476 protein-coding genes, 17 pseudogenes, 3 riboswitches and 5 other annotated features (1 of these 501 running past the window's edge) are annotated in these 461,373 nt (G+C 33.6%); of the genes and pseudogenes, 299 read left to right on the top strand and 194 right to left on the bottom strand.

Going from position 1 to position 461,373, the window contains the following annotated elements; translation table 11 throughout:
* Positions 1 to 381 carry the 5' portion of a hypothetical protein gene (locus ACU8YW_RS15240; RefSeq protein ID WP_426934626.1) on the bottom strand. It extends 201 nt beyond the left edge of the window, so only the first 381 of its 582 coding nucleotides appear in the window; its start codon is at positions 379 to 381; its stop codon lies beyond the left edge, outside the window.
* Positions 382 to 660: 279 nt separating this feature from the next.
* Here ACU8YW_RS15240 and ACU8YW_RS15235 point away from each other — a divergent pair, with 279 nt between their 5' ends.
* Positions 661 to 2,814, top strand: coding sequence for a peptidoglycan D,D-transpeptidase FtsI family protein (locus tag ACU8YW_RS15235; protein WP_426934627.1), 2,154 nt, complete (start codon positions 661 to 663; stop codon positions 2,812 to 2,814).
* A gap of 82 nt (positions 2,815 to 2,896) precedes the next feature.
* Positions 2,897 to 3,418 carry a signal peptidase I gene (gene lepB / locus ACU8YW_RS15230; RefSeq protein WP_097907972.1) on the top strand — a complete coding sequence of 174 codons (522 nt, stop codon included), beginning with the start codon at positions 2,897 to 2,899 and terminating at the stop codon, positions 3,416 to 3,418.
* 33 nt (positions 3,419 to 3,451) lie between these two features.
* Here lepB and ACU8YW_RS15225 read toward each other — a convergent pair whose 3' ends face one another.
* Positions 3,452 to 4,075, bottom strand: coding sequence for a CmcI family methyltransferase (locus ACU8YW_RS15225; protein WP_033658741.1), 624 nt, complete (start codon positions 4,073 to 4,075; stop codon positions 3,452 to 3,454).
* A gap of 225 nt (positions 4,076 to 4,300) precedes the next feature.
* Between ACU8YW_RS15225 and ACU8YW_RS15220 the strand changes: the two genes are divergently transcribed.
* Together ACU8YW_RS15220 and ACU8YW_RS15215 are read left to right on the top strand one after the other, a co-directional pair.
* Entirely contained in the window at positions 4,301 to 4,486 is a 186-nt protein-coding gene (locus ACU8YW_RS15220; RefSeq protein WP_088063870.1) for an antitoxin VbhA family protein, read from the top strand.
* A gap of 209 nt (positions 4,487 to 4,695) precedes the next feature.
* A complete protein-coding gene (locus ACU8YW_RS15215) occupies positions 4,696 to 5,553 on the top strand; it encodes a PhzF family protein (RefSeq protein ID WP_097907971.1) in 858 nt (285 codons plus the stop codon).
* Between the two features lie 49 nt (positions 5,554 to 5,602).
* Here the strand turns inward: ACU8YW_RS15215 and ACU8YW_RS15210 are convergent, their stop codons facing one another.
* From ACU8YW_RS15210 to ACU8YW_RS15195, 4 genes are all read right to left on the bottom strand, one after another.
* Positions 5,603 to 6,364 carry a class I SAM-dependent methyltransferase gene (locus tag ACU8YW_RS15210; RefSeq protein ID WP_088609217.1) on the bottom strand — a complete coding sequence of 254 codons (762 nt, stop codon included), beginning with the start codon at positions 6,362 to 6,364 and terminating at the stop codon, positions 5,603 to 5,605.
* Positions 6,365 to 6,671: 307 nt separating this feature from the next.
* Positions 6,672 to 7,442 (bottom strand): DNA alkylation repair protein, encoded by a 771-nt coding sequence (locus ACU8YW_RS15205; protein WP_426934628.1) that lies wholly within the window; start codon positions 7,440 to 7,442, stop codon positions 6,672 to 6,674.
* 33 nt (positions 7,443 to 7,475) lie between these two features.
* On the bottom strand, positions 7,476 to 7,781 hold the full coding sequence (locus tag ACU8YW_RS15200) for an iron-sulfur cluster biosynthesis family protein (protein ID WP_149212707.1): 306 nt from the start codon (positions 7,779 to 7,781) through the stop codon (positions 7,476 to 7,478).
* A 113-nt stretch (positions 7,782 to 7,894) separates the two neighbouring features.
* Positions 7,895 to 9,361, bottom strand: coding sequence for an amino acid permease (locus ACU8YW_RS15195; RefSeq protein WP_001083377.1), 1,467 nt, complete (start codon positions 9,359 to 9,361; stop codon positions 7,895 to 7,897).
* 112 nt (positions 9,362 to 9,473) lie between these two features.
* Positions 9,474 to 9,666: riboswitch (Lysine riboswitch) on the bottom strand.
* A 384-nt stretch (positions 9,667 to 10,050) separates the two neighbouring features.
* On the opposite strand from ACU8YW_RS15195, the gene ACU8YW_RS15190 reads away from it, so the two are divergent.
* The gene (locus ACU8YW_RS15190) at positions 10,051 to 10,500 is read left to right on the top strand and encodes a GNAT family N-acetyltransferase (RefSeq protein WP_048547765.1); all 450 of its coding nucleotides are present in this window, start codon (positions 10,051 to 10,053) and stop codon (positions 10,498 to 10,500) included.
* A 39-nt stretch (positions 10,501 to 10,539) separates the two neighbouring features.
* Here the strand turns inward: ACU8YW_RS15190 and ACU8YW_RS15185 are convergent, their stop codons facing one another.
* The gene (locus ACU8YW_RS15185) at positions 10,540 to 11,550 is read right to left on the bottom strand and encodes a sulfite exporter TauE/SafE family protein (RefSeq protein ID WP_141555013.1); all 1,011 of its coding nucleotides are present in this window, start codon (positions 11,548 to 11,550) and stop codon (positions 10,540 to 10,542) included.
* A 98-nt stretch (positions 11,551 to 11,648) separates the two neighbouring features.
* Between ACU8YW_RS15185 and ACU8YW_RS15180 the strand changes: the two genes are divergently transcribed.
* The 6 genes from ACU8YW_RS15180 (at position 11,649) to ACU8YW_RS15155 (ending at position 16,104) form a co-directional block, all read left to right on the top strand.
* Positions 11,649 to 12,446, top strand: coding sequence for a VOC family protein (locus tag ACU8YW_RS15180; protein ID WP_097907967.1), 798 nt, complete (start codon positions 11,649 to 11,651; stop codon positions 12,444 to 12,446).
* 16 nt (positions 12,447 to 12,462) lie between these two features.
* Positions 12,463 to 13,401 (top strand): aminoglycoside phosphotransferase family protein, encoded by a 939-nt coding sequence (locus tag ACU8YW_RS15175; RefSeq protein ID WP_088609212.1) that lies wholly within the window; start codon positions 12,463 to 12,465, stop codon positions 13,399 to 13,401.
* Positions 13,402 to 13,414: 13 nt separating this feature from the next.
* Complete coding sequence (locus ACU8YW_RS15170) at positions 13,415 to 14,158, top strand: metallophosphoesterase family protein (protein ID WP_426934351.1); 744 nt, start codon at positions 13,415 to 13,417, stop codon at positions 14,156 to 14,158.
* Between the two features lie 111 nt (positions 14,159 to 14,269).
* Positions 14,270 to 14,401, top strand: a complete 132-nt coding sequence (locus ACU8YW_RS15165; protein WP_277751988.1) for a hypothetical protein — start codon at positions 14,270 to 14,272, stop codon at positions 14,399 to 14,401.
* 99 nt (positions 14,402 to 14,500) lie between these two features.
* Positions 14,501 to 15,043, top strand: coding sequence for a GrpB family protein (locus ACU8YW_RS15160; protein WP_131934359.1), 543 nt, complete (start codon positions 14,501 to 14,503; stop codon positions 15,041 to 15,043).
* Positions 15,044 to 15,279: 236 nt separating this feature from the next.
* Positions 15,280 to 16,104, top strand: coding sequence for a DUF2785 domain-containing protein (locus ACU8YW_RS15155; protein ID WP_426934350.1), 825 nt, complete (start codon positions 15,280 to 15,282; stop codon positions 16,102 to 16,104).
* 157 nt (positions 16,105 to 16,261) lie between these two features.
* Here the strand turns inward: ACU8YW_RS15155 and ACU8YW_RS15150 are convergent, their stop codons facing one another.
* Positions 16,262 to 17,134, bottom strand: a complete 873-nt coding sequence (locus tag ACU8YW_RS15150) for a hypothetical protein (protein ID WP_088063856.1) — start codon at positions 17,132 to 17,134, stop codon at positions 16,262 to 16,264.
* 243 nt (positions 17,135 to 17,377) lie between these two features.
* Here ACU8YW_RS15150 and ACU8YW_RS15145 point away from each other — a divergent pair, with 243 nt between their 5' ends.
* On the top strand, positions 17,378 to 17,692 hold the full coding sequence (locus ACU8YW_RS15145; protein ID WP_088609205.1) for a DUF3892 domain-containing protein: 315 nt from the start codon (positions 17,378 to 17,380) through the stop codon (positions 17,690 to 17,692).
* 86 nt (positions 17,693 to 17,778) lie between these two features.
* Here ACU8YW_RS15145 and ACU8YW_RS15140 read toward each other — a convergent pair whose 3' ends face one another.
* Both ACU8YW_RS15140 and pdxR (ACU8YW_RS15135) read right to left on the bottom strand, forming a co-directional pair.
* Complete coding sequence (locus ACU8YW_RS15140) at positions 17,779 to 18,219, bottom strand: YaiI/YqxD family protein (protein ID WP_088609204.1); 441 nt, start codon at positions 18,217 to 18,219, stop codon at positions 17,779 to 17,781.
* 230 nt (positions 18,220 to 18,449) lie between these two features.
* The gene (gene pdxR / locus ACU8YW_RS15135) at positions 18,450 to 19,892 is read right to left on the bottom strand and encodes a MocR-like pyridoxine biosynthesis transcription factor PdxR (RefSeq protein WP_147787770.1); all 1,443 of its coding nucleotides are present in this window, start codon (positions 19,890 to 19,892) and stop codon (positions 18,450 to 18,452) included.
* A gap of 124 nt (positions 19,893 to 20,016) precedes the next feature.
* Between pdxR (ACU8YW_RS15135) and ACU8YW_RS15130 the strand changes: the two genes are divergently transcribed.
* On the top strand, positions 20,017 to 20,928 hold the full coding sequence (locus ACU8YW_RS15130; RefSeq protein ID WP_088063852.1) for a DMT family transporter: 912 nt from the start codon (positions 20,017 to 20,019) through the stop codon (positions 20,926 to 20,928).
* 18 nt (positions 20,929 to 20,946) lie between these two features.
* Here ACU8YW_RS15130 and ACU8YW_RS15125 read toward each other — a convergent pair whose 3' ends face one another.
* Entirely contained in the window at positions 20,947 to 21,414 is a 468-nt protein-coding gene (locus tag ACU8YW_RS15125) for an NUDIX hydrolase (RefSeq protein WP_088609202.1), read from the bottom strand.
* A gap of 129 nt (positions 21,415 to 21,543) precedes the next feature.
* Here ACU8YW_RS15125 and ACU8YW_RS15120 point away from each other — a divergent pair, with 129 nt between their 5' ends.
* From ACU8YW_RS15120 to ACU8YW_RS15105, 4 genes are read left to right on the top strand one after another with little or no spacing between them, the layout of a single operon-like run.
* The gene (locus ACU8YW_RS15120; RefSeq protein WP_426934352.1) at positions 21,544 to 21,912 is read left to right on the top strand and encodes a DUF3980 domain-containing protein; all 369 of its coding nucleotides are present in this window, start codon (positions 21,544 to 21,546) and stop codon (positions 21,910 to 21,912) included.
* Positions 21,913 to 21,929: 17 nt separating this feature from the next.
* Positions 21,930 to 22,400, top strand: coding sequence for a GNAT family N-acetyltransferase (locus tag ACU8YW_RS15115; protein WP_097907958.1), 471 nt, complete (start codon positions 21,930 to 21,932; stop codon positions 22,398 to 22,400).
* Between the two features lie 48 nt (positions 22,401 to 22,448).
* Positions 22,449 to 23,339, top strand: a complete 891-nt coding sequence (locus tag ACU8YW_RS15110) for an AraC family transcriptional regulator (RefSeq protein ID WP_097907957.1) — start codon at positions 22,449 to 22,451, stop codon at positions 23,337 to 23,339.
* 24 nt (positions 23,340 to 23,363) lie between these two features.
* Positions 23,364 to 24,305 carry a serine hydrolase domain-containing protein gene (locus ACU8YW_RS15105; RefSeq protein ID WP_097890255.1) on the top strand — a complete coding sequence of 314 codons (942 nt, stop codon included), beginning with the start codon at positions 23,364 to 23,366 and terminating at the stop codon, positions 24,303 to 24,305.
* Positions 24,306 to 24,467: 162 nt separating this feature from the next.
* On the opposite strand, the gene ACU8YW_RS15100 is transcribed toward ACU8YW_RS15105, so the two are convergent.
* Complete coding sequence (locus ACU8YW_RS15100; protein ID WP_088063848.1) at positions 24,468 to 25,226, bottom strand: CPBP family intramembrane glutamic endopeptidase; 759 nt, start codon at positions 25,224 to 25,226, stop codon at positions 24,468 to 24,470.
* Positions 25,227 to 25,395: 169 nt separating this feature from the next.
* On the opposite strand from ACU8YW_RS15100, the gene ACU8YW_RS15095 reads away from it, so the two are divergent.
* Both ACU8YW_RS15095 and ACU8YW_RS15090 read left to right on the top strand, forming a co-directional pair.
* Positions 25,396 to 26,427, top strand: coding sequence for an SDR family oxidoreductase (locus ACU8YW_RS15095; RefSeq protein WP_088063847.1), 1,032 nt, complete (start codon positions 25,396 to 25,398; stop codon positions 26,425 to 26,427).
* A 55-nt stretch (positions 26,428 to 26,482) separates the two neighbouring features.
* Positions 26,483 to 26,914, top strand: coding sequence for an SMI1/KNR4 family protein (locus ACU8YW_RS15090; protein ID WP_088063846.1), 432 nt, complete (start codon positions 26,483 to 26,485; stop codon positions 26,912 to 26,914).
* A gap of 58 nt (positions 26,915 to 26,972) precedes the next feature.
* On the opposite strand, the gene ACU8YW_RS15085 is transcribed toward ACU8YW_RS15090, so the two are convergent.
* Positions 26,973 to 27,167, bottom strand: coding sequence for a hypothetical protein (locus ACU8YW_RS15085; protein ID WP_426934349.1), 195 nt, complete (start codon positions 27,165 to 27,167; stop codon positions 26,973 to 26,975).
* Positions 27,168 to 27,362: 195 nt separating this feature from the next.
* On the opposite strand from ACU8YW_RS15085, the gene ACU8YW_RS15080 reads away from it, so the two are divergent.
* The 6 genes from ACU8YW_RS15080 to ACU8YW_RS15055 all read left to right on the top strand — a co-directional run bounded on the left by ACU8YW_RS15080 (position 27,363) and on the right by ACU8YW_RS15055 (position 31,025).
* On the top strand, positions 27,363 to 27,752 hold the full coding sequence (locus ACU8YW_RS15080) for a GntR family transcriptional regulator (RefSeq protein WP_426934348.1): 390 nt from the start codon (positions 27,363 to 27,365) through the stop codon (positions 27,750 to 27,752).
* Positions 27,740 to 28,612 carry an ABC transporter ATP-binding protein gene (locus ACU8YW_RS15075; protein ID WP_000432454.1) on the top strand — a complete coding sequence of 291 codons (873 nt, stop codon included), beginning with the start codon at positions 27,740 to 27,742 and terminating at the stop codon, positions 28,610 to 28,612. The genes ACU8YW_RS15080 and ACU8YW_RS15075 overlap by 13 nt, the downstream gene beginning before the upstream one ends.
* A complete protein-coding gene (locus ACU8YW_RS15070; protein WP_262720412.1) occupies positions 28,600 to 29,217 on the top strand; it encodes an ABC-2 transporter permease in 618 nt (205 codons plus the stop codon). The genes ACU8YW_RS15075 and ACU8YW_RS15070 overlap by 13 nt, the downstream gene beginning before the upstream one ends.
* Before the next feature lie 29 nt (positions 29,218 to 29,246).
* Positions 29,247 to 29,540 carry a YfzA family protein gene (locus tag ACU8YW_RS15065; protein ID WP_372470930.1) on the top strand — a complete coding sequence of 98 codons (294 nt, stop codon included), beginning with the start codon at positions 29,247 to 29,249 and terminating at the stop codon, positions 29,538 to 29,540.
* Between the two features lie 351 nt (positions 29,541 to 29,891).
* Positions 29,892 to 30,359, top strand: coding sequence for an NUDIX hydrolase (locus ACU8YW_RS15060; RefSeq protein WP_088063843.1), 468 nt, complete (start codon positions 29,892 to 29,894; stop codon positions 30,357 to 30,359).
* A 21-nt stretch (positions 30,360 to 30,380) separates the two neighbouring features.
* Positions 30,381 to 31,025 (top strand): alpha/beta hydrolase, encoded by a 645-nt coding sequence (locus ACU8YW_RS15055; protein ID WP_088609195.1) that lies wholly within the window; start codon positions 30,381 to 30,383, stop codon positions 31,023 to 31,025.
* Positions 31,026 to 31,072: 47 nt separating this feature from the next.
* Here the strand turns inward: ACU8YW_RS15055 and ACU8YW_RS15050 are convergent, their stop codons facing one another.
* On the bottom strand, positions 31,073 to 33,016 hold the full coding sequence (locus tag ACU8YW_RS15050; RefSeq protein WP_426934347.1) for a GTP-binding protein: 1,944 nt from the start codon (positions 33,014 to 33,016) through the stop codon (positions 31,073 to 31,075).
* Positions 33,017 to 33,281: 265 nt separating this feature from the next.
* Here ACU8YW_RS15050 and ACU8YW_RS15045 point away from each other — a divergent pair, with 265 nt between their 5' ends.
* The 11 genes and pseudogenes from ACU8YW_RS15045 to ACU8YW_RS14995 all read left to right on the top strand — a co-directional run bounded on the left by ACU8YW_RS15045 (position 33,282) and on the right by ACU8YW_RS14995 (position 42,424).
* Positions 33,282 to 33,710, top strand: coding sequence for a MarR family winged helix-turn-helix transcriptional regulator (locus ACU8YW_RS15045; protein WP_000204169.1), 429 nt, complete (start codon positions 33,282 to 33,284; stop codon positions 33,708 to 33,710).
* Between the two features lie 18 nt (positions 33,711 to 33,728).
* On the top strand, positions 33,729 to 34,367 hold the full coding sequence (locus ACU8YW_RS15040) for a nitroreductase family protein (RefSeq protein WP_088063839.1): 639 nt from the start codon (positions 33,729 to 33,731) through the stop codon (positions 34,365 to 34,367).
* A gap of 44 nt (positions 34,368 to 34,411) precedes the next feature.
* Positions 34,412 to 34,705 (top strand): putative quinol monooxygenase, encoded by a 294-nt coding sequence (locus tag ACU8YW_RS15035; protein WP_087984605.1) that lies wholly within the window; start codon positions 34,412 to 34,414, stop codon positions 34,703 to 34,705.
* A gap of 146 nt (positions 34,706 to 34,851) precedes the next feature.
* Positions 34,852 to 35,784, top strand: a pseudogene (locus ACU8YW_RS15030) (AAA family ATPase).
* Positions 35,781 to 36,890 carry a DUF58 domain-containing protein gene (locus tag ACU8YW_RS15025; protein WP_106382946.1) on the top strand — a complete coding sequence of 370 codons (1,110 nt, stop codon included), beginning with the start codon at positions 35,781 to 35,783 and terminating at the stop codon, positions 36,888 to 36,890. The pseudogene ACU8YW_RS15030 and the gene ACU8YW_RS15025 overlap by 4 nt, the downstream one beginning before the upstream one ends.
* 15 nt (positions 36,891 to 36,905) lie before the next feature.
* Positions 36,906 to 37,634: a hypothetical protein gene (locus ACU8YW_RS15020; RefSeq protein ID WP_098133132.1), complete on the top strand. Its 729-nt coding sequence runs from the start codon at positions 36,906 to 36,908 to the stop codon at positions 37,632 to 37,634.
* Between the two features lie 257 nt (positions 37,635 to 37,891).
* On the top strand, positions 37,892 to 38,398 hold the full coding sequence (locus ACU8YW_RS15015; RefSeq protein WP_098133131.1) for a DUF3902 family protein: 507 nt from the start codon (positions 37,892 to 37,894) through the stop codon (positions 38,396 to 38,398).
* A 230-nt stretch (positions 38,399 to 38,628) separates the two neighbouring features.
* Positions 38,629 to 39,795 (top strand): serine hydrolase domain-containing protein, encoded by a 1,167-nt coding sequence (locus tag ACU8YW_RS15010; protein WP_426934346.1) that lies wholly within the window; start codon positions 38,629 to 38,631, stop codon positions 39,793 to 39,795.
* A gap of 736 nt (positions 39,796 to 40,531) precedes the next feature.
* Positions 40,532 to 41,008: a YbaK/EbsC family protein gene (locus ACU8YW_RS15005; RefSeq protein WP_087984608.1), complete on the top strand. Its 477-nt coding sequence runs from the start codon at positions 40,532 to 40,534 to the stop codon at positions 41,006 to 41,008.
* Positions 41,009 to 41,031: 23 nt separating this feature from the next.
* On the top strand, positions 41,032 to 41,793 hold the full coding sequence (locus ACU8YW_RS15000; RefSeq protein WP_088063835.1) for a YqcI/YcgG family protein: 762 nt from the start codon (positions 41,032 to 41,034) through the stop codon (positions 41,791 to 41,793).
* Positions 41,786 to 42,424, top strand: a complete 639-nt coding sequence (locus ACU8YW_RS14995; RefSeq protein WP_000624898.1) for a LysE family translocator — start codon at positions 41,786 to 41,788, stop codon at positions 42,422 to 42,424. The genes ACU8YW_RS15000 and ACU8YW_RS14995 overlap by 8 nt, the downstream gene beginning before the upstream one ends.
* A gap of 287 nt (positions 42,425 to 42,711) precedes the next feature.
* Here ACU8YW_RS14995 and ACU8YW_RS14990 read toward each other — a convergent pair whose 3' ends face one another.
* Positions 42,712 to 43,287, bottom strand: a complete 576-nt coding sequence (locus tag ACU8YW_RS14990) for a sugar O-acetyltransferase (protein ID WP_088609186.1) — start codon at positions 43,285 to 43,287, stop codon at positions 42,712 to 42,714.
* A 124-nt stretch (positions 43,288 to 43,411) separates the two neighbouring features.
* Here ACU8YW_RS14990 and ACU8YW_RS14985 point away from each other — a divergent pair, with 124 nt between their 5' ends.
* The 3 genes from ACU8YW_RS14985 (at position 43,412) to ACU8YW_RS14975 (ending at position 46,976) form a co-directional block, all read left to right on the top strand.
* Complete coding sequence (locus ACU8YW_RS14985) at positions 43,412 to 44,290, top strand: LysR family transcriptional regulator (protein ID WP_426934345.1); 879 nt, start codon at positions 43,412 to 43,414, stop codon at positions 44,288 to 44,290.
* Between the two features lie 291 nt (positions 44,291 to 44,581).
* A complete protein-coding gene (locus ACU8YW_RS14980; protein WP_426934344.1) occupies positions 44,582 to 46,336 on the top strand; it encodes an adenine deaminase C-terminal domain-containing protein in 1,755 nt (584 codons plus the stop codon).
* Positions 46,337 to 46,448: 112 nt separating this feature from the next.
* Positions 46,449 to 46,976: a hypothetical protein gene (locus ACU8YW_RS14975; RefSeq protein ID WP_088609183.1), complete on the top strand. Its 528-nt coding sequence runs from the start codon at positions 46,449 to 46,451 to the stop codon at positions 46,974 to 46,976.
* Positions 46,977 to 47,101: 125 nt separating this feature from the next.
* On the opposite strand, the gene ACU8YW_RS14970 is transcribed toward ACU8YW_RS14975, so the two are convergent.
* Positions 47,102 to 48,481: a catalase gene (locus ACU8YW_RS14970; RefSeq protein ID WP_106382949.1), complete on the bottom strand. Its 1,380-nt coding sequence runs from the start codon at positions 48,479 to 48,481 to the stop codon at positions 47,102 to 47,104.
* Positions 48,482 to 48,752: 271 nt separating this feature from the next.
* Here ACU8YW_RS14970 and ACU8YW_RS14965 point away from each other — a divergent pair, with 271 nt between their 5' ends.
* The 5 genes from ACU8YW_RS14965 (at position 48,753) to ACU8YW_RS14945 (ending at position 56,215) form a co-directional block, all read left to right on the top strand.
* A complete protein-coding gene (locus tag ACU8YW_RS14965) occupies positions 48,753 to 49,970 on the top strand; it encodes an aspartate aminotransferase family protein (protein ID WP_097908312.1) in 1,218 nt (405 codons plus the stop codon).
* A 296-nt stretch (positions 49,971 to 50,266) separates the two neighbouring features.
* Entirely contained in the window at positions 50,267 to 51,289 is a 1,023-nt protein-coding gene (locus ACU8YW_RS14960; RefSeq protein WP_330938664.1) for a hypothetical protein, read from the top strand.
* A 223-nt stretch (positions 51,290 to 51,512) separates the two neighbouring features.
* Positions 51,513 to 53,030, top strand: coding sequence for a glycosyltransferase family 2 protein (locus ACU8YW_RS14955; protein ID WP_262720548.1), 1,518 nt, complete (start codon positions 51,513 to 51,515; stop codon positions 53,028 to 53,030).
* A 52-nt stretch (positions 53,031 to 53,082) separates the two neighbouring features.
* Complete coding sequence (locus ACU8YW_RS14950) at positions 53,083 to 55,404, top strand: bifunctional glycosyltransferase/dipeptidyl aminopeptidase/acylaminoacyl peptidase (RefSeq protein WP_179196845.1); 2,322 nt, start codon at positions 53,083 to 53,085, stop codon at positions 55,402 to 55,404.
* A 568-nt stretch (positions 55,405 to 55,972) separates the two neighbouring features.
* A complete protein-coding gene (locus tag ACU8YW_RS14945; protein WP_000752473.1) occupies positions 55,973 to 56,215 on the top strand; it encodes a hypothetical protein in 243 nt (80 codons plus the stop codon).
* Between the two features lie 141 nt (positions 56,216 to 56,356).
* On the opposite strand, the gene ACU8YW_RS14940 is transcribed toward ACU8YW_RS14945, so the two are convergent.
* Positions 56,357 to 57,844: a glycosyltransferase gene (locus ACU8YW_RS14940; protein ID WP_088063823.1), complete on the bottom strand. Its 1,488-nt coding sequence runs from the start codon at positions 57,842 to 57,844 to the stop codon at positions 56,357 to 56,359.
* 87 nt (positions 57,845 to 57,931) lie between these two features.
* Entirely contained in the window at positions 57,932 to 58,192 is a 261-nt protein-coding gene (locus tag ACU8YW_RS14935; RefSeq protein WP_000889750.1) for a hypothetical protein, read from the bottom strand.
* 403 nt (positions 58,193 to 58,595) lie between these two features.
* Here ACU8YW_RS14935 and ACU8YW_RS14930 point away from each other — a divergent pair, with 403 nt between their 5' ends.
* On the top strand, positions 58,596 to 60,053 hold the full coding sequence (locus tag ACU8YW_RS14930; RefSeq protein ID WP_088063937.1) for an MFS transporter: 1,458 nt from the start codon (positions 58,596 to 58,598) through the stop codon (positions 60,051 to 60,053).
* Positions 60,054 to 60,111: 58 nt separating this feature from the next.
* On the opposite strand, the gene ACU8YW_RS14925 is transcribed toward ACU8YW_RS14930, so the two are convergent.
* Genes ACU8YW_RS14925 through ACU8YW_RS14915 form a run of 3 tightly spaced genes read right to left on the bottom strand, consistent with a single transcriptional unit; the run spans position 60,112 to position 63,285 of the window.
* Positions 60,112 to 61,221 (bottom strand): DUF4018 domain-containing protein, encoded by a 1,110-nt coding sequence (locus tag ACU8YW_RS14925; RefSeq protein ID WP_262720382.1) that lies wholly within the window; start codon positions 61,219 to 61,221, stop codon positions 60,112 to 60,114.
* Entirely contained in the window at positions 61,196 to 62,359 is a 1,164-nt protein-coding gene (locus ACU8YW_RS14920) for a DUF58 domain-containing protein (RefSeq protein ID WP_262720381.1), read from the bottom strand. The genes ACU8YW_RS14925 and ACU8YW_RS14920 overlap by 26 nt, the downstream gene beginning before the upstream one ends.
* Positions 62,356 to 63,285, bottom strand: a complete 930-nt coding sequence (locus ACU8YW_RS14915; RefSeq protein WP_446893967.1) for an AAA family ATPase — start codon at positions 63,283 to 63,285, stop codon at positions 62,356 to 62,358. Before ACU8YW_RS14915 ends, ACU8YW_RS14920 begins: the two co-directional genes overlap by 4 nt.
* Positions 63,286 to 63,489: 204 nt before the next feature.
* On the opposite strand from ACU8YW_RS14915, the gene ACU8YW_RS14910 reads away from it, so the two are divergent.
* The 3 genes from ACU8YW_RS14910 to ACU8YW_RS14900 are packed head-to-tail and all read left to right on the top strand — an operon-like array spanning position 63,490 to position 65,102.
* Entirely contained in the window at positions 63,490 to 63,807 is a 318-nt protein-coding gene (locus ACU8YW_RS14910) for a PadR family transcriptional regulator (protein ID WP_426934343.1), read from the top strand.
* A 7-nt stretch (positions 63,808 to 63,814) separates the two neighbouring features.
* Positions 63,815 to 64,351 carry a DUF2812 domain-containing protein gene (locus ACU8YW_RS14905; protein WP_262720379.1) on the top strand — a complete coding sequence of 179 codons (537 nt, stop codon included), beginning with the start codon at positions 63,815 to 63,817 and terminating at the stop codon, positions 64,349 to 64,351.
* A 22-nt stretch (positions 64,352 to 64,373) separates the two neighbouring features.
* Entirely contained in the window at positions 64,374 to 65,102 is a 729-nt protein-coding gene (locus ACU8YW_RS14900; protein WP_426934342.1) for a CPBP family intramembrane glutamic endopeptidase, read from the top strand.
* Between the two features lie 54 nt (positions 65,103 to 65,156).
* On the opposite strand, the gene ACU8YW_RS14895 is transcribed toward ACU8YW_RS14900, so the two are convergent.
* Positions 65,157 to 65,402: a hypothetical protein gene (locus ACU8YW_RS14895; protein ID WP_000433606.1), complete on the bottom strand. Its 246-nt coding sequence runs from the start codon at positions 65,400 to 65,402 to the stop codon at positions 65,157 to 65,159.
* Positions 65,403 to 65,685: 283 nt separating this feature from the next.
* Between ACU8YW_RS14895 and ACU8YW_RS14890 the strand changes: the two genes are divergently transcribed.
* The 9 genes from ACU8YW_RS14890 to ACU8YW_RS14850 all read left to right on the top strand — a co-directional run bounded on the left by ACU8YW_RS14890 (position 65,686) and on the right by ACU8YW_RS14850 (position 71,612).
* Positions 65,686 to 66,069 (top strand): VOC family protein, encoded by a 384-nt coding sequence (locus ACU8YW_RS14890; protein ID WP_001049855.1) that lies wholly within the window; start codon positions 65,686 to 65,688, stop codon positions 66,067 to 66,069.
* 14 nt (positions 66,070 to 66,083) lie between these two features.
* A complete protein-coding gene (locus ACU8YW_RS14885) occupies positions 66,084 to 66,626 on the top strand; it encodes a GNAT family N-acetyltransferase (RefSeq protein ID WP_088063816.1) in 543 nt (180 codons plus the stop codon).
* On the top strand, positions 66,626 to 67,204 hold the full coding sequence (locus ACU8YW_RS14880; RefSeq protein WP_060487198.1) for a kinase: 579 nt from the start codon (positions 66,626 to 66,628) through the stop codon (positions 67,202 to 67,204). The genes ACU8YW_RS14885 and ACU8YW_RS14880 overlap by 1 nt, the downstream gene beginning before the upstream one ends.
* Before the next feature lie 27 nt (positions 67,205 to 67,231).
* On the top strand, positions 67,232 to 67,810 hold the full coding sequence (locus ACU8YW_RS14875) for an HAD-IA family hydrolase (protein WP_088609177.1): 579 nt from the start codon (positions 67,232 to 67,234) through the stop codon (positions 67,808 to 67,810).
* A 168-nt stretch (positions 67,811 to 67,978) separates the two neighbouring features.
* Positions 67,979 to 68,713 carry a LytR/AlgR family response regulator transcription factor gene (locus tag ACU8YW_RS14870; RefSeq protein ID WP_262720377.1) on the top strand — a complete coding sequence of 245 codons (735 nt, stop codon included), beginning with the start codon at positions 67,979 to 67,981 and terminating at the stop codon, positions 68,711 to 68,713.
* Positions 68,713 to 70,029: a GHKL domain-containing protein gene (locus ACU8YW_RS14865; RefSeq protein WP_088063814.1), complete on the top strand. Its 1,317-nt coding sequence runs from the start codon at positions 68,713 to 68,715 to the stop codon at positions 70,027 to 70,029. Before ACU8YW_RS14870 ends, ACU8YW_RS14865 begins: the two co-directional genes overlap by 1 nt.
* Before the next feature lie 89 nt (positions 70,030 to 70,118).
* Complete coding sequence (locus ACU8YW_RS14860; RefSeq protein ID WP_088063813.1) at positions 70,119 to 70,796, top strand: YhfC family glutamic-type intramembrane protease; 678 nt, start codon at positions 70,119 to 70,121, stop codon at positions 70,794 to 70,796.
* A gap of 2 nt (positions 70,797 to 70,798) precedes the next feature.
* Positions 70,799 to 71,185, top strand: a complete 387-nt coding sequence (locus ACU8YW_RS14855) for a DUF3887 domain-containing protein (RefSeq protein ID WP_088063812.1) — start codon at positions 70,799 to 70,801, stop codon at positions 71,183 to 71,185.
* Positions 71,186 to 71,300: 115 nt separating this feature from the next.
* Positions 71,301 to 71,612: a hypothetical protein gene (locus ACU8YW_RS14850; RefSeq protein WP_262720375.1), complete on the top strand. Its 312-nt coding sequence runs from the start codon at positions 71,301 to 71,303 to the stop codon at positions 71,610 to 71,612.
* Positions 71,613 to 71,652: 40 nt separating this feature from the next.
* Here ACU8YW_RS14850 and ACU8YW_RS14845 read toward each other — a convergent pair whose 3' ends face one another.
* Positions 71,653 to 71,868, bottom strand: a complete 216-nt coding sequence (locus ACU8YW_RS14845) for a helix-turn-helix domain-containing protein (RefSeq protein ID WP_000974615.1) — start codon at positions 71,866 to 71,868, stop codon at positions 71,653 to 71,655.
* Positions 71,869 to 71,878: 10 nt separating this feature from the next.
* A complete protein-coding gene (locus ACU8YW_RS14840; protein WP_088063810.1) occupies positions 71,879 to 72,361 on the bottom strand; it encodes a DUF2975 domain-containing protein in 483 nt (160 codons plus the stop codon).
* A gap of 322 nt (positions 72,362 to 72,683) precedes the next feature.
* On the opposite strand from ACU8YW_RS14840, the gene ACU8YW_RS14835 reads away from it, so the two are divergent.
* From ACU8YW_RS14835 to ACU8YW_RS14820, 4 genes are all read left to right on the top strand, one after another.
* On the top strand, positions 72,684 to 74,345 hold the full coding sequence (locus ACU8YW_RS14835) for an alkaline phosphatase (protein ID WP_262720374.1): 1,662 nt from the start codon (positions 72,684 to 72,686) through the stop codon (positions 74,343 to 74,345).
* A gap of 258 nt (positions 74,346 to 74,603) precedes the next feature.
* Positions 74,604 to 76,988: an immune inhibitor A domain-containing protein gene (locus tag ACU8YW_RS14830; protein ID WP_426934341.1), complete on the top strand. Its 2,385-nt coding sequence runs from the start codon at positions 74,604 to 74,606 to the stop codon at positions 76,986 to 76,988.
* 380 nt (positions 76,989 to 77,368) lie between these two features.
* Positions 77,369 to 78,400 (top strand): Delta(5) desaturase DesA, encoded by a 1,032-nt coding sequence (desA, locus tag ACU8YW_RS14825; protein WP_142291766.1) that lies wholly within the window; start codon positions 77,369 to 77,371, stop codon positions 78,398 to 78,400.
* Between the two features lie 280 nt (positions 78,401 to 78,680).
* On the top strand, positions 78,681 to 79,136 hold the full coding sequence (locus tag ACU8YW_RS14820) for an RtcB family protein (RefSeq protein ID WP_262720269.1): 456 nt from the start codon (positions 78,681 to 78,683) through the stop codon (positions 79,134 to 79,136).
* Positions 79,137 to 79,332: 196 nt separating this feature from the next.
* Here ACU8YW_RS14820 and ACU8YW_RS14815 read toward each other — a convergent pair whose 3' ends face one another.
* Positions 79,333 to 79,680, bottom strand: a complete 348-nt coding sequence (locus ACU8YW_RS14815; protein ID WP_262720268.1) for a VOC family protein — start codon at positions 79,678 to 79,680, stop codon at positions 79,333 to 79,335.
* Positions 79,681 to 79,977: 297 nt separating this feature from the next.
* Positions 79,978 to 81,402, bottom strand: a complete 1,425-nt coding sequence (locus ACU8YW_RS14810; protein WP_088063805.1) for an amino acid permease — start codon at positions 81,400 to 81,402, stop codon at positions 79,978 to 79,980.
* 270 nt (positions 81,403 to 81,672) lie between these two features.
* Between ACU8YW_RS14810 and ACU8YW_RS14805 the strand changes: the two genes are divergently transcribed.
* Both ACU8YW_RS14805 and ACU8YW_RS14800 read left to right on the top strand, forming a co-directional pair.
* Complete coding sequence (locus ACU8YW_RS14805) at positions 81,673 to 82,422, top strand: IclR family transcriptional regulator (protein ID WP_000250770.1); 750 nt, start codon at positions 81,673 to 81,675, stop codon at positions 82,420 to 82,422.
* Positions 82,423 to 82,498: 76 nt separating this feature from the next.
* On the top strand, positions 82,499 to 84,139 hold the full coding sequence (locus tag ACU8YW_RS14800) for a M20/M25/M40 family metallo-hydrolase (RefSeq protein WP_088609170.1): 1,641 nt from the start codon (positions 82,499 to 82,501) through the stop codon (positions 84,137 to 84,139).
* A 191-nt stretch (positions 84,140 to 84,330) separates the two neighbouring features.
* Here the strand turns inward: ACU8YW_RS14800 and proC are convergent, their stop codons facing one another.
* Positions 84,331 to 85,149 (bottom strand): pyrroline-5-carboxylate reductase, encoded by an 819-nt coding sequence (gene proC, locus ACU8YW_RS14795; RefSeq protein WP_149212751.1) that lies wholly within the window; start codon positions 85,147 to 85,149, stop codon positions 84,331 to 84,333.
* Positions 85,150 to 85,488: 339 nt separating this feature from the next.
* Positions 85,489 to 85,699, top strand: a binding site (T-box leader).
* Between the two features lie 144 nt (positions 85,700 to 85,843).
* On the opposite strand from proC, the gene proB reads away from it, so the two are divergent.
* Both proB and ACU8YW_RS14785 read left to right on the top strand, forming a co-directional pair.
* Complete coding sequence (gene proB, locus ACU8YW_RS14790; RefSeq protein ID WP_088063803.1) at positions 85,844 to 86,947, top strand: glutamate 5-kinase; 1,104 nt, start codon at positions 85,844 to 85,846, stop codon at positions 86,945 to 86,947.
* 31 nt (positions 86,948 to 86,978) lie between these two features.
* Positions 86,979 to 88,226: a glutamate-5-semialdehyde dehydrogenase gene (locus tag ACU8YW_RS14785; RefSeq protein ID WP_088063802.1), complete on the top strand. Its 1,248-nt coding sequence runs from the start codon at positions 86,979 to 86,981 to the stop codon at positions 88,224 to 88,226.
* A gap of 49 nt (positions 88,227 to 88,275) precedes the next feature.
* Here the strand turns inward: ACU8YW_RS14785 and nupG are convergent, their stop codons facing one another.
* The gene (gene nupG / locus ACU8YW_RS14780; protein WP_426934340.1) at positions 88,276 to 89,469 is read right to left on the bottom strand and encodes a purine nucleoside transport protein NupG; all 1,194 of its coding nucleotides are present in this window, start codon (positions 89,467 to 89,469) and stop codon (positions 88,276 to 88,278) included.
* A 163-nt stretch (positions 89,470 to 89,632) separates the two neighbouring features.
* Between nupG and ACU8YW_RS14775 the strand changes: the two genes are divergently transcribed.
* From ACU8YW_RS14775 to ACU8YW_RS14755, 5 genes are all read left to right on the top strand, one after another.
* Positions 89,633 to 90,676 carry an ArsR/SmtB family transcription factor gene (locus ACU8YW_RS14775; protein WP_426934339.1) on the top strand — a complete coding sequence of 348 codons (1,044 nt, stop codon included), beginning with the start codon at positions 89,633 to 89,635 and terminating at the stop codon, positions 90,674 to 90,676.
* A gap of 57 nt (positions 90,677 to 90,733) precedes the next feature.
* Complete coding sequence (locus ACU8YW_RS14770; protein WP_426934338.1) at positions 90,734 to 91,948, top strand: MFS transporter; 1,215 nt, start codon at positions 90,734 to 90,736, stop codon at positions 91,946 to 91,948.
* Positions 91,949 to 92,045: 97 nt separating this feature from the next.
* Positions 92,046 to 92,372 carry a heme-degrading monooxygenase HmoA gene (gene hmoA / locus ACU8YW_RS14765; RefSeq protein WP_088609164.1) on the top strand — a complete coding sequence of 109 codons (327 nt, stop codon included), beginning with the start codon at positions 92,046 to 92,048 and terminating at the stop codon, positions 92,370 to 92,372.
* Between the two features lie 148 nt (positions 92,373 to 92,520).
* Positions 92,521 to 93,207, top strand: a complete 687-nt coding sequence (locus ACU8YW_RS14760) for a nucleotidyltransferase domain-containing protein (RefSeq protein WP_426934337.1) — start codon at positions 92,521 to 92,523, stop codon at positions 93,205 to 93,207.
* 204 nt (positions 93,208 to 93,411) lie between these two features.
* On the top strand, positions 93,412 to 93,804 hold the full coding sequence (locus tag ACU8YW_RS14755; protein WP_046959774.1) for a VOC family protein: 393 nt from the start codon (positions 93,412 to 93,414) through the stop codon (positions 93,802 to 93,804).
* A 143-nt stretch (positions 93,805 to 93,947) separates the two neighbouring features.
* Here ACU8YW_RS14755 and ACU8YW_RS14750 read toward each other — a convergent pair whose 3' ends face one another.
* Positions 93,948 to 94,550, bottom strand: a complete 603-nt coding sequence (locus tag ACU8YW_RS14750; protein ID WP_141542741.1) for a chorismate mutase — start codon at positions 94,548 to 94,550, stop codon at positions 93,948 to 93,950.
* 244 nt (positions 94,551 to 94,794) lie between these two features.
* On the opposite strand from ACU8YW_RS14750, the gene ACU8YW_RS14745 reads away from it, so the two are divergent.
* Complete coding sequence (locus tag ACU8YW_RS14745; RefSeq protein ID WP_088063795.1) at positions 94,795 to 95,298, top strand: GNAT family N-acetyltransferase; 504 nt, start codon at positions 94,795 to 94,797, stop codon at positions 95,296 to 95,298.
* Positions 95,299 to 95,436: 138 nt separating this feature from the next.
* Here ACU8YW_RS14745 and lsrF read toward each other — a convergent pair whose 3' ends face one another.
* Genes lsrF through ACU8YW_RS14725 form a run of 4 tightly spaced genes read right to left on the bottom strand, consistent with a single transcriptional unit; the run spans position 95,437 to position 99,109 of the window.
* Positions 95,437 to 96,219, bottom strand: coding sequence for a 3-hydroxy-5-phosphonooxypentane-2,4-dione thiolase (gene lsrF, locus ACU8YW_RS14740; protein ID WP_262720262.1), 783 nt, complete (start codon positions 96,217 to 96,219; stop codon positions 95,437 to 95,439).
* A gap of 6 nt (positions 96,220 to 96,225) precedes the next feature.
* The gene (locus ACU8YW_RS14735) at positions 96,226 to 96,588 is read right to left on the bottom strand and encodes a cupin domain-containing protein (protein WP_046959771.1); all 363 of its coding nucleotides are present in this window, start codon (positions 96,586 to 96,588) and stop codon (positions 96,226 to 96,228) included.
* 26 nt (positions 96,589 to 96,614) lie between these two features.
* Positions 96,615 to 98,177 carry an autoinducer-2 kinase gene (gene lsrK / locus ACU8YW_RS14730; RefSeq protein ID WP_446893966.1) on the bottom strand — a complete coding sequence of 521 codons (1,563 nt, stop codon included), beginning with the start codon at positions 98,175 to 98,177 and terminating at the stop codon, positions 96,615 to 96,617.
* Positions 98,177 to 99,109 carry a sugar-binding transcriptional regulator gene (locus tag ACU8YW_RS14725; protein WP_088063792.1) on the bottom strand — a complete coding sequence of 311 codons (933 nt, stop codon included), beginning with the start codon at positions 99,107 to 99,109 and terminating at the stop codon, positions 98,177 to 98,179. Before ACU8YW_RS14725 ends, lsrK begins: the two co-directional genes overlap by 1 nt.
* Positions 99,110 to 99,306: 197 nt before the next feature.
* Between ACU8YW_RS14725 and ACU8YW_RS14720 the strand changes: the two genes are divergently transcribed.
* Genes ACU8YW_RS14720 through lsrB form a run of 4 tightly spaced genes read left to right on the top strand, consistent with a single transcriptional unit; the run spans position 99,307 to position 103,764 of the window.
* Positions 99,307 to 100,788: a sugar ABC transporter ATP-binding protein gene (locus ACU8YW_RS14720; RefSeq protein WP_446893965.1), complete on the top strand. Its 1,482-nt coding sequence runs from the start codon at positions 99,307 to 99,309 to the stop codon at positions 100,786 to 100,788.
* Positions 100,785 to 101,738, top strand: a complete 954-nt coding sequence (locus ACU8YW_RS14715) for an ABC transporter permease subunit (RefSeq protein WP_060487174.1) — start codon at positions 100,785 to 100,787, stop codon at positions 101,736 to 101,738. Before ACU8YW_RS14720 ends, ACU8YW_RS14715 begins: the two co-directional genes overlap by 4 nt.
* A complete protein-coding gene (locus tag ACU8YW_RS14710) occupies positions 101,735 to 102,724 on the top strand; it encodes an ABC transporter permease subunit (protein ID WP_426934335.1) in 990 nt (329 codons plus the stop codon). Before ACU8YW_RS14715 ends, ACU8YW_RS14710 begins: the two co-directional genes overlap by 4 nt.
* Positions 102,721 to 103,764 (top strand): autoinducer 2 ABC transporter substrate-binding protein LsrB, encoded by a 1,044-nt coding sequence (gene lsrB, locus ACU8YW_RS14705; protein WP_087984658.1) that lies wholly within the window; start codon positions 102,721 to 102,723, stop codon positions 103,762 to 103,764. Before ACU8YW_RS14710 ends, lsrB begins: the two co-directional genes overlap by 4 nt.
* A gap of 46 nt (positions 103,765 to 103,810) precedes the next feature.
* On the opposite strand, the gene ACU8YW_RS14700 is transcribed toward lsrB, so the two are convergent.
* A complete protein-coding gene (locus tag ACU8YW_RS14700; protein ID WP_000069156.1) occupies positions 103,811 to 105,313 on the bottom strand; it encodes a malate:quinone oxidoreductase in 1,503 nt (500 codons plus the stop codon).
* Between the two features lie 380 nt (positions 105,314 to 105,693).
* Between ACU8YW_RS14700 and ACU8YW_RS14695 the strand changes: the two genes are divergently transcribed.
* The 5 genes from ACU8YW_RS14695 to ACU8YW_RS14675 all read left to right on the top strand — a co-directional run bounded on the left by ACU8YW_RS14695 (position 105,694) and on the right by ACU8YW_RS14675 (position 113,082).
* The gene (locus ACU8YW_RS14695; protein ID WP_088063790.1) at positions 105,694 to 106,740 is read left to right on the top strand and encodes a DUF2332 domain-containing protein; all 1,047 of its coding nucleotides are present in this window, start codon (positions 105,694 to 105,696) and stop codon (positions 106,738 to 106,740) included.
* A 364-nt stretch (positions 106,741 to 107,104) separates the two neighbouring features.
* Positions 107,105 to 108,844: a sigma 54-interacting transcriptional regulator gene (locus ACU8YW_RS14690; RefSeq protein ID WP_426934334.1), complete on the top strand. Its 1,740-nt coding sequence runs from the start codon at positions 107,105 to 107,107 to the stop codon at positions 108,842 to 108,844.
* Between the two features lie 239 nt (positions 108,845 to 109,083).
* Positions 109,084 to 110,688, top strand: coding sequence for an ATP-dependent acyl-CoA ligase (locus ACU8YW_RS14685; protein WP_446893964.1), 1,605 nt, complete (start codon positions 109,084 to 109,086; stop codon positions 110,686 to 110,688).
* A 44-nt stretch (positions 110,689 to 110,732) separates the two neighbouring features.
* Positions 110,733 to 111,524: an enoyl-CoA hydratase gene (locus ACU8YW_RS14680; protein WP_426934332.1), complete on the top strand. Its 792-nt coding sequence runs from the start codon at positions 110,733 to 110,735 to the stop codon at positions 111,522 to 111,524.
* 121 nt (positions 111,525 to 111,645) lie between these two features.
* The gene (locus tag ACU8YW_RS14675; protein WP_426934331.1) at positions 111,646 to 113,082 is read left to right on the top strand and encodes a GntP family permease; all 1,437 of its coding nucleotides are present in this window, start codon (positions 111,646 to 111,648) and stop codon (positions 113,080 to 113,082) included.
* Positions 113,083 to 113,229: 147 nt separating this feature from the next.
* Here ACU8YW_RS14675 and ACU8YW_RS14670 read toward each other — a convergent pair.
* A pseudogene (locus tag ACU8YW_RS14670) lies at positions 113,230 to 113,717 on the bottom strand (GNAT family N-acetyltransferase).
* A 23-nt stretch (positions 113,718 to 113,740) separates the two neighbouring features.
* Positions 113,741 to 114,121: a VOC family protein gene (locus ACU8YW_RS14665; RefSeq protein WP_426934330.1), complete on the bottom strand. Its 381-nt coding sequence runs from the start codon at positions 114,119 to 114,121 to the stop codon at positions 113,741 to 113,743.
* A gap of 179 nt (positions 114,122 to 114,300) precedes the next feature.
* On the opposite strand from ACU8YW_RS14665, the gene ACU8YW_RS14660 reads away from it, so the two are divergent.
* The 4 genes from ACU8YW_RS14660 (at position 114,301) to ACU8YW_RS14645 (ending at position 118,556) form a co-directional block, all read left to right on the top strand.
* The gene (locus tag ACU8YW_RS14660) at positions 114,301 to 114,792 is read left to right on the top strand and encodes a nitroreductase (protein ID WP_426934329.1); all 492 of its coding nucleotides are present in this window, start codon (positions 114,301 to 114,303) and stop codon (positions 114,790 to 114,792) included.
* 156 nt (positions 114,793 to 114,948) lie between these two features.
* Positions 114,949 to 115,710 carry a glycosyltransferase gene (locus ACU8YW_RS14655; protein WP_426934328.1) on the top strand — a complete coding sequence of 254 codons (762 nt, stop codon included), beginning with the start codon at positions 114,949 to 114,951 and terminating at the stop codon, positions 115,708 to 115,710.
* 297 nt (positions 115,711 to 116,007) lie between these two features.
* Positions 116,008 to 117,654, top strand: coding sequence for a cell wall-binding protein EntB (entB, locus tag ACU8YW_RS14650; RefSeq protein WP_446893963.1), 1,647 nt, complete (start codon positions 116,008 to 116,010; stop codon positions 117,652 to 117,654).
* Between the two features lie 227 nt (positions 117,655 to 117,881).
* Positions 117,882 to 118,556, top strand: coding sequence for a hypothetical protein (locus ACU8YW_RS14645; protein WP_426934326.1), 675 nt, complete (start codon positions 117,882 to 117,884; stop codon positions 118,554 to 118,556).
* 30 nt (positions 118,557 to 118,586) lie between these two features.
* On the opposite strand, the gene ACU8YW_RS14640 is transcribed toward ACU8YW_RS14645, so the two are convergent.
* Entirely contained in the window at positions 118,587 to 119,105 is a 519-nt protein-coding gene (locus tag ACU8YW_RS14640) for a kinase (protein WP_426934325.1), read from the bottom strand.
* A 100-nt stretch (positions 119,106 to 119,205) separates the two neighbouring features.
* Here ACU8YW_RS14640 and ACU8YW_RS14635 point away from each other — a divergent pair.
* From ACU8YW_RS14635 to ACU8YW_RS14625, 3 genes and pseudogenes are all read left to right on the top strand, one after another.
* Positions 119,206 to 119,511, top strand: a pseudogene (locus ACU8YW_RS14635) (YfzA family protein).
* Positions 119,512 to 119,524: 13 nt separating this feature from the next.
* Positions 119,525 to 120,058 (top strand): annotated as a pseudogene (locus ACU8YW_RS14630) (GNAT family N-acetyltransferase); the annotation flags it as partial.
* Between the two features lie 15 nt (positions 120,059 to 120,073).
* Complete coding sequence (locus ACU8YW_RS14625; protein WP_033662720.1) at positions 120,074 to 120,604, top strand: cysteine hydrolase family protein; 531 nt, start codon at positions 120,074 to 120,076, stop codon at positions 120,602 to 120,604.
* Positions 120,605 to 120,723: 119 nt separating this feature from the next.
* Here ACU8YW_RS14625 and ACU8YW_RS14620 read toward each other — a convergent pair whose 3' ends face one another.
* Positions 120,724 to 121,161, bottom strand: coding sequence for a YndM family protein (locus tag ACU8YW_RS14620; protein WP_060487163.1), 438 nt, complete (start codon positions 121,159 to 121,161; stop codon positions 120,724 to 120,726).
* A 180-nt stretch (positions 121,162 to 121,341) separates the two neighbouring features.
* Here ACU8YW_RS14620 and ACU8YW_RS14615 point away from each other — a divergent pair, with 180 nt between their 5' ends.
* From ACU8YW_RS14615 to ltaS, 11 genes are all read left to right on the top strand, one after another.
* Entirely contained in the window at positions 121,342 to 124,821 is a 3,480-nt protein-coding gene (locus ACU8YW_RS14615; RefSeq protein ID WP_446894113.1) for a DUF4020 domain-containing protein, read from the top strand.
* A 107-nt stretch (positions 124,822 to 124,928) separates the two neighbouring features.
* Positions 124,929 to 125,165 (top strand) — a binding site (T-box leader).
* A gap of 54 nt (positions 125,166 to 125,219) precedes the next feature.
* Positions 125,220 to 125,455 (top strand) — a binding site (T-box leader).
* A 194-nt stretch (positions 125,456 to 125,649) separates the two neighbouring features.
* A complete protein-coding gene (locus ACU8YW_RS14610; protein ID WP_001273578.1) occupies positions 125,650 to 126,726 on the top strand; it encodes a bifunctional 3-deoxy-7-phosphoheptulonate synthase/chorismate mutase in 1,077 nt (358 codons plus the stop codon).
* 9 nt (positions 126,727 to 126,735) lie between these two features.
* Positions 126,736 to 126,955: a binding site (T-box leader), on the top strand.
* Between the two features lie 53 nt (positions 126,956 to 127,008).
* The gene (gene aroC, locus ACU8YW_RS14605) at positions 127,009 to 128,181 is read left to right on the top strand and encodes a chorismate synthase (RefSeq protein WP_061673330.1); all 1,173 of its coding nucleotides are present in this window, start codon (positions 127,009 to 127,011) and stop codon (positions 128,179 to 128,181) included.
* 18 nt (positions 128,182 to 128,199) lie between these two features.
* Positions 128,200 to 129,300, top strand: a complete 1,101-nt coding sequence (gene hisC, locus ACU8YW_RS14600; protein WP_426934323.1) for a histidinol-phosphate transaminase — start codon at positions 128,200 to 128,202, stop codon at positions 129,298 to 129,300.
* Positions 129,293 to 130,393: a prephenate dehydrogenase gene (tyrA, locus tag ACU8YW_RS14595; protein ID WP_001228146.1), complete on the top strand. Its 1,101-nt coding sequence runs from the start codon at positions 129,293 to 129,295 to the stop codon at positions 130,391 to 130,393. Before hisC ends, tyrA begins: the two co-directional genes overlap by 8 nt.
* A gap of 16 nt (positions 130,394 to 130,409) precedes the next feature.
* The gene (gene aroA, locus ACU8YW_RS14590; RefSeq protein WP_000664597.1) at positions 130,410 to 131,699 is read left to right on the top strand and encodes a 3-phosphoshikimate 1-carboxyvinyltransferase; all 1,290 of its coding nucleotides are present in this window, start codon (positions 130,410 to 130,412) and stop codon (positions 131,697 to 131,699) included.
* A 135-nt stretch (positions 131,700 to 131,834) separates the two neighbouring features.
* Positions 131,835 to 132,995 (top strand): GNAT family N-acetyltransferase, encoded by a 1,161-nt coding sequence (locus ACU8YW_RS14585; protein WP_426934322.1) that lies wholly within the window; start codon positions 131,835 to 131,837, stop codon positions 132,993 to 132,995.
* A gap of 287 nt (positions 132,996 to 133,282) precedes the next feature.
* On the top strand, positions 133,283 to 133,849 hold the full coding sequence (locus tag ACU8YW_RS14580) for a TetR/AcrR family transcriptional regulator (protein WP_088063780.1): 567 nt from the start codon (positions 133,283 to 133,285) through the stop codon (positions 133,847 to 133,849).
* 243 nt (positions 133,850 to 134,092) lie between these two features.
* Positions 134,093 to 137,209, top strand: coding sequence for an MMPL family transporter (locus ACU8YW_RS14575; protein ID WP_426934321.1), 3,117 nt, complete (start codon positions 134,093 to 134,095; stop codon positions 137,207 to 137,209).
* Positions 137,210 to 137,592: 383 nt separating this feature from the next.
* Positions 137,593 to 139,218: an ABC-F family ATP-binding cassette domain-containing protein gene (locus tag ACU8YW_RS14570; RefSeq protein WP_000633870.1), complete on the top strand. Its 1,626-nt coding sequence runs from the start codon at positions 137,593 to 137,595 to the stop codon at positions 139,216 to 139,218.
* A 529-nt stretch (positions 139,219 to 139,747) separates the two neighbouring features.
* Positions 139,748 to 141,721, top strand: coding sequence for a lipoteichoic acid synthase (ltaS, locus tag ACU8YW_RS14565; RefSeq protein ID WP_088063778.1), 1,974 nt, complete (start codon positions 139,748 to 139,750; stop codon positions 141,719 to 141,721).
* 68 nt (positions 141,722 to 141,789) lie between these two features.
* Here the strand turns inward: ltaS and ACU8YW_RS14560 are convergent, their stop codons facing one another.
* The 3 genes from ACU8YW_RS14560 to ACU8YW_RS14550 form a co-directional block, all read right to left on the bottom strand.
* The gene (locus tag ACU8YW_RS14560; protein ID WP_060487154.1) at positions 141,790 to 142,458 is read right to left on the bottom strand and encodes a TerC family protein; all 669 of its coding nucleotides are present in this window, start codon (positions 142,456 to 142,458) and stop codon (positions 141,790 to 141,792) included.
* A 112-nt stretch (positions 142,459 to 142,570) separates the two neighbouring features.
* Positions 142,571 to 143,233, bottom strand: coding sequence for a DUF3841 domain-containing protein (locus ACU8YW_RS14555; protein WP_262720085.1), 663 nt, complete (start codon positions 143,231 to 143,233; stop codon positions 142,571 to 142,573).
* 184 nt (positions 143,234 to 143,417) lie between these two features.
* On the bottom strand, positions 143,418 to 144,245 hold the full coding sequence (locus tag ACU8YW_RS14550; RefSeq protein ID WP_060487153.1) for a peptidoglycan-N-acetylglucosamine deacetylase: 828 nt from the start codon (positions 144,243 to 144,245) through the stop codon (positions 143,418 to 143,420).
* Between the two features lie 565 nt (positions 144,246 to 144,810).
* Between ACU8YW_RS14550 and ACU8YW_RS14545 the strand changes: the two genes are divergently transcribed.
* The 23 genes and pseudogenes from ACU8YW_RS14545 (at position 144,811) to ACU8YW_RS14435 (ending at position 162,775) form a co-directional block, all read left to right on the top strand.
* Positions 144,811 to 145,200 (top strand): VOC family protein, encoded by a 390-nt coding sequence (locus tag ACU8YW_RS14545; RefSeq protein ID WP_426934320.1) that lies wholly within the window; start codon positions 144,811 to 144,813, stop codon positions 145,198 to 145,200.
* Between the two features lie 11 nt (positions 145,201 to 145,211).
* Positions 145,212 to 145,397 (top strand): annotated as a pseudogene (locus tag ACU8YW_RS14540) (cysteine synthase family protein); the annotation flags it as partial.
* 241 nt (positions 145,398 to 145,638) lie between these two features.
* Complete coding sequence (locus tag ACU8YW_RS14535; protein ID WP_088063776.1) at positions 145,639 to 146,322, top strand: DNA alkylation repair protein; 684 nt, start codon at positions 145,639 to 145,641, stop codon at positions 146,320 to 146,322.
* 16 nt (positions 146,323 to 146,338) lie between these two features.
* Complete coding sequence (locus ACU8YW_RS14530; protein ID WP_088063775.1) at positions 146,339 to 147,040, top strand: nucleotidyltransferase domain-containing protein; 702 nt, start codon at positions 146,339 to 146,341, stop codon at positions 147,038 to 147,040.
* A gap of 15 nt (positions 147,041 to 147,055) precedes the next feature.
* Positions 147,056 to 147,601 (top strand): GNAT family N-acetyltransferase, encoded by a 546-nt coding sequence (locus ACU8YW_RS14525; protein WP_088063774.1) that lies wholly within the window; start codon positions 147,056 to 147,058, stop codon positions 147,599 to 147,601.
* A 34-nt stretch (positions 147,602 to 147,635) separates the two neighbouring features.
* Positions 147,636 to 148,136, top strand: coding sequence for a GNAT family N-acetyltransferase (locus tag ACU8YW_RS14520; protein WP_426934319.1), 501 nt, complete (start codon positions 147,636 to 147,638; stop codon positions 148,134 to 148,136).
* A gap of 15 nt (positions 148,137 to 148,151) precedes the next feature.
* Positions 148,152 to 148,673: a DinB family protein gene (locus tag ACU8YW_RS14515; RefSeq protein WP_262720083.1), complete on the top strand. Its 522-nt coding sequence runs from the start codon at positions 148,152 to 148,154 to the stop codon at positions 148,671 to 148,673.
* 69 nt (positions 148,674 to 148,742) lie between these two features.
* The gene (locus ACU8YW_RS14510; protein WP_000643669.1) at positions 148,743 to 149,681 is read left to right on the top strand and encodes a DMT family transporter; all 939 of its coding nucleotides are present in this window, start codon (positions 148,743 to 148,745) and stop codon (positions 149,679 to 149,681) included.
* A 56-nt stretch (positions 149,682 to 149,737) separates the two neighbouring features.
* On the top strand, positions 149,738 to 150,148 hold the full coding sequence (locus ACU8YW_RS14505) for a GNAT family N-acetyltransferase (RefSeq protein WP_088063933.1): 411 nt from the start codon (positions 149,738 to 149,740) through the stop codon (positions 150,146 to 150,148).
* A gap of 309 nt (positions 150,149 to 150,457) precedes the next feature.
* Positions 150,458 to 151,648, top strand: coding sequence for a DUF418 domain-containing protein (locus ACU8YW_RS14500; protein WP_088063771.1), 1,191 nt, complete (start codon positions 150,458 to 150,460; stop codon positions 151,646 to 151,648).
* Positions 151,649 to 151,837: 189 nt separating this feature from the next.
* Positions 151,838 to 152,449 (top strand): hypothetical protein, encoded by a 612-nt coding sequence (locus ACU8YW_RS14495; protein ID WP_088063770.1) that lies wholly within the window; start codon positions 151,838 to 151,840, stop codon positions 152,447 to 152,449.
* 20 nt (positions 152,450 to 152,469) lie between these two features.
* Complete coding sequence (locus ACU8YW_RS14490; protein ID WP_088122404.1) at positions 152,470 to 153,717, top strand: glutathionylspermidine synthase family protein; 1,248 nt, start codon at positions 152,470 to 152,472, stop codon at positions 153,715 to 153,717.
* A gap of 324 nt (positions 153,718 to 154,041) precedes the next feature.
* Positions 154,042 to 154,842, top strand: coding sequence for a BA2930 family N-acetyltransferase (gene aacC / locus ACU8YW_RS14485; protein WP_131233603.1), 801 nt, complete (start codon positions 154,042 to 154,044; stop codon positions 154,840 to 154,842).
* Between the two features lie 12 nt (positions 154,843 to 154,854).
* Complete coding sequence (locus tag ACU8YW_RS14480; RefSeq protein ID WP_048566190.1) at positions 154,855 to 155,544, top strand: phosphopantothenoylcysteine decarboxylase domain-containing protein; 690 nt, start codon at positions 154,855 to 154,857, stop codon at positions 155,542 to 155,544.
* A gap of 137 nt (positions 155,545 to 155,681) precedes the next feature.
* Positions 155,682 to 156,155: a tetratricopeptide repeat protein gene (locus ACU8YW_RS14475; protein ID WP_137036125.1), complete on the top strand. Its 474-nt coding sequence runs from the start codon at positions 155,682 to 155,684 to the stop codon at positions 156,153 to 156,155.
* A 12-nt stretch (positions 156,156 to 156,167) separates the two neighbouring features.
* The gene (locus ACU8YW_RS14470) at positions 156,168 to 157,217 is read left to right on the top strand and encodes a hypothetical protein (protein ID WP_262720082.1); all 1,050 of its coding nucleotides are present in this window, start codon (positions 156,168 to 156,170) and stop codon (positions 157,215 to 157,217) included.
* Positions 157,210 to 157,695 (top strand): NUDIX hydrolase, encoded by a 486-nt coding sequence (locus ACU8YW_RS14465; RefSeq protein WP_088063767.1) that lies wholly within the window; start codon positions 157,210 to 157,212, stop codon positions 157,693 to 157,695. The genes ACU8YW_RS14470 and ACU8YW_RS14465 overlap by 8 nt, the downstream gene beginning before the upstream one ends.
* A 166-nt stretch (positions 157,696 to 157,861) precedes the next feature.
* On the top strand, positions 157,862 to 158,386 hold the full coding sequence (locus tag ACU8YW_RS14460) for a ribonuclease FAU-1 family protein (protein WP_426934318.1): 525 nt from the start codon (positions 157,862 to 157,864) through the stop codon (positions 158,384 to 158,386).
* A gap of 171 nt (positions 158,387 to 158,557) precedes the next feature.
* Positions 158,558 to 159,313, top strand: coding sequence for an ABC transporter ATP-binding protein (locus ACU8YW_RS14455; protein WP_262720080.1), 756 nt, complete (start codon positions 158,558 to 158,560; stop codon positions 159,311 to 159,313).
* A gap of 18 nt (positions 159,314 to 159,331) precedes the next feature.
* Positions 159,332 to 160,318 carry an aliphatic sulfonate ABC transporter substrate-binding protein gene (locus tag ACU8YW_RS14450; protein WP_088063764.1) on the top strand — a complete coding sequence of 329 codons (987 nt, stop codon included), beginning with the start codon at positions 159,332 to 159,334 and terminating at the stop codon, positions 160,316 to 160,318.
* Between the two features lie 16 nt (positions 160,319 to 160,334).
* Positions 160,335 to 161,183, top strand: a complete 849-nt coding sequence (locus tag ACU8YW_RS14445) for an ABC transporter permease (RefSeq protein ID WP_048566196.1) — start codon at positions 160,335 to 160,337, stop codon at positions 161,181 to 161,183.
* 163 nt (positions 161,184 to 161,346) lie between these two features.
* Positions 161,347 to 162,459, top strand: a complete 1,113-nt coding sequence (gene ssuD / locus ACU8YW_RS14440; RefSeq protein WP_262720079.1) for an FMNH2-dependent alkanesulfonate monooxygenase — start codon at positions 161,347 to 161,349, stop codon at positions 162,457 to 162,459.
* 223 nt (positions 162,460 to 162,682) lie between these two features.
* Positions 162,683 to 162,775 carry a putative holin-like toxin gene (locus tag ACU8YW_RS14435; protein WP_001289320.1) on the top strand — a complete coding sequence of 31 codons (93 nt, stop codon included), beginning with the start codon at positions 162,683 to 162,685 and terminating at the stop codon, positions 162,773 to 162,775.
* A 228-nt stretch (positions 162,776 to 163,003) separates the two neighbouring features.
* Here the strand turns inward: ACU8YW_RS14435 and ACU8YW_RS14430 are convergent, their stop codons facing one another.
* Positions 163,004 to 163,825: an HNH endonuclease gene (locus ACU8YW_RS14430; protein ID WP_426934317.1), complete on the bottom strand. Its 822-nt coding sequence runs from the start codon at positions 163,823 to 163,825 to the stop codon at positions 163,004 to 163,006.
* A 149-nt stretch (positions 163,826 to 163,974) separates the two neighbouring features.
* On the opposite strand from ACU8YW_RS14430, the gene ACU8YW_RS14425 reads away from it, so the two are divergent.
* Positions 163,975 to 165,060, top strand: a complete 1,086-nt coding sequence (locus ACU8YW_RS14425; RefSeq protein WP_000837880.1) for an AI-2E family transporter — start codon at positions 163,975 to 163,977, stop codon at positions 165,058 to 165,060.
* 241 nt (positions 165,061 to 165,301) lie between these two features.
* Here the strand turns inward: ACU8YW_RS14425 and ACU8YW_RS14420 are convergent, their stop codons facing one another.
* From ACU8YW_RS14420 to ACU8YW_RS14400, 5 genes are read right to left on the bottom strand one after another with little or no spacing between them, the layout of a single operon-like run.
* Entirely contained in the window at positions 165,302 to 165,442 is a 141-nt protein-coding gene (locus tag ACU8YW_RS14420; protein WP_064473550.1) for a YrzI family small protein, read from the bottom strand.
* 25 nt (positions 165,443 to 165,467) lie between these two features.
* On the bottom strand, positions 165,468 to 165,608 hold the full coding sequence (locus tag ACU8YW_RS14415; RefSeq protein WP_064469812.1) for a YrzI family small protein: 141 nt from the start codon (positions 165,606 to 165,608) through the stop codon (positions 165,468 to 165,470).
* 25 nt (positions 165,609 to 165,633) lie between these two features.
* Positions 165,634 to 165,777: a YrzI family small protein gene (locus ACU8YW_RS14410; protein ID WP_017560126.1), complete on the bottom strand. Its 144-nt coding sequence runs from the start codon at positions 165,775 to 165,777 to the stop codon at positions 165,634 to 165,636.
* Positions 165,778 to 165,805: 28 nt separating this feature from the next.
* A complete protein-coding gene (locus tag ACU8YW_RS14405) occupies positions 165,806 to 165,949 on the bottom strand; it encodes a YrzI family small protein (protein WP_000142721.1) in 144 nt (47 codons plus the stop codon).
* A 27-nt stretch (positions 165,950 to 165,976) separates the two neighbouring features.
* Positions 165,977 to 166,117: a YrzI family small protein gene (locus ACU8YW_RS14400; RefSeq protein ID WP_000156189.1), complete on the bottom strand. Its 141-nt coding sequence runs from the start codon at positions 166,115 to 166,117 to the stop codon at positions 165,977 to 165,979.
* Positions 166,118 to 166,555: 438 nt separating this feature from the next.
* Between ACU8YW_RS14400 and ACU8YW_RS14395 the strand changes: the two genes are divergently transcribed.
* The 7 genes and pseudogenes from ACU8YW_RS14395 to ACU8YW_RS14365 all read left to right on the top strand — a co-directional run bounded on the left by ACU8YW_RS14395 (position 166,556) and on the right by ACU8YW_RS14365 (position 170,753).
* Entirely contained in the window at positions 166,556 to 167,134 is a 579-nt protein-coding gene (locus tag ACU8YW_RS14395; RefSeq protein ID WP_088608858.1) for a DUF4825 domain-containing protein, read from the top strand.
* Between the two features lie 23 nt (positions 167,135 to 167,157).
* Entirely contained in the window at positions 167,158 to 167,646 is a 489-nt protein-coding gene (locus tag ACU8YW_RS14390) for a DinB family protein (RefSeq protein WP_088608857.1), read from the top strand.
* 125 nt (positions 167,647 to 167,771) lie between these two features.
* On the top strand, positions 167,772 to 168,146 hold the full coding sequence (locus ACU8YW_RS14385) for a GntR family transcriptional regulator (RefSeq protein WP_000805192.1): 375 nt from the start codon (positions 167,772 to 167,774) through the stop codon (positions 168,144 to 168,146).
* A gap of 2 nt (positions 168,147 to 168,148) precedes the next feature.
* Positions 168,149 to 169,021, top strand: a complete 873-nt coding sequence (locus ACU8YW_RS14380; RefSeq protein ID WP_340437135.1) for an ATP-binding cassette domain-containing protein — start codon at positions 168,149 to 168,151, stop codon at positions 169,019 to 169,021.
* Positions 169,022 to 169,037: 16 nt separating this feature from the next.
* A pseudogene (locus ACU8YW_RS14375) lies at positions 169,038 to 169,610 on the top strand (DUF4052 family protein); the annotation flags it as partial.
* A gap of 36 nt (positions 169,611 to 169,646) precedes the next feature.
* Positions 169,647 to 170,126 carry a CcdC family protein gene (locus ACU8YW_RS14370; protein WP_098133253.1) on the top strand — a complete coding sequence of 160 codons (480 nt, stop codon included), beginning with the start codon at positions 169,647 to 169,649 and terminating at the stop codon, positions 170,124 to 170,126.
* Positions 170,127 to 170,243: 117 nt separating this feature from the next.
* Positions 170,244 to 170,753, top strand: coding sequence for a 2'-5' RNA ligase family protein (locus tag ACU8YW_RS14365; protein WP_098133252.1), 510 nt, complete (start codon positions 170,244 to 170,246; stop codon positions 170,751 to 170,753).
* A gap of 6 nt (positions 170,754 to 170,759) precedes the next feature.
* Here the strand turns inward: ACU8YW_RS14365 and coaW are convergent, their stop codons facing one another.
* From coaW to ACU8YW_RS14325, 8 genes are all read right to left on the bottom strand, one after another.
* On the bottom strand, positions 170,760 to 171,590 hold the full coding sequence (gene coaW / locus ACU8YW_RS14360) for a type II pantothenate kinase (RefSeq protein WP_098133251.1): 831 nt from the start codon (positions 171,588 to 171,590) through the stop codon (positions 170,760 to 170,762).
* A 92-nt stretch (positions 171,591 to 171,682) separates the two neighbouring features.
* A complete protein-coding gene (locus ACU8YW_RS14355) occupies positions 171,683 to 172,081 on the bottom strand; it encodes a 3-hydroxyacyl-ACP dehydratase FabZ family protein (RefSeq protein ID WP_087983795.1) in 399 nt (132 codons plus the stop codon).
* A gap of 56 nt (positions 172,082 to 172,137) precedes the next feature.
* A complete protein-coding gene (locus ACU8YW_RS14350; protein ID WP_262720077.1) occupies positions 172,138 to 173,337 on the bottom strand; it encodes an LL-diaminopimelate aminotransferase in 1,200 nt (399 codons plus the stop codon).
* A gap of 178 nt (positions 173,338 to 173,515) precedes the next feature.
* Entirely contained in the window at positions 173,516 to 173,878 is a 363-nt protein-coding gene (locus tag ACU8YW_RS14345; protein WP_061673347.1) for a hypothetical protein, read from the bottom strand.
* 170 nt (positions 173,879 to 174,048) lie between these two features.
* The gene (locus tag ACU8YW_RS14340; RefSeq protein ID WP_088608851.1) at positions 174,049 to 174,348 is read right to left on the bottom strand and encodes a hypothetical protein; all 300 of its coding nucleotides are present in this window, start codon (positions 174,346 to 174,348) and stop codon (positions 174,049 to 174,051) included.
* 153 nt (positions 174,349 to 174,501) lie between these two features.
* Entirely contained in the window at positions 174,502 to 175,704 is a 1,203-nt protein-coding gene (locus ACU8YW_RS14335) for an MFS transporter (RefSeq protein ID WP_088608850.1), read from the bottom strand.
* 304 nt (positions 175,705 to 176,008) lie between these two features.
* Positions 176,009 to 176,443: an exosporium protein ExsC gene (gene exsC, locus ACU8YW_RS14330; RefSeq protein WP_446893962.1), complete on the bottom strand. Its 435-nt coding sequence runs from the start codon at positions 176,441 to 176,443 to the stop codon at positions 176,009 to 176,011.
* A 170-nt stretch (positions 176,444 to 176,613) separates the two neighbouring features.
* Positions 176,614 to 176,766 (bottom strand): YqbF domain-containing protein, encoded by a 153-nt coding sequence (locus tag ACU8YW_RS14325; protein WP_071723536.1) that lies wholly within the window; start codon positions 176,764 to 176,766, stop codon positions 176,614 to 176,616.
* A 451-nt stretch (positions 176,767 to 177,217) separates the two neighbouring features.
* On the opposite strand from ACU8YW_RS14325, the gene ACU8YW_RS14320 reads away from it, so the two are divergent.
* From ACU8YW_RS14320 to ACU8YW_RS14285, 8 genes are all read left to right on the top strand, one after another.
* Positions 177,218 to 177,586, top strand: a complete 369-nt coding sequence (locus ACU8YW_RS14320) for a hypothetical protein (protein ID WP_088063752.1) — start codon at positions 177,218 to 177,220, stop codon at positions 177,584 to 177,586.
* Positions 177,587 to 177,782: 196 nt separating this feature from the next.
* On the top strand, positions 177,783 to 178,568 hold the full coding sequence (locus tag ACU8YW_RS14315; protein ID WP_088063751.1) for a class I SAM-dependent methyltransferase: 786 nt from the start codon (positions 177,783 to 177,785) through the stop codon (positions 178,566 to 178,568).
* A 69-nt stretch (positions 178,569 to 178,637) separates the two neighbouring features.
* Positions 178,638 to 178,826: a DUF3970 family protein gene (locus ACU8YW_RS14310; RefSeq protein ID WP_088063750.1), complete on the top strand. Its 189-nt coding sequence runs from the start codon at positions 178,638 to 178,640 to the stop codon at positions 178,824 to 178,826.
* 77 nt (positions 178,827 to 178,903) lie between these two features.
* Complete coding sequence (locus tag ACU8YW_RS14305; RefSeq protein WP_088063749.1) at positions 178,904 to 179,869, top strand: nucleoside hydrolase; 966 nt, start codon at positions 178,904 to 178,906, stop codon at positions 179,867 to 179,869.
* 172 nt (positions 179,870 to 180,041) lie between these two features.
* Positions 180,042 to 180,284 (top strand): GlsB/YeaQ/YmgE family stress response membrane protein, encoded by a 243-nt coding sequence (locus ACU8YW_RS14300; protein ID WP_000638305.1) that lies wholly within the window; start codon positions 180,042 to 180,044, stop codon positions 180,282 to 180,284.
* Positions 180,285 to 180,361: 77 nt separating this feature from the next.
* On the top strand, positions 180,362 to 180,757 hold the full coding sequence (locus ACU8YW_RS14295) for a hypothetical protein (RefSeq protein WP_000847587.1): 396 nt from the start codon (positions 180,362 to 180,364) through the stop codon (positions 180,755 to 180,757).
* A gap of 220 nt (positions 180,758 to 180,977) precedes the next feature.
* Positions 180,978 to 181,835: a gluzincin family metallopeptidase gene (locus ACU8YW_RS14290; protein ID WP_088063748.1), complete on the top strand. Its 858-nt coding sequence runs from the start codon at positions 180,978 to 180,980 to the stop codon at positions 181,833 to 181,835.
* Positions 181,836 to 181,851: 16 nt separating this feature from the next.
* Positions 181,852 to 182,520: a YjgB family protein gene (locus ACU8YW_RS14285; RefSeq protein ID WP_097906653.1), complete on the top strand. Its 669-nt coding sequence runs from the start codon at positions 181,852 to 181,854 to the stop codon at positions 182,518 to 182,520.
* A gap of 75 nt (positions 182,521 to 182,595) precedes the next feature.
* On the opposite strand, the gene ACU8YW_RS14280 is transcribed toward ACU8YW_RS14285, so the two are convergent.
* The gene (locus tag ACU8YW_RS14280) at positions 182,596 to 183,822 is read right to left on the bottom strand and encodes an MDR family MFS transporter (RefSeq protein WP_088063746.1); all 1,227 of its coding nucleotides are present in this window, start codon (positions 183,820 to 183,822) and stop codon (positions 182,596 to 182,598) included.
* Between the two features lie 101 nt (positions 183,823 to 183,923).
* Between ACU8YW_RS14280 and ACU8YW_RS14275 the strand changes: the two genes are divergently transcribed.
* From ACU8YW_RS14275 to ACU8YW_RS14255, 5 genes are all read left to right on the top strand, one after another.
* Positions 183,924 to 185,660, top strand: coding sequence for an ABC transporter substrate-binding protein (locus tag ACU8YW_RS14275; RefSeq protein ID WP_426934315.1), 1,737 nt, complete (start codon positions 183,924 to 183,926; stop codon positions 185,658 to 185,660).
* A gap of 159 nt (positions 185,661 to 185,819) precedes the next feature.
* A complete protein-coding gene (locus tag ACU8YW_RS14270; protein WP_087980731.1) occupies positions 185,820 to 186,443 on the top strand; it encodes a YhbD family protein in 624 nt (207 codons plus the stop codon).
* Positions 186,444 to 186,456: 13 nt separating this feature from the next.
* Positions 186,457 to 187,167 carry a bactofilin family protein gene (locus ACU8YW_RS14265; protein ID WP_088063744.1) on the top strand — a complete coding sequence of 237 codons (711 nt, stop codon included), beginning with the start codon at positions 186,457 to 186,459 and terminating at the stop codon, positions 187,165 to 187,167.
* An 18-nt stretch (positions 187,168 to 187,185) separates the two neighbouring features.
* Positions 187,186 to 187,893 carry a cytoplasmic protein gene (locus ACU8YW_RS14260; protein WP_088063743.1) on the top strand — a complete coding sequence of 236 codons (708 nt, stop codon included), beginning with the start codon at positions 187,186 to 187,188 and terminating at the stop codon, positions 187,891 to 187,893.
* Between the two features lie 23 nt (positions 187,894 to 187,916).
* Positions 187,917 to 189,452, top strand: a complete 1,536-nt coding sequence (locus ACU8YW_RS14255; RefSeq protein WP_446893961.1) for an MDR family MFS transporter — start codon at positions 187,917 to 187,919, stop codon at positions 189,450 to 189,452.
* Positions 189,453 to 189,506: 54 nt separating this feature from the next.
* Here ACU8YW_RS14255 and ACU8YW_RS14250 read toward each other — a convergent pair whose 3' ends face one another.
* Positions 189,507 to 189,827 (bottom strand): hypothetical protein, encoded by a 321-nt coding sequence (locus ACU8YW_RS14250; protein ID WP_046954336.1) that lies wholly within the window; start codon positions 189,825 to 189,827, stop codon positions 189,507 to 189,509.
* 253 nt (positions 189,828 to 190,080) lie between these two features.
* Between ACU8YW_RS14250 and ACU8YW_RS14245 the strand changes: the two genes are divergently transcribed.
* Both ACU8YW_RS14245 and ACU8YW_RS14240 read left to right on the top strand, forming a co-directional pair.
* Entirely contained in the window at positions 190,081 to 190,860 is a 780-nt protein-coding gene (locus ACU8YW_RS14245; RefSeq protein WP_088608843.1) for a BC_2878 family exosporium-associated protein, read from the top strand.
* A 259-nt stretch (positions 190,861 to 191,119) separates the two neighbouring features.
* Positions 191,120 to 191,890 (top strand): GNAT family N-acetyltransferase, encoded by a 771-nt coding sequence (locus ACU8YW_RS14240; protein WP_087983809.1) that lies wholly within the window; start codon positions 191,120 to 191,122, stop codon positions 191,888 to 191,890.
* 119 nt (positions 191,891 to 192,009) lie between these two features.
* Here ACU8YW_RS14240 and ACU8YW_RS14235 read toward each other — a convergent pair whose 3' ends face one another.
* Complete coding sequence (locus ACU8YW_RS14235; RefSeq protein ID WP_088063741.1) at positions 192,010 to 192,183, bottom strand: hypothetical protein; 174 nt, start codon at positions 192,181 to 192,183, stop codon at positions 192,010 to 192,012.
* Positions 192,184 to 192,430: 247 nt separating this feature from the next.
* Complete coding sequence (locus tag ACU8YW_RS14230; RefSeq protein WP_426934313.1) at positions 192,431 to 192,862, bottom strand: GNAT family N-acetyltransferase; 432 nt, start codon at positions 192,860 to 192,862, stop codon at positions 192,431 to 192,433.
* Between the two features lie 828 nt (positions 192,863 to 193,690).
* Here ACU8YW_RS14230 and ACU8YW_RS14225 point away from each other — a divergent pair.
* The 4 genes from ACU8YW_RS14225 to ACU8YW_RS14210 all read left to right on the top strand — a co-directional run bounded on the left by ACU8YW_RS14225 (position 193,691) and on the right by ACU8YW_RS14210 (position 196,696).
* The gene (locus tag ACU8YW_RS14225) at positions 193,691 to 194,323 is read left to right on the top strand and encodes a spore coat protein (protein ID WP_426934312.1); all 633 of its coding nucleotides are present in this window, start codon (positions 193,691 to 193,693) and stop codon (positions 194,321 to 194,323) included.
* 364 nt (positions 194,324 to 194,687) lie between these two features.
* A complete protein-coding gene (locus ACU8YW_RS14220) occupies positions 194,688 to 194,888 on the top strand; it encodes a hypothetical protein (protein ID WP_060487103.1) in 201 nt (66 codons plus the stop codon).
* A 14-nt stretch (positions 194,889 to 194,902) separates the two neighbouring features.
* Positions 194,903 to 195,355, top strand: a complete 453-nt coding sequence (locus ACU8YW_RS14215) for a spore coat protein (RefSeq protein WP_088063739.1) — start codon at positions 194,903 to 194,905, stop codon at positions 195,353 to 195,355.
* A gap of 480 nt (positions 195,356 to 195,835) precedes the next feature.
* Positions 195,836 to 196,696 carry a DegV family protein gene (locus tag ACU8YW_RS14210; protein ID WP_088122376.1) on the top strand — a complete coding sequence of 287 codons (861 nt, stop codon included), beginning with the start codon at positions 195,836 to 195,838 and terminating at the stop codon, positions 196,694 to 196,696.
* A 47-nt stretch (positions 196,697 to 196,743) separates the two neighbouring features.
* Here the strand turns inward: ACU8YW_RS14210 and ACU8YW_RS14205 are convergent, their stop codons facing one another.
* On the bottom strand, positions 196,744 to 196,947 hold the full coding sequence (locus ACU8YW_RS14205; protein ID WP_075307469.1) for a hypothetical protein: 204 nt from the start codon (positions 196,945 to 196,947) through the stop codon (positions 196,744 to 196,746).
* A 454-nt stretch (positions 196,948 to 197,401) separates the two neighbouring features.
* On the opposite strand from ACU8YW_RS14205, the gene ACU8YW_RS14200 reads away from it, so the two are divergent.
* Positions 197,402 to 198,673 carry a helix-turn-helix domain-containing protein gene (locus tag ACU8YW_RS14200; RefSeq protein ID WP_088063737.1) on the top strand — a complete coding sequence of 424 codons (1,272 nt, stop codon included), beginning with the start codon at positions 197,402 to 197,404 and terminating at the stop codon, positions 198,671 to 198,673.
* Between the two features lie 89 nt (positions 198,674 to 198,762).
* Here ACU8YW_RS14200 and ACU8YW_RS14195 read toward each other — a convergent pair whose 3' ends face one another.
* Complete coding sequence (locus ACU8YW_RS14195) at positions 198,763 to 199,197, bottom strand: Lrp/AsnC family transcriptional regulator (protein ID WP_088063736.1); 435 nt, start codon at positions 199,195 to 199,197, stop codon at positions 198,763 to 198,765.
* Between the two features lie 142 nt (positions 199,198 to 199,339).
* Here ACU8YW_RS14195 and ACU8YW_RS14190 point away from each other — a divergent pair, with 142 nt between their 5' ends.
* From ACU8YW_RS14190 to ACU8YW_RS14155, 8 genes are all read left to right on the top strand, one after another.
* A complete protein-coding gene (locus ACU8YW_RS14190; protein WP_426934311.1) occupies positions 199,340 to 200,608 on the top strand; it encodes an APC family permease in 1,269 nt (422 codons plus the stop codon).
* 114 nt (positions 200,609 to 200,722) lie between these two features.
* Positions 200,723 to 202,312 (top strand): M3 family metallopeptidase, encoded by a 1,590-nt coding sequence (locus ACU8YW_RS14185; protein WP_088608841.1) that lies wholly within the window; start codon positions 200,723 to 200,725, stop codon positions 202,310 to 202,312.
* Between the two features lie 12 nt (positions 202,313 to 202,324).
* Entirely contained in the window at positions 202,325 to 203,077 is a 753-nt protein-coding gene (locus ACU8YW_RS14180; RefSeq protein WP_088063733.1) for a WecB/TagA/CpsF family glycosyltransferase, read from the top strand.
* A 15-nt stretch (positions 203,078 to 203,092) separates the two neighbouring features.
* Complete coding sequence (locus ACU8YW_RS14175) at positions 203,093 to 204,091, top strand: phosphotransferase (protein ID WP_426934310.1); 999 nt, start codon at positions 203,093 to 203,095, stop codon at positions 204,089 to 204,091.
* A gap of 20 nt (positions 204,092 to 204,111) precedes the next feature.
* Positions 204,112 to 205,491 (top strand): 5'-methylthioadenosine/adenosylhomocysteine nucleosidase, encoded by a 1,380-nt coding sequence (locus tag ACU8YW_RS14170; protein WP_088063731.1) that lies wholly within the window; start codon positions 204,112 to 204,114, stop codon positions 205,489 to 205,491.
* A gap of 170 nt (positions 205,492 to 205,661) precedes the next feature.
* Positions 205,662 to 206,366: an alpha/beta hydrolase gene (locus ACU8YW_RS14165; RefSeq protein ID WP_426934309.1), complete on the top strand. Its 705-nt coding sequence runs from the start codon at positions 205,662 to 205,664 to the stop codon at positions 206,364 to 206,366.
* 389 nt (positions 206,367 to 206,755) lie between these two features.
* Positions 206,756 to 207,214 carry a GNAT family N-acetyltransferase gene (locus ACU8YW_RS14160; RefSeq protein WP_088063729.1) on the top strand — a complete coding sequence of 153 codons (459 nt, stop codon included), beginning with the start codon at positions 206,756 to 206,758 and terminating at the stop codon, positions 207,212 to 207,214.
* Between the two features lie 99 nt (positions 207,215 to 207,313).
* Positions 207,314 to 207,811 (top strand): DinB family protein, encoded by a 498-nt coding sequence (locus ACU8YW_RS14155; protein ID WP_088063728.1) that lies wholly within the window; start codon positions 207,314 to 207,316, stop codon positions 207,809 to 207,811.
* A gap of 45 nt (positions 207,812 to 207,856) precedes the next feature.
* Here the strand turns inward: ACU8YW_RS14155 and ACU8YW_RS14150 are convergent, their stop codons facing one another.
* On the bottom strand, positions 207,857 to 208,273 hold the full coding sequence (locus ACU8YW_RS14150; protein WP_046954155.1) for a hypothetical protein: 417 nt from the start codon (positions 208,271 to 208,273) through the stop codon (positions 207,857 to 207,859).
* Positions 208,274 to 208,394: 121 nt separating this feature from the next.
* On the opposite strand from ACU8YW_RS14150, the gene ACU8YW_RS14145 reads away from it, so the two are divergent.
* The 3 genes from ACU8YW_RS14145 (at position 208,395) to ACU8YW_RS14135 (ending at position 212,408) form a co-directional block, all read left to right on the top strand.
* Complete coding sequence (locus ACU8YW_RS14145) at positions 208,395 to 209,042, top strand: response regulator transcription factor (protein ID WP_046959692.1); 648 nt, start codon at positions 208,395 to 208,397, stop codon at positions 209,040 to 209,042.
* A complete protein-coding gene (locus ACU8YW_RS14140; protein WP_088063727.1) occupies positions 209,035 to 210,411 on the top strand; it encodes a sensor histidine kinase in 1,377 nt (458 codons plus the stop codon). The genes ACU8YW_RS14145 and ACU8YW_RS14140 overlap by 8 nt, the downstream gene beginning before the upstream one ends.
* Before the next feature lie 200 nt (positions 210,412 to 210,611).
* Positions 210,612 to 212,408, top strand: coding sequence for a Xaa-Pro dipeptidyl-peptidase (locus ACU8YW_RS14135; protein WP_088063726.1), 1,797 nt, complete (start codon positions 210,612 to 210,614; stop codon positions 212,406 to 212,408).
* 59 nt (positions 212,409 to 212,467) lie between these two features.
* Here ACU8YW_RS14135 and ACU8YW_RS14130 read toward each other — a convergent pair.
* Positions 212,468 to 212,733: pseudogene (locus ACU8YW_RS14130) on the bottom strand (hypothetical protein).
* Between the two features lie 197 nt (positions 212,734 to 212,930).
* Between ACU8YW_RS14130 and ACU8YW_RS14125 the strand changes: the two are divergent.
* From ACU8YW_RS14125 to ACU8YW_RS14115, 3 genes are all read left to right on the top strand, one after another.
* Positions 212,931 to 213,695: a class I SAM-dependent methyltransferase gene (locus ACU8YW_RS14125; RefSeq protein ID WP_088063725.1), complete on the top strand. Its 765-nt coding sequence runs from the start codon at positions 212,931 to 212,933 to the stop codon at positions 213,693 to 213,695.
* A gap of 201 nt (positions 213,696 to 213,896) precedes the next feature.
* Entirely contained in the window at positions 213,897 to 214,160 is a 264-nt protein-coding gene (locus ACU8YW_RS14120) for a hypothetical protein (protein WP_000432423.1), read from the top strand.
* A gap of 372 nt (positions 214,161 to 214,532) precedes the next feature.
* The gene (locus tag ACU8YW_RS14115) at positions 214,533 to 214,763 is read left to right on the top strand and encodes a hypothetical protein (protein WP_000789031.1); all 231 of its coding nucleotides are present in this window, start codon (positions 214,533 to 214,535) and stop codon (positions 214,761 to 214,763) included.
* Between the two features lie 257 nt (positions 214,764 to 215,020).
* Here the strand turns inward: ACU8YW_RS14115 and ACU8YW_RS14110 are convergent, their stop codons facing one another.
* The gene (locus tag ACU8YW_RS14110; RefSeq protein ID WP_046959685.1) at positions 215,021 to 215,452 is read right to left on the bottom strand and encodes a cytidine deaminase; all 432 of its coding nucleotides are present in this window, start codon (positions 215,450 to 215,452) and stop codon (positions 215,021 to 215,023) included.
* 173 nt (positions 215,453 to 215,625) lie between these two features.
* Here ACU8YW_RS14110 and ACU8YW_RS14105 point away from each other — a divergent pair.
* Positions 215,626 to 215,709: pseudogene (locus tag ACU8YW_RS14105) on the top strand (ankyrin repeat domain-containing protein); the annotation flags it as partial.
* Positions 215,706 to 216,302, top strand: coding sequence for a DJ-1/PfpI family protein (locus ACU8YW_RS14100; RefSeq protein ID WP_097907898.1), 597 nt, complete (start codon positions 215,706 to 215,708; stop codon positions 216,300 to 216,302). The pseudogene ACU8YW_RS14105 and the gene ACU8YW_RS14100, both read left to right, overlap by 4 nt.
* Before the next feature lie 20 nt (positions 216,303 to 216,322).
* Here ACU8YW_RS14100 and ACU8YW_RS14095 read toward each other — a convergent pair whose 3' ends face one another.
* On the bottom strand, positions 216,323 to 217,249 hold the full coding sequence (locus ACU8YW_RS14095) for an aldo/keto reductase (RefSeq protein WP_048547451.1): 927 nt from the start codon (positions 217,247 to 217,249) through the stop codon (positions 216,323 to 216,325).
* A gap of 287 nt (positions 217,250 to 217,536) precedes the next feature.
* Between ACU8YW_RS14095 and ACU8YW_RS14090 the strand changes: the two genes are divergently transcribed.
* The 7 genes from ACU8YW_RS14090 to dltD all read left to right on the top strand — a co-directional run bounded on the left by ACU8YW_RS14090 (position 217,537) and on the right by dltD (position 224,476).
* Positions 217,537 to 217,893 (top strand): FtsB family cell division protein, encoded by a 357-nt coding sequence (locus ACU8YW_RS14090; RefSeq protein WP_001228712.1) that lies wholly within the window; start codon positions 217,537 to 217,539, stop codon positions 217,891 to 217,893.
* A gap of 259 nt (positions 217,894 to 218,152) precedes the next feature.
* Complete coding sequence (locus ACU8YW_RS14085) at positions 218,153 to 218,479, top strand: DUF3870 domain-containing protein (RefSeq protein WP_048547447.1); 327 nt, start codon at positions 218,153 to 218,155, stop codon at positions 218,477 to 218,479.
* 154 nt (positions 218,480 to 218,633) lie between these two features.
* Entirely contained in the window at positions 218,634 to 219,695 is a 1,062-nt protein-coding gene (locus ACU8YW_RS14080) for a dipeptide epimerase (RefSeq protein WP_199694364.1), read from the top strand.
* 39 nt (positions 219,696 to 219,734) lie between these two features.
* The gene (locus ACU8YW_RS14075; RefSeq protein ID WP_199694193.1) at positions 219,735 to 220,736 is read left to right on the top strand and encodes a C40 family peptidase; all 1,002 of its coding nucleotides are present in this window, start codon (positions 219,735 to 219,737) and stop codon (positions 220,734 to 220,736) included.
* 20 nt (positions 220,737 to 220,756) lie between these two features.
* Complete coding sequence (locus ACU8YW_RS14070; RefSeq protein ID WP_048547442.1) at positions 220,757 to 222,379, top strand: peptide ABC transporter substrate-binding protein; 1,623 nt, start codon at positions 220,757 to 220,759, stop codon at positions 222,377 to 222,379.
* Between the two features lie 119 nt (positions 222,380 to 222,498).
* Positions 222,499 to 223,026, top strand: coding sequence for a GNAT family N-acetyltransferase (locus ACU8YW_RS14065; RefSeq protein WP_426934243.1), 528 nt, complete (start codon positions 222,499 to 222,501; stop codon positions 223,024 to 223,026).
* Between the two features lie 268 nt (positions 223,027 to 223,294).
* Positions 223,295 to 224,476, top strand: a complete 1,182-nt coding sequence (gene dltD / locus ACU8YW_RS14060) for a D-alanyl-lipoteichoic acid biosynthesis protein DltD (protein WP_088063719.1) — start codon at positions 223,295 to 223,297, stop codon at positions 224,474 to 224,476.
* 38 nt (positions 224,477 to 224,514) lie between these two features.
* On the opposite strand, the gene ACU8YW_RS14055 is transcribed toward dltD, so the two are convergent.
* Entirely contained in the window at positions 224,515 to 224,739 is a 225-nt protein-coding gene (locus ACU8YW_RS14055) for a hypothetical protein (protein ID WP_000558704.1), read from the bottom strand.
* Positions 224,740 to 224,879: 140 nt separating this feature from the next.
* Between ACU8YW_RS14055 and ACU8YW_RS14050 the strand changes: the two genes are divergently transcribed.
* Positions 224,880 to 225,353 (top strand): DinB family protein, encoded by a 474-nt coding sequence (locus ACU8YW_RS14050; protein WP_199694197.1) that lies wholly within the window; start codon positions 224,880 to 224,882, stop codon positions 225,351 to 225,353.
* Positions 225,354 to 225,404: 51 nt separating this feature from the next.
* On the opposite strand, the gene uptA is transcribed toward ACU8YW_RS14050, so the two are convergent.
* Complete coding sequence (gene uptA, locus ACU8YW_RS14045; protein WP_061664652.1) at positions 225,405 to 226,010, bottom strand: undecaprenyl phosphate transporter UptA; 606 nt, start codon at positions 226,008 to 226,010, stop codon at positions 225,405 to 225,407.
* Positions 226,011 to 226,244: 234 nt separating this feature from the next.
* Entirely contained in the window at positions 226,245 to 227,009 is a 765-nt protein-coding gene (locus ACU8YW_RS14040) for a DUF1836 domain-containing protein (RefSeq protein WP_000447225.1), read from the bottom strand.
* 258 nt (positions 227,010 to 227,267) lie between these two features.
* Between ACU8YW_RS14040 and ACU8YW_RS14035 the strand changes: the two genes are divergently transcribed.
* Together ACU8YW_RS14035 and ACU8YW_RS14030 are read left to right on the top strand one after the other, a co-directional pair.
* On the top strand, positions 227,268 to 227,717 hold the full coding sequence (locus ACU8YW_RS14035) for a hypothetical protein (protein ID WP_426934244.1): 450 nt from the start codon (positions 227,268 to 227,270) through the stop codon (positions 227,715 to 227,717).
* Entirely contained in the window at positions 227,705 to 228,013 is a 309-nt protein-coding gene (locus ACU8YW_RS14030) for a YxcD family protein (RefSeq protein ID WP_377919676.1), read from the top strand. The genes ACU8YW_RS14035 and ACU8YW_RS14030 overlap by 13 nt, the downstream gene beginning before the upstream one ends.
* 24 nt (positions 228,014 to 228,037) lie before the next feature.
* Here the strand turns inward: ACU8YW_RS14030 and ACU8YW_RS14025 are convergent, their stop codons facing one another.
* The 4 genes from ACU8YW_RS14025 to ACU8YW_RS14010 all read right to left on the bottom strand — a co-directional run bounded on the left by ACU8YW_RS14025 (position 228,038) and on the right by ACU8YW_RS14010 (position 231,608).
* Entirely contained in the window at positions 228,038 to 229,273 is a 1,236-nt protein-coding gene (locus tag ACU8YW_RS14025) for an NAD(P)/FAD-dependent oxidoreductase (RefSeq protein ID WP_426934245.1), read from the bottom strand.
* A complete protein-coding gene (locus ACU8YW_RS14020; protein ID WP_426934246.1) occupies positions 229,270 to 229,602 on the bottom strand; it encodes a (2Fe-2S)-binding protein in 333 nt (110 codons plus the stop codon). Before ACU8YW_RS14020 ends, ACU8YW_RS14025 begins: the two co-directional genes overlap by 4 nt.
* Positions 229,599 to 229,871: a (2Fe-2S)-binding protein gene (locus ACU8YW_RS14015; RefSeq protein WP_088063714.1), complete on the bottom strand. Its 273-nt coding sequence runs from the start codon at positions 229,869 to 229,871 to the stop codon at positions 229,599 to 229,601. The genes ACU8YW_RS14020 and ACU8YW_RS14015 overlap by 4 nt, the downstream gene beginning before the upstream one ends.
* A 75-nt stretch (positions 229,872 to 229,946) precedes the next feature.
* Positions 229,947 to 231,608: a sigma-54 interaction domain-containing protein gene (locus tag ACU8YW_RS14010; RefSeq protein ID WP_088122355.1), complete on the bottom strand. Its 1,662-nt coding sequence runs from the start codon at positions 231,606 to 231,608 to the stop codon at positions 229,947 to 229,949.
* 181 nt (positions 231,609 to 231,789) lie between these two features.
* Here ACU8YW_RS14010 and ACU8YW_RS14005 point away from each other — a divergent pair, with 181 nt between their 5' ends.
* The 7 genes from ACU8YW_RS14005 (at position 231,790) to ACU8YW_RS13975 (ending at position 239,443) form a co-directional block, all read left to right on the top strand.
* Positions 231,790 to 232,965 (top strand): NAD(P)/FAD-dependent oxidoreductase, encoded by a 1,176-nt coding sequence (locus ACU8YW_RS14005; RefSeq protein ID WP_098189805.1) that lies wholly within the window; start codon positions 231,790 to 231,792, stop codon positions 232,963 to 232,965.
* Positions 232,962 to 233,999 (top strand): proline racemase family protein, encoded by a 1,038-nt coding sequence (locus tag ACU8YW_RS14000; protein ID WP_060487075.1) that lies wholly within the window; start codon positions 232,962 to 232,964, stop codon positions 233,997 to 233,999. Before ACU8YW_RS14005 ends, ACU8YW_RS14000 begins: the two co-directional genes overlap by 4 nt.
* Positions 233,996 to 234,937 (top strand): proline racemase family protein, encoded by a 942-nt coding sequence (locus ACU8YW_RS13995; protein ID WP_088063711.1) that lies wholly within the window; start codon positions 233,996 to 233,998, stop codon positions 234,935 to 234,937. The genes ACU8YW_RS14000 and ACU8YW_RS13995 overlap by 4 nt, the downstream gene beginning before the upstream one ends.
* 17 nt (positions 234,938 to 234,954) lie before the next feature.
* A complete protein-coding gene (gene dapA, locus ACU8YW_RS13990; RefSeq protein WP_426934247.1) occupies positions 234,955 to 235,851 on the top strand; it encodes a 4-hydroxy-tetrahydrodipicolinate synthase in 897 nt (298 codons plus the stop codon).
* Between the two features lie 18 nt (positions 235,852 to 235,869).
* On the top strand, positions 235,870 to 237,354 hold the full coding sequence (locus tag ACU8YW_RS13985; RefSeq protein WP_097907907.1) for an aldehyde dehydrogenase family protein: 1,485 nt from the start codon (positions 235,870 to 235,872) through the stop codon (positions 237,352 to 237,354).
* A gap of 130 nt (positions 237,355 to 237,484) precedes the next feature.
* A complete protein-coding gene (locus ACU8YW_RS13980; RefSeq protein ID WP_088063708.1) occupies positions 237,485 to 238,975 on the top strand; it encodes an alanine/glycine:cation symporter family protein in 1,491 nt (496 codons plus the stop codon).
* A gap of 102 nt (positions 238,976 to 239,077) precedes the next feature.
* Entirely contained in the window at positions 239,078 to 239,443 is a 366-nt protein-coding gene (locus ACU8YW_RS13975; protein ID WP_016087526.1) for a carboxymuconolactone decarboxylase family protein, read from the top strand.
* A 146-nt stretch (positions 239,444 to 239,589) separates the two neighbouring features.
* Here the strand turns inward: ACU8YW_RS13975 and ACU8YW_RS13970 are convergent, their stop codons facing one another.
* A complete protein-coding gene (locus tag ACU8YW_RS13970) occupies positions 239,590 to 239,886 on the bottom strand; it encodes a hypothetical protein (RefSeq protein ID WP_088063706.1) in 297 nt (98 codons plus the stop codon).
* A 107-nt stretch (positions 239,887 to 239,993) separates the two neighbouring features.
* Here ACU8YW_RS13970 and ACU8YW_RS13965 point away from each other — a divergent pair, with 107 nt between their 5' ends.
* The 5 genes from ACU8YW_RS13965 to ACU8YW_RS13945 all read left to right on the top strand — a co-directional run bounded on the left by ACU8YW_RS13965 (position 239,994) and on the right by ACU8YW_RS13945 (position 245,028).
* Positions 239,994 to 240,497 carry a GNAT family N-acetyltransferase gene (locus ACU8YW_RS13965; protein ID WP_088063705.1) on the top strand — a complete coding sequence of 168 codons (504 nt, stop codon included), beginning with the start codon at positions 239,994 to 239,996 and terminating at the stop codon, positions 240,495 to 240,497.
* A 255-nt stretch (positions 240,498 to 240,752) separates the two neighbouring features.
* On the top strand, positions 240,753 to 241,268 hold the full coding sequence (locus tag ACU8YW_RS13960; protein ID WP_088063704.1) for a DinB family protein: 516 nt from the start codon (positions 240,753 to 240,755) through the stop codon (positions 241,266 to 241,268).
* 247 nt (positions 241,269 to 241,515) lie between these two features.
* The gene (locus tag ACU8YW_RS13955) at positions 241,516 to 242,181 is read left to right on the top strand and encodes a lytic polysaccharide monooxygenase (RefSeq protein ID WP_048547409.1); all 666 of its coding nucleotides are present in this window, start codon (positions 241,516 to 241,518) and stop codon (positions 242,179 to 242,181) included.
* Between the two features lie 162 nt (positions 242,182 to 242,343).
* Positions 242,344 to 243,273, top strand: coding sequence for a manganese-dependent inorganic pyrophosphatase (ppaC, locus tag ACU8YW_RS13950; RefSeq protein ID WP_426934248.1), 930 nt, complete (start codon positions 242,344 to 242,346; stop codon positions 243,271 to 243,273).
* A 108-nt stretch (positions 243,274 to 243,381) separates the two neighbouring features.
* Complete coding sequence (locus ACU8YW_RS13945) at positions 243,382 to 245,028, top strand: M3 family oligoendopeptidase (RefSeq protein ID WP_426934249.1); 1,647 nt, start codon at positions 243,382 to 243,384, stop codon at positions 245,026 to 245,028.
* Between the two features lie 18 nt (positions 245,029 to 245,046).
* Here ACU8YW_RS13945 and ACU8YW_RS13940 read toward each other — a convergent pair whose 3' ends face one another.
* Positions 245,047 to 245,244, bottom strand: a complete 198-nt coding sequence (locus ACU8YW_RS13940; RefSeq protein ID WP_087983846.1) for a DUF4017 family protein — start codon at positions 245,242 to 245,244, stop codon at positions 245,047 to 245,049.
* A 161-nt stretch (positions 245,245 to 245,405) separates the two neighbouring features.
* On the opposite strand from ACU8YW_RS13940, the gene ACU8YW_RS13935 reads away from it, so the two are divergent.
* On the top strand, positions 245,406 to 246,611 hold the full coding sequence (locus ACU8YW_RS13935) for a peptide ABC transporter permease (protein ID WP_426934250.1): 1,206 nt from the start codon (positions 245,406 to 245,408) through the stop codon (positions 246,609 to 246,611).
* 20 nt (positions 246,612 to 246,631) lie between these two features.
* Positions 246,632 to 247,081 (top strand): DUF6884 domain-containing protein, encoded by a 450-nt coding sequence (locus ACU8YW_RS13930; RefSeq protein ID WP_446893960.1) that lies wholly within the window; start codon positions 246,632 to 246,634, stop codon positions 247,079 to 247,081.
* A gap of 67 nt (positions 247,082 to 247,148) precedes the next feature.
* Here the strand turns inward: ACU8YW_RS13930 and ACU8YW_RS13925 are convergent, their stop codons facing one another.
* The gene (locus tag ACU8YW_RS13925; protein ID WP_241673951.1) at positions 247,149 to 247,469 is read right to left on the bottom strand and encodes a hypothetical protein; all 321 of its coding nucleotides are present in this window, start codon (positions 247,467 to 247,469) and stop codon (positions 247,149 to 247,151) included.
* A gap of 152 nt (positions 247,470 to 247,621) precedes the next feature.
* On the opposite strand from ACU8YW_RS13925, the gene ACU8YW_RS13920 reads away from it, so the two are divergent.
* Entirely contained in the window at positions 247,622 to 248,734 is a 1,113-nt protein-coding gene (locus ACU8YW_RS13920) for an RNA-guided endonuclease TnpB family protein (RefSeq protein WP_426934252.1), read from the top strand.
* A gap of 79 nt (positions 248,735 to 248,813) precedes the next feature.
* The gene (locus ACU8YW_RS13915) at positions 248,814 to 249,086 is read left to right on the top strand and encodes a hypothetical protein (RefSeq protein WP_227557878.1); all 273 of its coding nucleotides are present in this window, start codon (positions 248,814 to 248,816) and stop codon (positions 249,084 to 249,086) included.
* Positions 249,087 to 249,088: 2 nt separating this feature from the next.
* Here the strand turns inward: ACU8YW_RS13915 and ACU8YW_RS13910 are convergent, their stop codons facing one another.
* The 4 genes from ACU8YW_RS13910 to ACU8YW_RS13895 all read right to left on the bottom strand — a co-directional run bounded on the left by ACU8YW_RS13910 (position 249,089) and on the right by ACU8YW_RS13895 (position 251,633).
* Positions 249,089 to 249,541: a hypothetical protein gene (locus ACU8YW_RS13910; protein WP_000877594.1), complete on the bottom strand. Its 453-nt coding sequence runs from the start codon at positions 249,539 to 249,541 to the stop codon at positions 249,089 to 249,091.
* Between the two features lie 138 nt (positions 249,542 to 249,679).
* Entirely contained in the window at positions 249,680 to 250,036 is a 357-nt protein-coding gene (locus ACU8YW_RS13905) for a hypothetical protein (RefSeq protein WP_000606238.1), read from the bottom strand.
* Between the two features lie 129 nt (positions 250,037 to 250,165).
* Positions 250,166 to 250,789, bottom strand: coding sequence for an acetylglutamate kinase (locus ACU8YW_RS13900; RefSeq protein WP_446893959.1), 624 nt, complete (start codon positions 250,787 to 250,789; stop codon positions 250,166 to 250,168).
* A 682-nt stretch (positions 250,790 to 251,471) separates the two neighbouring features.
* Positions 251,472 to 251,633 carry a hypothetical protein gene (locus ACU8YW_RS13895; RefSeq protein WP_426934253.1) on the bottom strand — a complete coding sequence of 54 codons (162 nt, stop codon included), beginning with the start codon at positions 251,631 to 251,633 and terminating at the stop codon, positions 251,472 to 251,474.
* A 284-nt stretch (positions 251,634 to 251,917) separates the two neighbouring features.
* Between ACU8YW_RS13895 and recQ the strand changes: the two genes are divergently transcribed.
* From recQ to ACU8YW_RS13840, 11 genes are all read left to right on the top strand, one after another.
* Positions 251,918 to 254,035, top strand: a complete 2,118-nt coding sequence (recQ, locus tag ACU8YW_RS13890; protein ID WP_087983852.1) for a DNA helicase RecQ — start codon at positions 251,918 to 251,920, stop codon at positions 254,033 to 254,035.
* A gap of 26 nt (positions 254,036 to 254,061) precedes the next feature.
* Positions 254,062 to 254,445: a gamma-glutamylcyclotransferase family protein gene (locus tag ACU8YW_RS13885; RefSeq protein WP_075307402.1), complete on the top strand. Its 384-nt coding sequence runs from the start codon at positions 254,062 to 254,064 to the stop codon at positions 254,443 to 254,445.
* 179 nt (positions 254,446 to 254,624) lie between these two features.
* Positions 254,625 to 255,368, top strand: coding sequence for a class I SAM-dependent methyltransferase (locus ACU8YW_RS13880; protein ID WP_426934254.1), 744 nt, complete (start codon positions 254,625 to 254,627; stop codon positions 255,366 to 255,368).
* A 116-nt stretch (positions 255,369 to 255,484) separates the two neighbouring features.
* Positions 255,485 to 257,560, top strand: a complete 2,076-nt coding sequence (locus tag ACU8YW_RS13875) for a HelD family protein (protein ID WP_087983855.1) — start codon at positions 255,485 to 255,487, stop codon at positions 257,558 to 257,560.
* An 82-nt stretch (positions 257,561 to 257,642) separates the two neighbouring features.
* Positions 257,643 to 257,975, top strand: a complete 333-nt coding sequence (locus ACU8YW_RS13870) for a DUF952 domain-containing protein (RefSeq protein WP_097890109.1) — start codon at positions 257,643 to 257,645, stop codon at positions 257,973 to 257,975.
* A 169-nt stretch (positions 257,976 to 258,144) separates the two neighbouring features.
* Entirely contained in the window at positions 258,145 to 258,492 is a 348-nt protein-coding gene (locus ACU8YW_RS13865) for a PadR family transcriptional regulator (protein ID WP_048547374.1), read from the top strand.
* Entirely contained in the window at positions 258,479 to 259,480 is a 1,002-nt protein-coding gene (locus ACU8YW_RS13860) for an HAAS signaling domain-containing protein (RefSeq protein ID WP_088608833.1), read from the top strand. The genes ACU8YW_RS13865 and ACU8YW_RS13860 overlap by 14 nt, the downstream gene beginning before the upstream one ends.
* Before the next feature lie 29 nt (positions 259,481 to 259,509).
* Positions 259,510 to 260,022 carry a GNAT family N-acetyltransferase gene (locus ACU8YW_RS13855; RefSeq protein WP_426934255.1) on the top strand — a complete coding sequence of 171 codons (513 nt, stop codon included), beginning with the start codon at positions 259,510 to 259,512 and terminating at the stop codon, positions 260,020 to 260,022.
* A gap of 163 nt (positions 260,023 to 260,185) precedes the next feature.
* Positions 260,186 to 260,557: a hypothetical protein gene (locus tag ACU8YW_RS13850; protein WP_088608831.1), complete on the top strand. Its 372-nt coding sequence runs from the start codon at positions 260,186 to 260,188 to the stop codon at positions 260,555 to 260,557.
* Positions 260,558 to 260,589: 32 nt separating this feature from the next.
* Positions 260,590 to 261,006: a GNAT family N-acetyltransferase gene (locus tag ACU8YW_RS13845; RefSeq protein WP_426934256.1), complete on the top strand. Its 417-nt coding sequence runs from the start codon at positions 260,590 to 260,592 to the stop codon at positions 261,004 to 261,006.
* 281 nt (positions 261,007 to 261,287) lie between these two features.
* The gene (locus tag ACU8YW_RS13840; protein ID WP_426934257.1) at positions 261,288 to 262,094 is read left to right on the top strand and encodes a GH25 family lysozyme; all 807 of its coding nucleotides are present in this window, start codon (positions 261,288 to 261,290) and stop codon (positions 262,092 to 262,094) included.
* Between the two features lie 66 nt (positions 262,095 to 262,160).
* On the opposite strand, the gene ACU8YW_RS13835 is transcribed toward ACU8YW_RS13840, so the two are convergent.
* On the bottom strand, positions 262,161 to 262,373 hold the full coding sequence (locus tag ACU8YW_RS13835; protein WP_087983863.1) for a DUF3006 domain-containing protein: 213 nt from the start codon (positions 262,371 to 262,373) through the stop codon (positions 262,161 to 262,163).
* A 2-nt stretch (positions 262,374 to 262,375) separates the two neighbouring features.
* Complete coding sequence (locus tag ACU8YW_RS13830) at positions 262,376 to 263,761, bottom strand: S-layer homology domain-containing protein (protein ID WP_088063688.1); 1,386 nt, start codon at positions 263,759 to 263,761, stop codon at positions 262,376 to 262,378.
* A gap of 307 nt (positions 263,762 to 264,068) precedes the next feature.
* On the opposite strand from ACU8YW_RS13830, the gene ACU8YW_RS13825 reads away from it, so the two are divergent.
* The 8 genes from ACU8YW_RS13825 to ACU8YW_RS13790 all read left to right on the top strand — a co-directional run bounded on the left by ACU8YW_RS13825 (position 264,069) and on the right by ACU8YW_RS13790 (position 270,261).
* On the top strand, positions 264,069 to 264,473 hold the full coding sequence (locus ACU8YW_RS13825) for a GNAT family N-acetyltransferase (protein WP_000288955.1): 405 nt from the start codon (positions 264,069 to 264,071) through the stop codon (positions 264,471 to 264,473).
* A gap of 15 nt (positions 264,474 to 264,488) precedes the next feature.
* Positions 264,489 to 264,842, top strand: a complete 354-nt coding sequence (locus ACU8YW_RS13820) for an MmcQ/YjbR family DNA-binding protein (RefSeq protein ID WP_088063687.1) — start codon at positions 264,489 to 264,491, stop codon at positions 264,840 to 264,842.
* A gap of 21 nt (positions 264,843 to 264,863) precedes the next feature.
* Positions 264,864 to 265,571: a class I SAM-dependent methyltransferase gene (locus ACU8YW_RS13815; protein ID WP_306007946.1), complete on the top strand. Its 708-nt coding sequence runs from the start codon at positions 264,864 to 264,866 to the stop codon at positions 265,569 to 265,571.
* Between the two features lie 65 nt (positions 265,572 to 265,636).
* Positions 265,637 to 266,023, top strand: a complete 387-nt coding sequence (locus ACU8YW_RS13810; protein ID WP_087983866.1) for a ribosomal maturation YjgA family protein — start codon at positions 265,637 to 265,639, stop codon at positions 266,021 to 266,023.
* Positions 266,024 to 266,044: 21 nt separating this feature from the next.
* Complete coding sequence (locus ACU8YW_RS13805) at positions 266,045 to 266,563, top strand: DNA topology modulation protein (protein ID WP_340439102.1); 519 nt, start codon at positions 266,045 to 266,047, stop codon at positions 266,561 to 266,563.
* A 65-nt stretch (positions 266,564 to 266,628) separates the two neighbouring features.
* Entirely contained in the window at positions 266,629 to 267,273 is a 645-nt protein-coding gene (locus ACU8YW_RS13800; protein WP_087983915.1) for a formylglycine-generating enzyme family protein, read from the top strand.
* Between the two features lie 69 nt (positions 267,274 to 267,342).
* Positions 267,343 to 268,536 (top strand): macrolide family glycosyltransferase, encoded by a 1,194-nt coding sequence (locus ACU8YW_RS13795; RefSeq protein WP_426934258.1) that lies wholly within the window; start codon positions 267,343 to 267,345, stop codon positions 268,534 to 268,536.
* A 357-nt stretch (positions 268,537 to 268,893) separates the two neighbouring features.
* Positions 268,894 to 270,261: a lytic polysaccharide monooxygenase gene (locus ACU8YW_RS13790; RefSeq protein ID WP_426934259.1), complete on the top strand. Its 1,368-nt coding sequence runs from the start codon at positions 268,894 to 268,896 to the stop codon at positions 270,259 to 270,261.
* A 117-nt stretch (positions 270,262 to 270,378) separates the two neighbouring features.
* Here the strand turns inward: ACU8YW_RS13790 and ACU8YW_RS13785 are convergent, their stop codons facing one another.
* Positions 270,379 to 270,813, bottom strand: coding sequence for a GNAT family N-acetyltransferase (locus ACU8YW_RS13785; protein WP_060486723.1), 435 nt, complete (start codon positions 270,811 to 270,813; stop codon positions 270,379 to 270,381).
* Positions 270,814 to 271,015: 202 nt separating this feature from the next.
* Between ACU8YW_RS13785 and ACU8YW_RS13780 the strand changes: the two genes are divergently transcribed.
* Entirely contained in the window at positions 271,016 to 271,285 is a 270-nt protein-coding gene (locus tag ACU8YW_RS13780; RefSeq protein ID WP_088608825.1) for a hypothetical protein, read from the top strand.
* A gap of 41 nt (positions 271,286 to 271,326) precedes the next feature.
* Here the strand turns inward: ACU8YW_RS13780 and rpiA are convergent, their stop codons facing one another.
* Both rpiA and ACU8YW_RS13770 read right to left on the bottom strand, forming a co-directional pair.
* On the bottom strand, positions 271,327 to 271,989 hold the full coding sequence (gene rpiA / locus ACU8YW_RS13775; RefSeq protein ID WP_088063930.1) for a ribose-5-phosphate isomerase RpiA: 663 nt from the start codon (positions 271,987 to 271,989) through the stop codon (positions 271,327 to 271,329).
* A 4-nt stretch (positions 271,990 to 271,993) separates the two neighbouring features.
* Entirely contained in the window at positions 271,994 to 272,314 is a 321-nt protein-coding gene (locus tag ACU8YW_RS13770; RefSeq protein ID WP_001125375.1) for a 2Fe-2S iron-sulfur cluster-binding protein, read from the bottom strand.
* A 143-nt stretch (positions 272,315 to 272,457) separates the two neighbouring features.
* Between ACU8YW_RS13770 and ACU8YW_RS13765 the strand changes: the two genes are divergently transcribed.
* Together ACU8YW_RS13765 and clpP are read left to right on the top strand one after the other, a co-directional pair.
* Positions 272,458 to 273,144 (top strand): RNA polymerase subunit sigma-70, encoded by a 687-nt coding sequence (locus ACU8YW_RS13765; RefSeq protein WP_060486724.1) that lies wholly within the window; start codon positions 272,458 to 272,460, stop codon positions 273,142 to 273,144.
* Between the two features lie 21 nt (positions 273,145 to 273,165).
* The gene (gene clpP / locus ACU8YW_RS13760; RefSeq protein WP_000991621.1) at positions 273,166 to 273,747 is read left to right on the top strand and encodes an ATP-dependent Clp endopeptidase proteolytic subunit ClpP; all 582 of its coding nucleotides are present in this window, start codon (positions 273,166 to 273,168) and stop codon (positions 273,745 to 273,747) included.
* 44 nt (positions 273,748 to 273,791) lie between these two features.
* On the opposite strand, the gene ACU8YW_RS13755 is transcribed toward clpP, so the two are convergent.
* On the bottom strand, positions 273,792 to 274,649 hold the full coding sequence (locus ACU8YW_RS13755; protein WP_048547352.1) for a glycine betaine ABC transporter substrate-binding protein: 858 nt from the start codon (positions 274,647 to 274,649) through the stop codon (positions 273,792 to 273,794).
* 171 nt (positions 274,650 to 274,820) lie between these two features.
* On the opposite strand from ACU8YW_RS13755, the gene ACU8YW_RS13750 reads away from it, so the two are divergent.
* Positions 274,821 to 276,026: a quaternary amine ABC transporter ATP-binding protein gene (locus tag ACU8YW_RS13750; RefSeq protein WP_000370614.1), complete on the top strand. Its 1,206-nt coding sequence runs from the start codon at positions 274,821 to 274,823 to the stop codon at positions 276,024 to 276,026.
* Positions 276,019 to 276,855: an ABC transporter permease gene (locus ACU8YW_RS13745; RefSeq protein ID WP_000095064.1), complete on the top strand. Its 837-nt coding sequence runs from the start codon at positions 276,019 to 276,021 to the stop codon at positions 276,853 to 276,855. Before ACU8YW_RS13750 ends, ACU8YW_RS13745 begins: the two co-directional genes overlap by 8 nt.
* Before the next feature lie 48 nt (positions 276,856 to 276,903).
* On the opposite strand, the pseudogene ACU8YW_RS13740 reads toward ACU8YW_RS13745, so the two are convergent.
* A pseudogene (locus ACU8YW_RS13740) lies at positions 276,904 to 277,141 on the bottom strand (hypothetical protein).
* 216 nt (positions 277,142 to 277,357) lie between these two features.
* Between ACU8YW_RS13740 and ACU8YW_RS13735 the strand changes: the two are divergent.
* The 6 genes from ACU8YW_RS13735 to ACU8YW_RS13710 all read left to right on the top strand — a co-directional run bounded on the left by ACU8YW_RS13735 (position 277,358) and on the right by ACU8YW_RS13710 (position 280,222).
* Positions 277,358 to 277,525 carry a glycine zipper domain-containing protein gene (locus ACU8YW_RS13735; RefSeq protein WP_048547350.1) on the top strand — a complete coding sequence of 56 codons (168 nt, stop codon included), beginning with the start codon at positions 277,358 to 277,360 and terminating at the stop codon, positions 277,523 to 277,525.
* Between the two features lie 40 nt (positions 277,526 to 277,565).
* Positions 277,566 to 278,117 carry an HIT family protein gene (locus tag ACU8YW_RS13730; RefSeq protein WP_426934308.1) on the top strand — a complete coding sequence of 184 codons (552 nt, stop codon included), beginning with the start codon at positions 277,566 to 277,568 and terminating at the stop codon, positions 278,115 to 278,117.
* A complete protein-coding gene (locus tag ACU8YW_RS13725; RefSeq protein WP_149237305.1) occupies positions 278,095 to 278,937 on the top strand; it encodes a PP2C family serine/threonine-protein phosphatase in 843 nt (280 codons plus the stop codon). Before ACU8YW_RS13730 ends, ACU8YW_RS13725 begins: the two co-directional genes overlap by 23 nt.
* A 17-nt stretch (positions 278,938 to 278,954) precedes the next feature.
* Complete coding sequence (locus tag ACU8YW_RS13720; RefSeq protein WP_000558206.1) at positions 278,955 to 279,317, top strand: DUF4181 domain-containing protein; 363 nt, start codon at positions 278,955 to 278,957, stop codon at positions 279,315 to 279,317.
* Between the two features lie 61 nt (positions 279,318 to 279,378).
* A complete protein-coding gene (locus ACU8YW_RS13715; protein WP_088063678.1) occupies positions 279,379 to 279,819 on the top strand; it encodes an NUDIX domain-containing protein in 441 nt (146 codons plus the stop codon).
* 22 nt (positions 279,820 to 279,841) lie between these two features.
* Positions 279,842 to 280,222 (top strand): DUF4181 domain-containing protein, encoded by a 381-nt coding sequence (locus tag ACU8YW_RS13710; RefSeq protein ID WP_060486726.1) that lies wholly within the window; start codon positions 279,842 to 279,844, stop codon positions 280,220 to 280,222.
* 72 nt (positions 280,223 to 280,294) lie between these two features.
* Here ACU8YW_RS13710 and ACU8YW_RS13705 read toward each other — a convergent pair whose 3' ends face one another.
* Positions 280,295 to 280,813 carry a GrpB family protein gene (locus ACU8YW_RS13705; RefSeq protein WP_149237306.1) on the bottom strand — a complete coding sequence of 173 codons (519 nt, stop codon included), beginning with the start codon at positions 280,811 to 280,813 and terminating at the stop codon, positions 280,295 to 280,297.
* A gap of 41 nt (positions 280,814 to 280,854) precedes the next feature.
* Positions 280,855 to 281,700 carry an oxidoreductase gene (locus ACU8YW_RS13700; RefSeq protein ID WP_218943858.1) on the bottom strand — a complete coding sequence of 282 codons (846 nt, stop codon included), beginning with the start codon at positions 281,698 to 281,700 and terminating at the stop codon, positions 280,855 to 280,857.
* A 187-nt stretch (positions 281,701 to 281,887) separates the two neighbouring features.
* Here ACU8YW_RS13700 and ACU8YW_RS13695 point away from each other — a divergent pair, with 187 nt between their 5' ends.
* The 5 genes from ACU8YW_RS13695 (at position 281,888) to lpdA (ending at position 287,200) form a co-directional block, all read left to right on the top strand.
* Positions 281,888 to 282,367, top strand: a complete 480-nt coding sequence (locus ACU8YW_RS13695) for a DinB family protein (protein ID WP_060486729.1) — start codon at positions 281,888 to 281,890, stop codon at positions 282,365 to 282,367.
* A 169-nt stretch (positions 282,368 to 282,536) separates the two neighbouring features.
* On the top strand, positions 282,537 to 283,535 hold the full coding sequence (gene acoA, locus ACU8YW_RS13690; protein ID WP_060486730.1) for an acetoin:2,6-dichlorophenolindophenol oxidoreductase subunit alpha: 999 nt from the start codon (positions 282,537 to 282,539) through the stop codon (positions 283,533 to 283,535).
* Positions 283,536 to 283,552: 17 nt separating this feature from the next.
* Positions 283,553 to 284,587: an acetoin:2,6-dichlorophenolindophenol oxidoreductase subunit beta gene (acoB, locus tag ACU8YW_RS13685; protein ID WP_147787639.1), complete on the top strand. Its 1,035-nt coding sequence runs from the start codon at positions 283,553 to 283,555 to the stop codon at positions 284,585 to 284,587.
* A 27-nt stretch (positions 284,588 to 284,614) separates the two neighbouring features.
* Positions 284,615 to 285,814 carry a dihydrolipoamide acetyltransferase family protein gene (locus tag ACU8YW_RS13680; RefSeq protein ID WP_426934260.1) on the top strand — a complete coding sequence of 400 codons (1,200 nt, stop codon included), beginning with the start codon at positions 284,615 to 284,617 and terminating at the stop codon, positions 285,812 to 285,814.
* A gap of 15 nt (positions 285,815 to 285,829) precedes the next feature.
* Complete coding sequence (gene lpdA / locus ACU8YW_RS13675) at positions 285,830 to 287,200, top strand: dihydrolipoyl dehydrogenase (RefSeq protein WP_426934261.1); 1,371 nt, start codon at positions 285,830 to 285,832, stop codon at positions 287,198 to 287,200.
* Between the two features lie 82 nt (positions 287,201 to 287,282).
* On the opposite strand, the gene ACU8YW_RS13670 is transcribed toward lpdA, so the two are convergent.
* Positions 287,283 to 287,879, bottom strand: coding sequence for a hypothetical protein (locus tag ACU8YW_RS13670; protein WP_087983884.1), 597 nt, complete (start codon positions 287,877 to 287,879; stop codon positions 287,283 to 287,285).
* Positions 287,880 to 288,099: 220 nt separating this feature from the next.
* On the opposite strand from ACU8YW_RS13670, the gene ACU8YW_RS13665 reads away from it, so the two are divergent.
* On the top strand, positions 288,100 to 288,756 hold the full coding sequence (locus ACU8YW_RS13665; protein ID WP_426934262.1) for a DUF4085 family protein: 657 nt from the start codon (positions 288,100 to 288,102) through the stop codon (positions 288,754 to 288,756).
* Between the two features lie 44 nt (positions 288,757 to 288,800).
* Here the strand turns inward: ACU8YW_RS13665 and ACU8YW_RS13660 are convergent, their stop codons facing one another.
* On the bottom strand, positions 288,801 to 289,289 hold the full coding sequence (locus ACU8YW_RS13660; RefSeq protein WP_193673683.1) for a hypothetical protein: 489 nt from the start codon (positions 289,287 to 289,289) through the stop codon (positions 288,801 to 288,803).
* Between the two features lie 250 nt (positions 289,290 to 289,539).
* Between ACU8YW_RS13660 and ACU8YW_RS13655 the strand changes: the two genes are divergently transcribed.
* The 6 genes from ACU8YW_RS13655 to ACU8YW_RS13630 all read left to right on the top strand — a co-directional run bounded on the left by ACU8YW_RS13655 (position 289,540) and on the right by ACU8YW_RS13630 (position 294,001).
* Complete coding sequence (locus ACU8YW_RS13655) at positions 289,540 to 290,310, top strand: DeoR/GlpR family DNA-binding transcription regulator (protein ID WP_426934263.1); 771 nt, start codon at positions 289,540 to 289,542, stop codon at positions 290,308 to 290,310.
* Between the two features lie 12 nt (positions 290,311 to 290,322).
* A complete protein-coding gene (locus ACU8YW_RS13650) occupies positions 290,323 to 290,874 on the top strand; it encodes a GNAT family N-acetyltransferase (RefSeq protein ID WP_088063670.1) in 552 nt (183 codons plus the stop codon).
* A 4-nt stretch (positions 290,875 to 290,878) separates the two neighbouring features.
* A complete protein-coding gene (locus ACU8YW_RS13645) occupies positions 290,879 to 291,217 on the top strand; it encodes an NIPSNAP family protein (RefSeq protein ID WP_098190802.1) in 339 nt (112 codons plus the stop codon).
* 314 nt (positions 291,218 to 291,531) lie between these two features.
* The gene (locus ACU8YW_RS13640; protein ID WP_426934264.1) at positions 291,532 to 293,382 is read left to right on the top strand and encodes a sigma-54-dependent Fis family transcriptional regulator; all 1,851 of its coding nucleotides are present in this window, start codon (positions 291,532 to 291,534) and stop codon (positions 293,380 to 293,382) included.
* A 112-nt stretch (positions 293,383 to 293,494) separates the two neighbouring features.
* The gene (locus tag ACU8YW_RS13635; protein ID WP_426934265.1) at positions 293,495 to 293,740 is read left to right on the top strand and encodes a DUF3977 family protein; all 246 of its coding nucleotides are present in this window, start codon (positions 293,495 to 293,497) and stop codon (positions 293,738 to 293,740) included.
* A 21-nt stretch (positions 293,741 to 293,761) separates the two neighbouring features.
* Complete coding sequence (locus ACU8YW_RS13630) at positions 293,762 to 294,001, top strand: DUF3953 domain-containing protein (RefSeq protein ID WP_060486740.1); 240 nt, start codon at positions 293,762 to 293,764, stop codon at positions 293,999 to 294,001.
* Here ACU8YW_RS13630 and ACU8YW_RS13625 read toward each other — a convergent pair.
* The gene (locus ACU8YW_RS13625) at positions 293,993 to 294,808 is read right to left on the bottom strand and encodes an arylamine N-acetyltransferase (protein ID WP_088122310.1); all 816 of its coding nucleotides are present in this window, start codon (positions 294,806 to 294,808) and stop codon (positions 293,993 to 293,995) included. The genes ACU8YW_RS13630 and ACU8YW_RS13625 overlap by 9 nt on opposite strands.
* A 92-nt stretch (positions 294,809 to 294,900) precedes the next feature.
* Here ACU8YW_RS13625 and ACU8YW_RS13620 point away from each other — a divergent pair, with 92 nt between their 5' ends.
* Positions 294,901 to 295,338 carry an NUDIX hydrolase gene (locus ACU8YW_RS13620; RefSeq protein WP_060486742.1) on the top strand — a complete coding sequence of 146 codons (438 nt, stop codon included), beginning with the start codon at positions 294,901 to 294,903 and terminating at the stop codon, positions 295,336 to 295,338.
* A gap of 35 nt (positions 295,339 to 295,373) precedes the next feature.
* Here the strand turns inward: ACU8YW_RS13620 and ACU8YW_RS13615 are convergent, their stop codons facing one another.
* On the bottom strand, positions 295,374 to 295,985 hold the full coding sequence (locus tag ACU8YW_RS13615; protein WP_426934266.1) for a TetR/AcrR family transcriptional regulator: 612 nt from the start codon (positions 295,983 to 295,985) through the stop codon (positions 295,374 to 295,376).
* A 159-nt stretch (positions 295,986 to 296,144) separates the two neighbouring features.
* Between ACU8YW_RS13615 and kynU the strand changes: the two genes are divergently transcribed.
* The 4 genes from kynU (at position 296,145) to ACU8YW_RS13595 (ending at position 299,970) form a co-directional block, all read left to right on the top strand.
* Complete coding sequence (gene kynU, locus ACU8YW_RS13610) at positions 296,145 to 297,431, top strand: kynureninase (RefSeq protein WP_149212824.1); 1,287 nt, start codon at positions 296,145 to 296,147, stop codon at positions 297,429 to 297,431.
* 2 nt (positions 297,432 to 297,433) lie between these two features.
* On the top strand, positions 297,434 to 298,063 hold the full coding sequence (gene kynB, locus ACU8YW_RS13605) for an arylformamidase (RefSeq protein WP_088608810.1): 630 nt from the start codon (positions 297,434 to 297,436) through the stop codon (positions 298,061 to 298,063).
* A 32-nt stretch (positions 298,064 to 298,095) separates the two neighbouring features.
* Positions 298,096 to 298,935, top strand: a complete 840-nt coding sequence (gene kynA, locus ACU8YW_RS13600; protein WP_087983895.1) for a tryptophan 2,3-dioxygenase — start codon at positions 298,096 to 298,098, stop codon at positions 298,933 to 298,935.
* A 117-nt stretch (positions 298,936 to 299,052) separates the two neighbouring features.
* Positions 299,053 to 299,970: a serine hydrolase domain-containing protein gene (locus tag ACU8YW_RS13595; protein WP_426934267.1), complete on the top strand. Its 918-nt coding sequence runs from the start codon at positions 299,053 to 299,055 to the stop codon at positions 299,968 to 299,970.
* Between the two features lie 97 nt (positions 299,971 to 300,067).
* Here the strand turns inward: ACU8YW_RS13595 and ACU8YW_RS13590 are convergent, their stop codons facing one another.
* On the bottom strand, positions 300,068 to 300,400 hold the full coding sequence (locus ACU8YW_RS13590) for a DUF3889 domain-containing protein (RefSeq protein WP_048547304.1): 333 nt from the start codon (positions 300,398 to 300,400) through the stop codon (positions 300,068 to 300,070).
* A gap of 144 nt (positions 300,401 to 300,544) precedes the next feature.
* Here ACU8YW_RS13590 and sleB point away from each other — a divergent pair, with 144 nt between their 5' ends.
* From sleB to ACU8YW_RS13555, 7 genes are all read left to right on the top strand, one after another.
* Positions 300,545 to 301,324 carry a spore cortex-lytic enzyme gene (gene sleB / locus ACU8YW_RS13585; protein WP_048547302.1) on the top strand — a complete coding sequence of 260 codons (780 nt, stop codon included), beginning with the start codon at positions 300,545 to 300,547 and terminating at the stop codon, positions 301,322 to 301,324.
* A gap of 15 nt (positions 301,325 to 301,339) precedes the next feature.
* Positions 301,340 to 302,680 carry a germination protein YpeB gene (ypeB, locus tag ACU8YW_RS13580; RefSeq protein WP_088063660.1) on the top strand — a complete coding sequence of 447 codons (1,341 nt, stop codon included), beginning with the start codon at positions 301,340 to 301,342 and terminating at the stop codon, positions 302,678 to 302,680.
* A gap of 26 nt (positions 302,681 to 302,706) precedes the next feature.
* The gene (locus tag ACU8YW_RS13575) at positions 302,707 to 303,303 is read left to right on the top strand and encodes a YhcN/YlaJ family sporulation lipoprotein (RefSeq protein WP_048547299.1); all 597 of its coding nucleotides are present in this window, start codon (positions 302,707 to 302,709) and stop codon (positions 303,301 to 303,303) included.
* A gap of 107 nt (positions 303,304 to 303,410) precedes the next feature.
* Positions 303,411 to 303,767 carry a hypothetical protein gene (locus tag ACU8YW_RS13570; RefSeq protein ID WP_048547297.1) on the top strand — a complete coding sequence of 119 codons (357 nt, stop codon included), beginning with the start codon at positions 303,411 to 303,413 and terminating at the stop codon, positions 303,765 to 303,767.
* A gap of 26 nt (positions 303,768 to 303,793) precedes the next feature.
* Positions 303,794 to 304,291 (top strand): GNAT family N-acetyltransferase, encoded by a 498-nt coding sequence (locus ACU8YW_RS13565; RefSeq protein ID WP_340439063.1) that lies wholly within the window; start codon positions 303,794 to 303,796, stop codon positions 304,289 to 304,291.
* 108 nt (positions 304,292 to 304,399) lie between these two features.
* On the top strand, positions 304,400 to 305,482 hold the full coding sequence (locus ACU8YW_RS13560; RefSeq protein ID WP_088063658.1) for an aromatic acid exporter family protein: 1,083 nt from the start codon (positions 304,400 to 304,402) through the stop codon (positions 305,480 to 305,482).
* A gap of 1 nt (position 305,483) precedes the next feature.
* Positions 305,484 to 306,020 (top strand): DUF1697 domain-containing protein, encoded by a 537-nt coding sequence (locus ACU8YW_RS13555; protein WP_087983901.1) that lies wholly within the window; start codon positions 305,484 to 305,486, stop codon positions 306,018 to 306,020.
* A 44-nt stretch (positions 306,021 to 306,064) separates the two neighbouring features.
* Here the strand turns inward: ACU8YW_RS13555 and ACU8YW_RS13550 are convergent, their stop codons facing one another.
* Positions 306,065 to 306,466, bottom strand: a complete 402-nt coding sequence (locus ACU8YW_RS13550) for a hypothetical protein (RefSeq protein WP_426934268.1) — start codon at positions 306,464 to 306,466, stop codon at positions 306,065 to 306,067.
* A 210-nt stretch (positions 306,467 to 306,676) separates the two neighbouring features.
* Between ACU8YW_RS13550 and ACU8YW_RS13545 the strand changes: the two genes are divergently transcribed.
* Together ACU8YW_RS13545 and ACU8YW_RS13540 are read left to right on the top strand one after the other, a co-directional pair.
* The gene (locus ACU8YW_RS13545; protein ID WP_000025617.1) at positions 306,677 to 307,846 is read left to right on the top strand and encodes a ParM/StbA family protein; all 1,170 of its coding nucleotides are present in this window, start codon (positions 306,677 to 306,679) and stop codon (positions 307,844 to 307,846) included.
* Between the two features lie 11 nt (positions 307,847 to 307,857).
* A complete protein-coding gene (locus tag ACU8YW_RS13540) occupies positions 307,858 to 308,193 on the top strand; it encodes a hypothetical protein (RefSeq protein ID WP_001257747.1) in 336 nt (111 codons plus the stop codon).
* Between the two features lie 118 nt (positions 308,194 to 308,311).
* Here the strand turns inward: ACU8YW_RS13540 and mleBCA are convergent, their stop codons facing one another.
* Positions 308,312 to 309,166: a BCA family alpha/beta fold macrolide esterase gene (gene mleBCA, locus ACU8YW_RS13535; RefSeq protein WP_088608800.1), complete on the bottom strand. Its 855-nt coding sequence runs from the start codon at positions 309,164 to 309,166 to the stop codon at positions 308,312 to 308,314.
* 195 nt (positions 309,167 to 309,361) lie between these two features.
* Between mleBCA and ACU8YW_RS13530 the strand changes: the two genes are divergently transcribed.
* On the top strand, positions 309,362 to 310,291 hold the full coding sequence (locus tag ACU8YW_RS13530; protein WP_426934269.1) for an NADP-dependent oxidoreductase: 930 nt from the start codon (positions 309,362 to 309,364) through the stop codon (positions 310,289 to 310,291).
* 121 nt (positions 310,292 to 310,412) lie between these two features.
* On the opposite strand, the gene pdxR (ACU8YW_RS13525) is transcribed toward ACU8YW_RS13530, so the two are convergent.
* Positions 310,413 to 311,846: a MocR-like pyridoxine biosynthesis transcription factor PdxR gene (pdxR, locus tag ACU8YW_RS13525; RefSeq protein ID WP_426934270.1), complete on the bottom strand. Its 1,434-nt coding sequence runs from the start codon at positions 311,844 to 311,846 to the stop codon at positions 310,413 to 310,415.
* A 146-nt stretch (positions 311,847 to 311,992) separates the two neighbouring features.
* Here pdxR (ACU8YW_RS13525) and ACU8YW_RS13520 point away from each other — a divergent pair, with 146 nt between their 5' ends.
* Both ACU8YW_RS13520 and ACU8YW_RS13515 read left to right on the top strand, forming a co-directional pair.
* Positions 311,993 to 312,910, top strand: coding sequence for a DMT family transporter (locus ACU8YW_RS13520; RefSeq protein ID WP_060486758.1), 918 nt, complete (start codon positions 311,993 to 311,995; stop codon positions 312,908 to 312,910).
* Positions 312,911 to 313,044: 134 nt separating this feature from the next.
* The gene (locus tag ACU8YW_RS13515) at positions 313,045 to 314,082 is read left to right on the top strand and encodes a DnaA N-terminal domain-containing protein (RefSeq protein WP_426934271.1); all 1,038 of its coding nucleotides are present in this window, start codon (positions 313,045 to 313,047) and stop codon (positions 314,080 to 314,082) included.
* A 17-nt stretch (positions 314,083 to 314,099) separates the two neighbouring features.
* Here the strand turns inward: ACU8YW_RS13515 and secY are convergent, their stop codons facing one another.
* Positions 314,100 to 315,404 carry a preprotein translocase subunit SecY gene (gene secY, locus ACU8YW_RS13510; protein WP_048547274.1) on the bottom strand — a complete coding sequence of 435 codons (1,305 nt, stop codon included), beginning with the start codon at positions 315,402 to 315,404 and terminating at the stop codon, positions 314,100 to 314,102.
* A gap of 505 nt (positions 315,405 to 315,909) precedes the next feature.
* Between secY and ACU8YW_RS13505 the strand changes: the two genes are divergently transcribed.
* From ACU8YW_RS13505 to ACU8YW_RS13475, 7 genes are all read left to right on the top strand, one after another.
* The gene (locus tag ACU8YW_RS13505; RefSeq protein ID WP_098089966.1) at positions 315,910 to 316,425 is read left to right on the top strand and encodes a DinB family protein; all 516 of its coding nucleotides are present in this window, start codon (positions 315,910 to 315,912) and stop codon (positions 316,423 to 316,425) included.
* 553 nt (positions 316,426 to 316,978) lie between these two features.
* A complete protein-coding gene (locus ACU8YW_RS13500) occupies positions 316,979 to 318,931 on the top strand; it encodes a bifunctional metallophosphatase/5'-nucleotidase (protein ID WP_426934272.1) in 1,953 nt (650 codons plus the stop codon).
* Positions 318,932 to 319,818: 887 nt separating this feature from the next.
* Positions 319,819 to 321,522: a M4 family metallopeptidase gene (locus ACU8YW_RS13495; RefSeq protein WP_426934273.1), complete on the top strand. Its 1,704-nt coding sequence runs from the start codon at positions 319,819 to 319,821 to the stop codon at positions 321,520 to 321,522.
* 485 nt (positions 321,523 to 322,007) lie between these two features.
* A complete protein-coding gene (pulA, locus tag ACU8YW_RS13490) occupies positions 322,008 to 324,572 on the top strand; it encodes a type I pullulanase (protein WP_426934274.1) in 2,565 nt (854 codons plus the stop codon).
* 872 nt (positions 324,573 to 325,444) lie between these two features.
* Positions 325,445 to 326,422 (top strand): SagB/ThcOx family dehydrogenase, encoded by a 978-nt coding sequence (locus tag ACU8YW_RS13485; RefSeq protein ID WP_061672242.1) that lies wholly within the window; start codon positions 325,445 to 325,447, stop codon positions 326,420 to 326,422.
* Positions 326,423 to 326,454: 32 nt separating this feature from the next.
* The gene (locus ACU8YW_RS13480) at positions 326,455 to 333,465 is read left to right on the top strand and encodes a non-ribosomal peptide synthetase (RefSeq protein ID WP_426934275.1); all 7,011 of its coding nucleotides are present in this window, start codon (positions 326,455 to 326,457) and stop codon (positions 333,463 to 333,465) included.
* Positions 333,466 to 333,520: 55 nt separating this feature from the next.
* Positions 333,521 to 334,975: an aromatic-L-amino-acid decarboxylase gene (locus ACU8YW_RS13475; RefSeq protein ID WP_088609384.1), complete on the top strand. Its 1,455-nt coding sequence runs from the start codon at positions 333,521 to 333,523 to the stop codon at positions 334,973 to 334,975.
* Positions 334,976 to 335,086: 111 nt separating this feature from the next.
* On the opposite strand, the gene ACU8YW_RS13470 is transcribed toward ACU8YW_RS13475, so the two are convergent.
* Both ACU8YW_RS13470 and ACU8YW_RS13465 read right to left on the bottom strand, forming a co-directional pair.
* On the bottom strand, positions 335,087 to 336,043 hold the full coding sequence (locus tag ACU8YW_RS13470; protein WP_426934276.1) for an alpha/beta hydrolase: 957 nt from the start codon (positions 336,041 to 336,043) through the stop codon (positions 335,087 to 335,089).
* A 295-nt stretch (positions 336,044 to 336,338) separates the two neighbouring features.
* Positions 336,339 to 336,506 carry a hypothetical protein gene (locus ACU8YW_RS13465; protein WP_162862808.1) on the bottom strand — a complete coding sequence of 56 codons (168 nt, stop codon included), beginning with the start codon at positions 336,504 to 336,506 and terminating at the stop codon, positions 336,339 to 336,341.
* Between the two features lie 155 nt (positions 336,507 to 336,661).
* Between ACU8YW_RS13465 and ACU8YW_RS13460 the strand changes: the two genes are divergently transcribed.
* Positions 336,662 to 338,092, top strand: coding sequence for an ABC transporter permease (locus tag ACU8YW_RS13460; protein ID WP_088609382.1), 1,431 nt, complete (start codon positions 336,662 to 336,664; stop codon positions 338,090 to 338,092).
* 11 nt (positions 338,093 to 338,103) lie between these two features.
* Positions 338,104 to 338,781 carry an ABC transporter ATP-binding protein gene (locus tag ACU8YW_RS13455; protein WP_060486770.1) on the top strand — a complete coding sequence of 226 codons (678 nt, stop codon included), beginning with the start codon at positions 338,104 to 338,106 and terminating at the stop codon, positions 338,779 to 338,781.
* Between the two features lie 295 nt (positions 338,782 to 339,076).
* On the opposite strand, the gene ACU8YW_RS13450 is transcribed toward ACU8YW_RS13455, so the two are convergent.
* The 4 genes from ACU8YW_RS13450 to ACU8YW_RS13435 form a co-directional block, all read right to left on the bottom strand.
* Positions 339,077 to 339,259 (bottom strand): hypothetical protein, encoded by a 183-nt coding sequence (locus tag ACU8YW_RS13450; RefSeq protein WP_426934277.1) that lies wholly within the window; start codon positions 339,257 to 339,259, stop codon positions 339,077 to 339,079.
* Between the two features lie 290 nt (positions 339,260 to 339,549).
* Positions 339,550 to 340,479: a class A beta-lactamase gene (gene bla, locus ACU8YW_RS13445; protein WP_426934278.1), complete on the bottom strand. Its 930-nt coding sequence runs from the start codon at positions 340,477 to 340,479 to the stop codon at positions 339,550 to 339,552.
* Between the two features lie 415 nt (positions 340,480 to 340,894).
* Entirely contained in the window at positions 340,895 to 342,367 is a 1,473-nt protein-coding gene (locus tag ACU8YW_RS13440; RefSeq protein WP_426934279.1) for a sensor histidine kinase, read from the bottom strand.
* On the bottom strand, positions 342,360 to 343,025 hold the full coding sequence (locus ACU8YW_RS13435; RefSeq protein ID WP_060486774.1) for a response regulator transcription factor: 666 nt from the start codon (positions 343,023 to 343,025) through the stop codon (positions 342,360 to 342,362). The genes ACU8YW_RS13440 and ACU8YW_RS13435 overlap by 8 nt, the downstream gene beginning before the upstream one ends.
* A 448-nt stretch (positions 343,026 to 343,473) precedes the next feature.
* On the opposite strand from ACU8YW_RS13435, the gene ACU8YW_RS13430 reads away from it, so the two are divergent.
* The 6 genes from ACU8YW_RS13430 to ACU8YW_RS13405 all read left to right on the top strand — a co-directional run bounded on the left by ACU8YW_RS13430 (position 343,474) and on the right by ACU8YW_RS13405 (position 348,277).
* Positions 343,474 to 344,166: an HAD family hydrolase gene (locus ACU8YW_RS13430; RefSeq protein ID WP_142291773.1), complete on the top strand. Its 693-nt coding sequence runs from the start codon at positions 343,474 to 343,476 to the stop codon at positions 344,164 to 344,166.
* Positions 344,167 to 344,347: 181 nt separating this feature from the next.
* Positions 344,348 to 344,719 carry a DUF4180 domain-containing protein gene (locus ACU8YW_RS13425; RefSeq protein ID WP_088063643.1) on the top strand — a complete coding sequence of 124 codons (372 nt, stop codon included), beginning with the start codon at positions 344,348 to 344,350 and terminating at the stop codon, positions 344,717 to 344,719.
* A 105-nt stretch (positions 344,720 to 344,824) separates the two neighbouring features.
* The gene (locus ACU8YW_RS13420; protein ID WP_426934280.1) at positions 344,825 to 345,328 is read left to right on the top strand and encodes a MepB family protein; all 504 of its coding nucleotides are present in this window, start codon (positions 344,825 to 344,827) and stop codon (positions 345,326 to 345,328) included.
* Between the two features lie 138 nt (positions 345,329 to 345,466).
* Entirely contained in the window at positions 345,467 to 346,237 is a 771-nt protein-coding gene (locus ACU8YW_RS13415; protein WP_426934281.1) for an arylamine N-acetyltransferase family protein, read from the top strand.
* A 144-nt stretch (positions 346,238 to 346,381) separates the two neighbouring features.
* On the top strand, positions 346,382 to 347,035 hold the full coding sequence (locus tag ACU8YW_RS13410; RefSeq protein ID WP_060486779.1) for a YdeI/OmpD-associated family protein: 654 nt from the start codon (positions 346,382 to 346,384) through the stop codon (positions 347,033 to 347,035).
* A 126-nt stretch (positions 347,036 to 347,161) separates the two neighbouring features.
* The gene (locus ACU8YW_RS13405; RefSeq protein ID WP_426934282.1) at positions 347,162 to 348,277 is read left to right on the top strand and encodes an NAD(P)/FAD-dependent oxidoreductase; all 1,116 of its coding nucleotides are present in this window, start codon (positions 347,162 to 347,164) and stop codon (positions 348,275 to 348,277) included.
* 43 nt (positions 348,278 to 348,320) lie between these two features.
* Here ACU8YW_RS13405 and ACU8YW_RS13400 read toward each other — a convergent pair whose 3' ends face one another.
* Together ACU8YW_RS13400 and ACU8YW_RS13395 are read right to left on the bottom strand one after the other, a co-directional pair.
* Entirely contained in the window at positions 348,321 to 348,770 is a 450-nt protein-coding gene (locus tag ACU8YW_RS13400; protein ID WP_426934283.1) for an NUDIX hydrolase, read from the bottom strand.
* A 44-nt stretch (positions 348,771 to 348,814) separates the two neighbouring features.
* Complete coding sequence (locus tag ACU8YW_RS13395) at positions 348,815 to 349,072, bottom strand: hypothetical protein (RefSeq protein WP_087984460.1); 258 nt, start codon at positions 349,070 to 349,072, stop codon at positions 348,815 to 348,817.
* Positions 349,073 to 349,273: 201 nt separating this feature from the next.
* Here ACU8YW_RS13395 and ACU8YW_RS13390 point away from each other — a divergent pair, with 201 nt between their 5' ends.
* From ACU8YW_RS13390 to ACU8YW_RS13375, 4 genes are all read left to right on the top strand, one after another.
* Positions 349,274 to 350,704, top strand: coding sequence for a PQQ-dependent sugar dehydrogenase (locus ACU8YW_RS13390; RefSeq protein WP_426934284.1), 1,431 nt, complete (start codon positions 349,274 to 349,276; stop codon positions 350,702 to 350,704).
* Between the two features lie 74 nt (positions 350,705 to 350,778).
* Positions 350,779 to 351,351 carry a YybS family protein gene (locus tag ACU8YW_RS13385; RefSeq protein WP_088063636.1) on the top strand — a complete coding sequence of 191 codons (573 nt, stop codon included), beginning with the start codon at positions 350,779 to 350,781 and terminating at the stop codon, positions 351,349 to 351,351.
* A gap of 39 nt (positions 351,352 to 351,390) precedes the next feature.
* Positions 351,391 to 351,954, top strand: a complete 564-nt coding sequence (locus ACU8YW_RS13380) for a GNAT family N-acetyltransferase (RefSeq protein WP_088609372.1) — start codon at positions 351,391 to 351,393, stop codon at positions 351,952 to 351,954.
* Positions 351,955 to 352,031: 77 nt separating this feature from the next.
* Positions 352,032 to 352,412, top strand: a complete 381-nt coding sequence (locus ACU8YW_RS13375) for a nucleotide excision repair endonuclease (RefSeq protein WP_001048941.1) — start codon at positions 352,032 to 352,034, stop codon at positions 352,410 to 352,412.
* 53 nt (positions 352,413 to 352,465) lie between these two features.
* Here ACU8YW_RS13375 and ACU8YW_RS13370 read toward each other — a convergent pair whose 3' ends face one another.
* The gene (locus tag ACU8YW_RS13370; RefSeq protein ID WP_000267713.1) at positions 352,466 to 352,672 is read right to left on the bottom strand and encodes a hypothetical protein; all 207 of its coding nucleotides are present in this window, start codon (positions 352,670 to 352,672) and stop codon (positions 352,466 to 352,468) included.
* Positions 352,673 to 352,804: 132 nt separating this feature from the next.
* Between ACU8YW_RS13370 and ACU8YW_RS13365 the strand changes: the two genes are divergently transcribed.
* The 5 genes from ACU8YW_RS13365 (at position 352,805) to ACU8YW_RS13345 (ending at position 356,581) form a co-directional block, all read left to right on the top strand.
* Positions 352,805 to 353,584: an undecaprenyl-diphosphate phosphatase gene (locus tag ACU8YW_RS13365; RefSeq protein ID WP_060486786.1), complete on the top strand. Its 780-nt coding sequence runs from the start codon at positions 352,805 to 352,807 to the stop codon at positions 353,582 to 353,584.
* Positions 353,585 to 353,655: 71 nt separating this feature from the next.
* A complete protein-coding gene (locus ACU8YW_RS13360) occupies positions 353,656 to 354,978 on the top strand; it encodes an NAD(P)-binding protein (RefSeq protein WP_088609371.1) in 1,323 nt (440 codons plus the stop codon).
* A 62-nt stretch (positions 354,979 to 355,040) separates the two neighbouring features.
* Positions 355,041 to 355,571, top strand: a complete 531-nt coding sequence (locus ACU8YW_RS13355; RefSeq protein ID WP_087984455.1) for a GNAT family N-acetyltransferase — start codon at positions 355,041 to 355,043, stop codon at positions 355,569 to 355,571.
* A gap of 13 nt (positions 355,572 to 355,584) precedes the next feature.
* A complete protein-coding gene (locus ACU8YW_RS13350; protein WP_088063632.1) occupies positions 355,585 to 356,106 on the top strand; it encodes a YfiT family bacillithiol transferase in 522 nt (173 codons plus the stop codon).
* Position 356,107: 1 nt separating this feature from the next.
* Positions 356,108 to 356,581: a GNAT family N-acetyltransferase gene (locus tag ACU8YW_RS13345; protein ID WP_088063631.1), complete on the top strand. Its 474-nt coding sequence runs from the start codon at positions 356,108 to 356,110 to the stop codon at positions 356,579 to 356,581.
* Between the two features lie 121 nt (positions 356,582 to 356,702).
* Here ACU8YW_RS13345 and ACU8YW_RS13340 read toward each other — a convergent pair whose 3' ends face one another.
* Positions 356,703 to 357,080 (bottom strand): PH domain-containing protein, encoded by a 378-nt coding sequence (locus tag ACU8YW_RS13340; RefSeq protein ID WP_000522465.1) that lies wholly within the window; start codon positions 357,078 to 357,080, stop codon positions 356,703 to 356,705.
* A 179-nt stretch (positions 357,081 to 357,259) separates the two neighbouring features.
* Here ACU8YW_RS13340 and ACU8YW_RS13335 point away from each other — a divergent pair, with 179 nt between their 5' ends.
* From ACU8YW_RS13335 to ACU8YW_RS13310, 6 genes are all read left to right on the top strand, one after another.
* The gene (locus ACU8YW_RS13335; RefSeq protein ID WP_088063630.1) at positions 357,260 to 358,111 is read left to right on the top strand and encodes a patatin-like phospholipase family protein; all 852 of its coding nucleotides are present in this window, start codon (positions 357,260 to 357,262) and stop codon (positions 358,109 to 358,111) included.
* A gap of 12 nt (positions 358,112 to 358,123) precedes the next feature.
* The gene (locus ACU8YW_RS13330; RefSeq protein WP_088063629.1) at positions 358,124 to 358,495 is read left to right on the top strand and encodes a YxiJ-like family protein; all 372 of its coding nucleotides are present in this window, start codon (positions 358,124 to 358,126) and stop codon (positions 358,493 to 358,495) included.
* Positions 358,496 to 358,763: 268 nt separating this feature from the next.
* Positions 358,764 to 359,129, top strand: a complete 366-nt coding sequence (locus tag ACU8YW_RS13325) for a hypothetical protein (protein WP_088063628.1) — start codon at positions 358,764 to 358,766, stop codon at positions 359,127 to 359,129.
* 80 nt (positions 359,130 to 359,209) lie between these two features.
* Entirely contained in the window at positions 359,210 to 360,391 is a 1,182-nt protein-coding gene (locus ACU8YW_RS13320) for an alpha/beta hydrolase (protein WP_426934285.1), read from the top strand.
* A gap of 16 nt (positions 360,392 to 360,407) precedes the next feature.
* The gene (locus ACU8YW_RS13315; protein ID WP_097890144.1) at positions 360,408 to 360,815 is read left to right on the top strand and encodes a DnaJ family domain-containing protein; all 408 of its coding nucleotides are present in this window, start codon (positions 360,408 to 360,410) and stop codon (positions 360,813 to 360,815) included.
* Between the two features lie 78 nt (positions 360,816 to 360,893).
* Entirely contained in the window at positions 360,894 to 361,709 is an 816-nt protein-coding gene (locus ACU8YW_RS13310) for a YwqG family protein (RefSeq protein ID WP_147788192.1), read from the top strand.
* A gap of 732 nt (positions 361,710 to 362,441) precedes the next feature.
* Here the strand turns inward: ACU8YW_RS13310 and ACU8YW_RS13305 are convergent.
* Entirely contained in the window at positions 362,442 to 362,837 is a 396-nt protein-coding gene (locus ACU8YW_RS13305) for a RidA family protein (protein WP_087984485.1), read from the bottom strand.
* A 152-nt stretch (positions 362,838 to 362,989) separates the two neighbouring features.
* Positions 362,990 to 363,985 (bottom strand): annotated as a pseudogene (locus ACU8YW_RS13300) (LAGLIDADG family homing endonuclease).
* Between the two features lie 293 nt (positions 363,986 to 364,278).
* Between ACU8YW_RS13300 and ACU8YW_RS13295 the strand changes: the two are divergent.
* Entirely contained in the window at positions 364,279 to 365,241 is a 963-nt protein-coding gene (locus ACU8YW_RS13295; RefSeq protein ID WP_426934286.1) for an MBL fold metallo-hydrolase, read from the top strand.
* A gap of 60 nt (positions 365,242 to 365,301) precedes the next feature.
* Here ACU8YW_RS13295 and ACU8YW_RS13290 read toward each other — a convergent pair whose 3' ends face one another.
* The 15 genes and pseudogenes from ACU8YW_RS13290 to ACU8YW_RS13220 all read right to left on the bottom strand — a co-directional run bounded on the left by ACU8YW_RS13290 (position 365,302) and on the right by ACU8YW_RS13220 (position 377,660).
* On the bottom strand, positions 365,302 to 366,240 hold the full coding sequence (locus ACU8YW_RS13290; protein WP_060486797.1) for a hypothetical protein: 939 nt from the start codon (positions 366,238 to 366,240) through the stop codon (positions 365,302 to 365,304).
* A 97-nt stretch (positions 366,241 to 366,337) separates the two neighbouring features.
* Positions 366,338 to 366,850, bottom strand: coding sequence for an NUDIX hydrolase (locus ACU8YW_RS13285; RefSeq protein WP_097908372.1), 513 nt, complete (start codon positions 366,848 to 366,850; stop codon positions 366,338 to 366,340).
* 22 nt (positions 366,851 to 366,872) lie between these two features.
* Entirely contained in the window at positions 366,873 to 368,003 is a 1,131-nt protein-coding gene (gene dnaN, locus ACU8YW_RS13280) for a DNA polymerase III subunit beta (protein ID WP_060486798.1), read from the bottom strand.
* A 47-nt stretch (positions 368,004 to 368,050) separates the two neighbouring features.
* A pseudogene (locus ACU8YW_RS13275) lies at positions 368,051 to 368,488 on the bottom strand (NUDIX hydrolase); the annotation flags it as partial.
* Positions 368,489 to 368,662: 174 nt separating this feature from the next.
* Positions 368,663 to 369,178, bottom strand: a pseudogene (locus ACU8YW_RS13270) (DinB family protein).
* Positions 369,179 to 369,395: 217 nt separating this feature from the next.
* Positions 369,396 to 369,812: a GNAT family N-acetyltransferase gene (locus ACU8YW_RS13265; protein WP_097857611.1), complete on the bottom strand. Its 417-nt coding sequence runs from the start codon at positions 369,810 to 369,812 to the stop codon at positions 369,396 to 369,398.
* Positions 369,813 to 369,991: 179 nt separating this feature from the next.
* Positions 369,992 to 370,618 carry a cadmium resistance transporter gene (locus tag ACU8YW_RS13260; RefSeq protein ID WP_097908367.1) on the bottom strand — a complete coding sequence of 209 codons (627 nt, stop codon included), beginning with the start codon at positions 370,616 to 370,618 and terminating at the stop codon, positions 369,992 to 369,994.
* A 235-nt stretch (positions 370,619 to 370,853) separates the two neighbouring features.
* Positions 370,854 to 372,062 (bottom strand): L-lactate MFS transporter, encoded by a 1,209-nt coding sequence (locus ACU8YW_RS13255; RefSeq protein WP_426934288.1) that lies wholly within the window; start codon positions 372,060 to 372,062, stop codon positions 370,854 to 370,856.
* Between the two features lie 284 nt (positions 372,063 to 372,346).
* Complete coding sequence (locus tag ACU8YW_RS13250) at positions 372,347 to 372,490, bottom strand: hypothetical protein (RefSeq protein WP_179952866.1); 144 nt, start codon at positions 372,488 to 372,490, stop codon at positions 372,347 to 372,349.
* Positions 372,491 to 372,521: 31 nt separating this feature from the next.
* Positions 372,522 to 373,538 (bottom strand): serine hydrolase domain-containing protein, encoded by a 1,017-nt coding sequence (locus ACU8YW_RS13245; protein WP_426934289.1) that lies wholly within the window; start codon positions 373,536 to 373,538, stop codon positions 372,522 to 372,524.
* A gap of 102 nt (positions 373,539 to 373,640) precedes the next feature.
* Positions 373,641 to 373,904, bottom strand: coding sequence for a heterocycloanthracin/sonorensin family bacteriocin (locus ACU8YW_RS13240; protein WP_060486806.1), 264 nt, complete (start codon positions 373,902 to 373,904; stop codon positions 373,641 to 373,643).
* A 198-nt stretch (positions 373,905 to 374,102) separates the two neighbouring features.
* Positions 374,103 to 374,549 carry an NUDIX domain-containing protein gene (locus ACU8YW_RS13235; RefSeq protein ID WP_097906963.1) on the bottom strand — a complete coding sequence of 149 codons (447 nt, stop codon included), beginning with the start codon at positions 374,547 to 374,549 and terminating at the stop codon, positions 374,103 to 374,105.
* A gap of 60 nt (positions 374,550 to 374,609) precedes the next feature.
* Positions 374,610 to 375,068 carry a GNAT family N-acetyltransferase gene (locus tag ACU8YW_RS13230; RefSeq protein ID WP_088063617.1) on the bottom strand — a complete coding sequence of 153 codons (459 nt, stop codon included), beginning with the start codon at positions 375,066 to 375,068 and terminating at the stop codon, positions 374,610 to 374,612.
* Between the two features lie 193 nt (positions 375,069 to 375,261).
* Positions 375,262 to 376,623: a family 8 glycosyl hydrolase gene (locus tag ACU8YW_RS13225; protein ID WP_426934290.1), complete on the bottom strand. Its 1,362-nt coding sequence runs from the start codon at positions 376,621 to 376,623 to the stop codon at positions 375,262 to 375,264.
* A gap of 122 nt (positions 376,624 to 376,745) precedes the next feature.
* Positions 376,746 to 377,660, bottom strand: a complete 915-nt coding sequence (locus ACU8YW_RS13220; protein ID WP_088063615.1) for a DMT family transporter — start codon at positions 377,658 to 377,660, stop codon at positions 376,746 to 376,748.
* A 148-nt stretch (positions 377,661 to 377,808) separates the two neighbouring features.
* Between ACU8YW_RS13220 and pdxR (ACU8YW_RS13215) the strand changes: the two genes are divergently transcribed.
* On the top strand, positions 377,809 to 379,242 hold the full coding sequence (pdxR, locus tag ACU8YW_RS13215) for a MocR-like pyridoxine biosynthesis transcription factor PdxR (protein WP_426934291.1): 1,434 nt from the start codon (positions 377,809 to 377,811) through the stop codon (positions 379,240 to 379,242).
* 45 nt (positions 379,243 to 379,287) lie between these two features.
* On the opposite strand, the gene ACU8YW_RS13210 is transcribed toward pdxR (ACU8YW_RS13215), so the two are convergent.
* A complete protein-coding gene (locus ACU8YW_RS13210; protein WP_060486812.1) occupies positions 379,288 to 379,818 on the bottom strand; it encodes a DUF4269 domain-containing protein in 531 nt (176 codons plus the stop codon).
* 175 nt (positions 379,819 to 379,993) lie between these two features.
* Between ACU8YW_RS13210 and ACU8YW_RS13205 the strand changes: the two genes are divergently transcribed.
* A complete protein-coding gene (locus tag ACU8YW_RS13205; RefSeq protein WP_000021531.1) occupies positions 379,994 to 380,455 on the top strand; it encodes a hypothetical protein in 462 nt (153 codons plus the stop codon).
* 256 nt (positions 380,456 to 380,711) lie between these two features.
* Here ACU8YW_RS13205 and ACU8YW_RS13200 read toward each other — a convergent pair whose 3' ends face one another.
* Positions 380,712 to 381,590, bottom strand: coding sequence for a glycerophosphodiester phosphodiesterase (locus ACU8YW_RS13200; RefSeq protein ID WP_149213970.1), 879 nt, complete (start codon positions 381,588 to 381,590; stop codon positions 380,712 to 380,714).
* 45 nt (positions 381,591 to 381,635) lie between these two features.
* Positions 381,636 to 382,436: a GNAT family N-acetyltransferase gene (locus tag ACU8YW_RS13195; protein WP_097906958.1), complete on the bottom strand. Its 801-nt coding sequence runs from the start codon at positions 382,434 to 382,436 to the stop codon at positions 381,636 to 381,638.
* A gap of 495 nt (positions 382,437 to 382,931) precedes the next feature.
* Between ACU8YW_RS13195 and ACU8YW_RS13190 the strand changes: the two genes are divergently transcribed.
* Complete coding sequence (locus ACU8YW_RS13190) at positions 382,932 to 383,645, top strand: hypothetical protein (protein WP_095205749.1); 714 nt, start codon at positions 382,932 to 382,934, stop codon at positions 383,643 to 383,645.
* 49 nt (positions 383,646 to 383,694) lie between these two features.
* Here the strand turns inward: ACU8YW_RS13190 and ACU8YW_RS13185 are convergent.
* Both ACU8YW_RS13185 and ACU8YW_RS13180 read right to left on the bottom strand, forming a co-directional pair.
* Positions 383,695 to 383,850 (bottom strand): annotated as a pseudogene (locus ACU8YW_RS13185) (methyltransferase family protein); the annotation flags it as partial.
* 69 nt (positions 383,851 to 383,919) lie between these two features.
* On the bottom strand, positions 383,920 to 385,215 hold the full coding sequence (locus tag ACU8YW_RS13180) for an MFS transporter (RefSeq protein ID WP_426934292.1): 1,296 nt from the start codon (positions 385,213 to 385,215) through the stop codon (positions 383,920 to 383,922).
* Between the two features lie 497 nt (positions 385,216 to 385,712).
* Positions 385,713 to 385,812, top strand: a riboswitch (purine riboswitch).
* A 58-nt stretch (positions 385,813 to 385,870) separates the two neighbouring features.
* On the opposite strand from ACU8YW_RS13180, the gene ACU8YW_RS13175 reads away from it, so the two are divergent.
* The gene (locus tag ACU8YW_RS13175; protein WP_426934293.1) at positions 385,871 to 387,055 is read left to right on the top strand and encodes an MFS transporter; all 1,185 of its coding nucleotides are present in this window, start codon (positions 385,871 to 385,873) and stop codon (positions 387,053 to 387,055) included.
* 93 nt (positions 387,056 to 387,148) lie between these two features.
* On the opposite strand, the gene ACU8YW_RS13170 is transcribed toward ACU8YW_RS13175, so the two are convergent.
* A complete protein-coding gene (locus ACU8YW_RS13170) occupies positions 387,149 to 388,366 on the bottom strand; it encodes a methyltransferase domain-containing protein (RefSeq protein ID WP_088063927.1) in 1,218 nt (405 codons plus the stop codon).
* 260 nt (positions 388,367 to 388,626) lie between these two features.
* Between ACU8YW_RS13170 and ACU8YW_RS13165 the strand changes: the two genes are divergently transcribed.
* The gene (locus ACU8YW_RS13165) at positions 388,627 to 389,199 is read left to right on the top strand and encodes a DJ-1/PfpI family protein (protein ID WP_088063608.1); all 573 of its coding nucleotides are present in this window, start codon (positions 388,627 to 388,629) and stop codon (positions 389,197 to 389,199) included.
* A gap of 134 nt (positions 389,200 to 389,333) precedes the next feature.
* On the opposite strand, the gene ACU8YW_RS13160 is transcribed toward ACU8YW_RS13165, so the two are convergent.
* The 12 genes from ACU8YW_RS13160 to ACU8YW_RS13105 form a co-directional block, all read right to left on the bottom strand.
* Positions 389,334 to 390,140: a DegV family protein gene (locus tag ACU8YW_RS13160; protein WP_000831941.1), complete on the bottom strand. Its 807-nt coding sequence runs from the start codon at positions 390,138 to 390,140 to the stop codon at positions 389,334 to 389,336.
* Between the two features lie 200 nt (positions 390,141 to 390,340).
* Complete coding sequence (locus tag ACU8YW_RS13155) at positions 390,341 to 390,847, bottom strand: DUF3189 family protein (protein WP_000576339.1); 507 nt, start codon at positions 390,845 to 390,847, stop codon at positions 390,341 to 390,343.
* 79 nt (positions 390,848 to 390,926) lie between these two features.
* Positions 390,927 to 391,394: a DUF1453 family protein gene (locus tag ACU8YW_RS13150; protein ID WP_000353194.1), complete on the bottom strand. Its 468-nt coding sequence runs from the start codon at positions 391,392 to 391,394 to the stop codon at positions 390,927 to 390,929.
* A 206-nt stretch (positions 391,395 to 391,600) separates the two neighbouring features.
* The gene (locus tag ACU8YW_RS13145; RefSeq protein ID WP_426934294.1) at positions 391,601 to 392,626 is read right to left on the bottom strand and encodes a serine hydrolase domain-containing protein; all 1,026 of its coding nucleotides are present in this window, start codon (positions 392,624 to 392,626) and stop codon (positions 391,601 to 391,603) included.
* A gap of 104 nt (positions 392,627 to 392,730) precedes the next feature.
* Positions 392,731 to 393,969: an MFS transporter gene (locus ACU8YW_RS13140; RefSeq protein WP_426934295.1), complete on the bottom strand. Its 1,239-nt coding sequence runs from the start codon at positions 393,967 to 393,969 to the stop codon at positions 392,731 to 392,733.
* A gap of 65 nt (positions 393,970 to 394,034) precedes the next feature.
* Positions 394,035 to 394,293 (bottom strand) — a binding site (T-box leader).
* Positions 394,294 to 394,470: 177 nt separating this feature from the next.
* A complete protein-coding gene (locus tag ACU8YW_RS13135; protein WP_426934296.1) occupies positions 394,471 to 396,609 on the bottom strand; it encodes a penicillin-binding protein in 2,139 nt (712 codons plus the stop codon).
* A gap of 364 nt (positions 396,610 to 396,973) precedes the next feature.
* Positions 396,974 to 397,573, bottom strand: coding sequence for an undecaprenyl-diphosphatase (locus ACU8YW_RS13130; protein WP_426934297.1), 600 nt, complete (start codon positions 397,571 to 397,573; stop codon positions 396,974 to 396,976).
* Positions 397,574 to 397,822: 249 nt separating this feature from the next.
* Positions 397,823 to 398,809: a zinc-binding dehydrogenase gene (locus ACU8YW_RS13125; RefSeq protein ID WP_426934298.1), complete on the bottom strand. Its 987-nt coding sequence runs from the start codon at positions 398,807 to 398,809 to the stop codon at positions 397,823 to 397,825.
* 107 nt (positions 398,810 to 398,916) lie between these two features.
* A complete protein-coding gene (locus ACU8YW_RS13120) occupies positions 398,917 to 400,332 on the bottom strand; it encodes a HAMP domain-containing sensor histidine kinase (RefSeq protein ID WP_426934299.1) in 1,416 nt (471 codons plus the stop codon).
* Complete coding sequence (locus ACU8YW_RS13115; protein ID WP_071723193.1) at positions 400,329 to 401,003, bottom strand: response regulator transcription factor; 675 nt, start codon at positions 401,001 to 401,003, stop codon at positions 400,329 to 400,331. Before ACU8YW_RS13115 ends, ACU8YW_RS13120 begins: the two co-directional genes overlap by 4 nt.
* A 12-nt stretch (positions 401,004 to 401,015) precedes the next feature.
* Entirely contained in the window at positions 401,016 to 401,546 is a 531-nt protein-coding gene (locus tag ACU8YW_RS13110) for a hypothetical protein (RefSeq protein ID WP_426934300.1), read from the bottom strand.
* Positions 401,547 to 401,660: 114 nt separating this feature from the next.
* Positions 401,661 to 402,173: a GrpB family protein gene (locus ACU8YW_RS13105; RefSeq protein ID WP_426934301.1), complete on the bottom strand. Its 513-nt coding sequence runs from the start codon at positions 402,171 to 402,173 to the stop codon at positions 401,661 to 401,663.
* Positions 402,174 to 402,300: 127 nt separating this feature from the next.
* On the opposite strand from ACU8YW_RS13105, the gene ACU8YW_RS13100 reads away from it, so the two are divergent.
* Together ACU8YW_RS13100 and ACU8YW_RS13095 are read left to right on the top strand one after the other, a co-directional pair.
* The gene (locus tag ACU8YW_RS13100) at positions 402,301 to 403,182 is read left to right on the top strand and encodes a protein kinase (RefSeq protein ID WP_088063600.1); all 882 of its coding nucleotides are present in this window, start codon (positions 402,301 to 402,303) and stop codon (positions 403,180 to 403,182) included.
* Between the two features lie 85 nt (positions 403,183 to 403,267).
* Positions 403,268 to 404,536, top strand: coding sequence for a sensor histidine kinase (locus ACU8YW_RS13095; RefSeq protein ID WP_088063599.1), 1,269 nt, complete (start codon positions 403,268 to 403,270; stop codon positions 404,534 to 404,536).
* Positions 404,537 to 404,628: 92 nt separating this feature from the next.
* On the opposite strand, the gene ACU8YW_RS13090 is transcribed toward ACU8YW_RS13095, so the two are convergent.
* The 4 genes from ACU8YW_RS13090 to ACU8YW_RS13075 all read right to left on the bottom strand — a co-directional run bounded on the left by ACU8YW_RS13090 (position 404,629) and on the right by ACU8YW_RS13075 (position 407,924).
* Positions 404,629 to 404,736, bottom strand: coding sequence for a YjcZ family sporulation protein (locus ACU8YW_RS13090; RefSeq protein WP_000120182.1), 108 nt, complete (start codon positions 404,734 to 404,736; stop codon positions 404,629 to 404,631).
* 135 nt (positions 404,737 to 404,871) lie between these two features.
* Positions 404,872 to 405,672 (bottom strand): energy-coupling factor transporter transmembrane component T family protein, encoded by an 801-nt coding sequence (locus ACU8YW_RS13085; RefSeq protein WP_426934302.1) that lies wholly within the window; start codon positions 405,670 to 405,672, stop codon positions 404,872 to 404,874.
* Complete coding sequence (locus ACU8YW_RS13080; RefSeq protein WP_426934303.1) at positions 405,665 to 407,365, bottom strand: ABC transporter ATP-binding protein; 1,701 nt, start codon at positions 407,363 to 407,365, stop codon at positions 405,665 to 405,667. Before ACU8YW_RS13080 ends, ACU8YW_RS13085 begins: the two co-directional genes overlap by 8 nt.
* Before the next feature lie 10 nt (positions 407,366 to 407,375).
* On the bottom strand, positions 407,376 to 407,924 hold the full coding sequence (locus ACU8YW_RS13075; RefSeq protein ID WP_001038206.1) for an ECF-type riboflavin transporter substrate-binding protein: 549 nt from the start codon (positions 407,922 to 407,924) through the stop codon (positions 407,376 to 407,378).
* 138 nt (positions 407,925 to 408,062) lie between these two features.
* Positions 408,063 to 408,178: riboswitch (SAM riboswitch) on the bottom strand.
* 153 nt (positions 408,179 to 408,331) lie between these two features.
* On the opposite strand from ACU8YW_RS13075, the gene ACU8YW_RS13070 reads away from it, so the two are divergent.
* Positions 408,332 to 409,012: an aspartate/glutamate racemase family protein gene (locus tag ACU8YW_RS13070; protein ID WP_426934304.1), complete on the top strand. Its 681-nt coding sequence runs from the start codon at positions 408,332 to 408,334 to the stop codon at positions 409,010 to 409,012.
* Positions 409,013 to 409,061: 49 nt separating this feature from the next.
* Here ACU8YW_RS13070 and ACU8YW_RS13065 read toward each other — a convergent pair.
* The 6 genes and pseudogenes from ACU8YW_RS13065 to ACU8YW_RS13040 all read right to left on the bottom strand — a co-directional run bounded on the left by ACU8YW_RS13065 (position 409,062) and on the right by ACU8YW_RS13040 (position 418,200).
* Positions 409,062 to 410,240, bottom strand: a pseudogene (locus ACU8YW_RS13065) (macrolide family glycosyltransferase).
* 336 nt (positions 410,241 to 410,576) lie between these two features.
* Positions 410,577 to 412,703: a peptidoglycan D,D-transpeptidase FtsI family protein gene (locus ACU8YW_RS13060; protein ID WP_088063594.1), complete on the bottom strand. Its 2,127-nt coding sequence runs from the start codon at positions 412,701 to 412,703 to the stop codon at positions 410,577 to 410,579.
* A gap of 222 nt (positions 412,704 to 412,925) precedes the next feature.
* Complete coding sequence (locus ACU8YW_RS13055) at positions 412,926 to 414,713, bottom strand: PAS domain-containing sensor histidine kinase (RefSeq protein WP_098133340.1); 1,788 nt, start codon at positions 414,711 to 414,713, stop codon at positions 412,926 to 412,928.
* A 460-nt stretch (positions 414,714 to 415,173) separates the two neighbouring features.
* Positions 415,174 to 416,025, bottom strand: a complete 852-nt coding sequence (locus ACU8YW_RS13050; protein WP_098856997.1) for a Cof-type HAD-IIB family hydrolase — start codon at positions 416,023 to 416,025, stop codon at positions 415,174 to 415,176.
* A gap of 177 nt (positions 416,026 to 416,202) precedes the next feature.
* Positions 416,203 to 416,781 carry a cysteine dioxygenase family protein gene (locus ACU8YW_RS13045; RefSeq protein WP_426934305.1) on the bottom strand — a complete coding sequence of 193 codons (579 nt, stop codon included), beginning with the start codon at positions 416,779 to 416,781 and terminating at the stop codon, positions 416,203 to 416,205.
* A 204-nt stretch (positions 416,782 to 416,985) separates the two neighbouring features.
* Positions 416,986 to 418,200, bottom strand: a complete 1,215-nt coding sequence (locus ACU8YW_RS13040) for a cytochrome P450 (RefSeq protein ID WP_088063591.1) — start codon at positions 418,198 to 418,200, stop codon at positions 416,986 to 416,988.
* A 140-nt stretch (positions 418,201 to 418,340) separates the two neighbouring features.
* Between ACU8YW_RS13040 and ACU8YW_RS13035 the strand changes: the two genes are divergently transcribed.
* A complete protein-coding gene (locus ACU8YW_RS13035; RefSeq protein ID WP_088063590.1) occupies positions 418,341 to 418,838 on the top strand; it encodes a PadR family transcriptional regulator in 498 nt (165 codons plus the stop codon).
* Between the two features lie 102 nt (positions 418,839 to 418,940).
* On the opposite strand, the gene ACU8YW_RS13030 is transcribed toward ACU8YW_RS13035, so the two are convergent.
* The 6 genes from ACU8YW_RS13030 to ACU8YW_RS13005 form a co-directional block, all read right to left on the bottom strand.
* Positions 418,941 to 419,096, bottom strand: coding sequence for a DUF1540 domain-containing protein (locus ACU8YW_RS13030; RefSeq protein WP_000046089.1), 156 nt, complete (start codon positions 419,094 to 419,096; stop codon positions 418,941 to 418,943).
* 73 nt (positions 419,097 to 419,169) lie between these two features.
* Positions 419,170 to 419,799 (bottom strand): Vat family streptogramin A O-acetyltransferase, encoded by a 630-nt coding sequence (locus ACU8YW_RS13025; RefSeq protein ID WP_088063589.1) that lies wholly within the window; start codon positions 419,797 to 419,799, stop codon positions 419,170 to 419,172.
* Positions 419,789 to 421,072 carry an MFS transporter gene (locus ACU8YW_RS13020; protein ID WP_098133338.1) on the bottom strand — a complete coding sequence of 428 codons (1,284 nt, stop codon included), beginning with the start codon at positions 421,070 to 421,072 and terminating at the stop codon, positions 419,789 to 419,791. The genes ACU8YW_RS13025 and ACU8YW_RS13020 overlap by 11 nt, the downstream gene beginning before the upstream one ends.
* 267 nt (positions 421,073 to 421,339) lie before the next feature.
* Positions 421,340 to 422,575 carry a cytochrome P450 family protein gene (locus tag ACU8YW_RS13015; protein WP_088063587.1) on the bottom strand — a complete coding sequence of 412 codons (1,236 nt, stop codon included), beginning with the start codon at positions 422,573 to 422,575 and terminating at the stop codon, positions 421,340 to 421,342.
* Positions 422,576 to 422,734: 159 nt separating this feature from the next.
* On the bottom strand, positions 422,735 to 423,139 hold the full coding sequence (locus ACU8YW_RS13010) for a hypothetical protein (protein WP_088063586.1): 405 nt from the start codon (positions 423,137 to 423,139) through the stop codon (positions 422,735 to 422,737).
* Positions 423,140 to 423,288: 149 nt separating this feature from the next.
* Positions 423,289 to 424,293 carry a DUF1835 domain-containing protein gene (locus tag ACU8YW_RS13005; RefSeq protein WP_426934306.1) on the bottom strand — a complete coding sequence of 335 codons (1,005 nt, stop codon included), beginning with the start codon at positions 424,291 to 424,293 and terminating at the stop codon, positions 423,289 to 423,291.
* Positions 424,294 to 424,523: 230 nt separating this feature from the next.
* On the opposite strand from ACU8YW_RS13005, the gene ACU8YW_RS13000 reads away from it, so the two are divergent.
* The gene (locus ACU8YW_RS13000; RefSeq protein WP_048547123.1) at positions 424,524 to 424,736 is read left to right on the top strand and encodes a hypothetical protein; all 213 of its coding nucleotides are present in this window, start codon (positions 424,524 to 424,526) and stop codon (positions 424,734 to 424,736) included.
* A gap of 247 nt (positions 424,737 to 424,983) precedes the next feature.
* Here the strand turns inward: ACU8YW_RS13000 and ACU8YW_RS12995 are convergent, their stop codons facing one another.
* From ACU8YW_RS12995 to ACU8YW_RS12970, 6 genes and pseudogenes are all read right to left on the bottom strand, one after another.
* A complete protein-coding gene (locus ACU8YW_RS12995; protein ID WP_000878362.1) occupies positions 424,984 to 425,187 on the bottom strand; it encodes a hypothetical protein in 204 nt (67 codons plus the stop codon).
* Between the two features lie 139 nt (positions 425,188 to 425,326).
* On the bottom strand, positions 425,327 to 425,743 hold the full coding sequence (locus ACU8YW_RS12990; RefSeq protein ID WP_088063584.1) for a DUF3995 domain-containing protein: 417 nt from the start codon (positions 425,741 to 425,743) through the stop codon (positions 425,327 to 425,329).
* Between the two features lie 127 nt (positions 425,744 to 425,870).
* The gene (locus tag ACU8YW_RS12985; protein ID WP_097908456.1) at positions 425,871 to 426,644 is read right to left on the bottom strand and encodes a DUF3959 family protein; all 774 of its coding nucleotides are present in this window, start codon (positions 426,642 to 426,644) and stop codon (positions 425,871 to 425,873) included.
* A 209-nt stretch (positions 426,645 to 426,853) separates the two neighbouring features.
* Positions 426,854 to 428,596: pseudogene (locus ACU8YW_RS12980) on the bottom strand (RNaseH domain-containing protein); the annotation flags it as partial.
* A gap of 140 nt (positions 428,597 to 428,736) precedes the next feature.
* A pseudogene (locus ACU8YW_RS12975) lies at positions 428,737 to 429,029 on the bottom strand (replication-relaxation family protein); the annotation flags it as partial.
* 54 nt (positions 429,030 to 429,083) lie between these two features.
* Positions 429,084 to 429,392, bottom strand: a complete 309-nt coding sequence (locus ACU8YW_RS12970; protein WP_306008562.1) for a gamma-type small acid-soluble spore protein — start codon at positions 429,390 to 429,392, stop codon at positions 429,084 to 429,086.
* Between the two features lie 412 nt (positions 429,393 to 429,804).
* Between ACU8YW_RS12970 and ACU8YW_RS12965 the strand changes: the two are divergent.
* Positions 429,805 to 430,005 (top strand): annotated as a pseudogene (locus ACU8YW_RS12965) (DUF1657 domain-containing protein).
* 182 nt (positions 430,006 to 430,187) lie between these two features.
* Here the strand turns inward: ACU8YW_RS12965 and ACU8YW_RS12960 are convergent.
* From ACU8YW_RS12960 to ACU8YW_RS12945, 4 genes are all read right to left on the bottom strand, one after another.
* The gene (locus ACU8YW_RS12960) at positions 430,188 to 430,808 is read right to left on the bottom strand and encodes a replication-relaxation family protein (RefSeq protein ID WP_446894107.1); all 621 of its coding nucleotides are present in this window, start codon (positions 430,806 to 430,808) and stop codon (positions 430,188 to 430,190) included.
* On the bottom strand, positions 430,750 to 431,940 hold the full coding sequence (locus ACU8YW_RS12955; protein WP_446894106.1) for an FtsK/SpoIIIE domain-containing protein: 1,191 nt from the start codon (positions 431,938 to 431,940) through the stop codon (positions 430,750 to 430,752). The genes ACU8YW_RS12960 and ACU8YW_RS12955 overlap by 59 nt, the downstream gene beginning before the upstream one ends.
* A 118-nt stretch (positions 431,941 to 432,058) precedes the next feature.
* The gene (locus tag ACU8YW_RS12950; protein ID WP_000156984.1) at positions 432,059 to 432,241 is read right to left on the bottom strand and encodes a hypothetical protein; all 183 of its coding nucleotides are present in this window, start codon (positions 432,239 to 432,241) and stop codon (positions 432,059 to 432,061) included.
* Positions 432,238 to 432,540 carry a hypothetical protein gene (locus ACU8YW_RS12945; RefSeq protein WP_327961239.1) on the bottom strand — a complete coding sequence of 101 codons (303 nt, stop codon included), beginning with the start codon at positions 432,538 to 432,540 and terminating at the stop codon, positions 432,238 to 432,240. The genes ACU8YW_RS12950 and ACU8YW_RS12945 overlap by 4 nt, the downstream gene beginning before the upstream one ends.
* Before the next feature lie 152 nt (positions 432,541 to 432,692).
* Here ACU8YW_RS12945 and ACU8YW_RS12940 point away from each other — a divergent pair, with 152 nt between their 5' ends.
* Positions 432,693 to 432,887, top strand: coding sequence for a helix-turn-helix transcriptional regulator (locus ACU8YW_RS12940; protein ID WP_097857572.1), 195 nt, complete (start codon positions 432,693 to 432,695; stop codon positions 432,885 to 432,887).
* Positions 432,888 to 432,923: 36 nt separating this feature from the next.
* Complete coding sequence (locus ACU8YW_RS12935) at positions 432,924 to 433,388, top strand: restriction endonuclease (RefSeq protein WP_446894105.1); 465 nt, start codon at positions 432,924 to 432,926, stop codon at positions 433,386 to 433,388.
* 301 nt (positions 433,389 to 433,689) lie between these two features.
* Here ACU8YW_RS12935 and ACU8YW_RS12930 read toward each other — a convergent pair whose 3' ends face one another.
* Together ACU8YW_RS12930 and ACU8YW_RS12925 are read right to left on the bottom strand one after the other, a co-directional pair.
* Entirely contained in the window at positions 433,690 to 434,559 is an 870-nt protein-coding gene (locus ACU8YW_RS12930) for a hypothetical protein (protein ID WP_446894104.1), read from the bottom strand.
* 258 nt (positions 434,560 to 434,817) lie between these two features.
* A complete protein-coding gene (locus ACU8YW_RS12925) occupies positions 434,818 to 435,081 on the bottom strand; it encodes a hypothetical protein (RefSeq protein WP_097856933.1) in 264 nt (87 codons plus the stop codon).
* Between the two features lie 980 nt (positions 435,082 to 436,061).
* Between ACU8YW_RS12925 and ACU8YW_RS12920 the strand changes: the two genes are divergently transcribed.
* From ACU8YW_RS12920 to ACU8YW_RS12905, 4 genes are all read left to right on the top strand, one after another.
* Positions 436,062 to 436,283, top strand: coding sequence for a hypothetical protein (locus tag ACU8YW_RS12920; protein WP_446894103.1), 222 nt, complete (start codon positions 436,062 to 436,064; stop codon positions 436,281 to 436,283).
* An 881-nt stretch (positions 436,284 to 437,164) separates the two neighbouring features.
* Positions 437,165 to 437,446, top strand: coding sequence for a hypothetical protein (locus ACU8YW_RS12915; protein WP_446894102.1), 282 nt, complete (start codon positions 437,165 to 437,167; stop codon positions 437,444 to 437,446).
* 95 nt (positions 437,447 to 437,541) lie between these two features.
* A complete protein-coding gene (locus ACU8YW_RS12910) occupies positions 437,542 to 438,516 on the top strand; it encodes a WXG100 family type VII secretion target (protein ID WP_446894101.1) in 975 nt (324 codons plus the stop codon).
* The gene (locus ACU8YW_RS12905; RefSeq protein WP_446894100.1) at positions 438,516 to 438,944 is read left to right on the top strand and encodes an SMI1/KNR4 family protein; all 429 of its coding nucleotides are present in this window, start codon (positions 438,516 to 438,518) and stop codon (positions 438,942 to 438,944) included. Before ACU8YW_RS12910 ends, ACU8YW_RS12905 begins: the two co-directional genes overlap by 1 nt.
* A gap of 69 nt (positions 438,945 to 439,013) precedes the next feature.
* Here ACU8YW_RS12905 and ACU8YW_RS12900 read toward each other — a convergent pair whose 3' ends face one another.
* From ACU8YW_RS12900 to ACU8YW_RS12785, 24 genes are all read right to left on the bottom strand, one after another.
* Positions 439,014 to 439,811, bottom strand: coding sequence for a GH25 family lysozyme (locus tag ACU8YW_RS12900; protein WP_446894099.1), 798 nt, complete (start codon positions 439,809 to 439,811; stop codon positions 439,014 to 439,016).
* Complete coding sequence (locus tag ACU8YW_RS12895; protein ID WP_446894098.1) at positions 439,811 to 440,236, bottom strand: phage holin family protein; 426 nt, start codon at positions 440,234 to 440,236, stop codon at positions 439,811 to 439,813. Before ACU8YW_RS12895 ends, ACU8YW_RS12900 begins: the two co-directional genes overlap by 1 nt.
* Positions 440,237 to 440,323: 87 nt before the next feature.
* Positions 440,324 to 441,712 carry an outer membrane protein assembly factor BamB family protein gene (locus tag ACU8YW_RS12890; protein ID WP_446894097.1) on the bottom strand — a complete coding sequence of 463 codons (1,389 nt, stop codon included), beginning with the start codon at positions 441,710 to 441,712 and terminating at the stop codon, positions 440,324 to 440,326.
* Between the two features lie 268 nt (positions 441,713 to 441,980).
* Positions 441,981 to 445,040 (bottom strand): phage tail spike protein, encoded by a 3,060-nt coding sequence (locus ACU8YW_RS12885; RefSeq protein ID WP_446894096.1) that lies wholly within the window; start codon positions 445,038 to 445,040, stop codon positions 441,981 to 441,983.
* Positions 445,037 to 446,518: a distal tail protein Dit gene (locus ACU8YW_RS12880; protein ID WP_446894112.1), complete on the bottom strand. Its 1,482-nt coding sequence runs from the start codon at positions 446,516 to 446,518 to the stop codon at positions 445,037 to 445,039. The genes ACU8YW_RS12885 and ACU8YW_RS12880 overlap by 4 nt, the downstream gene beginning before the upstream one ends.
* 21 nt (positions 446,519 to 446,539) lie before the next feature.
* Positions 446,540 to 446,704, bottom strand: a complete 165-nt coding sequence (locus ACU8YW_RS12875; protein ID WP_446894095.1) for a hypothetical protein — start codon at positions 446,702 to 446,704, stop codon at positions 446,540 to 446,542.
* A gap of 303 nt (positions 446,705 to 447,007) precedes the next feature.
* On the bottom strand, positions 447,008 to 449,143 hold the full coding sequence (locus ACU8YW_RS12870; RefSeq protein ID WP_446894094.1) for a phage tail tape measure protein: 2,136 nt from the start codon (positions 449,141 to 449,143) through the stop codon (positions 447,008 to 447,010).
* 550 nt (positions 449,144 to 449,693) lie between these two features.
* A complete protein-coding gene (locus ACU8YW_RS12865; protein ID WP_264461539.1) occupies positions 449,694 to 450,671 on the bottom strand; it encodes a putative endonuclease domain-containing protein in 978 nt (325 codons plus the stop codon).
* A 91-nt stretch (positions 450,672 to 450,762) separates the two neighbouring features.
* Positions 450,763 to 451,299 (bottom strand): phage tail tape measure protein, encoded by a 537-nt coding sequence (locus ACU8YW_RS12860; protein ID WP_446894093.1) that lies wholly within the window; start codon positions 451,297 to 451,299, stop codon positions 450,763 to 450,765.
* A complete protein-coding gene (locus tag ACU8YW_RS12855) occupies positions 451,300 to 451,557 on the bottom strand; it encodes a hypothetical protein (protein ID WP_327960680.1) in 258 nt (85 codons plus the stop codon).
* A 53-nt stretch (positions 451,558 to 451,610) separates the two neighbouring features.
* Positions 451,611 to 452,039, bottom strand: a complete 429-nt coding sequence (locus ACU8YW_RS12850) for a hypothetical protein (RefSeq protein ID WP_327960681.1) — start codon at positions 452,037 to 452,039, stop codon at positions 451,611 to 451,613.
* Positions 452,040 to 452,086: 47 nt separating this feature from the next.
* Complete coding sequence (locus ACU8YW_RS12845) at positions 452,087 to 452,680, bottom strand: hypothetical protein (RefSeq protein WP_098363852.1); 594 nt, start codon at positions 452,678 to 452,680, stop codon at positions 452,087 to 452,089.
* Positions 452,681 to 452,694: 14 nt separating this feature from the next.
* Entirely contained in the window at positions 452,695 to 453,057 is a 363-nt protein-coding gene (locus ACU8YW_RS12840; RefSeq protein ID WP_264461545.1) for a hypothetical protein, read from the bottom strand.
* A gap of 5 nt (positions 453,058 to 453,062) precedes the next feature.
* Entirely contained in the window at positions 453,063 to 453,470 is a 408-nt protein-coding gene (locus tag ACU8YW_RS12835) for an HK97-gp10 family putative phage morphogenesis protein (RefSeq protein ID WP_264461546.1), read from the bottom strand.
* Positions 453,445 to 453,789 (bottom strand): head-tail adaptor protein, encoded by a 345-nt coding sequence (locus ACU8YW_RS12830; protein WP_446894092.1) that lies wholly within the window; start codon positions 453,787 to 453,789, stop codon positions 453,445 to 453,447. Before ACU8YW_RS12830 ends, ACU8YW_RS12835 begins: the two co-directional genes overlap by 26 nt.
* The gene (locus ACU8YW_RS12825) at positions 453,786 to 454,094 is read right to left on the bottom strand and encodes a head-tail connector protein (RefSeq protein ID WP_446894091.1); all 309 of its coding nucleotides are present in this window, start codon (positions 454,092 to 454,094) and stop codon (positions 453,786 to 453,788) included. The genes ACU8YW_RS12830 and ACU8YW_RS12825 overlap by 4 nt, the downstream gene beginning before the upstream one ends.
* Positions 454,095 to 454,256, bottom strand: a complete 162-nt coding sequence (locus ACU8YW_RS12820; RefSeq protein ID WP_446894090.1) for a hypothetical protein — start codon at positions 454,254 to 454,256, stop codon at positions 454,095 to 454,097.
* 33 nt (positions 454,257 to 454,289) lie between these two features.
* Entirely contained in the window at positions 454,290 to 455,135 is an 846-nt protein-coding gene (locus ACU8YW_RS12815) for a phage major capsid protein (protein ID WP_446894089.1), read from the bottom strand.
* 14 nt (positions 455,136 to 455,149) lie between these two features.
* A complete protein-coding gene (locus ACU8YW_RS12810; RefSeq protein ID WP_446894088.1) occupies positions 455,150 to 455,902 on the bottom strand; it encodes a DUF4355 domain-containing protein in 753 nt (250 codons plus the stop codon).
* A gap of 75 nt (positions 455,903 to 455,977) precedes the next feature.
* Positions 455,978 to 456,745, bottom strand: coding sequence for a phage minor head protein (locus ACU8YW_RS12805; RefSeq protein WP_446894111.1), 768 nt, complete (start codon positions 456,743 to 456,745; stop codon positions 455,978 to 455,980).
* Positions 456,746 to 456,818: 73 nt separating this feature from the next.
* Positions 456,819 to 458,252: a phage portal protein gene (locus ACU8YW_RS12800; RefSeq protein WP_426966604.1), complete on the bottom strand. Its 1,434-nt coding sequence runs from the start codon at positions 458,250 to 458,252 to the stop codon at positions 456,819 to 456,821.
* A gap of 12 nt (positions 458,253 to 458,264) precedes the next feature.
* Positions 458,265 to 459,536 (bottom strand): PBSX family phage terminase large subunit, encoded by a 1,272-nt coding sequence (locus ACU8YW_RS12795; RefSeq protein WP_446894087.1) that lies wholly within the window; start codon positions 459,534 to 459,536, stop codon positions 458,265 to 458,267.
* Complete coding sequence (locus tag ACU8YW_RS12790) at positions 459,523 to 460,461, bottom strand: terminase small subunit (protein ID WP_446894086.1); 939 nt, start codon at positions 460,459 to 460,461, stop codon at positions 459,523 to 459,525. Before ACU8YW_RS12790 ends, ACU8YW_RS12795 begins: the two co-directional genes overlap by 14 nt.
* A 150-nt stretch (positions 460,462 to 460,611) precedes the next feature.
* Positions 460,612 to 460,824 carry a hypothetical protein gene (locus tag ACU8YW_RS12785; RefSeq protein ID WP_446894085.1) on the bottom strand — a complete coding sequence of 71 codons (213 nt, stop codon included), beginning with the start codon at positions 460,822 to 460,824 and terminating at the stop codon, positions 460,612 to 460,614.
* A 324-nt stretch (positions 460,825 to 461,148) separates the two neighbouring features.
* Between ACU8YW_RS12785 and ACU8YW_RS12780 the strand changes: the two genes are divergently transcribed.
* The gene (locus ACU8YW_RS12780; RefSeq protein ID WP_099686541.1) at positions 461,149 to 461,355 is read left to right on the top strand and encodes a hypothetical protein; all 207 of its coding nucleotides are present in this window, start codon (positions 461,149 to 461,151) and stop codon (positions 461,353 to 461,355) included.
* Positions 461,356 to 461,373: the final 18 nt, after the last annotated feature.

Below are 461,373 nucleotides of genomic sequence, written 5' to 3'. Positions count from 1 at the left end.
TTGCGTACTATACTCACTTACAGACCATTCTAATGAATGCTGACCTACTATGCTAGTCCACCATACTTTAAAACTATACAGCATTTCTTTAAAGGATTCCTCATTACAGAATTGAGTGTCAAAAAGCTTCTCGTAAAAGATATTATTTTCCTCATAAAAAAATTGTAAATCATATCGGTCGTTAGCAATTTGTTTACGAAGTATATGCCATAATTCTTTGAAATGATCTTCAAAGTCAGTAGAGAAATTTAATTGTCTTGCTATGTAAGGAAAACGCAAATTTTCTCTATTCTCTTGTTGGTTGAGATAAATGTTTTGAATATAAATCATAAAGTTTAAACAATATGCCGTATTAGTATGTATTGTGAATGGATCTGTCATTTCATGTTTTCCTTAGTAATGTCTTTTATCGTTAGTATACAGAGAAATGTAAATGAATGGTATAAAAAAACAATTGTATACACTCTTTCTGTTAGAAGAAAATTCATGTTATGCCGAATTAAGGGAATGGTAATAAATAGGATGTAAAATTAAAATACTGAAAATTAAATCTTTTATTTCTTTTGTAATTAATATAAAATTCTATATATATCATATAAATAAATTTGATACATAATGGTTCTATGTAGAAATGTTAATAGAATGAAGCGAGGGAGCGAAATGAGACAGAAAAAGGAGCAGAAGAAACAATCGAAAAAGAAAAAGACTCATATACCATTTCGATTAAATGTACTATTTTTTATCGTCTTTCTTTTATTTTCAGCTATTATAATTCAATTAGGTAAAGTACAAATCATTGATGGAGAAACGTATAGAAATGAAGTGAACAAAAAGGAAGATGTAACGGTAAGCACTCCTGTTCCTAGAGGGAAAATGTTTGATCGGCAAGGTCAAGTCATTGTAAATAATAAACCACTACGAACCGTTACATATACGAAAATGAAAGGGGTAGATTCGAAAGAAGTTTTACAAGTAGCAAGAAATTTAGCCCAACTTATTGAAATGTCGCCAGAAGATATCAATAAGTTGACAGAAACCGATAAAAAAGATTTTTGGATGCAGCTAAATGAAAAACGAGCAGCAGAAAAAGTAACGAAAGAAGATGAGAGTGCATTTAGGAAGCAAGAGATTGAGGGGAAAGAATTAGATAAAAAAGTTGAAGAGTTGCGCCGTGAAAGAATTACGCCAGAAGAATTAAGCGAACTTTCAAAAGAGGATCTAGAAGTACTAGCAATTAAAAGTAGGATGAATGCGGGATATAAAATGACGCCGCAAATTGTTAAAAAAGATGTAAGTCAAAATGAATATGCAATCGTAAGTGAAAGATTGGCAAGTTTACCAGGAGTGGATACGACAGTCGATTGGGAACGTGAATACCCAAATGATAAAATACTTCGTTCCATACTTGGTAGCGTTTCTACTGAAAATGAGGGCTTGCCAAGAGAACAGTTAGATTATTATTTAGTGCGTGATTATAACCGAAATGATCGCATTGGTAAGAGCTATATCGAGAAACAGTACGAAGATGCATTACATGGAACGAAAGAACAGTCTAAAAATATTACGGATAAAGCGGGGAATATTATTCGGACGGAAAAAGTGACTGAAGGAAAAAGCGGAAATAATTTAATGTTAACTGTTGATATGGAGTTACAGAAAAAAGTAGAGGAAAGTCTTGAAAAGAATTTACGAGCATTTCATTCTGCAGAGCCAATGATGGATCGTGCATTCGTCGTAATGATGAACCCGAAAAACGGGCAAATTTTATCAATGGGTGGAAAGAAAATTGTAAATAAAGATGGTGGCATGCAAATAGAAGACTTCGCTTTAGGAACGATGACAAGTTCTTATGAGTTAGGGTCAACTGTGAAAGGGGCTACGTTATTAGCCGGATATCAAACTGAAGCAATTAAGCCGTATACGCACTTCTTTGATGCACCAATGTATTTTAAAGGAAGTTCTAAACCAAAGAAATCGTGGAAAGACTTTGGTGATATTGATGATTTAAGAGCTTTACAAGTTTCATCGAATGTTTACATGTTTAATACAGCATTAAAAATGGCAGGTATAAATTATGTACCAAACAATCCGTTAGACATTAAACTAGAGACATTTAATAAAATGCGCTACTATTTTAGACAGTTCGGATTAGGTGTACCGACTGGAATTGACTTGCCGAATGAATCGATTGGTCAAATGGGTAGAACGGATAACATACCTGGTTTTTTACTTGATTATGCGATTGGACAGTACGATACATATACACCGCTGCAACTTGCTCAGTATATTTCAACAATTGCAAACGGCGGTTACCGAATGAAACCACAAATTGTACAAGAAGTGAGAGAGCAACCACATAGACCAGAGGATGTTGGAAAAGTTGTTCGGTCTATTGAACCAGTTATTTTAAATCGAGTGGATATGGACACTTCATACATTAATCATGTAAAAGAAGGATTTAGAAGAGTTTTTCAAGAAACTGACGGAACAGGTACTGCAACGTTTAAAGGATTACCGTATAAACCAGCTGGAAAAACAGGAACAGCTGAAACTGTATACGGTGGAGAAAGTGATATTGGAAGAGATGAAAACAATAACCGAAAAAAATGTTATAATTTAACTCTTGCCGGTTATGCACCATATGATGCTGATCCGGAAGTTGCTTTTTCAGTTGTTGTACCTTGGGTGAATGATGACAAATCAGGAATTAATTCCGCGATTGGTAAAGAGATTTTGGATTCATATTTTGAATTGAAAGCGAAAAGAGCGGGTGGAAATCCAGTCCCAGTAGAACAGCCGAACAAGGCACAGTAAAAATAGTATCACTGCATGGAGATATATTGTGCAGTGATATATTTTTTGAGTGACTAAGCGTTTAAATAAGGTGGGAATGGAAATGAAACAGGAGATTAAAAGAGGCTGGGGGAAATACATACTCTTCGTTTTTGTTTTGGTAGTAGCCTATCATTCTTTTACTTTATGTAAAGTGGAAGGGAAATCGATGCAACCGACTTTATATGAAGAAGACTACGTATTTGTAAATAAAGCAGCAGTACATTTTTCAAATTTAGAGCACGGAGAAATTGTCATTATAAAGGAAGAGGATGAGTCGAAATATTATGTAAAACGAGTAATAGGACTTCCTGGTGACGTAATTAACATAACGAATGGATCAGTATATGTGAATGATAAAAAGCAAGAAGAACCGTATACAAATAAAGATTTATTTAATAATACGCAAGTGTTTTCTAACTTTCAAAAGACAAAAATCCCGCCAAATAAATTATTTGTAATGGGAGATAACCGTGAACTTAGTAGAGATAGTCGAAATGGCTTAGGATATATTGAAGAAGATAATATAATAGGCAAAGTGGAATTTGTATATTATCCTTTTTCAAAAATGAAGGTCATAGAATAAGTGGGGTTATGTATAACCCCACTTATTAAAGTTTCACTTTATCTTCTTTAAAAAACCTTTTGGATTAAATGATATGAAAAACTTATGTTTAGATTCATCGATTATGAAGTTGTTATTTTTAGCTAAAAACTCTTCAACAGCTTCCATCGGTCCAGGGCCCCAATCGGGAGAAACAGGATTTCCATTAATAGATGTATCCTCTACAATAATATAACTACCAGTAGTAACGATAGATTTATAAAGTAAAAGTTCTTTTGATACATGCTCTTTACTATGGTCTGAATCTAAAATAACTAAAATCACATCATCAGGCTTGCGCATATTTAATATAGTTTGAACGGCATGTACAGAAACAGAAGAAGCTGTTACATACGTAATTCGGTCATGGGATGGACGATTTGGTTGAGGGAATATATCAATAGTAACAACGTGCCCCTTTCCAATTAAATCTAATATAGAAGCTAAATACAATGCGCTACCACCATAACAAGTGCCACATTCAATAATTAAATCGGGTTTTAATTCGTAAATAATTTCTTGATACAAAAAAAGATCAGAGGGAAGTTTGAAAATGGGGACCCCGAGCCAATGTGTATCATGTAACCAAACGTTGCTGTCGTAATAAAGTTTTAGAAATTCATTGCTTATAGTATCGATGTTAATTCTCCTTTCTAAAAAGGATTCTTTCGCTTTACGTAAAGTGCTTACGTATGAAAGTTGTACTATATATTATGTAGTAAGGAATTGTAAGGCGAGTGTTTTTACTTAAAAATAAGCTAAATAACTCATGTGTAAATGAAAGGAAATGGATGTATGTATAAGTACACAATTTTCTTCATTAGAAAAGGAAATGAAAATGATGTGAAGGAGATAACTTAAATTATGGCATTCAAAAGTGAGGAAGAACTAAATGAAGCTATCGAAGAAGCTAAAGCAAGTCTAGCAATAGAGGGTATGATTATTACAAAAGAAATGGAAAAAATTATTAAAGCGAAGGTAACAGGAAAGATAACGCATGAGCAATTCATCGCATTAGCTGATGCGATTGCAAGGCGTGAACTTACTTAACAATCTAGAAGGCACCACAAACTTTTGTTAAATAGACGGGAAAAAAGAGATGGTAGATCCAACTCTCAGACTGTAGACAAACTATGTTTGGAGAGTTCAGATGCTAAAAAATAGTTTTTCTCTAGCTTTATGATGAATTTATCCAACAATATATATACGTAGTACGTTATATGCTACAATTTACTATAAGTGAGGAAGGAAGGTGTCTTATGAAAATATCTGTTTATGTTGCAAGTGCATTTAGCAAGGATCATAAAGGCGGAAATAAAGCAGGAGTGGTATTTATGGAGAATACATTGACCACTACTCAAAAAATGGCAATAGCCAAACAACTGGGCTATGCGGAAACCGCATTTATATCAGAGTCCGAAATTGCTGATTATAAAATTGAGTATTTTACACCAAAAGAGGAAGTTGATTTATGTGGTCATGCCACAATTGGCTCTTTCGCGATACTGATGCATGTAAATAAACTTTTCAAGAATCGCTATACGATTGAAACGAACAGCGGTGTTCTTACTATTACCATAAAAGATGACATCATATTCATGGAACAAAACGAACCGATATTCTATGATGTTATATCTCCAAATGAGTTTATCGACTGCTTTGACATTAAAGATATAGACAATACATACCCAATTCAAATTGTCTCCACGGGCTTAAAAGATATTTTAATTCCTATAAAAAGCGAAACACAATTACATACAATGCAACCTAATTTTGAAAAAATTAAAGAAATCAGCAAGTATTATAATGTTGTCGGGATGCATCTATATACTTTTAATGACAATCGAATTATATGCAGAAACTTTGCTCCGCTATACGACATCAATGAAGAAGCAGCGACTGGAACTTCAAACGGTGCATTAGCTTGCTACCTTTATGAACAGCGCTACTTACAAAAAGAAGTCTATGTATTTGAACAAGGTTATTCTTTACACTCGCCTTCCGAAATATTAGTTAAATTAGCAACCGATAGCGAGAATAAAATAGAAAAAGTTTATGTTGGTGGCAAAGGCTATTACTGTGAAACGAAGTGTTTAAATATAGAAAATATTGAGTGAAAATAAAAAAAGAGATGGTAGATCCATCTCTTTTTCATATGCTCCAGGATTAACCGCGAATCGCTTTAATCATAAAACGATGTTGCTTCACATCAAAATAACCTTTTTGTAAGATGATTTCATGTATACGATATAATTCCTCATTGTAACCTTCGACAGTAAAATCAGGAATTTGCCACGGAATCGCTTTTAAATAATAGACGATAGCGCCAATGTCGTAAAAGCGTTGAAAAGGGAACTCTTCTTTTTCTTCTAAAATAGTAAATCCATTTTCCTTTAACTCACAACATGCCGCTTCAAGCGACCAACTTGCAAATTCGCTATTTAGCGGTGTGTTAAACTGCTCATTCAGTTCCGCGCAATCGAGACCACCAACTTGTTGGGTAAAAAATATTCCATTAGGAGAAAGTATTCTTTTTACTTCAGAAGCAGCATATGATTCATGTTGATTTATGATTAAATTAAACTGACCATCTTGAAATGGTAAAGCAGTATCATCTGTTACCTCTATAACTGTAACCCCTAAAGGTTCTAATTTCTTCCGAGCAATCGGCACGTTTGGAGCATAGCCCTCAGTCGCAAAAATAGTTGATGGGAACGGTTGTAACATAGATAAAAACTCTCCGCCGCCAGTGCCCATATCTACCATTGATTCTGCATGCTGCATAAGTTGGAAAGCTGTACTGCCATATGACCACGATAAAGGCTCGCTCTTCATTCGACCCGTTTCTGAAATAAAAGAAAAATCCCAACCGCTAAAATTTGTATTAGCACTTTCTAATAAAGTTAAAAATAATAAATCACGTTTCATAATTGTATCCTCCTATTTTGTAAGTAAATGATATGATGAGAAAAGAAAAAAGGAGGACCTCTTATTAAAGGGGAACGGTTTTACGTTTCGTGTTCAAATAGATTCATATAAATTAGCTCCTTGTTAGAGTGGTTATTTGTATATTCGGGATAATTGAGTGGAAATCCTTTGAAGTTAGTAGGGAAGGTAGTTGTTTAAACGAAATAAGCCAAAAATGTTTCAAAATATTTTAAGACAAGGGTAATGTTTGAAAGAGAAAACCGCTTATACTTCAAAAATGAAGTATAAGCGGTTTTGTATAAAGTACTTAAAAAGAAAAATCTTTTGGCAAATTACCACTTTTTATCACCGTTCTTAACCCATGTTTTATAATCCAAGGATTAACCGGATGCTGTTTATCACGTAACTGCTGCAACCATTGAAAAACGAGTTCTTTATCTTCTTTCGTAATATCGTTAATATGATTGGCTACTGATTTTTGGACATATTTAGACGGGTCATTCATTAATGGTTCAAGAAGTTGTAAATTGTTCTTAAAGTCACCTTTCAGAGCTCCCATTTTTTTAGCCCAAGGAAGTCTTGGTCTTGTACCTTCGGAAACTAATCTCCTAATGTGGCTGTTTTCGTCATGAATCCACTGTTGTAATATGTCTAGTGTGCCATCATGGTATGTTTCAAGAAAAGGACGAATAGCATATTCAGCAGTATTTCTTTTTGTTATTTCATACATGGCGTTAAATGAGGGTTCAAAATCGTTAAGCCCATATTTTTCAACGTATTTTGCAATAGGCATGTACATATATCCGTTTGTAAATGTACCTACTTCTGTTGTATTTTCTGGTCCCAATGTTTTCAGTAAAATATGTATTGCTTCATTAAAATCTTTTTGTAATACATTGTGTAATTCATCTGCTATTACTTCTATACGTTGCTTTAACTCTAAATTTTCAACTTTACATGTTACGGAAGATACGAAGTTTCTTTTAGAGAAATTAGGATCGTGTTTACAAATAGAATCAGCCATTATTTCTGCTAATTCTTCATTAAATAAAAATTTTAACGGAACATAATTACCCATTTTTTCACCTCATTGATCAGCTGAAAATAATTTTTATTTTTTAATCGACAACCCATAAACTAAAGTCTCACTCGGAGTCGTAATACTAAAACCTGTCGTTTTATAATCAAGTGTCACCGTATCACCAGTGTAGTCTTTCGTAAATGAATCCATTTGTACGATAAACTCAGCATCTTCATATACAACATAATCTGCATCATATGTATCCCAAATTAAATCAACATCAACGAAAATACTGCAAGAGTTTGTCATTGTTCCTCTAATGCGAATGATTTTTTTGTCTTCACGTTCTAATCTATGTATAGCTGCTTTTGCTTCATCAGTAATGCGAATGTTCATGGTATCCCAACCTTTATGTATATTTCCTTTATTATTGCAAAAACAGGAGGAATAGGGAAGGGAGAAGCATTGGAATAAAAAACGAGCAAACATATTTGTTTGCTCGTTTCACTTTATTTCAATTCACATTTATCAAGTGGAATCACTTTCGTTTTCTTCGTAAATTTATATCCTAACCATAGTACTAAGAAGAGTGGTAAACCGATGTAAGAAACGAGTACACCGTTCCAATCGATTGCTTCGCCCATGAATGCGCCGTAGTTTTGTCCTAAAATTACGATGACACAAAGTGCAAATGCGAAGATTGGACCGAACGGGAACCATTTTGCTCTATATGGTAAGTCTTTTAAATCTTTACCTTGAGCGATATATGCTTTACGGAAACGGTAATGACTAATTGCGATTCCGACCCATGCGATAAAGCCAGACATTCCAGATGCGTTTAATAACCAAATGTATACAACACCGTCACCGAATAAGGAAGCAATGAAAGCGATACTACCAACAATTGACGTTACGATTAATGCGTTAACAGGTACACCGCGGCTATCTAATTTACCAAGAAACTTCGGTGCTTTACCTTGGCGAGCTAAGTCCCAAAGCATACGAGTTGATGCGTACATTCCAGAGTTACCAGCAGATAGTACTGCCGTTAAAATAACAGCGTTCATAACAGAAGCAGCAAAGGCAACGCCTGCTTTTTCAAAAATAAGTGTAAATGGACTTACTGTAACATCACTTGCGGCAAGGCTTTCAGTTGTATAAGGAATTAATAAACCGATAACGAGAATCGCAAGGATATAGAATAAAAGAATACGCCAAAAGATCGAGCGAATTGCTTTCGGAATGTTACGCTCTGGATCAGCAGTTTCACCAGCAGCAACTCCTAATAATTCAGTTCCTTGGAAGGAGAACCCAGCAGCCATAAATACACCGATAATTGCCATAATGCCGCCATTAAATGGCGCATCTGCAACAGTGAAGTTTTTAAAGCCAACAGATTCGCCGCCCATAATCCCGAAAATCATCATGAAGCCGACAATTAAAAAGATAATAATAGTAACTACTTTAATAAGTGCGAACCAATATTCAGATTCACCAAACCCTTTAACAGATAAATAGTTTAAAAGGAAAATAATAGCTAAACATAATCCACTCCAAATAAGAGAAGGGGTATCTGGGAACCAAAATTTCATAATTAATGTTACAGCAGCGAGTTCAGCAGCAATTGTAATGGCCCAGTTATACCAATAGTTCCATCCAAGTGCAAAGCCAAGGGACGGATCAACAAATTTTGTTGCATAAGTACTAAAAGATCCAGTAACAGGCATGTAAGCTGCGAGTTCAGCTAAGCTTGTCATTAAAAAGTAAACCATAATCCCGATTGCGGCGTATGCAATTAATGCGCCACCAGGTCCAGCTGAATGGATGACACCACCGCTGGCAAGAAATAGTCCGGTACCGATTGTACCACCGAGAGAAATCATCGTAAGGTGACGAGATTTTAATCCGCGTTTTAATTCACCTTGTCCTTGTGTAGTTTGCGTTTTAGAGGTAGCTTGATTCGTTGCGCTATTCATGTTCAACACTCCTTTTCTTGTAAGATAGGAAGGAACGGGGGAGAAAAATACAAAAAACCGCCAAAGGAATTTGGCGGAACGTTTCACAAATAACCACCCCATCATACCCTTCCGTTAAGATAGCACCCCACGTTTACACGGTAATTTTGTAAACGTGACAGTTCTGTTCCTTTCGGAGACAGACCCAGCTCATAATTCCAGAGAAGAAATATAAACTTCGGCAACTTTTCCTTTCAAACGGAGTCGGTGACATTCTCTGTGTCTCGTCCGTTTTACTCATAAAAGTCGCAACCTCTACCTCATCGGATTGATGAGGATTTGATATATTGCTAAGATTTTTAATATATGGCAATTGTAATGACTTTCTGAATATATTGCAAGATATTTTGTTAGGAAAAGTCAAAAAATATCGGTTATTGTATAGGAAACGCTCGCAAAACTCCACCCGAACCAACTGTTATGTAAAAAAATAAAGAAAGAAATTGTTATACAAATGTTTCGCAAAAAATATTGAAAAACCCTCTAAAATTAAAAGAAAATTCAGAAAATATAATTCGACATAACTATCAAAAGAGGATTATTCCTTAAATTCGTTTCAAAGAATAAGTATAAATCTGATAAGTAGAATGAATATTCTTTTTATTTCTGGTAAAATTGAAGTATTGTTTAATTGAAAAGGGGAAATCAACATGAAATTAGAAACAGAAAGGCTCTATATAGTACCGTGTACAGAAGAGAGGATGCACGTTGCGAGCAAGCAAGGATATGATAGTGGTCCACATATTGTAGGACATGTAGAAACTGTAAAAAAAGATAAGGAAGTATTACCTTGGGGCGCGTGGTATGTCATTCGAAAAGAAGATGACATCGTTCTAGGTGATATAGGGTTTAAAGGGAAACCAAATGAGGAACATATAGTAGAAATTGGTTACGGATTTATTGAGAAATATTGGAATAAAGGGTATGCGACAGAAGCTGTAAGAGAGCTAATAAATTGGGCTTTTCAAACAGAAGAGGTAGAAACGATTATTGCAGAGACACTTCTTGAAAATATTAGCTCGATTCGTGTATTAGAGAAACTACATATGAAGAGAATTGGCACTACAGAAACGATGATTAATTGGAAAATAGAACAATAAAAAATACCGCTCGAAGTATATCGGGCGGTATTTTTATCGTTATGGTAGCATTTGTTTTTGATCATTCGGATATCCAGCTGTCGATGCGTTAGAACGCTTGGAATGATTGCGAACAGCAATGAAAATAGAAATAATAACGACAAGACCAACTGCCACGTAAGAAAGTGAAATAATAGTTGGATCAACTTTAAATGTAGTAAGCAGTGTACGAATGTTTGTAAAGATAATAAGGCCGCCAACTAATACGCCAAGTAAATGAGAAGGAACGATGCGCACTAACCATGCAGCGATCGGTGCCGCAACGATACCACCGAGCATAAGAGAAAATACCCAAACCCAGCTTACTTGTTCCCAGCCAAGAGAAATGAAAAAGCCGATTGTTGCAGCGAGTGAAACAGGAAATTCGCTCGTATCTACAGATCCGATAACTTTTCTAGCTTCATTTCCTCTTGCCAAAAGCACAGGTGTCGTAATCGGACCCCAGCCACCACCACCAGTTGAATCAACGAATCCAGCAAATAAGCCAAGCGGAACAAGCTGTTTAGCAGACATACGCTTATTTGAAGTAACAATTTGTTTTTGAATGAGGAATCGTAATAAAATATAAACCCCCAAAGTAAATAAAAATACGGAAATGTACGGTTTAATTACATCGCCAGGTAAATTACTTAAAAAACATGCTCCAATAAATGCGCCAATTGCTCCTGGCAATGTAAGCCTGGAAACGGTATATTTATCAACGTTTCCAAATTTGAGGTGAGATGCACCAGAAGCGGCGGTTGTAACCACCTCAGCTAAATGAACAGATGCGGAAGCTACAGCCGGTGCGATACCAAACATTAATAATAGTGAGGTAGATGTTACCCCGTACGCCATTCCAAGCGCCCCATCAATCAATTGAGCGAAAAATCCAATAATAGCAAAGACAATTAATTTCTGCATAAATAATCCCCCTGTAATAATAAATGAAAAAGGCACTTTTCCCGTATGAGAAAAGTGCCTTTGGTTTTTCCAATCAGCAATAATTAAATTTGTTTCATTATAATACATATTAATCGTATAAATCAACTAGGTTTTAAAGTTTTTTGAATTGAATGAAAGAAAAATAAAATATACAATAAAAGGATGGAGAGAAAGGGGAGAAAGACATGTTACGATTTGATCATCTCGTACACGCAGTACATGGTACACCGGAGGAATCGGCGAAACAAATGCAGGAGCGTGGATTTCATACTGCACTAGGCGGAGAGCATACGACCTGGGGTACTTGGAATAGTTTATGTTATTTTGATTTATCCTATATAGAATTTTTAGCAATTCAGCATGAAGAAAAAGCGAAGAAAGCAGACAATCCATTAGTACAAGAAACAGTAGTGAAATTACAAGACGGAGAAGGAATGCTACAAATCGCAATTCGAGCAGATGCCATTGAAGACCTAGCAGTTAAGTTTAGTAAGCAAGGTTTACATACGATAGGACCATTTGAAGGGAAACGTATGAGAAAAGATGGCCGCCTTTTAGAATGGAAAATGTTATTTGTAAAGCAAGAGGAAAACGGACCGAAATTACCATTCTTTATACAATGGAATGAAACGGATGAAGAAAGAAGAAACGATTTACGTAACATAGGGACGATCACTGAACATAAAAACAAAGTACAACAAATTGAAACGATTCATTACGCAGTGAAAAATGTTCGAGAAACAGTACGGAAATGGAAAGAAGTAATGGGGCTAACTGCAAGCCAGGTCGTTAAAAATGAAGAATGGAATGCAGAGTGTCAAAGCGTATCATTTGGTGATGTTCATGTGCAGTTTTGTGAACCAAAAGGAGAAGGGTTAGTACTAGAACGTTTGAATCATCATGGCGAATATCCATTTGCAGTGGAGTGTAATGGGGAAAATAAACGAGAGCATGAAGTGTTAGGTAGTTTGTACATATATTGATAGAGGTGTGAACATAGTGGAAGAAATACTTAGAGAGATAGAGAGAAAACTAGAATGGCCTCGTATTACAAAGTGTACAGCTATTTCAAAAGGTTTTTCACATGAAGAGAAATATAAAATAGAATTAGAAAATAGAGTGACATATTTTGTGAAAATATGTGATGCTGTTCATTTTGAACGTAAACAAGAAGAATATACGTATATGAAACAATTAGAGTTATTACATATTCCTACGCCTAAGTTCATTCATTTTATAAAGCTGGAGGATTTAAATAAATGTATTCAAGTATTTGAATGGATCCAAGGTGTAAATGGTGAAGAAGGTTTAGGGAAACTATCGGTGGAAGAACAGTATTATGCAGGAAGAAAAGCAGGAGAAGTATTAAAGAGAATCCACTCAATTGAAAGAGAAAGTGCAAGTAATAAATGGGAAACGGTTCGATGGAATAAATACGAAAGATACGTAGAAGCGTTAGCAAACTATGAAATAGACTTCCTTGATTTGAAGCCAGTATTAAGTTTTGTAGGGGAGCATAAACAATTATTGAAAAATCGCCCAATCACATTTTTACACGATGACTTCCATCCAGCAAATAGTATGATTCATAATAAAGAGTTTATCGTTATCGATTTTGGTGGATATGATTTTGGCGATCCAATACATGATTTTTATAACGTAGCGATCTTTACTACAAGAATAAGTAAACCATTTGCGGTTGGACAAGTTCACGGTTATTGTGGAGGCGAACCGTCACTTCACTTTTGGCAGCTGTACTCATTATATGCAGCAATGACATTCCCAGCTGATATCGTATGGACAAACCGAAGCACGCCACATTTAGTAGATGATATGAAGGAAAGATTGAACGGAATTTTAGAAGATCATAACAATTTTTCATCCTATATTCCAAAATGGTATCAATCACAACATGAGGATATAATAAACAATAAGTAATGGAGGGATTCATATGGATAAAATAGCGGTAATTTCAGATATTCACGGTAATATTCCAGCTTTAGAATCTGTGCTGCAAGATATTAAATTAAGAGGAATTGAGCGCATCATTTGTCTTGGAGATTTAGTCGGAAAAGGCCCTCATTCTAGCGAAGTGATTGAAATCATTCGTAAAGAATGTGATGGAGTTGTAATGGGAAATTGGGATGATTTCATTACAAAACCGACTGAATTTGAGGCATTAAAATGGCATCAAAAACAACTATCGGAAGAACAAAATGACTATTTAAGAAGCTTACCGTTTTCAATCGAATTTTTTATGAGCGGCAAACTGATTCGTATGTTCCACGCTTCACCGAGAAGTTTATATGAAAGAATTCAACCACATGCCTCAAGAGAAGACCGTATTAGTATGTTCGAAAATAGTGAGCTCACAGAGAATATAGAAGGGGAAAGAAAACCCGATGTCATTTGCTACGGTGACGTTCACCAAGCATTCGTTCAAAACTTCAGAGGGAAAACGTTATGTAATGCTGGTAGTGTAGGTAATCCTCTTGAAATTACACAAGCTTCCTATTTAATATTTGAAGGAACTTATAATGAAAAAGAAGCAGCGAGCTTTTCTATTCAACTCGTACGTGTACCATATGATATTGAACTAGCCATCAGGCTAGCAGAAGAATTCGATATGCCAGAAATTGAAGAATACAAACAAGAATTACGGACTGCTTTATATCGAGGGTTTAAGGGAAAGTAAGCCAATCATAATATATCAACGATTTTTTCGATATATCGACTTACCGACAAATAATGACATGAATTGTTACCTGTAATTACGTTATGTAAACTAATTGCGGGAGGAAATATCATGAACCGAATACAACGCATGAAAGAAATTGCAGATCATATTTTAAAATTAAATTTAACACATCCAATAAAAGTTGGAGTAAGTGGTATTACAGCTTCAGGAAAAACAACATTTGCAAACGAACTAGCCTAATCCGAAAGAGTGTGCGGATGTTGTATTTTGGAATAGTAATTTTGATGATCTGGTAATTGTATTTAAAGGAATCTAAAATCGTGAAAGGGGAGGCTTTGGATGGATAAGAAAGATAATCCGAACGATTGGCCTGTATGGGCGAATGAGTCAGTAGAGATAGTTAATGCAAATCCTGATTGGCAAGATAAAGGCCGATGTGAAGAGCAGCAATTATATGAACTGCTTGCTCCTCTAGGTATAAGCAAAGTAATACATATAGGAAGTACATCCATACCTGGTTTACCTGCAAAACCTATCATTGATCTAATGGCTGAAATAGACTCATTTGAAAGAGTACTAGATATTTCAGCTACATTGGCCATATATAATTGGCATTATGTAAGCCCAGAATTAGATGAAAGACCTTGGAGAAGGTTCTTTGTGAAAGTTAAGAATAATAGGCGTGTAGCACACCTGCATTTAATGGTTAAAGGAACTGAGCGATGGGACCATCAACTTTTATTTCGTAACCGCTTACGAGAAAATCCACAATTAGTTTATGATTATTCAAATCTGAAACAAGATTTAGCTAAAAGATATAACCAAGATAGAGAAGCATACACAAAAGCTAAAACAGAGTTTATTAAACAAGTTCTAAAATGATGCAACCTTTTATTGTAACTACGTTTGAATATAAAAGAAAAAACATACTGTATTTTATAACTTAAACTGACATGAAATGCATGTAAACAAAGTGAGAGACTGCGATGTTCTAATGTATTTCCTTTTATTTATCAGGATAAATTTTATATAATTGAATCAAGTTCATATAAGGATAGGCAATTACAGGGGATAAGGCGAAAATATGTTAATAAAGTAAAAAGGGGACAGGAAATATAATGAATGAAGTACTAGAACTAAAAGAAGAACTACTACAAATTAAAAATAATAATTATGCTGTACCAGAAGACGTAGATGCATATCCATATGCGCAGTGGATGTTAGATTATATCGGTTCACCTGATGCTGAATTACGTGATGATTTAATTTATAGTACGCTTCACACATGGATTACGAATGATGTATTTAGACAAAAAGAATTACGAGGGTTAATGTTACATGCGATTAGTCCTGATTATTTATTTTATAAAATTGGTGAAAAGGGAACAGACTCTGTATTTAAACGTGCATTCTCCGTATTAATTCCACCACTTATTTTATCTGTTCATGAAAGAGAACCATTGTTATCTGAAGAACAATTGTACAGTGTGGCAGAACAAGTGTTGGAATATGTATATTTAGAAGAAGATGTAAGAGGTTACGTAGAAGGAAAAGGTTGGGCACATTCTACAGCACACGCTGCTGATGCACTCGATGCGTTAGCACGTACTATACAAAATCGTGAGTTTTCATATGCAATATTAGCTGCTGTTCGTCAGAAGGTTCGATTAAGTGATTACGTGTATGTGCACTTTGAAGATGAGAGATTAGTAAAGCCAATTATGTCGTTACGTAACCAAAATCTTTTAACTGAAGAAGAGTGGAGCAACTGGTTACATAGTATAGCAACTGTTGAAGACATTCGACATCCGCAGCATGCTATTTTAGTACAAAATATTAGAACTTTCCTAAGAAGTTTTTATTTCAGAGTTTTAGAGGCAGAAGGTAGTACAGCCTTTACAGATGATATATTGGAGACTTTGAAGGGTTTGCGTAGGTATTAAAAAATCACTAGATGCCATTATAAATGAGTTTGTAAGAAAAGAATAAGATTAAAAAACCGATTATACATGTAGGCTCTCTACAAAAATAATCGGTTTTTTAGTTGAATTGAAATTTTAGACTTAACTATACATGTACTTGTATGTAATAAGAAATGTATTAAATATGTAATTGTGGATGTTCTTCATATAAACTATTCACATACTGTTTTAAATTTTTCATGAACAATAAAATATTTTGACTAGCCATTCTAGCATGTTGAAGATGAAATATATTTCTTTTTCCAATTTCAAATTCATCTGAAGTCAAAGTAATAGGAATCTTTTTAAAGACATGCCATGGGAAATATAAGTGTACAAAGGTTTCTCTAAAATATATACCTGATTCACAAATTAATACTCCATCAGATCCTTTCCCCATATTCCCAAGAACAGTTGTATCTAAAAAAGCAATGATTTGTTCTTCTTTTGGAACGATAAATCGTGCCTCAATTGCTTTTAACTTTTTGTCTGAAATATGAGTGTCTACAAATAATCCATTATCAGGCTCTAGTAATTCATTGTACGTTTCAAATAATGAGCAAATTGATTTTATCTCATTAATTTTTATAGCTGGATGTAAATCATATTGTTTTGAATTTTGGAATGAATTCGTAAGAGCTATAAGTAATTCTTTAAATAACAGTGGGGGATAATCACTCCCGTTAATATTGAAGCTTGTTTGTGCATCAAAAGATAAGAAACCATCTTTATCAATTTCAATTTGTTGCACTTCAATTAATTGATCCCATTTCAAATTTCCTTTACCTAATAACCAATTTTTCCAGTATAAACCCGAACTCGTAATGTAAACACCATACTTGCCTGATCCAAATAAATTACAACTTAAAAAAGCGATAATTTGATCATCCGTTGGTATAGAAAAACGTTTTTGGGCAATTGATAAGAAATCTTTAGGGATTCTAGTAACATAAAATCTAGATTGCTGATACTCTAAACAAATATCAGTTAAACGATTAATATCTATATTCATCTTAACCATTCTCCATTTCAAATTTCGTTTCGATATAATAAATTATAAAGTTATCAGGAAAATATTAACACTTAAATTTAGCTTAAATTAAGAAGGTAAGGAACTATAAATAGATTTGTATTAGGCTACAAAAAATGACCTGTATTTTTTATTTGGAGTAATATATTTTGTTAAGTTAATAAAAAAGTACATAAAACCAACATCTCCCAACCATACTAATAAAATGTGTTGGAGGTGTATGTTATGGACAAGAAAGACTTTGAAAAAGTTTATAATGATTACTTACATCAAGGAGAAGGGCAAGCTCAATTTGAAGTAGACCATGAAGTCAATTCAGGAGCAGAACAAATTGTTGCCGTCCGTAAAAATAATGATGGTGATTTAATAGCGTTTAAAACAAGTAGCGGAAGAGAGTTAGATTATATGGCTGCACTTAGTGAAGCGAAATCAGGGAAGTTAGCTCATGTGGACGTATTTCATAAGTATGGTAGAGATATTATACGTAGTGAACCTGATGGAATAAAGGAAAATAACTTAGATAATTTACCTTCATTTTAAAAGGGTAAACCTCAAGAAGAGAATGTTCATTTCGATATTCTCTTCTTTGTTTTGCGAAGTTTTCCTTGCAAATAGACGGTTCATTTTTAAAGTGCAATCATACTTTTAAAGAGCGCTCTAAATTTCTCTTTATCTTCTGCTGTAAATGGTTTTGGTCCCTTTGTACGCTTACCGCTTTTTCGAACCATTGCACTTAAATACCGTGTTTGTAACAATTGTTCAATGTTATCATTCGTATACTTATAGCCTTTATGGTGTAGCACGATACAGCCTTTTGCTAAAGCGAGCGAAGCAAGACCGTAATCTTGTGTTACGATTAAATCTTCTTTTTGAGCTAATTGCATAATTCGGTAATCTGCAGCATCTGCTCCGGAATCAACATAAATTGTTTCCACACCTTTAGGCTGCTGAGCATTAGAATAATGAGAAAAGCTAGTAACGAGGGTTACAGGGATTTCTGCATTCGTAGCTTCAAAAATAATTACATCTTTTACAGGACAAGCATCTGCATCAACGTAAATGTTCATTTTTATCACTCCTATAAAGTGAAACTTTAATCAGTGGGGGGATTCATCCTCCACTGATTATTAGTTGAACCAATCGGGCATTTACGGGCAGTTGATCTCCCACCTAACTTCTTTGTTACAGCTGAATTTTGAGCTGGGAGTTTTATTGCCCGTTAATGCGGGGTAACTAGGTTCGTGTTGATAATAATGGTAGATTTTTCTTTTGTCAAACGATAAAGCTTTATGTAAAGTCATTTTCCACAAATTAAAATAGCCTCTCGCAAACGAGAAATACCTTCCTCAATTTGATCAATATCCACTTTTCCATAAGATAAACGAATATAACCATCTTTCGCGCCGAAAATACTACCAGGCATAAATGCAATTTCTTGTTTTAAACTTTGCATAATAAGTTGTTTTTCGTTTATCGGTTCTTTTAATTTTCCCCATATGTATATACCGCCGGTCGGGTTTGAAAAAGAGATTTTATCGTGAAGTTGCTCATTTAAGGCGCGAACGATAACGTCTCTTTTTTCTGCTAATTGTTTTCGTAACGGTACGATATGAGATTGAAATGGTACTGTTTCGAAAAATTGTTGCATAAGCCACTGTGGGAAAATACTCATACCTAATTCCATTTGGTGTCTTGCGTCGGATAACCTTTCTACTACAGACTGCGGGGCGACAAGCCAGCCGACTCGTAAACCTGGTGCAATCATTTTAGATAAGGAATGTACATAAATGACAGTTCCGTTTTCATCAATAGATTTCAAAGTAGGGCAAGGTTGTTTTTTTTCTAGCGCAAGTAAACTGGACGGATCATCTTCAACAATTGCAATTCGTAAGTCTGCGCAAAGTGATAACAGTTTTTTTCTACGGTTTGGATGCAGCATTGTTCCTGTAGGATTTTGGAAATTTGGATTTAAAAAGATCATTTTAATACGGTGTTTTCTATATAACTCTTGCACATCATCTGGATTAATACCGTGTTCATCGACAGGTAACGGGAAAATACGAATACCTGCTGATTGGAATAACGGTAAGGAATAACAGTGTGAAGGACTTTCGAAAGCAACTGCATCACCGGGATTTAATAAACATTGAACGATAAGGTGAAGTGCTTGCTGTGCGCCAGATGTAATCATAATGGATTGTTCAGTCGCTTCAACTTTTAAATATTCCTTCATATATTTTACGACCGCTTGTCTTAGCGGAAGATAGCCTTGCGGATGATCGTAACTTAATGAATGCGTTAACGGTTGTTCTCGTAAAATCGTTTGTAGTTGATCGTGAGGATAGAGGTTACAACCGAGCTCTCCATTTGCAAAATCTATAATGTTTTCATTTTGTTGTACTTCCGCCCGAATATGGCGAAGTAACGGCAAGTTTGGTAAAAAAGTGCCACCTTCTACGAAATTTCTCCAATTCGGCGTTAATGTTGGAGAAACGCCCCACATATGTGTACTTACACGTGTCCCTTTACCAGTCGTACTTTCCACAATCCCCATAGCACGTAGTTCATTATAAGCAGTCGTTACCGTACTTCGGTTTACATTTAACTGCATAGCTAATTTCCGTTCAGAAGGGAGGAAGCTACCAGGTGGAAGTTCTCCGTATGTAATACGCTTTTCAATAAAGTCAACAACTTGCTGATAAATAGGGATTTTACTGTCGTTATCTAGCTTCCATTCCATACAAACGCCTCCGTATCTCTTAACTACATCAAGTATAACAAATTGGCTGGGTAAAAAAACAGCCAATTGGACGGTGTTATATCCAGCCAATTTTACTATGCTAAATATGGAAGGGGAGATTCGGATGAAACGATGGCAAATGGAATGGCTCCTAGTATCAGTAGCATTAGTATGGGGAGCAAATTATACAATTGGAAAATATGGCGTGGCATATATGTCATCCATTCAATTTAATAGTTTACGATTTTTAGTAGCATCTCCGGTATTATTACTTATTACATTTATGATGGAACGTTCATTACGTATTGAAAGAAAAGATTGGTTACGATTAGTAGCAGTCGGTATTGTTGGTACGGCGATGTATCAAACGATGTTTATGCTATCTGTGAAATATACTTCAGCAACGAACGCCTCATTATTAATTGCGATGTCACCTATATTTACAGGGATATTAGCAGTATTACACAAACAAGAACGTTTTTCGATGAAAGTACAAATTGGGTCAATAATAGCGTTTATTGGTGCAGCATTCGTTTTATTAACAGGACATACAGGAGGAGCTACTTATGAATATGCGTGGCTCGGAAATGTAATTGGATTAGTCGCAGCAATTGCGTGGGGATGGTATCCAATATTAGCGCAACCTCTTATTACAAAATACTCCGCAATGAGAGTCACATCATGGTCTACTTTAATTGGGATAGTACCACTTGTTATATACTGTTTATTCAACGTAAATTCTTTAACGTGGCCAGTAGATACGCCAAGCTGGGGATCACTAGCATATTCAATCATCTTTGCAACCATCTTCGGACTAGCAATGTGGTATGTCGGTATTAGTCAAATAGGTTCAACAAAAGTAATGGTTTATATGTATCTCGTACCATTATTCGCAGTTATCTTTGCAGCAGTAACAATTGGAGAGCAAATTAATATGATGCAACTCGTTGGCGGACTTATTATCTTTGTGGGTCTATATGTTGTAAAAAAAGGCGGAATGAAAAAGCCAGCTCTCAATTTGAAAAAAGTAAGTTAACAGTAAAAAGGATCTCTTTCATATAGAAGGAGATCCTTTTTGTTTTCGTAATAAAAGGGTTTGTTTAACGGCCCATTTTTGATGATCGTGAAGGAGAAGTTCGACAGCAAGTAAAGGAGACATCCACCTTAGAACATGATCATCCTCACAGTTTTCAGTTTGTTTCTGCACCATGTTCGCAATATAAAAGAACCCGTCATTTAAATAATATATATCTTCCTTTTCTGCATAAAAATATCGAGCCGCATTACCAATATATTGATCAATTTCAATTGCCCATCCTAATTCCTCTAGTAGTTCACGGTGCAAACACTCTTCTTTTGTTTCATTACCTTCCATACCACCACCAGGTAAAAAGTAACGGTCTCCTTTTTGGATAACAGCAATCATTGAAGAAGATGAATGGAAAATAATCGCATAACAACTAGGTCTTAATACATAATGAGCTGTAGATTTTTTCAAGCCGAACGTAAGTTTTGAAATCATAAAATACGACCTTTCTCTATAAAATACATAAAAGGAATATTAAGGTAAATGCAGAATGGTATAAGTATAATCTTAATAGATTGGAGTGGTAACAACATGATAAATTGAAAATGTTCAAGGTGTAAAGAGATAACAGGTACGCTGCACGGTGGTAAAAAAATTAAGGAAGAATTTTTATGTGAAGATTGTCTTCAAAAAGGAATTGAGAGCGGGGAAATCGAATTATCACAAGTGGAGCAAGAAAAAACTTCGTATCTTTCTATAAAAATATTAAAAATAATGAGTGTTATTTATTTAATAGGATCAATTTTAATGGCTTTTTCTGCTGGATCGCTTATACATGATCCGGGATTTGGGGAAGTATCAATTTCAGGATCAGGTGCAGTTGGTGTTATTATTATTGGATCCATATTCCAGTCTGTTCTTGTATTTTGCGGGATATGGGTATTCATCCTATTAGTAGAAACAGTCATTAAAATATATGAAAAAATGAAGTGAGTGAGAGGGAGAAACATATGCGAGTTAGAAACATCCAAGGGGAAGATTATGTAAAGATTCAATCTGTTTTAAATGATTGGTGGGGCGGGAGAGATATGTCTGCTATGTTGCCAAAACTGTTTTTTGTTCACTTTCAAGAAACGAGTTTTATCATTGAAGAAGATGGCGAGACGTTAGGTTTTTTATGTGGATTCTTTTCACAAACATATAAAGATGAAGCGTATGTTCATTTTATCGGTGTAAATCCGAAGTATAGAAGAAGAGGAATCGCATCGACATTGTATTCTTACTTCTTTGATGCCGCTCGTGCAAATAATCGTAAAGTTGTAAAAGCAATTACGTCACCAATTAATAAAAAGTCGATACAGTTTCATCAAGAAATCGGTTTTCGAATCGAGGCTGGGGATGATGAGGTAGAGGGTGTATCGGTACATACAAATTATGATGGAAACGGCGGTAGTAGAGTTTTGTTTTTAAAAAAGGTATAAAAATAGGCTAGCTTAACGTTAGCCTTTTTGTTATGAGGAGATAAAAATATGGAGAGTAAACAAAGTAGAAATGAGTACTTACGACGCATTCATAAAGTACAAGATTATATAGAATCACACATAGATGATCCACTTTCAATTGAAGAGTTAGCGGATGTAGCAGGATTTTCAAAGTTTCATTTTCATCGGATTTTTAAGGGGATAGTAGACGAGCCATTATCACGGTATGTAAACCGATTGAAGTTAGAAAGGGCAACAAATCTACTTACATATCGCACAGATATGACAATTACACATATTGCGTATCACTTCGGATTCACAGATTCCGCAGTTTTCTCCCGTACATTTAAAAATTATTACGGAGTAAGTCCGTCGCAATATCGAAACGATAATAGCAAGAATTGCAAAGACGTAAGGAGAGCTTCTCAATACAATGAGTGTAAGAAGGTTCGAGGAAATGTTGAAATTGTAACAGCGGATAATATAAACGTCGCATACATAAGACATATCGGTACATATGAAGAGTTAACGATAGCTTTTCCAAAAATGATAGCGAAATTATTTCATTACGCAGCGGAGGAAAACTATTATGTATTTGAGGATACGAAAGTATTAACCATTTACCACGATCATCATGAATTTACTGAGGACAATCATTTAAGAACTAGTTTATGCATAGCAATTCCGAATGAGTCCGCAGTAGAAACGAGCGACATTGGAATAATGGTAATACCTTCTGGAAAGTATGCGGTAGGTCATTTTGAAATATTCCTAGATGAATATAAAGGAGCATGGGATTTCTTATACGGTGAATGGCTCCCAAATAGTGGATATAAACCGAGAGATTCATATCCTTTTGAAATGTATAAAAATGACCCAAGACAGCATCCGGAAAATAAACATATAGTTGATATATATGTACCTATCGAACCTTTTTAATCATGGGTTAAAGGGGAATGAATAATGAAAACTGCTGAAAAGTTAGATCAGATTATAAAAGAAGAATATGAAAATACTAATGGTATGTTAGTAGTACAGAAAGGTAATGTTATTTTTGAAAACTATTATAACGGTCACGGTCCAAATGATGCATTTCATATAGCGTCAGTTACAAAAACGATAATCTCTGCGTTAATTGGGATATGTATAGATAAGGGCTATATAAAAAACGTTGATCAAAAAATAATAGAATTTTTCCCAGACTATAATTGTAATTCATCTGAAATAACAGTGCGGCATCTACTTACTATGACAGCTCCATACCCTTATGCAGATTGGCAGGAACCGCTAGAAGAATTATGTACGCAAGAGGATTGGGTACAGTATACACTTAATAGAATGGGGAATGGCGGAGAAATCGGATCTTTTAAATACTCATCTGCAGGAGCTCATGTACTATCAGCAATTATTACGAGCGCAACAGGAAAAGGTGCCCGTGAATTTGCGAATGAATACTTATTTCAGCCACTCGGCATGAGAGAAATTCCAAACTACAATATGAAAGCATTTGGATTTGATGACTTATTTGGAAAAGATGTAAAGGGATGGGTTCATGATCCAAATGGTATTTCGACAGGCGGCTGGGGACTAACGTTAACGGTTAAAGATATGGCTAAGTTTGGACAGCTGTATTTGAATGAAGGTATTCATAATGGAAAACAAATACTATCAAAATCATGGATAAAAGAATCGACAACAATGAACCAAAATCAATACGGTTACTTATGGTGGTTACGAGAAGAGGATGGAATCTTTTCATACTGTGCAATGGGCGATGGTGGGAATGTGATTTGCTGCGTACCAGAGAAGGAGCTCGTGGTGGCGATCGCTTCTGAAGTCATACCGAATGCAGGGGATAGATGGAAGTTAATTAAAGAGTCCATATTTCCTTATTTCAAAGATTAATATGGTTATTTTTATAAAAACAAGAATGAAAGGTTTAGTTAAACTTGTTTTGTTCTTCATAATAGAAAAAAGTGTTGTATTAACTAAGTTGAGCAACTAAGATTAGAAAACTTCAACACCTATACGATTATTGAATAGGTGTTGAAGTACTTTATAATTTGTTTAGGTACTTTTAATTTTTCGATGTATTAGGTATATCATGCCAAACACAATTACCAGCAAGATAAATTTAATTAATTCCATTAGGCTAATATCCCATTTTGTTTCTACTCCATCTGTTAAATAAAATACATTGAACATGCCATGTAAAATTGCAGGTGTTATCACAGAATGGCTATACTCTCTTGTATACGTCAAAATTATAGATAATATAAATAAAAACGAGAGATAGCTTAATATTCCTACAAACCATAATTCATAGTTTTTATAAAAGATTGATACTGGCAAATGCCATAAAGACCAAAGCGATGCAGTAATGATTGCTGTTTGTTTTAATGAATATTTTTTTCGTAAATGGTAATGGAAATTTCCACGCCATATGATTTCTTCTAAAAATGCAGACAAAGCAGCAATTGTAAGACCAATGAGTAGGAGAAATCCTAATTCATTACAATAATTAAATAAGAATTTTATATTATAAATATAAAAATAGAAATGCAGACATAGCCCTAGAAGTATTGGGAATAAAATGGAGAAAATCAAAGTTCTTATTTTTGGACGTGAAATTCCAAATGTATGAACTATTTTTTGTTTCTTATATAATTTCTGATATAAAATAGCAGCTAAAAGCGGAATAACCATCGTAAACCCTAAGTAATTACGACCATTTTCTATGTTCAGTAAGATTATATATACAAGCGATGTAAGGCAATACATACATAATGTTGAATGATAAACTATGTTTCTATTTATATTTTTCACCTACTTACATGTATAAGTGATTAATCAAATATCCGATATTTTAATTATATATGAAATGGAAATTACATATGTTGAACTTGTAGAAAAAGTTAGACTAACCCCGTAACTTTTATGAGCAAAAAATCGTTTAACAAAAGAAAGGATTTTCAATCACGAATGGGGGAGAACAATGAAGATTCTAATTCTAGGTGGTACACGATTTTTAGGAAGAGCTTTTGTAGAAGAGGCTTTAAAAAGAGGGCATGAAGTTACATTGTTTAATCGCGGAACGAATAAAGAAATTTTTCCTGAAGTAGAGCAGTTAATTGGTGACAGAAATGATGATGTTTCAAGTTTAGAAAATCGAAAATGGGACGTTGTCGTAGATACGTGTGGATTTTCTCCGCATCACATTAGAAATGTTGGAGAAGCCTTACGGGATAATATAAAGCATTATATATTTATTTCAAGTCTTTCCGTATATAAAGATTGGATTCCGCCTCATATAAAAGAAGATTATATATTACAACCCGAACCAACGGGTGATCAAATAAAGACTGTGGAGAATGGTGAAGTTTCTCCTTATGAGTATTACGGTGCGCTGAAAGTATTGTGTGAAAAAGAAGCAGAGAAGTATTGGCCAGGGCGTGTTTTACACGTAAGAGCAGGACTTCTTTCAGGGATGTTTGATTATACAGATCGGCTTCCATACTGGATTGGGCGTGTAGCAAAGGGAGGAGAAGTGTTAGTTCCAGGAAGAAAAGACCGTCCAGTGCAGATAGTTGATATAAAAGACGTGGCAAACTGGGGAATAAACATGGCAGAAAACAATAAAGCAGGTACATTCAATGTAACAGGTCCAAGTTATGAATTGACGATGGAAGAGCTATTAAATACTTGTAAAAAGGTTACGAATAGTGATGCTGCATTCGTTTGGGTAGATGAATCGTTTTTGAATGAATATAAGGTGCAGCCTTGGACAGAGATGCCACTATGGCTTCCTGAAACATTTTCATTAGAAGGTGAGACGAAGCCGTGGAAAGGTGGTTTTTCTATTAGTATTGAAAGTGCTGTTAAAGAAGGACTTACTTTTAGAAGGTTAGAACATACAGTTACAGATGTGTATGAGTGGATAAAGAGTGTGGATGAATGGGAATTAAAAGCAGGTATTTCAGGAGAGAGGGAGAAAGAGTTGCTAGAAAAGTGGTATCAATCAATTTAGGGAATCCTTTTTGTATGTAATTGATTGAACATAAGCGATGGAAGGATAAAAAGCTATGTGGAAAAACACAATTCACAGTATCTCACAAAACTTAAGTTTCAATAATCCAGCTAAAAAGGATGAACTCGCTGAAGTTCACAAAAATTTGCAGGTGGAATTACCGAATGATTTATATCAATTATTACAGGAAACAAACGGTGTAGAAGGTGAATACGGGGATTTTATATGGTCTACTTCAAAAATTAAAACTGAAAATATGAATATGAGAAATATAGTTGATTTCAAGGGTTTATATATGCCTTTTGACTGTTTATTATTTATTGCTGATGGCGGAAATGGTGATTTGTTTGGTTATTCCATTTTGAATGGAATCGTGCAAAGAGATGATATATATGTATGGAATCATGAAAATGATAGTAGAACTTGGGTTGCTCCTTCGTTAGAAACGTTTATGAAGTGGTGGGAAAGTGGGAAGATAAAAATTTAAATATAGTATCATGAAAAACGCCTTGTTACGAAAGAAACAAGGCGTTTTTGACAATCAACTAATCTACCAGTTCTTCCCCGTACATGTCCCATAACTTAGGAAACATCTTTTTTAATCCTTCTTTGTCATCTTCATCCCAGTCTAACTTGATATCAACTTCCTCAGATTGTTCTTCTGTTTCAAACTCTTTTGCTTTCACACTACCAGCTGTGCCAATTTCTCCGTAAAACACAACGTAGTCTTTATACCGCATTAGATAGCAGTAAGACCTCCACCTCAAAATCGAGCAAATACGAGGAAGCCCCGTATAAATAAGTTGTATGAATTACATGTATTATTAGATTGTGTTTGTGACTATATTTTGGAAATTTTCTGTTGATTTACAATGTACGATAGTATATATTGTATATAAAGTATATATACAATATTTTTAAAAAGAGGTATTTGCATGCAAATCGTTATTACGAACACTTCAAAGGAACCTATTTATGAACAAATTGGTGTCCAAATAAAAAAACTTATTTTACTAGGTGATTTAAAGCAAGGAGATGCTCTTCCTTCAATGCGTCAGTTAGCAAAAGATTTAAGAGTAAGTATTATTACAACGAAAAGAGCATATGAAGAACTGGAAAAAGACGGTTTTATTTATTCGATTGTCGGAAGGGGGTCCTTTGTAGCAGAACAAAACATTGAAACTATGAAAGAAAAAAAATTAAAGACAGTTGAAGAAAAGTTGTGTGAAGCGATTCAAAATGCTAAACAAATGGATGTTCCTTTAAATGATCTAAAAGAAATGCTTACAATTTTATACGAGGAGGAAAACTCTTGGAAAACGTAATAGAACTTCAAAATGTCAGTAAATCTTTTAAAGGATTTCAAATTAAAAATTTTTCGATGGAAGTAAAAAAAGGATTTGTTACGGGTTTTATTGGGGGAAATGGATCAGGTAAATCTACAACGATTAAAATGATTATGAATCTAATGAACCCGGATAGTGGAAATGTCTCCTTATTTGGCATGAACTATTCGACTGATGCGAAGCGAATTAAAGAAAGAATTGGTTTCGTTTATGACGATAATGTGTTTTATGATGAACTCACATTAAAGGAAATTACTAAAATTATTGCGCCTGCTTATAAAAAATGGGATTTTAACCAATTTACATATTATAAAGATCTGTTCGAATTACCATTAAATAAAAAAATGAAAACATTCTCCAAAGGAATGAAAATGAAAGCCTCTCTTGCAATTGCCCTTTCACATCATGCTGAACTAATTATTATGGATGAGCCTACTTCCGGACTCGACCCGGTATTTAGAAGAGAATTATTGGATGTTTTACAAAATATTATGCAGGATGGTGAGAAAACTATCTTTTTCTCATCTCATATTACAACGGATTTAGACCGCATTGCTGATTATATTACATTTATTCAAAATGGGAAGCATATTTTTACAAAAGATATTTATGCCATTGCAGAAGATTATATTTTGGTCAAAGGACCACTAGATATGTTAGATTTTGATACTGAGCGTGAATTTATATCTGTATGTAAAGCAAATACAGGTTTCGAGGGATTGATTGAAAATGTAAATTCAATCGAAACTTTATTTAATAAAGAAGTGGTGATTGAAAAACCAAGTTTAGAGGATATTATGTATTTCATGAAAAAGGGGGAGTCAAGATGCTTAATTTAATTAAAAAGGATTTGATTTTACAAAAAACTTTTTTACCTGCTTATCTCTTATTTCTAGTTACCTATTTGTGGGCCGGCATGGATGTAGCATATGTCATAATCATTTGTAGTGCCGTTTTTGTAATTAACACTTATCAATCTGATGATAAAGATAATGCTAATATTTTAGTAAACTCATTACCGTATACTAGGAAGGAAATTATAAGTTCAAAATACGTTGGAACCTTATTTTTTACAATAGTAATCATCCCCTTTTGTTTAGTTGGAAAATATTTCATTTTAGACAGCATGGAATTTCAACTTTCCTTAGAAAGTTACATCCTAGGCTTCTTGGCAGTCATGCTGATTACTGCATTTTACATCCCATTTTTTGTTGCATTTAAAGTGAAAACACTTGTACCAGTTTTTATATTTTTATCTATTGGAGTTATATATTTAATGCGAAATACTCCATATTTATTAAATAAATATGCTAATGGCGTACTGACCTTTTTAAAAGAGATTTCAGATTTGAAAATATTTCTTATATTTGCTGTCATAGCAGTGGGGTGCTATGGGGTTTCATGGATATTATCTATTCGTATCTATCAGAACAAGGCTCTTTAATAGCAAGTTCTAAAAGGAGGGTCATTTAAATGACATCAAAAAAAGGGCGTCCTATTCGAATACGAAATTGGCTGAAAACTCTTGGAGCATTTTTCGTTATGCAACTAATTTTTATCATCCTTGATATGAATTCGTGGATACCGAACTTCAAGGAAGGAGGAGTTGGGGAGCGTCTCGTTAATGCAGAGCTCTTTACGGAATGGTTCGCTCCTTATAAAACAAAGCAATTTAACGTATTAACGGTAGTTATGGCTATTTTATTATTCCTAAATGTATTAACAATTGCAATAAAAGACGCTTTTTCTAGAAAAAGAATTAATTAGCACATAAGTTGACCTTGCGTCTTTTTTAATAATGTCTTAACAATATTTAAAAACAACAGGGGAAAGATAAAAACTCCATTTATTGAAGTTTTACTTTATCTTTTATAATGATGCCTTAAAAATTATTTGATTTTTCAGTTTTGTATATTGACAATGTTTCCATTCGTCCCCCATAATGCTTCTTTAGTGTGTGCAGTGATTGTGACATATGTATTTATACTTGTGATGACAAATGATGCGTATTGTTTTTGAAAAGTTAAAAAATTATTGAATGGAATAGAAAAATTTAGTAATCTTATTTGTACTGCGCATAAATAATAGTTTTGTAATGATACATTGGAGGGGGTTATTGTGGATCTTACGTTTAAAGTAGAGGAAACATGTTTTAATTACCGAGTCGGAGCAATTTGCAAACAGGATAATAAAATACTCATTTTGCAAGGTGACGGTGAAGATTTTTGGTATGTACCGGGCGGACGAGTGAAAATGCTAGAAAATAGTGAAGATGCATTAAAACGAGAGCTTGCGGAAGAAGTGGGTGTTCCTATTAAAGTGAAGAGATTAATATGGTCAGTAGAAAATTTCTTCACCCTTTCTGAGCGAAAGTTTCATGAAATTAGTTTTTACTATGAAGTAGAGCTGAAACAATTACCTGCAAATGGGGCGGATCAATATATTCTGAATGAAGAGGGTAGAACATATATGTTTAAGTGGGTACCGATAGAAGAATTAGATACATATAACTTACAGCCAGCGTTTATAAAAGATAAAGTAAAGGATGTATCAGTTCATACAGAACATATCGTTTTACAAAAGTAAACGTGTTTGGAGGGGGAAACGGTGAAGGGAACTAAAAAGGAAATACATATAGACGACAAAGTCATTCGTTACACACATATCGAAAAAGGTTCTAATACAATCTGTTTTATGTTTTCAGGTTCCGGTTACAATTATGATAAACCATTATTCTATTATGCAACGATGCTTATGCTTGAAAATAAAATAGATGTAGTACATATTCATTATTCTTATGACGAACAAGTAATGAATAAACTGATGGAAGAAGTAACAAAAATAGTGATGGATGATATTAATCCTGTAATGAAGGAAGTATTAAAAGGTGAGCAATACAATCATACGATATTTTTAGGGAAGTCACTCGGAACCATTCCGATTGCAAATGATTTAATGAAGAGAGAAGATTTTTTACAGTCAAAAATGATACTACTTACACCTTTACTAACTTTTGATTCCATTTTTGAGTCGATTTTACATAGTCGTCACGAAGGGCTATTAGTAATTGGAGATAAAGATCACCAATATAATGCAGATCAAATCGATCAGTTACATAAGACGAATTTACAAATTGAAGTTGTCAAAAATGCAAATCATTCTGTAAATGTTGGAGAATATGAAACCGAGAATTCAATCGAAGCAATAGCAAAAATAATAGAAAAGCTTAAAGAAGTTGTTAGGACAAACTAACTTATCAATACATGCAAAAAGAGGTGCAATTTGCACCTCTTTTTTACTTAATAAGCCTTAAGCACATGAAGCAAATAATCCTTACGATTCAGCGGATTATAATCAACACGTTTTCGAGTAGGGAAGGGAGCCTTCAGTTCTTTGTAACCAGATGGCTTCGTTGTAAAAATGCCTTCTCCTTCAGTGAATGAATGAAGCATTCGCTTAAAATTCTCTGTTTTCGCAACAGGTAATGAACCTGTTAACTCGTAAGAATCATTATTGAATATAGGATCTGCAAAAGCTGCTGGAATGGCAGCTAATTTATACATTGCGGTACTAATTGCACGTTCTGGTACAGTTAATTCAAATGCGTTTACTGGTTCAAATACACATGTTTCAGCTTGCTTTAAAGCATCCATTAAAACGAGTGGTGTTAAATTTCTAAAGTCACTCGCTGTTGTAACAGGGCTTGCATAACCAGTATGTGTTAACGTGACGATAATGTCCGTAACTTCCCATCCGTAAAAACCTTGTTTTAACGTTTGAAATACTGTATCTTCAATTGCTTTATGAAATGCTAAAGGCAGCGATCCAAGTTCAACGCCTAACTTATATATTATGCCAGAATTCAGCTCACCACGTTCGATTTTAAAGCCAATTGTTGCGTAAAATGGATTCGTTTTTTCACCCATTACTTCAACGCTATTACCTACGCCAATTGGCTTCTCAATACATACAACCCGCGTATTTGAGAAAGTCACCTGCAAATTATATTTCTCAAAAAGTGTTGTTTCAATTACTTCTTTTTGTACTTCCCCGAAAAGGCGAATATATAGTTCATTATGAATATCATCTTTCCACACTTTAATGAGCGGATCTTCTTCACATAGATCCATAAGTGCAGCGTATAGATCATGAATTCGTTCTTTTGGTACTGCTTCAATAGCAGCTTCCATTTGTGGTTCGGCAAAGTGAATGTCTTTTATATAATTCGTCCGTTCACCGATAATATCACCAATTTTAATATCATTCAGTCCCCACACTTTGCAAAATTCTCCGCTAGGAACGATAGAAGATTGAACAACATTCCCCTTATGAAATAGGCATATTTTCTTAATCTTTTCTTTATGCCCCAGAACGTCCCCGCGCTGTATATCAACATATTTTCTTACGTGTAAACGACCAGAAAAAACTCTTACATAAGCAATCTTTTCTCCAGAAGGTTCACGTTCAATTTTAAACACAACACCGGATAATGTTTCGTTTTCTGCCGACTTATTAGCTGGAAATAAGGTTGAAATATTTTCGAGCAGTTCAGTTACACCTATACCTGTCATGGCTGAACCGAAAAAGATTGGGTACACATTTGCTTGCTGTATTTGTTTTTCGAGTTCTTCTCTTAATAATACGCCCGGTACGATTTCATCATTTACATATGACGCAAGTAACGATTCATTATATGGTGCTAACAGTTCCATACAATCGTCATATGATTTGTATGCAATAATCCGGGCTTCTTTCGTTCCTTCGTTTTGGGCAGAGTAGAAAGGGAATGCTTCATTTGAAAGAATCTCTTTTATTTGTTTCATAACTTTTTCAGTATTTGCGCCACTACGATCAATTTTATTAACGAATAAAATAGTCGGTATGTTTAGTTTCTGTAATGTTCGCATTAAAATTTTTGTTTGCGCTTGCACACCTTCAACGGCAGAAATAACTAAAATTGCACCGTCTAGAACACGGAATGATCGCTCCACTTCAGCTATAAAATCAGCGTGTCCAGGTGTATCAATGACATTTACTTTTAAGTCATTGATACAGAAAGAGACGACAGATGCTTTAATCGTAATTCCACGTTGTCTTTCTAATTCCATTGAGTCAGTTTGCGTATTACCACTATCTACTCGGCCAATTTCTTTAATCACATTCGTTTCATAAAGAATACGCTCAGTCAAACTCGTCTTGCCAGCGTCTACGTGCGCGACAATCCCTATATTTATTGTTGTCATATGTGAATATCCTCATTTCATTTTCCAGTTTTAATTCCTCATTTCTATTTGTGTATTGCCGCATTACAATCACTCTCCAGTCATTTAAATTAGTACTATTATAGTGCAATTAACATTATTTGTAACGCGACAAAGCGCCTTAATTTGGAAAAATATAAATGAAAACAAAATGCTTGCATTCTAAATCAATATAGATTATATTAATTGACATATCAACTATTGATGCATCAAACGTTTTTTGTTTTGCATGTAAAGGAGGGATAGTTTGACAAGTTCATGCTCAAAAGAAGCGATTATTTTATATAAATTACACTTTCTAAATAAAGAAGTAAGTTCGAAGTTTGAAGGGTGTACGGGTATGAGCCAGTCTCGATTAGAGCTTATACTTCAATTATATGAAGTAGGTGAAATTAGCCAAAAAGCACTTCAACAAGAAGTGAATATTGATAATGCTGCGATAACGAGGCATTTAAAGCAGCTTGAGGCAAATGAAATGATTACAAGACGTAAAAATCCAGATGATAATAGAATTACATTGGTTTCTCTAACTGAGGAGGGACGAAATAAAATTCAGGCGTTTCAAGAGGAAAAAGAACGTTTTGCAGCTTCAGCATTTAAAGGGTTAAGTGAAGAACAGCGCGATAATCTTTTAACTATGTTAAATCACATTCAAGAAAATATAAAAGAACTATAAAAAAGGGAGAATTCAACTATGACTAACTCAGTAAAAACAAATAATTTTAACGAAATTTTAACAGGACGCCGTTCAATTCGTAAGTACGATCCTTCAGTGAAAATTAGCAAAGAAGAAATGACAGAAATTCTTACAGAAGCAACACTTGCACCATCTTCTGTAAACATGCAACCATGGAGATTTTTAGTGATTGAAAGTGACGAAGCGAAAGCGACACTTGCACCACTTGCGAAATTCAATCAATCTCAAGTAGAAACATCTTCAGCAATGATCGCTTTATTTGGTGATTTAAACAACTTTGATAACGCAGAAGAAATTTACGGTACAGCAGTAGAGCGTGGTTTAATGCCAGCTGAAGTAAAAGAAGATCAAATGAAAAAACTTTCAGGTTACTTCTCAATGGTTACACCAGAAGTAATGAAAGATACTGTTTTAATTGACGGTGGACTTGTAGCAATGCAATTTATGCTAGCAGCTCGTGCGCACGGTTATGACACTTGTCCAATTGGCGGATTTGAAAAAGACCAAATCGCAGAAGTATTCGGATTAGATAAAGAACGTTACGTACCAGTTATGTTAATTTCAATCGGAAAAGCTGCTGACAGTGGTTACCAATCAGTACGTCTTCCAGTTGAAAAAGTTGCTGAGTGGAAGTAATTTTATAAATACAGAAATAAGTGAGATATGAGAGGGGAAACACCATGATTATTATTCACGCAATATTTCAAGTAGATCCAGCAAAACAACAATCATTTTTAGAAGAAATTCGTCCGCTGATTCATAGTTCAAGAGAAGAAAGTGGAAATGTATCTTATGACTTATATAAAGATACAGAAAATGAAAATGTATATACGATGGTAGAAGTATGGAAAGATGAAAAGGCAGTTGCGAGTCATAATACGAGTGAACACTTTACATCTTTCGTTAGTAAAGCAGCACAGTTTTTAACTGCTCCACTTAATATAAAAGCTTATAATGGAGAGTTAGTGAAATAATAAGGTAGAAAAAGATGACTTTAGCGTATAGCTAAGGTCATCTTTTTTATTTTGATAGGAACATATTTACTTCTATAGTAATGTGTTATAATTTGGAAATGGATAATTCTTAATTTTCAGAAAAAATAAGGTTAGGAGATAAATATATGAATACATTAAAGAAAATTATTAACAATATTTCGAAGGTTATTATAGGAAAAGATGAATCGATTGAACTTGCAGCTATAGCTCTCATAGCAAGAGGCCATATTTTATTAGAGGATGTACCTGGGACGGGAAAAACAACATTAGCGAAAAGTTTGGCTAAAAGTGTAGACGCTAAATTTCAAAGGATTCAATTCACAGCGGATACTTTGCCTGGAGATGTTATTGGTCTCGAATATTTTGATGTGAAGGAATCAGAATTTAATACGAGGTTAGGTCCTATTTTTGCAAATATAGTACTAGTGGATGAAATTAATCGTGCTGTACCGAGAACACAATCTTCGTTATTGGAAGTGATGGAAGAACGTACTGTTACGATTGCCAAACAGACACATTCATTACCAGAACCTTTTTTAGTTATTGCAACGCAAAATCCTCTTGAATCGGCCGGAACATTTCCTTTACCTGATGCTCAGCTAGACCGTTTTTTACTTACTATACGTCAAGGGTATCCTACGAGAGAAGCAGAAAAGGAGATGATGAATCGTTTTCAAACGAATGATCCGTTAGCAACGTTACATTCAATTATTTCAACTGAAGAAATTATTACAGTGCAAAAACGTGCAAAAGAAGTTTTAGTAGGAAATGATGTGCAAGATTATCTTCTTGAAATCATTGAGGCAACGTGAAAGCATGAGCTAATTGAAATTGGTGTAAGCCCGCGGGGGACGTTGGCATTTATGAGAGCGATTCAAGCACGGGCAATATTAAATGAAAGAGATTGTTGTACGCCAGATGATATTAAGACACTCGCAGCATCCATATGCGCTCATCGTTTAACGTTAACGATTGAAGGGGAGATGAAAACGACGAAAGCACAAATCATGAAAGAAATTCTTCATATGATTAGTGTGCCCGTGGAGAATGTACGATGAATCAACAACTTGTGTATACACCTTTAGCGGAGCCTTTCGTAATAGGAGTTATGTCAGTTGTAGCCGTTATTTTATGTGTATTTTCAAGTAATCTACTTATATTATCTCTCGTATTTTTGTATGTAATTTTAATAGGTGCGATGCATGTGTACATACGTAAAGTGTCTCGTGTTGAATGGGAATACAGTCAAGGGAATTCAAACATTTTTATAGGTGAAGCGAATATGTGCAAAATGAAAATTTCAAACAAGTCGTTATTCCCTATTTTCAATATCGTATTTCGATTTAAATGTGAAAATACGTTAACTTGGAATCATGATGAAATAAACAAAAATACGAATACAGGTTCAAATTATTATATGAATTTACATTTAAAAGGAAGAGAGTCAGTTTCATTTGATTTGCAAGCTGTAGCTATAAAAAGAGGAATTGCGAAATGGGAAGAAGTTGAAATTGTCATTACGGATCCCTTTGGATTCATAACGAACCATATAACATATAAACAAGTTGAAACGCCGTCTTATTTAGTTTTACCAGCTGTTCCGAAAATGCAAGTTCCTGAATTACAAGAATGGTCACAAGGATTTCGAAAAGCGATGTCATCACCCTTATATGATGAAACGAAAGTAATGGGAGTGAAGTCGTATGAAAATGAAGATTTTCGTTCCATCCACTGGAGTGCGACAGCGAAAACAGGGACGATAACTGCGAAAAAGTACGAGCGAACACAATCAGATAAATATGCGATTTATCTCAACTTGCAAAATAAAAGCGGTATTTCTTTGCGAAAGGATACAGAGGAACTAATTGAATTAACAGCAGGCATATGTAAACAACTGCTCATGCAAAACTGTTCATTTGAAGTATGGATCAATAGCGTAAAGGATAATGGGTTATTGCATATAAAGAACGGTCATAACCGGAAACATTTGCAAAATGTATTAAAAGTACTTGCCGCAATATCGGACCAAGATACGCCTGTATCTTCTACTTATTTTTACACAGCAGGCTTTCGTCGTAAAGAATTGGATGCAGTTCCTTTAATTCTTGGTACTTCCCCAAGGAAATACAGCAGAACGAATAAATGGGTTGTAATTAAAGAATAAGAAGGGGTTTATGTCATGGCTAATAAAGAGCGACATATGAAAGTGAAGATTTGGAGTGTTAGAGTTTTCATGATACTTTTCTTTACGGTTAGTGCGATAACGTTATCACAAGGTGTTGTGCATGTACAAGACATAGTAAAAGGGCTTTTTTCTAGCAAGACGAAGACAATATCGGAAAGAAATTATGATTTTACTAGTTTAGACGAACAGTTTGATGAACCTGAAAGAATTATAGATGAAGAAACAGGAGTTGTAGATACAAGAACAAAAATAGATAGGGAAATTCCACTTTTTGTACGAAAAAATTCATGGACTGATGTGTTTTCTGTTCTTTCAAATTCATGGATTAGTGTCGTTTTTTATGTAATTATTGCAGTGGTCATTCTATATGCTTTTTATAAATTAATGAGGAAAAAGGTAACGAAATCAGAAATAGAACAGGATAAACAATCGATAACAAAGGAAAATACGGATAGAACCGAAAAGAACAAGAAAGTGATGCGTCAGTTTGAACAGTCGTTACCTAAAGATACGATAAGGAAAACGTTAGTTGAATGGGAAAGAACTTTACCATTTCACGAACAGAGAAGATCCTATGAAACGATGCAACAATGGTTAAAGAGAATTTGTAGAACGAGAGATATTATTCCGATATATGAGTCTGTTCGTTATGGTGAAAAGACGTATACGGAGTTAGATATAGAGAAGACTGTACGATGGATAGAGCGAGACGGGAAAGGGTGACGTTAATATAAGTAAATAAAATTAACTGTAAATTAATTTTATTTACTTATATTTAATTATATGGTAATGCATACTTACTTTTTTATATCGCTAACAATGGAAAAAGGTTGCCTTAGTAGAGTATTGCTCGTTGAATTTTTTGTGAGGTTATCTTCATTACATCAATATAGGATGAAAAAGAGATAAATAAATTACGGGTAGTATGTAAATAAAAATTATAATTTATTTTTAAATTTTTGTAAGGGTGTGAAAATAGAATGAAACCGGTATTGAAAAACATACTCCTTTCCTTTATTTTTTCTGCAGCAGGGATGTGTTGGTTTCTGTTTATGTTAGTTAGAGGAGGCGGAGACTGGTTATTGTATTGGGTAGGTGTATTAATGGCCTTTTTATCTTTATACACATTAATAGATTTATATTGTAAGTATACATACGATAAAACATTAAGTAAATTGTTTATCAAAGCAACAGTTACTACCTTTAGTTTTGCCGTATTAGGAATCACCTTTGGTATTGTACACGAGCTATTACAGCCATGGAGTCTCAGTTTAATGGTTTGGTATTGGTTGTTAGTGTTACTTTTATATGTAACGACCATAATATTATTAGTTTTTGTAGTATTTGTTAATCGTAAAAATCATAATATCCTTGGAAGATATAGAATACTTATACTGCTTAATCTATTTCTTACGTTAGTACCAGTGCTGTGGCCATTACTATTTACTATTATCGGAAATGGCATGAACGCTAGTGCAGGATGGTAAAAGTGAATGAACTAAAAAGTTGATATAGGGTTTTAAGTATGTAAGAGAACGTGTTTTCATAAATTGAAAACACGTTCTTTTTTATTTTCATACATTGCTTTTTCCATTGGGTCATTAAATTTTGAACGTAAGTATTTCGTAAGGAATGGATAAGAAAAAAGAGAGGTTTATCATATAGGATGAAAGTATAGCTTGAATCAATACGATATGAATAGAGGAGAGAAAGCCTTATGAAAAAAAGTTATTCAATTAAGTTAGCGAGTTTGGCAGTTTTATTAGCGGGTACTACTTTATTCACACCAGGTTTTACTGTGAAAGCAGAATCTACTCAAAATATTTCTAATTCGTCAGAAGCACATGATCAAAAGAATCTGAATGGTTGGAAACGAGTCATGCAGGAAACAATCCAAATTGGAGCGCCAGGGGTATTAGCTAAGACGTATAATAACGGAAAAATTAGTAGTTATAATGCTGGCCTCGCGGATTTAAGTACAAAGAAATCGATGAAATCGGACTATCGCTTTCGGATTGGTAGTGTGACGAAAACTTTTACTGCTACGACTGTTCTTCAATTAGTAGGAGAAAATCGCGTGCAACTTGACGATTCTATTGAAAAGTGGCTACCTGGCCTCATTCAAGGAAATGGATATGATGGCAATCAAATTACGATACGTCAACTTTTGAACCATACGAGTGGTATAGCTGAATATTTAAAGTCAAAAGAAGCTGACATTATGAATTCGAAAAAAACGTATACAGCAGAAGAAATAGTGAAAATAGGACTTGCTCTACCTCCAGATTTTTCGCCAGGTAAAGGTTGGTCGTATTCAAACACAGGATACGTAATACTAGGAATGCTTATTGAAAAAATAACTGGTAATAGTTATGCGGAAGAAATTGAAAAACGAATTATTGAACCTTTGGACTTGGCAAATACGTTTTTACCAGGTAATTCACCAGTCATCCCAGGAAAGAATCATGCTCGAGGGTATATGAAAATTGACGAAACAAGTGAATTGAAAGACATGACGTATTATAATCCGAGTTTAGCTAATTCAGCGGGAGATATGATTTCAGATGCAGACGATTTAAATAAGTTCTTTTCATCTTTGCTCGGTGGTAAGTTATTGAAAGAACGCGAGCTAAAAGAAATGCTTACTACAGTTCCAATAGAAGGAAAAGTTCTTGGTGATGGATATGGCCTTGGGATATATGAGACGAAACTTCCAAACGGTGTTTCAGTTTGGGGTCACGGAGGAGCAATTCCTGGGTATATGACTTTTGCTGGTGGAGTAATTGGAGGCAAGCATACATTTGCTGTCAATGTTAACTCTTTAGGTCCGGTTGATATTCTTACACAGTTTAATAAAATGATGCAAATTGAATTTAAGAAATAATAGATGAAAAGAGTTCTACTATAGAGGTATATAAGGACTTGTATGCGATTTAATTATTATTAAAATATAGTCTTAAAAAACCCCGAATCATGAGCAATTTACTTCCCATGATTCGGGGTTTTTACGTGCTGTTACAAGAAAAGTAATGATGTATTTAAATTTTTTTATTTTACTATAAATCTATTATATTTATTTGATATTTCTTATTTATAGTGACTTTTACATTTTTAAAATATTGGAACATACAAAGGTAAGTAGTTCTAGATTTTGGAGTTAATAATAAGTAAATTCTGATTTTTGTTGAAAAATATTCGAATGTATTTCCTTAATTTACATAATAATGTACTTTTATCGTATGAATTAATATCTTAAAGCGTATTAATGTTGACGCATTTCCGAAGGATAAAACAAAACATTTTTGGAAGATGAAAAATAGAACACATATACAAGTCCTTTTTCAAAAGAAACAATATGTATGAATTAATAACAAATAGAATTAAGTATACAAAAATAGATAATTATGATTTGTGTCTAAATGATTGACTATTATGAAATTAATGATTAATATAGGTTTTATATTTTAATTCCATTTTTATTACAAATATGTATTTTATTTCAATTTAAATTGTGTTTTAAACTATAATTGAATATATTGTGAAAAAGAATAGGGAGCGGGAACAGCAATAGAAAAGGCTATATTTTCAAATTGTGTAATGAAATCAAAGGGAGGATAAATATGTATAAACAAGTAGTAGAACTGTTAGAAGAAGCGGCTATATCGTATAAACAATATACACATGAACCAATATTAGATTATGAAACAGATAGAAAAATTAGAGAAAGGTTTAAATTAGAAGGTGTACCCAGTAAAAGTTTATTTTTAAAAGATAAATCAAATAACTATTACATATTTGTAACTGTTGAAGGAGAAAAATTAGATTCAAAACTTATGAAAGAGTTGGTTGGAAAAAGGATTTCTATTTGTTCAGCCGAGGAGTTAATAGAAAAAACTTCTTGTGTTCCAGGATGCGTATCTCCATTTGGCTATTCAGATGAAATCACACTTATTATAGATCGAAAAATTTATAACTATAATAAATTTTTATTATCTCCCGGTATACCTGAGATAACAATTGAAATACCTACAAAAAGTATAAATGAAATTTTAAATATTGTTGAGAATAATATTTTACTATATGAGAAAAAATCATAAATATATTAGGGGGGCTTTTAGTAATGCCAACTACAAAAATGTATTTATACGATCAAAAGAGAATAATTGAAGAACAAAATAAAGGGATTTTAGATGAGTGGAAAACTGTATCTTTCAATAATTTTCACGATAGCATTTTAGATCAATCTAAACCATTTCCGTGTTATTTTGCAGTGGATTCTGAGAAACATGGTTGGTCTAGATATATATTTTCCGAATCGGCTTATGATGAAAATGAATTGTTCAAACTAAGAGATGGGATTTATGAATATATTAAAACATATCAACAAATTGCAAAGAGAACTACTTTAGTAATATTTTTTAAACCATCTAATAAACAATTACTGGCTGAAGAATACAAAAAACAATTTTGGAATGTATTACAATTTTTAATGAGAAATGATCCGGAGCCATGGAATGCAGAAATACCAATAGATCCTTATAACGCTAAATGGGAATTTTGTTTTGGTGGTGAACCTATATTTGTCGTTTGTAGGGCTCCAATATATTCTGAGAGAAAAAGTAGATATACAGGAACCGGCCTTGAAATTACGTTACAACCTCGAGGTACTTTGGATGATATTACAGGTGATACAAAACAAGGGAAACAAGTGCGGAAAGTGATTAGAAAACGTTTGTTAGCATATGATGATATTCCAATGCATCCAGATATAGGGGATTACGGAATAAAAGAAACCTTTGAATGGAAACAATATATGTTACCAGAAACAAATGAAGAAAGTGTAATGAGATGTCCTATTACGGGGTTGAAGAAAAATGATTAGCATGATATTCAGTTATATATTATTAGGGATTTCATTGTCTGCACCAGTCGGTCCGATTAATGTTGCTCAAATAAATAAAGGAATAAAAAATGGTTTTTTGAGTGCATGGTTAGTGGGAGTCGGGGCAATGTCAGCAGATGTTGTAATGATGTTTTTAATTTACTTTGGTATTTCGACTTATTTAACAACTCCAGTTGCTCAACTTTGCATTTGGATTTTTGGTTTTGTAACGATGATTTATTTGGGTTATGAAAGTATGAAAGAAGCTACTAAACAAGTTCAATATATTTCATCAGGTGAAAAAGAACATCCTTTAAAATCTTTTCTATCGGGGTTTGCTATCGCAATTTCTAATCCATTAAATATTATTTTTTGGATAGGGATATATGGATCAGTTCTAACTAGTGCCATGAATACTATTGGAAAAGAACAAGCTTTATGGTATAGTGCAGCCATTTTTGCTGGGATTATGCTTTGGGATATATTTATGGCTACATCTATTCATTTTGGTAGAAGATTTATTAATCATACAGTAATGAAATGGATTTCTATAGTAGCAGGCATTGTTTTAATTCTGTTTGGAATATATTTTGGCTACGAGGCAGTAAAAGGAACTGCTCAACTATTGTGAACTTTTTGATGATTAGAGAGAATAGTGATTTATTAGAAATTTATTCATCGCGAATCTTTTGGTTTTTGAATTTGTTAATCGATGGGTATAGGTTAATTCCTTATAGTAAAAGACTTATAGAATCATTCTATAAGTCTTTTTATTGCGGTATAGCAAAATATATAGGTACATTCTCTTCTCACAAGGAGAAATAAAATTCTTAACAAGAGCGATAAAATAAATATATAAGCAGTAAAGCAAATTTCAATCAAAGTAGCTTGTTTGCATTTCAAAAATCTAGAATATTTTTAATTGCTATGAATGACTTTCACACCTTTTGCCGGCACCCCTGCAACGACGGTGTTTGCAGGTACATCTTTTGTAATAACTGAACCTGCAGCAACAATTGAATTGTTCCCAATTGTAACACCAGGAAGTATTGTTGCGCTAGAACCAATCCATACATTTTCACCAATTGTAACAGGGGAAGCGTATGTCGTATTTCTTGTTTCTAAAGTTAGCCCGTGATTAAGTGTGGCAATTGTAACATTCATACCGATCATACAATTGTCTCCTATATGAATTCCGCCTCTATCTTGAAAAGAACATCCAGTGTTAAAAAATACGTTTTTTCCAATTGTAATATTTTTACCGAAGTCTGTATGAAACGGTGGAAAACACATAAAAGATGGATCAATGTTGTTACCTGTTAATTCACTAAATATCGCTACAATCTCTTCTTTAGAATGATAAGATGTATTTAATTTCATTGTTATCTTCTGGGCTTCATAGCTACATTGAACTAGTAGATCATGTAATTCTTTATCCTCGCCTGAAATAGGCTTGCCGGCCTTACAAAAATTTATAAAATCTTTCATATCCATTGTTATACTCCCCTCTAAAACGCTAATCTTTTCAATACAATCATAAAATGATACGATTCCAATATCAAATACCTATATTAAATACATTCATATGCTTATTAGCTATATGTAAAAGGAGACTATCGTGGAAATTCGAGTGTTACGCTATTTTATTGCTGTAGCAAATGAAGAAAGTATTTCAGCAGCTGCAAAACAATTACATTTGTCACAGCCAACATTATCAAGGCAACTGAAAGATTTAGAAATGGAATTAGGAATAAATTTATTTATAAGAGGAAATAGGAAAATATCATTAACAGAAGAGGGGAAATACTTATTTAAAAAGGCGAAGGAGATTGTTGATTTAGCAGATAAAACGGAAGCGAACTTAAAAGATTCAAAAGAAATGATAAGCGGGGAAGTTTACATTGGTGCCGGTGAAACTGAAGCGATGCATATTATTGCGAAAACATTAAAAGTATTAATAAAAGACTATCCAAATATTCGATTTCATTTGTACAGCGGAAATGCTGATGACATTAAGAGTAAATTAGATAGTGGATTATTAGATTTTGGTGTCGTTATAGAGCCAACTGATAAACAAAAATATGAATATGCACAATTGCCAGTTAAAGACACTTGGGGTGTATTAATGTGTAAAGATAGTCCTTTATCGGATAAACAAGTTATTAGCTCAGTGGATTTAATAGAGAAACCATTATTCATTTCACGACAATCTACTGTTAGTAATGAATTAACAGGATGGTTTGGACAAAGTATAGATAATTTAAACATCGTCGCAACCTATAATTTGCTTTATAATGCAGCACTTATGGTTGAAGAAGGTATTGGATATGCATTATGTATAGATAAGATAATTAACACTTCAGGAAATAGTAAACTTTGCTTTAAACCATTACAACCTAAATTAGAAGCGAACTTAAATATTATTTGGAAAAAGAATCAAGTTTTTTCAAATGCAGCCCATGCCTTTATAAATCAGCTCCGAAATAGTATGAACTAATCATAATTTGAAATGCAAAGTAAAAAACGTGCCATCGTATTAAGGTGACACGTTTTTTACTTTACGAAATAGTCGTTATTCTTTCGAAGATTTCAGTAAAACAACTGCACAGAAATGTTTATGTTCAAAAGGAGAAGTAGTGAACAATAAAAACGATATCGATTCTGAAAATTGTTATTTTTATGATTATTAAATATAATAGGGGTACGTATTTAGTGGGCTTGTATGAAAAATAGTTTATTTAATTAATTATTTTTCATCTTAACTAATATAGCATTGGAGTTGAATACAGTGGAACAAAAGGATTTCAGGTGGAGTAACAAGCAATTAAGAGAACATGTTGAAATAATAGATGGCAAAAGAAGTCCGCACATTTTATTTAAGAATGCAACTTATTTAAATTCCTATATGCACGAGTGGATGCAAGCAAATATTTGGATCTATGATGATCGCATTATTTATGTAGGAGAAAAACTGCCAGCGCAACTACATAAATGTGAAGTCATTGATTGTGATGGAAAGTATATAGTTCCAAGTTACATAGAACCGCATGCACATCCATATCAATTATATAATCCAGAAACGTTAGCAAATTATGCGATGCAGTTTGGGACGACGACTTTTATTAATGATAATTTAACTTTATTTTTCACATTACAACGTGAAGAAGCATTTCGTTTATTAGATGAATTTGAAAAGATTCCAGCAAGTATGTATTGGTGGTGTCGTTTTGATGGACAAACTGAATTGCAAAACGGAGAATCTTTATTTAATCGTGAAGAAATAATAGAGTGGCTTAAGCATAAAGCAGTTCTTCAAGGTGGCGAGCTAACAGCGTGGCCAAAGTTATTACATGGCGATGATGAAATGTTACATTGGTTGCAGGAAACGAAACGATTACATAAAAAAGTGGAAGGACATTTTCCAGGAGCATCTGAAACGACTTTAGCGAAGTTAAAACTGTTAGGTACAGATTGTGATCATGAAGCGATGACAGGACAGGAAGCTTTCACTCGTCTTATGCAAGGTTACACGGTTTCCCTAAGAAATTCTTCAATACGCCCAGATTTAGAAGTGTTACTCAAAGAATTGTTGGAACTAGGAGTAAAGCAGTTTGATAGATTTATTCTTACTACAGACGGCTCACATCCTTCGTTTTATGAAAATGGAATGACAAACGTAATGATAGCTACCGCGATAAAACAAGGAGTGCCAATAATAGATGCTTATCATATGGCAAGTTATAATATCGCTCGTTATTATAATATGGAACATCTACATGGTTCAATTGCGACAGGTAGAATTGCTAATATTAATATTTTGGAAAGTAAAGAAAATCCGGTTCCAATAAGCGTACTTGCAAAAGGGAAATGGGGGAAGCGTGACGGAATAAACAAAAATGAATCATTACAAATAGACTGGAGTAAATTCAAAGTAACTCCAGTATTATTAAACTGGTCCATAGAAAAAGAGGATATGATTTTTTCTCATAAAATGGGTATACATTTATTGAATAACGTTATAACTAAACCATACACGAGTGAAATTGATTTAAACTGTGATGAACTTTCTCTAGATCATGATGAGTGTTTTCTTATGATGATTGCTCGTGACGGTACGTGGCGAGTGAATACAGTTGTGAAAGGTTTTGCGAAAGAACTAGGTGGTCTTGCTAGCTCTTATTCTGGTACCGGCGACATCATTCTTATTGGGAAGAATAAAGAAGATATGCTTACAGCTTTTCATAGAGTAAAAGAGCTTGGCGGGGGAATGGTAATAGCTGAAAAGAATGAAGTATTACACGAAATCGCATTACCATTGCTCGGGATTATGTCTAATTTAAAAATGAGTGAATTAATACAGGAAGAGAAACAGTTGGTGAAATTATTGCAAGAGCGTGGCTACAGGTATGACGATCCGGCATTTACCATTTTATTCTTTTCTGCGACGCACTTGCCTTTTATACGGGTAACGCCTATAGGACTATATGATGTGAAAAATAGTAAGGTAATGGCTTCACCGGTAAATTTAATAAAGCAATGTTAATATGAAAGGCTCTATAAAAGTCCAATTTATAGGGCCTTTCACATTGTTAGCATAAGAATATTGTAAGACTCAAATGATATAGTATATAAATCATTTGAGGTGATATGTAAATATGAAAAAAATATTTTACATTTTAAGCGTATTTATTTTGTGTGTATCGATACAACACGTTGTACATTCCCAATCAGATGCACCAAGGTTATCTTCTGATTGTCTTGAAAAAAGGAAAATTCGAGATGAGAAGTATGTGAAAAACATTATGAGGGACATTAAATCTACGTTTGATTTAAATATTGATGCACACAGTTTTTGGGAAGTAAGTAAAAGAGATCTGGAGGCTGCCCATTTGATGTATGGTGGAAAGGAAAATGATTCTTATTATAATTCGCTAACTAAAATTTATGATAGTGGTGGATTTAGCGAGCAGCCCAGCTTATTTGTGAGGGCGCAAGAAGCATTTTTACTTTATAAAGAAAAAGATAATATTAATGTAATGAAACGCCTTAAACTAGACGTTGAAAAAGGGGAATGGCTCGTTATAAAAACGAAAAAGAAGAAAGGGAAAAAAGTGAAATTCAAACCGTTACAATGTGAAAAAGATTATCTGAAAAAGAGAAATGAGTACCATAATGTAAAATGAAATAACGGAAATTTTGAAGGGGAAAAATTCCGTTAAGAATTGTAAATGAAGCGGTAGAAATTACTAATAATTTCACCATAAAAAAACGTCATTTTTTATTTTTAAAATGACGTTTTTTTATATACTTAAAGCTTTTGCATTGCACTTTCAATCCTCTTTACCAAATCAGCAGACACTTTATGAAAATACCCCAAAACAACCTTTCGAATATCATCAGAAATAACTTTCATATCACTAGCTAAGTTTTTAGCAAGATGTTCTTTTTCTATCGGTTTTAACTTCGCATAAAATTCACTAGGCTGCGTAAAGTCATCCTGTTTCGTAATAGAAGTTCTTTCAAGTTTACCTTCAACGTATCTTCCGTCACCGCTCGTTATTTGATTAGCAGGCGTCCAATTTTGCTGTTTGTTAATCGCCAATTTGCGAAATTCGGAACCAATTCTTCTTCTTTGAGAATCACTGTAAATGTTAGCACGCCCTTGCAGCATTTTATCATCTGATAGTTCTGCACCGTCTAGTAAATTAGAAGGGGAGAAGGCGACTTTTTCTACTTGCTCCATATAATTTTCAGGATTTTTATTTAATACCATTTTGCCTACTGGTATAAGAGGATACTTCTTTTCATCCCATACTTTTGTATCATCTAAAGGGTCATAAGAAAGATGTGCTTCATCTTTCGGATCCATGAGCTGGACATATAAACCGTATTCTACTGGTTTACCATTTGCAATTGCATCACATAAATCTTTCCCGCTATAATCAGAGTTTTCAGCAGCCAGTTTATTCGCTTCCTCACTAGTAATGTATTGTACACCTTCAAAGGGGTACCAATGATACTTTACATACTTTCGATTACCTTCTGCATTTCTCCATACATATGTATTAACACTATGTCCTGGGATGTGGCGAAGACTTTTGGCCGTACCAGCATCAGAATATAAATGGACAACGAAATGAATGGATTCAGGCGCTCTAGCGACAAAGCTCCAAAATCTATTAGGGTCTATTAAGTTATTTATAGGTGAAGGTAACAACGCTTGAATCGTTTCAGGGAAACGCATCGGATCACGAACGGAAAAGACAGGGATGTGATTACATAAAAGATCGAAAATGCCTTCTTCTGTATAAAACTTTGTAGAAAAACCGCGTACATTTCTAGAAGTGTCAGGTGTTCCTTTCGTACTAACGGCTAATGAAAATCGCACCATAACAGGAACTCTCGCATTAGAATTTTGTAAAAAACGTAGTTTAGTATGTTCAGACATTGGATAGATCGTTTGAAAATAACCGAACGCACCAAAGCCTTTTACATGAACAGGTCTTTCTAAAATTTTTTCGTGAATAAATTCTTGTAGCGTCTCGTGAAGTACACTATCTTGCTTTAGAACAGGTCCACGTGAACCAACTGTTTGTGAGTGAAGTATAGCTTGTTCATTACGTTCTCTATTTTCATTAAAGTCATTCCCTAGTAAAGATTGCCCCTGTTTATCATAGTTTTCATCCATCTATATAGCCTCCAAATCTTTTTTGTCCATTGTTACTAAATATGATTTCATAGCCTTGATTATGTATGACACGCAAAGTCCAAAATGGTAACAGACCGCTAGATGAAAAAAATGCACATGTAGTGGACCTGTTGAAATAGAAGAAATTATGGAAAAATGAATATCGGGAAGAAAATTACTATGAAAATTTCAATCTAAAAAATGAATTTATACATGATTTTATAGAGAATGAACATAAATAAACAGGGAAAATAACTAGGAGGAATTTAAAATGTCGGATTGGTTTCAATTAGATAAAGAATATATGATGTCTACGTATTGTCGTACGAAGGTTGCGATAGAAAGAGGAGAAGGTTGCAAACTATATGATGTGGATGGTAAAGAATATGTAGATTTATTTTCTGGTGTCGGAGTGAATGTATTAGGATACAATCACCCGAAAATCGTGCAAATGACAATGGAACAAGTTACGAAATCGTTGCATCTTCCATTTCATTTTTTAAATCCAGTTGCGATTGAGTATGCAAAGAAATTAGTTGACTGCTCTTTAAAAAACGGAAAGGTCTTTTTTACAAACTCTGGTACGGAAGCGACAGAAACGACATTAAAATTAATTGATAAATATAGAGCTAATACGGGAGAGGAACGTGAAGGAATCGTAGTGCTGAAGAATAGTTTCCATGGGCGTACGTTAGGAGCACTTCATTTTACGAGACAAGAAAGTGTATATCAAAATTTCCCTAAAACATCGATTCCGGTATATGAAGTAGAGCGTGAGAATATAGAGCAATTAGAAGAAACAATCGTTAAAGAAAATCCAATTGCGATTATGCTAGAGCCTGTATTAGGCAGCGGGGGGATATACCCTTTATCAAGTGAATATTTACATGGTGTTCAAAACTTATGTGATAAATATAATGTTATTCTTATCGTTGATGAAGTTCAAAGTGGTATGGGGAGAACTGGTAAACTATTTGCTTATCAAAATTTCAATATTACTCCGGATATTATTCAAATTGGTAAGGGAGCAGGAGGCGGGATACCGCTAGGTGGAATCATTGTAGGTGAAAAGTTATGTGATGTATTTGCACCAGGAGATCACGGCACAACGTTTGCTCATTCTTCAATGGGAACCGCTTTAGGGTTAACGGTATTAAACACATTGATTGACGATGGTTTAATGCAAGAAGCGTATGAAACGTCACACTATCTAAATGATAAATTGCAAGAAATTCAGAAAGAAAATTCTTATTATATTCAGGAAGTACGCCATGCTGGTATGATGTTTGGAATTAGTTTGAATGATACGAATGGAAATGTAAAGAAATTACAGGTAGAGCTAATGGAGAAAGGGATGTTAGTTGATGTTACACAAGGGAACATCATCCGTTTACTTCCTCCATATATAATTAAAAAAGAAGAAATTGATGCATTTATTACTCAATTTATTTCTTGTATGGATAAAGTTGCTGCTGTAGTAAGTGCTTAAAAGTTAAAAGCTAAATTTTATATAAAGTGCACTCTAATTGTTAAAAATAGTTTTACAATTGGGGTGCATTTTTTATAGTTGAATTTTGTGAAATACAGTTGTTGGTAAATGATAACGAAAAAAATAGAAGGGATTTCATTATATTTGATACATGATTGAATGATATTTTACTGTTGAAGAAAAGAGAAAGTAAATATAAAGATAGTAGATAAAACGAGTGGTACTAACAACGAGTGATAGAACGTTTTGAAAATAATAGCATACGAATATATAAATAATAAGAATGAGGTGATATATTGGAAAATAATGATATTCAATTTACTTCTTTACAAATGAGAACGGATAAATATGGTTGGGCTGGTATTCAATATGCAAATAAAAAGCAAGCCATCTTATATACTCGAAACGGAGGAGTAGAATGGGATGTTGTTAATCCTCTAAATTCAATTGTATTATTTGCATATCCAATAAACGCTCGAAGCTCTTGGGCATATGGTTTAACAAAAACGAATGACGATCTATTGCCAGCTATATTTTATACAGTTAATAGAGGGGAAAGATGGAGTGAGTTTATTTTACCGGTTGAAGAAGATTGGGAGAAATCGACTGATGTTCAAGTGCAATTGCATGCTACGAATATGGATAGTATATGGATTGTATTATCTAGAAAGCTTGCATCAAATAAATTTGAACATAATTTATACTATTTGAAAACGAAAGGGAAAGCTTGGAAAGTAATAAAAAATATAAGTATTAGTGATAGTATTTCAGGGATAACATTTATAAACGATTTAGTCGGATTTATTTCATTACAAAAACATTATGAAACATCAACGGTATTTAAAACAATAAATGGTGGGGAAAGTTGGCAAGCTATAAAAGATATTCCAAGTCTTGAAGGAATTAATACTGGGACTGCTATGGCTTATAAAGCAATCTACAAAAATAACCTATTAGTAATACCAACTAAAATGAATGATGATAAATTTTTAATGAACTACTCATTTGATAAGGGGAATTCGTGGCATATTTCAAATAAAATAATAAATACTAGTAAAGTGGCTGTTTCTTTTTTTAGTTCCTATTATGGCTGGGTTATAAATAGTGAAAATGGAAGTGTATATCAAATAATAAAAAAAGGATCAAAATGGATAAAAGTATCAAGTAATCCATTGTTAAAAAATGTATTTTGTTTGCATTTTTTTAATCGGCGTAAAGGTTGGGCGTGTAATAAAAAAGAAATATTTACTACAACAGATCGCGGTATAACATGGAAAAAGGTGGTATATAAAATTAATAATATTGATAAATTTGTTTAATAGAGTCCTAAAGAAATTAGGACTTTTTTTGTTTTTAAATGGTGAGAGTTGTAACAAACAATGATAAGAGGAAGGAGGTAAGTGCAGAACTTATATTTTCAAAAATAGACGGTTGTTTTTACACAGTATAATTCACTTTTGAATATGTTAATAAAGTAGCAAATTCATAGGAAATGGTAATACTTAATATTTTATGTCACATGATGTGTAAAGGGGGCGTGTAATGAAATCGTTAACGGTTATTATTTTGTATAGTGAAAGAGCACAAATATTAGAAGAGTCAATTCAATCTATATGGAAGCTAAATCCTCTTGAAATTATAATTTTCGTTCCTAACGATAGAAGTAATTTGTATGAAATAGCAAAGAAACATAAATGCCATATTGTTTTGATGGATAAATATAGTACGTATTATGATGGGTATGAAGCTTCTGTAAAGGCAGCTAAAGGAGATGTATTGTTATTTGTAGATAGTAATTTTTTATTATCTTCAAATGAAATGAAGAATTTTATTGAGCCAGTTGTTACAAATCAGGCTGATGTAGTATTAAACAAAATAGATAAATTTATAGAAGTTGGTAAATGTCCAAATACGGATATTGTTTGGAGAAAAATGTTAAATGAAATTTTAAGTCGACCAGATTTAAAAAGCAATTCAATACTTTCATTACCATATGCACTTACGAAAGAAGTAGTGGTAAATATCGGCTTTGATTATATAAAAGATATCGTTCTAGCTCATATGAACATAGTTAATCAAGGCTGGCGGATTAACGATCAATATGCAATAAAAACGTTATCTAGAGATGAAACGTTAGAAGAGGAAGGTTATTTAGTTAAAAAAGAATTGTCAGAAAACGAAAGGGAAAAAGTGGGAAAATATTTAATCGGTATTTCTAAATGGATAGAGAAAAAGGGAAAAAGAGTAGGGTTTACTGATGCAGGAAAAAGAAGAGATATTATTCAAAGATTAGGTGAAAGCAAGCAGTATCCTTCGTATCATCGAGGTTGGGGAATGCATTCTTCAATTTATGACGGGAAACAACTATCTGTCATTATACCAGTGCAAAATGAAGAAGAGACTATAGAACAAGTAATACTTGAGGCAAGAAAAATAGAACCGCTAGAAATAATTGTCGTTGTAAATGGTTCGACAGATCAAACGGCCAATATTGCTAAAAGACTTGGTGCTACTATTATTGAATATAACGAACGACTTGGTCATAATGTTGGACGTGCTATTGGAGCGCTTGAAGCTACAGGAGATATCCTTTTATTTATTGATGGTGATTTTAGTGTTTCAGGAAGTAATTTGCATCACTTTACAAAAGCAGTTTCAGCTGGTGTAGACATAGCATTAAATGATTTGAATCCGATGTTACATCCTCCGTTTTATGTTGTAGACGTCGTAAAGTATATGCTTAATTTAGCATATAATCGTCCAGAATTAAGTAATGGCTCATTAGTAGCAATTCCACATGCTATGAGTAGATCATGTTTAGATGCAATAGGCTGGGAAAGTTTACTATGCCCTAGTCTTGCACAAGTAAAAGCTATATTACAAGGGTATAGAGTAGAATGTGTACATTACGTTGATGTTGTAAAACCGAATAGAATTCGTTTAATGGAGAATGTAAGTCATAATGGACATCCTCCAGCGGTATTAAGAATAATTGGTGATCACGTTGAAGCTCTCTCTTACTTAATAGAACACCTTGAAATAGATGGAAAGGGTGATTAAACTGTTAGACCAGTACAAAAAAATTAACATTTCATATGAAGAATTATGGCAAATGGATTTTCAAACTACAGAACCATTTATACTCAAGGTTGATTGGGGTAAAGTAACGTATGAATTTTTAATTCGTATTAAGCCGGGTGCTTCTAACACTATTGTTTTTGGATCCGGAGCAGGTGGATTTCAAGAACAGCCAATCGGTCCACCTATTTTTCATAGACATTCTTGGATGGAAGAGTTTGAAGATACTGTTATATATTATAATGATCCTACATTATATCTTGGAAAATTATCTTTAGGTTGGGGACAAGGGGAGTTAGATAGATTTTACTTACAAGATATAGCAAATATTTTAGAAATATTATTTACAAAGTTAAAAATTGATTCGAAAAATGTGTTGTTTTATGGCAGTTCCGGGGGAGGGTTTATGTCTTTAATTTTAGCTGGATTCGTTAAGGGCTCCACAGTTTTAATTAATAATCCTCAAACAAATTTATTAAAATGGATACCTGTACCAATAAATCTAGTTTTTGATTTGTCTTATCCAGGTTTATCAAGAGAAGAAGTTGAGGAGAAATTTGGCGAAAGAATTAATGTTGTGAAATTTTTTAATCACATTAAATATGTACCGAATATTTATTTTTTGCAAAATTTCGCGTGTGAATTTGATGTGCAAAATCATTTAATACCATTCATTTCTGAATTAGAACAACTGGATAAAGATACAGAAGTAAATCAAATTGTAATAGACTTATATTTCGATAAAAAAGCAGGGCATGCAGCGGTAGGTAAGAGTGAAACAATTGAATATATAAAAAAAGTAAAGCCTAATCAGACTGTAAAAAAAGAACAAAAAGAAGTGGCACTGTCAGTCGTTATAGTTTTAGGAGAAGAAAAATCAAAATTGAATCAAATTTTAAACAAAGTGCACCATATAAAACCATTAGAAATTATCATTGTAGCTGATGATAGAATGAGTGCGATACAATCCATACCTACATTTGTTGAGAGTAACGTTGTTGTTATTGAAGAGAAAAATAAATGGAAAGCACCAGTTTATGGGGCGAAAATCGCTAATGGAGATGTAATTTTATTTTTAAATGGAGAAGATGTTATTTTTTCGGTAGAATTAGAACGATTTATAGAACCACTACTAAAAAAGGAACAGGATGTAATCTTGAATAACATAGACTCTGTATGTTTTGAAAAGATGAGAGTAGAATGGCCAAGCATTGCTATGGTGTATAGAAAAATAGTAAACGATGTATTGGGGCGTATGGATTTAAAATATGATTCGATGTTATCTATGCCATATGTTATTACTAAAAAAGCAATTGAAGACATTGGATATGATATCTTGCAGAACCCTATTCTGTCCCAAGTAACTCTTATTGAGAAAGGGTGGCGACTACAATCCTCGTCAGCTATCACTAACACCTCCTTGAATAATATACCCGCAAACAAAACCTCTTTCTATAAAAATGAATTAACTAAATTAGAAGTATGTGAGATTAAAGAGAATGTAAAAGCTTTGGAAAGTTGGTTACAACGAAAAGATGATAGAGGTAACTATACAGATGGAGGAAGAAAAAGAGAAATTATAGAGCAACTAAAAAAACAAAAGAATTATTCAAGTTTTCATAAAGGATGGGGTATGAATTCATCGATTTATAATGGGAAACAGTTATCAATTATTATACCGGCACAAAATGAAGAAGCGACGATTAAAGAAGTTATTCTTGAGGCAAGAAAAGTTGAACCGAAAGAAATAATTGTTGTCATTAATGGGTCAACAGATCGGACAGAAGTAATTGCAAAACAATTAGGAGCAACCGTAATTGTTTATCAAGAAGCATTAGGGCATGATGTAGGACGGGCAATTGGTGCACAAGAAGCCACAGGGGATATACTTCTCTTTATTGATGCTGATTTTGCTATTCCAGCAAAAGATCTTCATCCGTTAACGCAGGCTGTTGCGGATGGTGTTGATATGGTTTTAAATGATTTAAATTTAAATCTTAGATTTCCTCTATATATTGTAAGTTTATATAAATATATGTTGAATATTGCTTGTAATCGTAAAGATTTAGGTGTGGGATCCACAATTGCTGTTCCCCACGCTATTAGTCGAAAATGTTTAGAGGGAATTGGCTGGGATACTCTTCATACAGCGTGTGTTGCGCAAGTAAAGGCAATATTAGCAGGATATAAAGTTGAATGTGTCCATTTTGTAGATGTAATGAAACCAAATCGTATTCGTCCAAATGAGCACTTTGCAACAGTAGGACATCCACCAGCTGTATTGAGAATTACCGGTGATCATGTAGAAGGGCTTTCATATTTACTAAAGAATAGGGATTTTAAAGATTTATTTTAATTTGGAAGATACTTTACTAATAAGCGTAGAATAGCAACGGATAGAGTATAAGTTGAGTATTGGAATGAAAACAAAATTTAAAAAAGTGACCATTTTGGTTCAGGTGTAAGTGAAAAGTAAAAACTTCTTAAAATACATGAAGAGGTTTTTACTTTTTTATTTTAACTTATTTTAAGTATATCAAGTAAAAAATAAATAAAGAAGTAACGATAAGTTCTATATAACTTAATATCAGATGCAAGTAAGGAGGGAATACCTTTTCTTACATCAATAAAAGGTGTTTTAATATGTATTTAGAAATTAAGGTCTATCCAAATGTTGGGGCAGAAATATCTCTAAGGTGCAATTATGAATTTTCATCTGATTTTAATGTAATACCATTTACCGCATGTATTTCTATTTCAGTAAAAGATGATCTGAATTTGTTAATTAATTTATCTAGTTTAATAATAAATTAAACATATATAAAACTGATAAGAAAATAGCAGCTAATTTATAAAATTTAGTAGGAGAGTCGTGTCTAAATTCGATAAACTGCATATATTGTTAAGAGAAAGGAGGGAGAGTTATGGCATGTACTACGAATAATGTTTGTTTAGATGTGTGTCTTAAAATTACAATTACCCCTGGTAGTGGAATTGATGCAGAAGTGGATTGTGGGGGCACATGTGGGACAAGTCCTACAATTGTAATTAGTCCTAGTGGATCAATTGTTATTACTTTACCATTAGTTGCATGTTTCTCAATTGCACTAAAAGATGATTTAAGTGTTGAATCTTCATTAACAAGCCTCTCTTTTCAAACTTCTTAAGAAAATAAGAAAAGAAAAGCCTGCCTTCTACTTTTCTTTTGAGCTGATGTAAAAATAAAAAAGATGGTTACAAACCATCTTTTTTATTCTGTCATATATTAAAAATGAGATAATATATTATTTAGTAGGCAGGATGTATAATTAAAAGTACTCTTTTTGTTCGATCAGGTAAGAAATTGCTTCTATATGATCACCAATGATTTGTTGTGTTGCTAATGAAAGGCAACCTTGCTCAGAGAAGTGTTTTTCAGGTCGAACACGATTCATTTTATCGACGTCGACAGAATGGACATTTTGCACATGAAAGCCTGCTAAAATTGTTTTAACTTGACTTAAGGTTGGTGAAAGAAGTGAATTAAACCCAATTGTATGAATGCATTTTCGACTAAAAGCATGAGGGACAGCAATTGTGGATCCCATACCTAAATCTTTTCGATTACATGCTAAGTTAATAGCATATTTACATGCGGTGACGATAGAATAGGGGAGACGATACATATAGTAGTAATCTAGTTTATTTAAAGCTAAGTCCGTGCCATTTTGAATAGATTGTACAAATGGTAATAAATCACAACTAGAAATTAAGAAATCTCCATCTATAAATAATAATATGTCACCTTTGGCAAAATAGGCACCAACAGCACGTCCCGTATCATTTCCAAGTGCTTCTTCGTAACTAATAACTGTTGCATCGCAATCCTTCGCCAATTCCTCTGTTTTATCTGTTGATCCATTAACAATAACGATAATTTCAAAAGGTTTTAATTTCTGCACCTCAAAAATGACAGATTCTATCGTTTTTTCTTCATTTTGAACAGGGATGATAACTGATAATTGTTTATCTCCATAAGTATTCGAATAAAACTCTTTACCTGTAATTATTTTTGGAGTGGATTTTTGTTCCCCGTTGTGAAGCCCTAAAATAATATCCCGCTTTCGATTATTATCGGTATAATTTCCCCTTTGATCTCGCACTAGATTGATCCAATTTGCAATGGCTGCAAGATGATAATGAATGAGTTGAGTTGAAGGAAAAAAGGGAACTTGAGGGATAGAAATGTTTAATTGATCGCAAATCCGAAATTTATGTTCAATAATTTTCATTTGTGCCAATATTGGATTTGATAAACTATCTGAAGTAATTACCTCAAGTACTTCTTTTGTCATTGCATAGGGAGGAAATAATAAGGAGTTAACATTTAAATCTGGGCGATGAAAAAAATGATTCGTAACTTGCTGCCAAATCATTGCTATATTTGGCTGTTGTTTTTGATAGAAAAAATTATCTAAATTATTTAATACGACGTCAGCCGATTGTTTTAGTAATGGTTGAAGAAATTGTATAAGTGAGGGGGAGTGAATAATGTAATTTTCATCTAAAAATAAGAGGTACTCTCCCTTTGCTTTTTTTGCACCAATTACATAACAATTAGTAGATTCTATCGGCTCTTTTAGTGTAATAATTTCACAATTGTAAGATCGCGCAATATCAATAGAATCATCGACACTACTGATAATAGTAAGGATAATTTCAAAAGGTTGTAGTTGTTCACATGCTTTCAAAATTTTAGGTAAATTTTTTATTTTATGTTGTATGGGGATAATAATAGAAATTGAATTTTTACACATAAGCAGTCTCCTTTTTAATCAGAGGTAGTTGTTAATAAGATTAGATAAAAGAGGAGATATATTTTCTTCTTGTTATAAGCATAACAATCATTTAGTTTTATCAGACTCACAATTTTCTTTACTTGTATTAGAACCTTTATTTATTCCAGAAGCGAGTAAATTATTGAGAACGCTAAGGTCTAATTGCAGAGGGATGGAGTTTTCGGATGGAGTTTTCTCATTTTCTTTTTTTGTAGTTAATATAGTCTTTATATTTTTAATTTCTTTATATTGTTTTAAGGTAATGAAAAATCCAGAAATAATTAAGAGAAAAGAAACAGTAGTAAGTGAAAGTATTATTTCCAACATAAAATAGCCTCCTTTAAAACTATAATAATATTATAGTTGAATGTAATAAAACAGAATTCGAGCTAATGAGTTCACTTTTTAAATATATGCAAATCTTTAGTAAAAGTTACTGGTTTCTAAGTTATAGGAAACAATTATAGAAACGTTATAAATATAAATAAATGAAAGGTTCATTTGTAGTGTAAAGGTATATATTATATAGCCTAAACTTCATTTTATAAAAAGTTCAATAGGGTGTAAATTTATACAAAAAGAGCATTTAATTGGACAAATAATTAATTATGTGAAATAATAATGACAGACAAGGAGACGTTGATTTTCCTTAAGTGCTTCGAATTAATTTTATTCAATAAGAGAAGGTGTGCTTAAAGAAGTTAAATTAAAAAAGGAGCTGATTTATTATATGCAACAAAATAATGATTTAAATTTTGAACCTCAAGACGTTAATATTGTCAATCCTAAACAAGCCAGGAAAGCAGTAGTTGCTACTGGTATAGGGAATGCAATGGAGTGGTTTGACTTCGGATTATACGCGTATTTAGCGGTTATCTTAAGTCAATTATTCTTCTCAGGTGTTGATAATAGTGGATTGCAACTTGTACTTACATTCGGTACATTTGCAGCAGCCTTTCTCGTTCGACCAATCGGAGGTGTATTCTTTGGTAGAATAGGAGATAAGTACGGCCGAAAAATCGTGTTAAGTACTACTATTATTTTAATGGCACTTTCTACATTATTCATCGCATTACTACCAACCTATGAACAAATTGGTGTATGGGCACCAATACTACTTTTAGTTGCGCGAATGATTCAAGGCTTCTCTACAGGCGGCGAATATTCAGGAGCAATGGTTTATATCGCAGAATCTTCTCCAGATAAAAAGCGTGGTATACTCGGTAGTGGTCTTGAAATTGGAACACTCTCAGGTTACATTGCTGCATCGGTAATTGTTACCATTTTGACGTTATTGTTAACAGATGAGCAAATGCTCAGCTGGGGCTGGCGTATTCCTTTCTTAATAGCTGCACCAATTGGTTTGGTCGGTTTATATTTACGCCGTCATTTAGATGAATCTCCCATCTTTGAAGAGATGGAAAAAGCACAAGAGGAATCTGAAGACAACGAACAATTTTCATTTATGGATATATTAAAATATCACAAAAAAGACTTCTTATTAAGCACAGTAATTGTCGCCTTCTTTAATATTACGAATTATATGATTCTTTCGTATATTCCTTCTTATCTAACTCAAGTACTTAAAGTCAAAGAAACAACTGGCTTATTAATTATTTCAATTACGATGGCACTTATGATTCCACTGGCATTATATTTCGGTAAATTAAGTGATAAAATTGGTAATAAACGCGTCGTGCAAATTGGTTTACTTGGTTTAACTGTATTTGCAATTCCAGCATTTATATTAATAGGTAACGGACATATTGCTGCTATATTTGCAGGTATTTTCATTTTAGGATTCTTCCTAAGTGTATATGAAGGAACGCTACCTTCATTATTACCATCACTATTTTTCACTGATGTACGTTATCGAGCACTTTCGATCTCATTTAATATTTCTGTATCAATATTCGGTGGAACAACACCGCTCGTATGTTCATACTTAGTTCATGCTACTGGTAACCCGCTTGCACCAGCATTTTATTTAGCAGGTGTAAGTATTATTGGATTAGTCGCATTTAGTGTATTATTCGTTACAACTTCAGGACGTGCGCTAAAAGGCTCATATCCTACAGTAGAAACGAAAAAAGAAGCACACCAAATCGCTAAAGAAGACCCTGAAGAAACACTTTGGTGGCATGAAGAGTCGTTAGAAATTGAAGCAGGGAAGAATGCTTCAATTTAACAAGTAACGTGGAAGTATAAAAAGACTCCTATGAAAAAATAGGAGTCTTTTTGTTGTGTTATTTCTTTCTTTTCTTCAAACGCTTCTGATATGCATAGAGTTTTTGAATCTCTTCCTTAAATTCATGTAACAGTACGGTGTTTTCCTCATTTGAATAACGCACTGTATTATAAGCATCTATAACAATATGACTCTCAATATTTACATCTTCTTCACTATTTATTCGTCCTAACCATGCTTCAACAGTTTCTCCTCGTTTTCTATTTAAAGGAGGAGTTAACTTACTTTCAAGTTTGAAAATTTCTTTTCGAATTTCGTTATGTGGCGGTTTGTTTTGTTTCAAACGTTTTTGGCTCATACCTTCTTTATCAGTATTGATAGTAGATTCGAAGGCAGGCATATTTGGTAAACTGAATTGTTTTCGTTTTTTTATTATTTTCCAAACGACGTAAATAGCAATGGTTGTACAGACTATTATTGTAATGCTATTTATAAGTGTTGGATCAAAAGCACGATGTCCAAATTCATCTTTAATTTGAGGATCTTTTAAATTCCCTTTATTCGACCAAAAATCGTCAGTTTCTTTTGATTCAGCTGCCGAAAATAACGGATTAATGGCGTATCCAAATCCTAAAGCAACTACTTGTACGACATAAGAAAAAAGAAGCCGAATGTATGGGAAAATAGGAATAAGGAAAGCACTAATTATTCCAATCGTAATAAGAGAAGCGAAACGTAATAATTGTTGATTACGGTTTATCCCGGTTAACCAAAATGTAATCATAATGTGTAAAACTAAAAGTAATAGTTTCCACAAAGGTGGAAAGGGCGCATAAAATATGGCTGAAATACTAAACCATACAATACCACCTAATGACTTTTGAACTGGATATCCGGGTCCAACTACATGTACGATAAAGAAGAAAAGCGGTAACATAATTGTGCCAAACAGAGAGAAAGGGAGAAAGATAGAACAACCAATTATTTGAGTCATTAACAGTATGACAAAACCTGTTGTTTTTTTCTTCATTAGTTTATGGATAAGAAATACTCCAATATAGCCTGTTGCTAAAAATATAACAATGCCGATGAGTTCATCTCTTTCCGTTAATAACGAAAGGAGGAGCAGCAGAATAAAGTCATTAACGTGATAAAGCCAAGTTTTCAAGCTTTTCCACCATCCCTTCGTTATTAATGAGAAACGTAGGCTGAGAGAGAAGAGGGAGTTCATTTCTCTGTAAACCAATGTATATCATTGTAGACGATCGTTCTCTTTTTCTCGTTACATAATGAAGAAATCCTTGTTTCGGAAGTAACGTACTATCATCTGAAATACGCGCTAATTCCTCTAAAGATATTCCGTAATGTGTTTGCCCTTCGTTTAATGGTAAGTGCAGAGGACCACCTTCAGCTAATACACTAATAAATAGTTCAAACGGTATTTGATGCTTCGTTGCGTATTGACAAATGTATGTTGCAAATGAAATAAGGTCTTCTATATTATCTTTCCAACCAAACCCGCGATCAGCAGCTAATGAAAGACAAATCGTCCAACTATAATTTTTTACAGGTTCATATTGCTTCGCCTGTAATTCTTGCATTTTAGCAGATGCTTTCCAATGAATAGAACGGAAAGACTCACGTTCATATCGTTTAACACCGATAATAGATGTTTCATCATTGTAAAAAGAAAAATTCGTTCGATAAGATCCGGTTAAAAGTTGCTGTAGTTCTTGTAAGCCTGCTACTTCTTTAGGAGAAGGGTACACAATAATTTCAGTCCTCAATTTATCAGAAATGGGCAAATGTACAGTTAAAAGATGAAAAGGATCTTTCAAGACACATTCGAACTGTTCAATTTGAAACACACCACGTTTCGTTGCGGTTAATGTTAAATCCCACTTTTGCGCCGAATGAGCAGGTTGTGAAAACGGGAAAGAGAATAGTGTTTTTGATATTTGTTCAATTCCTTGATCTTTTTGTGGTAGTAGTGACGGATTTAAATGAAAATAACAAACACCGTTAACGAGCGGTATATTTGCTCCATTTTTTAAATGAATAAAAAACTGCCCAGATTCATTAGGAAAAAGCCGATTAGTTTGTTTCTCATTTACGACTTCAAATGTTTTCTCTATGTAAGCGACATATTTATAAATGAAAATCGCAAATAAATAATAGAAGAAAAAGAGAAACATAATGATTCGTTGTGGCATGAAAAATGTAAATAGTATAGCGCCTGGGACAGTTAGTTGAATAATATGGAGTTGGAAAAATAAAGGTACAGTTACAACACGCTGTCCATTCATGTTTGTTCAATCTCCACTGGTACGTCAACTTCTTTTAGAATCCTTTGTATAATTCCATTTTTTGTCGTGCGTAATGCCCCTTCCATTGATAAGACGATACGATGATTCCAAACAGAAGGAACTAAAAATTGTATATCTTCAGGAGTGCAATATTCTCTGTCGCGTAAAAAGGCTAGTGCTTGAACTGCGCGTACTAAAGCTAATGTGGCACGCGGGCTTACACCATTAGCGATGTAATCATGATTTCTTGTAGCGTGAGCAAGTTTAATAATGTAATGTTCTAACGGTTCTGATACGAAAATTTCTTTTACTCGTTTCTGTGCTTCTAAAATATCATCTAAAGAAATAACAGATGTGACACTTTCTAGTGGTACATCGCTACGGAAACGACGCATCATTTTTAACTCATCTTCAGGATCCGGATAACCAATTGAAATTGTCATTAAAAAACGATCAAGCTGTGCATCTGGTAGAGGAAACGTTCCTTGTGATTCAATTGGATTTTGCGTCGCAATAACAAAGAACGGTTTCGGAAGAGGAGTAGATTGCTTTTCAAGCGTTACTTGTCGTTCTTCCATCGATTCTAATAAACTAGACTGTGTTCTAGGCATAGCGCGGTTAATTTCATCCGCAAGCAAAATATTAGTCATAACGGGCCCAAGTCTTAATTCGAATTCACTCGTTTTCCGATTGAAATATTCAATACCTGTTACATCACTCGGAAGTACATCCGGTGTAAATTGGACACGAGAAAAATTACCACCAATACTTTTAGAAAGTGTTTTCGCAAGTAACGTTTTCCCCGTACCAGGCACATCCTCAAGCAGTACATGTCCATCAGCAAGCAATGAAACGAGTAATAGATCAATAACATTTCCTTTACCTACAAAAACCGATCCTATGTTTTCTTTCAATTTATTTATCATATGTATCATTCCTTTCAAAATATAAACGGATATTTCTATATTTTAACAATTTATTCAGAAAATTGATACTATTTTTAAATTCAAAGAAATAAATATATAATTATTAAATTATACTTGCATATTTTAGAATGTAGTTATACAATATCGTTACCTGATATATCGTAAGTCGATATATCAAGTAACGATGTATCGGAGGTAGTTATAATGAATGCGAAAGCGCAAAAATATATTCCATTAACTGAAGCGACATATTACATATTGTTGTCACTAGTAAAGCCAATGCACGGGTACGGAATTATGCAAATGGTAGAAGAGATGACAAATGGAGAAGTAAAACTCGGTCCTGGTACTTTATACGGGAATACGACGAAGTTACTAAAAGAGAAGTTAATAGTTGAAGTTGCCTCTACAGATAGAAAGAAGTGTTATGAGTTGACGTCCTTTGGGAGAGAAGTGTTGGAACTAGAGTACAACAGGTTGCAGAGATCTGTAAGGAATGGAATTAGTATATTAGGGGAGTGAATAGAAGATGAAGACAAAGAAGGTATTGAAATTTTTCGCGGCATGGAGTTTAGAAAAAGAAGAAGCTTTTTTACGGAAAATGCATCAAAAAGGATGGGCGCTACAAAATTATAATATGATGTATACGTTTAAGAAAACTGAGCCGAAAGATATAATCTATAAAGCCGATTTTAGAATGGATTATAGAGATTCAAAGGAAAAACAAAAAGAATATATTGAATTATATGAAATGTGTGGTTGGAAACATGTAACTAGTTTCACCAAATGGCACTACTTTTGCAAAGAAGTAGGTGATGATAACGAGTTGCCAGATATATATTCGGAAAAAGAGACGAAAATTGCAAAGTTTAAAGACTTATTTACATTTCTTGTATTTGTTTTTTCATTTGCAATGCTATGCATGACTCCTAGTTTCCTAAGTTCTTCGGAAGTTAGGATTCCACTTTTGATAAAAGGTATAATTGGATTTTTAGGTTGTATGTATGTGTATATATTTGTAAGGTTATTTTGGAAGATAAAAAAATTAAAAAAAGAAATCCTTTAAAAATATAGAAAGGGGGATTAACATGATTATTTTGACTATGTTATTTATATATTTGACCTTAGGTGAAGGGGTTCTTGGCAAGCGGCTGTACAATAAGTTGAAAGAAGATATACAAACAAATAAAAATGCAAGAGTTTCCTTTTATATAAGAACAATGAGTTTACTGTGGGCGTTAGCCATCATTATGTTAATAACATCATACTCAATCAATATCCCATTTGAGGAGTATGGACTTAAACTACCATCTGCTAATCATATGGTAAGTAAGTATTTTAAAAATATGAATATATCATTGTGGATAGGTGTATGCATTGGGTTTATAGTGCCGTTGATTATGTTAAAGAAAAGTGAAATTTTTCAAAAGTATACAGAGAAACAAATGAGTGATGTTTCAGAAATGCTCCCTAATAATTACCGAGAAACAATACTATGGATTTTTATTTGCATTACAGCAGGTGTAACAGAAGAGCTATTATTTCGTTCTTTCATGATGAATTACTTATCACAGCTTTTCCCAGCGCTATCGATAATAGGGGTACTAGTTATCTCGTCAATCATTTTTGGTTTAGCGCATTTTTATCAAGGGTGGAAAGGTATAGTAGGGACAACGATTTTAGGTTTTATGTTAGGAAGAGTATATGTTGCAACTGGATCAATTTATCCATCTATAATTATACATATGTTAATAGATTTACTTGTACTAATCCGCTTATTTATATTGAAAGGAAAAGTAATATTACAGAGAGTCTAAAGTAAATGTAGAATGAGAATAAAAAAGTTGCTTGAAACACAAGCAACTTTTTTATTAGAAAGACTGATTTTGTGCAGGTTTAATAAATTGTTCTGGATTTTCAACAAGCCCACATACAGCACATTGGACGCGGTAAGTAGGTCCTTGATAGGCCATATGAAAAGCATTCATATTTTCATTTGTGTATTCCTCTTCTACTTGACCAGTTTGTGGATTTAACTTGACTGGTTTTACTTGTTGCTCAAGAATATTAAAGCGAGTACGGTTCGTTTTACAGCTTGGACATAGCATTGGTTCCATATGTATACACCTCCATTTGTAGCATTTCTTACTTGATATGATTTTATGCAAGCAAAAAAACTTTCTCAATATAAATGGGTATTTAAAGTATTCAAAATTCAGAAAAAATAAAATATAATAAAGGTACGAACTGGTTATGTCCAAACCAAATCTCCTGTTTTATGCCAATAAGCTGGGGGGCCGAGAAATCGGCCTCATTTTTTTGTGCTCGTTGCTATAAGGAACAAGGTTTTTATGAGACATTTGTCGAAATTTTAGGGATGGATATAAAGGAGGATGTAAAATGAATTTAAAAATGAAGTACATCATTTTATATGTAGAAAAGTTTGAAGAATGTTTAAGATTTTATAAAGATATTTTACAGTTACCTATAAAAGCAGAGCATGGTACATATATTGAATTTAATACTGGTTCTACAATTTTAGCGATGAACACAAGGCAAGATGTGAAAGAATTAACAGGACTACCACTTACAGAAGGTGAGTTACAATCTTCTCATTTTGAATTGGGATTCGTTGTTGATCATGTACAAGAAACAATCGAACAATTTAGAGAGCAAGGTATTAAAATCTTAGTTGAACCAATTGTGAAACCGTGGGGACAAACAATTGCATACATTGCCGATCCAGATGGGAATTATATTGAAATTTGCAGTTCATTAGAATAGAAGGAGAAAAAGAGATGGGGTTTCCGAAACTAGAAACAGAACGTTTACAATTAAGAGAACTAACACTGTTAGATGCAGAAATGATGTTCCGTTATTTTTCAAAAGAATCTGTTATACGTTATTTTGGAATGGATTCTTTCGAAAATATTGAGCAAGCGAAAACGACTATTCAAACGTTTAAAAATCGTTATGAAGAAGGAACTGTATTTCGCTGGGGAATTGAGAAAAAGGGTACGGGCCAATTAATCGGAACGTGCGGATTTCATTTAATAAACAAGCATCATAAGCGAGCTGAAATTGGTTATGAACTAGATGATACATATTGGGGACAAGGGTATGCAACGGAAGCGTTACAGGCGATTTTAACTTACGGGTTTGAAACGTTACAACTTATAAGAATTGCAGCTGTTGTATATGTAGAAAATAAAGCTTCTCAAAAATTATTAAGTAAAGCAGGGTTTCAAGAAGAAGGATTACTTCGAAAACATATGATTCAAAATGGAGTTGCTCATGATACAATTTTATACTCGTTATTAAAAGAAGAGTGGAAGAAGTAATGCGTACAAATGAGCTTATAAATGTTATGAAGAAGCATAAAGAAAATAGGTTCATTTTAGGTATTGATGGACTAAGTCGATCGGGTAAAACAACATTTGTAACAAACTTAAAAGAAAATATGAAACAAGAAAGTATTCCGTTCCATATTTTTCATATTGATGATCATATAGTAGAACGTAATAAACGGTATCATACTGGCTATGAAGAATGGTATGAGTATTATTATTTACAATGGGATATTGAATGGCTTCGGCAGAAGTTTTTTCAGAAGTTACAAAATGACACAAAACTGAAATTACCGTTCTATAATAATGAGACAGACTCAAGTGAGATGAAAAAAGTACAGATCCCCATAGTAGGCGTAATTGTAATAGAAGGTGTTTTTCTACAGAGAAAAGAATGGAGAGATTTCTTTCATTATATGGTGTATTTAGATTGTCCAAGAGAGACACGGTTTCTACGTGAGAGTGAAGAAACGCAGAAAAACCTTTCAAAGTTTGAAAATAGGTATTGGAAAGCAGAGGATTATTATTTAGAAAGTGAAACACCACAGAAGGGAGCGAACTTAGTTATATAATGATTAGAAAATAGAAAGGTGAACAGAATGAATATTTTATGGGATTTTGATGGGACGTTATTTGATACGTATCCAGTTTATACAAAAATTCTTTCTCAAGTATTAGGGGAGGAAATAAGGGAAGAAGAAATCTATAAAAATTTAAAGGTTTCATTTTCACACGCAATTGACTATTATGAAATATCAAAAAAACAATTAAGTGAAATTGATGTATTAGAGAGTCGCATTATGATAGAAGATATAAAACCATTTGAAAAAGTGGAAGAGGTTTTAAAGTTTGCCGATAAAAATGTAATTATGACTCACAAAGATAGAGCGGGGGTATTATCTATATTGAATCATTACGGCTGGGAAAAATACTTCGTAGACATGGTTACAATTGACGATGGTTTCCCCCGAAAACCGAACGCTTTATCTTATGATCATTTGCATAAAAAGCACAATATTGATTTAGCTATTGGTGATAGAGAATTAGATTTATTACCTGCAAAAGAATTAAGTATTTCAACATGTATGTTTCAAGGGAACTGTGATGTAGCGGATTATTCTTTAGCACATTACTCGGAATTTTTTAAGGTAGTGATTGATAGAGAGGTTATTTTATAAATAATTTAAATAAAACCTCTACTTTTTGCTTGAAAGTAGAGGTTATTTTCTATGCTTTATAAAAATTAATACTATCTAGTACATAGAAGGAGATTAGTATAACAATTTGAATTATATAGTTATAGATAAATCTATAGATAAAAAGATTTCAATAAAGCGAGTGATCCCATGAGTATTTTTATTTTAGAAGATGATGTCATACAAGCGCAGCAAATGAAACGGCTAGTTGAAGAGATTTGTGAGAAATATATGTTGCCTTTTGATTTTATCGAGGTGAGTAGTAAAAGTGAAAACATCATTACTAACATTCCTAAGGCGAAGTATATCCCAATCTATTTTTTAGATATAGAGATAAAAAGAGAAGAACGTAAAGGGTTACAAGTGGCACAAGAGATACGAAAGTATGATACGCAAGGAATTATTGTGTTTGTAACGACGCATTCTGAATTTGCACCTATTTCATATCAATACATGGTATCAGCTTTAACTTTTATTGATAAAGGGTTGCCATACGAGGAGAGGCGTAACGTTTTTGAACAATGTTTACTCAAATATGAAGCGCGTAATAAGCATATTATTCCGTCCGATGACTTTATCGTTGAAAATAGTAATGCAACTGTGCGGGTTCCGTTTCATGAAGTTGAATATGTTATGACCGATGAACCGCACCGTTTAGCATTAGTGACGTTAGATCGAATTGTTTATTTTTATGGGACTTTAAAAGAAATTGAATTAGTAGATGAACGTTTATTTCGTTGTCATCAATCATATATCGTGAATACGAAGCAACTGTCTTCTTACGATGCGAAGCAAAAAATGATAGTTTTAAAAAGCGGGAAACGCATTCCAGTATCACGGCGCTTAGTGAGTAAAGTACGTAACATATTAAAGGGTGAGATGTAATGTATATTTATGATTTATTTGCAATACTGCTTACTAGTATGAGCCATATGTTTTTATATATTCAATTAATCCGGTACAATAGATTATCAGTTAGAATGTTAATAGCTTTAAGTGCAGTATTCATTATTTTACTTGCTATTGTCGTAACAGTAACGAGATATCCAGAATTGAATAGTACCATTGTGTTATTTCTAATAAGTTTAGGATTAATGCAAAATGAATTAAAACTTAAGCATAATGTATATTTTGCACTAGTGAGCATGGTGATTATAACGTTAGTAAAAATGTTGCTTTTCGATTTAGGAATGAAAATCTTTATGTTAACGCCATTCAATTTATATTTATGGACAGGAAGCATGATTCACCTTACCGTATCGACATTTACTTTTATCGGTATTTTTGTAGCCCGTAAAAGAATCCAAAAAATTGCTCAATATATAGTAGGTAGTCCGCTATACTATGTAACTTATATATTATTAATTGCCGGATTTATTATTGAACTAATCTTAACTCAGCCATCTTCTGCGTTATTAGCACAATTAAATCAACAATACAGTGATGTAAGTTATATTTCAGCGATTATTGTATTTTTATTATTAGTCATCATAGTACTTATAAGTTCACATTTATCGAGAGCAAAGTTACAAGAAGAGCATGAAAAACGTTTGGATAAAGAGTTATTAGATTATGTGGAGAAATTAGAGGATATGCATGATGAGCTTGCTAGTTTCCGTCACGATTATATGAATGTATTACTATCGTTAGAAGAGGGAATACGTACGAAAAATGTGAAAGAAATTGAGCAAGTGTACTATGACGTTATAGCTCCTACGTTAAAAACAATAAATGATCATGAACTTGATATTGCGAAATTATCTCGCGTACATATCCCTGAAGTGAGAAGTGTATTAAGGGCGAAAGTTAGCACTGCCCAGCACCAACAAATAAAAATAATGCTCGATATACCAGAGAATATTGAAAGTGTTTCGATGACGGTTATTTCATTTATTCGCATCATTTCAGTTTTAGTAGACAATGCAATTGAAGAAGCAGTACATAGTGAGGAAAAGATATTGCAAATCGCATTCTTTGAAATGGATTCACGACAATATTTTATCGTGCGTAATAGTTCAAAGAGTGAAGCGATTGATTTGCAAAAAATTTATGAGAAAAACCATTCAAGTAAAGAGGGGGCTAGAGGATACGGGTTATTCTCATTAAAACGTATCATGAATAAAACAAATAATGCAACGTTAGAAACAACTTATGTAAGTCCTTATTTCACGCAAACATTCATATTAAAAGAGATAAAATGACCATCTATGATGAAAATGAAACCGAATAGGAAAGAACTACATACTTTCTTCACTCGTTTTTATACACTTCAAGTAAGAGGTGAAGCGAGATGAATGGACTTATTTTTACAACAATGATTTGCTTTGGTTTACCGCTTGTAGCACTTTTATATGCTGTTTGGAAGAAACGCTATATTCCATATATGTTAGGTGTATTGGCTTTTGTTGTATCGCAAATATTGATCCGCATACCAATACTGAATTATGTAAATGGAACTAGCACAGATTTTCAAATGTTTTCAATAATGCAGCCTGTATTATTTGTACTTTTGCTTAGTTTATCAGCTGGAATTTTTGAAGAGATAGCTCGTTTTATCGCAATGCGTTATTTTATGAAGCAACGAGATTGGCAGTCTGGTTTTTTATTTGGAGCAGGGCATGGTGGTATTGAAGCGGTGTTGATAGTTGGTATCCCGGTAATATCCCTATTATTGTCACAAACAGTCATTCAAAATGGTGACAGTTATTATTTGGGCGGTATTGAGCGCATCTTCGCGATGGTATTGCATATTGGACTTTCCTTCATTATATTACAAGCTGTCGCCCAAAAGAAATTTCGTTATGTTTTCTATGCAATTCTCATCCATGGAACTGCAAATGCATTAGCTGGCATTATATCGCTATATGTACCAGGGAAAAGCGGGATCATTATGTCAGAAGTTTCAATAGCAATTTGTGCTTTACTCGTTTTTAGTTATAGTTTCACTTTAAAAAGAAAGGGTGTATGAAAATGAGAAGAATGTTACTTATTATTATAAGTGCTATCGCGGCGTTCGCGCTTGCAGCATGTACCGGTAATAAAGTAGATGAAAGTACGTCAAAAAAGTTTATTCCAAAGGCGGAAGAAATTGTATCATTACTAAATGAGGCGAAGTATAAAGACGTACACGAAAAATTTGATAGTAAAATGAAATCAGCCTTATCAGAAGAGCAAATGAAAGAACTTACGCCTATAATTGAAAAAGCTGGTACATTCGAAAAAATTGAGAAAAAATCGATTGAAGAAAAAGATGGTTTATATACTGTTATTCTTGTAGCAAAGTATAGTAAAGAACAACGTACCTTTATCGTAACTTATAACGATAAAGAAGAAATAGCTGGGTTAGTAATTAGGTAGAAATGTAATGGCAGATAAAGTGGTTGTGTCCACTTTATCTGTTTTTTTGTTTTAACCAAATTATGGGTATTCATGCTAATATAAACACATAGCTATAGAGAAAGGGTGGGTTAGTATGAAAACTGAAATAGTTCCTAAAAAGAAGTACAGTATAATAAGCTACATATCTTTACTCATCGGTGTTTTATGTTTTCTGTTCGTTTTTATTACACCGACAAGGATAGCCAATGTGGGTAATGTAGTGGGAGATTATATTACAGTTGCCCTCACAGTTGCAGGTATTATACTTTCTAGCATTACGATAACGAAACAAACAGAGAAGAAGGGGATTGCTATTATTTCAATAATACTGTCCTTATCATTATTTATATTTTGGATCATCGCAATTATTTTATTGTTTACTGGTCAAATTAGTTTTGCGCCGTAATATGTAATAAAAAGAGTCCTTCTCGTATGAAGGACTCTTTTTATTCGGTATCTTCCGGTTGATATTCTAAAATATCCCCTGGTTGGCATTCTAACGCTTTACAAATAGCATCTAAAGTTGTAATTCTAATTGCTTTTGCTTTTCCATTTTTTAATATAGAAAGGTTAGCCATTGTAATTCCAACCTTCTCTGAAAGTTCAGTTACACTCATTTTTCTTTTTGCTAACATTACATCAATATTAATTATTATTGCCATGTTATTCACCTCAGACCGTTAAATCATTTTCTGATTTTATATCTATCGCATCTTTTAAAAGTCTTTGGAGAACGGCAGCAAAGACTGCGATAACCATTGAAGAAAAGATAAGGATCATGCCAATTATTATAATACCTGGTGCATCATCTCTCTCTGCTACAAGATAGAAAAGCGGCATACCTACTACATATAATACACTAATTGTAATAGCACATTGTTTTATCTTTTTTAAAGCTCTAACAGATAATTTCGAGAAGGCGTTCCCCTTATCAATGTAGCTTACAAGTTTAAAGGCTTGATATAGAGCAAAATAAAAAGGTATCACCGTTGCATATAGATTGATTAAAACAAGATATTTTATATATGCAATATCCGGGTATAAGTCCGCTGTATAATTCCCAATATTAGGAATTAAAAATATACACAAAGCAAAAACAGGAATACCGATAAGGATAATTGCTGTCTTTAAAAAGAGTGTTGATCCTTGGTTCATATAAAGCACCTCATTTTTAAATTATCATTTTAATTTAACATAAATTTTATCGTTTAACAATAAATTCTTATTTATTTCAATCGGATTTTTATTGAGAAACAAATTTTAGTGAAGAGAATGATAAGACGTTTTTATAAAAAAGTGTGGTCTCTATTTATTTGAACATAAAAAGCTATGATATGTATCGTTCGTTGCTTTACTAATAAAAGAAAATGAAGGTAATGATTGTTAGCTTCATGAAAATTGGGGACTAATAAAACATATATAGGTTGTGGAAATCTTTTTGTATATAAATGAATGTGAAACATACGGAGGAACAACAATGTCGAATTTGGGTTTATTGATGAAAAGGTTACTGTTAGTAGGAACAATCACACTAAGTATGTTATGTACGGAAAGCATGATGAATTATCATACGGTGGAAGCTAAGGTGAAACAAGTAGAACGGCAACCGAAAAATGTAATCATAATGGTTATGGACGGAACGAGTTCTTCAGCAACGACATTAGCTCGCTTGTATAAAGGGAAACCACTTGCACTAGATGAAATTGTAACAGGAGGAGTTCGTACCTATTCGGCGGAATCAGCTATAACAGACTCAGCCCCAGCAGCTACAGCTTTAGCGACGGGGAATAAATCGAATTCAGGATATGTAGGTATATTACCTTCTATTGTAAGTTCACCTGGCTTAAAATCAATCAAAGAAGAGGACAAGTTACGTCCAGTTGCCAATGTTTTAGAAGGTGCCAAACGCACTGGTCGCGCAACTGGAATAGTTGCTACAGCTGAAATTCAGCATGCTACTCCCGCTGGATTTTCTGCTCACCATATTAACCGTAAGCGTTTTGACGTAATTGCGGAGCAGCAAGTGTATCAAAATATAGATGTCGTATTAGGTGGGGGAAAAGAGGCACTGCTACCTATAAAAAGAAAAGATGGTGAAGATTTAGTAAAGGTGATTCAAAACAAAGGATACGACTTTGTTGAAACGAAAGATGCATTATTGAACTCTAAATCTAAGAAAATTTGGGGCTCTTTCTCACATAATGCTCTTGCGTTTGATATGGATCGCGAAGCAACAAATCCGGAGCAACCAACACTTTCTCAAATGACGGAAAAAGCAATTCAAACACTATCAAAAGATAAAGATGGTTTCTTTTTATTTGTAGAGGGAAGTAAGCCAGACTGGGCAGCTCATGTGAACGATCCAATAGGGATGATTAGTGATGTATTAGCATTTGATAACGCAGTTGCAGAAGCATTGGAATTTGCAAAAAAAGATGGTAATACGATGTTAATAGCTGTAACTGATCATGGTAACAGCGGTATTTCTATTGGGAATGCGAATACGACAAAAGGCTATAATATTACGCCGGTCTCTGCATACATTGGTCCATTAAAAAAATCGAAAATGACACTTGAAGGTGCTACAAATAAACTAAAATCTGATTTATCAAATGTAGAAGATGTAGCTAAATTATACGGTTTGGACAATTTAACTTATGATGAAAAAGAAAGAGTAAAAGCAGCAAAAAAGAAATCGGATGTAGGTCCAATACTTACTACATTATTGGCCAATCATGCGAACATAGGCTTCACAACAGGAGGCCATACAGGTGAGGATGTGTTTTTATATTCTTACGGTCCTCAAAAGCCAAAAGGTTTGATCCAAAACATAGACATTGCGAAGACGATGGCGAAAGCAATGGACTTTAACTTAGAAGAAGTAACAAACAAATTATTTGTAGAGAGTGAATTAGCCTTTAAACGAAAAGGTGCAACAGTAGCAATAGATAATACTGATGCAGAAAACCCGGTGCTCATAGTAAAACGTAATAATGTAAAAGCTCAATTATTTGTAAATAAAAATATAATTCGTATTAAGAATAAAGAATATGAATTAGGTAGTGTCGTTGTAGAAAGCAATGGCAAGTTCTATATACCAGAAGAAGCAATCCATTTATTCATAAAATATTCTCATTAAAAAAAAGCCAATTCCTTAGCTAGTACTTAGGAATTGGCTTTTTTGTGTAGATGAAATTTCATTCGAAAACAAGAGTAAAGAGAATCACAAATTCTAAAATGGACTTCTTGTAAATTTATTTATCATATGTTTTTCACCCTAAAAAATATTTCTCAACATTTTAGCCTTTTAAAAAAATTGAATATTCGTATTATAACGAATATTATGTTCCTATCGGCAAAAAAAACGATAATTTGCAGACACTGGGGAGGAAAAGCATTGAAAAAGAATAAGAAGTTAAAACCATTATCAGTTTTAGCAACAGCGGCAGTGTTAAGTAGTACGTTTGCTTTTGGAAGTCATGCAGCGTATGCTGATACGCCACCATCTCTACCAATTGATGAGCATTTAATACCAGATGAGCGTTTGGCAGAAGCGCTGAAACAAAGGGGAGTAATTGATCAATCTGCATCACAAGCTGAGATATCAAAGGCTGTCGAAAATTATGTTGAGAAAAAGAAAGGGGAAAACCCTGGGAAAGAAATCTTGACAGGAGATAGTCTTACGCAAGAAGCTTCTGATTTTATGAAAAAAGTAAAAGATACAAAAATGAAGGAAAATGAACAGGCGCAGCAACCTGAAGTAGGACCAGTGGCTGGACAAGATGCAGGATTGAATTCTAGAAAACTAAATGGAAAAGTACCTACTACACCAGCGAAGCAAGAAGAGTACAATGGAGCTGTTCGAAAAGATAAAGTGCTTGTTTTACTCGTAGAATTTAGCGATTTTAAGCATAATAATATTGATCAAGAACCGGGTTACATGTATTCTAAGGACTTTAATCGTGAACATTATCAAAAAATGTTATTTGGTGATGAGCAATTTACGTTATTTGATGGATCGAAGATTAACACTTTTAAACAATATTATGAAGAGCAATCTGGCGGAAGCTACACAGTTGATGGCACTGTAACCGAATGGCTTACTGTTCCAGGAAAAGCTTCAGATTATGGTGCGGATGCGGGAACTGGTCATGATAATAAAGGTCCTTTAGGGCCACGCGATTTTGTGAAAGAAGCATTAAAAGCAGCTGTAGCAAAAGGCATTAATTTAGCTGATTATGATCAATTTGATCAATACGATCAAGATGGTGATGGAAATAAAAACGAGCCAGATGGAATTATTGACCACCTAATGGTTGTACATGCGGGCGTAGGTCAAGAAGCTGGCGGTGGTAAATTGAAAGATGATGCGATTTGGTCCCATCGTTCAAAACTAGGATCAAAGCCATATGCGATTGATGGTACAAAATCTACTGTATCAAACTGGGGCGGAAAGATGGCTGCATATGATTATACAATCGAGCCTGAAGACGGTGCAGTTGGTGTGTTTGCGCATGAGTATGGTCATGATTTAGGCTTACCAGATGAATATGATACAAAGTATTCTGGACAAGGTGAACCTGTTGAATCATGGTCCCTTATGAGCGGCGGTAGCTGGGCTGGAAAAATTGCGGGAACAGAGCCAACAAGTTTCTCACCGCAAAATAAAGAGTTTTTCCAAAAGAATATGAAGGGGAACTGGGCGAATATCGTCGAAGTAGATTATGATAAACTTCGCACGGGAATTGGTACTGCAACATATTTAGATCAAAGTGTTACAAAATCAAAACGACCAGGAATCGTTCGTGTTAACTTGCCAGACAAAGATATAAAAAATATCGAATCAGCATTTGGTAAGAAGTTTTATTACAGCACAAAAGGAAATGACATTCATACAACACTTGAGACACCAGTATTTGACTTAACGACTGCAACGGATGCTAAATTTGATTATAAGGCATTTTATGAATTGGAAGCGAAGTATGATTTCCTTGACGTAAATGCGATTGCAGAAGATGGAACGAAGACACGTATTGATAGAATGGGCGAAAAAGATGTAAAAGGCGTGGTAGATACAACAGATGGTAAGTGGGTTGATAAATCATACGATTTAAGCCAATTTAAAGGAAAGAAATTAAAACTGCAATTTGAGTATGTAACAGATATTGCAGTAGCTTATAAAGGATTTGCATTAGACAATGCAGCATTAACTGTAGATGGAAAAGTGGTTTTCTCTGATGATGCAGAAGGCCAGCCAGCAATGACGCTAAAAGGATTTACTGTGTCTAACGGATTTGAACAGAAAAAACATAACTACTATATTGAGTGGCGAAATTACGCTGGGTCTGACACGGCGCTACAACATGCACGTGGTCCAGTATTTAATACAGGAATGGTTGTATGGTATGCGGATCAAAGCTTTACAGATAACTGGGTAGGCGTTCATCCAGGCGAAGGATTCCTTGGGGTAGTAGATTCTCATCCAGAGGCAATCGTAGGAACATTAAATGGACAACCAACTGTGAAGAGCAGTACGCGTTATCAAATTGCCGATGCGGCATTCTCATTTGATCAAACGCCAGCATGGAAAGTAAATTCGCCAACTCGCGGTATCTTTGATTATAAAGGATTGCCAGGCGTTGCGAAATTTGATGATTCTAAGCAATACATCAACAGTGTTATTCCAGATGCCGGACGTAAGTTGCCGAAACTTGGATTGAAGTTTGAAGTAGTAGGTCAAGCTGAAGACAAGTCTGCAGGTGCAGTTTGGATCCATCGCTAAAATAAAATGAAAAGGAGCTGCCATAAGTCGGTGAAACCTGACTTATGGCAGCTCTTTTCTTCTTGTGAAAAAGAGATTATTATATAAATACAAATGAAAAAATCTCTTTGCTATTTATAAGAAGAAAAAAGATACATAGAAGTGAAAAAGCTTTCTGTTTATATATATTTATTGGGGAGGGAATAGAAGTTTCTTTAACAAATAAAATGCTCCATCTGTCCGATTATATAAGCTTTTTTGACCGTAAGTAATTTGTAAGTAATGAGTAAGAAAAAAGAAATTTTTATATTATATAATATTTATTACAGCTACTTTTAACACCTGATACTAATAGTATGCTATAATGTGAATTAGCAACATAAAGGAAAGGAATTAGACCAATGACATTAGAAAATACTAAAAATTTAAAAAAACAAGTTGCTCCTTATGAAAAATCAACGATTAAAAAAAGTGTGTGGCAACTTATTAACACAATCGTGCCATTCATTATTTTATGGTACCTTGCTTATAAAAGTTTGTCCGTTTCTTATTGGTTATCGGTAGTTCCATCTCTGTTAGCCGCGGGTTTTATGACACGGATTTTCATTATTTTTCATGATTGTACCCATTATTCATTCTTTAAAAGTCGACCTGCAAATAGAATCGTAGGGACATGTATGGGTGTGTTAACTTTATTCCCGTTTGATCAATGGGGACATGAGCATTCTATTCATCACGCTACAAGTGGTAATTTGGATAAGAGAGGTACAGGAGATATTTGGACGCTTACAGTGGATGAATATTTAGCTGCGCCATTTAGACTTCGTTTAGCATATCGCTTATATCGCAATCCATTCGTTATGTTTGGATTAGGTCCGATTTATGTTTTCTTATTTAAAAATAGATTTAACCGAAAAGGTGCTAGACAGAAAGAACGTATGAATACGTATTTGACGAATATTATAATCGTTGCTTTAATAGCTATACTTTGCTGGGCAATTGGGTGGCAATCGTTTCTGTTAGTGCATGGTACGATATTCTTAATAGCGGGTTCAGTAGGAATTTGGCTGTTTTACGTACAGCACACATTCGAAGATTCTTATTTTGAAGAGGATAAAGATTGGGAATATGTGAAAGCGGCAGTGGAAGGAAGTTCATTTTATAAACTTCCAAAAATCTTGCAATTTCTAACTGGTAATATTGGATTCCATCATGTTCACCATTTAAGTCCAAGAGTACCTAACTATAAACTAGAAGAGGCACACAATAATACGCTTCCGTTAAAAAATGTACCAACGATTACACTTGCTACAAGCTTACGATCACTCCGTTTTCGTCTTTGGGATGAGAAAAGTAACAATTTTGTTACCTTTAAAGAATTCAAAAAAATAATTAAAAACAATGTTTCTGTTCGAGTGAAATCTGAACTATAATTTCATCGTAAATAAAAAACTCTCCTTAATCATTTTCGATTTAAGGGGAGTTTTTATTTAATTATTATATGATCGATATTTAGGAGGAGTAATGCTTATGTGTAGGTATAAATATAAAGAGATAGTAATTATATTATGTAAACAAAATGAATCATTATAATTTTTTTATAGTGAAAGATATAGTACATATATATTGGAAAGCAGAAGGTGGATGATAGTAATTATAAGAACACATACAACGTAATAAAATAATTCTTTCAAAAGGAAGGGGACATGAAAGATGTTGAAATTACAAGGAAAATACAATGAAGCAAAAGTATTTACGAATAACGTTGATGAGACTGCAACTGGGCAGATTATTGATCTTTGTAACCAAGAATTCGTAAAGGATAGTCAAATTCGTATTATGCCAGATACACATGCAGGAGCAGGTTGCACGATTGGGACAACAATGACAATACAAGATAAAATATTTGGTAAAGGTAATCCAGACTGGAACTTTTCTGGTCCGCATGGGGCAGGACGTATCATGAGTCTTAAGAAGGCTAAAGAATTATTGAGTCTAGAGGACTTCCAAAATACGATGAAAGAGGTTTGGACTACATCGGTAGTAGAGAGCACAATTGATGAGGCACCAATGGTATACAAGCCAATGGATGAAATTATAGAAAATACAAAAGAAACAATAGATATAAAGCACATTATTAAGCCATTATATAATTTTAAAGCGAATTAGAAGGGATAAATAAGCAGCCAGAAAAAACTATTTTTCGTATCTTTTGTTCGAAAACAATCTAATCAAGGGAAGTAGTTCCATTTTATTGCGATGGGATAGAAGAAGTCGATTTCCTGTGGAGTTAAGGAATCGACTTTTTTATTTATTTTGTTGAATGAAAGCAACCGTTAGCTTAATAGCAAAGGATTATAACCGTCTATTTCTCCCAAAGCTCAATTAGACGACCTTCAGGATCTTTAATCCAAATAAACTTTCCGAACTCACTAATTTCTTCTTTCTTTTCAAGAGGTACACCAATATGTTCAAGATGATGAATAGTCTCATTTAAATTATGTACTTCAAAATTTAACATCACTTGCTGTTCTATTGGAAAATAATTATCATTTTCGGTAAAGAAAGAAAAAATAGTCTCATTTCCTAATTGGGGTTTAATCACAGTCCCATTCCAATCTTCTATTTCAATTTTCAACACTTCACTGTACCATTTTTTTATAACATCAAGATTTTTAGTTCTCCAAAATATTCCCCCGAAACCTTTTATCATTGTAGATAACTCCTGTCTTTTTTTAAATTTTTAAGCAATATATATTCAATATATCAAAACAGTAAAGAAAATCAATAACGTATTAAAAGTGAAAAAATCCAATTACTAGTATTGTAGTATTTACCGCATTATGGAAATTGGTATCGCTTTTCAAAGAACTTGCAATCCAAGTAAAGGTATATAGTAACACTGAATCGTATGAGGTAATGAATGAAAAGGGAATAGAACAAATGCCAATGATAAAAGACCGCATATGAAATGAAAGCCATGTGCGGTCTTTTATATATAAGTATAGTATTACATAGTCTCGCTAATTTTACTTTCACTATGAGTGTTAGTAGCAATTCTTTTCTTAACTTTAAAGTGATAGTAGGTATAGCAAAAAACGATAAACGGTACAGTGCAATAGATTCCAAGTCGTTGTTCTGGGATAAAAATAAGACTGATTAATATAATGCCATACAATCCAAAACCAAGAATTGGTACAAGTGGATAAAGTGGAGTTTTAAATTTTAAGTCTTCTAATTTTCCACCGTCTGCTAAATAATGTTTACGGAAAAAGAATTGAGAGACACAAATTGACATCCAAACAATGATTGTAATGACGCCAGAAATGGAAATTAACCATAAGTAAACTGTTTCAGCAGCTACAACGCTTGTTAAAAGAGAAAAAGCAGAAATAGAAATTGTCAAAATTAAAGCGTTTAAAGGTATTCCTCGTGAAGATAATTTTTTTAAAAAGGCCGGAGCCATTTCATTTTTTGATAATGACCAAAGCATGCGAGTTGCGGCGTACAGTCCAGAGTTTGCGACAGAAAGAACAGCAGTAAGAATAACAAAATTCATAATATCAGCTGCATATGGAATACCGATATTATCAAATACAGCAACGAATGGGCTCTTTGTTAATCCTGCTTCTTCCCAAGGAATTAAAGCAACAAGAACAAAGATTGCTAAGACGAAGAAAAACATCGTGCGCCATATAATATTTCTAATAGAACGAGGTAAAGTTTTTGCTGGATCTTCACTTTCACCTGCTGCGATTCCGACAAGTTCTGTACCTTGGAAGGAATAATTGACTGTAACCATTGTTAATAGAATAGCTGCAAGTCCATTTGGGAATAAACCGCCATGATTTACGAAATTTGATAATAACGGGGCTGGTTCGTCGCCTTTTAAGTCAATAAAACCGAACATAGCGGCACCGCCAAGGATAATAAAAGCTATAATGGCAGATACTTTTATACTTGAAAACCAAAATTCTGTTTCTGCATAACTACGAGCAGATAATGCGTTAATAGTGAAGATAGTAACGCCAAATATTAAACACCAAACCCAAACAGGAATATCAGGAAACCAGCGCTGCATTGTAATGCCGGCAGTTGTAAATTCAAGACCGGTCGTATTCGCCCAGCTTAACCAATACAACCATCCGATTGTAAAGCCAGTTGCAGGATTGATGAACTTAGTTGCATATTCCTGAAAAGAACCTGAAACAGGCATGGCTACAGCAAGTTCACCAAGACAAAGCATAACGAAATACATTAATAATCCACCAGCCATAAAGGCAAGTACGGATCCACCAGGTCCAGCTTGACTTATAATAAAACCAGATCCGTTAAATAATCCCGTTCCAATCACACCACCGAGTGCAATCATGAATAAGTGTCTACTTTTCATCGTACGTTTTAATTCATTGTTTGTATTACTTACTTGCGTCATTGTTTTCCTCACTTTCGTAGTTGATAGAATGAAGTTTGATGTTTTTCCGTATTGTGGAATGTATTCCGTGATGTGAAATCTTGTTATAATTTTCAGATAATTAAAAAGAAAAGTCAATATTTTTTTGTTCGCGCTTACAAATTGTTATCAGTGGTATATTTTTATTTTTAGAAAATTGAATAAATAGATTGATTTCATTTTAAATTTTTGTTAAATTGATAGGTAATTGAGCGAACTAGCATATTACAAGTCAAGCTGAGGTGAGTTATTATGGTGCAGTCCATTGATAGAGCGATAAGTATTATAAAGTTGTTAAATTCTACTAATGAAAAAGAGTATTGGGCAATTTCTGATATAGCGGACAGAACACATCTCCCAGTTAGTACAGTACATAGATTACTTAACTCTTTAATCGAGCATGGGTTAGTTACGCAAATTTCAGAAACGAAACAGTACAAAATTGGGCCAATGTGGATGGAAATAGGATTACGTCAATTGGAGAAGGTAGACTACAGATCAGTTGCAAGAGAAGTGATGAAGCGGTTAGCCTCTGAAGTGGAAGAGAGTGTTTATTTGAACATTCCAAATGGAACACATTCTATTATCATTGAAAGAATGGATAGCCCTTTAAAAATTCGAGTTATTGATAACTTAGGGGAACAAATTCCACTTTCAATTGGTGCTGCAAATAAAACGATGCTTGCCAATATGAAAACGAATGAAATGGAACATATTGTAGAACATTTACTTTCTTCATTACCAGAACAAAAGCACATTCTTTTAGATCAAATAAAGCAAATAAAAACTGAAGGATATGCGGTAAGTTATGGTGAAAAAACAGAAGGGACAGCTTCAGTAGCTGCACCTATTATCGGATTTAATCATAAAGTAGTAGGAGCATTAAGTGTTGGGTTAATTAGTCACCGCATTAATGATGATCGACTATCTTTTCTGATTAGTAAGGTAAAACAAGCAGCTCATGAAATATCAATAAAAATCGGCAGTACATCAGAGCTATAATTTTGATAACTGTCGTCATTTTTTATTCATATACTGGAATTCATTTTCATAATGCGGAAAAAATAGGGGGATTTATATGTCAAAGTGGCAATCAAAAGAACAATTGATTCAATTATTAAGCAGTCTTGTTGAAATTCCTAGTATTACAGGTACAGAAGCTGAAGTGATATTGCCAGACTTTGTTGTGGAACAATTATCTGATTTACAGTACTTCAAAGAAAACCCACATCATTTGCAAAAAAATCCGACGGGGGACGGACGATATTTTGTTACAGCCCTAGTAAAGAAAAGCGATAGTACAAAAAATACCGTAATTCTAGTTAGTCACTTTGATGTTGTAGATGTGCAAGATTACGGAGTTTGGAAAGAAGATGCATTTAATCCTAAAAAGTTAACATCTATGTTTTATTCTCATAAAGATGAATTACCAGACCATGTACGTGAAGATATAGAACAAGGAGATTGGCTGTTTGGCAGAGGAACAATGGATATGAAATGCGGCCTCACATTACAAATGGCAATGATTGAGCAAGCCTGTGAAGGAAGATTTGACGGGAATGTTCTTTTATTAGCTGTTCCAGATGAAGAAGTAAACTCTGTAGGGATGAGGGCTGCTGTTCCAAGACTACTAGAGTTAGCAAGAGAACATAACTTGGATTATAAAACGGTATTAAATTCAGAGCCTATGTTTTCACGACATCCTGGTGACCAAAATAAGTATATTTATACTGGTTCTATTGGTAAAGTGTTACCTGGATTTCTTTGCTATGGTAAAGAAACACATGTGGGTGAACCATTTGCAGGCTTAAATGGGAGTTATATGGCTGCTTTATTAACGGCTGAATTAGAATTGAATACGGACCTTTGTGATGTTGTAGAAGGAGAAGCGAGTCCTCCCCCAACTAACTTACTTCAACGTGATTTAAAGGAGGATTATTCTGTACAAATTCCGCATCGTGCAGTCACATTATTCAATTTGTTTTTACTGGAAAAAACGATGACAGACGTTGTTTCAATGTTACGTCAAAAAGTAACGAAAGTAGCAGAGAAAATAGAAGAATCATACGAGAAGCAAGCATATCGTTTTTCTAAATATAATCCGTTTATACCGCCTAATATGAAAGTAAATGTATTAACGTATGAAGAGCTTATCGCTTATGCAATTGAACAACATGGGCAAGAGAAAATAGATGATATTCAATCTAATATAATAAAAAATAGAGAAGATAAAGATGATCGTGCGGTAACAATTGATTTAGTAGATAAACTATCTATTTTATGTAAAGAAAAGGCGCCGATGATTGTACTTTTCTTTGCTCCACCATATTATCCAGCTGTAAGTTCACGCAACAATCCGTTAATTAAAGATGTAGTTGCAGAAATGGAAAAGTATGCTCACTACAATCATAACATTACATTTGAAAACCAAAACTATTTTGGGGGAATTTCAGATTTGAGCTATGTGGGCTTACAGAATCCACTAGATTCAATGAGTTCACTTGTAGACAATATGCCATTATGGGATAAAGGTTATTCGATTCCACTTAAGGATCTAGAAGAGTTTGACGTTCCGGTATTAAATATGGGGCCGGTAGGAAAAGATGCACATCAATGGACAGAACGTTTAGATGTAAATTACGCATTTGAAACGCTATTAGATATGTTACCGAAATGCATTGAAAAATTATTAGTTTCTAATAAAATTACACAATCATAGTAGAGAATAAGGAAGGGATAAAACTGAAATTTCAAAAGAAGATACAAATGAAATTATTGTAGTATAATCAAAAAAACGGACAAACTCAAGTATCTATGAGTTTGTCCGTTTATCATTTAGTGCAAGCGAGAGAGTATGTAATCCACCGTTTTCTAACTAAATTCAAAGCTAACGTGATCTCTTTTATAGTTTTACTTTTTCGTTTGCCCAGATAGTTCAACAGACTTTTGTGTACAGCGCTGCATTGCTGAAATAATTGCAGTTCGTAATCCTTTTTCCTCTAATGTTGCTACAGCTTCTATCGTTGTTCCGCCAGGAGAACAAACCATATCTTTCAATTCACCTGGATGTATGCCTGTTTCTAGTACCATTTTTGCAGAGCCTAACACAGCTTGAGCAGCGAATTTATATGCTTGATTGCGTGGCATACCATCAAGTACAGCGGCGTCTGCCATCGCTTCTATAATCATATATACGTATGCTGGTGAAGAACCGCTTACAGATGTTACAACGTTCATTAATTTTTCGCTTACGATCTCTGTTTGACCAAAGCTATTGAAAATGTTTAGCACATCTTCTAAATCTTTTTCTGTCACCATTTCATTAGGGCATAATGCAGACATTCCTTCTCCAACAAGAGCAGGGGTGTTAGGCATTACTCTTACAACCTTTAATTTTTTAGCAAAAGCTTCTTCAGTACTTTTAATGCTTTTCCCGGCAGCGATCGTTACGATGATAACATCGTTTTTGATTACTTCTTTTATTTCGTTAATGATTGATGTGTATAGGTCTGGTTTAATTGATAAAATTAAAATATCAGCATTTTTAGCTACTTCATTGTTGTCAGTAGTTGTAGTTAGCCCATATTTTTCACTAGCATTTTTTAAATTCGTAGTGTTTAAATCCGAACAAATAATATTATTTGCAGACACTATATTTTTGTGTAGCATCCCACCAATCATAGCCATTCCCATATTTCCGCAACCGATAAATCCAATTTGTTTATCCATAATAACTCAATCTTGCTCCTTTTATAATAAATTATATCATTTCGAAATTGCTATCTTAAAATAACAATAACATCTTTATGTAATATAAAGAAACATTCTAAGAGAATATATTCCTTTTTGCAACACCAAAAGATAAAAATCAATTATATTCGACATTATGTAAATATATACACTTTAATTTTAGGTTTTATGTTGATGAATATGAGTTAAACTTATATCGATTTGTATTTTCATTCAGTACGGTAATAATTTCATACAAGTAACTTACCGCTCTATTTATTTTTAAAAATACTTCTTGACACCAAATCAAATTATATCGCATAATATAAAAAATTAAACCGAAAATCGTTGAAGGGAAATAGTACATATGTCTTCTTGCGAAAGAGAGTGGAATTCACCGGCTGAAAGATTCCTCGTATAGAATATATCGAACCTATCCCTGAGTCTTAAATGAAAGTTTAGGCGTTCGCCTGCGTTATAGGCGCCAAGTGGATATCTATGTATATCAATTAAGGTGGTACCGCGGAACAATGACCGTTTCGTCCTTTTTATTTTATTAAGGGCGAAGCGGTCATTTTTATTTTGCTCTTAAATAGGCTAGGCGCAGCATTGAAAAGAATAGAATCGCTGCAAGCTATATGAATAGAAGTGTAATTTATAAAAAACTTTGATTTTAGACTTGGGGGATAAAAAAATGAAAAAACAACGAATTGTTGTAAAGATTGGGAGTAGTTCCTTGGCAGATAGTCACGGAGGCATTTCTAAAGAACAACTTTCAGATCACGTTGCCGCATTGGCTCGATTGAAAGAGGAAGGGCATGAAGTTTTGTTAATTACATCTGGGGCTGTCGCTGCAGGTTTTTCGGCTCTAGGATATCCTACCAGACCTGTGACAATTAAAGGAAAACAGGCTGCTGCGGCTGTTGGACAAAGTTTGTTAATGCAGGCGTACACGGAGGAATTTCGTAAATATGGCATCGTTACAGCGCAACTATTGCTGACGAGAAGTGATTTTTCTAGAAAAGAACAATATAGTAATGCTTACGCTACTTTAGGAGAGTTACTAAACCGTTCTGCTCTACCAATCATTAATGAAAATGATTCCATCTCATTAGAGGAGCTAACGTTCGGTGATAATGATATGCTGTCAGCTTTAGTAAGCGGACTTGTTTCGGCAGATATGCTTATGATTTTTACGGATGTGAACGGTTTATATGACAAAAATCCACAGAAAAATGCGGATGCGAAAAAATATTATTTCCTTCCTGAAGTTACGGAAGAGATTGCTTCTCTTGCAGGAGATGCTGGGTCCAAACTTGGGACTGGCGGTATGAAATCAAAAATTGATGCTGCGAAGACAGCACTTTCTCTTGGCGTGAGTGTATTTATCGGAACAGGACGTGGACAAGAGAAGTTTGTAGATGTTTTGAAGGGCAAAGGTGATGGTACGTATGTCGGAAATGCCCCTCAAAAAGAGATGAAGATGAACAAGCAATGGATCGCGTTGCATTCGCTTGTTAGCGGACAAATTGAAGTAGACGCTGGAGCAGCTACTGCTATCATTCAGCATGGTAAGAGTCTTCTTCCTGCTGGCGTTACAAATGTTTCAGGATTTTTCCAAGTTGGCGATGTCGTAGAAGTAATGACGCAACAAGGGCGTGTAATTGGAAAAGGACAATGCACATATAGCGCAGAGGAATTAAGAGAGATAAAAGGTATGCAAAGTCAACATATTCAAGCAAGAGGCGAAAGGCATAATTATGAAGTCATTCATAGAGATTATTGGGTGTCACTTTAAGAATAGTGATATTAAAAAGGAGGAAATGAAGATGAATGAAGTGTTGGCAAAGGGAAAAAAAGCGAAAGAAATTGCTAGAGAACTTGTACTAAAATCTACAAGTCAAAAAAATGAAGCACTTGCTGCAATTGCTGAAAGGCTAATAGTAGAAACAGCCTATATTTTAAAGGAAAACAAACGGGATATTGAAGAAGGTAAGGCGAAAGGATTTTCCGATTCTCTCATTGATCGACTTATGCTGACTGAGCAGCGTATTATTGATATGGCAGAGGGGATTAAGCAGTTAATTGAATTACGCGATCCTATTGGAGAATGTGTAAGCGAATGGGAGCGACCAAATGGATTATCTATTCAGGAGATGCGTGTACCACTTGGTGTTGTTGGCATGATTTACGAGGCAAGGCCGAATGTAACGGTAGATGCTGCTACAATTTGTTTGAAAACAGGAAACGCAGTTATATTACGTGGTAGTTCTTCTGCTATCAATTCTAATAAAGCCATCGTTTCCGTTATTCATCGGGCGCTCAAAGAAACAAGCTTGCCTCCAGAAAGTGTACAGCTTATAGAAGATACAACGCGAGATAGTGCAAAGCAGTTGTTTACAATGAATGATTACCTGGACGTTCTTATTCCAAGAGGAGGCAAACAATTAATTGATACGGTAGTGAGAGAAGCGTCTGTTCCGGTACTTGAAACAGGTGCAGGAAATTGTCATATTTTCATTGATGAAATAGCGAATAAACAAATGGCAATTGATATTATTATTAATGCAAAAACGCAGCGTCCATCTGTATGTAATGCCATTGAAACGATTGTACTTCATGAGAAGTGGGCGCAGCAATTTGGTAGCGAGCTGTTTTCAACTTTGAAGGAAAAAGGCGTGGAGCTACGTGGTGATCAGAAAGCATTGGCAATCGATTCGTCAATTGTACTTGCTTCAGAAGAAGATTGGGAAACAGAATTTTTATCACTCACGTTGGCAGTGAAAGTAGTTTCTTCTATAGAAGAAGCGATTCATCACATAAATACGTATGGTTCTATGCATTCCGAAGCGATTATTTCAGAAAACGAGGAAAACGTCAGCAAATTCTTCACAGCTGTAGATGCGGCTGCACTGTATCATAATGCATCCACTCGTTTTACTGATGGATCTGAATTCGGATTCGGCGCTGAAATTGGCATCAGTACACAAAAGCTACACGTAAGGGGGCCAATGGGACTTCCTGCATTAACTTCTACAAAATATGTGATTCGTGGAAATGGTCAGATTCGAAAATAAAAATAAAAGACACTCAATTCGTTTGAGTGTCTTTTATTTTAAATATTATTCACCATACAAATAGCCCAACAAGCATAGCGCTTAATAAGGAAACTGCCATTCCGCTAACGAGAAGCTTCCACACATTTTTACCGATTATAGCTGATTTTTCTCCGCCAAATAATGAATTGTAAGTTCCGTAAATCATACCTACTGTACTAAAGTTAGCAAAAGAAGCTAGAAATGTTGTTGCAACCGCAATCGTATGTGGCTGTAACGACTTTAAATTCGATTTTAAATCCATCATTGCAACAAATTCATTCGTTGTTATTTTAATCCCCATTAATTCAGCTACATACATAGCATCGCTGCCCGATAAACCGAGTAAAAAAGCAAAGGGACTAAAGATAATGGAGAAGATTTTTTGAATTGTTAAACCTGTTACGAAAAAACTTAAAATCCCGTTTAAACATGCAGTTAATGCTACATAACCAATTACCATAGCTAAAATAACGATAACCATATTCATCCCGACTAACATACTGTTTGAAATAGTAGAAAAGAAATCTTTTTTTTCATCTTTTGAAGGTGTATATATGACGTCTTCTTCTTTCGTAATTTCTACAGGATTTAAAACATTGGCTAAAATTAATGCGTTAATACAGTTTAAAGGGATTGCGCTGAAAATATATGTTGCTGGAACCATAGATAAATAAGCGCCAAGAATGGAGCCGCTAACGCTACTCATACTCATAATTCCAAAAGTTAATAAACGATTATCTTTTAAAACGGATAATTGATCACGAACAACCGCAAGTGCTTCGGTGTTTCCTAAAAACATCATTTGAATCGAAAAGAAGCTTTCTAACTTTGGTAAACGAGAAATCTTTGAAATAACTGCACCTACTTTATCAATAATCCAAGTTAAGATTCCAAAATAAGAAAGAATATCAAAGAAGGTGATAACGAAAATGATAGGAAGTAATGCGCTAAAGAAGAAATCAATTGTTTGATTTTCCATAGCGGAAGGAAAGGCAAACCGAATACCTTCATTCGCGCATGACAGTAGCCAACTGAAAAATGACGCAATTTTATTAATGATAATACTACCGAGCTTCGTACCTAACATAAACCACGTAATAAAGAGCTCTAATATGATTAGAATAACGATTGGTCTCCATTTTATATGTTTTTTATTAGGCGAACATAGGAAAACGATTAATATGACAACGAAAATCCCTAACATATTTAATATAAAATACATGTCAACAACTCCTTGAAAGTTATTATTTGTATATAAAAAAGCTCCTATTCTTCTTAATTTAGAATGAATGTATTTCAACTTAAATTTCATTAATTCTAAAAATGTAGAAGGTATAATTTGATAAAAATAGAATTTAATATATAGTAAACAGGGAGGGGATAAAATGGAGGTCTATCACATAACGAGTAGAAAGAGGGAAACTTACCATGTTCAAGTGAAGTATTCGATACTTTTCGAATGCGCACTTGGCATTGCGGCAATCACTCATAAAAGGTTAATCGATACCCTTGAAAAGAGTCAAAATGAATGGGAAGAAATTAAGGAATCATTAACAGAAGAAATGAGAGAGCACTTACAGTTTGTAGAAGAACATAATACGTGGAAAGCGTTACTTCAGTTGTTGTATAAAGAGGATTTTCAGGACTTAGCACAGTTTCATGCTAAAATCGATTCGCTTTCAGAAGTAGATTTGAAATATATATGCTTACCGTTTTTAGGCGAGAAGTATGAAAAGAAAAGACATTTAGCAGCAAGTGGAGACGTAACTGCAATACATGAACTAATGGAACTGACACATGATCATCAGTTTTTCTCCACGTATATTCATTTTATATGTGATGTTCATGTACAAGTGCTGAAATCCCATTTAATCGCTGTTATGACAGGGTGGTATGAGAGTGTTATTCAGAAAGAGGAGGAGCAAATACTTTCCATATTACAAAGAGATTATGAAGCGAAAAATGAAATGAATAAAAAGATGAAACCAGAAGAGTTTGTCGAGTGGGCGACTGGCGGTGTGAACTATATGCCAGAACCAAGTGTTCATTATGTACTTCTTATCCCACAAATGACGTACAGACCGTGGAACATTGAGGCGGATATTGAAGATACGAAAGTATTTCATTACCCAGTCGCAAATGAAAGCATCCATCCTGAAGATCTATATGAACCGAATTATTTTTTAGTTCAAAAACATAAGGCACTTGGGGATGAAGCGAGGTTACGCATTGTAAAAATGTTGTTCGAACAAGAACGGACTTTGCAGGAAATTACAGAAAGACTGCAACTCGGTAAATCGACTGTACACCATCATTTGAAATTGTTACGTGCAGCGAAGTTAGTAGATATACATGACGGGAAATATGTATTGAGAAAGAAAGCAGTACAGTCGTTAGCGAAAGAATTAGATGCGTTTTTAAATAGATAATATGCAACTAGAATGCACATAGAGGGAGGAATCTAGTAGAAAAGTTGGTGTGTGAAATTGAAAAATGTATTGAAAAACCGTTCGTTCTTTTATATGTGGATTGGCAGTGCAATTTCAGAGTTAGGCGGGGCTTTCGGAACGTTATGTAATTCGATTCTTGTTTACGAATTAACAGGATCAAAAACAGCATTAAGTAGTATGTGGCTACTATACTTTATCCCATCTCTTTTACTACAACTAATAAGTGGCCCATTTATTGATAAATGGAGCCGGAAGTGGATTATGATTTTTTCGCAATGGATGCGGGCTTCGGTTTTCTTACTGCCGTTAGTCATGTTACTTACTAACAGTATAGAAGTATGGCATGTGTATGTCGTACAAATAATAATCGGGCTTATTACGCCGCTGTATACACCTGCAAGTCAAGCAATTACACCGAGTATTGTAAGTAAAGAACAGCTTCAAGACGCAAATGCGTATATTGATGGAATGGCTCGTCTTATGATGTTTCTTGCGCCCGTATTAGCCGGAGTAATCATTCATTTGATTGGAACAGAACTTACATTATCTTTCGTATGTATTTGTCTATTTGTTAGTGGCGCATTACTACTTAATATAAAAGAAAAGAGAACAAAACAATCTATTCGGAAAACGTGGTTAGAACAGTTTCTTCACGGTTTTACATATTTTTTCACAAAACCAGTTATCGTTTGGCTCGGTATTTTTCTTACTTTCGTGCAATTTGGAGTTGGGGTTACGCTAGTTACAAATCTTCCTTATATAAAAGACGAGCTGTCAGCCGGGTATGCGGAATTTGGTTATTTTATGGCCGGATTCCCATTTGGCTATGTAGTTGGATCTATACTAGTCGGAAAAGTAACATATAAAAGCCGGCGTATACTTATGCTTGGTGGATTGTTTATAGGAGGACTCACATATATTTCTCTAGCATTCAATCATAGTATAGTAATTGCAGTGTTCATTGAAGTTGTTGCAGGCATTTGCATTGCCTTTTTCAATGTTCATAACACGACAATAAGCCAACAAACAGTACCAAACAATATGATAGGGCAAGTATTTTCAGTGCGGTTATTTTTCATACGATCCGCTATGCCGTTAGGTGTGTTATTAGGAGGCATACTGAGTGAAATGTGGGGAGTGAGAGCACTATACTTTATCATCGGTGCGATTATATGTACCACTTCTTTAATAGGAATATTACTTCCGTATTTCAAATTTTTAGATGAGGCGATAGAAGAGAAATCAGCATAATTCAAATAATTATAACTTTTTAATTGAAAATAATTATCATAATCAACTATAATAGAAGAATACTAGTATTCGTATTACAAAGAGGGAGTGGGATTATATGTTTATCGAAACGAAAACATTTACAGTAAAAGAAGGTACATCAAATATAGTTGTAGAACGTTTCACTGGAGAAGGTATTATTGAAAAATTTGAAGGCTTCATCGACTTAAGCGTTCTTGTGAAAAAAGTAAGACGCGGCGACGAAGAAGTTGTCGTTATGATTCGCTGGGAATCTGAAGAAGCATGGAAAAACTGGGAAACAAGTGAAGAACATCTAGCAGGACATAGAGCGAGTCGTGGTAAACCAAAACCAGATCATATCATTAAAGTGGATCACGCAGTTTATTATGTAAAATCATCGAAAGCGGCTTATCAGCAGTCGTAAAATATAATTAAAGGTAGAGGATATTTGTTTATTAATAAACAAATATCCTCTTTTTTTGACTTATAGTAAAATATGGATGTGATATATGTTTTATTGTTTCGTTATAAATGGAGGTAAATGAAGTGAAAAAAATGTTTGGAGGTTACAAATGTTAGAAGCACAAATATCTGTTAAACATGAACAACATAAAAAATTAGTGCAAACCATAGTAGCTGAAATCTTATCTATAAATAAGATAACTGGATGTATGCTTATCGGATCTGTCGCAAGAGGTGATGCATATCCTGATTCGGATTTAGACTTCTATGTTCTTTTAGAAGACGGACAAAATAAGAAATTTCATTCTGAAACGAGAGAAGAAATTTTAGTTGAATATAAGTATGCAGACGTTAATCAAATACTAGAAAACTTCAAAAACAATCCGATGGAATTATACTCATTTTTAGAAGGGGAAATTTTATTTGATAAAAGCGGCGAGTTGAAAAAGTTAAAGGAAATAGTTACATATGAATTTGAAAACTATCGTGTTTCTAGTGACAAAGTGAAAGGCATTTCTCATTGGTTGCATAGTTCGCTCATTAAAATTCAGTCTGCTTTAAAAGCTTCATACATTGTTCATACGTCAACTTGGACATTGTTAGAAGGGATATGGGCTATTAATAACAAGCCTACACCGCCAGCGGGATCTGTTTTAAGGTATATACAAGTGTTGCCTAATAAACCAATTCATTTGGAGGCATTACTTCATAAACTATTTGTAGGGGATACAATAGAACGTACCTCTTCAGCAATTTTCTTGATTGAGTGGATTTTACACAATTTGAAAAGTAAATAATTTGACCATTTTATATAGGTAAATTAAAATTTCATGTCGAATGATTCATGTAATTGCATGCATTAAAAAAGCGTTCTAAGCTATAGAGAAAAGTATTAGACTATAAAGCATAGTCTTAGACGGAACGCTTGAATATCTTGCTTTACATATTTAGGTGTTATGGATATGAGTCTATATAACTTCTGTTTAATAGGAGATGAGTAAATGAAGTTAAATCATTTGAATCTATGTGTTGATGATTTATCAGAAGCGAGACATTTCTTTGAAACATTTTTTGATTTTCAATTTTTGGAGCAAAAGGGGAAGGCACTAGTAGTGATGAGTGATGAGAGTGGATTTATACTTGTGCTAAGCGATCCAAAAGCATTTAAGGGAAATAAGGAAGTTATGTACCCTGAAGCTTTTCATATTGGTTTTTTAGTGGATACTTCAAGTGAAGTTGATCAAACATATAATCGTTTAGTAGCTGGTGGCATTGAAATAGACAAGGAACCGTATGCAATGAGAGGTAGTAGTTACGGTTTTTATTTTTCAATGTTTAATGGATTGTTAATTGAAGTGTCCTGCCTTGACTATAAAGATGGTAAGAAAATTTAATAACAAATTTACAATAGTAATTGCATGAAGATGTAACTATACCCCTTATCCAGTTTGGAAAGGGGCTTAATTATTTTAAGGGACATAAAAGTAAAAATAAACGAATTTTAGTCAGGAAAAGGGTTTGTGAGACAGCCTTTTTATTAATCTATCTGAATCTCAAATTCAATCACAGCTTGATCTTTCCTAAACGGTATATTAAGTTCTTTAAATCGTAATCTAATTCCAGACGAATTATCAGGAAGGGCAGGAGATACAACGAAATGATGACTCAAATGTCCATCAGTACCGCCACCACCTTCAGGCCAGCAGTCATATGTATCATCTATTGATAATTGGAAGAAACTATGAGGCTTATTTTCATTAAAAACTTTATCAGTGGAATCCCAATCGCTATATAAATAAACTACACTAGCATTTGCATATTGCCGAATAAAAGTTACGGTATACATGATACCATCATGTTCATAAGATTTAAAAACAGGTAAATGTTTTTTGAATGTAGTTGGTTCGACGCGAGGTTTAAATTCACCTTCGTCCATCATGGAAGAGAATAGTGAATTTAAATAGTCTGGATAGAATCCGTATTGCTTTGCCCATTTATAAATGGCTTCATCATGTGGAAAACCTGGATCACCATCTGAAAGTTCTTTTCGTTCTTTTAATAGGGCACAAATTTTTTCATCGATAGTATATAACCTTTCATCGTAATAATCAGTAGGCCGTTCAAAACCCATTCGTTTCATAATCATTCCTCCTTTTCTTTATTTTAACAAAAAAGAAAGTGCGATACATTTTTAAATGTAAATTTAAACTCATTCATAAATCAAATATTGTAGACTTAAAATGAAGTTTGATAACAAGGTCTATTTAGCAGAGGAATTGCTTATGCATAAAATAATAATAATGTATGAATCAAGCAGGTTTCCCATATGGTAAAGTACGAAACTATTATAAGTAGTACAGTGAAATCAATAGGAGGTTACCGCTATGACAGCTGTTTTTAAAGATATGGCGTTCCAGTTAAAAACGGAACGACTCGATCTGAATATGTGGGAGGAATCTGATGCAGTCTGGCTGAGACAATTAATTGGTGAACGTGGTGTGGACATGCCAACCATTGAATCTGTTCGTAGCTCTCTTATCGAAATGCGCAAGAAAGCAACTGAAAATGGTATTTCTCTTCTTACTATACGTAGGCGAGAAGAAGGGGATTTCATCGGATACTGTGGTTTAATCATCGGTCGTTCCACGCTTGAAGAGCCAGAGATTGCATATGAGTTGTTCCAAAGTGCTCATCGAAAAGGTTATGCGACAGAGGCAGCATCAGCAGTGCTTGAGGCCGCGATCGCTACGGGGCGCCAAAGACTTTGGTCAACTGTAGGTGCTTGGAATACAGCGTCTTTCCGGGTATTAGAAAAGATAGGGTTTCATCGGCATCACAGTACGTGGGGGGAGCGCGGTGAGATTGTTTGGAACGTACGCGATCTGTAGAAATCTGACTAAATCCGGAACAAAAAAATGTAAAAGAAAACCTCTATGCTAGGTTACTTAGTAATCTAACATAGAGGTTTTTCTTTATAGTAAATATTAATTTTGTATATATTTAAGAGTAATAGTCTGTCGTTTATTTTAATTTTTTACATCGTCGAATAATTGGAGTGCCTCTTTCACATTCAATCTATTCTTCACAATGCCATGAATCGCTTGAATCATCGCAGCAGGATGTTCAGATTGCCATATGTTTCGCCCCATATCTACGCCGATTGCGCCTTCTTGCAGTGCATTGTACGTAATGTTTAATGCGTCTTCAATTGAATCGAGTTTTGGACCACCAGCGATTACAACTGGGGCAGGGCAAGTGCTGGTGATTTTTTCGAATCCTTCGCAGTAATACGTTTTAATAATGTCAGCACCCATTTCAACACATACGCGGGAAGCGAGTGCTAGAAAGCGTGCTTCACGTTTTTGTAATTCTTTCGCAACAGCGGTAATACCGAGTACTGGTAGACCGTAATCGTGAGCTTCTGAAACTACATTTGCGAGATTTGAAACAGTTTGTGTTTCATAGTCTGATCCGACGAAAACAGAAACACCGACGCCAATTGCGTTTTGTTTTACTGCTTCTTTTACTGGTGTAACAATTGTTTCATTCGCTAAATCTTTACCGACGACAGTAGCTCCACCTGAAACACGCATAACCATCGGTGTGCTGCAGTTTTCAGGAATACAGGAGCTAAGTACACCTCGAGTTAAAAAGAGGGAATCTGTGTAAGGAAGTAAGTTTTTAACTGTTTCAAGTGGCTGTTCTAGCCCGTGAATGGGTCCTAAAAAGTAGCCGTGATCTATCGCTAACATAACCGCTCTTCCATCAGGAAAAATTGTATTTAATCGATTTTTAAATCCCCAAGTCATTAGAAATCACTCCTTCGTTAATGTTGGATTTTCCGTTTGTACCGTATCTTTATTTGGTAAATGTGGTGACTTAATAAAAACTGCTTTAAAAGGTTTGTCAGAATGGTTAATAAGATAGTGAGATTCATGAGGGCGAACTTGCAATACATCGCCTTGTTTAATCGGAACTTTTTCGTTATTCACATAGAAATCAATTTCACCTTCTAATGCATAAAAGACTTCCTCGCACGTCGTATGGTAGTGATTTTGAAACTCTTGCCCAGGCTGAATGACAACAAGGCCAAGATCAATATTCGGACCTTGTATTAAATATTTCGGCCCATTATCACCGAAGCGATAGGAGAAGTCATTTTCATTCGCTTTTAACATACTTTTTCACTCCTTTATGTAATGTGTTACAGAGCACCAGGCGCAATCCACATATGTGAGGTGAGCCCTTTATCAGCTAAAGCGAGTTGACTGTTATACACAGTTTTCCATGTTTCATAGAATTCTTTATATAGTTCATGATTTTCAGTAACTGGTTCAAATGTGTGCTCCCACTGTACAAACTGTTCAGCAGTTTCTTCCATAGCTGAATATATGCCAGCGCCAACTCCAGCAGCAATCGCAGTTCCTAAAGCAGCTGCTTCTTTCACAACAGGTACTTTTACAGGAATACCAAGGACGTCCGATAAAATTTGTGGCCATAGTTTTCCTTTAGCAGCACCGCCAGCAAAAATGACTTCAGAAGGGAATGTCCCTGTTAGATTTTCTATTAATTTTAAGTTGCCAAGTGTAACGAAGGCAGCATTTTCTTCAATAGCACGGAACAGTTCTTTTTTTCCGCATTTGTCTGCATCTAAACTTAAATTTAAAAAAGAAGGTGCGGCATGACGCCAAGAAATGTAGTTCATAACATTTGAAAAGGTAGGGATAATGCCATGTGAACCAACAGGTACGTCTTTCGCTTGTTCTTCTAATAATGTATAAGCATCTACACCGAGTTTGTCAGCAAGTTTCTTTTCCTCATGGCAAAAAGCGTCTCGAAACCAGCGCATAACAAGGCCTGGGAAAAAGGCAATCGTTTCATATTGCCAAAGGTTAGGTACGACGTGACAATTTACCCGAATGGAAGCATGTGGATCTGTTTTTGGTTCTGTAACATTGACTTCTTGTTGCCAAAAACTACCTCCGCATATTAACGTTTGATTAGGTTTCACGACTCCTGTTCCAAGTGAGGCCATTTGTGCATCTCCGCCCCCGGCGGCGACAGGAATTCCTTCACATAATCCAGTTAATGCTGCACACTCTTTTGTGACGTTGCCAATTACTGTACCCGCTTCATTTACTGTTGTTGAAAATGGTAACGTTAAACCGCACTCGATAGCGACATCGTTATCCCATACTCTATTTTGCAGGTCAAAAATACCGGACGTACATCCATTTGATGGATCGATTTGCAGCACGCCGCTTAATTTATATAAAATCCAATCGTTTAACATCGTAAAAGAGTGAATAGCATTATAGACGTCTGGTTCATGTTTTTTAATCCAAAGTAGGCGGGGTAAAGCACCTAATGAAAAAGTTTGACCAGATCTTGTATATAATTCTTCTTCAAGATGTGACCGAATTTCTTTTAGTTCACTAACTTCGGCGGATGCGCGCCCATCAACATTTGCACAAGCCCAAATTTCTTGCCCATCTTTATCATATAAAACAAAACCTTCTCGCATACTAGTAGCGCTAATAGCTTGAATAGAAGAGGGCGAGACATTACTTCTTTGTAAAACTTCTTTCGTGCATTGTTGTACAAGTTGCCAGTTTTCTTTTACATCAAAATTCATAGAGCCTGGATAACAAGGATCCGTTTTATGAACCCATTCTTTTTGACTGACCGCAATTTGATTACCTAGTAAATCAAAAAGAACAGCTCGAATGCTTCCTGTACCAGCATCAAAAGCTAATAAATGAGACATTAACAATCACCATCCTTTCGTAATAAGGAGAGGGCCGTTTCCTCATCGGTAATTAATGTATGAATGAACTTTCCTTTTAAGGCACCATAAATTGCATCTATCTTTTCTATACCTCCAGCAACACCAACGACATGTTTCATTTTGCGCAGAATCGAGAGCGGCGTACCAATTAGTCGATTATGATGTGGGAGCTTTAATAAATCACCATTCGTATTATAAAACTGCCCTAAAATATCGCCAGCACCGTTTTGACTACGAATATATGTCATCTCACGTAGTGTTAATTTTTCTTCTTTTACAATAGTTGCGTCTTGGGATAGCCCGCCAATGCCAACAACTGCTGTATGAGCAAGTGAAGCGACATGAAGCATATCTTTTACACTCGGTTCTGATAGAATACTTTGTGCCATTTCGGTTGTAGATGCTAGAAACGGCGTAGGGATAATGTGAAAATCGCCTTGCATGTAGTGAAAATAGTTTTGTTTTCTCGGGAGATAGTGATTTACTCCGCCTGTTAGCGTTACAATTGAAAGATTAATAGAAGTTTCAAAATGAATGTTTTCTAGCATTTTGCTAATCGTTTCACCCCAGCCAATGCCGAGTAAATTGCCTTGTTGGAGCTGAGTTTCTAAATACTGTGCAGCAGCTTTTCCGAGAGAAGCGTGATAATTGTTTATTGGAGTAGGGATAATGAAAGCATCTTTTAAATGGAATTTTTTCATTAGGTCACGCTCAATACTTAAACAGTGTAAACCAGTCCCTTTTACGTGAAATGTAACGATACCTTCACTGCGCGCCTTATCTAATAATCGGACAACTTTATTTCTTGAAATGTGAAGAAGTGAAGCAATTTCCTGTTGTGTTAATTGGTCTTTATAATAGTACCAAGCTACTTTAGTTAATAAATTCTCTTCAAAGTTCAGCTGTGTCATACGCGTCATCCCTTTCAACAATTGACCACTGCTTAAACATATGTGCCATGTATTTTGTTTATTCCAGTTGAAACGATTAATTGTCTGATGAAAAAAGTGTTCTAGATATGAAAAAAGAAATATACAATGCTACAAAACAAGTAGAACAAATAATCATTTTCTCAAAAAATGTTCTGGATGAAGGCAGGTGACATCATGTGGAGAACGTACCTTTATTACATGTAAAGAAAATGAGTAAGGCGTTTTCAAATCAACATGTGTTAAAAGAGGTGAACTTACAAGTAGAGCGTGGCGATATATACGCTTTAGTTGGAGGAAATGGTGCTGGAAAATCAACATTAATGAAAATATTAACGGGGTTATATTCGTATGATAGTGGAGAAATGTATGTAAAAGGAATGAGGAAACAGTTTGTAAATCCGGAAAAAGCACACCGAGAAGGGATTTACTTAATACCACAAGAACCACTCATTTTTCCGCATATGACCATTGAAGAAAATATATGTATCGGACTAAAAGGGAAGAAAAAGGAATTAAAAGTAAAGATTCAGCAATTGATTGACAGTTTAAGATGGGATATTGACCTTAAAGAATTAGGAGGATCACTATCCATTGCGCAGCAACAGTTAGTAGAAATCGTTAGAGGATTAATACGGCAAGCCGAGATTCTTATTTTAGATGAGCCAACATCGACATTAACAACTCACGAAATAAAGAGTCTTTTTGTGCTGATGAAAAGTTTACAAGAAAAAGGAATTGGAATGATATATATTACGCATCGCTTTCCAGAAATCTTTGAAATTGCCAACAAAGTAGCGATATTACGTGATGGAATGATTGTAAGCCAAGGTGATGTATGTGACTATACATATGACATGCTAATGGAGGGGTTATTGCCGAAAGGGTATAAACAAGAAGAGAAAAGAGAAATAGTGCAAGAGACAAAAGAAACGAAAAAAATATTAGAAGTAATTGATATAACGAGTCACGCATTCGAAAATATATCATTTACTGTACATGCTGGAGAGATTGTAGGAATTGCTGGCATTGTTGGATCAGGCAGAACGGAATTAGCAGAAACCATATTTGGATTGAAGTCTATAAAATCAGGTTCTATTTTATTAGAAGGAAAATCAATTGATTCATGCTCTTTGCATAAAAGACTTAGCGAGGGATTAGTTTATGTGCCAGAGGATAGAGCAAGAAATGGTATTTTCTCAATTGCATCGGTTAAAGAAAATATGACTGCAGCAAGTTTACATCAGAATAGTCGATTTTTCATTAACCAAGAAAGAGAAAGCGCTTTATTGAAGGCGTATATAGAACAGTTTCGAATTGTTGTACGAAGCATGGATGAAGTTCTAGCATCTTTATCGGGAGGTAATCAGCAAAAAGTCGTGCTTGCAAAATATCTTGCGTGTAATCCAAAAATTATTATTCTTGATGAACCGACTCGCGGAATTGATGCGAAAGCAAGGATTGAAGTATATGAGACGATAGAAAAAATGAAAAGGGAAGGACTCGCAATATTATTAATCTCTTCCGATGTTGAAGAAATCGTTCAATTAGTAAATCGTGTATATGTAATGCGAAATGGACAATTTGTTTCTCATTTAGAGAAACAAAATATGACTGTAGATGAAGTTACACGTCTTGCATACGGAGGTGTAACGGAATGAAACGTATGTATAAAATGCACGAAACATCTATCATACTATTATTACTCATTTACATTGCCATTGTCGGAATGATAAATCCAAGTTTCGTTCAGCTTAACTCGTTATCTTTAATGATGAAATCAAGCGTTATTTTAGTTGTGCTAGCAATTGGCCAATCGTTCGTCTTATTTACGAAAAATATAGACGTATCAGTCGGTTCAATTATGGGATTAAGCGCAGCTGTTTGCGGGATGTTGTTAACGGATGGATATCATGCATTTTTGTCCATACTTGCTGCTATTTTACTTGGCGCTATTCTCGGTTTTATAAATGGGATTGGCGTTGCGAAGTTTCGGGTACCAGCTATTATTATGACATTAGGTATGTTAGGGATCATTAGAGGTGCGATGTTAATTTTCACAGGCGGAAAGTGGATTGAAGACATACCAAACAATTTTAAGCAACTGTCATCGATCGTCATATTTGGTTTGCCGATAATTGTATGGGTTGTTCTTATTATTTTACTACTACTATACTTCTTTTTAAGGAAAGTGCCATTCGGAAGATACTTCTATGCGGTAGGTGATAATGAAGATGGCGCGAGACTCATTGGTATACCAGTTAATAAAGTGAAGATATATGCGTTTATTATATCTGGCATAAGCGCTGCTCTCGCTGGTTGCATATTTGTCATGAATATCGGGTTCGTACCAAATCAAACAGGTACCGGGATAGAACTACAGGTTATCGCAGCTGCTGTACTAGGGGGAATTCATTTAAAAGGAGGAACGGGTTCTATAGTTGGAGCTGCATTAGGAGCAGTATTTTTAGAGGCGATTAGTAGTTCACTTGTCTTTTTAAAAATACCTGCGTTTTGGAATAATGCTATTTCAGGGTTTTTATTATTAGTAATCGTTATATTAGATAGTGTTATGAAAAAGTGGAAGGCGGAAAGGAGGATGAATCTATGAAGTATTTGTACAGATGGAAAGGTGTTCTAATTGTATTACTTTTTATAGAATTCATTCTCTTTAGTTTTATAAGTAGTGATTTCTTAAATATTAGTAATCTCCTTTTTAGTACAAATGATTTTCTATTTATAGCAATCGCAGCGATACCAATGACTTTCGTTATTGTAACAGGAGGAATTGACGTTTCTGTAGGATCTATTATGGGGTTAACTTCGATTATAATTGGTGTACTTTGGATGAATGGAATACCTATTTTGCTAGCGGTCATATTAGCTCTTTTAATCAGCTGTTTAGCAGGAGCTTTAAACGGATTCATTATAAAAATGACAGACGTAGAGCCACTTGTCGTTACACTCGGAACAATGTTTTTATACGGCGGAATTGCACTCGTCATTTCAGGAGGGGCAGGTGCTTCTGGATATGAAGGGATAGGTGGTTTGCCTGACGCATTTGTACAACTGGCAAACGGTAGTTTTATAGGGATACCGAATTTATTATGGTTATTGATTATATTAACGATTTTATGTACTGTATTGTTTCACCGTACTATTTATGGGCGCCACGTCAAATTAACTGGTGCAAACGAAAATGCAGCAAAATACACTGGGATCAAAACGAAAAAAGTAGTCATCATCGCTTACATACTTTCCGGGTTAGGAGGTGGATTAGGAGGCGCTTTCTTAACTGCATATTTCAGCTCCGCACGTGCTGATATGGGAAGTGAAACGATTTTACCAATCATTACAGCAGTCGTATTAGGCGGGACACTTATTACAGGGGGAAAAGGAAGTATTATCGGTACTGTACTGGCGAGTATTTTTATTGGGTTAATGCAGTATGGCTTGCAAATGACGGGTTTAACAAATGAACAATCTAACGTAGTTATTGGTATTATTCTTATTCTTTCAGTTATTATGAGACATTTCAAATTACATCAATTCACACCGTGGAAAAGAAAGAACTTGCATAAGGGGGAAATGTCATGAAGAGAAAACTGGGGATTGTATTCATTGTATGCATTTGTTTAATCGGTTTAATCGCTTGCTCTAGTCAAACGGCAGATAAGAAAAGGGCAGATGATGTGAAATTTGCATTCATTCCGAAATTAACTGGAGTTGGCTTCTTTACATCGGGCGGTGAAGGAGCAAAAGAGATGGGAGATAAGTTAGGCGTACATGTGAAATATGATGGACCGTCTGAAGCAAGCGTATCAGGGCAAGTGAAATATATAAACAACTTTATTAATCAAAACTATGATGCACTTATGGTCTCATCTACTTCAGTAGATGGTCTATCGCAATCATTGCAACGAGCTAAGAAAAAAGGAATGACTGTTTTAACGTGGGATTCTGATGTGAATCCGAAAGACCGATCATTTTATATAAGCCAAGGAACACCAGATCAACTTGCTAATTTATTAATTGAAATGACTTCCAAACAAATTGGAGATAAAGGAAAAGTAGCTTTCTTTTATTCTAGCCCAACAGTAACGGATCAAAACCAATGGGTAACGAAAGCGAAAGAAATTATTAAAAAGAAATATCCAAGCTGGGAAATTGTAACGACGCAGTATGGTGAAAATAATGCGCAAAAATCTTTATCTGTAGGAGAGAACATTTTAAAAACATATCCAGATATTAATGCAGTCATTTGCCCGGATGCAACGGCACTACCAGCGATGGCACAAGCAGCTGAAAACTTAAAAATGGATAAAAAAGTAGTCGTAACTGGTTTTTCCACACCAAACGTTATGCGTGATTACGTAAAACGTGGAACAGTACAACAATTTGGATTATGGGATGTAAAACAACAAGGTGCACTCGCAACGTATGTAGCAAATGAAATAGTAGTAAAAGGGAAGAAGTTAAAAGTAGGGGATAGTTTCGAAGTAAAAGGAATCGGAAAAGTGAAAGTAGAGCCAAACTCCATCCAAGGTTATGATTATGAAGCAGAAGGAAATGGAATTATAGTATTACCAGAGCGGGTTGTATTTACGAAAGAGAATATTGATAAATATAATTTTTAGTAACAAAAAAACGTCCGAATAAATCGGACGTTTTTTAATAACTTCTTTAATTATGAACCGTTTCTTTTTCATTTAATCCAAGCGTACGACCTGTAGAAGTGTGAAGGTCTTGGAACAATCTTGGATTTTCAGTTAGTGAAATGCCATAAGAAGGAATCATTTCTTTTATTTTTTCTTCCCATTCTACCATGCGGCTCGGGAAACATTTTTCTAATACTTCAAGCATGACGTGAACGGCAGTAGAGGCACCTGGTGAAGCACCTAGTAATGCAGCGATTGAGCCGTCAGCTGCACTAACAACTTCAGTACCGAATTGAAGTGTACCTTTACCGCCAGCATCAGTATCTTTAATTACTTGTACACGTTGCCCAGCAACTACAATATCCCAATCTTCACTTTTCGCGTTCGGAATGAATTCGCGTAATTCTTCCATACGTTTTTCGTGAGATAACATAACTTGCTGAATTAAGTATTTTGTTAATCCCATTTCTTTTACACCAGCAGCTAACATCGTTAAGACGTTATTTGGTTTTACAGAACCAATTAAGTCAAGGTTTGAGCCAGTTTTTAAGAACTTAGGAGAGAACCCTGCGAACGGTCCAAATAGTAAAGCTTTTTTATTGTCTATATATCTCGTATCAAGGTGAGGTACAGACATTGGCGGAGCGCCAACTTTAGCTTTACCATATACTTTCGCATGATGTTGCTCGACAACTTTTTGGTTTTTACATACCATAAATAGTCCACTTACAGGGAATCCACCAATATGTTTTGATTCAGGGATACCAGTCTTTTGTAGTAGAGGTAGACTACCGCCACCGCCGCCGATAAAGACGAATTTTGCAGTGTGATGCTCAATTTTACCACTATTCATATCGTGTACTTTTACTTCCCACAAACCATTCTTTGTGCGTTTAATATTTTCGACACTATGTTTGTAGTTTAGCTCGACATTTTTCGTTTGTAAGTAATCAAACAACATACGTGTTAATGCACCGAAGTTAACATCTGTTCCAGAATCAATCTTCGTTGCAGCCATTGGTTCGTTAGGTGTACGTCCTTCCATAATGAGTGGAAGCCATTTTTTTAATGTTTCAGGAGCATCGGAAAATTCCATACCTTGAAACAGTGGATTTTTTGAAAGCGCTTCAAAACGGTTTTTTAGAAACTCAACATTTTTTTCACCTTGTACTAAACTCATATGAGGTAGAGGCATAATGAAATCTTGTGGATTACGAATTAATTTACTTTTTACAAGATATGCCCAAAATTGTCTTGAAAGCTGGAATTGCTCATTCACTTTTACAGCCTTACTAATATCTATAGATCCGTCAGATTTTTCGGAAGTATAGTTCAGTTCGCATAGCGCAGAATGCCCTGTACCTGCATTATTCCATTCATTAGAGCTTTCTTCCCCGGCACTTGCGAGTTTTTCAAAAACTTTAATTTCCCATTCAGGTGCTAATTCTTTTAGTAATGAGCCTAACGTTGCACTCATAATTCCTGCACCAATTAAGATAACGTCTGTTTTTTGCTGCATGTTGCTCATGATAATCTCTCCATCCCCTATATTGGCAAAAAAGAGTAGGTGTTTTCTATGTCTAAGCCGTAAAAGAGAAACACCGCCTAGGCCCCACCTAGGTATTTACCTTTTTTGTCTCAATTGTATAACCATCTCATACTCTATTATAATAATTAATAGACTAAAATATCTAGTGTTATCTGATAATTTTAAACTATTTAACGTTTTATTCGCCAAAAATCTTATTTAACAAGCTCTTTTAAGGTGATAAATAGAAAAAAATTACAGTTTGAAATTATCCCGAAAAAGCTTACGTATCGTAGAATGGGTAGAAAAGATACCTTTTTATGGAATTTTACCTCTGATAATAGTATGGTTATTCTGTAAAATGAAAAGGAGGGATACCAATGCGTACACAAGAACAAATCGCAAACTTATTTCGAAATTTTTCAATAAAGGAATGTAAAGGGTCAAGTGATTTATATGAATACTTATCAATAAAAATTGCTGAAGATGAGGAAGTACTTACACTATCTTCCTACGCTCAAGTAGGCCAACCAATTCCAAACTTATTATTAGGTGCTGTACATTATTTATTACTATCAGGGAAAGAACATCATTTAAAAATGTATTACAGTAGCTTAGTTGAAAATGCTAATACGGATTTAAATCAAGCTTTTGATTATTTTAAAGATTTCTGTAAAACGTATCGAGAAGAAATCATTACCTTATTACAAACGAAACTCGTTCAAACGAATGAAGTAAGGCGATGTGCGTACTTATACCCAAGTTTTTGTTACATATTTAATAAAGTGAAAAAACAATTAGCGTTAATTGAAATTGGGACAAGTTCTGGATTACAACTGTTCTGGGATCAATATAGCTATTCGTATGGAACAGATGTAACATACGGAAATATAAACTCGAATGTGCATGTAACTTCTGAAATAAGAGGAGAGAATGTGCCTCATTTTCTAAAAGAAAGTCCATCTGTCGCAGAAAGAATAGGACTAGATTTACATGTAAATGATTTACATAGTAATGAAGATTATTTGTGGCTACGTGCACTCATTTGGCCAGAGCATAAAGAAAGACTTGAAATGTTTGACCAAGCAGCATCTTTAGTGAAAACTGAATCTGTTCAATTAATAGAAGGAGACGGTGTGGAGCTATTGCCATCTATCATCGAACAAATAAGTAAAGATGCTATAATCTGTATTTTCCATACACACGTCGCAAATCAAATACCTGAACAAGTAAAACGTAAGTTAGAAAAACAAATACAAGAAATCGGTGCAAAACGTGATGTATTCCACCTATATAACAACATGTGGGACCGGGACCTTCATATTGATTATTATATTAACGGAAACGAATATCGTGAAACGGTTGGAGAAACCGAAGGGCATGGGAGATGGTTTAGCTGGAAAATTGGAGACCGAACTTTATGCTAAAGGAAACCTAACAATTATGGGTTTCGTCACCAATATTCGTAATAAAAACAGTTGACAGAAGGTAATCAGTCAACTGTTTTTGCTTTTTATTAAACTTGTTCTATGCATCCAATGTAAGTGTTAAACATGTCCCTACAGCATGTTGAAAATGGCCCATGAGATAAGCATCTTCCAAAAGAAGCTATAGAAAGTGGATTATAAAACCGTTGCTAGTACAAAAAAAAGAAGGCGCTGGTTAATGAGTTATATTACTAGTTTAAGAATTTATGACATCAAAAGGAAAAACCAAAGGAAAGTAAATATTTAAAATGAATATATAATACATGGGAGAATGAGCACAATTGGATAGGGGGCTTTCAAATAAATGCGTATGGACGAACGAATGAATTTGCAGGTAACTAGTCAGGCTCTTCAGGTAATGAATAACGGAATTGCTGTTATAAATCATGATGGAATCATCACATATAGCAACAAACTATTCTGTAGCATGTTACATAAAAAAGAAAATGAAATAATAGGTGAGCATATATCAACGATTATTCCTAATCGTAAAAAGTTAGTAGTAAATCAAAATGATAGTTTGTTCAGGTATGAATGTAGGAGTGGCAACCAAGTTTTAATTGCGAATGAATCCCGTGTATATCAGAATGAGACAGAATACGGATCAATTGTCATTATGGAGATAAAAGGGAAAAGTATACAGTCTTTGGAAAGTATCATAAGTCGATATGAAAGTGCCCTAAATTTACTATCTGAGTGCATTCTAGGGGTAAATGAACAAGGAATTGTCAATTTTTTAAGTGGTTCTTATGCACAATTTTTAGGGATTGATGATCCGAAAGAAGCGATTGGAAAGCATTGTACGGAGGTTGTTGAGAATACGAGAATGCATATTATCGTAAAGACGGGACAGATGGAAATTGGACATATCCAGCGCATAAGTAATCGGAATATAATTGCAACGCGTATACCCATCATAAAGGAAGGCAAGATTATTGGAGCAATTGGTAAAATTATGTTTCATGATATACAGCAGTTTAAAGCTTTGGGAGATCAAATTAGTGAAATGGAATCAAAATTATCTTACTATCAAACTGAATTACAGCGGCTGCAAGAAGGGCGACTTTCCTTTCAAAGCATTATAGGAGAAAGTGCAAAAATGAAAGAAGTCAAAATGATGGCTTTAAAGGTCTCTAAAAGTCGGTCTACCGTTTTGATAAGAGGAGAAAGTGGTACAGGAAAAGAGCTCTTTGCACATGCGGTACATCGTGCAAGTCCACGTGCTAATGGCACATTTATTCGTTTGAATTGTGCTGCGATTCCAAGGGAGCTTTTGGAGGCTGAATTGTTTGGATATGAAGAAGGGGCTTTTACAGGAGCGAAAAAAGGTGGTAAGCCTGGAAAGATTGAATTGGCCGATAAGGGAACGTTGTTTTTAGATGAAATTGGTGATATGTCTTTGGATATGCAGGTGAAGTTGCTTCGTGTATTGCAAGAGAAAGAGATTGAAAGAATTGGAGGTACGAAAATTCAAAAGGTTGATGTCCGTTTCATTGCGGCAACACATCGGAATCTCCGCGAAATGGTACAAAGAGGGGAGTTTAGGGAGGATTTATATTATAGGTTGAATGTGTTTGAGATTGATATTCCTCCGTTGCGAGAGAGAAAAGAAGATATGATACATATAACAGAATTTTTAATTAAGAAATTGAATGGTGAGCTAGGTAGTAACGTTCTTTCATTGGATAAGAGAGTAAGAGATATATTCATGGAGCATGATTGGCCAGGGAATATTAGAGAGCTAGAGAATGTGTTAGAACGAGCGATGAATGTTATAGAAGAAATGATTATTCAAGTGCATCATCTTCCTGCCTATTTACGGAAAAAAGATTTAGTAGAAGAGTTAAACCATGAAATATTTACGATGGACCAAGATAAGCATGAGGTGAGTTATTTACTGCAGGCGGAAGTGGAAGCAGCTGAAAAACGTGCGATTACGAGAGCCTTGGAAAAAACAGCTGGAAATATAAAAGGGGCAGCCGAGATTTTGGGGATTCATCGGGCCAGTTTATATAGAAAAATAGAAAAATACGAAATGTCATGAAGGAAAGTAAAGGGCAAACAGGCCCTTTTTTGTTTGTGGTAATAAACATTGTCTCTCTTTTGCGACATTTTCTTATATATGCGACATGGTTGCAAATATTTGTAGCGCAAATGCGACATGTGAAGTTAGACAAGTAAGGGAGAGTACGAAGGAATAAGGGAATAGGGAATGAGTCGATTTTTGGCATGTTTCTTGCTATATAAATAAAAAGGATTTTAGCAGGAAGGGGATGGAATTCAATGCTGGAAAATCATAGTTTACCGCATTTTATTATGCAAAGTATCGAAAAAACACCTAGTAAAGTGTATTTACAATTTGAAGAACAAAGGATTACATATGAGGAGCTTTATCATCGAATTGCAAGTGCCGTAGCGGGATTTTGTGAGCTGAGTATTCAAAAAGGAGACAAGGTTTGTATTATGCTTCATAACACCCCTGAATATCTGGATGCATGGTTTGCTTTATCTTTTATGGGAGCAATTGCTGTGCCTCTGAATGTGCATTTAAGAGGAGAAGGTTTGCAATATATTGTATCTCACTCTGATTGTAAGTTAATTATCGTTGATAAGGAATTTATTCCTCAAATTGCCTCTTGTTTGGCATATATACATAGGGACATTCAAATTGTTGCTTACGGAAAAAATGAAAGCGCGGTCATTGCGAGTGATGGTAAAAATCAATCAGTAATTGATTTGAAAGATGTACTAAATACAAATAATCATCACCTTCCAAATACATTTGTTTCCTCCACTTCTATTAACAGTATCCTTTATACCTCTGGAACGACTGGCTTACCTAAAGGGGTCATGTTAAGTCATTCTGCTTATGTAAATTCTGCACAGTCATTTGCCAATTATATGGTTGGCGCAAGTTCAAAAGATGTCTTATTTACAGCGCTTCCGTTATTTCATATAAACGCTCAGGCCCATACAGTACTTGGATCCATTTCCTCCAATGCGACGATTGCTCTTGGTAAGCGGTTTAGTGCTTCTAGGTTTTGGGATGAAATTCGCAGTAATGGTGCAACCATTTTTAATTCTTTAGGATCTATGATTCCTATTCTCTGCAAGCAGCCAGAAAAGGAAGACGATAATGACAACTTAGTAAGGGTGACGGCTTGCGCCGCTACGCCTAAGGAGTTTTGGAAGCCATTTGAGGAACGGTTTGGCGTACGGATTGTGGAAGGTTACGGATTAACGGAAACGACGGGTTTTTGTGTAACAAATCCATTGCATGCCAATAAGCCACCTTCTATAGGAAAACCATATTCTTACGTAGAGACGAAAATTGTCAATGAAGATGGAAATGAAGCACGGACTGGTGAAATTGGAGAGATTTTTATTCGTTCCTTACAGGGACAAGCGTTCATGGAAGGCTATTATAAAATGCTTGATAAAACAGAGGAGGCGATGATGGAGGGATGGTTCCATACGGGAGATCGAGGTTACTTAGATGAGGAAGGTTACTTATATTTTTGTGATCGAATCAAACAGTGTATCAGGAGGCGTGGTGAAAATATCTCCTCTTGGGAAATCGAAAAAGTTGTGAATAATCACCCAAAAGTAATGGAATCAGCGGCCATCGGTGTCCCATCAGAAGTGGGAGAAGAGGATGTTAAATTATATGTGATTATAAAGAAAGGAGAAACGATGTCCTATGAAGAGATTATAGATTGGTGTCAAGAACGCATGGCTTACTTCATGGTACCTCGATATGTTCAGTTCAGTGAAACTTTTCCAAAAACCGCGACGGAACGGATTCAAAAGTTCAAGCTGAAGGAGGAAGGAATCGGCGGCGCTTGGGATCGCGAACAGGTCGGTTATGTAATTAAAAGAACAATTTGATGTACTAATTTTACCATATTACATATTGGAAAGAAGGGATTGGATTGGAAAATAAGCGGGTTGTTACATGGTCCAAAGAAGATGGAATCGCAACGATTATCATTGATAATCTTCCTGTGAATGTACTGAGCGTTGCTGTGGTAGAGCAACTGACGATAGCGGTCGATGAAATTGAACGGGATGATGAAGTAATTGTTGTACTTCTAACTGGCGCTGGAGAAAAGGCCTTTGTTGCAGGAGGGGACATTAAGTCGTTTCCGGAATGGATTGGGAAAGGGAATGAATATGCGGAGGGAAAATCATTATGGCTTCAGAATCCGTTAAATAAAATAGAAAGATTGCCGAAGCCTGTAATTGCTGCAATTAACGGATTAGCGCTTGGGGGCGGGTGTGAATTAGCTTTATCATGTGATTTACGGATTATAGAAGAACACGCCCAAATCGGGCTTCCAGAAGTGAAGTTAGGTTTGTTTCCAGGTGCGGGAGGAACGCAACGTTTACCGCGATTAATAGGAACTGCAAGTGCAAAGGAAATGATGTTTACTGGTGAACCGCTCACTGCTGAATTAGCTTGGCGGGTTGGTTTGGTGAATCATGTTGTTCCGCGTGGCGAATCGCTGAATAAGGCGAAGGAACTAGCTGTGAAAATGGCTCGGTTTTCTCTTCCTGCTTTATCCTTGATGAAGCAATCTATCAATAAGGGATTATCTGCTTCTCTTGAGGAGGGATTAAAAATAGAAGCTGAAAATTTCGGACATGTGTTTCAAACAAGTGATGTAAGGGAGGGAGTGAAGGCCTTTATAGAAAAGAGGGCACCAACTTTTCATCATAAATAAAAAGCTATAACTATAATATGCAAAAGAATAATTCCTGCCAAAGGCAGGGATTACTAAAATATATACAAACAGAAAAGGATGCAAAGTTAAAAAATCCATATAATTTAGGGGGATTGGGGTTATGGATTTATTGATTGTATTGTTATCGCTTGGCTTGCTTATTTTTGTGGCTTACCGAGGATTCTCAGTCATTTTATTCGCTCCGTTATGTGCGTTGCTCGCTGTGTTTTTAACAGAACCGGCGAATGTTTTACCATTCTTTTCTAATGTTTTTATGGCGAAGATGGTCGGATTTATAAAGTTATATTTCCCTGTATTTTTGCTTGGAGCGATATTCGGTAAAGTGGTAGAAATCACTGGAATAGCAGAAAAAATCGCGAAAATTATTATCCGTTTTATAGGTGTGAAAAGAGCAATTCTTTCCATCGTATTAATGGGAGCGATTCTTACATATAGCGGTGTTAGTTTATTTGTCGCAGTATTTGCGATTTATCCATTTGCGGCACAATTATTTCGTGAGGCGGATATTCCAAAACGTCTCATTCCTGCAACAATCGCATTTAGCGCATTTACGTTTTCGATGGATTCACTTCCTGGATCACCTCAAATCCAGAACGTTATTCCAACTACGTTCTTTAAAACAGATATTTATGCCGCTCCTACATTAGGAATTATAGGAGCATTGTTTATCTTCATATGTGGTATGTTGTATTTGGAAAGATGTAGGAAGAAGGCTGCTGCTAAGGGAGAGGGGTACTTTGGAAAAGGCGGTGCTACTTCTGAGATGGCTGCTACAACTAGCACGCAATTGGTGCAAAATCCGATTGCTTCCAGCGATGTAATTCCAGTTAGTTACTGGATAGCATTTCTTCCGCTTGTACTGGTTGGAGTGATGAATAAAGTCTTTACAGAATTCATTCCTGTTTGGTATACAAAGGGATTTGATTTTGCATCCATAGGTTTGAAGGAGTACGGAACAATTGATATGGGACAAGTCGTGGGGATTTGGTCAGTGGAAATGGCACTTCTTATCGGAATATTGTCTGCTATATTATTAAACTTCCAAGCGGTAAAAGAGCATTTTCAATCTATTACAAGTGTGGGAGTAAGTGGTTCAATCTTAGCAGCTATGAACACTGCAGCCGAATATGGATTTGGTGCCGTTATAGCAGCTTTACCTGGATTTGTCATGATTCAAAACTATTTAACGGGAACTTTCTCAAATCCTTTAATTAGTGGAGCGGTCATGACAAATATATTATGCGGACTGACAGGATCAGGATCAGGTGGAATGAGTATTACATTAGGTTTAATGGCAGAAAAATATATTGAAGCGGCAGCGAACTTTGATATTCCGCTAGATGTGCTACATCGTATAATTGCAATGGCGGCAGGAGGTATGGATACTTTACCTCATAATGGAGCGGTTATAACTTTACTTGCAGTTACCGGATTAACGCACCGGGAAGCTTATAAAGAGATTTTTGGAATTACGATAATTAAGACATTAGCCGTATTCTTCGTAGTTGGAGTGTATATGATGTTTTCTATTGTATAATAGGAAGAAGGATTGTCTGCTATAAATAACGCAGACTTCAATTTGAAATTAGAATAGTGGTAAATAGAAAAAGCCACCATTCCATGAGATTATGGCTAAGAGGAAGAAGAGATACTACTAGTAGTATCTCTTTTTATTTAGTTAAATTTATGTACATAATATCTCCCCAGGCAATCCATCAAACTCACAAACTTTCTCCGTTATAAAACCTACATGTATTAAACTTTTGCGAGAAGAGATATTGTTCGGATCAATAATTGCTTTTAGTACGTTTATGTCTGTCTGCTTCGCTATATTCATTAGTTCCTTTACAATCCTGCTACTATATCTTTTTCCCAGTGCTCTGGCAAAATCATATAACCAATTTCAGCCTCTTTAACATTATCCTCGTGTATCGTAACATGTCCAAGATCTATATACTCATTTGTAATAGAATTATGTACATTATAACAGTCGGAAATTTGATGATTTTCATGGAAACAGTCTAGTAAAGTCATCTTTTGCTTCATCTAACGGAATAACACGTTCGATAATTTGCGGCATTATTTTTTATTGGATACGAGTTGGAAATATAAATTAAAATCTGTTTCTTCAAATTTAGCTTTTGTATAATATTCCTCCAAACTAATTTTCATTTGTTCTTCAGAAAAAAGATAAATTAAATCGTAATTTCAATTTGATTACCTTCAGGATCACTTATCACACTTTCGTAATAGCCATCTCCAGTGAAACGTGGTCCATTTAATAAAGGATAACCATCATTTTTTAATGTTGTAGTTAATTCATTTACGCATTCTTCACTACCAACAGAGAAAGCCATATGAGCATAGCCAGTTATGTTGAGGTTAGGCTCGTTTTCTATACCTTTTTTACGCATAATTTCAAGTCTTGCTCCAGATTCGAACGTAATAAAATAAGATTCAAATTGTTTCACTTCATTATGATATAAAGAGTTTGATTTACCATTAAAGTACTTCGTATAGAAAGAACGCATTAATTCTAAATCATTTACCCAAATTGCAATATGTTCTATTTTCATAGTTTTCACCAATCCTAACTTAACTAATTAGGCTTTCACTTTATAAAAATTGTTTTTGCATTGCAAGAACTTTGATTGGGCGTTGAAGGTGGTATTAATTTTTGGTTATTTATGAGCATACAATGTGTAATTAAGTAAAGGAGCAACATAGTAATTAAAGAAAAAGGTGAATGTAGCATATGAATCCATTTGAGCAAATGATATACGTTGGTGTCATTATGTCTATTGTATTATCCGTAATGATTTTAGGATCTTTATATTATAATCCTCGTCTTTCGTTAACTGAGTATCCAAAAGATATTCAAAAGGTAGTGTTTCCAAAATCGATTCATGAAAAAAAGCAAACGATTTACTTTAACATTGCATATAATGCTATTCTTTTCGGTACTCCTTTCGTTTCTACATATATATTACATAAACATGAAAAATTATTATATATTGATGCCTATTTACATGCTTTTGGTATTTTAATGATTTTTAATGTAGTAGATTTGTTTATACTGGATTGGCTAATCTTTTGCTGGATTACTCCAAGATTTGTTGTTATTCCTACTACAGAAGGCATGAAGGGATACAAAGATTATAAGTTTCATTTAAGAGGGGCTATAGTCGGTACAAAATTTTTAGCGATCGTAAGTTTGTTTGTGGCAGGAATCGTGATAACTATGTAGCATAAAAAGTATTGTTTCATTTTGTTTTGATAGTAGAATTCTAGGTAACTTTAATCAAACTAGTATTAGTATATTTTAAATTTTTATAATACAACCTCATAAATATTAATATGTGTTATATAGAGCGGAAATTCATTTTATAAAAAGGGGTGTGTCATGAAAGAAACGAATGAATCTTCTGGAAACGATTTAAAGAAAGATATAAAGTTTTCTATTATAATCCCTGCGCATAATGAAGAAAAGTACATTGGAAAATGTTTAGATTCCGTTTCAAAGGCAGCGGAAGCATATAAAAATCAAACTGAAGTCATAGTGGTTTTAAATCGTTGTACAGATAAAACAGAACAAATAGCAAAGGGGTATAACTGTATTACATTAAAAAATGACGATAAAAATTTATCAAAAATCCGAAATGCAGGAGCCGCGATAGCTACTGGAGAAATAATCATTACTATAGATGCTGATACGCAAATGACAGAGTCTTTTTTGTCTAACGTAGACAAATATTTAATTTCAGGTAAATATATTGGCGGCGGGGTAACTGGTAAGTTTGAAAGAATATCTTTAGGAATATTTGTTTCCGCATTGTTAATAATAATTCCATTATTTTTTAAGTACGGGACTATATCTGTCGGTATTTTTTGGTGCTATAGAAAAGATTTTATGGAGATTAATGGATTTAATGAAAATATGCTTATGGCAGAAGATGCAGATTTTGCAAAACGTTTAAAAGAATGGGGAAAACAACAAAATAAGAAGTTCGGTACAATAAAAAATGGAATGATAACTTCGTGCAGAAGATTTGATACATATGGAGATTGGACTTTAGTTAAAAATCCAAAAATAATCTTAGCGTATTTAAAAGGAAATGATAAAAAATATGCAGATAAAACATATTATGATAATCAAGAAAGATAACTGTAGAAATTCTTAGACAAATAGACTTTTGCTCACCTCATTTTATCACGCTTTAATGGGCAGTAAGACCCCCACCTCAAAATTCAGCGAAAGCAAAGAAGTTAGGTGGGGGATGAACAAAACCCCCACTGATTAAAGTTTCACTTTATAATATATAGAATTAAAAATAAGAATTTGATAGTATTGGAGTAAGGAGTTTTAATAGCAGTATATTAAGTCGTATTAATATACTGTTGCAAATGCTTTCCTAATTTTATGGAGCATTTGATAGAATTCAAAAAAATAATGGAGGCTAATATGAAAAAAATAATTGGCGCAGCTACAGCAACAGTTTTTGGGATGGGGGCTTTTACCACAGTTTCTACTGCAGAAACAATCGTAACAGCAGATGTACTCAACGTACGTGAAAAACCGACTACGGAATCAAAAGTTGTCAAAAAAGTAAAAGAAGGAGAAAAGTTAAAGGTTATACATACGGAAGAAGGATGGTCCAAAATTGATTTAAATGGTAAAGAAGTCTTTGTAAGTGCGGAGTTTACAAAAGATGTGTATTATGTAACAGCGAATTTGTTAAATGTCCGTTCTGATGCAAGTACAGAATCAAAAATACTTGGCAGATTAAAAACAGATGATGTAATTGAATCAACGCATCAAGTAGAAGACGGTTGGTTACAATTTGAGTATAAAGGAAAAACAGCTTATGTTAATGTTTCTTTCCTATCAAGTACAGCACCAGTTGAAAAAACAGCTAAAGAGAAAACGAAGCAAGTAGCGAAAGTACAAAAAGTAGTAAAGTCTAAGGAAGAAGCGAAAGTACAAAAAGTAACAAAGCCTAAGGAAGAAGCGAAAGTACAAGAAGTAGTAAAGCCTAAGGAAGAAGCGAAAGTACAAGAAGTAGTAAAGCCTAAGGAAGAAGCGAAAGTACAAGAAGTAGTAAAGCCTAAGGAAGAAGCGAAAGTACAAGAAGTAGTAAAGCCTAAGGAAGAAGCGAAAGTACAAGAAGTAGTAAAGCCTAAGGAAGAAGTGAAAGTACAAGAAGTAGTAAAGCCTAAGGAAGAAGTGAAAGTACAAGAAGTAGTAAAGCCTAAGGAAGAAGTGAAAGTACAAGAAGTAGTAAAGCTTAAGGAAGAAGTGAAAGTACAAGAAGTAGTAAAGCCTAAGGAAGAAGTAAAAGTACAAGAAGTAACAAAGCCTGAGGAAGAAGTAAAAGTACAAGAAGTAACAAAGCCTGAGGAAGAAACAAAAGTACAAGAAGTAACAAAGCCTGAGGAAGAAACAAAAGTACAAGAAGTAGTAAAGCCTAAAGAAGACGTGAAAGCCCAAGAAGAAGCAAAAGGTAAGGAAGAAGCCGAAGCAAGAGAGATAGCAAAGGCTAAGGAAGAAGAGAAAGCCCAGGAAATAGTAAAAGCTAAGGAAGAGGCCAAAGCAAGAGAAATAGCAAAGGTTAAAGAAGAAGAAAAAGCAAGAGAAATAGCAAAGGCTAAAGAAGAAGAGAAAGCAAGAGAGATAGCAAAAGTTAAGGAAGAGGCCAAAGCAAGAGAAATAGCAAAGGCTAAAGAAGAAGAGAAAGCAAGAGAGATAGCAAAAGCTAAGGAAGAAGCAAAAGTAAAAGAAGAGTCTAAAAATAACATACAGTCTTCTAAACGTGAATTAACGGTAGTAGCAACAGCATATACTGCTGATCCAAGTGAAAATGGTACTTATGGTGGACGTGTTTTAACTGCGATGGGGCATGATTTAACGGCTAATCCGAATATGAGAATTATCGCGGTTGATCCGAAAGTAATCCCATTAGGATCTAAAGTTTGGGTAGAAGGTTATGGAGAAGCTATCGCTGGTGATACGGGAAGCGCTATTAAAGGAAATCGTATTGATGTTTTAATGGGTTCAAAAAGTAAAGCTATGAATTGGGGAAGACAAACTGTTAAAGTTAAAATTCTTTAATAAATAGAGTTAACTAGATAGAAGTCAGTTCTCTTTATTGAGGCTGGCTTTTATTTTTGAGTTAATATGATTGATTCATGGAAAGAAAAAGTAAATATATTATATATCAAATCATTTACTATGTACTTTCACTCGTAATAGTGTAAGTAAGTTTAAAGTATTGGTGTATTCTAGTGTTATTTTTTTATAATGAAGTGGATCAGATTTATATAAAGCGAGGATGGAATATGACAATGGAATTATATGGGGAACAGTACAATGACATGAAAGGGTATAGAGTAATAGAAGGATCAGATTCCTATAATCATTACTTTGGTGGTGAAGATTGCAATTTGCCAGTATGTAAGTTATGCAGTGAGAAGATGCATCAAATTCTATGTTTTGATTTAAAAGATAGGAAACTTGCCGAGCTTAAAAGTAATGAACTAAATATGTTACCACTCGTTTCCTGCTTAAACTGCGCAATGGTGTGGGAACCGCAATATTTTCAGTTAAGTGATGGAGGTAAAACGGTTCAAATCATACAGCAGCAAAATGCAGAAGAATGGATAATGGAAGAGGAATATAAGTTACCAGTTTCATTACCAAAAACAACGGTAAAGCTTATAAATATGAAAAATGATGACATACCTATAGATGAAGATAGTTACTGGGAAGCTTTTGATTTGTTCGGTTCTGAATATGTATGTAGATTATTAGGGGCACCATTATATGATGACCTTCCAGAGAATTTGGCTTGTCCAAGTTGTTCTAAAGAGATGAAGTATGTTGCTACAATTACACAAGATATCGAGGAACGTGGACTGATTTCGGTAGTTGATTTCCAGTTTGGGGAAATGAATATATATTATTATTTATGTAAAGATTGTTCAATTATAAAAACTGAAATACAAAGTACATAAAGAAAATAAGACCGACATATTCTGTCGGTCTTATTTTTGTATCGCAACATCAGTAAGAATCGCATCAAATATATCTTTTTGCGTGAAGGTATCTGTAAAAATAGTTTCTCTAGCAACTTCAATTGTATCGTGCGGATTATACCATTTTTGTAGGGAATCCTCACCAAATTCATGCCGTTTTTCCCTTGTGTTATGTCGTCGAATCGTTTCTTTTAATGATAAATCAAAGTAATATGTGTAGGCGTTTCCTTCAAAAAAATGTATTAATTCTGTCAGCATATCACCGTATCTACGACTGTTTAAAATGCCTTCTAAAATAACAAACTCACATTTTCCTTTTCCATACTTTGTAATTTCAAATAGTAAATCATGTGATAAATTTCCCATCGTATCATGTACGCTAAGCATATCTCTACGTACAACATCTTGTGATACTAAAAGTGTACCTTGTCCGAAATGTTCTTGTAGTTGCTTTGCGATTGTTGTTTTACCACTTGCGGAGTTTCCTCTAAGAATGATTAAAGTTGATTTAAGTATAGAATTAGACATAATGTATTCCTCCAACACGAATGATTATATAGAAAATTTTAACAAATCAAGTAAAGAAAGTGTATACTCAATATGATGGATATTTAAAGGAGGGGGCTAGATGGAAGATACATTAAAGAATACACACCCTATATAGAAACGGACATGGTTTCGTTATTTAGGGGCATTTATAATTGTTCAATTACTATTTATTATGTTTGAGAGTACAGGATGTGCACCAAACTTTAAACCTAGTGGGAAAATTTCAAATAGAATTTTACATTCCCAATTTTTCACGGAATGGTTCACTCCATATGAAATCCCTCATTTTAATGTGTTTACAGCTCTTTTTGCGATTACATTGTTACCATACGCACTAATAGGTGTAATGAAAGATTTCACAACAAGAAAAAATATAAATAATTAAAAAGAGGTATTATATGCTATTTCAAAAAGATAATATATCGATTAGATACGTAAAAGAAGAGGATGCACCAATCATTTCAAAATGGCTAACAGACCCAGAAGTCTTGCGGTATTACGAAGGACGCGATAATCCGCAATCTGTAGAAATGGTACTGAATCATTTTATACATAATCCAAATAGTCATGAAAAAAGATGTTTAATAGAGTTTGATGCTGTTCCAATTGGTTACATACAAATGTACCCAATTGATTCTGAGTGGAAAACATTATATGGCTATGAAGAATCACAAAATGTATGGGGAATGGATCAATTTATCGGAGAGCCGACTTATTGGGGAAAAGGAATTGGAACGAAACTCGTTCAGGCAGCAATTACATATATTATGGAGAACACGAGAGCAGAAGCAATCGCAATGGATCCGAAAGTAAATAATGAACGTGCGATAAAATGTTATGAAAAATGCGGCTTTAAAAAAGTGAAGATATTAAAGGAACATGAGCTGCATGAGCGGAAATTAGAAGATTGTTGGATGATAGAATACAAACAAAGGGAGCTGCGCGAAATGAAAAAAGCTTTATTAGTAATTGATGTGCAAGCAGGTATGTATACAGCGGGAATGCCAGTACATAACGGGGAAAAGTTTTTAGAAATATTGCAAGAGCTTATTGGGGAATGTCGTTCTAATGATATTCCAGTTATTTATGTACAACATAACGGACCAAAAGATCATCCGTTAGAAAAAGGTACAGAGGGCTGGAAAGTGCATGAGGCGATTGCTCCGCAAAAAGGGGATCGTATCGTTGAAAAGACGACGCCAGATTCTTTCCATAAGACAAACTTAAACGAAGTATTACAAGAAAAAGGCATTGAACACGTTATTATTTCAGGAATGCAAACAGAGTACTGTGTGGATACGACAACGCGAAGAGCGTTTAGTGAAGGTTATAAAGTAACGTTAGTGAGTGATGCACATAGTACGTTTCATACAGACGTGTTACGTGCGGAAGACATTGTAAAGCATCATAATGTAGTGTTTGGAGCGTTTGCTAATGTTGTTGCGTTAAAAGATTTGAAAGTGACTGCCTCTAAATAAGAGGCAGTTTTTTATTATAAGATATATTAAAAAAATTGTTCGTATAATTTCACATACCATAATGAAAATACACAAAAGGAGCACCACATAATTAAAAGAGGCGCTCCTGCATCAAAATGTTACTTCTTCTTATCTTTATCCAACACATTCTGCTCTTCAGCAAATTCCGTACCATATGCAAAGCGGCGATTAATATGAATGTTATCATTGTTGTGCCTTGTGTGTGAGTGAGAGAAGCGATGAACGATTACTTCAGATAATGTAAAGACAGTAGCGGAAAGGAAACTCCCCCATGCAATTTGCATGTAATTGTCTAATAAAATATTACCGAAAATCCATACGCTTAAATACGTTAGTAAGAAATCCGACATAATGGCACCGGTATTACCTATTCGGTTTAATATGATTTTATCGACGAACATATAGGAAACGATTGTAACAAAGAGACTAAATGAAATAATTTGGACGAACGTTGCAGGGAAAAATAAAGCGAGTCCAATACTAAATGCGATAATGCACGATATAAATTTGATAAGTACTACAGTAAAACCATTCAATATTTACACCTCCGATTTATACATAGTTTTACAATAAATTTAGGAGTTCATACATTGTAACGAATATATTTACATAAAACTTTTTCATGTTCGTTTTTTGTCTAAATATTAAAAAAACAAAGAAAAAATGTTATAGTAAAATGAGAGTATATGACATTTTTAGGTAAGGGGGAATCCATGATGTGGATTACTTCAGAAGTAGAAATTCCAGAGGAGTTAATTGATCATCTTGAACAAGGAAAGTTAGTACTATTTGTTGGAGCGGGAGTTTCTATGAAAGGGAAATCAAACTTACCGAATTTTGATGATCTAGTTGATGAGATTGCGAAAACGTTATATGTAGAAACGCGTGAAATAACAGAACCTCATGATTATTATCTTGGTAAAATTGCGAAAACAAAAGATATACATCAAGTTGCAAGAGATTTAGTTCATATTGAAAAATCAAAGCCGAATCCGCTTCATTATGCGATTCCGAGGTTGTTTCCTTTAGATACGGAAGTCCGCATTGTCACGACAAATTTTGATCGGCATTTTACAACTGCGATGAAAGAAATGAATAGAGAATTAAACGTATATTACGCACCTGCGTTACCTACAGGTAGAGCGTTTAAAGGACTCGCTTACATACATGGCAATATAGAACAAGAGAAAGAAGCTTTAATTTTAACAGATGGTGATTTTGGAAGGGCTTACTTGACCGAAGGCTGGGCAAGAAGGTTTTTAGTTGATTTATTCTCGAATTATACTGTTTTATTCGTTGGATATAGCCATAATGACCCAGTAATGAAATATTTGGCTACTGGTTTACCGCCAAGTACAAGGCGTTATGCATTTGTTGCACAAGGGGAAAATACGTACCATTGGGAGCATTTAGGAATACGGCCGATTGTATACCCGAATAAAGGTAATAATCATCAATCTCTTGTTAAAGCAGTGAAGCGATGGGCAGAATTAATGGGAGATAATTATATTACAAAACGAATGCGAATTCGTGACATAGTAACAGTTCCACCGTCAGTAGAGCAGGAACAATTATCATACATAAAACAATCCATAAAAAAAATTGAAACAGTCCGCTACTTTGTTGAATTTGCTCATGATTATGAATGGGTGGAATGGCTTGAAGCAGAAGGGAAATTACAAAATTTATTTTTAGTTACATCAAACGATAATGAGGTAGATGAATTACTTGCAGAATGGTTGGTGGAACAATTTCTTTTTAGTCATCAAAAAGAATTATTTCAATTAATTTTTAAAAATCATTCTAAAATATCTCCGTTATTATGGAGAACAATTTGTAGCTACTTAAACGAAACGAAAATTAAAATGGACCCGTTGTTGTTTGCAAGATGGACACTTCTTTTATTAGAAACAGCTGAAAAAGATAGTAAATCTATTGAAAAAATTTCTTGCTTACTGCAAAAATGTTCTTTTCCTGAGCATAAAGAAATTGCTTTATTATTACTAACGTTTATTTTGGACGGAAAACTGAAATTGAAGCGGGAAAGAAAATGGGGAAATGATACGCAAGAATCAATAGAACTTGAGGAATCGAGTCGTTTACCAGTGTCTACATTTTCTTATGTGGAGCAAATTTGGAATGAGAAGATGAAACCTCATATTTCCTATTACGCCGTACCAATTATGATGATGGGAATAGAGAAGATGCGAATGTTATCACTACGACAAACGGCACTGAAAAAAAAGGATAAGGAAAATGTTGAAAAAGAGTTTCAGCAAAATGATCTTGCATTTTTAATTCAAATTGTAAAAGAGTGTTTAGCTTATTTGTGTGAAAATAATGAAAAAAAAGCAAATTATTATATTACAGAAATGATAGAAGCAAACAGCATGCTTCAGAACCGAATTGCAATTGATGCGATGAATAAAAATAGATTCGTTAGCGCTGATGCCAAAATGAAATGGTTGTTACAGGAAGGACTTTTTTTAGATATCACGTATAAACACGAAGTTTTTCAACTTATAAAAAATCATTTCGCACTCTCTTTGGAAAAAACAAAGGAAGAGGTTATTCAAATTGTATTGAAGGACCTTGCAGAGGAGAGAGCATTTGATGCTTGTTTAGTTTTAGATTTATTATTCACTTGTGATTCGAATAGTCCATCTACAGCAAAAGGTTATGAGTTAATGAAGAAAAAACATCCTCACTTTCATTCTGATCGATATAGTGTACAAAAGAAAGAGACGGCAGATCAAAGTATTACTTGTAATGTAACTGCTGATGGATTATTGCAGTTGAAAAACGATGAAATTATGAAGCAAGTTCGTCAATTTTCTCAAGATGGTGTTTTTGAACAACGCCATTTTTTAGAGATGTTATCGAAAGCATGTAAGTTGAATACAGAATGGAGTATTTCATTTGCCTATCAATTAGTTGGTATGCACGAAATAAGTAATGAAGTATGGTTTGTTTGTATTAGAGAGTGGCGAAATAATCGAGGATTGACAAATGAACAAATCCAAAAAGTAATTCCGCTATTACAGAAATTTGTTAGAAATACTTCTTTTCATTGGTTAATTAGTAGCTTTCTATATGAAATTAGTAATCGATTAGAAGAGTTAGAGGAAAATAGTATACGCAGTGTGAAACGTTTTGCTTTTTCGGTATTCCCTCAAGTAATGAAAAGTGATACAGATTTTAAGCTTGGAAAACAAGACTTTTACAATGAATCGATCCAACATCCTGTTGGGAAAATGACAGCTGTATTATTAAAACTGTTATCATATGATCATTTATACGATCGTAATGTATATGAATATTTATTTTTATTTGAAGAACAAGTAAGAGTTAGTAAAGTACGGACAAATTTTATGTTAGCTCGTTTAGTAGCAGATGTTACATTTCTTTATCATATTGAGAAGCAATGGTGCCGAAAATATTTGTTGCCATGCTTAGATTTAAAGAAAGAAAATGAGATTACGAAATATGCATGGGCAGGCTTATGTTACACGCAAATCAATTTACCTTTATTTACAGAAATGAAACGATTTATTAAGTATGCAGTAGAACATTTGGAAGTATTACATCCGCATACGAGGGAAGCTTTCTTGAAATGGCTCAGTTTTGTATTTATTAAATGTGTACTGTATTGGGAGCAAAAAACAGATTGGTTATACCCGTTACTTATACAAGAAAATGAAGAAAATAAAATTAAATTTATGCAGTTTTTATGCTATTACGTCAAAACGTTAAGTGCAAAAGAACAACAAAAATTTTGGGCATCTTGGCTCAGTGTATTTTTGCGAGAGCGACCGAAAATGGGTGAAATCACAGCTAGAGAATATGTAATGCTTTTGCGTATTATTTTATTTATGGATGAAATAGTAGAAAGAGGATTATCTATAATAAAAACATTTTCAGGTTTGGTTGGAAAAGGGAATCAAACGGAGTTAAAACAGTTGTTTAATGAAATACTTGAAAAGACAGAAAGTATAAAAATGTATAAAGAATTGTATGCAAATGTATTTTTCACTTTACTACAAACGCTTCAAGAAGCCGATTTACTTGAAAATGAAATCATTCAAATAAAAGAAATATTAATCCAGTATGGAGTAGAAAAATATGTATTAAATGCAATAGATAATGAGATAATTCGCATCGGAATTGTTATGGAGAATTTACAAGAAGAAATGTAGGGCGGAAGTGGAATTTTAAAAAAAATATAAAAAGTTGTTGACAGTGTTTTGAAAAGCGTTCTATAATACGAATCATACTTATTCAATTTCAAAAACATTTGAATAAACAAAGTGCAATGAAGAGATCACAGTAGTGGTTAGTCTTACTGTAACAGAGAACTGGTGGTTGGTGTGAACCAGTACAGGGATAATCATGAATTACAGTCTTGGAGCATCTTTTTCGGAGTAAAGATAGTATTGTCTTTATGAAGAAAAAGCGGTCAATTGATCGTTAACAGTGAAGAGAGGTAGACGGAAAGTTAGTCTACAACTAGGGTGGTACCGCGATAAATATCGTCCCTACTGATTTATTCAGTAGGGACTTTTTGTATTTTAGTGGTCTAACTTGAAAATTAAATATATATGCGTTGAAAGGAAAAGCAGTAGTTGTTGTTTCCCTGTAACAGAGAGCTGGTGGTTGGTGCAAACCAGTACAAAAACAAGAGCGAATTACAGTCCTAGAGCATCTTTTTCGTAGTAAAGATAGTATTGTCTTTATGAAGGGAAAGACGGTCAGATGATCGTTAACAATGAAGAGAGGTAGACGAAATAAGTCTACAACTAGGGTGGTACCGCGATAAATATCGTCCCTACTGATTGGATCAGTAGGGATTTTTTGTACAAAAAAGTGGGTTTTGATTGAGTTGGTAGTGTCCTTATAGTAAGTATTCGTTTAAAATAAGAAGAGGTATCGATTCCACTTAAATTTTGTATAATTTATCAGTTCAGAAAATAGAGAATTTTTCATTCTCTTACTATACTTTTAAAACATTAGAGGAGGATTTCCAAATGGCAAATCATGAATTAGATCAATTACGTAAACAGGTAGATGAAATTAACTTACAACTATTACACCTTTTAAACAAACGTGGTGAAATCGTTCAAAAAATTGGGGAGCAAAAGCAAGTACAAGGTACGAAACGTTTTGATCCAGTACGTGAGCGTGAAGTACTTGATATGATCGCAGAGCATAACGAAGGACCATTCGAAACGTCAACAGTTCAACACATTTTCAAAACAATCTTCAAAGCTAGCTTAGAATTACAAGAAGATGATAACCGTAAAGCATTACTAGTATCACGTAAAAAGAAACAAGAAAATACAATCGTTAATGTAAAAGGTGAATTGATTGGAAACGGAACACAAACGTTCATCATGGGACCTTGTGCGGTAGAAAGCTTAGAGCAAGTTCGCCAAGTAGGGCAAGCGATGAAAGACCAAGGTCTAAAATTAATGCGCGGTGGTGCTTTCAAACCAAGAACATCTCCATACGATTTCCAAGGTTTAGGAGTAGAAGGATTACAAATTTTACGCCAAGTAGCAGATGAGTTCGACTTAGCGATCATTAGTGAAATCTTAAATCCGAACGATGTTGAAATGGCGCTAGACTACGTTGATGTAATTCAAGTCGGTGCACGTAACATGCAAAACTTCGATTTATTACGAGCTGTAGGTAAAGTTAACAAGCCAGTATTATTAAAACGTGGATTAGCAGCAACAATTGATGAGTTCATTAACGCAGCTGAGTACATCATTGCACAAGGTAACGACCAAATTATTCTATGTGAGCGTGGTATCCGCACATACGAAAGAGCGACACGTAACACATTAGACATTTCAGCAGTACCGATTTTAAAGAAAGAAACACATTTACCAGTAATCGTTGACGTAACGCATTCAACTGGACGCAGAGATTTATTATTACCAACAGCGAAAGCAGCACTTGCAATTGGTGCAGATGCAGTAATGGCTGAAGTACACCCAGACCCAGCGGTTGCATTATCAGATTCTGCACAACAAATGGATATTCCAGAATTCCATAGATTCATGGATGAGTTAAAAGGTTTCAAAAATAAATTATCTTAATTCCATATCATATATGCGCTGAAGAGGAAACAGTAGTGCTTATCTCACTGTTAAAGAGAGCTGATGGTCGGTGTGAATCAGTACAAAGATAAGCATGAATTACAGCCTTGGAGCATCTTTTCCGCCAACTTTTGGAGGGAAAGACGGTCAAACGATCGTTACAGAAGAAGAGAGGTAGACGATAGTTGTCTACAACTAGGGTGGTACCGCGATAAACATCGTCCCTACTGAGCGCTCAGTAGGGACTTTTTTGTACAAAAAAATAGTAAAGGGGCAAGAGAAATGAGATACATTACAGCTGGAGAATCACATGGACCGCAGTTAACAGTTATTTTAGAAGGTGTACCAGCAGGTTTAACATTAACATCGGAACATATTAATAAAGAATTATTAAGAAGACAAAAAGGGCACGGACGCGGAAGACGCATGCAAATAGAAACTGATACAGTTGAAATTGTAAGTGGTGTTCGTCATGGGATGACACTTGGCTCACCAATAACGTTAATCGTTAAAAATGATGATTTCAAACATTGGACGAAAGTAATGGGTGCAGAGCCAATTTCGGAAAAAGAAAGTAAAGATATGAAACGTACAATTACAAAACCACGTCCAGGACATGCAGATTTAAACGGTGCAATTAAATATGGACATCGTGATATAAGAAACGTATTAGAGCGCTCATCTGCAAGAGAAACGACAGTTCGTGTAGCTGCTGGTGCAGTTGCGAAACAAATTTTGAAAGAATTAGGCGTAGAAATTGCAGGGCATGTTCTTGAAATTGGTGGGGTACAAGCGAAACGAATTTCAAACTTACCAATAGAAGAAATTCAAACGATTACTGAAAATTCACCAGTTCGATGTTTAGATAAAGAAGTAGAACAAGAGATGATGGATGCGATAGATAACGCTAAAAGTAGTGGGGATTCAATCGGTGGTATTGTTGAAGTCATTGCAGAAGGTATGCCAATTGGTGTTGGTAGTTACGTTCATTACGATCGTAAATTAGATGCAAAACTTGCTGGTGCAATTATGAGTATTAATGCATTTAAAGGTGCTGAAATTGGCGTTGGTTTTGAAGCAGCAAGACAGCCAGGAAGTAAAGTACACGATGAAATATTATGGGATGAAGAAAATGGATACACGAGAAAAACGAATAATGCCGGCGGTTTAGAAGGCGGTATGACAACAGGAATGCCAATTGTCGTAAGAGGTGTTATGAAGCCAATACCTACATTATACAAACCGTTAGCAAGCGTTGATATTGATACGAAAGAAGCATTCCAAGCGAGTATTGAAAGATCTGATAGTTGTGCAGTACCAGCAGCAGGTGTAGTAGCTGAATCTGTTATAGCATGGGAACTTGCACATGCACTAGTCGAACAATTCGGAAAAGATCGTATGGATTTAATTCAGCAAAACATTACGCAACATAATAAATACGCAAAAGAATTTTAATAAAAAGGTGGTTTTAACATGCAAGTAAAAGATCAACTATCATCATTACAACCATATAAACCAGGTAAATCACCTGAACAAATGAAAGAAGTGTACGGAGATCATTCATTTGTGAAATTAGCATCAAATGAAAATCCATTCGGCTGCTCACCACGTGTTTTAGATGAGTTGCAAAAATCGTGGTTGGAACATGCTTTATATCCTGACGGAGGTGCTATAGCGCTTCGTCAAACAATTGCAAATAAGTTACATGTTCAAATGGAACAAATACTTTGCGGTAGTGGTTTAGATGAAGTCATTCAAATAATAAGCCGTGCAGTACTTAGAGCAGGAGATAACATCGTAACGGCTGGTGCAACATTCCCGCAGTACCGTCATCATGCAATTATTGAAGGTTGTGAAGTGAAAGAAATCCCTTTAAATAACGGTGTATACGATTTAGACGAAATTTCGTCAGCAATAAATAATAATACGAAAATCGTATGGATTTGTAATCCGAACAACCCGACAGGCACATATGTGAATGATCGAAAATTGACTCAATTTATTGAAGGTATTAGTGAAAATACGTTAGTTGTCATTGATGAAGCGTACTATGAATACGTAACAGCAAAGGATTTCCCAGAGACATTACCGCTTTTAGAAAAACATAAAAACATTCTTGTACTTAGAACATTTTCTAAAGCGTACGGATTAGCTTCTTTCCGCGTTGGATATGCAATTGGACAGGAAGAGCTAATCGAGAAATTAAATGTCGTACGTTTGCCATTTAACGTATCTTCATTAGCGCAAAAAGCAGCAACGATTGCTTTTGGTGATGACGAGTTTATTGAGGAAATAGTTCGTGTGAATACAGAGGGATTACAACAATACGAAAGCTTTTGTAAGGAAAATGAAATTTCGTTTTATCCATCGCAAACAAATTTCATCTTCTTGCCAGTTGAGAATGCTGGGGAGATTTATGAAGCTTGTGCACACGCAGGATTTATTATTCGTCCGTTCCCAAATGGTGTCCGTATTACAGTCGGAACAAGGGAGCAAAATGAAGGAGTGATTTCAGTGTTAAAACAACACTTTGAAAATAAAAAAAGAAAGTCTCGAGATGAGGAAAATGCGTAAAAAGGTAGTTTTAATTGGAACTGGTTTAATCGGAGGCTCTCTCGCATTAGCAATTAAGAAAGAGCACGATGTAACGATAACAGGTTATGATATATTTCAAGAACAAGTAGAGCGTGCAAAAGAATTACATGTAGTAGATGAAGTAGCAGTAGATTTACAGCATGCATGTGAAGAGGCGCATTTAATTGTGTTTGCTTCTCCAGTTGAAGAAACGAAGAAGTTATTACACAAATTAGCGTCATTTCATTTACGAGAAGATGTTATTGTAACAGATGTTGGTAGTACAAAAGGGACGATCATGAATGAAGCGGAAGCTTTATTTTCAAAGGAAGTTTCTTTTATTGGTGGACATCCGATGGCAGGTTCTCATAAAACGGGAGTTGAAAGTGCAAAAGCACATTTATTTGAAAATGCATTTTATATTTTAACGCCGATGAATCATGTGCCAAATGAACATGTGGAAGAACTAAAGCGTTGGTTACAAGGAACAGGGTCTCATTTTCTCGTTCTAAATACGGAGGAACATGATTATGTAACAGGGATCGTTAGTCATTTTCCGCATCTTATCGCAGCTGGATTAGTAAAGCAAGTGGAGAAACATGCAGGAGATAATCCGCTCATTCATCAATTAGCTGCCGGAGGGTTTAAAGACATTACACGTATCGCATCTAGTAGCCCAAAAATGTGGAGTGATATTGTTAAGCAAAATCGCGAGCATTTAATGGTATTATTAAAAGAGTGGATCTCTGAAATGGAAGATTTATATGATACAGTTTCTACCGGAGATGCAGGCGAGATTCAAAACTATTTTGCAGACGCGAAAGAATACCGTGACTCTTTACCAGTACGAAAGAGAGGGGCAATTCCTGCCTATCACGACTTATACGTCGATGTTTTAGATAAAGTAGGGGCATTGGCTCATATTACGAGTATTTTGGCACGTGAAGAAATTAGTATTACGAACTTGCAAATATTAGAAGCACGTGAAGGGTTGCTTGGGGTATTACGTATTAGCTTCCAAAGAGAAGAAGATCGTATGAAAGCAAAGCTAGCGCTTAGAGAAGAAAAATACCAAACTTATGAAACAATTTAAATGAGAAGGTGAAAACATGAAGGAAAGAACAATAGAACCTGTTAATAACGGATTAAATGGTATTATTACAATTCCAGGAGATAAATCCATTTCACACCGCGCTGTCATGTTCGGCGCGATTGCAGAAGGAAAAACAACAATTAAAGGTTTCTTGCCCGGTGCAGACTGTTTAAGTACAATTTCTTGCTTTAAAGAAATGGGAGTAGAAATCGTGCAAAATGGTGATGAAGTCACTGTAGTTGGTAAAGGATTAGAAGGCTTACAAGAACCGAAAGCTGTATTAGATGTTGGTAATTCTGGTACAACAATACGTTTAATGTCAGGAATTTTGGCAAATACACCATTTTTCTCTTGCGTACAAGGTGATGCATCTATCGCAAAAAGACCGATGAAACGTGTTACAAATCCATTAAAACAAATGGGTGCAAACATTGATGGCCGCGAAGAAGGGACGTTTACACCGTTAACAATACGTGGTGGAGATTTAAAAGCAATTGAATACACTTCACCTGTAGCAAGTGCGCAAGTAAAGTCAGCTATTTTACTTGCAGGTCTTCGTGCAGAAGGTGTAACAGCTGTTACAGAACCACATATTTCGCGTGATCATACGGAAAGAATGCTTGAAGCATTTGGTGTTAACGTAACTCGCGAGGGAAAAACAGTGAAACTTGCAGGTGGACAGAAGTTAACAGCGACAGACGTTCAAGTACCAGGTGACGTATCATCAGCAGCATTTTTCTTAGTAGCAGGTGCAATTATTCCAAATAGTAAACTAGTATTACAAAATGTAGGAATGAACCCAACTCGTACAGGTATTATTGATGTTTTAGAGAAAATGGGTGCTACTTTTACTGTAGAGCCAATTAACGAAGGAGCATCAGAACCAGCTGCAAATATTACAATTGAAACATCTTCATTAAAAGGAATCGAAATTGGCGGAGATATTATCCCAAGATTAATCGATGAAATTCCTGTTATCGCCTTAGCGGCAACGCAAGCAGAAGGAATTACAGTTATTAAAGACGCACACGAATTAAAAGTAAAAGAAACGAACCGTATTGATACAGTTGTTGCGGAGTTAACGAAACTAGGAGCTCGCATAGAAGCAACTGATGACGGGATGATTATTTACGGAAAATCAGCACTAAAAGGCAATACAGTAAATAGTTACGGTGATCACCGCATCGGAATGATGCTTGCAATTGCCGGCTGTCTAGCAGAAGGAAAAACAACAATTGAAGACGCAGAAGCAGTAGGCGTATCATATCCTACATTCTTCGAAGAACTTCAAAAGTTAGCCAAATAAAGTAATAAAAAGCAGATACGGGATGTATCTGCTTTTTATATTGGATTCGTGTCGTTAAGTCCATATAATTTCATTCACCGCACTGGAATATTGAGAATTATGGTACAATTCAAACAAGGAATGGAGGAGAAATATATGAACGTTATACGATTAAAAGAAGATAGCTTTAGAGAAGCATTACGCTTATCGGAATACGCTTTTCAATATAAAGTTGATGAGGAACGATTGCAACAACAACTTACAAGGATGAAAGAAAGTCATGAAATATACGGTATTATGGAAGGGAAAGATGTAGCAGCAAAACTGCATCTTATTCCGTTTCATATATACATAGGCAAAGAAAAATTTAAAATGGGAGGCGTTGCAGGGGTAGCGACGTATCCAGAGTATAGAAGAAGCGGGTATGTAAAAGAATTGCTTCAACATTCACTTCAAACCATGAAAAATGACGGATATACAGTATCAATGCTACATCCATTTGCTGTTTCATTTTACCGTAAATACGGCTGGGAACTTTGTGCGAATCTCTTTGTATGTCATATGACAAAGAGTGATTTAGTTATGAAAAAACAAGTAAATGGTACTGTAAAACGTTTCAATAAAGAAAATCACCCAGAAGAGGTCGAAAAGATTTATGAAACATTTGCAGAACGTTTTTCCGGTATGCTAGTTCGCGATGAAAAATGGTGGTTACAAGCTGTTTATGATGATTTAACATTAGCGATTTATTACGATAAAAATAAAACGGCAGCTGGCTACATGCTATATAAAATAGAAAACTATAAAATGACAGTAGAAGAATTTGTTCCACTGCATAATGAAGCGCGAAATGGTCTGTGGAACTTTATTTGTCAGCATGATTCTATGATTAAAGAATTTGAAATGACAGTAAGTGAAAATGAACCGTTATTATATACACTAAAAGAGCCACGCGTGAAAGCAGAAATAAAACCATATTTTATGGGCAGAATTGTAGATGTGGAGCAGTTCTTAAAACAATATGAGTTGAATTGGAACGATGCACAGCAAGAAGTGATTTTACATATTATAGATTCATTTGCACCGTGGAATAACGTTACAGTGAGGCTTGCAAATCATGAAATAACAATTATAGAAGAAGAAATAAAGGATAAAGGAATTAGGCTAGATATAAATGCATTATCTACTATAATGTTTGGATACAAACGTCCGTTAGAACTTAATGAACTAGAATTAATTAGAGGAAGTGAAGAGGAAATACGAGCGTTTGAGAATATAGTTCCGGTACGTAAAGCATTTATTTATGATTTCTTTTAAAAAATAGGGCTGTCCAAAATCAAATTTTGGGACAGCTTTCTCTTTGGTTGTCGGTTTTTGTCGGTAAGTCGATATATTTTGAAAAACGCTGATATAATTGGAGATGCGCCGATATATCCTGAGAATCGCTGATATAATTAGATTTGCGCTGATATATTCTAATAATCGTTGATATAATTTTTTCACTAAAACGCAACCATACTTTGTCACGCACTTGACTTTTATTCCCTGTAATTTATAATTAAAAACGGAATGAATTTTCATTCCTGGAAATAGAGGTGGAAAAAATGGCTAAAAACAAACAAGAGGATATTTTTGATGCTGCGATGCAACTTTTCGCAGAGCGTGGTTACGATGGCACGACAATTCCAATGATCGCTGAAAAGGCAAAAGTCGGTGCGGGTACTATTTATCGCTATTTTGAAAATAAAGAGGCACTTGTTAACTCATTATTTTCAAAAAGTATGTTAGAGCTTTCTGAAATGATAAAAACGGATTTTCCTGTTGAAGCAAATATTCGTGAACAGTTTAGTCATACGTACAACCGTTTATTTGAATTTGCGAGAAACAATGTGGATGCTTTTTTATTTACAAATTCTCACTGTGATAGTTATTTTCTTGATGAACAGAGTAAGAAAATATTTGATGATTTTATAGGCTTCTTTATGAATATCATTGAAGATGGAATCGCAAAAGGTTTTCTTCGTCCATTGCCTCCAGTTGCTTTAATTATTATTGTATATCAACCGTTAGAACAATTAACGAAAGTAATTGCAACAGGGCAATTAGAATACTCGAAAGAGTTAGTAAAAGAACTGGAAGAAAGCTCTTGGAATGCTATTAGAATCATCTGATTCTATAGCTTATAAGTATAGGAATGAATATTCATTCCTGAATATATTTAAAACATGTGAGTAGGAGAGGATATTTGTGTAACAATAGGAATGAACATTCATTCCGGTAAAGGTAGTTTAATAGAGTTTAAAAAATAATGTAATAGAATGATAGGAATGAACGTTCATTCCTAAAAAGTATTTTTAAAAGGATAGGAATGAATATTCATTCCCTTTAAATTTTCAAAACGGGAGATGATTAAAATGAGTAAGCTGAAAAATTGGAGAAGTTTATCTTTTCTATTATGGATAGTTATTACTATTACAATGATCGTAACGATGCCTAATATGGATAAATTAGTGAAAGAAAAAGGGCACATTACGATTCCTAATACAGAACAAAGTAGTATTGCTGACAAGATGATAAAAGAGATGGATAAAGACGGGACTGAAAAGTATGAAATTATAGCTGTTTTTAATAGTGGAAGTAAAACAGCTTTAACAACTGAGCAAAAAGAGGAGATAATAAAAACAATCAATGCTTTACAAAATGAAAAAGTGAAATTAGGAATTAAGGAAGTTGTTTCACATTTAGATAATAAAGATTTGGAAAAACAATTGATATCTAAAGACAATACGACCATTTTAACGCAAATCTCTGTGGATAAAAAAAATGGTGAAATATCAAAAGTTGCAAATGGGCTTCATAAAAAAGTGCAAACGAAAGGGGTAAAAACGTACTTAACAGGAAGTGATTTAATAGCGGGTGATTTTCTTACTTCCTCTCAAGAGGGAGTGAAGAAGACAGAAGTTATTTCTATCATTTTCATTCTAGTTGTATTAATCATTGTATTTCGTTCACCAATTGTTCCAATTGTATCTCTTCTTACAGTGGGTGTATCATATTTAGTTTCAATGGGGATTATTGCACATCTAGTAGATCAATTTAATTTTCCGTTTTCTAACTTTACACAAGTGTTTGTAGTTGTTGTCCTGTTTGGAGTTGGAACAGACTATAACATTTTATTATATACAAGATTTAAAGAAGAATTAAGTAAACAAGAAAATGCATTTTTGGCTACGAAAGAAACGTTTAAATCAGCAGGGAAAACCGTTTTATATAGCGGGATAGCAGTACTAATCGGTTTTGCATCTCTTGCTTTAGCAAGTTTTAAATTATATCAATCTACTTCAGCAGTAGCAATTGGTGTCGCAGTATTATTACTCGTATTAACTACGTTAAATCCATTTTTCATGGTGCTTTTAGGAAAAGGAATGTTTTATCCAGTTAAAACATTTAAAGGTCATGAGGATAGTCGATTATGGGGATTTCTTGCGAAAAACTCAGTAGCAAGACCATTTGTCGCTTTAATCATTGTATTTGTGATATCGATTCCTTTCGTAATGAAATACTCTAACACACTAAATTACAATGATTTATTTGAAGTAGATAATAAATATGAATCGAAAATGGGGATTAACGTAATAGAAGAGCATTTTCCACCAGGTTTTTCTTCACCAAGTACGTTAGTCATTCAATCAGATAACAAGTTAGATGAGGCGAGTTCGCTTCAAACTTTAGACGAACTAACTGATAAGATTTTGAAAGTGAAAGGTGTTTCAGAAGTATATTCACCGACGCGTCCAACCGGTGAAAGGATAAAAGAACTATATATAAATAAACAAGCGGGAGAACTAAATACAGGATTAGGAGATGCCAATGGTGGTATAAAGGAAATTAATGATGGATTAACTACTGCGAAAGATAAAATGGGTAGTAAAGATTCAAATAGTCTTGCAAACGTTCAAAAATTAATTGATGGAACAACGGAAGCGAAAAATGGTGTAACAGCATTAGGAACAGCTTTAGATCAACTTTCAAATGGCATAAATGACGGAGCACAAGGTGCGCAGCAAATTGAGAGTGGGTTAACTTCAGTAAATGAAAATATTAGTGTATTATCTAATGCAACTTCACAACTTCATGCTGGTTATTCGCAGTTAGAAAAAGGTTTAAGTTCTTACGATCAATACTTCGGAAGTATTTCTCAAGCGATTGATGGTGCGAAAAAAGGCTATGAACAAATTGAAATGTTAATGACGAATTTCATTCAAACGAAACCAGAATTAGCAAATGATCCGAACATACTGCAAACGATAGGGATCGCTAAAGAGGCTCAAAAGCAATTAGGTGAGCTTTCAAATGAATTAAATAAATTAGCAACGCAACATAAAGCGGCAATGGGTTCATTTAAAGAAGCGAATCAAGCGTTATCGAAAGTGGATAACGGCTTAAAAGGCATGAGCGATGGAGTTACTAAGTTACAAAAAGGAGCAGCTGATCTTAAAAATGGATTAAATGAAGGTGCTACAGGTTCAAAACAAATTGCGAACAAGTCATCTGAGTTACAAACCGGATTAACAAAAATAAACGACGGGCAAGGTCAGCTATTAACCGGGCTGAAAGACTTGCAAGAACAGATGGGGCAATTACAATCAGGATTATCTAAAAGTACAGAAGGGCTTGAAAAGGTAAGTAACGGCCTAGGAGATGCTCAAAAATATTTAGGGGAACTAAATGAATCAAAAAGCTCTGAGAAATTTTATATCCCAAAAGAAGTGTTAGAGGGAGAAGATTTCCAAAAAGCATTGAATACGTACATGTCACATGATAGAAAGACTGCTAAAATGACAATCATTTTAGACGTAAATCCATATTCAAAAGAAGCGATGCCAATCATTGAAGAAATTAATAAAACGATAGACGGTACGTTAAATGGTACAGAATTAAAATCGGCGAAAAAAGCAATCGGCGGCACAACAGCTAGAAACGTTGATTTAAAAGAAGTAACAGGCCAAGATTTCTTACGTACAGCTACAATTATGTTAATTGGAATTGCGATTGTATTAATCATTATTACACGGTCATTTTTAAATACAATCTTTATTATTGGATCTTTAATATTAGCTTATTTTGCATCACTTGGCATAAGTGAACAAATTAGTACACACGTATTAAACGTAGAGTCATTAAGCTGGAATGTGCCATTCTTTAGTTTTATTATGATTGTCGCTTTAGGTGTGGATTATAGCATTTTCGTAATGATGCGATACAATGAGTTAGAAGGGGATCCCGCAACGAAAATTGTAAATGCATCTCGTCACATAGGAGGAGTTGTATTATCGGCGGCACTTATTTTAGGCGGTACATTTGCTGCATTAGTCCCTTCAGGTGTATTGACGCTTATACAAGTAGCATCTGTTGTTGGTGTTGCACTGTTACTACTAGCTATCATTGTGATGCCAATATTACTACCTGCTTTAATAGGATTAACGAGTAAAATGAAGAATTATACGAAGAAATTAAGTAAAAGAAAATAAGAAGAATCCCCTTTTAAAAGGGGATTCTTCTTATTTAATAAACTTTTCCATCACGTCTTTATATTTTGCAAACTTTTCATCTTTCATTTCGCCATTTATTTGTATAGGAAGTGAGCGATAAACATTATGCTCCAATTATAAATATTTTGTTCAAAATAACTCCTCTTTAAATTGTGAAATTTGCTTCTATATAATATTGTTTCGTTAAAAAACAAACATTTTATTCAAGGTAGAAAAGGGATGAATAGCAATCAACCGTTGCTATTCATCCATCTTCTACTATATAATAGCTATAGTCTACAATAATTGAGTCGTAATATGCGATTTTTTAAGACAATCGGTGAGAAAACGCTGAAATAAGCGGTATTAGTAGGAGGACACAAATGATTACAGTAAGTAACGTTAGTTTGCGTTTCGCGGATCGCAAATTGTTTGAAGATGTTAACATAAAATTCACGCCAGGTAACTGCTACGGTTTAATCGGAGCAAACGGTGCGGGTAAATCAACATTTCTAAAGATTTTATCTGGAGAAATCGAACAATCAACAGGTGATATACATATTACGCCAGGTGAGCGTCTAGCAGTATTAAAACAGAACCACTTCGAATATGAAGAGTTCCCAGTATTAGAAACAGTAATTATGGGTCACACGCAACTTTATAAAGTAATGCAAGAGAAAAATGCCATTTACATGAAAGAAGATTTTAGTGATGAAGATGGTATGCGTGCTGCTGAACTTGAAGGTGAGTTCGCTGAGCTTAACGGTTGGGAAGCAGAATCAGAAGCTGCAATCCTTCTTAAAGGTTTAGGTATTGGTGAAGATGTTCATGATAAGAAATTGTCAGAATTAACTGGGGCAGAGAAAGTAAAAGTATTACTTGCTCAAGCATTATTCGGTAAACCTGACATTCTATTACTAGATGAGCCTACCAACCACTTGGACTTAAAAGCGATTCAATGGTTAGAAAACTTCTTAATGAACTTTGAAAATACAGTAATCGTTGTATCCCATGACCGTCACTTCTTAAATAAAGTTTGTACGCACATGGCTGATCTTGATTTCGGTAAAATTCAACTTTATGTTGGTAACTATGACTTCTGGTATGAGTCAAGCCAATTAGCTTTAAAATTAACACAAGATGCTAATAAGAAAAAAGAAGAGAAAGTAAAAGAGTTACAAAACTTCATTGCACGCTTTAGCTCAAACGCATCTAAAGCGAAACAAGCAACTTCTCGTAAAAAATTATTAGATAAAATTACATTAGATGATATTAGACCATCATCACGTCGTTACCCATTTGTTGGCTTTACACCTGAGCGTGAAATAGGAAATGACTTATTAACTGTTGAAGGTCTTTCTAAAACAATTGATGGTGAAAAAGTGTTAGATAATGTGTACTTCACTTTAAATAAAGGTGATAAAGTTGCATTTATCGGTCGTAACGATATTGCGATGACAACATTATTTAAAATCCTTATGGGTGAAATGGAGCCAGATAGCGGTTCATTCAAATGGGGCGTTACAACATCTCAATCTTACTTCCCAAGAGATAACTCTAAATACTTTGAGAACAGTGACTCCAACTTAGTTGATTGGTTACGCCAATTCTCTCCACAAGATGAGTCAGAAAGCTTCTTACGTGGTTTCTTAGGCCGTATGTTATTCTCAGGTGAAGAAGTTAAGAAGAAAGTTTCTGTATTATCTGGAGGCGAAAAAGTTCGTTGTATGCTATCTAAAATGATGTTAAGTGGTGCGAACGTAATCACACTTGACGATCCAACGAACCACTTAGACCTTGAGTCTATCACTGCATTAAACAACGGTTTAATCGCATTTAAAGGTACAATGTTATTCACATCTCATGACCATCAGTTCGTACAAACAATTGCAAACCGCATTATCGAAGTAACGCCAAACGGTGTAATCGATAAAGAGGCTACTTACGATGAGTTCTTAGAAAATGAAGAACTTCAAAAACAAGTAGAAGCAATGTACAAAGGTCAATAATAAATGATGAAAAACCTCGCTCTCTTTATGAGAGCGAGTTTTTTTATAATCTTTTATTTTATGAATTGTGAATAATTATACAGAAATAACTTTAGAGAAGAAAAGACCTTTTGATGTTACATATAGAGAAAGGACTGTAATTAAGAATAAACTTGAAATATATGAAGGAATTTAATATACACCGAAAAAAACAAATACTATCTATTGTGAATTTCACTATATTACATTAATGTTCCAGAACTGGAGAAATATTTATTTGCGAAGCAGTAAATAAAGGTTTATAGTATGTGGAGTCATAATTAGTGGATGAGACTTGGGAGAAAACAGAAAATGTTACAAATTTATTTTATTAAATAGAAACCAAGGTCAAAATGTCTAGAAAGAAATAGTTGAATAAATACTAGCTTCAAATTATAATTACTAATATTCTTCATTTAGTTAAACAAACAAAATCTATTTGAAGATAAAAAATTGAATAGAGACAGACTTATAAAAAAATAAGCCTTGGATGATCAAAAGAGGTGGAGAGATGAAGCAATTACTATTAAAGAGTAAGCGAGTGTTAAGCAATCACTTTGGATTTTTCGTGTTTGCCATTATTTTATTCTGGTTAAAAACATACGCAGCATATGTGACAGAATTTAATTTAGGGATATCCAACACAATCCAAAAGTTTTTACTGTTTTTCAACCCGTTAAGCTCAGCAGTTTTATTTTTAGGGCTCGCATTATTTGCAAAGGGGAAACGTGCTTACATTTGGTTAATTGTTATTAATTTGTTAATGTCTATACTGTTATACGCAAACGTAGTATATTATCGCTTTTTCAGTGACTTTATTACGTTCCCGACATTAACACAAACGAATAACTTTGGAGATTTAGGTGGTAGTATTTTTGCATTGCTACACGCATATGATCCACTATATTTCCTAGATACAATCATTTTAATTGTTTTAGTTGCAACAAAATTTGCAAATCCAAAACCAATTCGTGTTGCGAAACATAAATTATCACTAGTATTTGTAGCAGGTATTTTATTATTCAGCATTAACTTAGGTCTTGCAGAATCTGATCGTCCTGAATTATTAACAAGAACATTTGACCGTAATTATATTGTGAAATATTTAGGGGCATACAACTATACGATTTATGATGGCATTCAAAGTGCGAAAGCATCAACAGAACGAGCGTTAGCTGATGGAGATAATATGACAGAGGTTAGAAATTATCTTGCATCAACATATGCAAGTCCAAATCCTGAGTACTTTGGTAAAGGAAAAGGAATGAACGTAATTTATATTCATTTAGAATCATTCCAAAACTTTTTAATTGATTATAAATTAAATGGGCAAGAAGTTACACCGTTCTTAAACTCATTTACAAAAGATGCGAATACGCTATACTTTGATAACTTCTTCCATCAAACAGGACAAGGTAAAACATCTGATGCTGAGTTCATGCTAGAAAACTCAATGTATGGGTTACCGCAAGGATCTGTTTTTACAAATAAAGCTCATAACACGTATCAATCAGCACCAGCTATTTTAGGTCAACAAGGATACACATCAGCTGTATTCCATGGTAATTACAAAACGTTCTGGAACCGTGATGATATTTATAAATCATTTGGTTTCAATAAATTTTTTGATGCGTCGTACTATGATATGAATGAAAAAGATGTAGTAAACTATGGATTAAAAGATAAACCGTTCTTTAACGAATCAATTCCGTTATTACAAACATTGAAACAACCGTTCTATACGAAGTTCATTACGTTATCGAACCATTTCCCTTATCCAATTGATAAAGCGGAAGCAACAATTGAACCAGCGACTACAGGTGATTCATCAGTAGATACGTACTTCCAAACAGCACGTTATTTAGATGAGTCTGTAAAAGGATTTTTGGATTACTTGAAACAATCTGGTTTATACGATAACTCAATTATCGTTATGTACGGTGATCATTACGGTATTTCAGATAACCATGGCGCAGCAATGTCTCAAGTAATGGGTAAAGAAATGAACTCATTTGAAAATGCACAACTGCAACGTGTGCCATTAATCATTCGTGTCCCAGGAATGAAGGGCGGCGTACAACATCAATACGGCGGAGAAATTGATGTTCTGCCGACACTATTACACTTACTAGGTACAGATACGAAAAATTATGTCCAGTTCGGATCAGATTTATTATCACCAGAGCATAAACAAGTCGTTCCATTCCGTAACGGTAACTACGTAAGTCCAACAGTGACTGCACTAAACGGCAAATACTATGATACAGCGACTGGTAACGCTGTTGAATTAACAGACGAAATAAAACAAAATGAACAAATGGTTCAAAAATCACTAAAATACTCTGACCAAGTCGTAAACGGAGACTTATTACGATTCTACACACCGGAAGGTTTTACACCAGTAGATCGTTCGAAGTACAACTATAACCATCGTGATAAAAATAAAACGAAGGTAAAGACGACTGAAGACGGGGAAACGAAATAAATATTAAAGAGCGCTACTCATTTGAGTAGCGCTTTTGTTTGTACATATAACGTTGTCATTATATAGAATTATCTTTCGTTTTTTGTTTTTTGTTTCATCTTTCCAAAGAATACTACACCGGCAATGATAATAATGATAAATGCCCATTTTATGAAAGGATTACTTTCGAAAAATCCAGCGAACCATTTCTCATCTACAATCATTTTCGCAGCAGTATAAGCTAAAACAGCTGCTCCAATCGTAATGATGACAGGGAATCTATCGACCCATTTTAAAATTAAGGTACTGCCCCATACTACTACTGGAATAGATACTAATAGTCCAATGATTACTAAAGAAAAATTACCATGCGCAGCTCCTGCAACAGCGAGAACATTATCAATTCCCATTAATGCATCAGCTATAATAATGGTTTTAATAGCAGACCAAAATCCTTCTTCTGCCTTAATATCATGATCTTTACCTTCAGCAATTAATTTGTAAGCGATCCATATAAGGAGTACACCACCAATTAGAAGTAGCCCTGGTATTTTTAATAACCAAACGACAACTAAAGTAGCGAGGGCTCTAATCGCGATTGCCCCGATAGTTCCCCAAATAATAACTTTCTTTTGCTGATCTTTCGGTAATCGCCTTGCTGCTAACCCAATTACAATGGCATTATCACCGGCTAACACTAAATCAATTACAATGATGGCAAGTAAGGCAGACAAATATTCGGTTGAAAGAAAATCCATATACACATCACTCCTTAAGAGTAATATGTGCTAAAGTGTTGATAATATAAAAAATAGGATTGAATTTGTATACTCAATCCATAATTTCTTACTGTATTTTGATATATATGTTTTAATGCCGTATAATTCGCTTTTGCAATTTTTTTTGCTTGTCGTTTCTTTTTCTTAATTTTCGATTCATCTTTTTGATACGATTTTCTTTTCTATTATCCCAGTTATCACTTCTGATTTCATTAATAGATTTATCTTCCTTAGCACGAAAACGTCTGACTTTTTTTACAAAGGAAAGGGGGATTTTGCCGATAACACCTTGTTTTTCTAATGAGGCCTCTTTACCTTTATACCAATCAGGATGAGATAATAAATAGTCGAAGTCGAATATTAATCTGTACTCTTCATCCATAAAAGTAAACCAGTCTTTTAATGTTCGTTTATTTGTTTGATGAAAATACATAGAGCTAGCAGTCATGGCACAACACCAGTAACTAATATCACTCCATAGTACCCATTCATTCGGCACATCAAGTGTTAAAATTACCATTTTTGAATTTTCTCTACCCCAGGCTTTAGTATTTCGATCTGGATAATTATTTGCTTCCCAGACCCAAATAGGATAGTTACCTTCGTAGTGGGGTAATCTTTTTTTAGCTACACGTACCATCCAATCGTATGAATATATAAAATCGGGATCGATGTTTTCTTTACTTCCTTCTAAATAACCAAGTTTTTTAAATTGTTTCCATGCTGTTTCAGTTTGAACTGTATATACTATCATATGACACCTACTCATTTAAATTAGCCTATAGTATAACATGACATGTTTTTAAGTTAAATTAATGTGATTCTTAATTTCTATTCATATAAGGGAAGTAGGGAGTTGAATTGAATATACGAGAAGTAATACCCAATGCGATAAAAAAAGACTCAATAACCTACTAGAGGAAATCAAGTCTTTTTCATTACATACGATTATCGTGCCAGAAGTTTAATGGGAAGTGTTCGTTCTCACTATAACTTTCTAATTCATATCCTTTTTCTTTCAGCCCCTTAATAATTCCAGGTACTGCTTTAACGGATTGTGGATGAATGTCGTGCATAAGAATAACTTCTGTCGGTTTGTTAGCACCATTTAGAACGTTTTCGACAATTTTAGCTGATGCAGCATCAACAGGCATTTTGTTATATTTCCAGTCTAAAGAATCAATTGTCCAATCCCAAACTTTCAAGCCATTTTCAACAACTTTGTTACGAAGAGCTTCGTTTAATCCTGGCATTGAACCGTAAGATGGACGAGTTAATACTGGTGATTTACCTAGAACGCCAGCGATTAAGCCTTGGTCTTCCTTCATTTCATCTACGTAATGACCTTCTGTGTAAAGTTTCTTGTAGTTATGAGTCATACTGTGCATCCCAACGTAGTGGCCTTCAGCATCTTCACGTTTTACAAGATCAGGGAATGCTTTTACGTTTGAACCAATTAGGAAAAATGTTGCTTTTGCATTTTCTCTCTTTAACATATCTAAAAGCTCAGCTGTGTATTTTCCAGGACCATCATCAAATGTTAAATAAGCGACTTTTCTAACTTGCCCATTATATTGTTTTGGAGCTTCTTTCGGTGCAAGAGATGATTGAATTTCACTTACAAGTTGAACAGATTTTGCTTCATCCTCTGTACTTGCTAGAGCAATATGTGCTGATCCTAAAGCTGCTTCGTATGTAAATAATACCCCCGCGCAAATCAACATAGCCCTTTTTACTAAAGTTGTCATTCGAATTCCATTGTGCATAATTTTCCTTCTCTCTATAAAAGTTCTACTCTACTATATTAGCAATTATAGGGAGGTAATTGCAAAAAAACTTTTTTACAAGTGCAAAAAAGTTTGTTCAAAAATATGCAAGATTTTGTATCAATTGCAGTCTTGAAAAAACAGGGTGATTTTAATGTTTATTATGAAAATTTTCAGGAATTAAATTTGGTTCTTCTAATAATGATGTAGGTGGTTTTTAGGAGAATCGATATCAAAATGAAAGGGGACTAATCATACTTTCGTAGCATTTCATTTTCATTCCAATTATTGATTCGAATATTTTTGTTTTCTATTAAAATATTGGTATAGAAAAAATTAAATTTTAGTCTGGGGAACATTTGATATTATCGGAAGAACTATTTATTTCATCTCAATATTTACATAACTACTTTTATATGAATTTAATACTAAAGTCCTACTATTTATAAACTAATAGGTCTTTCAACTTAGGTAGTTCTCACACTAATGAGGGATATGAAAGGAAATATATGTAACTTATAATAATTACTATAAAGCTTTGGAAAATGAAAAGGAGGAGATTTGCATGAAGAATTGGGTTCAATTTAGAATGGCAAGACCAACAGATAAATTTAAAGAAGTTATAAGTTTTTATGAGACGGGGTTAGGATTAAAGCGTATAGGAGAATTTCACAATCATGAAGGATATGATGGAGTTATGTTTGGATTACCGGATGCCGAGTATCATTTGGAGTTTACAACGCATGTTAATGGAAGTCCATGTCCGGCACCGACAAAAGATAATTTACTAGTTTTTTATATGCCTAATAAAAATGAAATTGAAAAAATAGTGAATCGATTAAGTAATATGGGCTATCATGAGGTAGAACCAGAAAATCCGTATTGGATAGAGAAAGGGACCACAATAGAGGATCCAGATGGTTGGAGAATTGTACTTATGAACGCATTTGAATAAAGAAGCTCTTTTTGTATGAAATAGCACGTTTTTATAATGAAACTGGTATGAAAATAGGGACGTCTGCGGCAGCGAATTTATTAGCTGCTAAACAAATTGGAAAAGAAAAAGGTGCGAATTTTAATGTAGTTACAGTTTTTCCGGACGCAGTGTCTATAGAAGAGTGGTCAGATGTAAAGAGCTTACAACAAATATAGAGAAAATCGAATAAATAAAAGTTCTTTCATATTCTATTTCTTATACTTTGGAAAATTGATGAAATGAAAACCTGTATATGTAAAAGGTACAGGTTTTTCGTGGTTGTGTTAGTTATCTGTAGAAACTTTAAAATTTCACATACCGTATTTAAAGAAATAAATATAGGAAAACCAAAAAGTAATGTAGAATATATCGTACATACATATATGAAGTCAACATAAAAGATAAAGAGGTGGGCATATGTTACTTGAAGAAGTAATGCAGCAACTAGAGAAATATGGAACAGAACAAAATCGTAAAACGTATAAAAACCACGGAGCGAAAGAGCCACTATTCGGAGTTAGTTTTGCCAATTTAAAATTGTTAAAAAAGAAGATAAAAAAAGATCATGATTTAGCAATTTCATTATGGAAAACAAAAAATATGGATGCAATGACTTTAGCAACAATGATTTTAGAACCAAAGCAAGTTACGACAGAACAGCTAAACAAATGGGTACAGGAAGTTGATTATTATTGTTTAATGGACGTTTTGATGACGGCTATTTGTACGTCGCCAATCGCGATAGAAAGAATGGAAGAATGGACAAAGTCTGATGATGAATGGATTGGAAGAGCAGGATGGTCTCTATTAGCAAATATAGCGATTAAAAATAAAACGTTACATGATGAATTCTTCACTCCGTATCTAGAAGAGATTAAAGCAAATATACATAATGAAAAAAATAGAAAAAAAGAAGCGATGAATAGTGCTTTAATCGCGATAGGAATTCGTAATGAAGACTTTGAGAGAAAAGCGATTGAAATTGCACGTGAAATTGGGAAAGTACAAGTTGATCACGGGGCAACGTCATGCAAAACACCAGACGCAGAACCGTATATACAAAAGGCGAGAGAAAGAGCTGAAAAAAAGAAAGTGAAATAAGAAAAGGGGAACGGTTATGAAACCAATGAAAGCAGCACAAAGCATAATTACATCACAATTTCCGAATTGTGATGTAGCTTTACTGGGAGGAAGCGTTGTAAGAGGAGAAGCGACAAAAACATCTGATCTGGACATTGTTATAGTTGATCAAAATTTACCGTCTTGTTATAGAGAATCTTTCTATAGTAATGGATGGCCTGTTGAAGTGTTTGTACATAATTTTGAAACGTGTAAAACCTTTTTTAAAATGGATTGTGACCGAGGGAGACCTTCGTTACCACAATTAGTTTCAGAGGGTATTGTATTAAAAGGAGAAAATGAAATTGTTGAGAAATTAAAAAGAGAAGCAAATGATTTACTAAATAAAGGGCCAGCTAAATGGACTGAAGCAATGATGAAGCAGAAACGGTATTTTATTACGGATACTTTGGACGATTTTATTGGTGCATCAAAAAGAGAAGAAGAATTGTTTATCGCGAATTTATTAGCTGATTTATTACATGAATATATATTAAGAGTAAATGGGAAATGGCTTGGAAGTTCAAAATGGTTTATAAGGGTACTTAGAAAATATGATGAACATTACGCAGATCAATTTGTAGAGGCGTTCGATCATTTTTATACAACGGGTGAGAAAAGAAACTTAATTACTTTTGTAGAAAAAACGCTAGAACAGTATGGAGGAAGAATGTTCGAAGGGTTTTCTATAGGAAAATAAAAAGGGGATAGCATAATGAATGTACCAATCGTTCAATTAAGAGAACTGACACTAGATGATGTAGAAGAGCGATATCAATGGTCATTAGATAAAGAAGTGACAAATCATTTAGTTGTACCGGATCAATATCCACCGTTCACTCGTGAAGATACGAAAAAGTGGATTGAAGCATGTATAAATCGAAAAAATGGTTATGAACAAAGAGCTATCACTACAGAAAACGGCATACATATTGGGTGGGTAGATCTTAAAAACTTTGATAAAACAAATAAAAATGCAGAACTGGGAATCGTAATTGGTAATAAAGAGTATTGGGGTAAAGGATATGGATTAGCAGCCCTATATAGAATGTTACATGTGGGATTCTTTGAATTTGAATTAGAAAAAGTTTGGCTACGTGTAGATGAAGATAATTTTCAAGCTAGAAAGAGTTATGAAAAGGCTGGTTTTGTTTGTGAAGGATTAATGAGAAATGATCGATTACGTCAAGGAAAGTTCATTCATCGTTATCGTTATAGTATGTTAAGAGAAGAATACGAATCTATAAATAGTAGTTTATAAAAATATTATGTTAACTTAAAGGAGCTGGAGATATATGATTCGATTACTTACGAAAGAAGATGCAAAACAATATTGGGAGTTACGTTTACAGGCATTACAAGTAAATCCAGAGGCATTTGTAACAACTTATGAAGAGGCGATTCGTCAAGAAAATCCTATTAAGCGAGTGGAAAATAATTTAACAGCTACTACTAGCTGTACATTCGGTGCTTTTAATGAAAAGAATCAATTAGTTGGAGTGGTTACTTTACTAACAGAAGAGAAAGAGGCGTATAAACATAAAGGTCATATCGTTGCGATGTATGTAGATGCAAGTAATCGAAGAAGTGGTCTTGCACGTGAGTTAATACGTAAGGCAATTGAAAGAACAAGAGAAATGAGCTTAGAACAATTGAACTTAGGTGTTGTATCTACAAACGAATCAGCAAAAAAATTGTATGAATCAATGGGCTTTAAAACGTATGGGATTGAAAAGAGAGCTATAAAGATGAATGGTGTGTATAGTGATGATGAACATATGGTCTTGTTCTTTTAATAGAGGGAGTTTAGTATGAAAGATCTCCATTTAGAAAAAAATATGAACCCGCAAGTAGCGATTTTGTATGCGACGGTTACTGATACATTTAAACGACTGCAAAAGTTAGTAGAAGGTACTGATGAGAAAGAACTGTCCTTCAAAGGGGCAAAAAATAATGAAAATAGCATCGGACAACTACTTCAACATTTGGCAGTGGTTGATTTGAACTGGGTGTACCGTTTAAAAGGAGAGGAAGTTCCACCGACACTTGAAAATAAATATGGACCAATGTTGAATGAAATGGGAGGATTGCCTAGTTTAAGAAAGTATAAATTACAAGAATTAATGCAAGATTATGAAGCGGTGCAACATATGTTTTATGAGGAGTGTATGAAACTAACAGAAAATGATTTAACAAGGGAAGTTTTTTATGAGAAGGGAGAAACTGCGACTATAAGGTGGGGAATATGGCATATAGCCGATCATAATCGGTACCATCAAGCTCATATTAGTCAGTTAAGAAAACTATATAGAGCTAGAATAGATGCGAGATAAAGATTTCGAATTTTAATTATATTTAATTTGTTGTATAGTATAAGAAGAAACTAAACAAGGGGTTTTATAATGAAAGCTATTGCAGTAGGGATATTGGCATCATTTTTCTTTGCCTTTACCTTTGTTTTAAACCGGGCGATGGACTTAGAAGGTGGAAGCTGGATTTGGAGTGCTTCATTACGGTACTACTTTATGGTTCCAATGCTTTTACTTATTGTCATGTATAGAGGGAACTTAAAGCAACTCTTTCAATATATGAAAAATAATCCGAAAGAATGGTTAGTGTGGAGTATCGTTGGATTTGGTCTCTTCTATGCACCACTTAGTTTTGCCGGAGCTTTTGGACCTGGTTGGCTTGTTGCATCAACTTGGCAAATTACGATTGTCGCAGGAATTTTGTTAACACCATTTTTTGCAGTAGATCCATTACATAAAAAACTTCCAATGAAGGAATTAGTTATGTCTGGGGTTATTTTATGCGGTGTTGTACTCATGCAAGTAGAACATGCTTCTTCATTAGGAATTCGAGAAACCGTTTTATGTGTAGTTCCTGTACTTATTGCAGCGTTTGCGTATCCTCTTGGAAATCGAAAAATGATGCAAGTTTGTAAAGGCGAATTAGATGTATTCCAGCGAGTTCTCGGTATGACATTAGCAAGTTTACCATTTTGGTTTTTACTATCTGGTTATGAAGTATCAACAGGCGGATTACCGTCAAGTAGCCAAGTTTTCCAATGTTTTATTGTAGCAGTTAGTTCTGGTTTAATCGCGACAGTACTATTCTTCTTTGCGACAGATCTTGTAAAAGATGATCCACAAAAACTAGCAACAGTAGAAGCAACACAGTCCGGTGAAGTTTTATTTGCGCTAGTAGGAGAGCTTATCTTACTATCTGCGCCAATTCCGTCATCTTTATCTTGGATCGGAATGAGTCTTGTTATTGTCGGAATGATACTACATAGTTATGTAGCGGTCGTTGTGAAAAAAGAAGAAAAAATAACAGCGTAATGAGATTAGCTCTTTATAGAAAGAGCTAATCTTTTTTCATGGAAAGGAATGTAGAAATGAATTTGCAACGCGTGGAACAAATTGTGAAAGATCCAATTTTAAATGTGTTACAGTATGCAGTCGGGCCAAGTGAAACTAGCTTAAAGAAAGCAGTTTTATATTATGAGAGTAATAAAGGGACTTTGTACAGATATGAAGAAGAGGCTTGTATAGGTATTGAAATAATCGGAGCAAATAAAGCGAGAATATGTCACATAGCAGTCGCTCCACAATATCGTAATAAAGGAATTGCGTTGCAAATGATAAAAGAAGTAGTAAAAATGCTTCAATTAACTTATATAGAAGCAGAGACAGACAATGAGGCAGTAGAATTTTATGAAAAAATTGGTTTTCAGGTTAAAAGTTTAGGAGAAAGATATCCGGGGATTGAAAGATTTCATGTGTATTTTAAAAATAAAACATATTAAAATCATCTTAGAATATAATATCCGGAATAGGATTTGAAGAAATAGTTCGTTTTATATGTATCCTGCTATTTGTGGACAGTAAAACTCCCACCTCAAAATTTGGCTGGAGTAAGGAAGCTAGGTGGAAGCCCTGAAGCTCGTAAAAGCCCGATTGGTACGGAATAATAATTAGTGGGTGATGAACGAAACCGCCACTGCTTAAAGTTTCACTTTATTTGTTTTAATTTTAATAGCAACTAGTTATTAGTTTTTGACAAAAATGTAAGAAAGGTCGGAATGGTTAGTTGATGCTAAGGAAGGAAGTAAAATATGAGTAAATCAATAAATAATGTAACAATTGAGAAGAAGCGTGCAGTCTCATTAGATTTAGCAAGAGGTACTATGTTACTATTAATCGTACTTGCCCATGCACCGCTTTACTTGTATGCTGCAGATCCTGGAATTATGCATAGGGTGGAAAGCGGAAGTTTCTTTGATCAAATTGTAAACCTTTTTGGTATATTCATAATTGATAACCGTGCAAGAGCGATGTTTGCCGTATTATTAGGCTACGGTTTGGTTCTAGCACTCGAAGGGCAAATATCAAAAGGGAAAAATGAAAATCATGCTGTAAAAATAGTAAGAAGACGCTCTTGGTATTTAATACTGTTTGGGGTTGTGTTAGCAGTATTAATTGGAGGACAAGATATTCTTATGGCCTATGGTATAGCCGGGCTTCTTGTTAGCCCGCTATTAAAGTGTAAAATGAAAACATTAATTCGAACATTTACGATTATCACTATATTGTATATCATTTTTATCCCAATAATATGGGGATTTAATATGCAAGCAATAGGCGATTACGGTTTTTCACCAGATGTTTCAGCAAAAGATACGTATCTAAGTACTACAATGTTACGATTACTTTTCTTTCCTGTTATACCTGTTCTCATCCATTTTATGTTCCCAATTCTTCCTTCGGTAATTCTTGGTTTGTGGATTGCTAGATATCAGTTATTAATAAAACCAGAGCAAAATTTGAAAAAATTATATTATATAACAATTATAGGATTAGCAATTTCCTTAATAGGTGCTTTGCCTCTATCTTTTATAGGGACTTTATGGTATCCAAGTGTATTTACAGCTGGAATGATAAATGGAATCCATATTTTAACTGGAATTGTTGGAGGATTAGCATATGCAACGGGTTTCGGTATAATAGGGAGTAAATTGAAAAATCTAGGGTACTTTAGCCTTTCATTAATTGCTTTGGGAAAGCGCTCATTAACATTTTTTGTTTTGAATGAGGCACTGCTTGTTATACTTTTATCACCTGTAGCATTTGATTTAGGAGGGCATGTAAGTAACGCTCTTGCTGCATTGATAGCTATAAGTATTTGGATATTGTCTGTCATATTAGCTACAATAATGGAGAAAAACAATCTGAATGGACCATTAGAGATTTTATTGAGACGTTTAATATATAAAAATAAAACAATTGAAAGACGACCCAGGTATTAGGTCGTCTTTCAATTTATTATAGTCTATAAATAAAATTATAATCTAATGATAGTTTGTTTTTATTCATGGAATAAAAAGCATAAAATATGCAAATGTACATCTAAGGTATAGTTTGAAAAAAGTAAGATTTACATTATATAATAAAGGTATCTGGAAAAATATAGATAAAAGAAATTAGGTGTATAACACATGAGAATGGATAAAAGTAAATTTATAAAAATTGCTACTTCAATAGGGGTATCATCTTTTTTATTAACTGGATGTGGCGATTATGAAGAAGATACTGCTCAACAAGAAAGTACTGCTGTTAAAACGGATGGTGGAAAACAAGGAAATGAACAAGAAACTTTACATTGTGATGATAAAACTCCTACCAATGAAAATGTAGAAAATGATGAGTTATGCAAGGAAATTAATCCATCGTTTTCATCGTATAATGAAAACTCACATTTACCGATACTGCCATTCGTAGCGGGATATTTATTAGCAAGCAGAACTTCAAATATGAATTATTCAGCAAAACCCAATGTAATGAAAAAACCGTATGCAAATAATATTATTCCATATCGTGAAAAAGACCAAAGTAGAACTGGTGGCAGCGGTGGTGGAGGATACTACGGTGGAACTAACAGTAACAACAATAATTCTTCCAATAAAGTAGATTTAAACAAACAACAGCCCAATTCCTCAAATAAAGTGACGCCAGATACAAATACGCCGAAATCATCTACTACTCAAACGCCGAAAGTGAATTCTGGTTCAAGTGGAATTGGAAACGCAAAAGCGCCAGCCGGATCATAACACGAAAGGATAATAGGATCATGTATACAGAACAAGAGCAGAAAGAGTATATGAAAGTATGGTTTTCACTTGCGGAAGAGGCTGGTCGGAATGGTTTTACATGGCCGAGTCTATTAGAAAATGAAGAATGGAATCAATATATGGCAACAGGTATGTATCGTATGCCAGTAAAAACTTATACTGCTATTTCAAAAGCGACAGAGGAAGTTATGTACGTGTTATATAGAACGTATCAATATATTGTCAATACAACAGAAGATTTTCAAAAACTAGGATTTCCAGCTGAAACGTGGGAAATTGCGAGAATGAAACATATTGGTTTGTTTTCATATTTTACAAGGTTTGACTTTATCGTAAATGGTGAAGATATAAAGTTAATAGAAGTAAATTGTGACACACCAACAGGTTATTTAGAGCCGTCTGTCGCAAATGAAGTGTTATGCCGTTATCACGACGTGAATCACCCAAATCATATAGAAGAGCATATTGTGCAGGCGTGGGAACAAATTAAACATGACTATAATATAGGTCCTGAAGAGACGATATATTTTACTAGTTATGATTGGCACGATGAAGATCATCAAACAGTTCAATTTTTAAGAAGCTATTGCTTAGATCAATCAACAGACTATATAGGAATACAAGATATCGTCGTTACAGATGATGGTATATATACGCCAAGTGGCGAACGAATCCATTATTTATATAGACTATATCCAATTGAATATTTAGTTTCAGATACCGATAAAAATGGGAAAAGAATTGGACTTCAGCTTTTAGATCATATAGCGCAAGGAAGAGTGAAAATTATTAATCCACCTGCTTCTTTTCTTATGCAAAATAAAAGTGTACTCGCATTAATTTGGCAACTGTTCGAAGAGGGAGTTTTCTTTGAGAAAGAAGAGCGAGAAATCATTCAGAACTACTTCTTGCCAACATATTTTACAAATAAACCGTTTATAGAAAGAAATGAATCATATGTTTCTAAACCTTTATACGGCCGTGAAGGCGGAGGAGTATCTATATACGAAAATGATGAACTATTGGCTGAAGATAAAACGAAGTATTACTTTGAGCAACGGAAAATATATCAGCAATACATAGAAATGCCTGACTATACAATTGACACATGGGATGGTCCGTATACTGGTAAACTATTAATTGGTTCACACTGTATTAGCGGGAGAGCCGCAGGGTTATTTTTACGTGTAGGCGAGAAAATAACGGGAAACTTATCGATGTTTACAGGGGTTACAATTGAAGGGTAAATGAAACGGAAGAGCTTATCAGTTGTGATGGGCTCTTTCGTTTATATATAGTGTTTGTATTGTTTTGACGTATCACTTTTATTTTTCTTCATACTGAAAAAACGTATGTAATTAAGCAAATTATTTCAAATAGTAGAAAAGAGAATAAAGTTTTTTTATTTATCTGCTATTGTTATTTGAGATCGATATATTGTCATTTGATTATTATGCATGTGAATTTATAACCTTTTTTTGAAGTGACAGAAATGATTAAGTTAAAAATTAAGAAAAATATGATAATATATGTATGTATTAGTTTTAAAAAATGGAGGAACAATCGTGAAAATGAATGACATAGTGGCAAGTACACAATTGCCAAATACAATCAAAACAATTACAAATGATTTAAGAGAATTAGGGTTAGAAAAAGGAATGACGGTTATTGTGCATTCTTCGCTCAGTTCTATTGGCTGGGTATCTGGCGGAGCCGTTGCGGTAGTAGAGGCGTTAATGAAAGTTATTACGGAAGAGGGAACAATTATTATGCCAACTCAATCTTCGGATTTATCTGATCCGAAACATTGGTCAAGACCACCTGTACCTGAAGAATGGTGGCAAATTATTCGAGATAACGTCCCGGCGTTTGAGCCACATATAACACCAACAAGGGCAATGGGAAAAGTAGTTGAATGTTTTCGTACATATCCGAATGTAGTACGTAGCAACCATCCATTAGGAAGTTTTGCTGCATGGGGAAAACATGCGGAAGAAATAACGATGAATCAGTCGCTATCAATGAGTTTAGGAGAGGAATCTCCATTAAGAAAAATATACGATTTAGATGGATACATATTATTAATTGGTGTTGGATATGATTCCAATACGTCTGTACATTTATCTGAAGTACGTACTGGTGCATGTGAGTTAATAAAAGTAGGGGCACCAATTATAGAGAATGGTGCAAGAGTATGGAAAGAGTTTGTTGATATGGATTACGATTCTGATAAGTTTGTAGAAATCGGTGTAGAGTTTGAGCGAAAAGGAACTGTAACAAATGGAAAAATAGGAAATGCAACGTGCCGTCTTATGAAGCAACGAGATATAGTTGACTTTGGAACAGAATGGTTTCGTAAGAAAAATCAGTAAGGGATGGTTACAATGAAGGGGAAAAAGGTATTAATTACGAGTGGTGGTTGTTTAGAAAAATGGGACCAAGTGCGTGGTCATACGAATATGGCAAAAGGAACAATTGGTAGAATAATCGCTGAAGAGTTTATAAGTAAAGGAGCACATGTTATATATTTACACGGTTATTTCGCTGAGAAACCGAACGATGTAAACAATCAATTAGAATTACACCCATTTGAAGGAATTGTTGATTTACAAGATAAAATGAAAAGTATAATTACACATGAAAAAGTCGATGCGGTCATTATGGCAGCGGCTGGATCAGATTGGGTTGTAGACAAAATTTGTGATCAAGATGGTAATGTTCTTAATATGAATGGGAAAATTTCAAGTGATATAGCGCCAATTATTCATTTTCAAAAGGCTCCAAAAGTATTAAAGCAAATAAAAGAGTGGGATCCAGAAACCGTACTCGTTGGCTTTAAACTTGAAAGTGATGTAAATGAAGAAGAATTGTTTGAAAGAGCGAAAAATAGAATGAAAGAATCTAAGGCAAATGTAATGATTGCAAATTCACCACATTCTTTATATTCACGTGGAGCGGTGCACTACGTAATTGGACAGGACGGTAAAGGGAAGTTATGTAATGGGAAAGATGAAACGGCGAAAGAAATTGTCAAAAGGTTAGAGGTACTATGTAATCACATTACTGCTTTATAATTTTAAGTATTTGGATAAGAGTGAATCCGCATAGTATATATAGGTAAGCGAAACTTTAATTTATGGGAATTTTACTTTTACACAAACGTTAACCATTCAAGATGGATACATAAAATAATTGGTGAGGAGTGGATTCTATGGAACATTTATTAAAGCAAGCGATTAAACTAAGAAATGAAAAGAAATATGCGCAATCTAGAGAGATACTAATGGGGTTAACCAATTTTACGCGGGATGCAGAAGTGCTTTTTCAATGTGCCTGGATACATGATGTAATGGGACTTGAAACAGACGCTGTGCCGTATTATGAACAGGCAATTGCAAATGGTCTTGATGGTGAGTCACTTTGCGGTGCATATATCGGTCTTGGAAGTACATATCGTTGTATAGGTGAGTATGACAAAGCAATTACAGTTTTAGAAACAGGTTTGCAGCAGTTTCCGGATAATGACGTGATAAAAGTATTTTTATCATTAGCAAAATATAACGTTAACGATCATGAATCCGCGATGAAATTATTACTTGAAACGGTTATAAAAGTAGACGAAGTTAAAGAATTTGAACGTGCGATTACATTTTATAAAGATCATTTAAACGAGGTTTTTAAATAGAGGAGTGAACGTATGAATGCCACACTATCACGAAGGCGAAAAGGCATTTGGATTGGACTCGTATCTTTCATCTTGTTATCAAACTATTTATTGTATGCCCTTCCGATTGTACCAGCCGCTCCGAAAGAAGTAGTGCTTGGTTCTTTGTTAGATTGTATGTTTGTAATTCCGATTATTACATATTTCTTTATTATTCAAAAAAGATACTCGCTAACGTATATATTTCCTGTCGTAATAGCTGGATATATATTTGTGAGATTTATTATTCCAAGTGACTATTTACAAGCTTTTTCAAACGTTTCTTATATTATAGTTGCGGGAGAAATTGCTTTTGTAGGTCTAGAACTATTCCTGTTGTATAAAATCGTTAAAGTGCTTCCTAATACAATCAAAAGATATAAAGAATATAGAAGAGAATATTCTTCATTTTCTTATGCGATTGATGCAGCGTTTGATGCTACTATGAAAAGAAATAAATTAGTAGATATCATTGTAACAGAGTGTAAGTTAATCTATTATGCATTTTTATCGTGGCATATAAAAGTACCGGAAGGTGAATCCGTATACTCATATCACAAAAAGACCGGTGCAATAGGTGTATATATCATGATCATTCATGCGACCATAATAGAAAGTATTGGTTTTCATTATTTACTTCATCAATGGAATCCAGTAGTAGCATGGATTTTACTTATTTTAAACGCATACGCAATGTTTTATTTTTTAGCTGAAATACAAGCAATGCGTAAAAATCCAATTATTGTTACAGAAGAACGAGTAATCATTCAAATCGGATTAGGAAAGAAAATTGTTATACCATTTACACAAATTGATAAAATTGCATTTTATAAAGGCGAACCTTTAAAGAAAGAAAAAGAAGTTCTTGACGCAACTGTGATGGAATTTATAAAGGAACCTCCAACATTTGAAATAACGCTAAAAGAGCCAGTGAAAGCACAATTGTTATATGGATTTTCTAAAACAGTAAGTCGTGTTCACTTAAATGTTGATGAGGAACGGAAGTTTTATGATGCGGTTATAGAGAAGTTGAAGCATGAATAATGCTACTAATTTTCATCGTGCGTTTGGTGTGTATGGCATTTGTATCGAAAACAATAATTTATTAGTAATTGATAAAATTAAAGGTCCATATAGAAATCGTAATGATCTACCTGGTGGTAGTTTAGAAGATGGAGAATCATTATTAGCTGGACTTCATAGAGAGATTAAAGAAGAGACGGGGCTAAATGTAACGGTAGTAAAACAAGTATGTACAATTGATTTTCAATTTCCATCAAAATTTAATGAGTACACACATGTACATCATATCGCAGTTTTTTACTTTGTAGAAAGGTGCGGAGGTGAATTCAAAGTACCGGAACAATTTGAAGAGCAAGATTCATTAGGAGCTAGATGGATTCCAATAGAAAGTATTACTGAAGATAATTCATCTCCTCTTGTGTGTAGTGCTGTAGAGTGGTTAAAAGAATCTAAGTTTAGTTTAGAAGTAAAGGCTTACAAATCATGGGTTATAAAATAATAATAATACTGGAGTTCCTTCTAATTTAGAAGGGGCTTTTTTGTGAAGTAGAAAATGAGATTATATAAATATTAACTTAAAAAAATGAATGAATTGACTGGACGCTTTCTTAATGGAAATATAAAGGGATATAATGAAAGAACTAAAATAAAAGGGGAAATAAAAAATGAGTTGCTTACGTACGTCAGACATTGAAATTATTGAAAGAAAAATCCGATATGATGGTACAACCATAGATCATGCTTGTTTACTAATAGAAGCGCAGCAGGACAAAATTATTTTATATCATGAAGTACAGTATTCTTTTACAATGGCAGCAAACGATAAGAAGTTAACAATCCCGAAAGGAAGTTATACAGTTGCATATTACTGGGGAAATCTTCCATATAATTTATACGTTTGGAGAGATCAGGATGGGGGGTATCTAGGTTCGTATTTTAATATTGTAAAGAATACATGTATAACGGATGAAGTGGTATCCTTTGAAGATTTAATCCTTGATATTATGATACTTCCAAGTGGAGAATTTTTTATATTGGATGAGGATGAATTACCTGAGTCGTTAGAACAATTTGAAGACGGGTATGTAGAAAAGGCTCTTCATACAGTCAAAAACACAATTCAAGAGTCACTTCCAAAAATCATTTCAGAAACTGCTACTCTTTATAAAAAAATAAATATCGTTCATTAAAACCTAGTTGACTTATCGGAAATATTTGTATAATATGTAGTTAATTCTATAACGTATTGCTGATTGGAGAAACCAAAGGCATTTTATCTATTGATAAAATGCCTTTGGTTTTTTTATTATACAAATGCTGAATCTATTCATTTAAATGAATCATTTCAAGGAGGGGAAGAAGTGACTGTTTCAATTGATGGGGTATCAAAATATTTTTCGAAACAAACTGGTACGGTTCAAGTATTAGAAGATATTAATTTTCAATTAGAGAAAGGTGATTTTGTCACTGTAATCGGACCGAGTGGTTGTGGGAAAAGTACGCTTTTGAAAATTGTTGCGGGGTTAGATAACGAATTTGAAGGTGAAGTTATCATCGATGGAGAGCAAATTGTAAAACCGAGTAAAAAACAAGGTTTTATTTTTCAAGAACATCGTTTATTTCCGTGGTTAACAGTTGAAGAAAATGTTGCTGCAGATCTGTCGTTAAAAGATAAGTATGTAAAAGACAAGGTAAAGGAATGGGTTGAAATCGTTCGATTGGATGGTTTTGAAAAATCATATCCGAAAGAAATTTCAGGCGGAATGTCACAACGTGTTGCGATTGCGAGGGCTTTATTAAGAGATCCGAATGTATTATTACTTGATGAACCATTTGGGGCACTGGATGCTTTTACTCGAAGTCATTTGCAAGAAGTGCTGCTGAACATTTGGGAACAAAAGAAAACGACAATGATATTTGTTACTCATGATATAGACGAGGCGATATATCTTTCAAACCGAATTATCATCATGAGTACAAAGCCTGGGAAAATACATAAAGTTATTGAAAATAGTTTGCCTTATCCGCGAAATAAAACTTCTCAATCGTTCCAACAACTTCGAACGAAGGTGCTACATCAGTTTGAACACGGGGGACTGATTCAAACAAGTATATAGGAAAAGGGTGGATTATATATGTATAAAAAATGTAAGGTTCTTTCTTTTGCATTAGTTATATCTTTACTTTTATTAGGATGTGAAAAAAACACTGCAAGTAGTAAGAAAGAAGAGGTAACAATACAAATTGGTATACAGCAAGGATTAAGCCCGCTCTTACTGGCACAGAAAAAAGGGTGGTTTGAAGAGGAGTTAAAAAAAGAAGGAGTTAAGGTGAAATGGACAGAGTTTCAAAGCGGACCTCCTTATTTTGAGGCAATCGCATCAAATCGGTTGGATTTTGGTGAAGTGGGGAACTCCCCAGTTATTTCAGCGCAAGCTGCAGGTATTGAATTTACTGAAATTGCTAATACAAGTTATGCGAGAAAAGGAACAGGGATTCTTGTACAAAAAGATAGCAAGATTACGAGTGTAAAAGATTTAAAAGGTAAAAAAATTGCAGTAGCAAAAGGAAGTAGCGCATTTAATTTATTATATCGAGCATTAGAAAAAGAAGGTATAAATGCGAAAGATGTAAATGTCATTCAACTGCAACCAGATGAAGCGCAGCCGGCATTTGAATCCGGATCAGTAGATGCATGGGCCATTTGGGATCCATTCATTTCACTACATACGTTAAATAAAGGGGCAAAGGTTATTGCAGATGGTGAACTATTAAATGTTTCTTCACCAGAGTTTTTAATTGCGAGAACAAAATTTGCGAAGGAACATCCAGAATTAGTTGAGAAATTCCTTAAAGTTTATGAAAAAGCACGTGTATGGCAAGAGTCAAACTTAGATGAAGCGATAAAAATATATACTTCTGCAAAGAAGATAGATGAAGAAATTGTAAAAGAAGTGTTTGATCACGACAAACCAATTTTAGTTCCGGTAACGAAAGAAATAATAGCCGAACAGCAAAAGACAGCGGATTTTCAATATAAGCTCGGCTCTATAAAGAAAGAAATCAAAACAGATAAAGTTGTAGATAATTCTTTCGTAGAAAAAGCATTAAAGGCGAAATGAAAAGAGGTTTTGTAAATTGGAGAATACGAAAGCTGTTATGAAAAGGGCGAGTATAACGATTGGCAAAAACAATGTAAAGAAAGTGCGAAAGACGAATGTAAAAGTGCTAGTAAGAGCGATTACTATACCGATTATCGTATTAATTATTTGGCAGTTAGCCGGCGTATTCGATTTAGTTTCTAAAACAGTTTTACCAACGCCATTAGATATATTACTAGCTTTTCAAGAACTTATTAAAACAGGAGAGTTATTCGGTCATTTAAGTATCAGTGTATTTAGGGCTGCGGCTGGTTTCTTTATCGGCGGGAGTTTAGGAATTATTTTAGGAACGATTGTTGGATTTTCAACGAGAAGTGAGCAATATTTAGATCCATCTGTACAAATGTTAAGAACTGTACCTCATTTAGCTGTTGCGCCACTTTTCGTATTATGGTTCGGTTTTGGAGAAACATCGAAAGTATTATTAATTGCGGACGGTGCATTTTTTCCTCTATACGTAAACGCGTTTTTAGGGATACGAGGTGTAGATTCAAAGTTATTCGATGTTGCCAGAGTGTTAGAGTTTAGTAAAAGAAAATTAATTACAAAATTAATTTTACCAGCAGCATTGCCGAACCTATTACTCGGAGCAAGATTATCATTAGGAGTTGCATGGGTGAGTTTAGTAGTAGCAGAACTTATGGGGTCTACAGAAGGTATCGGCTATATGATTATGGATGCAAGGCAATTTTCAAATACAGATATCGTATTTGTCGGCATTATTATTTTTGCATTCGTTGGAAAGTTTTCTGATTCACTCGTACGTTTACTAGAAGTGAAGTTTTTAAGATGGCGAGATAATTTTAAAGGAGAGACAGGGAATTAACATATAAAGTGAAACTTTAATCAGTAGGGGACATCCCCCACTGATTATCAGCCCTCACCAATCGGGATCTTACTGCCCGCAAATAGCGGGGTAAATTATTAGGGGTAATTTATATAGAGTATGTTAGTATACGTTTCAAAATAAATAAGGGGTGTGTAAAGATATGGAATTATTATGGTTTATTCCGGCTTATGGAGATGGTCGATATTTAGGAACGACAAAAAGAGGAAGAGCAGCTGAATATGGTTATTATAAGCAAGTTGCACAGGCAGCTGATTATTTAGGATATACTGGTGTATTACTTCCAACTGGTCAAGGTTGTGAAGATCCATGGGTGTTAGCATCAGCTCTTGCGGCTGAGACAGAGAAATTAAAATTTTTAGTAGCAGTTAGACCAGGGTTAATGTCACCGACAGTTGCAGCGAGGATGGCATCTACATTTGATAGAATTTCAGATGGGAGATTACTTATTAATGTAGTAGCTGGAGGAGATCCTGTTGAATTGCAAGGTGATGGATTGTATCTTGAACATGATGAAAGATATGAAGTTGCAGATGAATTTTTAAAGGTTTGGAAGTCAGTATTACAAGGTGAAACGATCTCTTTAGAAGGAAAACATATTAAAGTTATGGAGAGTAAAGTTGTATTTCCTCCGGTTCAAACACCGTATCCACCAATTTATTTTGGCGGATCGTCCGCTGCAGGTAAAGAAGTTGCGGCTGAACATAGTGATGTATATTTAACTTGGGGAGAGCCACCAGAGCAAGTGAAAGAGAAAATAGATGAAGTAAAAAAACTTGCGGAAGAGAAGGGGCGTAACGTACGATTTGGTATTAGACTACACGTAATTGTAAGAGAGACAGAAGAAGAAGCATGGGAAGAGGCTGAAAGGTTAATTCAATATGTAGATAATGAAACAATTGAGCTCGCTCAAAAAACATTTGCAAGATATGATTCAGTTGGACAAAAACGAATGACACATTTAAATAAAGGAACGAGAGAGTCGTTAGAGATAAGTCCTAACTTATGGGCTGGAATTGGGCTTGTAAGAGGTGGTGCTGGCACTGCGCTTGTTGGAGATCCGCATACAGTAGCAGAAAGAATAAAAGAATATGAAGCGTTAGGAATTGATACGTTTGTATTATCAGGATACCCCCATTTAGAAGAGGCATATGAAGTGGCAGAACTGTTATTTCCTTTATTGAAAGACGAGAAGGAACAAGAAAATAAAATTGTTGGTGAAATGATAGCTGATGCATATGCATTAAAAAAATAGTGAGAAATAAAGTTGAACCAATCGGCTATTAACAGGCAGTTTCACCTATGTTTTGCTTCATTTTGTTTACTGCCTGTTAATACGGGATAAAAAAACTCGCAAGTATTTCACTTGCGGGTTTTCGTCGTAAACTATTAGAAAATATGGTAAAATTAAATAGTAACTTAAGGTACGGTTGGTTGTTCAATTATCACTTCTCCAAATAGGAGGGGGGTGATAATACGTGAGTGAAATAGCGTTGCTACTGCAGGGTGGACTGTTTCTCGTTGCATTGTTAACGTTCGTCGTCGTTTTAATAGACAAGCTCAAAAAATAACAACCCACCTATGCCAATAGAATGTGGGTTGTTTTGTTTGTAAGAAACAAATAGGATAAATGAACAATCCAATCTGCTAAGTTACGTGGACTAGTGTGTAGCCGCACACTGGTCTTTTTTATTTATTTACAATTAATAATCGGTTTATGTGATTGTATTGTTCTTTTCATACTTATTATAACACAGTGTCTTTTCATCAAGAAAGGAGACCGTATGTTCTGATTTCGATTAAATAGTAGGTTTTTTTTCTTTAAATAGCCCATCCATATACTGTTTTAAAGTTTGGACATAAAATTCCTGCCTATTTACATCATTTATGCCGACAATTGGAGATGAAAGTTCATATCTCTTTTCTGATAAATGAACGACAACGTCAAATATATCAAATAGACGAATGAAACAGAACAGGCCATCTTTATCACTTAATAAAATAAAGTAATGGTTCTCGCTATTTGTATTTAATGTATTCCATAAAGAACTTTTACTTAAATCGCGAACTATACTTTTTTCTTTTAATTCCATAAAATCGGCATTTGATAGAATGTTAGAAATAACAATCGCATCTGGATCTTCAAAATAGCCATCAACAGCTTGGACAGCGAAAGTATAAGCTGTTTTTAATACACTCATTTTGTATTTACGGTTATCTAAAAGTAATTCACGTTGAATAGAGCTAGCTACTTTCGTTACACGTTCTTCTTTCCAAATTTCATTATGTAGCGAAATATCGTGCTTTTTACATAGTTTCATAATTAATGCATTGGAATAAAGTATTTCATCACTTACTTCAACAACATCTGTCTCAGCAGCCGCAAGTTCCTCACCATGTTCATTCGTATAGAGCGGGGAATCAATTTGTTTTTTCATTTGCTCAATCTTAAATTGACTTAATTTATGCCGAATTAAGGGGCGATCAATATTTGCTGTCATTTGTTCATGGCAAGTATCACAAATTGAGTTTGTGAAATAATATCCACATAATATTTCGGGGATGACATATTGTTCACTAAGTTCTTTCGTATCTTTTCTGCATATGATGCATTGTGTCATTTTTATCACCTTTACCTGCAAATTTGTATGTAATCTCATTGTAGTGTATTTATTGGTATTTTGGAATATTGTAAAGGAAAATATTATGTGAAATTCTTGCTTATTTTGGTACAATGAAGAGAAGTGCTAGTTTAAAGGAGGACGTTTTTTTGAAATCGAAAGTGCACTTTTGGACATTAGAAGTGCTAATGGTTGTAGCGATCATATTTATTTGCACAAAAATATCGTTTCTATTTCAACCGATTGGTATCTTCATATCAACGTTGTTTTTCCCAATCTTAATCGCGTTATTTTTATACTTCATATTTAACCCATTGTTAGTCTTTTTGGAGAATAAAAAAGTACCTAGAAATTTAGCGATTTTACTGTTATATCTTTTTATTATAACATTAACTGCAGTTGGAGTTGGGGTAGTTGTTCCAACGATCTCGCAACAGTTAATGGATTTAGTAAAAAATATGCCCGGTTATATTAAAGAGGGAAAACTATACATACAAGATTTATCCCATCATAGATTGTTTGAATGGTTATCTACACAAAACTATGTTTCCATTGAAACAATTGAAAAAAATGCAATTGAATACTTAAAAGATATACCAAACACAATTACGTCGAGTGCAACGGCTTTATTTGGTATTATAACGAACGTCGCATTAGTTATCTTTACAGTACCGTTTATTTTATTTTATATGTTTAAAGATGGACATGCGTTTCCAGGGAAAGCAGTTAGTCTATTACCTGAGTCTTACCGTGAAGAAGGACTTCGTATCATTAAGGAAACGAACGAAACATTATCTGCATATATTCAAGGACAAGCGCTCGTTTGTATATTTGTAGGTGCTTTTACTTTTATCGGTTATTTAATTATCGATTTACCGTACGCTTTCGTTTTAGGAATTATAGCAGCATTTACAAATATCATTCCTAACCTAGGTCCATTTATCGGTGCAGCACCAGCTGTTATTGTAGGTCTGTTCGTATCTCCGATGCAAGCGTTGTACGTAATTATTATCGTAACAATTGTACAACAGTTTGAAAGTAACATCATTTCACCGCGTATTATGAGTTCAAAATTAAATATCCATCCGTTAACAATTATTATTTTAATTTTAGGGGTAGGTAACTTTGCGGGAATTATCGGAATGATTTTGGCAGTACCAGTTTATGCAGTAACAAAAACAGTTGTATCGAACTTAGTGAGATTGTTTAAGACGAAACGAAGTAATCGAAAATAGTATAAGTTGAGAAAGATACACCGCTTTTTAAGTGGTGTATCTTTTGTTTGTTAATCAATGTAAAAAAGTGTATGCATATACTTTTATTATATATTTATTACATATCAAATATAACGATAAACTTGTATGATATAGCCCCAATAAAACTATGTGGAATCCCTCTGAACTATCCAAATCATTTCCTTACAGCGTGCTAGCAACATCATAATCGACCCCTTTCAAATTTTATATTTTTAAAAGATTATAGATGAGAGTAGTACTTGCTTCTACGATCTCGAATTTCGTCTATAACCTGTTTATATTGTTGTTCTTGTTTTAATTCCGCATCAGAATAGTTTTTTTTCTGAATTGTAATTGTTAAAAAGAAAAGGTGAAACTTCATGATACATTCCTCCTTTCGAAAGGAATTATAGATGGCTACAGTAGTGACTTTGACGTTCTTTTACATCCTCCATAGCTTTATTAATTTGATGGTCATGCAATATCTCACTGTCTGAGAACTTAGTTTTGTGAATGGTGATCGTTAAAAAGAATACTTTAAATTTCATTTGTTTTTTCCCCTTTAAAAGTTATTTAGAAAAGACGGCTGTAATAAGAAGCTTGGTGCTCTTTCACTTCGTCCATAATAGTTTGAATGTGTTGCTCACGCAAAATCTCACTTTGAGAAAGCTTACGTTTTTGAATGGTGATTGTTAAAAAGAATGCTTTGAATTTCATGAAGGTATTGCTCCTTTAAAATATATTTTTAATACATTTGCGTATAGTATGAACTTTTAATGTCAGTCATTTTATCAGTCAGTTGTTTTAATTGTTGTTTACGAATGATTTCATCTTCAGATAAAGTGTTTTTCTGAAGTACAGTTGTAAAAAAGAAAATATGAAAAGTCATAAATGAATTCCTCCTTTCGAAAAGGAATTACAGGTGATCACAATAAAGCGCTTGGCGCTCCTTAACATCATTCATAGCTTTTTCAATTTGCTCATTATGAAAAATTTCATCTTTGGAAATTGTATTTCTTTGAATCGTAATACTTAAAAACAATACGCTAATGGTCATCGAATGTTGCTCCTTTCTTTAAAAAATAATATAAGAGGCTAAAAAATCGCACAAAAAAGCCACAGGAAGATATAGTTCTCCTATGGCTGGGCGTCAAAAGGCCACAGGAAAGTATACGACCTCCTGTGGCGAATTTATGAATTAATAGAAATAAAGTGCGATTTTCAATTCTCCATTAGGGTGGTCGAATTCATATTTAATTGTCCGAAAAACAAAGGTGCAGTTAACGCTAAAGTTAAAGCATGTAATTGTAATTTCATCATTTCCTTCGACCTCCTTTTAGAATTTTTTCTTACGTTAGTAAGTATATACAATTAATGGATAATTGTAAACATAAAAATTGAAAATTTTTAATTTTGATTAAAATGCATATATTTTAAAGGGTTTTGGAAAGAAGTATTGTAATGAACGAAATATCGATAAAATGGGGGATGCTAAATGAAATATATGCATCGTAATGTAGTTGTTATGCTAACAATTTTTTTATGTATTACTGCTTGTTCTAGCGGAGAAAGAATAAAAGAAATATCTGATGTTGAACCTAGTGACTTTAAGAAATATGCTGGGACATACGTTGGTAATAACTCAGATGTAGTTGCAATTGTTAATCATTTACCCGGTGGTGATACATTTCAAAGTATTAGTTTGGAGAATGAAAGTATAAAGGTAAACTATGGTGCAAATGGAACTCTGACAGAAGACATGGTTGAGACGTATTGGTTTGATGGCAAGGACACAATGGAGAAGAATTTTCTCTTTAACGTTATTTATCTAGCGATTTTAGTACCAAATGCGAAAAGTTACGAGTTTCAAGTAGAAAATAAAAATTTCACGATAAAAAGAGAAGATATACTATCAATCTTGTATGAAAAATTTGATGATTTTCCAAAAGAAAATGATATATGGGATAAAAAGAAAGTAGTAAAGTTCCTTAACGATAATAGCGAAAAAATTACAATGTTTATAAATGAGAAAGAGTTTCGGAAATCTATATTTGTTAAATATCCAGTGCAGTAGTTGAAATGATAGGAGGAGAATAGGTGGAGTTAGTATACAAAATTACTTATCATCGAATGCAAGATCATTATTTACCTAAGTTATTACAGGCAATTAGCCTCGTTAGTGAAGAAGATTTGTGGAAACAAAGGGACTCTATTAATTCAATTGGTGGAATCGTACTGCATATTAGTGAACATATACAGAGAAATACTAGTCGTTATAAAAATCCAAATATAGTTTTTGAAAAGGGAATCGAGGAGTATTTTCCAGTAAAGCGACAACGTACTGAAGTTTTGCTACAGTACGTTGAAGAAGTATTTGATGAATGGAGAAAAGCATATTTACAAGCATGCGAAGAAAAAAAGCATATGGATCTTCATAGCTTATTACATTTAGCGGAGCATACAAGTTATCATTTAGGGCAAGTAGTAGATCGTACAAAGTCCATAACGGAACAACAATTTAACTTTTGTCAAAATGGAATAAATGAAAAGAATTTGAGAACAAGAGTTGAAACTTCAACATTTTAGAAAGAGAGCCATTCTTAAACGAATGACTCTCTTTTTTTGTAAAAGAAATTTATGGAAATAAATAATTTAATGTGATATGGTTAATTACATAAGTAATGAACCTAAGAACCTAAGGTGGTGAAATTGTGAAACCTACTCTGGAGCAAAATAAATTAATATACTTACAAATTGCAGAAACGATTGAATCTGATATTTTAAAAGACATATTACTTGAAGAAGAACAAGTTCCATCAACAAATCAATTTGCGAAGATGTTACAAATAAATCCAGCTACTGCAGCTAAAGGGGTAAATGTATTAGTGGATGAAGGGATTCTATATAAAAAGAGAGGGATTGGGATGTTTGTTGCAAAGGGAGCGAAAGAAGTCGTACTTAAAAAAAGACAAAATACTTTTATGACTGAATATTTACCTAAAGTGTGGGAAGAAGCAAAAGTACTAGAAATATCCAAAGATGAATTGATGGATATGATTCAAAAAATTACGAAGGAAGGGAAATAGGGATGATTGCACTTGAAACAAAAGCCGTAACGAAAAAATATAAAAAGAAAATAGCAGTAAATGAAGTAACGATTTCATTGGAAGAGCATAAAATATATGGTTTGCTCGGTAGAAACGGGGCAGGAAAAACGACACTATTAAATTTACTTGCAGGCCAAATTACTTCAAGTAGTGGAAGTATATCAATATTTGGCGAACATGTTTTTGAAAATAGTAAAGCGATGCAAAATATTTGTTTTATTAAAGTGAAAGAAGCTGCGTATCTAAATAATAAAATTAAAGAAATTTTTAATTTATGTAACATGTTTTATAAAAACTGGGATCAAGAGTTTGCTGAAGAACTTGCCAAGAAATTTCAACTTAATTTGAAAGAAAAATACCATAAACTATCACATGGAATGCAAACTGTTGTAGGAATTATTCAAGGATTAGCAAGTAGGGCGCCAATTACCATTTTTGATGAACCAACTACAGGTTTAGACGCAGCACATCGCGAGTTGTTTTATAGTTTACTACTAGAAGATTACGGTGAGTATCCACGAACAATTATATTATCAACACATTTAGTAGAAGAAGTAACCCATGTTATTGAAGATGTAATCATCATAAAAGCAGGCGCACTTGTTGTTCAATCATCGGTGGAAGATTTATTGCAACAAGCTCATATTATTTCAGGAAAAAAAGATAAAGTAGATGAGTTTTCGATAAATAAAAAAATAATAAATCGAGAAGTTTATGGAAATAAGGGGATTGCTGTTATATGGGAAGAACTTTCTAATGAAGATTATTACTCTCTTGAAAAAGAAGGGTTACTGATTGATAGAATTACATTACAAAAACTATTTATACACATAACTGGTGGTGAAGTGAAATGACGATGTTAATGAAGCAAATGCTGCTCATTTAAATGGAGCGAACATTGGTTATTTACCTGAAATTATAAATAACCCTTCAATAGCAATTATGTTATTTATAGTAGGGAGTGTTTTCATCATACAAGATGAGCTATTTCGTTTAGCAGTTTCATTCGGTGTAACGAGAATACAATATTTTATCGGAGCAATTTGTTACATTGTACTTCAATCTGCATTATTTTCATTTCTTCAAGTTATGCTTTTACAAGATTTAAAATATAACTTAGTAAATGTTAATTTTGGACAGCAATCGGTACAACAATTTATTTTGCAATTTTTATTTTATGTTACAACAGCATGTTTCTTTCAAGTGGTAGTAGTTTTTAAGCAACGATTTAAGTGGATTGGTCTTATGATTGGTGGAACACTTTTCTTATCAACAAATAGTGTGCTTTATGGGGAAGCAGGAGTAACCAGTTTATTATTTACGAGTGATGTATCCTCAGTAGATATTCCATATTTTACTGTTATTTCAATTGGATTAACTGTTCTTTATATCATAACTAGTAGTATATTTATTCGAAAAGTATCATTCGAAAAAACGATTTAAAATAGTATTAGATTACTATAGAGAGAAGGGTAGCAAATGGGAGACACATCTTCACTCATTACATTTTTTTTATGCATTGCACTAATAATATTCTGGCGTCGTTATCGATCTATGTATAAACCTATAAAGGGAACTGGGCTACGTATTTTGTGGCCATTATTATTTTTAACACCGGGTGTTTTATGGTTTTTTGGTCCCGTACATCCAGCTATAGTACAAGTAGTTATAGCAGTATCGATTGGAATTCTTCTCGCCGTACCACTTATAGTTTTAACAAATTATGAACGAAGAGATGATGGGAATATTTATACGAAAAAAAGTGCAGCTTTTTTAATTACTTTTATTGCACTTGTCTTTTTAAGATATGGTTCAAGACAATATATTGTTGACTTAGATCAACAAACAATTGGTTTATTATTTTATGTTGTTGCTGTCTCGTATATTATTCCTTGGAGAATTGCTTGTTATATAAAGTTTAGGAAAGTTTGGCGGGAAAATAATAATCATGCTTTATAAGAAAAAACTTTTCTTTTGAGAAGTTTTTTCTTTTTATATGTAATTGAAATCATTTGTTGAAGTGCAAGCTACCATACAATATGATGAATATAAAAAGAGAAAGTAGGGGATATAAAAATGCGTACAATTTTACTTTTTCTAAACGACATGTCTATTAATGAAATAGAGAACATTAGGAAAAAACATGATCCTTTATTTGGTTTAATCCCACCGCATATTACAATTGTATTCCCATTTGAAAGCTCGATTTCAAATGATGAGCTGAAATTACATATTTTAAAATTATCAAAAGGGATACAAGAGATAGAAATAGAATTTGCGAATCAAATTTCGGGTGAAGGGGAATATTTATTTTTACGAGTTGAAAAGGGGCAAAAACAAATAGAAGAACTACATGACTTGCTATATACAGGAGCCTTATTACAATTTTTGAAAGAAGATATTCCGTATATACCGCATGTAACAGTCGGGAGAAAAGAACGTACTGAGTTAGCTGCTGAAGTAGCTAAGGATATTCATAATTTCCCTGAAAAGTTACAATGTATAGTTGATAGAGTTAGTGTAGAGCGAATTGGAGAGAATGGGGAATCAATTATAGAATTTGAAGTACCGTTGCAAAAAAGCTGACAAGTGTCAGCTTTTTTTATCCGTAATATGAAGTAAAGCACCAATCGCACCGCTATTACCACCATCTCGTAAAAAGATTGGTGTTTTCTTTTGATATTTTGTGTAGTTACTAATAATATTTTGAAGGTGTACGTTATTACATAGAGTGGAACCAATATAAATAATATGGTCAATGTTTTTTGTTTCGGCGAATTGAAGGCTTAATGCAGTAACAACTTCACCGACAAGTCCTTGCACAGTTGCTAGTATATCAGCACTACTAAAATTTGAATCTGTTTTGGTAGCTTTACCAAAATTGCTTGCAGTTAAGCTATTATCAATAGGAGAGAGAATGCCACCATAAATATCACCGACCGTAATATCTAGTTCTTTTCTAGAACCTAATTTTGTTAAAGGAATCACATCTTCAAAATGATCTATATTTGTTAACAATTTTGAAAGCCCCATAATAGTACCACCGCCAACACCCGTTCCACCAGCTCGAGTATATTTTTCATTATAAACGTAATGAATGGAAGTACCTGTACCTATATTTGTTAAAATAAAGTTGTTTATATCATATTGCTCTTCTTTTAATATGTATCGGACACCTACAAGAGTAGCTTCAAATTCGTTTAGTTCTACTATATTATATGAGTCTGAAAGTAGTTGCTGTAATTGTTTTGCTTTACCACCTGTTATACATATTTGTTTTATACGAGTGCTTTTCTTAAGCCAATCTATTATTTTATCTTGTTCATTTGAATAAAATTTTTCAAAAGCTAATTGCTTTTGTTCGTTCAAATAAGCAATTTTCGTTAATGTTCCTCCAGCATCGATACCGATAGTACTTTCCATTTTCCTGCTCCTAACCAAGTAATTTGTTTACTCTGTTCATGTTGGCGAGACGAATTTGTAGGAGGGAGATATCCTGACGAATTACATCGTCTCTATTCTGCTTGATATATTAATAGCTTTTCTATAGTTACAATCGGCTGATCGTTAATAGTTGCAGTACCTTTACCGAGAATAAAACCTCGACGATTGCGAGTAAGCTTATAATGTAAATCAAGTTTATCACCGGGATATGCGTTTCCGTGGAATTCAACCCCATCCAACGAAGAGAGGAAGCCTAGCCCTTCAGAGTCACTTGTATTTACAAATGCACTAAGCTGAGCAAGTGCTTCTACAATTAACATATGAGGCATATGTTTTTGATTATCATTTATAAACCACTCATTATTTGAAATCAGTTTATATCCCGTAACGGATTCACCATGTTTTACATTTGTTACTTTATCAATCATTAAAAAAGGATAACGATGAGGAAGAGTGTCTTGAATATGCATATGAAAGTACCTCCAATAAATAATACCCCTGCTACAGTTAAGCAGGGGAGTTATCATTAATTTTTAACTAATTCATTTACTTTTTCAAGAGAAAAAATACCGCTATTTCTAATGTTTTCAACAACTTGTTGTAACACTTCTTTATCTTGAACAAGTGCAATACGTACAAAGCCTTCTCCATGAGGTCCAAATGCATGACCTGGTGTAACAACGACATTCGCACGATCCATTAATGCATAAGCGAAATCTATCGAAGTCCAGCCTTTCGGAATTTCGGCCCAGACGAACATACTACCAGCTGGTTTATCAACATTCCAACCAAATGTTCGGAATCCATCAACTAAAGTATCTCTACGTTCTTGATAAATACCGCGATTTTTCTCACAAAACGCAGCGCCATTTCTTAGTGCCGCTGATGCCGCTTTTTGAATTGGTAAAAACACACCATAATCTGTATTTGATTTAAATTGAGTAAGTGCACGAACAATTTCTTCGTTTCCAATCATATATCCAATACGGCTACCTGCTAAACTATAACTTTTTGATAAAGAGTTGATTTCTACTCCAACTTCTTTAGCACCAGGTACAGAGAGGAAGCTAATTGGTTTATTACCATCAAAATAAAATTCAGCATAAGCAAAATCATGGACAACAATAATGTTATGCTTTTTCGCAAATGCAATTACCTCTTTAAAGAAATCTGCATGAGCCATTGCTGGAACCGGATTCCCTGGGAAGTTTAAAATCATCATCTTCGCTTGATCGGCAATTTCTTCAGGAATTAGCTCTAAGTTAGGTAAGAAATCATTTTCTTTCTTTAATGGCATGTAGTAAGATGTTGCACCAGCCATTTGAATTCCAGTTTCATAAGCTGTATATCCTGGATCCGGAACTAATATAATATCTCCCGGATTTGCATAAACCATAGGTAAATGAACGAGTCCGTCTTGTGAACCCATTAATAATAAAACTTCTTTATCGGCATTTAATTTAACGTTATGAGTGTTGTTGTAATATTCAGTTACAGCTTCGTGAAATTCTTGAATACCACTTAATGTGTATCCATAGCTTTCTTTTTCACTTGCTGTATGTACCATTTCTTCTCTTACGAAGTCAGCAGGCGGCATATCAGGATTCCCGATACTTAAATCAATCATTTTGTGACCTGCTGCAATTTTTTCTTTTTTATAAGCCCCTAATTCACTAAATATAGAAGATTGGAATGCTTTCATTCTAGTTGCTAACGTGTAAGTCATCAAAACCCCTCCTAAAAACAGTGTTTTCTTTCTGCGTTTTTAATTATTCTGAAAACACATGTTTACATTTTATCATTTTTTTATGAAAATTAAAACGATTGACAAATTTAGAGGGAGGATAATAAGGAGAAACATAAAAAACGCAGAAAATATTTTCTGCGTCTTATATGAAGTGTAATCATTTCTTTTTATATGTACATAACTTTTCTACTGCATAAAAGTATACATTTAATTTGCCATCGACAACTTTTAAAGTTTGATCCGATGTAAATGAGTTACCATAATCAATGTGATATACATTAGAATTCTTTACAAATGAGCCTTTGTATAAATCTTCTTTTTCCTTTGATGTTTGCATCTCCACTAAATATTGAACAATTTTTTCTTTCTTTTCTTCTTTTACAACTGTTTCAAATTTATAAGATGCAGGGCAAAGACCATTTTTGTTGTCAACGACTTCCCAAGAACCGTATATATCATTATTGCTACATCCGCTAAGTAGAACGATGAATATTGGAATAATTAATAGAACCTTTTTCATTTTGTACTCCTTTCTTTTCATTTTTAATAAACGTGCGAATACGATACGAATATTGTAATAAATAAAGTTTAAATTTTTATAAAGAATTATTTAATTTCACATAAAAATTTAGGCGGAATTGAAAAAGCATGAATCTAGTGTAAAGTCAGATCCATGCCGAGTACAGTAGCCTATGTTATGTCTCTTTTGAGGAAATATAAAGAGGAAAATAGGATTACTATCCCATTTAAAATATATATAATTGCAACAATGAAGGCTAGCCCACCTGCGCCAAATCCAGCTTTATCAAATATAGAAGCGAATGCTACGGTAGCAAAAAAAACAATAGGAGTTAGTAGTAAAAAAATGAAACCTGCGATAATTCTTCTTTTAAGGTTATGTCCAGATAAGGAAATTGCTAAAAAGTTTATGATGCTAAACAGAGCTAATACAAAAATAAAGATACTAAATAACTGCATACCATCAGACAATTTCGCACCTCCTGTATATATCATGTTAGTATACTGTATTCGAAAGTGAAAGAGGGTACTCCTTTAAATAATTATAATAAGCGTAATAAATAAGGCTTTATATAACAAAGACGCATGGATTAATCTAATATGGTCCATGCGTCTTTATTTATGCTATAAATTCGCAGATTGCGAAGGTTGTTTTTCATATTGTTTCTGTTTAGATAATGAAATGAAAATAATTAATAATGAAATCACACCGAAAATGAGAACCATATATTGCAATCCAATCGTATCTAAGAAGAAGCCTGTGCCGAGTAAGACAATTTGGAACATAACTCTCTCAAACATATTACGGAATGAGAAGAGACGACCATGATAGCTTTTTTCCACTTTCGTTTGGAAAATTGTCGACATAATAGGGAAGAAGCAACCAACACTAAAACCAAATAAACCAAATGATGTAAGAGACATCCATTTTATATCGCTAAAGAACAAGGAAAGGTGTGCAAAAGCGGTACAAACAGCGAAGAAATATAATAATTTTTCAGGTTTGAAATGGTCAGATAAACGTTTAATAACGAAGGCCCCTAACATAAATGCGACACCTTCAATGGTATATATAAAGCCTTTAATCGTTGGATCATGTTGTATTTCACTAATGTTGATTACCATTAAATTAAATCCGGCTATAAATAATAGAGGGATAATACTTAATATAAGTGCTGTAAAAGCAATAGGAATTCCTTTTAAAATACGAAATACTTCCATAAAGCTATTATCTTTCGCAGCTTGTTTACTTGGTGTTGTTGATTTCTTATCTTCGAATTGTAGGAAGAAAGTTGAGAGGAATAATAAAGCGTATGCTGCCATTGAGAAGGCATACATATACTGTAAACTCATTACAACTAAAAGAATTCCACCTAGTGAAGTACCTGCAATACGAGCGATTGTACCTACATTCATATGTACACCGTTCATCTGTAATAACTCATGCTCACGTACGATGAGTGGAATTACAGATTGTAATGCAGGGAAGTAAAATGCTGCAGAAATTTGAAGAGCAACCATAAATGCAATCATGAAGGCAATGCTTTCAAATTGGATAGCGAAAAACATAAAAATAACACTAATAACGCGACCGAACCCAGCATAAAGAAGAACTTTTTTCTTTTCATACTGATCGATAATACGACCAGCCATAGGACCAACTAGTACACCAGCTAATAGTCCGATAAATAATATAACTGATTTCATGAAATCAGAAGGAACATATTTTTGCATAAATTCAAGGTTGCCAAGAATACCAAGCCATAGCCCTAGACCAGCAATAAACTCCCCAATTAACACAATCCAAACATTTTTATTACGCCACATAATGTAAAACCTCTCCGTCTTTTAAAATGAAAAACTCGTATATAAAACCTCCTTATTTTATGTATTATTTTCAACGAACTTTTTTAGAGTCAGAGTCTATATTACGTGTTTCATGAGTGGATTTCAATCTTTTTGATTTGTCAAAAATTTGATTTGTTAGTTGCTAAAATAAGCAATGAAAATGTAAAAATTTTATGATGAAGTGTCTTTTAAAAATAAGGATAAATATAAAGAAATTAAAAAAGCAAGAACGCATATACTACGTCTTGCTTTTCTCAAGTACAAAATTAAATATTAGATTGGCTTAGCAGCATTTACGTTCTTGTCCAATAGCTAAAGCGCTAAAAGATAGAGGACCAATAACTTCTGCACTTGCACCACTAGTTAGGTTTTCTACAGTTAATGAGTATTCGTGTGTTCCACTACTAACATTTTGATCTATAGCTTGAAATGTTTGAGCATAGAATTGTTCAGAATCTGTAGATTCAATACCTACTTGTGTATTAAAAATTTCAATGTTATCACGGAAAATTCGGAATAAAATTTGTGAAATCTCAGTTATACCTTCTACACCAACTGTAGCTATTAATTCTACTCGATTATTACGTGAATCTCTACTTGAAATTCTTAATTTCAAATTTGCTAGAATTGCTTTATTTGGAGAAGTTGGGATTGCAAAAGTTGTTTCACCAGTTTTACTTATAGGTTGAGTAGCTTGGTAATCAATGATATGAGTCATATTTGTCACCTCCTCATATACTAAAATATGAAATTTACGATAAAATAGCTTGGACAAATAATAGAATGTTTTAAGAGAATTGAGCAAAATTGATCAAAAGAGGGAGATTACATGAGGGCATCAAGAAATATATCACAATTACGTGATATATTTCTTGATGCTTTTTTTAATTAAGCAGAATATTCTTCTTTACGTACTTCGAAAAATTCATTACGACGTAAGTAATTATAAACTTTCTCGGAAACCTTTTCTTCTTCAGACATTAAGAAACGATGATCAAAAGCATAGAATGATTGACCTTTAATTAATTTTACGTAGTATATTTTACACGCCTCCTCTAGCATAATTGGAGCTTAATTAATATTATGATGGCCTATATGCTTGTTAATCATACTTGGAGTTTCAAAGGATAGAAGCTACGTAAATTGAAAAAGCTTACAAAACTGTAATGTTGTTGTCACGTTTTCCGATAGTTAAAAATAACCAACCTCTCCTATACTAGAAATATGTAACATAAAATAAGGGGGGAAAAAGATGGATGAAGTAATTGGAGAAGTTGTAGCAGGTATGTGTGAATTTGTAGTTGAAGTAACGGCAGATGCTATTGGAAATTTAGTTTCTAGAAATAATGAGGAAAAAGAAACGATATAAAAATATAAAGGCTGATTTCTAAAGGGAAATCAGCCTTTATATTTTTACATTATATTAATATTATTTAAATATTTGTTTGTTAGGATGGAGATGAAACCAATATTGGAGGTGATTAAAATAAATATGCCGAGTTTGGGATTAGATTTATCTAATTCTCGTTTAATTATGGCGAATATAGACGAAAGGGAATATCATTTTATTATACGTGAACATCCGATTTTAGGGAAAATTATATCGCTACTTGAAAATGGAAAAGAATACGGCTTAATGGATAAACAAATCGCTAATAAAGATAAATTTATAAAATCGGAGCTTATTAAATTAGATTATTTTAACATAGATGTTCTACAGCATACACCTGAATGGATATGGATTGGTATGGATCAATTTGGTTTACATGCTCGTGAGGCTACTTATAACGAAGTAGACGTTATTATGAAGTTAAAAGAGGATTTATATTATATAGATGTATATGAAAAAGTAAAAATGTAATAAATATTTAGTCAGGTTAGGGGACAAGTTTCCGTAGCCTTTTTTGTTTAGGAATAAAACGTAAAATTTATATTATATTGATGATAGGAAAGCATGATAAGAAGTAAGCTGAAAAGAGGATTTGAAAATACATAAAGAGAACTTTAATTATTATATGAATCCTATATGTAAATAACAATAGAAAGCAGATGATAAAATGAGTAAAGAAGAGCTTGTGAAACAACAGTTTGGTAATAATGCTGAAAAATATGTAAAAAGTAAAATTCATGCTAATGGACCAGACTTACAATATGTAGTTCAACAAGTTGAGTCTCGTCATAATAATCGTCTTCTTGATATTGCTACTGGCGGTGGACATGTTGCGAATATATTAGCTCCATTGTTTAAAGAAGTAGTTGCCTTAGACTTAACAGAAAAAATGTTAGAGAATGCGAAAAATTTTATTATCAGTAATGGACATGAAAATGTATCTTTTATTGCTGGAAACGCTGAAAGTTTACCGTTTGCTGATGGTTTTTTTGATACAATTACGTGCCGAATTGCAGCACATCATTTTACGAATCCACCTCAGTTTATATATGAAGTAAATCGTACGTTAGAACATAATGGATTGTTTATTTTAATAGATAATGTTTCACCGGAAAATAATGAATACGATACATTTTATAATTTTATAGAAAAAAAGCGGGATCCGAGTCATGAACGAGCGCTGAAAAAAACAGAATGGATTACCTTGTTAGAAAAAAACGGTTTGCAAATGCAGTCATGTCTTACTTTTGACAAGAGATTTGAATTTGACTGGTGGTGCGATATGATGAATGTACCTTTGCAGAAACGTATGAAATTAACAGAGTGTATGATGAAAACACCAGTTGAAATGCAAGAATTCTTTAATATTCAAATTGAAAATAATAAAATAAATTCGTTTTATACTGAAATGGCATTGTTTGTATGTAAAAAAAGCGCGACATTAAAAAGATAAATTTCTTGCAGTCTTTTCAAAGTACGTTATACTTAGTACAGAGAAAATGAGAATTGAGGAAAAGTAATAATGATTCGCGTACGTATTGAAGGAACTGAAGAAGAAATGCTTGAATTTATGGAGAAAATGCCGGACATTCCTGGATTTGAAAAAACACATATGAGAGAACCGAGAAAAGGGAATAATCCAAAATACGATTCAAGTAAGAATGTATTAGCATATTTATCATATAAAAGGATTGAAGTCGCCAATAAATAGGCGGCTTTTTTAGTTTGCACTGTTTCACAGCCTTGTCTTTTTTACATAATAATAGTAGTAGATTATGTTGAAGAGGGGTGAGGATAGTTAAAAAGAAAATCATCTTTTTTGGAGACTTTGGTATTGACGATGCTGTGGCGTTAATTTATGCAAATAAAACATGTAAATTAGATATCATAGGTATTGTTGCTGAATATGGGAATGTATCGCGAGAAATCGTAACAGAAAATGTGTATTTTTTAGAAAGATACTATGCTACAGAAGTGAAAATCATTGAGGGTGCAGCTAGACCAATGACAGCGGAAGAACCATTTTTCTTTCCCGAAATTCATGGGGATCACGGTTTGGGGCCGATTATTCCACCTGATATGAGGATTTGTAAACGGGAAAATTTTTGTGAGTTAATTAAATTAATCGAGCCTTGTCCAGAAGATATTATTATCGTAGCGACTGGACGATTAACAACATTGGCAACGTTATTTTTATTATATCCAAATGTAATGGATAAGGTATGTTCATATTATATTATGGGCGGTGCGTTTTTATTTCCTGGTAACGTTACTCCTGTATCAGAAGCTAATTTTTATGGAGATCCAATCGCCGCAAATATTGTGATGAAGTACGCAAAGAATGCGACTATTTATCCGTTAAATGTAACGCAAGCGGCCCTCATTACTCCTGAAATGGTGGATATTATTAATAAAGAAGGAACAGGACAGGCGAAACTTATTAAACCGATGATCGATTTTTATTATGAGAACTTTTATAAAAAAGAATACCCGGGTATTGCTGGAAGTCCGATTCACGATTTACTTCCGTTCATTTCCTTTATTAATGATGATATTTTTGAATATAAAAAGTCAGCAGTTTGGATCAGTACGACAAATGACGTAACAAGAGGACAAAGTGTGGCAGACTTTAGAAAAATAGCCGAGCCAACAACATTTGATAATAGACCAATTCAAAAAATTGCAGTTGGTTTTAACTATCCTGCATTTAAAGAAGAGTTTATGCGGACAATATTAAAGCCTGACTGTCCTTAATATGTGTATTACGAATAACATCAACCTCGAGTCGAAAAACTGGCCTTTCATTATTTTGAAATAATCTAATAGTTGATCTGTATGAATAACTATTGAAAAATGTAACATAACTAATGGTAAGCAATTGTTTCTAATTATATTTTGATTGGTAAAATATAAAGGAGGTTATCATATGATTTGGTCTTTAATCGTCGGTGGTATATTAGGATGGCTTGCGAGCTTAATTACTGGAAAGGACGTACCTGGTGGTGTAATTGGTAATATTATTGCTGGTATTATCGGTTCATGGATTGGTTCGAAATTACTTGGTAGTTTTGGTCCAGTCATTGGTGGATATGCAATTATTCCAGCTTTAATCGGTGCGATCGTTTTAATTTTCATCGTAAGCTTCTTATTACGAGCAATGCGAAAATGAATGTAAGGACTGTTTACATTTGTAAGCAGTCCTTTTTATATGTTATGCTAGTATTATACAATCAGGAGGTGTCAGCATTGAAAACATTTACAGTAAATTTCCATCAAGAAGATAATGCTAAAGCGACAACAGTACATAAATTAAGTGAAGAGGACTTCAACAAAGCAACAGAAAAAGGCACTCGTCATCTATTTGATTTAGATACAAACGTTGGATTCTTCGTATTCTTTGACGCAGAAGATGCAGAAGGAAACGATCAATACTTAATGTTACAATACGAAGGTGATCATGAAGAGCCAACTGCGTGCTACGGATTTGATTTAAAACTATACTATCAATTTTTAGCACTGTACTTAAATGATCTTGAGTTCCAAGGTGAAACAGATGAAGAAGAGGAAGAGTATGGCCCAATTCATCATTTAGCTCACTTACTTTATCATATTGTTGAAGATGGTAAGTCAATCGAAGTGTAAAAATACATATGTAAAGCTGTCCTTTTTGGATAGCTTTTTTTTATTATTATGATGAATGTTATGGTTTGCATTATGGTAAATGGATTTCTGATGGTGATAAATGGTTTGATTAAACAGAAAAAGCAACAAAGAAGACTCATCTTTCTTTGTTGCTTTTTCTACGTTTCAGGAAGGATTGCAGTGTAAATGGCGAGAAGGGATATATAAGGAGATGGAAAAAATGATAAATAATACAATTCCAAGTTTTTTAAAATTATGGGAAAGTAACGATGTAGAATTAGCAGTCCTCAACCAATACTTTACTTCGCATCCAGAGATATTTGAAGAATACTTTAAGTATCATTGTCCATATACGAGAGAACGAGTTTCTAATGCCATTAAACGATATCCCGCAAAAATAGAAGATATTCATATCATTGCAGAAACATTACCGATTATTATTCAAGAGATAACGAATGAATATCATAATAATTATAACTTTGATGTAAATATGAAGTTTCATTTATTTGTTGGAGCTTTTGGCTCTAATGCATTTGTAGAAAGGGAAATTATTGGAGACATCTTTTTTGCGGCAGAAAAATTATCTCCAGATGTAAATCACCTTCGTGTTATTGTCGCTCACGAAATAGGACATATATATCATAATGTTATGTTACAAAATGATGGAATGGATTGGACAAAAGCTGAGTGGACTGACGCGGCAGTTACTTTGTATCGTGAAGGTGTTGCAACATATTTATCAAAGCAAATTATAAAAGGTGTAAATGAATCAGTGTACTACTCATATAACAATGATGGTGAACGTTGGTTACAATGCTATATAGAAAATGAAAAACAAATAAAGAATCGTTTTTTGGAAGATTATATAGAAGGATGGACGTTCGAAAAAGAGAAAGAGTGGTTCCGGTTATCTGGCGGACAATACTTTGGATACAACCGAATGGGTTATTTTTTAGGAACAGCTTTTGTAGAGGATGTTGTACAAGCACTAGGAGAAAGTGAAGCATTTATTTTTTGGAACAAATATAATTTGAAAAGTAGCGTAATGGATTGGTTATCGAAAGGAATAAGATTATAATAGGGGGCTGAAATGTATGAAAGTGTATGTAAAGATAGCTATGTTATTTCTCGCTTTTACATGCCTATTGGCATTAGTAGCATGTAAAGGGACAGACGAAAAAAAGGAAACAAATCCAACTTCGGAAAATAGTAAAAACGAACAAAATAATTCTTCTGAAGAAAAGAAAGAGCCTGAAGCAAAATCAAATAATGAAGGATCAACAAAATCAGGTACAAATTCACGCTCGAAAGATACAGTAATCAATCAAAAATCAATTAACCATGTGAAAGAATTGTTTGAACTAGCGAAAGAAGGAAAAGTACCTAATGTTCCGTTCGCAGCTCATACAGGAGATATTGAAGAAATAGAAAAAGCGTGGGGAAAAGCAGATAAAACGGAACAAGCAGAAAACGGAATGTACGCTACCTTTATAAATAAAAATGTTTCCTTCGGTTTTAATAAAGGATCACAAGTTTTTGATGTACGCTCCTATCATGCAGAGCTAAAATCAATTACATTAAAAGAAATAGAGAAAGTATTAGGAAAATCATCTTCAGTTAAAGTGAATGGGGAAGATAAAATATATGTATATAAAGTGAACAATCAGTTTGAGTTGAAATTCATTATTCCAAAATCGACAGGTAAAGTTAATCATATTTCTGTATTTTCACCAGAGGATAGTATTAATAAAATGGCAGGGTGATGAAAAAGGATGTCACAAAGTCTTAAAACTTTGTGACATCCTTCTTTTTACTGTTAAAAGGAAAAGGAAAGCAGCTTATAAAATATGAGGGGTATGCTCCGAAATGTCTTTTTTTATTTTATTACGTTCTACACTTTGAACAAACAGCGCTTGCATAATGCCTCCAGCTATTAAGAAACAAGTACAAATATAAAATAGTATACTACCGTTAAGTTTACTTAATAAAACCGCACCAATAACAGGACCGCACGTACGAGATATATCCCAATGTAACCCGTAAATTGAAAAATACAATCCACGCTTATCTGTAGGAGCGATTTCTGAAACGAATCGAAGTAAATGGTTTAAGGCGATACTTTCCCCAATGACTAAAAAGAGTAATGTGAAGAATAGTGACGTGATTGTTGTTGAAATCCCGTAGCCAATTGCAGCTATTGTATAGCAGGTGTAAGAAATAAGAATAATTTTCGCCATAGAAAATCGTTCAGACCATTTCACAAGGAAAACTTGCAGGAAGATTTCCATTGTAGCCTTGCATGTTGAAATAAAAGCGAGCATGAATACGAAATCTGGAAATATATCTTTAGCGAAAATGCGATAATTTGTCTCAGTTTGAGCATAAAAAAAGCTAATAGGGAGTGTAGTAATCATAAGTCCTAAAACGGCGTAATGTTTGCTTACAAATTGTTTTGAAGATGATACTTCAACTTTTTGCTTTGGCTTTGTAAATACTGGAGCGGTTTCTGGAAGCTGCGTCCATACAACTACTGCATATACCATAAGTGTAATGCTTTGCATTATAAATAAATATTCAGGGTGAGTATGATAAAATATAGCACCAATTATTGGACCGATTACGGAACCAATTGCAGCAATCGTATGCAAAAGAGCAAAAATTTCTGCTTGTTGTTTTTGTTTTGTTAAATCAGCAATTTGTGCACGTTGAGCGGGAATATATAAGGAACGGCCAACCCCATTTATGACGTAAAGCAAAGCAAATATAAAAACAGACTGAGCAAAGATGAAGCTACCGATTGCAACGCCTTGTAGCAATAAGCCGATTAACATAATTTTCTTTCGCCCATATTTATCAGTCACCCCTCCAGCAATAAGTGTAAATACAATGTCTGAGAGAGGTTGTAGTCCGAAAATGAGCATAGTTATTATTATATTACCGTTTAACATTTTATTAACGTAAATAATCATAATGAGAGCTAACATAGATTCAGTCGTTCGGGTTAATAATTCGCCGCACAGTCTAATAATAATGGGTTTATTATAACGTAGTATGAGATTGTTCAATATTAATTCCTCCTTTCTATATTGAAATGATAAGATGAAAGGAGGAGTGGAAAAAGGGTAGAAACAAAAGGGGTTATTTTTCACCTTTTAGGGGGATTATGATGTTTATTTTAAATCAATATATTGAACTATGGTGTGCCTATGGTAAAGGTAGACAAGAAGGAGAACAATTAGAAGTTACCGTACAAATGATAGCAGAAACTTTATTTTGTACGGAGCGTAATAGTAAATTAATAATAAAAAAATTAGAAGAGTTAAATTGGATCGCTTGGTTTCCAGGGCGGGGGAGAGGGAATCGCTCTAAATTAATATTTCAAAAGCAACCGATGATATTAATTTTAGACAGAGGAAAAGAACTAACGAAAAAAGGGGATGTGAAAAGTGGAATCTCATTTGTGGAACGCTACAGCTCACAATTTCCATTAGTAAAGAAAGAGTATGAAGCTTGGATAGATTCCATATTTGGTCATAAAATAGAAAGGACACCAGAAGGAAGAAAAGATGTACTTCGGTTGCAAGTACAAATGAATCTAGACATCGCTTTGGATCCGGTTTACGCTACGATGCGCTCAGAATGTCATATGGTTAAACATATTTTTGATACACTCGTATATGTGAATGAGGAAACAAATTGTATAGAGCCAAGACTTGCTTTTCACTGGCAATATAATGACGCTGAAAAGGTTTGGACATTTTATTTAAGAAAAGGTATTCATCTTCATAATAGAAAACGACTTACCGCACATGATGTTATACATTCATTGAATCGATTTATGAAAGCGGAAAACAACCCACACGCATGGATGTTGCAACATGTTGAAAATGTCCGTGCAGTGGATGAATTTGTTGTTGAAATTCAATTACATACGGAAAATAGGATGTTTTTACATATGCTAAGTGCAGAACAGTGTTCTATCGTAAATGAAGATGAAGCAGGAAACTTTATTGGTACAGGACCTTTTATATTACGCGAGAAAAATGCACAATTATTTGTTTTAGAAGTGCATGATTTATATTATCGTGAAAGACCTTTTCTTGACCGAATTGAACTAATGAATGTAGAGCAAAATGTAAATACGTATGACGTGTTAGTAAAGGCGCAATATAAAGATAAAGAAAAGCCTAATAAAGAGTTGTCTCGGCTTGAATCGAACGTGACATATGTAACGTGCAATCTTGTAAAAGAAGGACCAATGCAAGATGAGCTGTTTCGAAAGGCACTACATAAAATCATTCATGGCGATAGGATTGTTCAAGAACTCGGCGGAGAACGTGGAGAAGTGGCTAAGAAACTAATATTAGCAAATGAAAGAAAAGTAGAGATTAAGGAAGAGATAGAATGTTTAGTGAAAAAGAGTATGTATCATCATGAAGTGCTACAACTCTACACATTTACAGGACAAGATCATGTAGAAGATGCACAATGGATTCAGAAAGAGTGTGCGAAGTATGGGATTCGTGTAGAAACTAATTTTCTTGAAGTTGAAGAGTTATTGGAAATCAGTACGATACAAAAGGCTGATATGATGCATGATAGTGCAACGATTAGCGAACGAATAGAAGATAGTCTGCTATATATGTTTCTTACAAAAAATAGTTTTATTCATGGGCAAAGCAGCATGGACTTTCATAAAAAGCTCTTCCCTTATTTTAAAGAAGAAGATTTAGAGAATAGAGTTACATTGTTACGCGATATTGAGGACACTTTGTTACGTCACATTCATATTATTCCTTTATATCGTAACAAACAACAAGTAACTTCTCACGAAAAAGTACAAAATATAATGATTAATTCACAAGGGTGGATTGATTTTTATGAAATATGGTTTACATGTTGATAAATAAGGGCTTTTACGCATTTTACATGATGTGTAAGAGCCTTTTTTTCGTGTGTGAAACAGGGTTGTTTTACACATTGTTACGCTACTTACGATAAAAGTCTATTTACAGCGTAACAGTGTTATGTTACATTGTTGTCAGGAAGGAGTGTTATACAGTTGAGTACAGATTTAATTTCAAAAAAAGATTTATTAGAACTAACTGGTATTTCATACGGACAGTTATATAGGTGGAAAAGAAAAAATTTAATACCGGAAGATTGGTTTGTACGAAAGTCAACATTCACGGGTCAAGAGACATTTTTTCCGAAAGAAAAGATATTAGAGCGTATTGATAAAATCCAAACGATGAAAGAAGATTTATCACTTGATGAACTAGCAAATATGTTTTCACCGAGTGTTAGAGAAATTCTTTTAACAAAAGAAGACGTCTTACGTAAAGGAATTGCATCAGAGCCAGTTTTACAATTCTTCATAGAACAAACGAATAAAACAACAGAGTTTCAATTTGTAGATATTCTTTATGTGTATATGTTAGAAGAGTTACTACAATCGGGAGAGATTAGTTTAGAAGAAGGAAAAATGGTCTTGCAAGTTTTACGTGAAAATTATGAAGCAATTAAGCATAAAACTTGTGACTTAATCATCGTCCGAAAGTTAGGGATTTCTACATGTTTCTTAGTTTCAAACGTGGACGATTTAATTTTTGAAAAAGGTACCAAAATTGTTTTACGCGAAGCGATTATGAAATATACCGAAGCATTAAAAACGAAACTGTTGTAGTGGAGGAGAAAGTATGCGTACAGATAATTTGATTATAAATGGTTACGGTTCATCGAATGGCGGCGAGTTTCATAAAGTGCAATTAAATGGAAAAGGGACTGTTAATGGAAATATTGAATGTGACCAATTTGAATGTAACGGATATGGTGCTGTTACTGGAAATTTGAAAAGTAGCAATGCGAGAATTAGTGGATCGGGTAAAGTCGATGGCACAGTACACGCGGAAACGATGCGCATTGATGGAAAAGCAACAATTACGCAAGATGTGAAGGCGAACAGTTTGAAAATTGCAGGAAAAGGTACGATAGGTGGAAATGTAACTGGTGAAGAGTTTAAAGTCAATGGTCAAGCGACGATTGATGGTAATTGTGAAGTGGATACTTTTTCTTCAGAAGGCCAATTTACAATTGGTGGATTATTAAGTGCCGATGAAATAAATATTAATATTCACGGTACATGTCGAGCGAAAGAAATTGGTGGTCAAACGATTAAAGTAAAACATAGACTAAGTACTTTTAGTAGACTGTTTAAATCAGTATTTGGTATGCAGTTAGAGGCTGAACTATTAGAAGGTGACAATATTGATATTGATTATGCTCACATAAAAACGGTAAGAGGAAACAATGTGACAGTAGGAGCGAACTGTGAGATTGAACTCATTGAATATACGGGTGTTCTTACTGTCGATAAAAGCGCAAATGTAAAAGAAATGAAGCAGGTTTAATGGGAGGGAGAAAGTAATATGGAACATCAACATAGTCTTACTGTCAATGGCTCTGGTAGTTCAGCAGGTGGGGATTATAACAAAGTGAATATTCGCGGTGAAGGAACGATTTCTAATGATATGAGCTGTAATGAATTTAAAACGTACGGCACGAGTGAAGTGCGCGGTAATATGAAAGTGAAAAATTATGTCGTGTATGGAGATAGTGAAGTACAAGGAAATGTAGATGCGGAATATGTAAAAGTATACGGAAATACACAAATGAATAGTGATGCCCATATTGAAAAAACGAAAGTAAGAGGTATGATAGAAGTTAAAGGGAAGTTTACTGGTGATTTCGTAGATGTGAAAGGCGCTTTAAATGTGAAAGGAGATATTGAAGTTGAAGAACTATCACTAACTGGTGGCCTTGAAAGTGATGGATTACTTAATGCTGAAAATATTGAAATTTCACTTCGTTATGAAGGCAGCAAAGTGAGAGAAATCGGCGGTAAAAAGATTACCGTTCGTAAAAAAGCGAGATTTATTCCATTTACAAGTCATGCTGGAAGCCTCCAAACGTCTATCATTGAAGGAGATGAAATTTATTTAGAGCATACGATTGCTGAAGTAGTACGAGGAAATAACGTTACCATTGGTCCAGGATGTGAAATTAGTGTTGTAGAATATCATACTAGTTTTAATCAAAAAGGTAATGCAGTTGTAAAAGAACATAAACAAATATAAGTAGTACGAGGGAGAGCAAGGTTATGGTTGAGAAGAATAATAAGCTCGGCTTTGTTGTGGCGGGCTTATTGCTAGGTATTTTAATGGCATCAATGGACAATACCATTGTCGTAACAGCGATGGGAACGATTGTTGGTGACTTAGGAGGCCTTGAAAACTTTGTATGGGTCGTTTCTGCCTATATGGTCGCAGAAATGGCAGGTATGCCGATATTCGGAAAACTATCAGATATGTATGGTAGAAAGAGATTCTTTATTTTCGGTTTAATCGTCTTTATGATTGGTTCGGCACTTTGTGGTACTGCTGAAAATATTACACAGTTAGGTATTTATCGTGCCATTCAAGGTATTGGTGGCGGGGCATTAGTGCCGATCGCGTTTACTATCGTTTTTGATATTTTCCCTCCTGAAAAGCGCGGGAAAATGGGTGGATTATTCGGAGCAGTATTTGGTTTATCAAGTATTTTTGGCCCGCTGCTTGGTGCGTATATTACAGATTACATAAGCTGGCACTGGGTATTTTACATTAACTTACCGCTTGGCGTTTTAGCACTTATTTTTATTACATTCTTTTATAAAGAATCACGAGTTCATAGAAAGCAAAAAATTGATTGGTTTGGCGCAATTACTTTAGTTGGTGCAGTAGTTTCGCTAATGTTTGCTTTAGAACTAGGTGGACAAAAGTATGAGTGGGATTCTAACTTTATTTTAAGTTTATTTGGCGGATTCGCTATTTTAATTATTGCATTTATTTTTATTGAACGTAAAGTAGAAGAACCGATCATTTCATTTGAAATGTTTAAACAACGTTTATTCGGAATGAGTACCATTATTGCATTATGTTACGGTGCTGCGTTCATGTCAGCAACTGTATACATACCGTTATTCATTCAAGGTGTATACGGTGGTAGCGCAACAAACTCAGGATTATTACTTTTACCGATGATGTTAGGATCAGTCGTAACAGCGCAGTTAGGTGGATTTTTAACGACGAAGCTTAGCTACCGAAACATTATGATTATTTCTGCTGTTATTATGCTAATTGGACTATTCTTATTAAGCACATTAACGCCAGAAACAAGTCGTATATTATTAACGGTTTATATGATTATTATTGGATTTGGAGTAGGTTTCTCATTCTCTGTACTAAGTATGGCAGCTATTCACAACTTCGGTATGGAACAGCGTGGATCTGCAACTTCAACGAGTAATTTCATTCGTTCATTAGGAATGACACTTGGTATTACAATCTTCGGAATGATTCAAAGAACAGGTTTCCAAGATCAATTAGAAGAAGCTTTTAAAGGTATGAGCGGAGGAATGAATACAAACGCTTTAGGAGATTCAAGAGCTATTCTATCAGAATCGGCAAGATCTCAAATCCCGCCGCACATATTAGATAAAATTATTGACGCTCTTTCTAGCTCCATTGTTCAAACATTTATGTGGGCATTAGTACCAGCAGGTCTAGCATTCATATTTATTTTCTTTATGGGAAATGAGCGTATGGTAATTAAGAAACAGCAAACGAATAAAAAGAGTGAAACATCAAAAGCGTAATGAAAAAGCTCCTTTCCAATTGGAAAGGAGCTTTTTCGTATGTACGGATTTAGATTAGCCTTCGATAATTTCGTATTCTTCGTCTGCTAATAATAAAATTTGTGTTTTCTTACCTTTGTTTTGAACTTCGATTACATCGTATGCACCTAAGTCTCTTAGTTTGTTTTGAGAAGCGTTAACCATAACTTCCATAGAATCAATTAAGATATCTTCTTCAATGTATGATTCAGGCAATGCCATATCTTCTGTTTCTAATACACATGCATATAGATTTTGTAAGTTTTCAGTAGTTGGGTTTTGTTCCTCAACATCAATGATGTTCTTTACTGCATCCATATTTTCTTCTTTTGCTTGGTATACTTTAATTTTAGCCATTGTTTTATTCTCCTTTATAACGTAATCGTAGAGGCTACACCTTATTATAACGTTTTTTTCATGAAAGATGAAATTGTTATATGTATTTATAGGGAAATTTATGTGCTATTACTCATTATTGGCGTAATTTCATTATTAATGTGATAAGTAAGTACCTATATTCCTGAGTTAAAGTTATATTGTCCAAGCTTTTTTATACTCCGTTCATAGTATATGTATTAGATAAAACATATAGGGAAGAGATGGAGTGTAAGTGGATTGTGAGCCGAAACGAAATTATCAATGCTGCCAAAATAGTATTTGTGAATTTTTGCGAAGTCTAGAGCCTTTTACAAAAGTTGAGAGTATTGTAATCGCCGGAAACGAAATTGTAGTATCTTATTTTCTTTCATTTAATAAGAGGAATGGTATCGTATCCTTCGTACAAGAGGACAATGAGGTTATCTTTGTAGATTGCTCTAGGATTGATGCAATTCGAATAGGAAAAGTTTGTAGTTGTAAAACGAAAGTTAAATTTATTGAAGAGGATTTTAGTTTACTTGGAAATGTTTGTCCACAATGTTTAACAGAGGGTAGTACACTCTTTTTTGACTTTTACAATCCAGAATTGAATTTATCACTACAAGCAAAAACAATTGATGCACCTAGTTGTACTGAATTTATAGATGAGATGGGGAATGTCGTAAAGCAAATTACTATAATAGGTGAAGCGATTGTTTCTAAAGATTTTGTTCAAGTGCCGGAACTATTAAACTTTCTATTAGTTTTATCTGATACGACTACGAATCCTTTAAAGTTTGGAATACTGTTCATTAATTTCCCTGATCTTACGTTTATTATTCTTTTCGCATCGAGTGGATACCTCAACATTTCGAACTGTTTGAAAATCGAGAGTGGAACTGGTAATGCTGAAATAGAAGATATGAAAAAGATGGTGACGAATGACAATAATACGTACAAGTCAGTTGTTAAATTGACTAAAGTATATAAAAATGGAGGAACAGAATCATATATTTATAAGAATGAGTTATAACATACGTATTTAAATGAACCCTCAAACGAGTATTGAGGGCTATTACATAATAAAAGATGATAATCGGTTACATGTAGATTGCAAATTATTATTAAGTATATTTACTGTTAACCTTTATACAGGACAGTCGCTTACTATTTATTAGATGTTATAATAATTTTATATTTACGAATATTTTACGATTATATATAGTTTAATAAACTTTTGTTTATATATGAAAAGTAGAGTTAAACTGATTCCAAAGAAAGCGGGAATGTAAATGATATATGAAGCGAGTATACATACGAGAGAAAAATTAGTTACTATGTTCGAGGATTTCAATAACGTTGTTTTACTTTCTTATTTACAAGGACATATGGGTACTGCTTGGGTAAATGATCTTGAAAACCCAACAGTAGCGCAAGTTACGGTAGGGATTTTCACATTTTATGCTGGGGATCCAAATAGGAAAGAAACAGAAGAATTACTACGTAACATTCCTGATAGAATGTTAGTAATCGTAAATAGTGAAGAGTGGAAAAAGCGTTTAGAAACATTTTACGAAAGAAAAATAGATAAGTTTTTACGCTATAAATTCAAACGTAATGCGGAAGTTTTTAATCGTTCAAAATTACAATCTTTTATATCAGCGCTTCCAAAAGGATACGAGTTACGAAGAATAGATGAACATATCGTAAATATCCCTACACTACATAAGGTCTCTGAAGATTTTACAAGTCAATTTCAATCAGTAGAAGATTATTTAAAACGAGGTATAGGGTATAGTATTTTGTACCAAGGTGAAGTTGTATGCGGTGCATCATCGTATAGCATTTATGATAATGGGATTGAAATTGAAGTGGCGACTGATCACAATCATAGAAGAAAAGGGTTGGCGACTATAGTTAGTGCAGCGCTAATCTTGGCCTGCTTAGAAAAAGAGATATATCCAAACTGGGATGCTGCGAATACTACGTCTGCTAAACTGGCAGAAAAACTAGGATATGTTTTTGATAAGGCATATGATACGTATTTTGTGGATAATAGATGAAATCATTTTTAAATAAAAGAGCAGCTAGCAAAAGCTAACTGCTCCTCTCCAAAGCAGAATGGAGAAATACAATCATGTTACTTACATTATTGACAGAACAGTAATTTTTAATCCAATAACTATAAAAGTTTAGATAAAATATCTTTGATTAAACCTGAGGCACCGATAAAGAGTACTGATAAAAAAACGATTGAGTATATACTTTTTTTAGGTTTTTTAAATTCTAGGTAAATGTTAAAAATAGCACCAATTGCAACTACAATAAAGATAACGAGTCTTATTACATCTATCATGAATAACGCTCCTTTTAATTACTTAATTGTATTATATAGGAATTCACCTTCAGATTAGTTTATTGGAATACGAATTAAGGTAATTTTAAACAAAATAATCTTTTATACAAAAGTAAGGTTAGTGGAAAAAGGAAACGTATGTAGTAATTGTATAACTTGTAGAAGCTGATGGTGACCAAATAAAGTACGGTTATTATTTGAGTGGTCTAGTAATTTATATTTTTGTATACGCTCTCTTTAGGCATACTTACAACTTAAATAATAAAACATGCTTATCATAATGATCTAAACACCAATTATATTTTTTTAGAATAATTGGATGAACTACTTCTTTCGTAGTATCAACCTCAGTATAGCCATATTTCTTATAAAAGTTTTGTAATTCCTTAAAAGGAAGACAGTATACATGTTGTACTTGTAATTTCTTCGCAGTTTCTACTAAAAATGAAACAAGTTCCCCAGCTAATTGTAGGCCTCTAAATTTAGTGAGAATAAAAATCCCGCCCATTTCTATCGTATCTTCATCTATTTGGACTAATCGGCCAACACCTGCATACTCGTTGTTGTAAGTAATAATTGCAACTTTATCCCTTTTTAAATCACTTCTTACAAAACCTATTGAGTCATATTGATTATTAATCCATTCTAAATCATTAGATGTGGCTAGTTGAATACTCATATACACCCTCCTTCAGAATACTAGCTCTATCTTCAGTATATAGAACGTAAGATGCTATATCAAAAAAAACTAGCTATAGCACATTTGTTTAAGTTATTAGTTGAAGGTGTGGGTTTGTTGGTATTGAAATGATAGCTTCACCAAACAGAGGATAATAACCTTGTGAATTTAGTGTTACATAGTCAAAATGAAAATTAGTTCATGCGTTCGGTAACGCATTATTGTTTAAGCGTATAGAGTTTATAGGGTTAGTAGCTACTGTATTAATTGAAACTATTAAGGAAAAGTGGTAATCATCAGTCTGAGTGATAAAAATCCTCCAGAAAAAAAAAGGGATATAAATATAAGAGCACTTCGAAAAGTGCCCTTCAGTAACGACTACTCATTCTAAAAAGAAAGGATGCAATATATCATATGAAGTTAAGTGTATTTAATTATGGGCCTTTATATAAAAGTTTTATTTTATTTTAAATAAATAGGCGGTTGTTTCCTCAACTACCTTTCAGTAAAACAAAGCACTTTTTCTGAAATAAATTATGGATGGTTCCTCAAAAAGGCTATAGGATATACTCATATTTTTATAACTAAAGTGACGAGCTTAGGTTATAAGAAAGGAAAAATTATATTGTATGAAATCTATTCTAGAATAGTCACAAACAAAGCTGTCTTCCTATTAGAAGGCAGCTTTTTGTTATTAGAAAAAAGAATTAGAAATAAAATAAAAATTCAAGTTACTTGTCCAAACAATATTTTTTAAAATACATAAAATGCTAGTAGTTAGCCAATATTGTCATATTGCTAATTTTTTAGACTACAAGGGGTGATTTTATGTGTGATTGTGAAGTTTGTAGAAGAAAGAAAAACCGAGATCCATTAAATCGGGAGTTTGAGCCGAAAAAACGAGTTTCTGAGCCAATAAAACAGGATTGCGAACCAAAAAAAGGGGATTCTGAGCCAATAAAACAGGATTGCGAACCAAAAAAAGGGGATTCTGCACTAATAAAACAGGATTGCGAACCAAAAAAAGGGGACTCTGAATTAATAAGACAGGATTCCGAAATATTAAATTCTTATTCATTTAGTAAAAATTCAAATTTTTTAGAAGAAGCTATACAAGCAGATGAAATCGATCAAGTTTCTGAGGAATATATTGAAATAGTTGATTCAGCAGATGTACAAGTTACTACTACAGATACAAAAGCTGCGCTATCTATTCAAGCGGCATTACAAGCAGCTATTGTGGTTGTAGTAAGTATTTCTATAGCAGATAGTGAAAAGGCAGATAAAATAACACAAGAATTATTTCAAAAATCATCTATTAAACAAATTAATAGACAAAAAACATTTATTAAAAATTCCAGAAACGTAACCGTAACAACTACTGATACAGATATTGCAGTGAATGTTCAAATTCTCCTTCAAATTTTATTAGCTTTATTAGTTAAACTAAACATTTTATAATGTTTCTAATCTGTTTATATTTAGCTATAAGGGTTCACTCTAAGTAAATATTTTTTGTTGTAATATGTGGTACAAGCTTGGAATTCTTATTATGACTGAATTAATATTCAATATTAATGGGAAAGTAAGTGTGGAAAACTGCAAAATAGTAAAATTTAAATACATTATTTAACAGTAAATGAAACTTATGTTTATGTGAAGGAAAGCTGTCTTCTTATTAGAAGCCAGCTTTTTGATTTTATTAGTAAAAATAAGTGGAAATAGAAGATTGAGTTACTTGTCCAAGCAATTTTTATTAAATTACATATAATGCTGGTAGTTATTTAAAAATTTTATAGAAAATTGATTGGAGTGAATATTGTAAATGGATGATTTAAACAAATTTTCTTCCTTTAAGTTTGATAAGGATCAAAAGAATATAATCATAGACCTTTTACTCTCAGATATTTTTAATAGGCATGGGATAAATGAAGAAAGGTTAAAAAATTTATCGCCAGAAAAAAAACAGCAAATTAAAAGTATTGTTTCTGAAATACAATCACAGGTTAATAATTATTTAGATTGAAAGGGGGTGAACTTATGGACAAAGCATGCCATACAGATGAAAATAAAAAGTGGAGTGCATTAGATTCTTCAAATCCTCATCCATCTTTTAAAAATGCCAATGTTTCAGAAGCAGCTGCACAAGAAAGCAAAACTTATCAAATTTCTGAAGAGTCTATTACAATTGTTGATTCAGCAGATGTAGAAGTTACTACTACAGATACAAAAGCTGCGTTATCTATTCAAGCAGCATTACAAGCAGCTATCGTGGTTATAATAAGTATTTCTATAGCAGATAGTGAAAAAGCTGACCGTGTAGCACAAGAATTGTTTCAAAAATCATCTGTTAAACAAGTTAATAAACAAGAAACTGTCATTAGAAATTCTAGAAATGTTACAGTTACGACTACGGATACAGACATAGCAGTAAATGTTCAAATTCTTCTCCAAATTTTATTAGCTTTACTAGTAAAATTAAATATTCTATAAAATATTTGACCTGTTTTTTAAATATGGTGCTTCTTAGGGATAAGTATTCACTTTTTTAATTATAGTACAGGCTAAAATATTAATCATAATTGGACTAATATTTAACATTGCATGAATAATAAGGTTAACAAACAATGTGATGGAAAATAAAGTTTGGTTATTTTTTAAAAAATTAAAAAGCCGTTTCCTTTATTGGATTTGGCTTTTTAATTTTAAACAGTATAAATTTGAAAAGACCACATTAAATTAAGTAATTTAAATATAATAATGAAAAATCCCTAAAATTATTCGTGGTATAGAAAAAATAACAATAAACAATTGGTTAAATTGGAATGATTTTTATTAACAGTTCAACATTTGAAGAATAGTGCATACAATATAAAGTCTTTTCCTTTCTTCATTTAAGTTTTACGTATATAATTTAAAAGTACTATTTTTATTTTATATTTTTTATATTTATAACAGAATAGAGGTTTAAAAATGGGTGTTAAAATCATTACGGATAGTGCGGCGGATTTACCGGTAGAATTGCTGCAAGCATATGATATTGATTTAATTCCACTCCGTGTTTATGATGAAGCAGAAACAGAGTATTTAGATGGAGTTACATTAGAGTCAGTTACATTATTGCAAAACATGAGAGAAGGCGCTGTTTATAGAACGTCATTGCCTTCACTTGAAACTTTCCAAGAAAAATTTGTTTCTTATGCAAAAGAAGGTAATCCTTGTATATATTTAGCTTTTTCATCTGAACTGTCTGGTACATATCAATCGTCAGTTGTTATTAAAGAAGAAGTGAAAGAAACATATGCTGATTTAGATTTAGAAATTATTGATACGAAATGTGCTTCGCTTGGTCAAGGGCTTGTCGTATTAGAAGCTGCTAAAATGGCGAAAGACGGCGCATCAAAAGAAGATATTTTAAAACGTGTTGATTTTCTAATGAACCATATAGAACATATCTTCACAGTAGCTGACTTGCAGTACTTAGTGAGAGGTGGGCGTTTAAGTAAAGTAGCTGGTTTTATCGGTGGTTTACTAAACATTAAACCGATCTTAAACGTGCAAGAAGGAAAACTTGTACCACTTGAAAAGGTAAGAGGGAAAAAGAAAGTACTAAGCCGAATTGTAGATATTATGGAAGAGCGTGGAAAAGACCTTAAAGGTCAAACAATCGCTATGACTCATGGTGATGACATAGAAACAGCTGAAGCTTTAAAAGCATTAATTACAGAGAGATTTGGCTGTGAAGTATTTATCGTAAATACAATTGGAGCTGCAATCGGAGCGCATACAGGACCTGGTGCGTTAACATTGTTCTTCTTAAATGAAGTAGAGTAAAGGATTGATCTTTTGATCAATCCTTTTTTAATCTCATTTATATGTAATTATTTATTCACTTTCTCTTTAAAAGGTAAGAAGGTAGATAGGAAAGTGATAATAGCTAGTCCAAAGCTAAATCTTTCAGTTTGATCAATTACTAAGTCATTTTTCCACTGATAAAGGAAAGAAGCGATTATTAAAAGTAAAACAGCGCCTCCAACATATCTTACTATTTTTCGTGAGGATTCATCTTTAAATTTTACAATCATGTTTATCATCCTTTCGTTTTTATTGAATAATTCGACAAACTAATTTCTAGGATTTGATATTAATAATTCATCTATTAAATTTATTTGGTTTACAATAGATATTTTCTATGTATTAGGTAAATGTAATGAACTATAACTATTTAAATGAAGAATGATAGCTTACATGTAGTTAAATCCTTTTCATTAAGTTTATCGTAATGTAAGTATATGATTCTGTGTTTGTTAATAACAAGTAGTAAAATCACATGAAAAAAATGGACGAAAAATCTAAATTTTAACCATTAAATTTAACAAAGTATCTAGAAATAATCATAGTATGAATGTAAAATTAAAATATATGATACATTTTTTTACATTTGTAAAGTTATGTATTTTCTTAGTATGAAAGATTATGCAATACATAATGGCTTATTTAGTAAAAAGTATGAAATGGTTAAGCAGGGAGAGTAGAAAGATGGAAATAGGGGAACGTATTCGCCATGTTCGGATGCATAAAGGATTAACACAGGGGGAACTCGTATCAGGAATATGTTCAATAACATATTTAAGTAGAATAGAAAGTGGAAAAATAAAACCGTCATCTTCTTTTATAAAAAAGGTTTCTAAGAAGTTAGAAGTTAAGAGCGATTATCTTATAAATGGAAATTACGAGGAGATAAAGCTTACTATTTTTAAAATATGTAATAAATATAAAAAAGATAAAACTATTACAGAAGCTGACTTATCTTTGTTAGAATTATATGTTCGTGAAGTGGATTCAATCCCTTTATTACTAAAGGTATATGGTGTACTGATATACTACCACGCTCGACAAAAAAACGTGCCATATGTGAAGTTACTTATAGATCAAGCTTCGCAAATGATACCAAGTCAAGTCGAAATGCAAGATCCTGAAGATTATATTTATTATTTAAAAGCTCGAGGTTTATATTTTTATAATAAACAAGACTACATTGCTGCTCATGATATTTATGTACAGGCTGAGAGTTTACTTGGTGCAGAAGAAACTGAACAACATGGCCATATATACTATAATTTATGTCATGTATATAAGGAGCTTTATAAAGATAAAAGTATTAGTCGTTTGTATGCCCTAAAAGCTTACAACATATACAGAAAAAATGGTATGCAGAAAAACGTAATAAATACACTTTTAATGCTTGCAATATTGTATATTATGGATGAGTTATATGAAAAGGCACTTGAAATTTTACAGAAAGTAGAAAATAGTTTGGCTACTAATGATGATTCAAAGTATTTACCTATCATTTCATATGATTACGGTAAAATTTATCAAGGTTTGAAAGACTATACGAATGCCATTAAATACTACGAAAAAACTTTGGAATTAAGTGAATTTTTATCACAGAAAGATCAAAAAGTATATGCGTTACGAAACATGTTGGAGATATACATAGAACTTAAAGATTGGAAAAATGTTAATAAGGCTATGAATGAAGCATTTCATTTTTTATCGATTTATGATGTGCCAATTGCATTTGTCCAACTATATGGTTTGAAAGCTAAAGTATTCAAAATACGTGGGGATTATTATGAATATGAGAAAAATATGCAAAAAGCAATTGAAGTGGGATTAGAAAAAAAACAACATCGCTTAGTTGCTGAACTATCCTATGAACTAGGTAACTTTTATAATGAAAATCGCTCTTATAAATTATCTGCGAAATTTTATAAAATATCAGTTGAAAATAAAATGGATTTATAAAGAAGTTTAGTAAAAATTCTTATAAATTGTAAAGGGTTATCCAAAAGAGTAGGGTATTTTATACCTTTTGGATAGCCTCTTTTTTATTACTATTCTATAATTACTGGTCGATAAGGTATCGGTGAAGATAAAATCATCGAAGTTTTTACTGTACCAAATGGTATAACGATATCAATTAATTCCTCTAATTCTTTCATTGAGTGAACCGCTACTCTTAAGTAATAGCTACTTTCACCTGTCACCCGATGACATTCAAGTATTCTATATTCTGTGTATATTTTCTCCTCAAATTTTTTGCATGGAATCTTTAAATTTTCGATTCTTAAAAATGCTTGAATTGATTTTCCAACTGCATCTAATGATATCCGAGCCGTATATTTCTCAAGTATTCCAGTATCTTGTAATCTCTTTAGTCTTTCTGTAACACTAGGGCGGCTGAGGTGTAAGTGTTCGGTCATTTCTGTAATTGTCATTCTGGCATCTTCTTGTAGTAATAACGTAATTTTCTTGTCAATTTCATCCATGAATTATGCTCCTTTACAAAATTGAAAGTAAATTTCTGAAATAAATACATAATATAAAATCTCATGTTAAATTACATGCACTTTTGTATATTGAATAGATTGATAACTTTCTATAATTAAAATATAAATGGAGGTGCATGTAATGTCTAATCATTTTGATGAAACAATTTCTATTAAAAAGGGAACAGCCTTATATGTCGGAGCGGTTTTAGGATCAGGAATTCTTATATTACCTGGTATGACAGCGAGTGTTGCAGAAGGGAATGCGATTGTTTCTTGGCTTATTATGATATTACTTAGTATTCCACTTGCATTCACATTCGCTTTTTTATCGATTGAGTACCCAAGTGCAGGTGGAATTGCCACGTTTGCAGAAAAAGCTTTCGGTAAAAATATAGGTGCTATTATAGGATGGTGTTTTTTTATTGCAGGTAGCGTTGGGCAAATTGTTGTCTCAATGACTGGTGGAATGTATATCGTGAAAGTGTTTGCTTTATCACCGTATTTCTCTTACGTAATAGCGTTTATTATTTTAAGTATTTCAATAGTTTTCAATTTATGTGGATTAAAAATGAGTGGATTGTTTCAAGTATGTATTGGTTTATTAACTTTCTTTATTTTGCTAATAACAATTATTAGTTCACTACCTTATATTGAAATAAAAAATATAAATGTACATATTTCTATGCAAGAAATAAATCCGATTTTAGAGGCATCATTATTAATTTTTTGGTCGTTTTTTGGGTGGGAAGCTATTGCAAGTTTAGCTCCTGAATTTAAATCACCTAGAAAAAGAAATATTATTTTATCTACGGGATTTGCAATTGTTATTATTGGAGTTTTATATATAGGTATTGCATTATCAGTAATTGGAACGAAATCCTATCATATAAATGCTGATAATACTACAGCTCTTGTGCTTGTAATGAAGCAAGCATTAGGCGACCAACTTGCATGGATAATTGGATTTGTAGCTTTTATCATTTGTTTAGGGACGACAAATGCATTTATCGCAAGTATCGGGCGCTTAGGTTATTCACTAGGAAAAGAAGAAGTTGCACCGTGTTATTTAGCGCAGATTAATAAAAAAAGAGAAACACCAACAAATGCAGTAAAAGTTGTAAGTTTTATTGCAATAATAGGTTTGTTAATAAGTTTCGTTTTCCATATTAGCATAGATAAAATTGTTTTAATACCGAATTCGTTGGGGATTGTTACATACATAGTCGGTACTGCAGCTGGAATGAAATTAATAAAGAATAGGTTAGGTAAAATTTTTTCTATAGTAGCTTTTACATGTTGTGTGGTTGTTTATCCTTTTATTGGAGGAGTAATACTGATTCCAGTAGCTGTATCGTTTATCTGTTTATGCTATGTACGTTGCAGTAGCAGAAGAAAAGAATATAAATAAGAATGCGTTTGTAGAAATCTAAATATTTAAAGATATTAAATTTTTTACATTTCGTTTATAATTGTGAGGGTAAATATCTGTAACTATTTGTAAAAATAGGAGGCGGCTATAAAAATGCATGAAATTACTAGGTGGGATTTAGATCGATTGTATCCAATTGAGGATATTGTAACTCCAATATTGAGGTTGAAAGAACAATATTATGCGACAAAAGATGTAGAGATTCTTTCAAAACTTATACAATCTATTGAAAAAGCAGAATACTATTTGTATTGCCGATCTGCTGAAGAAAGTATTTCATCTGACCTTACTATATCGACTATGACAGTAAAAGATTTGAAAAAAGAAGTACAGCAAGTAATACAGAAAAGTGAAATGGAAACTTCCAATAATATTAATACTAATTTAATAAAAGATGAACTTGGTGCATGGGAAAATATGTACATACAATTAAGAAATAAGATAGAAATAGAGCACAATAATAAGCAAATATCATTTGGACAAGCAAATAATATTGCAATGAATAGTGATAATGAAAAGGAAAGAGTAGAAGTATTCGAGTTATTAACAAATGCCTTACATAAGGAAAAAGAAATTTTTGCTACTGTATTAAATCAAATAGGGAGATTACGTAATACAAAGAGTAATGAATTAGAAGATAGAGAGATTTTAACGCAATCTCTACATGCTAATGGTATTACTGAAACTGTATTATTACAAATGTGGAATGCGACAGAAGAAAATCTTGATACATTAGTAAGTGTTTTAAACGTGTATAAGAAGGGGGAAGCTTCGATTACATGGCATGAACTTATGACCGTAAAGGAAAATAATGAGATTCATATCCCTTTTTCAGTAGCAGTTCAAAACATATACGATGCGTTTGAAAATATAGATAAAGAATTAGCAGAATTTGCACGGAATGCAATAGAGAGTGGATGGGTGGATGCGGAACCGAGAGATAATAAACCACCTGGTGGATTTTGTGCTCCTTTTTTCAGTGAAAAAGAATCACGAATCTCTATGCGTTATGACGGAAGCATCGATAGTGTAAGAGTACTTGCGCACGAACTAGGACATGCTTGGCATTTTTATAATATGAGTTTTGAGCAATCTACTTCTTTTTTAGATGATTATTTGCCAATGAGTACGGCTGAATCGGCGTCTATTTGCTTTGAAACGGTACTCTTAAACTATCTAATTCAAACAACAGATAGTATAGATATGAAAAAGTCATTGCTTAGTTGGAAAATAAGAAACTGTTTTAATTATGTAATGGCAATTCGAGCATCATTTGAATTTGAGAAGAATTTTTATGAAAAGTGTAAAGAAGGTCCATTAAGTGCTGATGAAATCGAGAAATTATCTATTATATCGCAAGAAAAAGCATATGGGCATGCGTTATCAGAATATCAGCCGTTTGTTTGGATGAAATACATTCAATTTTATATTGCAGATGTTCCTTTTTATAATTATCCATACACATTTGGGTATTTAGCTAGTTTTAGTTTATTAGAGATGGCTCAAGAAAGTAAAAGTACTTTTCATCCGAAATATAAGGAGTTTTTACGAGAAACAGGAAAAGCTCCAGTGGAAGAACTTATGAAAAAACATTTTGAAATCGATATAACAAGCTATGTATTCTGGTATAAAGCTTTTAGACAAATTTCGAAAGATGTTGATGAATATTTGAGGCTTATGTAAGGAGAGAGTATAGTGGATCACCAACTTATAAAGGGAATACCTTTTTCAACTTTAGAATATGAAAAAGCTATAAGTTTATTAAAAGGTTGGCTACATGAACAACAAGAGAAACCAAGGTTTGTAGTAACTGCAAATCCTGAAATTGTTATGTCTGCAAAGGAAAGCACGGCTAAATCAAAGCAGTTTAAAAAGATGTTACTTTCTGCAGATTTAATAACAGCGGATGGGATTGGCGTCATAATAGGCTCGAAAATATTAAAAGGAACTTTGAAAGAACGTGTTACTGGGGCAGATATCACTCACGATTTAATAAAATATTGTAATGACAATGAATATCGTGTCTTTCTTTTTGGAGCTGCGCCAGAAAGTAATAAAAAGGCACTAAAAAAATTAAATGAGCAGTTCCCAGGAGCACAGTTTAAAGGACAGCATGGATTTGTAAATGGCGAAGAAATAGAAGAAGTAAAAATGAAAATTAAGCAATTCAAGCCGCACTTACTACTAGTAGGACTAGGTTCACCAAAACAAGAAGAATTCATCTATGAAAACATACAAACATTAAACGTGCCGCTATCTATTGGTATAGGAGGCATGATTGATATAATATCTGGTACTGTAAAAAGAGCACCAAAAATTATGAGGGATACAGGAACTGAATGGCTGTATAGGTTACTTTCGCAGCCGAAACGGTTAAAGAGACAACTCGTACTTCCGAAATTTTTAATTTCAGTTATGGTAGAGAGGATGAAAGGAACACCAAGTTAAGAAAGGATAAACAAGATGATAGAGCCGTTATCTAATGAAAAAGCTAAAGAAATTTTTCGAGAGCTGAAAGTAGAATGTGAATATTTATTTGAATTTAAAATTCAAAAAGCAATACCTATTCATCGTGGTTGGCTAAATTTGAAGTGGAAACTCGAAACGGATGCAGGATCTTTTGTATTAAAGCAATATAATAAAAAACGGTACAAAATGTATAACCCAGAACTTTTAATACAAGCATTACATCACCAGCAAAGACTACATAATAATGGTGTATGTTGTCCGAAGCTTCTAACTTATAAAAATAATGTAATGCATACATCAAAAAATAATGAAAGATTTATAGTTTTAGAACATAAAGAAGGTAATCTAATTTCACCAGGAAAAGTGAATGAAAAGGAAATCTACTCTCTTGGTAAGACAATAGGTCAAATGCATAATTTGTTAAATGATGGCTCTTTAATAGAAGGAGAAAACCCTAAATTTGTTCCGCCTACTAAAGAGGAAAGGTTGAAACATTGGGAAGATAAAAGGAGAGAAGCAGAACAGTTAGGAAAAGAACATATTCTCTCCCATATAAAATTGCAGCAAGAAGCAACACAATTAGTAAATATAGATCAATTTTATAGTAGTAAAAAAGGATGGGTGCACCGTGATCTATGGGTAGATAATTTCTTATTCCATAATGATGAAGTCTCAGCAATTCTAGATTTTGATCGTATGGATTATGATTATGTAGAGTTGGATATTGGGCGTGCGGTTATATCTTGTGCCTTACATGATGGAGTATTAAATAAGAGTCTTGTTGCATCATTTTTAGCCGGATACCGTAATAAATTAGACTTTCCAATAGGGAGTATTGTTCGGGCAATTCAAATGCTTTGGTATATGGAGAGTACATGGTGGATTCATACTAATATGGATCAGAATAGTGTACCACCTTCACGTTTTGCAGATGAAATGAATTGGATAGCTGAAAATTATAGTGCATTACATAATATATTGGCAGACTTATAAGAAAAAAGGAGATAACATTCATGAACAGAATCGGCATTATCGGAGCAATGCAAATCGAAATAGACTTACTTTTAGAAAAACTAGCTATACAAGAAGAACAGACGATTGCGGGAATGCCTTTTTACATTGGCGAATTCATGGGAACAAAAGTAATTATTACACGTTCTGGTGTAGGGAAAGTAAATGCAGCCGCATGTACGCAAACATTAATTCATAAATTTCATGTAGATGCTATCATCAATACAGGTGTTGCTGGAGGGTTACACCGAGATGTAAAAGTTGGTGATATCGTTATTTCAACGAATGTTACCCACCATGATGTAAGTAAAACTCAAATGAAAAACTTATTCCCGTTCCAAGAAGAATTTGTCGCAAGTATGGAATTAGTTGAGTTAGCACGTACAGCATGCAATAGTAGTAGTTTACATATGGAGGTTCATGAAGGAAGAATCGTCAGTGGTGAATGTTTTGTTGAAGATTCAAAACTAAAAGCGAGATTAATAGACGAATATGCGCCGCATTGTACTGAAATGGAAGGTGCAGCAATTGGCCATGTTGCTTACATAAATGAAGTACCATTTCTCGTTATAAGATGTATTTCTGACAGTGCAGATGATGAAGCGCAAATTTCTTATGACGACTTCGCGAAAACTGCCGCAAATTATTGTTCAGAAATTATCGTTGAGATGCTGAAAAATATATCGAGTAAAACTTATAGTTCAAAAGGGGAGAATGACATGTTACAAGCATTAATTTTTGATATGGACGGAACGTTATTTCAAACTGATAAAATTTTAGAATTATCGTTAGATGATACTTTTGATTACTTAAGATCACTACAATTATGGGATACGGTAACACCTATTGAAAAATACCGTGAAATTATGGGTGTGCCTTTGCCGAAAGTCTGGGAAGCTTTATTACCGAATCATTCTATTGAAGTAAGAGAACAAACAGATGCATATTTTTTAGAAAGATTAATTGAAAACATTAAGAGCGGAAAAGGTGCTTTATACCCGAACGTAAAAGAAGTTTTTACATACATAAAAGAAAATAATTGTTCAATATATATTGCTAGTAATGGTTTAACTAAATATTTACGAGCAATCGTATCTTATTATGATTTAGACCAATGGGTTACTGAAACATTTAGTATTGAGCAAATAAACTCACTTAATAAAAGCGACTTAGTAAAAAGTATTTTAAACAAATATGATATAAAAGAAGCAGCTGTAGTTGGGGACCGGTTATCTGATATACGTGCAGCGAAAGATAATGGCTTGATTGCGATTGGATGCAACTTTGATTTTGCACAAGAAGATGAACTTGCGCAGGCGGATTTAGTAATAGATGATTTACTTGAGTTGAAGGGAATATTGCCTACTGTGCAGAGATTATAAATTCATTTAAAAAATCATATAATATTTTAAAAATCCTTCTTCCACGAATGGAGTAGAATTCATTTGTGATAAATTAGTAATAGTTTGATTTTAAAAAAAACTGAGTAGAGGATTATAAAGTGTGTGCAGTTTTTTGCCAATTCCTATATATCTTATTCCACGGAGGAAATATGCTTAAAGATAATTTTAACATTAGTAATATTCCCGCGGTTTTGTGGGGAGATAAAAGTGAAAAAGTTTTTATTGCAGTACATGGAAATAGGTCAAATAAGGAAGATACAGTTATTCAAATATTAGCTGAAGAAGCTAATCAAAAAGGTTATCAAGTATTAAGCTTTGATTTACCTGAGCATGGAGACAGAAAAAATGATAATACTCCTTGCAAAGTACAGTTTTGTGTTAGTGAATTATCGATAAATATGAATTACGCAAAAGAACATTGGAAAAAAGTAAGCGTGTTTGCATGTAGTATAGGAGCTTATTTTAGCCTTTTAGCTTATCAAAATGATGTGATAGAAAAGGCATTATTTTTATCACCAGTAGTTAATATGGAACGAATTATCGAAAATATGATGAAATGGTTTAATGTAACACCAGAGCTTTTGCAAAAAGAAATGACTATAGAGACACCGATTGGTCAAAAGTTATATTGGGATTATTTATGTTATGTAAAAGAACATCCTATTAATACATGGAATACAGATACATATATTATGTACGGATCCAAGGATGAACTGTGCGAATTTGAAACTATTAACTATTTTACAAAAAAACATCGTTGTAAATTAGAAGTCATGGAGACAGGTGAACATTATTTTCATACTGAAGAACAGTTCAAGATATTTGAACAGTGGTTACACAAACGTATCGATTAACAAATTATAATTTATCTTGAACCTGTTAGAGAAGAATAGTGAATATATAAACTAATATTATATTTGAAAGATATTATAAATGTAAAAGTATTCACTTAAACAAACAATTGCCTTAGTTCAATAAGAATTAAACAACTTTATTAATGATTTTTGAGTACAAATATCTTTATATGTATAGAAATTAAACAACTTTAAAGAGCTTTACCACACACTAGAGTGTAGCAAGGCTCTTATATTTTCATAATAAAATAAAACAACTATATTATCGATTTACATCTGAAGTGAAGAATACGCACACTACGAATTAAATAAAAGAACAACCATAAAAATGCTCAGAATAAATAATTCTTGAGCATTTTTACGTATTTTTATATTAAGGGGGAATTTACTTGAAAGATATACATATTCAACAAATTGAAGATTTAATGAAATACGAGCACGATTATCTTGTTCAAGAAAGCAAAGAAGAAGGATTTAATTTCTTAATAAAACTAATAAGTGAATATGAAAATAAAATAAACATATTTAATAAAACTGGAGAATGTTTATATGGTATTTTTCAAGGGGAAAAGTTAATTGGAATAGGAGGGTTAAATGAGGACCCATATACAGAAAACAATAGGATTGGTAGGATAAGGAGATTTTATATTGCAAAAGAATACCGAAGGAAAGGATTAGGGAGGTTACTGTTAGTGCGAATTTTAGGCGAAGCGAAAAAATATTTTAATATTGTTGTCTTACATACAGATACAGAACAGGGTGACAAATTTTATACTTCGAGTGGATTTTTGAAAGGGATAAAATTTGTGGGAGCAAGCCATTATTTGAACTTACATAAAAGGATGTAGTGAATTAATATTTATCTCTCTAATAGAACTTTTGTTCGTTTTTGTATAGATTGATGGTATAATTTATTAGAATCTATTATTAGAATGGGGAATTAGATAATGGGAGAGAATAAAATTATTAATGATTTTAATGAATATTCAATTTGGTTAAATACATTGAAAGGTATGAAAGAGGAATTGTGGGTGGCTCCAATATCAGAGGGGAAATGGACTATTAGCGAGATCATATCACATATTATGAACTGGGATGACTATCTTTTATGTGAGACATTATTATCAGTGAGAAATGGACAGGGAATGGAGTTCCCTGATTTTGATACATATAATAAACTAGCATCTAATTATGCTAAATCAGGTATATCTAAGGTGAAACTTCTTGAAGAAGCAAAAGCTAAAAGAGAATTACTCGTAAAAGAACTTAGATTACTGCCTGATGAAAATCTAAAGACACCTTTAACAGCCAATGGGGTATCACATTGTCCTCATACTGGAACGCCGTATTCTCTTATATATATTATTAAAGAATTTATAGATCATGATAATCATCATAAAAGACAGGTTATTCATTTTTTAAATGAAAATGTAGTTGCTAACTGATAAATAAAAGATCCCGCAAATGATATTTGTGGGATCTTTCTTACATTATAATTTAACATTCATTTGTTTCAATAATCCCTTCGGATCACCTTTCACATAATAAAAATGCGGATTGTTTTCATCATCGTAAAGCATAATATAAGGTTTTTGATTAAGCGGGAGGAGAATAAGTACTTCATCAATTGTTGTATGTAACCATTGATTTGTAATAGAAATTGGTTTAGATAATGGGATTTTTATCATGTGACCATCTTTTGGAACGACGTTTAAGTTTTTGAACGGGCCAGTAATGGATTTGGCGTATTGAACAGCTTCTTTTTGAATAGCTGGATCTAAAGATTGTTTTTGAACGACCATTTCTTTTTGACAATCAAACACTTCAATTTGTTGATTTGTATTTGCGAACACATTTGTTGATAATAAGAAACAAAGAAGAGTAATAACCCCGATTTTTTTAATCATAATACAACACCTCGTTTTTACTATACCCTTAAAACGTTCAAATATTTTTCTGTCACATTGATGTAACAAAGAAGTTGTATAATACAATTGGTTTTTGTTTAATAGCAATGGAGGATAATGTATGAGAGTATTAATAGCAGATGATGAACAAGATATGTTAAGGATTTTAAAGGCTTATTTCGAGAAAGAAGGCTTCGAAGTTTTATTAGCAAAAGATGGAGAAGAAGCACTTCAAATATTTTATGATGAAAAAGTTGATTTAGCTGTTTTAGATTGGATGATGCCGAAACATAGTGGTATTACTGTCTGTCAGGAAATAAAAAAGAATTCAAGCGTAAAAGTGTTAATGCTTACAGCGAAAAGTGAAAGTGAAGATGAATTAGCAGCACTTCAAAGTGGCGCAGATGAATATGTAAAAAAACCATTTCATCCAGGCGTATTAATAACTAGAGCGAAAAAACTTATACAGCATGATGATGTCATTCAAGTTCAAGATTTGAAAATAGATTTCACTAAAAATAAAGTTTATAAAAATGACAAAGAGTTAGATATTACAAAAACAGAGTTAGAATTGATAAAGTGTTTTTTAAATCATAAAGGCATGATTTTAACTCGAAAAAAATTGTTAGATATCGTATGGGGATTTGACTATTTCGGAGAAGAGCGAACTGTTGATACACATGTAAGAAGATTACGTAAAAAAGTAGGAGAAAATATTATAAAGACGCATCGTGGTTTAGGATATAGTTTGGAGGAGCAGAGTGAATAAACTTGGAAAAAAGCTATTTCTCAGCATTTCTATAACTGTTATTCTTATTTTTACAATCTCTTTATTATTAATTAACTATCTTTTACCGAAATATAATATTTACAAAACGCGAGAAAGTTTAGAAGGTATTACAGCACAAATACAGTCCATACCGAGCAAACAACTGGATGAAGCAATTACTAGCATTGAAAATAAAGGAAATGTTACGATTGCGTATACATCAATTAACAATTCGGAAGATCGAATTAATGATGAGTTACGTATGCAACTTACAAGGAAAAGGGTTGCCCTTAATAAACTTTGGATTACAAAAGAAGAAGTAATGAAAGTAAAGAACTTCGGGCAAGCGAATAAAATATATGATCAAGAAAAGATTAAATCTAGTTTTTTTGTGAAATACATTGCGAAAGACGATATGTTAATTTTAGTAGGAGTTTCGATCGCACATTCTAATGAAATAATAAAAGTGTTAAATTCATTTTATTTTTACATTTTTGGCATTACGATTTTTCTCATTATCGTACTTGTATGGATACTTTCAACGACAATCACCAGACCATTGAAAGAATTAAGTAATGTTGCAGAAGATATTTCAAATTTGAAATTTGAACGAGCGAAAGTGAAAACAAATGATGAAATAGGGGACTTAGCTAATAGTATTAATATCATGAGTGAAAAACTAAATGAAGCGCATGAAGATTTAACAGATCGAAATGAACATTTAAAACGATTTATGGGTGATGTGACGCATGAATTAAAGACTCCAATCGCATTAGTGAAAGCATATTCTATGGGAATAAAAGATGGTTTAGATGATGGTACATACATAGATACAATCATTAAACAAACTGATCATATTTCAAACCTAATTGAAGAGTTATTACGATTTTCTAAACTAGAAAGAGATGTTTTAGAAAAAGAAGAATTCGATATTAAATCACTAGTCCAAAGTATATTAGATAAGCATAAGATTGAACTGGAATCGAAAGAAATCAATTTGCAAGTGAACTATAATGTTAGCGATGCAGTTGTTAATGCTGATGTAAATAAAATGAAAATGGTCTTTCAAAATTTAATATCTAATGCGATAAAATATACAGCAAATCAAAATATAAAAATTACTTTAGAAGATAGAAATGAAAATATATATTTTCAAATTCAAAATGGTATGAATGCTGAACAAATGAAAGATATCGATAAAATTTGGGAACCTTTTTACGTCTTAGAATCTTCTCGTAGTAAAGACCATTCTGGTACAGGACTAGGTTTAGCGATAGTGCAAAGTATTTTAGAAAGACATGGTTTTGATTATGGAGTCTCTACAATAGAGCGAGATATAAGATTTTATATTAATATGAAGAATGACTAATTCGAAACTATAAAAAGCATCGTCTATTATTAGGCGATGTTTTTTTTGATTATATGAGAGTAGTAAATCAGAATGTATAACCTCGAAAGCTCGTTTGAAGAGTGTTCTACAAATTTTTCAAGTTGTTGCATGAAATATAAACTGAATTTTCTGTTATTTCGTTGTATAGTAAAAGGAGACATATATGGGGAGGAAAAAGTATGGGGAAAAAGAAAATAGCAATTACATTATCAACAATCTTATCTTTATCAGTCACATCAGGAGTTTCTAGTATGACTGCGTATGCAGACAATAAAGAAACAAACTACATAAATGAGAATGACGTGAAGTTAAATGTGAAAGTTTCAGAAGGAGTACAATCAAATACGAAGATCGAATTAGAAAATGGGATGACAAAACCGATTTACTCGCTTGATGAAGCAATTATCGAAAATCTATTTGTAGAGACGGAAGTTGATAGTGATCGAGATGGAAAAAAGGATCGTGTATCAGTAAAAGTTATGCGTCCAAAAACTAATTCGAATGTGAAAGTTCCCGTTATTTATGAAATGAGTCCATATCGATCTGGCTTAAAAGATGTTCCTGTATATAATGTAGATGAAGAATTGTATGCGTATGAAGGGAAACCGTATGGAGCTGTTAATCTTGGTTCATACGGAAATTATTATGTGCCAAGAGGCTATGCAGTCATTTTAGGTGAAAGTATAGGAACTGGAAAATCAGACGGATGTCCAACTACTGGGGATGAGCAAGAAATATTAGGGACGAAATCTGTCATTGATTGGGTAAATGGGCGTGCGAAAGCATATACAGAAAATGGTGAGGAAGTTAAGGCTGATTGGTCAACAGGAAATGTAGGTATGACAGGCGTTTCTTATAATGGTACGTTACCAAATGCAGTTGCGACGACTGGCGTGGAAGGGTTAAAAACAATTATTCCAATCGCAGCGATTAGTAGTTGGTATGATTATTATCGTGCAAACGGTGCAGTCATTGCGCCTGGTGGATACCAAGGAGAAGATACAGATAACATGGCAGAAGCAGTTCTAACAAGAGAAAATCCTGAAGTTTGCGGACAAGTAATAAAAGAGCTAACAGCTGGACAGGACCGGAAAACTGGTAATTATAATGATTTTTGGGATAAACGTAATTATGTAAAAGATGCTAAAAATGTAAAAGCAAGTGTATTTGTTGTTCATGGTTTAAATGATTGGAATGTAAAGACGAAGCAGTTTGCGCAGTGGTGGGAAGCACTTGGAGAAAATGATGTCCCTCGTAAAATGTGGTTACATCAAGGTGGACACGGTGGAACATCAACAAATGATTGGCAAAGAACACAAAATAAATGGTTCGATTACTGGTTGTATGGAATTGAAAATGGGATTATGAATGAACCGATGGTGGATGTACAACGTGAAAATAAAACTTGGGATAAAATAAAAAATTGGCCGGATCCAGCAGCTGTACCGTCAAAAGTTCGTATGTATTTAAGTAACAAAGCAGTTAATTTGCCATTAAGTATGGGCTCTGCAAATAAAGTTTTCTCATTCGTGGATGATGCAAAAATGAAATCAAATCAATTAATAGAAAACCCAGAATTAGAAGTAGCCAATCGATTAGTGTATACAATGCCTGTACTTCAAAAAGATACGCGTATAAGCGGTACACCAAAGATTTCAATTACAGGAAATATTGATCGATCTGTATCAAATTTAACTGCTTTACTTGTTGATTATGGTGGAGCAAAGCCGGAAATTGTAACGAGAGGCTGGATGGATCCACAAAACTTAAAGAGTATAGAAAATTCAACAGCGATTCAACCGGGCAAAGATTATACATTCACATGGGATATGCAGCCTGATGATTATGTATTTAAAGCGGGGCATCAAATAGGGGGCATTTTAATCGCTAGTGACTATGATTATACGATTAGACCGAAAGCAGGCACGAAGCTTACAGTAAAATTAAGTGAAGTAATATTGCCGATTGTGAAATAAATAGTTATGAATAAAGAGCTTACTGCATAGTAAGCTCTTTAAACTTTGAAATGGGGAGTTTAATGTGAATGTTTATTAGTAGATACAAAAATGCTTACAACAAATAAAAAAATTGCATTCACGATCAATAGACCACTAAAGGTAAGCCCAGCAAAACCTCCAGCGAATCCATCTCCTACTTTTTCATCAATTACGTGCAAGGTGGCGAAGAAAGTATGAAAATACCACTGGCTATTTTTCATATTCGTTGATATTTCTTTGCTATAAAGAAAATGAGTGTATTAAAAGTGATAAGAAGAAAAATAAATCCAATTAATGAATTCATCATATCCTCCTTTCAATATAATTCTGAATTTTCATATGTTCATTTTGAATGGAATATTATACAATATAATTATATTGTATGGAAAGCGAGTGATATAATATGACAGTCAGCTCTTTCGAATTTTTATTAAAAATAAAGGTACAGGAAGATTAATTGAATGAAAATCTTCCGTACGTATAAAACGGAGGAGAAAATAAATGTTTAGTTTTTATAGTACACTTTGCACGGAACTTTATGATTTCACTAAGCCTGTCGGTTATTCTTTAAATGGTGATATTGAGTATTACGAGGAACGTTTAAAAAATTGTAGGGGAAGAATTCTCGAAGCAGCGGTAGGATCAGGGCGTGTCATTATCCCGCTTCTTGAAGCTGGTTTTACAGTAGATGGGATAGATTATTCACCTGAAATGCTAGAATCGTGCCGCGTGCGATGTAAAGAGAGAAACTTACATCCTAATTTATATGAAGGAAGCTTACAACAATTTTCACTGCCACATAAATACGAGGCAATTATCATTCCAACTGGATCTTTTTGTTTAATTGAAAATCGTACAGATTCTATAAACGCATTGAAATGTTTTTATGAACATCTTAATCCAGGCGGGCGATTAATCGTAGATATTATGCTTCCGCATGACTGGAAAACAGGAGAGATTCATACATCGACTTTTTCTTTGCCGAGTGGAGACGGAATTACATTAGAAAATAAATCAATTGAAATAGATTGGCTGAACCAAGTTACTCTATCATATTTAAAATATGAAAAATGGAGTAAAGGGCAGTTAGTACAAACAGAACTACAACGCTTTGCGATACGCTGGTATGGAATAGAAGAGTTTAAACTTCTGCTAGAAAGTATAGGTTTCTCTAACATTACTTACTCCGCTGACTATGTTTATGAAAAAGAACCGTCAAATGCAAGTCAAATGTTTACTTTTGAAGCTGTGCGAAACGAAAAATAAAGAACTATGTATGAAAATAAGGCAATCGATATAATATCGGCTGCCTTATTTCAATTGTATATTACTTACATGGTATTACGTTCCGGTTGTCCAAGCATTCTTCTACTAACTACATATACTACTTATATTAAAGGCAGTTACTATTTCAAATAGAAATGTTATTTTTCTATAAATGATATTTTAGAGAAGTAGGGGATAAATTTGGAAAACGTAGAACAAGACAGAATTGAAAATCAAGTGTATTCCAATCGTGTAGTAAGATCAGAATTTGATGCGAATTGGGAAACATGTATATCAAAAAGTGGCTATGTAATTTATGTAGCAACAAGTAATAATGCTGAAGTAATAGTACTTCTTGCAGATGGTTCAAGTAAACTATTAATTTTTGAAAAAGGCGGTAAAGTAGTAGTAGGCGGTGGTGGTACAAGTCATTACAGTAAGCCGCATATTGCAAGAAATATTTAAGGTAGTACATGTATTTGAGAAGAAGCTGGAAAACGGTTATTCATTCATGTTTAGAGTATGATAGACTAACCGTTTTTATTTGTTTATATTATTTTAGAAGAACTCGATTGATTACAAATACATCGGTATGACCAGCAAAAATTAGGAGGAAATTGTACGGATAAGAATTCGAAATATAATGTAAGTTTGGAAGAAACATATAAGCAATTTTAAAAAGTATTTCCTATTTCGGGAAATGCTTTTTCTATGTTATAGTATAATAGTGTTTCGAAACGATGTTATTTTAATATACTTCAAATCTTGTTGTGTATTATTTTTATATTAAATTAGTTGTGCAAGTATTTTTTTATATAAGGAGTAACAATTAGAGAAATGAAAAATATAGACTTTATACTAGAAAGTGATGAGGCATTAAAACCGTCGGAACGATTAGTACTATTATTATTAGAGAAGCATAGAATGTTATATACGAACGATCTATTAGCGTTATCTAATTTATCATATAAAACATTAACAGATTCATTAACAGCGCTTGTTTTAAAATCATATGTGTTAAAGGAAACAGGTAAGGGAAGAAGACAGAATTGTTATAGATTAGTATGATAAGACTGCTTATTTTAGAGAATTTATATTGATATTTTTCGAATGTAAGGAGAAAAAGGATTTTAATTTTCAAATGAAAAACGAACCGCAATACGTACTTGAATATTTGAATTTCATTTTTGTTAATGATAATTTTATAATTATCGAAAATAGAAAAAAATAAACTGCATAAAAAAGAAATAAAAAAACAATCCGTTTTTAAAATGGATTGTTTTTTATTGGAATAATATTATTTGATGAATGGAAAACAGGAATGATTATTCTACTTCACTTGTGTACTTTTCAGGTAATAATTCCATTACGTTACATTTTACAAGTTCACCATTATAAGAAAGTATAACGTTCGTATTTATTCCGTAATCACTTATTAATTCTCGACACATACCACATGGAGCAACAACCCAACATTTTTCTATATCTTCATGAGGGTGTGGGTGAGCAACTGCGACAATGGTATCAAATTCATGATCACCTTCTGAAATAGATTTTCCGATCGCCATAGCTTCACCGCATACTGTTATTCTTCCAACATTCGCTTCAACATGCACTGCTGCATAAATATTACCTGCTTTAGTTCTTACAGCTGAACCGATATGATGACGACCGTATTTATAGTTTTTTTCGATTACTTTTTCAGCAGCTTTAATTAAATCATAGTCTTCACTATTTAAAGGCATTACTTGTAACATAATCTCTCCTCCATATTAAACATGATTAGTGTTATTTTAACGAAAAAATTTAATATTTAAAATAACAGATAATTATTGGAGAGATAATATTATTATGTAAACTGTAGTTTTAACAGGAAAATATCATAATCAATAGAACATATAGAAGAAGGGGAAACTTAAATATTTTGAAAGATGGGAGAACAGCATATTATATTGCATTAGAAAAAGAACATGATCACCTTTTACATCATTTAAAACAGGAAGTGAACGTATGATAAATAAATGGAGTGTGGGCATATTTTTATTTAACGAGGTAGAAGTGTTAGACTTTGCTGGGCCATTTGAAGTTTTTTCTGTAACCGAAGCGGATGAAGAAAAACCATTTACTGTGTATACAGTTAGCCAAAATGGAGAAATGATTACAGCAAGAAACGGATTAAAGGTAAAACCGGATTATAGTATTGAAGATTTCCCACCAGTTGATATTTTAATCATTCCCGGTGGTAAAGGCGTTCGGGAAAATGAAGTGAAAAATGATATTATAATAAATTGGGTTTGTCAGCAAATGAAAGAAGTAAAGCTAATGACATCAGTTTGTACGGGAGCGCTATTACTTGCGAAAGCCGGTTTACTAGAAGGCTTAAAAGCAACAACGCATTGGGCTAGTATTCAAACTTTCAAAAAAGATTATCCGAATGTAGAAGTAATGGAGAATGTGAAATTTGTAGATGAAGGACACATTATTACATCTGCAGGTATTTCAGCTGGTATTAACATGTCATTTCATATTGTAAAAAATTTGTTAGGTGTGGAGATTGCTGAGGAAACAGCTAAAAGTATGGAATATGATATTGATTTACAAAATTAAAAAGCCCAGGCCGGGCTTTTTTATATTGATTGAATATAGCTAATCTCCTCATCACTCAAAATAGGGCGAACAGACGCATTTGCATTTTCTTGTGCTTGTTTTTCTGTTTTTGCACCTGGGATTACAACACTCACTGCTGGATGAGTGAGTATATAGCGAAGTGCAAGTTGCCCTAAGGTCTGATTTTTATTTGAGAGCAACCGAAGTTTCTCTACCTTTTGTAAGTCTTCTTGAAACCAATTTTCATTTGGCCAATCTTTGCGTAAATCTCCATTTGGAAAAGTTGTTTTATTTGTGAATTTTCCAGTTAAAATACCCATTTTTAACGGCCCACGAATAACAGCTCCTAGATTTTTTTCTTGTAAGAATGGCAAAATATCATTTTCTGGTTTTCGATTCAATATATTGTAATCAAGTTGTACGATGTCAATTTCATTGTTTTTATTGAAATGACGAATGTATTGTAAATCATGTGTCGAAACACCGACTGCTCTTACTTTTCCATCACGTTTTAATACTTCAAATGCACGTAAAAATGCTTCTGTTTCTCTACGGTTATGCCACCAAATATGACAAAAATAAAGATCAATGTAATCTGTTTGAAGACGTTGTAAACTTGTTTCAAATACGGCGATGATTTTTTCGGGAGTATCATATACAGGTTCTCCATTCGGATCGTAGTGATGTCCGATTAAACCGCCTTTCGTTGATAGGATAATATCATTACGATATCCTTTAATTGCGGTAGACACTAACTTTTCACTATGTCCTAAACCATACACATCTGCAGTATCAATAAAATTCACACCACACTCAATTGCTTTTTTTATAGCGGTTATAGATTGTTTATCGTTAACAGGTCCCCATTCATCACCACCGATTGCCCATGCCCCAAAACCTATTTCAGAGACAGTTATTCCAGTTTTACCTAATGTACGGTAATGCATATTTTTCCTCCTTGTAAGCATGTTATAACATCGATATGTAGGGAAGGTATTTTGTGTGTAAAAAAACTCTTCTACAATAATAGAAAAAGAATAACAGAAACTACTATTTTATGGCAGCATACATAAAAAAATTCAAAGTAAATATGGAAATGTCGTCGAATGCTATCTTTAATTGGTTGATTTGTAAGATATTTTTGTGAAGGAGCTTATTTTATAAGAATAGAATTATAGTTAGTAAGGGATTATGCCGAGGGTAGTGAAAATATATGTGTTAGGGGGATTTCATAATGAGGAAACTCAAGCGAATAAATGTTCCTAATATAGAAGAGCAACTATCACAGCCTAATGAGAAGCGAGCAATTAATAAGAAAAAACTAAGACGATTTATATTCATGTTTATATTTATTGCGGCGGCTACTTTGTACCTTCAATTTATTTTAACGAAACAACAAGAAATAATCGTAGAAAAAAAAGATACAATAACGAATCAAAAAAAACAATTGGTCTCTTTAAAGAAAGACCAGGATTCTTTAAAGACTAACATAGAAAATTTAACAGACGATGAGGAAGAAATTTTGAAGTTTGCGAGAAAAGAATATCAATTTTCTAAGTCAAATGAAACTATATTTGTGTTGCCGAAGTAGTGTAATAGAACAGTTAGCGATTGCTAGCTGTTTTTTTATGTATGAATGGCATGGTACAAGTAACAATCACATATTGTAAAAATGAAGAGTTTGAGCTGTTTTTATACTTATGGAATATACACTGAAATAAATGTTGTTAAAATTCTGTCAATTGTATTATAATACAAGGTAAGCGGATACATTTCTTAATCAACGTTGAGTTTATCACTCATACGACTATTAAGAAAACCGTTATCCCGTATTAGAAAGGAAGATAGCTGTGTACGCTTCAAATACAATTTATATCGTAGGGGATGCGAAAGCACCTCAAAATAATCCTATTACCGAAAAGTTCAAAAGTTATTTTGTAGCGTTTGTACTTGTTAAGGAGACAGGGGAAATTGTAGATGCAGATTGCTCAGCGACAATTGCATTAACATCTCAATTCGTTAAATATTTGTTTCTACATAAAAATATTAATGATCCACTATTGGTAACAGAAATAAAAAATAGATACTTCGGTTCGTCTCAAAAGGCACTACTTGTAGCGTTAAAAGATGCGCAGAAAAAATATAATCAAATTGCTGCTTTGTCTACCTATTCCTAGACAAAATCCAGCCATAAGAATCTTCTTATGGCTGGATTTTTTTTATTTCACATTAATCTCCTATATGAAAAGTAAGCGAAAGAGGAGATTAATTGTCCGTAAAAAACTAATTTATTTTGTGGATTAAGGTTCCACTTTGTCAGACAATGAAAGGATGAACAATATGAAAATTACGGATGTAAAAGTAAAGCGTAGACGTGTAAATCTTCATACACCGTTTAAAACGGCGCTTCGTACCGTAACTGAAATAGAAAGTATAGATGTATATATTCATACAGACGAAGGAGTTATTGGCAAGGGGGCTGCAGCCGCAACACCAGTTATTACGGGTGATTTCGCTAACGGGATTGAAGAAGCAATTTTAGGACCGATGCGTTCCTGTTTAATTGGTCAAGATATCATTCAATTTCAGCAGTTACTGCAGCACATTCAAATGAGTTGTATTGGAAACCCAAGTGCGAAAGCCGCGGTAGATATTGCTTTATATGATGTGTATTGTCAACACCAAAACGTTCCACTTTACGCATTATTAGGCGGGAAGAAAGAAATTCATACAGATATTACGGTGAGTGTAGATGAGCCTTTTATTATGGCGAAAGAGGCAAAGCAACATGTAGAAAAAGGATTTCAAACTTTAAAAATTAAAGTGGGAAAATCTGCTCATTTAGATTTAGAACGTATTGAAGCAATTCGAAATAGTGTACCAAAATTTACGACGTTACGATTAGATGCAAATCAAGGGTGGAATCCAAAAGAAGCGGTTACGATCATTAAAGAGATGGAAAATCGCAATTTAAACATCGAATTTATTGAACAACCTGTTCATGCGAAAGATTGGGATGGGTTAAAGTATGTCAAAGATCATGTACAAACGCCCATTATGGCAGATGAAAGCATATTTTCAGCGAGTGATGCATTGAAAATTGTTCAAGGAGGATATGCAGACTTAATTAATATTAAATTAATGAAATGTGGCGGCATACGTGAAGCGTGGCGTATTGCCGATATTGCCGAAACAGCTGGTGTAAAATGTATGGTCGGAAGTATGATGGAATCTTCACTTTCTGTTAGCGCTGTAGCCCATTTAGCTGCTGCACATCCTAATATTCATTACTTCGATCTGGATGCACCGCTTTGGTTAATGGAAGAACCGGAAGGAATGACTTATTCTGGATCAAAGGTAAACCTTCAAACGACAGTGAATAGTAAATCTTAGGAGAAGAGACTAGTAAACTATCTTTTAAGGGGGATATTTATGAAAAAAGTAGGAACTGCATTTTTAACAACTTTATTTATATTTTCATCGTTTACATCAGCAAATGCTGAAGAGAAGAAAGATAGTAAAGCGTTTATCGATGTATCTGCCGCAACACTTTGGACTGCGCCTGATTCATTACGGCCAATTGATGTACCGAGCGCTACAAACCCAGTTGATTTGTGGAAGTGGACGAAATCAATGACGCTTGATGAGAAACTTTGGTTAACAAATGCAAATAAATTAGAAACGCAAGCGTTATTAGGTCAAGAAGTAACGGTTGTTGATAAAAAAGGGGACTGGGTTAAAGTGTTAGTCCATGGTCAGCCAACACCTCGAAATGAAGAGGGCTACCCAGGGTGGATGCCCGAAAAACAGTTAACATATAATCAAGAATTTGCTGATAAAACAAATGAACCTTTCGTATTAGTAACAAAACCGACAGCCATTTTATATATAAATCCTTCTGAACAACATAAATCACTTGAAGTGAGCTATAATACGCGACTGCCACTACTTAGTGAAGATACGATTTCGTACCGCGTGTTGTTACCAAACGGACAGAAAGCTTGGCTACGAAAAAATGATGGGACAGTTTACCGTTCGCAAAATGATATTCCAACTCCGACAGCTGATGATTTAATAAACACTGGAAAAATGTTTTTAGGATTACCGTATATATGGGCAGGTACAAGTGGCTTTGGATTTGATTGCTCTGGATTTACACATACGATTTATAAATCACACGGTATTACAATTCCGCGGGATTCAGGTCCGCAATCGAGAAATGGAGTTGCAGTTGATAAAGAAAATTTACAAAAAGGAGATTTAATCTTCTTTGCACATGATCAAGGAAAAGGTAGTGTTCATCATGTTGCTATGTATATTGGTGATGGAAATATGATTCACTCACCGAGAGCTGAAAGGTCAGTAGAGATTATACCGCTAAATACACCAGGATATATAGAAGAATACGCTGGTGCTCGTCGTTACTTACCTTAAAAAATAGAGGGGGTTTTCAAATGAAAAAAGTTGTTCGTTACTCATTAGTTAGTACACTATTAGTTTCTTCATTTTTAGTAGGATGCGCAAAAGAAAAAACAACGACAAAGCCCAAAGATGAGAAGAAAGTATTACAGTTACTAGAAACGGGTGAAATTCCGTCATTAAATTCAGGGAAAGTAACAGATGCGGTATCGTTTAACGTTTTAAATAACGTAATGGAAGGATTATTCCGTTTATCGAAAAATGATGAAGTGATTGAGGCTGGAGCACAAAAATATGAAGTAAGTAAAGATGGAAAAACATATACATTCCACTTGCGTGAAGCGAAATGGTCTAACGGAGATCCAGTAACAGCACAAGATTACGTATACGCTTGGAAGCAGCTGATTAATCCGGATACTGCTTCTCAATATGCATACATTGCTTACGATGTGAAAAATGCGGAGAAAATAAATAAGAAACAATTAGGTTTAGATGAATTAGGAGTAAAAGCGACGGATGATAAAACATTCGTTGTAGAACTAGAACATCCAGTGCCGTATTTTACGAAATTACTTATTTTACCGTCCTTCTACCCAATTAACGAAAAATATGCGAAAGAGCAGGGCGATAAGTACGGATTAGAAGCAAATAAAGCGGTGTATAACGGGCCATTTACATTATCAGAGTGGAAGCATGAAGCTAGTTTTACACTGAAAAAAAACGATAAGTATTGGGATAAGAAAGAAGTGAAGCTAGATGAAGTAAACTATCAAATTGTTAAAGAAATTTCAACTGCGGTAAATTTATATGAAACAGATAAAGTTGATAGAGCTGTCATTTCTACAGAATTCGTCGATAAATATAAAAGTAATAAAGAGCTAAAACAATATACAGATCCGGTTATGTACTTCTTCCGATTCAATGAAAATGTACCGATTCTTAAAAATAAAAACGCAAGGCTTGCGCTAAGTACAGTGTTTGATAAGAAAGGACTTGCGACTTCATTTTTAAATGATGGTTCGGTTGCTGCTAACTATTATGTACCAAAAGGATTTTTAAAAGGTCCAGATAAAAAAGATTTTCGAAGTACAGCAGGTGAGTTTAATAAAACTGATGTAAAACAGGCGAAAGAATATTGGGAAAAGGCGAAGCAAGAGACCGGTACAAATGAAGTGACGCTTGAATTATTAAACTATGACTTAGAAAACTTCAAAAAAGTAGGAGAATACATTAAAGAAGAGCTAGAGAAAAACTTACCAGGCTTAAAGGTAAATGTAAAATTACAACCACACACGCAAAAACTAGCGTTAGAGAAGAAGAAAGAATATGAAATGTCATTATCACGCTGGTTACCTGATTATCCAGATCCAATGACTTACTTAGAAGTATTCCTTTCTGGAAGCAGTGTGAACAATACAGAATATGCAAACCCAGAATATGATGCGTTAATTAAGAAGATTAAAACAGAATTAGGTAATGATGAAAAAGCTCGTTGGAAAGCAATGCAAGATGCTGAGAAAATGTTACTGGATGATGCAGTAATTGCACCGGTATTCCAGCGCGGATTATCATACTTACAAAAGCCGCATGTGAAAGATTTATATGTACATCAATTCGGTCCAGCTACAAGTTTAAAATGGGCAGATGTACAAAAATAAAAGTATGGAGAAACAGACTTCACATGTGTGATAGTCTGTTTTTCTTATTTAAAGTTAGAGAAATAGTCCGTGGTATAATTTACTGGTCTGTATAAAATGTTTGGATGGGAATGATGTTTATGTTTGAAGAAAAGGAAGTAATATGTACAAAAAGATTGTTCATGAGGAAACCAAGTATAGAATATGTTGATCAATTTTATAACATATTAAAGAAAGAAGCTGTTGGCAAATGGCTTGCTAAATCAAGAGGAATGTCAAAAGAAGAAGCAAATGATTATATCAGGAATCTTATATTACATTGGGAACAGTATAATTTTGGTGTATGGTTGTTATTTAATAGTGAAACAGGAAAGCTTTTAGGACATTGTGGTTTAAGAAAAGTGGATGAAACTGATGAAATAGAGATTATGTATCTACTTGATCCAGACTATTGGGGAAATGGATATGCATCAGAAGCAGCAGGGGCTTCTATTCAATATGTAAAAGAGACGATGGGTGTAAAAAGAATAATTGCTAGGGTGAAAATAGCAAATGGCAATTCGAAAAATCTTTTACGAAAGTTAGGTTTTACATATACTCATGATATTGATTATAGTGGACGTATCTTATCTTATTTTGAATTTAATATAGCTCCTGATGAATTATAGACATTTTATATATTTTTTCATGTCTTAAAAATAAAATTATTAGTAAAATTCCAGTGTGAAATTTATGTAGAATCTTGTATAATTAACGTGTTTCTATGGAAACATTTTCTTGCGATATTTGTATAGAACTTAATAGAACAAGGAAAGAAATACATACATGTATATAATAGATAAATAGAATGGAACATGTATAGAGAAAAAGGAGAGAAATGATGGCGTGTCAAAAACAAGGGTTACAATTTAATAGCGATAGAAAGAGGAAGAGACGATGAAAATGAAGCATGCTTTTGGTCCCATAATTTTAGCGTGTGTGCTTTTTTTCATTATCATATTAATCCCATCGAAAAGTTTAGTATCACTTATTAGTGATAAGAAGGTAGAAGATGCGGCAACTTCCTTACAAAAAGAAAAACTACAAAGTGTTTTCTTACAGCAAAAAATGTTAGAGAATTCGCAGTATTTACCGATGTATGGTTCATCTGAATTTTTACGAATGGATGCATATCATCCGTCTAATTACTTTAAAGTAAATCCTGCAGGTTTTACACCATATTTAATGGGGATTGGCGGTACACAAAGTTTAGCTCATATATTAAATATGACGTCTACAATGGATGAGTTAGAAGGTAAAAAAGTAGTCTTTGTTCTATCACCACAATGGTTTACTAAAACGGGTGTATCACAAGGGGATTTTACTAACAATTTCTCCAAACAACAAGCCTATCATTTTATTTTTAATGATACAATAAATGTTGAAATGAAGAAGCAAATTGCGAAACGATTATTAGACTATAAAGTTGTTCAAAAAGATGATATATTAAAAAATTCATTAGAAGGTATTGTATATAATGATACGAAACATAACATAAAAGCAGGTTTAGTTAAACCACTTGCTTATATGCATCGAAATATTTTAGATCATAGAGATGTATTTAACTCCTTATTTAAGATTGAACCGATGAAAGAAAAAACAAATATGGGACTACGTTCAATTTCTTGGGTAGATGCACGTAAACATGCGGAGGAAGAAGGAAAAACGGAATCTACTACAAACACATTCGGAATTGAAAATCCGTATTACTATAAACATAATTTAAAGAAAAAATTAAAAGGTTTAAAAAACTTTAGAGCAAATGAATCATATGAAGAATCACCAGAATATGATGACTTACAAATTGTTTTAAATATATTTAAAGAGAAAAATGTTAAGCCACTATTCATTTCTGTACCTGTAAACGGACCGTGGTATGATTACGCTGGTTTCCCTAAAGAACGCCGTGAAGTGTATTATAAAAAAGTTCGGGAACAAGTTGAGAAAGCAGGATACCCAGTAGTTGATTTTTCTGGCCATGAATATGATAAGTATTTCTTAAAAGATACAATTCATTTAGGTTGGAAAGGCTGGATTTACTTTGATGAAGCAGTACAAAACTTTTATACTGAAAAATAAGAGTGGAGAAGAAGGAACGGCTATAAGCTGTTCCTTTTTTAGTATAGAGTATTTTGATGTGGGCAATTCGGAAAGGCATGTATATCTTGAATTTGTCTAAAATCATAATGCTTCATTGCGAACTGCGCTTGATAAAGGTATTCATACACATATAATTGACCATCATGTGCTGAACATAATACACCAGAAGTTCCCTGCCCATTTATGAAGGAAATACCGATAGGGCGTCCGATTAAGTATTGTATTTTTTGTTGCCAATGCATAGGGAAATCACTCCTTTTAGAGTTAATATACGAAATGGACGAATGAATTGTTGCTTATCCACATAATTATGGAGGCTTTTTATACAATTTCTAGAAGATATTAATATGAATGAATTACAAGTGCGAGAAAGGAATGCATAATGAAGAAAGAAAATATTTTAGAAGAAAAGTTAAATATAATAGAATGGTGTCAAACATTGAAGGAAGTACCTGATGATATATGGTTTCAATCATTTAAAAATGGTTCGTGGGGGATTGCAGATGTGATTTCACATTTTATTATTTGGGATGATTTTGTAATGAAGTATCGAATTCCTTATTTTCTTAGTACTCAATCAGTGCCTCATTTTCCAACAGATGTAGAGGAAATGAATAAGAGTGCAATTATATATGCAAGATCAGGTATTTCAAGAGAAGAGCTTATCAATCAGTTTAGCTATACTCGTAAACAATTAGTAGACGAAATTGAGCGAATTCCTGCCGATAATTTTTATAATGACTTTCAAATTGGTACTAAAAAAGTCATGCTGAATCATTATTTTTCATCACTCATTCAGCATGACTTAAAGCATAAGGAAGAAATAATCCAATTTTTAATACATAATCAAGTCTAATATAAAAACCGCTAACATTCGTAATGAATGTATAGCGGTTTTTATATTATCTTAAGCAAGATTTTTACGTTTTTTTGTCCATTTTTTAAGGATGAAGTATAGTAGGATAAGTATGACGCCGCCAATTGCGAAAGACTTCACATACGGTCCCGCAATATCGTTTATATTCTCCCAATTTTGACCTAGTTTTTCACCTAAATAAATGAAAATGATAGACCAAGGGATGATTGCAAGTGCTGTTAATGTAGTGAAACGTAATAATGGCATTTTTGTAATACCAGCAGGAATTGAAATCGCATGACGTACTACTGGAATAAAGCGTGCAGTGAAAATTACACCAGTCCCGTAACGGTTAAACCAATCTTCAGCTGCATCTATATGTTTTTTATGAATGAAAATATATTTTCCGTATCGTTCTAATATAGGTCGTCCACCGTATCGTCCAAGCCAATAAATAAAGATTTGAGCAATAACGCCGCCAATTGTACCGAATACAACGGCGCCTACAAATGAGATACTACCATTGAATACTAAGAATCCCGCATAAGCAAGGACGATTTCACTTGGAATAATCTCAATCATTAGACCAAGCATAATGCCCCAATAACCTAATCCTTCAAAAAACGTTAATACTGAATGAATAAAACTACTTACCATTGTTGCACCTTCTAGTTTATGTATTTTTGAATAGGTGAACCTTATACTTAATAACATAAAAGATTCACTATGTGTAGATTATACCTTATTTGTATAGGGGATTGCTATTTCAATTCTTTTATGTCTCTCATAAGTAGTATAGTACAGGATATGAGCTTAGTTTTCATGAAGAGAAAATGAAAAGATTATTAAAAATTTCTCATAAAAAAATAGAAGCATTTCTGCTCCTATTTTTTACGGTTTCACTTCTAAATTTTGTAAAAATAAAGTTGCTGTTACGTAACGTTTCGCTAACATTTGTACATAAGCGGTATGTACAGAAAGGGTCGCAATAATAATAGCGTTACGAATTGCTTCACGTTGTTCGTTGTTAACCTGATCGAACTTGCTTGCAATTTTATCAGCTCTTTCTTTCACGATATTTTCAATTGTATGGATTGTATCTGTTGCATTTAGTTGTAAGCAGTTCCCTTGATTGAGTTCTTCAAATAGAGAAGAGTATGCCCCATATAAATGAACAGGATTGATTAAGTCATCACTTCGATCGGCTGGGTCATTTACAATAAGGCGTAATAGCTTACGAATGGATTCAAAATCAAGTGCTGTTTTTAAATCTTCAACAATGAATAGTAAGGCTGCTTGTTCAATTGAATATTTTTTTCCTTTTTGAGGAGAGCCAATCATTTCTTTTATATCTCGTTTCACCCAGTTTTGCATGGCTGTTACTGAGAAACTTGTATTTTCAATCTGATTTCCAAGCGCAACTATTTCATTTAATGAAAAACCGACGTCTGTATCATCAATTTTAATCAGTTTTTCAAAAATAGGTGAAAGTGCGGTAGTAATAAAAGCAGTTACGCTTTGTCCGCTTTCAATATCTTTTTTATGTGACTTTGCCCAAGCTTCTTGTAAAATACCGAGAGGCTTTTTCGTATTCCATCCTCTTAATGATAGAAGAAGGGTAGCCATTTCGTTTCGTGTGAGATGAAATGTTTCCATCTTTTCACCTCCAAAATAATAAAAAGTTCTTATGAACTTATAATATGTTTTGTTTCATTTAAAGTCAATTCTGTTTTGCTTAATTTTTCCTTTGTCACCAAACTGTCGGAAGTAAATAATACTTGCATATTTCGACAAAAGTTCATATAATAAGTTCATAAGAACCTTTAAAATGTGTTTAAAAACAAATCTATCATTCTGAATTTACTAGAAAGGTAGATTTCACATATATCTATATAAAAGGAGAATGGATATAATATGATGAAAAAACTTGTAGCAGTCATGACAGCATTCATGGTTATTTTTGGAGCTAGTAGCTTCATGTTTGTAGATCACGCAGCAGCGAAGGGTTACAAATCTGGTAAAAAATCATACACACCAAGTTCTGGTCAAAAGTCAAAAGTTGATTTGAACAAAAAAGATAATAACGTGAATTCACAAAAAACAACAACAGATTCAAAAACAAAAGCAACAAACACAGCACCAAAAAGTAATAAAGGAAGCTTTATGAAAGGTTTATTACTAGGTGGTCTTGGTGGTTTACTAATGGGTAGCTTATTTGCAAATATGGGAGCTCTTGGTTCTATATTAGCGTTTATGGTAAATATGTTAGTAATGGCTGGTATCGTAATGTTAGCAGTTCGTGCTTTTAAATACTTCAAAGATCAACGTAAGAAAAAGGAAGATGAAGTAGCATGGAAACAATAAAAATTTCTGAACAAGAATTAATAAATGCGCTTTGCGTATATATCGCTGAAAAAAGACAAGTTGGTCCAGAAGAAGTTTTAGTTGAACTAATGTATGATGATGACTACGGTTTCTCTGCTGAAGTAGAGGTAAATGGTCGCCAGCAAATTTTAATTCAAGCGAACTTAATCGAAGCACTACGCTTATTGCTTGACAGAGAATATAATGTCAATTCATTTGCAGCAAGATTACAACTTGAATTAGACGATGAAGAAGGCATTTACGCATTAGCGAAATTTAATAACTCGGAAGAGTAGAAAAAAGAGCTGTTGAGAGTAATCTCAGCAGCTCTTTTTAGTATGTGCATATGCCAGGGAATAATCACACCAAATTTCATTCATTTTCCGTCTACCAACATCAATCATCGGGTTAAATTGAATGGCAGCTTGTTGTCGTACGGTATGTACATGTTGAATCGCCTGTTGTAAGTGTTGTTCAACCGAATGAGATTTTGGATTTACTTGTTTTACGATTGAATATCCAGCAACTGTTCCTTGCGCCATCGCAATCTTTCCGCTTTCAATCCCAGTGATATTTCCAGCTACAAATAAACCGGGAAGAGGGGTTTCCATCGTTTCGGAATGGAGAGGAACGTGCCCGCCTAATTCCTGAATGTAACGGAAAGGACAGCCAGCTACAGCAGCCAGTTCAGCAAGAGGGTATAAGCCACCTGCAATACAAACGAAGTCTGCCTCATATATTTGTTCCGATCCAGTTATGATGTTTCCTTTCGTATCAATATTAGCAACGCGTACACCTTCAACTTGATCTGTACCGATAATTTCAAGAGCTGCTTTTCGAAGGTGAAGTGGTGTGCCATTTATTTTCATACCGTTATTTGGATAGAAGTTTAATCCAGCTTGTTTCGCCCAATTATATTTCATCAATCGACTACCTATACGTAATAAAGGTGACGGGGCAAGGTGGGCAGCATGTAATAGAGAGTTTAAAACTTCTTCTGGTTCACCAGCCCTTTGACTTAATTCACTTTTTTCAGGAAGTACGATATGTTCCACTTTAATTCCCGCTAATTGTAATTCATTTAAAATAGCGAATGACAAAATGTTAGCACCAATAATTATTCCTTTTCGCCCAACTTGAACACGATGTACATTTGTCATTACTTGGGCTGCCCCGATTGACATAACTCCTGGAAGTGTCCAACCAGGGAAGGGGATAGAGTACTCAGCAGCTCCAGTAGCAAGTAGAACGAACGGTGCTTCTAACGTACCGATATTCGTATGTACGAACCAAGAACTTTCATCCTTATCTAAATTATAGACGGAAATGCCGCATCGAATATCAACTGAAAGTGATTTTGCTTCTTCGTGAAGGCGTTTTGACTCTTCTATACCATTCCACCATTCTCCAGTAGGTTCTTGATGTAATTGTCCAAGCAACCTTCCGCCAGGTTTCATAAATTCATCAATAACAAGTACATTTAGTCCAAAACGAGCACAAGAGATGGAGGCTGATAAACCTGCGGGTCCAGCTCCAATAATAATGACATCGTTCATCGCTTTTTCACCATCTCTCTGACGATATTTGGATGCTGTTTGCCGCTATTAACTACCATATCTTTTTCAACAACAGTTAAGCATGCTCGTACGTTCGTTTGATTGTTTACTTTCACGCGGCATTCAGAACAATGCCCGATATTACAGTAAATACCTCGCGGCGTCCCGCTATCTTCATGCACTCTTAAAGTTCTTATTCCGTTTGCAAGTAAAGCGGCCGCAATCGTTTCATGTTCATATGCTTCATATTGTTGCCCGTTAAATTGGAAAGTGATGCGATTACTACTATTTAAACTCCCTAAAACAGGGTGATGGGTAATTCTATTCATTTATTTTCACCTACCGCTCCAAAGGTAACTGCGCGCACTGGTGGTTGATATTTTAATGGAATTTCATTAGTAGTTACTTCAGGATTTGCACTTTCAATCATTCGATCTATCATCATTCTACATGTGCGGCCACCGCAAAATCCCATGCCAGCACGTGTTCTTAGTTTTAATTCTCTCGCCGAGCAATTATATTCAGCAATTGTCGATTGAAGTTGACCGTATGTAACTTCTTCACATCGACAAACAATTACATGATCTTTATTCGTCATATGTATTCCTCCTCTAGTTCGGTTTGCACAAATTATATAATGCAAAAACTATGCCAATATAGAGGAGGGAAACGGTTATTGTAAACCAAGTTTTTTTAAACGGTTATATAAAGTGGCTCTCGTAACACCGAGTTGTTTCGCGCACTCTAATTTATTCCCATTTAAAATGCGTAAAGCCCTCTCAATAACTTTCTTCTCATGTTCATCCATTTCTTCTTGTAATGAAAGGATTGTATGATTGTTGCTGAGTAATAGGGAATGAGCCGTATGATTCTCTAACGTTTCAGTTGTATGAAATGGTAAATATTCTTGTTTTATAATACCGTCAGTCGCAAATACGACAAGTCTTTCAACAACGTTACGAAGTTCGCGAATATTACCTGGCCAATTGTAATGAAGTAACTCATGCATAATGCTGGAAGGTAAGTCACGAATTGGTCTGTTATAGTTGATTGAAAAATCGTTTAAAAAAGAATAGGTTAATTCAATAATATCCTCGCGTCTTTCGCGCAGCGGTGGAATATGCAAGCTAACTACATTTAGGCGATAGTATAAATCTTCTCGGAACGTGCCTTTTCTCATTTCCTCTTGTAAATCACGATTTGTAGCAGCGATAATGCGGAAATTAATATGAATCTCTTTTTCTCCACCAACTCGGTAATATTTTCGTTCTTGTAGTACACGTAAAAGCTTTACTTGCATATCGAGCGGCATTTCTCCTATTTCATCTAGGAATAATGTACCGCCTTGCGCGAGCTCTATTTTACCCTTTTTCCCTTTACTATTTGCACCAGAAAACGCCCCGCGCTCATACCCGAATAATTCACTTTCAAATAACGCTTCTGGAATGGCGCCGCAGTTAATTGAAATGAAAGGTGCTTTAGTTGCTTCACTTGCTTCATGGATTGCTTTCGCAAATACTTCTTTTCCAACACCACTTTCTCCGAGTATTAAAACTGTTGATTTCACCGAACACACCTTTCTAGCTAATTGTATCGTTCTTTGTATAACAGGGCTCTTTCCATTCATCGCAAGGAAAGGGTCTAATTCATCTTTATATTTTGCGACCTCTTGTTCTAATCGGTGCATTTCATGTGACATATTAAATAGTTTTTCATTTAAAGCAACTTGATTCGTAACATCAGTTTCTGAAACGACTGCTCCAATAATTTCATCGTTACAATACACTGGGTTTGAGTTAATTAATACAAATAAATCTGGACGAGGCTGATGGAACTGAGCAATTATGCTTTTTCCGTCATGTAATGATTGTAAAATTTCCAAATCTTTATAGTCAAAAAAGCGAGTGATAGGTTGTCCAATAATTTCAGTATGGTTGACTGAAAAAATCTTTTCGGCGCCATCTGTCCAAGTACGAACACATTCTTTATCATCGATAACTGTAACAGAAGAATCAGTTGTTTGTATTACGGTGTTATAGAAAGATTGTAGTTCATTGTAAGACTTAACAAGAAACGGAATGATTTGCTGAGCCGTTATACAGCATATAGGCTCTTTATTTTCGTTTATTACGATAACGGTCATTTCATGAGAAAACGCGTCAATTAAAGTGTTGAATGAATCATCTTCATCTATAACTGCACAGTTGTATTTTTCTGTAGTAGAAGGGCTGTAATAAAACTTTTCGTTAACTTGCTCAATATGTTGCAAATTGTTTGTGTGATCAATTAATAAAGTTTTTAGAAATTCTTGTATTGTGGGAAATGAGAATGCCATATTGTCCTCCTATTATGTATAAAAATTTTGACAGTGATAAAAAAATAATACACCTATTTATGATAAATTCAAAATATTTTTACAAATAAAAATATTATTTGTAAAAAGTGTATATATGTAGAGTTGGCACGTCAATTGCATAAAAGAAAGTGAGGGATTAAAAAGAAGGGAGGGGTGCTACGTGAGGCACTGTGACGTTTTAATAATAGGTGGTGGAATTATAGGATGTTCAATCGCTTATTACACTTCAAAATACGGAAGAGACGTAACAATCATTGAAAAAGGAGAATTTGTCAGTGGGACGTCTTCACGGTGTGACGGGAATATTTTGGCTATTGATAAAGACCCAGGGTTTGATAGTCAAATGTCGTTAGTAAGTCAAAAGTTAGTAACTGATTTAAGTGAAGAGTTAGAGCACTCATTTGAATATAGAGCACCAGGAAGTATTCTCGTATGTGAGTCGGACGAAGAAATGGAAGCAGCCCAGCAATGGGTGAATCGTCAAAAGGAAGCTGGTTTACCGTTTCGAATGCTTGATAGACAAGATATAAGAGAAGAATCGCCATTTTTTGCAGAAGATTTATTAGGCGGGTTAGAATGCGCAACGGATTCGACTGTAAATCCATATCTCCTTGCTTTTTCACTTCTTACAGAATCGAAGAAATTTGGTACGAAAGCTTTTAATCATACGGAAGTAAAAGAAATGAAAAGAGATATAGACGGTTCCTTTATTGTAGAAACGACTAACGGGACGTTTACTGCGAAACAAGTGGTAAACGCAGCCGGTGTGTGGGCTCCGAAAATCGGAGAAATGTTGGATGTAAATATCCCAATTGAACCGAGAAAAGGGCATATTATTGTAGCTTCAAGGCAACAACACGTTGGTTGCCGTAAAGTAATGGAATTTGGCTATTTAATTTCTAAATTTGGCGGAAAACGAAAAGTGGATGCTTTAACTGAGAAATATGGGGTAGCTCTTGTGTTTGAGCCGACAGAAAGCCAAAATTTTTTAATTGGTAGTAGTAGAGAGTTTGTAGGTTTTCATACGAAGATAAACAACGAGGTTATTAAATGTATTGCAAACAGAGCAATTCGTTTTTATCCGAAAATGGCGGATATGATGGTGATTCGTTCATATGCTGGATTACGCCCGTGGACAGAAGATCATTTGCCAATCATTTCACGCGTGCAACATATCCCGAACTACTTTATCGCAGCGGGGCATGAAGGGGATGGCATTAGCCTTGCAGCGGTTACTGGAAAAGTAATTGAAGAGTTATTAAATGAAAAAGAAACAATCATTCCTATTGAACCACTTCGTTTGAGTCGTTTTACAGAAAGGGTGTTAAATGGATGAGGTCACAAAGAGTCTTTACGACGATTGATACACATACGGGCGGGAATCCGACGAGGACATTGATAAGCGGACTTCCAAAGTTAATTGGAGAGACGATGGCAGAGAAGATGTTACATATGAAAAAGGAGTATGACTGGATTCGCAAATTGTTAATGAATGAACCGCGTGGTCATGATGTAATGTCAGGAGCACTATTAACAGATCCGTGTCATCCTGAAGCAGATATTGGTGTTATATACATAGAGACAGGTGGATATTTACCGATGTGTGGTCACGATACAATTGGTGTATGTACAGCTTTAATTGAATCAGGTTTAATTCCTGTAGTTGAACCGATTACTTCGTTAAAGTTAGACACGCCAGCCGGCTTAGTTGAAGTGGATATCTTTGTTCAAGATGGAAAAGCGAAAGAAGTCTCTTTCTGTAACATACCAGCTTTTTTATTGAAACATATTACTGTACAAGTTGAAGGGATTGGAACTGTAGAAGCAGATATTGCGTATGGAGGAAATTTCTATGCCATTATTGATGCGAAGTCAGTAGGTTTAGAGTTAGTACCGGAACATGCATCTACAATCATCGATAAGGCAATTCATATTAGAAATATCATTAATGAGGAATTTGAAATCATTCATCCGCAGTATTCATTTATTAGAGGGTTAACCCATATTGAATTTTATACAGATCCTACTCATGAAAGTGCTCATGTGAAAAATACAGTTGTCGTTCCGCCAGGAGGAATTGATCGTTCTCCATGTGGTACAGGAACATCAGCGAAGTTAGCTGTATTATACGCAAATCAAAAAATTGAAGTGGATGAAGAGTTTATTCATGAGAGTATCGTTGGCTCTTTATTTAAAGGGTGCGTCATAAATACAACATCTGTAGAAAATATTGAAGCTGTCGTAACGAAAATTACAGGTTCAGCTTGGCTTATGGGGATGCATAGATTTTTTTATAATGAAAAGGACCCACTTAAAGAAGGCTTTTTGCTAATTCCGCCGATGGAACATGAAACGGAGGATGTAAAATGAACATTCAAAAAATGTATACAGCAGTAGACGTACATGTAAATGGTGAAGCATTTCGTGTAATGAAAGATGTACCATGCAAATACTACTACAGTTTAGAGCAATTAAACGAACAATTTTCAGGTGAATTAGCAGAAGAAATGAAGCTTGTATTAAATGAACCACGTGGTTTTATCGGATTAAATGGATGTATTGTCGTTCCTTCTATTCATATGGAAGTCGATGCAGCTGTATTATTTTTTAATCATGAAGGATCCATTCCGCTTCATTATGGGGGGATTGTCGCAGTCATAACGATGTTACTAGAAAGCGGGTATTTAAAAAAGAGAGAGACGAACCAATACAAAATTGAAACGCTATCTGGTATATTTTCAATCCATGCGTATGTAGAGAATGATGAAGTTGTATCTGTTTCGTTTGAAAGTAAACTATGTTATATGATTGAGAAAAATTTACAAGTTGGTAATATAAGTTACTCTCTCATTCAGGCAGATAAAGTATATGCAGTTGTAGAAAAGGATGCATATTCACCAGAAATCAGTATTGAAAATATCTCTAAATTAAAAAAATGGAGTGAAGTTACACTTCAAGCTATACAAAAACAGTCATTAATAAAAAGACTTATTTTAGTAGAATCTATGCAAACAGAAAAGAACCATATAAAGTCGATTACATTTCATGAAGATAACTTTATCGTACGTTCGCCTGGTTTTGTTTCTACTATTGTATCTTATGTTCATACATTATTTAAAAATGATTATATAGCGGATAAACCTTTTAAAAATGAAAGTATATTTAATAGCTTTATAACAGTGGAACAAGTGAAGAAAGAAGAACAAGGATACATTTTTCGCTTTGAAAGTAGAGGATTTATTACAGGGATGCAGACGTTTCTATTAGACTCTACAGATCCGTTTCCGACAGGATTTTTATTAAAATAGTAAAGGGAGAGATAAATATGAAAAAAATTAAAGGGGCATTTCCAGTATTGATCACACCGATGGATGAGTTTCAAGAAATTAATTGGAACGGTGTAAAACAAAACGTAAACTATTTTATCGATCAAAAGGTATCTGGCATTATTATTAATGGAAGTACAGGTGAGTTTGTTAGTTTATCAAAAGAAGAACGATTTAAAATGGTAGAAACAGTATTAAAAGAAGTTGATGGCCGTATTCCAGTTATTGTAGGAACTGCAGCAGAAACGACGAAAGAAACGATTGAATATACGAAACATGCAGAAGCACACGGAGCGGATTGCGCATTAATTATTAACTCGTACTATTGTAAGCCGAAAGAAGAGGAAATTTATTTTCATTTTAAAGAAATCTCAAACGCTGTAAATATACCAATTATGTTATACAATAATCCGTTTACATCTGGTGTTGATATGAGTACAGAGCTCATGCTACGTATTGGAAAAGAATGTGAAAATGTTACACATATTAAAGAATCTAGCGGAGATATTCGTAAAGCAAGAGATTTAGTACGACAAGGCGAAGGTGCTTTTCAAGTCTTCTGTGGATCTGAAGATTTAGTTATGGAATCTTATTTAGTAGGTGCAACGGGATGGGTTTCAGTAGCAGGAAATATCGTGCCGGGACTTGTTACGAAAATGTATGAGCATTTCCAAAATGGTGAATTAGAAAAAGCTTGGGAAATAAACGATGCTATTTTACCTCTTTGCGAGTTTCTTGAAGGATCAGGAAAATATGTACAAATCGTTAAACGCTCAATGGAATTACACGGGCAAGCAGGGGGACCTTCTCGTTATCCGAGACTCGGATTAACTGAAGAAGAAGATCAAAAACTTCAAACGATTATTTCAAAAATTGCAGCTCATGCAGCTGTTTAAATAAGGAGGAGAGCATATATGTTAACGACAAACATTGAGCTGAGACCAAAAGTGAAAGCGTTTTTAAATGAAGAAATTAAATTGTTTATTAATGGTGAATTTGTACCTTCCATTAGCGGGAAGACATTTGAGACATACAATCCAGCAACAGAAGATGTTTTAGCTGTCGTATGCGAAGCGCGAGAAGAGGATATTGATGTAGCGGTAAAAGCTGCAAGATCTGCATTTGAATCAGGACCTTGGGTAGAAATGACTACCGCTGAAAGAGCGCACCTTATTTATAAATTAGCAGACTTAATTGAAGAGCATGGAGAAGAATTAGCGCAGTTAGAAGCTTTAGATAATGGAAAACCATGTCAAGTAGCACTGGATGATGATATTGCAGCGACTGTAGAAAATTATCGTTATTATGCGGGATGGGCTACGAAAATTATCGGGCAAACAATTCCGATTTCAAAAGATTACTTAAATTACACACGCCATGAACCTGTTGGCGTTGTAGGTCAAATTATTCCTTGGAATTTTCCACTCGTTATGTCTTCTTGGAAAATGGGAGCTGCACTAGCAACAGGTTGTACAATCGTATTAAAACCAGCAGAGCAAACGCCTTTATCGTTATTATATACAGCGAAGCTCTTTAAAGAAGCAGGTTTTCCAAACGGTGTTGTAAACTTTGTTCCAGGTTTTGGCCCTGAAGCAGGAGCTGCAATCGTAAACCATCATGATATTGATAAAGTAGCCTTCACAGGTTCAACAGTTACAGGGAAATATATTATGCGTCAATCTGCAGAAACAATTAAACATGTAACGTTAGAACTTGGTGGTAAATCACCAAATATCATTTTAGAAGACGCTGATTTAGAAGAAGCGATTAACGGCGCATTCCAAGGTATTATGTATAATCACGGCCAAAATTGTAGTGCTGGATCTCGCGTATTCGTTCACCGAAAACATTACGAAACAGTCGTAGCTGAATTAGTAAAAATGGCGAACAACGTAAAACTTGGAGCAGGTATGGAGAAGGAAACGGAAATGGGGCCACTCGTATCTAAAAAGCAACAAGAACGTGTGCTACATTACATTGAACAAGGAAAAGCAGAAGGTGCTACTGTTGCTGCTGGTGGTAAACGGGCATTTGAAAAAGGATATTTTGTACAGCCAACAGTTTTCACAAATGTTACTGATGATATGACAATTGTGAAGGAAGAAATTTTTGGACCCGTTGTCGTTGTACTTCCATTTGATTCAACAGAAGAGGTTATCGAAAGAGCAAATCGCTCTTCATACGGACTCGCTGCGGGCGTATGGACACAAAATATTAAAACAGGACATCAAGTTGCCAATAAATTAAAGGCAGGAACAGTATGGATTAATGATTATAACTTAGAAAATGCAGCTGCACCATTTGGTGGCTTTAAACAATCTGGAATCGGTCGTGAGTTAGGTTCATATGCGCTTGATAACTATACAGAAGTGAAAAGCGTTTGGGTAAATATAAAGTAATAGAGAATCTAACTGTTAATAAATAGAGGGATGAAATAATGAGAGATACGGACAACTGTAAGGTTTAATAATAGTTGTCCGTTTTCTTATATATAAAATAGTTTTCAAAAGAATGTTAAGGGGGATTTGGATGGAGCAATTAGTAGAGTGGTTAGTAGGGCAAGTATGGAGTATTGGGTTAGTTGTTTTTGCATTAGGGGCAGGTGTGTATTTTACAATTGCCACTCGTTTTCTGCAAATTCGTTATTTTAAAGAGATGATTAAACTATTATTTGAAGGGAAGAGCTCGGAGACGGGAATTTCATCCTTTCAAGCATTTTGTTTAGCCTTATCAGGTAGGGTTGGAATAGGTAATATCGCAGGGGTCGCGACAGCTATCGCTTTTGGTGGACCAGGAGCTGTGTTTTGGATGTGGGTAATGGCTCTTTTAGGAGCAGCGAGTGCATTTGTTGAATCAACATTATCTCAAGTGTATAAAAGTAAAGTTGGGAATGAATACCGAGGTGGTACACCATATTTCATTGAAAAAGGCCTGAAAATGAAATGGTTTGCAGTCATTGTAGCGGTTGTTGTAACACTTTCATATGGCGTTTTATTACCAGGTATTCAGTCTAGTAGTATCGCAGTTGGATTTGAAAACTCTAATGGCATTAGCAAATATATAACTGGAATATTATTAGTTATATTATTAGCATCAATCATTTTTGGTGGCGTAAAGAGAATTGCGGGCGTTTCGCAAATGCTTGTTCCATTTATGGCAATAGGTTATGTAATTGTTACATGTATCGTATTAATTGCGAATGTAACAGAAATTCCAAGTATGTTCGCTTTAATTTTCTCTAGTGCTTTTGGTGTAAATGAAATGTTTGGCGGAATCGTCGGTGCAGCGATCGCATGGGGCGTAAAGCGTGCTGTATTTTCAAATGTTGCTGGTGTTGGAGAAGCGACGTATAGCTCCGCTGCTGCTGAAGTATCCCATCCTGCAAAACAAGGTTTAGTTCAAGCGTTTTCTGTATATATCGATACAATTGTTGTATGTACAGCGACAGCTCTTATGATTTTAATAACAGGTATGTATAATGTTATACCTGAAGGGAAAAGCGCTATAGTAAAGAATATAGGGAATGTTGATGCAGGTCCAATCTATACACAACAAGCAGTTGAAACTGTTATGACAGGGTTTGGTCCATTATTTATTTCAATCGCAATATTTTTCTTCGCATTTACAACTTTACTCGCATACTACTATATCGCTGAAACAACACTTACTTATTTAGATCGTGAGCTTAAACATAGCTGGTTAAAACCAGTTTTAAAAATTGGATTTTTAATTATGGTTTACATCGGTAGCGTAGAATCAGCGTCGCTTTTATGGAATCTTGGAGATTTAGGAATCGGTAGCATGGCATGGTTAAACTTAATTGCGATTCTACTATTAAGTAAAATCGCATTAAAAGTGTTAAAAGATTATGAAGTACAGAAAAAGGAAGGGAAAGATCCAGTATTTGATCCTAAAAATGTGGGGATTGAAGGTTTAACGTTTTGGGAAGAAAGAAGTAAAGAAATTGAAAGGAAAAACTATAAAGAACAAACGGTAGAGGATGATAGTCTGAAATTTTAGTTATAATAAACTGAATATTCATTCTATTATACGAGGTATATTACCTTCTTTTCATCACATACTACAATAGGTACACATAATTTGAATGGGGGTAATAATAAGATGGAACACGAACAACATAGTTCAGTAAATGACGTTCTACATCATTATAAAGAAGGTATCGGTAGTTTTACAAACCAAATTCCTGAAATTGCAGAAACATATAATGCATTCACGCAAGCTTGTTTTCAAGAGGGCGCTTTAACAAAAAGGGAAAAACAACTTATCGCATTAGGAATTAGTCTAGCAACGCAAGATGAATATTGTACCATTTATCATACAAAAGGTTGTCTTGATCAAGGATGTTCAGATAAAGAGATTCTGGAAGCATGTGGTGTATCAGCAGCATTTGCTGGCGGAGCTGCAATGAGTCAAGCGGTAACATTAGTACAAGAGTGTTTAAGTGAACTGAAAAATCAGAAGCATTGAATGTAAAAGAACGTTTTAAACTTTATGTTTAAAACGTTCTTTTACGTGAGATTAAATTTGAGTATAAAAATTATCTGGTATGTGATGTATTAAAGTAAGAATTTTAAATTTAGTCGGAATGAGAAATAACAACTATTTATTTAGTATTAAGATTTTCTAAAAAGTTTCAATTGTTTCATATAATCAATAGCTTTTGTTTTGTTCTTTTGTTTACATACATATTCGAATTCATTCTTATCTCGATAATAACAATTCATTATTTCTTCTGTAAGAAATCCATCGGAAATAGCTTTTTTAATTGCGCAATGTGGTTCATTTGTATGAGTGCAGTTAGAGAATTTACAGCTCATAGATATCTCTTCGATATCTTCATAGCCAAGATTAAAGTTGTCCTCATGTTTTATTAAGTCAAAACCTGTTTTACTAATGGTTAATCCCTCCACTTGCCATACATTATATAAGTATGTTTTATCTAAATATATATTTCCTTTTAGTAACCTGTTATTCCTTCCTTAAAACTTGGTACAATGAAACAAAAGGGGGATTAGTAATGCAAAATTTAGTAATTGAAGAGATTAAGCAAATAAATGATGATATGGAAGAGCTTTCTAAACTTTTGAAAACGGTTGTAGATGATGGGGCGTCAATTGGTTTTTTACCTCCACTGGAACAAATAGAATCAACAAAGTATTGGGAAACTGTTTTAGCACCAGAAGTGATCTTGTATGTTGCTAAAATAAATAATGAAGTGGCAGGGAGTATTCAATTACATTTAGTTACAAAGCCTAATGGGATTCATAGAGCTGAAATTTGCAAGTTAATGACTCACCCGAACTTTAGACGTAACGGTATTGGACGTTCGCTTATGCAAAAAGCAGAGGAAAGAGCAAAGCAAGAAAATAGGTCTCTTATAGTGCTAGATACGAGAGAAGGAGACCCTTCTAATAGATTGTATAAATCATTAGACTATAAAGAAGTTGGAAAAATACCAGAATACGCAATATCTCCAAATGGTAATTTAGATGCAACGGTTATTTATTATAAAATGATTTAGTATTTTTATTTGAAAAGAGGGATATTTTTAAACGGAAAATCTGTTATTAGGTCTGAGTATTGATTTGTAAAAAGATTGATAACCCCCTGTATAATAGGGGGTTTCTTTTCATTCATTAACTTCATATTGAATGTTCAATTTGAGGGCCAATTTGTATAAGGTTTTAACAGTTGTATAAGAGGTATTACTTAAATAGGAATTTTGAAGTCTTTTGGTGAATATTAAATGTTAATCTAAAAGATGGAGGTTGCTGTGATGTTGAAACTGTTTCAATATAACTGGCAAGTTCGTGATGATTGGTTTACATGGTGCGAAGACATATCGGCCGAAGAACTGGTAAAGAAACGGGTCGGTGGATTCGGCAGTATACTACATACCCTATTTCATATAGTAGATGTGGAATATATGTGGATCTTAGGGTTGCGTGGTGAATCAGTGCCTGAGGAGCCATTGTTTGAAGAGTATGCCAGCTTACAAAAAGTGAAAAATCTTTCAGCTCAATACCACGGGAAAGTGAAGCCATTTGTGACCTCTTGGACAAATGAAATGGATTCTCGGAAACTTTCAAAAGCTGACTTCAATGAAGAGCCGATTAGCTCAAGAGACGCACCAATTAGGCGCCGAGTCATTGAATGTACACACGGAGAGTTAATACGTCATGTCATTGTCCACGAAATCCATCATATCGGCCAGTTATCTATATGGGCACGTGAAATCGGAAAGGAGCCAGTTTCCGCAAATCTGAGAGGGAGAGGGCTATTTGATAACTAGACTAACTTTGCCAATTTCGTAATTTATTTATAAACGAATAGTTTAATTGAGTATATTTAACACCGTCTATATTTCTCTAGCGGTGTTATTTGAATGTATCAATAAAATTTATATAATGTACTAAATGAATTTGAGAAAGTTTTTAGAGGGTTCTTTTCGTTATACTCCTTGACTTATAATGGATGTAGAGAAGATGACTAGCCGACTATAGTTATTTTCGCTTTATTATGGGAAAGGGGATGACGGGATGAGAACGAAAGGTTTACAGAAGGTGAAGAAAGTTATATTAAGTGGTGGTATATTACTTACGGGATTGTTAACTTTCGGTTTTTCAGAAAAAGCTTCAGCTCATGGATATGTTGAATCACCAGCGAGCCGTTCTTATTTATGTAAGCAAGGGGTAAATGTAAATTGCGGACCGATTCAATACGAGCCGCAAAGTGTAGAAGGAATAGGTGGATTCCCGCAATTAGGACCTTCTGATGGACAAATCGCAGGAGCAGGCCATTTTCCTGCTTTAGACGTTCAATCAGTTGATAGGTGGAAGAAAGTTACGTTAAACGGCGGGACGAATACATTCAAGTGGAAACTAACCGCACCTCATAGTACGAAAGAATGGAAATACTATATTACGAAAAAAGATTGGAATCCAAATAAGCCGTTAACAAGGTCTGATTTAGATTTAGTGCCATTCTATGTGAAAAATGATGGGGGAACAAGACCAGGAACTTCAGTAACTCATGAAGCGAATGTACCTACTGATAGAAATGGATATCACCTTATTTTAGCTGTTTGGGAAATTGCAGATACTGGGAATGCATTTTATCAAGTTATAGATGTTAACCTTGTAAATAACGGTTTAGCATCAAATTTTCCGCTAAATCATGTAGTGCAAGCTCCTAGCTTATTTTAAATAAAATATACATTTTGATCATCTAATTCATTTTAGATGATCTTTTTTTACGAAAAACGATGAAAAATATAGAAGAAAGTGCAATTATTTATAAAAAATTATGCTTTAAATATTGTCATATTTGCTTCTTTAAGATATCCTTTTCATGAAGAGGTGGAAAACATGGAAAAAGTACTAGTTTTCGGGCATAAAAACCCAGATACAGATGCAATTTGTTCTGCAATTGCTTATGCAGAATTGAAAAAAGAATTAGGAATGAATGCTGAGCCTGTACGTTTAGGCGAAATCAACGGTGAAACTCAATTTGCGTTAGACCATTTTAAAGTAGAAGGACCGCGTTTTGTTGAGACAGTTGCAAGCGAAGTGGACAACGTTATTTTAGTTGATCATAACGAGCGTCAACAAAGTGCTAACGATATCGAGTCTGTTCGTGTGTTAGAAGTTATTGACCATCACCGTATTGCTAACTTTGAAACAAGCGATCCTATTTACTATCGTTGTGAGCCAGTTGGTTGTACAGCTACAATCTTAAACAAAATGTACAAAGAAAATGGCGTTACAATTCGTAAAGAAGTTGCAGGTTTAATGTTATCTGCAATCATTTCAGATTCTTTACTATTCAAATCTCCAACTTGCACAGAGCAAGACGTAGCAGCAGCTCGTGAATTAGCGGAAATCGCTGGTGTAGATGCTGATAACTACGGCTTAGAAATGTTAAAAGCTGGTGCTGACTTAAGCGGAAAAACAATGGAGCAATTAATCTCTCTTGACGCTAAAGAATTCCAAATGGGTAATGCGAAAGTTGAAATCGCACAAGTAAACGCTGTTGATACAAACGACGTTCTTGTACACCAAGCGGAACTTGAAAAAGTTATCTCTGCAGTAGTAGAAGAAAAAGGTTTAGACCTATTCTTATTCGTTGTAACTGATATCTTAACTAACGATTCTGTCGGTCTTGCGATCGGTAAAGCAGCAAACGTTGTTGAGAAAGCATACAACGTATCTCTAGAAAACAACACTGCTACTTTAAAAGGTGTTGTATCTCGTAAAAAACAAATCGTACCAGTATTAACAGAAGCATTCCAAGCTTAATTTTATTGAGTACAGATACACAGCAAGGACAAGTAGTCGGATTGGCTACTTGTCCTTTTCTATCTCTAAAAAACAGAAAATTAAAATTTTAAAACAGGAGGATTGTGTATGCTTAATGATTTGGAGAGTAAATTACAGTCACTTTTAGAGCGAAATATTACTTCTGTTTCAGAATTAGAGAGTTGGCTTTTGGATGAACTGCGTGTAACCGCTGAAATAGAAGAGGAGATAACAAGTAGTTTAATTGCCACGTATAGAGATACAAATGACAGAAATAAACGTAATTTACATATGTATAATCAAAATACAATTCAACCACTTTTAAAAAGATACAATGCGAAATTTGACCAGAAATTTAGAAAGTCTCCGTTTTCCGACTTATTAAATGAGCAGAAATACGGTTTTATGAAAAAAGCAAGATTGGTAAAAAGTAAAATGTTTAATGACAAGAATATTGCTCTTTCCATTAAAGAGCAAAAGCTTATTACGAAATATAGAGAAATAATGTCTAACATATCTATTAATTGGGAAGGAGAGCAAAAGACGTATGCATACGTAAAAGCAAAACTAGATAACCCCAATAGAGCTATTCGCGAAAAAGCTTGGTTCGCTTTATGTGAAGCAAGAAGTATAGTGAAAATAGAAATAGATTGTATTATGAATGAACTCATACAATTGCGGAATGAGATCGCTTTAAATGCAGGATTTAATAATTATAGTGAGTATGCTTTTAAACAAAAAAATAGAGATTATAGTATTAAAGAGTGTTATAAGCTTCATGAATCTATAGAAAAGTATGTTGTACCAATATGGGAACAGTTGGGGATTCTTTCTAAAAACAATCTCGGTGTAAAAAAATATTGCCCTTGGGACCTTACTCCATGTAAATTACCAAAAGCTCCATTCCAAAATGCTATTGATTTATTGAATGGGGTGGAAGAAATATTTCGGAAGACAGATTTATATTTTTATGAGAAATTTATTCATATACGAAAAACGGGATTAATTGACGTAGAAGAGCGTGAAAATAAAGCACCGGGAGCTGCTTGTTTTACCTTTCCTCATAGTAAAGAGGTTTTTGTGTATTCTAATTTTAGTCCATCATTTTATACAATTAACGCGCTAATACATGAAGTGGGGCATGCATTTCATTTTTATAAACAATTTAACAATGATAGTAGCATGCAAGAAAGGTATCTTCGTGAAGAGGTAGCTGAGCTTTATTCCCTAGGTCTTGAGTTGCTAGTAATGGATAAGCTCAATATCTTTTATAAGCAAGAGGATGAATATAAAGAAGTGCAGCGCGTACAATTATATCGTGCTTTGTCTTTATTAATGTCGTCAATTGCAGGAGATGTATTCCAGCACTGGATCTATACAAATCCAAACCATACATCAGAAGAACGTGATAAGAAATACGCTGAAGTATGTAAAAGGTATCAATATTCACCAGTCAATATTGTAGGATTAGAAGATGAAATCGGTGCAAGCTGGTTAGAGTCATTTCATTATGTTCAGTTTCCTTTCTATAAAATTGAATACGCAATTGCGCAAATAGGAGCAATGCAATTGTTTCAAATTTATCGAGAGGATCCAAAAAAAGCGATTGCTTTCTTTAAAGAGGGAGCGAATGCAGATTGGAATTTATCTATACAAGAAATATATGAAAAAACAGGTGTTACGTTTGACTTTTCGGAAGAAAGGATAGAAAGTACTGCAAGTGTAATTTTTGATCTAATAAATGAATTAAAATAAGGATAGCATTTGCTATCCTTATAACTGTTTGTTCGTAGATTTTTTCTTGTTTATATAAAATGTAATAATTGCAGTAATGAGGAAAATAGGTATAGCATATGCTTGCCCAACAAACAATTTCCAGCCAACATGATTATAGCCTTCAGATGCTGGAGCAATCATAGCGATTACGCAAACGATAATATAGAGTACTAGCGCAGGGATTATATTTTTCATTTGTTCACCTCCTTTTCATAAAATCATCACATGTATATTTGTATAATACATTATGGTTTGAGAAAAGATATATGTTTTTCTAACATTTATGTAAATAAAAGGGTTGTTATTAAGTGGAATAGAATAGGTGTATGTAGAATGATATAGGGGTGTTACATATAATGAACAATATATTAAATCGAATAAAGAAAGATGTAAGTATAGAATTATTGAATACGCTTTGGCCTGGTTTTAATAGGGCTGCATTTGCATTATATAATGATGAGCATGTGTATGTATTTCATCATCCATTATTTTTGAAAGATGATGGTGAGTATGCCGTTTTAAAGCGAGATGACCAATTTAAGGCTGATACATGTATCTTATTAAAAGATTATCCAACTGCCATCGTGAATATGAATAGGCATAAAGATTATGAAAGTTTACTTGCGATTGTGGTGCATGAACTTTTTCATTGCTATCAATATTTGAATAAAGAAAGTAGATTTCCAAATGAATCTCTAGGATTTCTATATCCTATATTAGAAGAAAATATAGGATATAGAAATAATGAACGAATGTGTTTATATGATGCTGTGCATTGTAAGTCACAAGCTGAGAAATATAATTATATTAAGCAATTTATTGAACTAAGAGAGCAAAGAACTAGTTTTATGAAAGAAGAGTTTATAACATATGAGTGTATGGTTGAAAGTATAGAGGGGCCTGCTTGGTATGTAGAAATGAACGCTTACAATGCAATATGTGAAAAGGATGAAAGCGAAACATTACGAAAATATAGCGGATTTATTTTAGATGCATATGAAGCTAATTATAACATTAGGAAGAGCTGCTATAGCTCAGGAATGCTTTTATGTTTATTATTAGATGAAATCCTTCCTAACTGGAAAACGAGCTTCTTTAATAGTGATAAATCGTTATATGCCTTTTTAAAACAAAATATAAATGTGGATTTGAGTTTTAATAATGAAATTGCAATAAGTAAAGAAACGAAGCAAATCCTTCATTTTGTTCAAAACGAAAGAGACAAGGATTTTAAACAATTCTATAAAGAAAAAGGGTATCATCTGTATATTGTAGGTAATATGAAATTAAACATGTTTAATCCAATGAATGTAAATTTAAACGGAAATAAAGCATTACATAAAACCTTTTTAAGTGTGAGTATACATAATAAAACATATATGATAGATCAACCTGTTTTAGCATCTTTTGAAGAAGATTTTAAAAATATGAAACAAGTTCATATTATAATGAATGAAAAACCGATAGAAACAAATAATGGATGGAACGTAGTGGGGATTGGAGATATAGAAGGTGAGTATGAAGAAGTAGAGAATTCTATATTTTTATATTTAAAAAGTTAGAAGAGAGGTAAGAAATTTAAATGAAAAGGTTATGCATAATTCCATGCGGGAAAAAGAAGATTTGTGATAAGTATCCAGATTACGGATCGATGGAGGCAAAAGATGTATATATTAGTCCATTCGGAAAAGCATGTCAGGCATATGCAACTATGTTTTTCGAGAATTGGGTTATCTTATCGGCGAAGCATGGATTTTTAAGACCAAATGATATTGTTCTAGAAAACTATGACCTTGCCTTTGATTCAAAGAGCGATGAGATTATTAGCGTGGAACAATTAAAACAACAGATGATTGAAAAAGACTTACATCAGTTTGATGAAATCGTTTTACTTGCAGGCAAGAAGCATAAGAAAGTAGTGACACAATTATATGCAGAAGAAATTATTACGTATCCGTTAGCAGGATGTAAAGGGATTGGGTATATGTTGCAGAGGTTGAAAGGGGTTGTTGGGGAAGGGAAGGAACTATAGTAGAAAAGTAATTGGTGTTTCAATGGTAAATAATAAAATCGACTCAAAAAAGAGTCGATTTTATTATTTAAAACTTAATTTTATAGTTAAATGGTTCAAGAGTTATATCATAATTTTCACTCGAACCTTCTAGTATTAATTGCAATTCACCTTGCTCAATTGGGAGTTTAGGGAATGTTAAAACAGCATCACTAGTTACGCCAGGCATCATGCCTTGTGGGATTTTAGGATATTTTGCTTCATAGTTGTCTTGGTATTCTAGTTGTTGACCATTTACGATTAATTTGGAGTTAAAATCGTAGAAATTAAACGCTGCAGTTGCATCATTTTTAGCCGTGAAATATACTCGTGTTTCTTTATCAGCAATTTCAATTTTTTTAACAATCATTTTATAACCATTATGGTCTTGCTCTTGATTTACTTCAATAAGAGGGGGATTTTGGTATAACAATGAAAGTAGATAATAATCTTGTAGTGTTCAGGTTGTGTGATCACCGTCATAGCTTATGGAATATGAAGCGGAAAATGAGGTGAATGGATATGCCAAAGCAGAATAAGGCGTATAAATTTCGTCTGTATCCGACAGAAGAACAAGCACGTCTCATACGAAAAACCTTCGGGTGTGTACGTTTTGTGTATAACAAAATGCTGGCTGAACGAATAGAAGTATATGAAAAATATAAAGAGAACAAGGAAGAACTGAAGAAACAAAAATTCCCTACTCCTGCGAAATACAAGGCGCAGTATGAATGGTTGAAAGAAGTCGATTCCTTAGCTTTGGCCAACGCGCAATTAAACTTGCAAACTGCGTATAAGAATTTTTTTAGTGGTCAAAGTGATTTTCCTACATTCAAAAGTAAAAAGAGTAGAAAATCCTATACAACGAATCGAGTAAACGGAAATATTATGTTATTTCATGGTTATATCAAATTACCAAAGTTGAAAATGGTGAAACTGAAGCAACATAGAGAAATCCCGCCAAAACATATCATCAAATCGTGTACGATTTCGATGACACCTACTGGTAAATACTATGTGTCCATCTTGACTGAATATGAAAAAGAGATTGTACAAAAAGAAGTACAAACTGTAGTTGGATTAGACTTCGCAATGGCTGAATTGTATGTGAGTAGCGAAGATGAGAAAGCCAATTATCCTCGCTTTTATCGTCAGATGTTAGAGAAATTAGCGAAGGCACAACGAGTATTAGCAAGACGTGTGAAAGGTTCAGAGCGCTGGAATAAACAACGCATTCGTGTAGCGAAATTGCATGAAAAGATCGCCAATCAACGTAAAAATTTTCTTCATCATAAGTCTAAAGAATTAGCTACGAGTTTTGACGTTGTAGCAATCGAAGACTTACATATGAAAGGAATGTCACGAGCACTTAGATTTGGTAAGAGTGTAGCGGACAACGGTTGGAGGATGTTCACGACATTTTTAGCATATAAGCTACAAGAACAAGGAAAACAGCTTGTAAAAATAGATAAATGGTTTCCTTCTACAAAGATGTGTAGTAATTGTGGAAATAAAAAAGAAATGCCATTATGTGAACGCACCTATGCGTGTTCGTGTGGACTCACAATCAGTCGTGACTATAACGCAGCGATCAATATCAAAAAAGAAGCCATCCGCTTATTAGTGTTGGCATAAATAGTGACAAAATAACCTTTGGAACAAGGGAGTTAGCTCGGCTGTTCTAGGACAAATTCGTTAGCTATCAAAAGTAGCGATGAACCGAGAAGCCCCTACTTCAAGTAAGCTCGTAAGAGGTACTAAGTGGTGGGTAGTTCACTGTTCGGAAGATGTGGATGTAAATGCAGGAATTGTCACGAATGTCGTTGCAAAGAGAAACCAAACTGCGATTGTGATCAGTGTTGCTGTAAGGAAAAACCGAAGTGTGATTGTGAAAAATGTAATTGTAAAGAGAAACCGAAATGTCATTGTAAACATGAAGAGTATTAATAATAAAAAAGAGTACGTTACGTACTCTTTAACTTTCTAATGTTATATTCCGTCTTGAACAGATTTTTTTACGATTTCCCACGAGTCTTGTTTTTTGATTTTTAAAGCAACATTAGTTCCGGTAGACTCCTTATAAAAGATATATCCATCGTTTGAGTTTACATATGCCAATGGTTCACCTATGCAATCTCGTGAACAAGATGTATTGATAATCTCAATTAAAGATAGTTCGCTCGGATCGGTTTTACTTGCATCTATAATAGTATCAACGTCTGTTTTACGGTAACCTTGTAAGTTTACATGGAAACTTTGTTCAATTTCACCTGTAATACTAGTATTCATTACTTCAACTGAAAGTTTCTTTTCTTGAAGAAATCCGTTTTCATAAAGTAATTTTGTATATCCAAGCCATCCAATTAAAACTAGCATAATAAATATACTAGATATTTTAAGTGTTCGAAGCCGTTTACTAACAATCGTTTCTGAGTATTTCATTTAGTTTAATCCTCCAATGTTTTTAATTAAAAGTATGCCTAGATACATACTTTTAGAAGAAGGATAGAAGTTAATGAGTTCTGGATTCAAAAAAGAAAGCATCCGAAGTTAGATGCTTTCTTTTTTTAGTATTTTTTGCTATCTGTTCGTTACTTGTTTCATAAGTGGCCTAATTTCTTTAACGGGTGGTTTTTTATCATAGGCATCAACGTAAGAGAAATAGTAATTTAAGTTTCTGAGAAGACCTTTTCCTATTTTAGCGCTCAAGAACGGAAATACTTGTCCAGTATAATCATCGAGAGATTTACAGTAATATTTTTCATCTAGATAAATACTGTATTTACATGTTAGTTCTACTAGTGAGTTCCCTTCATCATCAATTACTTCTTTAGAATCAATAATGTCTATTAATGCGAATTTTTCATTCAGATAAACTTTCTTCTTTTTCTCGTGTTTATTTGTGAGGATAAATACGAGACCAATGGCGTTAATCAAAAGATTTCCTCCTATAAAAAACGGATATTAATAAAATATATCGATATACGTTAAATGTAAAGAGGAGAGGTGAAATTTCATTGGTAGAAAGTTTTATAAGCCGATTTGTTTTTTCAAATCGGCTTATTATTATTGAAACACTTGTGGGAATTGTTTTACGATTGCATTTGTTAGCATATCAGCCATTTCTAATGCTTCTTTTTCAATTTTATCGTATAGTTTTACGCTTGCTTCAAAATCTTTATTTAGGAAGGCAAGCGCTTCTGCTTTCGTAAGTGCTAAATGTTCATAAAACATTTTTCTGAATTCTTCTTTTTCTATATATGGGTTGATGCTAGTAAGAAACGCCACAATTTGATCACCATTAGCGTACCATTTTTTCTCTATAGCGGCAGCTGCATTTTGATCACCTGCTTTTGCGGCTTTAACTAGATCCGCTGCAATGACTAAGTGATCTTTAATTAGTGCACTATATTTTTTTACAGCATCTTCACCATAGAATGGTTCAAGTGACAGTCCCATATGTGTTGCATTTTGAAGAAGTCGCCCAACTGTAACGTTTACGTCTGGTAAATTAAAGACAATACTAATAATAGCTAATCTCGTCCAAGCGACATGTTGTTCCCATAAAGAACGCATATAACCTTTTAAAAAGTTCTCGTTTTTACTAATTCGGTAATTACGTACAGATGTATCAAAGTGTACATAAGGGTTATGATAGGGGGAGTAATACGATTGCCAATAAGAATACATAAACGGTAACACTCCTTTGAACATGTATAACTCAAAGTATGATTGGAATTTATTTTTAGTTACGTGTCCTAAATTAATTTCAGAAATTGATATGGAAAAAGATGCAGAATTTTATTGTGGTATATACAAATAAAATGAATATAAAAATAAACAAGGCTCTGCAAGGGAAGTTGCAGAGCCTCAAAAGGGTATTGCCGAGATGTCGGACTCGACTAAGTAATGTTATCATAAAATTCTATTTAAAAAACCTGGTAAATGTGTCCAAATGAAAGTGGATCTTTAATAAAGTCAATGGGATCAGCTTCCCGCAGCAGATCCCGTTAACTAGATAATGTTGATGAGCAAAAACTCATCTGGAGTACTTTTATAGTAATAAGTGAAATTCGTTTTGTGTATTGAGAAAAAAAGAATTACTTCAATAAATGTTAAGAACTTATATTTTACATCTCGTTACTATTATCATTTGTTGTGAGTGGAGTATGGTTATAAAATTGAGAAAAGATATACAAGTGTATCTAAAAGTGTACTGAAATGTATAATAATCAAAAAAGACCTGCTTTTATAAGCAGGTCAACTTAAGGGGTTTATCCAACAGAATATTTCATATGATAACAGCTGTATTATAGTGAGTCTATAAGATATATATTGAGAAAATTATTATGGATAATATATCACATACACATTAACGTTTAAAAAGTTGAGAAAGAAGATGGAAAAGCTTTCTATAAGAAAATAATGGCTGGTATTTATAATACGATTCATATTTCCACGCATCATGATTCGAAAATTGGAGTTGGTTCGGTACTGTTTTCTGCTTGATGGAACTAATATTCTGCTGCTTCATATAGTAACCTCCTGGATTCATATGTATAAGATTAGTAGTATTCAAGGAAGGGTAATAAAATGTATATTTATTTTGTAATTCATTTTATATGTGCTTTATTTATGTTTTAAAATTTATAAACATAAATAGCCATTAAAACACCGTTGCTAAACAACCTTTAAAACGTAGAAAAGCATAAAAAATGAAAAAGCAAGTTGTTAGTCATGTATTCATCACTTTCATGACGCATAAGTGATGATATAATAGGAATAGATGAAAGATATAGAAAAGCAGGTGACTCTTTTTTGTTTACAAAAGCACAAGAACTTTTAGCGTCTTATTTCGGTTATTCGTCATTCCGAAGAGGACAAGATGAAACAATTAAAAATGTATTAGATGGGAAAGATACGGTTTGTATTATGCCTACGGGTGGTGGTAAGTCAATTTGTTATCAAATTCCCGCATTAGTATTCGAAGGAACGACATTAGTTATTTCACCTTTGATTTCACTTATGAAAGACCAAGTAGATACATTAGTACAAAACGGTATTTCAGCTACTTATATTAATAGTTCTATTTCAATTACAGAAGCGAATCAACGCATTCAATTAGCGAAACAAGGACATTATAAGTTACTTTATGTAGCGCCTGAGCGTCTTGATTCAATGGAGTTTGTTGACCAACTTATCGATATGAAAATCCCGATGATTGCAATTGATGAGGCGCACTGTATTTCGCAGTGGGGACATGATTTCCGTCCAAGTTATTTACATATACATCGCATATTAGATTATCTTCCAGAAAAGCCGCTTGTATTAGCTTTAACTGCGACGGCAACACCACAAGTTCGTGAAGATATTTGCAACACGCTTGGAATTAATCAAGAAAATACGATTATGACAACGTTTGAGCGCGAGAATTTATCATTTTCTGTTATTAAAGGACAAGATCGTAATGCATATTTAGCGGATTATATTCGTCAAAATCAAAAGGAATCTGGGATTATATATGCAGCTACTAGAAAAGTAGTTGATCAGTTGTATGAAGATTTAATGAAAGCGGGAGTTTCGGTATCAAAATACCATGCTGGTATGAGTGATACCGATCGAAATGAGCAGCAAGAACTCTTTTTACGTGATGAAGTGAGTGTAATGGTAGCGACATCTGCATTCGGGATGGGGATTGATAAATCGAATATTCGTTACGTTATCCATTATCAACTGCCAAAAAACATGGAAAGTTATTACCAAGAAGCAGGACGTGCTGGACGTGACGGATTAGATAGTGCGTGTATATTGCTATATTCTTCTCAGGATGTGCAAGTACAGCGCTTTTTAATTGATCAATCGACAGGTGAATCTCGATTTTCAAATGAACTTGAAAAACTGCAAAATATGACTGATTATTGTCATACAGAACAATGTTTACAATCATTTATTTTGCAATACTTTGGAGAAGAACCGAAAGAAGATTGTGGCCGCTGCGGAAATTGTACGGACGACCGGGAAAGTATCGATGTGACGAGAGAATCACAAATGGTTCTATCTTGCATGATTAGAACGAACCAACGATTTGGAAAACAAATGATTGCACAAGTTTTAACTGGTTCGAAAAATAAGAAAGTTATTGAATTTAATTTTCATACTTTACCAACATACGGGTTACTATCAAATCGTAGTGTAAAAGAAGTTAGTGAATTTATTGAGTTTCTAATTTCAGATGAGTTAATTGCAGTAGAACATGGTACGTATCCGACATTAAAAGTTACGGAAAAAGGGAAAGAAGTATTATTAGGTAAAGAGAATGTTTTACGTAAAGAACGAGTAGAGACAAGACAAATTGTTCAAGATCATCCTTTATTTGAAGTACTTCGCGAAGTACGTAAAGAAATTGCGCAAGGAGAAGGTGTACCTCCATTCGTTATTTTCTCTGATCAAACGTTGAAGGATATGTGTGCAAAAATGCCACAAAGTGACTCTGAACTTTTAACTGTGAAAGGGATCGGCGAACATAAACTTGTGAAGTATGGTTCTCACTTCTTACAAGCAGTTCAGCACTTTATTAAGGACAATCCAAACTATGCTGAAACAGTTAAAACAGAAGTGGTGACAGAGCGGAAAAAGTCAGGGAAAGCTTCAGCAAATTCTCATTTAGAAACGTATGAAATGTATAAACAAGGCATTGATCTAGATGAAATTGCGAAAGAACGTGGCTTATCAAGACAAACAATTGAAAATCATTTAATTCGCTCTTTTGAAGATGGAATGGAAATAGACTGGAACAGTTTTGTTCCTGCAGAATATGAATCACTGATTGAAACTGCCGTGCAAAATGCAGAAGGTGGTCTGAAATCAATTAAGGAACAACTTCCAAATGAAGTGAGTTACTTTATGATTCGTGCATATTTACAATTTAGAAAGTAGAGATATATAAAGGGGATAGGGGATATATGCATCACGTTTTCGTGTATGGCACATTAAGAAAAGAGCAAACGAATGCTCATTTTATGCAAGGTGCAATATGCATCGCAGACGGAGCATGGACGTATGGTAAATTATTTGATACAAACGAGGGGTATCCGGCAATGATTTGTTCAAATGAGGACAAAGTATACGGAGAAGTTTATGAAGTAAATGAGGTTGTTCTGCAAAAATTAGATGAACTTGAAGAATATACAGGTAATGCAGAAAGTGATTTATATGACCGAATCACCGAAACGATTTATTTAGGAGATAGAATAATACGTGCATTTGTGTATGTCGCTCAAGATAAAGAGATGTTAAAGAAAGTTATCATTTCTGGTGATTGGGTAGAGTATCAACAAGAAAAATAATAGCAGCCATAGAGCAGATAGTGGGATCATTCATTATCTGCTTTTTATATTGTTACTTTAAAAATTCTTATTATTTTGATAAAATTGTAAATATAGAGAATAATAACCTTTTTTCATGGGTGTCAGAAATTTAGTTTCTCACCTGTAGAAGAAAAATCTATTGCAGGAGGAGAATAATAATGAATGAATTAGATGTGAGAGAATTTTACGAAAAACAATTCGAACTATCCAATTACGATATTAATACAGAAAGCTGGTTAGAACAGGTTGCGAAAGAAGTTCAAGAACAAATTGGACATCCATTTCAGTCAATGTTAGAACTAGGAGCAGGAAATGGTGGATTTGCAAGGGCGATGTCTAAGTTACAAGTAAAAATGACTACTGTTGAGCTTGTACCAGAGTTAGTTATGTTTGCAAAAGAACATTCTACTAATGATATAGATATTCATCGCGCTGATTTTTATAAAATTAATTTTGAAGAAAAGTTTGATGTTGTTAGTTATTTAGACGGATTTGGTGTAGGATCAGATGATGAGCAATTGATTCTATTAAAACGGATTAAAAACTGGATGAAGGATGATGGATGTGCACTTATTGATATTTATCAACCACTTTATTGGAAAAAGGTAAGTGGACAAGAAATGACCTTAAGTGCAGCTATGCGAAAATACGAATATGATAGTATAAATGAAAGAATGTTAGATCATTGGTGGCATCCTAATAATCCAAATGATATAGTTACACAGTCTTTACGTTGTTATACGGTAGATGAGATTAGCAATCTATGTGCTGAAGCTGGATTAAGTATTGTAGGGTTCTTCCCAGGCGGAGCATATGATTTTGAAAAACGAAAATATAAAGAATTAGCAACTTTAAATGAATGTTTGGCGTACCGAATTAAAATAAAGAAGAGTAGAGATTAATCTCTACTCTTCTTTATTTTAGAAAATTCTTACTAAAACTATTGACTTTATAAATGGATTTTTAATACAATTGTATTTCGACTGAAAAATTAGAACGGACAGGAGGGAATCATCAAATGAACAACATTTTTGAAGAAGAGTTACAAAGGATGAAAGATACATTACGTACGATGGATGATCAATTAGAACAGCTCGAAAACATTCCGGTTTATTATGGAGATGATTTTAAAGAACAAATTCTAGAAAGTATGAGAGAATCTAATAGGCAAAATTTACGTATCGGTGTACAAGAACCGTACTTTGGAAGATTAGATTTTCAAGAGGATGGCAAGGAAGATGTTATGCCGATCTACATCGGTAAAGTAGGTGTTTCACATAAAGACACAATGAAACCAATTGTAATAGATTGGCGGGCACCTGTTGCAAGTATGTTTTATTCATTTACCGGTGGAGATGAATTAGCATTTTATCAATCGCCAGACGGATTAGTAGAAGGTGATGTGTATTTAAAGCGAAACATCTCTATTCGAAAAAGAGAACTAGAACGTGTTGTTGATACATATGTAAAAGGAAATGAAGATGTCTCACATGCCGATGATTTTCTTCTATATCGATTAGGTGAGAATAAAGATAATAAACTAAAGGATATTGTTTCGACAATACAATCGGAGCAAAACGATATTATTCGTGCGGAAAGAAACTTACCATTATTAATTCAAGGGGTTGCAGGAAGCGGAAAAACAACGATCGCTTTACATCGCCTTGCTTTTTTAATTTATGAATATCGTGAACAATTAGAAGCTGAGAGAATGATTGTATTCGCTCCGAATAGTCTGTTTTTAGACTATATTTCGAGTGTGCTTCCTGAATTAGGTGTAGGGAATATTAGTCAAACAACATTTCCAGATTGGGCATTACGTACGTTAGATGATTCTGTGAAACTAAAGCAAACAGAAGAAAAGTTGAAAGAAGCCTTTTCTATTAATCGTGATGAAGAAAAGGTTATGCTCGGTAAATTGAAAGGCACGCTGGAATTTAAGTCCTTTATTGAAGAGAGAATGGTTCAATTTGAAAAAGAATTAATACCAACAAGTGATTTTGAGGCATGGGACAAAGCTATTATTCCAGTAGAAGACATAAAAAAATGGATGCAAGTTGAATATAAACATTATCCATTAAAGAAAAGAAGAGAAAGATTAGTCGGCCGAATGAAGCGCTGGATTGAAATTGAACTGAAAAAGTATGGAGAAACAAACGAGAAGAAATTATTAAAAAAAGAAGCGACAAAGAGATTGAACACATATATGAAGTTTTGGCCGAAAATGAGCCCACTTTCACTTTATAGTTCAATATTGAAAAGTAAAGAAATACTCGAAGTATTGCCTGAAGAACTTGTGAAAGAAACTGAAAAGAGTTGTCGTAAAAAAGAAGTGTATGTAGAAGATTTACCAGCTTTAATTTACTTACATCACCGCATAACAGGTATTGAAATCGGACAGAAATTCCATCACGTCGTTATTGATGAAGCGCAAGATTTCTCACCATTCCAAGTGTATGTATTAAAAGAAATTACACTAGGTAATTCTTTCACCATATTAGGTGATTTATCTCAAGCAATTTATGATTATCAAGGGATTGAAGATTGGGGTGCTTTTAAGGAAGTATTCCAAGAAACAGGTTATTATGAACTGACGAGAAGTTATCGTTCTACAAAAGAAATTATAGAATTTGCGAACGAAATAATTAAAAACGCAGAGATTCCAGTTGGGCTCGCAACACCAGTTTTTCGCAGTGGTGAAAATGTTAAGGTAATCCATGCAGAAGATCAATTTAATGAGATTATGAAGACGTTAAAACATCTACAAAACGAAGATGTGAAAACAATTGCGGTAATAGGAAGAACAGAAGATGAATGTCGCGATATATATGAGAAATTAACAAAAGCAGGATTGGCCGTAAACGTCATTGAAGCAGATCAAAGTAAATATGAAGGTGGTATTTCAGTAGTACCTGTATACTTGGCAAAAGGGCTAGAATTTGATGCGGTTCTATTAATCGATGTTGATGAAGAACATTATAAAAATATGAAACATGATGCGAAGTTACTATATGTCGGATGTACAAGGTCACTTCATGATTTATGGATTTTCCATAGCGGGGAAGCATCGCCTTTAATTAAAGGAATAAAATAAATATGAAAAACAAGAGGCGTTTCTAGTAACAAAAAGAAGAACCTCTTGTTTTTCTATATAAAGACATGGAGAGAAAATAACAATGATCACAAAAGTAATAACAAAAAGAAATTGGGAAATCGCAAAGATAAATGGAGAAATTAATGAAACTTCACTAAAAGAAGAAGGATTTATTCATTGTTCATTTTTAAAACAAGCTTTAGAAGTTGCTGAAAAACATTTTAGTCATGAAGAAGATGTTTTATTACTGACAATTGATCGATCCTTAATAAAAGCAGAAATAAAATATGAACTTGCTTCTAACGGTCAAGAATATCCGCATGTATATGGAGTAATTCATATTGAATCAGTTGTAAATGTTACCCCATTTATTAAAGAAAAAGGAGAGTTTATATTACAAGAGGTACAAAATTAAAATTGTTATAAGCATTTAAATTAGCCAGAAAAGCACAAAATATATAGTTTGCGCTTTTTTATTTTCTATTTTTTGTAAATACGTATTGTTTTTATCACATTAATACTGTACGATACATAGTATAAAACACATACTGTATGACATATAGTAATGAAAATGAGGTGAGTGAATGGATGCTTTATTAAATTCGTTAATTACTGAACTAAGAAGAGGTACATTAACATTAGCGGTTTTAAGCCAGTTAAGAACACCGCAGTATGGGTATTCACTTGTCCAATTATTGGAGCAATCAGGGATTACAATCGATCAAAGTACGTTATATCCACTACTTCGCCGATTAGAAAAGCAGGAGCTAGTGACGAGTAGTTGGGATAAAACGGAGAGTAGACCGCGTAAGTATTATATTTTAAGTGAATACGGATTAGAGATATTTTTGCAGTTGAAAAAGGAATGGATAAAGGATTCGAAAGAACTTTATAAATTATTAAAGGAGGAGGACAAGAATGAATTTGATTGATATTTACGTCGAGGAAGTAGCGAAGAGATTACCTGAAAAAAATCGTGAAGATATTATTCTTGAACTACGGTCAACAATCGAGGATATGTTACCTGATGATTATAATGAAGATGATGAAAAAAGAGTTCTTGAAAAATTGGGGAGTCCAGTTTCATTGGCAAATGGGTACTTAGATAGGACGATGTATTTAATTGGACCACGTTATTTTGATGTATATACGACATTATTAAAAATGATCATACCGATTGCAGCTGTTATCGCACTCATTGCAATGGTTGCAGAAAATTTTGTAGGATATGATGGTGAGCAAGCGGTATTAAATGTTATTTTAAATCTGATAGGTAAAGGAATTGGGGAAATTATCGAAGTAGGCCTCCATGTATTTTTCTGGTTGACACTTGTATTTGCAATTTTAGAAAGAACAGATAAAGACAAAGGTACTCAACCGTTGACGACAAGTTTAAAAAAGTGGACGCCTGATGATTTGAAAAATACTTCGTATATTCCAAAGAAAAAGTCGATCTCAAAGTTCGAAGTATTTGGGGGGTTAATGTGGACGGCAATATGGGCAACACTTTATTTTTATGCGAACCATCTTGTAGGTGTATATCATGGTACAGAAAGCGGATTGAAGTTTGTCGCGGCAACTTTTAATCAAGAGGTGTTACTTCAGTATTGGCCAATCGTTGTAATTGTGATTGTGTTTGAAATAGGTATATCTCTTTATAAGTTAGTACAAGGACAATGGACGAAAAAGCTGGCAATCGGGAATGCTATTCTTCAAATAGTTGGAACAATAGTATTCATTGTAATTATAGTAAATCCGCACTTATTTAATGAAGGATTTATTACGTATGTGGCAAATGTGTTTACTACTTCTCCAGAGGAAGTTAAAAAGTGGTTAATTGGTGGAGGTATTATCATTTACATTTTGTCTGCTGCGTTAAATATATTTGATGGTTTCCGAAAAGCTCGTATTCGTATATAGGAGTGAAATTAGAGGAAAGGAAGAAAGTGATGATAAGGGAAGCAAGGAAACAAGATGTCACATACATTTTAGATATTTATAATGATGCTATATTGAATACAACAGCCGTCTATACGTATAAACCTGTAACCCTTGAAAATAGAATAGATTGGTATGAACAAAAAAAGGCTAACGGCTATCCGATTTTAGTATGTGAATTAGATAATAAAATAGTAGGATTTGCGACATTTGGCCCGTTTAGAGCTTGGCCTGCCTATAAATATTCAATTGAGCATTCTGTGTACGTTCATAAGGAATATAGAAAAAATGGGATAGGAACTTCATTAATGCAAGCATTGATCACAGTTGCAAAAGAAAGGGAATATATGACCTTAATTGCTGGAATTGATGCAGAAAATGAGAAAAGCATTGCCTTACATGAAAACTATGGATTTGTTCATGCGGGGACAATTAAGAAGGCTGGTTATAAGTTTAATAGGTGGTTAGATTTAGCTTTTTATCAATTGAAGCTTAATGGTCCTAAAAAGCCTACGGAAGAGTAAATGTTTGCGTTATGCGAATTATGTATTTTAGAAAGGTAGCATGGGGAAATTTCATGCTATCTTTTTTATTGTATGCATAAATATCATGTAACAAAAAAGGTTTTTAATATTCTATATCGAAATTTAAGAATGTGATAAAACAATATAAAAAGAGGTATGAAAATTGAAACGAAACTTAAAAACTTCAACAATCATCATATTAATTTTAACGATTATCGCTATTGAAGTTGGAATTGCGATTTATGATCATAATCTGTCATTAGATACGATTTACTTTGCAGCAATCCTCATTTGTATAGTATTGCTTTTTGGCACACGTATTTCTAAAGAGAAAGAAAGTACATCGAAACAGAGAGGAAGCAAAACAGCTCTTATATTTTGGCCATCTATTTTATTGTCTATCGCTAGTTTTGCAATTATAAGTTATATAAGAATAGGCTATGTTTCAGTGCCAGGGATAATTGGTTTTTCATGCTTTGTTACTTATGGTGGATTCGTGTTTATTACTATTTTAAAGAGAAAAAGTAAAAATTAAAGATAGCTTACTAAGTTGAAATGGAGAAATATATGAAACACATAGAGAATGGTACTCGCACTGAAGGAGAGTACATAAAAAATAAAGTAATTCAATATAACATGTCGATTTTAAGGGATGAAGCAAAACAGCCGATGGAGCAAGTAAGTTTTGTAGTAAAAGATGAGGATGGAAAAATATTTGGTGGGGTAACAGGAACGATGTATTTTTATCATCTTCATATAGATTTTTTATGGGTTGATGAAACAGTTCGTCATGATGGTTATGGCAGTCAACTGTTACATAAAATCGAAGACATCGCGAAGGAAAAAGGGTGTAGATTAATATTATTAGATTCATTTAGTTTTCAAGCGCCAGATTTTTATAAAAAGCACGGCTACCGAGAATATGGTGTTGTTGAAGATCATCCTAAAGGACATAGCCAAAACTTTTTAGAGAAGCGGCTATAGTAATAGTATTCGTGCTCTAGAAGAAAAATTGATTTTAAAAGCATCACCAAACAAGGTGATGCTATTTTTAATTTATAGCAACTACTCAAGCTGATGTAATTATGAGAACAAATAGTACGATTCGTATAACTATGATTTTCTTTTTTATTGGAAATGAGTTACTGTTTTTGTAGAAGACACTTGTAGTATAGGTTTTTCTAACAAATGTTGTTGAATTTTTAAGAGCAGAAGAGCAATAAGACGAGCTCTGAATATAATACTAATAAAGGAGGTGTTAAGCAATGGGTTATATTGTAGATATTTCGAAATGGAACGGTAACATTAACTGGGATGTAGCAGCTCCACAACTAGATTTCGTAATCGCTAGGGTACAAGATGGTTCGAATTACGTAGACCCTTTATATAAAAATTACGCTCAAGCATTGAAAATAAGAAATATTCCTTTCGGTAATTATGCATTTTGCCGATTTATTTCAATTGCTGATGCGAAGAAGGAAGCGCAAGATTTTTGGAATCGCGGTGATAAGAGCGCTACAGTTTGGGCGGCTGATGTAGAAGTGAAGACAATGGATGACATTAGAGCAGGTACACAAGCTTTTATCGATGAATTACGCCGACTAGGTGCTAAAAAAGTTGGTTTATATGTTGGCCATCATGTATATGAGCCTTTCGGAATAGCGAACGTAAAAAGTGATTTTGTATGGATTCCTCGATATGGCGGCAATAAACCAGCATATCCTTGTGATATTTGGCAATACACGGAGACAGGTAATGTACCAGGTATTGGCAAATGTGATTTAAATCAATTAATAGGTAATAAACCACTTTCCTGGTTTACTGAATCAGTACCGAAACAAGAAAATATACAAGGACAAGCTTCTAAACAAAATATCATTCAATCTGGAGCCTTTTCACCTGATGAAACTCCAGATGTTATGGGAGCGTTAACTTCTTTAAAAATGACTGCTACCTTCATTTTACAATCGGATGGTTTAACGTATTTTGTTACTGAACCAACTAGTGATACGCAATTAAATGCTATGAAAGGCTGGCTCGATCGAAAAGGTTGGTGGTATGAAGTTAAATAATAAAAATTTACTAGTTACTATTTGAATAGCAAAAAAGAGCCCTCCAACAGGATGGCTCTTTTTTTGCTATTCAAATAGCTTATTCATTAAATCTTGGATTTCACGTCTTCTTTTATCTGTTTCGTCTTTATCAATTGTATACGTATCATCCTCGATTATAAGAATATCACCTTCTTTTGCAGTAGAAGGGAGTTTGGATTTAGGTACATCAATTGTTACGTTATTCAATTCAATAATTGCTAGTTCGCCTTCAAAACGGTCAATAATACCTCTTTTCATAATTATCTCTCCGTTCTTACAGAAATGTTAGAGCCATCACTATTTATAATTACAGTTCCATTTAAATCAGTTCTATATACATTAACAGACATTGAATGTAACTTTGCTAAAGTTTCCTGTGTAGGATGGCCATAACGGTTACCTGCACCTGCACTAATTACAGCGATACTTGGTTTCACTGCATCTAAAAATGGCTGAGAAGAAGATGTCTTACTTCCATGATGACCAGGTTTTAATACGTCAGATTTTAGGTTAGAACCATGTGCTAGAACCATATCTTTTTCACTTTTAGATTCAGCATCACCAGTAAATAAGAAAGATTTGCTACCGTGTGTTACTTTTAATACCGCACTCCACTCATTTAGATCGTTATCGTATTCTTTCACGGGAGCTAAAAATTGTGAGTTTAAACCGTTGATTGGTAAAGTTACTCCAGAATTCGCTTCTTTAATTGTTAATCCTTTGTTAGCTACAGCAGTTAGGAAGTCTTTGAACGTTTGTGTCGTATGACTTACTTTAGGGGCGTAAATGTTTTTTACATTCATAGCATAAAGCACTTCATCTAATCCGCCTACATGATCAGCATCAGGATGAGTGGCAATCATATAATCAATAGTTTGGAATCCTAATCCTTTTAAATAATTCGCTACTACTTTACCTTTGCCATTGTTACCAGCGTCAATAAGGATCGTTTCTCCACTTGGAGATTTAATAAAAGTAGCATCACCTTGTCCGACATCAATATAATGTACCTCTAAGTTACCTTTAGGCTTAGGAAGAGCTGGACGGAAATTTGGTTCTAATACACGAGCCAAAAATGCAGCGAATTGCTCACGAGTTACTTTTACACCTGGACCAAATGTACCATCAGGCAATCCAGTAGTAATATTATTTTGTGCTAAAATTTTGACATAATTGTAACCCCAGTGATTAGATGGAACATCAGGGAAATTGACGTCTGCACCTGTAGGCTTCAAATTAAAAGTTTTAACTAAAACTACTGCCATTTCTGCACGAGTTAATGAGCGGTCAGGGAAATAGTTTGTTTCACGTTGTACAATGTTATTATGTGCTAACTTATGTACAGAATCATAGTAATAGATACCTTTGGCTACATCGGAAAAAATATGATTATAGCTAGATGGTTTTTCTAATTTTAAGGATAAATCTAGCATTAAGGCCATTTGTCCACGAGTTACATCATCACTCGGTTTAAAAGTTCCTTCTGGCGTACCTTTAATGATACCTTTATCCGATAAATAGTTAATTTCTTTAATTGCCCAATGATTAGATTGGACATCAGGGAAAGATTTAGCACTTGTAAAATTAGGGATGAATAATGATAAAATTATGACAAATGCTGTTAGTAATAAACTAAACTTTTTCAAAAAATCGCCTCACTTTGTATATTTTTTACCTAATTAACTTTACCATTTATTGCAAGAAATTCAAGTTTTAATAGTTAAAAATAATATGAGAAATGCTTTTGGTATTATATTCATTAGTTTTCTCTTATTCTGTATATTTGATATACGTAATATGAAAGGATGAGAGTAACGATTGCAATTGTAAAATTGATATTATAAATTTATTTTATGAAGTTTTTTTGTAACAGGTTGGATTCTATAGTTTTATATTGAAAGAAGTAAAGTAAGACAAAATAAATATAATGAGTAATTTGATGGGAGAAAGAAAATGTACACGTATAAATTGCAACATGAACAACCAATCTGCGTAGGCAAAATAAAAAAACTTTATGACTCTGTCGGTTGGTGGCCAGAAAGAAAAGAAATTGATATTCAAAAAATGTTAAAGCATAGTATAGCAATTGGAGTATGGGAAGAAAATGAATTAATCGGATTTGCTAGAGTTGTTTCTGATGGTGTTTTTCGAGCGTACATAGAAGATGTTGTTGTGCATGAGATTGTAAGAAATAAAGGGATTGGGGAGAAGATGCTTACAATGTTACTTCAAGAAATATCTCATGTTCATATTGTTAGTCTATTTTGTGGAGAGAAGTTAATAAAGTTTTATGGTGAACACCAATTTCAAGCGACGAAACAAATTGTAATGCATCGTAATCAAATAGTGAAAGAATAAGAGGTGCCAAGGAAAATGAATGCAACAAGAACATATTGTTTATCAAAAAGAAAAGCGACTGAAGATTCTCCTGATGGTTGGAATGCAACATGTATGAGGCTTAATAATAAAATATTTGCGATAATAAACCATGAAGAAGGAGAAAAAGCTGCGATTACATTAAAATGTGATCCAGAACTTGCATTAAGATTAAGAGAAGAGTATCCAGAAGCAATCATTCCCGGGTATCATATGAATAAAAAACATTGGAATACAGTGTATATACATAAAGATGTAGAGCAAGAGCAAATTAATAAGATGATTGATTGGTCATATGATTTAGTTCTACAATCATTTTCAAAGAAAAAGCAGCAAGAGTTATTAGATTAATATGTATAAGGGGTGGAAGTAATGAAAGACACGATCAAAGATACATATGATAAATTAGCCAGTACATATAAAGAAAATCTAGACTTGGCAAATCCATATAACAGTTATTATGAAAGACCAGCGATGATGGAGATGATTCCAAAGAATTTAGAAGGGAAGAGTATATTAGATGCTGGATGTGCAGCTGGATGGTATACTACTCAATTTGTAGAAAGGGGAGCAAATGTTACTGCAATTGACGTAAGTTCTGAAATGGTAAAAGCTGCAAAGGAAAGTACGGGTAATAAAGCAACGTTTCTTTGTCATGATTTGCAAGAAGTATTACCATTTGAAGATAATACTTTTGATGTTATTGTAAGTTCGTTAACGCTTCATTACTTAGAAAATTGGGATAAAGTATTTCAGGAGTTTCATCGAGTATTGAAGTCAGGTGGCGAATTTATATACTCCATTCATCATCCTTTTATGGATTTTACAAAGTTTACTAGTGAAAATTATTTCGAAAAACAATTATTAGTAGATACTTGGGTTAAACCAAATATTACAATAGAAGTTAGCTTTTTTAGAAGATCACTCCAAGACATAATTAATGAAACAACAAATTATTTTGTGTTAGATAAAATGGTGGAACCGAGGCCGGTTGAAAAAATGAGAGAAGTAAATGAAACATCATATCATTATCTAAATACAAATCCACATTTTCTTATTATGAAAGCCATTAAAAAATAGGTAGTAAAATAATTATATTTTACTACCTATTTACAGTTTTTAATTACATATTAGGAGATTTTGAGATGAATAAGAAACGAAATAGATTATTATATGCGCTATTTACTATAGTTATAATTATTTTAGGTCTTAGCTCAAGAAAATTAGCTTTTGCGTTACCTCATCTATTAAACGCGTACTTAGGTGATGCTTTATGGGCACTCATGATTTTTACAGGGTTCGGATTTTTATTTCCTAAAATAGACACGAAGAAAGTGGCTTTTATTAGTTTGTTATTTTGCTACGGGATTGAAGTGAGCCAATTATACCATGCTGAATGGATAGATAGCATTCGTACTACGACTTTAGGTGGACTCGTATTAGGTTACGGATTTTTGTGGAGTGATTTAGTTGCTTATACAATTGGTGTTGGGATTGGAATGTTTTGTGAGTTTATGTTACAGAAGAAATAATAGATTTAAAAAGGGGTATGTATGAAAAAAATAATATTAATAGGTTCTGGTGGTTCAGGAAAATCTACATTAGCAAGGCAGTTAGGTAATAAATTAAATATTAGAGTACATCATCTTGATGCGTTATTTTGGAAACCGAATTGGGAAGGTGTACCGAAAGAGGAGCAAAGAAAGGTTCAAAATGAATTAGTTAAAGAAGATGAGTGGATTATTGATGGGAATTATGGCGGGACAATGGAAATAAGAATTAACGCTGCTGATACAATTATCTTTCTTGATATTCATAGAACAATATGTGTTTATCGTGCTTTTAAAAGGGTTGTACAATATCGGAATAAAACAAGACCGGATATGGGTGCTGGATGTGAAGAAAGGTTTGATTTGCAATTTTTTAAATGGATATGGCAATATCCTAAAACGAAACGACCCTCAATTTTAAAAAGGCTAAATCAATTGAGTAAGGAAAAAGAGGTTATTATTTTAAAATCTTCAAATGAAGTAAGACTATTTTTAGAGAAATACGATACCATAGATAGTTAGACTATAAAAGGAAGTAACATGGGGGGATAGGATTGAATAGATTCATTAGCCCGGTTGATTCTAATATGGTGAAAATTCCAGCAGGAAAAGTAGAATTAAGAGATGATCGAATAAAAAAACAATGGCAAGTTCAAGTTAAACCGTTTCTTCTTGCAAAGTATGTTGTAACAGTGGAATTATATTATGCTATTATGAATCGTGCACTAAATGGTAATGAAAATAGTAACAAACCAGTTGTAAATATTTCATGGAATGATGCCATTATATTTTGTAATTTACTTTCAAAAAAAGCGGGATTAAAAGAATGTTATTCTATTAATGATGGTGGTCAAATTGTTAGTTGTAATTTAGATTCAAATGGGTACCGATTACCTTTTGAAGCAGAGTGGCAATATGCGTGTAAGGCAGGAACTACCGGATACATATATGGAGAACTGAAAGAGATTGCTTGGTACAATGAAAATTCTAGTGGACATATTCATGAGGTCGGAAAAAAAGAACCGAATGCATGGGGACTTTACGATATGTTAGGAAACGTTTGGGAATGGTGCTATGATTTATATGATGAACAAGTGTACGGATCATACCGAATTTTCCGCGGCGGTAGCTGGGCTGAAGCAGCTAGAGGTTGCGGTGCGACTTGTCGTCGCCGTAGCCATCCTACATTTCATATAGATGACCTTGGATTTAGGCTTGCTAGGTCCATTTAGAAGAATAAGACAAAATACCTGTAATACTAATGACAACATAGAAAAGATTTTAATGAAGGAGTGTTTTAAGTGGCACGTGTTTTATTCATTAATACTGGATCAGAAGGACATATAAATCCTACATTGCAAGTTGTAGAAGAATTAGTCTCACGCGGGGAAGAGGTAGTTTATTTTTCAATAGAATCTTTTAGAGAACGTATTGAGAAGACGGGTGCTATTGTACGAACAATTGACGATCAAAAATTTATAAATGCTTTTCTTTCCGGTGGTCGAAATTATTTACCAGAGAGAATAAATGGTCTTTTACATACGGCAGATGTTATTATACCAAATGTTCTTGAACAAATTGAAGGGGAACAGTTTGATTACATCATTCATGATTCAATGTTTGGCTGTGGCCGTTTAATTGCTCAAATTCTAAATCTTCCAGCAATAAATTCTTGTACATCTTTTGCACAGAATGAAAAATCATTTGAACAAATGTTGGATTACTTGTCTAAAAGTATCCCAATGGAAGTTCAGGATAGGATACATAATGATTTTGAAAGATTAACTAAGGGGATTGCGGAAAAATATAGTGTTGAAATAAACTCACCATATGAAGTTTTCTGTAATCCAGCGCCACTTACTATTGTGTATACAATAAAAGAGTTCCAACCTTTTGGAGATATGTTTAATGAAACATTTAAATTTGTAGGTCCATCCATCCCTGCACAAGTAAAAGATGAAGAGTTTGATTTTACTACAATTGAAGAAAAAAGCCCGATTTACATTTCACTAGGCACTGTTTTTAATGAATCGCTTGATTTTTATAAACTTTGTATGAAGGCGTTCGAGAATAGTGATCATACTATTGTTATGTCTATTGGTAATAAAACAAAAATAAGTGATTTAGGTAACATTCCTAAAAACTTCATTGTAAAAAACTATGTACCACAAACTAAACTACTTGCATATACAAAGTTGTTTATTACACATGGCGGAATGAACAGTACACATGAAGGATTAAATAACGGGATTCCACTCATTGTAATTCCTCAAAGTGCAGATCAGCCAGTAATCGCAAAGCAAGTAGAGAATCTAGGAGCTGGGATTAAGTTATCTATAAATGAATTAACTGTGGAACAACTACGTGAAAGTGTAGAATTTGTATTAAATAATCCATCATATAAAGAAGCTGCATTGAATTTGAAGGAGTCTTTCCGAAAATCTGGTGGCTATAAGAAAGCTGCTGATGAGATTTTTACATTTATAGGTCAGTAATAAATGTAAGATTATACATGAGAAGAGTGTCTATATGAAATGGTATAGACACTCTTCTTTTATATGAAGCGGAGAATTCGTTGTTTTGAAAGGTTAAATATTCTGTTTTATAAATTCGGACCATAGTTTTACGTGTTACTAATGCTTTCATCATTTCTGCACAACTTCTGCACATACTTTGATGATTTTTATGTCATGATATATTCATCAAGTGAAATGTTTCACAAGAAATGAAATATATTTTCACTGCGGTGTATGCATAATTAACACATACATCGATACAAAATTGTCTCTTGTTATTCTTTTACATCGAAGCCCACATTACACTACAAAGTATAACAAGAAGGGGACAGGAACATGAATAATCGATTATTAAAACAACTACAAAACATGAAAATGAACAAAAAAAGTCTAGGAGCTGTTGCATTAACAGCTGGAATTATTGGCACGACACTTATTCCTCAAAACGCATACGCGCACGGTTTTGTTGAAAAGCCTAGCAGCCGATCTGCTTTATGTAGTCCAACCTATGGTGCACTAAATGCAAACTGTGGAAGTGTTATGTATGAACCACAAAGTTTGGAAGCTCCAAAAGGGTTCCCGCAAGCTGGCCCAGTTGATGGCCAAATCGCTTCTGCAGGTGGTAAATTTGGTGGTGTTTTAGATCAACAAACAGCTGATCGTTGGTTTAAAAATACAATCACAGGCGGGGAAAATACTTTTACTTGGAAATATACAGCGCCTCACTTAACAAGTAAATGGCATTACTATATTACAAAAAAAGAATGGAACCCAAATAAAGCGCTCACAAGAGCAGATTTAGAACCAATTGGAACTGTACAACATGATGGTTCTGCAGCCTCAAATCATTTAACTCACAAAATCAATGTGCCTACTGATCGTAGTGGATATCATGTGATTTTAGCAGTATGGGATGTAGCTGATACAGCAAATGCATTTTATAATGTAATTGATGTTAATCTTATTAATGATGTGAAACCGGACATAGAAGCTCCAAGTAGTCCAAATGGAATTCAGACACAAAACGTAACAGCGAATAGTATAGAACTAACGTGGAACGCTTCTACGGATAATGTAGGGGTAAAAGGGTATCAAATCTTCCGTAACGGAGAGATGATTGATACAGTACCAGGAACTCATTTTATTGATAAAAAATTACAACCAAGTACAGAATACTCTTATACTGTAAAAGCAATTGACTCAGCTGGAAATGTATCGAAAGAAAGTGCAGCGCTTACAGTAAAAACAACAGTTGAGGCGCCTGATACAGAAGTACCAACACAACCAAAAGGATTACATAGTATGGGAACGACAGCGTCAAGTGTGGATCTAATGTGGAGTCCCTCTGACGATAATATTGGTGTAGACCATTACGATATTTATAGAGAAACAGAAGGATCATTGAAAAAAATTGCAACATCCACTACGACTTCTTATATGGATAAAAATTTACTTCCTAATACTACTTATAAATATGTAGTGAAAGCTGTTGATGTAGCTGGAAATGAATCTGTACAGAGTGATATATTCACAATTACTACAAAAACTGAAAGCGCTTCATATGAAGAGTGGAATGCAAAGAAAGCATATGAAAAGGGAGATAGAGTTCTACACGAGGGAAAAGTATATGAAGCTGTCCAGAGTTATCAAGGAAATGGGGATCCAAACTGGATTTATGCCTTATCATTATGGAAAACAGTGTAAGCTTTACCTAGATATGAACTAAGAGATGATGGGCTTTGATGCAAAAGAAAATCTTGAGAATTCACTTTTCTATTTATAAAAAAGGGTAGTATATAAATTCATATACTACCCTTTTTATTATGATAGTACTTTCGTCATAATAACGTGCGGAATACCATCTTCAATAAATACATCAGAAGAAGTTTGATAATCTAATTTTTTATAAAATCCTTCAGCTTGTGTTTGACCGTGTAGTTTTACTTTTGTAGCTTCTTTGTCACGAGCAATTTCTTCTAGCGCTTTGATTATTACTTTTCCTAATCCGTATTTACGATAGTCTTTTAAAATACAGATGCGTTCTAATTTTCCTGCACCGTCAACAAATCGTATACGACCTGTACCTACAGGAAGATCGTTATAATAAACTAAAATATGTTTGCATTTCTCACCAATTTTATCGAATGTATCGAATTCATCTTCAAGAGGGACATTTTGTTCTTTTACAAATACTTCTTTTCGAATATGAAAGGCAGTTTCTAAATCTGTAAGTTCTGTTATGATTTTGGAGTGCAAATTGTTCAGCCCTTTCTAGAGTGATGTTCTTTTGTTTTCATAGTATATCATACTTCAACATTATTTTATTTTTTGTGCTTGAACAATAAAAAAGATGGAAGTTAAATTTTTCATAAAATAAATGATTTTGAGTTTCTGACGTCAAAAAGAATATATTATGAACTAACGCCTGCAATCAATATGGAAAAGGAGAGGCTGTATAATGTCATTATTAATAACTACATTATTTCTTATTTTCCTTTCTAATTTCATTATTCATATTCTGTTAAAAAGCAAAATAAATAAAATTACCCTCAATTTTGTTAGTGGTGTAGTAATGTTACCTGGTATACCTATATTTTGGTTCATTATATATAGCCGTAAAACAACATCTAATGATTTTTACTTTCCGTTAATTGTTACAGTAATTTTTATTATAATGTTTGTAATTCATACAATTAGATTCGTTACTAATGACATGAAAAAAGGATGAGGAAGCACCTCATCTTTTTAACTACACGGAATAAAGCGGATTTATAATTCCTCTATTCCGTTTTCAGTTCCAATAATCGCCTTGCTAGTCATATTAACAAACAACCCTGTTTCAACTACACCTGTAATCATTTTTAATTGAGTGTGTAAATTGGCTGGATTAGATATGTTATGAGGGAATATACAATCGATAATCATGTTTTTGTTATCGGTAATAAACGTTTCGTTATTTTTTAAACGTAACGTTGTTTGACAACCTAAAGATTGAATTTTCCTTTCGGTTTGTTTCCATGAAAAAGGTATAATTTCAACAGGTACTGGGAAAGTACCTAAATGTGTTACAAGTTTCGATTCGTCAGCAATAATAATTAGTTCTTTGGAGGAAGTGGCAACAATTTTCTCGCGAAGTAATGCGCCACCACCACCTTTTATAAGTTGTAAATTAGCATCAATTTCATCCGCTCCATCAATTGTAAGATCAAGGCTTTGTACGTCGTTTAACGAAATTAGAGAGATATTTAGTTGTTTAGCTAATACTTCCGTTTCTTTTGACGTTGGTACAGCTTGAAATGCTAAGCCTTCTTTTACACGCTCACCTAATTTTTGTATCGTCCAATATACAGTAGAACCTGTGCCAAGTCCAACTTTCATCCCATATTTTACAAAGTTTGCAGCATATTCACCAGCGAGCTGTTTTAAATTCAGCATATTATTCTGCTGGACGTGGGCCTGCATCTAGACCTGAATTTTCCACTGTAAGTATAGGACGAACGACTATATCTTTATGTACGTGCATTTGGCATGATAAACGTAAGTGATCTTCAATTCCTTTTTCCGTAATTGCATTTTTTTCATTAGAACTTGCTTCACAAAACTCACCTGCTATAATTTCTACTCTACAAGTTGTGCAGCGTGCTTTCCCACCGCAGCGATGGAGAATGTGTACACCGTTATCTTCGATCGCTAATACTAACTTTGTGCCTTCTTTTACATCAAAAGTTCCCGCACCTTCAATTGTTAATTTTGGCAAATTTGTTCCTCCTCACGTAAAATTGTACATAACATATTTATGACCGCGAATTATTGAACATAAACATAATTTTTTTATATGCCCCGTAACTTTTTTATTTGTTTAATCGTTAATTAAGTAAGCGCTGAAAAGGAGTGGTTATTTTGTGCACAAAAGTAACTCATATTTTAAAGAATCATATCGATATGAATCATTCAAATATAAACTTTTTAATTGAGCAATATGGAGAATTGAAAAGGTACTGTACATTTTTAACGAAAAACAAATGGGACGGCGAAGATCTTGCTCAAGAAACAGTTTGTAAAGTTCTTCAAAAATATAGTAATAAAGATATTTGTATGACGCTTGTATATAAAATAGCTAGAAATCGCTGGATAGACCAGATGAAATCAAAATCAGTCCATGAAAAAATAAAGGAACAAATTATTTTTGATGCCCCACAAGAGAACATTGCAGATTTGCATGAAATGGTAGGGAAAGTATTATCGTCATTAAATGTACAACAATCCACAATTTTATTATTAAAAGATGTTTTTCAATATAGTATCGCTGATATTGCTAAAGTATGTTCCGTATCAGAAGGTGCAGTAAAAGCCTCTTTATTTCGGAGTAGAAATAGGCTGAAAACTGTAAGCGAAGAAGGGATAGAGATTGTCGAATTCACAGATGATATTGAAGTTGTAGTAACGTCTATTCGTGAGGAGAGACCAGAATTATTAACGAAACTCCTTCCGACAATAGATTTTACTAAGTTACCATCTATACAGCCAGTCTTATTGTTTTATGCGAAAAACCCTTCTTCCTACAGTTGTATGCTTTGCGTTGCATAACAATTATTGGAGGGATTTAAAATGAATGCAATTCCATATGTAGTAGAACAAACGAAATTAGGAGAACGTTCCTATGATATATATTCAAGGTTATTAAAAGATCGTATTATTATTATCGGTTCAGAAATAAATGATCAAGTAGCGAGTAGTGTCGTAGCTCAATTATTATTTTTAGAAGCGGAAGATGCAGAGAAAGATATATATTTATACATCAATAGCCCAGGTGGTTCAACAACAGCGGGTTTTGCCATATTAGATACGATGAATCTCATTAAACCAGATGTACAAACGCTATGCATGGGATTTGCAGCATCATTTGGTGCATTGTTATTATTATCAGGTGCAAAAGGAAAACGGTTTGCGCTCCCTAACAGTGAAATTATGATTCATCAGCCACTTGGTGGTGCGCAAGGCCAGGCAACAGAAATTGAAATAACAGCGAAAAGAATACTAAAGTTAAAGCGTGATATTAATAAAATGATTGCAGAAAAAACGGGGCAATCGATTGAAAGAGTAGCACATGATACAGAAAGAGATTATTTTATGACTGCTGAAGAAGCGAAAGAATATGGGATTGTAGATGATGTTGTTACGAAAAAATAAGATAAAACAGGCTAGAGGAATAGCATATCCTCTAGCCTGTTTTATTAATCTTTTACCCATTCATCAACTAGCGCTTGATTCTTTTCAATCCATTTGCGCGCCGCTTCTTCAGGGTCTTTCGTTTTATTTAACATGACCATTAATGTACCAAGTTGTTCATCGTTCATTTTCCATTTGTCAAAGTATTTCACGATATCTGGATAATCTTTTTCGAAACCTTTACGAACAGAGTAATAAATATCATCTTTTTCACCATATACTTTCTTAGGGTCTTTTAAATATTTTAAGTCAAATTCTGAAAAGCCCCAATGCGGATTCCAAAGCGTAACAGCGATTGGTTTCTTTTTCGTATATGCTTTCTTTAATTCACTCATCATCGCAGCTTCAGAAGATTGGACAAGTTTTAGTTTAATATCATATTCCTTCATCGCTTTATTTGTTAAATTCATAAGACTACTACCGGGTTCGATACCGACAATTTTGTTATCTAGTTCATCTTTATGAGCATTTAAATCCTCAATACTGTTAATGTTTTTCATATAAGAAGGGACGACAAGGCCAAGTCCAGTACCTTCATACCATTTTGATTTTAAGACTATATCATCTTTATAACGAGCATTTAGCGGTTTATCCGTAACAGGTAGCCATACTTCTAAATTAGCATCAACATCACCGCGAGCAACGCCAGTCCAAATTGCAGCTTTTTCTAAGTACATGAGCTCAACTTTGTAACCTTTTTGTTCTAATAAAACTTTCCACATGTTTGCCGTTGCAATGTTTTCTTTCCAACTTGTTACACCAAGTTTAATTTTTCCTTTCGAATTTGCATTTGTTGCATTACATGAAGAGAATATCATAGTAATAAATAATGCAAGGCATATAAGCCATATTTTCTTTTTCATCGAAACCCTCCTAAGAAATGTTTGCCTTTTTAAATAAATGTATAAGTAAGCATTCTTATTATGAACGGAAACGCGAATTTTAAAGAAATCTCATGAATGTCATTTTTATGTAATATTTCTTTGTAAAATCGCAACACTATATGAATAGATGGGTAGAAAAGGAGTAGTGACATGGATAATACAAAGGTGCGTGTTGAAAACGTAACAAAAGTATTTGGGAAACACCCGCAAAGAGCGCTGTCTTTATTAAAAGAAGGAAAAAGCAAATCGGAAATTTTGAAAGAGACAGGAATGAACGTTGGTGTAAAAAAGGCAACCTTTGAAGTATATACTGGAGAGATTTTCGTTATTATGGGTTTGTCTGGTAGCGGGAAATCTACGTTAGTTCGGATGTTAAACCAATTAATTAAACCAACAGCGGGGCATATATACATAGATGGTGAAGATATCGCAACGATGGGAAAAGAAGAGTTGCGAAGAGTGAGAAGAACGAAGATGAGTATGGTGTTTCAAAAGTTCGCTTTATTTCCACATCGTACAGTGATACAAAATGTTGCGTACGGGTTAGAAATTCAAGGAGTTCCAGTAGAGGAACGAGAGAATAAAGCGTTAGAATCGCTACAGTTAGTAGGACTTGATCATCATAAAGATAATTATCCAAGTCAACTTAGTGGCGGTATGCAGCAACGTGTTGGAATCGCAAGGGCATTAACAAATAATCCAGATGTATTGTTAATGGATGAGTCATTTAGTGCATTAGACCCACTGATTCGAAAAGAAATGCAAGATGAGCTGTTAGAATTACAAGATAAAATGGAGAAAACAATTATTTTTATTACACATGATTTAGATGAAGCTCTTCGAATTGGAGATCGTATCGCATTAATGAAAGATGGAGAGATTGTCCAAATTGGAACACCGGAAGAAATTATGATGAGTCCTGCCAATGAATTTGTAGAGAAATTCGTAGCGGATGTAAATTTAGGAAAAGTAATCACGGCGGAATCTATATTAAAACGACCGGAGACTTTATTAATTGATCGTGGACCGCGTGTAGCACTTCAAATTATGAGGAACGCTGGCGTTTCTACTGTGTATGTTGTTAACAAAAAGTATGAGTTTTTAGGGATATTAACGGCAGATGATGCGAGTAAAGCCGTTCAAAAACAGTGGCCAATTGCTGATTTATTACTTACCGATATCCCGCATGTGTATTTAGATACTTTACTTGAAGAAACGTATGCGAAAATGGCGGAGATGAAATATCCGTTACCAGTAATTGATGAGAAGAAAAGGCTTAGAGGAATTATTAAACGCGAAAGTGTCATTCAAGCTCTTGCAGGTAATATTGAGGAAGAGGTGAAAGACGATGAGTAGTATACCACGTATTCCATTAGGGGAATGGGTCGATTCATTTGTTGCAAGTTTATATGAGCACCTTGAAGGCTTATTCCGAGGATTCTCTTATATTATCGGTGGATTCGTTGATTTACTCACTAATTTTTTAACAATAATACCGGCCATATTGATGATTATTATCCTTTGTTTCCTCATTTGGTACACAACGAGAAAGGTATCTTTAATTATTTTTACACTGATCGGTTTATTATTTATTTTAAATATTAACTACTGGGCACAGACGATGCAAACATTAGCACTTGTACTTACGTCTGTTATTATTTCAATTATTGTAGGAATCCCAATCGGAATTTTAGCTTCTCAAAATGAACGATTCTCAAAATTTTTAAAACCGACATTAGACTTTATGCAAACAATGCCGGCTTTCGTATATCTTATTCCTGCAATTACATTTTTCGGAGTAGGTGTAGTGCCTGGGATTATCGCATCCGTAATCTTTGCAATGCCACCGACAATTCGTTTTACTGACTTAGGAATTAGACAAGTTCCAGAAGATTTAATTGAAGCAGCGAATGCGTTTGGCTCTACCGCATCACAAAAATTATTTAAAGTACAATTACCACTCGCAACTGGAACAATCATGGCTGGTGTGAACCAAAGTATAATGCTTTCTTTATCGATGGTAGTAACAGCATCTCTTGTAGGAGCACCAGGTCTTGGAGTTGATGTATACCGTTCTGTAACACAAGTTAATATTGGAATGGGATTTGAAGCCGGACTAGCTATTGTTGTCATTGCGATTATATTAGACCGCATTACACAAGGATTTCATCAAAAAAGAAGATAAAAGGAAAACACACTTTATTATACAAAGTGTGTTTTTTTGTTCAAAAAATTACATACGAACGATAACAGAACCGCCAGCTGGTGTGCAAACTTGGTTTTGTTGTTGTTCCATTGATTTAATTAATTGATTATTTTCGTCGATTAATGAGATTAGTTTCGCTAATTGACTTTCAAGACTTGCAATACGCTGCATCATATATTCTGAATCTTGATGCAATGTATTCCTTACAGGATGGGGGGGAATGTACATATTGTTGATTTATATTTGGATTCCAATGAGGATGCATTTGAATCGTTCCTCCTTAAATAACTTACTGATATTTCTTATAGTAAATGCCTATATATATTTAATGGTTACTTGAAATTTTTTCATTATAAAGGAGTATGCACAGAAAATGGAAAATATTATATGTGAAGTTATAGTTCATTTTTTGGAAATATTCAAGTGAGATAGTGAATATATTAATACATTCAAGTAAATGTATGTTATTTAGGGAGAAATGATGGGAGGAGATGCAATTTTGGCTAAAAATAATAAAAGGAATGATGCCTTGGCAATAGGTGTCGGTATAGGGGTTGTAATCGGTGTATTTCAAGGTTTTTTTACTAATAATTTAGTAATCGGAATTGTGATTGGAATCGTAATTGGGATTGCGTTTTTGAAGAAATAATAAGGTGCAAATTTATTTCAAAAATTGCCGAATTGAAAGAATGAATTTTTGGAATATAAATCCTATTTTTCCTTTTTTTATGATATTATTAATAAAAAGGATGGTGATGGATATGTCAACAAATAATCAAGTAGAACGAAAATGCTTTATTTGCGAGAAACATAAAGGAAATATTACAGTTCCAGGTGGAGCTATTTATGAAGATGAACTCGTTTATGTTGGACATGTCCACTGGGATAGTGAAGAAACATACCTTGGTTATGTAATGATAGATATAAAAAGACATATACCTGGTCTTGCTGAACTAACAGATGAGGAAGCGAAAACGTTCGGACTTATAACAAGTAGAGTAAGTAAAGCGTTAAAAGAAAGCGAAGGTGCAGAGCATATTTACACTTTTGTTTCAGGAAATGGTGTACCACATATGCACATGCACATCATACCGCGTTATCCAAATACACCCAAAGAATTTTGGTCACCAACTGAAGTAGCGAAATGGACTGATGCGCCATATGGTGACGAAGAGAAAATTAAAAAAATATGTGAAAGAATACGAAAGTATATGGTAAATGAGTATGCATACAACAAATAATAGACAATATTCATGGGTTGGAAATACAGAAATGTGTTTAGGAGAAATTTCAGTTAAACAATATGGTGACATTGTACTTGGAAAATACGGCGGGAATATAAGCGCCGGAGCAAAAAAGAACGAAGATGGTGCGTTAGTTTGGTCAAATGGTGATTGGGAATTAGCAGCTATTTTAGATGGACATAATAGTGCGGAAAGTGTTGATTTAGTAGTAAATACAATCCAAAAAGAATATGAAAATATAAAAGTAATGATGAATGAATCAATTGATACAGTATTTCGATCTGTTGAAAATCATCTACTTACAATCTTTCAATCCCTCTCATTTAAAGAAAAGTGCAAAAGAGTAAAAGGGGAAACAGCGTGCTTAATATGTGTAAGAAAAGAAAACTACATATGGTGGTTATCTATTGGTGATTGTTTAGTTTATGTATTTCATGAAGAGTTACATAAGTTAGGACAATATGCATTAAATCAACGTCATTTTTACGAATGGATTGGAAATATAAACACATTTAATTTACCAGTCCCTTGCTATTCAACAGGAATTCGTGAATTACGTGCTGGAAAGAATCGAATTGTAATAGTCACAGATGGGGTATTAGAATGCGGGGAACGTCATTATGAAACACCATTGAATCTGTATAATGATATGAACGAAAGTAATGTAGAACTAAAAGAAAATGTTCATAATGTTTTAGAACACGTTCATCAGCAATTAGGGAGAGATAGTGCGACTATTATTAGTTGGGACGTAGAGAACAAAATGAGTACTACGTATCCGAGTGATCAGCCGGAGAAAATCCAGACGATAAGATAAAGGAGGTGATCTCTCTAATGCATGTGAAAGTAATTGTATTAGTTTTATGGATCATATTCTTATTTGTTTTAGAAAATATAGTGAGAAAAAGGCTAAATATACCGAAACAAAAAGGATGGAATAATAAATATGTAAATAAGCTGCATAAATGGGGAAACAGGATTATTATTTTTTCGTATATAGTAGTTATAATTATATGTTCTTCTCTTTCGAACCCTCTATACATGGGCTTCCTACCCTTTCTGTTTTTAATTACGTTGTATAGTTTCGAATCATATATGGAATGGAAATATGATAGAGAATCAAGGGAGTTTTTGATGTCCTTAGGCGGAGTTGTATCACTATTGATAACGGGGATAATTCTATATTTCCTTATTTAATACGTATTGATTAAGACACTATGGCAATATCACAAAATGAGCAATTATAGGGAGAGAAGAAATGAAAAGTCCTCGATTACGTGCTGAAGTAATGATTTTAAATGAAGATCATTCTAACGTACTTGTACAATGTGATTTAAGAGAAACATTTTATCGTTTTCCAGGAGGTTACATTGAATTTGGTGAAACAGCAAAAGAAGCAATAGTAAGAGAATTAATAGAAGAATACAATTTGAAGATTGATGTTCAAGAATTGGCCGTAGTAAATGAACATATTTTCGAGTGGGACAACGAAAAAGGACATCATTGTACATTGATACATAGGGGAATTGTTAAAGACCGGGGAATAAATGAAATTAGACATAAAGAATATGAGGATATTATATTAATTTGGAAAAATATAAATGAATTAAAGGAGAGGTCCACATATCCTGAAGGAATTGTAAGTTATTTAGAAGAGAATAAACGTAATATAGTCCACTCTATTTCTAAAAATAAATAAAGTAATAATAGGGGGGATAACAATGGGTATTTCTACAATCTTGATTATTATTATTGGACTGGCTATAGGTGGTTACTTTTTAGAACAGTGTTTAAGAATAAAATTAAATATGGAGAAAAGAGGCTTCTTCGGATATAAGCATGTGAATAGTTTACATGTAAAAATAGAAATAGGACTTATTATTATTTATATAATAGGTAGTTGTTATTATATGTTTAAATTTGAAAACTCTAAAATGGCTTATGTCATGTTCATTTATTTAGGGATATCATCGACTTTAAGAGCATGGATGGAATGGAAGTATGATAGAGAATCAAAAGAATATATACTCTCGATAACGGGAATGGTTGCATTTATATTGATGCTCTCAATACTAGTTTATTTCGTTCCACCTGCTGCATAATAAGGTGATTATTGATGGTACAAATCAAGAGTTAACTAATAAATAAGAAACCATTGAGTAGTAAATGGTTTCTTATTTAAATTTATCATTTATTTTAGCTATAATAGATGTAACGAAATTTGTTTTATCCTCAGCATATTTATGTTTATCATTAGGATTAGCTTGTGAAAGTTGAATCTTTAACTGTTCATACTGTATACGAGAAGTTTTATTGTCTATTAAGTAATCTCTGAATTGTAATTGTTCTATTAAATATGTATTTCCTTGTTCATACATATGAATTTGATGAGTTCGTGGTTCTCCTTTATTAAAATAATATCGTTCAGGTAGTACATCTTTTCTGTATTTATAGTTTAGCAGTTCTAACTTTTTAATACATGTTAAACCGTCCGTATAATCTTCTAATTCGATTGCAATATCAATAATTGGCTTTGCACTTAAATGTGGAATAGAGGTACTACCAATATGGTGTATTGCTAAAATATGTTCGCCAATTTGTTCCTCAATGAATTGTTTCTCTTTCATAAATTCAATTTCCCATTGTTCAGTCCACGGAACTAAAAACACTTTTCCATACGGTAAACCTAACATTTAATTAGCACCTCTTTCACAATGTTTATCAAAAAAGTTAACTACATTTTCTTAAAGGTTCTCAATACAAGGTATTCCCACAATCTCCAAGGAAGAATCCTCTTCGCAAAGATCATAAATTTTACACCTTTTCCAATTGGATATCGTAAATTCGTACGCTTAGATTCAGCAATTTCTACAATTTTATTAGAAACATCTATCGGATTACCAAATGTATCGCTGCCGCTATTAATATGTTTTTGTATTTTATCCATATATTCTTTGTAAGGAGAAGTAGTTTCAGATTGGTTTGTAGCTAGTTGTTTACCCACTTCCCATATATTCGTGTTATAAGAACCTGGTTCCACTAATATAACATCTATTCCGAACGGTTTTACTTCTAAATGAAGTGATTCACTCCAGCCTTCTAACGCATATTTTGAAGAAACGTAAGGAGATAGACCAGGGAATCCAACTTGACCACTAATGCTGCTTATATTTATGATTTTTCCACTTTTTTGTTCTCTCATATAAGGTAATACAAGTTGAGTAATTGATATAGCTCCAAAAAGGTTCGTTTCAAATTGTTTACGGTATTCCTCTACTGGAATTTCTTCTACAAAGCCCCCATGTGCATATCCTGCATTATTAATGAGAAGATCTACTCTATTTATTTCTTTTAAAAATAATTGAAAGTTATGTATAGAGTTTTGATCGGTTACATCTAATGGTTGAATTTTGATGTTTTGTTGTAAGTTCAGTTTAGTAGCTTGAGATATTAAATCTTCTTGTTTATTAAGGTTTCGCATTGTAGCTATGACTAAATAGTCTTTTTTCGCAAGCTCAAGTGTTGTTAAAAGACCGAAACCACTTGAAGCCCCGGTTATAACTGCGATTTTTTTATCCATTTTCCGCCAGCTTTCTTTTTCTTTTATCATAACGAGTTATGATAAGAAAATCTATTATTCTTACATTCGTTTTGAGAGCAATACCCGTTAATTCTATATTCTATGAGATTTTTAAAAAAGGGAATTATAAAGACTCAGCGTATATAGAGAAGTGAGTATGAATATGTTAATGAAATGAGGGGAAAAAATGGCCCATGTGAAAGATGTTTTAGCAGATCAATTATTAGCGAATGCAAACGATCCTAGTTGGTATATTCCATTTTCAGATGCAGTGAAAGATCTACCTGAGAGAGAAGCTTTCTGGAAACCGAATGAAGAGAGTAATAGTATAGCTGAAATTGTACAACATTTACTGTATTGGAATTCAACGTGGCAAACTAGGTACAAAGAATCGAATGTGGATGCCGTGCCCGCTATTGGTGATAATAACAAAAGTTTTATGCTTTCAAATAATCAAACCTTCGATGAGTTAAGAGAAAAACTACTAGAGAAATTGTTACAATGGCAAAAGCTTATAAATGAAGAGAAGGTTGAAAGTGATGTAGTTGGATTTCCTGTTTCTGCAAAGTGGTGGGAAATATTAGCAAATGTAACAACTCATAACGCTTATCATATTGGTCAAATTATTTACATCCGGAAGTTACAGAAGAGTTTTGATAATGAATAAGATAATCATTCTAACATTAAGTGAACAAAAGTGGACAAAACGAGACATATGTCTCATTTTGTCCACTTTTTTATTTCTAAAGGAAAGAGAAAACCGATGAAATCAATGATTAGAATTTGGCACAGTACTTGCAATATAAAAGATGAACAAGAAAATAGGAGGGCTGGACATGTTAAAAACAACTGAAAGTAAAGGGAATGAAATTACGAAAGAACAAGCTCGTTGGATGTATGAAAAAATGTTAGAGATTCGTAAGTTTGAAGATAAGGTGCATGAATTATTCGCCCAAGGCGTTCTGCCAGGTTTCGTTCATTTATACGCAGGTGAAGAAGCGGTAGCAGTTGGTGTATGTGCCCACTTAACGGATCGTGACAGTATTACAAGTACGCATAGAGGACATGGACATTGTATCGCAAAAGGCTGTGATTTAAACGGGATGATGGCTGAACTTTTTGGGAAAGTGACAGGGTTATGTAAAGGTAAAGGCGGTTCCATGCATATTGCCGATTTAAATAAAGGAATGCTTGGTGCAAATGGGATTGTAGGCGGAGGTTTTCCACTTGCTTGCGGCTCAGCATTAACAGCTAAATATAAAGGAACGAAAGATGTGAGTGTTTGCTTCTTCGGTGACGGAGCAAATAATGAAGGGACATTTCACGAAGGGGTTAACTTAGCAGCGATTTGGAAGTTACCAGTTATTTTTATCGCCGAAAATAACGGTTACGGTGAAGCAACGACATTTGAATATGCGTCAAGTTGTGATTCCATTGCAGATCGAGCAAAAGCTTACAATATTCCAGGTGTTCAAGTGGATGGAAAAGATTTACTTGCAGTATATAAAGCCGCGGAAGAAGCAGTAGAACGTGCGCGTAATGGTGGTGGTCCAACAATAATTGAATGTATGACATATCGCAATTACGGTCATTTCGAAGGTGAAGCACAAACGTATAAAACTTCAGAAGAAAAAGAAGAACATTTAAATGAAAAAGATGCGATTGTGAATTTCCGTAAGCATTTAATTCATGAAGCGCTATTAACTGAATCTGAACTTGTCGATATGGAAAAGGCAGTAGATGAAGCAGTGCAAAGATCAATTGAATTTAGTGAAAATAGTCCATATCCAGAGGATGAAGAATTATTAAAAGATGTATACGTTTCTTACAAATAAGAGGAGGGTGAAAAATAATGACTAGAACAGTAAGTATGTCAACTGCAATTAATGAAGCGATGAAAATATCAATGCGTCGTGATGAAAATGTAATTTTAATCGGAGAAGATGTTGCAGGCGGTGCACAAGTTGATCACTTGCAAGACGATGAAGCATGGGGCGGTGTGCTTGGTGTTACGAAAGGCCTTGTACAAGAATTTGGTCGAAATCGTATTTTAGATACACCTATTTCAGAAGCGGGTTATATGGGAGCGGCGATGGCAGCTGCTGCAACAGGATTACGTCCGATTGCTGAATTAATGTTTAATGATTTTATCGGTAGTTGTCTTGATCAAGTATTAAACCAAGGCGCAAAGTTCCGCTACATGTTCGGTGGTAAAGCGAAAGTGCCAGTTACAGTACGTACGATGCATGGTGCTGGTTTTAGCGCAGCGGCACAGCATTCACAAAGTTTATATGCGTTATTTACGAGCATTCCAGGTATAAAAGTTGTCGTTCCTTCTACTCCGTATGACGCAAAAGGCTTATTATTAGCAGCAATTGAAGATGACGATCCAGTTATCTTCTTTGAAGATAAAACACTTTACAATATGAAAGGCGAAGTACCAGAAGAATACTATACAATTCCATTAGGGAAAGCAGATATTAAACGTGAAGGTTCTGATGTAACAATCGTCGCAATTGGAAAACAAGTTCATACAGCACTTGCAGCTGCTGAGCAATTATCGAAAAAGGGACTTGAAGTAGAAGTAATTGATCCACGTTCTTTATCACCACTGGATGAAGATACGATTTTAGCATCTGTTGAAAAAACGAATCGCCTAATTGTTATTGACGAAGCAAATCCAAGATGTAGTATCGCAACGGATATTGCAGCAATTGTAGCGGATAAAGGATTCGATTTGTTAGATGCACCTATTAAACGAATTACAGCACCACATACACCAGTTCCGTTCTCTCCACCACTTGAAAAGTTATACTTACCAACGCCGGAAAAAGTAATTGAAACCGTATCAGAAATGATCGGAGACCAATCTTTATTACATGTGTAATGAAACGATGAGAAGGGAGAGAGAAACATGGCTGTTGAAGTTGTAATGCCAAAGTTAGGTATGGCGATGAAAGAAGGTATTATTACGAGCTGGAATATTAAAGCAGGTGATAATGTAGAAAAAGGTGAACTAATTGCTAGCATTAACTCGGAAAAAATCGAAACTGAAATAGAAGCACCAGCGGATGGAACTGTCCTTGATATAGCTGTAAGTGAAGATGAGGGAGTGCCGCCGGGTACTGTAATTTGCTATATCGGTAAGCCGAACGAAAAAGTAGAAGTCTATGAAAATACAAATGTTGTAGAAGAAAAAACACCTAATGCAGAACCTAAAAATATACAACATACAGAACCATATGCGAAAGAAGTAGCAAAGCAAAGAATCAAAATATCTCCGGTTGCGAAAAAGATTGCAAAAACTGAAAATCTTGATATTAGATCATTAATTGGTACAGGACCTGGAGGAAGAATAACAAAGGTAGATGTTTTAAAGGCACTTGAGGAAAGAGTTGCAATTCCAGAAGTACTTGAACAAGAAGAAAGTAAAGTCATTCCTGTGACTGGTATGAGGAAAGCAATCGCAAACCGTATGCATGCAAGCCTACAAAATAGTGCGCAATTAACATTAACGATGAAAGTAGATGTGACAGATTTAGTAGCTTTACATAAAGACATAGCGGAAGTTGTACAAAAACGATACGATAACAAACTAACCATTACGGATTTCGTTTCTCGCGCTGTTGTATTAGCACTTGCGGAGCATAAAGAAATGAACAGCGCTTATATAGATGATGCAATTCATCAATTTGAACATGTTCATTTAGGCATGGCAGTCGCGTTAGAAAAAGGATTAGTCGTTCCGTCTATTCGCTTTGCTAATAATTTATCTTTAGTAGAGTTATCTAAAGAAATTAAAATTGTGGCACAAAAAGCAAGAGAAGGTAATTTAAGTAGTGACGATATGCAAGGGACAACCTTTACAATTAGTAATTTAGGTAGCTTTGGGATTGAATATTTCACACCAGTATTAAATACACCTGAAACTGGTATTTTAGGTGTTGGTGCAATTGAACATGTTCCTGTATATAAAGGGAAAAAATTAAGAAAAGGAAGTATGTTACCTTTAAGTTTAACATTCGATCATCGTGTATTAGACGGCGCACCAGCAGCTGCATTTTTACGCACAATTAAACGTTATTTAGAAGAACCTGTAACAATTCTTTTATAAAGAGAAGGTGAGAGAATGAGTAAATTAGTCGTTATTGGAGGCGGACCTGCTGGCTATGTAGCGGCAATTACCGCGGCTCAAAATGGGAAAGATGTCACTCTTATTGATGAAGCTGATCTTGGCGGGACTTGTTTAAATGTTGGTTGCATGCCTACAAAATCATTGTTAGAAAGTGCGGAAGTGCATGACATTGTGAGAAAAGCGAATAATTACGGAGTTACGCTTAACAAAGGAAGTATATCAATTGATTGGAAGCAAATACAGGCGAGGAAATCACAGATCGTAACGCAGCTTGTCCAAGGAATTCAATATTTAATGAAGAAAAATAAAATAAAAGTTATACAAGGTAAAGCGAAATTTGAAACGGATCACCGTGTACGAGTTACACACGGTGATAAAGTAGATGGAGACCAGTTCATTATAGCAACAGGTTCAGAACCGACTGAATTACCTTTTGCTCCATTTGATGGGAAGTGGATTTTAAATAGTAGCCATGCAATGTCCCTAGAAAATATACCGAAATCATTATTAATCGTTGGCGGTGGTGTAATAGGTTGCGAGTTTGCAAGTATTTATAGTCGTCTTGGAACAAAAGTTACGATTGTTGAAATGGCACCGCAATTATTACATGGTGAAGATGAAGATATCGCACATATTTTAAGAGATAAACTAGAAAATGATGGCGTAGAAATATTTACAGGAGCTGCTTTAAAAGGATTAAATAATTATAAGAAGCAAGCTTCATTTGAATATGAAGGAAGTATCCAAGAAGCCAATCCGGAATATGTTCTCGTTTCTGTCGGCCGAAAACCACGTGTACAAAAATTAGATTTAGAAAAAGCAGGTGTTCAATTTTCAAATAAAGGAATTTCTGTGAATGAACATATGCAAACAAATGTATCACATATTTACGCAGCAGGTGATGTGATTGGTGGAATACAACTTGCTCACGTTGCTTTCCATGAAGGAACGACAGCAGCGTTACATATGAGTGGAGAAGATGTGAAAGTTAACTATCATGCAGTACCTCGATGTATATACACATCCCCAGAAATCGCAAGTGTTGGTTTAAACGAAAAAGATGCAAGAGAACAATACGGTGATATTCTTATAGGAGAATTTCCTTTTACAGCGAACGGAAAGGCGCTTATTATTGGAGAACAAACGGGTAAAGTAAAAGTTATCGTGGAACCTAAATATCAAGAAATTGTTGGGATTTCTATTATCGGTCCTCGTGCAACCGAACTAATCGGACAAGGAACTGTAATGATTCATACAGAAGTTACCGCTGATATTATGAGAGATTATATTGCAGCGCATCCAACTTTATCTGAAGCGATTCATGAAGCGTTATTACAAGCTGTAGGGCATGCTGTACATGCTTAAATAGAAAATTAATAAACCACTATTCTCTAAATGAATAAGAGAATAGTGGTTTGAATTTTTACAGGGAAAATTGAATATCTTATTATTTTTTTACGTCAATCGCTGAAGTAATATCGTTCCAATCAGCAGCTAAATTAGCAGTTTTACCGTACCAATCAGCATGTTTGAATACAACACCTTTTCCATAGCCTTGTGTTGAAGTATGCTCCCAAAGTGTCGTTGAATAACTTGCTGAAGGCGATGCTGTACTTACAGAAGAAATTCTGTCATTCCAGCTAGAAGGTAAGTTTTTAAAACCGCTGCTCCAGTAAATATATTGGCCACCTTTATCTTTATGTTCATAAAAATCAGTACTACCAGCACCGCTACCTAAAGGATTAATTTTATTTTTAAGTACTTTTTTATCCTTTTCAATATAAGCATCTAATGTTTCGCGGCTAGTAAAACCGTAAGCTAACCAATCTCCATTTTCATTTTGCTCTGGTAATACCATAGTAATTTGGATATCTTTCTTGTCCTGATCACTTAATTTTGTAAGTGAATTAACATTCTGTTCATCCACTTTTAAATAATCAAAAGACTTAATTGTGTTAGCTTTTTCTTCAGCACTTGCTACTCCAAGTCCTCCAGTGAATGCAAATCCCGCTACTAGTGTACCTGCTACTAATTTCTTCAACATATAACCATCCCTTTTTGTTTAGATTTTGTACAGGTGAAACTTTGTACTAGTAAAATGTATTCTAATTATCAACTATTGTAAATATTCTGAAGTTTTAGAAATAAAAGGCGGAATATTTATAGTTTTGCATTTTTTCTTTAGAAAAAATAGTTATTGGAATGATATAATAAATAGATATATTGCTTTTGTTGGATGTTAAAATGTTTTAGGAGGAAAGCCTTTGAAGTATTTCAATAAAGATTGGTATAAAGAAATGCAAGTGTCTGGATTTTTAATTTTCCCAGAAACAGTAGAAGAATGGGAAGAGATGTTACGAGAGAGCGAAAAGGTAGGAATAGATTATAAGCAAAGTTTAAGAGAAGACGTGGAAGAAAAGAAAGAAGATTTATTAAAGTTTCTCCCTAAGTCATTACATCCATATATTCATGACAATACAATTAATTCAGAATACCCATCGGAAAAGTTAAAGAAACTTATGCTTGAGTGGACTGAAGATTATGAGAAAAGAATGAATGATTTAGAACAAGCTTGTATAGATAATTATAATATTATAAAAGAAAAGCTCGCGCAGAACGTCGTTAAACTACATGAATACTCACTACATGACAGTGTAGTCAAATCAGTAGAGAGATTATCAAAAGATACGCTAATTATTACTTTGGATTGCAGCGGCACGTTCAGTGAATTTGATAAACTGCAAGTAACTTTTATAGGGGTAACGAAATGTTCTATTCCGGAAGATTTTGAAGGTGCATGGTGGTTATGTCATGAAATAGATCTTACGAATGAAGGGTTCGAATTGGGTGTTTTATTCGATTGTCCATTTGAAGAAGTGACGATTTGTGCAAAAGACGTACTGCTTGAGATAAGTAACTAGTAAACTTTATAAATAAAAAAACAGTCTTATATGACTGTTTTTTATTAAGATGCTAAATTATCAAGTTTCCAATATGTATCTGTTAACGGCGCAGCTTTACTATCTATGAATAAATACATATTATTTAAATCTTTTGGAGAAGATTTCATATTAAATACAATGTCGGTAGTTAAAGAAAACTCAGAAGGAACCTTTTTAGCATTTTCATTTTGTATAACTTCACCTTCGTATTTTTCACCCGTTTTTTCATCTTTTATGAAATATTTTATTTCTGAAAGATCTATCGTTTGTCCGTCAGTACGAGCATTATTTATAGTAACTCGAGCTGTGAGACGCCACTCTTGGTCTATTTTTTCGAATTTAGCATTTTCAACAGTTGCTCTATAGTATTCATTTTTAACTATTTCCCCATAGTGCATTGCATCCTTTTCAAGAGCGCTCTTTTCTTGTTTCGGTGCAGTATTCCCATTACATCCTGCCATTAGTCCTGTAAATAATAATGCTGTACAAGTTACTTTAATTATAGATTTCATAATAATTCCTTTCTGTGTTAAAAAGTAAAACATAGGAATAATTTTACATCAATAGGAAGTTAAATGGAAGTATGTTTGTGGAATATACAAATATACATTTATTTCGTTCTGAAGTTAACGGAATAGAAAGAGGGGAAAAGCTGAATAAAACGGAGTGAATAAGAATTGAAAATATTGTAAAACGGAAGAGACATGCATATAATTAAAATAAGGATGAGATTTCAGAATCTTCAATAACGGCGGTGGGTATATGTTTACTGAAGAGCGTAGAGAGAAAATTTTGGAGTTACTTAAGAAAGATGGAAGGGTAATTGCTAAAGATCTTGCGGAAAGTTTCGATATGTCTATTGATTCGATAAGAAGAGATTTATCTATTATGGAGAAGGATGGCTTGTTAAAAAGAACGCACGGAGGTGCAATCGAACTGACGCGAGTGAGAAACTTAGCTGCCGAACCAACGAAACGTTATCGTGATATTTCAATAGAGGAAGATGCGATTGCGAAAGTTGCTGTATCCTACATACAAGAAGGTGATTCCGTTTTTATTGGTGGGGCTTCTATTCATTATGCCATGTTAAAATACTTACCTGAAATGTCATTTACAGTGATTACGAATGCTTTAGAAATTGCTAGTACCTTACGGGAATATAAGAACATTGATACATACTTAATTGGTGGAAAGGTGAAACCATCAGGGAATATGACAGATACACTTGCCACTGAAATGATAAGTAGATTATCTATTGATCTCTATTTCTCTACAGGTGGTGGCATTTCATTGAACGGTATAAGTACTGCAACTCCGGAAGTTGCTTATTTTGGAAAAAGAGTAAGTAAAATTGCTAGAAGAAATATTTGTTTAGCTCCTCATAAGAAACTTGGAAGAGACTGCTTTATAAAAGGAGAGTCACTGATAGAAATTGACCTTATAATAACAGATGAAGAAGCTAGTAAAGAAACGATTCAACAATTTGAGAAACAGGGTAAAGAAATTATAATCGCATCAATAGACTGCATTTAAAAGGAGTTTGTAATGATTATAAAAGGACAAGAGTTTCATATAAATGGATTAACTTATACAATTCGTTCTGCATCTGAAACGGATGCTGAGCAGTTATCAGAAATTAGAGTTCAGATCGATGGCGAAACTGAAAATATGGATAGAGAAGCTGGAGAGGGATTTATAAATAAGATAGGGTTTCAAAAAATAATAAAAACAGATAGTGAAGAGATAAAGAATCTGTTTTTAGTTGCAGAAGTGCACAACCAAATCGTAGGATTTTCAAGATGTGAAGGATCAAATTTGAAGAGATTATCCCATAAGGTAGAATTTGGTGTTTGTATTTTAAGAGAGTTTTGGGGATATAGAATCGGTAAGAGTCTCTTGCAACAATCTATTCAGTGGGCTGATGAAAATGAAGTGAAAAAGATATCATTACAAGTGCTAGAGACAAATGAAAAAGCTATTCAACTTTATAAAAAATTAGGTTTTGAAGTAGAAGGTATTTTGAAAAATGACAAAAAGCTGTCGGATGGGAAGTATTATAATACGGTTGTAATGGGAAGATTCATAAAAGAGGTGTAGTGGGATGTTTTACAGAAGAAAGTACTATATAGTAAAAAATGAATTTGTAGAAATATTTAATGAGCATTTTACTAACACAAACTTACCTAACCAGTTAAAGCATGGTTCCAGGCTAATAGGACGCTGGATGAAAGATAATAATGATGGTACAACAGAAATATTCGCCATATGGGAATATGACAGTTATGAACAGTATAAAGACATTGAATCAAAAATTAGAAGTGACGAGATGCATGTTAAAAGAATACAGGATTGGTATGAAAAACATGGCGGAAGAGAATATGTTTTACAGAAGTACATATTAGAGTTAAAAAATGAAGAGTTAATATGTACTGTAAAGTGATAGAGGAGTGAGGGATAGTGGGAATTAAAACAAAATTATATTTTAGTTTAGCATCCACTACTTTATTTGCAATAGCGTTGATAGTTTTCTTTATAAACGGCAATCCACAAAAGTGGTTTTGGTTATGTATTTTCTTTGCGTCTATTATACAAAATATAGTTTTACTAAAAAAGAATAAAGAAGCGCATTAAGATATTCAAATTATTAACATATTTGTGTCGTCTTTCTAGTTTTATTGAAAACGCTTTTATTCGGTTTTATAATAAAAGTATGTTTTTACAGATCTCCAAAATAATGAATAGGGAGATGATACAATGTTAGCTTCACCGTTTTACTTACATACATGGAAAAAGTTTATTGATGAAGGAGTCCTTGATTCGAACCGTATGAACGAAAGAATTTCAGAGTCATGGCATCGATGTAAACAAGCAAATGTGAATCCTCATATGAATAAAGGTCAGAAAATTTTGTCTTCTAATATTTTTCAAGATCAAAAGAAAAAGAGTGAAATCTTCCTTGATATAGCAATACCTCAATTACAAAATATGAGGAAAACCATTGATGAACTGCAAATGATGGCATTATTAATTGATCCAGACGGTTACGTTCTATCGTTAAGCGGAAATCAACAAACGTTAAAACGAGCAAAACATATTAACTTCATTGAGGGTGTGAAATGGACGGAAGCAGCTGTTGGTACAAATGCGATAGGAACCGCGTTACAGATTGAAGAGGCTATTATGATAAGTGGTACAGAGCATTATTCTGTCGCATCTCATAGCTGGAGTTGTGCGGCCGCTCCGATTCATAACGATGATGGGAAATTAATTGGTGTTCTAGATTTCTCCTGTCCAATTGAATTTTCACATCCGTATATGCTCGGGATGGTAACTTCAATTGCACATGCGATTGAACGTGAATGTAGTATTCGAGTGCATCAAAATGAACTACATTTAATCCATCGTTTTTTAGATGTAATTGACAGTGATGAACAAGTTGTCATTTGTAATCATCGTGATGTTATCGTTTCCGCAAGCAAAAAGGTTCGAGAACGTGTTTCTAATTGGTCACGAATGAAACTTGAAGATTTAATGCAACATGGATTGAAGCCTAAATTAGAAGTACCAGTATATAGTAATGATAGAATGATCGGGAAATGTATTTATGTACAGGAAAATAAACAAGGAAATTTATTTTCAGCTTCCCCATTTATAAACGGAATTACTTTCCCAGGAGTTATAGGGACAAGCAATGCATTTCAACATACTTTAGAAGAAATTAAGCTTGTATCTCCAACTGACGCTAGTGTATATGTTTGTGGTGAAACAGGTGTAGGGAAAGAATATGTAGCGAGAGCGATTCATGAAAATAGTCCAAGAAAAAATGGCCCTTTTATAGCTGTTAATTGTGGTTCGTTGCCGAAAGAATTAATGGAAAGTGAATTATTCGGTTATGCTGAAGGTGCGTTTACAGGTGCGCGGCGCCAAGGATATAAAGGGAAATTCGAACAAGCAGACGGTGGAACAATATTTTTAGATGAAATTGGTGAAGTGCCGCCGGAGATGCAAGTAGCATTATTGCGTGTTTTACAAGAACGAACAGTAACCCCGATTGGCAGTTCAAAAGAAGTACCAGTAAATATTCGTATTATTACAGCGACACATAAAGATTTACTGCGATTAGTAGAAGAAGGGAAATTCCGTCAAGATTTATATTATCGGTTACATGTTTATCCGCTATATGTTCCATCGTTAATAGAAAGAAAAGAGGATATTCCGTACTTCATACAAGATTTTTGTGAACGAAAGAATTGGAATGTTGTATTCCCAAAGAGTATTTGTAATCAATTTTCACAGCATACATGGCCCGGAAATATTCGGGAATTATTAAATGTATTAGAACGGATTTACATTTTGTCGCAAGGTCGCGAAATATGCGAAAAACAAATCTCTTTTTTATTACAAACAATGATGGGAAATCAACATCAACTTGCATTGCAAACAGAAAATAAAACAGAACATACATTAAATTTTCGTGAAAAAATACAGCGTGATAGTATGATTGAAGCGTTAGAAAAGACGAATGGAAATGTTTCATTAGCTGCAAAACTTTTAGATGTACCTCGAAGTACATTCTATAAGCGAATGCAAAAATATAAGCTATAAAGTAGATTTTTGTAATCTACTTTTTCTTTGTGAGCTCATGTTCTGTCGGAATGTGCGCTTACCGGGGAAATAATTGAATAGTTGAAAATTAATTTCCGAAAGGGGAACTTATGTGAAGTATATTGAAATTGGCATCGGAAATAGGTGGTTCGTTCGAACAGAAACTGAAAATAAAGATGGAACTGAATTTGAGGAAAGAGGAATTATAAAACCTATTTACTTTGAGTCTTTATATGTACGGATTTGGTTTCGGAAAACGTGTTTTATTTTTGATACGAAAGAAGGGTTTAAGAAAGTAAGAAAAAGTAGAGATGAGTATAAGTTTATTGTTGGGATTGTAAGTAGGTTAACACAATAGAATCAAATAGGGGGTGTTTTTATAATTAGAATTACCACATTTATACTCGCTATTATTGTAATGGGCTATTCTATTTACAGTTGGAATGATGATTCGAAGCAAAGTATGCTTATTTTGCAATTATTGTTAAGTTTTATGCTAGCTGGTATGGGGATACAAAACGTTAAGAAGGGGGAAAAAGGGAATAAGGATATGGGGCTGTTACTTTTACTTACATCGCTATTTTGTATTGCTGTATCGTTAATGAAATATTTAAAATAAGCTGTTACTTAACATGTTGAGTAACAGCTTATTTTTTGAAGTTTTCTCATTAAAAATAGTAGTTGCTGTTTGGTACATTTCTTTATCAATACAAAATCTTTCTGTTATCCAATAAGTAAGTTCAGAAGAGGTAAGGTTATGTTCTCTTTTCTTACCTTGGAAATATCGTTTTAAAACATTATCATTAATAGAAGTTGGAATACCATCGATATAACCGAATGTTTGAATCTTATTTAAAATAGGAGATGTACGCCAATTATTAGACTTAGTAATAAGTTCTTTCATACTTTCTAAATGTATTGGCTCTGTATGTAAGATTTTTGATGGACCTGGATCTCTAGTAATTTCAATACTATTATTTGAGACTTCATAAGTAAAAATTTCTCTTACATTACTTACTTGAAATGATTCATAAAATGCGTAAGCCTGAAATAAAGGCGCACAGTAACCAACATCGACATAATAAGGTTTGTCTAAGTTAACTCGTAAGCATAAATGTCCGGGGTCCATATACATATAATGAACATCAAAACCAAGATTTGATAATAGCCAATGGAATCCAATCGAGTGCGTCCAACAAGTACCGCCCAGACCTTTTGTTGTAATACGGTTTATGTATGTCTCAATGGAAGGAAAATAATGACCTGTTTCATTACCTTTTTCCCAGTAAATTATTTTAGTAAGAGTTTCCCACTTTACTTTTTCTTGATGAGCTTTAATAAGCTCATTCAAAAACTTTAAGCTAGTAGGCTGTTTTGTAGTATCTAAAAATGATAGAAATTCATTTACTAGTTTTTCTGACGACATTTTCTTCCCCTTTCTATATAGAAGTTAGTATTAAGAGTATTATACAATAAATATCAGAAAATAAAGTTATTAATGTAATGGGGGAGAATTATATGTCGATGTCGCTATATTATAATAAAATCCGGGAGCAATTAGGCCATAAACTAATTTTTGTGCCGAGTGTAGCTGCTGTTATAAAAAATGGGCAAGGAGATATTTTGTTTCAATATCCTGGCGGGGAATACTGGAGTTTGCCAGCTGGAGCAATTGAACTTGGGGAAACTCCAGAAGAAGCAGTAGTTCGGGAAGTTTGGGAAGAAACAGGATTGAAAGTGCAAGTAAAAAAACAAAAAGGAGTATTTGGAGGAGAAGAGTACCGCTATACATATCCGAATGGTGATGAAGTAGAATATATTGTTGTTGTGTTTGAGTGTGAAGTTACTAGTGGCAAGTTAAGATCAATAGATGGTGAATCTTTAAAACTACAATATTTCTCTTTATCTGAAAAGCCACCTTTAGCGTTACCATACCCAGATAAAATATTTTTATAAATGTAAAATAGCACACCTTATTTATTGAAGGTGTGCTATTTATATAACCCCGTCGTATACATTTCCGTCAATGTATGTACTATCTCTTCTAACTCTAATTTTTTATCATTTTTTACAATCGTCCAAAGAAACATCTCATTCATTGCGAACCAAGCACGTGCTACAATTTCTTTATTTAATTCAGGCGGTGCTAATCCACCTTCTTGAGAGTATGTAATATCCTGCGTAATACTGTTTATAAAGCGTTCCCGTATCTCGTCCCATTTTTGACGTATCTCTTTTGATAATCCAATTGCTTCCTGCACAACTTGTAATATAGCTCGTTCTTTTTCTGCTAGTTGTAGGAATGCTCTAACTTGATTTTGAATCATTTTATGTGCTTCTTCTTTCGTTTGAGGGGAAAAGGAGCGCTCAGCAATATCATAAAATTGATTCATGACATCTTCCATTAAAACGATAAGGAGATCATCTTTGTTTTTAAAGTATACATATGCCGTTCCATAACCAGTTTCTGCATGTTTAATAATTTGTGTAATAGTCGTTTTTTGAAATCCGTTACGTATAAAAATAGTGTAACCAGCGTGTAATAGTTTCTTCTTTGTTTCTAAGGAGCGGTGTTTTCTTGATGAAAGAGTACTGTTTTTCAAAGAACCACCTCTTTATACTGAAATATCTGAAAATATAACTGTATTGTAAAAGGAATTCATATATAAAGTCAACTGACATAATATCATTGACGTTATATCAACTAAGGTGATATATTTCAATTAGTTAGAATAAAAAGAAAATTAAAAGAAGGTGACACCATGTATAAAGAACCATTTCAACCGAATTATGAATATGCGCTTGAATGTGATAAACATGATGAACTGAAAGATTTTCAAACTGAATTCTATAAAAAAGAAGGAACGATATATTTAGATGGAAACTCATTAGGGCTACTTTCAAAAAGAGCAGAGAAATCATTACTTACGTTGCTCGATTCATGGAAGGAGTATGGAATTGACGGCTGGACTGAAGGAGAGTATCCGTGGTTTTTCCTTTCGGAGAAATTAGGTGAATTGACTGCGCCTCTTATTGGAGCTTTACCGGAAGAAACAATTGTAACCGGTTCCACAACGACGAATATTCACCAAGTAATTGCGACGTTTTATGAGCCGAAAGGAATACGTACAAAAATTCTTGCTGATGAATTAACATTTCCGTCAGATATATATGCACTTCAAAGTCAAATTCGTTTAAAGGGTCTAGATCCAGATGAGCATTTAGTAAGAGTGAAGAGCCGAGACGGTAGAACACTTTCTGAAGATGATATTATTCAAGCAATGACAGATGATATCGCGTTAATTTTATTGCCTTCTGTACTATATAGAAGTGGACAAATTCTTGATATGAAACGTTTAACAGCGGAAGCTCATGAGCGTGGTATTCATATTGGATTTGATTTATGTCATTCAATCGGTTCTATTCCGCATCATTTCAAAGAATGGGATGTTGATTTCGCCATTTGGTGTAATTATAAATATTTAAATGCAGGACCTGGTGGAGTTGCGGGCCTTTATGTAAATAAAAAGCATTTTAATAGACTTCCAGGATTATCAGGTTGGTTTAGTTCTAGAAAAGATAAGCAGTTTGATATGGAACATACATTAACAGCTGCTGATCATGCAGGTGCTTATCAAATTGGTACACCGCACGTATTAAGTACTGCACCTTTAATTGGTTCTCTTGAAATATTTAAAGATGCTGGTATAGAACGTTTACGTGAAAAATCGCTACATATTACAAGATACATGCTGGATTTAATTGATTATGAATTAAAAGATTACGGATTTACAATTGGAAATCCATTAGAGGATGAAAAACGAGGCGGGCACATTTATTTAGAACATGCAGAAGCAGCACGCATATGTAAAGCGTTAAAAGCAAATGGAGTTATCCCTGATTTCCGTGCACCTAATGGAGTAAGACTTGCGCCGGTCGCTTTATATAACACATACGAAGAAGTGTGGAAATCTGTACAAATATTAAAGAAAATTATGAAAGATGAAGAGTATAAGCAGTTTGAAAATAAGCGAGAGGTTGTGGCATAAGTATGAAAGCTTCAGAGTGGATTGATATTTCACAACCGCTAAATAATGATATTGCTACTTGGCCAGGTGATACACCGTTCTCGTATGAAGTTTCATGGTCAAAAGAAGAGAGTGGCTCAGTAAATGTCGGAAAGTTAACGATGAGTATTCATACAGGTACTCATATTGACGCACCGTTTCATTTTGATAATGATGGAAAGAAAGTAATAGATTTAGATGTTCAAGTTTATGTCGGTCCAGCGCGGATCATTGATGTTTCTAATCTTGAAAGCATTGGGAAAAAGGAATTAGAAACCTTTCATTTAGAAGGTATAGAACGCTTGTTGTTACGCACATCTTCACATGGTAAAGCGAATGAATTCCCGAATGTAATTCCGCATTTACGTGCTGATATCGCACCATTTCTTTCTGAAAAGGGAATTCGTTTAATTGGGGTAGATGTACCATCAGTAGATCCATTAGACGATAAAGAATTGGCAGCGCATCACCAATTGTTTAAACATGGTATACACATTTTAGAAAATGTCGTACTAGATCATGTAGCAGACGGCGATTATGAATTAATCGCATTACCACTTGCCTTAACAGATGCAGATGGAAGTCCAGTTCGAGCAGTTATTAGACCAATATAAGTAGAATTACATAAAAGGGGCGTTTGGCTAATATGAAAGAAAACGAAAAGGTAATTATGGAAAAAGGAATTCATACGGATTTTAAAGAGAATATGACGTACGGGGAGTATTTACAATTAGATAGTTTACTATCTTCTCAAAAGAGATTATCAGATCATCATGATGAAATGTTATTCATCGTGATTCACCAAGCAAGTGAACTTTGGATGAAGCTTATTTTACATGAGTTAAACGCAGCGATTGAATCTATTAAACAAGATAAATTACAACCAGCTTTTAAAATGTTAGCACGTGTATCAAAAATTCAGTCGCAAATTATTCAATCTTGGGATATTCTTGCGACATTAACACCATCAGAGTACATTGAGTTTCGTGACTCACTCGGTCAAGCTTCAGGTTTTCAATCGTATCAATATCGTATGATTGAGTATGCGCTTGGCTATAAAACGCCGCACGCATTAAAAATTTATGAAAAAGATCCAGAATTACACGCTCGACTTCATACAGCACTACACGCACCAAGTTTGTATGATGTGGCAATTCAAGCACTTGTAAAAGAAGGATTCCCTATTCATAAAGATGTGTTAAATCGTGATATTACGCAGCCTTATGAAGAAGACGCAACAGTAGAAGCAGCATGGATAGAAGTGTATGCCGATGTGAAAAAATATTGGAACTTATATCAGCTTGCTGAAAAATTAATTGATATCGAAGATTGGCTACAACAATGGCGTTTCCGTCATATGAAAACGGTAGAACGTATTATTGGTCATAAAATGGGAACAGGCGGATCTTCTGGTGTATCGTATTTAAAACGAGTACTTGATCAATGTTTCTTCCCAGAGCTTTGGAATGTTCGTACGAAATTATAAAAAACAAACCTGTCAGTTTATTACTGGCAGGTTTGTTTTTTATTTGAACACATTTATGTTTTAATTAAAGCTACAAGATATAATAAATAAGGTAATGATTTAATTGGAGGTAAAGTTTTGGATTTCAAGCAACTAGAAAATAAATTTGAAAAGAAAAAAGTAAATACATTTCTCGTTTATCAAAAAGGTGAGCTAACCAATGAATATTATAAAACGATAGAATGTGCAAGTAATTTATATAAAATAAACTCGATTACAAAAAGCATTGTATCTATATTAATTGGTATTGCAATTGATAAAGGATATATAAATGATATACATACACCGATTATAGAGTGGATTGAAAATGTATCTAATGAAAAGCGGGATTTGACTCTTTATCATTTATTAACGATGACTACAGGTGAGGATTGGAAAGAGTTCGGAAATGGAGTAGTGTTCCCAAATGATTTTGTAGAATCGGAAAACTGGGTGCAGTATATATTAGAAAAACCAATAATGGAAGAACCAGCTACAAAAATGAATTATAACTCAGGGTCTTCTCACTTGCTTAGCTATATTGTTCAAGAAGTTACCGGAATGTCGACAGAGCAGTTTGCGAAAAGATATTTATTTGATCCATTAGAAATTACCGAATATGAGTGGCAACAAGATCCGCAAGGCATACATGTCGGCGGTTTCGGTATGAAAATGAAATCTAAAGATTTATTAAAGCTCGGAATATTATGTTTGCAGAATGGATATTGGCAAGGGAATGAAATTGTATCATCGAAATGGTTAGAAGAATCTAGTAAAGCTCTATTTGAAACGTATGAACATGTGGGGGCTTATGGATATCACTGGTGGGTTTTGAATAACGAAAGATTTCACATACCGTATTGTATGTATTTTGCTATGGGATATGGCGGACAATACATCATTATCATTCCACAGTTAGAACTTGTTGCTGTAATAAGTAGTCATATGCCAAAACGTGGACTTGTTCCATTGAAATTGTTTATTGAGCATGTACAGGAGCATTATAAGTTTATATAAGAAGAGAGAATGTTTGAAAGGTGTAAATTTAGGAATGGATTATAGAAATGAAAGAACCCGCACTGTTTAAAATATAAACAGTACGGGTTCTTTCATTTTATCTACTCGTCTTCTGAAATGTCATCTTTATAAATTTATCTGTCTTCGTTTCAAATTCTACATCAACAAAAACACCATATTCTTTTCCATCTTCACGTAGCCACAATTTAAATTTTTCAACCGTTATTTGAACGGTTTTCGGTTTTCTACCTATATGAAGGTAATCAATAATCTCCGCTTTTGGGTATTGTTCTTTCGTCTTTTCTACAGCAAGTTTCCCCCATTTGGCATACGGAGGCTGCGCATGAACAATTGATGGGACAGTATATATATTTGAACATGTAGTTATGAACAAAATGACGAGTGCGATACGCTTTAACAATTTTTTCATGATGAACTCCTTTTATATTTTTTTATATTGTTTACATATTTTTTCAACGATATGAGTTTGGATTTTTTTGTCTTCTTTACATAAAAGCGAGGCTTTTACAAAACATAACCAAGAAATCATTTCCGTAATTAAGGAGGGAAAATCATGCGTCAAAAAGCTATTTTTAAAATAGCAATTTTACTTGCATTCATAGGACTATCTTTGATGGTAAGTAGTATACAACTAAAAAATGTTGAAGCTTTTTCTAATCAAGTCATTCAAAGAGGAGCATCTGGCGAAGATGTCATTGAACTGCAATCTCGTTTGAAATATAACGGATTTTATACGGGAAAAGTGGATGGTGTTTTCGGATGGGGTACATACTGGGCACTTCGAAATTTTCAAGAGAAATTCGGATTACCTGTTGATGGTTTAGCTGGAGCTAAAACGAAGCAAATGCTAGTAAAAGCAACGAAGTATGACAAGTCAACAGCTAATAAAGGAACGACAACGAATAAAGGAAATAGTGGTGGTACTGCACAAGAAAATAAACCATCTCAAAATAAAGGGACAAATGTTCCAAATGGTTATTCTCAAAATGACATTCAGCTTATGGCAAACGCAGTATATGGAGAATCTCGTGGTGAACCATACTTAGGGCAAGTTGCAGTAGCTGCGGTTATTTTGAATCGAGTTACAAGTGCATCATTCCCAAATACCGTTTCGGGTGTAATCTTTGAGCCAAGAGCATTTACAGCGGTAGCAGACGGACAAATATATTTAACGCCAAATGAAACAGCGAAAAAAGCTGTATTAGATGCAGTTAATGGATGGGATCCAACAGGAAATGCATTGTACTATTTCAATCCAGATACCGCAACAAGTAAATGGATTTGGACTCGTCCACAAATTAAAAAGATCGGGAAACATATTTTCTGTAAATAGAGCGGAGGTGGAACTATGTTACGAGGTATTATAATCGTATTATTAACAGTCGGTGTAGTTGGAACAGGATATTGGGGCTACAAAGAACATCAAGAGAAGAATGCAGTATTAATTCGAGCAGAAAATAGCTATCAACGTGCGTTTCATGATTTAGCATATGAGGTTGATTTATTGCACGACAAAATTGGAACAACGCTCGCGATGAATTCACGTGCATCTTTATCACCTGCATTAGCAGACGTATGGAGAATAACATCTGTAGCTCGTTCGGATGTAGGACAACTGCCTTTAACATTAATGCCTTTTAATAAAACGGAAGAATTTTTAGCAAATATCGGTGATTTTAGTTACCGTGCAGCCATTCGTGATTTAGAAAAAGAGCCGTTAAATGATCAAGAATACAAAACGTTGGAAACTTTATATTCAAATGCAGGCAATATACAAGATGAACTAAGAAAAGTACAACATCTTGTTTTGAAAAATAATTTACGCTGGATGGATGTTGAGATGGCACTCGCATCAAATCATGATCCTGCAGACAATACAATTATTGATGGATTAAAAACAGTAGAGAAAAACGTAACATCGTATTCGTCTACAAACTTCGGACCGACCTTTACTAGTGCGCAAAAAAATAAAAAAGGCGGATTTGAAGCAGAAGGAAAAGCAATTTCTAAAGATGAAGCGGCGAAAATCGCAAAATCATTTTTGAATTTAAAAGGAAATGAAAAAGTAGATGTTGAGAAAAGCGGAAAAGGTGCGAAAGAATCTTTCTATAGTGTGAAAATTAAAGATCCAGCAACGAATAATGAGTTTTATATGGATATTACCGGAAAAGGCGGATATCCAATTTGGGTTATGAATAACCGAGAAATTAAAGAACAGAAAATTAGTTTAAACGATGCAGGAAGTAAAGGTTTGAAATTTTTAAAGGACCACAAGTTTAATAATATGGAGCTTTTTGATAGCTCACAATATGATAACGTTGGTGTATTTACGTATGTAGTAAATGAGAATGGCGTACGAATTTATCCAGAAGCAATTCAAATGAAAATTGCTTTAGATGATGGTTCTATCGTTGGTTTTTCTGCAAAAGAATATTTAGCATCACACCAAAAACGAACAGTTCCCTCAGCAAAGCTAACTGCAGCAGAAGCAAGAAAGAAAATTAATCCAGATGTTAAAGTTATGGAAGAACGTAAAGCCGTAGTTGTAAATGATTTGCATAATGAAGTACTTTGCTATGAATTTGTAGGTACTTTAGGGAAAGATACGTACCAAATTTTCATTAATGCAAATAGCGGAGCAGAGGAAAAAGTGAAGAAAATGCAAGCTGTTGAAAAAATTTATGATTAAACTTTAATAGTAAAGTGGTGAGAATAATGAAGATCTTAATATATATGTTGATGCTTTGCTTTTTTATAACAGGATGCAGTATTGGAAAAAAGGACAATCCAAACGAAAAACCAGAGCAAAAAAATGTTTCGACGAAAAATGTTAATTATACAAACAAACCAAATAAGCCAAATGAAAAAGCGGCGGACCATTTAGCATCTTTAGCCGCAAGTGTGCCAGGTGTGAATGATGCAACAGCGGTAGTTGTGGGGAAATATGCTATTGTAGGTATTGATGTAAAAGCGAAACTCGATCGAACTCGCGTGGAGTCCATTAAATACTCTGTAGCAGAAAGTTTAAAAAACGATCCGGATGGTGCTAATGCAGTCGTTGTAGCGGATGTTGATACGTATGAACGACTCAAACAAATTGGAAAGCAAATTAAAAAAGGAAAAACAGGTGAAGGTATACTTGATGAGTTAGCAGCAATTGTTGGCCGAGTAATGCCACAAGTTCCAAATGACATGATTGAAAATCGAGAAACGAATCCAATTAAAGATAATGATAAACAATTACCAAAAGATGAAGAACAAGAACTAAGAAAAGAACAGAATGACCAATCAAATAATCATTTGAATAAATAAAGTTAACCCCGTACTTAATTGTACGGGGATTTTTCAATATAATATTTAATATTCAGTTTATTTTTAAGGGAATATATGGTTTAATTATGGTGGGAGGGACAACTGTTATGATGAAAAAAAGCGCATTAATAGTATGTAGTTTATGCTTAGGTTTCAGTATGACAGCGTGTGAACAGAAGAAAGAAGTAAAAAAACAAACAGCGACTTCTTCTACTGTGTTGGAAAGTGAGAAGAAAGAGTCTATCAATATAAATCATTTCTCGAATATAAATGAAGGAATGACTTATATTGAAGTGAAAGATGTAATTGGTTTTGATGGTAATTTACTTATAGAAGAAGGTGTAGAAGATTCTACACAAATTAAACAAATTTTTTCATGGAAGGGAAGCGATCCAACTTCATTAGTTGAAATTACCTTTTTAGATGGAAAAGTGCATTCAAAAGCGCAGCAAGGTTTAAGTTAATAAGTTGAAAAATGGGAGAGTTTAGCATGAACATACATACAGGGGAAATTCGATTAGTTCCGTATAAGGAGAAGTATAAAGAAGTTATACAAACATTTACTTTACCAAGTGAACAAGTTCAATTCACATCAGATCCAGGTGAATTATTGGAGAAAGCAAAAAGTGATCGAACAAAAAATGTGATTGTTATTTTAGATTACAATGGGGTACCTGTTGGTCTTTTCGCACTGCAAACAGGGGATAGAGTACAGGAGTTCACAGACAATCAAGATGCTTTACTTTTAACTTCGTTTTCTATAAATCACAATAGACAAAGAAAAGGATATGCTAAAAAATCATTGGCATTATTACAAGAGTTTGTAAAACGTTATTTCCCGATAAAAAATGAGGTTGTACTTGCTGTGAATGAAAAAAATATTCCTGCACAAAATTTATATGAAAAAGTCGGCTTCCAAGATAAAGGCTTTAGAAGAATGGGACCAATTGGTCAACAAATTATAATGCATTTACCTATCATGAAATAACGAGAAGAAAAACTTACTCTTGCATAACAAAGTAGTAAGTTTTTTATTTAGTACGATATATAATGTAGAATATATATATAAATGAAATAGAAATGAAGGAAATACAAAATGAATCAAGTTAGAAAATGGAATATTGTTGGAGGAAGGGTGATAAAAACCGGAATAGCAGTTTTTCTTACAGTTCTAGTTTGTGAATTTTTCAATATACCCACTATTTTTGCTGTCATCACGGCTATTGTAACGATTGAGCCAACTGCAACGGATTCTATAAAAAAAGGGCTAATTCGTTTTCCAGCTTCAACAATTGGATCGGCGTATGCAATGACTTTCACATTTTCCCTAGGTCATCAGGCTCTTTCTTATGCGTTAGCAGCGATGTTTACAATCGTTACATGTCAAAAACTAAAGTTACATGCGGGAACGTTAGTCGCAACATTAACTGCTGTTGCAATGATCCCTATTACGGCAGATCATTATTTCACTGCATTTTTAATTCGATTAGCTACTACATCTACTGGTATTATAGTATCTACTTTAGTGAATTTTTTCATTTTGCCACCACACTACCTTAAAACCATTTCGGGATGTACAGAGGAGCTATTTGTTAAAACAGCAAATATTATGGAGGAATGGCTTAATGCATTAATTGAAGGGAAAGTTATAAAGAAAGAGACAACTCATAATCTATCTAGTTTAAATTTATCATTACATAAAGCGGTACAATTTGTTCAATATGAGCAAAAAGATTGGAAATATCATCGACATACAAAGAAGGAAATGAGAAGCTTTTTAGCCATGCAGAAGCAACTCCATATATTGCAGCAAATTATTTACCATATAGATAATTTAGCTCGAGCACCAATTGAAACATGGGACTGGTCACAAAATAAAAAAGAGATATTACAGCGAACGGTTCATTCTGTAATTTCTATATTAAGAAATAATTGTAATGAAATAGATGAAGAACATTTTAAACTGATTGATGAATTAGACAAAAAATTTTGGGATTATAAAAATGATTTAGGACATTGTAAACCAAATCAATATCATCATCACTTTTCAAGCGAATCTATCATTTTGTTTGAGGTATTATCTATACATGATATGTTAGAGGAATTAAAACAAATATCCGAGAAATATGAGAGTGAAAATCAACTCAATTGTTCGGCTCATTTAAATGGGGAGGATTGATATGACAATTTATATTACATTACTAAGAGGAATCAATGTAGGCGGGCATAAGGTAATCAAAATGGCGGATTTAAAACAAATGTTTGAATCAATAGAGTTAAAACAAGTAAAAACATATATTCAAAGCGGTAATATCGTGTTCGAATCTGAAAATGATGTTGATTTTTTAAATAAACGAATACAATCGGAAATTAAAAACGTTTTTGGTTTTGATGTTCCAGTCATGTTAAGAACACATGAGGAATTTATAAATATGATAAAAAGATGCCCCTATGAAGCCGATTCATTGCTAGAAGGTGAAAGTATACATGTTGCTTTCTTAGCAAACGAACTTTCTGAAAAAGAAAAAGATCAGCTGCTTATGCAAAAAAATGAGACTGAAGATTGCTATATTCATGAAAAAGTTGTGTATTTATTTTTCAAAAATAGCATTCGAAATTCTAAATTAATGAACCAGTTTCAGAAGTTACATACACCAGCTACAGTAAGAAATTGGCGGACTGTGAATAAATTAAAAGCGATAGTTGAGGGTATATAAATATAAAAAGGTGAGATTTTCTGTATATAGAAAATCTCACCTTTTTATTTATATTGTTTTGCGACTATAAGTTCGACGATAGGATAAATAAAGTATGAAGAACAAAGGGCGATAAAAAGAGGAAGATTCTTTATTTCATCGAGTAATAGGAATGCAAATCCTTCTGATAATAGTAAAACAAAAAACATAAGACATATAAGTACAAAATAAGCAATTTTAAAACTTTTATATTGTATTTGCTGTCCCTTTTCATCTTGGCTTTCTTCCGATACTCCGTTTGGATCTCCCCACGTAATATGATTGATGAGGTAGCTAATTATTATTGCACTTGCGAAGATTGTTCCACCTAAAATCGCACCTTCAGAGATGTATTTATAGACTCCATGTATAAGTACTCCAAGTAACGATAAAACGATTGTTAGTAAAATGTAATTTTTGCGATTCATATTAGAAATGACACCTCCATAGTTGTAAAAAACTCTTTACATCTATAGTATAAAATTGGAAAAATTTTATGTCAAATACTTTTTACACAAATGGTGCAAGAACATGATATTTTGTTTTTATGATTAATAAAAAATTACATTACATTTGAATGTAAAAGAATGGGCTCGCATATATTTGGAAGGGATGTCAGATTAATTTAGGGGGTAGTTATGTCTATTCTATTAAAAGCTGGTGCTGATGCAGGAAATAACGGTTTGAAGTTAATGGTGAAAGGGCAAGACCCTATTTTTATTCCGAGTATATATTCTTTATATATAGGAGAGCCTACAGGATTGTTAGATGAGAGTGATGTTTCATTATCTGAATTAGAAAATCACATTGACGTGACCATTAGTTCTCCATCGCTAATGTTAAATAACGTGCGGTATATCGTTGGGGAAAAAGTCATTCAAGATCAATTAAAAGGCACTGAGGTTGAGAAGAAATCAAATAAGTCAACTGATGAGTTAATGGTTATTACAATTCTATCTGGTTTAGCAGTAAGTGCTATGCGTCAAAGTCCAACTTCTAGTCATATTAATATTCGTTATGATTTATCTGTTGCTCTTCCTATGCAGCTTATTACACAAGAAATAGCTGCGGAAAATGCGAAACGTTATATGGGCAATCATAAGGTTGTGTTCCATTATCCAAACGGACGTGATGTGACAATTAATATTTCAATCGAATATTGTAAATGCCTACCTGAGGGCGCTTCTGGTACGTGGGGCATTGTATATGATGAAGAAGGAAATGTAGTGAAACATAAAATAGAATGTGAACAAAATCAAGTTTCAGAAATTGATTTTGTTGATAAAACTTTATTGTCTTTTGATATTGGTGCAGGGACGACAGAAGAAGTAGTTTCACTAGGTGTGAACTTTAGACCACAACTAAGTAAGGGCTTATCATACGGTGTGAAAGAAACGTTACTACAAATTATTACAAGATGGAATCGGAAGTATCCAACAAAGACGATTGATAGTATTACAGAGTTTAACCAAATTTATTTAAATGAAAAGCACCCAAGAAATGCGTTACTAGTTGAAGAATCACAACCAGCATTATTAGGTTTAGCAGCGCGTGTCGCAACAGATATCATAAACAAAATTGATGACATGAAAGACGATCCATACGTATTTATTTATGGCGGGGGCGCAGTAATTATTAAAAACAGTTTAAAAATGATTTTAAAACAAAAAGGACGACTAACAAATGTAATCTTTGTAGATAATCCATTATTTACAAATGCACGTGGATTATTAGTCTACACTTGTTCGCCAAAATATAGAGAGCATAAGCAAAAAGAGTTAGGATTTACAAACTTAACGATAAGTTAGTTGGTGGAAGTATGCGATCTAGGCGATATAAACGTGGTGATCGAGTAAAAATCAATATTCATAAATCAGTATCACCTGAAATGATTGCATGGCTGAATAAACAATCAAACCCAACCAATTTCTTTTTCTTTGCAGCGCAGCAACTCTTTAAACAAGTAGGAGATATTGATGTGTCAAAAGCTATACCAAGTAGCCATGTTTTCTCATTATACGTGGAGCCATCATCTTTATTAAAGGTCGAAGTAAATCCCTTTAAAAACGTGCCACTAGAAGCTAATAAATCCACCGATAATATAAAAAAAAAATCATGGGAATCTGTTGATCAATTAGATTGTCCGTTTTTTTAAACATAGAAAAAATAAGTATTGCCCATCACTATACATACGGATACAGTGATGGGCTTTTTTACATGTAACGAATAGAAGGGGCACAAATTATGGTGTGCCCCTTCTATTCGTTATTTATCTATATTTTAGATGTATGTTCAATAACTGCATGAATGATGTCTTCCCAGTCATCAGGATGATTTTCATGTCCTGCGCCTTCAAGGGTTAGTAGGACTGAGTTAGGAATTTCATCAATAAGTGCGAGACCATGTTCAAAAGGGAGTGCAGTATCGTCTGTTCCGTGAATAACTAATGTAGGTGCTTGTATGGAGTGAAGCACACCTTCATAAGCATCATCACCTTGAAGTAAAGCGTGATTAAACATACTTAATAGATTGTTTGCGCGTTCTATTTCTTGTTTTACTTGATTATAGACTCTTTTTTCATCAAATGTTCGTTTGGACCCACATAATAGGCGAGATCCGGAAACTAAATATTTTGCTACAACATTTTTATTTGTCCAATCTAAATGCGTGCCATTTGCGTGATGTGTTAAAATTCTTTCGTCCATCGGAGGTAAATCGCGCGTGTTATCGTCAGAGCCTATCACACTTGTAGCCAGTAATGTTAACGTTAAAATTCTTTCGGGATGTTTTACAGCAGCAATTTGAGCGATCATTCCACCTAATGACATACCGAATAGATGTGCTTTATCAATATGATAAGCATCGAGGACCCCAATTGCATCTTCAGCCATATCTGTAACTGTATAATTGGAAGTTCCAGGCTCATATGTAACAGAGCATCCCACATCACGGTTATCAAAACGAATAACAAATTTCCCCGTGTTAGCTAACTGTTCACAAAACTCTTCATCCCAATAAACCATTGAACACGTAGCACCCATAATTAATAAAATAGCTGGGTTTTTAGGGTTCCCAAAGCTTTCTGTACATATATCAATCCCGTTTATTTTAAATATCTTTTCAGTCATAGAGTTCTCCCCATTTCTTTTGAATGTAATTGAAAATACAGTTTTGAGTGATTCTAAGGTGAGTGTACGTTTTCTTACGGAATTCATAACGCTTCTTACGTAATTACCCCCAAAAATAAGTTTATGATAATTCAAGGCAAAAAATTTTGAGAAATATTTGTATGTTATTAAAATAAATAGCAAGGAGGAATGGAAATGAAAGCAATTATTATAGATCAATATGGTAATGTTGAAGAATTAAAAGAAAGAGAAGTTATAAAACCAATTGTTAAAGGTAACGAGGTATTGATACGTATTCTCGCGACATCTGTTAATCCTGTTGATTGGAAAATAAGAAAAGGAGACTTACAAGAACAGTTGCGATTTTCATTTCCGATTATTTTAGGGTTGGATGTAGCTGGGGTTATTGAAGAAGTTGGGGAAGAGGTAGAGTGCTTCAAAGTAGGAGATAAAGTATTTACGAAACCTGAAAATATAGGGAAGGGCTCTTATGCTGAATTCATTACAGTAAAATCGGATTTAGTATCTTATATGCCTACTAATCTAAGTTTCGAAGAGGCAGCTTCTATTCCTCTTGCAGGACTTACAGCGTGGCAAAGTCTTGTAGATTACGCAAAAATAAAAGAACATGACCGAGTACTCATTCATGCTGGAGCTGGTGGAGTTGGAAGTTTGGCAATCCAAATCGCAAAATCATTTGGAGCTTTTGTTGCGACAACTGCAAGTAGTAAGAATGAAGAGTTTTTAAAGTCTTTAGGAGCAGATCTCGTTATTGATTATAAAAAAGATAAATTTGAAGAGTTACTATCAGATTTCGATATTGTATTAGATACAATAGGTGGCGAAGTACAAGAAAAAAGCTTTCAAATTATAAAATCTGGTGGTGTGTTAGTTTCGATTGTTCATGAGCCAATTCAAAAAGTAAAAGGGATAAAATCAGGGTTTTTATGGCTAAAACCAAACGGAAAGCAATTAGAAGCATTATCAAAATTAATTGTACACGGAAAAATAAAACCAATTATAAGTAAAGTTGTGCCGTTTAATGAAGAGGGGGTTAGAGAAGCTCATATTTTGAGTGAAGGTCAACATATTAGAGGTAAAATTGTAATGAAAGTCGGAGGATAATGAAAATAGTGGCTTGTAGAGAAAGTGAAGTTGAACTACAAAAAACGCAGAAAAAAATACTATCCAAAAAGTCACATTTTCATTTTGGATAGTATTTCTTATTGGATATGTAATGTTATTTCTATAATATACAGTTTCGTATTGTATCATGTAATTTCTCTAAACCAATCAACATATCTTTTTCACTTAACATCGAGTAGCTAATCCGTAATTGGTTATTACTTATATCTGTATTTAATAGACAAGCTGTTCCTGGTAAAAAAGAGACATCTACTTCATTTGCTTTTTGTAATAAGGTAAAGGGATCTATCGAATCAGGAAGTGTAATCCATAAATTAAAGCCACCATTTGGTATTTCAAATCGTAATTCTTTAAGTGGTGATAACATATCAATAGTTATATCACGTCTAATTTGTAAAGCCGTACGTAATTTTTCTAAATGATTTTTCATACGTTCTGCACGTAAAAAAGGAAGGAGTGCTTTTTGCGTTAATAAAGGACTACCGATATCCATTGAACCTTTTACAGCATATAACCATTCAAAAATAGGCCCATCGGCAATAAGAGATGCGATACGCAATCCTGGTGCTAACGTTTTACTAAATCCTTTTATATATATTACATGACCATTCGTATCAAAATTTTTGATAGGAGAGGAAATAGTAGCACCCTCAAAATATATTTCTCCGAAAGAATCATCTTCAATTATAAAAAACTCATATAGCTCTGCTAGTTCTATAAGTTCCATTCGCCGTTCATTACTCATTACTGTACCTGTCGGGTTCTGGAAAGTTGGATTCGTATACAATAATACGGGATTTTTACTTTGACAAATATCATCGATTAAGTCGGAGCGAACTCCATGATTATCAAGAGAAACTGGTATAATTTTAGCACCTTTATTGATGAAAATATCAAGCGCAGCACTGTAACAAGGACTTTCCACTAATACAATATCACCAGGTTTTAATAATGTTTGAGCAATTAAATCAATTCCTTGTTGTGCTCCGCTTGTAATTAATAATTTAGATGGATCGGTCACTAAATTCTGGTGTTCACTTAAGTAATTTGCTATTTCAACTCGCAGTTCATAATCACCCTGTACTGGCCCATAAGTTGCTAGGATCATCTGGTCTTTATGAAGTATTTTATGCATTTCGTCTGCTAAGAATGGATTTGGCAATAAACGAGGATACAAAATCGCTTGTGAAAAATCGTAATATTTTCGGTGCTGATTCATTGCATATTGAGATCGCATAACATTAATCGTTTTCGTTTGTTGCCATTTGTACGGAATTGGTTTGAAATCTTTCTTTACATGTTTATGTATATAAGCACCTTTTCCTTGCTCAATGCGTATATATTCTTTCTTTTCTAATTGCTTGTATGCTTTACGAACAGTTAATAGGCTAATCTGCAAATCTTCGGCCATAGAGCGTAAAGATGGAAGGAGGTCACCATGCGCAAGCATGCCACTTTGTACTCTTTCAACGATTTGCATATATATTTGTTGGTAATACGGTATGTTGGATTCTTTACGAAGGACAATCTTCATGGTTTCACCTTTTTCGTTTTTATTTTATTAAAGCGAAAAATATAAAGAGAATCAACTACAATTTTAAGTAACTGTTATATACATAGATACACTGTTATACACCATACCTTCTATACTCATGTTAAGAGTAAAAAGGAGGAAGAAAAATGGTCATTTTCAATTATATTTTAGTATGTATTATTTTCGGAACAACATTTTTAACGATAAAAATCGGAATTGAAGCAGGAGCGCCCCCATTATTTTCAGCAGGAATTCGTTTCTTTTTAGCAGGCGTCATTCTGATGATTATATTTAAGTTAAAGCGAAAGGAAATTATGCCACATGTATTTTCAAAACGTATTATATATGCTGGTTTTTGCTTAACGTTTATGACATTTGCTACATTGTACTGGGCGGAACAATATATTTCTTCAGGATTAGCTGCTGTACTTTCTGCTACGGGGCCGATGATGATTTTATTATTACAGGCAAAGAGAAATAAGGAAAAATTACAAAAAGAGCAACTTTTTGCTTTAATTATCGCACTAATAGGTGTTGTTTTTGTTTCTTTACCAGGAACGCACCAAGAAGTAAGTCTCATATGGAGTATCGCTTGTTTTGTTTTAATAATAGGAGAGTTATTTTACGGAATAGGCTCTATTCGCTCAAAAGAAATACTTTCGGATTTACAAAGTGTATCACCATTTCTCATTAATGGTATTCAAATGTTTTACGGAGGGGTATTATTACTAATCGCATCCGTCATAGTAGAACAACCGAATGTATCTGTATTAGCTTCATGGAGTGTACAGTGGCCTATTTTATATCTTATCTTTATCGGATCAATTGGTGGGCACGGATTATATTATTGGCTCTTATCAAAAACAAATCCTGTATTCCCGTCAACGTGGTTATATGTATCACCGTTAATTGCTATTATTGTAGGATATATCATATTAGGAGAACCTTTAAACCCTACAATGGGAATAGGTGCTTGTTTTATTTTGGTTGGTGTATTTTTAGCTAATCGATCCACACTCCGAAGCTATTTCAAACAAGGGAAATTATTTGAGAAGGAAATGTAGTTGTATAAAGAAGCAGCCCTGTATATAACAGGGCTGCTTGAATTTTATTCATGATACGGATTGACTTTATTTATTGGAAAGGCGTAATATTATTAAGCTATATGAAAGAGAACTATAAAAAGAGGGGAGTTATTATGAAAATGAATTGGACTGAAGTAAAGGAAAAAATTCGACCGCAAATTTCAAAACCATCATATGAAACTTGGTTTACTAATACTACTGTTTATTTAGAGGATGATATATTAACAATTTATTGTCCAAATGAATTTGCTCGTGACTGGTTAGAATCTCACTACAAAGAATTAGTATTTCATACATTAAGAGAAATGTTTAATACGACGTTTGAAATTCAGTTTGATCTATGTAATGACGAACCATCAAAGTTGAAAGATGTTCCAAAAGAAAGGCTAAATAGCTGGGATGAAGTAAAGAAAGCGTTAAGGCCAAAATTAGCAGAGAAAACATTTATAACCTGGGTTAGAAATACAAATGCTACTATAGAAGATAATACATTAATAATCTTTTGTGAGGATGCGTTTCATCGTGATTTGCTTGAAGGTGAGTATAAAAATATAATTTCAAGTACCGTACAGAAACTTACTAATGAAGAATATCAAATTTGGTTCGAAATAGAATCAAAAACCACTCCTATCACACATATTCATCATATGCAAAATAATCCACTCACTTCCGGACAAGAAGAACCCAATACAATTTGGAATGAAATAAAAGGTAAAATGCAATTAATAATTTCAAGACCTTCATATGAAACATGGGTTAAAGAAACGACAGCCAGAATAAATGAAAATTCATTAATCATTTATTTTGAAAACGAATTCCAACAAGGATGGGTTGAAAAGTCTTATAAAGATTTAATTGCGGAAATAGCTAAAGAGTTAACTGGAAATACATATGAACTTCAATTTGAATTAGAATCAAATAAAGATGCAACCAGTAGTGGTGAAAAATCAAAATCACCTACTGAAAATACTATTTTTGAATTATGGGAGCAGTTCAAATCTTCCAATGATGAGTTAAAATATAATAATGTAGAGGATAGCGAAAAACGCATCCAAGCATTAGATGAAAAAATTGTGAACTTAGAAAAAGTGATTGATACATTAGAGGTAAAATTAGAGGTAGTAGAATCAAAAACACAGTTGGAAAAATAACCAACTGTGTTTTTTACTTAATTTACTTTTTTTATAAACCCTTTATAATGACGTTTCACAAGCTGACTTTCTAACGTCTTCATTGTTTCAAGTGCTACACCGACGATGATAAGTAAGCTTGTACCACCAATTTGTGCAGAAGGTGGTAATGTAGCAATTTTTGTGAATACGAGCGGTAAAATTGAAATGGCACCTAAGAAAATTGCACCGATAAATGTTAAACGGTATAAAATTTTCGTTACATATTGTTCTGTTGATTTACCAGGACGAATACCAGGCACATAGCCATTTTGTTTTTTCAAATTCTCAGCCATTTGTTCAGGGTTTACTTGAATAAATGCGTAGAAGTATGTGAAAGCAACGATCAGACCGACATAAAGCGTCATTCCAAGTGGATGTGCGAAATCAAGATTTGCAACTAACCATTGCGATACGCTTGAATCAGGGAAGAGCTGCGCAATTGTACGCGGCGTCATTAAAAATGCGGAAGCAAAGATAACTGGAATTACACCAGCACTATTTACTTTAAGAGGTAAATGAGTGTTTTTTGCTCCTTGATATTGATTGTTTCCTGAAACAGCTTTTGCATATTGAATCGGTATTTTACGCACAGCTTGTTGAATGTAAATAACACCAACAACTATCGCTAAAATTACGAGACCAATTAAGACCATCTTTATGATGTGCATGAATAATTGATCGCCTGCATTTTGAAATTGTTGCAAATAAATTTGATTCGCAACATTTGGAATCGCCGCAACAAGTCCTGCGAAGATAATCATCGAAATACCGTTACCAACGCCATTAGCGGTAATTTGTTCACCTAACCAAAGTAAAAATGCAGTACCTGCAGTTAAAACTGTCGCAATAAATAAGTATGTAGTCCAGCTTTGATCTGTAATTAATTGTCCACCTGCTATATTATTAAAACCATAAGACATCCCAATGGCTTGTATGAATGCGAGAATGATTGTAAAGTATCGAGTGAATTGAGCTGATTTCTTTCGGCCCATTTCTCCTTGCTTTGCCCATTCCGAAAATTTAGGTATAACGTCCATTTGTAGTAATTGTACTATGATGGAAGCTGTAATATATGGTGTAATACCTACAGCAAAGATTGAGAAGTGTTGCAGTGCTCCTCCGCCAAATACGTTTAGCATACCTAAAACGTTAGCTTGATCTTGTACTTTTAATACCTCTGCGTTAGTATGAGGAACTGGAATAAACGTGCCAATTCGAAAAACAATTAGCATTGCTAGTGTAAAAAGAATTTTGTTTCTTATCTCAGCTACTCTCATGAAATTTGAAATCGTACGAAACATTATGTCGCCTCCTATATTTTTATCAGTTCAAAACTGATGATTATATCCCGATGAAGTAACCACAAACCTCCTTCCGCATTAAATTCATTTGACAAATGGAATTTTATACATTTTGTAGTTTTCTCGGATATAAAAATATAAGGTGTTTTTTAGCGACCAATAAGCTTTTCGTAATCATTCAATACACATAATATATCGAATAAATTAACAAATGTACATACATACGCATGAAAAATGAATGAATAGGGGCATTTTTTACATTTATTTAATGCTAGATTGATAATTAGGAACGTTTTATGTAGTTGTATTGAAAGGATTCGGTGGAAAGTATTATGGTGTAGCTGCAGCACATGATAACCTCAAGGAAACCTTCAAGGATGTTGAGAAAACTCATATATTTAGTCGTGAATTAGAGAAAAAGTAGTGAAGGAAAATCTTTCTTCTATAGAGAATATTTCTAACGCAGGAATCTAAGTATATAGGTTCTAATGAAAGGAGAATTCACATGAATACATTTGTAAAGGACAAGTTTTATGAAACGAGAAATCAATTATTTGAGGAAATTACTTTGTTAAGTGATACTCAATTTAATAGAAAACCAGATAAGGATAAATGGAGTATAGCACAAGTTTGTCATCACTTAGTTTTATTAGATGAGAGAGTTATAACGGTTATTTCGTCAGGATTAAAAAAGATGGATAGTTTCCAAAATGAGCGTAAAGAAATTCATACTATTGTATTAGATAGATCAATAAAATTTATAGCACCAGAAATGATTGAACCAAGTATAGAACCATTTGAAGTGCTGCAAATGGTTGATTTGTTAAACGACTCTAGAAAAGCATTGATGCGTTTTCTGAGTACAATAGAAGATGAATCTAAATTGGCAAAAAAATCAGTGATGCATCCAGCTCTTGGAGAATTACTTCTTGATCAGTGGATAGAATTAATCTATTTGCATGAACAACGTCATATAGAACAAATCAAAGAGGTAAAATTGCTTTGTGAAGTTGAAAAGTAAAAATTATTATCTATTTATTGAGCGATTTAGGAAAGCATCAAGGGTTCGAGTGATAAAATATAAGTCCTGATAAGCAGAAGAAAATACGAAACTAGCAGATCTTACTCTTGAATAGGAAACGAATATTCGAAAAAAAACTGAATCCGAATTGTTGTATAAGTGGAACCCCGTCTTAAATGAAGAACGGGGTTATTATTTTTGGAAGTGATCTCAGCATTTTCATTTAGAAGGAAATAAATTAGCAATGAAATCCGAAAATGTAATCAGCATTACACACTATATCTTTAAGTTATAATGATTTCCGGAAATGAGTTATATGTCCATAATTTTGACAGTACATATACATCTACCGTTGGTTTAGCGCTCTTCACACGTTGGAGGAAGAAGTAAATGCTATTCTGCTAGGGGGTATATGCATTTTATTCTCTATATTTTCACAGCAGAACCACCTCCAAAATTTTCTTTTGCAGTTGAAGTTTTCCGAATAATAAGTTACATTTTTAAAGTTCAAGCAACTTTATGAAAGTACAAAAAGGGGAGAAATATTGTTATTATGCAAAAAATGAAATGGAAGAACTATTTATGTTATTTTGTTATTTTTATACTTCTTGGAACAGCAGTAACAGTCAAACCATCTATCTCAAAAGCTGAGGAATCTGATGTTAATATTACACTGTTAGGTACTGCCGATATTCATGGTAGATTTATGCCTTGGGATTATGCGCTTGATGGTGCAAATACGAGTGGAAGTTTAACGCAGCTTTATACGGTTATAAAGAAGGTGCGTCAAGAAAATCCCAATACCATATTAGTAGATGCTGGGGATACAATTCAAGGAAATTCAGTAGAGTTATTCAATGATCAGCCACAATCGCCAATGATGGTAGCGATGAATGCAATGGAATATGACGCCTGGGCATTTGGAAATCATGAATTTAACTTTGGATTAGACACATTGAAAAAAGTTAGTGAGCAATATAAGGGCAAGACACTAGCAGGAAATATTTATAAGGAAAATGGAGAGCGTTTTCTTCCTGCATATACAATTGTTGAAAAAGGTGGAATTAAAGTCGGGATTATTGGTATGAATACACCAATGATTAGTGATTTTGAAAAAGGGACAGATCATTTGGATGGTTTAGTTGTGAAAAATCCAGTAGAAGAGACAAAAAAGGCAATTAAAGAATTAGAAGGTAAAGTAGATGTAATGGTAGGCGTTATGCATATGGGACTAGAAAATGAGAATGGAATCCCTGGTACTGGTGTTCAAGATATTGCGAATGCTTGTCCGGAACTAAGTGCTATTTTTGCAGCTCATATGCATAAACTTGTTAAAAAAGAAGTTGTAAATGGCGTTATTATTACAGAACCAGATAAATATGGAACACATATCTCACGTATTGACCTTACTTTTACAAAGCAAGATGGAAAGCTGGTTTTAAAAGATAAAACTGCTACAGCTATACCTGTAAAAAATACTGATGGAACAACAATAGTATCTGATCCTACACTTGAAGACACACTGACACCTTTTCACGAGTATGCGAGAGGAGATGCAAATGTTGTTGTCGCTCAATTAAAGGGTAGAAACCTTGTTCCTGAAAATGAAATAAAGGGTATTCCAAGTGTGCAGATTCAAGAGACACCTTTATCAGATTTCTTTCATGAAGTCATGCTCTACTACAGCAAAGCAGATGTAGTCGCCCATCAAATTGATAACGATAATGCCCGTTTGGATGTAGGTCCTATTAAGAAGAAAGATATTGCGTATAACTATCAATATGCTTTGGGAGAAATTACAGTATATAAGGTAACTGGGAAAGACTTAAAAGACTATATGGAATGGGCGGCAGGGTACTTTAACTCATCTCGTGCCGGAGATGTAACAGTTAGCTTTGATAAAACCCGTCGTGCTTCTAAATACAGTACGAACGATTTCTTTGGAGGCGTAAAATACGAAATTGACTTAACAAAACCCTATGGAAGTAGAATTACAAATTTACGCTCTATTCGTACAAATAAACCAATCAAAACGAAAGATGTTATGACGCTGGGAATGAATGCTTATAGAATGGAGGCTCTTCAGGCGAAAGGTGGAGCTTTAGAGGGGCGTAAGTTTGAACAAATATGGTCATCTAAACAAGAGAATGCATTTGGGGAAACTGGTGGCACCATTCGTAACCTTGCTATTACATATTTAAAAGAGGTAAAGAATGGTATATACACACCAAAAGTTATGCATAATTGGAAAATTACTGGGGTGAATACACATTCTTCAGAGCACAAGGCTGTAGTGGATCTTGTGAATAAAGGGATTTTAGAAATTCCAAAAACAGAAGATGGAAAATATACAAATATAGCATCTATAAATACTAAAGATTCAATTACAAAAGAAGAGATTGTAGCACTCTCACAAAAAGTTAATATTAATCCAAATCAGTTTAATCATGTAAAAAGAAAAGGTGAATTTTACAAAAAACTTAGTAGGATAATTAAACAAATATAAAATAGATAGCTCTCGTGCAAAGAACTATTAAACTTGGACATACCATTATCCTAAAAAAGTCTGTGATCGGTATGGAAATATAAAGAATCAACAATAAAAAGTCCCCTGGATCATTAAACAAATCCGGGGGATTTTTTATTTGAATAATTATGGTTTTATTTCTTACTATGCATATTTATAATATGCTTTAAAAGAACATACCTTGAGCTAATAACATGCAATAGATGTGTCCTTTACTATATTTAAATGGGAGACAAATTAAAGATATTTTTGACAAAATAAAAAAGCCTGAAACTCATATGAGACTTCAGCTATCTCATAACGTTACAATCCATCTTTGCAGCTATAGACATACATAACAACATTATATTAAAAAATCTAAATTGTAGATGCGCTGCTTCACTACAGTATTTATATACTATATACATCATAAAACAAAACACGCACTTTCTTTTTCTTGTTTATCAAGGTCATTAGTATTCATTTGATCCATCTTTATCCTAAATCAACTTCATGTCCGAAATATAAGTTTAAATAAGTAATATAAATTATAAGATGTCCTATAACAATTTTTATTTTAATAGCATTAAACCTACTCTTAAAATAGTAAAGAGTGGGTTTTTATGTTGTTATTTAGATGTAAGGGCACTTTGATTAGAATGAATATAGATAATTAACAACTAACCAATTGGATGAGCGCCTAAAAGAGCTCTTTTTTATTGAAATTAATATACATATATGTGTCGTTCTTTATTTATATCATCGACCACATATATGTAATTTTGCATAATGTTACATAAATTGTGTATTTTCCCTTTTTTTCGACAGAAACAGGAAGTATACTTTGTACAAGCTTTCTATTTCAAAAATTATACGAGGTGAACAAAATGAAAAACAAAAAGACATTAACTAAGGTAGCATTAACAACAGGTTTAGCTTTAACGGCTGTTGCACCATACGGAGTAGGTTATGCAGAGGAAACAGATCAACTTCAAGTTCAAATTCAGGAAGAATCGTTCCGTTCGGGTGAACTTACACAACCGTCACAAAAGGCACCAGAGAATGTAGTAAAAGATGCTCTTAAGGAGAAAACAGAACAAGCTCTTTCTTCAAAGCAAGTCAATGGAGAAACAGGAGTAGATTATAAAGTTCTTCAAAAACGTGGTTCATATGATGGGACTACACTTGTACGTATTCAGCAAACATACGAAGGAAAAGAAGTATACGGCCATCAATTAACTGCACACGTAGATAATAACGGTGTTATTAAAAGTATTTCAGGTGATAGTGCGCAAAATTTAAAACAAGAAGAATTGAAAAAAACTATTAATCTATCAAAAGATGAAGCAAAACAATATATTTATACGAAGTACGGGAACGATATCAATTTTATTTCTGAGCCCGAAGTTAAAGAAGTTATTTTTGTTGATGAAAATAATGGACAAGCTAGCAATGCATATCAAGTTACATTTGAAGCTGCAACACCAAAATATGTTTCCGGAACTTATTTAGTAAATGCACAAAATGGTGATATGTTAAAAAATATGGTACAAGAATCTAACTTAAAAGCAAGTGAAAAACTAGTTGGAGCATTAAAGAAAAGTAAAAAAAGCAATCTTACATCATTAACTGGAACAGGAAAAGATGATTTAGGTATATCACGTACATTTGGAATCTCTCAACAAAGTAATGGCAAATATGCCCTTGCTGATTATACAAGAGGGCAAGGAATTGAAACATATGATGTGAATTATAGAGACATTACTAAAGAAGAAAGCTATTATCCTGGTACATTAGCAACTAGTACTTCGACAACATTTAACGATCCAAAAGCAGTAAGTGCTCATTACTTAGCAACAAAAGTATTTGATTTTTATAAAGATAAATACAAGCGTAATAGCTTTGATAATAAGGGACAAAAGGTAGTTTCAGTTGTACACGCTTGGGATTCTGGAGATACGAATGATCCGAAAAATTGGCAGAATGCATTAAGTGCGAATAATGGAAGTATGCTTGTATACGGAGATCCTATCGTCAAGGCATACGACGTAGCTGGCCATGAATTTACACATGCAGTTACTTCTAGCGAATCTAATCTTGAATATTACGGTGAATCTGGTGCGATTAATGAGGCGCTATCTGATATTATGGGAACATCTATTGAGAAATACGTAAACAATGGAAGTTTTAACTGGACTATGGGAGAACAAACTGGATCTGTTTTCCGTGATATGGAAAACCCGGCTTCTGTTCCATCTTCACTTGGAGTACCTTATCCAGATGATTACAGTGAATTTAACGATTTTAATGGATGGGATCAAGGTGGCGTTCATTTTAATTCAAGTATTATCAATAAAGTTGCGTATCTCATTGCAAAAGGTGGAACTCATAACGGTGTAACTGTTAAAGGGATTGGTGAAGATAAAATGTTTGATATCTTCTATTATGCCAATACAGATGAGTTAAACATGACTTCTAATTTCAAAGAGTTGAGATCAGCATGTATTCGAGTGGCAACGAATAAATATGGAGCAAATACTGCTGAAGTTCAAGCAGTTCAAAAGGCATTTGATGCAGCAAAAATTAAGTAAGTTAGAAATATAGTTTTCATTCATATATTATTACATTATGAAAAACAGCTACTGTCATTTTAAAGATAGTAGCTGTTTTTTTATACAGCAATGTATGATTGAAAATACAATTAATAAGCAATAATTAGGTTGTCTATCTTTATGAAGTTACGACACATATATAAGGTTTAAAGTGTATAAAAACAGAAAATTAATAATATATTGACCTCTTAATAGAAAGTGCTATAAAATGAAAGCGATAACAAACGATTGCTTTAAAATGATTTCCTTGATCTTTTAGTATTTACAAATATATGCAGACATAAATAAATCTATTTTTTTAAACATTAATGCAAACGTTTTCGTATTAAAAGATCATTGAAATACATATGTGAAAATAGCCAATTTGGGGGTGAAGTAAAAGAGAGTTCTAGATTAATTTAAGTAGTGTAATTTAGTACGAGCATAATAAATTGTACGTACTATTTAAAGAAAGGGTGTATGTGGTGCAAATGATAAAAAGATTAATTAACAAATCAGTTTTATTACTTACTATAATCGTTATGTTATCATCTGTTTTCTCTTTTCAAAGTGTAAAGGCAGTTTCAAATTCGAAAACAACTGAAGTTATCATTCATTACAAAGAACAGTCTGGAAATACAAAGGATTGGAACCTTTGGTTATGGGGAGAAAATGCGAATGGTAAATCATATGAATTTACTGGTGAAGATGAATTTGGAAAGTACGCTAAGATTAATATAGATGGTGACTATGATCGTGTAGGATTTATCATTCGTACGAATGAGTGGGAAAAAGATGGTGGCGATCGTTGGATTGAAAATATAAAGGACGGTCGTGCTGAAGTATGGATTCTTTCTGGTGATGATAAAGTATATACTTCTAAGCCTTCTTCGGATCTATCAATTCAAAAAGCAACTATTGATAGTTTCAATGAAATTACTGTAACGACTAATGTGCCGTTTCATATTAAGGAACGGAAAATTGAAATTGAAGGCATTAAAATTAAGGATATTAGTCCTTATGATAGAAACATTGGGAATGTTACGAATAAGTTTAAAATAATTACGGAGCAGAAAATTGATTTAAAACAATCATACAAAGTTAAAATCGAAAACGTAGCTGATACGTATACCGAAATCGGTAAAGTCATTCGTAGTGCGGAGTTTGATCATTCATTTTATTATGGTGGTAACGATTTAGGTAATATATATACACCACAACATACAAAGTTTCGTGTATGGGCTCCTACTGCGAGTGAAGCGAAGTTAGTTACATATAAAAAATGGAACGATAAAATAGGTGCTGAAATAAACATGCAACAAAGTGAAAAAGGCACTTGGAAAGCAGAACTTAAAGGGAACCAAAAAGGTCTCTTTTATACGTATAAGGTGAAAATTGGTGATAAGTGGACAGAAGCAGTTGATCCGTATGTGCGTGCTGCTTCTGTAAATGGAGATAAAGGTGCAGTTGTTGATTTAGAAGAAACAAATCCTAAAAAATGGAAAACAAACAAAAAGCCAAAATTTAAAAATCCGGAAGACGCAATTATTTATGAATTGCATGTACGTGATCTTTCTATTCAGCCCGAAAGTGGTATAAAACATAAAGGAAAATATTTAGGTGTAACTGAAAAAGGAACAAGAGGGCCTAAAGATGTGAAAACAGGACTTGATCATATGAAAGATCTTGGTGTTACGCACGTACAGCTTTTACCGATATTTGATTATGCTTCAGTAAATGAAGAGAATTTAAACGAACCACAATATAACTGGGGATATGACCCGAAAAACTTCAACGTTCCAGAGGGATCCTATTCTACAAATCCATATGAGCCAACTGTTCGAATAACTGAATTAAAGCAAATGATTCAAACACTGCATGATAATAATCTTCGTGTTGTGATGGATGTAGTATATAACCATATGTATAACGCTGCTGAATCTAATTTTCATAAGTTAGTTCCAGGTTATTATTACCGTTACAATGAAGATGGAACATTTGCAAATGGAACTGGAGTAGGAAATGATACAGCTTCAGAACGAAAAATGATGAGAAAATTTATGGTGGATTCGGTCACATACTGGGCAAAAGAATACAATTTAGACGGATTCCGTTTTGATTTAATGGGTATTCATGATTATGAAACAATGAATGAAATACGTAAAGCTGTTAATCAAATTGACCCTTCTATTATACTGCATGGGGAAGGTTGGGATTTAAATACACCTCTTGCAGCTGAATTGAAAGCAAATCAAAAAAATGCAGTGAAAATGAAAGGGATTGCTCATTTTAACGATAATATACGTGATGGATTAAAAGGTAGTGTATTTGAGGAGAAGGAAAATGGATTTGTAAATGGAAAGGAAAACATGGAAGACCGTATTAAAAAAGGGATTACGGCAGGCATTGACTACGATATAAATTCGTCTACTTATCAAGATCCAGAGCAGGTGCTCACTTATGTGGAAGCGCATGATAATCATACATTATGGGACAAACTTGAGTTAACTAATCCAGGTGACAGTGAAGAAGTGCGAAAACAAATGCACAAATTGTCTTCTTCGATTTTATTAACATCACAAGGTATTCCATTCTTACATGCAGGACAAGAGTTTATGCGCACGAAATATGGTGATCATAACAGTTACAAATCTCCTGATTCAATTAACCAGATGGACTGGTTGCGCCGTGCAGCATTTAATAATGAGGTAGAATATATGAAGGGCTTAATAGAATTACGCAAAAAGTACTCAGCTTTTCGAATGACATCTCCAGAACAAATAAAAAAACATATAGCTTTTATGGATACTCCCAAAAATGTTGTGGCTTATTCAATAAAGGGAAATGGGAATAAAAATGAATACTTTATGGTGACTCACAACGCAAATAAGGAAGCCGTTGACATAACACTTCCATCGAAAGGTCCGTGGAAAGTACTAGTAGACGGAAAACAGGCAGGTAGTAAAACACTTTACGTTGTCCATGATAATAAAATTAAAGTTCCTGCATTAAGTTCACTAGTTTTAAAAACGGAGAAACCAATTAAATAAAAGCAAATAATGTGGAAGTATATATAGAATTGAGTAATTTAAATACGGATTATAAATGCAAAAAGCGAAGTGACGGTTATTTTCACTTCGCTTTTAAAGTTCATGTAATATAATTTCACATACTGTAATTATATTACAAATTAATAAAAGAGATAGGCAAGGAAACATTGCTATTATGATAGGAGGAGGCGAAGATACCTTGATGTTTATCATTAAAATTATCTAAAATACATTCTTAATTTATATAATTTTTATTACATATTCGAACATATAACGGGCTAGATGTTCGAGTTGTATTAATTTCTACAAATCGTTTAAAGATAAAAAAGGCTTAAAAAGTATATGGCATAAAAAAGAGAAAAGACACCTTAAATGGTGTCTTTTCTCTTTTTTAAATACGATATGTTAGTAACTTACTTGTATGTAATGGTACGTTACATTGTTAAACTAACTTCAAAAGAAAAATTTTAAATTTTTTTCTTAATCTATATGTAATAAATATCACGAGAAAATTTTATCGATATAACAAATAAAACTTTCTCAATATTAATATGTTTAATAACTATACCCATCTGCTTTCCAATCCATTACAATAATTTCACATTGCAAATGCGTCAATGTTCTTAATATTCTAAATGGTTTATACCTTATAGGATTACTATGGGAAAGGATGTGAAATATCTAATAAAAAAACACTTTTTATGATGAAATAAAAAAAATTAATGAAGAAAAAGTTATTTCATTATTTTCAAATTTCGTTGAAGTGCATGTATTTATAATCACTATGAGACAAGGATCAGAATCTAAAAAATATTTTTTGTAGATTAGAAAATTGCATTTCAAAAATAAGTTAAAAGTTTATGGAGGGTTATATGAACGAGAAAATTTATTACTGGTCTCCTATTAAGCATTGGGAAAAGTTGCATAATGAAGTTTTGATAGGGGAAATGAGATTTACAGGCATTCTGTCTGAGTGGTTTCCTGAGTTTTATTTTATGGCTCAAAAAGGTGTAAAAATTAGTAAACTAGTAGAGCGCTTTTCTTTAGGAAATATAGAAGAGACACAAAAAACAATAGAGCTTATGATAAAAAATCGTGTGTTAGTAAGTAACATATTACACCCAAGAGAAGTATTTTCCACACAAGAAAAGATTTTTCCGAATCCATATAGCAACCAGATTCGCTTTTCTAAAGAAGAGTTAGATACGTATATGCGTGAACAATTTAATCGAACGCACGTTGCTGCGCGATCAACCGAAATTCAACTTGAAACAACAAATGAGCTACCCACTATAATCAAGGAACGTAGGTCTTGTCGCCAATTTGATATGAAAAAACATATTAATTTTTTAGAATTTTCCCATTTCATATCAACTCTAAAACAGGTTAGGGAAGAAAAAATATACTATCATTACGCAAGTGCAGGCGGACTCTACCCTATTGATATCTTTGTTTATATAAAACCAAAACGTATAGAAGGTATAAAAGCTGGGTTTTATTATTATAACCCATCAAAAAATAGTCTTGTGATTGTAAACAACATTGATCAAGTAATCAAAAGTGATCATGAGTTAATTAACCAGGATTTATTTACTCAATCTGCTTTCTCAGTTTATTTGGTTTATAATGCGAACGCTTCCATCCCGAAATACGGTTCAGATGGATATTTATTTGCTTGTATTGAGTCAGGCATTATCACTGCTACCTTAAATATGGTTGCTGAGACATTAAATTTAGGCGTTTGTTCAGTTGGTCATATGAAATTTGAAGAGATTCAGCAATTTTTATGTTTGGATAACCATCAAGTATTTCTCCATGGGCTTGAAGTTGGCCTGAAAATTAACGAATAGAAGAAATGAATATTAGGGGGATAAAGATAAACATGCACATTAAAGATCGAAGTTCTATTCATGGAAATAAAGGGGTAGAAGCGTTTTGGAAGGAGCAATTATCTTCCGAGGTTCTTGATTTTTCTATATTTAATAGTGATTACCAACTAAATAAAGAAAATCCTTGTGAGCACGTTCAAATCATAATGAATGTAGAGTTGAGTAAAAGTATACAAAAAGAAAGTAAGTCTCAAGATTTATTATTATTTAGCTGGTTACAGGCCGCGTTAAGGATTTGTTTGGCACACTATACAGATCAAGAAAGAATTACTATTGGTATTCCTGTAATCGAAAAAAATCTTGAAAAAAGCGAGAATCTTAATAAATTGATTCCTTTAGGAAGTGAAATCCATCCGCATCATAGCTTTAAACAAGTAGTGAATCAGATTGAAGAAACGACTTTATTCGGGTATGACAATCAGGGGTATCCACTCTCTGAATTATTAGTGGAACATCCTTTAACTCCTTTTCAAATTATTATTGGGATGGAAGGGTTACATAATAAAAATTCGATAGAAGAATATGCAGAGAATAATTTAGCGGTTTGGATACAAAGAAAATGGAATGAAATACATAATGAATTTGAATTTCAAATTTCTTTCAAATCTCATTCGTTTTCTTCTTTGCAACAGTTTGCAAATTCGTATCTTTATATTTTAAAGCAAGTATTAAAAAATCCGAATTTGGCAGTGAAAGATACGTGTATTATTGCAGAAGAAGAGAAAGAGTTGTTAGAAGGATGGAATAACAGTCATACAAACATAGACTTGTCTCTAACATTTCAAGATTTGTTTGAAGAACAAGTGTTAAAAACCCCAGATCAAATCGCTGTTGTTTGTAATGATCAATATTTAACATATAAAGAATTGAATAAGAAAGCAAATCAATTGGCTTTTATTCTTCAAAGTAAAGGTGTATCCAAGGAAAGTATTATTGGGGTTATGGTAGACCGGTCATTAGAAATGATCATTGGCATGATGGGAATTTTTAAAGCAGGTGCAGCATATTTACCAATCGATCCTAACTATCCAAATGAACGAATTGAATATATGTTACAAGATAGTCAAGCAAAATGTTTATTGAGCAAGCGAACGGAAGTAGAGTTACCGCAATTTGCTGGTGAAGTGCTGTATCTTGATGAGGAACATCTCTTCCAAGGTGAAGAAAGTAATTTAATTCGGGAAGGCGCTCCTAATGATTTAGCTTATGTCATTTACACATCAGGATCAACAGGAAATCCAAAAGGAGTAATGGTGGAACAGAAATCTCTTGTTCATTTTTTAAGTGCAATGAGAGAAAAAGTAAAAGATAATCAATCATTCTTGTTTCTTGCTAGTGTTTCTTTTGATATTTCCTTGTTAGAAATATGTCTTCCTTTAACACAAGGCTCGAAAGTAGTCATTGCTACAGAGGACCAGTTTGCAACAAAAGAATTGGCTCATTTGGTCAAAGTACATAAGGTAGATTTATGGGAATCAACGCCATCGCGAATGGAAGTGATTTTAAGTGATCCAGAAGGGGTAAATTTTCTGAAAGATTTAAAATCTATTTTGTTAGCAGGAGAAGCATTTTCCATTGATTTGGTTGAAAAAATTCGATGCATCAGTGAAGCGACAATTTTAAATATTTATGGTCCTACAGAAACAACCATTTGTGCAACAGTAAAGGATTTGAGCTCCGCCAAAGAAGTTACGATTGGAAGTCCCAATCCGAATTATCATTCCTATATATTGAATAAGTATGGTCAATTAAAACCATTTGGAATTCCGGGTGAACTCTGTATTGGTGGCGTGGCGGTAGCACGAGGGTATCTTGGGAAATCTAAACTGACAGATGAAAAATTTGTACCGAGTCCTTTTACTGCAGGAGAAATGATGTATCATACGGGTGATCTCGTTCGTTGGTTGCCTAGTGGAGAACTTGAATATCTAGGTCGAATGGATCATCAAGTAAAAATTCGGGGATATCGGATTGAATTAAGAGAAATCGAAAGCCAGTTAAGGGAATATCCACAAATAAAGCAAGCTATCGTTGTTGATCAAGTATATGGAAATAGGAAATTATTAGCTGCGTACTATGTATCCGATAATAAGGTCTCTTTTGATGAAATCAGAAAATATTTAAGTGATAAATTACCTGAGTTTATGATTCCTGAAAAAATGATTCAGGTGGAAGAGATTCCGCTGAATCCAAATGGGAAAGTAGATAGGAAAAGATTATTAGATATAACACAAACGGATTATATATCAATTCCATACGTTGCACCGCGCAATGAAATTGAACAAACATTGGTGCATGCATGGGAAAAAGTTATGGAGATTGAGGGCATCGGTATTCATGATAATTTTTTTGCTTTAAAAGGAGAATCGATTAAAGCACTTCAGGTAATTAATTTATTAAGAAAAGACTGCTTAAAAATAAGTACAACAGATTTTTTTAAGCATCCTACGATTGCTCAACTTAGTTCTTGTGTAGAGGTAGAGCATAAAGGGGAAAACTTTGAAAATAGACCAACTCATGTTAAAGATTTGTCTAAGTCATTTCCATTAACAGAGGTTCAGACAGCGTACATGTTAGGGAGGAATTCACAGTTTGAATTAAGTGGTATTTCACCTCAAACATATTTTGAATATGAAACAAAATTGGATATTAATCGTCTTTCAAAAAGCTTTCAAAAGGTAATTCATCGTCATCCAATGTTGCGAGCTGTAATTTTACCAGAGGGAGAACAGCAAATATTACAAAGCGTTCCTGATTACGAGATTGAAATAGTTAGTCTCATAGATTTAGATGATAGGAATCAAAATGCTCGCTTACAAGAAGAACGTTCTCGAATGACTAACCATGTATTCCCTTTGGGGAAATGGCCTTTGTTTGAATTAAAAGCCTTTCTTTTAAAAGAAGACACGTATTTATTATGTTTTCGATACGATGCTTTATTAATGGACGGAGCAAGCATGAACATAGTTGGACAGGATTTGTTGCATTATTATTATAAACCAAATCAAAAATTAGAATCTCTATCTTTTGATTTTCAAGATTACATGTTTATCTATGATGAAATGGAACAAAGTGAAGAATATAAAACAGCAAAAGATTATTGGACAAGTAAGCTTCCTGACTTTCCATTTGCACCTTCTTTGCTGTTAAAAAAGGATCCGGCAGAGATTGCTACTCCTAAATTCCAATCACTTACTAAGATCCTGGACAATGAAAAGTGGACAAAGCTACGAAAGTTAGCACAAGAGAAAGAAGTAACTCCTTCCGCTCTGCTTTGTACAATATATGGTGATGTGTTGGCATATTGGAGTAATCAACGTAAATTTGCAATTAATTTGACTGTATTTAACCGTTATCCTGTTCATGAAGAAGTAGAACAGATTGTGGGAGATTTCACATCGCTTATTTTGTTGGATGTTGATGTAAAACCAGAGCAATCTTTCTTTACTAGAGTAAAAGAAACGCAATCTACTTTATTGGATGGCCTTGAACATCGTCATTACGATGGAGTTAACTTTATTCGAGATTTTACTCGATACCACCAAATGACGCCAAAAGCAGTTATGCCAATTGTTTTCACCTCGATGCTAGCAGGTGCGGGTGCGTTTGCTTGGGAACAGCTTGGTTCTCTTCGCCATATTCATGCTCGGACTCCACAAGTGTATTTGGATAATGTAGTAATTGAAAAAAATGGAGAGTTATTAATTAGCTGGAACTATGTTGAAGAGTTGTTTGATGTTGATGTAATAGAAGCAATGTTTTCCCAATTTGTTGACTTATTGGAACAATTAGTGAAACAAAGCGACATAACATCTTTGCAGATGAAAGAATCGGATCAAACTTTAATTGAGCAATATAATAAAACAACTGAAAAAATACCTTTAACTACTCTGTATCAATTATTTACAGACCAAGTAAAACGTACACCGGATGAAGTAGCAGTGGTATTTGAGCAAGAATGGTTAACATACTCGGAACTTCATAAACGCTCCAATCAAATTGCGCATTTCTTAAAAGAGCAAGACATTGGTCTAGGTGACAAAGTGGGTCTTTTAGCAAAAAGACAAGTTGACACAATTGCTAATATGATAGGTATTTTAAAAGCAGGTGCCGCTTATGTTCCGATTGATCCCGATCATCCTTTAGATCGCCAAACATATATTTTAAAAAATAGCTCATGCAAACTTTTATTAGAACCTAGTCTTTATGAAGAAAAACATTTGTCATTATATACAACAGAAGATATGCCCGCTATTGCTGGTCCAGAAGATCTTGCCTATATCATATACACTTCAGGAAGTACAGGGAAACCAAAAGGAGTAATTATTACTCATCAAGCGGTTGCAAATACCATTCAAGACATTAATCGAAAATATCAGATAAATGAAGATGATCGTATTATTGGTATCTCTTCCATCTGTTTTGACCTATCTGTATACGATATTTTCGGAACGTTAAGCACAGGTGCAATGTTGGTAATGATTCGTGATCCAAGAAACATGCAAGAATTAATCCGTACCGTCGAGCGTAGAGGAATTACAATTTGGAATACAGTGCCTGCAATCATGGATTTGGCATTGGATCAAGTAGGTTCTCATTTTGAACAATCTTCTTTGCGTTTAGTTTTACATAGTGGAGACTGGATTCCACTTTCTTTGCCAGGAAAAATAAAACGGCATTTTCCAATTGCAGAAGTAGTTTCACTAGGAGGAGCAACAGAAGCATCGATTTGGTCAATTTATTATCCGGTCAAACAGGTGGAATCACATTGGAATAGTATTCCATATGGGATGCCTTTGGCGAATCAAACGTATTATGTGTTGAACTATGAAAAGAAAATGTGCCCTGTTGGTGTAATTGGGGATTTATATATCGGGGGAGTGGGCCTTGCTAAAGGATATTTAAATGACGAACAGAAAACGAATGACGCATTTGTATCACATCCTGATTTTGGTCTTTTATACAAGACAGGAGATTGTGGAAAAATGCATCCTGAGGGATATATTGAATTTTTAGGCCGCCAAGATTATCAAGTGAAAATTCAAGGATATCGAGTAGAGTTAGAAGAAATTGCCCATTGTCTTCTAACTTACAAACAAATCGAACATGCTGTCGTAATTGATCAAACAGATGAGAATGGAATAAAATTTTTAGTTGCATATGTGGTAAATGAGCAAAATATTAGTACAACAGAACTACGAAAGCATTTGCGAGATCACTTGCCGGATTACATGATTCCTTCTTATTTTGTTTACTTGGAACAATTACCCTTGACTCCAAACGGGAAATTAGATAGAAAAGCGCTCCCTACTCCAGAGAAACAAAAAAATGAAGTATTTATTGCTCCAAAAACTGAAATGGAAAAAATATTAACTAGTGTTTGGCAAGAAGTACTCAAAGTAGATCGAGTTGGGGTAAATGATCATTTCTTTGCCTTAGGTGGAGATTCGATAAAAGCAATTCAAGTGTCCGTCAGACTATATAGACAAGGATTTGAGCTAGAGCCAAAAAATCTATTTTCATTTCCTATATTAGGGGACATGGTTCAATTTGTTAAAAAGCTAGACCATCTTTCAAGTTCACAAACAAATGATGTAAACAATATGAACGATAATAAAGCTACATTACTAAATGTTAAAGATAAACAACTTAATCAACATATACTTACCAAAATACAAGAAAAAATGCCGGATATAAATATAGAACGTATTTATCCATTAGTACCTTTCCAGAAAGTTATTTATGAACATGCTGCGACTGAACCGGATACAAATGCATATTTTGAACAAATAATTTGGTCACTTGAGGGGGAACTGGATATTGATCTCTTTATTCAGTGTTTCCAACAATTAATTAATCGTCATGATTCTTTAAGAACAATAATTGTGCAAGATGAACAAGCACAACCTTGGCAAGCTGTTCTACATGATGTTCAAATGATTTCAGAGATAAAAAAATTGGTTGATATGACGAAACAAGAACAGCAACAATTCCTAGACCAGTGGATGAATGAAAATTTAAGTCGAGGATTTAAAAATGATGAACTCATGAACCGTCTCTGTATATTCCAATTAGGTAATAAGGAGCATAAGGTGGTTTGGAGTTCCCATCATCTGTTATGTGATGGTTGGAGCGTTAGCATTTTAATAGACGAATTATTCCAACTCTATGAAACAAAAAATGCCGGAACTATGGCGGATTTACCTATTGTAAAACCTTTTGAAACATTCATAAATTGGACTGTAGCACAAGATCATGAGAGAGCACGTCATTTTTGGCGCGATTATTTATCAGGGTACAATTGGAAAATTAGTATTCCTAAAAAGAAAGTAATAACTCAAAGTGAAGGGTTAAACTTCACATTTATGGATTTAACATTAAATAAGGATTTGACTAGTCAGTTACAGGCATTTGTAACTAAAAACAATATAACTATGAATACGGCATTACTAGCTGTATGGGGAATATTGCTTGGCAAATACAATGGAACAAGAGAAATAGTATTACCTAATCTCGTATCAATCAGACCTCCCGAAGTAGAAGGAATTGAAAATATGTTTGGTCTGTTCACAAATGTTTTGCCTATCCGACTAGCATGGACAGAAACGCAAACTTTTGTAGATTTCCTGCAAAAAGTACAACTAGAAACATTGAAGTGTAATGAGTATGCATATTATTCATTTGTTGATATACAAAAGCAAAGTGAATTAAAAACCGAGTTGACTGACCATCTTTGGGTTTTTGAAAACTATCCAACTAACCAAGCTATCTTCTCTTCAAATGAAAACAGAAATTTTGCTATCACAGATTACGAAGTTGTTGATGAGCCGCATGTAAAGTATGGAATTATGTGCTTCCCTGAAGAGACACTTACAATAAAGTTTGGATATAATCAAACCGTATATGAAGCAGCAACAATACAAGAAATATTGAATCACATCCATCAGTTAATCAACATGATTCTTCAAAATCCAATACAGGCAATCGGTGAATACAAATTATAAAAAATAAAAAGGCGAGAAAGAACTCGCCTTTTTAAATAGAATAGGGGTAAACCAAATGACAAAAAACCTGCAGTTATCAGCCGAAGAGATGCGTCAGTTAGGATATCAAGCGGTTGACTTAATTGTTGATCATATGAATCATTTAAAAAGTAAACCAGTTTCGGAAACGATTGATAGTAATATTTTTAGAGACAAGCTAATTGAAACGATTCCGGAAAACGGATCCAATCCAAAAGAGTTACTTCATTTCCTTAATAACAATGTGTTTAATCAAATTACTCATGTGGATCATCCTCATTTTATGGCTTTTGTGCCCGGTCCTAATAATTATGTTGGTGTAGTAGCAGATTTTTTAGCAAGTGGATTTAATGTATTTCCTACAGCTTGGATAGTAGGTGCAGGTGCTGAACAAATTGAATTAACGACAATCAACTGGTTAAAATCAATGCTAGGATTCCCTGATTCAGCAGAAGGACTATTTGTCAGTGGCGGTTCCATGGCTAATTTGACTGCACTTACTGTAGCGAGACAGGTCAAGTTGAATAATGACATAGAAAATGCGGTTGTGTATTTCTCTAACCAAACTCATTTTTCTGTAGATCGAGCACTTAAAGTATTAGGGTTTAAACATCATCAAATTTGCCGAATTGAAACAGATGAAGAGCTAAGAATTTCAGTTAGTACTTTAAAAAAGCAAATAAAAGAAGATCGATTAAAAGGGAAAAAACCATTCTGTGTTATTGCCAATGCAGGGACAACGAATTGCGGAGCGGTGGACTCTCTCGATGAATTGGCTGATCTATGTGGTGATGAAGATGTATGGCTACACGCGGATGGGGCTTATGGGGCTGCAGCAATTCTCAGTGAAAAAGGGAGGGAGTTGTTAAGAGGAATTCATCGTGCTGATTCTTTGACGTTAGACCCGCATAAATGGCTTTTTCAGCCTTATGATGTTGGTTGTGTACTCATTCGAAATAGCCAATATTTAAGTAAAACGTTCCGTATGATCCCAGAGTATATTAAGGATACGGAAACTAATTTAGAAGAAAAAGTGAATTTTGGGGAGCGCGGAATTGAACTTTCTCGTAGATTTAGAGCATTAAAGGTATGGCTTTCTTTTAAAGCATTTGGAATCACAGCTTTTCGTGAGGCAATAGATCATGGTATTATGTTGGCTGAACAAGTTGAAGAGTTTTTAAGGAAAGAAAAAGATTGGGAAGTAGTAACACCTGCTCAATTAGGAATTGTTACTTTTCGTTACATTCCTTGTGGTCTAACGTCTACAGATACAATTCATGAAATAAACAAAAAACTGGTGGAAGAAATTAATCAAAGAGGATTTTCTATGCTAAGTACGACTAGATTGAAAGAAAAAATAGTAATTCGACTTTGCTCTATCAATCCAAGGACAACAATAGAAGAAATGCTTCAAATCATGATGAGCATAAAAGCAGTGGCAGAGGAAATAAACACTTCGTCTAAACATCTTATATCTGTTTCTCAGACTTGATATATTAGGTAAGTTTTACGTAATAATAGCCGATTTAAAAAAATCGGCTATTATATTTAAATAAATACTCACCAATGCAAACTATTCATGAATGTTTCTCTTGTAAAGGGATTAAGCTTCAACTTTAGATACTCTTTTGAAACCAGTTTTTATTGCTCGTACTATTTCGTTCACAGCGTAAATAGATACCTCGGCATTTGGATTCAATCCTTCAAACCAGTGATAGGCATTTGGATATAAATGAAATTCGACATCAACACCAGCTTGCGCTAGATTGCTTACATAGGTTAATGTTTCACTGCGGAATGGATCCAATTGACCAACAAATGTGTAGGTATATGGTAAGCCACTATAATCCTCAGCTCGAAAAGGTGCTGCATAGGCAGGGATTTGATCCGTTCCATACATTTCTCCTAAATACATTTTCCAACCAGCTTCATTTGCCTTTTGATTCCAAACAAATCCCTCTTTAATTTCATTGGCCGAAGGTGTATTATTTCGGTCATCAATCATTGGATAGAGTGGCATTTGTAAACAAATCGAAGGGTATTTTCGATCTCGGGCTAATAATGATAATGCTGCTGTTAGTCCACCTCCAGCGCTTACTCCTGCAACCCCAATTCGATTCGAATCAATGTTTAATAACTCTGCATTATCAGCAATCCATTTTAAAGCTGCATAACAATCTTCAATTGGTGCTGGGTAAGGATGTTCAGGTGCTAAGCGATAGTCTACAGATACGACCACACAGCGAGCTTCTTTTGCAAACCTCATACAAGTATCATCGTTATCATCTATAGAACCTAAGATATATCCACCACCATGTATCCATAATAAGACAGGTAAAGATTTATGATTTGATTTTGGACGATAAATTCTTAATGGTAAAGGATTAGCATCTGGTCCAACAATGACTTCATCTGTTAACGAAAGGGAGTCATCAACAAAGGTAGGTGGTCTCATTTGAGCTATTCCTTCTCTAATTGATTGCAAGTTTTCCGGGCGTAAATCGAGATCTGGAAACATCTCTAACCCTTGTAATAATTCTGGATTTACTCTATTTTTCATTTGAGCACCTCTATTTGTAATTATTTTCAAATAAATGAAGTGTATTCTAAGTAGTTTAATTGTGAAAGAACACCATAATTAAATTGTAAATTGGATATGTTATAACAGTCAACAGAATATTCAGAAACAAAAACCTTTCTCAAGAAGGAGTTTCACGCAACCAATAATACAAGTAGTGGATTTAGGAACAAAGTGTTTTCATGTCGTTGTATTTATGTACACTTAGTTTTCTAACTAAACCAAGTGATGATCTTTTTTATTTTAATGACATATTGCAAATGATACCTGTTCGAATTCATACATTTGTATTCCTTAAATGAAGGTTGATTAATTTTGGAATTGTATAAGAGTTATGTCTTACTTTATTAGTAGCCTCTTTAATAACTGTATGAAGTTCATCCGCTGAACCATCTTTATTTCCAGCTACATGTTTAATTGCATTCTCTCCGCAATATGCTTTCACAATTTCCTCATCAGTATTGATGATACAAAACTTTGCAATTGGACTTTAACTAACTACACATAAACTCCTTATATCTCTAGATAAACTACCGATTAGCTCCATATAGACTCTAGATAACATATATAGAATACAAGTTATCAAGGAGGTAAGAGAAAATGAATTTTATGAAACGCGCAATTCTCAGTATGAAAAAAAGGATAGGAACATCATTAATTTTGATGGCAGTATTTCTGATTGTTACAAATTTGGTTCTTTCAGGGTTCACAATCCAAAATGCATCAAAAAAAGCAGCGGATGCTGCAAGAAAAAAACTGGGCGCAGATGTTACTTTAGGTCTTGATTTTGACAAATTAGGTCAACAAGCTAGTGAAACTGGAGAAATGCCTAATCTGCCGAAGCTTAACACAAAAGAAGCAGATCAATTAGCGGAGTCAAAATATGTAAAAGACTATAATTACATAGGCAACACTTTTGGAATTTCTGATGGACTTAAGCAAGTAGGAGCTTCAGAAGGAGAAGACGAAGGGAAAGGTAAAGCGGGGATGGTGGCTGTACGAGGCGGTTCAAGTTCCGGTACAGAAATAGATATGAATGCTTCTTTTATGATTGAGGGGGTCCGCAAGACTGCATTACAAGAAAGCTTTAAAAACGGAAAAAGTAAAATCATTGATGGAAAACCAATTACAGAGCAAATGAAGGGTCAGAATGTAGCTTTAATGGAAAAACGATTAGCAGAATTAAACAATTTGAAAGTAGGAGACAAAGTTAAAGTGCAATCAGGGGATAAGAAGGAAACTCTTGAGGTTGAAATTATCGGTATTTACGAAACAAATGAGCAAGCAATGGGTCAACAGGCTCCTCCTATTATGGATCCAGCTAATAAACTATATATGCCGCATTCAACTATGAAAAAATTAGAAGTAGACCAAGGTATAAGTAGTGTTCAAGTCGTGTATTTCTTGAATGATCCACAATATATTGATGCATTTAAAAAAGAAGCAAAAAAATCTAATATTGATTTTAATTATTATAAATTAGATGCGCATGATTCATTGTACAAGCAAATGATTGGCCCTATCGAAAATATCTCTTCGACTTCTCAAATAATTATTTATATTGTTTCAATTGCAGGTGCGATTATATTAGGGTTAATCATTATGCTATCAATTAAAGGACGTCGTAAGGAAATGGGAATTCTGTTATCTATTGGAGAGAAAAAATGGAAACTGATGGCGCAGTTCGTAGTAGAAGTAGTATGTGTCGCTATTTTAGCATTTGGATTATCCATAACAACAGGAGCTAAGGTTTCTCAATATATCGGGGATAATTTACTTTCGAGTGAAATTGCTATTGCAAGCGAAGAAACGGACACCACGCGAAATAGTACTGTAATGATGTCTGGACCTGGTGGTACTCTACAAAATCAAAAAGAAGATCCAATTGATAAAATTGATGTAAGTGTAACACGAGAAGATGTAGGGAAAATGGGGGGGATTGGACTAGCTATTGCTATAATAGCAACGCTTCTTCCGGCATTATCTATTCTACGTTTAAATCCAAAACAAATTCTTTTAAAAGATGAATAAGGAGGCTTAACATGGAAACGATTTTACAATTTAAAAATTTGGATTATTATTATGAAAGTAATGGGAAAAATGTAGCAATACTAGACAATGTTAACTTTTCTTTTCAAAAAGGGCATTTCTACACGATTTTAGGACCATCTGGATCTGGTAAAACTACAACTCTAAGCTTAGGTTGTGGACTGGATGTCCCTAAAAATGGTTATGTACTGTATAATGGCAAAGATATTCGAAAAATTGGTTTGGATCGATATCGTAATCAAAATGTATCTGTAATTTTCCAATCTTATAATTTGATTACTTATATGACTGCTCTTCAAAATGTCCTAACAGCGATGGAAATTACAGGTGTTAAAGTGAAAAATAAGACGGCAAGGGCATTAGAGTTATTAGAGAAAGTAGGACTCACTGAAGTAGAAGCGAAACGTAACGTCTTGCAACTAAGTGGTGGGCAACAACAACGTGTAGCAATTGCTCGAGCATTATCTTGTAATGTTGATTTACTTATTGCAGATGAGCCGACAGGAAACCTCGACGAAGAAACAGCGATGGATATTATAGAACTGTTTCAAGAACTTGCACATAAAGAGAATAAATGTATTATTGTTGTAACGCATTCACAGGAAGTTGCTAAAAAATCTGATCGTGCAGTGTATTTAAGTAAGAAGAAGTTGGTCGTAAACCAAATCTAATACAAATATCTTAGCTTTTTAATTCACATAATTCTCAAAAACCATCCATTTCAAAAGCTTATACTTGATATATAATAAAATCAAGCCATAATCAAAATGGTCTCCCTGTACTGAATGTTAAAATAGTTTGTTGTTTCCTTTTTAACAATACTTGAAAAAGAACTTGTAGGATATTCTACAAGTTCTTTTTATTATAATTGGTTACCTATATCATGGGATAATCACACATGAAAAACGGGACATTACCTAGATATATAATCTAAATGCTGTCCCGTTTAACTGTGTATTTGTATAGTTATTGCAGAATTAAACCTATAATCATAATTAAACTAAATACTATTACCCAACCAAACGCACAATAGCCGAAGATTCTAATCCATTTAGGTAATTGATTCATGTTAACTTTATTTGTGGGAACTCCTTGCATAGAAAACACCATTTTTTGATCTCTATCCCTATTATTTTGTTGTTCATACATAACATCATCACCTTTCTAGAATAGTTGTATGTATAATATATCAGTCTGGAGAAAACTAAGTACCGAATATTAGATGAAATAAAAGTGATTCGACAAATATAGTGGATGGTTCGCTTTTCCAATACTGTATACTATATTTCAAAAAACGAAAATTTGATTACTCAAAAACTATATATACTAAAGTATTTGCTCATTTAAAATATAGTAAACCTTTATCAAGAGATACTTATTATTCGATATTGATTAATTCGGATAAATTCACTAATACTTCTTAAAAGTAGGAGTAATTATTAATTCGTTATTTTTAAAGCGTTTAACACTATTTTAGTTGCGTCTGCAATAAGTTTATCATCGTATTTCGCATCCTCTTTAGCATGATTAGAAAGTATCGCAAGAACAATTGGCTTTTTATTTGGTGGCCAAATAATTGCGATATCATTCCTTGTTCCATAAGCCCCAGAACCAGTCTTATCGGCTACTTCCCATTCTTCTGGAACTCCAGCACGAATTAAGTTGTCTCCCGTAGTATTTCTTTTCATCAAATCTATTAAAAAGTTCCGTTTCTCAATTGGAAGGATATCACTTAGCGCGTAAGTTTGAAGACTAGTAGCTAATGCCATTGCGGTACTAGTATCACGAGTGTCACCTGGCTGCACTTCATTTAATTCTGGTTCAAAACGTTTAGGATTTGTAACAGAATCTCCTATTTCTCTTAGTGATTTTTTGAATTCACTTGGCCCACCTAATTGTTTAAGAATAAGATTTTGTGCAGTATTATCACTATATCGAATGGAAGCATCTGCAAGCTCCTTCAGAGTCATACCTGTTCCTACATATTTTTCTGTAATTGGATTGTAGTTCACAAGATCTTTGCTGGTATACTTAATTTTTTGATCTAAATCTTTTATTGATTTCTTTTGTAACAGTGCTCCAACAGCAAGGGCTTTGTGGGTAGATGCGTATGCAAAGCGTTCATCTGAACGATAAGTAACAGTTTGATTCGTACCTGTGTCCAATGCATAAATACCAAGTTTAGCATCATATTCTTTTTCAAGCTTTACAAAAGAATGCCTACTTGTATTTTCTTGTTTGGTTTGTTTCGATGGTTCGGATTGAATATTACTATTGGAACAGCCTATAAGCGTTACACATGAAAGTAATACTACAGGTAGCATCTTTTTATAATGTGCAATGTGAAAAACCTTCTTTGAAACTATCATACATTTTCAACCTCTTTCAAGAATATATGGATTTTGTATAAGTATTTTACATACCTATACAATTAACAAATGCACTGGATAGCACTCCTCTTGTACAAAATGAGAAGACTACCAAGAACACCTTTTTTATACGTAATAGACAATCTAAGTAACACATTTGTTCCATTTATGATTAAGCTTTTTAACATATCTATTAACTTTGTTTTTAGCATCGCAAACTCCATTTTTTTGAACTCTACTTAATTTAATATGGATTTAGATTGAGTTTTTCTTGTAACGGGAATTTCAATTGGATATCGCATATATAACAACTACTGATTTCATTTTAAAGTTGGATGGTAGAAATAAAGAGCTTAAAAAACGAAAAGTCCCCCTTATTGATATACTTGCTACAAAAACAAACAAACTCGTCCTACTAAGAGGGGAGTTTGTTTGTTTGTTGTTTAGATAAAGGAATGTTCATGCAAAATTGCACACTATGTTCCATATTTTTTATAGAATACTTTATATTTAGCGTTTCAAGAATTTGTTTAACAATATATAGCCCCAAACCACTTCCGCCAGTATTTCGATTCCTTGATTTTTCAATTCGATAAAATGGTTTGAAAATTTGTTGTATATCTTCATCTTTAATATTGATACCTGTATTTATAATTTGCATTTTAATTTGATCTTGTTTAGAATCCTTACTTAACTTTATATAGACTTTTTCATTATGTGGTGAATACATAACTGCATTATGGATAATATTTTTACATGCTTTTTCAAAAAGTACACGATCTGTATAAACAGAAAGGTCAGAGTCAATTTCTTTTATTATTTGGATGCTTTTTTGAGAAGCGAAAAATTCGAGATCTTTTGTGATTGTACCTATTAACTTTGAAAGATTAACTTCTTCTATTTTTAGTTTAAATGTGTGTTGTTCTAACTTTGACATACTTAAAATTTCACGAACTAATTGTTCCATACTTTCAATAATTTGATGATTTTTCTTTAAATATTGATCACGATTTTGATAAGGGCCAATATTGTATATCATCCCTTCTAAGTATCCTTTCATTACAGTAAGAGGGGACTTTAATTCATGTGCTACAATCGCAAAAAACTCTCTGCGTTTTGTTTCTATTTCTCTTTCTTTTTCAATATCATTTTTTAATTGTTCATTTGCTTTTTTTAAATCAAACATAGCTTGTTGTAAGTTAATAGACATGTCATTCAAACTATTAGATAATTCTCCTAACTCATCTGTAGAGCGAACCTCAATTTTTTCGGAGAAATCTAAATTTGCCATATTTTGTGCACCCTCATTAATATAAATAAGTGGCTTTGTAATAAACCTGGAATAGAAATAAGCACTCCCTATACCAATTACGATCACAATGATACTAATATAGGGGAGAAAGCGCACTAATACTTGCGAAGCTTCATCAATCGGTTGAAATGTTGCGAACACTACAAGCGTTAAACTACCATCTTGGAATTGAATTGGTTCCGTAACATTATATGAATTGCTAATGGTACCTGCATTCTCAAATCTTGCTGCTTTAGTAACTACTGTTGTTTGTGTACCACTTTGAATAAAAGAAAATGAAGGCGAGTAAATAATTATTCCTTCTTTATTTTGAAGCGAAAGCATCGCGTTATTTTTTTTTGCGTATTCATCAAAAAGTGGTATCGCATCTTGAAACGTAAGATTTTTGGACTTATCAATTATTTCTTTTATCCCTGTTTGAAGTTGATCTGTTTTGTATTGCTCATAAAACGTAGGGAGAAAGAAATATAAAGTTAAATAAATTAACACTGCAAAGGATAACAAAATGAGAGATGTAGTCATAAAGAGTTTATAAGTAATTTGCTTCATCTTCATGACTTTTAAAATTTTATTCATCAATTTTATAACCAATACCCTTTATTGTTTTAATATAGGGGATAGCTAGTTTTTTACGTAGATTTTTAATATGTGTATCTATTATTCGTGTTTCTCCAAAATAATCGTATCCCCAAACTTTTTCTACGATATTTTCTCTTGTAAGTACTTTTCTCTCATTTTGAAATAGTAGTTGTAGAATTTCGAACTCTTTTGTCGTTAACAAAATTTCAACATCATTTACATATACTCTATATGCATCAACATCTATGCGCACTTCTTTGAATACTAAATGATTATTTACATTTTTATCATAACTTCTTCTAAGTACAGCTTCGACTCGTCTAATCAAAACATGAAACGAAAAGGGTTTTGTTATATAATCATCAATCCCAAGATCGAACCCTTTCATTTGATCTTCCTCTTCTTCTAACGCAGTTAGCATAATAATTGGTATGTTTGACTGACTTCGAATCATTTTAGCAACTTCAAATCCATTAAGATTGGGCATCATTACATCTAGAAGAACTAAATCAAAGGATTGCTTATTAAATTGTGTCATACCCTCTAGTCCATCAGAAGCAACTACCACTGTATACTGTTGTGTCATTAAAAATTGTTTAATTAATTCCTGAATTTCTTGATCGTCCTCAACCACGAGGATATGATAGTTTTTCATAATATCACCTCTGGTAGTCATTATAGCCGTACTATCTGTAGTTTATGTGGAGATACAGTAGGAAACTTCATAGGACGTTTAACCTATTAACTCCATTTTCAAGATTCTGTATTCTCCATAAAAAAGTATTATTACCCATATTCCTTTTTTATGGAGAAATATTTGTGTGCTTGAAAAAACTTATTATATAAAAAGCTAAACGATTAATATTTACAAAAAACTAATGTATAATAATGTAAATTGCATGTAGTTTTTTAAACTGTTTGAAAATACACTTTCGATACTTTACTTGAAGGGGAAAGGGAGATGAATTTAAATATAAAAGAAGCCAGCGAAATTTTAGAGCGTACGCCACAAACTTTTTATTTTTTTTTGCTAATTTAGTAAAGGCCTAAGGTGCGAACAAGGGATTATTTAAATCATGTGAGAAAGGTTGTGAAATTATTTGATGGGTTATAAAGCGATGCTGTTTGATTTAGATGATACGTTAATTGATAGGGATAAGGCAGTAGATAACTTGTTTTTATTAGTTTTAGAAAAATGTTATGAGGATGTTAGTGATACAGTCAAAAACAATATGTTACAGAAATTCAAAGAATACGATAAAAGGGAATACGGCATTAGTGATAAAACGATAGTTTTAGAATCATTATTTGATGAATTCGCGCCGAAATATAGATTGCCACGCGATTATATCCAAGATTTTTGGAATTTAAATTTCCCTAAATGTTTTTCGATAGACCAAAATACTATTCATTTCTTAAATCATATAAAGAGTCACTTTAAAATTGGAATTATAACAAACGGCTCAACGCATAGACAAAAAGCTAAAATAATTAACACGAATTTAAACAATTACTTTGATACGATTATTATTTCTGAAGAAGTAGGATTGAGTAAACCTGATAAACGTATATTCGAACTAGCATTAAATAAGCTTAATGTGCAACCAGAAGATGTATTATTTATTGGAGATGACTTAGAAAAGGATATTGCTGGTCCTCAAAATGCAAATATAAAAGGTGTGTGGTTTAACCCTCAGAAAATCAAGAATACTACCCAAATACAACCATATGCCGAGATTAACACTTTGGATAGTTTGTTAAGTTATGTTAATCCACAATATTTTTATAACAAGTAAAAGCAATTTCATATATATATTCAAAAATATAAAAAGAGAAACTATCATTAATTTCATTGACCGTATTAGTAATAAAAAATAGTGGCGATTTTAATAGTTGCGGCTAATTTAATCTATGGTTAATCCGAAGTTTTTTAAAATAATTTTACTCATACTGTGTAAATTATAAAGGGGTGGGACTATGGAAATAAAGAAATTAGTTATCGATGGAATAAATATTGCGGTCATAAAAAATGATAAAGTACTAATTTCCGATGTTCAAACGGCATTAGATCTTATGGCAACAGTTCAATATGAGGTAGATGCTAAACATATTATTATCGACAAATCATTAATAACTGAAAGTTTCTTTGACTTAAAAACACGCCTTGCTGGTGATATCCTTCAAAAGTTTATAAATTACAGAGTAAAGATTGCTATTATTGGAGATTTCTCAATGTATACGAGTAAAAGCTTAAAGGATTTTATTTATGAATGTAATAAAGGGAAAGACATTTTTTACTTAGCAACTGAACAACAAGCAATTGAAAAACTAAGTACATTGAAGTATTAATAATACCATAGTAAAATCTCCTTCTTTTTCACGTCGTTTATTATTTACAATATATAAGAACTGATGTTTGTGATAAACTAAGGGGTGAATAAAGGGGAGATTTTCTTGAACAAATTTAATGATGTAATCCGAAATTTAAACAATATAATTTACAAACCTAACGAATTCATAATCACGAATCTAAAAGAAGAACAGCAAAACGCTGAATATGCGGGATGTTTATTTAATTTAAATCATAAAAGCATTCGTTTTAGAATATCAAAAATTACCCCTAATAAAATTGGGCAATTTGTTTCTTTTTGGGAGAAAGATGACAATATGCATAATCAAGCATTTTCTTATGACGCTGCTCCTAATCTTTTAGTTATCACTTGTATAGATGAAAATAAATTAGGACAATTTATTTTCCCTAAAGAAATTCTTCTTAAAGAAAAAATATTAAAAACACAAAGTCAAAAAGGGAAGATGGCTATGAGAGTGTATCCTATTTGGGATACTCCTGTTAGCAACCAAGCTAAAAAGAGCCAAATGTGGCAACTTCAATATTTTGTTGATATAAGCGATCATAATAATTTACCTATAGATAAACTATTACATTTGTATTTGTAGCTTCTTTTCTTAAGTAATCTTGTGAATTAGACTTTTTGTACCGGTACAGTTAAACGAAATGTACATTGTTTCAGTACCCCATCAAATTTACAATCAGCATATACTATTTTAACTTATAAATGTTAAGGGGTGCTGAATATGACAAGTCTACAATACAAACTGTTTACAAGATTGAATCTTACAAACCGTACTGAAGTGAAGTTTGAAGAATTAAATACAATTCTCTTTGCATTTGCACACACTATACCATTTGAGAATTTAGATGTTATAGCACGTAATGCGAATACAATTACTATGGAAAATTTACAGAATAAAATTTTAACTACATCCCGCGGCGGACTTTGTTATGAATTAAATACTCTTTTTTACTACTTTTTAAAAGATTGTGGTTATGATGTACAACTTGCACTTGGAACCGTATATAAAAATGAAATCAATGCATGGGCACTTGAAGATGGACATATAACGATTATTTTAAAGTATGCTAACGAACGATACTTAATTGATGTAGGTATTGCTTCCTTAGTACCTTTAATCCCTGTACCTTTTACTGAAGAGCCTGTTTCCTCTAAAAATGGTTCGTATCGAGTGAGAAAACGAGACACAAGTAAAGGAAATTACGTTCTAGAAAGAAAAGATACGAACGGAGAGTGGAAAGTTTGTCATGCCTTTTATAATCGTATCATTGATGAGACAGTAGTGAACGATGTTCAAAAAAGAGTAATAGAAGATGAGAAATCTATTTTTAATAAGGGACCAATTGCAGTGAAATTAACGGACTATGGCCATGTCTCTTTAACGAATACGAGTTTAACCGAAATAATTCATGGAGAAAAAACAAAACGGGTAATTACAGAAGATCAATATAGAGAGCTATTAAATACTTTATTTGCTATTGAGTTGAGATGAAACGAATAGCTAGCCGGTTCTTACTCAGAATCGGCTATTTTATTAACTTTAATTTAAAATAACTATTAAAGTTTAATTTTATTAATAGATATAATACACTAGAACAGTATGTACAATGAATTTTGAATGTAAAGGAAGATTTTTATGTCAATTATTGATAAATTGAAACTTAATAAGTATACAAATATGGTTGTAATGAATGAACCTAGTGATTATGACATTTTCACAGGAAAAGAAACTGCATTTTCAAAAGAACACGATGCCATTTTTATTTTTGTAGAAACACTTGATGAAATGGTGAAACAAACGAATTATATTATTAGTAATGAAGAATTACTAATTGAAAAAGGCTACATATTCTTTGCGTATCCGAAAAAAGGTAATTCTCGTTACAGTACGTTTATTCACCGTGATGAGATGTTTCCTGCATTAAGCGTTGGCGAAGATGGGTATGTAGGACAGAGTGATATTAAATTTGCACGAATGGTAAGTATGGACGACGTCTTTACTGTTGTAGGCTTAAAGCGTGAAAAGAAAAAAGAGAAGAAAACGCCTGCTATGAGTCAATGTGTTGCCGATTATGCAGATCGTATTAAAGATGTTGAAGCATTATTAGTTAATCATCCAAATGAACTTAAATTTTATCAAAGTTTAACACCTGGATATCAAAAAGATTGGGCACGTAATTTATTTTCTGTAAAACAAGAAAAAACACGTGACAAACGTCTTGAGAAAATGATTGAAATTCTTTCGCAAGGCTATAAAACAATTGAATTATTCCGCAAGAAGAAAAAATAATGGTTAGGAAAATCACAATGATGCAACAATTAATTACGCTTAGCACATTGAAAAAAGGATTCCTTTCAGTATACTAAAGTAAGTTCTTATATTTAAATAATTAGTAAAAGAGAAAAGGTGTTTGAAATGAAATCGTATATTGTAGTTGGAGCTGGTATTTTAGGAGCGTCTACTGCTTATCATCTTGCTAAAGCAGGTGCGAATGTTACTATCGTTGATCGACAACAATTAGGGCAAGCAACTGATGCAGCAGCTGGTATTGTATGTCCTTGGCTTTCACAGCGTCGTAATAAAGCGTGGTATAAAATTGCTAAAGGCGGTGCACGTTACTATTCTTCTTTAATTCAGCAATTAGAAGCAGACGGTGAAACTGATACAGGATACAAACGTGTAGGTGCAATTAGTTTACATACTGATGAGAAAAAGTTAGATAAAATGGAAGAGCGCGCTTATAAACGACGTGAAGATGCACCAGAGATTGGTGAAATCACTCGCTTATCAGCTGAAGAAACGAAAAAATTATTCCCAGCATTATCTGAAGAATACAGTTCTGTTCATATTAGTGGCGCTGCACGAGTAAACGGAAGATCATTACGTAACGCATTAATAAGTGCTGCAAAAAAACATGGCGCAACTTTTATAAAAGGAGACGCAGTATTAGTCCGTGAAGGTAATCATATTACTGGAGTTAAAGTAAATGACGAAACAATGGTAGCAGAAAAGGTAATTGTAACCGCAGGCGCATGGGCGAATGAAATATTGAATCCATTAGGAATCAATTTCTTAGTTACATTCCAAAAAGGACAAATTGTTCATTTACAAACGGAAAATACAGCAACAGAAAATATGCCAGTTGTTATGCCGCCAAATGATCAATACATTTTAACGTTTGACAATGGTCATGTCGTAATTGGTGCTACTCATGAAAACGAAACTGGCTTCGATCATCGTGTAACAGCAGGTGGTTTACATGAAGTATTCCATAAAGCATTAACAGTTGCACCTGGTTTAGAAGATGGTACTATGCTTGAAACGAGAGTTGGGTTTAGACCATTTACACCAGGATTCTTACCTGTTATCGGACCACTTCCTAACTTCGAAGGTATTCTTGTTGCAAACGGATTAGGAGCTTCAGGTTTAACAGCTGGTCCATATTTAGGTTCAGAACTTGCTAAATTAGCACTCGGACAAACAATTGAATTAGATTTAAACGATTATGACGTTGCTGGTGCAATTGAATAACAAAAAAAGATTAGGATTCGCTCCTAATCTTTTTTATTTATAACTAATTCTTTAACTGCTTTGATAACCTTTTGTTTAATTCCCACAACGCTGTTTTATTACTATCCCATTTCAACAGCATTACTGCTTCCTCAAAGCATAACCATTTATAATTGGAGTGTTCTTTAGATAATGAAATATTTTTTGTAGAAACTTTAACTCCAAAAGAAAATTCTTTTATTACATAAACATCTTCTCCCCAAAGAAATCCTCCGACTACATCCTCTACAGGTAGTGAAGATACAGATTCTAATTGTATATAGGGATATTCTTTTAAAATACCAGCCTCTTCAAATGATTCTCGTTTTGCTGATTCAATAGGAGTTTCACCATCTTCTCCACCACCAGCTATTCCTTGCCAATAACCATAATCACTTCGGTTAAAAATAGCGTATTGAATAGAATCTTCAATTATTATATAAGGAAATATTAATACTTGATATGGTGCTCTCATTGCATAACCTCTTTCTGAAAGCTTTAAATAAACATGAATAATTGTTAATTATTATATGGAGTGGGGGTTCTTTTGAATAAAAACACCACTGATAAAATAAAGATTACAGCCTTCAAACTACCCCAATATGGATAAACAGTATGATCAGTTAAACTAGCATATTGAAAGATATTCTCTAAACCGAAAATCCCAATAACGACTGCTAAGAGAAAAGCAGCTTTTCCAATAGTACTATTACGATAGAGGGTAAATAAGTATATTGCACATATAAGTGGTACGATGATTTGTAGTAAGATTGCCATGAATTGTCCCCCTAATTTATATTTTATACTTATATTATATCAAAAATGTAATAAAAAGGAATGTAAGTTAATTGATGCTAAGTAGAAAACAGACTTGTACGAACAGGGATATCACACTTTTACGTCTATAGTTTTGATACTAATTTAACTACTCTCATCATATTCTTCTATTAAAAAGAATAACAAGGAGTGTAAAGTTAATTGACAAAAGTTAAGGTTCGTTTACGGCCCATCGTTCATAACATAAATTTACCGACTGTCATAAAAACAGCAATACTTCCAGGTGAATCAGTTGAAAGACTATTTATCGCAACCCAATTAGGAGAGGTTTTTTACATAGGAGACGGAGATATAAAGACATTTTTAAATATTCGTCACCGAATTATTAAATTAGGCACATTTGAAGAAGGTGTTGCTAGTAGCGGTTATGATGAACGCGGCTTACTAGGACTAGCGTTCCATCCACAATTTAATCATAACGGCTTATTTTACCTTCATTATTCAATGGCTGGAACTCAAGGACCAGGTTCGCTTTCAGAACAATTTAAACCGAATCCTTGTGACCCGAAAACTTTAAATTTAAAGTGGACAAATAGAGATACTCAATATGATCATATTGATACAGTTGAAGAATGGGTTTTACAATCAAATGGCCAACCTCAAAAGCGAAGAACATTACTTAATATAAAACGGCCATTTTTTAATCATAACGGCGTAAATAGCTTAAACTTTTCACCTGAGACTGGAAAACTTGTTTTTACTAATGGAGATGGTGGTTCTGGCTATGATCCGTTTAATTTAAGCCAGGATGATTTAGAAATAGCGGGTAAAATAATTGAAATCGATGTAAGTAAAAATACGTCCATAAATAATCCTCCAGTAGTTACACGTTTTAATGAACTTCCTCTATCTATTCAAGAAACTCTTACATTAATTGCAAAAGGTGTACGTAATATAACAGGTATTTCATTTCAAAGGTTGCATAATCAATATATCAAATATGCCGGTAACGTCGGACAAGATATTGTAGAGTCTATTTTTTCTTTTGTTCTATATAAATCAATACCAGTTACCGAAATCGTTCAAACCCATTTAATGAGAGATACTCCTGATCAATATGGATTTATTAATTTTGGGTGGAGAGGATGGGAAGGGGAATTACCTACTTCTTTTATAAGGCACTGTTCTGAGAATCCTACTTTGGATGAGAGGATAACGGTTTATTATGATGAAACAATAGTAACATCAGTAAATCGTATTCAACCTCTAATAAGTTATTATCATAAAGATTCCAGACCGGATAAGTTTGGAGGAACTTCACTTACAGGAGTTCAACCATATATGGGGACTGCAATCCCAAATTTAACAGGTAGCGTCGTATTTACTGACCTTGCTAAGAAAGAAGAATCTCAGTCTCCAGTAAAGGGTGCGTTAGCTTATTCTAGAGCTGGTACGCATGGTAAACATACTGACTTTCATGTTATTGAAACCCATTATGATTTCGGTGAGCAGGCAGCTTATTTTATGAGTTTAGGAACAAATTTGGATCAAACTAGATTATATTTAGGAGTTTACGGTTCTATGAAAGTAACTGATTTGAACAAAGGTACTATTTTTGAAATCGTTCCTTAATATGATAGACACTCTCGGAATTATTCATTATATAATCGTCCACTGTATAATTAGATATCTTTAGGGGGATTTTGATGAATCACTTTAGAAACTATTGGTATCAACCGATGATCGCGCATGATGCGAATTTTGTTCATAAAAGAAAGATGACGCCAGCAAAGAGGTTAGTGATTACAGCGTTACTCGGTTCACTTGCTGCTATTTTTCAATCTGCCGGGAACCTAATCCCTGGTATAGGCTTATTTATTAGTCCTTTTGCGACGCTGCCTATATTTTTCGCTATTTGTTATTCTACTCGCACGGGAATACTTTCTTACATTCTTACTATTCTCCTATTATTTATTATTGAGCCAAGCGAACTAATTGTCTTTCCTTTTACTACAGGTTTATTAGGTATAGCGTTAGGAGTATCCTTTATACAATTCAAGAGAAGGATTTTGATTGTTTCCTTTTCAGCAATATGTCTACTTCTAGGTATTATAATTGTACTTGATATCTTTCGATTTCCTGTATTAGGTCCTACTGTTCATACAACTTTGGATATAAAAATTATTCTATTAATATTTATTCTGAGCTTTCTATACTGCTGGATCTATGCAGGCATTTGTAGAATAATGTTGAATAGAGTATATAAAGTATGGTCTTAACAATTTCTCATATATTTTTAAAGATTGGAGATTCAAGTCGTGTATAACGTTAAAATTAGAAGACCTAATTCGGATGATGTAGATGAACTGAATATGTTTTTTCGTCTTGTTATTACTGATACATTTAAAAATGAAGGGTTATCACAATTATTAGATGACATAGAAAATGAAATTAACACGAAAAAACAATATTTGAAAAATGATTTGGAGAGTAATGGAGAAAGTCGTTACTTTTTATTAGCAATTGATACAAGTAACGATAAAATCATTGGAACAATTGAAATCGGCCCAGCAAGTACATTGATTAATAGTTGTACAGGTGGTGTGTTTAAAGATTTATATGAAATAGGAACTGTATTTGTACTACCTGAATATCAACGAAATGGCATAGGCAATTTATTACTACATGCAATGTATATTACGTTACTTAGCAGAGGAATAACAGAATACTGTTTAGATAGTGGATACAAAAAAGCACAAAGTATATGGACGAAGAAGTTTGGAGAACCTAGTTATGTACTGAAGGAGTATTGGGGAGAATCAAGCGATCATATGATTTGGAAGAAGAGTTTACATGATACACCTATAATATTTGAATTATAAAATGAAATATGCCTCTGAACGTAGCTTTTCTTACATATGTATGCTATTATTTATCTTTATAATAAAAGAGGACGTGAATGAACTTGATTAAAATTAATATTCCTGAAGCTGATGTTTCAATTACTGAACGTAAACAAGTTATTAAAGGAGACGAGCCAATAATTACTCCAATTAATGGATTTATCGATTTCCACTTGTTCCCTAGAGATAAAGGCGGCATTTTTATGTTTTACAATATTAATGACGAACTTCTTTTCGTAGGTAAAGCTCGTAAAATTAGACAACGTATTAAGAAGCATTTTGAAGACAATGTTTCACCAATTAAAAATCACCGTGATGAAGTATACCGCATCGATGCATGTATCGTAGAGGATCCAACAGAAAGAGAAATTTACGAAACTTACATTATTAATGAATATAAAGCAAAATATAACGTTGATAAAGTATTCTATAAATAAGTAATAAAAAAACAATCCTAGCGCATATACTGGGATTGTTTTTTTATTTAAATTTAGTCCTCATATTTTTCTCCTTTTTTTAAATGATTAGCAACAATAAAACAGCATACACCTATACATATAAGTACAATTCCAATCGATTTATGTTTTCCCTCAAAAAAAGGAATATCAGAAATAACATTTGTCATACATAACCCTATAAACACAAGGATAGGTCCTGCCCACAGTAATACATTGCCGAATTTCGTATGTTGCCACATAGTAACCCTCCTTACCTCTTTTTACATATATATCTATAAAATAAAAGTAAATTCATAGAGAAATATAGTTTTTTTCATATCGAAAATTTAACCTTCATATATTGGTACAAGCAAACGAGAAAGGGGACCATCATGAATTGGTTAGAAGCTTTTATATTAGGGATTATACAAGGTTTAACAGAGTTTTTACCGATAAGTAGTACGGGTCATCTTTATTTAGGAAGGCATTTGTTTCAATTAGATGAAGCAGGATTGTTTTTAGATACGATGCTGCACATTGGAACTTTGCTTGCAGTATTTATTTATTACAAAAAAGAATTTATATATTTAATTAAAAATCCATTTTCCAAACTAATGCTACTACTTATTGTCGGGACGATACCCGCAGTTGTAATCGGATTGTTATTTAAAGACTTTTTTGAGGATATTTCAAAAACAGGCATTACGATTGGATGGGAGTTTTTAGTAACAGGTTTCTTTCTATATATGGCTGATAAACAAAAAAATGGTCGTAAAAAAATGGATGACATTACATATAAAGATGCATTTATTATCGGTTCATTTCAAGCTGCTGCTATTTTCCCAGCAATTTCTCGTTCTGGTATGACAATCGTTGCTGCATTATGGAGAAAGTTAGATCGCGAAACTGCTGCTTACTTTTCTTTTTTATTATCAACGCCAGCCATTGTCGGAGCTATCATTTTGCAATTAGCAGATGTTTATCAAGGGAAAGCAGAATCTATTTCTAGTACATCTTTAATCGTCGGCACATTATCAGCAGCGTTTTTCGGTTATATAGCCGTTTCATGGATGATTCAATATTTAAAACGTCACTCCTTAAAAGTATTCGCGTATTACGTATGGGGATTAGGCATTTTAATTTTAACGTTACAATTTACTCATGTGTTTTAATGTAGTAACTATTCGTTTAGATCCTGTTTCATTCATACAAGGCAGGGTCTTCTTTCATTAAGGGGGAAAATATGTTTAATAAGGCTATCGTTATTGGCGGAAGTATCGCAGGAAAACTCGCAGCAAAAGCATTATCATCTACTTTTAAAGAAGTAATCATTATAGAAGCTGGTGAAAGATGGGATGGAAAGTCTTCGAGAAAAAGAGTTCCACAAAGTAATCATCCTCATGTGTTATTAAAAGGTGGAGAAAAAGCGATTGAGGAATTGTTTCCTACTATCACTAATGAATTAATTGAAACAGGTAGTATCGTAAATAACTTTACTCGTGATATAAAATGGCATCAATTTGGTTTATGGAAACAGCAATTCATAGGTAAAGTACATATGATTCAACAAAGTAGGTTTTTGCTTGAATGGCATATTCAAAAACGAATTAATGATATTTCAAATGTTACCACTAAATTTGGAACATTAGTTGATGGTTTATTAGTAGATGGAAAGCTTAACAAAGTAAGTGGAGTAAAAGCTAAATGCTTAGAGACGGGCACGCAAGAAGAAATTCAAGCAGATATTGTTGTTGATGCAAGCGGATTCGGTTCAAAAAGTATAGCGTGGTTACGTGAATACAATATTGAAGTGCAAGAAGAGAAAGTGCGCATTGATTTGTTTTACGCAACTAGAATGTTTAAACTCAATGAAAATGAGAAATTAGACTGTTGTAATATGCTAATGTCTCCAAGTTTCCCTGACAATCCGTATGGTGTTCTTATTCAAACGATTGAGGATAATCGCTATTTTGTTACTTTCAGCGGATATGCAAATGAGAAAGCACCACAAACAGATGATGAGTTTTATGATTTTGCTGAAAACCTATCAATTTCTAATGTGACAGATTTTCTAAATAAAGCTGAGGCAATTTCAAATATCAAAACGTACAAAATTCCTTATCAAGTACGTCGGCGATTTGATTTAGTTAATCATTTACCAGAAGGATTGTTAGTAGTTGGGGATGCACATTGTCGTTTTGATCCTGTTTTTGGGCAAGGTGTTTCAGTTGCAGCTATGGAAGCTCACCAATTGCAGTTACTTTTGCAAAAGAGACAAAAGCTTGATAAAACATTTACACAGCGATTTTATAAAAAGACCGCTAATATCATACAAACTCCTTGGGAAATGACTACAACGGAAATATCACGTCATCCTCAGCTAACAAGAAAATTATCGATGAAGCAAAAATTTCAGCTATGGTATACGAAACAAATATATGAACTATCTGCAACTGACTCTGATGTTTATATTCGATTAGTAAGAGTTATGAATTTAATTCGTAGTCCATTGCACCTATTTCATCCGAAAGTACTACTTGCTGTATTACTGAAGCGAAAGAAATAGCAGGAAAATAATCGATTAAAAAGAATATATAACAGTTAGTATATATAGAAGGAGTGAGCGAGATGAAAATATACATAGAACAATTAAAGAAACACGATGCTAAAGATTTATTTACGTTTGAACTTACGAATAAATCTTTTTTTGAAACAATGGTACCAAATCGTGGCTCACAATATTTTAATTTTGAATATTTCCGAAAGCTACTAGACGATTTATTAATAGAACAAGCGGATGGAGATTCTTATTTTTATTTAATTCGTAATGAAGAAAAAGAAATTGTAGGACGAATAAATTTAGTAGATATTGATACAGAAACTCGAAGCAGTTCATTAGGGTATCGAGTCGGAGAAAAGTTTACTAAAAAAGGGGTTGCAACAGCAGCTGTAAAATTAGTTTTAGACGTAGCGAAAAATAATAAAATTAATGAGATTCATGCTAAAACAACTACTAATAATCTCGCATCACAAAGTGTATTAGAAAAAAGCGGGTTTTCTTCCTATCATAACGAAGCAGATACAACATCTGTAGAATTAAATGGAGAACATGTGAATTTTGTACATTATATATGGAGAAATACTTCGCGCTTATATTAAGGGGGACTTATACATGAATGATTTACGTTATCCAATTGGGCAATTTACATCCAAACGTCCTATAACTGAAGAAATGATTGATACATGGATTCAAGAAATTGAAGATTTACCTAATGAACTAGCAAAAGCAATTAAAGATTTAGATCAGAAGCAGTTAGACACACCATATCGAGTTGGTGGATGGACGGTTCGTCAAGTAGTTCATCACGTTGTTGATAGCCATATGAATAGCTACATACGCTTTAAATTAGCACTAACAGAAAAGAATCCTACTATTAAACCATATAAAGAAGAGAAGTGGGCAGAACTACCTGATTCTAAATTACCAGTAGACGTTTCACTAGTAATGTTAGAATCGTTACATAAAAGATGGGTTAACCTTTTATATTCTCTAGAACTAGAAGATCTAGAAAAGACATTTAATCATCCAGAAACTGGTGAAACAAAACTTGCTGCTGCAATTGGACTATATGCATGGCATGGACGTCATCATACAGCGCATATAACTTCATTAAGAAAGCGACTAAATTGGTAACATGGAGATTGGATTAGAGAAGGCAACAGAAAATGATGCAGCAGTTTTATTTCAAATGCAAATAGACTCATTTAGCCCTTTATTAAATAAATATAAAGACTATGAAACAAATCCAGCAAATGAAACTATTGAAAAAACTATTTTAAGGATAAATAATCCAAGCAACAACTTTTATAAGATGATAATAGATTCGAACCTTGTTGGAGCGATATGTATATCCCAAAAAGAACTACCTTATAAATTTTGGATCAGTCCAATGTTCATTCATCCAATCTATCAAGGGAAAGGAATCGCTCAAAAGGTACTTATTTTAATTGAAAAGATGTTTCCAAAAGCAAGGAGTTTTGAACTTGCTACGATTTTAGAAGAAGAAAGAAATTGTTTTCTATACGAAAAAACGGGGTATAAAAGAACAGAAGTAATAAAGAAATTAAATGATAAAACTACACTCATTTATTACAAAAAAGAAAGGTAAAGCATTTGAAATACGCTTTACCTTTTTCTGTTACTTAAGATTAAATATACAAAAACGATGCATATTCTTCCAAAATACTCGAGTTAGTAATTTTGGAACTGAATAAATATACATAAAAGCGTTATTTCGTCGTATATGTTACTAACGCTTTTTGAATGCTTAAAACACTATCGTCACCTTTAAATTCTTTCGTAATTGGTGTACTCAAACTAGATACCCAAATTTTAAGCTCAGCGTCTAAATCAAAATGCCCAGCTGTTTCAATGCTAAATTGTGTAATGCTTTTATAAGGAATAGAATGATACTCTGTTTTTTTACCTGATATCCCTTGTTTATCTACTAAAATAAGACGACGATTTGTAAATACGATTAAATCACGAATTAATTTATAAGCATGTTCAACTTTCTCATCGTCTAACATAATCTTCTCTAAATCACGTTCTACACTTTCTGTACTCGCATTTGATGCATTTCCTAAAATACCGCTAAATAAACCCATATGAAATTCCTCCTCGGTTAATTGTGGAATGTATTACTTATATTGTACCATGCTATTTACTAAGAAATTATGACATTACTTTAGTAGTTTCTGGTTATTATTGCAATTCGTTTATATAACCTCGTCTTAAAATCTTGTGTTAACATGTAAGTAAGAAAAAAGAAGCAGAGGGATATAGCATGAAAAATATAGGTTTAGTATTAGAGGGCGGAGGAATGAAAGGTCTATATACTGCAGGAGTACTCGAATATTTTATGGAAAAGAACTTATTCTTTCCGTATGTAGTTGGCGTATCCGCTGGTGCATGTATGGGCGCAACTTATTTATCACGTCAAAAAGGAAGGAATAAAAAAGTAAATACAGAGCTAGTGTCAGATCACCGATATATATCTTATCGAAATTTGATTCGAAAACGTGAATTATTTGGAATGGACTTTTTATTTGATGAAGTCCCTAATAAAGTTGTTCCATTTGATTTTCAAACTTTCTTAAATTCCAATGAACAATTTGTTATAGGAACGACTGATTGTGATTCAGGAAAAGCAGTTTATTACAATAAAATAGAACACGGAAATGATATTTTAAAAATCATTCGCGCATCAAGTTCTGTACCGTTTATAGCGCCTGCTGTAGAATATGATAATCTAAAATTGCTAGATGGAGGGATTATAGATCCTATACCGGTTCTAAAAGCACAAACTGATGGTTATCAAAAGAACGTCGTGATTATGACAAAGCCAGAAGGATATGAGAAGCAGCGGAATAAATTTTCTGGTCTGGCTAAAATTTTATATAGTAAATATCCGAAAATCGCAGAACATTTAGTAGAACATTATCGTTATTATAATGAAACCGTAACTTATATGAATGGCAACGAACAGAAAGATAATTTTTATGTAATTCAGCCTAGCTCACAACTTCCTATAAGCGGAATAGAAAGAAATAAAGAAAAGCTAGTTAATTTATATAATCTTGGCTATACAGATGCTCAATATCATTATGAAAAATTATTAAGTTGGATAGAGAAATAAAGGGGTGGAAAGTTGCTATTAGGTAAAATGGTTATTTTTAATGAATTGCAGAAAATGCATAGTCTGCTGCATAAACCGTTTCCGTATCGTGCTACAGGAAAATTGCAACGAGACTTAAAAAGTAAATTTACAGATGATGACTGTATAAACGCTGATTTTAATCATTATTGGATGCATACAGCAGGTACTTTAAGTTCTGTACTAAATGGAAACGAACAGAACATTACGTTTCAGCAAATAAAGTGGTTAAGGAAATCGTTTTTTGAATGGTTTCCGCAATATCGTTCTATAGAAACAGAAATTGTGAAGTATCCCGTTTTGTATAGAGATTTCATGAATTATGAGAAAGCGCGAAAACTATTACTATATTATCTTACTGAATAAAAATTAAAACGTACAAGTTATGCTGCTTGTGCGTATTTTGTTCATAAAAAAGACAATATTTATACCTTGCTTATATAGGAATTTTAATGTGCAGAAAGAAGTAATTATAGAATGAAGTAAGGGAGGAGAGGCGTTTAGCGATTGTTTTCCTTTAATGGATTGTCCAACTCGAATATCGTTAGTTATTTATGATAAAATATTTCGAGTGAAATCAAGTACTTATTATATCCAGTATTAAATAAGTTAAGCCAGGAGGAACAACAGTAAAATGGAAAACGTATCAAATATAGATAAATCGGAATCAAGAAAATCTTTACAATCGACTATTCGTAAACTTGAAAATGCATTATTACAGATGACTCAAAAAGGTGCAAATACTACATTAGTGAAAAAACGACTTAAAGCCGTTTGTGTAGGGTTAGCAGTACTAGAAAACGTTTGGAATCAAGAAAGTCACCAGTATAGTCAAGAAGAGTTAGCAGAAGCTCGTAATGTCCTTGTTGGTTTACTTCCATCAATTGAGAGAGCCTATGATAAGTCTAAAGTAGGTAGTCCGCAAAGAACTCTTTTAACAAGACGAATCAAAGCGTTGGAACTTTCTATTCAGGCAATTGATAAACTTTCTAATAAATAACTCATCTAAATACAATATCATCCTAATCCTAATTTTTATAAAAGCAATCTAGTGAAAAGAAATACAAAGGAGGAAGATGGGTGACTTCAATAATTAGTCCTAAATTAGAGGAGCTTAATAATCAATTAAAAAATGGAAACGAGAAAGCTTTTTATACTTTTTTGCATGAAATAAAGTCAAATCATACGCCACTAATAGAACAATGTCCTGTAAATAATCAGTATAAGCTTATAACGTATATATGGTTAGGGGACCAAAAAACTGAAAATGTTTATGTATTCGGTAGTTTTCCTGGTTGGGATCTGTCTGTAAATCAATTAAAACGATTGTTACAGACAGATATTTGGTATGAAACGTTTAGGACGGATAAGAGTTTTATTTCAACTTACTATTTTTCAGTAAACGATTTTTTCGAAAATGATTGGATAAAGCGTAGTGAACAGTACGAACTAGACCGATTTAATGGAAATACATTTGGAGAAGGTGCTAATAAAGCATCAGTGTTAAGTATAGGGATGGAAGTGCAGTATAGCAGTCGTTTCCCTTCAGATCATTATCCATCTGGAAAAATTGAAACATATTCTTTTCATAGTACGATTTTAAATAACACACGTAACATTCATATTTATACGCCTCATGACTATTCTCACACTTCACACCTTCAAGAACTTCTCATTGCATTTGATGGGAATTCATTCATTAATAACCTTTCAATCGCAAGAACACTCAATTATTTAATATACGAAAAAGAAATCCCATCTTGTATTGCTGTTGCAATAGATCCTGTTGATCGACTAGAAGAGCTAACTTATAACGATAAAATGAATGCATTTTTAACGGAGGAATTACTTTCGTGGATTCATGCTAAGTATCGTGTGCATCAAGAAGCGAAACATACAACAATTGCCGGTTTCAGTCTTGGTGGCTTAGCAGCTTTTTATGCAGCACTTCAAAATCCACATGTTTTCGGAAACGTGTTGTCAATGTCTGGATCCGTGCATTGGAAAAAGGATGGTTATGAAAATCAAATTCCTTGGATTGAAAATCAAATTTCATCTATAGATTCCGATACGAGTCAACCTCATTTTTACATAGCAGCAGGAGAACTTGAAAACAAACCTCTTTTAACGGCTAATAGACGCCTGTATAAAGCTTTAAAAGAAAAAGGGTACCAAATTACTTATGAAGAGTTTCAAGGCGGACATGACGGTGTTTGGTGGGTTGAAAGCATTAAAACTTACAAAAACAACACTCTAAATTAAAAAGGAGAGAGAGTCTATGAATCAAGAAGAACTAGATAAAAAACTAAAAAAGCAAGAGATATTAGTAAAAGATGAGAAAGTTTGGTCTTATACGTATGAGGATCATATTAGTTCTATCGTTAAAGAAGCAGAAAAGAAAGGGTCTTTTGATAATTTGCCAGGTAAAGGGAAACCTCTTAATCTTGATAAAGACCTTTCATACAATCCTGAAAAGCAACTTTATAGAACGTTAAAGAATAATCATGTTTTACCTAGGTGGATTGAGCTTTCAAAGGAAATTGATGATTTAAAAGAAAAGCTAAAAGAAAATACAAATACTACAGAAGCAGCGGATTTAATTCGAACTATTAATAAAAAGGTTTTAGAACATAATCTACTTTGTCCACCAAGTGCACAAAAAACGAGGGTGAAAACGGATTTTTAACAATTTTCAATGAAGCTATCTTTTGCTATATAATTAAGTAAGGCATTTTCAATTCATTATTAAAGGGAGGCAAATGTAATGAAGAATACGTATCAGCTTCAAATTCCGAAAGAACTAGAGCAGTATCGTAGTATTTTAGAAGAAAGTGTGAAACCTTATATTAAAGTGTCTGGAACATTAGCAGAGACAACGCTTTTTGAAAGTAAATTTGGTGGTTATCCGTATTTACCTATAGATCAAGAGCATCCTAAAGATTCAAATGGACAACCTATGATGTTACTAGCGCAGCTAAACTTTGAAGAAATGCCGCATGTTGAATATATGCCTCAAAAGGGTATGCTACAGTTTTTCGTAAGTGCTGAAGATGAACTTTACGGAGCAGATTTTGATCATCCAACAATCCAAAAAGACTTTCGAATTATTTATCATTCTACAATTATAGAAGATTTAAATAAGGTAATTACTGATTTTAGTTATTTAAACACTTCAGAATTAGAGAACTTTATCATTCCTGAAGCAGCGAAATTAAAGCTTGAATTAGGTTATCAACCAGTAACATCAAGGGATTATCGATTTGAAAAGATGTTTAGTGAGGAAATTGATTGGGAAGAAATTGTTGATGAAGAAAATAATACTGAATTAGGCGAACTGTATGATGATTTATGTAAAGATCAAGGGCATAAAATTGGTGGTTATCCATTTTTCACACAGACAGATCCAAGGGAATGGGAAGAAAAATACCAGCAACATGACATGTTATTGTTGCAAATTGATACAGATGATTCATTAAATATTATGTGGGGAGATTCTGGTGTTGCTAATTTCTTTATAAAGAAAGACGATTTATTAAATCTAGATTTTTCCAATGTTATTTACAATTGGGATTGTTATTAAAAACATATAACTGAAATACTAGCAAGCTAAAAAATCTTCCTAAAGGTGAGGAAGATTTTTTTATGTTAAAAATAAACGTTATGTTAACTAGAATAAAGAACGGTAAGTACAATAAAAGTCAAGTGTAACTGACAGAAATAACAACAAATAACCTAAAGTTATAAAACGTGTGTAAATAGCAATATAAATTTATTAAGTAAAACATAAAATGTATTTAATAATTTATATTTTGTATAGAAATAATTTTTCTGTATAAAAATTTCTTGTCGATCAAAAATGTTTTTGATTCGATAATTCTTAATGGATTATTGATTTGAATTTGCTGTGATGGATTTATAACAAAAAGAATGATAAAAACTGTAGAAATTCGTTTAGATACGATTTTATGTAAATCTCACTAAAAATCTCCGCTCCGTCTCATTAAGTATAGTTTACTTGGTTTTTGATACCTGATATCGCTTTTTTCTACAACTGCCTATAATATATATTATGTTAACTAACTTAGAATAATAAACTTATTAAATGTTAGCGCTGGTGATTAGCCTCCCCTTGTTCTTTTTAATCATTCTGTGTGATGGATTGTTTAGTTGTTTGTTTTTTTGTTGTTTTATAAGTTGTTGATAAAAATGTCTCCAGATATAAATTATATTTAAGACAATAAAAAATGCAATTCGTTTTAAATGAACGCATTAAACGAATTGCATTGATATGATTACGAATAAGTTTTTAAAATTAGTTTGCTACAGCAATTGCTTCGATTTCAATTAATAAGTTATCGTTAATTAACTTTCTAACTTCTACAGCCGAACTTGCTGGTGGATTCTTAGTATCAATGTATTGATCTCGAATATCTCTAACAATGGCCATTTGAGAAATATCTGTTAAGAAAAACGTTAATTTTACTACATCATTAAATTGTAATTCCGAAGTTTCTAATGCACTTTTAATGTTTTCGAATACTTGTCGTGTTTGTGTAGCTAAATCACCAACGCCAACTATTTGACCATCAGTATTGATTGCTACTTGTCCAGATATGTAAATTGTTCGTTTAGCGTTACTAACTTCGACAACATGCGAATATCCAAAAGTTGGTGGCATCGTTTCTGGATTGATAAATTTCTTTTGCAGGGTGTCCCTCTCCTTTTTTAGCAAATTAATTATAAAATCTATGTATTTGTTATGTTCTATAAATAAAACTAAGAATCCTTTAATGATTTCAAATTAAAAACCTTAGTATTGCTATCTTCATACCTATAATAAGGTTTTCTAGAGTTTTATATTTAGTTATCGCTAGTGGAACTTGTCAAACTAATCTTTTCATACTCTGTTTTAAATTGATTATCATTTTTTAACCAACGTTTAAAAGTCGATTCGCTTATTTCTAAATTTGAACAAGTTGTAGCATTACACTTATCTTTCATGTATGCTTTAAGGAAATTTTGTTTTCTTTGTTTAACGGCGGTTTGAGTTTGTTTTAGTTTTCGATCTTGTAATTGGTCTAAACTTAGACTTTCTTTCTAAAATACTTCATATTTTCTATGCAAATAAATATCTTTGTCTTTATAAATCCAATTTGAAAATAGTGGTATTGATTTTCTTCCAGATAAAATAACGCGATAATGTTTGTTTTGATTTAGTAAATCGGCTCGTAAATTGTGATTTTGAAGAATTTGATGTAAAGAATTCATAAATCTATATGATCCTCCTACAAAGCTTACTATATAATTTTCATACTTGACGTAACCATCCCCATCAAAATATCCACGAACAAAATGATGTAAATATTCTTCAGGCACGAATGGGAATTTGATATTTAATGATTTACATGGCATGATTCCATGTATATTCATAAGGTCGTCTTTTATTGTTTTACTATTAATGTTTAGCATATATACGCCTGTTTTTTTATTTTGATATAGTGGCTGATTGGTGTGTAGTTCTTGTTTTATATCTTCTAAAATGTAACTTTCTTTTTGAGATATACTGACACATTGATTTTCTTTCTGTATAACACCATCTGCTGCTATAAATCCTAAAATATAAGCCATGTTATTTGACCATGTTTTAAAATAATCTTCTGATATGTCATACTTCCTTTTCCAACTCCCTATAGCACGCCTTGGAACGTTATTGTCTGTTAAAACTATACGAATATATCTAGCAGACACATTGGCAAGCGTAGCTATTTCTGAGGTACTCTTCCCTTCTGCATATAGCTGAGTTATTTGAGATTTTGATAGTTTACATTTTGATTTCTTTTTTCTCTCTATTTGCACTTACATCCTCTCCTTCCTTTTAATAATTAGAGACGTATTTTCTTCTACAACATATAACAAAACGTATGTTCTTTGTTGTTTATAAGAAAGTATTTACCAAATTAAAACAATTTACATTTACTTTATATTTGTTTTATCTGCTGCCTGATTTATTTTTTATATATAAGAATAATGAATTTGACAAATTTATGAAATGTACTGAATTTAAGATGAAAGGTAAATTAATTTCGTTTAAACTACAAATAGCTACAATAACAACATACGTATATTGTTAAACGTAAAAAGGAGAACGAATGAAAAAGAAATATATGAATCAAATTCATACTGATGTAAGTTTTAAACCGAAAGATATAATCGGTTTAATGACTGATTACTTTAAAATGAAATCAAAGCTGCGTCCTTTAAAGAATTTACCTATTGTTTTATCGGATAAAAATAATGAGTCTTTAGAGAGTGTGACATGGTTTGGGCACTCTGCTTCTCTTTTGAAAATAGAAGGTAAAACATTGTTATTAGACCCAATGTTTGGAGATGCCTCTTCCCCATTTCCTCTGTTTAATAGTAAACGTTATAGTGGTATTTTTTCTTTAGAACGTGAAGACCTTCGAGAAATTGATGCGATTATCATTTCACATAATCACTATGACCATTTGAATTACAAGAGTATTATGCAGTTAAAAGATCGTGTGAAGCATTTTTATGTTCCAACTGGAGTTGCGCAATATTTAATTAAATGGGGTGTTTCACCTAGCAAAATTAGTGAACATAATTGGTGGGACGAAATTACGTTTGATAATATAAAATTAGTTTGCGCACCTGCAAGGCATTTCTCAGGACGAAGTATGACAGATAGAGATTGTTCGTTATGGTGTTCATGGCTTATTCTTGGTCAAGAGACTAAAGTTTTCTTTAGTGGTGATAGCGGGTATGCTCCTCACTTTAAGGATATTGGTGATAAATACGGTCCATTCGATCTTACGTTAATGGAATGCGGGCAATATGATCCAAGGTGGTCTGCTATTCATATGTTACCAGAAGAGACAGTGCAAGCTCATATTGACGTGAAAGGAGAATTACTTCTTCCGATTCATTGGGGTGCTTTTACATTATCATTACATGAATGGAGTGATCCTATTGAACGTGTGACAAAAGAAGCAAAGCGTTTAGGAGTTAATATTGCAACGCCACAAATTGGTGAATCTATCACGTTAAAATCTACAGACTATCCTTCATCAACTTGGTGGAGAGAAATTTAACTATAAATAAAAAAGAGCGATCTCTATTATAAGGAATTCGCTCTTTTTCTGTATTTAACCTTATTTCACTATATTTGCTTTACCGCTATCTAAAACTCTATTTGTTTGTACAGAGGTAATATTAATAACCGTATTCATACTTTTATCAGTTAGTTCAATAAGTTCGTTTTCGTGATTGATTTTCTGTAAATCCCACACCATTCCATTGAACTCGTTATGTTGTCCACTTACTCTTAATATATTTTTCGTTTTACTTGATGGCTGTAATTGTAGATTTGTAAATTGATTACCGCTAATTTCATTTGGTGTAGTTACATTACTATCCATATAAATCATATTTACACAATCTTCAAGTGAGAAGTTTATAAAACGGTTGGCATTTATCCAAGCATAACCAGATTGCGGTTTCTTTGCTACTAATTTCAGCCCAGTTTCCATTCCTACAACTTTTATATTTTCAAAGTTAATAAATGAAATTTCATTTTCTTTCCCACCAGAATACAAAGAAATTCCAGTACCTTTATTTGTTTCTGTCCAATTAATAATATTTATATCTTTTATTTGTGTTTTGTGCCAAGTGTTATAATACTTATTTTTGCCGTCTAAATATATAACTTCAGAATTAAATGTAGGATCGTTTACAGCTATATAGGCTCCTTCAATAGAAGCGTTTTTTTCTAATTCTAGAACTCTGAAATTACCTTCAACAACAAACTGTGTTCCATAACCGAATAATAATTTTACACCTTTTTTCACTACGATTGGTGACGTGATTTTATACTTCTTATCCTCAAGCAATACTGTTTTAATTGTACTTGATTCTGCTTTATTAATAGCAGATTGTATTTTGTTTGAATCATTTTTACCTTTAAAGTCTTCTACATACACTTTATCATTTTTAGCTACGCTATCTTTTTTGTTGTATTGATAAAAAGCAAAAGTAATTAAAACTACAGCTATGAGTAAAATAATTATTTTCTTCATTACACTCATCCTCATATAAGTTTTCTCCTTAGCTACTCTTCGAATAATCTATGGCTTTTATATTTAGGTTATAATGATTGTGCTGCGTATTATAGATTACAATTCCTGCTTTTTATAATTGAACTATATTATCTATAGAACTATCCTGCTTAATCAATTCCGCATTCCTATAATCTATTAATTTATGATTAGATAAAACAAAATTGTGCTCTAATATTAATTCATTGTGGAATAAATCCGGTAAAAATTTAGGTATCATCTCTCCTACGCCGTAATTATAGTCACTTAGAATCCAAGAAATCTCTTTCCAATCTAAAATTCCTTCTGATACTTTTTTTGGAGTGTGATATGTAAATTCATTATGTAGCTCTACTAAATAAACATACATACCACCAGAGTAAGATGAGTCCTCCCACTTAATAATACCTTTAAACTGAATTTGTTCATGCGTAACTTCTATATTAGTCTCTTCTTTTATTTCACGAATCGCATTTTCTAAAGGTGTTTCTCCCTTTTCTATCTTTCCACCTACCCCGTTCCATAATCCTTTTACAGGGTCATATTCTCTATTTAACATAAGTATCTCTTCATTTCTCTTTATAAAACATAAAGTGTGCTTGTACATAATGTGATTCCTTCCTTTGTTATTAGTAAGCTCTTACTGGAGATATAAGATGTACTGCTGCAGATGGTGTCCCTGCTTCAATTAATATCGGTCTCATAGAACCGCTGAAACTTAAAGTAACCGTTTCTTCTTTTATCGCCTTTAAAGCATCCATCATAAATCGTCCATCGAAAGATATATTTAATTGTTTTTCACCTTGAATCTCATCTATCTGTTGTGTCTCGGATATTTTTCCAATCTGAGAAGCGTTAGAAGAAATTTTAATTGTGGATTCGTCTATGATTTCTAAGTTAACATTGTTATTTGCCCATTCACTTGATAATAAGCTGGATCGATCTACACCTTGTAAAATCCTTTTTCTATCTACGTTAATGACTGTTTGAAATTCATTTGGAATTAAACTAGATATATTAGGATATTTTCCTTCAATTAATCTTGAATATAATGTAGTTGTACCGAATGTAAAAATAATGTGACTTTCTGAAAGATAGATGTATACGAATTCTGAATTACTATTCATTAATTTTAGCAGTTCACTAATAGTTGCACTTGGTACGATACAACTTGCTTTCACCTCTGTAGAAATTATCGTTTCGCGTATAGCAAGTCTATGTGAATCAGTTGCAGCACAAATTAATTTGTTGTGTTCTAATTCGATATGTACTCCCGTAAGAACGGGTCTAGATTCATTTTTAGCTACTGCAAAGACAGTTTGTTTAAATACTTCAATCAATTGTTCTGTTTCTGCTTGTATTTTTGCATGATCGTCTATAAGTGGTACATTCGGAAACTCATATGCTGGAAGTCCATTTAAGTTTAATGTGATTTCTTCTGACTGTATCGTAATGATTTGCTCATTCGTACTTTTTATTGATACATCGCTTGGCATTTTTTTTATAATTTCAATGAAATATTTTGCAGGTACTACAATAGTTCCTGCTTTTACTATAGTTGTAATTTGGTCGCCTTCAGTGGAACTAGGGATGAATTTTTCGATGAAAATATTTGAATCACTTGCGATTAAAGTAATTCCCGATTGATCTACAGTTATTTTTATGCCAGATAATATAGGGATTATAGCTTTGGTAGATATAGCTTTATTTACTTCTGAAAGTGCTTGAGTGAAATGTTTATGATTAACGATAAACTCCATTTTTTCCCCGCCTTACATGAATTGATAATGTTATGAAGATTGATGAACGATTGATGAACGATTGTCCCGTTAAAAAAGTAAGGCACTGTTTCTTTCCTTTGTAATATATTAAGTAAGTGTTCTGGTATACGTAAATGCGGTGCTGCTTCATGTAATTCCATCCAAGTAATCTCTTCAATTTCTTTTGGCCTTGTTATATTTGCCTGCCCGTCAATTATTTCACCTAAAAAATTAAAGAAAATTGCATGGTGTCCTCTCTCTTCGAAAAAAGCTTCGCTAATGTAACAAATACCGTTTACAGTTATATGTAGCCCGGTTTCTTCTTTCACTTCCCGAGTTACTGCCTCTTCTAACGTTTCTCCCAATTTAACTGCGCCACCTGGTAGCGAGTAATAAGAACCGTTCTTTCCTTTGTTTTTTACCATTAAGATCTTTTCGTTTGTATTATCGTATAAAAGTGCATATGTAACATTTACTTTTTTCATACGTACCTCCTCTGTTTTTACTAAAAGGAATTTTCTATCTATTTATCATTCTATCATTTCCTATTTTGAGACGAGGTTAAACTTATATAACAAACAGCAAATTAACGTTTCTTTAGATCAATTTTAAAAGTATACAAATGAGACCCGTATTTTTTGTTAATAGCCAAAGATTTTTTACTTCCCAATTTCACAAAGTAGTTTTATCTCTTTGATTTGTTCTATATGACGCTGTTCATGCAAATAGATCAGTTCTATCCACTGATCAAGATGTAATTCTCCAAGAGCTGGATGCATCACTGATTTAATCGTTAATATAGATTCATCTTCTATTGTACTTAGGAAACGCATTAATTCTTTTCTCGATTCGTTTAACATATCGATTATTTTTTGCACTTCAAATGGTTCTAAACTTGGTTCAATCATTCCTGGAGCTATAAATTTTAGCGATCTATCTTGTAATATAGAGCGGATTTCTCGACGCTCTTTTAGGGTACTATCAATCTTTTTTAAGCCAGATGAAATAACCTTTATGACCACTTTATCCAATTAAACTAAGTGATGACATACTTGTGCTATACTCCATTTATTCATGTCTGGCTTACTATTGAATTGAGCATCATCCAATATCATAATTTCCTCGAATAGATATTTTCTCGTTTCATCAAACCTATCATTTACAAATGAATTCATAACATTTCCCCCCTTCATCTGAATGCATATATTTAGATGCCTATTTTAGGTATATTCGCTATAAAATAATTAGTTTCCCGTAACTAATATTCCACTTCGATCTTTTTTTGCTTTAGAAGTGCCTCTAAATATGCATTCACTCAAGATTCTCCTTTAAATGCATAATCCAAAAGGATAAATTTGTATTCAAAATACTAATGTTAATTCAATATACACTTTATAAACGTTTTTCTAAATAGTAATGATTATGTCCTTTCGGATGATCTTCACTTACTCCAATCACTTTATATCCATGCTTTTTATAAAACGCAGGTGCCTGAAAGCTAAAAGTATCTAAATTGATTAGCCTACACTCTTGTTCAATTGCAAATTCTTCAATAAGCTTTATTAATTGGCTTCCGTAGCCTTCGTGTCTATACTCTTCAGAAACCCAAAGGAAATCGACATGTACGTGGTGCCAAAATGTAATTGCAGTTATTCCGCCTACAATTTCTTCCTTTTCATTTCTCACTATAAAACTAATTTTTTCTGAAGGCTTTTTCTCTTCATCCGAAATATGTTTTTGGTTATATTCAATTACTTTTTCTCTTATGTAATCACTATCTTCTTGGACCCATTGTTTTACTATTTTCATTTTAAGTAGCACACTCCTTTTAAAGTATCTATTCAATTTAATAATCGTAATATCCTGTCTAACTTAATAGTCGTAGAGCACTGTTTCATTTCACTAAAATAAAGAAAAGCCGTACTACATTTTATCTGTAGTACGGCTTTTTATGGCGTCTGATTCTTTTTAATCTAAGTTTCAACATATTAGTACAATAATTCAATTGTATTACTGCGGATAAGAATGAACATTCCTAAACCAATTAGAACGACTGGAACGATAATATGACAATTTCTCTCAAGTACTTTAGCTAAAATAGGAGCTCTTATCAATTTGTAGCTAATAAAACACCATATTGCTATCATGCAATAAAAGATTACTAATGTAACAATATTGGCATTAAGATTTTGACTAGCAAACATTGGTATATAAATCGAAATATTATCAGCTCCATTAGCTAATGTAATTGAAGCTACTTTAAATATTGAACTAGAAGCGTTAGCAATGACTTCGTTACTTTTATAAGAACGAAGTGACAATAGTCCTTTCACTCCCATATAAATTGGCACGAATCCTAATAATCCGATCCACGAAACAGGAATGAAAAAAGAGCTTAAAGAACCGATGATACTTAGAAAAATAATTAAACTAAACCCAAAATATTGTCCAATAACAATATAAAGTTCTTTCATTTTAGTTTTCCCTCGGACAGTACTACCTTCTTTCTTAATTACTCCTGTCCTTACTTGCGAAAATAAAACAAGAAGTATAAAAATGTCATCAATATTTGTTGAAGTGAATGCGATAAAAGAAGAAATTATAGTTGTAACCAATATAAGCCAACTACCTTTATAATAAAATAATGGTGTACAAATGAATTGCATATCTAATAACAAAGGTGGTTAATGTAGGTTTATAACATGATTTCAATGCCTTTATAAAACAATATGAATATTTTACCAATCTGCTACTTAGTTGCTAAAGAAATAAATTACTTTATTACCTTTCAAATCATTTTCACTTATTTTGTAATATAAAAAGAGCCCTATACAAGGACTCTTTTTATAATTAAGCTACTTTCCGATATAAATGTCGTGTTTCTTTTTTGTTTTCTGCTTTTGGTGGACGAATTAATATCGAAATAATGAAGGAAATAACGCTTAAAACACCGATTATAATAAAGGTCGGTTGAAATCCACCCAGTAATGCTCCAATGAACGCTCCTGCAAGTGCACCAAACCCGAAACCTTGATATACAATCCCGTAATTTGTACTATGGTTTTTTAATCCGAAGAAATCTCCAACAATTGCTGGGAAGATTGTGATATTACCACCAAAGCAAAAGGCAACACTTGCTACACAAGCGAAATAAATACTGTAATTTAGTGGAATGAAACTTAAAGTAAAGACTGACAATCCAATAATAATAAACGTTGCAGAGACAATTTTCATTCGGCTAATTTTATCTGATAACGTTCCAAGAACGATTCTACCTACCGTATTAAAAATTGCAATCATTGCAACGGCGTTAGCGGCGGTTGCTGCACTAAGTCCAACGAGCTGTACACCAATATCTTTTACCATACCGATTAAATATAGACCGCCCATACACGATGTGAATAGCATAAAAAACAAAAGATATACTTGTTTCGTTCGCATCATTTCACGAGGCGTATAATCATTGTGTAATGTCTCAGTTACAGTATTACTCACTATTGCTTCACGTAAGAAGAACGATCCGGTTAATACTAAAAGTAAAACGATGATACCCCAATATAAAAATGCTTGTGATACACCAAGACTATCGATAAGACTACCGTTTATATATCTAAAGATTAAGCTGCCCATTCCATATGCCGAAACAGATATGCCAGAAATAAGTCCTTTTCGATTTGGAAACCATTTAATTAAATTAGATAGTGATGTAATATAAGCAGTTCCATCTGCATAACCAACAACGACACCAGCTAATAAATATAGTAATGGTAAGGAAGAAACTTGTGAACTAAGTATTAAACCGAGTCCCAAAACAATCCCTGCAGTAGCGATGAGTTTACGAAGTCCTAATTTTTGCTGCAACTTTCCTGCAAATAAAGTTGAGAATGATAATGAAAAACTTGTTATGGAGAAAGTTATCGCTACGGAATTGAGGTTCCATCCAAACTTACTAACAAGGGGTTGATTAAATAAACTCCATGTATAAATTGTCCCAAGGCCAATTTGAACAATGATTGTACCTAGAACAATTAGTAACAGATTTATAGAAGTTTGTTTCATACTAACTGTCCCCTTCTTTTATCATGACATGAATTTTCACAGTTAGTATAACCATCATAAGAAGCAAGATACTGCATGAAAAATGGAAATTGAATTCATGTACACAAAAAGACACTCCATAATGAAGTGTCTTTCTGCAGGTTATATTAGATCTATTTAAAGAAAGCTTTGTTAAGATAAGACATTTTCAAATGCTTATGTATATAGAATACCAAAAGATTTCAATCATGTGATGGGACTTAAGATGTATTTTTCATTCATCATATAGTCGGATGAACGAAAAATTAATATTCAATTTCATCAAAATCCTTCGGCTGCGGTACCGTTTGCATATTAGCCGCATCTTTTGGATCGCTATAAATCGCATTTTGTTCTGTATTTACATCTTTAAGGTTTTGCTTTTGATTTTTATTCATTTTATCTTTCACTTTCTCTCACTCCTTTTCATTATAGGAGTAATTATGCCCCATTACCGTTACGAAATGTATCAGCGACTAAATTGCTAAATTCACGTAAATAATATAAATAATTATCACCGCCGTAGTTATATCTTTTATTATACATTTTCGCAACAACTACATTATATTCAGGTATTACTAAAAGAGTCGGTCCTGTAATTCCTAATATTTGATACGATCCTTTTGGAACTCGTTCACCAAGTTCACTTAAAAGCGTAGGTTCATTTTGAACGAACCAAAATAACCCATTTTGTGGTAGTTCTTTGTTTGCAAATGTTGGACTTTGCAAACTCGTAGCAATTTTTATAACTTCTTTTGGAACAATTTGTTTACCGTTTATCATACCTTGATTTAAATGAAGATTGCCCCAATAAGCAAATTCTCTAGCTGAGACAAATAGATTTTTTTCAGTACCATCATTTACCGTACCAATTTCACTAATCGCGTCTTCACTTGGATTATTAACAACTTTAACTAAGTTTTCATCTTCCTGAATTCTCCAACCTGTTTCTTTGAAGTTAGCTAGATCAAATACACGCTCCTTTAACAATTCAGGAAAACTTTTGCTATATAGCTGATAAATAAGACGTGTTATCATTCTGACATTAACATCTCTATACGCCCATGCTTGTCCAGGTTCAAATTCACGAAAAATTGTCCCATCATGCGTTTCTCCTAAACCGTGCGAATGGGTTACTAAATGTCTTATTGTTGTTTTACCAAGTAATACAGGATCAAAGTCTTTAAGATACTGTATCGCTTCATCATCAATAGAGTTTATTTTCCCCTCGTAAAGCGCAAATGCTACCATTAAACCTAAATAACTTTTTCTCGCAGAAGCAACGTTGAATTGTGAAGATGCGGTTACTTTTTTACTTATAGATGTATTTGAATGATGGCCACTATAATGCTCTAGTACGATTTTGTTATCTTTTATTATACACAGTGCTGTAGCAGAACTATAATTTTCTTCTTTTATATTTTCTACCCAAGAAATTAACTTATCGTATGTATACAAATAAATCCCCCTTAACACGAATAAAAAATTACAACATGAAAGAAAAGTATAAAATAGTATTTACACCTTTCTTTCATGTACACCATTGTTAGTTTTCTATACTTAAATGATCCACCAGTTCCAGCAGTTAAAACAACCGAAACATCCAGCGCAGCCTACACAACGACCACCACATCCTCCACATCTTCCGCCGCCACATCCACCACAGCGACCACCACAACCTCCGCATCCGCCGCAACGACGTGCATCGTCTTGAATGTAATAGTATGGATATTGATTTTGTTGTAGTTGATCCCAATACACAACATTACCAGATTGATAATCATTAAGGTTTAATGATTGTAGTTCTTGTTGAAACTGATTCATTACGAAACCCTCCATTTATAAAAATAAATTCCGTCCCAATGTTAAAGTTTATATATTTTTGCAAACAAAGTAGAAATAAGGCTATAGACTAAATGCGTACATCAACAAAATATGAACTTACACTAGGTGATGTACCTTGTTTTTCAGCCTATTTTCTTAATCTCCTTTCAGGGACGTATTTACTATTAATAGAGGTGTTTAAAAATTGCTAATCCAACAGTTTAGTCGTTCATCGCTTAATTTCCTTTCTAGTAACTCTTTAACTGAAGGTACTGGCATGATTTTATACGTATGTAAAGCCTCTTGATTATAATCTATCCAGTGAAACGCTAAATGAGATTCTTTAGATTTTGGTATGAAATCAATATGTAACTCTTGCGAATCTACTTCAAAAATATGATTAATTTCATGATGAAGAACTTCATGGTCTTGCCATTGGTTTTCTATGACGCCTAAAAATTGTTTTATACTACAATTTACTCCGAGTTCTTCTCGTAGTTCTCTTATTAATGCATTCTCAGCTGACTCGCCAACTTCAACATGACCACCTGGTAAAAAATAATGATGGCCAATATATTCAGCCAATAATAATTTATTATCCTTTAACATAACAGCTCGTACAATATGATGAAATTTATTTTTCAATTGCTATTCCTCCCAGTCATTTAATGGCATCTTTCATTTCACATCTTTACTTCGTAATACTTAAACGAACAAACGATATACTTGCTCACCATCATATTCATGTCCCAATGGTTGAAAACCGTAACGTTCATATAGTTTCTTCGCAAAGACATTATCTTTATGTACTGTTAATCTTATTTCTTTACACGCCTTACATGTATTTTTTATTAAAGAAACACTTTCTTGTAATGCCGCTTTTCCATAACCATTCCCTTGCTGCTTTTGATCGATAATAAATCCATTTATCCAATACATATCAGTTGTTTCTCTTACAACAGCATGCATAATAAAACCAACCATTAGATTGCCGTCGTATATCGCAAATGGTATGTACTCCACATTGTCTCCATCTGGTTTTATATATACTTTAGCAAGTGAAACTGCTACAGATGGAACAAATTTCGTCTGATTTTCTTTAACTTGTAGCTTTAAGGCATCTTCCCAATTCTCTCTCGTAACAACCTTTAACTGGACATTCAATATTTTAGGCTCCTTTATAAATAGGTTGTATTTTTATATTCAACAGAGTGACATATTCTCCTTTTTCCGACAACAACCTACAACATGATCTTATTAAATTTTTCTTTATTTAAGTGTAAAGCTGTATTGTTTCACGAAATATTAAAAAGGAACTAGCATAGTGCTAATTCCTTTTACTAAAAAGAAAACCTTGTTATTTATCGTATCCTTTTTGAGTTTCATCATTTATTAGGTTTTCTATTTTCTTATCATCAGGTATTGGTTTCCACCAATTACCTGTAATAAATAGCATGGTTAATAAATTATAACTATCACTAAAGTAGCTTTCTTTCTTATTCTTCATCCAATCCCATCCACTATTTACCCACTTTTGATTATCGCTTTTCGTTGTACTTGCAGCAATAAACGGTGAAACAAATACAGCAGTTGGATAACTACCAATATTGGATCCGTTTAATTGATAACCATCCACAATTTTAGAAGGATTTCCATTCGTTTTATTTTGAATCCATGAAGAGACTTTATCAGAAATGACTTTACTTCTTTTCTCGCCGTACATCGCATAGTCCATTACAATTCTCAATGGTACCCGACTAGCATTGTAATAATATGCATTTGTATATTCTGACTCATCTAAGAAGTCTTTAGGTGCGGGTTGTGGTGGAGTTTTTACAACGAAATCTGAAATAAGTCCTGTATTTTGAGAGTATTTATTACTAAATTGCGTATAAACATCGTACAAATTATTAATAACAGTAAGCCAAGTTTTATCACCTGTAAATTCATAAAATGCTCTAAGGTGTGACATCATCCAATCAGATGGTCTCGTATCAAGTGAATTTTTAGAATCCCAATCTCCCAAATTTAGTCGGTTATTATTTGTAACATTACTAGCTTTAATACCTTTTGTAATCATGTCTTGTGCTTCTTTCAAATAATTAACCGTTCCATTTGATCCCCACTGCTTATGAGCAAGAAGAAGAGAATACGCAATATCTAAATCCCCATCAGTAGCAGAATCAAAATGACCTTGTGCTTTTTTACTATCTGCGACAACCCATCCCATTAAATTAGGATTTTGAGAGCTTTTAAAAGTTCTTGCTGTTTTAAATAAACCATCATAGATTTTTTGAGCATTCGAATCATAACCAGCCATTAATACTGTAATTATCATCCCATACCCTTGACCTTCTGAAGTTCCAAGTGGCTTAAACCCATCAGCATCACCCGTAATCTCTCCTTTTACGTAATAACCACCAGGTAAAGAAGATAAATCATTTTTCAAATATTTCTTTTTCCAATTATCGTAGTAACTTCTTACAGAAGCATTTAAACTTTCCTGTGTAACATGATTTGGTTTTATAACACCTGCATAATTAACTTGCTGGGGAAATGGTTTCATTTCTTTTACAGCAGCTACTTGTTGATTAACTATGGGAATAGAAGTTTGTACTGAATTGTCCGTTCCATTTGCTGCGAAACTAGAATTAGAAAAACTAGCTAGTCCGATTCCTATGATAGAAATACATGTGAAAATTTTTCTTTTTCCATTCATTATGTTGTCATCTCCTTTTAAAATGCTTACTACATAAAATGTAACATACAATATTTAACTGAAATACAAAATATTATATTTATCAACAAAAGAAAGTATAATAAAGTGGTTATGGAATGAGTTTATATTGATTTATTATTTACTAGAGTTGTATATTTTTCTTTTTTTGATAGTGATATATGAGTAATTAAAACTCCAAGTATAGTAATTCCCCCGCCAATTATTGAAACAAAAGTCGGTACTTCACCTAACCATACCCAAGCAATAAAACATGCAGTTACTGGAGTTAAATATAGAGAACTTGTTGCCTCAGCAGCACCAGAATGGGATATGATATATGCCAATGCGATATATGGGAGTACTGTTGGAAATAAACCTAAATATATAACACTCATATTCACTTCAAGAGGAGCTGCTAGTATTTCTGTATACACTCCCGGCGAGAAAATAAGCATACATACAGTGCTAGATAAAATTGTATATATAGTAAATGGCAAGAAGCCATACTTTCTCAAGTAAGAAGTTTGGAAAACAAAAAATAAGCTTTCTGAAATCGCTGCTAATAAAATAAATAATCCTCCACTATTCAATTGAATAGCATCTCCTTGACTAAATGATATGAAAGCAATTCCTATAAAACTAATTACACCACCGATCCAACCATTTAATTTCATTTTTTCATTCAAAAAAACAGATGCAAAAATAGCCGTTACTATAGGTGTGACTGAAACGATTAAACTTGCAGATCCAGCATTTACTGTTTTTTCGCCGTAGTTTAATGCAATGTGATAAACAGTAAATCCTAAAGCACCAAATATAAAAATTGCTGGGATATCCTTTAAGTCCGGCAGTCGTAACTTGTATATAAAAGAAAACAACAGAAGAATAAATGAAGCAATTAATAAACGTAGTAAAGTAAGGTGCTCAGGTGTATAAGATTCGAGCCCCATACGAATTGCTGGAAAGGCAGTCCCCCATATTAAAATCGTAAAAGCATGAGCACAAATAATCCGAAAGTCCCATTTTTTATAATTCATGTTTTTTCTCCCCCTTCAAACCAACCACTTTATAATTATCAATTATTTCTTTTCATCATATTTAATAGTTGTTACAATGTCTTCAACCAGTTATTTATCGTAAAAACCAACCACTTGGCATTTATAAAGTGAACGAGGGAGTTTTTTTATGACAACTAATAAAAAACTGCCTAAGTATCGGCAGATAGTAAACTTTATGAAAGAAAAAATTGAAAATGGAGAATGGCCTATTGGAAGTAAGATTCCTAGTCAACGGCAGTTAGCCAAATTATTTCATGTAAATCGAAGTACTGTAATAACTGCGCTAGATGAACTTATGGCAGATGGATTGATTCAAGGGAAAATTGGAGCAGGAACAATTGTAACAAATAATACATGGTCATTATTAGCGACGAATCCCCCGCCTGATTGGAGTGACTATGTAAAAGCTGGTATTCACAAACCTAGCAAGTTAATGGTACGAGAAATCAATGAAGCAGAAGCAAATAAAGAACTTATCCATCTTAGTAAAGGTGAACTTGCGCCTCAAATTTTCCCGCTAGAAACTATGCAGTCCATTATGAAAAGCGTAAGTGACGAAATAGATTATTTTGGATACGAAGAACAAAAAGGTTTTTTGCCGTTACGTGAAGCAATTAGTAAATACGTAAAATCATTCGGAATACATACTTCAGCCAGTTCTATATTAATCGTCTCTGGTGCATTACAAGCACTCCAATTAATATCAATTGGTCTTTTGCATAGAGAATCAACCGTTTTACTTGAACAACCTTCTTACTTATATTCACTTCATGTATTTCAATCAGCAAATATAAATCTATCTGGTATATGTATGGATAATCACGGTATTTTACCTAACGAATTATTAAAACGTATTAAATACAGTCAAAAGAAAAACATTTTATATTCTATCCCTAGTTTTCAAAACCCAACAGGGGCATTAATGTCTCAAGAACGAAGAAAAGAAATAATAAAAATATGTGAAAAGGAACAGTTACCTATAATTGAAGATGATATTTACCGAGAGTTATGGATTGATGAACCATCTCCACCTCCTTTAAAGTCGATAGATAAACATGGACATGTATTATATGTTGGTAGTCTTTCTAAAACACTTAGCCCAGGACTTAGAATTGGATGGATCATTGGACCCGAACCAGTTATTGATAGATTGTCAGATATAAAAATGCAAACAGACTATGGATCGAGCTCTTTATCTCAAAGAGTTGCTGCTGAATGGATAAATAAAGGTTTTTATGAAGAACATGTTGCAAACGTAAGAATTCAATTAAAAGAACGAAGACAATTCATGATACGAGCTTTAAATAAATACTGCGCAGATGTTGCATCGTGGGATATTCCTAGTGGTGGATTATTTATATGGCTAAAGATTTTACCTAACATTCCGATGAAGAAATTATTTTCAGAGGCGCTATCAAAAGGAATTCTTTTAAACCCAGGACGTATATATGAAGAAGAATCAGATCGGTACATTCGTTTATCATATGGATATGTTTCTCCAGAGCAAATAACTAGCGGAATTAAATTGTTGAGTGAATTAATCCGTAAGCTCATGGCATAACAAAAACTCCTCTTTTAACTATAGAGGAGTTTTTGTGTATCGTATTTACCACAATCTCATTTCCTGTCCCAATAAAATAAGTTCGTCATAAGGATCTCCGTCAATATTTAATACTTGAGCAAAAGCAGGTTCTGTTTTTAAACCGTTCTCTTTTAAGCGAAGAATTTCTTCCCTTATATGGGGATGCTGTATTAATAGCATGTGCTCTACTATCATATGTCTATATGCATTTTGGTTACGTACTGGCTTAGGCTGAGCAAATAATTCAAATTTAAAACCTTCAAATTCAAAATTTACCTTTATCGATTCTGTAGTTTTAATTTTTTTCTTTTTTATTTTGAATCCTTTATAAGAACCGTATAAAGATCTCATTTCCTGTTCAAAAACATCAAAGTTATGTACTTCCATTACTATATCTAAGTCAGATTGAAGAGTATCAATTCTAATAGGAATTGTCCCGCAAAGAACCGGACTATACAAAATTAAATCCTCCATAATGTTAAGTTTATTCAAAACATCATACACTTTTTGTTGCTTCTCATTCCCAGATTGTAAATATGTAATAGATGTAAACATGGAAGTCTCTCCTTCTTTTCACGTAATACGTGTCTCCGCTAAGTTCAAGAAAAATTTGTCTGTTTATATTTGTGCTAGGAGTACATTTATTTCAAAATATTAAGGTGAATAAACAATGCGTTTCAACTTTCCTCCTATACTGCAATACTATAAAAATAAAAAAGGAGGAATTATTATGAGCATTTTTCACATTCTTTTAACCATCCACATATTATTTGGAACAATATGCTTAATCACCGGTATTGTAGCGATGGTTGCTCAAAAGAAGAAAGGAAAACATACGGAATGGGGTGAAATATATCATGCATCCTATGTTGTCATCACCCTTACTGCAATTATATTATCCATTATAAGCTGGGATAAAATCGCATATTTATTTTATGTAGCAATTTTCTCTTATTCATTTGCGATATATGGATACCTCGCACGAAAAAAACGTTGGAAAAATTGGCTCCATCACCATATTAGAGGTATGTTAGGTTCTTATATTGGTGCCGTTACCGCACTTTTAGTAAACGTCGGTATTCATATTCCCATAATTAATTTATTACCGCCTATATGGTTTTGGTTTTTACCTACATTAATCGGTATTCCTCTCGTAGTCAGTGTATCAAAAAAATATAAAAAGCGTAGTTAAAATTCATTACAATTTCGTTACTTTCTAATGATAATTACAAAAAATCATACTCAATGTAATATTTTATTAACAAATTCAAATTCAAATTGCTTTAAGTTCGTCACTTGGAGCTAAATAAAAAGAATCCAATAAAAATATTGGATTCTTTTTCGGATTTCATTTCAATATCGGCTCTATGTATTCAATAATGTTACCATTTGGACCACAAACTATCTTTGTATACTTGTGGGTACTTGTTGTATTGATTCAGTGATAATTACACCATTATAATTGAAGATTGTAATAACGAATGTAAACGATCCGGGTAATTCGTAAACATCCCGTCAACTCCCCATAGAAGTAACTTTTTCATATCTTTTTCATTATCTACAGTAAATGGATGAACTTCTAATCCGTGTTTCTTTATTCTCTTTACATAAGCTGAATCAATATATTTATAGTTCATCCCAATACCGATACAGTATGTTTTGTACTTTTTTATCTCTAATTCAGTTAATTGAACTGCCTTTTTGTAAGGTAGTAATTGTACTAGAGGTATATGAACATCTAAACTATGAATTTTTTGCAAACTTACTTTACTAAATGATTGAATAATAACTTTATCACTTATTTCGTAGTACTGTATAATTTCTAATAACTTTTCTTCCATACCGGGATATTCATCTGGCGATTTTGTTTCAATGTAATAATTAGTACTATTCCTGAACGTTTCAATAATTTCCTCTAGTGTTGGAACTGTAGCATCCTCAAATTCTTTCTTTGCTAAAGCTGGATGCTTTTCATTGAAAAAAGAACCTACATTTAGTTGCTTTATTTCTTCTAATGTATGTTCCTTAACTAGCCCCTTACCATTTGTAGTGCGGTTTACTGTTTCATCATGCATAGCTACTAAATGTCCATCTTTTGTCATTTGAAGATCAATTTCTATATAATCTCCTTTTAATTGTTGTCCTAGTTTATAAGCTTGTATTGTATGTTCCGGCGCATACGCAGAAGCTCCTCTATGTGCAATGTTTTTTATATGATTTGATTGATTAATAGCTTTTGTGTACTTAAGTTCATTTACTTTATGAAAAGCAAAAGTGACTATTACTATAAAGGTGAAAATGATTGTAACGATATATATTTTTTTCATAATGATGTATTAACTCCTACATGAAAGCAATTTAGATTGAATAATTTATTCAATTAAACGTCTATTTTCAAATACAGTCATTTGTCCAACAGATTGAAAACCAGCCTTTTTATAAATATTAATCCCATCAGGTGAAGCTTGTAATACGCATTGAGAAACGTTTAATTCCTTTGCTTCTTGTAGCAAGTAATTAAACATAGTAGAGCCAAATCCTTGCCCTCTCATTTCTTCTTTCGTTGCTATATCATAAATACCAATACTATCTTTTGTACATACTAATGAACCAACAGATACGACTTCATTTTTAAAAATCCCTAAATATAGTTTCATATTCTCACTATTCCATAAATCGAAAGAAGCAGTTTCATTGTAGAATGCTTGTACATGTGTACCTTCCTCTGAAGTACCAAATAGATTAGCTAACGTTTCCCCAAAATTTTTAATTTGTCCTGACGAAGATGCTTTTTGTATCGTAAAACCTTCTGGCATGTTTATTGTTGGATGAATTGTTTTTAAGTCTGCTATCATCGCGATATTTTGTTCTGTTTCTTTTAAGCCAAGTTTTATTAATTCGCTTTTTATAGTCTGCTCATGCCTATCATCCCAAAACCAAACACTCATTGGAAATTTCTTTTGATTATAGTTGTTTACCACTTTATATAGTTTCTCAATACCTTCCGTTAAATTATTGTTTAGTATAGTAATGATATTAAATGTATCTGCCGGTAAACCACAGTCGACAGCAATGTAATCCTTCGTTTCTTTTACATTCATTCCATGTAACTGCCGCGCAATATATGAGGTTTTATATGTGAAGTTATCTATTAGTAACTGTTTATAATTCATTCATTTTGCTCCTTTCATAAAAATTCGTTTTCGAATTCTTCAGTATTAAATATATCACATAAGAAATGTATCTATTTCTATAAAAATATCTCTATACATTACTCTTTTTGCCCTAAAAGAATTAAAAATGATATAACGTTGTCGGAATGAAAAAAGTGGTATATAATAAATAGTAACATTACTAGTAATTATTTTAGGTATTCCTAGAATAAAGGAGCGATACATATGAAAATTACTATTTATTTCGGAAGTCATGAAGATCAAGATGTTCGTACTATGGACTGTCATTTAGATGTAGAAGATGCAGAAGAGATCGTTTCTGTATCATAATATAAATAGTTGGGATGAACCCTCTTCCCTACAGCGTTTAAGGCACCTTTTACAGGTGTCTTTTTGTTGTTTTTTTCGTCAAAAACCCTTTACTTTATAGCGTTTTAATAGTAAAATAAAAATATACGAACAAACGTTCTTTTTATTTTAATTGTACATGAAGGGATGATTTTTACAATGGCTCAAGCAAAGCGCAGAGGAAGAAAAAAGCAAACACCTATCATTTCAAATACAGGCTTTATCGGCTCTGTCTTTATTGATACATTGGAGTTACAAAAGAAATCCTATTATTTCGCTCGTAAAAAACTTCAAATTGTTCATCACGTACTTGATGGCCTCTCTGGGGCAACAAGTTCTCTATTTAAAGAACATAACATTTCAGCATACATGTCATGTGTGTATTTACATAAACAAAAGAAAATCGGCTTTGTTCTTTCAACGAAACCATTTGAACAAAGTGACGGTGTTGCTTACTTTATAAATTATTTAATCGAAAAGAATTTTTACGGTAATGACGAAGATGTAGAATATCAAGAAGTATTTAATACAGGTTTTATCGGTGTAGTATTCGCTGATTTATGTAGCATAGATCGCTTTAATTTCGAGTTTGAAATGGGTATGTTAACGAAATTAATGAAAGATATGATTATTCCGGTTAAAGAACTCTTTTTACGCCACAATGTACCGGCCTACATCTCCACTTCTCATTTAGAGGAACAAAACAAATTAGGTTTCGTTCTATCTGTAAAACCATATGATGAACGTGCAGAAGCAGATTTATATTTTGAGGCGTATTTAAAAGAACGCGGGTTATTTAATGGTGATGAAGAAGATGATATTGATAAGATTGTTATTAGAAAAACAGCTGAATTACGATAGAAAAGCGCAGGATGATGATCCTGCGCTTTTTATAATTTATGAAACTGATTTACCAAATAAACGGTATTAGTTTTTTTGTTTTCTGTTTATACACTGTAAATTGTTCACCGTACTTATTCTGTAAGTAATCATCAGATTGCGGAATATAGTCAAAAACAAATACAAAGAATAGGCCTATAGGAATTAACAAACTATAAATTTCGTTTTATAGTATTTGCTTTTCTTAGCTTGAAAGAGGTAGCAGTATCCATTCTATAAATAATCTAAGAATCTACTAAGCGCTATAATCTTTCGAATGAACCTCTAATATGAAACGATTTGATGAAACTTTAATTACTATGAAATATAAGAATCCCCCTACAATTGGAATGGTGTACGCTGGGATATAATTTAATAATAGACCGGATAGTGCCATTGCTATAGGGAGCATCATTTTACCTATACTTAATCCAATGCTGAGAACCCTTCCCCTGTATTCATCGGGAATCTCATTTTGCATGAAATAAATTAAAGGAATATCAATTAACGCTATAATAAATCCTAAAAAGATCATAACAACACAATACGTAATAACGAGTACTAAATCATTCACTTCAAAACTTTTGAATAAAACTGGAATTCCTAAAATAATCATAAAAACTGACAACATAGAACTTAGTTTTTTCAAAAGATAAGAGTAAGAAAAACGATCAGTTATCTTTTTTACTACAATTGCACCAATTATCATCCCTACTGGAAAAGTCCCTTGAATGATACCAAATTGCTTAGACCCAAGATTGAGTACTGTGTTAATAATGTATGGCAATGGAACAGTTACAGCAAAGCCTAAGAAGAAATTAAACGAAATTAAAATATGAAACGTATTCTTTAAGCTTTCCTTTTCAAGTAAGTAAGAAAACCCCTCTTTTATATCTTTAATAAAATTAACTCCTCTTTTTGAATTTCCCTCATTTATGTTGTACTCGAACAGTCTAAAATGAATAAATAGTAATGCTATCCCTGAAAGAATAAAAGAAATACCGTTTATAATTATAAAGGTCTTAATATTAAATACTGAAAAAACGATGCCACCTAACATAGGGCCGAGAATTAAAGATACAGAATCGATAATTTTACTTATAGAATTAATACTCATAAGCTTCTCTTTAGAGACGATATTTGGTTTTGCAGCCTCTAATCCTATTCCAAAAAAGGTTGTAAACACTGTCATAAGAAAGGTTGTAGTATAAATGATGAATAAGTTTAATCCATAATAGCTGCTTAATATATAAACAGCTATTAATAAGCATCCACTTAGTAAATCCATACAAATAACTAGTTTCTTTTTATCAACCTTATCAGCAATTACACCAGCAAAGGGATTCAAAACAATCATTGGAATCGTTCCTAATATGAGCGTAATCGCGAAATTTAACGCAGATCCAGTTATTTGTAAAACATATAATCCTAATGCGAAACTATACATAGCGGTACCGAATATTGATACTGTTTTTGCGATTGAATATAAACAAATATTTCTTAGTTCCTGGTTTCTTTTTTTATTTTCTATATGTAATCGTAAACTTCCCATAACAATTCCCCCCACTTTTCTTTGTATTACATTAAGTGTAAGTTATTGGGTTAACCCAATATCAATACATTGTGTTTAAAAATTAATACAAAGAAATAAAAAAAGATGGGGTTAACCCCATGCCCATTAAACTAATCTCATCTACCGTCAATGATTTGAAGATAAATAGTTTAGAATTGCTTAAGCAAATAGTTGTAATTGATTAGATACAAAAATATACATATAAAAAACGCCACCCTTTTCTATAATTAATTCTACAGAAAGGATGTCGCTTTTTTACTTTATATAGCCGTTTAATACTTACGTTTGTTATTTATATAATCTTCATTAGTGAAAGTTAGCAATAGTTAAATTATTTAGATCGCACTTCCATCGAAAGGTAAAATTATTAGAGTTTCAGAAAGCCCATTTTATCTCTTTCATATGGGTACACGTATACAAATGCAAATTTTTTTTATTGAAATGTAAAAAGTAATATGGTATCTTCTATTACATTGATTAATTACATATGAGAATCATGTATAACTCCAAGAATATGGCTTGGGGGTCTCTACCAGGAACCAATAACTCCTGACTACAAAACGCGTCTTTTAGCGTTTGTGGTCAGGAGTTTTTTTGTTCTAAGGTAAATAATGATGAGAAGGGAATACAAAAAATGAATTTCAAAGTATTTATATTAGCTTTAGCAACAATAGCAGTAGGGCTTGTAGAGCTTATTGTTGGAGGAATATTGCCAGACATCGCTAAAGATTTTAATGTTTCATTAAGTTCCGCTGGTCAATTAATTACAATTTTCGCCTTTACTTATGCTATAGCAGGTCCTGTATTATTGATTTTCACAAGTAAAGTGGAACGAAAAAAATTGTATATTATTTCACTTTACACTTTTCTAATTGGAAATATACTTACTTATTTTAGTCCGAACTTTACTTTTATGATGATAGCACGAATATTAACTGCTATGAGTACAGCATTAGTTGTCGTACTTTCCCTTACAATTGCAGCAAAGATTGTAAATCCCTCTTACCGAGCAAAAGCATTAGGATTAATTTATATGGGTATTAGCTCTTCACTTGTTTTAGGAGTACCACTAGGCATATTAATTTCAAACACATTTGGCTGGAGAGTTATTTTTCTTTGTATAGCTATTTTATCATTGGGATCTATTATCTTAATTTCAGTATTTTTAGAGAAAATACCTGGTGAGGAAAACCGAACTCCTTTATCTATCCAATTAAAGGCCGTGTGTAGTCCAAAACTAGGTGCTGCTCATCTAGCTACCATGTTTATGTTAGCAGGACACTATACTTTATATGCTTATTTTACTCCTTTCTTAGAAGAAAAGTTTCACCTAAGCCCTTATTGGATAAGCATATTTTATTTAGTATTTGGTATAGCTGCAGTAAGTGGCGGAGCGTTCGGCGGTATATTATCAGATAAAATAGGGGCTCCAAAAAGTATTGTGATAGTTATTACTTTATTTGCTCTAATCTTATTTATATTACCGTTCACGACAGTTTCTATTGGTCTATTTATTCCTGTTATGATAGTTTGGGCTGCATTAAGTTGGGGACTTGCACCACCTCAACAAAGTTATTTAATCCAAACCGCCCCAGATACGTCAGATATACAACAAAGTTTTAATAATTCAGCTCTACAAATAGGAATCTCACTCGGTTCCGCAGTTGGAGGTATAGCTTTAAAACAAGTAGAGAATGTTGCCTACATGGCCTGGGTTGGTGGATCTCTAGTTCTATTGTCTTTAGTTTTGGCTATCTTTTCTCTTACTAGACATACACCGATAAGAGAGTGTCATGTGAGTGCTAAACATGTAGATTAACATCCTCTTTGTCTTTTAATCGCAAAGAGTATAAATATAAATCATCAAAAAAAGTCCAGTTATAAAACCGGACTTTTTTTGACGGGATTGCCCTTATCTTTTTCCGAAAAATGAATATGTATAAATTTCTTCTCCTTGAACAAAGAAATCCTCGTACTTTCCTCCTCGTGTCAAATAATTTGAAGTACTTTCATCAATGGATTGAAAGTGTAGATTTTGGATTTCTTTCGTTACTTTTGAAAGTGTAAAATTTTCTCGAAAGTTATTTGTAATTTGGCTATTTGAGCTGAAATTTTTAAATAAAATAAATAAACTTACTAAATAACAATCCGTTTTAAAAAGTGGATTTAATTCGTGAAGTAAAAAATCCTCATGCTCAAAACTATAATTGCTCGTACCAGAATGATCAATTACTACATCAACTGACTGATTCTGAATAGGGATATTCAAAAAATCAGCACAGATAAAGAGAATGTTTCTTTTCGGATTTCTTCTCGCTAATACATCTTTTAAAAATAAAAGTTTATTTAAATCTCGATCCACTGCAATGTATAGGCAATTTTCGGGCAGTTCTTCATAAATGTTTCTCAAAAAGAATCCAAGTCCCGATCCTAAATCCAGTATTAATTTGTTATTTAAATTTAAATGTACTAGTTTCTTTTTCGCCCATTCCCCTTCCCTATGCATATTTTCCAAATACGCATTATCAGTTTCATGAATATAATCCGAAATAGTATCTTCAAGTGACGTTTGCTCATTTACTTTAAACAATTTACCCGCAGTTATAATTCCTGAAGTAATAATATATTCTTCACCACAATTACAAATTAGCTTCCCCTCAGTAATTTGATTGTTAGTAATAATTCCATTTTGAAGAATTAGTTTTTCGCTACACTTAGAACATGTAAGTAAATGAAGTACGCTTAAATCTATCCCTATAATTGAATTTGAAGTTTCATTTGTTAATAATAAATCTTGTAACACTTCCTTTAATTTATCCCGCCTCTTCCCCAAAAGCTCTATTTCCTGTTCCATCTTGTCATATTTCAATTTAAATAAAGATTGGTAAAAAGTATCATTTTCGTAATTCATAGATTTCGCTAAATTTTTATAAAAAAATAGTTCTTTAATTTCATTCAAGCTAAATCCTAGATCTTTGTAATGTAATATAAGTTCTAAATCTATTTGACAATACTCATCAAAAAAATAATGCCCTCCCCTTTTTTCAGGAATAATGAGACCCAGGTCCATATAATGTCTAATTGTATCAATACTTATGTTATTTAATTCTCCAAATTTACCTATTTTCATAGCATCACTACCATTTATATATTTTTTTATATAGATTTCTATTTTTATATTTAAAAACCCTTTAAACTTTCGAAACAACATTATTTACGTTATGTATGGGATATTTGAATGCCACATATTTTATAGGTGTATAATCCTTTTATTTAATTAAATTTCCATCGCATAGAATATACAGGAATTTATAACTTAATATAGAACATAAAAAGGAGCAGTTTATATTCTAAATTAGGGGACATACATACGGAATGAGGGATTAGAAAATGAAAATTGCAATAGTCTGTTTTGATAACTTTACTGATATAGATGTTTTTCTACCATGGGATTTATTAAATCGTGTACGTTTAGTTGGCGGTATTTCTGATTGGGACGTTCAACTATTAGGAACGGGAAAAACTCATATATCCATGTCTGGCTTACGTATTCCCATGACAGGAAGCATATCTGATATTCCGTCTGCTGACGCTGTAATATTTGCAAGTGGTAAGGGTGTACAAAATTTATATACAAATCAAGAGTATCTTAATAGCATTCATGTAGATCCTCAAAGACAATTAATAGGATCTATGTGTTCTGGTTCATTACTACTAGGAGCTAAAAAATTACTAACAGGTAAGAAAGCCACTACATATCCGTCCGTAGTAGAACAGCTTAAAGAATTTGATGTAGACGTTATTGAACAAAGTTTCGTAAACGAAGGAAATATCTCGACTGCTGCAGGCTGTTTTGCTGCTCAAGATCTCTCAGCCTGGATTATAAGAACCCTAATCAATGAAGAAATGGTCGATACTGTTCTAGAAACTGTTCAGCCAGTAGGCAAAGGTTTATATTTTTAATTTCAAATCAAGTTGAGGGATTGGTTGCTCCTCAAAACAATAAAATGAGCCTTTTTGTTTGATGGCGACGTGATATGCCTCCAATTTCAATTCAATTAAATAAAAAACCCGTGAATTATTCACGGGTTTTCCTCTTAATAACTAATTGCTATTGTACCTTCACCTGCATGAACCGCAAATGAAATTGGTAATGGATATAGTTTAAAGTCCATTTCAGGGAATGCTTTTCTAATATCTGAAATCCATTCCTCAGCTCCATCTTTATCGTTAGCATGGAACATATGAAGTACTTTTGGTAATTCTTTTTCGAGTTCATTTTTAATGTATTCTCGACATTTTTGGATTTTGCGAACTTTCTTTTCAAGTAAAAGCTCTCCACCTTTTACTTCTAATATTAAGTTGACACTTAATAAACTTCCAAGTAAAAATTGAACTCCCTTTACACGTCCACTTGCGTAAAGGCCTTTTAAACTTTTCGGGAATACGTGGAAAGGTCTTCTTTTTTCATCTACTAATGTTTTGTGTATATCTTGTAACGTCATACCATCATTGTATAACGATTTCGCTTTTCTAATTAGTTCATCCATTGGATAACTTGTTGTTTCACTATCCAATACCGTTAATGGGAAACCTGCCATGTCTGCAGCTAACTTCATGTTTTGATAAGTTCCACTTACTTTTCCGCTAATAGCAACTGCAAATCCCTCTTCATATTCTTCTTTGCATTTCGAAAATAACTCTACCATTTCCCCTATGTTAGGTTGTGATGTAGTGACAGTTTTACCTTCGTTTAACGCATTATAGACGCGCTCACGCACACCTTCTTCACAATCTTTGTACGACACACCATCAATAATAACTTCAATTGGGATAACAAAGTTATCTCCTTCTGTTGTAAAACTCGCAGTTGTACTATCAGTAATCCAAGCAACACGCTTCATGTTGTTCCTCCCTTAATTCAATTCCTCTTTTTTGACTTTTCTATATATTTATGTTACGAAAAGAGAATATCCCTGTAATAGTAACAGGACTTTATTGTTTTGGCTATAGTAGATGGATATTAAATGTGAATATTTTTTGTCATTTTCACGAAAAAAAGAAGAAAACCGAAGTATTTGCCCGATTTTCTTCTTTTTATACATTATTTAAAGGTTTCATTATCTAAAATTACAACATAATCATTTGTCAATCGACCAGCTTCTTTCGTATAACTAACAAGTCTTTGTACGTTATCACAGCAAAGTTTCGCTCCCCATACGAGTAACGGTACGCCGATGAAGTCGATGTGAAATCTTCTAGAAAACAGACCACCGAAAGTCATTGGTAAAGGCACTGTTGGTGATGTATTAGAAAAAATAATCTTTTCATGACTTTGATAATGTTTTTGCAAAATCTCTCCTAAATGTTTCATCGCAGGTACAACGACTTTTGATGCACCACATCCAATTGTATAAACCGGATTACCATTTTCGTCTATTCCATGAAAAATGATTTTGCCCATATCCTCTGTTTTCAATTTATTAAAGTAATCTACATTCAAAATTTCTTCTTTCGTTAACTTACGATCCGTTGGTAATTTATTTAAATGATAAGCTGCAGCAAGTGAAGTTGAATGTGTTCCGCCAAAATCTGTATAAATGAATATCATATTATCATCCCTTGTTGTAAAAGTTCAATGTTATTTAGTATTACCGTTCACGGCGCTGTTAAACAATGGATGAATACTTTCATGTTTTTTGTATTAATTCATTATATTTTTTCCAAATATAATATCGTTTACTAATTACAGTACCTAATGTGATACATAAAAAGGTATTTGTTACAACCATTAATGTATAGTGAGTACTGCTAGAAAACATACTTTGTTTAATCAAAACCTTCGTACCTAGAATGGCAAGTAGAATAATTGTACTTAACCAATTTCCTTTGCGTAATACATGACCTGTTTCACTATCTAATCGAAATGTTAAAACTTTTCCCCTAATCATTCCAAGGCCCAATCCAATCCCCAGCATTACAACGAATAGTAATACTTTCAATATAGTTAATTGTCCCATATGAATAATAGACTGGATTGTCGCAAAGCACAGCAAAGTCGGAATGAACCAAATACGATTAATATTCACTTTATATTCTTTACCTTGCATTAATATCATTATAAAAACAACAAGTAGAATAACAAATAGAATATCCATTTAGAGTCCTCCTATTTACTTGTTTACATTTGAAAATTATATTCGCTTCTTTTCATTCCATACTTTAAATAAACTAGCTAATAAAAATTATAAAATATAGAATGTGATTTCCCATCAGTTTTAAGCATTGTTTATGCAAAAAAGACGTACAAATAAATAGTACGTCTTTTTTGCATTTATTAATGCGTTCATAAACTCTTTTAACCTTATGAAAAAGAGTTTTCTAATTCTTTCATTATCTTTTCAGGACCCGCTCCTTTATTTGACGGAATAACTACTGTAATACCTAATCCTGGATATACGGCTGAGCGAAAACTGACTCCTGGATCATATCCCATTACATGATATTTGAATATCTTGTTTTCTCTTGTTTCAATCCATATTCCATAGCCGTAAGACTGATTATTATTTACTTGAATATGAGGAGTTAAAAGCATGTTTGTATATTCTCGGCTTATGATTTCATAGTTAAATAACGCTTCCCAGAACTTCAGCATGTCTGGCGCAGTAATAAAAGCACCACCATCAGAACCACCTTTTATTGGTATAGAGTAGGTGTTTGTTCTCCAATTTTGGTTAATTTCGTCTTTTATATATCCTAAAGCTGTGTGTCTTGGTAAACTATCTAAAGAAAAATAGCCAGAATCATTCATACCAATTGGATTGAATATGTTTTTTTCTATATATTCCGTAAATTCAAATCCTGTCTGTTCTTCGATTATTAATCCCAGTATGATAAAACCTGCATTGTTGTAATGAAACTTACTTCCAGGTGCAAACATCATATTTCTGTTTTGGAATAATGGTAAGAAGTCTTTTAAATTTTTTAATAGATACATAGGAGTTTGTTCCCAAAGATCTTCGAAATTATCCATAATACTTTCATCAAAATAATCTGGAATACCCGAACTATGCGTCAGAAGGTGATGTATTGTAATATCTTCATTGAAGTTTGGACAGTTTATGCGTAAACAATCTTTTAACTTTGTTTGAAAAGTAATTATCCCCTTCTCAACAAGTTGACAGATACCGATAGCAGTGAATATTTTACAACCGGAGGCAATTCCGAACCTTGTTTGTAGCGTATTATTTATACATTCATTGCGATTTGCGTAACCAAACGCCTCTTCATAGACTAAGCCTTTTTCTTCTTTTACTAAAATTACCCCAGAGAAATCTATATGCTGATGCATTTCTTTTACAATACTGTCTATTTGATCTTTTGTTTTCATTACAAAAACCACCCTCATTTATCAATATTGTTCACCCTTCTTATATTTCCATATATAGGAGGGTAAACCCTCCTATTGAATACCGTAAATCAAAACCAAGATTACTATTTTGAATTGATTGACTCAGAGGAATGCACTTTAGAATGTGAGGGCAATAAAGTAAATACACACAATATGATAGTTATAAGCAGCATTACCAATGAGCCTACAATAACCACAAGTTGTATAGAAATAAATTGAGTTGCAACTCCGAACAAAATCGTAATTAAAATGGTGATGCCCGCAATCACAAGCCCATATATACTCCCAATCCGTCCCATGATATGGACAGGGACATTATTTTGATAAAAGGTATAAAATCCTGTGTTTGCATACGCCATAGAGAAAGATAAAATAAAGAATCCAATAGCAGCTATTAAAAATTCATTTGAAAAAGCATAAATTAAATAACCGATTGCTATGAATAATGATCCTATTCCAATTAAAAATGAAGGCGCTATTTTTTTGGATAAAATTGTATTTGTTATAGCTCCTAAAATAAACCCGGCTCCAGCAATACTAACTAAAAAGCCATATTCACTATCTGTTAACAATAAAACTTCTTTCGCAAATGACAATTCAAGTGAATCAGTTGCGGCAACTAAAACCATCATCCCTTGAAATAAGAAATACACAAAAACGATATATAAAGATTTTTTACTGAAATTTAAAACGATGTTCCAATCTTTTTTTAGTACAGCTAAAGATAACTTATCATTTGACGTAGTAATATTGGATTTTTTATCAAGATTAGGTAACAGCAATGTAATTACTCCTGATAAGAGAAATGCTATAGCATTTATATATATAGCAAACTCCGGTGTACTTGCTATTAACAATACTCCCGCTATCGCTGGACCAATTAATGATGCACCAGATCCTATTAAACTACGTAATGAGTTGAAACGTTGTCTTTTCTCTACTGGTATTAATTTCGTCATATATGTCATAGCAGTTGGCTCATAAATTGCACTGGCCATACTGATAAAGAATACGAATACATAAACAATCCAAAGTGATGGAAGTAGAGGTAAAATAGCGATAAATACCGCACGATATATATCGAGGTGAATCATTAACTTCCGTTTATTTAAACGATCAATCATACTTCCTGACCATGCGTTTGTAAATAAGGCGGCTAATGGTTTAATTACATATAAAGTAGCAACAGCTAAGGCTGAGCCTCCCATATTATAGACAAGTACATTCAGTGCTATTAAGTAAATCCATGCCCCTAAATTCGCAATACCAACTCCAGACAGTAGTAATAAAGGATATTTCCAATCTTTAAGTAAGTTTTTCATTTTAGGCCCCCGCTTTCCAAATTGTTTTGAAACAATAAAAAAATCCCACCCCCAAGACTTTTAGTCTTAGGGACGAGATTTATCATCGCGGTGCCACCCTAGTTTGTTAATATGTCGCCATATTAACCTTATCAGGTACTGCATTGTAAATCATGCTTATACCATAGCTCTATAACGGGAGCTCCCGTCACACCACCCCCTAATAAAAGGTTCCGATGTGCTGCTCAGAGGCTTGGTTCAATAAAGAATTTTTACTCCTTTTCAGCTAAATGGAGCTCTCTGTGAAAAATTCATTTTATTTACTCTTCTCTTCACTGCATTTGATTTTTTCCATATTATCACAGAAATATTTAACTGTAAATAAAAAATAATCAGATATTTAATAACGTGTTTCTGTTAATTCTTTTATTTATTATTTTTTCTAAAAATTACGGTGCGTGAAATTACTTAAATCTATAAAATAAAGAGCCTATTGTATATAGACCCTTCACTTTGTCCGAATTAATTTGTATTCGCCTCTACTAACGGTTGTAAAGGTGGTTCTAAGTTTAGTTCTAATGCATCGCCTTCTTGTATATCTTGTCCCTTTTCAATGCTTTGACTCGTTACATAGCCCGTACCTGTAGTCTTTAATTCTAATTTTAATAGTTTAGAGAAATACATAACATCACGCATGGACCAACCTTGTAAATTTGGCATTATTGCGTTCTTCCCTAATAAAAATATACGATCCCCTTCACTCATTACTTCACCAGATTGCGGATATTGTTTTATTATTTTTCCTTCGCCTAAAATTATCGGTTGGAGCTTCTCTTTTTTCACACTATTCTCTACTGTATCCATTGATTGATTGACATAGTTTTGTACTTTTAATTGGGATCGTTTCGTTGCATCTGCCATTTGTTTTTCTGTATATGGTTTCACTTTTAAATATTCAAGGCTATTTTTCATAACTGGTTTAAATATTTCAGCGAGCGGCTGAGCTCCATACTCATCTCCCTTTAACTTTGGCTGCTTAATAGCTAAGTATACAATTAACTCTGGGTCATCAATCGGAGCCATTCCTAAAAATGAAAAAATATAGTTTTCTTTTCCTTCCATATATCGTCCATTTTCAGGATTCGGAATTTGCGCTGTTCCTGTCTTACCTCCTATTGGATAACCATCCACTTTATACATTGTACCAGTACCTTTTGAAGACGTAATAACACGCTCCATTAAGTCTCTTACCTTGTCCGCTGTCTCTTTTTTTATTGGATTCCCAATTTCTTTCGGTTGATTTTCCATAATAACTTGTTTATTTATTGGATTTACAACTTTGTCAACGATATATGGTTGCATCATTTTTCCGTCATTTGCTATAGCAGTAGCTGCTTGGATTAATTGAATGGGAGTTACTGTAGAACCTTGTCCGAAAGAAGTTGTGACTTGTTGAATTTGTGTATTTAATAATAATGTGTTTTTACTTTCGCCAGGTAAATCTATTCCGGTTTTTTGGTTGAATCCAAATTTATTCATATATTGCTTAAATTTATCCGGTTTCAATAACTGATCTTCTAAAATAGAAAAAGCTACGTTGGATGATCTTTCGAAGCCTTCATCAAATGTAATAGATCCCCATCCAAACCCACCGTTATGATCTTTTATATCAGATGAACCAACTGAATATTTTCCAGATTGGAAATATTCTTTCCCGTTATATACCCCTTCATTTATTGCAGCAGCTAACGTAAATATTTTCATTGTTGAACCTGGTTCGTATGCATTTGCGATTGGATCATTTAAAAAATATTCGATATCGCCTTTATTAGGATTAAAACTAGGTTTACTAGACATTGCTAAAATTTCCCCTGTCTTTGGATCCGCTATGATTCCTACTAACATAGAAGGATCATAGTGCTCTTGCGCTTTATTCATCGCTTCTTCTAAAAAACTATTAATTTGTTTATCGAGCGTAAGGTATACGTTATTCCCATTTTTAGCTGGTTCTATTTTCCCTATATCATTTGTAAGCGGGATCCCTCTTGGTGCTCCCACATATTCTATATTCCCGTTTGTAGAGCGCAAATATTTATTCAGGCTCTTTTCAAGTCCAAATTTTCCTTCTGTATTTCCTTTATCGTCAGGTCTCGCAAAACCAAGTATATAGGATGCAAAATCTTCATTTGGATATACTCTTGCTTTTTCTGACATAAAAGATACCCCTGGAATTTTTAATTTTCCAATTCTTTCTTTTACTTCTCTAGATAAATTCCGGCCAACTTTTCCAATTTCAACTTGCGTGCGTCCATCATGAAAATTTTTTAATACGTCCTCTTTATCAATTTCAAGCGCATCAGCTAATCGCTCTGCAGTTTCATCTTTATTTTTCACTTTATTTGTTCCTTTTAAATTCACAACAACACGATATGTTGTGGAATCTTGGACTAACACTTTTCCAGCTTGATCATATATTGTGCCACGATTCGCTTCCAAAACACCATTTTTATTATGTTGTTCAATTGCTAGATCTTTTACATCTACATTATGTACGACACCTACTGCCTGAATATAGAAAAACCGCAAAAGCATAATAAGAAACAAAACAATAAAAGCAACCATAAAATACCGCGCACCTTTATTCGTTTCAAGTTTATGCATATTTATCTCCTTTCTTTCACAATTAATTGCTACGATGGTGTGCTTTAAATTATGTAGTTTTTTGCTTTCAATACTATATGTTTCGAACTTTACCTTTTAATTCCTTTAAATCGTTCTGAAAGTAGTTATTGTTTCTGTATTTATTTTATTTTTCTATTTATAGTACGGTGCGTGAAATTTATGAATATTCCGTAACGTGATGATTAATTTATAATAAACTACAAATTTAATAGGTGCTAACCTACTTGTTCTTTCGCCACTCTTTTAATGCAAATACCCTTTTCTTATGCACAATAAAAAAGTTCGCCTCTGGATTTCCAAAGGCGAACTTTTAAACAAACTTACAAATAGTTATTTATAAAAATTAAGCTATATGATTATATTTCGCTAGAAAAGGAATTCGTTTCGCTACCAATGCGTACATTTTAAATACAAATCTCGCTATTGGTTCACACATACGTGTACTTTGCATTACTAAGCCGCTCGTAATAAATGTTAAGAAAGCAGCACCAAGTATATCTAGAGGATAATGAACACCTACGTACATACGTGATACACCGACTAATACTGCCCAAATAAGAGCGACATATTTAAGTTTTTCTCCTCTAAGTAAAAATACAAATGCAATGGAAAATACAAGTACTGAATGATCACTAACAAATGATGAGTCTGCTGCATGTGGTACTAATTGATGTACATCATGTGATACAAACGGACGTGGATGGTAATATACTGCATGTATCACCACATTTACTAGTAATGCGATAATGACTGAAAGTGTCGTATATAACACTGTGTATTGTTTTTTAATGGCATTGACTTTCTTTCCATTATTAAACCATAAGACAAACATAAACAAAATCGCTACATATACAGCACTATTTGTAATAGCAATCATTAGCGTATCTAATAGTTTGGACGATCCTGCAAAATTATTAAACCATTGAAATACTGTGTAATTCATAATACTCTCTCCTTACATAAAAGCGTTCGTGATTTACACAGTATACAACATCTATATGAAAATGGACTTAAACTTTTCTCATCTAATTCTCATTTTACTAGTAGTTATTTGACAATATTAAGACTATTTATAATGGCTAATTATGTATAAAGCTGAAAAACCTTTAAAACAATACGAATCATATGCTTTTTATATATAGAATACATAACATAGTCATTTGAATATACTAGTTGCAAAATCATATTTGTATTATATCCGAAGTGCAATGTTACCAAATTGTTCTCCCTGTTCCATACGTTTTAATGCTTGAATCGCTTCTTCTAACGAATATACTTTATCAATAATTGGTTTAATTTTATGTTTCTCAATAAACTTAACCATTTCATTAAATTCCTCACGGCTACCCATAGATGTCCCCATAATATCGATTTGGTTATAAAATAATGCACGTAATGGCAATTCAATTTTATCTCCTGAGCTTGCACCAAAATTAACAATTCTCCCATTTGGTTTTAATACATCAAAATATTGTAAGAATGTTGCTGGTCCTATACTATCAATTATTAGATCTACTTTCTCTTTGCCTAAACTCTCTTCCCAATTTCCAGAACTATTAAAAGAAAAGTCTGCACCATATGTTTCGGCAAACTTTCTTTTACTTTCTACCCTTGAAGTAACACTTACTTTTGCACCAATTGCTTTCGCAAATAACATGGCAAATGTCGCTACACCGCCGCCTATGCCTGGAATTAAAACATGTTCTCCACACTTTAATCTACCCTTTGTAAAAAGCGCTCTATATGCAGTTAGTGTCGATAAAGATAGAACCCCAGACTCTTCCCAAGTAAGATATGACGGTTTTTCCACTACATTTTCAGCTGGCACAATGACATATTCAGCAAACGTTCCATCTTTCGGTCCACCTAACACCTCTGGTAACTCAGGTATTTCTGCAATATTATCCCATCCAATACTAGGATTAATAATAACCTCGGTTTTCAATAAAGCACCTGAAACCCCTTCTCCAATTTCCGTAACAATACCTGCACCATCTGACCCTAGAACTAATGGTAATTGCATTTCTTTTCTGTTATTCATTATAAATAAATCACGATGATTTAAGCCGGCTGATTTTAATTTCACTTTCACTTCTCCAGCATTAGGTGTTATCTCTGGTAATACTTTATATTCTACCCCTTCAAATCCAGCTTTATATTGATGTACGATAGCTTTCATTTTTATTCCCCCTTTATATTTCTAATGTACTAGAAAGTTCGAAATAAACAAAATAATTTGACCGTAAAAAAGAAGGAATGCACAAAACATCCCTTCTTTTTGAATTATTAAAGTGAAACGGTAGGCAGTGTAATCGTAACGATTGTTCCTTCGTCTTCTTTACTCTCTATTTGAATCGTTCCGTTGTATTTCTCTACAAGTCGTTTTGCAATAGACAAACCTAGACCGTTTCCACCCTGTTTTCGACTTCTTGCTTTGTCCACACGATAAAAGCGGTTAAGAACAAAAGGTAAATCAGCTTCGGGTATTCCCGCTCCACGATCTATGATACAAATTTTAACTTTCCCTGATTGTACACTAGATTCAATACAAATATATTTATTAACTTCTTTTGTATATTTCACTGCGTTATCCATTACGATAATAATAATTTGTTCTAAGTAAGATGAAGGTATTGAGACATATGCCACATCTTCACCCAGTTTCATATCAAATTGAAATTCAGTTTGAAGTACGGCAAAATTTTGTGAGACTTGTTTTAATATGCTATTTACATGGACTGGATCAGCTGCGATTGGATGCATCTGTTCTGATTCAGCTCTTGATAGTTCTAGCAATTCTAAAACTAACTTATTTAAACGATCAACTTCCTTTAAACTGGATTGAAGCGATTTATTTAAAACTGCTGGATCATCTTTCCCCCACCGATTTAACATAGACAAATGTCCTTGAATAATTGTTAGTGGTGTTCTCAGTTCATGGGATGCGTCTTCTACAAACTGCTTCTGTTGTGTAAAAGAAGTTTCTACCTCATCCATCATTTCGTTAAAAAGAAACGATAATTTTGCAAGTTCATCATTATTTTCACGTACTGGAACCCGTTCATTTAGTCCATTTTTCTTTATACGTTTCATCGTATCCGTTATATTTTGAACGCTTGATAATAGTTTTTTCGTGATTAGTAGCCCACCTAAAAAACTAAAGATTAATCCACATATTCCGGCAATAACCATTACCACTAGAATAATTTTTAATAAATGATCGAAAGCCTCTAAGTTTTTCGTAAGTTCAATGGTACCAGTGAACTCTTTTGTTTGAATTGGTATACGCTTAACTAATATGCGATCTTCTACATGTCTTTTTATAAATAATTCCTCATGTGTAACTTGTTTTGGTTTTATCCACGATTCATTAAACTCTCGAGAAACAGAAACAATTGTTTTCCCGTCCATACCGATAATACGAATCATTTGATGTTTATCAATCATATTGTTTAAGAAATCTTTACTGTTTTCAAACGTCTTACTCGAAAGGCTATCATTTTTATCTTGGAAATAGGCCGCTATTTCTGTCACTTGTCTATTTATTTGTTTCTGTTCATAGTCTATTGTCCACTTATTAATTACAATAAACTGCAGAGCACTATATAAAATGAATAAAATAAATACTAGAGTAGTGGACCAAAGTGTTAATTTCCACTTTATAGGTAGATTTCGAATTCGATGCACACTATTTTTGATCATTTCATTATATATCCAGCACCGCGGACCGTTTGGATATATTCCTCCTTATCTACACTATGTAACTTGTTACGTAAATAACGAACGTATACATCAACGATATTTGTCTCAACCATCGCGTCATATCCCCATACTTGATCCAATAAAACATCACGGGTAAGTACTCTATTAATATTTTTCATAAACATCAGTAATAGTTCAAATTCTTTATTTGTTAGTTCGATTTCTTCATTTCCTTTCGTAATCGTTCGCGATTCAATCTGGAGCTGTAAATCTTTGAATGTAAGAGATGAAACATGTTTATTTTCTATATGTTCTTCTCGTCTAAATATAACTCTCATTCGCGCTAACAGCTCTTCAATTGCAAATGGTTTCGGAAGATAATCATCGGCTCCGCTATCTAATCCTGTCACGCGGTCCATAATACTATCGCGTGCAGTCAACATAATAATAGGTGTATTTTTAGTTGCCCTTAATCTACGACACACTTCTAGTCCATTTAACCCAGGCAGCATTAAATCAAGTAAAATAAGATCATAATTTGTTTCAAGTGCGGCTTCTAATCCCTTCCTTCCATCAAACTGAATGTCTACCTTATATCCTTCATACTTTAATTCTAATTCTAAAAAATCAGCTAAACTTTCCTCATCCTCAATAATTAATATGTGTTGCAACAGTAATTCCTCCTATACAGTTAAATGAATGAATAATCCTATCCCAAATATAATTGCAATGATTTGATGTGCTTTTCTATACAATATCAAGTTTGTTTTTTTATTATGTTTCTGTAAGAAAAATCCAACGATTCCTAGTATGATTAAAATGAAAAGAGAGAATATACCACTATAAAATATAAGCAGGTGCCGACTTCCTTTTAATAAAAAATAAATGCCGTGAGTAATTGATACAGCTAATACAGTATATCCAATTAATACGTGAAACTTTTTAATAAAAAGATATACATCCTTTATCAATTTAAACCCAATTATATTTTTCTTTTTTAAAAATAACCATATATGACGTAAAATCCATAACGATGCAGCTAAAATTGCCCCGTATTCACCGAAAGAACCTAATTTCTTATTTAACCATTTCATATTTAATGCGTTGCCGTATATTACATTAATAAATAACAATGCTATACTACAAAAAATAATAGTAATGCCTATAATTTTAACATACAAATGAAAATATTTATTTCTTAGTAGCTTCTCCAATTCATTCAAGCTCCTTCCTTATAAACCTTCTGTAACAAGCAGAATATCAAATTAAAAAGAAAGGAACATGAGAGAAAGATTAAAATAAAATGAGAATTTGAAGATCACTTAATTTTATTTAGCGATCTTTTTAGCTTCCTGTATTATTTTTTGAATAAACGGTGCCTTTTCCTTTGTATATGAAACACGATCAAAAGGATATGTAGTTGCAAGTTCCTCTTTTAATTCTCTATATTCTTTCTGTGCCCATTTATGTTCTATAAGAAAATCACGAAATAAAATGTTATTCTTCCACTCCTCACTATTATAAATATAAACATGCAAATGATGGGTACCAGCTCTCCATTTTCCCTTTCTAAAAAAACGTCGATTGGGTGTTGCTTTTGGAACATACTCATATCCAATTTTTAATAACGCTTCAATCCACTTTTCCGTAATTTTCAAATCAGTTACACCAATCATCATATCAATTAGAGGTTTCGCTCCTAATCCTTGTACAGATGTGCTCCCTATGTGTTCAATAGCAATACAATCTCCTCCGAATAAAGAAATAAATTTCTCTTTTTCTATTACATACTCTTTATGCCATTCTTTTTCATATGGCTTAATAACGATTTGTTGTTCCATTTTATCCACCCTCTTATAATCTTTTATTATTATATTTATAAAATTTCATGTGATTAACATAGGATTTTCACAAAATATGTCGAATACTGAAATATACAACTTTATTATAATAAATGCGAGGTATAATATGAAAGATATTCCAGTTGAAATTCAATTGAATCAAGTTACATTCCAGTTAAAAGAACATCATAATTTTGATTGGCTATTGAAATTAGGAAACGTATTTGCGGTTTTTGACCAGCAAGATTCAGGCAATCTATCTTTTGGTGTAGAAAAAGATGGGCGTAAGAAATTTATTAAATATGCAGGGGCACAAACACTTGCATATGAAGGAACTGTGAAAGACGCTATTGAAAGGTTAAAAAAATCGGTTTTCCTATATGAGGAATTAAAGCATGACTCGCTTATAAAACTAATTGAACACTTTCCAGTTCACTCTGGATATGTATTAATTTTCGATTGGTTTGATGGTGAATGTCTCCATTCGCATTGGAGTTTTCCGCCTCCTGAAAAATATACTAATCCAAGCTCTCCATTTTATAAATTTAAACATTTATCAGTTATGGAACGAATTCAATCATTACATTCCATCTTTTCTTTCCATACATATGTCGAAAAGAAAAACTATGTAGCATTAGATTTTTATGACGGTAGTATTTTATATAATTTTCATACAAATGAGACGAAGATTTGTGATATTGATTTATATTCTAAAAAACCATATGTGAATAAAATGGGAAGATTATGGGGCTCCTCGCGTTTTATGTCTCCTGAAGAATTTGAGCTAAACGCTATGATTGATGCAAGAACAAATGTATTTAATATGGGGGCGATGGCTTTCGAAATTTTAGGAGATGGAAAAGATCGTTCCTTTACAAAATGGGAAGCAAGTAGGAATTTATATGAAATAGCGTATCGTGCTGTAAATGAAAGCCGAGCTGAACGATATGAATCAGTTAAAGTATTTTATGAAGAGTGGATAAACGTGGCAAATGCTGAAAAGATATAACCTATATTATTAAAAACATAAAGTTTCTACTATAATCATGTATAATACATATAAAATGGAAATTCAAAATAACGAGGAAAATATTATGAACTTTGTTTATATTAATCAAAACGTATTAAATAATCTTCTTTACATTTTAAGTAGTATATTTATTTTTTATTTTATATATGATAGCGGACGCTATTTAAAGAAATATAAAAAATTACTTATTATCCTTTGTACGAGTATCCCTCTTATTTTATGTATGCGCTATCCAATCTATATGGATGAAAATTGTATTCATGATTTAAGACAAATACCAGTTATAATAGGCACACTTTATGGTGGCTTCCCTGTTGGTATCATTTTGTTTGCTATTTTATTAATTACAAGATTTTCATTTTATGGATTTAGTATGTTAACAATACTAGTTTATGGAACAATGTTTATCGTTACAGCATTCGCATCCGCAAAATTTAATAAGTATAATAGAAAAATTAAAGTAGCTTATGGAATGTTTTTAACATTTTTTCTAGCAATATTTACAACTGTAATTGTATTAACTTTATCAGATTTTGAAGTGAATAATTTGTACATTATTTATTTTATAATATTACCAACCATTTTGATGTTGTTTGGCATTTATTTTAATGAAGTTTTAAAAGATGCAGTATGTATGCGATCGAAGATGATTAAAATGGAAAAAATGGAGATTGTTAGCCAACTTGCTGCTAGTATATCGCACGAAGTAAGAAACCCCTTAACTGTCGTAAAAGGATTTACTCAACTTTTAAAAACACCTAATTTAACTCCAGAATCAAGAGATGAGTATATTGAACATATACTTGAAGAGTTACATCGTGCACAAGGAATTATTGATGATTATTTAACGTTTGCCAAACCTGCTTCAGAAAAATCAGATCATATTTCAGTAGAACAAGAGTTGAACCGAGTTATTAATATGATCTTACCATTATGCAATATGAATACAATACATATTACAAAAGATTTTTCCACAGCAACAATTGTAGGCAATAAACAGCACTTTCAACAATGTTTTTTAAACTTAATAAAAAATGGGATTGAAGCAATGCCTAATGGTGGTACTTTACATATCTCCTCATCTATTAGTAATAATAAAGTTATTATTCGAATTGAGGATAGCGGAATTGGTATGTCACAAGAGCAAGTAAATCGATTTGGTGAACCATATTTTAGTACAAAAACAAAAGGTACAGGTTTAGGTACAATGGTTGCTGTTAAAATCATTGAAACGATGCAAGGTAGTTTGAAAATCCGAAGCGTTATTAATAAAGGTACAACTTTGACAATTACATTGCCAAAATGTAATATGAACTCATCTGAAAACAAATAAAAAAGGAGCATAATTGCTCCTTTTTTATTTGTTTCGATACATAAGTATCTTCTATGTTTTTTAAGTTTACATTTGTGGAGACTAATTAGAAATTAGTACCCTCCGCCCCAGCAGCTGCATCCAACGATAATTAATAAAATAAATAACACAACTAATAACGCGAAACCTCCACCAAAACCACAAGAACCACCGTAACTCATATTTTCTCCTCCTTTTGGTTTGAAAACTAATAGGTAGTTGATCATTTTAACTGGTTCGTATTATACATTATGTAAATATCCCTTTTTTGAGCATGTCCACATAAAAATAAGTAAAAGCACTCATTTGAGAGTGTTTTAAAATGGATACCAAAAGTTTTGAAATACATGTAACTTTAAATACACTGCAACAATTAAAATAAAAATACCTACAAATAAAGCAATGAAATCCCCGCTTTTCGCTTTATTTGTATAAAACCAAGTTCGTGTATTCTTCTTTCCAAATCCTCTTAAATCCATTGCATTTGAAACTGTATCGATTCTATCTAGTGAATGAATAATTAAAGGCCAAAAAATTAAGACACGGTTTTTCATACGAATCCATAAACTTGCTTCTCCTTTTTCAAAAGCTACTCCTCTCGCCTCTTGTGCATGTTTAATAACTTTATATTCGGACTGAATATCAGGTATATAACGTAATGCAATATTTATTGCATATGTAATCTTATAATGAATTCGAAATTTACTTAAGCTACTCACAAATTTGCTTGGATCAGTCGTGTATATATAAATAAGTGTAAATGGTAATAACGTAAAATATTTTAATGAAAGTGTAGCTGCATAAAATAATGTTTCATATGTAATTGTTGCATATCTGATATGTAAAAACGAAGTATATGATTCGGTTAATTCAGATCCATGAGTTGGTGTAATAAATAAAATCATGACAGAATTTAATAAACTAAATGTAAATATAACAGTAAAAACAATAAAAATTTTACGAAATGGAATTTTAGCAACTAGAAGTCCGATACATCCAATCATAAATACAAATAGCAATACGCGAAAATCAAAAAATAAAAAAGTAAGCGTCATGCAAAAAATAAATAACAACAATTTCACTGCTCCATCCATACGATGAAAATATGTATTATACACCTTCCTCCCTCCTCATAACATCAAAATAAAGTTCTATAAATCTTTCAGGTTTTGCAATACCACTTAATTTAACGAGTTTGAATAAAGAACTCTCCCCTAAGTGCGCTCTATGTAAAGTTTCTGAATTCCCTAATACAGTAGATGCAGTATTATTCGCAATAATTTCTCCTTCATGTAGAACTATCGCTCTGTCTGCATATTCTAATGTGAGATTCATATCGTGTGTAATAAAAATAAAAGATATTCCCTTTGCAGCTAGTTTTCTTATAAACGTCATAAACTGTTTATAATGATAATGATCTTGTCCCGCTGTCGGTTCATCTAAAATAATAAGTTTCGGATTGGTTGTTAGTACAGATGCAATCGTTACTCTCTTTTTTTGTCCGTAACTTAATGCCTGGATTGGCCAATTTCGAAATGGATACAAGCCACAAATTTTTAACGTTTCCTCCGCTCTATGCTTAATTTCTTCCTTTGAAACCTTTTTTAATTTTAATGAAAATGAAACTTCTTCTATAACAGTAGGTTGTGTAATCATATGATTTGGATTTTGCATTACATAAGATATGACTTCACCACGTTTACGAATAGACCAAGAATTGATATTTACTTCATCAAATACAATCCTATCATTTTTTGTTTTGTTTATGCCTATAAGACTATGAGCTAATGTAGATTTTCCAGCACCATTATGACCCAAAAGTGCAACAATTTCCCCTTCTTTAATGGAGAAATTTACATTGTCTAATACTTTTTGTTTATTAGAATAGGAGAACGACAAATTTTCTACTTTCAATATTTCTTTGTTTTTAGGAGTATTTTTACAAAAAACTTGCTTCTCCATCCACTCATTTATTGCGCTACGAACACTTTCTCTTTGAAGATTTTCAAGTGGGTATATTACCTCATTATTACTATCAAACTGTAATCTCTTTAATCCTTCAATGTACATAGGTTCCCTTAAGCCAATAGATGGTAATATATTTGAGGCCAAAATCTCTTCTGGTGTTCCTATCTCAACGATTTCCCCTTCATCCATTAAAATAATTTTATCTAAATCCAGATTGAACATTTCTTCTATTCGATGTTCAATAAGTACAATTGTTTTATTATATTGTTTATGTATATCTTTAATAAGTTCTATCGTATGTAAGCTACTTACTGGATCTAAATTCGCTAACGGTTCATCAAACAATAAAATATTAGCATTTGTCGTTAACAGACCGGCTAAAGAAACAGTTTGTTTTTGCCCTCCTGATAATTCATGCGGACTTTGTTTATGAAAAGTATGCATCTTTACCTTTTTTAATGATTCTGAAACAATCTTTTTCATATCATCTTGATTTACACATTCATTTTCTAAATAAAAAGCTACATCTTCTTCTACTGTAAGACAAATAAATTGTGCATCTTGATCTTGCAAAATTGTTCCTACCTGTTTACTCTGTTCAAAAATACTCCCTTTCCTCGGATCTTTTCCCGCAATAGAAATAGTTCCAGTACTACTCCCTTCATAAGAAAATGGGATTAGCCCATTAATACAATGAGCTAATGTTGATTTTCCTGAACCACTACGTCCAGCAATTAGTACTTTTTCTCCAGGGTATATATGAAATGTAATGTCTTTTACAGTAGGTTGCGCAGCATGTTCATATTGAAAGCTGAATTGTTCAAAAGAAATGATTGGTTGCATGTTAACATCCCTACTTTTCAATTTTTAAATGTGTATGTTTCTTATTAGATTTAGCTAAACCTATTGTAATTGGCAATCCAAGAACTAAAAATACAATAACATCAGCAATTGTTGCTCCTAATACTTGTATAACAATTTTGTCAAATGGTTCTCCCATCACAATAACATCGAATGCCCCAGCAAATATAATAGCAATGACAATACCAATTAACCCAGTAATGGCTAAATAAGAAATATCCCGCTTATTATACGTCCCGTTTTTCACACTAAAGCTAACTCTTTTTTGAATGAGTCCCATTGCAAAGCCGATAATGCCTGAACTAATAACCCACCCCCACCAAATACCCCATCCAGCGATTGTATCTGTTACGGTATGACCGATAAGTCCTATTAAAAGTCCTGCCACTGGACCAAATAACGCTCCAAAAACGGTTAAAATAGCTAATGCAGGTTTAATAAATGTATTGGGTGCAATAGAAAATCCCCAAAGTCCTAATATCCCGTATAATGCTGCTCCAATTCCGATTGCTACTACTAACTTTGTTGATAATTTGTTCATTACAATTCCCCTCCCGTATTAGTCAACTTTTATTACTCTATATTTATTTTGAAAATGAATTATGCATCGACACTCCCTTTCTATACAACAAAAAATGACCCCTTACATAAGAGGTCATTTTCTTCACGTTCAAGAATCCTCTTATCTTCCAAAAAACACATCGTGTCCTCTGCGGAATTAGCACCTTCCTATAAATTTATATAGGGGTTGCTGAGGTTTCATAGGGCCGTTCCCTCCACCTCTCTGGATAAGTATTAATTTGTAATTCGTATTATGGCACTAATAAGCATAAATTTCAACACTTTTCTAATTATTTTTATTTTTCGTTTAACAGCACATTTAAATCATTGTATTCTTATCGGAATTATGAAATAATGAATTCAAAATAGTTACGGGAGGAATGTACGATGAAAGTAATCGGTTTAATTGGTGGACTAAGTTGGGAATCTACATCGTTATACTATAAACATATTAATAAACTTACACTCTCTCAATACGATCAAAATGCGAAGCTTGTTTTATATAGCATGGACTTTGGTGAAGTAACTACTTTATTACAAAATCATCAATACGAAGAAGTGAAAAACGAATTAGTCACAGTTGCAAAAAAGGTTGAAAAGTCCGGGGCTGAATGTTTATTAATGTGTTCCAATACGGTCCATTTATTTGCTGAAGAAGTAGAACAGGCAATATCTATTCCACTTCTTCACATTGGTGATGTAAGTGCTAAAAAAATGGTAGAGCAGAATATAAAACGGATCGGACTATTAGGTACGAAACAAACGATGGAACAAGACTTCTATAAATCACGTCTAGCGAACTATAACATTGAGACAATTATTCCAAATAAAGAGGAAAGAAATTTTATTCATCATGTTATTTTAAATGAATTAAGTAAAGGAATTATTTCAGAAACATCAAAAGAAAAGCTATTACAAATTACAAACTCATTAATTCAAAATGGCGCAGAAGGTATATTGCTAGGCTGCACTGAAATACCATTGCTCATTTCCCAAAACGACCTTACTGTACCTGTTTTTGATACCGCTTTTTTACATGCAAATACTGCTGTGCAGTTTGCAGTATAATAATATAAAAGCATAAAGGTAGTGCCTCTATGCTTTTATCTTGTCTAAACTATTTATTTAAAAGAGATGTAATCACTGCAATTGCTTCTTTAGTACCACCACATTCTAAAAAACTATCATTCAGTTTTCGTATACCATGTTTATACTTTTCATTTGAAAGAACGTCTGTTACCGCTTCATTTAAAGTTTGCACATTAACATTCTCTTTCAATAACCGATGTGCTGCTTCAAGTTCAGTTAATCTTTGCGCTATCATTGGCTGGTCTTTATCGTGTGGAATTATAACAAATGGGACATTAAAATAAATGGCATCGTGTACGCTATTCATACCACCATGTGTAATGAAAACATCTGCTTCACTTAATATTTCTGATTGGGGTACGTATGAAGCAATTATAAAATTGTCTGGCGCTTTCTTAATTTTCGAACAATCATTTCTATCACCAATTGCCATTACAACTATTCCATCAAAATCCGAGAAAGTATCAATGCAAGTATTAAAGAATGGTTCGAGTCCTTCAAGCAGTGTCCCCATTGAAATATAAATAACTTTCTTATCTTTAAGTAATTCAAATGGAAACTGTACATTTGTTTTACGCTTTGAAATACTCGGTCCAATAAAAATGTTATTTCTTCCAAATAAATCGCTATTAGGTTGAAAATAGCGACTTGTGTACACAAGAGTAATATCTCCCTTGTTATGCATAAATTGAAGATTATTTTTAGGTGTTACTCCAAATTCATGTTCCATTTGATATAGTAACTGTTCAGAAATTTTATCAGGTTGGAATGGTATTTCTGCATTTGGATGAAAAGGTAATGTTTCCAAAAAATTTGGAGGAATTAAAAATATAGGAGAAGAAACTATGCCTGGAATTTGTAAATACTCCTTTACTAACTCTCCAGCGCCAAATATATCATAAATTACGAAATCAAAATGTATGTTTTCACATAATTGTTTCGTAATTTCTAATATATATAAAGAAGTTTGAACATGTACACGAAAGAAAGAATTCAGCCCATCTGGAGTTTCAGAATCAATAGAAATCTCCTTTAATAAATCTGGATGTGTATATACAGTAGCTCCCAAATCTTCAATTCTGCCTTTAAATTGTTCTGTCGTAATATAATGTACGTGATCACCTCATTCAGTATAGGCTTTGACTAAACTTAATGTAGGATTTACATGTCCCTCTGCTGGAAAATTAACCACTAAAATATTTAGCACTTATTTCTCACTCCTTACATTTCAATTCGCTTATTAAGCATACTGTAATTATTACCGTCAATCTTCACCTAATAGTCCTAATATGCTTGCTACTTTAGGTTGATAAATAATTGTTAGTGATTAAATTAAAAAAGGCATCTACATAAGTAGATGCCAAACCGTGATAAGGAGTGTTCTGTGAGGTTAGAATAAGCTTTTCAGCTTGTCCTATGCTATCAATATATGATTTATTTTATAAAATGTGAATAATTGATAGAATGATTTTACCTCCCTATCACCCATTTTGAACCTATTTCTAAATAAGTCGACTCTAGTTTCTGTACTATTTCATATGTTTTAACCTTCTTGAGAGCTATCTATTTTTATAGTTTCTCCAGTCAATCTCTTATTTTTCAGTTCAAAATAAGCATCTAAAACTTCTTTTCCAATATCAGAGTTAATACCAGATTTATCATTAATAACCCACGGCACAACTACAGAGAATGCTACTTCAGGATTATCATACGGCGCATATCCTGCTAACGTTAAATTATAACATTCTCTTCGCTCACCTTTTTCATTTCTTCCAATATCACGTTCTCCACCGTATACTGTCTGTGCTGTCCCTGTTTTACCTGCTGGCTTATAAGATGCTTTTTGGAACGCCCTTACTCCTGTTCCATCACCTTCTTGGAATACCTTTCTAAATCCTTCTTTTACTTGATTTATATATTCCTCTTTCATATCTATCTTATTTAAAACGATTGGTTCTACTGCATGTACCACTTTACCAATTTCATCTTTTTGCGACGTTTGCTCTCTTACCTCTTGAACAATTTGTGGCTTCATTCGATATCCACCGTTTGCGATTGTTGAAATATACTGTACAAGTTGAAGTGGCGTATAGGTGTCATACTGGCCAATTGAGTAGTCTAGTAAGAAACCAGGTTGATTATCTTTTTTACCAATTTGTCCAGCTGTTTCATTTGGTAAATCAATACCCGTTGGAACACCTAATCCAAATTGCCTGAAATAATACCTCATTTTATCAAAGTACTCCTGTTTAATATTTAATGAACTATTTTTCACATAATCTACACCTGCAATTTTTAATGCTGTATGAAACATATAAACGTTTGAAGAGACTTGTAACGCTCTTAAATCATCAATATTTCCAAACTCTTTCCAAGACTTTTTTTCCTTTGTTCCTTTAAACTTCATAGGTGCATCATAAAAATAAGTACCTGGTGTTATAGCTTTCGTTTCAAATCCAGTTAAAACTGTCGCACCTTTCACTGTTGATCCAAGCTCATAAGAACTAGTCATTGTGCCTAATGCATAGTCTTCAACTTCTGTTTTTCCGTCTTTTTCTACAAGTCTTTTCCCGGCCATGGATAATACTTGTCCGTTTTTCGGATTCATCATCACAACGAAAGCACGGTCCAACATGGATTCTGACCCTTTATATGTCTTTAATATTTTTTCAATACTTTCTTCTACTTTCTTCTGTAATTCCATATCTATTGTTAAAGTTAAATTCTTACCGCTCTTTCCCTCAGAAACGATTTCCGTTCTAATTGTATTACCTTGTTTATCTGCAACGCTTCTTACTTCTTTTTTTGTACCATGAAGTACATCTTCGTATTGCTGCTCAATATAACTTTTTCCAACCCTATCATTTCGGCTATAATCACGTACCAAGTAGTAATCTAATCGTTCACTTGGTAATCCTTCATCGGAATTAGAAACATTTCCAAGAACAGATCGGAATAATCCATCATTTACATACACTCTCTCCCAATCAACCGATACGTCTACACCTGGGAGATTCGCTAAACCTTCACTAATTATAGTAAATTCCTTTTCACTAACATCTTTTTTAATAATTTGAGGAGCCATTTGATAACCAGAAGTCATCTTACTTTTAATAGCTAACACTTTTATATCTTTCTCTGTTAATTCCTGAAGATTTTTATCTGTAACCCGTTTTCTTTTTAACTCTTCTATTTTTTTATCTAGCTTCTTGCCGCTAATATCCTTTTCTCTAAATGTATCTATTTCTTTTTTCGATACTAGATTTTCAGCCAGTTTCGGATTTAATTGCATCCAAAAATCTTTCTTATCTGTCTCAGTTAACTTAGCTATATCTTCTTGCGGCATTTCAATTATGTCTGCAAGTTGTCTTGCAGTTTTTAATATATCTTCTGATTTTACACCTTTCATCTTTGTATATGTAATTGTACGTAAAGATTTATTATCAACTACTGGATTGCCTTCTCTATCAAATATTTTTCCGCGTGGGACAGATAGGCTCACAGTTGCATTTTCTCTCTTTTCTACTTCATTTTTATAAGTCTCTCCATCGAAAATTTGCACTTTACCTAACTGTATAATCATTGCAGAAAATAATAAAAATACACAAAGAAATAAAATATTTAACCGCGTCGGTATTGCTCTACCACTTTTTTTCTCATGCTTTTTCACCTTGTCATAATCTCCTCCTTACCGAATTCCTGCTAATAATTGAATCTATATATTAAAAGTAATGCACATTTTCTATACAGTACTTTGCACAAATATTAATATACTGATAAAAACTTAATAGAAATTAAAACAAAGGTTAAGAAAAGGTAAAGTTTACTAAATTAAATATAAAAATCCCCAATAACCAAAAGTTAAGCTTTTGGTTATTGGGGATTTAGTAATTTAAGAGTTAATAATTGGACGTATTGATTCGAATCTATCATCATAATTTGATAGAGATTTTTCGCTCTGAGCTTTCGGCAAGTAAATCGTTACTGTTGTCCCGACTCCAACTTCACTCATAATACTTATATTTCCTTGATGACTTTCAATGATTTTATAACTTAACATTAATCCGATACCGGTACCTTTTTCTTTCGTACTATAAAAAGGCTCACCTAATCTCTTAATTCTATCTTCAGGTATCCCTATTCCTTCATCAATTACATGAATAATGACACCTTCATCGTTTATCTCTTTAATATGAATTGTAATTTTCCCGCCATCTGGCATAGCTTCGATTGAATTTTGCAAAATATTAATAAACACTTGTTTCAATTGATTTTCTGAGCATTCAATGCTTATGTCTTTGTTGTCTGCATATAGTTCCACTTGAATATTCGTCATAATTGCTTTTGTATTCATTAACGATACGACATTATTATAAATTTGATAAATATTTCTTTGTTCTGTATTTATCTCATCTGTTTTAGCAATTGATAAAAACTCTTGAAGAATCGCTTCTATTCTTTCAATTTCAGAAAGCATTAAATCAAAATATTTTTCTTGATCTTCTTTATTAATTTGAAATAACTGTATAAACCCTTTAATGACAGTTAATGGGTTCCTCACTTCATGAGCCACACCAGCTGCTAATTGACCAATTGCTGCAAGTGTATCTGATTTATTTAGCAATTCTTCTGTCTTTTTCCGTTCTGTAATATCGCGTACAATGATCATAATTTTATCATGTAATAATGGTAAGCATCTAGCTTCAAAGAAATCGACACTCCCATTAATTGTAAGTGGATATTCAACAATTACATTCGTCCCTTTTTCCTTCACTTGATGAATTGCTTCCTGAAACTGCTGTGCTACTGGAGATGGTAATACTTCGAAAAACTTTTTTCCCATAAAAGCTTGTGCCGGTACGTAAAATTTCGAAGGGGATCCTGCTTTATAATCTATAATTGTGCCATCATCTTCTGTTAAGAAACATAAATCTGGTAAAGCCTTAAAAATTAATTCCAATTCAGACGTTTGTTGTTTTAACTGGTCTTCTATCGCTTTTAAATGTGTAATATCTACTCCGACAGCCCAGTAGCTATATCCTGTTACAGGAAACTGTTCTGATATATTGGACCACATGATTGTTTTGATTTCACCATTTTTACATGTTAAGTGCATTTCCCAATCCCTGAAATTTTTTCCACAAGTTAAAAATTTCGTTTGTATTTGGTGACGATAATTATGATCTGGGTACAATAATTGTAGGGCATTTGGATTTCCTATTATTTCTTCAGCTGTATAACCTGTTACAATTTCACACTCCCGATTCCACAAAACAAAATCTCCATTATAATCAAGCGCATCAACCATAACAGGCATGTTTTGTAAAATCGTATGCAGTTCCTCCTCTTTTCGAGAAAGCAACGTTGTATTTTTACTTTGAAATACCTTTGTTGCTCCATCTATAATTAGATTTGAAAGCATTTCAAAGTATTTTTGACAATTGAAAATGTCACTTTTGTTTGACCATACTACAAAAGATCCTAAATGTTGATTGTATAAAAAAATGGGGATTTCAATTTTGGGAAGTTTACATATTTTCATCTCATTTATTCCAAAAGAAAATATACATTCTTTTTCAGCATCAAGAAGTTGATGTGATATGTTGGTTAATTTATAAAACTGTTCTGCCATGGTTTCTATTGTACTCACATCAATAAGTTCCATTAGCCGCGCATTCATTCCTTTTTCACCTCAATATGTAAAATTAATACAAATTCAAAATTTATACTTCTCCATTATACGTAGAATGTGCCTTTAGGTATATAGCTGCAGAATAATTATTCGAATAAATTTTATTTTTCAATTAAAATAGAGAAGAATTTGCGTATAAAATGAATCCTTAATCAGTACGTATTTTGTTCATCACATATTAATTCTGAATGTACGACCAACCTAAAACGGGTACTCATGCAGAAACCGGATTTTAATATCAGAGTCATACACATCGATTTTAGTAGTATAAAAACACAAAAAATATAAAGTTCATAAAATTTTCACAATTAATATGAAAAATATAAACATTTATTCCAATATATTCTATATAATAAAAAGTAATAAGGCTTCTATGAATATCATAGAATACCTTACCCCTAATAAAAAGAAAAAAAGAATCCATTTGGATTCTTTTTTTCTTTTTATATTACATTACATATTTATATAAAGCATGTGCAACACCGTGTTCTTCATTTGATAAAGTTTCGTATTTACACATTGCTTTTATTTCTTCGACTCCGTTCCCCATTGCAATTGATATGTTTGCTTTTTCCATCATGGATACATCGTTTAGCCCATCACCTATCGCTACAGTATTTTCAACTGGAATATTTAGATGTTCTGCTAAAGTATATAATCCATTTCCTTTTTGAGCATCTCGATGATTAATTTCTAAATTATGCCAATATGAAGATGTAATTGCTAAATCAGTATTATGCAGAAACGCTGCTTTTAACTTTTTTAATTTTTCTATGTCATAAGAAAATGGTAAAAGCTTATGCACATGTATATCAGTTTCTACAATCGGTTTACAACTTTCTGCACTATGAAACGCTGTATGCTCAAGGTATAAAGCTGCGATCGTTTCTAATTCTTTCAAGTCGAAATTTTCTTTTGAATTCTTCACATACTCAATTTCATTACGTACACTCTCTACTCCATAATCCGGTACATACACACCTTTATTAGTATAAAGCTGATAATATAAGCCATTCTCTTCAAGATATTCTACAATCTCAAGTGCTTGCATATTTTGAATTGGATATCTCTTCATCATTTTTTTATCTTTATATATAAGCGCACCATTTTCCGCAATAATTGGACACTCTAAATTAACTTCTAACAACAATCTTTCAATGTCGACGATAGAACGTCCTGTACAAATTGCTACAACATGACCCGCTTCCTGACATTTTTGAATTGCTTCTGCATTCTCTTTACTAATCATTTTATTCCCTGAAAGAAGAGTTCCATCTAAATCAATTGCGATTAATTTCATTATTTCTTCACCACTTTCTATAAATACACGAGTTCATTATAAACAAAAGGTATCGTTTTCATACTGATCTCGTGAAGTACTCCTTATTTATAATTTATGAAAAGCGTTTCAGGTCAAGAAATAATTAATAATAAAATCAAAAACTTTTCTTTTTAAAGAAAAGTTTTTGATTTTATACTATGAACTATAACTAATATATTTCGTCTCACACATGTACACATTCTTTTCTTCAGTTGGGACATATACTTTAAACTTTTCTAAACGTTTTCCGTAAATATGAATAGTGACAACGCTTTCATATTTAGCTATTTCAAGAATATGACAATCAGCTGGTGGAATGACTTTATCTGTTTCTCCTTCTCCCAAATAAAGATTTCCTGTATGTGTTAAATAAACAAGTGAATTTTCAAACTGCTTCGTTTGTATAAAGTTTTGCACCATTATCCTCCCTGTAAAAACGCCTTCTACTCCCCATGTACCATCATGATCATGTAAAGGTGTAGATTGTCCATCTTTCCATACAAGAGCTAATACTTCAAAACGATTAAAAGGATCTTCATATAACAAATGTCGTGCGTATTGAGCCGAATTCGCCTTCTGTTTTTCTAACGGAAGCCATGTTTTCTTTTCTAAAAGTTCTTCTAGTAATTTTTCAATCGCACAAACAATTTGATCTTCTAATAAATTACTATCCATTAAATCCGTTACAGCTTTAATAAATGTTTGAAACGTTTTACTTCCATTACACGTTAACATAAGCGTCCTCCTCCATTCTTTTTCACACACCTCCATACTAAATAACTAACTAAAATTTTACAATTGAGAAATAAAGTGAAACTTTAATCAGTGGGGGTTTTGTTCATCTCCCACTGATTATTAGTTGAAACAATCGGACGTTTACTGTCCGTTAACGCGGGATAAAAAAACAAGGTACAGTAAATTTGTACCTTGCTGATCGATTTACCTATTATTCAAAAGAATAGGTAAGTAATTTAACGTTTGTTCATTTTCCAATAGACATTTTTCTAAATTGAACAATGGAGATAACTCTATTTTTTCAAAAGCATTTATGAAAGTTCTTAATGCAATCTCAGCTTCTAAACGTGCAAGTGGTGCTCCTAAGCAAAAGTGTGCACCTTTACCAAATGTTAAATGCTTTTCATTTCCTATTCGGTGTATATTAAATTTAGAGGCTTGCGAAAACTTTTTCTCATCTAAATTTGCTGCACTTACCCACGCAACAATCATTTGATCCTTTTTCATAAAAGGCCCAAATATATTTGTATCCTCTGTAATCCTCCTAGCTAATGTAACGGGAAAGCGATAGCGCAATACTTCCTCAATTGCCTTTGAAATTAATTTAGGTTCTTCTCTTAATTCTTTATATGTTCCAGGTGAATCCACTAAAAAGCAATAAAAGCTATTAATAATTAAATTAGTAGTTGTTTCATTGCCTGCCGCTAATAAACCTAAAGAAAAAGTAACAATTTCTTCATCTGTTAATCTTTCGCCTTCATATTCAGCTCGTATTAAATCCGAAATAATATCATCGGTTAAATGGTACCTCTTTCCCTGAACAATCGGTAGAAGATATGCTTTAAATTCATTTAGTGCTATACCCTTTTCCGCATCCAGATCACTAAACTTTTCTTTACTATACGGCATAAATAAAATATCAGACCATGCTTTAATTTTTTTACGGTCCGTTGTTGGCACTCCTAATAAATCGGATATGACGGTAACAGGTAAAGGTGCAGCAAACTCTTCAACAATATTAACCTCACTATATTTTTCGATATGTTCTATAAGTTCATTTGCGATTGCCTGTATTCGGGGTTTCCATTGTTCTAAACTTCTTGGAGTAAATGCTTTAGAAACGATAGAACGTACATTGCGATGTTCTGGTGGATCCGTAGAGTTTATATTTATCCTAGTTTCTAAAGGAGGGATTGCGAATTGTCTTCGCTCCCTTCTACTTGAAAATAAGCGATAATCCGATAAAACTCGATTTACATCATCGTATAAAAAAACATTCCATACATCTTGCTCTTCATCGTAATGTACAGGGTGATTATCCCTCATAAATTGATACCACTCATACGGATTCCACAATTCTTCTTTTGTTTTCAGCTTTGAAATTTCATGAACTAAAATCACATTTTCCGGCGAAGCCATAGTTCTTTCCTCCCTTTTCTTTTACAATAAAAGTGATAGGTCGGTAGTTCAAAGTTGTATAATCTAACATATGTTATTTTAACATATACTAAAGGAGATTTTTTATTGGAGAACTTGAGAAATATATAAGGGGGATTTTTATGTACGTTGACATTTTACTATTAGCAGAATTAACAACTGGACCAAAACATGGATATGAAATAAAGAAAAATGTTCAAAACCGGTTAGGTGAGAATTTCGAATTAAATCATAACACACTTTATCCCGCTCTTCGGCGCTTCGAAAATATGGGTGCTATAACGAAAAAAATACATAAACAAGTCGGAAAGCCAAACCGAAATATGTACGATATAACTGAAACAGGTGAAGAAATTTTTTCAGAGATGTTAAGAGAGTTTCCTGAAAAAATTGCGACAAATAACGCTGAGTTCCTTGTACGTATCGCTCTATTTGAAAAACTTGATTACGAAGGTAGAAAAGAAATTTTAACAATACGCCAAGACGTACTACATAAACAGCTTACTGCTATTCAATCTTTAGATGTTAGCTCATCTTTTATTACAGAAGTTATTGAATTTAGTAAATCACGTATAGAACACGAATTACTCTGGATTACATCACTTATGAAGAAAATATAAAAATTAACAAGAAAAGTTAAAAATAATGAATGAAAATGAGATTTATTATCAATACTATAATTAATAAAAGGGCAACCACGATTTGGCTACCCTTCAAAAAATTTATACTTCTGGATCGAAAGTTTTGCAATCTGTTTCTTCCGTAGTTGATGCATGTTTCCCTTTATGACTTACTACATAAATTGCATCTGCACTACATTTATTGCCGTTAGCCCAAAATTTACAGTTGTTTACTTCACATAAAACGTCTTGTGCCATAGTATCACACCTCCTTGTTCTATTATCATTAACAAAATTCGGAGGTATGATACTCTTTGTCATGCATTTTTTATTACCTTTTTAGCTTTCTTAATGGTTCAATATTTCCTTGTACAATAGCATCTATATTTTCTGTTATTTTTTCAATGTCAAAATGCCACCATTGAATTTGCAATAACTCTTCTACTATTGTATTTGTAAATCGTTCCTTTATTTTATTTGCAGGGTTTCCGCCAACAATTGTATATGGTGCGACGTCTCTAGTCACAACAGATTTAGCTGCAATGATTGCACCATCTCCTATTTTTATTCCAGGCATAATCGTTGCATCCATACCAATCCATACATCATTTCCTATAACTGTATCCCCTTTGTAAGGTAAATCAGACAAATTAGGTGTATACTTCTCCCACCCATTTCCAAATATATTAAATGGATATGCCGAAAATCCATCCATCCGATGATTCGCTCCGTTCATAATAAAGGTAACTCCATTTGCAATACAACAAAACTTTCCAATAGTAAGATGATCTCCAAGAAATTCATAATGATGTAATACTCGATCTTCAAATGTTTCTCCATCTTTCGCATCATAATAAGAATAGTCACCAACAAGTATATTAGCTTTCGTTATTGTATTTTTTATAAAATGGACATTTTGATTTCCTTCAATAGGATATTTAACATTTGGATTAGGATTCATGTTGTACAGCACTTCCCTTACCATTTATTTCACTTTCTACCGCTATTACTGGCTTTAAATTGTATATAGGTAAAATAAATAATAATCCAATTATAAATAGTAAAGCTGTTCCCTCATACATCGTACTTAATGAGAACACCTCTTTTAATGAACCGGCTACACTCATTGTTACTACCATTGAACCGGTAAATAGTGGACTTAAAATGCCATTTACACGACCGATAAAATCAGTATCGCTATTTTGAATAATGAGCGTATTAATACCTATTTGGATACATGGAAGAGCTAACCCACTAAAAAGTTGTGCTGTAAGTGTCACCCATAAATTCGTTGAATAACCTATAATACCAATGCCGATCGCCTGACCGAGCATCCCTACAATTAACATCTTTTGCGGAGCTACGTTTTTCGCAAATACCATCGCTAAAGCTCCGCCAACAATCATACCCGCGCCATTTACTGTTAGTAACCATTGCAAACTCTCTTTTGATAACCCTAACTGCTCAGTCACAATAAATATACCTAATGGCTGAATCAATCCTATACCTAGTCCTGCTGCCATAAAACAAAGCCCAAGCAAAGTTAATGCTTTTTTCTTTTTCACATATTTAATACCATCCAGCATCTCCTGTAGTAGCGTGATTTCTTTCTTCTCATTATCATTCTCAAGATCTTTCGGAAGAAATAACAACACAGCAGCTGCCAGTAAAAAAGCGATACCTGTTATGATAATTGAAATATAAATTCCAAAACTATGAAAGATAAATGTTCCAAGAATCGGTCCTAACACCATAAAAATCGCAAATATTGTTTGATATATAGACATCGCTAATTGAATTTGTTCCGTTGATAAATGCTGTTTAAACAATTTCATCCCTGATGGTTGAGAAAACTGCGAAAGGATTGCAGAAATAAGCGTGACAAAAAACACGATTTTCCACGTTCCAAACATTAGTGTAATTAATACAGCGAATACTGAAATAGAACTTAACGTCTCACACCATATCATTGTCCTCTTCGGCTTCCACCTATCAGCAAAAGTTCCACCAATGAATGAGAAAATAAAAATGGGCGCAAATTCAGCAACTGAAATCATTGAAATAGCAAAAGCATCACCTTTCGTCATTTCCATTACATACAGTAATACGGCAAAGTTTCGAACCCATATTCCAATTTGTAAAAATAATGCTGAAGCTAAAATTCCCTGTACAAATCTATTTTTCAATACTTGTGATACCCCATTATTTTGTTTCGTTACTACATTTGTCGACATAAAAAGGCCTCCTATTTCGTGTTCTGAACAGGAGGCAGCACAAATCATATAAAAAGACTATATATTCGCAGAGCGAAATACATCCCTTTTCTATAAATGTACAGACTAACCCTATTCAGAAGAATATTTCGTTTTTTAACGAAGATCTCTTACAAATAGAATTAGTTGATCATTGGGATGTGTTCACCCTTCCGTTTCGAATTTAAATAACACATACATACTCTATGTAAAGCATTTTCGATGTATGCATGTCTTAAAATAAATATTCTAGAATGTTAATGGTAATTCCTCTAAAGAACGCATTAAATAATTACCTTGCCATTTAATATCTTCACGATTTCCTTTTAATTGCAAAGCAGGCATTCGATTAAACAAAGTAGTAATAGCAATCTTTGCTTCCAACCTAGCAAGCGGAGCGCCTAAGCAGAAATGGCTACCATGCCCAAATGCAATATGACGATTATTCTCCCGAGTAATATCGAATACATCTGGGTTTTCAAATATTGTTTCATCGCGGTTTGCCGAAGCTAATGCAATGACAACCATATCCCCTTTTTGGATTGTTTGTTCGTGAATTTGAAAAGGCTCAGCTGCCCATCTTGCAGTTGTAACCTCAACTGGAGAATAATAACGCAATCCTTCTTCAATTGCAGAATCAATTAATTTTGGATTACCTTTTAATAACTGTAATTGATTTGGATTTTCAAGAAGTGCTAATACCGTATTCGTAATTAAATTCACTGTTGTCTCATGCCCTGCTACGATTAATAGCATTATCATTGAATATAGCTCTGGAGCACTAAGTTTATGCCCTTCATTTTCTGCAAGTATTAGCGCACTAACCAAATCTTCTTTTGGATCTTTTCGTTTTATATCAACTATATATTGAAGATATGTAATAAACTCAGATAGTTGTTTTTCGGTTTCCTTTATTTCTTCAGGTGTTTCTGGCGATGCAATGACAGCATGAGACCAAATTCTAAATTTCGCTTGATCTTCTTTTGGAATACCAAGCATCTCACTAATCACAATGATTGGTAAGGGGAATGAATAATCATCCACTAGATTTAATGTACCTTTTCGCTCTATCTCTCTTATTAAATCATCCGCTATTCTCTGAATTCTTCCGTCTAATTGTGTAATCATCTTCGGTGTAAAAGCTTTTTGAACTAAAGATCGTAAACGACTGTGATTAGGTGGATCTGAATTTAACATGTGCGTTGTTAAATGATCACTATTGTCAACGGAAAGATACATGTTCGTTGTATCTTGAGGAAACACATTTGCCGCATCTTTTTTTAAGCGATTATCTTTTAGAAGTGGCAATGCATCTTCATATCTTGTAATGAGCCATTCTTTACCGATTTCAACTTCATTTACAAATAATATAGGTTGCATTTTTCGCGATTCTTTATAAATTTCATATGCATCTTCTTTAAACTGCGCTGAAGCCAAATTAATGCCATCTTCTATTCTTTGCCCAACTTTATTTTTCATTGACATTGTATTCCCTCACTCTCATTTGTTTTTAAAAACCAACCAACATATGCATTATACTCTAATAAAAACGTGAAAATTGTAAATTTTTAATCAAAATCTTACTTCATATATTGAAAAATAAAAAAGTGAGAGAGTAAGATCTTTCTACTCTCTCACTTTTCTTTATGCGAAGCACATGAAATTACTAATTTGTTGATAGCGATAACTTACTTTACGACGACGACCACCTTGCCAAGTGTAACCTGATACTCCGTTTCTTCTCACTTCAGTCGGAAAGAACCATAAGTCTCTCCCGAAAGGTCCTGGACGATGTAAACGTAAAAATCCCCATCTTCCTAGACAGTTACACATCCATGATTTCATATTTCCTGGTTGTGCTGGCGAAGCAAATGTGGATGGTAACGATGGAGCTTGAGATGGTGGTGGTGACGTTGGAGCATCTTCCGCATCATCTGGTCTATAATCTTCTTGTTCCATATCTCTCACTTCATTTACAGATTCATACCCGTAGTTTTGTGGATTATAATACACCCCTTGATCATATGGATAATTTTGCTGGTTATACATATTAACAAATCACCTACTTTTCATTCAGTACCTTTAACATTCATATGTGATTTGCCTCCTATAGGAAGCTTATGTATAGCCTAAATTCAACAAAAAAATAAAGCTCGTATTTTAAAAATACGAGCTTCTTCATAATCGGAATAGATGTATTATTTTCTTAATTTCACACTATAAAAACGCATTTCATCTAACGAACCTTCAAATTCAAATACTTCTTGTTTAATTAATTCCTTTAAGCGATATTCTAAAAACGTATCGCCAACTAACTGCTCTACATGACCAAGTGCTTCACCAATTACCCTAGGGGCTTTTAGGAATTCTCGATCAGCACCAATACTTTTCGCACATTCAATAATAAATTGATCAAAATAATCTTCTTGTACAGAACGCACTTCATTGTCTGTCCAAACTCTTAAAAATTCCGTACTTTTCGATAGACTATCCCACTCATGTTCAAACTGCATACGTTTCTCTACAGTTAAATATGGCAATTCTACAAAACTTTTTTGAATTAGAGCTAAACTTTCAGGTGCTAACTCTCCAGTTCCACGAATAGCATACTCTTTTTTTAATATTTCTTTACTTGCTTCAGACGTATTAATAACGCGAATGTTTTTCTTATCTTTTAATTGCGCCATTACAAAACATAGACCTACATGTTCATGTGCGTTATTAGCTTTCCAAATTGTAATAGGTGTTTCAATAGGAATAGTGTGTAGTTCTTCCATAGTTTCTAAAAACCTTGGTAAATACTCTTCTTCAAAATAATTATCATAAGCAGTTAAATTGTTTACTAACCATTTCTGTCTTGCAAGTTGTCCCTCATTCATATGTAGCTTGTTTATCGGCCCAATTGAAAAGAATTCAGAAAAAGCGACAACCCTCCCTTCCAATTGTTCTTCTTGACTAAACATATATTTTAAACATCCAGCTGTTGAATCATCAAACGCAATATGTACGTGTGAGCTTTCTTTTACATTTCTTATATATGATGTATTACTCGTTAGTTGCTTAGGAATATCCATCAAATTTTTAATTGCATCTTCACTATAGTTTTCTTCTAATAAATTCAACTGAATAAGAATACTTTGAAGTAAATGTTTTGCTTCATCTTCGTACATATCCTCTACAACATTTTTGATTTTATCTATCATACAAATCCCTCTATTCATTTCATAAATAACGTATATTATAGTGTATCATTTTAGTATCATTCTTTTAAAGTTTTTTTAAAGTAAAAGCATTTATTATTCAGATTGCTACAGCTATCCACATTTTCAAAAAAAATCTCTCCTACAATTCTTAATTACTAAATATTCTTTTGTAAATCCCTTTATTTAAATGTATACTTATATAGAAAATAAAAAATATAGGAGCTATATGTATGGAGAAAGCGATTACTACTTATAAACATTATTTGAAAAATTGGAGATTTATATTTATTTGTATATTACCTACTATCGCCTTATTATATGTTTTCGATGTCATCTTTGAATTACTATTTCATCAAGATTTCTATTTATCTAACTTAATTTTTGCTATTATTTTATTTTTAATATTTATGAGCATCAAAGATATGTTTAAAATTGAAAGTTAAAGAGCCGGATAAAAAAAGAGCACCCTGCAATCGGATGCTCTCATGTGATAGAGGTTTTTTCTGAGTATTAAGTAGGACACGAAGGTCTTGTCCTACAATATAATATATGCTTGTACTTATTTTATTGTGCATCTATTAAACATCAAATGTATACGTATTGCTAAAAATTCTGCTCATTTATTAATTGTATAATTATTATATTTACACATAAAAAACATCCCTATGGATGTTTTTTATGTACCGATTTTTAAGCTTCCATAAACTTAGCCGGTACACCAATTTTTTCAACTACAGAAGATATATTAGTAGGATTAATCATTACATTTTCAATACTAACTAATTTATTTTCTAATAGTCCATTCTCTGTAGTAATAAGTTCTTCAAACCGATCTAAAGTCATCGAGAATTTGTGTTCACTTCCGCCATTCATACAGACTTTAACATACTTCATAGTGTCACCGCCTTTCATAATAATCTATATTTCGATAAGAAGACGCTTACATCCTTTTTATTTACTACTAGATTTCTCACTTTTACTCCTTGCCAATTCACGTTTATTTATTTTAGAAAAAGCAGTTACTATTTTATGTTCACGTTATAATTGCTAGTAAGAATGCTAAAGATAAAAATGCACAAAGTGGTATATATAAAACAGTATCCATTTTAGCAAAATACGTATCTTTTTTTCGCTTAAAGATGCCAAAATAATGAAACTCACCAATTACTCTTATAAAAAAAACAATCATACAAATCCAGGAGCCCAATTGAACGATAATATTAGGAACTTCGAAATGAACAACATTTGTTTGTTGTAATAAAATTATTGCCGCCATACTTAATAATAAAGCAATGAACAATGTCATTCCTACACCTGGTATAAACGCCTTTTCTCCAGATTTTGTTGGAATGACACTATTTGTCGCCCACTTACCTCCGAAAGCCCAGTAAACATGTAAAAAGCTAACTAAAAATAATATACAGACAGAAATATATGTAATAATAAGCATTTTGTCCTCCCATTATTTTATTTAAGTCCTTAACTTTAGGGTATGCTATAAATTCCTCATTAGCAATCTATATAATTACATAAAAAAACCCTTCAATGATAAATCATTAAAGGGTTACTCAAATATCTTATGCATTATACCTATTTCTACGACGTTCCATCCTCGTTTGTCCTTGAGCAATACCTTCTTTATATGGATCTATTTGCTCTGTCATTTCATATGTTGCAGCTTGAGCTGGTTCTTCGTAATTATGCTCACGTATTTTTTCTGGCGTATTTCGTTTTGATACTTTTCCACCAAACTTAAATAATTTGATCTTTAATTTCGGTAATCTAGGAAGTGGAATCTTAAATGATAATTTTTTGCGCTTCTTTTTTTGTTGAAATAGATTTATATTTTCTTTATTATCATCCTGCTCTTTACGATGTAATAACATCGCAAGTAATCCACCTAATATAAGTCCTCCAACTAACAGTAGAAGATATAAGTAATGACTTGTCATTAAACTCGACATACGTTCAAGTATGACTAACGACTGTACTTCTTTAATATCCCAAAGTAAAGCGGCCCATAATGAGAATAAACCGAAAGTAAGTCCATATGTACGAAAACGGAATAAACATGGAATTAAAGCGATACAAGCGGCGATTTTCGCATTCCCTATTATTGAACTTGTTGAAATATCTTGATGCCAAATGACTAACAGCAGTGCTATAAATGGCGCATACGCTATCCAACTACATATACGTGAATATATTTTTTTCGCAAAATAGCTACCGAAACTAGTAAAAAATAAAAGGCCTCCGATATATAAAGATTGTTCTAGTGGGATTTGCTTCATAATTCCTGCAACTGGAAAGAGGCCGCTTAATAGCATTAATAACACATCTAATTTCTTCACAATTCCTCATTCCTTTCAAATTTCTTTTGAATCAATTCATATTGCTTTTCCATATGATGTAGATTTTGTATTTCTAAAAAATATCTTAATCCTGTATGTAAATAAAGTAAATACATAAAAGAAAAGATACATGACAAAGGATATCCTTATTTACATGAAAAAATGACAAATCCTGATCAATATAACGAGCAGGATTTGTCTACTATTATTTAAAGCAAAATAATTGAATCTTTCTTTTCTATTTTCATTATATCTACATCCAATTCATCATCAAACTCTTTAAACTCTCTTGCATCTATATCAGTCATATAGCTCTTTATTACTTTCGCCATATGCATAGAATACGGCATATGTATATTTTTTTCCTGAAGCATACTTGAATTACAGCACATATAGTGTACCATTTTAGCGATATAATTCCTTTCTACAGGTTTTACACCTAGCGTTAATATTTCAAGTATGTATCGCTGCAATGTTTCACTACCATTTAGCGTATATTCGCCAGTGCTATAATACATCCCTTTTTGATCTACATATAAACTTGTACCTTTAGGAGCATCATCACGTTCTATCACACCGTATTTTGGTGTATCAAAAGATGTATTTATTCTTATAATGTTTAAATTAGGGACCTTTAGCGCATCAGGAACAATCTCCGGTAAAATATCTATATCAATTTTTTTATTTTGTAACTCTTTTATCCAATATTTTCTTAAATTCGCATCAATAATAAAATATACTTGCTCATTTTCCTCTTTTGCATGTTGTAAAATTTCTGTTAATGTTTCAGAAACAAATTGTTTAAATTGAATTCCCATATCATTTCTTTTTGAAGGTTGTGGTAAAAAGGTGTTGTGTTTATTTACATTTAATAACAAATGATCAATCGTTTGCCAATCTGTATTCCCGTATAGTTTATATGAAATTTCTTTTCCTTTTATTTGTGAAAAAATAGGTAAGAAATCAAATTTCGAGATTCGCTCAATTGATAAATTAACATATGTACAAGGTAAATTTATTTTATTCCAACTACGTTTCAAAAATCCTTTTTGTTCTAATAAACTAAGGATACAATTAATAATTGTTGTACGAGATACACTTTGGCCAATAAATAAATTAATAAATGCTGAAATACGGTTAGTTCGTGCAAACCCTTCTCTAACGATTTGCTTTGGATCAATTTTTTCACGCCCATCACAATTTTCCATTGCGATTAACGCCAATGTCGCATCATTGCGCTCACCTGCAGTAGCATAAACCGCTTTCATAACATCCTCTACTAAATTTGTTTTGTATTTCTGGCAATATTGCATTTTATATGGATTTTGTAATACTTTTTCAATATTATATCTTACTATTTTTAACAATACTGGAGAATCTGCATTTAATACATATAACGACTCACCGATTTGAGCTAACAAAATTTCACTTTCAAATAACGCTTGTTCAACTTCCAACGATATTTTTTCAGACCATATTTCTAACGTTATAGTCTCTAATCCTTTTGGTGCAATTAAAGGGAATAATTCATTTTCATTATTTGTTGCTAGTTTCTTACATTCTGGTAGTAATGTGAAATCAGTGAATTTTTGCTGAAACCCTTTAAATAAATACTCTCTTTCCTTTACTTTTATACCAGGTTTTATTTTAGTACCTTGAACTTTATATATTCTCTCATTGTATGGAAGTAACACCCTAAGATTTTCTCCTAGCATATAATCTTTCGGATATTGAAGGATATGCTCTAATTCAACTTCTCCTCCTATATGAAAATCATCTTTTAAATTTCTAAATATCTTTATCCACTTTATACCGTTTGTAGCTTGCTGTACTTTTAGTTTTACAAACCGAACTTTTTTATTATTCGATGCAAATTCTGGAGTAGAAATTAAAATCATGCCTCGTTTTCTTCTCAAAAGCAAAGGAATATCTGGATGGTTATATTCTTGATATTAAGAATGATTTTATGAGCATTTCGTATAAGTGCGATTTCATTAATTAATGCTATTTTCAAAGAAGACATACCAGCGATAATTTATGTCTATTCTATATAGGTGTTAGCAAGTTCGTTTGCAAACTTGTTAGCACTTTTTTATATTTCTTCTATTACATAAACCTTCACGAAAACATCATATTTAGTTGCTAACTCTTCTAATTTCCTTTCCCTATATTTTGTCACTGTAAAAAAATGAATGACTGGCACTTTCCCGTTATATTTCTGTTTATATATTTTTGTGAACTCTTCGTATTTTTTATTTTCTCTTCATTCACTTTCATCTTTTGCGAACGATCTACCCTAATGGCATGAAGTACTCCTTCCTCATCTCGATATCTCACATCCGGAATAGTCTTTTTCTTCTATTTATTTTTTATATAGCGGCACTCCCATTAAAACAGCATAAAAAATACTCCTCTTGAATCGAGGAGTATTTTTCTTTGTTATTGATCAGTGCCCTGATTCTTACCAACAGCTTGTGATTTTTTCGCTGCTGATTGGGCATTTTGTTGTTTTACTTGATTTACATTTGTTTCAGTTGCAAACTCTGTACCATAGCCAGCATTTGCATTTTGAACGCCAGCACTAGCAGCTTGTGATTTTTTCGCTGCTGATTGAGCATTTTGTTGTTTTACTTGATTTACATTTGTTTCAGTTGCAAACTCTGTACCATAGCCAGCATTTTGTTGTTTTGCACTTTGAATACTAGCACCGGAAATTGTTTTATTATGACCTTGTTGATTTTTATCCATTATTTGTCACCTCCACAACCGTTAATATAACCAACCTATCAAGAAGATATCCATACAGATTTTTTTAAATTGACACATATATCTCTTGCAGCAATAATCCTTTATTTAAATGCACAAGATATCCATCCATGGAGCTAATCTTTGCCATAGAATATGTAAGTCAATTACGTTCTTACACGGCAGATTTTTCTTATAAATTTTCTATTCAAGTTAATATAACACCACTTAACGGTATTCCATGTATCTATTGGTTAAAAAAATCCTCCTTCAAATAATTAACTGTAAAATTTCTTATTCACATACCTCTAATTTAGGGTTATCATTTCTGATAACCCTAAAATTGGAAATCGTACTATGATTACAAAATAGGCATTCTATATTTTGAAGTGCATTTACAAGGAGGAAAAACTACATGACAGTAAGCACTAAACTTAAACAAGCTATTGCTGGATTATAGGGTGCTCAAGCATGCCTATAAGGATTTGTTCTTGATACTGATAACCAGCAAGCAAAACAATTATATAAAGGTGCAGCACAACAAACTCAAGAAATTATTGAATCTTTAAATCCTCGTCTTGAGCAAATTGAACAAGAAGACCCTGAGTATAAGTAATAACGTAATACCTTTCACATAGAATATCGACCAAATGGAAGAGTGCTCAGCTTAGATAACGATTATCAAAATGCAATTATTACACGTAATATGTAAAAATCTCTAAATTAAGAAATAAACAGCCTTATTTGAAATGTAAAAATAACAATTCTATATAAAGGCTGTTATTTTTTGTTACACTCTTATATACTCGGAATCACATAGACATTCACATATATATCATATTTTGCTGCTAACTCTTCCAATTTCTTTTCTCTGTATTTCGTTACCGTAAAGAAATGAATCACCGGCATTTTTCCATTATGCTTTTGTTTATAAATCTGCGTAAGCTCTTCATACTTTTTTAACTTCTCTTCATTCACTTTCATTTTCTGTGAACAATCTACCTCGACTGCATGAAGTATCCCTTCTTCATCACGAAACTTTACATCAGGAATTATTTTCTTTTTCTCCTTATTCTTTATATAACGTATATCCGTTTCAATCTGCCACTCATCCGGACAAAATAAATGCAACCATGCTTCATTACGTAACAGTGCATGAGCTAACTTCCCTCTTGAAACAACCTTACCGTCATCGCCAAACAAGGCATGCCCTTCCTTATTGAGATAATACACGTATTCTTTTCCTTGCATTGTTTTACTTAAATACGGTTTCAAATCGCCCATAATTCTGTTTGCATTTCGTATACCACCTATATCATGCACACTCATTACATGTCGTCTTGTGGCAAACTGCAACTTCCTAATCGTCGCAAGTATCGCCATCTGACGGTTGATCTTCATGTGACTCTGGATGTTCATGTTTTTCCACCTCATATTCTTTTAGATGTTCCCACATCATTTCATCGCTAATATAAGGAACTTGAATTTCGGTGAGTCGATCTGATTTATAAATCGCTCTACCAGGTAAAGATGGTAATGTTTCTAATCCAGATTCATCAAGAACCACCTCAGATGCCACTCTTGTTGGTAATCGAAATCCTAATTTTGCATCAGACATTTGTTTTACTACCGATGGAATTGATGTAACCGTTGGGTACTGTGTAGCCAAAATTAAACGAAACCCTAATCCGCCCGATACAGTTGCGATATAACTAAGCATGTACTGACACTCTTCTCGGATCTTATTAACGTGACGCGGCAACCCTTTTACCGGGGCAAGTACAGCACCTTCATCAACAATGATGAAAAAACGGTCTTTTTCTTTTGTCTCAACTATATTTTTATAACCATTTTCCTTCATGAGTTTCCCGCGCTCTTCAATTTTCTCCATGATTTTTTCGAGTACACGATGTGCCTTTTCGACTGAATCAGCTACCTCAACCACTTGTTTTAAATTACTAAACTCGCTAAATTCCAGTCCTTTTTCCTTTAAATCAATTAAATATACGTGAGCATTTTCAGGGTTCGCTTCAATCAAGGTGGTAAGTAGCACTTTCAAAAACACTGTTTTCCCCATTCGTGTAAGACCACCTAATACCATATGGGGAGTTTTATCGAAATCATGATAAATCAACCTCTCTAGACTTTGCCCCATTGGAACGCGCCATTTCCCTTTCTTCACTAATCCGATTGACCAATTCCACTCCTCTGGTATATCTCTGTGGAATACGCGAATGTTCAATTTATAATTATCGTATTGAATACGCACTGGTTTATTTAATCCTTCCGATACAACATCTTCTACCTTTTGGATGATTTTACTCGGCATGCCTAACGGTAAGGTATATACATAAGTCGTACTACGATCATCATCAATTTGTTTTTGGAACTTTGGATATTGCAATTTTTCTTCATTATTTCTTTTGATCGCAATACCAGCTACCTCAAAAAACACTTGTATCTTTCGCTTATCATCATTTTTACTTTTGAACTTTTCACCGAATAATGCCACTGTTAAACCTGCAGCTGGAACGAGTAATAATTCAATCATTTTCTCCACTCCCCATATACCCTTTATTAGGGTATATATCCCTTATTTTTGGAAGACTCCCGTACATGTTCTATATCAATGACCAGTAAATGTCCTACAATTCCACGTTGATATTCCCTTATAGAAACGCAAAGAGAACATAACGTAGAAGATATAAGAATGAGCCTGTAAGTGTTGTGTACATGGTCATACGTGGAAGCCAATGTGGAACACTCTGGCCCATTTTTTCTGCAACTTTCATCGTAATCACTGACAAACCAGTTGCCGTCCATACTACTACTGCTTCACCAACGATTGTCATTTGAATCCCTCTTTTCTAATAAGTTGGAATCCCTTCGAAGTCATTACCGGCTGATACTCGTTGATGACATCTCCCCACTCCAACACTTCATCCTCATCTTCATATAAATCCTCCATAATATCGTTTGATAAACGGTAATATCTTTTATATTCTCGATTATTAAAAACCTCATGTCTTTCCATGTGATCCACGATTGCATTCGTTTCTTTTTTACCACTTGAACCTTTATACATATCTCTTAATTCCTTTGATGGATACAGGTAAGGCGTTTCGTTTAAATGTGAATATTGCCAACGCATATGCGCCCTCTCCCTTCTTGATGTCCTCGATTCCACTTGGTATTCCTCGTGGTCTTGATTTAGGTATATGACCTAGAAAGAAGGATTTTGCCTGTCCAAGCGAAAAAATAAAAGAAAGGCCTAGTACTTTTTTATTAGGAGGGAAAAATATAATGCGAAGTCGTTTGAAAGAAATTTTAGATAGCAAAGGTATAAAGTACAGCTTCGTCGCAAAATTAGCATCAATTTCAAATTCAACTATGACAAACTTAATTAAAGGCGCTACGCCTACATTGCCTGTTGCATATCGTATTGCAAAAGTTCTCAAATTGCATATAGAGGATATTTGGTATGAAGAGATAGAATAGTGCTCAGCTGGTTATACTCATACTGAGGTGAATTGTATGATTTGGGCTATTCTTTCATTAGTCGTCGTTTTTGGATTAGGAATTATCCTTAAAGCACCACATGTCTCAGAAGAGGAAATTCGTATGAACCATTTGAGAGAGCAGGCTAATCGTGAATATCTAGAGAAAATGGACACACGAAAATTTGAATACTTAATCGCTGATTTGTTTAATTCTCTTGGGTATCGAGCACAAGTTACACCTGGCTCTAATGATGGCGGAAAAGACATTATCCTTTGGAAAGACGATGAAGTGAAATTTGTTGAAGTGAAAAGATATACAAAGGGATCTATCGGAAGGCCGTACATTCAAAAATTACATAGTGCTATTATTGATGGTGATGCAGCTGGAGGATACTTTGTTACACTTAGTCATTTCAATAAGAATGCACGGCAATATGCTGCGAATAAGAATATTGAGTTAATTGATGGCAACTCACTTATCGACATGCTAAATTCATAAAAATATAAAGCTCCTTACTTTTGAACGGTGGTTTTTCGTTACAAATTCACGCTTTAAACAGAACTTATGTACACTTACCGTTCACAAGTATGTCGGAATAGTTCGCAGGAATTTGCGAAATACTAAACGATTTAAATAAAACTCCGAAGCCAACAGTTACAGAAGATATACAAAAACAACTTAAATGAGAACTTATACATTCAATGCAAACTCAAGAAGAAGTATTAATTTCATCTTATCACGATAGCTGTATATCAATATGGATACATAAATATTATCCATATTGATATACAAATTTATCTTAGCTTGAGAGAGGAGTTCCTGCATCACCAATCGCTTGAATCATTTCAATTTTTATGTTAATTCTGTTTGGTGATTCTATAATGTTATCAGCTGAATTACTTTCTACTTTTAAGTTTGGTCCAATAATAGTAACTAGCTCTTCGCTAATATGCAGTATAAAGCCTTTGATATGAATACCTTCTAAAAATAATACGATGTATAAATTAGTTAATTGATAATCATATAGTAGTTTTTTAATTTCAATTGTTATTTTTTCAATATTATTAGATGTATCTATTTGGTAATAAGATTCTTTTCGATTAAATAATAATTGCGAATTATCTTGCGATATTATAAATTTTTTGAAGGTTAGTGGCGTATCAAAAGTATCGCTTAATTTTAATAAAACTCGAGAAGATTTTTGGATTTTTGATGATTTTGCAGAAGTACCAGAGTTTTCTTTTGATCTTGATGTTTTTTTTGAAGCACAGAGTGATTCTTGAGGTCTTATTGTTTCTGTTGAAACATGGGGTGATTCTTGGGGTCTTATTGTTTCTGTTGAAACATGGAGTGATTCTTGGGGTCTTATTGTTTCTGTTGAAGCATGGGGTGATTCTTGGGGTCTTATTGTTTCTGTTGAAGCATGGGGTGATTCTTGAGGTCTTATTGTTTCTGTTGAAGCATGGGATGATTCTTGAGGTCTTATTGTTTCTGTTGAAGCATGGGATGATTCTTGAGGTCTTATTGTTTCTGTTGAAGCATGGGATGATCCAACAGAATCCGATGAATATGCAAAAGATTTTGATGGAATAAAAAACGGAATAGGTTTTATATCGAATAATCTGAATTTAAATTTGGTATTGTCTTGCTTTGAACAGAACTTACACACATAATCCCCTCCTATAAAGGTTTGTATTATATTGTAAACATGACTTGTATAAAAGTGATAGTACAATTACCTAAAATATAGATATAACTTATATTTTTCAAACTTTTTTATAAATTATGATAAGAGTCCCATCAATAGGCTTGTATGTAATTAATTTCAAATTTCATATTTGATACCTTTTTTATTTGTTTGAATTTTATATAACATTAAAAAATGCACTAGGATTACAAATACCTAGTGCATTTTTCACCTTGCTAATTACGCTCCTCGATCATCACTAACTGATAAAATATCACTAATTTTGACACTAATTTGGTTAGGATTTTCAAGTGCATTTCCATTATCATTACTTTCAACTTCTACGCCTTCTCCATTACCACGACGAAGTGTAACAAAAGTTTCTCCGATTCGAGTAATAAAACCTTCTACGTGAAATGAAGGCAAAAATAATACAACTCTCGCTCCTACTAATTGAAATGCGCGTAACAAAGTACGGATTTCATCTTCACGATGTTCTGCCATTTATATCATCCTTTCCTTTGAAATTTATAAAGTAGTGAAGAAGTCTTTTGGAATCAAACCTACTTACTATAAAAAAAGAAAACTAGTAAAGTAAATTTTATCTTATTTTAGTACTGCCTCACTACTTTATAAGATAGATTATGTTTATTCTTGCAATTTGCTTAGACTTGCTCACTAATAATATAAAATCCAAACGTTTCCCTATTTTTTCAGAAAATTCAAATAATATATTCAGAGGCATTCTCTGTGAAAACCTCGATACTTTACTTACCAAAGATTACGATAACTTTTTATTTATTAAATTAGATAATAGAATTGAAAATAATAACGTTCTTCCTTAATAAAAGTGAATTTCTCTTTTCTTGACAGTAACTAACTTTGAGCTTGCTATAATATAAAACATTTGATCTTTGCTATTGTGTACTTCATATTGTGCCCAGCCATTTATTTTTGCATCAATTGTGAATTCTAATCTTACATCATAGAAACTTTGTATTATACAGGTGCCTTTGAATTAAATACAGAATTTAGATTCAACAAATTAGTGAATATCAATTAAAAGGAGGTTCGTAATTTTTAGTACATGCTATTATTACGACCGTTCAAATAAGCGCTACCGGAAGAAACGTAAAAAATGCGACTTTGATTGCCATTGTGAACCTCGTTACCAAACGTATACATCAGGCCCTTTATTCCGTAATGCAGACACAGATTTCATTCAGGTTTCTGCACTCAATCAAACTGACGAACCGCAAACTGTAACAATAGCGGTACAGAATTATCAAGATACTTGTGATGGTGATGTATATCCTTCTTATGGATATCTTTGTGGAGAGTTAATTAACAATGATAACGGTGGGTCGGATGATGAAGTAAGTAATCGAAATGGCAACGGAGGGTGTATCTATTGCGAGCCTGAAGGCGTAAATCCGTTTGTTGGTCCAGTAACATTTACGATTCCACCACGGCAACTGTTTAGCATGCGGGTGTTTATTCCACAAGAGCCGATTATTCCGCAAGACCCTATTTACGTAGTTCGTGTGACGTTACCACAAGACCCTTTCACTCCACAAGAACCTGTCCGACCAGTTACCATAAACACATGGGGCATCAACTTTGCAGGTGTAATTCAGCAAGGGAATACGGTGTTGAACGGGCAGTTTACGCCAACAGAAGCATTCATGCCAGTTGATCCCATTTAATACGTTATAAACTTAAAAAAGCCACCCAACAGGACGGCTTCTTTTTACTTCACATACACATAAGCTTCATTTGCATTTATATAGTATGTTTTTCCTTCGCTATTGTGAAATATACACCTAAAAAGCGTATCCCAAGAGAAGATATTATTTAATACGAGAATATTTTTCTTCAACTAGTATTTATTGATTAATGCCACAACTAGTAGTTCTCTCCACTATCTCTTAAAAATTAGTATAGTTTGTATGAATTATGTATCTAGTAGAATCTCTCTATCAAAGAAAAGTAAAATAGTAGGTTAATAAACAAGCATTCTTTTTACTAAAACATAGAATAATATGAACCCTAATCGAAGGGAGGTATAAAAAATGTCCTGGAATAATGATTGCTGGAGTTCTAAGAAAAATCATTGTTGTGATGATTGGTGGAAATCTAAAGATAAGCATCATTGTGATGACGATTGGTGGAAATCTAAAGATAAGCACAATTGCGATGACGATTGGAAGTTTAAGCGAAATAAGTGTCGTTGTAAATGTTTCTTTATTTGTTGTCATTGTAAAAAGAAACATTGTTAAGTTTTTGAGTGCCAGCTTAAAGACAAAGAACATGTCTTTGGGACTGATAAATACTAGGTTATAGTAATTAAGAAGACCGTCTCTAAATGGGACGGTCTTTTCTATTTCTGTCTTAAATAACTATACTCTATTGTCCAAGCTTCCCTCCTACTCTTCGCATAGCATGTACTAAAAAAGAGGTGCGTGATTAATATGTCAAACTATTATTATGACCGTTCACATAAGGTCCTTTATTCCGTAATGCGGACACGTACTTCATTCAAGTTTCTGTACTGAATCAAACAAACGAACCGCAAACTGTTACTATAGTGGTACAGAATTATCAAGATACTTGTGATGGTGATGTATATCCTTCTTATGGATATCTTTGTGGGGAGCTAATTAACGAGGACGACGGAAATGGCAACGGCGGTTCAGATGTTGCTACACGAAACGGTGGTTGTATCTATTGTGAGCCTGAAGGAGTAACTCCGTTTGTTGGACCCGTTACATTTACGATTCCACCACGGCAACTGTTTAGCCTAAGGGTGTTTAGACCTCAAGAGCCGACTATTCCACAAGATCCGCATCAACCAGGCGACCCTGTTTAAATATGAAATAAATATTATTATACTAATCTAAAATTTCCATATTTACATTTTTTTCTTTTTATCACATAATTTAAATTGGGAAAGGGAGGAAAAAAATGGTTCAAATCAAAGTAACACCTGAAATGCTAGAAGAAGTGGCTAATCGTGCAAATAATACCAGAATCGCATTAGAATCTATACATAATAATTTATGTAATGAAATAGATCAATTGTGTTCTCAATGGATTGGTGCCTCTAATCAACAGTTCATTCAAATGTTCAATGATGCGAGACCAAAAGCTTTTACATCTATCAATTCACTTATACAGGTAGAAGAAGATTTGAAACGAATTGCCGAAAAATTTCGTAATACAGATAATCAAGATGTTACAATGGAAGAAGGTGCAATGTGTGGTAAACCTTCCTCTGAAGAAAAAGGTTTTGATGGCGGTAAACTAGCTCGAGATATAGCTGGTGAAATAAGTGGTGAGTATGATATTAAAAGAGCGTGGGATGGTGTTGATCCATCTACTGGTGAAAAACTATCAACCTGGGATAGAATCTTTGCGGGTGGAATGGCAGTAGCTGGTCTTACACCAGTTGGGAAACTTGCTAAAGTGGGTAAAGGGGTAAAAATGACCACTGAGGCCGTTGAGGCTACTAAAGCTGTAACCAGCGCAAAACCAAATTTTGTATTATTTAATAAAACACATCGTGATTCAATGCCTAAGCCTAAGGGTCGAGGACCAAATGGCGGTAATTTACAATCTCATCATGGCTTACAGCAACAATGGGCAAAAGAAAATTTAGGTAAGTATGGATATGATCCAAAGCTCGCACCAACAGTGACTATTGAAACCGGAAAAGGATTACCTCACACCATTATTTCTAATGCACAGAATCTAAGGCGTGATGAGCGTTTAAGTTCAGGCAATGGAAAATGGAGCTCTACTTTACAAGATGAATTAAAAAATCTAGTATCTGATTTTGAACACGCCGGATTCTCTAAAGAAAACATTTCAGAAACTTTAGAACAGCAATATAAAATGCTTGATAAATTAAAGGTAAAGTATGAAAGGATTGATCATTAATGAATATTCTAGAAAAATTAAACGAGGCCTTCACTTTAGAAGCTCAGGAATCGCCAGCGAGTAAAGAGGCCATTCAAGAATTACAAAAGTTCTCATCAATAGATGTACCATTAGATTATTTAGAAGTAATCCAAAATTGTACAAACGCAGAGATTAATGTACAAAATGAACTTTACATACGTATTTGGGGCCCTACTGATTGCATAGAGATGAATGAAGCACATGATATTCAAAAATATATACCAAATTCACTGGCAATCGGTGATGATGAAGGCGGAAAAGCATTATTATATGTAGATGGAAAAGAAGGATTCGGATTATATACAGTGGATTTTGGAGATTTAGATATTGAAGAAGCGATTAAACTAGCTCCTTCATTAAAAGCATTGTTAATAGATGGTGTCGGAGTAGAGGAATTATTGTCATAGTTAAAAAAATAACAGCCGAATCATTTATATCGAGTCGGCTGTTATTTTTGATTAAGCTATCCTTTTGTTTTACTTCAAATACTCATACCACCAATCTCTACGATCAAGGTACTCCTTCATCGCATTTAATTGAGCATCTGAAGTTGGATCAGAAATAAAATATGCTAATCCATCAAGTTGTAAAATGAACTTAGCTGTCATTTTTAACGATGTCAATGCTCCCATAACATCTTCAATATACTCTCTTGAAAATGCTCCTGATTGGATGATATTTAGTTTAGTTGTTTGAACTTGCTCTTGCACTGCTCCAGTAAACCAAGACAATGACTTGCTCCCAACAAGCGAATTCAGGTCACACTTACCGATACCTGGTACATTTCCTGTTTCCGTGTACTGCCAAATATCGCAAGGATATGCTGGCTTATTACCGCCATAACGCGGAATCCATACAAAATCACTTTTTACGTTCGCCATACCACAATGTGCATACATATGATGACCGACATATAAACCAACTTTCTTAGCACCTAAACGGTATAACTCATCGATAAAAACTTGTGTCCCCACTCTCATATCATCCATTGTTTTCACTTCTACATCTGCAACCCAAACAGTAGCACCCTTGTCACCGCGGCTCCAGAAGTCTTGTGCTTCCTTCTTCGCATCAGCAATTGAAACAAATCGGCAAAATGCATAGTTACCAAAAGGAATGTTATGCTGCTTCATCGCTTGTACATAGCCTTTATATAATGGATCTACATAGTTTGAGCCATCTTGCACACGAGCAATTACAAAATCCAAGTACTGTTTTGCTACAGACCAGTTAATATTACCGTTCCATTTTGAAATATCTACGATCTGTCCCATTATTGATCCGCTCCTTTTTTATCTTCTTGTTTCTGTTTACCACCCAAAATCTCCACGGCATTTGTTAATGCTTGTGGAAGTGGAATTCCCATTCGTCCTGCATTTTCTAAAAGAGACAGCAACTCATTTCCGATGAAAAAGAAAATCGTCGCTTCACGAATTGCACTGTTTGTTCCCATAACTGCATCAGCTTGAGTAGCAGCTGCAACCAAAAGAAAAAGCACCACCTTTTTGGCGATGCCTTTAAAACCAACCTTGCTTTTTAGCTCTCCATTAATTCCTGCTGCCAATACCCCAGTGATATAGTCGATGGCTGCCATGATAACGAGAACTTTCAATGTTGTATCCCACCCTCCTAAAAAGTATCCACAGAGGCCACCAAATGTAGCGATAAATGCCTTTATTAATACATCAATACGATCCATCTTTCCATCTCCTTATTTATAATAAAAAAGAGAGACGCGTGTCCCTCTTTTCTCAAAAACCATTTAATTGCATTAACCCAATTAATTTTATTTATCTGTTTTATCAAGATCATCCGATAACTTCTTTAAAATATCACGTGCTTCCGACTTCTCTTCATCTGTTAATTTAGCATTCTTACTTTTTGCTTCCAGCGATTTAAGCACTTCCATGTATGCACTCTCTTTAGTACATACAGTGTCTGTATAAGAGTCACCAATAGCGACTAATGAATAATACGTTCCACTAGGACCGTTGTTATTTGTGTTTGGCACATATCCTGCAAGATATAAAGTTCCATCTTTATCAATGCTTATAGAATTATTTGAAGAACCCTTATGAAATGCTGAAAATGGCATCTTCCATTTTAGTGTTCCATCTGGGTTTACTGCGAATAATGCTTGTCTTGCCTTAACATAGACTACACCATTTTTATCTATTACAGGTGAGTGCTCAACCCCTTGACCCGTCGAGTATTCCCACTTTAATGTGTAGTCTCGATTATACGCAGTTACCCCGCCACTTGTAGCTATATAAATTGTCCCATCCTTCGAAGAGATTGTAGGAGCATATCTCGCGGCTATCTCACTTTGCTTCCACTGCTTTATTAGATTTCCATCTTTATCAAAAACATAAAAAACAGATCCACCATTTATAAATAATTCATTATTTAATCCTAAAGAAAAACCGGGGTTACCGTCATTCCCCCGAACCCTTTTATTCCATAATTCCTTACCATTTTTATCATGGGCATAGAGAAAATAGTTTTCGCCACTTGAAAGTAAAGTATAAAGTGTTCCATCTTTTGACATGAGCATAGAATTCTTACTACTAGTAGCTCCTTTAAACATCTGACTTGATTCCCATTTTTTTGATCCATTCGAATTATACGCAGTTATTGATTTTGAATTATGTACATAAACTGTACCTTCACTGTCTATAATAGGACTGCTAGAAGTACTTGCGTCTTTGACTTGCCATTTAATTGAACCATCAGGATTTAAAGCTGTTAGTTTCTCGCTTGTAACATAAATAGTTCCATCTTCTGCTATAACCGGTGTACTAGATGAATTTGCTACACCATCTTTAATCCATTTAATTGAACCATCTTTATTAAACGCATACAATTTTCTAGTGGAGTTTCCAATATAAATCGTCCCATCACTCCCAATTGCTGGTTGATACTCAAAAGTTTTATTTGGGACAGCACTATCTTTATAAAGCTTGTATTCCCATTTCACTTTACCTGTTTCTGGTCCAGCATAAGGTGAGTTCTTGTTCCAGTTCTGTCCAAATGGAAATTCAGCTTGCAGATCATACTTTCCTTGTTCGAATTGTTCACCTTGTGTACTTGTGGTTTCTGCTTTTGTCATTGAATTAGGATTTAATCCTACCATCAATGCAAACAGAAGCATCATTAACATAAACTTCTTTTTCATAATATACCTCCTAAATGTGATATTAAATTGGATACATAACACTAACTATTATATCACTGTTACTTTATATTATGATTGAATAATTTTAAAACATTTAACAAAAAAAGAAATCCTGTCATCTACTTGTTATAAATCACTATATCTTCCTCCTTTAATTACCATTTCCCATAAAGAATCTACTAGATTAGATATAAAATACAATAGATAAAAGAAAAGCATTCCTTCGAGTGCCTATAAAAGCCGTATTTTGTGCAAAATAAAAAACAGCTTATGGCTGCTCTGGTTTCTTATTTATTAATTGTTGTAGTAATAATTCTTCTAATCGGGCTATCCGATCTTCCTGACTAGCTACTTGTGATTTTAGATTTGTAATTTCAATCTCCTGTTCCTGTACTGTTGTATCAACTTCCTGTAAAGCTTTAATTGCAATAGATGCGTATGAATACAAGTGAATTCCTTTCCCACTTTCATCCACAAATGCTTCATCACATTCATCTACAATTGCTCCGTAGTATGTTTTAATATCTTCTGTTGTCAATGGTGAATCACTAGAATCTTTCTCTGCTCTCATTTTGTAAAGCTCGTTTACCGCATTCTTATAGTTAAATTGTCTTACTCGTACATTCCTGATTTTTTCTAAGGCTGAAAAAGAAACATCACGAATGTTAGATTTATATTCCCGTAATGAAGGGCTCATGAAATTACCTTGAACAGACCCCCATCCATTCTGAGTAACAGGTGACTTGACTTGAATGATACCTGTATATCCTGCTGCACGGCTATTACGTAAAGTGATATTAGGTAATCTTAAATCAGAATCTGCACCATTATCTTCAAGGACTAACGAAGTTTGATATAACCCAGTTTTTCCTCGTCTAAAATACCAACTCCCATTCCCAGCATAAAAAACATGGTAATCATTAGCGTTTAGAACACTTAGCCCGTTTCTTTGCAATTCCCAATACACGGATTTTTTGATTTCACCATTTTCTATGCCATCGCCAATACCAATGTTTGCATAAGCACCAGACCATCCTGCACCTGCTTGAGACATAAATAAAGCGCCTGCTGGAGCGCTAGTCTTTTCATCTGATCCTAAGATAAAAGTTGGTTGTACTGAACCGTCTGTTCTTCTGTAATGTCCTAGAAATGATCTAGCAACCCCTTTTTCATAGAGACGTATAAATTGGTCATCTAAGCTTACGTAGTTATCTGTATTTGATGTTCGAACTTGGCAACCGGTCAGCAATCCAGATTTAATCCACTCAGCATTAACTTTACCAATTAAATCTATTCGTGCAGCATTTAACTTAATGTTTTCTTTACTCATGTTAATGGCTGCGATTACATCGTTTTCTTTTACAGATATACTAACACCTTTTTCTGTTAGCTGAAGTCGTGACTCCATATCTCTTACATAAGAATCTTTTGCAAATTGTCCATCCGATTGCGACTTCGTATATACCTCTGTCTTTTTTGCTGCTGCATTAATCCCCTGTTCATTGATAGTAAAGCGGTTATCAATTAGAGTCATTTTTTGATTAAATTGCTCAGTTGCAAGCTTGTTGGCTAATTCATCTAATAAATCTTGTTTATTCTGATTAACTGTTTGTTTCAATTCAGGTATCTTAAACCCAGCAACATAATCTTCTACTTGTTTAAGCTCAACTTTTGCTCCAATTGCTGTTGCTTGTTGTTCTAGTTTTGTATTTGCTTCAGTAAGCTTCTTTCCTTGATCTGATACTACATTTTTTAAATTACTAACTGTAGAAGACAATCCGCTTGCTGTTTGTTCTATTGATGTAACTTTTTTATCAATGGTACCCTGATCGTTTTTCAAATCAACAATGGTACGTGAAAAGCCTTGAAGAGTTTCGTTCACTTCATTAAATTGACCAGAAACCTCATGCTTTACTGATTCAATATCAGGTACAACAGGGTCCCAAATACTATCTTTCCAGAGTTTTAAAATACCAGGCTTACCATTTGAAATATCTAACCATAATGTTTTTCTGTCTATAAGTCCTGTTGTCGGTGGGTACTTCGATTCAATGATTTCGACAGTATTGTTTTTAATATTCTCCTGTACTTTTTCAGCAAGTGTTTTCGCTGCTTCTGATTCTTTTTTTGCATTACTCGCGGTTTCGTTAGCTTCTTGAACTAATTTGTCTAGCTGATCTATCATTTCTTGTTTGTTGCCTAGCGAACTAAGAATACGATTGTAAATCTTTCTTAATTCTTCATTTGGGTCAACAATTTCACGATAATCACCAAACACATATTTATCTTGTGTAGGATCAGTAAATGATTCATCACCAGCTATAACACGAGCTTCTAAGTACAATTCAGGTGTAAATCCTGTATCTTTAATTCGAATCGTATCACCCTCATTAATTAACTCATGAGCTAATCCAAACACACGTCCAATTGATTGTGCTTCAACTACATAAGATACAGAAGTATTAACGCGTTTTTTAAATTCAGTTTTCATAAGTGTCATTAAGCGTTCTGGTGACATGTTTTGATCTTCTGTTTCTGGTGTATAAAAACCAAATTTATGCTTTCCATTCTCACTCCATCGCTGGAATGCATCGCTATCTGTAATATAAGGGAGACCGCGATTAATTTTCTCTACCGTAATAATGTTATCGCCTTCACCTTTTACGAAACCTACTAGGGCTGTACAAATATTCCTTGAATGTTCGATACGCCTTACACCAACTAAATCTTTACCTAAAACGACTTCCTTACCGGTTTCCTTACCACGTTTCTTTATCATATCGACGTACCAATTGGTAATTTGAGAACCAACCACTTCCACACGATACTGAATCTCTAAATCGAATAATGAAGCGATTTTCTTTAAGAATGTGAGAGGATCTATAATTTCGTCGATTGTCATTGTATGAAATCCAGCGTATTCAGTTATACCGCGCTTCCATTTCGTACCAACAAGAGCCATGTCAATAAATTCGTTAACAGTTTTACTTTCTATTCGTTGCGGCATAATATAGCCATCTTTCGCTATTTGCACCCAAGCTCCGGAAGCGTTCACTGTAATCGACTTATCATCAGAATCTCTTTCAACCTCATTGTTAATTACATATGGTACCAGTCGGCCATCACGAACCTCTTTAATGATTAAATTCTGTTGTTGTAAAGTAATTGCATGTGATGTCCCATCGAATGTTTTAAATTCTAATGTATCTATATTATTTTTAATTTCCCAATGACGCTTATCGCCCCAATAGTCATGCGGTTGGATAGCAGTTACAATTTGATCTGTTTTAAAATCCACAACATGAAGGATTCCACTTGGTGTTCTCATCTATATCTCTCCCTATAACTGATTGTTGCATTAACATCAGGTGGCATTATATCGATACGATTTTCACCACGTATTATGATAGGAAAATTACTAAATATTTCTTTTATATTGATTGCATTCCTCCCGTTGATCGTGACAAGACTTTTCTCAGTATCGATAACAATTTTATCTCCAGTATCAAAGATGTATGGTTGTGTATTAGATGGAACTTTGTTTACCTTCCAAATCTTTAAATCATCAATTTGTATTTCGTTAATAGGTTGATGATTATCCCACTTACAAATTGCAATCATAACTTGTGCAATTTTACGTTCTGTCATCGGATTTCCTGTTTCATCAATCCAGCGTTCCACAAGCGAAGCGCCATCTGTTTCTGTACCATCTATAAACTTAGCTACATATACAGACCACACCTTACCCCGCCTAGCAATACGTACACGACCTCGGAATTGATTAAATGTAGTCGAATAAAATCCACTTGTATCAACTAATTTCCGAAAACTATTGGGTGTTCCGCTATTCCCAATTTTCATATGTGCCCTTGTAATTTCAGCAGTTGCATATAGATCATTCATATTGATACGAGTTACCAGATTACCCGTCTCATCTAGAAGAAGAACTTCAACACGACCCATTTCACCTATATTTTTGGACTTTAAAGTCATCCATGCCTCCATTTCAAAGTCTTGTAATGGGCCGCCCGGAATGTTTTTCTTGGCTATAGCACCGTAGAATCCTACCTCTTTTCCGTAATCTTCACAATACAGCGCATAACCACCCCTCGATTTAAAACTACCTGTTCCTTTCATATCATCGAATTGTCCAGTAACAGGTGTCCATCCTATAGGAGTAGCCATTTCATCCCACATGACTCTTTCTCGTTCTTGTACTGTGGTTTCTTCCACAGTCAGAGGGTAGCCGACTCTAAAATAATCACGATTATGCGGATACTCTCCAAACCATACATCTAAAAAAGTACTTGGCTTTTTCACAGTCATTTCAATTATTGGTAGAGCTTCTACGCTCCCTTTATTCGTGAAATAAGAAGTAATTTCAGTAGACCAATCTTGTACAAATGGATAAATTTGTACTTTACCCAATTTATAAGGCATCGGACAAATGAAAGTAAGTACTCCTTCTCCTAAATTTACTAATTGTTCTAGGTCGAATGCTTCATCAATAACAGCTAAGTACGTACGATCTTTTTCGTCATCAAAAACAAGTTCCTGAGGTTGATCCGTAATAAGCCAATCAGCTATCTCTTCTTTTAATTTTTCTGCTTCTTCCATAGATTCATATAACAATGAAACTGGTACAATTATTTTTCTCATTTTCGTTTGCGTTCTTATCAAACGGCCCCCTGGATAGTGAGGAACTTCAAGGAATGTACGCTCCAAAGGAGCCCATGCAGGGCGCTTTTTACCCCGCAATGGAATTACATTTGGATTCCTTTTCCCGTTAAAGCTAAAGAAACTAATTCCAGTCATACCATCACCTGCCTAAAATACTTTACGTCTTTCTTTTTCTTGTTCTTGAAATTCATTAACATCTGTGTATATTTCCCTTGCTATTTCTCGTCCATTTAAATTAACTTGCAAAATAGTTGGACCTTGTGACGCATATTGTTGCGCCCCTACTTGTTGTGCTAATGGTAGCGCCCCCATTATTCCATTAGCAATCGCATCGAAGGTTTGTTTTCGAAGAGGTAAAACTGTTTCGTCATACCCTCTCGCATCACCACAATTGTTATGTTAAGGCTCTTTATCCTTAACTCTCCGGTTTTCACTGGAGTATCGGACTATATCATCACCCATTCATTGGGTGTCGTGCGCTCTTGGATATTTCGCCATACTTTTAGCTTAGGCTACTTTACCTAGTCTCTACACCTTCCTGTCGTTTCCGTACAGGCTTGGCTCGGGATTGCCATAGACAATTGTCCTTAGGTTTCCCCGAATTCACACGATATTTTATGCTGCCGATTTCTCGACAACCGGGCTAGATTTAACCCCAATTAATGTTGGGTTACCAGGCTTAATTAAAGCGCCGTTTGCAGCCCACTTAACACTGAAAGATGGTAAACCTTCACTTGCCCAATTAACAGGGTTTAGTGATCCATTTACACTAATCTTCGGGACAGGAATGTGAATACCACTAAACATATTTGCTACACCATTTTTAATTTTATCAATCCATCCCATAATTCCACTCCAAGCTTCTTTAATAGGATTAATCAGTTTGTCTTTGATTTTCATAGCGGCTTCACCTATTTCGATTGCCATACGAACTACAGAAGCGATTGGTTCCTTGATAAATGTCTTGAAATATCCAACGACAGTAGACCACATTCCCTTAATTGCTGAGCCGAAGGACATCGCCAACCCCTTAGCTGCTCCTAAAATCTTAGTTACAAACGATAAATTAATAAGCCCCCAAATTAATTGGATAGCTCCACTGAAAATTTGTTTCGCCGCATCCCACATACCGCGAAAATCACCTGTCAGTAGTGCAGCAAAAAATTTAATAATACCCATGATGATGTTAACTCCACCTTGGATAATATCTTTAATAGCGTCCCATGCACTTTTTACAATCATCATTACAGCTGGCATTACAAAAGCTATAATAGATTGAATGATTGAAAAGGCATTTTTTACAGCTTGAACAATTTGATCTCCGTTTTCTTTCCAAAACGAAGTAATTTGCGCTATAATCCCATTCACAAAGTTAAGGACATCCGTCAGCAAAGGCATCAAGTAAGGAGCTATTGTATTGAATACACCTTTAATAAAATCCCAAGTAGCCCCGATTATTCCCATAATTATAGGAGCTGCAGCTGAGATTAGAGATTGTACATTTTCTATAAAACTACTTAATTGGGCATGCACATCCTGAACGAACATGATAATATTCGCTTTTTGTTCTGGAGAAAAACCTAACTTATCCAAGAAATTACTAGCAGCTCCCCAATCACCTGACACTAGGGCTTTCATGGTTTCTACACCGTATTGCACTGCCGCTGTAGTTTCTTGTATAAACTGTATAGCGTTAGCTGAGAATCCTAGTTTAGTAAGAATATCGTATCCCTCAACTAGTGCGTTTCTATCTCCAGTTGCAGCAATCCAAAACTGTTCAATAGCGGCACCAACTTGTTGAATAATACCGATAGCATTACGAAAAGGTTCAAATACCTTATTCATGGCTTCTTGTCTTTGGCGTGTTTGCTCAATACCTTGTTGAAGTTTCTGGTATTCAACTTCAGATTGGTCGAGGATTTTATTAGCCTCTTCTTGAGTCATGCTTCCTTCCTCGACCTTCATTTTTAATTCTTCTTTTTTCTGAGCTAACATACCGTCGGCGTTCATCATATCTTCAGTGTGTTTTTTAGCTAAAGCAAGTTTTTCATTATACTCTTCTTGTGTTATCTTCCCTTTTTTAAGATTCATATCAAGAATAGCTTTAGATTGAGCTAATTGTTGATCAGTTTGTTGCATTAACTTTGCTGCTTCGACTGCTCTACCGGATGGATCAAGCCAGTCAGTAAGAGATTTAACAGCACCATTTGTTCCATTTGTCATTGCAACAAGCGCTGGTTCAAGGTGTGAGAAAACAACAAGACCTAAATTTTCTAATTGGGACTTAACACCATCAACTGCACCTGATAAGTTATTTGCCATTGTTTCAGCCATAACTTTCGCAGAACCTTCAGCTGTTTCGAGGGTATTTACCATATCATCAAAGGCAGGTTTACCACCTTTAATAACTTGAATCCATCCTGCATACGCTTCTTCACCGAAGATTGCTTTTGCAGCAGCAATTTGTTGAGCGTCAGTTAACTTCCCGAACCCATCGTGTAATTGACCGATAATCTCATTCATTGGTTTTAAGTTACCCTGTGAATCTTTTACAGTTACATTTAATGCTGATAATGATTTAGCGACTTCTTTTGGCGGGGCAGCCAAACGAGATAATCCAGCACGTAATGCAGTACCAGCCATAGAAGCTTTGATACCGTTATTTGCAAATATCTGAGCGATTGCAGCTGTTTGCTCGATGTTTAAACCGAATGTAGCAGCTACAGGAGCAGCATATTTCATAGTTTCCATTCATGTTATCGTAAAGGCTCTTTATCCTTTACTTCTTACAGTTTCCTGCAAGGTCAGACTATATCATCATCTCAGTAAGATGCCAGGCGCTCGTGGGAGTTTCTTCCGTTCTGGAGTACTTCTCCTAGTCGTTACACGTTTCTTTCATTCCTGAAAGACTTCGCTCGGGATTGCCATAGATAGTTATCCTTAGGTTTCCCCGAATTCACCCAGTTTGCTAATAATGTTGCCACTATTAGGGGCAAAACTATGATACCCAGCTGCTCAACGTTTAAGTTGGCAGTCGCTTGAGCTAGTGCAAATACATCGGCAGCTCGTCCTGCTTCAGAAGCTTTCATTCCGAATGGTGTCATTGTATCCAATTTGTTATCGTATCAGTTCTTTATCTGATACATCTGGGGTTTTCACCGCATTATGGGATGTCATTCCATCCCCAGTTCAGACTATATCTTCACCCTCGACTTTACGTTAGGGTGTCGGGCGCTCGTGGATATTTAAGCATATAAAAAAGACCCTCATTTGAGCGTCTTGATTATTTAGCTTACTTTATCTAGTCGTTGCACCTTCCTGCCGTTTCCGCGCAGGCTTGGCTCATGATTGTCGTATTTACGTTTAATTTAGCACTTAATATTTTTTCTATATTATTGAATTGTTGGTAAGGGATCCGAATCAGTTTAATATCTTTTTCCTTGCAGTAGTCATTTTTCTTTTTGTCTCTCATCTTTTGCAATCTGAATTTATCTTCTGTTCGGAAAAGCTTAAAGAAATGGAATTCACCATCATATTCAATAGCATGTGTAATTTTATTAATATCGTCAAAGATAACAAAATCAAATACAAGCATCTTTGTTAGTGTACAATCAGAAAATCTATGTTGTTCAGCAAATTTGAAGTTATGAAGCTCTAAAAAATCTCTAACTCGCTTTTCTCCACGACTGTATCTGCATTTAGGACACCTTTTCCCGTGTTTAAGAAAATTACTAGGGGTAACCTTATACACATGACCACATTCTTTGTGTTGGATTTTAATTGGAGTTATAGAATTTTCGTACTCCCCAAGAACTTCATATTCACCTTTAACTTCTGCATACACTTCTTTTATGAAATCATCTGTTGTTCTAGCTCTTTTTTTAGCTCTTTTTACAATTGAACAAGTAGGACACCTTTTCCCTTTTAAAAAGTTAGCGGGACTGACTTCATATTTTTCTCCACACTGATTATGAATAACATTTAATTTAGTGTGATAATTCACGTATTCATCTATGAATGTATATTCATCGCCAACTACTAACTTTACGTCTTCTGAAAAAGTGGTCTTCCTTCTTTTTGTTTGACGTCCTATATTGGCACAAATAGGACATCTGCATCCACTTTTGAAGTCGTTTGGTCTTACTTCGTATTCATGCCCACATACAATATGTTTTATTTTTATTTTAACTGATGATTTCACATATTCACCTAATACTATATATTTTCCATTCGTTTCTGTTGCGACGAAATCAATAAAATTCTCCCCATGTTTATTCAAATTAACAACCCCTTTTTACACACATTAACAAAAAGGAGTCATAGTTTCAATTAAACATAAACTTAGATTTCCCATGAATTCACCCGATTTTTTATGCTGCCGATTTCTCGACAACCGACCAATATTTTTTAGTCACTATATCAGAAGCCTTTGCAAGGTCTAATGCACCAGCAGTTGCTAAATCAAGTAAAGGTTTACTAGCTGCAATCATTTGGTTAGAATCCCAACCAGCTAAGGCCATATATTCGTAGGCTTCAGCTACGTTTGTAGCAGACCATCTTGTCTCAGCACCAAGCTTACGAGCGTTAGCTCCAAGCTCGGCCATTTGTAATCCATTCGAACGTGAAAGAGCTTCTACCTTTGACATTTGTTTCGTGTACTCAGAACCAACATGAACTACACCAGCAATTGCAGCACCTACACCGACAGCAACGCCCACTAATCCCCCCAAAGCTATAGCGGCTCCACCAACAGATGAACCTAATCCTACTGCGGCTTGTCCGACTTGTCCGAATCCACGTCCTAAGATACCTGTTGTTCTTTGTCCGCTTCTTTCAGCATTAGTCAATCCTCTTTGTAACTGATCATCCTTTAAGAAGATTGTCCCAAACATCTTAAATAGTTCCATCTATTCACCCGCCTTTCCGCGGATTTTCGCAACACGAGCAAACACTTCTTCTTTTGTGAATTTCTGTTTCGGTGTTTGTTCGATTGAATCGTTGTATTGCTGTACCTGTTCTTGTGTTGGATTTTCGCGCTTATATTTAAATTGAGGAAATGTTTCATCGCAGTACGGTTGTAGGGCACACCATTCCTCCCATAACATGCGGTCCATTTCTTTCTTCTTTGCGGTGAGATACAAGTTAATAACTATCTCTGCATCCAAACTCCTTATGTACTCCATATTTGGATAGCGAGAAGCTAACGTATCGATGAAGTCTATTTCATCAAGTTCACCGCATTGGAAAAAAGCTTAACCAGTCCAACTTCTGAATTTTTAATTGCAGTAAACAACTTCACTAACTCTTCTAGATTTAAAGTTCGTATTGTTTCCCAATCTGGGGATGTTTTTTTACCATTTTCATCTTCATGAACTAAAAGTCCGGCTACAAATTCAAAGAATTCCTGTTCAGCTTCTTCTAATCCGAAGATAAACTTCATGATAATGTCATACCCGAAAGTCTCTTGTGCAGCTAATACATCAGCTTGTGTTGCACCTTCTTTATTTCGTACACCCATCATTAAATCTTTAAGTAAGTTAATATCTACCTTGAATTTCGATTTCTTCAAAATACGAACTACGGAAAATAAATCTCCACCATTAATTTGTCTCACTTTGTATTCTTTTTCTTGAATAGCAATAGTCACATTTATTCCTCCTTAAAATAAAAAAGAGCAGGGATTATCCCTACTCTTTAACCTGCTGGTATTAATTTAGCTGCTTCTGTCGCTGTTAAAATACGCATCTTCCATGGTACTTTTCGAATGTTTTCTGGGTCACGATGTCCAGTGAATGTAACCTCTGGAACTACTTCACTTTCATTTTCAAATCCCATTTCTAAAGAACCATCAGATAACGCGTTATATACGATAATCTCAGCGATATCGCCACCTAACGTTTCGCCAACCCACGCTACATTTTTAAGGTAGCTTTCTTTCGTAAGGCGTTCCGTTGCTTCAATTACATCGTATTTGATAGTTTTTCCGTCTTTTGTAACGGTTTCTTCTGAAACTTTTAATCCTGCAATAAAATTTTTGATTTTTTCTTTATCCAAAAATTCAAGTGTCTTAAAACTGATTTGAGTTTTTGATTTAGTGATACGCTTCATCCCCATAGTGTCACCAGGAGAACCATCATACTCAATTTCTTTAAACTCTGGCTCATACTTAAAAGAACCGCCACCTTGCGTAGCACCTACAGGAAGTTCGTCTTTTTCTCCATAATTAAAGAAGAATGCACCCCAATCTCCGAAGAGGACATTCTCTGGTTTTGGTTGTGGAGCTGCCATATAATCAACCCTTTCTATTGTTTAAAATAAGTTCTTAAAATGAGCCGCACTTCTTTGCGTATGATATTTGGGTCTGGATCAGGTACTTTCTGACTCGAAAGATAAGAAATAGCAGCACCAAATTCAGCGCTGCTTAATCTCTTTCTATGAAGATTGTTTTCTAAATCTGTAATCAGTTGGTCAATCTTAGCTATATGAGCAGAAGTGCCGTATATATCAATTGTAAGCATGATATTCTTCCGTCCCCAAGGTTCCTTATCATCACCAACCGTATATACCAAATATGGCATAATAGCTTTAGTAGTTGCATTTTCGTAGTACGATTCCTTATGAATCTGTTTTAATTCACTGTGTAATATATTTATAAAGTCATTCATGGTATCTACCTCATTAATGACGAATAGGTTCGCGTGCCAACTTGTGTAATTTGCGGTTTATTGCTCTCTGCTGCTGGTCTAAGAAAAGGCTGTGCATGTTGCCCTTGAGTTTTAACCACCTTCCCTGTTTTCGGGTCACGGTACATCCAAGGAGTTTTACGCCCATCACCGTCTACAGCATAGAGTCCTGTTCCCTTCTCAACATAAATACCATGATCAGCAGAAGTACCGATAACAACTTTTTCTTGTTCCGCCTTAGAACTAATGCTCCTTCTCAAATTACCAGTATCTACAGCAGCAAGTAACTTAGCTTTAGATGTTACAAACTGACCAATAGCAGTGTGAGCCGCTTTCTTAGCTGCTAAGTGCCTTGCCATTACTGCAGCTCTATTTGATTGGAATTTCATGCTCATATGGCAACATCTCCAATTCTATTTGAAAGAATCTACCTGCATTCATTGGATCGCCCAGATAAGTAACGCTGTATACCTTCTTGTCGATAACTAATCTATCTTGAATTGTTACATCAAATGGTAGGCAATAAAAGAAATGCGTGCTTTTCTCTTCTACTTTCTTGTTACGGGCATCCTTTGTTCCTTGAATAGCATCTAATACACCTTTTACATTGTTAATTTCTTTCCATTCTTCTGTTGGGTATGGTCCATCATCAGAACCTGCATTACGAAGTACTGTAGCATCTTTGCCAAACTTACGAATCATTGATTGAATCATAAGACGCGCAACCTCACTTTCAACCCTTTCGTAACGCTCGCTGGATAATCTCCCACGTTGTCATAAGTAACAGAATAGTTACCTAACGATTCACTTTTCTTCCCTTCTCGCTCCTGTTCCTTATACTCAAAAACAATCATTTTTGCGATGATACCAGGATAAGCAGGAGGAAATTCAGGAATGGTTCTATTTGTGTACTCAGCGACCATTAACATTGTATCTTCAATGCTAATTAATAAGTTTTCATCACTTATATTGGGCACTTGTAGTTTTATACGTTTTAGAATTTCTGCTTTCATATCCATTTATTCGCTCGTCTTTGCTGATGCTTGTCTTTTCTTTTTAACCGATTCTTGTTTTGGTTCGTCTACTTCTTCATATACAGGGTCATTCTTACAGCGTTTTACATGATCAGCATCTGTCACTTCCCATTTAACATCTGTTTGTGTGTTCAAAAACCAAGGCATACTATCTCTCCTTTCAAAAACCAGAGGAAAGGCTTACGCCTGTCCCTCTGGTTTTTCTGGTGTAGTTGGTGCGATTGTAGCTGTAAGTACTGCTAATGATTCTGGGCGAAGCACTCCAGCACCGTAAACCATAAGACCACGAACACCATCTGCAAATGAATTTTGAAGGCGTTGCGCTTCTGTTTCGTTTAATTGTTTTCCATGTCCAATCGCAGACTTGTGAAGTCCAAGAATTTTATATTTACCAGCTGTATGAGGTGTTTCCTCTGATACAACGATTTGCGAACCATTAATCACTTGTCCTTCTACAACACCATTTTCCAAAATAACAGGTTGTTTTGTGAAACGGTCATCTTTTGAAAGTAATCCAAGAACTTGAGAATTGATGATTGTAAAACGATCAGTTTTCGGAACTTTCTTCATATTTAATGTTGTATTAAGGTCAACAATATAGTCGTATGCATTCTTAAGCGATAATTCAATCGCAGCAGAGTCAGTACCGATTACGTTGTCTTTATGAGCACCTGTATAAAGACCTAATACAAATGTGTCCACTGTTTCTTGAAGTACTGACCCTGCTTCTTGTGTATGTGGGTCAATTAAGTCTCCTGCAGCTTGTACAGCATCTACATCATCTACTTTGAACGCGAAGTACTTCTTCTGATCCATATTGATTTCTACTTTAGAAGGGTTTGTATCATCCCATTCAACAGAACCAGAATAATCTTTTACATTCACTGCACCAACACGATTAAAGATAATTTTGTTACCTTCGATTTTTGCTGGCTTCGTTGTAATTAAATCCGCGATAGAACGCTTGTGGAAGTTCGCCATTAAACGTGCTTCCCAAATTGTTGGAATAAAAGTTGCTACTGACATATATTAATTCCTCCTTAGTTTGTCCATGTTTTCATGTCTTTTTGAATTTGAGTCCAATTCGCATTGATTTCTGACTGGCTCATTGATTCTACTTGTTGACGTGTAAATGTAGCTCCATTACCAGAGCCGGCATAGATATCACGCCCTGCTGCTTTGAATCTCTCTGCTACTTTCGCTTCTAATGAAGCATTGAATAAGTCACCAAGTTTCGTTACACGAGCTTTTGTATCATCAACATCAGAACCTACAACGAAGTCTACAAATTTAATATCTAACCCAACTTTAGCTAGTGCTTCTGTTGCCGCACTTTGCATTTCTTTTTGATGTAATACTTGTTCGCGTTCTTCGAGTGTTTTTTGTAACTCTTTCATCTCATATTCTGCTTTTTCTTGAGCAGTCATAGAAGCTGTTTTATAGTTTTCTAGCTCTTTTTTAGTTGCGCTAAGCTCTTTCGCATACTTGGTACGTACTTTATCTTCACGAGACTGCAACATCTTCTCGATGAAGTCTTTCGTCGCTGGATCTAACTGCGGTTCTTTTGGTTGATTGCCACCTTCAGTTTGGGAATTTTGCTGTGTATTGCTACCATCTGTATTTTCACCAGTTAAATTCCCTGCCGTATTGTCATCCGTTCCTCCTACACCACTGTCAGTACCATCACCTTCAGCAAAGAATTGAATGTTTGCTAAACATAACCGATATGGTAATTTTATAGATTCTTTCTCTTTAAAAAACTGTACATCCGCTTGCTTTTGTAATTGTTTCATCATTATTCCTCCTCTGAGTTCCTATGAATACGCCCTGTTAAGTTCGTAATCTATAAGCCCTCAAGTGTTTTTTTATTATTCAAGAAAGTCTTTCCACTCTTCATAACTAACTGCTGCAATAACTTCATTTCTACCTGTTGTCGGATTTCTAGCCCTTCTCTCAATGAATGGGCTAACATCCGCTACCTCAGTAATGAAAGTACAGCGGCAGCGTACAACTTCTTTAGCAGGTAAATTACTATCATGTGGATATTCGCAGCTATAACCACCGACTTTAAATAATCCTTTAAACGGTACTTTTTGATGATCTGCTGCTTGATGAGTAGGACGTGTACGTTTATCTATTGTAGAAATCCAAATTTTCTCCATAGATACGCCTTCATCGAAAGCTTGAGAGGCACTATCATAAGTACCTAAGTTTTGTACCCTAGCACTTTCTGTCCAAGCAACCATTTGTGCTTTCTTCGCATCACCATCAAGAATAGGCTTAATACGATTAGCCATTACTGCATACCCTTCGCCTTTTCTAAGACCGATGGATAGTTCTTTACGTATTCGGCTAATTATCTGTACTCGATGTGTACTTAACCTTTGATTAAGTGTCATTTTATCGATTGGCATTTGTACTGCTCGTTTAATGACGTTCGGGTCCAGAAGACCGTATGAAAGGGATGCACCAACTTCTTGTTCAATAAGATAACTCGTGTAATAAAAAGACTCTCCATACTGAGTGGAGAGTCTTTCATTGAGAGTTTTCTTTTTCTCATATGTTATTTCATTAATAACTTGTTGCAGTTCACTTTGCATGTTCTTATATCGATTGAATCGACGCATATCCTGCATACTTAATTGTTCATTCACTGCATATTTGGCATAATAAAAAGCCAGTATTCCTCTGACTTCTTCTAAAGCGTCTTTATACAGGTAGAGAATCGCCTTTTCCAGTTCGTCCTCTATCTTTTGGAGGTGTTTCTGCTTCTTGTCCCATTCCATCGTTTTCACCGCCTTTATGTACAGTGTCTAAATCGATAGAATCAACCTCTTCTTCCTTCATCTTTTGTAATTCTGCCTTTGGATCAGGAACAACAGATAACATAGATAATCGTGTTTCTTCGCTTATTAAACCTTGTAGTTTAGACTGAACGTCAGCTTCATCAGATAAGTTGGCTGGAAGATTACGAGTGAATTGGAATGTCATGCAAAGATAATCAAGCTCAGCTTTGTTTGAACGTAAATTCCAAGCGTCGAATAGTAACTTAAATTGTTGTCGCAATGACTTGGTAAACTTCATTTCTAACGTTCCTGATTTCGTTTCTAATGCTAGTAGCTTATAACGAATAGCAACCCCAGTGAGGTTTCCACCGAATGATTCATCAGAAAGATTAACATGCTTTGTAAAACGGCATATATTCTTTTCTAATCTATTTAGATGGTGTTCCAAGATGTTATCATTAAGATCCTTAGTTAAAAATGAAGCCTCGCCACTCTCGCCTACATCAAGAGCTCCAGTTTGTTTTAACTTCTCGATAGTATCATCATCTATATCAACACCTTTAAAAATCATATAAGCCAAGCGGAACTGCTCAATTTCACTGTTCACATCAGAAAGCGCTCTGTCGTACCCTTCAATAAGCGCAATAGCTTTATCAACATCCCCCTGCAATTCTTCATTGTTAGGAAATCCGATAAGTGGTACACCTTTGTATAAATTAGTGATTCGATTTGTTTCTTTCAGCTTATCTAAATCTTCACCAGTGTACTCAATGATTTGCGTACCATTGTAAAATTCCACTTTATATCCATCTTTAAAGTCATCGCCGTCAATTACTTTGACTGGATAGCAACGGATAGCGTATTTAGGCTCTGCAATGCTTAAATTCGTAAGAAAGATAGCTTCATAAGGTTTGATATTCATAACCTTTTCTTCACCATCTTTATCATGGTAAAGCAGTCTTGCCCCATACCCACAAATAGAAGCAAACTTTCCTGTTTCCGCATCAGCATCTTCAGTATGATTTGCCTTTAAGAAATTTTGGATACGTTTTAATACTTCCTCATCGTCATGATCTAAGCTATATGAAACAGGTAATCCAAACATATACCCTATCTTTGTATCAATAATTTCAGAGAAGAAGTCATTGTTCAGCTTGTTGTTAACCTTATCCTTATTTCCATCACCTTTAAACTCACGAGTAAAGATAGGTACGCCTTTTTCACTTGCTTTGTATCGTTCGTACCTATTAATCATTCGTTTTTTTAACGGTTCAAATTCATCAATAATCTTTTTGAGCAGCTTGGGTGTAGGCTCCCCATTGTTTTCATCCAGTAACGGAATGTAGTGTTCAAACATCATCTCACCTCCTTAATAGATTGACTTAACAGCTCTTGCTTTGTTATTAGACATAATTACGGTATTCACAAAGTAACGATCACTATCCATTTGATGGTCATTCTGCTTAATCGGTTTGTCTTCACCGCGCTCCATTGCCTTCTCGTCCCATACATAAGAAGAGAACTCACGCAGCGTTTCTTTACAACAATCGCAGAATTTAATTAATTCCGTTGTTAATGCAGTAGCTACATTTCGTATTCCATCTAATACATCGTTCTTTGCTTTTTTTACTTTCCAACCTTTTTGTTTCAGTAAAATAATAAATGAGCTTGCCGATGGGTCTACGATAATACGCTTGGTTAGACCGTTTGCAAACTCAACTAAATCATCATAATATTGTTCATCTGACTTTTGTAAATTCTTCTTACGAGCGTCATGATGGTATTCTTTCACCTTATGCCAAATGCCACCACATAAGCCCCATAAACCAAAAGCCATAGGGTTTTGTGTACCGTAATCGCAGGAGATATAGTACTGTTCGTATTTTCTTGGATGCGACGGTACAACATGTTCATCTTCATTAAACATACTATATATTAAACCTTCCGCCATTACCCATAACCCTAATATATAGCGTTGATAGAACACACCACTAAACATACGTTTAAAGCGGTCTTTTACTTTCTCAGAAAGAGATAAATTATCGTCCATTGTGAATTTCAAATGACAAACTAACTTCTCTTTTTTCTTATCGATAAGCTCTGTTTTTACAAAGTGATATGGCGAACCAGGGTTACAGTTCATAAATATCTTTGCGCCATCAACAGAACAACGCCCAATCATTTGATCTATAAATGATTTAGGAAATAGAGCAGCTTCATCAGCTAATGAGCCAGCAGCGGTTAAACCTTGTAACGTATCCTGCGAATTCTCCTTATTAGCTCCAAACAAGTAGTACGTATTCCACCCAATTTGCAGATAGTTTTCAGAACGGTTGTAATCATATCGCCAACCCCATGCGGTAAGTATTTGTATCATAGGGCTGATTACGTTACGTTTTAATGAGCCAATTGATTTACCAGCAATGATAAATGACTCACCTTTAAACTTTTCTTGTGACCATTGCAAGAAGCTACAGATCATCGAAATTGTTTTACCAGAACGAATTGCTCCATCTGCAATAACGATGTCATGATTCTCATATGGCGAACCATCTCGCCACCACCACAATAATTGTAATTGTTTATTTGAAAACAGCTGAAACTTAAACGATTTGGTTTTCCGCTTTTTAATCCTCGCCATCTGCATCACCAAATACTTCTTTCATCTTTTCTGGATCAGGAGCAGTTGCTTGTAAGAAATCTTGAATTGCTTCTGCATTATCATCGTCTTCATCACCAGTTAAATTTGCAAATTCAGCATTAGCTTTCTTTATGTTCGCTTTCTGTACTTCCATATGCATCTTATGACGCTCTTCTTCAATTTTCCGTTTGAAGTTATCAGGCACTAAATCAAAGTACATCGCCAGTTTATCAAGTGCTCTCATCTTATCAGCAAGCTTGATAGACACTCCTTCTTTTCCTTTTTTCACTTCCGCAATGATAGAACCATCAACCATATCTGATTCATTAAAATCAACATAACTAATGGTCCTCATAACTGGTTTTCCGTCCTCATCTTTTACAGGTCCAAACGGTCCCATAACTTCTACCTCTCTTTGACCAAAGGTTACATAATTCGTAATATCCGCAAAAGCAATCTTAATGTACTCATTTAAAACATCCATCGCTTCTACAAATATGTTTTCAACCATTGCACCTTTAATCTCCCGAATGTACGATGCTACACGTTCTCTTCTCAGTAACCGGCTACTCGTAACATGCGCGCTACTCTTGGCATAGCCAGCTTTCAGTGCAGCTTGCGTACCGTTAAAATACTTCACGTAATACAAACAAAAAAGCCGTTCTTGTTCCGTCAGCTCTTCATCATCTAGCATCTTTTTTAACTTGGCTTTCGTCTTGGGATTTTTAACATTAGTAACACTCCTTTTCGCAATAGTAACGTTACCTTTTAATTGTTCGGCCCATTTATCTTGTGATTTCCACTTTCTGATTTGCGAAGGTTTGAGGTTTAACTCAGCTGCAATATCAATTAATGGCTTCTCTCCTTTACTTGCTTTATATATTTCAAATGCTTTGTCACGATCTGGGCTACGTTGCCTAGCCATATTCACCACCTCGCGGTAATCCCTGAATTATTTCACAGAAAATTCAAAATATAAATTCACAAATATGTCCAAGTTGCTATAATAAAATTAACATTGCCATCTGGAGAAGTAATTCGCCCCCCAAGCGAGTTGCTTTTCCTTTTTTTATGCCTATTGTTTTAAGAATTCATCTACCGTTTTACCAAGCAAACTAATCATTGCTTCTCTCTTTTGCTTTGGTGTTGTGTTATCTTCCAACTCATTAAAGATTGGAATTGCGTTTTCTAACTTCTGTTTATCGATACGCTCATTTACAATATCTTGTCCTAACATTGAAATGAATGTACCTATTGCAACCGCTTGTTCTTGTTTAGTTAGTTTCATTTGTCCAACTCCTCCCTATGATAATTCCTAATTTATTCTTGAAATTCTCTAAAACTCGATGTATTATATTTTTGTATTTTCTCAGTTCCCTAATCGAGAATACATCATCACTTCTGAAAAGGACCCGAACTCCAGCGGGTTCTTTTTATTTACTTGAACTCATTTTCGAATTATTGTATTATATTTTCGGGTCTTGCTCCATAAATCATTATCAGGAGAATCTGCAGGTTTGCAGGTTCTTTTTTTATTCCTCTCCTTGTAAATCTGTTTATTTAAATGTAAAATTGTAAATAAGTTCTAACATTTTGAATCGAGGTGAACACAATGAAAAGTTTTGGTATGTTAGTAATCTCCACTGTCTTTTCAGCTCTCCTAGTATTTTATAATGTCAATTCCTTTTATAATAAATTTACATCAGGGAATACATATTACTGGGTAAACGGTATCCTAGCTGCTGGATTTCTTATATCCTTAATTATCAACATAAAAGATATCATCAAGAAAAACTACACAACTTCTGAATCGAATTAAGGAGCCTATTACGGTTCC

The organism is Bacillus pretiosus, assembly GCF_052947655.1.
Note: the sequence above shows the minus strand (reverse complement) of the source record. Positions and strands in the feature narration are given on the sequence as shown.

Excerpts from the sequence above, each read along its gene's own strand:
- ACU8YW_RS15235 (WP_426934627.1), top strand. The coding sequence starts at position 661 with ATGAGACAGAAAAAGGAGCAGAAGAAACAATCGAAAAAGAAAAAGACT.
- lepB (WP_097907972.1), top strand. The coding sequence starts at position 2,897 with ATGAAACAGGAGATTAAAAGAGGCTGGGGGAAATACATACTCTTCGTT.
- ACU8YW_RS15220 (WP_088063870.1), top strand. The coding sequence starts at position 4,301 with ATGGCATTCAAAAGTGAGGAAGAACTAAATGAAGCTATCGAAGAAGCT.
- ACU8YW_RS15215 (WP_097907971.1), top strand. The coding sequence starts at position 4,696 with ATGAAAATATCTGTTTATGTTGCAAGTGCATTTAGCAAGGATCATAAA.
- ACU8YW_RS15210 (WP_088609217.1), bottom strand. The coding sequence starts at position 6,364 with ATGAAACGTGATTTATTATTTTTAACTTTATTAGAAAGTGCTAATACA.
- ACU8YW_RS15205 (WP_426934628.1), bottom strand. The coding sequence starts at position 7,442 with ATGGGTAATTATGTTCCGTTAAAATTTTTATTTAATGAAGAATTAGCA.
- ACU8YW_RS15200 (WP_149212707.1), bottom strand. The coding sequence starts at position 7,781 with ATGAACATTCGCATTACTGATGAAGCAAAAGCAGCTATACATAGATTA.
- ACU8YW_RS15195 (WP_001083377.1), bottom strand. The coding sequence starts at position 9,361 with ATGAATAGCGCAACGAATCAAGCTACCTCTAAAACGCAAACTACACAA.
- ACU8YW_RS15190 (WP_048547765.1), top strand. The coding sequence starts at position 10,051 with ATGAAATTAGAAACAGAAAGGCTCTATATAGTACCGTGTACAGAAGAG.
- ACU8YW_RS15185 (WP_141555013.1), bottom strand. The coding sequence starts at position 11,550 with ATGTATTATAATGAAACAAATTTAATTATTGCTGATTGGAAAAACCAA.
- ACU8YW_RS15180 (WP_097907967.1), top strand. The coding sequence starts at position 11,649 with ATGTTACGATTTGATCATCTCGTACACGCAGTACATGGTACACCGGAG.
- ACU8YW_RS15170 (WP_426934351.1), top strand. The coding sequence starts at position 13,415 with ATGGATAAAATAGCGGTAATTTCAGATATTCACGGTAATATTCCAGCT.
- ACU8YW_RS15165 (WP_277751988.1), top strand. The coding sequence starts at position 14,270 with ATGAACCGAATACAACGCATGAAAGAAATTGCAGATCATATTTTAAAA.
- ACU8YW_RS15160 (WP_131934359.1), top strand. The coding sequence starts at position 14,501 with ATGGATAAGAAAGATAATCCGAACGATTGGCCTGTATGGGCGAATGAG.
- ACU8YW_RS15155 (WP_426934350.1), top strand. The coding sequence starts at position 15,280 with ATGAATGAAGTACTAGAACTAAAAGAAGAACTACTACAAATTAAAAAT.
- ACU8YW_RS15150 (WP_088063856.1), bottom strand. The coding sequence starts at position 17,134 with ATGAATATAGATATTAATCGTTTAACTGATATTTGTTTAGAGTATCAG.
- ACU8YW_RS15145 (WP_088609205.1), top strand. The coding sequence starts at position 17,378 with ATGGACAAGAAAGACTTTGAAAAAGTTTATAATGATTACTTACATCAA.
- ACU8YW_RS15140 (WP_088609204.1), bottom strand. The coding sequence starts at position 18,219 with ATGAACATTTACGTTGATGCAGATGCTTGTCCTGTAAAAGATGTAATT.
- pdxR (WP_147787770.1), bottom strand. The coding sequence starts at position 19,892 with ATGGAATGGAAGCTAGATAACGACAGTAAAATCCCTATTTATCAGCAA.
- ACU8YW_RS15130 (WP_088063852.1), top strand. The coding sequence starts at position 20,017 with ATGAAACGATGGCAAATGGAATGGCTCCTAGTATCAGTAGCATTAGTA.
- ACU8YW_RS15125 (WP_088609202.1), bottom strand. The coding sequence starts at position 21,414 with ATGATTTCAAAACTTACGTTCGGCTTGAAAAAATCTACAGCTCATTAT.
- ACU8YW_RS15115 (WP_097907958.1), top strand. The coding sequence starts at position 21,930 with ATGCGAGTTAGAAACATCCAAGGGGAAGATTATGTAAAGATTCAATCT.
- ACU8YW_RS15110 (WP_097907957.1), top strand. The coding sequence starts at position 22,449 with ATGGAGAGTAAACAAAGTAGAAATGAGTACTTACGACGCATTCATAAA.
- ACU8YW_RS15105 (WP_097890255.1), top strand. The coding sequence starts at position 23,364 with ATGAAAACTGCTGAAAAGTTAGATCAGATTATAAAAGAAGAATATGAA.
- ACU8YW_RS15095 (WP_088063847.1), top strand. The coding sequence starts at position 25,396 with ATGAAGATTCTAATTCTAGGTGGTACACGATTTTTAGGAAGAGCTTTT.
- ACU8YW_RS15090 (WP_088063846.1), top strand. The coding sequence starts at position 26,483 with ATGTGGAAAAACACAATTCACAGTATCTCACAAAACTTAAGTTTCAAT.
- ACU8YW_RS15085 (WP_426934349.1), bottom strand. The coding sequence starts at position 27,167 with ATGCGGTATAAAGACTACGTTGTGTTTTACGGAGAAATTGGCACAGCT.
- ACU8YW_RS15080 (WP_426934348.1), top strand. The coding sequence starts at position 27,363 with ATGCAAATCGTTATTACGAACACTTCAAAGGAACCTATTTATGAACAA.
- ACU8YW_RS15070 (WP_262720412.1), top strand. The coding sequence starts at position 28,600 with ATGCTTAATTTAATTAAAAAGGATTTGATTTTACAAAAAACTTTTTTA.
- ACU8YW_RS15065 (WP_372470930.1), top strand. The coding sequence starts at position 29,247 with ATGACATCAAAAAAAGGGCGTCCTATTCGAATACGAAATTGGCTGAAA.
- ACU8YW_RS15050 (WP_426934347.1), bottom strand. The coding sequence starts at position 33,016 with ATGACAACAATAAATATAGGGATTGTCGCGCACGTAGACGCTGGCAAG.
- ACU8YW_RS15040 (WP_088063839.1), top strand. The coding sequence starts at position 33,729 with ATGACTAACTCAGTAAAAACAAATAATTTTAACGAAATTTTAACAGGA.
- ACU8YW_RS15035 (WP_087984605.1), top strand. The coding sequence starts at position 34,412 with ATGATTATTATTCACGCAATATTTCAAGTAGATCCAGCAAAACAACAA.
- ACU8YW_RS15025 (WP_106382946.1), top strand. The coding sequence starts at position 35,781 with ATGAATCAACAACTTGTGTATACACCTTTAGCGGAGCCTTTCGTAATA.
- ACU8YW_RS15020 (WP_098133132.1), top strand. The coding sequence starts at position 36,906 with ATGGCTAATAAAGAGCGACATATGAAAGTGAAGATTTGGAGTGTTAGA.
- ACU8YW_RS15015 (WP_098133131.1), top strand. The coding sequence starts at position 37,892 with ATGAAACCGGTATTGAAAAACATACTCCTTTCCTTTATTTTTTCTGCA.
- ACU8YW_RS15010 (WP_426934346.1), top strand. The coding sequence starts at position 38,629 with ATGAAAAAAAGTTATTCAATTAAGTTAGCGAGTTTGGCAGTTTTATTA.
- ACU8YW_RS15005 (WP_087984608.1), top strand. The coding sequence starts at position 40,532 with ATGTATAAACAAGTAGTAGAACTGTTAGAAGAAGCGGCTATATCGTAT.
- ACU8YW_RS15000 (WP_088063835.1), top strand. The coding sequence starts at position 41,032 with ATGCCAACTACAAAAATGTATTTATACGATCAAAAGAGAATAATTGAA.
- ACU8YW_RS14995 (WP_000624898.1), top strand. The coding sequence starts at position 41,786 with ATGATTAGCATGATATTCAGTTATATATTATTAGGGATTTCATTGTCT.
- ACU8YW_RS14990 (WP_088609186.1), bottom strand. The coding sequence starts at position 43,287 with ATGGATATGAAAGATTTTATAAATTTTTGTAAGGCCGGCAAGCCTATT.
- ACU8YW_RS14975 (WP_088609183.1), top strand. The coding sequence starts at position 46,449 with ATGAAAAAAATATTTTACATTTTAAGCGTATTTATTTTGTGTGTATCG.
- ACU8YW_RS14970 (WP_106382949.1), bottom strand. The coding sequence starts at position 48,481 with ATGGATGAAAACTATGATAAACAGGGGCAATCTTTACTAGGGAATGAC.
- ACU8YW_RS14965 (WP_097908312.1), top strand. The coding sequence starts at position 48,753 with ATGTCGGATTGGTTTCAATTAGATAAAGAATATATGATGTCTACGTAT.
- ACU8YW_RS14955 (WP_262720548.1), top strand. The coding sequence starts at position 51,513 with ATGAAATCGTTAACGGTTATTATTTTGTATAGTGAAAGAGCACAAATA.
- ACU8YW_RS14950 (WP_179196845.1), top strand. The coding sequence starts at position 53,083 with ATGGATTTTCAAACTACAGAACCATTTATACTCAAGGTTGATTGGGGT.
- ACU8YW_RS14945 (WP_000752473.1), top strand. The coding sequence starts at position 55,973 with ATGGCATGTACTACGAATAATGTTTGTTTAGATGTGTGTCTTAAAATT.
- ACU8YW_RS14940 (WP_088063823.1), bottom strand. The coding sequence starts at position 57,844 with ATGTGTAAAAATTCAATTTCTATTATTATCCCCATACAACATAAAATA.
- ACU8YW_RS14935 (WP_000889750.1), bottom strand. The coding sequence starts at position 58,192 with ATGTTGGAAATAATACTTTCACTTACTACTGTTTCTTTTCTCTTAATT.
- ACU8YW_RS14930 (WP_088063937.1), top strand. The coding sequence starts at position 58,596 with ATGCAACAAAATAATGATTTAAATTTTGAACCTCAAGACGTTAATATT.
- ACU8YW_RS14920 (WP_262720381.1), bottom strand. The coding sequence starts at position 62,359 with ATGAATGGACAGCGTGTTGTAACTGTACCTTTATTTTTCCAACTCCAT.
- ACU8YW_RS14915 (WP_446893967.1), bottom strand. The coding sequence starts at position 63,285 with ATGATAAATAAATTGAAAGAAAACATAGGATCGGTTTTTGTAGGTAAA.
- ACU8YW_RS14910 (WP_426934343.1), top strand. The coding sequence starts at position 63,490 with ATGAATGCGAAAGCGCAAAAATATATTCCATTAACTGAAGCGACATAT.
- ACU8YW_RS14905 (WP_262720379.1), top strand. The coding sequence starts at position 63,815 with ATGAAGACAAAGAAGGTATTGAAATTTTTCGCGGCATGGAGTTTAGAA.
- ACU8YW_RS14900 (WP_426934342.1), top strand. The coding sequence starts at position 64,374 with ATGATTATTTTGACTATGTTATTTATATATTTGACCTTAGGTGAAGGG.
- ACU8YW_RS14895 (WP_000433606.1), bottom strand. The coding sequence starts at position 65,402 with ATGGAACCAATGCTATGTCCAAGCTGTAAAACGAACCGTACTCGCTTT.
- ACU8YW_RS14890 (WP_001049855.1), top strand. The coding sequence starts at position 65,686 with ATGAATTTAAAAATGAAGTACATCATTTTATATGTAGAAAAGTTTGAA.
- ACU8YW_RS14885 (WP_088063816.1), top strand. The coding sequence starts at position 66,084 with ATGGGGTTTCCGAAACTAGAAACAGAACGTTTACAATTAAGAGAACTA.
- ACU8YW_RS14880 (WP_060487198.1), top strand. The coding sequence starts at position 66,626 with ATGCGTACAAATGAGCTTATAAATGTTATGAAGAAGCATAAAGAAAAT.
- ACU8YW_RS14875 (WP_088609177.1), top strand. The coding sequence starts at position 67,232 with ATGAATATTTTATGGGATTTTGATGGGACGTTATTTGATACGTATCCA.
- ACU8YW_RS14870 (WP_262720377.1), top strand. The coding sequence starts at position 67,979 with ATGAGTATTTTTATTTTAGAAGATGATGTCATACAAGCGCAGCAAATG.
- ACU8YW_RS14865 (WP_088063814.1), top strand. The coding sequence starts at position 68,713 with ATGTATATTTATGATTTATTTGCAATACTGCTTACTAGTATGAGCCAT.
- ACU8YW_RS14860 (WP_088063813.1), top strand. The coding sequence starts at position 70,119 with ATGAATGGACTTATTTTTACAACAATGATTTGCTTTGGTTTACCGCTT.
- ACU8YW_RS14855 (WP_088063812.1), top strand. The coding sequence starts at position 70,799 with ATGAGAAGAATGTTACTTATTATTATAAGTGCTATCGCGGCGTTCGCG.
- ACU8YW_RS14850 (WP_262720375.1), top strand. The coding sequence starts at position 71,301 with ATGAAAACTGAAATAGTTCCTAAAAAGAAGTACAGTATAATAAGCTAC.
- ACU8YW_RS14845 (WP_000974615.1), bottom strand. The coding sequence starts at position 71,868 with ATGGCAATAATAATTAATATTGATGTAATGTTAGCAAAAAGAAAAATG.
- ACU8YW_RS14840 (WP_088063810.1), bottom strand. The coding sequence starts at position 72,361 with ATGAACCAAGGATCAACACTCTTTTTAAAGACAGCAATTATCCTTATC.
- ACU8YW_RS14835 (WP_262720374.1), top strand. The coding sequence starts at position 72,684 with ATGTCGAATTTGGGTTTATTGATGAAAAGGTTACTGTTAGTAGGAACA.
- desA (WP_142291766.1), top strand. The coding sequence starts at position 77,369 with ATGACATTAGAAAATACTAAAAATTTAAAAAAACAAGTTGCTCCTTAT.
- ACU8YW_RS14820 (WP_262720269.1), top strand. The coding sequence starts at position 78,681 with ATGTTGAAATTACAAGGAAAATACAATGAAGCAAAAGTATTTACGAAT.
- ACU8YW_RS14815 (WP_262720268.1), bottom strand. The coding sequence starts at position 79,680 with ATGATAAAAGGTTTCGGGGGAATATTTTGGAGAACTAAAAATCTTGAT.
- ACU8YW_RS14810 (WP_088063805.1), bottom strand. The coding sequence starts at position 81,402 with ATGACGCAAGTAAGTAATACAAACAATGAATTAAAACGTACGATGAAA.
- ACU8YW_RS14805 (WP_000250770.1), top strand. The coding sequence starts at position 81,673 with ATGGTGCAGTCCATTGATAGAGCGATAAGTATTATAAAGTTGTTAAAT.
- ACU8YW_RS14800 (WP_088609170.1), top strand. The coding sequence starts at position 82,499 with ATGTCAAAGTGGCAATCAAAAGAACAATTGATTCAATTATTAAGCAGT.
- proC (WP_149212751.1), bottom strand. The coding sequence starts at position 85,149 with ATGGATAAACAAATTGGATTTATCGGTTGCGGAAATATGGGAATGGCT.
- proB (WP_088063803.1), top strand. The coding sequence starts at position 85,844 with ATGAAAAAACAACGAATTGTTGTAAAGATTGGGAGTAGTTCCTTGGCA.
- ACU8YW_RS14785 (WP_088063802.1), top strand. The coding sequence starts at position 86,979 with ATGAATGAAGTGTTGGCAAAGGGAAAAAAAGCGAAAGAAATTGCTAGA.
- nupG (WP_426934340.1), bottom strand. The coding sequence starts at position 89,469 with ATGTATTTTATATTAAATATGTTAGGGATTTTCGTTGTCATATTAATC.
- ACU8YW_RS14775 (WP_426934339.1), top strand. The coding sequence starts at position 89,633 with ATGGAGGTCTATCACATAACGAGTAGAAAGAGGGAAACTTACCATGTT.
- hmoA (WP_088609164.1), top strand. The coding sequence starts at position 92,046 with ATGTTTATCGAAACGAAAACATTTACAGTAAAAGAAGGTACATCAAAT.
- ACU8YW_RS14760 (WP_426934337.1), top strand. The coding sequence starts at position 92,521 with ATGTTAGAAGCACAAATATCTGTTAAACATGAACAACATAAAAAATTA.
- ACU8YW_RS14755 (WP_046959774.1), top strand. The coding sequence starts at position 93,412 with ATGAAGTTAAATCATTTGAATCTATGTGTTGATGATTTATCAGAAGCG.
- ACU8YW_RS14750 (WP_141542741.1), bottom strand. The coding sequence starts at position 94,550 with ATGAAACGAATGGGTTTTGAACGGCCTACTGATTATTACGATGAAAGG.
- ACU8YW_RS14745 (WP_088063795.1), top strand. The coding sequence starts at position 94,795 with ATGACAGCTGTTTTTAAAGATATGGCGTTCCAGTTAAAAACGGAACGA.
- lsrF (WP_262720262.1), bottom strand. The coding sequence starts at position 96,219 with ATGACTTGGGGATTTAAAAATCGATTAAATACAATTTTTCCTGATGGA.
- ACU8YW_RS14735 (WP_046959771.1), bottom strand. The coding sequence starts at position 96,588 with ATGTTAAAAGCGAATGAAAATGACTTCTCCTATCGCTTCGGTGATAAT.
- lsrK (WP_446893966.1), bottom strand. The coding sequence starts at position 98,177 with ATGTCTCATTTATTAGCTTTTGATGCTGGTACAGGAAGCATTCGAGCT.
- ACU8YW_RS14725 (WP_088063792.1), bottom strand. The coding sequence starts at position 99,109 with ATGACACAGCTGAACTTTGAAGAGAATTTATTAACTAAAGTAGCTTGG.
- ACU8YW_RS14715 (WP_060487174.1), top strand. The coding sequence starts at position 100,785 with ATGAAACGTATGTATAAAATGCACGAAACATCTATCATACTATTATTA.
- ACU8YW_RS14710 (WP_426934335.1), top strand. The coding sequence starts at position 101,735 with ATGAAGTATTTGTACAGATGGAAAGGTGTTCTAATTGTATTACTTTTT.
- lsrB (WP_087984658.1), top strand. The coding sequence starts at position 102,721 with ATGAAGAGAAAACTGGGGATTGTATTCATTGTATGCATTTGTTTAATC.
- ACU8YW_RS14700 (WP_000069156.1), bottom strand. The coding sequence starts at position 105,313 with ATGAGCAACATGCAGCAAAAAACAGACGTTATCTTAATTGGTGCAGGA.
- ACU8YW_RS14695 (WP_088063790.1), top strand. The coding sequence starts at position 105,694 with ATGCGTACACAAGAACAAATCGCAAACTTATTTCGAAATTTTTCAATA.
- ACU8YW_RS14690 (WP_426934334.1), top strand. The coding sequence starts at position 107,105 with ATGCGTATGGACGAACGAATGAATTTGCAGGTAACTAGTCAGGCTCTT.
- ACU8YW_RS14685 (WP_446893964.1), top strand. The coding sequence starts at position 109,084 with ATGCTGGAAAATCATAGTTTACCGCATTTTATTATGCAAAGTATCGAA.
- ACU8YW_RS14675 (WP_426934331.1), top strand. The coding sequence starts at position 111,646 with ATGGATTTATTGATTGTATTGTTATCGCTTGGCTTGCTTATTTTTGTG.
- ACU8YW_RS14665 (WP_426934330.1), bottom strand. The coding sequence starts at position 114,121 with ATGAAAATAGAACATATTGCAATTTGGGTAAATGATTTAGAATTAATG.
- ACU8YW_RS14660 (WP_426934329.1), top strand. The coding sequence starts at position 114,301 with ATGAATCCATTTGAGCAAATGATATACGTTGGTGTCATTATGTCTATT.
- ACU8YW_RS14655 (WP_426934328.1), top strand. The coding sequence starts at position 114,949 with ATGAAAGAAACGAATGAATCTTCTGGAAACGATTTAAAGAAAGATATA.
- entB (WP_446893963.1), top strand. The coding sequence starts at position 116,008 with ATGAAAAAAATAATTGGCGCAGCTACAGCAACAGTTTTTGGGATGGGG.
- ACU8YW_RS14645 (WP_426934326.1), top strand. The coding sequence starts at position 117,882 with ATGACAATGGAATTATATGGGGAACAGTACAATGACATGAAAGGGTAT.
- ACU8YW_RS14640 (WP_426934325.1), bottom strand. The coding sequence starts at position 119,105 with ATGTCTAATTCTATACTTAAATCAACTTTAATCATTCTTAGAGGAAAC.
- ACU8YW_RS14625 (WP_033662720.1), top strand. The coding sequence starts at position 120,074 with ATGAAAAAAGCTTTATTAGTAATTGATGTGCAAGCAGGTATGTATACA.
- ACU8YW_RS14615 (WP_446894113.1), top strand. The coding sequence starts at position 121,342 with ATGTGGATTACTTCAGAAGTAGAAATTCCAGAGGAGTTAATTGATCAT.
- ACU8YW_RS14610 (WP_001273578.1), top strand. The coding sequence starts at position 125,650 with ATGGCAAATCATGAATTAGATCAATTACGTAAACAGGTAGATGAAATT.
- aroC (WP_061673330.1), top strand. The coding sequence starts at position 127,009 with ATGAGATACATTACAGCTGGAGAATCACATGGACCGCAGTTAACAGTT.
- hisC (WP_426934323.1), top strand. The coding sequence starts at position 128,200 with ATGCAAGTAAAAGATCAACTATCATCATTACAACCATATAAACCAGGT.
- tyrA (WP_001228146.1), top strand. The coding sequence starts at position 129,293 with ATGCGTAAAAAGGTAGTTTTAATTGGAACTGGTTTAATCGGAGGCTCT.
- aroA (WP_000664597.1), top strand. The coding sequence starts at position 130,410 with ATGAAGGAAAGAACAATAGAACCTGTTAATAACGGATTAAATGGTATT.
- ACU8YW_RS14585 (WP_426934322.1), top strand. The coding sequence starts at position 131,835 with ATGAACGTTATACGATTAAAAGAAGATAGCTTTAGAGAAGCATTACGC.
- ACU8YW_RS14580 (WP_088063780.1), top strand. The coding sequence starts at position 133,283 with ATGGCTAAAAACAAACAAGAGGATATTTTTGATGCTGCGATGCAACTT.
- ACU8YW_RS14575 (WP_426934321.1), top strand. The coding sequence starts at position 134,093 with ATGAGTAAGCTGAAAAATTGGAGAAGTTTATCTTTTCTATTATGGATA.
- ACU8YW_RS14570 (WP_000633870.1), top strand. The coding sequence starts at position 137,593 with ATGATTACAGTAAGTAACGTTAGTTTGCGTTTCGCGGATCGCAAATTG.
- ltaS (WP_088063778.1), top strand. The coding sequence starts at position 139,748 with ATGAAGCAATTACTATTAAAGAGTAAGCGAGTGTTAAGCAATCACTTT.
- ACU8YW_RS14560 (WP_060487154.1), bottom strand. The coding sequence starts at position 142,458 with ATGGATTTTCTTTCAACCGAATATTTGTCTGCCTTACTTGCCATCATT.
- ACU8YW_RS14555 (WP_262720085.1), bottom strand. The coding sequence starts at position 143,233 with ATGATAGTATATACAGTTCAAACTGAAACAGCATGGAAACAATTTAAA.
- ACU8YW_RS14550 (WP_060487153.1), bottom strand. The coding sequence starts at position 144,245 with ATGCACAATGGAATTCGAATGACAACTTTAGTAAAAAGGGCTATGTTG.
- ACU8YW_RS14545 (WP_426934320.1), top strand. The coding sequence starts at position 144,811 with ATGAAGAATTGGGTTCAATTTAGAATGGCAAGACCAACAGATAAATTT.
- ACU8YW_RS14535 (WP_088063776.1), top strand. The coding sequence starts at position 145,639 with ATGTTACTTGAAGAAGTAATGCAGCAACTAGAGAAATATGGAACAGAA.
- ACU8YW_RS14530 (WP_088063775.1), top strand. The coding sequence starts at position 146,339 with ATGAAACCAATGAAAGCAGCACAAAGCATAATTACATCACAATTTCCG.
- ACU8YW_RS14525 (WP_088063774.1), top strand. The coding sequence starts at position 147,056 with ATGAATGTACCAATCGTTCAATTAAGAGAACTGACACTAGATGATGTA.
- ACU8YW_RS14520 (WP_426934319.1), top strand. The coding sequence starts at position 147,636 with ATGATTCGATTACTTACGAAAGAAGATGCAAAACAATATTGGGAGTTA.
- ACU8YW_RS14515 (WP_262720083.1), top strand. The coding sequence starts at position 148,152 with ATGAAAGATCTCCATTTAGAAAAAAATATGAACCCGCAAGTAGCGATT.
- ACU8YW_RS14510 (WP_000643669.1), top strand. The coding sequence starts at position 148,743 with ATGAAAGCTATTGCAGTAGGGATATTGGCATCATTTTTCTTTGCCTTT.
- ACU8YW_RS14505 (WP_088063933.1), top strand. The coding sequence starts at position 149,738 with ATGAATTTGCAACGCGTGGAACAAATTGTGAAAGATCCAATTTTAAAT.
- ACU8YW_RS14500 (WP_088063771.1), top strand. The coding sequence starts at position 150,458 with ATGAGTAAATCAATAAATAATGTAACAATTGAGAAGAAGCGTGCAGTC.
- ACU8YW_RS14495 (WP_088063770.1), top strand. The coding sequence starts at position 151,838 with ATGAGAATGGATAAAAGTAAATTTATAAAAATTGCTACTTCAATAGGG.
- ACU8YW_RS14490 (WP_088122404.1), top strand. The coding sequence starts at position 152,470 with ATGTATACAGAACAAGAGCAGAAAGAGTATATGAAAGTATGGTTTTCA.
- aacC (WP_131233603.1), top strand. The coding sequence starts at position 154,042 with ATGAATGACATAGTGGCAAGTACACAATTGCCAAATACAATCAAAACA.
- ACU8YW_RS14480 (WP_048566190.1), top strand. The coding sequence starts at position 154,855 with ATGAAGGGGAAAAAGGTATTAATTACGAGTGGTGGTTGTTTAGAAAAA.
- ACU8YW_RS14475 (WP_137036125.1), top strand. The coding sequence starts at position 155,682 with ATGGAACATTTATTAAAGCAAGCGATTAAACTAAGAAATGAAAAGAAA.
- ACU8YW_RS14470 (WP_262720082.1), top strand. The coding sequence starts at position 156,168 with ATGAATGCCACACTATCACGAAGGCGAAAAGGCATTTGGATTGGACTC.
- ACU8YW_RS14465 (WP_088063767.1), top strand. The coding sequence starts at position 157,210 with ATGAATAATGCTACTAATTTTCATCGTGCGTTTGGTGTGTATGGCATT.
- ACU8YW_RS14460 (WP_426934318.1), top strand. The coding sequence starts at position 157,862 with ATGAGTTGCTTACGTACGTCAGACATTGAAATTATTGAAAGAAAAATC.
- ACU8YW_RS14450 (WP_088063764.1), top strand. The coding sequence starts at position 159,332 with ATGTATAAAAAATGTAAGGTTCTTTCTTTTGCATTAGTTATATCTTTA.
- ssuD (WP_262720079.1), top strand. The coding sequence starts at position 161,347 with ATGGAATTATTATGGTTTATTCCGGCTTATGGAGATGGTCGATATTTA.
- ACU8YW_RS14430 (WP_426934317.1), bottom strand. The coding sequence starts at position 163,825 with ATGACACAATGCATCATATGCAGAAAAGATACGAAAGAACTTAGTGAA.
- ACU8YW_RS14420 (WP_064473550.1), bottom strand. The coding sequence starts at position 165,442 with ATGAAGTTTCACCTTTTCTTTTTAACAATTACAATTCAGAAAAAAAAC.
- ACU8YW_RS14415 (WP_064469812.1), bottom strand. The coding sequence starts at position 165,608 with ATGAAATTTAAAGTATTCTTTTTAACGATCACCATTCACAAAACTAAG.
- ACU8YW_RS14410 (WP_017560126.1), bottom strand. The coding sequence starts at position 165,777 with ATGAAATTCAAAGCATTCTTTTTAACAATCACCATTCAAAAACGTAAG.
- ACU8YW_RS14405 (WP_000142721.1), bottom strand. The coding sequence starts at position 165,949 with ATGACTTTTCATATTTTCTTTTTTACAACTGTACTTCAGAAAAACACT.
- ACU8YW_RS14400 (WP_000156189.1), bottom strand. The coding sequence starts at position 166,117 with ATGACCATTAGCGTATTGTTTTTAAGTATTACGATTCAAAGAAATACA.
- ACU8YW_RS14395 (WP_088608858.1), top strand. The coding sequence starts at position 166,556 with ATGAAATATATGCATCGTAATGTAGTTGTTATGCTAACAATTTTTTTA.
- ACU8YW_RS14380 (WP_340437135.1), top strand. The coding sequence starts at position 168,149 with ATGATTGCACTTGAAACAAAAGCCGTAACGAAAAAATATAAAAAGAAA.
- ACU8YW_RS14370 (WP_098133253.1), top strand. The coding sequence starts at position 169,647 with ATGGGAGACACATCTTCACTCATTACATTTTTTTTATGCATTGCACTA.
- ACU8YW_RS14365 (WP_098133252.1), top strand. The coding sequence starts at position 170,244 with ATGCGTACAATTTTACTTTTTCTAAACGACATGTCTATTAATGAAATA.
- coaW (WP_098133251.1), bottom strand. The coding sequence starts at position 171,590 with ATGGAAAGTACTATCGGTATCGATGCTGGAGGAACATTAACGAAAATT.
- ACU8YW_RS14355 (WP_087983795.1), bottom strand. The coding sequence starts at position 172,081 with ATGCATATTCAAGACACTCTTCCTCATCGTTATCCTTTTTTAATGATT.
- ACU8YW_RS14350 (WP_262720077.1), bottom strand. The coding sequence starts at position 173,337 with ATGACTTACACGTTAGCAACTAGAATGAAAGCATTCCAATCTTCTATA.
- ACU8YW_RS14345 (WP_061673347.1), bottom strand. The coding sequence starts at position 173,878 with ATGAAAAAGGTTCTATTAATTATTCCAATATTCATCGTTCTACTTAGC.
- ACU8YW_RS14335 (WP_088608850.1), bottom strand. The coding sequence starts at position 175,704 with ATGTGGCGTAATAAAAATGTTTGGATTGTGTTAATTGGGGAGTTTATT.
- exsC (WP_446893962.1), bottom strand. The coding sequence starts at position 176,443 with ATGACTCATATCATTGATTACCAAGCTACTCAACCTATAAGTAAAACT.
- ACU8YW_RS14320 (WP_088063752.1), top strand. The coding sequence starts at position 177,218 with ATGCCGAGTTTGGGATTAGATTTATCTAATTCTCGTTTAATTATGGCG.
- ACU8YW_RS14315 (WP_088063751.1), top strand. The coding sequence starts at position 177,783 with ATGAGTAAAGAAGAGCTTGTGAAACAACAGTTTGGTAATAATGCTGAA.
- ACU8YW_RS14310 (WP_088063750.1), top strand. The coding sequence starts at position 178,638 with ATGATTCGCGTACGTATTGAAGGAACTGAAGAAGAAATGCTTGAATTT.
- ACU8YW_RS14300 (WP_000638305.1), top strand. The coding sequence starts at position 180,042 with ATGATTTGGTCTTTAATCGTCGGTGGTATATTAGGATGGCTTGCGAGC.
- ACU8YW_RS14290 (WP_088063748.1), top strand. The coding sequence starts at position 180,978 with ATGATAAATAATACAATTCCAAGTTTTTTAAAATTATGGGAAAGTAAC.
- ACU8YW_RS14285 (WP_097906653.1), top strand. The coding sequence starts at position 181,852 with ATGAAAGTGTATGTAAAGATAGCTATGTTATTTCTCGCTTTTACATGC.
- ACU8YW_RS14275 (WP_426934315.1), top strand. The coding sequence starts at position 183,924 with ATGTTTATTTTAAATCAATATATTGAACTATGGTGTGCCTATGGTAAA.
- ACU8YW_RS14265 (WP_088063744.1), top strand. The coding sequence starts at position 186,457 with ATGCGTACAGATAATTTGATTATAAATGGTTACGGTTCATCGAATGGC.
- ACU8YW_RS14260 (WP_088063743.1), top strand. The coding sequence starts at position 187,186 with ATGGAACATCAACATAGTCTTACTGTCAATGGCTCTGGTAGTTCAGCA.
- ACU8YW_RS14255 (WP_446893961.1), top strand. The coding sequence starts at position 187,917 with ATGGTTGAGAAGAATAATAAGCTCGGCTTTGTTGTGGCGGGCTTATTG.
- ACU8YW_RS14250 (WP_046954336.1), bottom strand. The coding sequence starts at position 189,827 with ATGGCTAAAATTAAAGTATACCAAGCAAAAGAAGAAAATATGGATGCA.
- ACU8YW_RS14240 (WP_087983809.1), top strand. The coding sequence starts at position 191,120 with ATGATATATGAAGCGAGTATACATACGAGAGAAAAATTAGTTACTATG.
- ACU8YW_RS14235 (WP_088063741.1), bottom strand. The coding sequence starts at position 192,183 with ATGATAGATGTAATAAGACTCGTTATCTTTATTGTAGTTGCAATTGGT.
- ACU8YW_RS14230 (WP_426934313.1), bottom strand. The coding sequence starts at position 192,862 with ATGAGTATTCAACTAGCCACATCTAATGATTTAGAATGGATTAATAAT.
- ACU8YW_RS14225 (WP_426934312.1), top strand. The coding sequence starts at position 193,691 with ATGTGTGATTGTGAAGTTTGTAGAAGAAAGAAAAACCGAGATCCATTA.
- ACU8YW_RS14220 (WP_060487103.1), top strand. The coding sequence starts at position 194,688 with ATGGATGATTTAAACAAATTTTCTTCCTTTAAGTTTGATAAGGATCAA.
- ACU8YW_RS14215 (WP_088063739.1), top strand. The coding sequence starts at position 194,903 with ATGGACAAAGCATGCCATACAGATGAAAATAAAAAGTGGAGTGCATTA.
- ACU8YW_RS14210 (WP_088122376.1), top strand. The coding sequence starts at position 195,836 with ATGGGTGTTAAAATCATTACGGATAGTGCGGCGGATTTACCGGTAGAA.
- ACU8YW_RS14205 (WP_075307469.1), bottom strand. The coding sequence starts at position 196,947 with ATGATTGTAAAATTTAAAGATGAATCCTCACGAAAAATAGTAAGATAT.
- ACU8YW_RS14200 (WP_088063737.1), top strand. The coding sequence starts at position 197,402 with ATGGAAATAGGGGAACGTATTCGCCATGTTCGGATGCATAAAGGATTA.
- ACU8YW_RS14195 (WP_088063736.1), bottom strand. The coding sequence starts at position 199,197 with ATGGATGAAATTGACAAGAAAATTACGTTATTACTACAAGAAGATGCC.
- ACU8YW_RS14190 (WP_426934311.1), top strand. The coding sequence starts at position 199,340 with ATGTCTAATCATTTTGATGAAACAATTTCTATTAAAAAGGGAACAGCC.
- ACU8YW_RS14185 (WP_088608841.1), top strand. The coding sequence starts at position 200,723 with ATGCATGAAATTACTAGGTGGGATTTAGATCGATTGTATCCAATTGAG.
- ACU8YW_RS14175 (WP_426934310.1), top strand. The coding sequence starts at position 203,093 with ATGATAGAGCCGTTATCTAATGAAAAAGCTAAAGAAATTTTTCGAGAG.
- ACU8YW_RS14170 (WP_088063731.1), top strand. The coding sequence starts at position 204,112 with ATGAACAGAATCGGCATTATCGGAGCAATGCAAATCGAAATAGACTTA.
- ACU8YW_RS14165 (WP_426934309.1), top strand. The coding sequence starts at position 205,662 with ATGCTTAAAGATAATTTTAACATTAGTAATATTCCCGCGGTTTTGTGG.
- ACU8YW_RS14155 (WP_088063728.1), top strand. The coding sequence starts at position 207,314 with ATGGGAGAGAATAAAATTATTAATGATTTTAATGAATATTCAATTTGG.
- ACU8YW_RS14150 (WP_046954155.1), bottom strand. The coding sequence starts at position 208,273 with ATGATTAAAAAAATCGGGGTTATTACTCTTCTTTGTTTCTTATTATCA.
- ACU8YW_RS14145 (WP_046959692.1), top strand. The coding sequence starts at position 208,395 with ATGAGAGTATTAATAGCAGATGATGAACAAGATATGTTAAGGATTTTA.
- ACU8YW_RS14135 (WP_088063726.1), top strand. The coding sequence starts at position 210,612 with ATGGGGAAAAAGAAAATAGCAATTACATTATCAACAATCTTATCTTTA.
- ACU8YW_RS14125 (WP_088063725.1), top strand. The coding sequence starts at position 212,931 with ATGTTTAGTTTTTATAGTACACTTTGCACGGAACTTTATGATTTCACT.
- ACU8YW_RS14115 (WP_000789031.1), top strand. The coding sequence starts at position 214,533 with ATGAAAAATATAGACTTTATACTAGAAAGTGATGAGGCATTAAAACCG.
- ACU8YW_RS14110 (WP_046959685.1), bottom strand. The coding sequence starts at position 215,452 with ATGTTACAAGTAATGCCTTTAAATAGTGAAGACTATGATTTAATTAAA.
- ACU8YW_RS14100 (WP_097907898.1), top strand. The coding sequence starts at position 215,706 with ATGATAAATAAATGGAGTGTGGGCATATTTTTATTTAACGAGGTAGAA.
- ACU8YW_RS14095 (WP_048547451.1), bottom strand. The coding sequence starts at position 217,249 with ATGCATTACCGTACATTAGGTAAAACTGGAATAACTGTCTCTGAAATA.
- ACU8YW_RS14090 (WP_001228712.1), top strand. The coding sequence starts at position 217,537 with ATGAGGAAACTCAAGCGAATAAATGTTCCTAATATAGAAGAGCAACTA.
- ACU8YW_RS14080 (WP_199694364.1), top strand. The coding sequence starts at position 218,634 with ATGAACAATATGAAAATTACGGATGTAAAAGTAAAGCGTAGACGTGTA.
- ACU8YW_RS14075 (WP_199694193.1), top strand. The coding sequence starts at position 219,735 with ATGAAAAAAGTAGGAACTGCATTTTTAACAACTTTATTTATATTTTCA.
- ACU8YW_RS14070 (WP_048547442.1), top strand. The coding sequence starts at position 220,757 with ATGAAAAAAGTTGTTCGTTACTCATTAGTTAGTACACTATTAGTTTCT.
- ACU8YW_RS14065 (WP_426934243.1), top strand. The coding sequence starts at position 222,499 with ATGTTTGAAGAAAAGGAAGTAATATGTACAAAAAGATTGTTCATGAGG.
- dltD (WP_088063719.1), top strand. The coding sequence starts at position 223,295 with ATGAAAATGAAGCATGCTTTTGGTCCCATAATTTTAGCGTGTGTGCTT.
- ACU8YW_RS14055 (WP_000558704.1), bottom strand. The coding sequence starts at position 224,739 with ATGCATTGGCAACAAAAAATACAATACTTAATCGGACGCCCTATCGGT.
- ACU8YW_RS14050 (WP_199694197.1), top strand. The coding sequence starts at position 224,880 with ATGAAGAAAGAAAATATTTTAGAAGAAAAGTTAAATATAATAGAATGG.
- uptA (WP_061664652.1), bottom strand. The coding sequence starts at position 226,010 with ATGGTAAGTAGTTTTATTCATTCAGTATTAACGTTTTTTGAAGGATTA.
- ACU8YW_RS14040 (WP_000447225.1), bottom strand. The coding sequence starts at position 227,009 with ATGGAAACATTTCATCTCACACGAAACGAAATGGCTACCCTTCTTCTA.
- ACU8YW_RS14035 (WP_426934244.1), top strand. The coding sequence starts at position 227,268 with ATGATGAAAAAACTTGTAGCAGTCATGACAGCATTCATGGTTATTTTT.
- ACU8YW_RS14030 (WP_377919676.1), top strand. The coding sequence starts at position 227,705 with ATGGAAACAATAAAAATTTCTGAACAAGAATTAATAAATGCGCTTTGC.
- ACU8YW_RS14025 (WP_426934245.1), bottom strand. The coding sequence starts at position 229,273 with ATGAACGATGTCATTATTATTGGAGCTGGACCCGCAGGTTTATCAGCC.
- ACU8YW_RS14020 (WP_426934246.1), bottom strand. The coding sequence starts at position 229,602 with ATGAATAGAATTACCCATCACCCTGTTTTAGGGAGTTTAAATAGTAGT.
- ACU8YW_RS14015 (WP_088063714.1), bottom strand. The coding sequence starts at position 229,871 with ATGACGAATAAAGATCATGTAATTGTTTGTCGATGTGAAGAAGTTACA.
- ACU8YW_RS14010 (WP_088122355.1), bottom strand. The coding sequence starts at position 231,608 with ATGGCATTCTCATTTCCCACAATACAAGAATTTCTAAAAACTTTATTA.
- ACU8YW_RS14000 (WP_060487075.1), top strand. The coding sequence starts at position 232,962 with ATGAGGTCACAAAGAGTCTTTACGACGATTGATACACATACGGGCGGG.
- ACU8YW_RS13995 (WP_088063711.1), top strand. The coding sequence starts at position 233,996 with ATGAACATTCAAAAAATGTATACAGCAGTAGACGTACATGTAAATGGT.
- dapA (WP_426934247.1), top strand. The coding sequence starts at position 234,955 with ATGAAAAAAATTAAAGGGGCATTTCCAGTATTGATCACACCGATGGAT.
- ACU8YW_RS13985 (WP_097907907.1), top strand. The coding sequence starts at position 235,870 with ATGTTAACGACAAACATTGAGCTGAGACCAAAAGTGAAAGCGTTTTTA.
- ACU8YW_RS13980 (WP_088063708.1), top strand. The coding sequence starts at position 237,485 with ATGGAGCAATTAGTAGAGTGGTTAGTAGGGCAAGTATGGAGTATTGGG.
- ACU8YW_RS13975 (WP_016087526.1), top strand. The coding sequence starts at position 239,078 with ATGGAACACGAACAACATAGTTCAGTAAATGACGTTCTACATCATTAT.
- ACU8YW_RS13965 (WP_088063705.1), top strand. The coding sequence starts at position 239,994 with ATGCAAAATTTAGTAATTGAAGAGATTAAGCAAATAAATGATGATATG.
- ACU8YW_RS13960 (WP_088063704.1), top strand. The coding sequence starts at position 240,753 with ATGTTGAAACTGTTTCAATATAACTGGCAAGTTCGTGATGATTGGTTT.
- ACU8YW_RS13955 (WP_048547409.1), top strand. The coding sequence starts at position 241,516 with ATGAGAACGAAAGGTTTACAGAAGGTGAAGAAAGTTATATTAAGTGGT.
- ppaC (WP_426934248.1), top strand. The coding sequence starts at position 242,344 with ATGGAAAAAGTACTAGTTTTCGGGCATAAAAACCCAGATACAGATGCA.
- ACU8YW_RS13945 (WP_426934249.1), top strand. The coding sequence starts at position 243,382 with ATGCTTAATGATTTGGAGAGTAAATTACAGTCACTTTTAGAGCGAAAT.
- ACU8YW_RS13940 (WP_087983846.1), bottom strand. The coding sequence starts at position 245,244 with ATGAAAAATATAATCCCTGCGCTAGTACTCTATATTATCGTTTGCGTA.
- ACU8YW_RS13935 (WP_426934250.1), top strand. The coding sequence starts at position 245,406 with ATGAACAATATATTAAATCGAATAAAGAAAGATGTAAGTATAGAATTA.
- ACU8YW_RS13930 (WP_446893960.1), top strand. The coding sequence starts at position 246,632 with ATGAAAAGGTTATGCATAATTCCATGCGGGAAAAAGAAGATTTGTGAT.
- ACU8YW_RS13925 (WP_241673951.1), bottom strand. The coding sequence starts at position 247,469 with ATGATTGTTAAAAAAATTGAAATTGCTGATAAAGAAACACGAGTATAT.
- ACU8YW_RS13920 (WP_426934252.1), top strand. The coding sequence starts at position 247,622 with ATGCCAAAGCAGAATAAGGCGTATAAATTTCGTCTGTATCCGACAGAA.
- ACU8YW_RS13915 (WP_227557878.1), top strand. The coding sequence starts at position 248,814 with ATGAACCGAGAAGCCCCTACTTCAAGTAAGCTCGTAAGAGGTACTAAG.
- ACU8YW_RS13910 (WP_000877594.1), bottom strand. The coding sequence starts at position 249,541 with ATGAAATACTCAGAAACGATTGTTAGTAAACGGCTTCGAACACTTAAA.
- ACU8YW_RS13900 (WP_446893959.1), bottom strand. The coding sequence starts at position 250,789 with ATGTATTCTTATTGGCAATCGTATTACTCCCCCTATCATAACCCTTAT.
- ACU8YW_RS13895 (WP_426934253.1), bottom strand. The coding sequence starts at position 251,633 with ATGAAGCAGCAGAATATTAGTTCCATCAAGCAGAAAACAGTACCGAAC.
- ACU8YW_RS13885 (WP_075307402.1), top strand. The coding sequence starts at position 254,062 with ATGCATCACGTTTTCGTGTATGGCACATTAAGAAAAGAGCAAACGAAT.
- ACU8YW_RS13880 (WP_426934254.1), top strand. The coding sequence starts at position 254,625 with ATGAATGAATTAGATGTGAGAGAATTTTACGAAAAACAATTCGAACTA.
- ACU8YW_RS13875 (WP_087983855.1), top strand. The coding sequence starts at position 255,485 with ATGAACAACATTTTTGAAGAAGAGTTACAAAGGATGAAAGATACATTA.
- ACU8YW_RS13870 (WP_097890109.1), top strand. The coding sequence starts at position 257,643 with ATGATCACAAAAGTAATAACAAAAAGAAATTGGGAAATCGCAAAGATA.
- ACU8YW_RS13865 (WP_048547374.1), top strand. The coding sequence starts at position 258,145 with ATGGATGCTTTATTAAATTCGTTAATTACTGAACTAAGAAGAGGTACA.
- ACU8YW_RS13860 (WP_088608833.1), top strand. The coding sequence starts at position 258,479 with ATGAATTTGATTGATATTTACGTCGAGGAAGTAGCGAAGAGATTACCT.
- ACU8YW_RS13855 (WP_426934255.1), top strand. The coding sequence starts at position 259,510 with ATGATAAGGGAAGCAAGGAAACAAGATGTCACATACATTTTAGATATT.
- ACU8YW_RS13845 (WP_426934256.1), top strand. The coding sequence starts at position 260,590 with ATGAAACACATAGAGAATGGTACTCGCACTGAAGGAGAGTACATAAAA.
- ACU8YW_RS13840 (WP_426934257.1), top strand. The coding sequence starts at position 261,288 with ATGGGTTATATTGTAGATATTTCGAAATGGAACGGTAACATTAACTGG.
- ACU8YW_RS13835 (WP_087983863.1), bottom strand. The coding sequence starts at position 262,373 with ATGAAAAGAGGTATTATTGACCGTTTTGAAGGCGAACTAGCAATTATT.
- ACU8YW_RS13825 (WP_000288955.1), top strand. The coding sequence starts at position 264,069 with ATGTACACGTATAAATTGCAACATGAACAACCAATCTGCGTAGGCAAA.
- ACU8YW_RS13820 (WP_088063687.1), top strand. The coding sequence starts at position 264,489 with ATGAATGCAACAAGAACATATTGTTTATCAAAAAGAAAAGCGACTGAA.
- ACU8YW_RS13815 (WP_306007946.1), top strand. The coding sequence starts at position 264,864 with ATGAAAGACACGATCAAAGATACATATGATAAATTAGCCAGTACATAT.
- ACU8YW_RS13810 (WP_087983866.1), top strand. The coding sequence starts at position 265,637 with ATGAATAAGAAACGAAATAGATTATTATATGCGCTATTTACTATAGTT.
- ACU8YW_RS13805 (WP_340439102.1), top strand. The coding sequence starts at position 266,045 with ATGAAAAAAATAATATTAATAGGTTCTGGTGGTTCAGGAAAATCTACA.
- ACU8YW_RS13800 (WP_087983915.1), top strand. The coding sequence starts at position 266,629 with ATGGTGAAAATTCCAGCAGGAAAAGTAGAATTAAGAGATGATCGAATA.
- ACU8YW_RS13790 (WP_426934259.1), top strand. The coding sequence starts at position 268,894 with ATGAATAATCGATTATTAAAACAACTACAAAACATGAAAATGAACAAA.
- ACU8YW_RS13780 (WP_088608825.1), top strand. The coding sequence starts at position 271,016 with ATGTCATTATTAATAACTACATTATTTCTTATTTTCCTTTCTAATTTC.
- clpP (WP_000991621.1), top strand. The coding sequence starts at position 273,166 with ATGAATGCAATTCCATATGTAGTAGAACAAACGAAATTAGGAGAACGT.
- ACU8YW_RS13755 (WP_048547352.1), bottom strand. The coding sequence starts at position 274,649 with ATGAAAAAGAAAATATGGCTTATATGCCTTGCATTATTTATTACTATG.
- ACU8YW_RS13750 (WP_000370614.1), top strand. The coding sequence starts at position 274,821 with ATGGATAATACAAAGGTGCGTGTTGAAAACGTAACAAAAGTATTTGGG.
- ACU8YW_RS13745 (WP_000095064.1), top strand. The coding sequence starts at position 276,019 with ATGAGTAGTATACCACGTATTCCATTAGGGGAATGGGTCGATTCATTT.
- ACU8YW_RS13735 (WP_048547350.1), top strand. The coding sequence starts at position 277,358 with ATGGGAGGAGATGCAATTTTGGCTAAAAATAATAAAAGGAATGATGCC.
- ACU8YW_RS13730 (WP_426934308.1), top strand. The coding sequence starts at position 277,566 with ATGAATTTTTGGAATATAAATCCTATTTTTCCTTTTTTTATGATATTA.
- ACU8YW_RS13725 (WP_149237305.1), top strand. The coding sequence starts at position 278,095 with ATGAGTATGCATACAACAAATAATAGACAATATTCATGGGTTGGAAAT.
- ACU8YW_RS13720 (WP_000558206.1), top strand. The coding sequence starts at position 278,955 with ATGCATGTGAAAGTAATTGTATTAGTTTTATGGATCATATTCTTATTT.
- ACU8YW_RS13715 (WP_088063678.1), top strand. The coding sequence starts at position 279,379 with ATGAAAAGTCCTCGATTACGTGCTGAAGTAATGATTTTAAATGAAGAT.
- ACU8YW_RS13710 (WP_060486726.1), top strand. The coding sequence starts at position 279,842 with ATGGGTATTTCTACAATCTTGATTATTATTATTGGACTGGCTATAGGT.
- ACU8YW_RS13705 (WP_149237306.1), bottom strand. The coding sequence starts at position 280,813 with ATGTTAGGTTTACCGTATGGAAAAGTGTTTTTAGTTCCGTGGACTGAA.
- ACU8YW_RS13700 (WP_218943858.1), bottom strand. The coding sequence starts at position 281,700 with ATGGATAAAAAAATCGCAGTTATAACCGGGGCTTCAAGTGGTTTCGGT.
- ACU8YW_RS13695 (WP_060486729.1), top strand. The coding sequence starts at position 281,888 with ATGGCCCATGTGAAAGATGTTTTAGCAGATCAATTATTAGCGAATGCA.
- acoA (WP_060486730.1), top strand. The coding sequence starts at position 282,537 with ATGTTAAAAACAACTGAAAGTAAAGGGAATGAAATTACGAAAGAACAA.
- acoB (WP_147787639.1), top strand. The coding sequence starts at position 283,553 with ATGACTAGAACAGTAAGTATGTCAACTGCAATTAATGAAGCGATGAAA.
- ACU8YW_RS13680 (WP_426934260.1), top strand. The coding sequence starts at position 284,615 with ATGGCTGTTGAAGTTGTAATGCCAAAGTTAGGTATGGCGATGAAAGAA.
- lpdA (WP_426934261.1), top strand. The coding sequence starts at position 285,830 with ATGAGTAAATTAGTCGTTATTGGAGGCGGACCTGCTGGCTATGTAGCG.
- ACU8YW_RS13670 (WP_087983884.1), bottom strand. The coding sequence starts at position 287,879 with ATGTTGAAGAAATTAGTAGCAGGTACACTAGTAGCGGGATTTGCATTC.
- ACU8YW_RS13660 (WP_193673683.1), bottom strand. The coding sequence starts at position 289,289 with ATGAAATCTATAATTAAAGTAACTTGTACAGCATTATTATTTACAGGA.
- ACU8YW_RS13655 (WP_426934263.1), top strand. The coding sequence starts at position 289,540 with ATGTTTACTGAAGAGCGTAGAGAGAAAATTTTGGAGTTACTTAAGAAA.
- ACU8YW_RS13650 (WP_088063670.1), top strand. The coding sequence starts at position 290,323 with ATGATTATAAAAGGACAAGAGTTTCATATAAATGGATTAACTTATACA.
- ACU8YW_RS13645 (WP_098190802.1), top strand. The coding sequence starts at position 290,879 with ATGTTTTACAGAAGAAAGTACTATATAGTAAAAAATGAATTTGTAGAA.
- ACU8YW_RS13640 (WP_426934264.1), top strand. The coding sequence starts at position 291,532 with ATGTTAGCTTCACCGTTTTACTTACATACATGGAAAAAGTTTATTGAT.
- ACU8YW_RS13625 (WP_088122310.1), bottom strand. The coding sequence starts at position 294,808 with ATGTCGTCAGAAAAACTAGTAAATGAATTTCTATCATTTTTAGATACT.
- ACU8YW_RS13620 (WP_060486742.1), top strand. The coding sequence starts at position 294,901 with ATGTCGATGTCGCTATATTATAATAAAATCCGGGAGCAATTAGGCCAT.
- kynU (WP_149212824.1), top strand. The coding sequence starts at position 296,145 with ATGTATAAAGAACCATTTCAACCGAATTATGAATATGCGCTTGAATGT.
- kynB (WP_088608810.1), top strand. The coding sequence starts at position 297,434 with ATGAAAGCTTCAGAGTGGATTGATATTTCACAACCGCTAAATAATGAT.
- kynA (WP_087983895.1), top strand. The coding sequence starts at position 298,096 with ATGAAAGAAAACGAAAAGGTAATTATGGAAAAAGGAATTCATACGGAT.
- ACU8YW_RS13590 (WP_048547304.1), bottom strand. The coding sequence starts at position 300,400 with ATGAAAAAATTGTTAAAGCGTATCGCACTCGTCATTTTGTTCATAACT.
- sleB (WP_048547302.1), top strand. The coding sequence starts at position 300,545 with ATGCGTCAAAAAGCTATTTTTAAAATAGCAATTTTACTTGCATTCATA.
- ypeB (WP_088063660.1), top strand. The coding sequence starts at position 301,340 with ATGTTACGAGGTATTATAATCGTATTATTAACAGTCGGTGTAGTTGGA.
- ACU8YW_RS13575 (WP_048547299.1), top strand. The coding sequence starts at position 302,707 with ATGAAGATCTTAATATATATGTTGATGCTTTGCTTTTTTATAACAGGA.
- ACU8YW_RS13570 (WP_048547297.1), top strand. The coding sequence starts at position 303,411 with ATGATGAAAAAAAGCGCATTAATAGTATGTAGTTTATGCTTAGGTTTC.
- ACU8YW_RS13565 (WP_340439063.1), top strand. The coding sequence starts at position 303,794 with ATGAACATACATACAGGGGAAATTCGATTAGTTCCGTATAAGGAGAAG.
- ACU8YW_RS13560 (WP_088063658.1), top strand. The coding sequence starts at position 304,400 with ATGAATCAAGTTAGAAAATGGAATATTGTTGGAGGAAGGGTGATAAAA.
- ACU8YW_RS13555 (WP_087983901.1), top strand. The coding sequence starts at position 305,484 with ATGACAATTTATATTACATTACTAAGAGGAATCAATGTAGGCGGGCAT.
- ACU8YW_RS13550 (WP_426934268.1), bottom strand. The coding sequence starts at position 306,466 with ATGAATCGCAAAAATTACATTTTACTAACAATCGTTTTATCGTTACTT.
- ACU8YW_RS13545 (WP_000025617.1), top strand. The coding sequence starts at position 306,677 with ATGTCTATTCTATTAAAAGCTGGTGCTGATGCAGGAAATAACGGTTTG.
- ACU8YW_RS13540 (WP_001257747.1), top strand. The coding sequence starts at position 307,858 with ATGCGATCTAGGCGATATAAACGTGGTGATCGAGTAAAAATCAATATT.
- mleBCA (WP_088608800.1), bottom strand. The coding sequence starts at position 309,166 with ATGACTGAAAAGATATTTAAAATAAACGGGATTGATATATGTACAGAA.
- ACU8YW_RS13530 (WP_426934269.1), top strand. The coding sequence starts at position 309,362 with ATGAAAGCAATTATTATAGATCAATATGGTAATGTTGAAGAATTAAAA.
- pdxR (WP_426934270.1), bottom strand. The coding sequence starts at position 311,846 with ATGAAGATTGTCCTTCGTAAAGAATCCAACATACCGTATTACCAACAA.
- ACU8YW_RS13520 (WP_060486758.1), top strand. The coding sequence starts at position 311,993 with ATGGTCATTTTCAATTATATTTTAGTATGTATTATTTTCGGAACAACA.
- ACU8YW_RS13515 (WP_426934271.1), top strand. The coding sequence starts at position 313,045 with ATGAAAATGAATTGGACTGAAGTAAAGGAAAAAATTCGACCGCAAATT.
- secY (WP_048547274.1), bottom strand. The coding sequence starts at position 315,404 with ATGTTTCGTACGATTTCAAATTTCATGAGAGTAGCTGAGATAAGAAAC.
- ACU8YW_RS13505 (WP_098089966.1), top strand. The coding sequence starts at position 315,910 with ATGAATACATTTGTAAAGGACAAGTTTTATGAAACGAGAAATCAATTA.
- ACU8YW_RS13500 (WP_426934272.1), top strand. The coding sequence starts at position 316,979 with ATGCAAAAAATGAAATGGAAGAACTATTTATGTTATTTTGTTATTTTT.
- ACU8YW_RS13495 (WP_426934273.1), top strand. The coding sequence starts at position 319,819 with ATGAAAAACAAAAAGACATTAACTAAGGTAGCATTAACAACAGGTTTA.
- ACU8YW_RS13485 (WP_061672242.1), top strand. The coding sequence starts at position 325,445 with ATGAACGAGAAAATTTATTACTGGTCTCCTATTAAGCATTGGGAAAAG.
- ACU8YW_RS13480 (WP_426934275.1), top strand. The coding sequence starts at position 326,455 with ATGCACATTAAAGATCGAAGTTCTATTCATGGAAATAAAGGGGTAGAA.
- ACU8YW_RS13475 (WP_088609384.1), top strand. The coding sequence starts at position 333,521 with ATGACAAAAAACCTGCAGTTATCAGCCGAAGAGATGCGTCAGTTAGGA.
- ACU8YW_RS13470 (WP_426934276.1), bottom strand. The coding sequence starts at position 336,043 with ATGAAAAATAGAGTAAATCCAGAATTATTACAAGGGTTAGAGATGTTT.
- ACU8YW_RS13460 (WP_088609382.1), top strand. The coding sequence starts at position 336,662 with ATGAATTTTATGAAACGCGCAATTCTCAGTATGAAAAAAAGGATAGGA.
- ACU8YW_RS13455 (WP_060486770.1), top strand. The coding sequence starts at position 338,104 with ATGGAAACGATTTTACAATTTAAAAATTTGGATTATTATTATGAAAGT.
- ACU8YW_RS13450 (WP_426934277.1), bottom strand. The coding sequence starts at position 339,259 with ATGTATGAACAACAAAATAATAGGGATAGAGATCAAAAAATGGTGTTT.
- bla (WP_426934278.1), bottom strand. The coding sequence starts at position 340,479 with ATGATAGTTTCAAAGAAGGTTTTTCACATTGCACATTATAAAAAGATG.
- ACU8YW_RS13440 (WP_426934279.1), bottom strand. The coding sequence starts at position 342,367 with ATGAATAAAATTTTAAAAGTCATGAAGATGAAGCAAATTACTTATAAA.
- ACU8YW_RS13435 (WP_060486774.1), bottom strand. The coding sequence starts at position 343,025 with ATGAAAAACTATCATATCCTCGTGGTTGAGGACGATCAAGAAATTCAG.
- ACU8YW_RS13430 (WP_142291773.1), top strand. The coding sequence starts at position 343,474 with ATGGGTTATAAAGCGATGCTGTTTGATTTAGATGATACGTTAATTGAT.
- ACU8YW_RS13425 (WP_088063643.1), top strand. The coding sequence starts at position 344,348 with ATGGAAATAAAGAAATTAGTTATCGATGGAATAAATATTGCGGTCATA.
- ACU8YW_RS13415 (WP_426934281.1), top strand. The coding sequence starts at position 345,467 with ATGACAAGTCTACAATACAAACTGTTTACAAGATTGAATCTTACAAAC.
- ACU8YW_RS13410 (WP_060486779.1), top strand. The coding sequence starts at position 346,382 with ATGTCAATTATTGATAAATTGAAACTTAATAAGTATACAAATATGGTT.
- ACU8YW_RS13405 (WP_426934282.1), top strand. The coding sequence starts at position 347,162 with ATGAAATCGTATATTGTAGTTGGAGCTGGTATTTTAGGAGCGTCTACT.
- ACU8YW_RS13400 (WP_426934283.1), bottom strand. The coding sequence starts at position 348,770 with ATGAGAGCACCATATCAAGTATTAATATTTCCTTATATAATAATTGAA.
- ACU8YW_RS13395 (WP_087984460.1), bottom strand. The coding sequence starts at position 349,072 with ATGGCAATCTTACTACAAATCATCGTACCACTTATATGTGCAATATAC.
- ACU8YW_RS13385 (WP_088063636.1), top strand. The coding sequence starts at position 350,779 with ATGAATCACTTTAGAAACTATTGGTATCAACCGATGATCGCGCATGAT.
- ACU8YW_RS13375 (WP_001048941.1), top strand. The coding sequence starts at position 352,032 with ATGAACTTGATTAAAATTAATATTCCTGAAGCTGATGTTTCAATTACT.
- ACU8YW_RS13370 (WP_000267713.1), bottom strand. The coding sequence starts at position 352,672 with ATGTGGCAACATACGAAATTCGGCAATGTATTACTGTGGGCAGGACCT.
- ACU8YW_RS13365 (WP_060486786.1), top strand. The coding sequence starts at position 352,805 with ATGAATTGGTTAGAAGCTTTTATATTAGGGATTATACAAGGTTTAACA.
- ACU8YW_RS13360 (WP_088609371.1), top strand. The coding sequence starts at position 353,656 with ATGTTTAATAAGGCTATCGTTATTGGCGGAAGTATCGCAGGAAAACTC.
- ACU8YW_RS13355 (WP_087984455.1), top strand. The coding sequence starts at position 355,041 with ATGAAAATATACATAGAACAATTAAAGAAACACGATGCTAAAGATTTA.
- ACU8YW_RS13350 (WP_088063632.1), top strand. The coding sequence starts at position 355,585 with ATGAATGATTTACGTTATCCAATTGGGCAATTTACATCCAAACGTCCT.
- ACU8YW_RS13345 (WP_088063631.1), top strand. The coding sequence starts at position 356,108 with ATGGAGATTGGATTAGAGAAGGCAACAGAAAATGATGCAGCAGTTTTA.
- ACU8YW_RS13340 (WP_000522465.1), bottom strand. The coding sequence starts at position 357,080 with ATGGGTTTATTTAGCGGTATTTTAGGAAATGCATCAAATGCGAGTACA.
- ACU8YW_RS13335 (WP_088063630.1), top strand. The coding sequence starts at position 357,260 with ATGAAAAATATAGGTTTAGTATTAGAGGGCGGAGGAATGAAAGGTCTA.
- ACU8YW_RS13325 (WP_088063628.1), top strand. The coding sequence starts at position 358,764 with ATGGAAAACGTATCAAATATAGATAAATCGGAATCAAGAAAATCTTTA.
- ACU8YW_RS13315 (WP_097890144.1), top strand. The coding sequence starts at position 360,408 with ATGAATCAAGAAGAACTAGATAAAAAACTAAAAAAGCAAGAGATATTA.
- ACU8YW_RS13310 (WP_147788192.1), top strand. The coding sequence starts at position 360,894 with ATGAAGAATACGTATCAGCTTCAAATTCCGAAAGAACTAGAGCAGTAT.
- ACU8YW_RS13295 (WP_426934286.1), top strand. The coding sequence starts at position 364,279 with ATGAAAAAGAAATATATGAATCAAATTCATACTGATGTAAGTTTTAAA.
- ACU8YW_RS13290 (WP_060486797.1), bottom strand. The coding sequence starts at position 366,240 with ATGAGGATGAGTGTAATGAAGAAAATAATTATTTTACTCATAGCTGTA.
- ACU8YW_RS13285 (WP_097908372.1), bottom strand. The coding sequence starts at position 366,850 with ATGTACAAGCACACTTTATGTTTTATAAAGAGAAATGAAGAGATACTT.
- dnaN (WP_060486798.1), bottom strand. The coding sequence starts at position 368,003 with ATGGAGTTTATCGTTAATCATAAACATTTCACTCAAGCACTTTCAGAA.
- ACU8YW_RS13265 (WP_097857611.1), bottom strand. The coding sequence starts at position 369,812 with ATGAAAATAGTAAAACAATGGGTCCAAGAAGATAGTGATTACATAAGA.
- ACU8YW_RS13255 (WP_426934288.1), bottom strand. The coding sequence starts at position 372,062 with ATGAAACAAACTTCTATAAATCTGTTACTAATTGTTCTAGGTACAATC.
- ACU8YW_RS13240 (WP_060486806.1), bottom strand. The coding sequence starts at position 373,904 with ATGAATCAGTTTCAACAAGAACTACAATCATTAAACCTTAATGATTAT.
- ACU8YW_RS13225 (WP_426934290.1), bottom strand. The coding sequence starts at position 376,623 with ATGAATGGAAAAAGAAAAATTTTCACATGTATTTCTATCATAGGAATC.
- ACU8YW_RS13220 (WP_088063615.1), bottom strand. The coding sequence starts at position 377,660 with ATGAATTATAAAAAATGGGACTTTCGGATTATTTGTGCTCATGCTTTT.
- pdxR (WP_426934291.1), top strand. The coding sequence starts at position 377,809 with ATGACAACTAATAAAAAACTGCCTAAGTATCGGCAGATAGTAAACTTT.
- ACU8YW_RS13210 (WP_060486812.1), bottom strand. The coding sequence starts at position 379,818 with ATGTTTACATCTATTACATATTTACAATCTGGGAATGAGAAGCAACAA.
- ACU8YW_RS13205 (WP_000021531.1), top strand. The coding sequence starts at position 379,994 with ATGAGCATTTTTCACATTCTTTTAACCATCCACATATTATTTGGAACA.
- ACU8YW_RS13200 (WP_149213970.1), bottom strand. The coding sequence starts at position 381,590 with ATGAAAAAAATATATATCGTTACAATCATTTTCACCTTTATAGTAATA.
- ACU8YW_RS13195 (WP_097906958.1), bottom strand. The coding sequence starts at position 382,436 with ATGAATTATAAACAGTTACTAATAGATAACTTCACATATAAAACCTCA.
- ACU8YW_RS13190 (WP_095205749.1), top strand. The coding sequence starts at position 382,932 with ATGATTTTTACAATGGCTCAAGCAAAGCGCAGAGGAAGAAAAAAGCAA.
- ACU8YW_RS13180 (WP_426934292.1), bottom strand. The coding sequence starts at position 385,215 with ATGGGAAGTTTACGATTACATATAGAAAATAAAAAAAGAAACCAGGAA.
- ACU8YW_RS13175 (WP_426934293.1), top strand. The coding sequence starts at position 385,871 with ATGAATTTCAAAGTATTTATATTAGCTTTAGCAACAATAGCAGTAGGG.
- ACU8YW_RS13170 (WP_088063927.1), bottom strand. The coding sequence starts at position 388,366 with ATGAAAATAGGTAAATTTGGAGAATTAAATAACATAAGTATTGATACA.
- ACU8YW_RS13165 (WP_088063608.1), top strand. The coding sequence starts at position 388,627 with ATGAAAATTGCAATAGTCTGTTTTGATAACTTTACTGATATAGATGTT.
- ACU8YW_RS13160 (WP_000831941.1), bottom strand. The coding sequence starts at position 390,140 with ATGAAGCGTGTTGCTTGGATTACTGATAGTACAACTGCGAGTTTTACA.
- ACU8YW_RS13155 (WP_000576339.1), bottom strand. The coding sequence starts at position 390,847 with ATGATATTCATTTATACAGATTTTGGCGGAACACATTCAACTTCACTT.
- ACU8YW_RS13150 (WP_000353194.1), bottom strand. The coding sequence starts at position 391,394 with ATGGATATTCTATTTGTTATTCTACTTGTTGTTTTTATAATGATATTA.
- ACU8YW_RS13145 (WP_426934294.1), bottom strand. The coding sequence starts at position 392,626 with ATGAAAACAAAAGATCAAATAGACAGTATTGTAAAAGAAATGCATCAG.
- ACU8YW_RS13140 (WP_426934295.1), bottom strand. The coding sequence starts at position 393,969 with ATGAAAAACTTACTTAAAGATTGGAAATATCCTTTATTACTACTGTCT.
- ACU8YW_RS13135 (WP_426934296.1), bottom strand. The coding sequence starts at position 396,609 with ATGCATAAACTTGAAACGAATAAAGGTGCGCGGTATTTTATGGTTGCT.
- ACU8YW_RS13130 (WP_426934297.1), bottom strand. The coding sequence starts at position 397,573 with ATGAATTACACAGTATTTCAATGGTTTAATAATTTTGCAGGATCGTCC.
- ACU8YW_RS13125 (WP_426934298.1), bottom strand. The coding sequence starts at position 398,809 with ATGAAAGCTATCGTACATCAATATAAAGCTGGATTTGAAGGGGTAGAA.
- ACU8YW_RS13120 (WP_426934299.1), bottom strand. The coding sequence starts at position 400,332 with ATGATCAAAAATAGTGTGCATCGAATTCGAAATCTACCTATAAAGTGG.
- ACU8YW_RS13105 (WP_426934301.1), bottom strand. The coding sequence starts at position 402,173 with ATGGAACAACAAATCGTTATTAAGCCATATGAAAAAGAATGGCATAAA.
- ACU8YW_RS13100 (WP_088063600.1), top strand. The coding sequence starts at position 402,301 with ATGAAAGATATTCCAGTTGAAATTCAATTGAATCAAGTTACATTCCAG.
- ACU8YW_RS13095 (WP_088063599.1), top strand. The coding sequence starts at position 403,268 with ATGAACTTTGTTTATATTAATCAAAACGTATTAAATAATCTTCTTTAC.
- ACU8YW_RS13090 (WP_000120182.1), bottom strand. The coding sequence starts at position 404,736 with ATGAGTTACGGTGGTTCTTGTGGTTTTGGTGGAGGTTTCGCGTTATTA.
- ACU8YW_RS13080 (WP_426934303.1), bottom strand. The coding sequence starts at position 407,365 with ATGCAACCAATCATTTCTTTTGAACAATTCAGCTTTCAATATGAACAT.
- ACU8YW_RS13075 (WP_001038206.1), bottom strand. The coding sequence starts at position 407,924 with ATGAACAAATTATCAACAAAGTTAGTAGTAGCAATCGGAATTGGAGCA.
- ACU8YW_RS13070 (WP_426934304.1), top strand. The coding sequence starts at position 408,332 with ATGAAAGTAATCGGTTTAATTGGTGGACTAAGTTGGGAATCTACATCG.
- ACU8YW_RS13055 (WP_098133340.1), bottom strand. The coding sequence starts at position 414,713 with ATGAATGCGCGGCTAATGGAACTTATTGATGTGAGTACAATAGAAACC.
- ACU8YW_RS13050 (WP_098856997.1), bottom strand. The coding sequence starts at position 416,025 with ATGAAATTAATCGCAATTGATTTAGATGGAACTCTTCTTTCAGGGAAT.
- ACU8YW_RS13045 (WP_426934305.1), bottom strand. The coding sequence starts at position 416,781 with ATGTTAACGTGTAATGGAAGTAAAACGTTTCAAACATTTATTAAAGCT.
- ACU8YW_RS13040 (WP_088063591.1), bottom strand. The coding sequence starts at position 418,200 with ATGGCTTCGCCGGAAAATGTGATTTTAGTTCATGAAATTTCAAAGCTG.
- ACU8YW_RS13035 (WP_088063590.1), top strand. The coding sequence starts at position 418,341 with ATGTACGTTGACATTTTACTATTAGCAGAATTAACAACTGGACCAAAA.
- ACU8YW_RS13030 (WP_000046089.1), bottom strand. The coding sequence starts at position 419,096 with ATGGCACAAGACGTTTTATGTGAAGTAAACAACTGTAAATTTTGGGCT.
- ACU8YW_RS13025 (WP_088063589.1), bottom strand. The coding sequence starts at position 419,799 with ATGAATCCTAATCCAAATGTTAAATATCCTATTGAAGGAAATCAAAAT.
- ACU8YW_RS13020 (WP_098133338.1), bottom strand. The coding sequence starts at position 421,072 with ATGTCGACAAATGTAGTAACGAAACAAAATAATGGGGTATCACAAGTA.
- ACU8YW_RS13015 (WP_088063587.1), bottom strand. The coding sequence starts at position 422,575 with ATGTCAATGAAAAATAAAGTTGGGCAAAGAATAGAAGATGGCATTAAT.
- ACU8YW_RS13010 (WP_088063586.1), bottom strand. The coding sequence starts at position 423,139 with ATGTATAACCAGCAAAATTATCCATATGATCAAGGGGTGTATTATAAT.
- ACU8YW_RS13005 (WP_426934306.1), bottom strand. The coding sequence starts at position 424,293 with ATGATAGATAAAATCAAAAATGTTGTAGAGGATATGTACGAAGATGAA.
- ACU8YW_RS13000 (WP_048547123.1), top strand. The coding sequence starts at position 424,524 with ATGGAGAAAGCGATTACTACTTATAAACATTATTTGAAAAATTGGAGA.
- ACU8YW_RS12995 (WP_000878362.1), bottom strand. The coding sequence starts at position 425,187 with ATGAAGTATGTTAAAGTCTGTATGAATGGCGGAAGTGAACACAAATTC.
- ACU8YW_RS12990 (WP_088063584.1), bottom strand. The coding sequence starts at position 425,743 with ATGCTTATTATTACATATATTTCTGTCTGTATATTATTTTTAGTTAGC.
- ACU8YW_RS12970 (WP_306008562.1), bottom strand. The coding sequence starts at position 429,392 with ATGGATAAAAATCAACAAGGTCATAATAAAACAATTTCCGGTGCTAGT.
- ACU8YW_RS12960 (WP_446894107.1), bottom strand. The coding sequence starts at position 430,808 with ATGAACATCCAGAGTCACATGAAGATCAACCGTCAGATGGCGATACTT.
- ACU8YW_RS12955 (WP_446894106.1), bottom strand. The coding sequence starts at position 431,940 with ATGATTGAATTATTACTCGTTCCAGCTGCAGGTTTAACAGTGGCATTA.
- ACU8YW_RS12950 (WP_000156984.1), bottom strand. The coding sequence starts at position 432,241 with ATGACAATCGTTGGTGAAGCAGTAGTAGTATGGACGGCAACTGGTTTG.
- ACU8YW_RS12945 (WP_327961239.1), bottom strand. The coding sequence starts at position 432,540 with ATGCGTTGGCAATATTCACATTTAAACGAAACGCCTTACCTGTATCCA.
- ACU8YW_RS12940 (WP_097857572.1), top strand. The coding sequence starts at position 432,693 with ATGCGAAGTCGTTTGAAAGAAATTTTAGATAGCAAAGGTATAAAGTAC.
- ACU8YW_RS12935 (WP_446894105.1), top strand. The coding sequence starts at position 432,924 with ATGATTTGGGCTATTCTTTCATTAGTCGTCGTTTTTGGATTAGGAATT.
- ACU8YW_RS12925 (WP_097856933.1), bottom strand. The coding sequence starts at position 435,081 with ATGGCAGAACATCGTGAAGATGAAATCCGTACTTTGTTACGCGCATTT.
- ACU8YW_RS12920 (WP_446894103.1), top strand. The coding sequence starts at position 436,062 with ATGCGGGTGTTTATTCCACAAGAGCCGATTATTCCGCAAGACCCTATT.
- ACU8YW_RS12910 (WP_446894101.1), top strand. The coding sequence starts at position 437,542 with ATGGTTCAAATCAAAGTAACACCTGAAATGCTAGAAGAAGTGGCTAAT.
- ACU8YW_RS12905 (WP_446894100.1), top strand. The coding sequence starts at position 438,516 with ATGAATATTCTAGAAAAATTAAACGAGGCCTTCACTTTAGAAGCTCAG.
- ACU8YW_RS12900 (WP_446894099.1), bottom strand. The coding sequence starts at position 439,811 with ATGGGACAGATCGTAGATATTTCAAAATGGAACGGTAATATTAACTGG.
- ACU8YW_RS12895 (WP_446894098.1), bottom strand. The coding sequence starts at position 440,236 with ATGGATCGTATTGATGTATTAATAAAGGCATTTATCGCTACATTTGGT.
- ACU8YW_RS12890 (WP_446894097.1), bottom strand. The coding sequence starts at position 441,712 with ATGAAAAAGAAGTTTATGTTAATGATGCTTCTGTTTGCATTGATGGTA.
- ACU8YW_RS12885 (WP_446894096.1), bottom strand. The coding sequence starts at position 445,040 with ATGAGAACACCAAGTGGAATCCTTCATGTTGTGGATTTTAAAACAGAT.
- ACU8YW_RS12875 (WP_446894095.1), bottom strand. The coding sequence starts at position 446,704 with ATGGGGGCGCTACCATTAGCACAACAAGTAGGGGCGCAACAATATGCG.
- ACU8YW_RS12870 (WP_446894094.1), bottom strand. The coding sequence starts at position 449,143 with ATGGAAACTATGAAATATGCTGCTCCTGTAGCTGCTACATTCGGTTTA.
- ACU8YW_RS12860 (WP_446894093.1), bottom strand. The coding sequence starts at position 451,299 with ATGGAACTATTTAAGATGTTTGGGACAATCTTCTTAAAGGATGATCAG.
- ACU8YW_RS12845 (WP_098363852.1), bottom strand. The coding sequence starts at position 452,680 with ATGGCAGCTCCACAACCAAAACCAGAGAATGTCCTCTTCGGAGATTGG.
- ACU8YW_RS12840 (WP_264461545.1), bottom strand. The coding sequence starts at position 453,057 with ATGAATGACTTTATAAATATATTACACAGTGAATTAAAACAGATTCAT.
- ACU8YW_RS12835 (WP_264461546.1), bottom strand. The coding sequence starts at position 453,470 with ATGAGCATGAAATTCCAATCAAATAGAGCTGCAGTAATGGCAAGGCAC.
- ACU8YW_RS12830 (WP_446894092.1), bottom strand. The coding sequence starts at position 453,789 with ATGATTCAATCAATGATTCGTAAGTTTGGCAAAGATGCTACAGTACTT.
- ACU8YW_RS12825 (WP_446894091.1), bottom strand. The coding sequence starts at position 454,094 with ATGGATATGAAAGCAGAAATTCTAAAACGTATAAAACTACAAGTGCCC.
- ACU8YW_RS12820 (WP_446894090.1), bottom strand. The coding sequence starts at position 454,256 with ATGCCTTGGTTTTTGAACACACAAACAGATGTTAAATGGGAAGTGACA.
- ACU8YW_RS12815 (WP_446894089.1), bottom strand. The coding sequence starts at position 455,135 with ATGTCAGTAGCAACTTTTATTCCAACAATTTGGGAAGCACGTTTAATG.
- ACU8YW_RS12810 (WP_446894088.1), bottom strand. The coding sequence starts at position 455,902 with ATGAAACAATTACAAAAGCAAGCGGATGTACAGTTTTTTAAAGAGAAA.
- ACU8YW_RS12805 (WP_446894111.1), bottom strand. The coding sequence starts at position 456,745 with ATGCAGGATATGCGTCGATTCAATCGATATAAGAACATGCAAAGTGAA.
- ACU8YW_RS12800 (WP_426966604.1), bottom strand. The coding sequence starts at position 458,252 with ATGTTTGAACACTACATTCCGTTACTGGATGAAAACAATGGGGAGCCT.
- ACU8YW_RS12795 (WP_446894087.1), bottom strand. The coding sequence starts at position 459,536 with ATGGCGAGGATTAAAAAGCGGAAAACCAAATCGTTTAAGTTTCAGCTG.
- ACU8YW_RS12790 (WP_446894086.1), bottom strand. The coding sequence starts at position 460,461 with ATGGCTAGGCAACGTAGCCCAGATCGTGACAAAGCATTTGAAATATAT.
- ACU8YW_RS12785 (WP_446894085.1), bottom strand. The coding sequence starts at position 460,824 with ATGAAACTAACTAAACAAGAACAAGCGGTTGCAATAGGTACATTCATT.
- ACU8YW_RS12780 (WP_099686541.1), top strand. The coding sequence starts at position 461,149 with ATGAAAAGTTTTGGTATGTTAGTAATCTCCACTGTCTTTTCAGCTCTC.